Source organism: Shewanella sp. ISTPL2, from assembly GCF_013283205.1.
In the GTDB taxonomy this organism is placed as follows: Bacteria; Pseudomonadota; Gammaproteobacteria; order Enterobacterales; family Shewanellaceae; genus Shewanella; species Shewanella oncorhynchi.
The window spans coordinates 57,672-519,044 of record NZ_JAAPAV010000001.1; the positions used below are offsets into that span (position 1 = coordinate 57,672).

Annotated in this window: 398 protein-coding genes, 9 tRNA genes, 3 rRNA genes, 1 other RNA gene and 3 pseudogenes (2 of these 414 running past the window's edge); 251 read left to right on the top strand and 163 right to left on the bottom strand. The window is 45.6% G+C overall.

Features of this window, described 5'->3' with window-relative positions; all coding sequences use genetic code 11:
- Both HUB64_RS00265 and hemG (HUB64_RS00270) read left to right on the top strand, forming a co-directional pair.
- Positions 1 to 977: the 3' portion of a TrkH family potassium uptake protein gene (locus HUB64_RS00265; protein WP_105250821.1), read on the top strand. Its footprint begins 481 nt before the window's first position; the window shows 977 of its 1,458 coding nt (coding positions 482-1,458); its start codon lies beyond the left edge, outside the window; the stop codon is at positions 975 to 977.
- Positions 978 to 979: 2 nt separating this feature from the next.
- A complete protein-coding gene (gene hemG, locus HUB64_RS00270) occupies positions 980 to 1,504 on the top strand; it encodes a menaquinone-dependent protoporphyrinogen IX dehydrogenase (RefSeq protein ID WP_173496115.1) in 525 nt (174 codons plus the stop codon).
- A gap of 63 nt (positions 1,505 to 1,567) precedes the next feature.
- Here hemG (HUB64_RS00270) and HUB64_RS00275 read toward each other — a convergent pair whose 3' ends face one another.
- The gene (locus tag HUB64_RS00275) at positions 1,568 to 1,876 is read right to left on the bottom strand and encodes a metalloregulator ArsR/SmtB family transcription factor (RefSeq protein WP_105250823.1); all 309 of its coding nucleotides are present in this window, start codon (positions 1,874 to 1,876) and stop codon (positions 1,568 to 1,570) included.
- Positions 1,877 to 2,075: 199 nt separating this feature from the next.
- On the opposite strand from HUB64_RS00275, the gene hemG (HUB64_RS00280) reads away from it, so the two are divergent.
- Positions 2,076 to 2,630, top strand: a complete 555-nt coding sequence (gene hemG, locus HUB64_RS00280) for a menaquinone-dependent protoporphyrinogen IX dehydrogenase (RefSeq protein ID WP_105250824.1) — start codon at positions 2,076 to 2,078, stop codon at positions 2,628 to 2,630.
- A 54-nt stretch (positions 2,631 to 2,684) separates the two neighbouring features.
- Here the strand turns inward: hemG (HUB64_RS00280) and HUB64_RS00285 are convergent, their stop codons facing one another.
- The 5 genes from HUB64_RS00285 to def are packed head-to-tail and all read right to left on the bottom strand — an operon-like array spanning position 2,685 to position 8,339.
- Positions 2,685 to 4,127 carry a TrkH family potassium uptake protein gene (locus tag HUB64_RS00285; RefSeq protein ID WP_113941395.1) on the bottom strand — a complete coding sequence of 481 codons (1,443 nt, stop codon included), beginning with the start codon at positions 4,125 to 4,127 and terminating at the stop codon, positions 2,685 to 2,687.
- 20 nt (positions 4,128 to 4,147) lie between these two features.
- Positions 4,148 to 5,557 carry a Trk system potassium transporter TrkA gene (gene trkA / locus HUB64_RS00290; RefSeq protein ID WP_105250826.1) on the bottom strand — a complete coding sequence of 470 codons (1,410 nt, stop codon included), beginning with the start codon at positions 5,555 to 5,557 and terminating at the stop codon, positions 4,148 to 4,150.
- Between the two features lie 15 nt (positions 5,558 to 5,572).
- Complete coding sequence (gene rsmB, locus HUB64_RS00295) at positions 5,573 to 6,859, bottom strand: 16S rRNA (cytosine(967)-C(5))-methyltransferase RsmB (protein ID WP_173496116.1); 1,287 nt, start codon at positions 6,857 to 6,859, stop codon at positions 5,573 to 5,575.
- A gap of 2 nt (positions 6,860 to 6,861) precedes the next feature.
- Entirely contained in the window at positions 6,862 to 7,818 is a 957-nt protein-coding gene (gene fmt / locus HUB64_RS00300; protein ID WP_173496117.1) for a methionyl-tRNA formyltransferase, read from the bottom strand.
- A gap of 8 nt (positions 7,819 to 7,826) precedes the next feature.
- Positions 7,827 to 8,339 (bottom strand): peptide deformylase, encoded by a 513-nt coding sequence (gene def / locus HUB64_RS00305; protein ID WP_217363072.1) that lies wholly within the window; start codon positions 8,337 to 8,339, stop codon positions 7,827 to 7,829.
- 125 nt (positions 8,340 to 8,464) lie between these two features.
- Here def and HUB64_RS00310 point away from each other — a divergent pair, with 125 nt between their 5' ends.
- The 6 genes from HUB64_RS00310 (at position 8,465) to hemF (ending at position 13,502) form a co-directional block, all read left to right on the top strand.
- Positions 8,465 to 9,595 carry a LysM peptidoglycan-binding domain-containing protein gene (locus tag HUB64_RS00310; protein ID WP_131524499.1) on the top strand — a complete coding sequence of 377 codons (1,131 nt, stop codon included), beginning with the start codon at positions 8,465 to 8,467 and terminating at the stop codon, positions 9,593 to 9,595.
- A gap of 83 nt (positions 9,596 to 9,678) precedes the next feature.
- Positions 9,679 to 10,695, top strand: coding sequence for a DNA-processing protein DprA (dprA, locus tag HUB64_RS00315; protein ID WP_173496118.1), 1,017 nt, complete (start codon positions 9,679 to 9,681; stop codon positions 10,693 to 10,695).
- A gap of 2 nt (positions 10,696 to 10,697) precedes the next feature.
- Positions 10,698 to 11,171 (top strand): DUF494 family protein, encoded by a 474-nt coding sequence (locus tag HUB64_RS00320; RefSeq protein ID WP_006083793.1) that lies wholly within the window; start codon positions 10,698 to 10,700, stop codon positions 11,169 to 11,171.
- A gap of 119 nt (positions 11,172 to 11,290) precedes the next feature.
- Positions 11,291 to 11,854: a type I DNA topoisomerase gene (locus tag HUB64_RS00325; protein WP_105253028.1), complete on the top strand. Its 564-nt coding sequence runs from the start codon at positions 11,291 to 11,293 to the stop codon at positions 11,852 to 11,854.
- A 147-nt stretch (positions 11,855 to 12,001) separates the two neighbouring features.
- Positions 12,002 to 12,568 (top strand): L-threonylcarbamoyladenylate synthase, encoded by a 567-nt coding sequence (locus tag HUB64_RS00330; protein WP_173496119.1) that lies wholly within the window; start codon positions 12,002 to 12,004, stop codon positions 12,566 to 12,568.
- Positions 12,569 to 12,593: 25 nt separating this feature from the next.
- On the top strand, positions 12,594 to 13,502 hold the full coding sequence (gene hemF, locus HUB64_RS00335) for an oxygen-dependent coproporphyrinogen oxidase (RefSeq protein WP_173496120.1): 909 nt from the start codon (positions 12,594 to 12,596) through the stop codon (positions 13,500 to 13,502).
- Between the two features lie 34 nt (positions 13,503 to 13,536).
- Here hemF and HUB64_RS00340 read toward each other — a convergent pair whose 3' ends face one another.
- Positions 13,537 to 13,974: a group II truncated hemoglobin gene (locus tag HUB64_RS00340; protein ID WP_173496121.1), complete on the bottom strand. Its 438-nt coding sequence runs from the start codon at positions 13,972 to 13,974 to the stop codon at positions 13,537 to 13,539.
- A 153-nt stretch (positions 13,975 to 14,127) separates the two neighbouring features.
- Between HUB64_RS00340 and aroE the strand changes: the two genes are divergently transcribed.
- Together aroE and HUB64_RS00350 are read left to right on the top strand one after the other, a co-directional pair.
- Complete coding sequence (aroE, locus tag HUB64_RS00345) at positions 14,128 to 14,976, top strand: shikimate dehydrogenase (RefSeq protein ID WP_113941388.1); 849 nt, start codon at positions 14,128 to 14,130, stop codon at positions 14,974 to 14,976.
- 5 nt (positions 14,977 to 14,981) lie between these two features.
- A complete protein-coding gene (locus tag HUB64_RS00350; RefSeq protein ID WP_113941387.1) occupies positions 14,982 to 15,257 on the top strand; it encodes a DUF1488 domain-containing protein in 276 nt (91 codons plus the stop codon).
- A 134-nt stretch (positions 15,258 to 15,391) separates the two neighbouring features.
- Here HUB64_RS00350 and HUB64_RS00355 read toward each other — a convergent pair whose 3' ends face one another.
- Positions 15,392 to 15,940, bottom strand: coding sequence for a gamma carbonic anhydrase family protein (locus tag HUB64_RS00355; protein ID WP_173248524.1), 549 nt, complete (start codon positions 15,938 to 15,940; stop codon positions 15,392 to 15,394).
- Positions 15,941 to 16,487: 547 nt separating this feature from the next.
- On the opposite strand from HUB64_RS00355, the gene HUB64_RS00360 reads away from it, so the two are divergent.
- From HUB64_RS00360 to HUB64_RS00385, 6 genes are all read left to right on the top strand, one after another.
- Positions 16,488 to 18,030 (top strand): 16S ribosomal RNA (locus HUB64_RS00360).
- Between the two features lie 99 nt (positions 18,031 to 18,129).
- A tRNA-Ile gene (locus tag HUB64_RS00365) sits at positions 18,130 to 18,206 on the top strand.
- A 138-nt stretch (positions 18,207 to 18,344) separates the two neighbouring features.
- Positions 18,345 to 18,420: transfer RNA gene (locus HUB64_RS00370), tRNA-Ala, on the top strand.
- Positions 18,421 to 18,782: 362 nt separating this feature from the next.
- Positions 18,783 to 21,685: ribosomal RNA gene (locus HUB64_RS00375) — 23S ribosomal RNA — on the top strand.
- 187 nt (positions 21,686 to 21,872) lie between these two features.
- Positions 21,873 to 21,988: ribosomal RNA gene (rrf, locus tag HUB64_RS00380) — 5S ribosomal RNA — on the top strand.
- The 16S, 23S and 5S rRNA genes sit together here with 2 tRNA genes alongside, the layout of an rRNA operon.
- A gap of 566 nt (positions 21,989 to 22,554) precedes the next feature.
- Positions 22,555 to 23,829, top strand: a complete 1,275-nt coding sequence (locus HUB64_RS00385; RefSeq protein ID WP_173496122.1) for a CinA family nicotinamide mononucleotide deamidase-related protein — start codon at positions 22,555 to 22,557, stop codon at positions 23,827 to 23,829.
- A gap of 91 nt (positions 23,830 to 23,920) precedes the next feature.
- Here HUB64_RS00385 and HUB64_RS00390 read toward each other — a convergent pair whose 3' ends face one another.
- Positions 23,921 to 24,466 carry a DUF1439 domain-containing protein gene (locus HUB64_RS00390; protein ID WP_173496123.1) on the bottom strand — a complete coding sequence of 182 codons (546 nt, stop codon included), beginning with the start codon at positions 24,464 to 24,466 and terminating at the stop codon, positions 23,921 to 23,923.
- Complete coding sequence (gene ppc, locus HUB64_RS00395; RefSeq protein WP_173496124.1) at positions 24,466 to 27,135, bottom strand: phosphoenolpyruvate carboxylase; 2,670 nt, start codon at positions 27,133 to 27,135, stop codon at positions 24,466 to 24,468. The genes HUB64_RS00390 and ppc overlap by 1 nt, the downstream gene beginning before the upstream one ends.
- An 885-nt stretch (positions 27,136 to 28,020) precedes the next feature.
- On the opposite strand from ppc, the gene argC reads away from it, so the two are divergent.
- From argC to argH, 5 genes are all read left to right on the top strand, one after another.
- Positions 28,021 to 29,001 carry an N-acetyl-gamma-glutamyl-phosphate reductase gene (gene argC, locus HUB64_RS00400; protein WP_173496125.1) on the top strand — a complete coding sequence of 327 codons (981 nt, stop codon included), beginning with the start codon at positions 28,021 to 28,023 and terminating at the stop codon, positions 28,999 to 29,001.
- 31 nt (positions 29,002 to 29,032) lie between these two features.
- A complete protein-coding gene (gene argB, locus HUB64_RS00405) occupies positions 29,033 to 29,815 on the top strand; it encodes an acetylglutamate kinase (protein WP_007644494.1) in 783 nt (260 codons plus the stop codon).
- Between the two features lie 12 nt (positions 29,816 to 29,827).
- The gene (locus HUB64_RS00410; protein WP_105250543.1) at positions 29,828 to 30,733 is read left to right on the top strand and encodes an ornithine carbamoyltransferase; all 906 of its coding nucleotides are present in this window, start codon (positions 29,828 to 29,830) and stop codon (positions 30,731 to 30,733) included.
- Positions 30,734 to 30,792: 59 nt separating this feature from the next.
- On the top strand, positions 30,793 to 32,031 hold the full coding sequence (locus HUB64_RS00415; protein WP_173496126.1) for an argininosuccinate synthase: 1,239 nt from the start codon (positions 30,793 to 30,795) through the stop codon (positions 32,029 to 32,031).
- Positions 32,032 to 32,139: 108 nt separating this feature from the next.
- Positions 32,140 to 33,507: an argininosuccinate lyase gene (gene argH, locus HUB64_RS00420; RefSeq protein ID WP_173496127.1), complete on the top strand. Its 1,368-nt coding sequence runs from the start codon at positions 32,140 to 32,142 to the stop codon at positions 33,505 to 33,507.
- A gap of 101 nt (positions 33,508 to 33,608) precedes the next feature.
- Here argH and HUB64_RS00425 read toward each other — a convergent pair whose 3' ends face one another.
- On the bottom strand, positions 33,609 to 36,143 hold the full coding sequence (locus tag HUB64_RS00425; RefSeq protein ID WP_173496128.1) for a PBP1A family penicillin-binding protein: 2,535 nt from the start codon (positions 36,141 to 36,143) through the stop codon (positions 33,609 to 33,611).
- A gap of 188 nt (positions 36,144 to 36,331) precedes the next feature.
- On the opposite strand from HUB64_RS00425, the gene HUB64_RS00430 reads away from it, so the two are divergent.
- The 9 genes from HUB64_RS00430 (at position 36,332) to HUB64_RS00470 (ending at position 45,352) form a co-directional block, all read left to right on the top strand.
- Positions 36,332 to 37,411 (top strand): pilus assembly protein PilM, encoded by a 1,080-nt coding sequence (locus tag HUB64_RS00430; RefSeq protein ID WP_173497866.1) that lies wholly within the window; start codon positions 36,332 to 36,334, stop codon positions 37,409 to 37,411.
- Positions 37,399 to 37,983: a PilN domain-containing protein gene (locus tag HUB64_RS00435; RefSeq protein WP_105250539.1), complete on the top strand. Its 585-nt coding sequence runs from the start codon at positions 37,399 to 37,401 to the stop codon at positions 37,981 to 37,983. Before HUB64_RS00430 ends, HUB64_RS00435 begins: the two co-directional genes overlap by 13 nt.
- On the top strand, positions 37,980 to 38,603 hold the full coding sequence (locus tag HUB64_RS00440) for a type 4a pilus biogenesis protein PilO (protein ID WP_173496129.1): 624 nt from the start codon (positions 37,980 to 37,982) through the stop codon (positions 38,601 to 38,603). Before HUB64_RS00435 ends, HUB64_RS00440 begins: the two co-directional genes overlap by 4 nt.
- Positions 38,603 to 39,118: a pilus assembly protein PilP gene (locus tag HUB64_RS00445; RefSeq protein ID WP_105250537.1), complete on the top strand. Its 516-nt coding sequence runs from the start codon at positions 38,603 to 38,605 to the stop codon at positions 39,116 to 39,118. Before HUB64_RS00440 ends, HUB64_RS00445 begins: the two co-directional genes overlap by 1 nt.
- Before the next feature lie 21 nt (positions 39,119 to 39,139).
- The gene (locus HUB64_RS00450) at positions 39,140 to 41,191 is read left to right on the top strand and encodes a type IV pilus secretin PilQ (RefSeq protein WP_113941458.1); all 2,052 of its coding nucleotides are present in this window, start codon (positions 39,140 to 39,142) and stop codon (positions 41,189 to 41,191) included.
- Between the two features lie 216 nt (positions 41,192 to 41,407).
- Positions 41,408 to 41,923: a shikimate kinase AroK gene (gene aroK, locus HUB64_RS00455; protein ID WP_006083542.1), complete on the top strand. Its 516-nt coding sequence runs from the start codon at positions 41,408 to 41,410 to the stop codon at positions 41,921 to 41,923.
- 9 nt (positions 41,924 to 41,932) lie between these two features.
- Entirely contained in the window at positions 41,933 to 43,009 is a 1,077-nt protein-coding gene (gene aroB / locus HUB64_RS00460) for a 3-dehydroquinate synthase (protein WP_113941457.1), read from the top strand.
- 18 nt (positions 43,010 to 43,027) lie between these two features.
- Positions 43,028 to 44,464: an AAA family ATPase gene (locus HUB64_RS00465; protein ID WP_173496130.1), complete on the top strand. Its 1,437-nt coding sequence runs from the start codon at positions 43,028 to 43,030 to the stop codon at positions 44,462 to 44,464.
- 48 nt (positions 44,465 to 44,512) lie between these two features.
- The gene (locus HUB64_RS00470) at positions 44,513 to 45,352 is read left to right on the top strand and encodes a Dam family site-specific DNA-(adenine-N6)-methyltransferase (RefSeq protein ID WP_131525404.1); all 840 of its coding nucleotides are present in this window, start codon (positions 44,513 to 44,515) and stop codon (positions 45,350 to 45,352) included.
- A gap of 18 nt (positions 45,353 to 45,370) precedes the next feature.
- Here HUB64_RS00470 and HUB64_RS00475 read toward each other — a convergent pair whose 3' ends face one another.
- Together HUB64_RS00475 and HUB64_RS00480 are read right to left on the bottom strand one after the other, a co-directional pair.
- Positions 45,371 to 45,556, bottom strand: a complete 186-nt coding sequence (locus HUB64_RS00475) for a DUF2970 domain-containing protein (RefSeq protein ID WP_105250532.1) — start codon at positions 45,554 to 45,556, stop codon at positions 45,371 to 45,373.
- Positions 45,556 to 45,921: a hypothetical protein gene (locus HUB64_RS00480; RefSeq protein ID WP_105250531.1), complete on the bottom strand. Its 366-nt coding sequence runs from the start codon at positions 45,919 to 45,921 to the stop codon at positions 45,556 to 45,558. Before HUB64_RS00480 ends, HUB64_RS00475 begins: the two co-directional genes overlap by 1 nt.
- Before the next feature lie 276 nt (positions 45,922 to 46,197).
- On the opposite strand from HUB64_RS00480, the gene rpe reads away from it, so the two are divergent.
- The 3 genes from rpe to trpS all read left to right on the top strand — a co-directional run bounded on the left by rpe (position 46,198) and on the right by trpS (position 48,617).
- Positions 46,198 to 46,872 carry a ribulose-phosphate 3-epimerase gene (gene rpe / locus HUB64_RS00485; RefSeq protein WP_012090481.1) on the top strand — a complete coding sequence of 225 codons (675 nt, stop codon included), beginning with the start codon at positions 46,198 to 46,200 and terminating at the stop codon, positions 46,870 to 46,872.
- Between the two features lie 2 nt (positions 46,873 to 46,874).
- A complete protein-coding gene (locus HUB64_RS00490; RefSeq protein WP_173496131.1) occupies positions 46,875 to 47,552 on the top strand; it encodes a phosphoglycolate phosphatase in 678 nt (225 codons plus the stop codon).
- A gap of 66 nt (positions 47,553 to 47,618) precedes the next feature.
- Positions 47,619 to 48,617: a tryptophan--tRNA ligase gene (trpS, locus tag HUB64_RS00495; protein ID WP_173496132.1), complete on the top strand. Its 999-nt coding sequence runs from the start codon at positions 47,619 to 47,621 to the stop codon at positions 48,615 to 48,617.
- 61 nt (positions 48,618 to 48,678) lie between these two features.
- On the opposite strand, the gene HUB64_RS00500 is transcribed toward trpS, so the two are convergent.
- Positions 48,679 to 49,551 (bottom strand): LysR substrate-binding domain-containing protein, encoded by an 873-nt coding sequence (locus tag HUB64_RS00500; protein ID WP_173248100.1) that lies wholly within the window; start codon positions 49,549 to 49,551, stop codon positions 48,679 to 48,681.
- 120 nt (positions 49,552 to 49,671) lie between these two features.
- Here HUB64_RS00500 and HUB64_RS00505 point away from each other — a divergent pair, with 120 nt between their 5' ends.
- Entirely contained in the window at positions 49,672 to 50,556 is an 885-nt protein-coding gene (locus HUB64_RS00505) for a DMT family transporter (protein ID WP_131525400.1), read from the top strand.
- A gap of 75 nt (positions 50,557 to 50,631) precedes the next feature.
- On the opposite strand, the gene dolP is transcribed toward HUB64_RS00505, so the two are convergent.
- From dolP to HUB64_RS00525, 4 genes are all read right to left on the bottom strand, one after another.
- Entirely contained in the window at positions 50,632 to 51,198 is a 567-nt protein-coding gene (gene dolP, locus HUB64_RS00510) for a division/outer membrane stress-associated lipid-binding lipoprotein (RefSeq protein WP_105250526.1), read from the bottom strand.
- A complete protein-coding gene (locus HUB64_RS00515; protein ID WP_105250525.1) occupies positions 51,195 to 51,788 on the bottom strand; it encodes a phosphoheptose isomerase in 594 nt (197 codons plus the stop codon). Before HUB64_RS00515 ends, dolP begins: the two co-directional genes overlap by 4 nt.
- A 108-nt stretch (positions 51,789 to 51,896) precedes the next feature.
- Positions 51,897 to 52,223 (bottom strand): YraN family protein, encoded by a 327-nt coding sequence (locus tag HUB64_RS00520; protein ID WP_105250524.1) that lies wholly within the window; start codon positions 52,221 to 52,223, stop codon positions 51,897 to 51,899.
- Complete coding sequence (locus HUB64_RS00525) at positions 52,220 to 54,115, bottom strand: penicillin-binding protein activator (RefSeq protein WP_173496133.1); 1,896 nt, start codon at positions 54,113 to 54,115, stop codon at positions 52,220 to 52,222. The genes HUB64_RS00520 and HUB64_RS00525 overlap by 4 nt, the downstream gene beginning before the upstream one ends.
- Before the next feature lie 88 nt (positions 54,116 to 54,203).
- Here HUB64_RS00525 and rsmI point away from each other — a divergent pair, with 88 nt between their 5' ends.
- The 5 genes from rsmI (at position 54,204) to HUB64_RS00550 (ending at position 56,938) form a co-directional block, all read left to right on the top strand.
- The gene (rsmI, locus tag HUB64_RS00530) at positions 54,204 to 55,046 is read left to right on the top strand and encodes a 16S rRNA (cytidine(1402)-2'-O)-methyltransferase (protein WP_113941448.1); all 843 of its coding nucleotides are present in this window, start codon (positions 54,204 to 54,206) and stop codon (positions 55,044 to 55,046) included.
- A gap of 65 nt (positions 55,047 to 55,111) precedes the next feature.
- An RNA gene (gene rnpB, locus HUB64_RS00535) (RNase P RNA component class A) lies at positions 55,112 to 55,463 on the top strand.
- A 372-nt stretch (positions 55,464 to 55,835) separates the two neighbouring features.
- Positions 55,836 to 56,159, top strand: coding sequence for a DUF883 C-terminal domain-containing protein (locus tag HUB64_RS00540; RefSeq protein ID WP_011920188.1), 324 nt, complete (start codon positions 55,836 to 55,838; stop codon positions 56,157 to 56,159).
- A 9-nt stretch (positions 56,160 to 56,168) separates the two neighbouring features.
- Positions 56,169 to 56,672, top strand: a complete 504-nt coding sequence (locus HUB64_RS00545; protein WP_173496134.1) for a hypothetical protein — start codon at positions 56,169 to 56,171, stop codon at positions 56,670 to 56,672.
- Positions 56,673 to 56,683: 11 nt separating this feature from the next.
- Positions 56,684 to 56,938, top strand: coding sequence for a hypothetical protein (locus HUB64_RS00550; protein WP_011791060.1), 255 nt, complete (start codon positions 56,684 to 56,686; stop codon positions 56,936 to 56,938).
- Between the two features lie 38 nt (positions 56,939 to 56,976).
- Here the strand turns inward: HUB64_RS00550 and HUB64_RS00555 are convergent, their stop codons facing one another.
- A complete protein-coding gene (locus HUB64_RS00555) occupies positions 56,977 to 57,588 on the bottom strand; it encodes a TetR/AcrR family transcriptional regulator (RefSeq protein WP_173496135.1) in 612 nt (203 codons plus the stop codon).
- A gap of 243 nt (positions 57,589 to 57,831) precedes the next feature.
- On the opposite strand from HUB64_RS00555, the gene HUB64_RS00560 reads away from it, so the two are divergent.
- Entirely contained in the window at positions 57,832 to 58,536 is a 705-nt protein-coding gene (locus HUB64_RS00560; protein ID WP_173496136.1) for a DJ-1/PfpI family protein, read from the top strand.
- A gap of 64 nt (positions 58,537 to 58,600) precedes the next feature.
- On the opposite strand, the gene HUB64_RS00565 is transcribed toward HUB64_RS00560, so the two are convergent.
- Together HUB64_RS00565 and HUB64_RS00570 are read right to left on the bottom strand one after the other, a co-directional pair.
- The gene (locus HUB64_RS00565) at positions 58,601 to 60,247 is read right to left on the bottom strand and encodes a hypothetical protein (RefSeq protein WP_173496137.1); all 1,647 of its coding nucleotides are present in this window, start codon (positions 60,245 to 60,247) and stop codon (positions 58,601 to 58,603) included.
- Between the two features lie 191 nt (positions 60,248 to 60,438).
- Entirely contained in the window at positions 60,439 to 61,659 is a 1,221-nt protein-coding gene (locus tag HUB64_RS00570; RefSeq protein WP_105250515.1) for a threonine/serine exporter ThrE family protein, read from the bottom strand.
- A gap of 157 nt (positions 61,660 to 61,816) precedes the next feature.
- Between HUB64_RS00570 and HUB64_RS00575 the strand changes: the two genes are divergently transcribed.
- The 3 genes from HUB64_RS00575 to gntR all read left to right on the top strand — a co-directional run bounded on the left by HUB64_RS00575 (position 61,817) and on the right by gntR (position 66,083).
- Positions 61,817 to 62,227: an MAPEG family protein gene (locus HUB64_RS00575; RefSeq protein WP_173496138.1), complete on the top strand. Its 411-nt coding sequence runs from the start codon at positions 61,817 to 61,819 to the stop codon at positions 62,225 to 62,227.
- Between the two features lie 215 nt (positions 62,228 to 62,442).
- The gene (locus HUB64_RS00580) at positions 62,443 to 64,863 is read left to right on the top strand and encodes a YgiQ family radical SAM protein (protein ID WP_173496139.1); all 2,421 of its coding nucleotides are present in this window, start codon (positions 62,443 to 62,445) and stop codon (positions 64,861 to 64,863) included.
- A 221-nt stretch (positions 64,864 to 65,084) separates the two neighbouring features.
- The gene (gene gntR, locus HUB64_RS00585; RefSeq protein ID WP_173496140.1) at positions 65,085 to 66,083 is read left to right on the top strand and encodes a gluconate operon transcriptional repressor GntR; all 999 of its coding nucleotides are present in this window, start codon (positions 65,085 to 65,087) and stop codon (positions 66,081 to 66,083) included.
- A 53-nt stretch (positions 66,084 to 66,136) separates the two neighbouring features.
- Here the strand turns inward: gntR and gntU are convergent, their stop codons facing one another.
- The gene (gene gntU, locus HUB64_RS00590; protein ID WP_105250511.1) at positions 66,137 to 67,480 is read right to left on the bottom strand and encodes a gluconate transporter; all 1,344 of its coding nucleotides are present in this window, start codon (positions 67,478 to 67,480) and stop codon (positions 66,137 to 66,139) included.
- Positions 67,481 to 67,565: 85 nt separating this feature from the next.
- On the opposite strand from gntU, the gene HUB64_RS00595 reads away from it, so the two are divergent.
- Positions 67,566 to 68,126, top strand: coding sequence for a gluconokinase (locus HUB64_RS00595; RefSeq protein WP_173496141.1), 561 nt, complete (start codon positions 67,566 to 67,568; stop codon positions 68,124 to 68,126).
- A 374-nt stretch (positions 68,127 to 68,500) separates the two neighbouring features.
- Here the strand turns inward: HUB64_RS00595 and HUB64_RS00600 are convergent, their stop codons facing one another.
- The 4 genes from HUB64_RS00600 to speFL form a co-directional block, all read right to left on the bottom strand.
- A complete protein-coding gene (locus HUB64_RS00600; protein WP_173496142.1) occupies positions 68,501 to 69,655 on the bottom strand; it encodes a porin in 1,155 nt (384 codons plus the stop codon).
- Between the two features lie 124 nt (positions 69,656 to 69,779).
- A complete protein-coding gene (gene potE / locus HUB64_RS00605) occupies positions 69,780 to 71,099 on the bottom strand; it encodes a putrescine-ornithine antiporter (RefSeq protein ID WP_105250509.1) in 1,320 nt (439 codons plus the stop codon).
- Positions 71,100 to 71,185: 86 nt separating this feature from the next.
- The gene (speF, locus tag HUB64_RS00610) at positions 71,186 to 73,348 is read right to left on the bottom strand and encodes an ornithine decarboxylase SpeF (protein ID WP_105250508.1); all 2,163 of its coding nucleotides are present in this window, start codon (positions 73,346 to 73,348) and stop codon (positions 71,186 to 71,188) included.
- A 321-nt stretch (positions 73,349 to 73,669) separates the two neighbouring features.
- Positions 73,670 to 73,786 (bottom strand): leader peptide SpeFL, encoded by a 117-nt coding sequence (speFL, locus tag HUB64_RS23340; protein WP_100199882.1) that lies wholly within the window; start codon positions 73,784 to 73,786, stop codon positions 73,670 to 73,672.
- A gap of 470 nt (positions 73,787 to 74,256) precedes the next feature.
- On the opposite strand from speFL, the gene HUB64_RS00620 reads away from it, so the two are divergent.
- The 10 genes from HUB64_RS00620 (at position 74,257) to HUB64_RS00665 (ending at position 88,451) form a co-directional block, all read left to right on the top strand.
- Positions 74,257 to 74,799, top strand: a complete 543-nt coding sequence (locus tag HUB64_RS00620) for a YbhB/YbcL family Raf kinase inhibitor-like protein (RefSeq protein ID WP_173496143.1) — start codon at positions 74,257 to 74,259, stop codon at positions 74,797 to 74,799.
- Between the two features lie 24 nt (positions 74,800 to 74,823).
- Positions 74,824 to 75,582 carry an AraC family transcriptional regulator gene (locus tag HUB64_RS00625; RefSeq protein WP_173248072.1) on the top strand — a complete coding sequence of 253 codons (759 nt, stop codon included), beginning with the start codon at positions 74,824 to 74,826 and terminating at the stop codon, positions 75,580 to 75,582.
- A 49-nt stretch (positions 75,583 to 75,631) separates the two neighbouring features.
- Complete coding sequence (locus HUB64_RS00630; protein ID WP_168826089.1) at positions 75,632 to 75,982, top strand: YkvA family protein; 351 nt, start codon at positions 75,632 to 75,634, stop codon at positions 75,980 to 75,982.
- A gap of 193 nt (positions 75,983 to 76,175) precedes the next feature.
- Entirely contained in the window at positions 76,176 to 77,573 is a 1,398-nt protein-coding gene (locus HUB64_RS00635) for a hypothetical protein (RefSeq protein ID WP_105250504.1), read from the top strand.
- Between the two features lie 2 nt (positions 77,574 to 77,575).
- Positions 77,576 to 78,613: an acyltransferase gene (locus tag HUB64_RS00640; protein ID WP_105250503.1), complete on the top strand. Its 1,038-nt coding sequence runs from the start codon at positions 77,576 to 77,578 to the stop codon at positions 78,611 to 78,613.
- A 95-nt stretch (positions 78,614 to 78,708) separates the two neighbouring features.
- The gene (locus HUB64_RS00645; protein WP_105250502.1) at positions 78,709 to 79,314 is read left to right on the top strand and encodes a hypothetical protein; all 606 of its coding nucleotides are present in this window, start codon (positions 78,709 to 78,711) and stop codon (positions 79,312 to 79,314) included.
- A 575-nt stretch (positions 79,315 to 79,889) separates the two neighbouring features.
- Positions 79,890 to 81,110, top strand: coding sequence for an EAL and HDOD domain-containing protein (locus tag HUB64_RS00650; RefSeq protein WP_105250501.1), 1,221 nt, complete (start codon positions 79,890 to 79,892; stop codon positions 81,108 to 81,110).
- A 32-nt stretch (positions 81,111 to 81,142) separates the two neighbouring features.
- On the top strand, positions 81,143 to 83,812 hold the full coding sequence (locus HUB64_RS00655; RefSeq protein ID WP_173496144.1) for a hybrid sensor histidine kinase/response regulator: 2,670 nt from the start codon (positions 81,143 to 81,145) through the stop codon (positions 83,810 to 83,812).
- Positions 83,805 to 85,055: a response regulator gene (locus HUB64_RS23345; RefSeq protein WP_158682992.1), complete on the top strand. Its 1,251-nt coding sequence runs from the start codon at positions 83,805 to 83,807 to the stop codon at positions 85,053 to 85,055. The genes HUB64_RS00655 and HUB64_RS23345 overlap by 8 nt, the downstream gene beginning before the upstream one ends.
- Before the next feature lie 288 nt (positions 85,056 to 85,343).
- Positions 85,344 to 88,451: an EAL domain-containing protein gene (locus HUB64_RS00665; RefSeq protein WP_173496145.1), complete on the top strand. Its 3,108-nt coding sequence runs from the start codon at positions 85,344 to 85,346 to the stop codon at positions 88,449 to 88,451.
- A 158-nt stretch (positions 88,452 to 88,609) separates the two neighbouring features.
- Here HUB64_RS00665 and arsH read toward each other — a convergent pair whose 3' ends face one another.
- The 3 genes from arsH to HUB64_RS00680 all read right to left on the bottom strand — a co-directional run bounded on the left by arsH (position 88,610) and on the right by HUB64_RS00680 (position 91,134).
- Positions 88,610 to 89,332 (bottom strand): arsenical resistance protein ArsH, encoded by a 723-nt coding sequence (gene arsH / locus HUB64_RS00670; RefSeq protein WP_317629649.1) that lies wholly within the window; start codon positions 89,330 to 89,332, stop codon positions 88,610 to 88,612.
- On the bottom strand, positions 89,329 to 89,763 hold the full coding sequence (arsC, locus tag HUB64_RS00675) for a glutaredoxin-dependent arsenate reductase (RefSeq protein ID WP_217363115.1): 435 nt from the start codon (positions 89,761 to 89,763) through the stop codon (positions 89,329 to 89,331). Before arsC ends, arsH begins: the two co-directional genes overlap by 4 nt.
- Positions 89,764 to 89,850: 87 nt before the next feature.
- Positions 89,851 to 91,134 (bottom strand): arsenic transporter, encoded by a 1,284-nt coding sequence (locus HUB64_RS00680; protein WP_173496147.1) that lies wholly within the window; start codon positions 91,132 to 91,134, stop codon positions 89,851 to 89,853.
- A 357-nt stretch (positions 91,135 to 91,491) separates the two neighbouring features.
- Here HUB64_RS00680 and HUB64_RS00685 point away from each other — a divergent pair, with 357 nt between their 5' ends.
- From HUB64_RS00685 to HUB64_RS00715, 7 genes and pseudogenes are all read left to right on the top strand, one after another.
- Positions 91,492 to 91,839 (top strand): metalloregulator ArsR/SmtB family transcription factor, encoded by a 348-nt coding sequence (locus tag HUB64_RS00685; protein ID WP_105250495.1) that lies wholly within the window; start codon positions 91,492 to 91,494, stop codon positions 91,837 to 91,839.
- Positions 91,840 to 91,929: 90 nt separating this feature from the next.
- A complete protein-coding gene (locus HUB64_RS00690; RefSeq protein WP_173496148.1) occupies positions 91,930 to 92,928 on the top strand; it encodes a permease in 999 nt (332 codons plus the stop codon).
- Positions 92,929 to 92,939: 11 nt separating this feature from the next.
- Positions 92,940 to 93,032, top strand: a pseudogene (locus tag HUB64_RS00695) (thioredoxin family protein); the annotation flags it as partial.
- An 84-nt stretch (positions 93,033 to 93,116) separates the two neighbouring features.
- Positions 93,117 to 94,127, top strand: a complete 1,011-nt coding sequence (locus HUB64_RS00700) for an ArsJ-associated glyceraldehyde-3-phosphate dehydrogenase (protein WP_173248052.1) — start codon at positions 93,117 to 93,119, stop codon at positions 94,125 to 94,127.
- Positions 94,128 to 94,132: 5 nt separating this feature from the next.
- Entirely contained in the window at positions 94,133 to 95,383 is a 1,251-nt protein-coding gene (gene arsJ, locus HUB64_RS00705; RefSeq protein WP_173496149.1) for an organoarsenical effux MFS transporter ArsJ, read from the top strand.
- A gap of 456 nt (positions 95,384 to 95,839) precedes the next feature.
- Positions 95,840 to 97,330: a SulP family inorganic anion transporter gene (locus HUB64_RS00710; protein WP_105250491.1), complete on the top strand. Its 1,491-nt coding sequence runs from the start codon at positions 95,840 to 95,842 to the stop codon at positions 97,328 to 97,330.
- Positions 97,331 to 97,362: 32 nt separating this feature from the next.
- Entirely contained in the window at positions 97,363 to 98,217 is an 855-nt protein-coding gene (locus HUB64_RS00715) for a universal stress protein (RefSeq protein WP_173496150.1), read from the top strand.
- Between the two features lie 147 nt (positions 98,218 to 98,364).
- Here HUB64_RS00715 and HUB64_RS00720 read toward each other — a convergent pair whose 3' ends face one another.
- The 4 genes from HUB64_RS00720 to HUB64_RS00735 all read right to left on the bottom strand — a co-directional run bounded on the left by HUB64_RS00720 (position 98,365) and on the right by HUB64_RS00735 (position 100,978).
- A complete protein-coding gene (locus HUB64_RS00720) occupies positions 98,365 to 98,949 on the bottom strand; it encodes a YSC84-related protein (protein WP_105250489.1) in 585 nt (194 codons plus the stop codon).
- A gap of 152 nt (positions 98,950 to 99,101) precedes the next feature.
- Positions 99,102 to 100,016: a hypothetical protein gene (locus tag HUB64_RS00725; protein ID WP_173248045.1), complete on the bottom strand. Its 915-nt coding sequence runs from the start codon at positions 100,014 to 100,016 to the stop codon at positions 99,102 to 99,104.
- A 57-nt stretch (positions 100,017 to 100,073) separates the two neighbouring features.
- Positions 100,074 to 100,472 carry a nitrous oxide-stimulated promoter family protein gene (locus tag HUB64_RS00730; RefSeq protein WP_173496151.1) on the bottom strand — a complete coding sequence of 133 codons (399 nt, stop codon included), beginning with the start codon at positions 100,470 to 100,472 and terminating at the stop codon, positions 100,074 to 100,076.
- Between the two features lie 146 nt (positions 100,473 to 100,618).
- A complete protein-coding gene (locus HUB64_RS00735) occupies positions 100,619 to 100,978 on the bottom strand; it encodes a DsrE/DsrF/TusD sulfur relay family protein (RefSeq protein ID WP_006083495.1) in 360 nt (119 codons plus the stop codon).
- 273 nt (positions 100,979 to 101,251) lie between these two features.
- On the opposite strand from HUB64_RS00735, the gene HUB64_RS00740 reads away from it, so the two are divergent.
- The 7 genes from HUB64_RS00740 (at position 101,252) to HUB64_RS00770 (ending at position 106,835) form a co-directional block, all read left to right on the top strand.
- Positions 101,252 to 102,088 (top strand): hypothetical protein, encoded by an 837-nt coding sequence (locus HUB64_RS00740; RefSeq protein WP_173496152.1) that lies wholly within the window; start codon positions 101,252 to 101,254, stop codon positions 102,086 to 102,088.
- A 143-nt stretch (positions 102,089 to 102,231) separates the two neighbouring features.
- Positions 102,232 to 102,543 (top strand): hypothetical protein, encoded by a 312-nt coding sequence (locus HUB64_RS00745; RefSeq protein WP_105250486.1) that lies wholly within the window; start codon positions 102,232 to 102,234, stop codon positions 102,541 to 102,543.
- A gap of 9 nt (positions 102,544 to 102,552) precedes the next feature.
- Positions 102,553 to 104,007, top strand: coding sequence for a YdiU family protein (locus tag HUB64_RS00750; RefSeq protein WP_173496153.1), 1,455 nt, complete (start codon positions 102,553 to 102,555; stop codon positions 104,005 to 104,007).
- A gap of 13 nt (positions 104,008 to 104,020) precedes the next feature.
- Positions 104,021 to 104,353, top strand: a complete 333-nt coding sequence (locus tag HUB64_RS00755; protein ID WP_173496154.1) for a DUF3630 family protein — start codon at positions 104,021 to 104,023, stop codon at positions 104,351 to 104,353.
- Between the two features lie 2 nt (positions 104,354 to 104,355).
- Entirely contained in the window at positions 104,356 to 105,378 is a 1,023-nt protein-coding gene (locus tag HUB64_RS00760; RefSeq protein WP_173496155.1) for a serine/threonine protein kinase, read from the top strand.
- 129 nt (positions 105,379 to 105,507) lie between these two features.
- Positions 105,508 to 106,116 (top strand): thiol:disulfide interchange protein DsbA/DsbL, encoded by a 609-nt coding sequence (locus HUB64_RS00765; RefSeq protein WP_173496156.1) that lies wholly within the window; start codon positions 105,508 to 105,510, stop codon positions 106,114 to 106,116.
- A gap of 506 nt (positions 106,117 to 106,622) precedes the next feature.
- The gene (locus HUB64_RS00770) at positions 106,623 to 106,835 is read left to right on the top strand and encodes a DUF1107 domain-containing protein (protein ID WP_006083486.1); all 213 of its coding nucleotides are present in this window, start codon (positions 106,623 to 106,625) and stop codon (positions 106,833 to 106,835) included.
- Here the strand turns inward: HUB64_RS00770 and HUB64_RS00775 are convergent.
- The gene (locus HUB64_RS00775) at positions 106,832 to 107,053 is read right to left on the bottom strand and encodes a cell division protein ZapB (RefSeq protein WP_006083484.1); all 222 of its coding nucleotides are present in this window, start codon (positions 107,051 to 107,053) and stop codon (positions 106,832 to 106,834) included. The genes HUB64_RS00770 and HUB64_RS00775 overlap by 4 nt on opposite strands.
- Before the next feature lie 179 nt (positions 107,054 to 107,232).
- On the opposite strand from HUB64_RS00775, the gene HUB64_RS00780 reads away from it, so the two are divergent.
- Positions 107,233 to 108,726 carry a Na+/H+ antiporter NhaC family protein gene (locus HUB64_RS00780; protein ID WP_173496157.1) on the top strand — a complete coding sequence of 498 codons (1,494 nt, stop codon included), beginning with the start codon at positions 107,233 to 107,235 and terminating at the stop codon, positions 108,724 to 108,726.
- Positions 108,727 to 108,807: 81 nt separating this feature from the next.
- Positions 108,808 to 109,161: a RidA family protein gene (locus HUB64_RS00785; RefSeq protein ID WP_173496158.1), complete on the top strand. Its 354-nt coding sequence runs from the start codon at positions 108,808 to 108,810 to the stop codon at positions 109,159 to 109,161.
- A 156-nt stretch (positions 109,162 to 109,317) separates the two neighbouring features.
- Here the strand turns inward: HUB64_RS00785 and HUB64_RS00790 are convergent, their stop codons facing one another.
- Both HUB64_RS00790 and HUB64_RS00795 read right to left on the bottom strand, forming a co-directional pair.
- Complete coding sequence (locus tag HUB64_RS00790; RefSeq protein WP_173248027.1) at positions 109,318 to 109,665, bottom strand: hypothetical protein; 348 nt, start codon at positions 109,663 to 109,665, stop codon at positions 109,318 to 109,320.
- Positions 109,666 to 109,678: 13 nt separating this feature from the next.
- The gene (locus HUB64_RS00795; protein WP_105251101.1) at positions 109,679 to 109,951 is read right to left on the bottom strand and encodes a Rho-binding antiterminator; all 273 of its coding nucleotides are present in this window, start codon (positions 109,949 to 109,951) and stop codon (positions 109,679 to 109,681) included.
- A gap of 229 nt (positions 109,952 to 110,180) precedes the next feature.
- On the opposite strand from HUB64_RS00795, the gene HUB64_RS00800 reads away from it, so the two are divergent.
- Entirely contained in the window at positions 110,181 to 111,272 is a 1,092-nt protein-coding gene (locus HUB64_RS00800; protein WP_173496159.1) for a branched-chain amino acid aminotransferase, read from the top strand.
- A 72-nt stretch (positions 111,273 to 111,344) separates the two neighbouring features.
- On the opposite strand, the gene HUB64_RS00805 is transcribed toward HUB64_RS00800, so the two are convergent.
- The 6 genes from HUB64_RS00805 to HUB64_RS00830 form a co-directional block, all read right to left on the bottom strand.
- Positions 111,345 to 115,871, bottom strand: a complete 4,527-nt coding sequence (locus HUB64_RS00805; protein WP_173248743.1) for an EAL domain-containing protein — start codon at positions 115,869 to 115,871, stop codon at positions 111,345 to 111,347.
- A 370-nt stretch (positions 115,872 to 116,241) separates the two neighbouring features.
- On the bottom strand, positions 116,242 to 117,447 hold the full coding sequence (gene prpF / locus HUB64_RS00810; RefSeq protein ID WP_173496160.1) for a 2-methylaconitate cis-trans isomerase PrpF: 1,206 nt from the start codon (positions 117,445 to 117,447) through the stop codon (positions 116,242 to 116,244).
- Positions 117,448 to 117,614: 167 nt separating this feature from the next.
- Complete coding sequence (gene acnD, locus HUB64_RS00815) at positions 117,615 to 120,218, bottom strand: Fe/S-dependent 2-methylisocitrate dehydratase AcnD (protein ID WP_173496161.1); 2,604 nt, start codon at positions 120,216 to 120,218, stop codon at positions 117,615 to 117,617.
- 80 nt (positions 120,219 to 120,298) lie between these two features.
- Positions 120,299 to 121,426 (bottom strand): 2-methylcitrate synthase, encoded by a 1,128-nt coding sequence (gene prpC / locus HUB64_RS00820; protein WP_173496162.1) that lies wholly within the window; start codon positions 121,424 to 121,426, stop codon positions 120,299 to 120,301.
- A 167-nt stretch (positions 121,427 to 121,593) separates the two neighbouring features.
- On the bottom strand, positions 121,594 to 122,472 hold the full coding sequence (gene prpB, locus HUB64_RS00825) for a methylisocitrate lyase (protein WP_006084450.1): 879 nt from the start codon (positions 122,470 to 122,472) through the stop codon (positions 121,594 to 121,596).
- A 52-nt stretch (positions 122,473 to 122,524) separates the two neighbouring features.
- Positions 122,525 to 123,292 carry a GntR family transcriptional regulator gene (locus tag HUB64_RS00830; RefSeq protein ID WP_173496163.1) on the bottom strand — a complete coding sequence of 256 codons (768 nt, stop codon included), beginning with the start codon at positions 123,290 to 123,292 and terminating at the stop codon, positions 122,525 to 122,527.
- Between the two features lie 300 nt (positions 123,293 to 123,592).
- On the opposite strand from HUB64_RS00830, the gene HUB64_RS00835 reads away from it, so the two are divergent.
- A complete protein-coding gene (locus HUB64_RS00835) occupies positions 123,593 to 124,087 on the top strand; it encodes a DUF523 domain-containing protein (RefSeq protein WP_173496164.1) in 495 nt (164 codons plus the stop codon).
- A gap of 7 nt (positions 124,088 to 124,094) precedes the next feature.
- On the opposite strand, the gene HUB64_RS00840 is transcribed toward HUB64_RS00835, so the two are convergent.
- From HUB64_RS00840 to HUB64_RS00850, 3 genes are all read right to left on the bottom strand, one after another.
- Complete coding sequence (locus HUB64_RS00840) at positions 124,095 to 125,039, bottom strand: acyltransferase (protein WP_173496165.1); 945 nt, start codon at positions 125,037 to 125,039, stop codon at positions 124,095 to 124,097.
- 13 nt (positions 125,040 to 125,052) lie between these two features.
- Positions 125,053 to 125,949, bottom strand: coding sequence for an acyltransferase (locus HUB64_RS00845; RefSeq protein ID WP_105250476.1), 897 nt, complete (start codon positions 125,947 to 125,949; stop codon positions 125,053 to 125,055).
- A gap of 112 nt (positions 125,950 to 126,061) precedes the next feature.
- On the bottom strand, positions 126,062 to 127,588 hold the full coding sequence (locus HUB64_RS00850; protein ID WP_173496166.1) for a YifB family Mg chelatase-like AAA ATPase: 1,527 nt from the start codon (positions 127,586 to 127,588) through the stop codon (positions 126,062 to 126,064).
- A 217-nt stretch (positions 127,589 to 127,805) separates the two neighbouring features.
- Between HUB64_RS00850 and HUB64_RS00855 the strand changes: the two genes are divergently transcribed.
- From HUB64_RS00855 to HUB64_RS00870, 4 genes are all read left to right on the top strand, one after another.
- Positions 127,806 to 128,954 (top strand): DUF1963 domain-containing protein, encoded by a 1,149-nt coding sequence (locus HUB64_RS00855; RefSeq protein WP_173496167.1) that lies wholly within the window; start codon positions 127,806 to 127,808, stop codon positions 128,952 to 128,954.
- A gap of 692 nt (positions 128,955 to 129,646) precedes the next feature.
- Positions 129,647 to 130,678 carry an ABC transporter substrate-binding protein gene (locus tag HUB64_RS00860; protein WP_173496168.1) on the top strand — a complete coding sequence of 344 codons (1,032 nt, stop codon included), beginning with the start codon at positions 129,647 to 129,649 and terminating at the stop codon, positions 130,676 to 130,678.
- 42 nt (positions 130,679 to 130,720) lie between these two features.
- The gene (locus HUB64_RS00865; RefSeq protein WP_105253010.1) at positions 130,721 to 132,505 is read left to right on the top strand and encodes a GGDEF domain-containing protein; all 1,785 of its coding nucleotides are present in this window, start codon (positions 130,721 to 130,723) and stop codon (positions 132,503 to 132,505) included.
- Positions 132,506 to 133,260: 755 nt separating this feature from the next.
- Positions 133,261 to 134,577, top strand: a complete 1,317-nt coding sequence (locus HUB64_RS00870) for a hemolysin family protein (protein ID WP_105250472.1) — start codon at positions 133,261 to 133,263, stop codon at positions 134,575 to 134,577.
- A gap of 193 nt (positions 134,578 to 134,770) precedes the next feature.
- Here the strand turns inward: HUB64_RS00870 and ilvY are convergent, their stop codons facing one another.
- Positions 134,771 to 135,643, bottom strand: coding sequence for an HTH-type transcriptional activator IlvY (gene ilvY, locus HUB64_RS00875; RefSeq protein ID WP_105250471.1), 873 nt, complete (start codon positions 135,641 to 135,643; stop codon positions 134,771 to 134,773).
- 231 nt (positions 135,644 to 135,874) lie between these two features.
- On the opposite strand from ilvY, the gene ilvC reads away from it, so the two are divergent.
- From ilvC to HUB64_RS00930, 11 genes are all read left to right on the top strand, one after another.
- The gene (gene ilvC / locus HUB64_RS00880; protein WP_173496169.1) at positions 135,875 to 137,353 is read left to right on the top strand and encodes a ketol-acid reductoisomerase; all 1,479 of its coding nucleotides are present in this window, start codon (positions 135,875 to 135,877) and stop codon (positions 137,351 to 137,353) included.
- 674 nt (positions 137,354 to 138,027) lie between these two features.
- On the top strand, positions 138,028 to 139,701 hold the full coding sequence (ilvG, locus tag HUB64_RS00885) for an acetolactate synthase 2 catalytic subunit (RefSeq protein WP_173496170.1): 1,674 nt from the start codon (positions 138,028 to 138,030) through the stop codon (positions 139,699 to 139,701).
- The gene (gene ilvM / locus HUB64_RS00890) at positions 139,698 to 139,955 is read left to right on the top strand and encodes an acetolactate synthase 2 small subunit (RefSeq protein ID WP_173248005.1); all 258 of its coding nucleotides are present in this window, start codon (positions 139,698 to 139,700) and stop codon (positions 139,953 to 139,955) included. Before ilvG ends, ilvM begins: the two co-directional genes overlap by 4 nt.
- A 57-nt stretch (positions 139,956 to 140,012) precedes the next feature.
- Positions 140,013 to 141,884 (top strand): dihydroxy-acid dehydratase, encoded by a 1,872-nt coding sequence (gene ilvD / locus HUB64_RS00895; RefSeq protein ID WP_173496171.1) that lies wholly within the window; start codon positions 140,013 to 140,015, stop codon positions 141,882 to 141,884.
- A 17-nt stretch (positions 141,885 to 141,901) separates the two neighbouring features.
- The gene (gene ilvA, locus HUB64_RS00900) at positions 141,902 to 143,503 is read left to right on the top strand and encodes a threonine ammonia-lyase, biosynthetic (RefSeq protein WP_173248740.1); all 1,602 of its coding nucleotides are present in this window, start codon (positions 141,902 to 141,904) and stop codon (positions 143,501 to 143,503) included.
- A 207-nt stretch (positions 143,504 to 143,710) separates the two neighbouring features.
- Positions 143,711 to 144,844, top strand: a complete 1,134-nt coding sequence (locus tag HUB64_RS00905; protein WP_173496172.1) for an alanine--glyoxylate aminotransferase family protein — start codon at positions 143,711 to 143,713, stop codon at positions 144,842 to 144,844.
- 1 nt (position 144,845) lies between these two features.
- A complete protein-coding gene (locus HUB64_RS00910; protein WP_105250466.1) occupies positions 144,846 to 145,106 on the top strand; it encodes a hypothetical protein in 261 nt (86 codons plus the stop codon).
- A gap of 496 nt (positions 145,107 to 145,602) precedes the next feature.
- On the top strand, positions 145,603 to 146,229 hold the full coding sequence (locus HUB64_RS00915) for a hypothetical protein (protein WP_346729626.1): 627 nt from the start codon (positions 145,603 to 145,605) through the stop codon (positions 146,227 to 146,229).
- Between the two features lie 47 nt (positions 146,230 to 146,276).
- On the top strand, positions 146,277 to 146,795 hold the full coding sequence (locus HUB64_RS00920; RefSeq protein ID WP_173247998.1) for a DUF4303 domain-containing protein: 519 nt from the start codon (positions 146,277 to 146,279) through the stop codon (positions 146,793 to 146,795).
- Positions 146,796 to 146,857: 62 nt separating this feature from the next.
- Positions 146,858 to 147,007 (top strand): hypothetical protein, encoded by a 150-nt coding sequence (locus tag HUB64_RS00925; protein WP_173247996.1) that lies wholly within the window; start codon positions 146,858 to 146,860, stop codon positions 147,005 to 147,007.
- 273 nt (positions 147,008 to 147,280) lie between these two features.
- The gene (locus HUB64_RS00930) at positions 147,281 to 148,144 is read left to right on the top strand and encodes a Tim44 domain-containing protein (protein WP_173247993.1); all 864 of its coding nucleotides are present in this window, start codon (positions 147,281 to 147,283) and stop codon (positions 148,142 to 148,144) included.
- A 227-nt stretch (positions 148,145 to 148,371) separates the two neighbouring features.
- On the opposite strand, the gene HUB64_RS00935 is transcribed toward HUB64_RS00930, so the two are convergent.
- From HUB64_RS00935 to HUB64_RS00945, 3 genes are all read right to left on the bottom strand, one after another.
- Positions 148,372 to 148,710, bottom strand: coding sequence for a hypothetical protein (locus tag HUB64_RS00935; RefSeq protein WP_173247990.1), 339 nt, complete (start codon positions 148,708 to 148,710; stop codon positions 148,372 to 148,374).
- 244 nt (positions 148,711 to 148,954) lie between these two features.
- Positions 148,955 to 150,319 carry a sodium-dependent transporter gene (locus tag HUB64_RS00940; RefSeq protein WP_173496173.1) on the bottom strand — a complete coding sequence of 455 codons (1,365 nt, stop codon included), beginning with the start codon at positions 150,317 to 150,319 and terminating at the stop codon, positions 148,955 to 148,957.
- Between the two features lie 341 nt (positions 150,320 to 150,660).
- Complete coding sequence (locus tag HUB64_RS00945; RefSeq protein WP_105253008.1) at positions 150,661 to 151,161, bottom strand: Lrp/AsnC family transcriptional regulator; 501 nt, start codon at positions 151,159 to 151,161, stop codon at positions 150,661 to 150,663.
- 189 nt (positions 151,162 to 151,350) lie between these two features.
- Between HUB64_RS00945 and HUB64_RS00950 the strand changes: the two genes are divergently transcribed.
- Complete coding sequence (locus HUB64_RS00950; RefSeq protein WP_173496174.1) at positions 151,351 to 152,076, top strand: ABC transporter substrate-binding protein; 726 nt, start codon at positions 151,351 to 151,353, stop codon at positions 152,074 to 152,076.
- Between the two features lie 83 nt (positions 152,077 to 152,159).
- Here the strand turns inward: HUB64_RS00950 and HUB64_RS00955 are convergent, their stop codons facing one another.
- The 3 genes from HUB64_RS00955 to HUB64_RS00965 all read right to left on the bottom strand — a co-directional run bounded on the left by HUB64_RS00955 (position 152,160) and on the right by HUB64_RS00965 (position 155,248).
- Entirely contained in the window at positions 152,160 to 152,942 is a 783-nt protein-coding gene (locus HUB64_RS00955) for a phosphatase PAP2 family protein (protein ID WP_131523424.1), read from the bottom strand.
- Between the two features lie 120 nt (positions 152,943 to 153,062).
- On the bottom strand, positions 153,063 to 154,541 hold the full coding sequence (gene creD, locus HUB64_RS00960) for a cell envelope integrity protein CreD (RefSeq protein WP_173496176.1): 1,479 nt from the start codon (positions 154,539 to 154,541) through the stop codon (positions 153,063 to 153,065).
- 176 nt (positions 154,542 to 154,717) lie between these two features.
- Positions 154,718 to 155,248: a hypothetical protein gene (locus HUB64_RS00965; protein ID WP_173248739.1), complete on the bottom strand. Its 531-nt coding sequence runs from the start codon at positions 155,246 to 155,248 to the stop codon at positions 154,718 to 154,720.
- Between the two features lie 249 nt (positions 155,249 to 155,497).
- Here HUB64_RS00965 and HUB64_RS00970 point away from each other — a divergent pair, with 249 nt between their 5' ends.
- Positions 155,498 to 156,670, top strand: a complete 1,173-nt coding sequence (locus tag HUB64_RS00970) for a winged helix-turn-helix domain-containing protein (RefSeq protein ID WP_173247983.1) — start codon at positions 155,498 to 155,500, stop codon at positions 156,668 to 156,670.
- Here the strand turns inward: HUB64_RS00970 and HUB64_RS00975 are convergent.
- The 3 genes from HUB64_RS00975 to HUB64_RS00985 all read right to left on the bottom strand — a co-directional run bounded on the left by HUB64_RS00975 (position 156,667) and on the right by HUB64_RS00985 (position 157,765).
- Positions 156,667 to 157,014: a hypothetical protein gene (locus HUB64_RS00975; RefSeq protein WP_173496177.1), complete on the bottom strand. Its 348-nt coding sequence runs from the start codon at positions 157,012 to 157,014 to the stop codon at positions 156,667 to 156,669. The genes HUB64_RS00970 and HUB64_RS00975 overlap by 4 nt on opposite strands.
- A 36-nt stretch (positions 157,015 to 157,050) precedes the next feature.
- The gene (locus HUB64_RS00980; protein WP_173496178.1) at positions 157,051 to 157,416 is read right to left on the bottom strand and encodes a hypothetical protein; all 366 of its coding nucleotides are present in this window, start codon (positions 157,414 to 157,416) and stop codon (positions 157,051 to 157,053) included.
- A 94-nt stretch (positions 157,417 to 157,510) separates the two neighbouring features.
- Positions 157,511 to 157,765 carry an accessory factor UbiK family protein gene (locus HUB64_RS00985; protein ID WP_006083441.1) on the bottom strand — a complete coding sequence of 85 codons (255 nt, stop codon included), beginning with the start codon at positions 157,763 to 157,765 and terminating at the stop codon, positions 157,511 to 157,513.
- A gap of 234 nt (positions 157,766 to 157,999) precedes the next feature.
- Here HUB64_RS00985 and rep point away from each other — a divergent pair, with 234 nt between their 5' ends.
- Positions 158,000 to 160,012, top strand: coding sequence for a DNA helicase Rep (rep, locus tag HUB64_RS00990; protein ID WP_173496179.1), 2,013 nt, complete (start codon positions 158,000 to 158,002; stop codon positions 160,010 to 160,012).
- A gap of 47 nt (positions 160,013 to 160,059) precedes the next feature.
- Here the strand turns inward: rep and HUB64_RS00995 are convergent, their stop codons facing one another.
- Entirely contained in the window at positions 160,060 to 162,708 is a 2,649-nt protein-coding gene (locus tag HUB64_RS00995; protein WP_173496180.1) for a diguanylate cyclase, read from the bottom strand.
- A 206-nt stretch (positions 162,709 to 162,914) separates the two neighbouring features.
- Here HUB64_RS00995 and HUB64_RS01000 point away from each other — a divergent pair.
- The 4 genes from HUB64_RS01000 to HUB64_RS01015 all read left to right on the top strand — a co-directional run bounded on the left by HUB64_RS01000 (position 162,915) and on the right by HUB64_RS01015 (position 163,463).
- Positions 162,915 to 162,991: transfer RNA gene (locus tag HUB64_RS01000), tRNA-Arg, on the top strand.
- A gap of 53 nt (positions 162,992 to 163,044) precedes the next feature.
- A tRNA-His gene (locus tag HUB64_RS01005) sits at positions 163,045 to 163,120 on the top strand.
- Between the two features lie 32 nt (positions 163,121 to 163,152).
- Positions 163,153 to 163,229 (top strand) — tRNA-Pro (locus HUB64_RS01010).
- 157 nt (positions 163,230 to 163,386) lie between these two features.
- A tRNA-Pro gene (locus HUB64_RS01015) sits at positions 163,387 to 163,463 on the top strand.
- A gap of 258 nt (positions 163,464 to 163,721) precedes the next feature.
- On the opposite strand, the gene HUB64_RS01020 is transcribed toward HUB64_RS01015, so the two are convergent.
- The 11 genes from HUB64_RS01020 to hemC form a co-directional block, all read right to left on the bottom strand.
- Positions 163,722 to 165,641 (bottom strand): EAL domain-containing protein, encoded by a 1,920-nt coding sequence (locus HUB64_RS01020; RefSeq protein ID WP_173496181.1) that lies wholly within the window; start codon positions 165,639 to 165,641, stop codon positions 163,722 to 163,724.
- Positions 165,642 to 165,649: 8 nt separating this feature from the next.
- Positions 165,650 to 166,357 (bottom strand): transglutaminase-like cysteine peptidase, encoded by a 708-nt coding sequence (locus tag HUB64_RS01025; protein WP_173496182.1) that lies wholly within the window; start codon positions 166,355 to 166,357, stop codon positions 165,650 to 165,652.
- A gap of 19 nt (positions 166,358 to 166,376) precedes the next feature.
- A complete protein-coding gene (locus HUB64_RS01030; RefSeq protein WP_105250449.1) occupies positions 166,377 to 166,985 on the bottom strand; it encodes an OmpA family protein in 609 nt (202 codons plus the stop codon).
- Positions 166,982 to 168,403 (bottom strand): TolC family outer membrane protein, encoded by a 1,422-nt coding sequence (locus tag HUB64_RS01035; RefSeq protein WP_173496183.1) that lies wholly within the window; start codon positions 168,401 to 168,403, stop codon positions 166,982 to 166,984. The genes HUB64_RS01030 and HUB64_RS01035 overlap by 4 nt, the downstream gene beginning before the upstream one ends.
- A 29-nt stretch (positions 168,404 to 168,432) precedes the next feature.
- A complete protein-coding gene (locus HUB64_RS01040) occupies positions 168,433 to 169,815 on the bottom strand; it encodes an HlyD family type I secretion periplasmic adaptor subunit (RefSeq protein ID WP_131523362.1) in 1,383 nt (460 codons plus the stop codon).
- Positions 169,812 to 171,989 (bottom strand): type I secretion system permease/ATPase, encoded by a 2,178-nt coding sequence (locus tag HUB64_RS01045; protein WP_173496184.1) that lies wholly within the window; start codon positions 171,987 to 171,989, stop codon positions 169,812 to 169,814. The genes HUB64_RS01040 and HUB64_RS01045 overlap by 4 nt, the downstream gene beginning before the upstream one ends.
- An 89-nt stretch (positions 171,990 to 172,078) precedes the next feature.
- Entirely contained in the window at positions 172,079 to 178,855 is a 6,777-nt protein-coding gene (locus HUB64_RS01050) for a retention module-containing protein (RefSeq protein ID WP_173496185.1), read from the bottom strand.
- A gap of 432 nt (positions 178,856 to 179,287) precedes the next feature.
- A complete protein-coding gene (locus HUB64_RS01055) occupies positions 179,288 to 180,454 on the bottom strand; it encodes a heme biosynthesis HemY N-terminal domain-containing protein (RefSeq protein WP_173496186.1) in 1,167 nt (388 codons plus the stop codon).
- Positions 180,451 to 181,632: a uroporphyrinogen-III C-methyltransferase gene (locus HUB64_RS01060; RefSeq protein ID WP_173496187.1), complete on the bottom strand. Its 1,182-nt coding sequence runs from the start codon at positions 181,630 to 181,632 to the stop codon at positions 180,451 to 180,453. The genes HUB64_RS01055 and HUB64_RS01060 overlap by 4 nt, the downstream gene beginning before the upstream one ends.
- 60 nt (positions 181,633 to 181,692) lie before the next feature.
- The gene (locus tag HUB64_RS01065; protein WP_173496188.1) at positions 181,693 to 182,433 is read right to left on the bottom strand and encodes a uroporphyrinogen-III synthase; all 741 of its coding nucleotides are present in this window, start codon (positions 182,431 to 182,433) and stop codon (positions 181,693 to 181,695) included.
- Positions 182,434 to 182,437: 4 nt separating this feature from the next.
- Positions 182,438 to 183,370 (bottom strand): hydroxymethylbilane synthase, encoded by a 933-nt coding sequence (gene hemC, locus HUB64_RS01070; RefSeq protein ID WP_131523367.1) that lies wholly within the window; start codon positions 183,368 to 183,370, stop codon positions 182,438 to 182,440.
- Positions 183,371 to 183,572: 202 nt separating this feature from the next.
- Here hemC and HUB64_RS01075 point away from each other — a divergent pair, with 202 nt between their 5' ends.
- Positions 183,573 to 185,984 (top strand): class I adenylate cyclase, encoded by a 2,412-nt coding sequence (locus HUB64_RS01075; protein WP_173496189.1) that lies wholly within the window; start codon positions 183,573 to 183,575, stop codon positions 185,982 to 185,984.
- Between the two features lie 83 nt (positions 185,985 to 186,067).
- Here HUB64_RS01075 and cyaY read toward each other — a convergent pair whose 3' ends face one another.
- Positions 186,068 to 186,397, bottom strand: coding sequence for an iron donor protein CyaY (gene cyaY / locus HUB64_RS01080; protein ID WP_105250439.1), 330 nt, complete (start codon positions 186,395 to 186,397; stop codon positions 186,068 to 186,070).
- A gap of 79 nt (positions 186,398 to 186,476) precedes the next feature.
- Between cyaY and HUB64_RS01085 the strand changes: the two genes are divergently transcribed.
- From HUB64_RS01085 to HUB64_RS01115, 7 genes are all read left to right on the top strand, one after another.
- Complete coding sequence (locus HUB64_RS01085; RefSeq protein WP_173496190.1) at positions 186,477 to 186,668, top strand: lipoprotein; 192 nt, start codon at positions 186,477 to 186,479, stop codon at positions 186,666 to 186,668.
- A 57-nt stretch (positions 186,669 to 186,725) separates the two neighbouring features.
- Positions 186,726 to 187,970 carry a diaminopimelate decarboxylase gene (lysA, locus tag HUB64_RS01090; protein ID WP_173496191.1) on the top strand — a complete coding sequence of 415 codons (1,245 nt, stop codon included), beginning with the start codon at positions 186,726 to 186,728 and terminating at the stop codon, positions 187,968 to 187,970.
- Positions 187,971 to 188,046: 76 nt separating this feature from the next.
- Positions 188,047 to 188,874, top strand: coding sequence for a diaminopimelate epimerase (gene dapF / locus HUB64_RS01095; protein ID WP_105250436.1), 828 nt, complete (start codon positions 188,047 to 188,049; stop codon positions 188,872 to 188,874).
- Positions 188,871 to 189,500, top strand: a complete 630-nt coding sequence (locus tag HUB64_RS01100) for a DUF484 family protein (protein WP_173496192.1) — start codon at positions 188,871 to 188,873, stop codon at positions 189,498 to 189,500. The genes dapF and HUB64_RS01100 overlap by 4 nt, the downstream gene beginning before the upstream one ends.
- A 57-nt stretch (positions 189,501 to 189,557) precedes the next feature.
- A complete protein-coding gene (gene xerC / locus HUB64_RS01105) occupies positions 189,558 to 190,478 on the top strand; it encodes a tyrosine recombinase XerC (RefSeq protein WP_131523372.1) in 921 nt (306 codons plus the stop codon).
- On the top strand, positions 190,478 to 191,209 hold the full coding sequence (locus HUB64_RS01110; RefSeq protein WP_173247944.1) for an HAD-IA family hydrolase: 732 nt from the start codon (positions 190,478 to 190,480) through the stop codon (positions 191,207 to 191,209). Before xerC ends, HUB64_RS01110 begins: the two co-directional genes overlap by 1 nt.
- Positions 191,210 to 191,322: 113 nt before the next feature.
- Positions 191,323 to 191,901 (top strand): HupE/UreJ family protein, encoded by a 579-nt coding sequence (locus tag HUB64_RS01115; RefSeq protein WP_105250432.1) that lies wholly within the window; start codon positions 191,323 to 191,325, stop codon positions 191,899 to 191,901.
- Between the two features lie 29 nt (positions 191,902 to 191,930).
- Here HUB64_RS01115 and HUB64_RS01120 read toward each other — a convergent pair whose 3' ends face one another.
- The 9 genes from HUB64_RS01120 to HUB64_RS01160 all read right to left on the bottom strand — a co-directional run bounded on the left by HUB64_RS01120 (position 191,931) and on the right by HUB64_RS01160 (position 199,882).
- Positions 191,931 to 192,434 carry a helix-turn-helix domain-containing protein gene (locus HUB64_RS01120; RefSeq protein ID WP_105250431.1) on the bottom strand — a complete coding sequence of 168 codons (504 nt, stop codon included), beginning with the start codon at positions 192,432 to 192,434 and terminating at the stop codon, positions 191,931 to 191,933.
- A gap of 132 nt (positions 192,435 to 192,566) precedes the next feature.
- Complete coding sequence (gene ric, locus HUB64_RS01125; RefSeq protein ID WP_173247940.1) at positions 192,567 to 193,322, bottom strand: iron-sulfur cluster repair di-iron protein; 756 nt, start codon at positions 193,320 to 193,322, stop codon at positions 192,567 to 192,569.
- A gap of 316 nt (positions 193,323 to 193,638) precedes the next feature.
- Positions 193,639 to 195,720: a flagellar biosynthesis protein FlhA gene (flhA, locus tag HUB64_RS01130; protein WP_173496193.1), complete on the bottom strand. Its 2,082-nt coding sequence runs from the start codon at positions 195,718 to 195,720 to the stop codon at positions 193,639 to 193,641.
- Between the two features lie 15 nt (positions 195,721 to 195,735).
- Positions 195,736 to 196,866, bottom strand: coding sequence for a flagellar biosynthesis protein FlhB (gene flhB, locus HUB64_RS01135; protein ID WP_173496194.1), 1,131 nt, complete (start codon positions 196,864 to 196,866; stop codon positions 195,736 to 195,738).
- Positions 196,863 to 197,642, bottom strand: a complete 780-nt coding sequence (gene fliR, locus HUB64_RS01140) for a flagellar biosynthetic protein FliR (protein ID WP_168825895.1) — start codon at positions 197,640 to 197,642, stop codon at positions 196,863 to 196,865. The genes flhB and fliR overlap by 4 nt, the downstream gene beginning before the upstream one ends.
- A 1-nt stretch (position 197,643) precedes the next feature.
- Positions 197,644 to 197,913 (bottom strand): flagellar biosynthetic protein FliQ, encoded by a 270-nt coding sequence (locus HUB64_RS01145; RefSeq protein WP_006083412.1) that lies wholly within the window; start codon positions 197,911 to 197,913, stop codon positions 197,644 to 197,646.
- A 4-nt stretch (positions 197,914 to 197,917) separates the two neighbouring features.
- Entirely contained in the window at positions 197,918 to 198,652 is a 735-nt protein-coding gene (gene fliP / locus HUB64_RS01150; protein WP_131523383.1) for a flagellar type III secretion system pore protein FliP, read from the bottom strand.
- Positions 198,649 to 199,008, bottom strand: coding sequence for a FliM/FliN family flagellar motor switch protein (locus HUB64_RS01155; protein ID WP_173496195.1), 360 nt, complete (start codon positions 199,006 to 199,008; stop codon positions 198,649 to 198,651). The genes fliP and HUB64_RS01155 overlap by 4 nt, the downstream gene beginning before the upstream one ends.
- On the bottom strand, positions 199,001 to 199,882 hold the full coding sequence (locus tag HUB64_RS01160) for a FliM/FliN family flagellar motor switch protein (RefSeq protein ID WP_113940836.1): 882 nt from the start codon (positions 199,880 to 199,882) through the stop codon (positions 199,001 to 199,003). The genes HUB64_RS01155 and HUB64_RS01160 overlap by 8 nt, the downstream gene beginning before the upstream one ends.
- A gap of 1,038 nt (positions 199,883 to 200,920) precedes the next feature.
- Here HUB64_RS01160 and HUB64_RS01165 point away from each other — a divergent pair.
- Genes HUB64_RS01165 through HUB64_RS01195 form a run of 7 tightly spaced genes read left to right on the top strand, consistent with a single transcriptional unit; the run spans position 200,921 to position 207,730 of the window.
- Positions 200,921 to 202,231, top strand: coding sequence for a sigma-54 dependent transcriptional regulator (locus tag HUB64_RS01165; protein ID WP_113940835.1), 1,311 nt, complete (start codon positions 200,921 to 200,923; stop codon positions 202,229 to 202,231).
- Between the two features lie 28 nt (positions 202,232 to 202,259).
- Positions 202,260 to 202,598, top strand: coding sequence for a flagellar hook-basal body complex protein FliE (gene fliE / locus HUB64_RS01170; RefSeq protein ID WP_113940834.1), 339 nt, complete (start codon positions 202,260 to 202,262; stop codon positions 202,596 to 202,598).
- 12 nt (positions 202,599 to 202,610) lie between these two features.
- Positions 202,611 to 204,287, top strand: coding sequence for a flagellar basal-body MS-ring/collar protein FliF (fliF, locus tag HUB64_RS01175; RefSeq protein ID WP_113940833.1), 1,677 nt, complete (start codon positions 202,611 to 202,613; stop codon positions 204,285 to 204,287).
- A gap of 16 nt (positions 204,288 to 204,303) precedes the next feature.
- Positions 204,304 to 205,290, top strand: coding sequence for a flagellar motor switch protein FliG (locus tag HUB64_RS01180; protein WP_049821660.1), 987 nt, complete (start codon positions 204,304 to 204,306; stop codon positions 205,288 to 205,290).
- On the top strand, positions 205,290 to 206,000 hold the full coding sequence (fliH, locus tag HUB64_RS01185) for a flagellar assembly protein FliH (protein WP_173496196.1): 711 nt from the start codon (positions 205,290 to 205,292) through the stop codon (positions 205,998 to 206,000). The genes HUB64_RS01180 and fliH overlap by 1 nt, the downstream gene beginning before the upstream one ends.
- Positions 205,978 to 207,327 carry a FliI/YscN family ATPase gene (locus HUB64_RS01190; RefSeq protein ID WP_113940831.1) on the top strand — a complete coding sequence of 450 codons (1,350 nt, stop codon included), beginning with the start codon at positions 205,978 to 205,980 and terminating at the stop codon, positions 207,325 to 207,327. The genes fliH and HUB64_RS01190 overlap by 23 nt, the downstream gene beginning before the upstream one ends.
- Positions 207,305 to 207,730 carry a hypothetical protein gene (locus tag HUB64_RS01195; RefSeq protein ID WP_168825887.1) on the top strand — a complete coding sequence of 142 codons (426 nt, stop codon included), beginning with the start codon at positions 207,305 to 207,307 and terminating at the stop codon, positions 207,728 to 207,730. The genes HUB64_RS01190 and HUB64_RS01195 overlap by 23 nt, the downstream gene beginning before the upstream one ends.
- A gap of 85 nt (positions 207,731 to 207,815) precedes the next feature.
- On the opposite strand, the gene HUB64_RS01200 is transcribed toward HUB64_RS01195, so the two are convergent.
- The 3 genes from HUB64_RS01200 to flgA form a co-directional block, all read right to left on the bottom strand.
- On the bottom strand, positions 207,816 to 208,271 hold the full coding sequence (locus HUB64_RS01200) for a flagellar protein FlgN (protein ID WP_028761850.1): 456 nt from the start codon (positions 208,269 to 208,271) through the stop codon (positions 207,816 to 207,818).
- Entirely contained in the window at positions 208,264 to 208,545 is a 282-nt protein-coding gene (gene flgM / locus HUB64_RS01205; protein ID WP_113940828.1) for a flagellar biosynthesis anti-sigma factor FlgM, read from the bottom strand. Before flgM ends, HUB64_RS01200 begins: the two co-directional genes overlap by 8 nt.
- 100 nt (positions 208,546 to 208,645) lie before the next feature.
- Complete coding sequence (gene flgA, locus HUB64_RS01210; protein WP_173496197.1) at positions 208,646 to 209,383, bottom strand: flagellar basal body P-ring formation chaperone FlgA; 738 nt, start codon at positions 209,381 to 209,383, stop codon at positions 208,646 to 208,648.
- Between the two features lie 96 nt (positions 209,384 to 209,479).
- Between flgA and flgB the strand changes: the two genes are divergently transcribed.
- From flgB to HUB64_RS01335, 25 genes are all read left to right on the top strand, one after another.
- A complete protein-coding gene (gene flgB, locus HUB64_RS01215) occupies positions 209,480 to 209,830 on the top strand; it encodes a flagellar basal body rod protein FlgB (protein WP_113940826.1) in 351 nt (116 codons plus the stop codon).
- Between the two features lie 8 nt (positions 209,831 to 209,838).
- Positions 209,839 to 210,255 (top strand): flagellar basal body rod protein FlgC, encoded by a 417-nt coding sequence (gene flgC, locus HUB64_RS01220; RefSeq protein WP_113940825.1) that lies wholly within the window; start codon positions 209,839 to 209,841, stop codon positions 210,253 to 210,255.
- A 2-nt stretch (positions 210,256 to 210,257) separates the two neighbouring features.
- Positions 210,258 to 210,920, top strand: coding sequence for a flagellar hook assembly protein FlgD (locus tag HUB64_RS01225; RefSeq protein ID WP_113940824.1), 663 nt, complete (start codon positions 210,258 to 210,260; stop codon positions 210,918 to 210,920).
- 22 nt (positions 210,921 to 210,942) lie between these two features.
- A complete protein-coding gene (gene flgE, locus HUB64_RS01230; RefSeq protein WP_113940823.1) occupies positions 210,943 to 212,145 on the top strand; it encodes a flagellar hook protein FlgE in 1,203 nt (400 codons plus the stop codon).
- 14 nt (positions 212,146 to 212,159) lie between these two features.
- Entirely contained in the window at positions 212,160 to 212,894 is a 735-nt protein-coding gene (locus HUB64_RS01235; protein ID WP_131523393.1) for a flagellar basal body rod protein FlgF, read from the top strand.
- An 11-nt stretch (positions 212,895 to 212,905) separates the two neighbouring features.
- Positions 212,906 to 213,691 carry a flagellar basal-body rod protein FlgG gene (gene flgG, locus HUB64_RS01240; protein WP_006083393.1) on the top strand — a complete coding sequence of 262 codons (786 nt, stop codon included), beginning with the start codon at positions 212,906 to 212,908 and terminating at the stop codon, positions 213,689 to 213,691.
- Positions 213,692 to 213,701: 10 nt separating this feature from the next.
- Complete coding sequence (gene flgH / locus HUB64_RS01245; protein WP_113940821.1) at positions 213,702 to 214,364, top strand: flagellar basal body L-ring protein FlgH; 663 nt, start codon at positions 213,702 to 213,704, stop codon at positions 214,362 to 214,364.
- A gap of 14 nt (positions 214,365 to 214,378) precedes the next feature.
- Positions 214,379 to 215,491: a flagellar basal body P-ring protein FlgI gene (locus tag HUB64_RS01250; RefSeq protein ID WP_113940820.1), complete on the top strand. Its 1,113-nt coding sequence runs from the start codon at positions 214,379 to 214,381 to the stop codon at positions 215,489 to 215,491.
- Complete coding sequence (locus HUB64_RS01255) at positions 215,491 to 215,898, top strand: rod-binding protein (RefSeq protein WP_113940819.1); 408 nt, start codon at positions 215,491 to 215,493, stop codon at positions 215,896 to 215,898. The genes HUB64_RS01250 and HUB64_RS01255 overlap by 1 nt, the downstream gene beginning before the upstream one ends.
- A complete protein-coding gene (gene flgK, locus HUB64_RS01260) occupies positions 215,895 to 217,268 on the top strand; it encodes a flagellar hook-associated protein FlgK (RefSeq protein ID WP_113940818.1) in 1,374 nt (457 codons plus the stop codon). Before HUB64_RS01255 ends, flgK begins: the two co-directional genes overlap by 4 nt.
- A gap of 11 nt (positions 217,269 to 217,279) precedes the next feature.
- A complete protein-coding gene (gene flgL, locus HUB64_RS01265) occupies positions 217,280 to 218,197 on the top strand; it encodes a flagellar hook-associated protein FlgL (protein WP_173496198.1) in 918 nt (305 codons plus the stop codon).
- Positions 218,198 to 218,209: 12 nt separating this feature from the next.
- Complete coding sequence (locus tag HUB64_RS01270) at positions 218,210 to 219,223, top strand: hypothetical protein (protein ID WP_168825875.1); 1,014 nt, start codon at positions 218,210 to 218,212, stop codon at positions 219,221 to 219,223.
- A gap of 144 nt (positions 219,224 to 219,367) precedes the next feature.
- The gene (locus HUB64_RS01275; protein ID WP_006083386.1) at positions 219,368 to 220,180 is read left to right on the top strand and encodes a flagellin; all 813 of its coding nucleotides are present in this window, start codon (positions 219,368 to 219,370) and stop codon (positions 220,178 to 220,180) included.
- A gap of 216 nt (positions 220,181 to 220,396) precedes the next feature.
- Positions 220,397 to 221,200, top strand: a complete 804-nt coding sequence (locus HUB64_RS01280) for a flagellin (protein ID WP_113940815.1) — start codon at positions 220,397 to 220,399, stop codon at positions 221,198 to 221,200.
- A gap of 220 nt (positions 221,201 to 221,420) precedes the next feature.
- Positions 221,421 to 222,239 (top strand): flagellin, encoded by an 819-nt coding sequence (locus tag HUB64_RS01285; RefSeq protein ID WP_113940814.1) that lies wholly within the window; start codon positions 221,421 to 221,423, stop codon positions 222,237 to 222,239.
- 302 nt (positions 222,240 to 222,541) lie between these two features.
- Entirely contained in the window at positions 222,542 to 223,888 is a 1,347-nt protein-coding gene (fliD, locus tag HUB64_RS01290) for a flagellar filament capping protein FliD (protein WP_173496199.1), read from the top strand.
- A 13-nt stretch (positions 223,889 to 223,901) separates the two neighbouring features.
- Positions 223,902 to 224,282: a flagellar export chaperone FliS gene (fliS, locus tag HUB64_RS01295; RefSeq protein ID WP_113940812.1), complete on the top strand. Its 381-nt coding sequence runs from the start codon at positions 223,902 to 223,904 to the stop codon at positions 224,280 to 224,282.
- On the top strand, positions 224,251 to 224,577 hold the full coding sequence (locus HUB64_RS01300; protein WP_168825871.1) for a hypothetical protein: 327 nt from the start codon (positions 224,251 to 224,253) through the stop codon (positions 224,575 to 224,577). The genes fliS and HUB64_RS01300 overlap by 32 nt, the downstream gene beginning before the upstream one ends.
- Positions 224,567 to 225,742 carry a flagellar hook-length control protein FliK gene (locus HUB64_RS01305; protein WP_173496200.1) on the top strand — a complete coding sequence of 392 codons (1,176 nt, stop codon included), beginning with the start codon at positions 224,567 to 224,569 and terminating at the stop codon, positions 225,740 to 225,742. The genes HUB64_RS01300 and HUB64_RS01305 overlap by 11 nt, the downstream gene beginning before the upstream one ends.
- Positions 225,743 to 225,758: 16 nt before the next feature.
- Positions 225,759 to 226,226: a flagellar basal body-associated protein FliL gene (fliL, locus tag HUB64_RS01310; RefSeq protein ID WP_168825867.1), complete on the top strand. Its 468-nt coding sequence runs from the start codon at positions 225,759 to 225,761 to the stop codon at positions 226,224 to 226,226.
- Positions 226,227 to 226,237: 11 nt separating this feature from the next.
- On the top strand, positions 226,238 to 226,954 hold the full coding sequence (locus tag HUB64_RS01315; RefSeq protein WP_173496201.1) for an RNA polymerase sigma factor FliA: 717 nt from the start codon (positions 226,238 to 226,240) through the stop codon (positions 226,952 to 226,954).
- A 23-nt stretch (positions 226,955 to 226,977) separates the two neighbouring features.
- The gene (motA, locus tag HUB64_RS01320) at positions 226,978 to 227,835 is read left to right on the top strand and encodes a flagellar motor stator protein MotA (protein ID WP_113940807.1); all 858 of its coding nucleotides are present in this window, start codon (positions 226,978 to 226,980) and stop codon (positions 227,833 to 227,835) included.
- Positions 227,835 to 228,755 (top strand): flagellar motor protein MotB, encoded by a 921-nt coding sequence (locus HUB64_RS01325; RefSeq protein WP_131523401.1) that lies wholly within the window; start codon positions 227,835 to 227,837, stop codon positions 228,753 to 228,755. The genes motA and HUB64_RS01325 overlap by 1 nt, the downstream gene beginning before the upstream one ends.
- Positions 228,756 to 228,789: 34 nt before the next feature.
- Positions 228,790 to 229,224, top strand: coding sequence for a pilus assembly protein PilZ (locus HUB64_RS01330; protein WP_113940805.1), 435 nt, complete (start codon positions 228,790 to 228,792; stop codon positions 229,222 to 229,224).
- Positions 229,225 to 229,232: 8 nt separating this feature from the next.
- Positions 229,233 to 229,520 (top strand): hypothetical protein, encoded by a 288-nt coding sequence (locus tag HUB64_RS01335; RefSeq protein WP_113940804.1) that lies wholly within the window; start codon positions 229,233 to 229,235, stop codon positions 229,518 to 229,520.
- A gap of 64 nt (positions 229,521 to 229,584) precedes the next feature.
- Here the strand turns inward: HUB64_RS01335 and HUB64_RS01340 are convergent, their stop codons facing one another.
- From HUB64_RS01340 to prmA, 4 genes are all read right to left on the bottom strand, one after another.
- A complete protein-coding gene (locus HUB64_RS01340; RefSeq protein ID WP_173496202.1) occupies positions 229,585 to 232,599 on the bottom strand; it encodes a UvrD-helicase domain-containing protein in 3,015 nt (1,004 codons plus the stop codon).
- Positions 232,600 to 232,939: 340 nt separating this feature from the next.
- Positions 232,940 to 233,245, bottom strand: coding sequence for a DNA-binding transcriptional regulator Fis (gene fis / locus HUB64_RS01345; protein ID WP_006083371.1), 306 nt, complete (start codon positions 233,243 to 233,245; stop codon positions 232,940 to 232,942).
- A gap of 16 nt (positions 233,246 to 233,261) precedes the next feature.
- Complete coding sequence (gene dusB, locus HUB64_RS01350; RefSeq protein WP_173497867.1) at positions 233,262 to 234,230, bottom strand: tRNA dihydrouridine synthase DusB; 969 nt, start codon at positions 234,228 to 234,230, stop codon at positions 233,262 to 233,264.
- A 174-nt stretch (positions 234,231 to 234,404) separates the two neighbouring features.
- On the bottom strand, positions 234,405 to 235,286 hold the full coding sequence (gene prmA / locus HUB64_RS01355) for a 50S ribosomal protein L11 methyltransferase (RefSeq protein ID WP_105250427.1): 882 nt from the start codon (positions 235,284 to 235,286) through the stop codon (positions 234,405 to 234,407).
- Positions 235,287 to 235,740: 454 nt separating this feature from the next.
- Between prmA and HUB64_RS01360 the strand changes: the two genes are divergently transcribed.
- From HUB64_RS01360 to HUB64_RS01375, 4 genes are all read left to right on the top strand, one after another.
- On the top strand, positions 235,741 to 236,463 hold the full coding sequence (locus HUB64_RS01360; protein WP_105250426.1) for a fumarate reductase cytochrome b subunit: 723 nt from the start codon (positions 235,741 to 235,743) through the stop codon (positions 236,461 to 236,463).
- A 171-nt stretch (positions 236,464 to 236,634) separates the two neighbouring features.
- Positions 236,635 to 237,306, top strand: a complete 672-nt coding sequence (locus HUB64_RS01365; RefSeq protein ID WP_113940802.1) for a fumarate reductase cytochrome b subunit — start codon at positions 236,635 to 236,637, stop codon at positions 237,304 to 237,306.
- Positions 237,307 to 237,399: 93 nt separating this feature from the next.
- Complete coding sequence (locus HUB64_RS01370; protein WP_173496203.1) at positions 237,400 to 239,406, top strand: fumarate reductase flavoprotein subunit; 2,007 nt, start codon at positions 237,400 to 237,402, stop codon at positions 239,404 to 239,406.
- The gene (locus tag HUB64_RS01375) at positions 239,406 to 240,137 is read left to right on the top strand and encodes a fumarate reductase iron-sulfur subunit (protein ID WP_173496204.1); all 732 of its coding nucleotides are present in this window, start codon (positions 239,406 to 239,408) and stop codon (positions 240,135 to 240,137) included. Before HUB64_RS01370 ends, HUB64_RS01375 begins: the two co-directional genes overlap by 1 nt.
- A gap of 50 nt (positions 240,138 to 240,187) precedes the next feature.
- Here HUB64_RS01375 and HUB64_RS01380 read toward each other — a convergent pair whose 3' ends face one another.
- Positions 240,188 to 240,472 carry a putative quinol monooxygenase gene (locus tag HUB64_RS01380; protein WP_173496205.1) on the bottom strand — a complete coding sequence of 95 codons (285 nt, stop codon included), beginning with the start codon at positions 240,470 to 240,472 and terminating at the stop codon, positions 240,188 to 240,190.
- Positions 240,469 to 241,491 carry a zinc-binding alcohol dehydrogenase family protein gene (locus tag HUB64_RS01385; RefSeq protein WP_173247891.1) on the bottom strand — a complete coding sequence of 341 codons (1,023 nt, stop codon included), beginning with the start codon at positions 241,489 to 241,491 and terminating at the stop codon, positions 240,469 to 240,471. Before HUB64_RS01385 ends, HUB64_RS01380 begins: the two co-directional genes overlap by 4 nt.
- A gap of 134 nt (positions 241,492 to 241,625) precedes the next feature.
- On the opposite strand from HUB64_RS01385, the gene HUB64_RS01390 reads away from it, so the two are divergent.
- On the top strand, positions 241,626 to 242,552 hold the full coding sequence (locus tag HUB64_RS01390; RefSeq protein ID WP_173496206.1) for a LysR family transcriptional regulator: 927 nt from the start codon (positions 241,626 to 241,628) through the stop codon (positions 242,550 to 242,552).
- A gap of 55 nt (positions 242,553 to 242,607) precedes the next feature.
- Here the strand turns inward: HUB64_RS01390 and rho are convergent, their stop codons facing one another.
- Both rho and trxA read right to left on the bottom strand, forming a co-directional pair.
- Positions 242,608 to 243,873, bottom strand: a complete 1,266-nt coding sequence (rho, locus tag HUB64_RS01395; protein WP_011787892.1) for a transcription termination factor Rho — start codon at positions 243,871 to 243,873, stop codon at positions 242,608 to 242,610.
- Between the two features lie 209 nt (positions 243,874 to 244,082).
- On the bottom strand, positions 244,083 to 244,409 hold the full coding sequence (trxA, locus tag HUB64_RS01400; protein ID WP_105250415.1) for a thioredoxin TrxA: 327 nt from the start codon (positions 244,407 to 244,409) through the stop codon (positions 244,083 to 244,085).
- Positions 244,410 to 244,561: 152 nt separating this feature from the next.
- Between trxA and rhlB the strand changes: the two genes are divergently transcribed.
- Both rhlB and HUB64_RS01410 read left to right on the top strand, forming a co-directional pair.
- Complete coding sequence (gene rhlB, locus HUB64_RS01405; protein ID WP_063884693.1) at positions 244,562 to 245,878, top strand: ATP-dependent RNA helicase RhlB; 1,317 nt, start codon at positions 244,562 to 244,564, stop codon at positions 245,876 to 245,878.
- Positions 245,879 to 246,805: an exopolyphosphatase gene (locus HUB64_RS01410; RefSeq protein WP_113940795.1), complete on the top strand. Its 927-nt coding sequence runs from the start codon at positions 245,879 to 245,881 to the stop codon at positions 246,803 to 246,805.
- A gap of 66 nt (positions 246,806 to 246,871) precedes the next feature.
- Here HUB64_RS01410 and HUB64_RS01415 read toward each other — a convergent pair whose 3' ends face one another.
- The 10 genes from HUB64_RS01415 to nadC form a co-directional block, all read right to left on the bottom strand.
- The gene (locus HUB64_RS01415) at positions 246,872 to 247,411 is read right to left on the bottom strand and encodes a thioredoxin family protein (RefSeq protein WP_131523408.1); all 540 of its coding nucleotides are present in this window, start codon (positions 247,409 to 247,411) and stop codon (positions 246,872 to 246,874) included.
- 230 nt (positions 247,412 to 247,641) lie between these two features.
- Positions 247,642 to 248,034, bottom strand: coding sequence for an 8-oxo-dGTP diphosphatase MutT (gene mutT / locus HUB64_RS01420; RefSeq protein WP_131523409.1), 393 nt, complete (start codon positions 248,032 to 248,034; stop codon positions 247,642 to 247,644).
- Between the two features lie 78 nt (positions 248,035 to 248,112).
- Positions 248,113 to 248,322, bottom strand: coding sequence for a DNA gyrase inhibitor YacG (gene yacG / locus HUB64_RS01425; RefSeq protein WP_006083355.1), 210 nt, complete (start codon positions 248,320 to 248,322; stop codon positions 248,113 to 248,115).
- A gap of 73 nt (positions 248,323 to 248,395) precedes the next feature.
- Positions 248,396 to 249,130 carry a cell division protein ZapD gene (gene zapD / locus HUB64_RS01430; protein WP_173247868.1) on the bottom strand — a complete coding sequence of 245 codons (735 nt, stop codon included), beginning with the start codon at positions 249,128 to 249,130 and terminating at the stop codon, positions 248,396 to 248,398.
- Positions 249,123 to 249,740, bottom strand: a complete 618-nt coding sequence (gene coaE / locus HUB64_RS01435; protein ID WP_173496207.1) for a dephospho-CoA kinase — start codon at positions 249,738 to 249,740, stop codon at positions 249,123 to 249,125. The genes zapD and coaE overlap by 8 nt, the downstream gene beginning before the upstream one ends.
- Before the next feature lie 39 nt (positions 249,741 to 249,779).
- A complete protein-coding gene (locus tag HUB64_RS01440) occupies positions 249,780 to 250,706 on the bottom strand; it encodes an A24 family peptidase (protein WP_173496208.1) in 927 nt (308 codons plus the stop codon).
- A 32-nt stretch (positions 250,707 to 250,738) separates the two neighbouring features.
- Complete coding sequence (locus tag HUB64_RS01445; RefSeq protein WP_173496209.1) at positions 250,739 to 252,007, bottom strand: type II secretion system F family protein; 1,269 nt, start codon at positions 252,005 to 252,007, stop codon at positions 250,739 to 250,741.
- Positions 252,008 to 252,060: 53 nt separating this feature from the next.
- Positions 252,061 to 253,770 carry a type IV-A pilus assembly ATPase PilB gene (gene pilB / locus HUB64_RS01450; protein WP_173496210.1) on the bottom strand — a complete coding sequence of 570 codons (1,710 nt, stop codon included), beginning with the start codon at positions 253,768 to 253,770 and terminating at the stop codon, positions 252,061 to 252,063.
- 81 nt (positions 253,771 to 253,851) lie between these two features.
- Positions 253,852 to 254,280: a prepilin-type N-terminal cleavage/methylation domain-containing protein gene (locus HUB64_RS01455; RefSeq protein WP_173247855.1), complete on the bottom strand. Its 429-nt coding sequence runs from the start codon at positions 254,278 to 254,280 to the stop codon at positions 253,852 to 253,854.
- Positions 254,281 to 255,028: 748 nt separating this feature from the next.
- Positions 255,029 to 255,910, bottom strand: a complete 882-nt coding sequence (gene nadC / locus HUB64_RS01460) for a carboxylating nicotinate-nucleotide diphosphorylase (protein ID WP_105250404.1) — start codon at positions 255,908 to 255,910, stop codon at positions 255,029 to 255,031.
- A gap of 258 nt (positions 255,911 to 256,168) precedes the next feature.
- Between nadC and ampD the strand changes: the two genes are divergently transcribed.
- The 9 genes from ampD to HUB64_RS01505 all read left to right on the top strand — a co-directional run bounded on the left by ampD (position 256,169) and on the right by HUB64_RS01505 (position 274,716).
- Positions 256,169 to 256,732 carry a 1,6-anhydro-N-acetylmuramyl-L-alanine amidase AmpD gene (gene ampD, locus HUB64_RS01465; protein ID WP_173496211.1) on the top strand — a complete coding sequence of 188 codons (564 nt, stop codon included), beginning with the start codon at positions 256,169 to 256,171 and terminating at the stop codon, positions 256,730 to 256,732.
- Positions 256,733 to 256,813: 81 nt separating this feature from the next.
- Entirely contained in the window at positions 256,814 to 257,665 is an 852-nt protein-coding gene (gene ampE / locus HUB64_RS01470) for a beta-lactamase regulator AmpE (RefSeq protein ID WP_173496212.1), read from the top strand.
- Positions 257,666 to 257,982: 317 nt separating this feature from the next.
- On the top strand, positions 257,983 to 258,735 hold the full coding sequence (gene pdhR, locus HUB64_RS01475) for a pyruvate dehydrogenase complex transcriptional repressor PdhR (protein WP_105250401.1): 753 nt from the start codon (positions 257,983 to 257,985) through the stop codon (positions 258,733 to 258,735).
- A gap of 81 nt (positions 258,736 to 258,816) precedes the next feature.
- A complete protein-coding gene (gene aceE, locus HUB64_RS01480; protein WP_173496213.1) occupies positions 258,817 to 261,483 on the top strand; it encodes a pyruvate dehydrogenase (acetyl-transferring), homodimeric type in 2,667 nt (888 codons plus the stop codon).
- Between the two features lie 12 nt (positions 261,484 to 261,495).
- Positions 261,496 to 263,499, top strand: coding sequence for a dihydrolipoyllysine-residue acetyltransferase (aceF, locus tag HUB64_RS01485; RefSeq protein ID WP_173496214.1), 2,004 nt, complete (start codon positions 261,496 to 261,498; stop codon positions 263,497 to 263,499).
- A 147-nt stretch (positions 263,500 to 263,646) separates the two neighbouring features.
- Positions 263,647 to 265,074, top strand: a complete 1,428-nt coding sequence (lpdA, locus tag HUB64_RS01490) for a dihydrolipoyl dehydrogenase (protein ID WP_105250398.1) — start codon at positions 263,647 to 263,649, stop codon at positions 265,072 to 265,074.
- Positions 265,075 to 265,453: 379 nt separating this feature from the next.
- A complete protein-coding gene (locus HUB64_RS01495) occupies positions 265,454 to 269,947 on the top strand; it encodes an EAL domain-containing protein (RefSeq protein ID WP_173496215.1) in 4,494 nt (1,497 codons plus the stop codon).
- Positions 269,948 to 270,228: 281 nt separating this feature from the next.
- Positions 270,229 to 272,445 (top strand): patatin-like phospholipase family protein, encoded by a 2,217-nt coding sequence (locus tag HUB64_RS01500; protein WP_173496216.1) that lies wholly within the window; start codon positions 270,229 to 270,231, stop codon positions 272,443 to 272,445.
- A 228-nt stretch (positions 272,446 to 272,673) separates the two neighbouring features.
- Positions 272,674 to 274,716, top strand: a complete 2,043-nt coding sequence (locus tag HUB64_RS01505; RefSeq protein ID WP_173496217.1) for a M13 family metallopeptidase — start codon at positions 272,674 to 272,676, stop codon at positions 274,714 to 274,716.
- 80 nt (positions 274,717 to 274,796) lie between these two features.
- Here the strand turns inward: HUB64_RS01505 and HUB64_RS01510 are convergent, their stop codons facing one another.
- Both HUB64_RS01510 and hxpB read right to left on the bottom strand, forming a co-directional pair.
- Positions 274,797 to 275,138 (bottom strand): DUF2845 domain-containing protein, encoded by a 342-nt coding sequence (locus HUB64_RS01510; RefSeq protein ID WP_173496218.1) that lies wholly within the window; start codon positions 275,136 to 275,138, stop codon positions 274,797 to 274,799.
- A gap of 95 nt (positions 275,139 to 275,233) precedes the next feature.
- A complete protein-coding gene (gene hxpB / locus HUB64_RS01515; protein ID WP_173496219.1) occupies positions 275,234 to 275,893 on the bottom strand; it encodes a hexitol phosphatase HxpB in 660 nt (219 codons plus the stop codon).
- A gap of 436 nt (positions 275,894 to 276,329) precedes the next feature.
- Between hxpB and acnB the strand changes: the two genes are divergently transcribed.
- On the top strand, positions 276,330 to 278,927 hold the full coding sequence (acnB, locus tag HUB64_RS01520) for a bifunctional aconitate hydratase 2/2-methylisocitrate dehydratase (protein ID WP_173496220.1): 2,598 nt from the start codon (positions 276,330 to 276,332) through the stop codon (positions 278,925 to 278,927).
- 1,162 nt (positions 278,928 to 280,089) lie between these two features.
- Here acnB and rsd read toward each other — a convergent pair.
- Positions 280,090 to 280,569: a sigma D regulator gene (rsd, locus tag HUB64_RS01525; protein WP_105250394.1), complete on the bottom strand. Its 480-nt coding sequence runs from the start codon at positions 280,567 to 280,569 to the stop codon at positions 280,090 to 280,092.
- 457 nt (positions 280,570 to 281,026) lie between these two features.
- Between rsd and hemE the strand changes: the two genes are divergently transcribed.
- The 3 genes from hemE to HUB64_RS01540 all read left to right on the top strand — a co-directional run bounded on the left by hemE (position 281,027) and on the right by HUB64_RS01540 (position 285,966).
- Positions 281,027 to 282,091, top strand: a complete 1,065-nt coding sequence (gene hemE, locus HUB64_RS01530) for a uroporphyrinogen decarboxylase (protein WP_006079904.1) — start codon at positions 281,027 to 281,029, stop codon at positions 282,089 to 282,091.
- 416 nt (positions 282,092 to 282,507) lie between these two features.
- Entirely contained in the window at positions 282,508 to 285,087 is a 2,580-nt protein-coding gene (locus HUB64_RS01535) for a bifunctional diguanylate cyclase/phosphodiesterase (protein WP_105250392.1), read from the top strand.
- A gap of 75 nt (positions 285,088 to 285,162) precedes the next feature.
- The gene (locus tag HUB64_RS01540; RefSeq protein WP_173496221.1) at positions 285,163 to 285,966 is read left to right on the top strand and encodes an SDR family oxidoreductase; all 804 of its coding nucleotides are present in this window, start codon (positions 285,163 to 285,165) and stop codon (positions 285,964 to 285,966) included.
- Positions 285,967 to 285,984: 18 nt separating this feature from the next.
- On the opposite strand, the gene HUB64_RS01545 is transcribed toward HUB64_RS01540, so the two are convergent.
- From HUB64_RS01545 to purH, 4 genes are all read right to left on the bottom strand, one after another.
- The gene (locus tag HUB64_RS01545) at positions 285,985 to 286,212 is read right to left on the bottom strand and encodes a hypothetical protein (protein ID WP_105250390.1); all 228 of its coding nucleotides are present in this window, start codon (positions 286,210 to 286,212) and stop codon (positions 285,985 to 285,987) included.
- Between the two features lie 170 nt (positions 286,213 to 286,382).
- The gene (locus HUB64_RS01550) at positions 286,383 to 289,619 is read right to left on the bottom strand and encodes an ImpA family metalloprotease (RefSeq protein ID WP_173496222.1); all 3,237 of its coding nucleotides are present in this window, start codon (positions 289,617 to 289,619) and stop codon (positions 286,383 to 286,385) included.
- Positions 289,620 to 289,796: 177 nt separating this feature from the next.
- Positions 289,797 to 291,095 (bottom strand): phosphoribosylamine--glycine ligase, encoded by a 1,299-nt coding sequence (gene purD, locus HUB64_RS01555; protein ID WP_173496223.1) that lies wholly within the window; start codon positions 291,093 to 291,095, stop codon positions 289,797 to 289,799.
- A 70-nt stretch (positions 291,096 to 291,165) separates the two neighbouring features.
- Positions 291,166 to 292,764 carry a bifunctional phosphoribosylaminoimidazolecarboxamide formyltransferase/IMP cyclohydrolase gene (gene purH / locus HUB64_RS01560; RefSeq protein ID WP_173496224.1) on the bottom strand — a complete coding sequence of 533 codons (1,599 nt, stop codon included), beginning with the start codon at positions 292,762 to 292,764 and terminating at the stop codon, positions 291,166 to 291,168.
- 352 nt (positions 292,765 to 293,116) lie between these two features.
- On the opposite strand from purH, the gene zntR reads away from it, so the two are divergent.
- Together zntR and HUB64_RS01570 are read left to right on the top strand one after the other, a co-directional pair.
- Entirely contained in the window at positions 293,117 to 293,617 is a 501-nt protein-coding gene (gene zntR, locus HUB64_RS01565; RefSeq protein ID WP_173496225.1) for a Zn(2+)-responsive transcriptional regulator, read from the top strand.
- Between the two features lie 2 nt (positions 293,618 to 293,619).
- Positions 293,620 to 295,116 (top strand): permease, encoded by a 1,497-nt coding sequence (locus tag HUB64_RS01570; RefSeq protein WP_173496226.1) that lies wholly within the window; start codon positions 293,620 to 293,622, stop codon positions 295,114 to 295,116.
- 163 nt (positions 295,117 to 295,279) lie between these two features.
- Here the strand turns inward: HUB64_RS01570 and HUB64_RS01575 are convergent, their stop codons facing one another.
- A complete protein-coding gene (locus tag HUB64_RS01575; RefSeq protein WP_173247830.1) occupies positions 295,280 to 295,981 on the bottom strand; it encodes a pseudouridine synthase in 702 nt (233 codons plus the stop codon).
- A gap of 261 nt (positions 295,982 to 296,242) precedes the next feature.
- Positions 296,243 to 297,409 carry an MFS transporter gene (locus tag HUB64_RS01580; protein WP_173496227.1) on the bottom strand — a complete coding sequence of 389 codons (1,167 nt, stop codon included), beginning with the start codon at positions 297,407 to 297,409 and terminating at the stop codon, positions 296,243 to 296,245.
- 609 nt (positions 297,410 to 298,018) lie between these two features.
- On the opposite strand from HUB64_RS01580, the gene HUB64_RS01585 reads away from it, so the two are divergent.
- Entirely contained in the window at positions 298,019 to 299,419 is a 1,401-nt protein-coding gene (locus HUB64_RS01585) for a DASS family sodium-coupled anion symporter (protein ID WP_105250382.1), read from the top strand.
- 164 nt (positions 299,420 to 299,583) lie between these two features.
- Here the strand turns inward: HUB64_RS01585 and HUB64_RS01590 are convergent, their stop codons facing one another.
- Together HUB64_RS01590 and trxC are read right to left on the bottom strand one after the other, a co-directional pair.
- On the bottom strand, positions 299,584 to 300,018 hold the full coding sequence (locus HUB64_RS01590; RefSeq protein ID WP_168827784.1) for a hypothetical protein: 435 nt from the start codon (positions 300,016 to 300,018) through the stop codon (positions 299,584 to 299,586).
- 58 nt (positions 300,019 to 300,076) lie between these two features.
- Positions 300,077 to 300,499 (bottom strand): thioredoxin TrxC, encoded by a 423-nt coding sequence (trxC, locus tag HUB64_RS01595; RefSeq protein WP_211085999.1) that lies wholly within the window; start codon positions 300,497 to 300,499, stop codon positions 300,077 to 300,079.
- 234 nt (positions 300,500 to 300,733) lie between these two features.
- Between trxC and HUB64_RS01600 the strand changes: the two genes are divergently transcribed.
- Together HUB64_RS01600 and HUB64_RS01605 are read left to right on the top strand one after the other, a co-directional pair.
- Positions 300,734 to 301,069, top strand: a complete 336-nt coding sequence (locus tag HUB64_RS01600) for an FKBP-type peptidyl-prolyl cis-trans isomerase (RefSeq protein WP_168827783.1) — start codon at positions 300,734 to 300,736, stop codon at positions 301,067 to 301,069.
- A 142-nt stretch (positions 301,070 to 301,211) separates the two neighbouring features.
- A complete protein-coding gene (locus HUB64_RS01605; RefSeq protein ID WP_113939238.1) occupies positions 301,212 to 302,189 on the top strand; it encodes a sensor domain-containing diguanylate cyclase in 978 nt (325 codons plus the stop codon).
- Between the two features lie 124 nt (positions 302,190 to 302,313).
- Here HUB64_RS01605 and HUB64_RS01610 read toward each other — a convergent pair whose 3' ends face one another.
- The 4 genes from HUB64_RS01610 to HUB64_RS01625 form a co-directional block, all read right to left on the bottom strand.
- The gene (locus HUB64_RS01610; RefSeq protein ID WP_105250378.1) at positions 302,314 to 302,658 is read right to left on the bottom strand and encodes a cytochrome c3 family protein; all 345 of its coding nucleotides are present in this window, start codon (positions 302,656 to 302,658) and stop codon (positions 302,314 to 302,316) included.
- 69 nt (positions 302,659 to 302,727) lie between these two features.
- On the bottom strand, positions 302,728 to 304,407 hold the full coding sequence (locus tag HUB64_RS01615; RefSeq protein ID WP_168827782.1) for an FAD-binding protein: 1,680 nt from the start codon (positions 304,405 to 304,407) through the stop codon (positions 302,728 to 302,730).
- 441 nt (positions 304,408 to 304,848) lie between these two features.
- The gene (locus HUB64_RS01620) at positions 304,849 to 306,585 is read right to left on the bottom strand and encodes a tannase/feruloyl esterase family alpha/beta hydrolase (RefSeq protein WP_173496228.1); all 1,737 of its coding nucleotides are present in this window, start codon (positions 306,583 to 306,585) and stop codon (positions 304,849 to 304,851) included.
- Positions 306,586 to 306,725: 140 nt separating this feature from the next.
- Positions 306,726 to 307,964, bottom strand: a complete 1,239-nt coding sequence (locus HUB64_RS01625; RefSeq protein ID WP_173496229.1) for an OprD family outer membrane porin — start codon at positions 307,962 to 307,964, stop codon at positions 306,726 to 306,728.
- Positions 307,965 to 308,243: 279 nt separating this feature from the next.
- On the opposite strand from HUB64_RS01625, the gene HUB64_RS01630 reads away from it, so the two are divergent.
- Positions 308,244 to 308,963: a FadR/GntR family transcriptional regulator gene (locus tag HUB64_RS01630; RefSeq protein ID WP_105250375.1), complete on the top strand. Its 720-nt coding sequence runs from the start codon at positions 308,244 to 308,246 to the stop codon at positions 308,961 to 308,963.
- On the opposite strand, the gene HUB64_RS01635 is transcribed toward HUB64_RS01630, so the two are convergent.
- From HUB64_RS01635 to HUB64_RS01650, 5 genes are all read right to left on the bottom strand, one after another.
- Positions 308,960 to 309,364, bottom strand: coding sequence for a DUF1850 domain-containing protein (locus HUB64_RS01635; protein WP_105250374.1), 405 nt, complete (start codon positions 309,362 to 309,364; stop codon positions 308,960 to 308,962). The two genes, HUB64_RS01630 and HUB64_RS01635, sit on opposite strands and share 4 nt — an antisense overlap.
- 45 nt (positions 309,365 to 309,409) lie before the next feature.
- Complete coding sequence (locus HUB64_RS01640; protein ID WP_131524216.1) at positions 309,410 to 311,443, bottom strand: TRAP transporter permease; 2,034 nt, start codon at positions 311,441 to 311,443, stop codon at positions 309,410 to 309,412.
- A 108-nt stretch (positions 311,444 to 311,551) separates the two neighbouring features.
- Entirely contained in the window at positions 311,552 to 312,508 is a 957-nt protein-coding gene (locus tag HUB64_RS01645; RefSeq protein ID WP_105250372.1) for a TAXI family TRAP transporter solute-binding subunit, read from the bottom strand.
- Between the two features lie 279 nt (positions 312,509 to 312,787).
- On the bottom strand, positions 312,788 to 312,910 hold the full coding sequence (locus HUB64_RS23285) for a hypothetical protein (RefSeq protein WP_105250371.1): 123 nt from the start codon (positions 312,908 to 312,910) through the stop codon (positions 312,788 to 312,790).
- Positions 312,911 to 313,275: 365 nt separating this feature from the next.
- Complete coding sequence (locus HUB64_RS01650) at positions 313,276 to 314,772, bottom strand: helicase HerA-like domain-containing protein (RefSeq protein ID WP_173496230.1); 1,497 nt, start codon at positions 314,770 to 314,772, stop codon at positions 313,276 to 313,278.
- Positions 314,773 to 315,283: 511 nt separating this feature from the next.
- On the opposite strand from HUB64_RS01650, the gene HUB64_RS01660 reads away from it, so the two are divergent.
- The 3 genes from HUB64_RS01660 (at position 315,284) to HUB64_RS01670 (ending at position 317,216) form a co-directional block, all read left to right on the top strand.
- The gene (locus HUB64_RS01660) at positions 315,284 to 315,709 is read left to right on the top strand and encodes a hypothetical protein (RefSeq protein ID WP_107949438.1); all 426 of its coding nucleotides are present in this window, start codon (positions 315,284 to 315,286) and stop codon (positions 315,707 to 315,709) included.
- Positions 315,710 to 315,839: 130 nt separating this feature from the next.
- Positions 315,840 to 316,718, top strand: a complete 879-nt coding sequence (locus HUB64_RS01665; RefSeq protein ID WP_113939233.1) for a neutral zinc metallopeptidase — start codon at positions 315,840 to 315,842, stop codon at positions 316,716 to 316,718.
- A gap of 51 nt (positions 316,719 to 316,769) precedes the next feature.
- Entirely contained in the window at positions 316,770 to 317,216 is a 447-nt protein-coding gene (locus tag HUB64_RS01670) for an NUDIX hydrolase (protein WP_113939232.1), read from the top strand.
- A gap of 25 nt (positions 317,217 to 317,241) precedes the next feature.
- On the opposite strand, the gene HUB64_RS01675 is transcribed toward HUB64_RS01670, so the two are convergent.
- On the bottom strand, positions 317,242 to 318,441 hold the full coding sequence (locus tag HUB64_RS01675; protein WP_113939231.1) for an SAM-dependent methyltransferase: 1,200 nt from the start codon (positions 318,439 to 318,441) through the stop codon (positions 317,242 to 317,244).
- A 315-nt stretch (positions 318,442 to 318,756) separates the two neighbouring features.
- Positions 318,757 to 319,119: a hypothetical protein gene (locus HUB64_RS01680; protein WP_173496231.1), complete on the bottom strand. Its 363-nt coding sequence runs from the start codon at positions 319,117 to 319,119 to the stop codon at positions 318,757 to 318,759.
- A gap of 182 nt (positions 319,120 to 319,301) precedes the next feature.
- Between HUB64_RS01680 and HUB64_RS01685 the strand changes: the two genes are divergently transcribed.
- The 3 genes from HUB64_RS01685 to ubiA all read left to right on the top strand — a co-directional run bounded on the left by HUB64_RS01685 (position 319,302) and on the right by ubiA (position 323,397).
- Positions 319,302 to 319,622 carry a hypothetical protein gene (locus tag HUB64_RS01685; RefSeq protein ID WP_254451389.1) on the top strand — a complete coding sequence of 107 codons (321 nt, stop codon included), beginning with the start codon at positions 319,302 to 319,304 and terminating at the stop codon, positions 319,620 to 319,622.
- 607 nt (positions 319,623 to 320,229) lie between these two features.
- The gene (gene uvrD / locus HUB64_RS01690) at positions 320,230 to 322,398 is read left to right on the top strand and encodes a DNA helicase II (protein ID WP_173496232.1); all 2,169 of its coding nucleotides are present in this window, start codon (positions 320,230 to 320,232) and stop codon (positions 322,396 to 322,398) included.
- A 138-nt stretch (positions 322,399 to 322,536) separates the two neighbouring features.
- On the top strand, positions 322,537 to 323,397 hold the full coding sequence (ubiA, locus tag HUB64_RS01695; RefSeq protein WP_105250362.1) for a 4-hydroxybenzoate octaprenyltransferase: 861 nt from the start codon (positions 322,537 to 322,539) through the stop codon (positions 323,395 to 323,397).
- Positions 323,398 to 323,403: 6 nt separating this feature from the next.
- Here the strand turns inward: ubiA and torT are convergent, their stop codons facing one another.
- Positions 323,404 to 324,477: a TMAO reductase system periplasmic protein TorT gene (gene torT, locus HUB64_RS01700; protein ID WP_131524223.1), complete on the bottom strand. Its 1,074-nt coding sequence runs from the start codon at positions 324,475 to 324,477 to the stop codon at positions 323,404 to 323,406.
- A 332-nt stretch (positions 324,478 to 324,809) separates the two neighbouring features.
- Here torT and HUB64_RS01705 point away from each other — a divergent pair, with 332 nt between their 5' ends.
- The 4 genes from HUB64_RS01705 (at position 324,810) to HUB64_RS01720 (ending at position 328,735) form a co-directional block, all read left to right on the top strand.
- A complete protein-coding gene (locus HUB64_RS01705) occupies positions 324,810 to 325,205 on the top strand; it encodes a VOC family protein (protein WP_131524224.1) in 396 nt (131 codons plus the stop codon).
- 34 nt (positions 325,206 to 325,239) lie between these two features.
- Positions 325,240 to 326,289 carry a nitronate monooxygenase family protein gene (locus HUB64_RS01710; protein ID WP_131524225.1) on the top strand — a complete coding sequence of 350 codons (1,050 nt, stop codon included), beginning with the start codon at positions 325,240 to 325,242 and terminating at the stop codon, positions 326,287 to 326,289.
- A gap of 220 nt (positions 326,290 to 326,509) precedes the next feature.
- Positions 326,510 to 327,427 carry a redoxin family protein gene (locus HUB64_RS01715; RefSeq protein ID WP_173496233.1) on the top strand — a complete coding sequence of 306 codons (918 nt, stop codon included), beginning with the start codon at positions 326,510 to 326,512 and terminating at the stop codon, positions 327,425 to 327,427.
- A 225-nt stretch (positions 327,428 to 327,652) separates the two neighbouring features.
- Positions 327,653 to 328,735: an AI-2E family transporter gene (locus HUB64_RS01720; protein WP_113939224.1), complete on the top strand. Its 1,083-nt coding sequence runs from the start codon at positions 327,653 to 327,655 to the stop codon at positions 328,733 to 328,735.
- Between the two features lie 11 nt (positions 328,736 to 328,746).
- Here the strand turns inward: HUB64_RS01720 and HUB64_RS01725 are convergent, their stop codons facing one another.
- Complete coding sequence (locus HUB64_RS01725) at positions 328,747 to 329,034, bottom strand: helix-hairpin-helix domain-containing protein (protein ID WP_168827746.1); 288 nt, start codon at positions 329,032 to 329,034, stop codon at positions 328,747 to 328,749.
- A gap of 128 nt (positions 329,035 to 329,162) precedes the next feature.
- Entirely contained in the window at positions 329,163 to 331,223 is a 2,061-nt protein-coding gene (locus tag HUB64_RS01730) for a prolyl oligopeptidase family serine peptidase (RefSeq protein WP_173496234.1), read from the bottom strand.
- Between the two features lie 158 nt (positions 331,224 to 331,381).
- Between HUB64_RS01730 and HUB64_RS01735 the strand changes: the two genes are divergently transcribed.
- Both HUB64_RS01735 and HUB64_RS01740 read left to right on the top strand, forming a co-directional pair.
- A complete protein-coding gene (locus HUB64_RS01735; protein ID WP_063883683.1) occupies positions 331,382 to 331,900 on the top strand; it encodes a DUF2975 domain-containing protein in 519 nt (172 codons plus the stop codon).
- 2 nt (positions 331,901 to 331,902) lie between these two features.
- A complete protein-coding gene (locus tag HUB64_RS01740; RefSeq protein WP_063883682.1) occupies positions 331,903 to 332,121 on the top strand; it encodes a helix-turn-helix transcriptional regulator in 219 nt (72 codons plus the stop codon).
- Between the two features lie 73 nt (positions 332,122 to 332,194).
- Here HUB64_RS01740 and HUB64_RS01745 read toward each other — a convergent pair whose 3' ends face one another.
- From HUB64_RS01745 to HUB64_RS01760, 4 genes are all read right to left on the bottom strand, one after another.
- The gene (locus tag HUB64_RS01745) at positions 332,195 to 332,773 is read right to left on the bottom strand and encodes a nucleoside triphosphate pyrophosphohydrolase family protein (protein ID WP_173496235.1); all 579 of its coding nucleotides are present in this window, start codon (positions 332,771 to 332,773) and stop codon (positions 332,195 to 332,197) included.
- 174 nt (positions 332,774 to 332,947) lie between these two features.
- Positions 332,948 to 333,532 carry a TlpA disulfide reductase family protein gene (locus HUB64_RS01750; protein WP_105250354.1) on the bottom strand — a complete coding sequence of 195 codons (585 nt, stop codon included), beginning with the start codon at positions 333,530 to 333,532 and terminating at the stop codon, positions 332,948 to 332,950.
- A 17-nt stretch (positions 333,533 to 333,549) separates the two neighbouring features.
- The gene (locus HUB64_RS01755; protein ID WP_173496236.1) at positions 333,550 to 333,969 is read right to left on the bottom strand and encodes a cytochrome c-type biogenesis protein; all 420 of its coding nucleotides are present in this window, start codon (positions 333,967 to 333,969) and stop codon (positions 333,550 to 333,552) included.
- Positions 333,969 to 336,053 (bottom strand): heme lyase CcmF/NrfE family subunit, encoded by a 2,085-nt coding sequence (locus HUB64_RS01760; protein WP_173496237.1) that lies wholly within the window; start codon positions 336,051 to 336,053, stop codon positions 333,969 to 333,971. The genes HUB64_RS01755 and HUB64_RS01760 overlap by 1 nt, the downstream gene beginning before the upstream one ends.
- 549 nt (positions 336,054 to 336,602) lie before the next feature.
- Here HUB64_RS01760 and sirA point away from each other — a divergent pair.
- The 10 genes from sirA to HUB64_RS01810 all read left to right on the top strand — a co-directional run bounded on the left by sirA (position 336,603) and on the right by HUB64_RS01810 (position 348,393).
- Entirely contained in the window at positions 336,603 to 338,666 is a 2,064-nt protein-coding gene (gene sirA, locus HUB64_RS01765; RefSeq protein ID WP_113939219.1) for a dissimilatory sulfite reductase SirA, read from the top strand.
- Positions 338,667 to 338,728: 62 nt separating this feature from the next.
- A complete protein-coding gene (locus HUB64_RS01770) occupies positions 338,729 to 339,169 on the top strand; it encodes a rhodanese-like domain-containing protein (RefSeq protein ID WP_173496238.1) in 441 nt (146 codons plus the stop codon).
- 85 nt (positions 339,170 to 339,254) lie between these two features.
- Positions 339,255 to 340,037, top strand: coding sequence for an FKBP-type peptidyl-prolyl cis-trans isomerase (locus tag HUB64_RS01775; protein ID WP_105250349.1), 783 nt, complete (start codon positions 339,255 to 339,257; stop codon positions 340,035 to 340,037).
- Between the two features lie 34 nt (positions 340,038 to 340,071).
- On the top strand, positions 340,072 to 340,752 hold the full coding sequence (locus HUB64_RS01780; protein ID WP_254451390.1) for a tetratricopeptide repeat protein: 681 nt from the start codon (positions 340,072 to 340,074) through the stop codon (positions 340,750 to 340,752).
- An 88-nt stretch (positions 340,753 to 340,840) separates the two neighbouring features.
- Entirely contained in the window at positions 340,841 to 341,332 is a 492-nt protein-coding gene (locus HUB64_RS01785) for a nitrous oxide reductase accessory protein NosL (RefSeq protein ID WP_173496239.1), read from the top strand.
- 10 nt (positions 341,333 to 341,342) lie between these two features.
- A complete protein-coding gene (gene nosD / locus HUB64_RS01790; RefSeq protein ID WP_173496240.1) occupies positions 341,343 to 342,632 on the top strand; it encodes a nitrous oxide reductase family maturation protein NosD in 1,290 nt (429 codons plus the stop codon).
- Complete coding sequence (locus HUB64_RS01795; protein ID WP_131524237.1) at positions 342,629 to 343,669, top strand: ABC transporter ATP-binding protein; 1,041 nt, start codon at positions 342,629 to 342,631, stop codon at positions 343,667 to 343,669. The genes nosD and HUB64_RS01795 overlap by 4 nt, the downstream gene beginning before the upstream one ends.
- Complete coding sequence (locus HUB64_RS01800) at positions 343,666 to 344,538, top strand: ABC transporter permease (RefSeq protein ID WP_131524238.1); 873 nt, start codon at positions 343,666 to 343,668, stop codon at positions 344,536 to 344,538. Before HUB64_RS01795 ends, HUB64_RS01800 begins: the two co-directional genes overlap by 4 nt.
- Positions 344,539 to 344,759: 221 nt before the next feature.
- On the top strand, positions 344,760 to 346,043 hold the full coding sequence (locus HUB64_RS01805; protein WP_173496241.1) for a winged helix-turn-helix domain-containing protein: 1,284 nt from the start codon (positions 344,760 to 344,762) through the stop codon (positions 346,041 to 346,043).
- A gap of 235 nt (positions 346,044 to 346,278) precedes the next feature.
- A complete protein-coding gene (locus HUB64_RS01810) occupies positions 346,279 to 348,393 on the top strand; it encodes a M13 family metallopeptidase (RefSeq protein WP_173496242.1) in 2,115 nt (704 codons plus the stop codon).
- A gap of 51 nt (positions 348,394 to 348,444) precedes the next feature.
- On the opposite strand, the gene HUB64_RS01815 is transcribed toward HUB64_RS01810, so the two are convergent.
- On the bottom strand, positions 348,445 to 350,808 hold the full coding sequence (locus tag HUB64_RS01815; protein WP_217363075.1) for a fatty acid cis/trans isomerase: 2,364 nt from the start codon (positions 350,806 to 350,808) through the stop codon (positions 348,445 to 348,447).
- A 286-nt stretch (positions 350,809 to 351,094) separates the two neighbouring features.
- Between HUB64_RS01815 and HUB64_RS01820 the strand changes: the two genes are divergently transcribed.
- The 3 genes from HUB64_RS01820 (at position 351,095) to HUB64_RS01830 (ending at position 354,412) form a co-directional block, all read left to right on the top strand.
- Positions 351,095 to 351,724, top strand: coding sequence for a flavin reductase family protein (locus tag HUB64_RS01820; protein ID WP_012588671.1), 630 nt, complete (start codon positions 351,095 to 351,097; stop codon positions 351,722 to 351,724).
- 761 nt (positions 351,725 to 352,485) lie between these two features.
- Positions 352,486 to 353,226: an FRG domain-containing protein gene (locus HUB64_RS01825; RefSeq protein WP_173496243.1), complete on the top strand. Its 741-nt coding sequence runs from the start codon at positions 352,486 to 352,488 to the stop codon at positions 353,224 to 353,226.
- Position 353,227: 1 nt separating this feature from the next.
- A complete protein-coding gene (locus tag HUB64_RS01830) occupies positions 353,228 to 354,412 on the top strand; it encodes a DUF262 domain-containing protein (RefSeq protein WP_113939207.1) in 1,185 nt (394 codons plus the stop codon).
- A 545-nt stretch (positions 354,413 to 354,957) separates the two neighbouring features.
- Here HUB64_RS01830 and fre read toward each other — a convergent pair.
- Positions 354,958 to 355,668, bottom strand: a complete 711-nt coding sequence (gene fre, locus HUB64_RS01835; protein WP_173247760.1) for an NAD(P)H-flavin reductase — start codon at positions 355,666 to 355,668, stop codon at positions 354,958 to 354,960.
- Positions 355,669 to 355,782: 114 nt separating this feature from the next.
- Positions 355,783 to 357,264 (bottom strand): 4-hydroxy-3-polyprenylbenzoate decarboxylase, encoded by a 1,482-nt coding sequence (gene ubiD, locus HUB64_RS01840; RefSeq protein ID WP_105250338.1) that lies wholly within the window; start codon positions 357,262 to 357,264, stop codon positions 355,783 to 355,785.
- Between the two features lie 159 nt (positions 357,265 to 357,423).
- Here ubiD and HUB64_RS01845 point away from each other — a divergent pair, with 159 nt between their 5' ends.
- Positions 357,424 to 358,233 (top strand): hypothetical protein, encoded by an 810-nt coding sequence (locus tag HUB64_RS01845; RefSeq protein ID WP_173496244.1) that lies wholly within the window; start codon positions 357,424 to 357,426, stop codon positions 358,231 to 358,233.
- A 392-nt stretch (positions 358,234 to 358,625) separates the two neighbouring features.
- Complete coding sequence (locus tag HUB64_RS01850) at positions 358,626 to 359,849, top strand: MFS transporter (RefSeq protein WP_105250336.1); 1,224 nt, start codon at positions 358,626 to 358,628, stop codon at positions 359,847 to 359,849.
- Between the two features lie 54 nt (positions 359,850 to 359,903).
- On the opposite strand, the gene HUB64_RS01855 is transcribed toward HUB64_RS01850, so the two are convergent.
- From HUB64_RS01855 to arfB, 4 genes are all read right to left on the bottom strand, one after another.
- On the bottom strand, positions 359,904 to 360,581 hold the full coding sequence (locus HUB64_RS01855; protein ID WP_173496245.1) for an SDR family NAD(P)-dependent oxidoreductase: 678 nt from the start codon (positions 360,579 to 360,581) through the stop codon (positions 359,904 to 359,906).
- 81 nt (positions 360,582 to 360,662) lie between these two features.
- Complete coding sequence (gene accB / locus HUB64_RS01860) at positions 360,663 to 361,112, bottom strand: acetyl-CoA carboxylase biotin carboxyl carrier protein (RefSeq protein ID WP_173496246.1); 450 nt, start codon at positions 361,110 to 361,112, stop codon at positions 360,663 to 360,665.
- Between the two features lie 36 nt (positions 361,113 to 361,148).
- The gene (gene aroQ / locus HUB64_RS01865; protein WP_028759381.1) at positions 361,149 to 361,589 is read right to left on the bottom strand and encodes a type II 3-dehydroquinate dehydratase; all 441 of its coding nucleotides are present in this window, start codon (positions 361,587 to 361,589) and stop codon (positions 361,149 to 361,151) included.
- Between the two features lie 287 nt (positions 361,590 to 361,876).
- A complete protein-coding gene (gene arfB / locus HUB64_RS01870) occupies positions 361,877 to 362,308 on the bottom strand; it encodes an alternative ribosome rescue aminoacyl-tRNA hydrolase ArfB (protein ID WP_011787977.1) in 432 nt (143 codons plus the stop codon).
- A gap of 135 nt (positions 362,309 to 362,443) precedes the next feature.
- On the opposite strand from arfB, the gene HUB64_RS01875 reads away from it, so the two are divergent.
- From HUB64_RS01875 to HUB64_RS01905, 7 genes are all read left to right on the top strand, one after another.
- The gene (locus HUB64_RS01875; protein ID WP_105250333.1) at positions 362,444 to 362,809 is read left to right on the top strand and encodes an STAS/SEC14 domain-containing protein; all 366 of its coding nucleotides are present in this window, start codon (positions 362,444 to 362,446) and stop codon (positions 362,807 to 362,809) included.
- Positions 362,810 to 362,845: 36 nt separating this feature from the next.
- Positions 362,846 to 363,055 carry a DUF3012 domain-containing protein gene (locus HUB64_RS01880; RefSeq protein WP_113939200.1) on the top strand — a complete coding sequence of 70 codons (210 nt, stop codon included), beginning with the start codon at positions 362,846 to 362,848 and terminating at the stop codon, positions 363,053 to 363,055.
- A 204-nt stretch (positions 363,056 to 363,259) separates the two neighbouring features.
- The gene (locus tag HUB64_RS01885; RefSeq protein ID WP_173497870.1) at positions 363,260 to 363,703 is read left to right on the top strand and encodes a hypothetical protein; all 444 of its coding nucleotides are present in this window, start codon (positions 363,260 to 363,262) and stop codon (positions 363,701 to 363,703) included.
- Between the two features lie 328 nt (positions 363,704 to 364,031).
- A complete protein-coding gene (locus HUB64_RS01890; protein WP_173247749.1) occupies positions 364,032 to 365,510 on the top strand; it encodes a TolC family protein in 1,479 nt (492 codons plus the stop codon).
- 10 nt (positions 365,511 to 365,520) lie between these two features.
- A complete protein-coding gene (locus HUB64_RS01895; RefSeq protein WP_173496247.1) occupies positions 365,521 to 366,786 on the top strand; it encodes an efflux RND transporter periplasmic adaptor subunit in 1,266 nt (421 codons plus the stop codon).
- A 29-nt stretch (positions 366,787 to 366,815) separates the two neighbouring features.
- Positions 366,816 to 370,040 (top strand): efflux RND transporter permease subunit, encoded by a 3,225-nt coding sequence (locus HUB64_RS01900; protein WP_173496248.1) that lies wholly within the window; start codon positions 366,816 to 366,818, stop codon positions 370,038 to 370,040.
- A gap of 170 nt (positions 370,041 to 370,210) precedes the next feature.
- Complete coding sequence (locus tag HUB64_RS01905) at positions 370,211 to 370,534, top strand: antibiotic biosynthesis monooxygenase (RefSeq protein ID WP_025008611.1); 324 nt, start codon at positions 370,211 to 370,213, stop codon at positions 370,532 to 370,534.
- A gap of 77 nt (positions 370,535 to 370,611) precedes the next feature.
- Here HUB64_RS01905 and mscL read toward each other — a convergent pair whose 3' ends face one another.
- Positions 370,612 to 371,022, bottom strand: a complete 411-nt coding sequence (mscL, locus tag HUB64_RS01910; protein ID WP_105250328.1) for a large-conductance mechanosensitive channel protein MscL — start codon at positions 371,020 to 371,022, stop codon at positions 370,612 to 370,614.
- A 203-nt stretch (positions 371,023 to 371,225) separates the two neighbouring features.
- Positions 371,226 to 372,170: a LysR family transcriptional regulator gene (locus HUB64_RS01915; RefSeq protein ID WP_173496249.1), complete on the bottom strand. Its 945-nt coding sequence runs from the start codon at positions 372,168 to 372,170 to the stop codon at positions 371,226 to 371,228.
- Positions 372,171 to 372,264: 94 nt separating this feature from the next.
- On the opposite strand from HUB64_RS01915, the gene HUB64_RS01920 reads away from it, so the two are divergent.
- The 5 genes and pseudogenes from HUB64_RS01920 to HUB64_RS23105 form a co-directional block, all read left to right on the top strand.
- Entirely contained in the window at positions 372,265 to 373,323 is a 1,059-nt protein-coding gene (locus HUB64_RS01920) for an HlyD family secretion protein (RefSeq protein ID WP_173496250.1), read from the top strand.
- A 1-nt stretch (position 373,324) separates the two neighbouring features.
- Positions 373,325 to 374,953, top strand: a complete 1,629-nt coding sequence (locus HUB64_RS01925; protein WP_131524254.1) for a DHA2 family efflux MFS transporter permease subunit — start codon at positions 373,325 to 373,327, stop codon at positions 374,951 to 374,953.
- Between the two features lie 162 nt (positions 374,954 to 375,115).
- On the top strand, positions 375,116 to 375,571 hold the full coding sequence (locus HUB64_RS01930; RefSeq protein ID WP_131524255.1) for a GNAT family N-acetyltransferase: 456 nt from the start codon (positions 375,116 to 375,118) through the stop codon (positions 375,569 to 375,571).
- Positions 375,572 to 375,670: 99 nt separating this feature from the next.
- Complete coding sequence (locus HUB64_RS01935) at positions 375,671 to 375,997, top strand: putative quinol monooxygenase (RefSeq protein WP_113939190.1); 327 nt, start codon at positions 375,671 to 375,673, stop codon at positions 375,995 to 375,997.
- Positions 375,998 to 376,025: 28 nt separating this feature from the next.
- A pseudogene (locus tag HUB64_RS23105) lies at positions 376,026 to 376,124 on the top strand (radical SAM protein); the annotation flags it as partial.
- A gap of 274 nt (positions 376,125 to 376,398) precedes the next feature.
- On the opposite strand, the gene HUB64_RS01940 reads toward HUB64_RS23105, so the two are convergent.
- On the bottom strand, positions 376,399 to 378,036 hold the full coding sequence (locus tag HUB64_RS01940) for a lactate permease LctP family transporter (RefSeq protein WP_113939189.1): 1,638 nt from the start codon (positions 378,034 to 378,036) through the stop codon (positions 376,399 to 376,401).
- Positions 378,037 to 378,602: 566 nt separating this feature from the next.
- Between HUB64_RS01940 and HUB64_RS01945 the strand changes: the two genes are divergently transcribed.
- The 4 genes from HUB64_RS01945 (at position 378,603) to HUB64_RS01960 (ending at position 381,753) form a co-directional block, all read left to right on the top strand.
- On the top strand, positions 378,603 to 378,839 hold the full coding sequence (locus tag HUB64_RS01945; RefSeq protein ID WP_028761824.1) for a thioredoxin family protein: 237 nt from the start codon (positions 378,603 to 378,605) through the stop codon (positions 378,837 to 378,839).
- A gap of 333 nt (positions 378,840 to 379,172) precedes the next feature.
- Positions 379,173 to 380,042 (top strand): DUF2927 domain-containing protein, encoded by an 870-nt coding sequence (locus HUB64_RS01950; protein ID WP_173496251.1) that lies wholly within the window; start codon positions 379,173 to 379,175, stop codon positions 380,040 to 380,042.
- Between the two features lie 117 nt (positions 380,043 to 380,159).
- A complete protein-coding gene (locus tag HUB64_RS01955) occupies positions 380,160 to 381,599 on the top strand; it encodes an MBL fold metallo-hydrolase RNA specificity domain-containing protein (protein ID WP_173247626.1) in 1,440 nt (479 codons plus the stop codon).
- Between the two features lie 10 nt (positions 381,600 to 381,609).
- Complete coding sequence (locus HUB64_RS01960; protein ID WP_173496252.1) at positions 381,610 to 381,753, top strand: hypothetical protein; 144 nt, start codon at positions 381,610 to 381,612, stop codon at positions 381,751 to 381,753.
- A gap of 68 nt (positions 381,754 to 381,821) precedes the next feature.
- On the opposite strand, the gene HUB64_RS01965 is transcribed toward HUB64_RS01960, so the two are convergent.
- Together HUB64_RS01965 and HUB64_RS01970 are read right to left on the bottom strand one after the other, a co-directional pair.
- Complete coding sequence (locus tag HUB64_RS01965; RefSeq protein ID WP_131523937.1) at positions 381,822 to 383,177, bottom strand: flavohemoglobin expression-modulating QEGLA motif protein; 1,356 nt, start codon at positions 383,175 to 383,177, stop codon at positions 381,822 to 381,824.
- Between the two features lie 541 nt (positions 383,178 to 383,718).
- Positions 383,719 to 383,895 carry a PA3496 family putative envelope integrity protein gene (locus tag HUB64_RS01970; RefSeq protein WP_006079984.1) on the bottom strand — a complete coding sequence of 59 codons (177 nt, stop codon included), beginning with the start codon at positions 383,893 to 383,895 and terminating at the stop codon, positions 383,719 to 383,721.
- Between the two features lie 324 nt (positions 383,896 to 384,219).
- Here HUB64_RS01970 and HUB64_RS01975 point away from each other — a divergent pair, with 324 nt between their 5' ends.
- The 4 genes from HUB64_RS01975 (at position 384,220) to rimK (ending at position 389,612) form a co-directional block, all read left to right on the top strand.
- A complete protein-coding gene (locus tag HUB64_RS01975; protein WP_173496253.1) occupies positions 384,220 to 386,373 on the top strand; it encodes a CHASE domain-containing protein in 2,154 nt (717 codons plus the stop codon).
- A complete protein-coding gene (locus HUB64_RS01980; protein ID WP_105250317.1) occupies positions 386,370 to 386,804 on the top strand; it encodes a response regulator in 435 nt (144 codons plus the stop codon). Before HUB64_RS01975 ends, HUB64_RS01980 begins: the two co-directional genes overlap by 4 nt.
- Positions 386,805 to 386,813: 9 nt before the next feature.
- The gene (locus HUB64_RS01985) at positions 386,814 to 388,529 is read left to right on the top strand and encodes a bifunctional diguanylate cyclase/phosphodiesterase (RefSeq protein ID WP_105250316.1); all 1,716 of its coding nucleotides are present in this window, start codon (positions 386,814 to 386,816) and stop codon (positions 388,527 to 388,529) included.
- A 177-nt stretch (positions 388,530 to 388,706) separates the two neighbouring features.
- Positions 388,707 to 389,612, top strand: a complete 906-nt coding sequence (gene rimK / locus HUB64_RS01990) for a 30S ribosomal protein S6--L-glutamate ligase (protein WP_113939182.1) — start codon at positions 388,707 to 388,709, stop codon at positions 389,610 to 389,612.
- A gap of 57 nt (positions 389,613 to 389,669) precedes the next feature.
- Here rimK and HUB64_RS01995 read toward each other — a convergent pair whose 3' ends face one another.
- The 4 genes from HUB64_RS01995 to HUB64_RS02010 all read right to left on the bottom strand — a co-directional run bounded on the left by HUB64_RS01995 (position 389,670) and on the right by HUB64_RS02010 (position 392,346).
- Complete coding sequence (locus HUB64_RS01995; protein WP_105250314.1) at positions 389,670 to 390,362, bottom strand: TorF family putative porin; 693 nt, start codon at positions 390,360 to 390,362, stop codon at positions 389,670 to 389,672.
- A gap of 291 nt (positions 390,363 to 390,653) precedes the next feature.
- Positions 390,654 to 390,926, bottom strand: a complete 273-nt coding sequence (locus HUB64_RS02000; RefSeq protein WP_006079990.1) for an HU family DNA-binding protein — start codon at positions 390,924 to 390,926, stop codon at positions 390,654 to 390,656.
- 159 nt (positions 390,927 to 391,085) lie between these two features.
- Positions 391,086 to 391,883, bottom strand: coding sequence for a response regulator (locus HUB64_RS02005; protein ID WP_105250312.1), 798 nt, complete (start codon positions 391,881 to 391,883; stop codon positions 391,086 to 391,088).
- An 82-nt stretch (positions 391,884 to 391,965) separates the two neighbouring features.
- Positions 391,966 to 392,346 (bottom strand): hypothetical protein, encoded by a 381-nt coding sequence (locus HUB64_RS02010; protein ID WP_105250311.1) that lies wholly within the window; start codon positions 392,344 to 392,346, stop codon positions 391,966 to 391,968.
- Positions 392,347 to 392,473: 127 nt separating this feature from the next.
- Between HUB64_RS02010 and HUB64_RS02015 the strand changes: the two genes are divergently transcribed.
- Positions 392,474 to 392,983 (top strand): DUF4240 domain-containing protein, encoded by a 510-nt coding sequence (locus HUB64_RS02015; protein ID WP_173496254.1) that lies wholly within the window; start codon positions 392,474 to 392,476, stop codon positions 392,981 to 392,983.
- Between the two features lie 13 nt (positions 392,984 to 392,996).
- Here HUB64_RS02015 and HUB64_RS02020 read toward each other — a convergent pair whose 3' ends face one another.
- Together HUB64_RS02020 and HUB64_RS02025 are read right to left on the bottom strand one after the other, a co-directional pair.
- Positions 392,997 to 393,311 carry a hypothetical protein gene (locus HUB64_RS02020; RefSeq protein WP_173247615.1) on the bottom strand — a complete coding sequence of 105 codons (315 nt, stop codon included), beginning with the start codon at positions 393,309 to 393,311 and terminating at the stop codon, positions 392,997 to 392,999.
- A 135-nt stretch (positions 393,312 to 393,446) separates the two neighbouring features.
- Complete coding sequence (locus HUB64_RS02025; RefSeq protein ID WP_105250308.1) at positions 393,447 to 393,755, bottom strand: hypothetical protein; 309 nt, start codon at positions 393,753 to 393,755, stop codon at positions 393,447 to 393,449.
- Positions 393,756 to 394,033: 278 nt separating this feature from the next.
- Here HUB64_RS02025 and HUB64_RS02030 point away from each other — a divergent pair, with 278 nt between their 5' ends.
- Positions 394,034 to 394,558 carry a DUF3016 domain-containing protein gene (locus HUB64_RS02030; RefSeq protein ID WP_173247611.1) on the top strand — a complete coding sequence of 175 codons (525 nt, stop codon included), beginning with the start codon at positions 394,034 to 394,036 and terminating at the stop codon, positions 394,556 to 394,558.
- A 44-nt stretch (positions 394,559 to 394,602) separates the two neighbouring features.
- Here HUB64_RS02030 and HUB64_RS02035 read toward each other — a convergent pair whose 3' ends face one another.
- The gene (locus tag HUB64_RS02035; RefSeq protein ID WP_131523945.1) at positions 394,603 to 396,360 is read right to left on the bottom strand and encodes a GGDEF domain-containing protein; all 1,758 of its coding nucleotides are present in this window, start codon (positions 396,358 to 396,360) and stop codon (positions 394,603 to 394,605) included.
- A 165-nt stretch (positions 396,361 to 396,525) separates the two neighbouring features.
- Positions 396,526 to 396,834, bottom strand: coding sequence for a prephenate dehydrogenase (locus HUB64_RS02040; protein ID WP_105250305.1), 309 nt, complete (start codon positions 396,832 to 396,834; stop codon positions 396,526 to 396,528).
- Between the two features lie 48 nt (positions 396,835 to 396,882).
- Between HUB64_RS02040 and HUB64_RS02045 the strand changes: the two genes are divergently transcribed.
- A complete protein-coding gene (locus tag HUB64_RS02045; protein ID WP_173247609.1) occupies positions 396,883 to 397,785 on the top strand; it encodes a TraB/GumN family protein in 903 nt (300 codons plus the stop codon).
- Between the two features lie 33 nt (positions 397,786 to 397,818).
- Here HUB64_RS02045 and HUB64_RS02050 read toward each other — a convergent pair whose 3' ends face one another.
- On the bottom strand, positions 397,819 to 398,592 hold the full coding sequence (locus HUB64_RS02050; protein ID WP_173247606.1) for a methyltransferase domain-containing protein: 774 nt from the start codon (positions 398,590 to 398,592) through the stop codon (positions 397,819 to 397,821).
- A 661-nt stretch (positions 398,593 to 399,253) separates the two neighbouring features.
- On the opposite strand from HUB64_RS02050, the gene HUB64_RS02055 reads away from it, so the two are divergent.
- Positions 399,254 to 400,084, top strand: coding sequence for a MaoC/PaaZ C-terminal domain-containing protein (locus HUB64_RS02055; protein ID WP_173497871.1), 831 nt, complete (start codon positions 399,254 to 399,256; stop codon positions 400,082 to 400,084).
- Positions 400,085 to 400,164: 80 nt separating this feature from the next.
- On the opposite strand, the pseudogene HUB64_RS23350 reads toward HUB64_RS02055, so the two are convergent.
- Positions 400,165 to 400,263, bottom strand: a pseudogene (locus tag HUB64_RS23350) (oxidoreductase); the annotation flags it as partial.
- 165 nt (positions 400,264 to 400,428) lie between these two features.
- On the opposite strand from HUB64_RS23350, the gene HUB64_RS02065 reads away from it, so the two are divergent.
- The gene (locus HUB64_RS02065) at positions 400,429 to 402,141 is read left to right on the top strand and encodes a formate--tetrahydrofolate ligase (protein ID WP_173496256.1); all 1,713 of its coding nucleotides are present in this window, start codon (positions 400,429 to 400,431) and stop codon (positions 402,139 to 402,141) included.
- Positions 402,142 to 402,225: 84 nt separating this feature from the next.
- Here the strand turns inward: HUB64_RS02065 and HUB64_RS02070 are convergent, their stop codons facing one another.
- The gene (locus HUB64_RS02070) at positions 402,226 to 403,884 is read right to left on the bottom strand and encodes a mechanosensitive ion channel family protein (RefSeq protein ID WP_173496257.1); all 1,659 of its coding nucleotides are present in this window, start codon (positions 403,882 to 403,884) and stop codon (positions 402,226 to 402,228) included.
- 234 nt (positions 403,885 to 404,118) lie between these two features.
- On the opposite strand from HUB64_RS02070, the gene HUB64_RS02075 reads away from it, so the two are divergent.
- Positions 404,119 to 404,448, top strand: coding sequence for a hypothetical protein (locus HUB64_RS02075; RefSeq protein WP_113939169.1), 330 nt, complete (start codon positions 404,119 to 404,121; stop codon positions 404,446 to 404,448).
- A 145-nt stretch (positions 404,449 to 404,593) separates the two neighbouring features.
- Here the strand turns inward: HUB64_RS02075 and HUB64_RS23290 are convergent, their stop codons facing one another.
- Positions 404,594 to 404,719, bottom strand: a complete 126-nt coding sequence (locus tag HUB64_RS23290) for a hypothetical protein (RefSeq protein WP_105250299.1) — start codon at positions 404,717 to 404,719, stop codon at positions 404,594 to 404,596.
- Between the two features lie 288 nt (positions 404,720 to 405,007).
- Between HUB64_RS23290 and HUB64_RS02080 the strand changes: the two genes are divergently transcribed.
- The 6 genes from HUB64_RS02080 (at position 405,008) to rraB (ending at position 409,880) form a co-directional block, all read left to right on the top strand.
- Complete coding sequence (locus HUB64_RS02080; RefSeq protein WP_168827349.1) at positions 405,008 to 405,298, top strand: ABC-type zinc uptake system zinc chaperone; 291 nt, start codon at positions 405,008 to 405,010, stop codon at positions 405,296 to 405,298.
- Between the two features lie 81 nt (positions 405,299 to 405,379).
- The gene (locus HUB64_RS02085) at positions 405,380 to 406,564 is read left to right on the top strand and encodes a hypothetical protein (RefSeq protein ID WP_105250297.1); all 1,185 of its coding nucleotides are present in this window, start codon (positions 405,380 to 405,382) and stop codon (positions 406,562 to 406,564) included.
- Positions 406,548 to 407,456, top strand: a complete 909-nt coding sequence (locus tag HUB64_RS02090; protein WP_173247598.1) for a metal ABC transporter solute-binding protein, Zn/Mn family — start codon at positions 406,548 to 406,550, stop codon at positions 407,454 to 407,456. Before HUB64_RS02085 ends, HUB64_RS02090 begins: the two co-directional genes overlap by 17 nt.
- A 4-nt stretch (positions 407,457 to 407,460) precedes the next feature.
- On the top strand, positions 407,461 to 408,261 hold the full coding sequence (locus HUB64_RS02095) for a metal ABC transporter permease (protein WP_173496258.1): 801 nt from the start codon (positions 407,461 to 407,463) through the stop codon (positions 408,259 to 408,261).
- Positions 408,262 to 408,422: 161 nt separating this feature from the next.
- Positions 408,423 to 409,166 carry a 1-acylglycerol-3-phosphate O-acyltransferase gene (locus HUB64_RS02100; RefSeq protein WP_105250295.1) on the top strand — a complete coding sequence of 248 codons (744 nt, stop codon included), beginning with the start codon at positions 408,423 to 408,425 and terminating at the stop codon, positions 409,164 to 409,166.
- 306 nt (positions 409,167 to 409,472) lie between these two features.
- Positions 409,473 to 409,880, top strand: coding sequence for a ribonuclease E inhibitor RraB (gene rraB / locus HUB64_RS02105; RefSeq protein ID WP_113939164.1), 408 nt, complete (start codon positions 409,473 to 409,475; stop codon positions 409,878 to 409,880).
- Between the two features lie 82 nt (positions 409,881 to 409,962).
- Here rraB and HUB64_RS02110 read toward each other — a convergent pair whose 3' ends face one another.
- Both HUB64_RS02110 and HUB64_RS02115 read right to left on the bottom strand, forming a co-directional pair.
- Positions 409,963 to 410,937 carry a sensor domain-containing diguanylate cyclase gene (locus HUB64_RS02110; RefSeq protein ID WP_131523954.1) on the bottom strand — a complete coding sequence of 325 codons (975 nt, stop codon included), beginning with the start codon at positions 410,935 to 410,937 and terminating at the stop codon, positions 409,963 to 409,965.
- A gap of 18 nt (positions 410,938 to 410,955) precedes the next feature.
- Positions 410,956 to 411,951: a response regulator gene (locus HUB64_RS02115; RefSeq protein ID WP_028759518.1), complete on the bottom strand. Its 996-nt coding sequence runs from the start codon at positions 411,949 to 411,951 to the stop codon at positions 410,956 to 410,958.
- A 573-nt stretch (positions 411,952 to 412,524) separates the two neighbouring features.
- Here HUB64_RS02115 and HUB64_RS02120 point away from each other — a divergent pair.
- Positions 412,525 to 413,331: a crotonase/enoyl-CoA hydratase family protein gene (locus HUB64_RS02120; RefSeq protein ID WP_173496259.1), complete on the top strand. Its 807-nt coding sequence runs from the start codon at positions 412,525 to 412,527 to the stop codon at positions 413,329 to 413,331.
- Between the two features lie 34 nt (positions 413,332 to 413,365).
- Here HUB64_RS02120 and HUB64_RS02125 read toward each other — a convergent pair whose 3' ends face one another.
- Both HUB64_RS02125 and rapA read right to left on the bottom strand, forming a co-directional pair.
- Positions 413,366 to 414,268: a DUF3530 family protein gene (locus HUB64_RS02125; protein WP_173496260.1), complete on the bottom strand. Its 903-nt coding sequence runs from the start codon at positions 414,266 to 414,268 to the stop codon at positions 413,366 to 413,368.
- 206 nt (positions 414,269 to 414,474) lie between these two features.
- Complete coding sequence (gene rapA / locus HUB64_RS02130; protein WP_173496261.1) at positions 414,475 to 417,381, bottom strand: RNA polymerase-associated protein RapA; 2,907 nt, start codon at positions 417,379 to 417,381, stop codon at positions 414,475 to 414,477.
- A 406-nt stretch (positions 417,382 to 417,787) separates the two neighbouring features.
- Between rapA and HUB64_RS02135 the strand changes: the two genes are divergently transcribed.
- The 3 genes from HUB64_RS02135 to HUB64_RS02145 all read left to right on the top strand — a co-directional run bounded on the left by HUB64_RS02135 (position 417,788) and on the right by HUB64_RS02145 (position 425,661).
- Positions 417,788 to 419,182, top strand: a complete 1,395-nt coding sequence (locus HUB64_RS02135; protein WP_105250289.1) for a PhoH family protein — start codon at positions 417,788 to 417,790, stop codon at positions 419,180 to 419,182.
- Positions 419,183 to 419,397: 215 nt separating this feature from the next.
- On the top strand, positions 419,398 to 423,114 hold the full coding sequence (locus tag HUB64_RS02140; protein ID WP_173496262.1) for a response regulator: 3,717 nt from the start codon (positions 419,398 to 419,400) through the stop codon (positions 423,112 to 423,114).
- Positions 423,115 to 423,252: 138 nt separating this feature from the next.
- Positions 423,253 to 425,661, top strand: a complete 2,409-nt coding sequence (locus tag HUB64_RS02145; RefSeq protein WP_173496263.1) for a zinc-dependent metalloprotease — start codon at positions 423,253 to 423,255, stop codon at positions 425,659 to 425,661.
- Positions 425,662 to 425,681: 20 nt separating this feature from the next.
- Here the strand turns inward: HUB64_RS02145 and HUB64_RS02150 are convergent, their stop codons facing one another.
- Complete coding sequence (locus HUB64_RS02150) at positions 425,682 to 427,490, bottom strand: protein kinase (RefSeq protein ID WP_173496264.1); 1,809 nt, start codon at positions 427,488 to 427,490, stop codon at positions 425,682 to 425,684.
- 249 nt (positions 427,491 to 427,739) lie between these two features.
- On the opposite strand from HUB64_RS02150, the gene HUB64_RS02155 reads away from it, so the two are divergent.
- Both HUB64_RS02155 and HUB64_RS02160 read left to right on the top strand, forming a co-directional pair.
- A complete protein-coding gene (locus HUB64_RS02155; RefSeq protein ID WP_105250285.1) occupies positions 427,740 to 428,081 on the top strand; it encodes a hypothetical protein in 342 nt (113 codons plus the stop codon).
- Positions 428,082 to 428,183: 102 nt separating this feature from the next.
- Positions 428,184 to 428,840: a thiopurine S-methyltransferase gene (locus tag HUB64_RS02160; RefSeq protein WP_173496265.1), complete on the top strand. Its 657-nt coding sequence runs from the start codon at positions 428,184 to 428,186 to the stop codon at positions 428,838 to 428,840.
- 255 nt (positions 428,841 to 429,095) lie between these two features.
- On the opposite strand, the gene HUB64_RS02165 is transcribed toward HUB64_RS02160, so the two are convergent.
- On the bottom strand, positions 429,096 to 429,287 hold the full coding sequence (locus tag HUB64_RS02165; RefSeq protein WP_076498521.1) for a bacterioferritin-associated ferredoxin: 192 nt from the start codon (positions 429,285 to 429,287) through the stop codon (positions 429,096 to 429,098).
- A 261-nt stretch (positions 429,288 to 429,548) separates the two neighbouring features.
- Between HUB64_RS02165 and HUB64_RS02170 the strand changes: the two genes are divergently transcribed.
- On the top strand, positions 429,549 to 431,123 hold the full coding sequence (locus HUB64_RS02170) for a PAS domain-containing methyl-accepting chemotaxis protein (RefSeq protein ID WP_173496266.1): 1,575 nt from the start codon (positions 429,549 to 429,551) through the stop codon (positions 431,121 to 431,123).
- A gap of 85 nt (positions 431,124 to 431,208) precedes the next feature.
- On the opposite strand, the gene HUB64_RS02175 is transcribed toward HUB64_RS02170, so the two are convergent.
- On the bottom strand, positions 431,209 to 432,144 hold the full coding sequence (locus tag HUB64_RS02175; RefSeq protein ID WP_173247570.1) for a D-2-hydroxyacid dehydrogenase: 936 nt from the start codon (positions 432,142 to 432,144) through the stop codon (positions 431,209 to 431,211).
- Between the two features lie 92 nt (positions 432,145 to 432,236).
- On the opposite strand from HUB64_RS02175, the gene HUB64_RS02180 reads away from it, so the two are divergent.
- Positions 432,237 to 432,572 (top strand): DUF3392 domain-containing protein, encoded by a 336-nt coding sequence (locus HUB64_RS02180; protein ID WP_113939153.1) that lies wholly within the window; start codon positions 432,237 to 432,239, stop codon positions 432,570 to 432,572.
- 20 nt (positions 432,573 to 432,592) lie between these two features.
- Here HUB64_RS02180 and HUB64_RS02185 read toward each other — a convergent pair whose 3' ends face one another.
- The 5 genes from HUB64_RS02185 to rsgA form a co-directional block, all read right to left on the bottom strand.
- Positions 432,593 to 433,315, bottom strand: a complete 723-nt coding sequence (locus HUB64_RS02185) for a glycerophosphodiester phosphodiesterase family protein (protein WP_173247567.1) — start codon at positions 433,313 to 433,315, stop codon at positions 432,593 to 432,595.
- Positions 433,316 to 433,329: 14 nt separating this feature from the next.
- Positions 433,330 to 436,533, bottom strand: a complete 3,204-nt coding sequence (locus tag HUB64_RS02190; RefSeq protein ID WP_173497872.1) for a mechanosensitive ion channel domain-containing protein — start codon at positions 436,531 to 436,533, stop codon at positions 433,330 to 433,332.
- 68 nt (positions 436,534 to 436,601) lie between these two features.
- On the bottom strand, positions 436,602 to 437,483 hold the full coding sequence (locus tag HUB64_RS02195) for a DMT family transporter (protein ID WP_173496267.1): 882 nt from the start codon (positions 437,481 to 437,483) through the stop codon (positions 436,602 to 436,604).
- Positions 437,484 to 437,489: 6 nt separating this feature from the next.
- Entirely contained in the window at positions 437,490 to 438,368 is an 879-nt protein-coding gene (gene asd, locus HUB64_RS02200; RefSeq protein WP_173496268.1) for an archaetidylserine decarboxylase, read from the bottom strand.
- Between the two features lie 62 nt (positions 438,369 to 438,430).
- Entirely contained in the window at positions 438,431 to 439,495 is a 1,065-nt protein-coding gene (gene rsgA, locus HUB64_RS02205; protein ID WP_105250279.1) for a small ribosomal subunit biogenesis GTPase RsgA, read from the bottom strand.
- A gap of 112 nt (positions 439,496 to 439,607) precedes the next feature.
- Between rsgA and orn the strand changes: the two genes are divergently transcribed.
- The 23 genes from orn to HUB64_RS02320 all read left to right on the top strand — a co-directional run.
- Positions 439,608 to 440,153: an oligoribonuclease gene (gene orn, locus HUB64_RS02210; protein WP_131523968.1), complete on the top strand. Its 546-nt coding sequence runs from the start codon at positions 439,608 to 439,610 to the stop codon at positions 440,151 to 440,153.
- 189 nt (positions 440,154 to 440,342) lie between these two features.
- Positions 440,343 to 440,418, top strand: a tRNA-Gly gene (locus tag HUB64_RS02215).
- A gap of 42 nt (positions 440,419 to 440,460) precedes the next feature.
- A tRNA-Gly gene (locus HUB64_RS02220) sits at positions 440,461 to 440,536 on the top strand.
- Between the two features lie 42 nt (positions 440,537 to 440,578).
- Positions 440,579 to 440,654, top strand: a tRNA-Gly gene (locus tag HUB64_RS02225).
- Positions 440,655 to 441,307: 653 nt separating this feature from the next.
- The gene (locus HUB64_RS02230) at positions 441,308 to 441,763 is read left to right on the top strand and encodes a hypothetical protein (protein WP_028761762.1); all 456 of its coding nucleotides are present in this window, start codon (positions 441,308 to 441,310) and stop codon (positions 441,761 to 441,763) included.
- Between the two features lie 268 nt (positions 441,764 to 442,031).
- Positions 442,032 to 443,516 (top strand): NAD(P)H-hydrate dehydratase, encoded by a 1,485-nt coding sequence (locus HUB64_RS02235; RefSeq protein WP_173247561.1) that lies wholly within the window; start codon positions 442,032 to 442,034, stop codon positions 443,514 to 443,516.
- A 102-nt stretch (positions 443,517 to 443,618) separates the two neighbouring features.
- Entirely contained in the window at positions 443,619 to 444,077 is a 459-nt protein-coding gene (tsaE, locus tag HUB64_RS02240) for a tRNA (adenosine(37)-N6)-threonylcarbamoyltransferase complex ATPase subunit type 1 TsaE (protein WP_028761764.1), read from the top strand.
- Positions 444,078 to 444,085: 8 nt separating this feature from the next.
- Positions 444,086 to 445,543, top strand: a complete 1,458-nt coding sequence (locus tag HUB64_RS02245) for an N-acetylmuramoyl-L-alanine amidase (RefSeq protein WP_173496269.1) — start codon at positions 444,086 to 444,088, stop codon at positions 445,541 to 445,543.
- Between the two features lie 10 nt (positions 445,544 to 445,553).
- Complete coding sequence (gene mutL / locus HUB64_RS02250; RefSeq protein ID WP_173496270.1) at positions 445,554 to 447,470, top strand: DNA mismatch repair endonuclease MutL; 1,917 nt, start codon at positions 445,554 to 445,556, stop codon at positions 447,468 to 447,470.
- On the top strand, positions 447,463 to 448,389 hold the full coding sequence (miaA, locus tag HUB64_RS02255) for a tRNA (adenosine(37)-N6)-dimethylallyltransferase MiaA (RefSeq protein ID WP_173496271.1): 927 nt from the start codon (positions 447,463 to 447,465) through the stop codon (positions 448,387 to 448,389). The genes mutL and miaA overlap by 8 nt, the downstream gene beginning before the upstream one ends.
- Before the next feature lie 93 nt (positions 448,390 to 448,482).
- Positions 448,483 to 448,755, top strand: a complete 273-nt coding sequence (hfq, locus tag HUB64_RS02260; RefSeq protein ID WP_006084207.1) for an RNA chaperone Hfq — start codon at positions 448,483 to 448,485, stop codon at positions 448,753 to 448,755.
- A gap of 23 nt (positions 448,756 to 448,778) precedes the next feature.
- Entirely contained in the window at positions 448,779 to 450,086 is a 1,308-nt protein-coding gene (gene hflX, locus HUB64_RS02265) for a ribosome rescue GTPase HflX (RefSeq protein ID WP_028761769.1), read from the top strand.
- 36 nt (positions 450,087 to 450,122) lie between these two features.
- Positions 450,123 to 451,262 carry an FtsH protease activity modulator HflK gene (hflK, locus tag HUB64_RS02270; RefSeq protein WP_028761770.1) on the top strand — a complete coding sequence of 380 codons (1,140 nt, stop codon included), beginning with the start codon at positions 450,123 to 450,125 and terminating at the stop codon, positions 451,260 to 451,262.
- Positions 451,263 to 451,265: 3 nt separating this feature from the next.
- Positions 451,266 to 452,159 (top strand): protease modulator HflC, encoded by an 894-nt coding sequence (hflC, locus tag HUB64_RS02275; protein WP_113939145.1) that lies wholly within the window; start codon positions 451,266 to 451,268, stop codon positions 452,157 to 452,159.
- A 370-nt stretch (positions 452,160 to 452,529) separates the two neighbouring features.
- Positions 452,530 to 453,120 (top strand): ubiquinol-cytochrome c reductase iron-sulfur subunit, encoded by a 591-nt coding sequence (gene petA, locus HUB64_RS02280; protein WP_006080059.1) that lies wholly within the window; start codon positions 452,530 to 452,532, stop codon positions 453,118 to 453,120.
- On the top strand, positions 453,120 to 454,334 hold the full coding sequence (locus HUB64_RS02285) for a cytochrome bc complex cytochrome b subunit (RefSeq protein WP_105250274.1): 1,215 nt from the start codon (positions 453,120 to 453,122) through the stop codon (positions 454,332 to 454,334). The genes petA and HUB64_RS02285 overlap by 1 nt, the downstream gene beginning before the upstream one ends.
- Entirely contained in the window at positions 454,334 to 455,029 is a 696-nt protein-coding gene (locus HUB64_RS02290) for a cytochrome c1 (protein WP_131523976.1), read from the top strand. The genes HUB64_RS02285 and HUB64_RS02290 overlap by 1 nt, the downstream gene beginning before the upstream one ends.
- Before the next feature lie 96 nt (positions 455,030 to 455,125).
- Positions 455,126 to 455,755, top strand: coding sequence for a stringent starvation protein SspA (gene sspA / locus HUB64_RS02295; protein ID WP_006080065.1), 630 nt, complete (start codon positions 455,126 to 455,128; stop codon positions 455,753 to 455,755).
- On the top strand, positions 455,755 to 456,192 hold the full coding sequence (locus tag HUB64_RS02300) for a ClpXP protease specificity-enhancing factor (RefSeq protein WP_105250272.1): 438 nt from the start codon (positions 455,755 to 455,757) through the stop codon (positions 456,190 to 456,192). Before sspA ends, HUB64_RS02300 begins: the two co-directional genes overlap by 1 nt.
- 178 nt (positions 456,193 to 456,370) lie before the next feature.
- Entirely contained in the window at positions 456,371 to 456,955 is a 585-nt protein-coding gene (locus HUB64_RS02305; protein WP_173496272.1) for an aminodeoxychorismate/anthranilate synthase component II, read from the top strand.
- Between the two features lie 179 nt (positions 456,956 to 457,134).
- Positions 457,135 to 459,615, top strand: a complete 2,481-nt coding sequence (locus tag HUB64_RS02310) for a prolyl oligopeptidase family serine peptidase (RefSeq protein WP_173496273.1) — start codon at positions 457,135 to 457,137, stop codon at positions 459,613 to 459,615.
- 205 nt (positions 459,616 to 459,820) lie between these two features.
- Positions 459,821 to 460,966 (top strand): HDOD domain-containing protein, encoded by a 1,146-nt coding sequence (locus tag HUB64_RS02315; RefSeq protein ID WP_173496274.1) that lies wholly within the window; start codon positions 459,821 to 459,823, stop codon positions 460,964 to 460,966.
- A gap of 54 nt (positions 460,967 to 461,020) precedes the next feature.
- Positions 461,021 to 461,373 carry the 5' portion of an alpha/beta hydrolase gene (locus HUB64_RS02320; protein WP_173496275.1) on the top strand. It continues 559 nt past the right edge of the window, so 353 of the gene's 912 nt are visible here — the first part of the coding sequence; its start codon is at positions 461,021 to 461,023; the stop codon falls past the right edge of the window.

Below are 461,373 nucleotides of genomic sequence, written 5' to 3' on the forward strand. Positions count from 1 at the left end.
ATCGCGCAGAAATTCCGGGGCCAGTGAAAGACAGTAAGATGACCCCACGGATAGCCGAAACCGCTAAAGCACTGTGGTATATCTATTTACTGCTAACGATTTCCTGCGCGACGGCTTATTGGTGGGCGGGCATGAGTATTTTTGACGCCATTTGTCATTCATTTTCGACCATAGCCATCGGAGGTTTTTCGACCCACGATGCCAGTATGGGCTATTTCGATAGTCCTACTATTAATCTTATTTGTGTGTTCTTTTTAATTGTTTCTGCGGTTAACTTTAGCGTGCATTTTGCGGCATTCTCACGACGTGGGATTAACGTTAGAGTCTATTTTAAAGATGCTGAATTTAAGATGCTGGTGGCGATTCAACTTATTCTCACAGCGATTTGTTTCTTCACGCTTTATCGTTCTGGTATTTATGATTCGCCAGAAGAAACCTTAGATCATGCTTTATTTCAGGCAGTTTCAGTTGCCACTACGGCTGGATTTGGCACTGATAGCTTCCATCTGTGGCCATTATTTTTACCCATACTATTAATGTTTTCGAGTTTTATCGGTGGTTGTGGTGGCTCAACTGCGGGTGGGATTAAGGTCATTCGAGTAATTTTACTGCTGCTACAGGGTTCACGTGAATTGAAACGACTCGTTCACCCTAAGGCAATGTTTTCGATTAGGATTGGCTCTAAAGCCTTACCCGACCGCGTGGTTGATGCTGTTTGGGGATTCTTTTCTGCCTATGCGCTGGTGTTTGTGATTTGTATGCTTGCACTCATGGCGATGGGATTAGATGATATTACGGCTTTTAGTGCCACGGCGGCATGCTTAAACAACCTAGGCCCAGGTTTAGGTGAGGTAGCGAGCAATTATGCCAGTATTGGTGATGGAGCCAAGTGGGTATTGGTCGTGGCTATGCTGTTTGGTCGCCTCGAAGTATTTACCTTACTGATTTTGTTTACGCCAACTTTTTGGAAGAATTAATCATGCAGACGTTAATAATCTATTCGACGATAGATGGCCAAACATTGGCAATTTGCCAAAAAATGAAGACGATTGCTGAACAGGCGGGAGAGCAGGTTTCGCTCGCCACATTAGAGCAGGCGGAAGCGTTGAGCTTAGTGGATTTTGATAAAGTGCTGATTGGTGCCAGTATTCGTTATGGTAAGCATAGACCAGAGCTTTATCAGTATGTGAATCGCCACCATGCAGTGCTAGATACTAAGATTAATGGTTTTTTTACCGTTAACGTCGTGGCGCGCAAACCCTTAAAAAATACGCCTGAAACCAATCCTTATATGCAAAAGTTTCTCAAGCTTTCACTGTGGCAACCCCAGCTGTTAGAAGTGTTTGCGGGCAAGATTGATTACCCTAAATACGCTTTCTTCGACCGGACCATGATACGTTTTATCATGTGGTTGACTAAAGGGCCAACGGATATCACTGGCACTTTTGAGTTTACCGATTGGGCAAAAGTCGATGCCTTCGGTCACCGTTTTAGCCAACATTAAAAACCATTAAGCCCTAATCACTTGCAAGAGGTTAGGGCTTAAATTTAGGCTAATTTTGCAGTGTTAGGCTGCGCAGTAGCGGCTATGCAGAATCGAAATCACTTGGGTGACTTGCTCGTTCTTGAGTTTATAGTAAACAATCTGCGAGCTCTTACGGGTATCCACGAGATCTTCTGCGCGTAATACGGCTAAATGCTGGGATAGGGCCGACTGGCTTAATGGCACTGTGGCGTTGAGCTCGGTTACGCTCAACTCTTTGTCTAGTAATAGACATAAAATCATTAGGCGATAAGGGTTCGCTATGGCCTTGAGCCATTTAGCCGCACTTTCCGCATTAGTTACCATTGCATCTACATCTATATCATTTTGCATAAGGTCACTCACTTTATCGCTTTTGATTAGATAATTCTAATTGAACACATGTGTTTACGCAATCATACTGCTCGGCAATGCAGATCTCAATTTTTGCATCTCAGAATATGAGATACGACTGATTTGTGATCCTATCAGAGGTTTATTTAACGTAACCTTGCCACAATGGTGGTATTACTCAGTGGATCGGGAATTGCCTATGACACGCGTCCTCGTACTTTATTTTACCCGTGGTGGCCATACGGCCAAGATTGCCAGTGCAATTGCCGAGCAATTAAGATTTCGTGACGCTAAGGTTGACCTCATCGATATCAACAGTGCTGCCGCGACTTGTATTAATTGGCCTGATTATGATGTCGTTGCCTTAGGTGCCTGCGTGCTCTATGGCACCTATGATAAGAGCGTTTTTCAATTTATTGAGCAGCATGCACAGGCTCTGGGCGCATTGCCAAACAGTTTTTTCTGCGTCAATGTTGTGGCGAGAAATCCTGAAAAACGTATCCCTGCAAATAATAAATATCTGCAAAAGTTCATTGCGTTATCGCCATGGACGCCTGCTGATCTTAAAATTATTGCGGGCAAAGTGGATTATCCTTCATGGCCTTGGTATGACAGATTGGCGATTCAGTTGATTATGAAGATGACCAAGGGTCCAACTGATCCTAAGTCAGTTATCGATTATACCGACTGGGCTGATGTGAAAGTCTATGCTGATCATCTGTTGGAATTAGCTGACGTTACTGCAACTGCTTAATAAAAAAGGCGCTTAACAAGTTAAGCGCCTTTTTAGTATTCAAGCTCTACTGAATTAGTACTTCCAGAAACTCGGGTGGAACAACACCGCCACGGTTAAGATTTCTAAACGACCGAGGAGCATGCCGAGTGACAACGCCCATTTAGCGACATCGGGTAGCGTTGAGAAGTTACCTACAGGTCCAATAATCGGGCCTAAACCAGGGCCCACGTTAGTGACTGCCGTAATCGCGCCCGTGAAACTGGTCATAGGATCGAGACCCGTGAGCACTAAAATCACTGACAAGCCTACAATCACCATCACAAACAGCAGTACGAAAGTGATCAGAGATCGGACGATATCATCACTGATGATGCGGTTGTTGTAACGTTCCCTAAAGATACCGTTTGGATGACATTGCTGTTTCAATTGCTCGCGCATAATGGCCCCAGCAATTTGAAAACGGAAGATCTTAATCCCGCCCGAAGTGGAACCAGAGCAACTACCGACAAACATTAAAAACAGGAAGGCGATATTGGCAAAGGCGCCCCAAGCACCGTAGTCCGTTAAGCCATAACCTGTAGTGGTGACTACCGATACCACGTTAAAGCTGGATAAACGCAGTGCATCTAGAAGCTCAATGTCGCGGGTTTGCCACAGCCAGAAGCCAATAGAACAAGATACAAATGTGAGGAAAAATAAGAAGCCTTTGACCTGAGCATCGTTCCAAATCCGTAGATCCCTTTGCTGTATGGTTTGTACAAACATGAGTAGTGGCAAGCCACCTGCTGCCATAAAGAAAATCCCAACCCAGTGTGCAGAGTTGGAGAACGCCGCCATTGAGCTATCTGAGGTCGAGTAGCCACCAGTCGAGAGGGTGGTCATTGCATGATTGATGGCCTGAAACCAAGTCATTCCCGCCAGATGATAGGCAACACAGCAGATACTCGTTAGTAAAATATATATAAAGAATAAATACTTAGCCATGCTTTGGGTGCGAGGCACTGCTTTATCGCTCCAATCGGATGATTCAGTGCGGAATAGCCGCATCCCGCCGACGTTTAAGAAGGGCAGAATCGCCACCGCCATTACGATAAAACCAATCCCACCTAGCCATTGCAATAAAGAGCGCCAGATTAAGATACTGTGATCCATAGTATCCAACCCTGAGAGTACAGTAGAACCTGTGGTCGTGATGCCGGACATGGTTTCAAAGAAGGCGTCGGTATAACCAATACCGTGATAAAGGGTAAATGGCATGGCCGCGAATAGGCTTACGATCAACCATGTTAGGCTGGTTAGCAGGAACATATCGCGGATATTGAGGTTAATGCTTTTGCTCTGGCCATTGTGTAAACACAGGCTTGAGCTAATGCCTGTGACTAATGCCGATACCATAAAAGAGCCCACAGTTTCCTCACCTTTGTATGCGGCGAGGAGCAGTGGGATCAGCATGAAAGCTGTCAGCATGGACAAAAACAGCCCTAAAATAAACAATAGCGGTCTAAAGTTCAGCATAAGTTGGCTTACTAAGGTTCTTAGAAGAAGAAAGCACTTGGTTGGAAAAGCTTCTCGACTTCGCCGACAAACTTTTTATTCACTAAGAACAAGATCACGTGATCTCCTTGCTCTATTACGGTTTTGTCGTGGGCCATCAGCACTTCATCATTACGGACAATAGCGCCAATCGTTGTCCCCGGTGGCAACTTAATATCACCAATGGCTTTGCCAACGACTTTAGAAGTGCTGGCATCTCCGTGGGCGATGGCTTCAATTGCCTCGGCCGCCCCACGACGTAGAGAGTAAACGTTACAGATATCACCCTGACGAATATGAGTTAATAGTGCTGAAATCGTCGCTTGTTGTGGTGAGATTGCAATATCGATGTTGGCTTCTTGCACTATATCCACATAGGCTTCGCGTTGAATAAGCACCATGACCTTTTTCGCGCCCATACGTTTTGCTAGCAGGGCGGACATAATATTGGCTTCGTCGTCATTGGTGACCGCAATAAATACGTCGGTTTGGTCTATGTGTTCTTCGAGCAGTAATTCTTGATCTGAGGCATCACCGCAGAACACTGTGGTATTTTCCAGCTGCTCCGATAAGGCTTCTGCACGTTCTAATTTATGCTCAATCAGTTTGACCGAGTGGGTGCGCTCAAGGCGTTTTGCTAAACCTAGGCCTATGTTACCGCCACCGGCGATCATAATGTTGCGGTAGGAGTTATCGAGCTTTTGCATTTCGCTCATGACAGCGCGAATATGGCGACTGTCTGCAACGAAGAAGACTTCATCATCGGCTTCGATAATGGTCGTTCCGCGAGGCATAATAGCGCGGCCTTGGCGGAAGATCGCCGCGACTCGGGTATCAATATTGGGCATGTGTTCGCGAAGTGCCGCTAATGCATTCCCCACCAGTGGGCCGCCGTAATAGGCTCGAACAGCCACTAGGCTCAACCGGCCTTCCGCAAATTCAAGCACTTGCAATGCGCCTGGATATTCTACGAGTCGCTGGATGTAAGCGGTCACTAACTGTTCAGGGGCGATTAATTCATCGATCACGAAGCCGCCACGGGGACGACCATCGCTATTTTTGGTTTCACTGTCGATAAAGAGTTTATCGCGCATCGCCAAATACGGTTCTGAGCGGATACGGGCAATTTTAGTCGGCGTACCAAAAAGGGTATAGGCAATCTGGCAGGCAGCCATATTGCATTCATCACTATTAGTTACAGCGATAAGCATGTCGGCATCTTCTGCGCCTGCTTCTCTGAGAACATCAGGGTGAGCGGCATGGCCCGCTACGACGCGAAGGTCATATTTATCTTGCAGGGCGCGTAATCTGGATTTGTCATAATCGACAATGGTGATGTCATTGTTCTCACCCACCAAATTTTCGGCCAAGGTTCCCCCAACTTGACCCGCACCTAATATGATAATTTTCATGGCCTTGCTTACTTCCTAATCAGTCGCTTTCAATAAACGGGCATAATAAAACCCATCCATATTGTCTTGTCCTGGCGTGATTTGCCAACCTATATCCTGTGGCGAATTTTGCTGGGCAAGTGTGTCTAGCTTAGCATCTACCGTTCTATCTAAAAACGCACTGATCTGGTCGCGGTTTTCCTGCGGTAAAATCGAACAAGTGGCATAAAGAAGCGTGCCACCGGGTTTTAGCCACTTCCAGCAATGATCGAGAATTTGCTGTTGTAGTTCAGCCAACTCTTCGATGTCATGGTTTTTTCGCAACCATTTAATATCGGGATGGCGGCGGATCACTCCTGTGGCTGAGCAAGGCGCGTCCAGTAAGATACGATCAAATTGTCCGCCTTGCCACCATGAGTCTATGTTGGCCGCATCACCATGGATAAGCTCCGCTTTTAATGATAAGCGGTCAAGGTTCTGTTGCACACGCTCGAGGCGTTTAGCATCAAAATCAACAGCCACTAATTTGATACTCGGCTCAAGTTCGAGTAAGTGACAACTTTTGCCACCGGGTGCCGCGCAGGCATCGAGTATTAATTCATTCGATTGCGGGGCAAGTAAGGTCGCCGCCCATTGTGCCGCGCCATCTTGTACTGATGCCGCACCTTCATGAAAGTGTGGCAGTGTGGCGACATCCTTTGGTTGCGCTAGGAGAATGGCATCGGCACTGCTGCCTTCGCTCGCTTCAATGTCGATTTCGGCTAGGGCAGCGAGGTATTCGGCACGGCTCTGGGATAAGCGATTGTTACGCAGCCACATGGGCGGGCGTTCATGGCTTTGTTGAATGATGTCTTGCCACTGCTCGGGATAGGCTTCTTTTAAGCGCTTAATTAACCAAGCGGGTGTGTTATAGCTTAAGGTATCTGATTCTGTGCTTAGCGGCGATAGCTGGCGCTGAATGTTGCGCAGTACACCATTAACGACCTTGACCATGCCTTCAAATTTTAACTGGCGACAGGCTTCGGCGGTTTCTGAAATCGCGGCGTGGCTTGGAATGCGAGTGAAGTAAAGTTGATAGCAACCTACGATCAGGAGCTGGTGGATAATCCTTTGTTTGCCTTTAAGTGGTTTCGCTAGGCATTCACTGATGCGTTTTTCTATTTGCGGCAGAGTGCGCATCACGCCGTAGCAGATCTCTGCAAGTAGGGCTTTATCTTTGCCGCTGGCAAGATGCTTTTGTTGATCAGGCAATGCCACTGACAGCGACACGCCTTTTTCTAATACTTCGAAGATGGCTTTCGCAGCTAGCGCGCGCAAGTTCATGATTATTGTGCCTCGTTTGCGAGGCGAGTATTCGGGCTAAACCATTCACCTCGAGCATTGAGAATATCGGCAACATTGAGTGGCTTTTTCCCCGGAAGCTGCATACTCAGCAGGGTTAACACACCATCAGCGGTGGCGACGTCTATGCCTTTTTTGCTGGCGCTGATAATAGTACCTGGAGCGGCTGTGCTGGTGGTTTCGCTGACTTGGGTTTGCCACACTTTAATAGTGTTACCTTGGTGCTCAAAGTAACTCACAGGCCAAGGATTAAAGGCGCGGACTTCTTGCCATAACTGTTTAGCGGATTTATTCCAGTCGAGTCTAGCTTCTTCTTTGCTGAGTTTTTCTGCGTAGTTCGCTAAGGCTTTATCTTGTTTTTCAGCGGCTAAAGTGCCATTTGCCAAACCTTCGAGTGCTTGCAATAGGGCAACGGGACCTTGTTCTGCCAGTTTCTCGTAAAGGCTGGCTGACGTGTCATTATCTTCGATTGGCAGATAGGTTTTAAGCAGCATGTCACCAGTATCTAAACCCACATCCATCTGCATAACGGTTACGCCAGTTTCTTTGTCGCCGGCCCAAAGTGCGCGTTGGATCGGTGCGGCACCACGCCAGCGTGGCAAAATAGAACCATGAACGTTAATACAACCTAAACGCGGTGTATCTAATACGACTTTTGGCAAGATCAGACCGTAGGCTACGACCACCATGATATCAGCGTTGAGTGCGGCAAGTTCTTGTTGCGCGGGTTCTTTACGTAATGAGCCGGGTTGAAACACTGGAATACTATTAGCGATAGCGAGTTCTTTTACTGGGCTGGCGGTCAGTTTCTTGCCGCGGCCAGCGGGTCTATCGGGCTGAGTGTAAACGCCAATCACATTGTGGTGTGAGTTCAACAGTGCTTGTAAGTGGCGAGCGGCAAAATCCGGTGTTCCGGCAAAGATGATGTTGAGTGGTTTCAAATCTGATCCTATGCTTCTTTGGCGTCCAATCGGGCCGCTTTTTCAAGTTTTTGTTTGATCCGCTGACGTTTTAGCGGCGACAAATAATCGACAAACAATTTGCCTTTGAGGTGATCCATTTCGTGTTGAATACAAATGGCAAATAGCTCATCGGCCTCAACTATAAATTCGTTACCGTGCCTGTCTAAGGCTTTTACCGTGACAAATTCGGCGCGATCGACTTTGGCGTAAATCCCCGGAACCGACAGGCAACCTTCTTCATTACAGAAGTCACCGCTGCTGGTGATAATTTCGGGATTGATAAACACTTTAGGTCGTTCGACTTCATCCTGTAAGTCCATGACAATAAGTTGTTTATGGTAATCAACTTGGGTCGCGGCCAGACCGATACCTTTTTCTTGGTACATGGTTTCGAACATATCATCAATTTGAGTCTGCAGCTCGGCATTAAACTCTGTGATGGGTGTGGCTTGTGTTCGTAATCTTTCGTCAGGGAATTGTAATACTTTTAATAGTGTCATACATAAACTCTTAACAAGTCTGTCAAATCTCTGCCAGTTAGTTATACTGACTGATGCTAATGAGTTAATTTTAATCTTTAGTGCCTACCAATAACAGTAAAAGCTCAAACTAAGAGTTAAACAACATGGAAATACCCATGAAACGGTTAATTTTACTCGCGTTAATGACATTCAATTGCACGTTTGTTGCCGCAGATACCCTGACGCTTAAGGCGGGGCATCCTGAGTCATATGTAGTGAAAAAGGGCGATACTCTTTGGGATATCTCCGCCGCGTTTCTGAATGACCCATGGAAATGGCCGAGTCTTTGGGATGTAAACCCACAAATTGCTAATCCCCACCTTATTTACCCTGGCGATCAACTCACTCTGGTATTTATTGATGGTCAGCCCCGCCTTGTGCGTAATGGTGCTACTGTTGATAGTGCTAAACCCCATGTAAGAAAGAGTCCCGAGGGACGTGTCATTGCTAAGAGTAATGCTATTCCAGCCGTTGATTTAGCCTTGATTGAACAATATTTAGTGCAGAATCGGGTCGTCGAGACTCACTGGCTTACTGAGCAACCTATGGTGTTGGCAGGTGAAAGTCCATCGCGTCACCATATTGTGGGTGATGTGATTTATATTGATGCTGAACTGCCAATAAACCAAAAGTATGGTATTTACGAACGTGGTCGCGAGTTTTTCAATAAAGAGTCAGGCGAAGCGTTAGGACAAGAAGCCATTTTGTCGTCTACTGGGCAAGTGATTGAGTCTGGTAAGGTTTCAAAAATTAAGTTGCTAACGAGCTTTCGTGAAACCAAAGCGGGCTTCAGAGTATTGCCGATGGAAAGTGATTCCTTGATGTCAGCTTACTTTACTCCTAAACCTGCGGAATTAAAGATACCGGCTTTAGTGTTAGCGACAGAATCAAATTTGCGTGAAGCGGGTAAGTTGAATGTCGTGTACTTAGATAAAGGCACTCAGGATGGCGTCGAGCCTGGGGTGGTGTTTTCTATTTATCGTGATGGTGAGGTTATTGTTATCAACAATGACGGTATGCCTGTCCCTGCAATTGAACGTACTGCCTATGATAACCTAATGGCGTCAGTCTCTTCGGATCGTGCAGTTAAGATGCCGGATGTTTATCATGGTAAGTTGTTAGTGTTTAAAGTGTTTGATAAGGCGAGCTTAGGTTTGATTGTCTCCACCGAGCGGCCTGTTCGTGTTGACGATAAGTTAATCGCCCCTGAATCTTTAGCCTTAAGAGGTCTATAATCTCTGAAAATTTGGTCGATTGGTTAGTTGTTTGTGCTGTATCTGGGCTAGGACCCGCTCGGATCCAACAATTATTAACGCACATGGAAGTGGACGACCTCAGACAAAGGTTAGAGCATGAGAGACAAGCGCTACCTTTATCTGATCATCTGCTCCATAGCCTTGTTATTGATTATCAAAAAGTGGATGTCGCCCTCGAATGGCAACAGCAAGCCGCCGATCATCATCTGCTTTGTTTCTCTGATCCGCTTTATCCACCATTATTAAAACAACTCTCAGATCCACCCGCCGTCCTGTTCGTTAAAGGTTGCTTAGAGGCGTTAGCCCTTCCTTATCTTGCGATTGTTGGCAGTCGTAATGCTTCTCCAGGCGGATTACAGGTCGCTTACCAACTGGCTGCTGAGATGTCCTCAATGGGATTTGGTATCTGTAGTGGCATGGCGATGGGGATTGATGGGGCGGCCCATAAAGCCTGTGTTGACCATCAAGGGTGCACTATTGCCATACTAGGTACGGGCATAGAGATCATTTATCCACGAAAACATCGACAGCTTTATCATGATATTCAGCGGCAAGGCTGTATACTTAGCGAGTTTTGGCCTGATACTGGTCCCTTTGCGGGTAATTTCCCGAAACGAAATCGCATTATTAGCGGTCTATCTTTAGGTACTCTTGTGGTTGAAGCCTGTCGCAAAAGCGGCTCTTTAATCACTGCTAGGTTGGCGATGGAACAAGGGCGTGAGGTGTTTGCCGTTCCGGGCTCAATCTTAGGTGGTTACCATCAAGGCTGTCATGATTTATTACGTGATGGAGCACAGCTTGTGGAAACCGCTGCCGATATAGTGGAAGAGTTGGCAAGTTTAACCGCTTTCCACCTTGAAGAATTGAAGTTATGCCACCATATACAGCAAGACGAGATTTGTAATTTGCCATTTTCGTCTCTGTTAGCTAGTGTAGGTTATGAAACTACATCAATTGATGCAGTCGTTGAACATAGTGGAAAAACGATAGATCTGGTGTTAGAACAAATGCTTGAACTTGAGTTGCAAGGTTGGGTAATAGCAGTACCCGGTGGTTACGTCAGAGTAAAGAGGAGCTAGCCATGTTTGATATCCTCATGTATCTATTTGAAAACTATGTTCACAGTGAAGTTGAACTACTAGTTGATGAAGACGAGTTAACCAAGGAACTCACTCGTGCCGGATTTCATCAATCCGAGATTTTAAAAGCGTTAACTTGGTTAGAGCGCTTAGCTGAATTACAAGAAGGGGATAAACCTTATCTTTGTAATCACGATCAGCATTCGTTTCGTATCTATACAAAGGACGAAATGGACAAGCTGGATGTAGAATCCCGCGGTTTCTTGTTGTTTTTAGAGCAAGTTAAAGTGCTGAATGTCGAAACCCGTGAAATGGTGATCGATAGAGTTATGGAGTTGGATGAACCAACCCTGATTTTAGAAGATCTCAAATGGGTTATCTTAATGGTGCTGTTTAATGCTCCTGGCCATGAGTCCGCATATGAGCAAATGGAAGATTTAATCTTCGAACAGCCCGAAGGCCGACTGCATTCTTAATTGTTGTGAAAGATGAATTATGAGAGAAAGGAGGCTAAGACCTCCTTTTTTGATGCCATAAATTCCTTGATGGCACTGCGCTTGATATCCTAATGCGCTACGACAGGTGGTGAATGATTATGTCTAAGATTGATGAACAATTATTTAGTGCCCACGAACACGCACTGGAAAAAGAATACGAACTTTGCCCTGAATGTGGCAGCGAGTTATCGGTTAAACACAGTAAGCACGGCGGTTTTATTGGCTGTAATAATTACCCTAGCTGTAATTACACTCGACCCTTAGTGCAACACGAATCTATTGAAACTCAAGTGATTGAAGGTTCTGTATGCCCTGAATGCGGTCACGAACTGGCAGTAAAGTCAGGGCGCTTTGGGATCTTTATTGGGTGTACTCAATATCCTAGCTGCACGCATATTGAAAAACAGGATCAAGCGAGTGACAAGCCTGACATTCCTTGCCCTGAATGCAAAGCGGGTAAGCTTGAGCACAGAACGAGTCGCTTCGGAAAGAGTTTTTATGCCTGCAGTGCTTACCCTAAGTGTAAGTTTATTGTGAATTATCCTCCGGTTGCTGAAGCTTGCCCGAGTTGTGGTTTTGGGATCTTAGTTGAGCGTAAAGGTGCGGCTGGGATGCGTTTAGAATGCCCGCAAAAAAGCTGTAAATACAAAAGACCACTTTAGTTTATTGTGTGACCTGCATCTTAATATTTGGCCGATGAAAGTGGCTTGCGTATAATCCTCGGTTGACCGCTGATGGGGCGGTCAGTATTCGAATTTATCCAATAATTTGATTGTTGAAATCGACAATACTCAAAAGGTGATCCTAAGATGTTGCAGCTGCACCCATCTGACATAAAAGATATTGTGCTTAACGGTGGTGTTATCGCTTATCCAACCGAGGCCGTTTATGGCCTAGGTTGCGACCCAGATAATGACACCGCTATCCAAAAGTTATTGGCTGTAAAACAGCGCCCATGGCAAAAGGGACTGATCTTAGTCGCCAGTGATTTTCAGCAGCTTTTGGCTTATGTTGATGAACCGCAATTAACGGTTGAGCAGCTCGAGTTTGCATTTTCCAAGTGGCCGGGGCCTTTTACCTTTGTCATGCCAATCAAAGCGCAGGTTTCAAAATACCTCTGTGGTGAATTTGACTCTATCGCAGTGCGAGTGTCGGCCCATGCTGGAGTACAAGCCCTGTGCCGCGCACTTAATAAACCTTTAGTGTCGACCAGCGCTAACCTTGCAGGTGAAGATCCCGCATTAACTGCCGCTGAAATCCTCGCCGATTTTACCGGTAAAATCGATGCACTGGTATTAGGCGAACTCGGCGAACAACGTCAGCCCTCGACCATTATCGATGCGCGAAGCGGTAAGATTTTACGAAATGGACAATGAGCAAACCAATAATAAGGATAACAAGATGAGTGTGCCTGATGTTGCAGTGGTAAAAGCGTTTTTAATCGATCTACAAAACCGAATTTGTGCTGGTTTACAGGCGCTGGATGGCCAAGCCACGTTCGCCGCCGATTCATGGACTCGCGCCGAAGGCGGTGGTGGTACGAGCCGAGTATTAACCCAAGGTGCAGTGTTCGAGCAAGCTGGGGTTAACTTTTCCCATGTGACTGGCGCTGCTATGCCTGCGTCGGCTACGGCGCATCGCCCTGAGTTAGCGGGCCGTAGTTTTGAAGCTATGGGCGTTTCTTTAGTTATTCATCCTAATAATCCTTATATCCCAACGACTCATGCCAATGTGCGTTTCTTTATTGCTCAAAAAGAGGGCGCCGATCCCGTGTGGTGGTTTGGCGGTGGCTTTGATTTAACGCCTTATTATCCTTTCGAGGAAGATGTGCGCGAGTGGCACCAGACTTCTAAGGATATTTGCGCGCCTTTCGGGGATGAGGTTTATCCCAAGTATAAGAAATGGTGCGATGAGTATTTCTTCCTACCGCATCGTAATGAAACCCGCGGCGTGGGTGGATTGTTTTTCGATGACTTGAATCAAGCAGGATTCGAGCAAAGCTTTAGCTTTATGCAAGCTGTAGGTAATGGTTTCTTAACGGCCTATGCGCCGATTGTCGAGCGTCGTAAAGAGGCTGAATTCGGTGAGCGTGAGCGTCAGTTCCAACTCTATCGTCGTGGTCGTTATGTTGAGTTCAACTTAGTTTACGACAGAGGCACTTTATTTGGCCTACAGACGGGCGGCCGTACCGAGTCTATTTTAATGTCGATGCCGCCATTAGTACGTTGGCAATATGCTTATACACCAGAGGCGGGAAGCCCTGAGGCAGATTTGTACGATAACTACCTCAAACCCCGTGACTGGGTTTAGCCATTAATCTTAAAAAGTGGATGCGATGTCCACTTTATTGATTACGCATATGATCAGCCAGAGTTGAAATCGCCTCAAAGATGGCGGCTCTATGCTCTGGCTTATTAATGTTTTCTTCAATCGCAAATTTCATACAAAACAGCCATTGATCCCGCATCGCCTCATCGACGGCGAAATGCATGTGCCGTGCTCGCAATGCGGGATGACCATATTTCTGCTGATAGAGCTGCGGCCCGCCGAGCCAACCACTTAAAAATTCGAACAACTTCTGCTCTGATTCCGCAATTGGCGCTCTATGCATAGCAAGCAGTGTTGTCGTTTCTTCAGAGCTTGCCATCTTCTGATAAAAACATTTGGTGATAGCGCGGATCACTTTTTCGCCACCGATTAAGTCGTAAGCGTTAGATTGGCTCGGATCGCGATCATCCTGCGGTGGAGTGTGTTTGCTAAAAATCTTTTTAAGCCAGTTCATTGGAATAGTCGTTCACTAAAATAGAGAGTATTGAGCCGATGGCGCATTATAGCGTGAAACCCAGCGTGAAATTTAGTTGAGCATAATTCGTCTTGCCTAGGCTCAAAAGCGCGGTAGACTGCAAAGCCATTGAACCTAAAATTTAATATCGCTATGACAGACAGATACGCAGTGTTTGGCAATCCAATTAGCCACAGTAAATCGCCGTTCATTCATGGACAATTTGCCGCGCCCACCCAAGAGTTATTAACCTATGAAGCCATTCTTGCTCCGGTCGATGGTTTTGAAGCCTCACTGACGGCGTTTTTCAATGCGGGCGGCAAGGGCGCGAATGTGACAGTGCCTTTTAAGGAGCAAGCTTTTGCGCTGTGTGACAGTCTCAGCCCAGAGGCCAAGCTTGCTGGCGCGGTAAACACCTTAAGTTTATTGGCCGATGGCACTATTCGCGGTGATAACACCGATGGTTTAGGGCTGGTGGCCGATCTCATCGCTAACTTAGGCAGCCTGCAAGATAAGCGCGTGTTACTTATTGGTGCTGGTGGTGCGGCGCGCGGTTGTATTCTGCCGTTATTAAATGCGGGAATTGCGCAGATGATCATCAGTAATCGCACTCACACTAAGGCACAGCTTCTGGTCGATATCTTTACTTCGGTGGATAACGGTGCTTTCGCAAATAGAGTCACCGCCGTAGAAATGAATGAGCTTGTGGGCGAGTTCGATGTCATCATCAATTCAACCTCGGCCAGTCTTGCGGGCGAGTTGCCAACTTTGCCAGCGCATATCATCACCACCCAAACTGTTTGTTATGACATGATGTATGGCGCCTCGGTCACCGCGTTTAACCAATGGGCGCTATCTCAAGGTGCAGCTAAGGTTATTGATGGGCTCGGCATGTTAGTCGGACAAGCGGCTAAGAGTTTTACCCTATGGCGAGGTATCGAGCCCGACACTCAAGTGGTATTAAATCTTTTGCGGGATAAACTCATGGCCGAGCCTAAGTAGGAAGCATGAATCAAAGTATTCTTTTCCCCGAACTGCAATATTGGGACGACGCCCACAAGCGAGTCTGCTTTATCGCGCAGTCACAGGGGATGAACATCAAGTGCTATATCAGTGTGAATAAGTTAGCCGAGCTGAATGATTTCTCTGAACAGCCGAGTGCCAATGAAGCCGCCGCTATGCTGGCATTGTTTGATGCGGTGAGATTTGATGCCGAAGAAATGGCGGAAGACTTAATTGAAGCCGAAGAGTTTGATGAGTTTGGGGCAGTACACTTAGGCTAAACTTATCGAACTTAGATAGTTTTCTGAATCAGCGAATAGCAAAAGGCGGTAGAGACTCAATGAGTCTCTACCGCCTTTATTATATAGCTATAGTGACACTAAGCGACTAACTATAAGAGATTGGCTATAAGTGATTAGATGTTTTGTAACTCAACTAAGTATTCGTTTTTCAGTCTGACATAGTTGTCGGCAGATTCTGGCAAAAAGGCAATTTCGGCAGTCGTTAATGGGCGAGCCTGCTTAACTGGGCTGCCTACATATAAATAGCCACTCTGTAATACCTTGCCCGGTGGCACTAAAGAACCAGCACCTAAGATCACATCATCTTCTAAAATCGCACCGTCGAGAATAATCGCACCCATGCCCACTAATACTCGGTTACCGACTTTGCAACCGTGAAGCATAGCCTTGTGACCAATAGTCACATCATCACCAATAATCAGTGGATGACCATCGGGACGAGCAGCTGACTTACGCGTTACATGCAATATGCTACCGTCTTGTACGTTCGAGCGTTTACCAATACGAATATGGTTAACATCACCACGCGCCGCCACCATAGGCCAAATACTGGCATCAGTATCTAACGCAATATCGCCAACAAGCACCGAAGCTTCATCTACATATACGTTATTGCCTAATTGAGGATGAATACCTTGGTAAGTTCTGAGTGGCCCTGACATAGAAAAGTCCCTAATTGAGTGGTTTTTAGCATTATAAAGGTTAAAAACTAGCGGGTCAGGTCAAATATCCAACGAACAGTGAGAAAATGACAATTATCTTAAAAATAGGGGTTGCGGACTTTCTTAATCTCCCTATAATGCGCATCCACTGACACGGCAGACAGCGTTAAGCAGCCTGACAAGTTAGGTTGAATTGAGTCGCTTTTAAGCACTTAATTCAAGCGCAGCAAGAAGTTGTAAAAAACTCCTTGACGCGAAACGGGAAATGCGTAAAATGCACGACCCTGAGCTGATGAAGCATCAGCACGACCCGCCGGCAACGGTATGTGGTCAACGCTCTTTAACAAGATAAAACAAGAAATCTGTGTGGACACTCACAGGTGTTGAGTTAATCGAAACTGCTTAACCTTCGGGTTGGCAGTCAAAAATTTAAATCAATGTAACAATGAGTGTTCATAGTAATATGTACAGTTTGTTTCTTTAGTTAGAAACAAAAAATCAGAATTCATTGAGCCGCTGAAGTCGCAAGACGGAAGCAACAAAACTTTAATTGAAGAGTTTGATCATGGCTCAGATTGAACGCTGGCGGCAGGCCTAACACATGCAAGTCGAGCGGCAGCGCAAGGGAGTTTACTCCTGAGGCGGCGAGCGGCGGACGGGTGAGTAATGCCTAGGGATCTGCCCAGTCGAGGGGGATAACAGTTGGAAACGACTGCTAATACCGCATACGCCCTACGGGGGAAAGGAGGGGACCTTCGGGCCTTCCGCGATTGGATGAACCTAGGTGGGATTAGCTAGTTGGTGAGGTAATGGCTCACCAAGGCGACGATCCCTAGCTGTTCTGAGAGGATGATCAGCCACACTGGGACTGAGACACGGCCCAGACTCCTACGGGAGGCAGCAGTGGGGAATATTGCACAATGGGGGAAACCCTGATGCAGCCATGCCGCGTGTGTGAAGAAGGCCTTCGGGTTGTAAAGCACTTTCAGTAGGGAGGAAAGGTAGCAGTTTAATACGCTGTTACTGTGACGTTACCTACAGAAGAAGGACCGGCTAACTCCGTGCCAGCAGCCGCGGTAATACGGAGGGTCCGAGCGTTAATCGGAATTACTGGGCGTAAAGCGTGCGCAGGCGGTTTGTTAAGCGAGATGTGAAAGCCCTGGGCTCAACCTAGGAATAGCATTTCGAACTGGCGAACTAGAGTCTTGTAGAGGGGGGTAGAATTCCAGGTGTAGCGGTGAAATGCGTAGAGATCTGGAGGAATACCGGTGGCGAAGGCGGCCCCCTGGACAAAGACTGACGCTCATGCACGAAAGCGTGGGGAGCAAACAGGATTAGATACCCTGGTAGTCCACGCCGTAAACGATGTCTACTCGGAGTTTGGTGTCTTGAACACTGGGCTCTCAAGCTAACGCATTAAGTAGACCGCCTGGGGAGTACGGCCGCAAGGTTAAAACTCAAATGAATTGACGGGGGCCCGCACAAGCGGTGGAGCATGTGGTTTAATTCGATGCAACGCGAAGAACCTTACCTACTCTTGACATCCACGGAATTCGCTAGAGATAGCTTAGTGCCTTCGGGAACCGTGAGACAGGTGCTGCATGGCTGTCGTCAGCTCGTGTTGTGAAATGTTGGGTTAAGTCCCGCAACGAGCGCAACCCCTATCCTTATTTGCCAGCACGTAATGGTGGGAACTCTAGGGAGACTGCCGGTGATAAACCGGAGGAAGGTGGGGACGACGTCAAGTCATCATGGCCCTTACGAGTAGGGCTACACACGTGCTACAATGGCGAGTACAGAGGGTTGCAAAGCCGCGAGGTGGAGCTAATCTCACAAAGCTCGTCGTAGTCCGGATTGGAGTCTGCAACTCGACTCCATGAAGTCGGAATCGCTAGTAATCGTGGATCAGAATGCCACGGTGAATACGTTCCCGGGCCTTGTACACACCGCCCGTCACACCATGGGAGTGGGCTGCAAAAGAAGTGGGTAGCTTAACCTTCGGGGGGGCGCTCACCACTTTGTGGTTCATGACTGGGGTGAAGTCGTAACAAGGTAGCCCTAGGGGAACCTGGGGCTGGATCACCTCCTTACCTATACGACTAACTTAATGTTTGTTGAGTGTTCACACAGATTTGCTTGATAGAAGAAAGAGTAAAAGATAGACCTAGTTAAATAGGTTTATCAAAGATGGGTCTGTAGCTCAGCTGGTTAGAGCGCACCCCTGATAAGGGTGAGGTCGGTGGTTCAAGTCCACTCTGACCCACCAAATCTTCGTTATCCTTTGTTAAATTAACACTCGTTTAGTGAACTAAACGTCGCGTTAATTTGCCGCGGATAACTCGATTTGGCAAACCAATCCTTTTAGAGGTTTGGAACATCTTACTTACTCGCACTGCATGTAAATGGGGCTATAGCTCAGCTGGGAGAGCGCCTGCCTTGCACGCAGGAGGTCTGCGGTTCGATCCCGCATAGCTCCACCATTTACACCTTATTCTGACTTTATTGCAAAGTAATAAGGCATATGCACTATGGATAGAGATGCCAAAGATAAACTTAAAAATTATCTTTGGCTTTTTTAAGCCCGCTCTTTAACAATTTGGAAAGCTGATAGTATTTAATTGCATGAGTCTGTCATGTGATTAATTACAAAACGTTTAATGCGCAAGCATTGAACATGAGTTCTCAAACACTTTATTAAGTGTCTTGAATATTCAAAAGTAAATTATTCTTTATTGAATAGTTTACGTCTAAGGCGCGTCCACTTCTTTGGTCAGAAGTGAGACAAGTAAAACCAAGCTGGTCGCAATGCGGCGCAGATGAGTGAAACTCATTTGGGTTGTATGGTTAAGCGACTAAGCGTATACGGTGGATGCCTTGGCAGTCAGAGGCGATGAAGGACGTAGTAACTTGCGAAAAGCGTTGGCGAGCTAGTAACAAGCATTTGAGCTAACGATGTCCGAATGGGGGAACCCAGCAGCATAAGCTGTTATCGCAACATGAATACATAGTGTTGCGAGGCGAACGAGGGGAACTGAAACATCTAAGTACCCTTAGGAAAAGAAATCAACCGAGATTCCCCTAGTAGCGGCGAGCGAACGGGGATTAGCCCTTAAGTCAGTGGGGTGTTAGTGGAATGCGTTGGAAAGCGCAGCGGCACAGGGTGATAGCCCCGTACATGAAAACTAACCATTGATGAAAACGAGTAAGGCGGGACACGTGACATCCTGTTTGAATATGGGGGGACCATCCTCCAAGGCTAAATACTCCTGACTGACCGATAGTGAACCAGTACCGTGAGGGAAAGGCGAAAAGAACCCCTGTGAGGGGAGTGAAATAGAACCTGAAACCGTATACGTACAAGCAGTGGGAGCGGTTCTTGAGACCGTGACTGCGTACCTTTTGTATAATGGGTCAGCGACTTACATTTTGTAGCGAGGTTAAGCGAATAGCGGAGCCGTAGGGAAACCGAGTGTTAACTGCGCGTTTAGTTGCAAGGTGTAGACCCGAAACCCGGTGATCTAGCCATGGGCAGGTTGAAGGTTGAGTAACATCAACTGGAGGACCGAACCGACTAATGTTGAAAAATTAGCGGATGACTTGTGGCTGGGGGTGAAAGGCCAATCAAACCGGGAGATATCTGGTTCTCCTCGAAAGCTATTTAGGTAGCGCCTCGAGCGAATACCATTGGGGGTAGAGCACTGTTAAGGCTAGGGGGTCATCCCGACTTACCAACCCTTTGCAAACTCCGAATACCAATGAGTACTACTCGGGAGACAGACGGCGGGTGCTAACGTCCGTCGTCAAAAGGGAAACAACCCAGACCGTCAGCTAAGGTCCCAAAGTACTAGCTAAGTGGGAAACGATGTGGGAAGGCTTAGACAGCTAGGATGTTGGCTTAGAAGCAGCCATCATTTAAAGAAAGCGTAATAGCTCACTAGTCGAGTCGGCCTGCGCGGAAGATGTAACGGGGCTAAGCTAGTCACCGAAGCTACGGGTGCACAGTTTACTGTGCGCGGTAGAGGAGCGTTCTGTAAGCCGTTGAAGGTGAAGGGGTAACCCACGCTGGAGGTATCAGAAGTGCGAATGCTGACATGAGTAACGATAAAGGGGGTGAAAAACCCCCTCGCCGAAAGACCAAGGGTTCCTGTCCAACGTTAATCGGGGCAGGGTGAGTCGACCCCTAAGGTGAGGCCGAAAGGCGTAATCGATGGGAAACAGATTAATATTTCTGTACTTCCGCTAACTGCGATGGAGAGACGGAGAAGGCTAGGCTAGCGCGGCGTTGGTAGTCCGCGTTTAAGGTGGTAGGTGGTGTTCTTAGGCAAATCCGGGGACACGTACTTTAATGTACACACTGAGAGCTGATGACGAGGTCCTACGGGACTGAAGTAGTTGATGCCATGCTTCCAGGAAAATCTTCTAAGCTTCAGGTTAGTGGGAATCGTACCCCAAACCGACACAGGTGGTCGGGTAGAGAATACCAAGGCGCTTGAGAGAACTCGGCTGAAGGAACTAGGCAAAATGGTACCGTAACTTCGGGAGAAGGTACGCTCCTGTTGGTGATGAGACTTGCTCTCTAAGCTGACGGGAGTCGCAGATACCAGGTGGCTGCAACTGTTTATCAAAAACACAGCACTGTGCAAACTCGCAAGAGGAAGTATACGGTGTGACGCCTGCCCGGTGCCGGAAGGTTAATTGATTGGGTTATCGCAAGAGAAGCTCATGATCGAAGCCCCGGTAAACGGCGGCCGTAACTATAACGGTCCTAAGGTAGCGAAATTCCTTGTCGGGTAAGTTCCGACCTGCACGAATGGCGTAATGATGGCCACGCTGTCTCCAGCCGAGACTCAGTGAAGTTGAAATTGCGGTGAAGATGCCGTATACCCGCGGCTAGACGGAAAGACCCCGTGAACCTTTACTATAGCTTGGCACTGAACATTGAACCTACATGTGTAGGATAGGTGGGAGACTTTGAAGTTGTGACGCTAGTCATGATGGAGTCGTCCTTGAAATACCACCCTTGTAGTTTTGATGTTCTAACCTAGGTCCCTTATCGGGATTAGGGACAGTGCCTGGTGGGTAGTTTGACTGGGGCGGTCTCCTCCCAAAGAGTAACGGAGGAGCACGAAGGTTGGCTAAGTACGGTCGGACATCGTACGGTTAGTGCAATGGCATAAGCCAGCTTAACTGCGAGACATACACGTCGAGCAGGTACGAAAGTAGGTCATAGTGATCCGGTGGTTCTGAATGGAAGGGCCATCGCTCAACGGATAAAAGGTACTCCGGGGATAACAGGCTGATACCGCCCAAGAGTTCATATCGACGGCGGTGTTTGGCACCTCGATGTCGGCTCATCACATCCTGGGGCTGAAGTCGGTCCCAAGGGTATGGCTGTTCGCCATTTAAAGTGGTACGCGAGCTGGGTTCAGAACGTCGTGAGACAGTTCGGTCCCTATCTGCCGTGGGCGTTGGATGATTGAAGGGAGCTGCTCCTAGTACGAGAGGACCGGAGTGGACGAACCGCTGGTGTTCGGGTTGTCATGCCAATGGCATTGCCCGGTAGCTACGTTCGGAATCGATAACCGCTGAAAGCATCTAAGCGGGAAGCGAGCCCTAAGATGAGTCATCCCTAGGAATTTAATTCCTCTAAAGAGCCGTTCGAGACTAGGACGTTGATAGGCATGGTGTGTAAGCGTTGTGAGGCGTTGAGCTAACATGTACTAATGACTCGAGAGGCTTAACCATACAACCCAGATGGGTTTTACTGAAAATGTTCCAGACATTTTCTAGCACTTCCTCCTTCCATGGAGGTCGTACGAAAGCCTTAGACAGAATACAGATACTTGATAAAGTTAAAGACTCAACAGAAAATCAGCTTTCCGAATTATTATTAGCGTGAGCCAGAGATGGACACGGTAATAAACAGAATTTGCTTGGTGACAATAGCCTTGTGGAACCACCTGATCCCATCCCGAACTCAGAAGTGAAACGCAAACGCGCCGATGGTAGTGTGGGGTCTCCCCATGTGAGAGTAGGTCATCGCCAAGCATCCAAATAAACACAAAAGCCCTAGCCTAAACCGCTAGGGCTTTTGTGTTTATACGCTTCGCGAAAACTTATCTCGATGTCGGTCAATAAATGTTCCTCCAATATTGACACTTCCACCATCCATGGCGGTCGCCCGCCGCTAAGCGGACTCCCCGGCTACGAAGACAAGCTTCTTCGCGTTCAATCATGGCTAAATACTCCGTATTGATAGCGCTATGATTTCACCCCCATGCGAGAGTAGGTCATCACCAAGCGCCTAATGATCTCATTGAGATGCAACGAAGCCAGCTGAATAAGCTGGCTTTTTTGCGTCTGCAATTTGTAAAATCCAGCCTATTTTCTATTTAATTAGTCAGTTTTCCTCCTATTTTTCTCTCCTTAACACTCTCTTTCATTCTTCATGACATCAATAATAAGTAATGGTTGTTGGTTATTTGTACGGTTATTTTGTCAATGCTCCGATTTTGCTACAGCGATCTTAGTTCTCGATCGAGCCTAGCTATTGCTATTAGTTAAGCGGTTACTTACCTTATGTTTTAATTTATTGGGGTAGATAAGGATCTGAGATGAAGTTAGAGATGATTTGCACTGGGGAAGAAGTGTTGGCGGGACAGATTGTTGATACCAACGCCGCTTGGTTTGCCAGTACTATGATGGAGCATGGTGTCGAGATTCAGCGTCGAGTAACCGTCGGCGATCGCCTCGAGGATCTGATTGCGGTTTTCCAAGAACGTAGCTTACATGCAGATGTGATTCTCGTTAATGGTGGTCTCGGGCCGACGAGTGATGATATGTCTGCTTTAGCGATGGCGAAGGCGAAGGGCGAACCATTGGTTGAGAATGCGCAGTGGCGTGAGCGTTTAGAGGAGTGGTTTACCCGTAATAACCGTGAAATGCCTTTAAGTAATCTCAAGCAAGCTATGCTGCCAGCCTCAGCTGTGATGGTTGATAACCCAGTGGGAACCGCTTGTGGTTTTAGAGTTAAGCTTAACCGCGCTTGGTTATTCTTTACGCCTGGTGTGCCTTTTGAGCTGAAGCACATGGTTACAGAGCAGTTTGTGCCCTTTATTCGCGAAGAGTTTAACCTTGATGCTAAGGTCGCCTTAAAGAAACTATTGACCATAGGCCAAGGTGAGTCCGCTTTGGCAGATAAGTTAGAACCGCTAGAGCTGCCAGAAGGCATTACTATTGGTTACCGCTCTTCTATGCCGCATATTGAGATTAAGATTTTCGCCCGTGGCGAGAAGGCGATTGCAGTATTACCTCGCGTCGCTGGGCACATCAAAATGGTGCTGGGTACTGCGGTTGTCGCGGACGATAAAGCCACTCTTGCCGAAGAAATTCATTATAAGCTACTTAACTCAGGCTTGACCTTAAGCGTTGCCGAGTCTTGCACTGGCGGCATGATCACTAGCCAGTTAGTTGATTTCCCCGGCAGTTCATCTTACTTACAGCACGGATTAGTGACTTACAGTAATGAATCTAAAGTGCGCGTGTTAGGTGTTAATCCTTCAACCTTAGATGATCATGGTGCAGTCTCTATTGCGACTGTGGAAGAAATGGCTAAGGGGGCAAGGCAAATTTTAGACAGTGATTATGCGCTGGCAACCAGTGGAATCGCGGGGCCCGATGGTGGCACAGATGAGAAACCTGTGGGCACTGTGGCGATCGCTTTAGCAACTCGCGGCGGTGTTTATAGTCAGATGATTAAACTACCGAGACGTTCACGGGATCTGGTACGCAGTTTAAGTGCTGCTGTGGCTTACGATATGCTAAGACGTGAGCTTTTAGCTGAAGCTGTGATCGTCGATTATCAGTCTATTGGGCGATTCAGTAAGTAACTCTTATACGGGTATATATCCGTTTATGCCCGCCAACAAAAATGCTCCCGAGGGAGCATTTTAACTTCTACAGAGATACAAAAATGGCAGATTATTGAGTGAACTTAAGCACTAATTTGCCTGGGGCAACTTGAATGCTTTCGGTCATTTTTGCCATCAGTGCTTGGTTACTGTCCTTGGTATCTAGTACATACACAGGCTGGTTTTCTAAGAATTGCCTTAGATAACCCATCACCTGCGGCGTGGCACTGCTAATCGCTTTTTCAATATCCTTGGGCGTTGATTCCACTTTGACTAATTCGAGTTGGCGCAGATAGACACTGTGCGTTGCACTGTCATACCAAGGCTTGGCTTCGAAAGTCGTCGTGAGTTTGGCGCTCAATGGAAAGATCGGATTCTTAATTGAAACTTGAGTTGCGGCACTTACGCTCATAGTGTCAGGTTTTGCACCTAGCTTGACACTGATGTCGTTAATGCGTACTTCTGCGCCAACTAATTGATTGCCTTGTTTAATCTCAAAATGGATCTCTTTACTGAGGTACTGCTCCATTTCGTGCTCGCTGATACTGTACTGCGAGACGCAGCCGCCAAGCAGTACAGTTACTCCCAAGCAAATCGTGCGGGAAAGTTTTTTCATTAACCAGTGTTTCTCATACCCGCGGCCACACCTGCAATAGTCAGCATTAGCGCTAATTGCACATGTTCAGACGCAGGAGTTTCGGTTGTTTCCTTACGTGTCCGCGCTAATAGCTCGGTTTGTAAGAAGTTTAATGGATCGATATACGGATTTCGCAGTTTAACGGACTCGCGATTCCACGGCGTATGTGCCATTAAGCTATCTGATTTTGTCAGTTCAAGCACGACTTTAATGCCCAGATCTAAGCGTTGGCGCAAGGTTTCGCCTAAATGATGCAAGTCTTTCGGTACTAAACAGGTTTCGTAGTAGCGGGCCAGATTAGGTTCCGCCTTGGCGTAGACCATTTCCAGCATTGAAATGCGAGTGCTGAAGAAGGGCCATTCCCGCTCCATGTCTTGCAGTAAACCCATTTCACCGCGTTCACTGGCGGCTTGTAGTGCTTCACCTGCGCCGAGCCATGCAGGTAACATCAAGCGGTTTTGCGACCAAGCAAAAATCCACGGAATGGCCCGCAGGCTTTCAATTCCACCATCGACACGACGTTTGGCTGGACGGCTGCCGAGTGGTAGTTTTCCTAATTCCACTTCTGGCGTTGCCGCGCGGAAATAAGCCACAAAATCAGGTTCATCACGCACTATGCCACGGTAAGCACCCACTGATTCTTCAGCGATACGTTGCATGCAATTGCGCCATTCTTGCTTCGGCTCTGGCGGTGGTAATAGGGTTGCTTCCAATACGGCAGAGGTATACAGGGCCAAGCTTTGAACCGCGAGTTTTGGCAAGCCAAACTTGAAGCGGATCATTTCGCCCTGCTCAGTCACACGAATGCGGCCATCTACTGAACCTGGTGGTTGCGATAGGATCGCCTTGTGTGCAGGACCACCCCCGCGACCAATGCTGCCACCACGGCCATGGAATAATGTGAGCTTGACGCCCGCTTGTTTACAGACCGCCACTAACTGCTCTTGGGCGTAATACTGAGCCCAAGCCGCCGCCATGACACCGGCATCTTTAGCTGAGTCAGAGTAGCCAATCATCACTTCTTGCATGCCTTTGGTATAGCCACGATACCAGTCGATATCGAGCAAATCGGTAATACAGGCCGCGGCGTTGTTTAAGTCACTTAAGGTTTCAAAGAGCGGTACCACACGCATTGGGTGCGAACAGCCCGTTTCTTTGAGTAACAGTAAAACCGTTAAGACATCTGATGGTTTACCCGCCATCGAAATCACATAGGATCCGAGTGCTTTTGCCGGATGTTTAGCAATCAAACGACAGGTATTAAGCACTTCGGCCACATCGGCCGAGGGTTGCCAGTTACTTGGGATCAGTGGACGACGGTTGCTGAGTTCACGTAATAGGAAGGCTTGCTTCTCGGTTTCATCCCAATGATTGAAATCACCCATGCCGAGATAGCGAGTTAACTCGGCGAGCACATCGCTGTGACGGCTGGCGTCTTGGCGAATGTCGAGTCTGAGCATATGAATGCCAAAACAGGCGAGACGGCGGAGAATGTCGAGCAATAAACCGTTGGCAATTAAGCGCATACCGCAGTCGGTCAAACTCTTATAAAGCATTTCTAACGGTGCTTTGAGATCGCTTTCTTGCCAAATCAGGCTCGACTTATCGACTTCAGGATTGTGGCCTTCGATGCGCGCATTTAAATAATCTATGGTGTCACGCAGTCTTTGACGAATAGATCGCAGCACGTGGCGGTAAGGTTCGCAGCTGTTATTGGTATAAGCCTTTAACTCATCATTGGCTTCTTCCATCGACAGTTCACCGACCAGCAGCACGATATCTTTTAAGAATAATCTGGCGGCAGCATGGCGGTTACGATCGAGCACCTCTTGGGTGACTTTGGCAGTTACAAACGGGTTGCCGTCGCGATCGCCGCCCATCCAGCTTGAAAAGCGCACTGGCGCGATATCAATCGGTAATTGCTGCCCTGTGCGTTGCTGCACTCGATCGTTAAGTTGTCTTAAGAAGTCAGGCACCGCATGCCAGAGTGACTCTTCAATGGTGGATAATCCCCAGCGAGCCTCATCTACTGGAGTTGGGCGCTCGCGGCGGATCTCATTGGTGTGCCATATTTGCGCGATTAATTGGCGCAGGCGCAGGTTGATCTGTTGACGTTCTCTATCCGACAGTTGGTCGTTTTCTTGCTCTGTTAAGCAGTCGACAATGGCGGCGTATTTTTGGATCAGAGTGCGACGGGAAATTTCAGTGGGGTGCGCTGTTAGCACTAGATCAATATCCAGTGTTTTTAGACAGTCGAGCATTTTAGCTTGGTCGACACGACCATTGAGCATGCGTCCTAGGAGTTGTTCCACCGGGTCTGGCACGCAGACAAGTTCGTCGCAATTACGACTGATAGTATGAAATTGCTCGGATAAGTTAGCTAAGTTAAGAAATTGGTTAAAAGCTTTTGCAAAAGGGACTAATTCTTCGTCTGGCAAAGCTGTCAGTAACTCGAGCATTTGCTCTCTGGCGGCTTGGTCGCCTCGGCGTGAGTCTTTGGCAAGCTTACGGATCTGTTCAACCTTCTCAAGAAAAGAGTCCCCAAGATGGGTACGCATAGTATCGCCAAGGATTTGGCCTAACATACTCACGTTCGATCTTAATGACGCATACATATCTGTCATATTGTCTGCCATGGTTACTGACATAGTTACTCCGAATAGAAAAACATGAAAATTCCGCTGTGTATATACCCAAACAACCTGAAGATGCAGGATTCAGCGGGAGTTTAACGCACTTTAGGCAAGGCAGTTATTTGCAGGCCTAGCGGGCTAAGTTAAAAATAACCAACGCAGCATAAAGTGCATTAAAACCCGCCGGGACGGAGCACCTAGGGCACTCCACTTCCGTGTTGCATCAATTTAAAAGGTGGCCGACATTCTTTCATTGATGCGCCTTGAATTGAAGCACCCTAGGCGCTCTGAAACTCGTATCTTCAGGTAGCTTGGGTATATAGCCCGTTAGCACAATACCTATCACTTGGGGCTATGGTCAACAGCAGAACTTATAACTTATACGACTGGCTTATCCGATATGCAACCAATCACGGTATTTGATGAAGAATATTCAATAGAAATGCGAAGTCACGCAATATTTTTTGATGATTAGTGCAAGTGAATATGAAGTGCATCATTTTATGCTTTGCAGACATGTATCTTAGCTGTTAATGAAAAGGACTGATTTAACTCATATTGACCCTGGATAACTGAGTTATTAACGAGTTAGCTGAATGGGAGGCGTGTCTTCGATATCCCAGTTTGAGCTTGAAATACGAAAATAAATTAAAAATATATATTCACATATATTGCATAAGTAGATCTTTGTGGTAGTCTAGCCATCAGTTGAGATGAGTCACCCCCTGTGACCTGTAGAGTGAATATCATGATGCGCAGTATTAGCCTGACAGTGAATAAAATAACAACCTATTACGATTTCCTGCGACGATAGTCTTGTCATCATAGATATGCGCGGTTGCGTGTAAGCTATTCATCTACTCTTTAAGTTTCTTTGATTCGGTTAATAAGACAAAAAACATGAAAAATATCGCCATTATTGGTGCCAGTGGTTACACAGGCGCGCAACTGACCGCTTTAATCCATGCAGAAGCAGAACTGACGATTCAGGGGTTGTATGTTTCTGAAAACAGTTTAGATAAAGGTAAGCCTTTAGCGGATTTGTATCCTAGCTATAGCCATATCGCATTAACGCTGTCGCCATTGTCCGATGAAGCTAAGGCAAAAATCGTTGTCGAAGCGGATGCCGTGGTGTTAGCGACTGAGCACTCGGTGAGCCTGCATTTAGCGGCTTGGTTTTATAGCCAAGGGTTAGCGGTATTCGATTTAAGCGGTGCTTATCGTTTTAGCGATGTGGCGCAATATCCGAAGTGGTATGGCTTTGAGCATGAATATCCTGAAGTTTTAGCCAAAGCCGTGTATGGCCTTGCCGAATGGAATACTAAAGAAATCGCTGCGACTAAGATGATTGCCGTGCCAGGTTGTTACCCGACCGCATCATTGACAGCGTTAAAACCGCTAGCGAGTTTACTGACATCGGCTTATCCGGTGATCAATGCCGTGAGCGGCGTAACAGGTGCGGGCCGTAAAGCGCAGTTACACACCAGTTTTTGTGAAGTTAGCCTGACACCCTACGGCGTATTAGGCCACAGACATCAACCCGAGATCGCCACTCAGCTTGGTCAAGAAGTGATATTTACCCCGCACCTTGGCAACTTTAAGCGTGGCATTTTAGCGACCATTACCGTGCAGCTAAAACCAGGCACTACGACTGCCGATGTGGCAGCGGCCTATAGCGTGTATGACAAGGCGCCATTGGTAACCGTAAAGCACAATCAGTTCCCGAAAGTAGACGATGTGGTGCTGACACCCAACTGCCATTTAGGTTGGAAGTTTGATGAGAATAGCGGTTACTTAGTGGTAGCCAGTGCCATCGATAACTTGATGAAAGGTGCTGCCAGCCAAGCGCTGCAATGCATAAAGATTCATTTTAACCTTTAATTGTTCATCCTTATTTAAGAGAGTCGTCAAGATGTCTACAAACAACTCAGTATTAGTGCTTAAAGTGGGCGGCGCGCTGCTGCAATGTGAAATGGGGATGGCGCGATTGATGGATACGGCTGCGGCTATGTTAGCCAATGGTCAGCAAGTGTTGATGGTACATGGCGGCGGCTGTCTGGTGGATGAGCAGTTAGCGGCTAATGGTATGGAGACCGTCAAGTTAGAAGGTTTACGTGTGACTCCGCCAGAGCAAATGCCGATTATTGCCGGCGCACTTGCTGGCACTTCGAACAAAATCCTTCAAGGCGCAGCGACTAAGGCTGGCATTGTGAGTGTGGGTATGAGTCTTGCCGATGGCAATACTGTTTCGGCTAAGATTAAAGATGAGCGTTTAGGCCTTGTTGGCGAAGTCACGCCAAAGGATGGCACTTATCTTAAGTTTATCCTCGAGCAAGGTTGGATGCCGATTTGTAGCTCTATCGCCATGATGGACGATGGTCAAATGCTTAACGTCAATGCTGACCAAGCGGCGACGGCCTTAGCTAAATTAGTGGGCGGCAAGTTAGTGCTGCTGTCGGATGTTTCTGGGGTGCTCGATGGTAAAGGCCAGCTCATCCATAGTTTAAATGGCAAGCAGATAGCAGACCTTGTTAAGCAAGGTGTGATCGAAAAGGGAATGAAGGTCAAAGTTGAAGCTGCGCTCGAAGTAGCACAGTGGATGGGGCAGGCGGTACAAGTTGCCTCGTGGCGTGATGCAAGCCAATTAATCGCATTAGCAAAAGGTGAAGCCGTAGGAACACAAATCCAACCATAAGTGGAGTAGGTTATGAAGCATTTACTATCGATAAAAGACTTAACCCAGCAGCAGTTACAGGATCTAATTGCCTTGGCAAAAACGATCAAAGCCAATCCGGCTGAGTATCGTCATGCGCTGGATGGCAAGAGTGTGGTGATGTTATTTGAAAAGCCCTCACTCAGAACACGCGTTAGCTTTGATATCGGTATTAATAAGCTCGGTGGCCACTGTTTATACCTAGACCAGCAAAATGGTGAACTGGGAAAACGGGAATCGGTTGCTGACTTTGCTTCTAACCTGTCATGTTGGGCCGACGCAATTGTGGCGAGAACCTATTCACACACCACCATTGAACAATTAGCCGAGTTCGGCTCAGTGCCCGTGATCAATGCGCTGTCGGATCTTTATCATCCTTGCCAAGCCTTAGCTGACTTTTTAACTCTGGCAGAGCAGTTTGAGGATGTCAGTAAAGCTAAATTAGCTTATGTTGGTGATGGTAATAATGTCACTAACTCGCTGATGTACTGTGCGGCTATTCTCGGTGCCACCATGACAGTGATCTGCCCAGCGGGTCACTTTCCTGATGGCTACGTAGTGGCAGAAGTGCAAGAGCTCGCCAAACGATATGGCGGCAAGATAGTGCTGACCTCAGATATCGATGCGATTGAAGGTCACGACGCTATTTATACTGATACTTGGATTTCAATGGGCGATCCAACGCCTTTGTCGGATATCAAAGCGAAGTTTGCACCATACCAAGTAAACAAAGCTTTGATGGCGAAAGCGGGCGCTAACTTCTTTATGCATTGTTTGCCCGCCCACCGTGGTGTAGAAGTAACAGATGAAGTGATGGACGGTGCAGGATCCTTAATTCTGCAACAAGCCGAAAATCGGATGCATGCCCAAAATGCGGTACTGGTAACCTTATTTAGTTAAATTAACCCTGTTTAGCAGCCTGTTTTCTCCCTGAGAGAAACGAGTCATAGGAATTTAAGATGTCTATCGAGATAAAAAATACTGGCGTGAAAAAAGTGGTTTTAGCCTATTCAGGTGGTCTAGATACCTCGGCCATTATTCCTTGGTTAAAAGAAAACTACGATAACTGTGAAATCATCGCATTCTGCGCCGACGTTGGCCAAGGCGAAGAAGAGCTGGTTGGCTTGACTGAAAAAGCTTTAGCTTCAGGTGCTTCTGAATGTCATATCGTCGATCTAAAAGAAGAATTCGTTAAAGACTATATCTACCCAACGATTGCGAGCGGTGCGATTTACGAAGGCACTTATTTACTCGGTACGTCAATGGCGCGTCCTATTATTGCCAAAGCGCAGGTTGAAGTGGCTCGTAAAGTGGGCGCCGATGCTCTGTGTCACGGTTGTACTGGCAAAGGTAACGACCAAGTGCGTTTCGAAGGTTGCTTCGCCGCATTAGCACCTGATTTAAAAGTGATTGCCCCATGGCGTGAATGGACTATGCAGAGCCGTGAAGATCTACTGGCCTATTTAGCTGAACGTGACATCAAGACGTCAGCATCAGCGACTAAAATCTATAGCCGTGATGCCAACGCTTTCCATATATCCCATGAAGGTGGTGAGTTAGAAGATCCATGGAACGAGCCAAGCAAAGGCGTATGGACACTGACTGCCGATCCTGAAGATGCACCGAACAAGCCTGAATATGTGTCGCTAGAAGTAGAACATGGCCGTATCACTAAAGTGAATGGTGAAGCCCTAACGCCTTATGCTGCGCTGATGACATTAAACGCTATTGCTGCACCACACGGTGTGGGTCGTATCGACATTACCGAAAACCGTTTAGTCGGCATGAAGTCCCGTGGCTGTTACGAAACACCCGGCGGCACTGTGATGTTCGCAGCACTACGTGCGATTGAAGAACTTGTACTCGACAAAACCAGCCGTAACTGGCGTGAGCAAGTTGCCGCACAAATGGCGCATTTAGTGTATGACGGCCGTTGGTTCACGCCACTGTGCAAGTCACTGTTGGCAGCATCTGAGTCATTGGCTGAGTCAGTGAACGGTGAAGTCGTGGTTAAACTCTACAAAGGCCAAGCGACGGCGGTGAAGAAGCGTTCACCTAACAGCTTGTACTCTGAAGCGTTTGCCACCTTCGGTGAAGATCAAGTGTACGATCAAAAACATGCCGAAGGCTTTATCCGCCTGTACTCATTGGCGAGCCGCATCCGCGCACTCAACGCTAACGATGTAAAGTCTAAGTAATAGGTCGTTTCAAAGGGCGCCTAGCGCCCTTTTTTGTTTTTAGGTTTTGATTTAGTTTTTGATTCAGATGAGTCGATTTCAAATAAGCAGTGAGTAAGGGGAGTTAGCATGGCTTTATGGGGTGGAAGATTTCAGGGCGAAACGAGCGCGCTATTCAAATTATTCAACGATTCGTTGCCTGTGGATTATCGCTTGTTCGAACAGGATGTAGTCGGCTCCATTGCTTGGGCGGATGCGATTGCCAGCGTGGGAATTATCTCGGCAACTGAATGCCGCGACTTGAAAAAAGCGCTTAATGACTTGCTGGTGGAAGTGCAGGGCGATCCGGTGATTATTCTCGCCTCGGGCGCCGAAGATATTCACAGTTTCGTCGAGTCGGCTTTGATTGCCAAAGTGGGCGATCTCGGTAAGAAATTGCACACTGGTCGTAGCCGTAACGATCAAGTTGCCACCGATTTAAAGCTTTGGTGTCAATCCGAAGGCAAAGCATTACTCGCGCGTCTTCAATGCTTACATGCTGAATTACTGGCGTTGGCTGAGCGTGAATTTGATGCGGTAATGCCAGGCTATACTCACTTGCAGCGCGCGCAACCTGTGACATTTGGCCACTGGTGTTTAGCGTATGTGGAAATGACTGAGCGGGATATCAGCCGTTTAGCCGATGCGTTAACCCGCGCTAATACCTGTCCTTTAGGTTCTGGAGCATTAGCAGGCACAGCTTATAAGATGGATCGACATGCTCTGGCCGCGGCGCTGAATTTTGCCTCGCCAACGCTGAATAGCTTAGATAGCGTATCAGACAGAGATCACGTGGTAGAGCTTTGTTCAACCGCATCGATCAGCATGATGCACTTAAGCCGTATGGCTGAAGATTTGATTTTCTTTAACTCAGGTGAAGCGAACTTTATTTCCCTGAGTGATGAAGTAACTTCGGGTTCATCCCTGATGCCACAGAAGAAAAATCCAGACGCATTAGAGCTTATCCGTGGCAAAACTGGCCGGGTTTATGGCAGCTTAGTGGGCATTCTCACTACGATGAAAGCACTGCCTTTGGCGTACAACAAAGATATGCAGGAAGATAAAGAAGGCCTGTTTGACGTGGTCGATAGCTGGGCCATTTGCCTCGATATGGCGGCGTTAGTGTTGTCAGGTTTGAAGGTCAATCGCCCTAATGCGCTGTTAGCGGCACAGCAAGGTTATGCAAATTCTACTGAGCTTGCGGATTATCTCGTGTCTAAAGGCATGCCGTTCCGTGAGGCGCACCATGTTGTGGGTGAAGTCGTGGTTGCTGCGATAGCGAAGCAAATTCCGCTGGAGGAATTCTCTTTGGCCGAATTAAAAACTTTTGCCGCTATCATTGAAGATGATGTCTATCCAAATCTGACTATTGAAGCTTGTTTAGCGAAACGTGACGTGCTCGGTGGTACTGCATTGCCACAAATTCAGCAGGCGATTGCTGCTAAGAAAGCACGTTAAGCGAGTTATTCAAATCCACAATACAAGCTAATAAAAAACGCGACGTTAGGTCGCGTTTTTTATTGGGCCACAATTAGTGGTAATGACTTTTTAGCATTTGTTTATTGGAATAAATCATCGGTTGGTGCATCGATGAATAAATTGTTTTCATCCTGAGTTTCGCTGATGTATTCCTTCGGCTCTGTACCTGAAATAAAGTACTCGAACGCACTGGTATAGTCGGTTTTACGGGTAAGTTTACCCGTCGCTAAATCGATGCGTACCGAAACTATGCCTTCTGGCGGAATCGAGGTTGTCTCAGGTGTGCCTTGTAAGACACTGTTCATAAACTCGTTCCAGCCCGGACCAGCTGTTTTCGCACCCGCTTCGGCGCCAGTTATCTGATCTTTTTCGCCGTTTGCATTCCATGCGGTTCTGCCCAGTTGGCGACCGTGATCGTCGAAACCGACCCAGAACGTACTGGTGATGACTGGGCTAAAACCACTGAACCAAGTGTCGCGCGATTCGTTGGTAGTACCCGTTTTACCTGCAATATCATGGCGCTTAATCAATTTTGCTGCGCGCCAAGCCGTACCTTGCCAACCCGTGCCTTTACTCCAATCGCCGCCACCCCAGATCACGCTCTTCAGTGCTTCGGTAATGAGGAATGCCGTTTGCTCTGAAATAATTTGCGGAGCGTAGCGACCGGTTTGATTGAAACACTGCGCAACAGGTGCACTAGGCTCAGCACCAGAGTCTCCACTTACGCTGAACGCTATAGAGTCGCTCGGTGTAACTGGTTGGCTAAGACTTTGGCTAGGCTTACAGGCCAATGTAGGGTTCGCTTTTTCGATAACATTGCCGTAAGCATCTTCTACGCGATCAATATAGAAAGGTTCGAGTAAGAAACCGCCATTAGCAAATACGTTAAATGCAGTAACTACTTGCAATGGCGTGACTGAAGACGAACCTAATGCAATCGATTCGTTGCGAGGTAAGTCGTTAGGATCAAAACCAAATTCAACGAGTTGAGCAATGGTTTCGTCGAGTCCGACATGGCGCATTGCACGCACAGACATAACGTTAATAGATTGCGCTAAACCCACACGTAAACGAGTTGGGCCACCATAGATATCGGGTGAGTTTTTAGGGCGCCATGCAGTGCCTTGGCTGATATCGGGTTTATTAATTGGCGCATTATCTATGAGGGTCGCTAAGGTAAAGCCTTTCTCTAATGCTGCGGCATAGATGAAAGGTTTAATATTCGAACCTAATTGACGCTTCGCTTGAGTCACTCGGTTGTATTGGCTTTGGCTAAAGCTATAACCACCAACTAAAGTGCGAATAGCACCATTTTTGGGGTCGAGTGATACTGTTGCGCTGGCGACTTCTGGTACTTGCGATAGTTGCAAATATTGGCCGTTATCACGGATCCAAATACGCTCGCCGACCTTGAGTATGTCAGAAGCTGATTTCGGTACACTACCTTGACGCTTATCAGTAATAAACTTACGTGCCCACTTTAATCCATCCCAAGTAATGACTTTGGTCTCGCCCTTGGCGGTCATTATGCTGGCTTGCTGATCTGCAATGCTGATGACTGCGGCGGGTTGCAATTCTTGTACTGAAGCAATCTTGGCTAGTTCAGTTTTGATTTGAGCAGGTTCAGGTTTTTCGTCCGTCCACAACACGGCAGCAGGACCACGGTAGCCATGGCGTTCATCATAGGCATAGACGTTATTACGCAGTGCCTGTTGAGCTTTAAGTTGTAGATCCGATGAGATAGTCGTATAGACGTTGTAGCCATTGGTATAGGCCTCTTCTTCACCGTACTTCTGTACCATGTAATCCCGAGCCATTTCAGAAATATAAGGGGCATAGAGATCAATTTCAGCGCCATGATATCTGGCCACCAATGGCTCTTGTAGTGCCGCTTGGTATTCGGTTTGGCTGATGTAGCCGACTTCATTCATCCGCATGAGGACGACATTACGGCGAGCCAATGCACGCGAAGGTGACGTGATTGGATTGAGTGTAGAGGGCGCCTTGGGTAGGCCTGCAATAACGGCCAGTTCAGATAAGCTGAGTTCCTGCACGTTTTTACCGAAATACACTTGCGCAGCAGCCCCAACACCGTAGGCCCGTTGGCCTAAGTAAATGCGGTTTACGTAGAGCTCTAAAATTTCATCTTTGGTGAGTAACTCTTCAATATGATAGGAGATAAAAATCTCCTTCACTTTACGAATAATAGTCTTATCGCGGGTTAAGAAGAAGTTACGTGCGACCTGCATGGTAATCGTACTCGCACCTTGCTTTTTCTCACCAGTGGTCAACATCACTAATGCGGCGCGAAGCACGCCAACAGGGTCTATACCACCATGTTCATAAAAGCGGGCATCTTCGGTTGCGATAAACGCCTGTAGCAGAGGTTTTGGCACTTCGTCTAACGTTAGTGGAATGCGACGTTTCTCACCGAATTGAGAAATAAGTTTGCCGTCACTACTGTAAATACGTAAAGGTGTTTGAAGTTGCACATTTTTTAGTGTTGAAACATCCGGTAAATCCGGCAAAACATAAAAGTATGCTGCCACAATGGCGCCTACGCCCAAAAGGGCTAGACTGAATAGTGCTATAACAATACGTTTTAACCACTTCACCAAAATTTATCCTAATGTTCTGTTAAGTGCGACAGTATATAAGGCGCACACGTCTTGGTGAAGTAAAAACGTGAGACTCACAAAATAGCATTTGTAAAATGATGAAACATTCGATACAAGTAAGTATAACAAGTTGATTTTGTGCTAATCTCTTTTACTGAAATATAAATAAAAAAGTGACAATGGATATGCTTTCAAATTTATGGAAGCGTCAGGCTCCGCAGATGGTGGGAATCGATATCGGTTCCCATGAAGTTAAGGCCATTTTGTTGAGTAAGACTGCTGACGGATACAATATATTGAGTCATGCCGCGGTACCCATTAAGAAGGGGGCCGTTAACGATCATGATATTCGTGATGCTGATGCCGTTGTTGAATGCCTTAAGCAAATAAAACGTAGCCTGCCTAAATCCGTTAAATATGCCGCTGTTTCTGTTTCGGGTTCTGCTGTGATGACGAAAGTGATCTACATGGATGCCTCCCTTAGTGAGGAAGAAATGGAGGCACAGATAGAAATTGAAGCCGATAACCTTATTCCGTATTCACTCGATGAAGTTAGCATAGATTTTGAAACGCTAAACGTAAACAGTACCGATCCTACTAAAGTTGATGTGCTGTTGAGCGCATGCCGCACTGATAATATTGATGTCAGAGTCGATGCGCTGGATAGCGTGGAACTTGAGGCTAAAGTGGTGGATGTTGAAGGTTACGCTTTAGGTCGAGCTGCCGAGTTAATTCTGGCTCAGCTTCCAGAAGGAGCGAAACATAAAGCCGTCGCTATGGTTGATATCGGCGCGAATATGACGACTTTCTCTGTGGTTGAATCGGGTGAGACGACTTTTATTCGTGAGCAAGCTTTCGGTGGTGAGCAATTTACTCAGTCAATATTATCCTTCTATGGCATGTCTTATGATCAAGCTGAGAAAGCAAAGATTGAAGGCGACTTACCACGAAATTATATGTTTGAAGTTTTGTCACCTTTTCAAACTCAGCTATTACAACAAATAAAACGTACGTTGCAGATTTATTGCACTTCCAGCGGTAAAGATAAAGTCGACTACCTCGTATTATGCGGTGGAACATCTAAATTAGAAGGTATGGCTAATTTACTGACGAATGAATTGGGTGTTCACACTATTATCGCCGATCCTTTTCAAGGGTGTTTGCATGCCGATGAGTCGGTTAAAAGTGCGCTGCAACCTACAATCAGCAAATATATGGTTGCTTGTGGCTTAGCATTGAGGAGTTACGGTCAATGGCGAACATAAACCTACTCCCTTGGCGAGAAGAGGCGAGAGAAAAACAAAAGCGCGACTATATTGGTATTTTAGCGGCAGTATTTTTAGCGTCGGCGATTTTAGTCTATGTCGCAGTATCTTTATTAGATGTTATGACCGATGAGCAAAAAGCACGTAACGCTTATTTGCAATCGGAAATCAGTCTGCTTGAAACACAAATTTCTGAGATCAAGAAAATTACAGAACGTAAGAAAGACATTGAGCGGCGTACAGAAATTATTCTTAATCTACAGCAATCCCGTAATTTGCCTACTCACGTGTTAGATGAGCTTGTTCGAATTGTACCTCCAGGAATATATCTGTCTAGTCTAGAGAAAAAAGGCAGTTTGTTGCTGATTGAAGGGCGTAGTGAATCGAACAATAACGTCGCCAACATGATGCGAAAAGTGAAAACATCCGAATGGTTAACCGATCCTAATATGCAATCGATCGTGACCCAAAATGAAGAGTTACGGCAACTACAGCGTTTTAGTTTGAGAGTCACTATTAAAGGCGCGAGTGTAGATGAGCCTGAGAAAATGACAAAAGGAGCGAGTAAATGAAACTCGATCTAAGTCAATTTAATGATATCGACTTTGAAAATATTGGTGGTTGGCCAAATCAAGTTAAAACTTTTTTCGCGATCCTTTTAGCACTCTGTGTTTTTGCTGCGGGATATTTTTTGGTCGTCTCCGATTCAGTAGATATTTATACCGCAGAGCAAGATAAAGAAGTGCAGCTCAGAGATGATTTCAAGAATAAGTATCAACTTGCGGCAAATTTAAAACTCTACCGAGAGCAGCTAGCGACGATGGAAGTACAGTTTGCAGAGTTACTGAAGATGCTGCCATCTGAAAATGAAATGCCAGGTTTGCTAGACGATTTAACTTTTGTGGCAACGGATGCAGGACTCAAAATTAATAGTTTGAATTGGGAGGCCGAAATCCAGCGGGATTTCTATATTGAGTTTCCAATTAAAATGTCTGTGACGGGAGATTACCATCAGCTAGGTAGTATGGTGAGTGGTGTCGCTAAGCTGCCGCGTATCGTTAGCCTCCATGATTTTACCATTAAGCGAGATGAAGCCGGCAACTTAGCAATGGATATCTTAGCCAAGACATATCGCTTTAAAGAAGGGGCTGAATTACCGCCTGAAAAACCTGCTAATAAGGGGAAGAAATAATGAAATTCTTACCTTTGTTAGCCTTGAGTCTTTTTTTAATGGGTTGTGTTGGCGATCGTAGTGATTTAGAGCTATTTGTTACTACAACCAAAGCGCAACACGTTGCTCATATCCCGCCCTTGAAAGAGCCGCCAAGATTTGAGCACTTTGCCTATCAAGCCGAGTTAATGCGTAGCCCTTTTGTACCACCTTCACGTGAGTTAACGGAAGAAGTTGTTGATACCAGCAAAGATTGTTTACAACCGGACTTAAAGCGTCGAAAAGGACGATTAGAAACTTATCCTTTAGATAATTTAAAAATGCGTGGCACCTTAAGTGAAGCCGATACAACTTGGGCGTTAGTTGAAACAAATGACGGCAGTGTTTATCGGATGGGCGTTGGTGAGTATTTAGGTCTGTTTAATGGACGCATTTCTAAAGTTACTTCACAAAATGTCGAAGTAGTAGAATTAATTCCAGATGGTTCAGGTTGTTGGTCCGAAAGGACGAGCAATTTAGAACTTTCTGGAGAATAACGAGCGAAGGATGAGGGAATAATGAAATCTTCTGCCGCGATAAAAGTCCCGTTAATTTCTTCAGGCTTAATCAAGTCTGTTATTGGGATCGCATTGGTATTTGGAATTTTGCCATCGAGTTATGCTGCAAACCGATTAATGGATGTTAAGTACCATGCCTTGGTTGACCATCAGTTAGAGCTAGAGTTGGTATTTGAAGAAGCGGTCACTCCGCCAGTTATTGACTCTAATGCCTCGCCTGCAGAGCTCGTATTAACCTTTGATAATAGTATTTCTGGTTTATCTAAGGATCGCTTACCCATTAATCAAGTCGGTGTAACTGACATGATGACTGAGCAGCAAGATACTCGTCTTAAAGTCACCTTAGGTATGTCCAAAGTGAAACCTTACCAAGGTTCAGTCATGGGCAACTCATATCGACTCACTATTAATGATGAGGTTGCAGGCGCTCAGACTCAGGCAGAAAATCCCTTCGTTAACAGCATTAAAAATATCGATTTTCGTCGTAATGAAAATGGTGGCGGTGAGTTATTAGTCTATTTGAATAACCGCTCGGTTGCCGTTAACGTTGAGCAAGTGGGCGCTAAACTCGAAGTTAAGTTATATAACACTGATATTAATAGTGATCTGCTTTATGTTATGGATGTGAAAGATTTTTCAACACCAGTAAAAAGCTTCGAGACATTTAAAGAAGATCTAACAACGCGCATTTTAGTTGATATTGCTGGGGAATATGAGTTCAGTTATAAGCAAGAGGATAATCTCTTTAGACTCTCGATGAATAAAGTTGAGAGAGTTGCCGCCAAGAAAGATGTTAAAAAATACAATGGCCGTACTTTGTCGCTTAACTTTCAAAATATCCCTGTACGTACTGTTTTGCAGATCATTGCTGACTATAACAATTTTAACTTAGTCACGAGTGATACTGTTGAAGGCAACATCACCTTGAGATTGGATGATGTGCCCTGGGACCAAGCATTAGATTTGATTCTACAAACCAAAGGCCTAGATAAACGTATCGAAGGCAACATCTTAATGGTGGCACCGAGCGAAGAGTTGGCTATTCGTGAAAGCCAAAATCTCAAAAATAGGCAAGAAGTTAAAGAGCTAGCACCTTTGTATTCTGAGTACTTGCAAATTAACTATGCCAAAGCGATCGATATTGCTGAGCTCCTTAAAAGTGCAGATTCTAGTTTACTCTCGCCACGCGGCTCAGTCGCGGTCGATGAACGTACCAACACAGTACTCGTGAAAGATACGGCAGAAACGATTGAGAACATCCATCGTTTAGTCGAAGTACTCGATATCCCTATTCGTCAAGTACTGATCGAGTCACGTATGGTAACGGTCAAAGATGATGTCTCTGAAGACTTAGGCATACGTTGGGGCGTAACGGATCAGCAGGGCAGTAAGGGAACCTCAGGTACATTAGAAGGTGCTCAGAGTATTGCCAACGGCATCATTCCAACTCCTGACCAACGTTTGAACGTTAATTTGCCTGCGGCAGTGACCAATCCAACAAGTATCGCATTCCACGTTGCTAAGTTGGCAGATGGTACTATTCTTGATTTGGAATTGAGTGCGTTAGAGCAAGAAAATAAAGGTGAAATTATCGCCAGCCCTCGTATTACCACCTCTAACCAAAAGGCGGCTTATATTGAGCAGGGTGTGGAGATCCCTTATGTGCAGTCGACTTCAAGCGGTGCAACCTCGGTCACTTTTAAGAAAGCCGTGTTGTCCTTGCGAGTTACACCACAAATTACACCTGATAACCGCGTTATTTTAGATTTGGAAATCACCCAAGACTCTCAGGGCAAGACGGTTGACACACCAACGGGCCCCGCTGTCGCCATCGATACCCAGCGTATTGGCACTCAAGTGCTAGTTGATAACGGTGAAACCATAGTCCTTGGTGGTATTTATCAGCAAAACTTGATCAGCCGTGTGAGTAAAGTCCCTATTCTCGGTGACATTCCCTTAGTCGGTTTCCTGTTTAGGAACACAACAGACAAAAATGAGCGCCAAGAGCTACTTATTTTCGTAACCCCCAAAATAGTCGGTGAGAAGATCTAAGCACTTGCTATGTATCGACTAAAGCCAGCAGTGATTGCTGGCTTTATTATTACTGGAATACAATTCTTTGCATAAATAGCGCACATGGCTTGCCATAGTAGACCCTAAGCTGAGATAATCCTCGGTCAAGTCTCATAAGAGCAAGGTAACATATAGGTCGGCTTGATGTTGAGTCGATATAGGCATACTTTTCAATAAGATTCAGACGTACAAGAAATGGCTGAAAAACGTAATATTTTTCTGGTAGGCCCTATGGGCGCAGGTAAAAGCACAATTGGTCGCCATCTGGCGCAAATGCTGCATTTAGAATTCCACGATTCGGATCAAGAGATTGAACAACGCACAGGCGCTGATATTGCTTGGGTGTTTGACGTCGAAGGTGAAGAAGGCTTCCGTCGTCGTGAAGCTCAGGTTATTGCTGATTTGTCTGAGAAACAAGGTATCGTCCTTGCCACCGGTGGTGGTTCAGTACAAAGCAAAGATATCCGTAATCATCTGTCTGCTCGTGGCATTGTGGTTTACCTGGAAACCACTATCGACAAACAGGTCGCTCGTACTCAAAGAGACAAGCGACGCCCATTATTGCAAGTGGATGATCCTCGAGAAGTGTTGGAGAATCTTGCAGAGATCCGTAATCCATTGTACGAAGAAATTGCCGATGTGATTGTCAAAACCGATGATCAAAGCGCAAAGATCGTCGCAAATCAGATCATTGAGCAATTAGGTTTTTAGGCAGAATTTATGAAGCAAATTCAGGTTGATTTAGGTGTACGTAGTTATCCCATTTACATTGGCCAGAATTTGATGAGTGATGGCGAGACTTTGTCTCGCTACCTGCTTAAAAAACGTATTCTTATCGTCACCAATGAAACTGTCGCGCCTTTGTATCTTAAACAGATACAAGAGACGATGGCTTCGTTTGGTGAGGTAGAGAGTGTTATCCTTCCCGATGGCGAACAATTCAAAGACTTAGCACATCTAGATACTATTTTTACTGCACTGCTGCAGCAAAACTATGGTCGAGATTCTGTGCTGGTGGCTTTGGGTGGCGGCGTGATTGGTGATATGACGGGCTTTGCCGCGGCATGTTATCAACGTGGGATCGATTTTATTCAAATTCCGACAACTTTATTGTCGCAGGTGGATTCTTCCGTCGGCGGTAAAACGGCTGTTAACCATCCTCTTGGTAAAAACATGATTGGGGCCTTTTATCAGCCACAAATCGTGCTTATCGATACTTTATGTTTACATACGCTTCCAGCGCGCGAGTTTGCGGCGGGAATGGCGGAAGTCATCAAGTATGGCATCATGTGGGATGCTGATTTTTTTCAATGGCTTGAAGATAATGTAACGGCGCTAAAAACTTTAGATGCCGAAGCATTAGTTTATGCTATCTCTCGTTGCTGTGAGATTAAAGCTGATGTGGTTAGCCAAGATGAAACTGAGCAGGGCGTGCGTGCTTTGTTGAATCTGGGTCATACCTTTGGTCACGCGATTGAAGCCGAAATGGGCTACGGTAATTGGCTGCATGGTGAAGCCGTGTCAGCTGGCACAGTCCTTGCTGCTAAAACAGCTAAGGCACTGGGGCTTATCGATGAGTCAATCGTTTGTCGTATCATACAGTTACTACAAGCTTTTGATCTTCCAGTGAGTGCGCCGGAATCTATGGATTTCGACAGTTTCATTCAACATATGCGACGCGATAAAAAAGTTTTAGGCGGTCAGATTCGACTGGTGCTCCCAACGGCAATAGGCCGCGCGGATGTGTTTAGTCAAGTCACAGAATCTACCCTTGAACAGGTTATTCGCTGCGCATAAAAACTGTGTGGTGGGCGAGTGACGTTTCAGGGTTCTGTCTTGCTTCCTTCTCAGGAAGCCCTCATACAAAGAATGCATCATGTTGCCAGTTATAGCGATCAGCTGCTGGTGCTTTCTGGTGTCAGCGGTTCAGGAAAAACGACCTTAGTTACCGGATTAGCGACCGATTTTGACGAGTCAAATGCGGCATTTGTGATTTGTCCTATGCATGCCGATAACGCTGAGATACGCCGCAAAATTCTAGTCCAGCTAATTTCATCCCCTATTTTTGACGACGACATTCCCCTCGCCGATACTCTGTTGCGGCTTGCGAGCACGCAAACTAAACCCTTACATATCATTATCGATGATGCGCATTTATTGCCTAAGGCATTATGGGCTGAGTGCATTATTCTCAATCAGATCCAGTGTGCGGGTAAGAATATTGCCGTCACGCTCACGGTTCCACCGGCATTCTTAGCGGACCTATTGCCACAATTACCCGAGCAATTGCGGCGGCAAATATTACCTATCAGTATTGAGCCGTTAACCATGCCAGAGCGTGAAGCTTTGTATCAAACATTGCTGAGATACAGCGATCAAAACCCTTTTACGCCAAGGGAAATCGTACGCAGTCAGCTTGAGAAGCAAACGGGTACGCCGCAAGAAGTGGTCAATCTGTTAGATAAAGCCTTGCATAGCCCGCAAGAGAAAACATCTTCTTGGGTGAAATATAAAGCTGTGGTGGTGACAGCTGTGAGCATGTTGTTAGCGCTAGGTATTTGGCTTGGTGTTACTCAACCATTTTCTGAAGAGCAAGCCATAGAGACTGCGACTTTTCCTGCGATAGATTCCCCCGCTTTCTTGTCCTATGGGCAAAAAATCTTAGCACCCTATTTTGCTCTGCGCGCTGAACAATTAAAGTTTGCCACTGTAACTGTGAAAGTTAACGAACTAGATACATCCAAAGCCAAAACAGAACCGGCTGTCGATCCATTAAGTGAATTTCATGGTGAGGCACCACATCCAGAGCCTGATGATGGAGCCTTAGTGAGTGTTGGTGAAGTGAGTAGCAAGTCTTTTGGTGATGATGAGCCAACTGTGGATGCAGAGCCTCAAGCTAAAACGGTAGATGTTCAGTCTCCAGCGCCAGAGGCTGCAAAGGTTGATAAAACAGTTTTGGAACCGCAAAAGCCACTCAAAGGTTATACCGTACAAATAGCGAGTGTTGCTCAGTTAGATACCCTGCGTTCGACATTAAAGAGTCTTGAGAATGTCGAGGGTGTTCGAGTCGCAAAGTATAAACAGCGGTGGGTTGTTCTCGTTGGGCACTACAGCAGTAGCAAATTGGCTTCGAATGCGGCGGCTCAATTGGTTAAGGAGTATCGTTTTGAGCAACCTTGGGTCAGAAAATGGGCCGATTTGAAAGATTATCAAGTAGAAGAAAGTCTCTCAAATCGTGAAATTTCAGAATAAACAGAGTACAATCATGGCCTTTATTTTTGTCGGCATTCATCAAGTTAAATGATAAAAAAACACAGAGCCTTCCTTAAGTGGGCTGGCGGTAAATTTAAATTGGTGGATGATTTAGCCAGTTATTTACCCGCAGGAGACCGTTTGGTCGAGCCGTTTGTGGGTGCAGGATCCGTTTTCTTGAATACGGATTATCCTAGCTACCTGCTCTGTGACATTAATCAGGACTTGATCGAGTTATATCAGATAGTGAAGCATCAACCAGAAGCATACATTGCCGCCGCTAAAGCATTGTTTGTCGATGAGATGAATCAAAAGGAAGCTTACTATCAGGTGCGGACCGACTTTAATAAATGTCGCGACCCTTTCCAGCGTTCTGTGTATTTTCTTTATTTAAATCGCCATGGTTTTAATGGCTTATGCCGTTATAACCGTAAGGGTGGCTTCAATGTGCCCTTTGGTTCCTATAAAAAACCTTATTTCCCCGAAAAGGAAATCTGGGCCTTTTCTGAAAAAGCGCAACGTGCTGAGTTTAAATGCATTGGTTACGAAAAAGCTTTTGAGCAGACACGCAGTGGCGATGTTATCTATTGCGATCCACCTTACGCACCGTTATCTACTACATCCAGTTTCACGACATATGTTGGTGCCGGTTTTAGTTTAGACGATCAAGCACTGCTGGCTCGTCATTCGCGCCATACCGCGTTAGAGCGTGGTATTCCGGTATTGATTAGTAATCACGATATTCCATTAACTCGCGAGTTATATCGCGGCGCGCATTTAGCGAAAATTCAAGTGCAACGCAACATTAGCCAAAATGGCAGTGGTCGTAATAAAGTGGATGAGTTGATGGCACTATATGATGAAAACTACGATCCAAAAGACGACTAGTTTCAACATAAATAACGTTTAGCTAAGCACTTGTCCTACGAGAAACATCAGACTTGCCACTAGGATGACAGCTAACACAATGCCCATCACTATGTAGGGCAATGGGGAACTGGTTTGAAAATCTTTTTTACGATTTTCGCTAGTTTGTACCCCGAAAAAGGCGGCAACGGTACTGTGAAATACTTGCCAAATGCGGCTAAGCATTAATAGGCGAGATGCGACGTAGTGGGCTTGAGATCATCCATAGGTTTATCTTGATGACCATGTAATAGTTCAAGTAGATCGACAAAGTGGAACTGACTTGAACGGTTTTTACCTGTAAGCCACGTTTTCCAGCTTAAGGTTTGTGCTTGATCGGCGCAGCGATTATTAGGGTGGCTACTGGGCAGTGCATTGTTGTAACGAGTGTCATTGCTACAAGCGCAAGATGCAGTTTCGGTATTTTCCGTAAGTTTTTCAACGCCAAAAGCTAGCGTGGCCACTACAACTGCAGTAAATGCCAACATCATAGATGACTTGAATGTCACCGACCTAACATAGTGTGAAAACTGACTAAACCGCTCCATCATAACGCTTCCTTTGGAATGAACCAGCACTGCGCCTCGAGTATAACAAACTCGCTTAGTTTATGAACAAAAAATTATCAATTCCAGCCAAAATGCTCGGAAATATTAGCTTATTTTACCGAATCTAAGCTCCAATTTACTGCGATAGCTGCAGAGTGTGCTGCTTTGCTGACATAGGCATAGCGGATCAATTGCCAGAAATGTGGCTTTAGCTATAGAGGCTTAGCTTGGCTCAGGGTAAAATAAGGCACTTTTTATCCAAATAGCAGCGAGTGTTTTATGCGTCCATTCTTGATTGCTCCATCAATTTTATCTGCCGATTTTGCCCGTTTGGGTGACGATGTAAAAGCTGTGTTAGATGCGGGAACCGACGTAGTACATTTTGATGTGATGGATAATCACTATGTTCCTAACTTAACGATTGGCCCTATGGTGTGCCAAGCACTGCGTAACTATGGGATTACCGCTGATATTGATGTGCATTTGATGGTCAAGCCGGTTGACCGTATTGTGCCTGATTTTGCTAAAGCGGGCGCGTCTATTATTACTTTCCACCCAGAAGCCTCTGAGCACGTCGATCGCACTCTTCAGCTCATCAAAGAGTGCGGTTGTAAGGCGGGTCTCGTGTTTAATCCTGCGACACCACTGCATTATCTTGACCATGTGATGGATAAACTCGATGTGATCCTATTGATGTCAGTGAACCCTGGTTTTGGCGGGCAATCTTTTATCCCATCGACCTTAGATAAGCTGCGCCAAGTGCGTGCGCGTATTGATGCCAGTGGTTTTGATATTCGTTTAGAAGTCGATGGCGGCGTTAAGGTCGACAATATCGCAGAAATCGCGGCCGCCGGTGCGGACATGTTTGTTGCGGGCTCGGCTATTTTCGGCAAGCCCGATTATAAGGCCGTTGTTGATGAGATGCGTGCCGAACTTGCTAAAGTTGGGGCATAGCCATGTGGGATAAGATTAAAGCGATTGCGTTTGATCTAGATGGCACGCTGATTGACAGTGTGCCGGACCTAACCGTTGCTACGCAGGAAGCCTTGACTGAGTTAGGTTTGAAGAGCTGCTCTGAGGCGCAAGTTCGTACTTGGGTCGGTAACGGTGCAGAGATGTTGATGCGCCGTGCTATGAGTCATGCTTTGGGTACGGATGTTGAGCAAACAACCCTTGATGCGGCTATGCCGATTTTTATGCATCATTATCAAGAAAATCTTGAAAAGCACAGTGCGCTGTATAGTGACGTACATCAAGTGCTGCAAACTTTGTTTGATGCAGGCTTTAAGTTAGCGGTTGTCACTAATAAACCCTATCGTTTTACCATGCCATTACTCAATGCCTTTGGGATTAACGACTTTTTCAGCTTAGTGTTAGGTGGTGATACTTTAGCGAAGATGAAGCCCGACCCTTTGCCGCTGCAGCACTTATTGCATGAGTGGCAATTGGAGAAAACTGAGTTATTGATGGTCGGCGATTCTAAAAACGACATTTTAGCGGCGAAAGCGGCTGGGATAGCGTCAATCGGCTTGACCTACGGCTACAACTACGGTGAAGATATTGGGCTCAGTGGCCCAGATGCCGTATGTGGGCAATTTAGTGAGATTCTGAACTGGGTAAAACCTACCAAGTAATGGGGGGGTACCTGTTCTTTAGTCGATTTTTTAGTCTTTTTATATAGATAGTGGAGCAATGACGTAATGACCAAACCCATAGTACTCAGCGGTGCACAGCCGTCCGGCGAATTAACCATAGGTAACTACATGGGTGCATTGCGTCAATGGGTTGCGATGCAAGATAGCCACGACTGCCTGTATTGTGTTGTTGATTTGCATGCCATTACCGTGCGCCAAAATCCTAAAGCGTTGCGCGAAGCGTGTTTAGATACCTTAGCCTTGTATTTGGCCTGTGGCGTCGATCCTAAAAAGAGTACAGTGTTTATCCAGTCACAGGTGCCACAACATACGCAATTGGGTTGGGCATTAAACTGCTATACCCAAATGGGTGAGTTGAGCCGCATGACTCAGTTTAAAGATAAATCACAAAAGCACGCCAACAACATCAACGTGGGTTTATTTGGCTACCCAGTGTTGATGGCGGCGGATATTCTGATTTATCAAGCGAACGAAATCCCCGTTGGCCAAGATCAGAAGCAACACCTTGAGTTAACGCGTGATATCGCTACTCGCTTTAACAATGCCTATGGTGATACTTTCACCATTCCTGAGCCGTTTATTCCTGAACTTGGCGCTAAAGTCATGTCGCTGCAGGAGCCGCTAAAGAAGATGTCTAAGTCAGACGATAACCGTAATAACGTTATCGGCCTGCTAGAAGATCCGAAATCAGTGCTGAAGAAGCTGAAAAAAGCCATGACAGACAGTGATGAGCCGCCAGTCGTGCGTTTTGATGTGGATAATAAACCGGGTGTTTCTAACCTGCTGAGTCTCATGTCGGGTGTGACAGGGCAAAGCATTGCGAGCCTAGAAGCCGAGTTTGAAGGCAAGATGTATGGTCATTTGAAAGGTGCAGCAGGTGAAGCGGTTGTGAGCATGTTAGAGCCACTGCAAGAGCGTTACCGCGCGATTCGTAGCGATCGCGCTTACTTAGACCAAGTGATGAAAGCTGGTGCACAGAGTGCGCAGGCGCGCGCCGAAGTGACCCTGAAGAAAGTGTATGAGAAGATTGGTTTGTTAGTGTAATCAATCGATCGATAAATTAAGCCGACGTTCGCGTCGGCTTTTTTGTGCCTGTAAATTCATCCTAAGCCTGTGATTTTAGCCAAGATGAGAAAGCGGCAATCGCAGGTTCTGATAAACGGCGTTGCTTACAAAAGAAGGTAAATTCAAATCCGGTATGTACATCGGGCAGATTCAAGGTGACTAAACGCCCCGTTGTGATATCGCCAGCCACCATAAAGTCCGGCGCTAGGGCTAAGCCTTGGCCAGCAATCGCCGCTTCAATCGCCATCACAATATGACTAAACACATGCTGTTGTTCGTTATCGAGTGGTATTTGGTGCGCCGATGACCACTTGTGCCAGTCGAGCCCTAATGGTCCTTCATCAACCACCAGCAGAGCTTGTTGCTGGAAATTACTCAGGCTTATATCGCGCCATTTAAGGTAAAAACTGGGGCTGCATACAGGAATTAAACGCTCTTTGTGCAGTAACTGTTGCCAATAACCACGTTGATTTAGCTTACCGGCGATGAAGATATCCGCAGTGCTGGTGCTTAGATCAGGATCTTGGGTGATCATCTCGAGGCGGATTTTCACGCTCGGATATTGGCGGCGAAAATCGGCGAGTCTTGGGATCAACCATTTTACTGAAAATGAGCTGTAAACGGCTAGGCAGAGCTGTTGATTTGGCGTATCGCGTACTTTCAAGTTGAGGTCGCTTAACTCGTTGAATATCCGCTCTAACTCTAAAAATAGTCCGTGCCCCTTAGGCGTTAACTGCAGTTTACGCCCCTGACGGTCGAACAGTAGCTCGCCAAAATACTCTTCTAATACTCGCACTTGGTGCGACACTGCACTTTGGGTGATGCACAGTTCATCGGCGGCCTTAGAAAAATGCTGCTGTCTGGCGGCAGCTTCAAACACTTGTAGAGCGCGTAATGGCGGGAGCTTTCTCATGATTTTCAATATCTAAAGGCTTTAGTATGAATTTAATTCATCTAGCATGAGAAAGCATCATTTCAGCTTAAGTTTTGCGAGGATTATCATGCCGCCATTGAGATTTATGGATGTTAAAAAATGCAACGCCCAGTAGTTATTGGTTTGATTTTATTGATAGTAGGTAACCTATTCAGTGCCTTCTATGATGTATCGATCAAGTGGTTACCGGACGATGCGAGTGCCTCGACTTTCCTCCTTGTCAGGCAAATCTCTTCAGTATTTATGTTGTTGCCAGTGTGGCTGTATTCGCAGCGTCCGATGACGACACATATCTCAGTTCACCTTTGGCGTGCCAACATAGGCTCAGTTGGCGCGCTTTTTTTAATTATTGGCTTAATGGCATTGCCGCTCGCGACAGTTAGCTCATTGTTTTACTCCGCACCGCTAATGATTATTTTGATGGGGTATTTCTTCTTGAGCGAGAGGATCACCGCTGCTCAGACAATCTGTACTGGCTTAGGTTTTGTCGGCATCTTGATTATCCTGCGGCCGAGCGAAATGAACTGGTACGGCATTGCTGTACTGTTTTCTGCTTTTACTTTTGCAGTGAATCAGTTAGCACTTAAAAAAGTACCCCATGCTGAGCATCCCGTGCTAACGCTAATGCTATATAACTTGCTGGGTATTCCGGCAACGTTAGTGATTGCAGCGTTTCAGGGGATTGAGGGTTTGAGTTGGGAGCTGGTGGGCGTGGCCTTGCTGAGCAACGCATTTTTATTGGTTTATCACTGGTTTTGTGTGCTGGCTTACCGCAAGGCACAGGCGAGTGATATCGCGATTGCGGAATACACAGGCTTGTTGTTTATTGTCTTTTTAGGCTGGTTGTTGTTCGATGAATGGTTGGATAACTTAAGTTGGCTCGGTGCCGCCTTAATCGTATTGCCTTCGTTGTTTTTACCTTGGCTAGGATCGCTCCTATCAAAATCGGCACCTAAGATAGCGGATACACTCACGGGAAAATAACAGCAAGGGTTAAAGCCTAAGTGGGCGAGTTAGCTCACCACTTAGGCTCAAGTTTTAAATAGGTAAACTGCAAAATTACTTAGCATACTCAAATACTTTCACCACTTTACGCACGCCAGCAGTATTACGGGCGATATCAACAGCTAAGTCTGCTTGTGAGCGATGAATAACTCCCAGCAGGAAGACTTCACCATTTTCAGTGATGACTTTAATGCGAGTCACATCCAAATCTTTTTCGTTCAGCATGCGGCCCTTCACTTTGGTTGTAACCCAAGTGTCATTGCTGCGGGTGGTGAAAGAGGTTGGATTGCCAATGCGGATTTGATTATGTATTTTGCCGCCGAGCTTAAGATCTTGTACGACCTTGATGGCTTTATCCCTTAACGTAGAGTTAGGGGCTTGGCCTATCATAAGTACATTGCCATTGACGGATACACCTGTGATATTCGTTTGTTTTTTAAGATCTTCTTGCTCTAGCAGTGCGCTGGTGATCTTAAAATCAGTATTGGTATCATCAAGCTGAGTCTTAACAGTACGTTCGTCGTTGGCCATCATAGCGCCACTGACTGCGCCCACCATAACGGCACCGGCGCAGCCTTGAAGCAGCAAGCAAACCATTAACAGCGGGGCAGCGTGTCTCATTGCTGCTCGTCCTGTGGGAAGAGGGTGCGGTCAATATTGTCACACAGGCAATGGATCACCAGTAAGTGCACTTCTTGGATACGTGCAGTGACATTTGAAGGTACGCGGATTTCCACATCGTTCACGCTCAGTAGGCCAGCCATAGCGCCGCCATCTTTACCTGTTAGCGCTACGATAGTCATGTCGCGGCTTAATGCGGCTTCAATGGCTTTAATCACGTTACCTGAGTTACCACTGGTCGAGATAGCTAGCAGAATGTCGCCCGGTTGACCTAAGGCAAAAATCTGTTTTGAGAAAATCTCATCATAGCTATAGTCGTTGGCGATCGCTGTGATGGTTGAAGTATCGGTAGACAGAGCTATGGCCGGTAAGGGTGGACGTTCAATCTCGTAGCGGTTTAGCAATTCTGCTGAGAAATGTTGCGCATCGCCAGCACTGCCGCCGTTACCGCAAGCAAGGATTTTATTGCCACCCAAAAGACAGTGCACCATCATCTCGGCCGCTTTGGCGATTGATTCTGGCAGTGCTTCGGCTGCATCGATTTTTGTCTGGATAGATTCAGTAAAGCTGTCTTTAATGCGTTCTAACATGGATAAATCCTTTCAGGATAAAGTGTTGCTATCATGCCATATTTCCACAAGCGTGTTGAGGCACAGACGTTAAAATAATTTGTGTAGTCACTCTTTCACTATTGGCGCTTAAAAGGCATCGACCAGCCAATGAATTTGATCGGCTTCCATGGCGATGACATCGAAACGACAGGGCACATCGAGTCTATTGAGTTGTAAATAGTGGCTAGCCGCTTTGCGAATTCGCGAAATCTGCGCGCTGCTTAGGGCCTGTAATGCGCCGCCATATTGATTTGCCGAACGATACTTCACTTCGACAAATACCCAATGGTTTTTATGGCGCATGATTAAATCAATTTCCCCAAACGGATAGCGGACATTACGTTCGACAAAAGTTAAGCCTTGTTGTTCAAGGTAACGTTGGGCGTGCGATTCTGCCTGCTGTCCGAGTGTCATAACTGGCGGAAGCTACCTCTTTCATAACGTCCCCAGCTTAATTGGCGGTTGACTATGCCATCTGGACTGACAGATAAAGCACCACTGCGACCATTGAATTGATAGCCTGTGAATGAGCGCATTTGCGCTAAACGGCCGATCAAATCCATTGCATCATAACCCATAACAAACAAACGTTTCTGACTGTTATTCCAGCCCGAAAATAGTGTGTTGACCATCAGATTTTCTTCGCCGTTTTGCATTAGCCAAGGTGCGTCGCTTAGGGTCAGGTTATTTAAATCCTGCGCCGTTTGTGTGCTTTCATTTTCAACTCGGCTGCGGCTTGAGGTATATAAAGGCACAGGTTGTGTGAAAACGCTAAAGTTGACGTCGATAAAGGCCTTGAGCAGGGTTAGATCCTGTGGGGTTGAAATCATATAAATGGCATCAATATCTTGGCGCGAGCGGAAGTCGGCTTGTACTGAATTGCCTAACAGCTCTTTAATACGGGCGATCCGCTCTTGGCTATCGCGCACGCCAAGGGCATCTTGTACTGTGGTGCGCATTTTATCACCGCCATCGAAGTAGTGAACTTCGACAGGGTTATCGCTCTTCTTTTTCCATGCTTGAATAAAGCTTTCGGCCATGCGTTTGCCAAGGGCATCGTTACTGGCGAGCAGTAACGGCATAGTTACGCCATCTTGATATAAATGCTCCGCCGCATCGGCCGCCTCTTGTGCGGGAGATAATGCAAAGTAGAACTTATTCGGATCGGGGGTGAACTTATCTACTTGATTTAAATATAGTTGTGGCACAGGCGTAGCAGGTGCTGTATTGGCCGTTTTGTCTGGGTTGGTAGTATTAGTCACCGTATTAGTGGTGGCTGTGTTTGCCGCATTGATCACTTGCAGTTGTTCAATTTCAGTAGGCAATAATGGGCCAATAATAAATTCGGCTCCCGCAGTTAGCGCCTGTTGGTAAGCGCTGGCAGCATCGTTTGCCGTGTCATAAAAGTTGACTGCGACTTGGTCATTTTGCTTGGCCATGTAACTGGCTAATATGCCTTGGCGAATTGCATTGGCAGCGTTAGCTCTTGGGCCCGTCAGCGGCAACAGCACAGCAATGTTTTTTGGCGTAAATGGCTTAGCGTTTAAGGCTCTGTCAAGATCGGCGGGTAGCTTAGCCGCTGCAGGATGATAAGGATTTTGTTTCTGCCATTCGCCTAAGTAGCGTACTAACTGTGTCGGATCGACAGCATAATGCTTCGCGATATAAGCCAATTGCAACCAACCCGTAAACACAGGAGTCTTAGCATCTTGGGTAAAGGCTTTTAAGGTTTGTTCGTGCATTGGCTGCAGCACTTGCCAAATCGCGTTATTCACCTCGTTGGCTTGGGCGGGGGGCAAGTAAGTCGTCAGTAAACTCAGTTCACGCACTTGCTCAATAGGCTGTTTATTCAATTGATATAAATGCGCCTTGAATTGGTGATAAGCCGTCATCTGCCAGCTTGGCAAACTCCAATTGCTTGGATAATTGAGAACTTTAAGTGCATCACTATAGGTGGACGTATGTTCAAGCACGCGCGCGGTCAAGTATTTATGTTCGGCCAGAAATGTTGGGCTCTGATTCAAGCTTGGCTGTATCGATTTTAGTAGCTTCTGCGCTGCTGCGTAGTCGTTGGCATTGATGTAGGCATGGGCTGCGAGCAGCAGATTAGTATCGCGCTGCTGCGGATCTTTGCTATTGGCGGCTTGTGCCAAATACACATTGGCCGACAAAGGTGCGGATGCTAAAGAGGTGGCCACTGTGGGTGCAGTTCCGGTCGAGGTGGGCGTTGAAGTGCCACAACCCGCCAAGATTACCGATAAAATGGCCACGGAAACGAACTTAGTTGTATTCAGGCTTTTTAACACTGGGCTTCACTCTGGTAAGATGCAGCCTCTAGTTTAACCTTCTCTCGCGCTTGACGAAAGTCTTGGCACTGTCATTACAGAGGTATATATGGACCAAAGCGTCGCACTCTACATAGTTCCTACTCCCATAGGTAATTTGGGCGATATGAGCTCACGGGCAATAGAGGTGCTGAATCAGGTTTCATTGATCGCCTGTGAAGATACTCGCCACAGCGGTAAGTTATTGAGCCACTTTGGTATTACTACAAAAACTACGGCGCTGCATGATCATAACGAGCGTGCTCGTGCCCAGTGGATTGTCGATCAGCTTGCAGCTGGGTTGTCAATTGCATTAATTTCAGATGCGGGTACCCCGCTGATTTCCGATCCGGGTTATCACTTGGTCTCTCATGTGCGCCAATCTGGGTTTAATGTGATCCCTTTGCCCGGCCCTTGCGCGGCAATTACTGCCCTGAGCGCCTCGGGTTTGCCATCGGACCGTTTTTCTTTCGAAGGTTTTCTGCCCTCTAAAGAAAAAGCCCGCGCTGATAAGTTATTGGCATTGAAAGAAGATCCGCGCACGCTGATATTTTATGAATCACCCCACCGCATCGAGCACAGTCTAACGACTATGGTTGAAGTGCTTGGTGGCGAACGCCATGTCGTCATGGCGCGTGAAGTAACCAAAACCTTCGAAACTTTTTTATCTGGTCCTGTCTCAGAGGTGCTTGCCACCGTAAGTACTGACCTGAATCAGCAGAAGGGGGAAATCGTGCTTATGGTGCATGGCTACCATTTGAGTGATGACGAAGCAATTCCCACCGTCGCCATTAATACGCTCAAACTCTTATGTGAGGAATTGCCATTGAAGAAAGCCGCAGCAATTGCCGCGCAAATTCATGGACTTAAAAAGAACGCTCTGTACAAATACGGCCTAGAGTCTGATTTATAAGCGCTAAAACGGTTACGAGCGGATTATCTGTGGTGCATCAGGGTGGCTTAGGCTATAATCCGCGCCGAGTTGGCCAGACAGTCGCCGCGTTCGCAAGAACGGGGAGGAAAGTCCGGGCTCCAAAGAGCGGGGTGCCAGGTAACGCCTGGGCGGTGCGAACCGACGACAAGTGCAACAGAGAGTAGACCGCCTGCCTGATTTATCAGGTCGGTAAGGGTGAAAGGGTGCGGTAAGAGCGCACCGTGCGGCTAGCAATAGTTCGTAGCAAGGTAAACTCCACCCGGAGCAAGACCAAATAGGGTTCCGTATGGCGTGGCTCGCGTTGGAACCGGGTAGGTCGCTTGAGCCTGTGAGCGATTGCAGGCCTAGATGAATGACTGTCCAAGACAGGACCCGGCTTATCGGCCAACTCACCTCATTCAACAAAAAGCCCGTTTGTCGTAATGACAAACGGGCTTTTTGTTTTTTAATTTATACGGTAATGATCAATTTTATTTGATTAACTCATTAAAAAATCAGAGTTAGCTCGTTCTCCTGTACATCCCGTCTATCGCTTATTTAGCTTTCAGTTTAGCCGCCATTACAGCCATTTCCAGTCTTTCTTCGTCGCAGGTAAAAATTACTCAATGCAGGTAACATCTACCGTTAACTGGGAGGGTTAATAGAAATGGTAGAGTTATAACCTTTTGTTTTTATGAAATTATATTGTTTGGTATAGCCATTGCATTGGTTTGTACGCAAAGTGCAGCATCTTGTTGCATTGCACAGTGTTCACCAAGGAGGCTTTCTATGGCCAGTTCAAAAAGCGTAGCAGAACAAACTAACAGTAAAGATAGCAGTGCTTTAAATTCACCCACAACAGCGAAAGCAACTGAAGTGACGCACCATGCCGTTGACGCAGTGGCAGAGAAAGCCGCTGTTGCAGAAGACACTTTGCGTAAAACGGCAGCTAGCTCACAGGAAACTCTGGCGCTCAAGCAGGAGGAAATCAAATTACAACTGCAAAGTTCTTATAGCAAAACCCGTGAGTTGGCAGCGCAAAATCCATTGGCTACTGCTGGGATTGCGTTTGCCGCCGGGGTGGTATTAACGGCCTTGCTGCGCCGTCGCTAAGGTGGATTTATGCAAAACCGTGCAAGGTCAGAGGCGCCAGAACAAAGGCCCGTCCAGCATAGTGCGCAAACCGCTAAAACTGGGCAGACAGCATCCGCTGCTGCCCAGCATAACGTTATTGATCAGGCAATTGAGCAACTGGCTGAAATAGCTATTCTTAGCAGTTCAGTGAAGCAAGCCTATCTCGAGCAGTTGCAGTTGGCCGGGAAAATAGCAACGGCAGAATGGCGGTTAACAGGGCGTAGCCTGATTATCGCTGCGGCTTTAGTCGTCTGTTTTGGTACTGGCATTACGTTATTCTGGGGCAGTATTTTATTGCTGTTGGGCTATATGCTGTTTCAATTGAGTGGTTCGTTATTAGCCACTGTGAGCGCTTTGGTGGTACTACAGTTTGTTTTATTGCTTTGGTGTTGGCGTAGTCTTGGCTATGTGTTGTCACAAACGGGCTTTTCGAAGACTTGGCAGCAATTACAGCTTTTGTTCTCGACTCGAGAGTCGGGACATCAAAAATAGGGGGCGCGAGTATGCTAATTCAACAGTTACTTAAAAAACAGCAGTTGCAGCTGACAGTGCTGACGGAACAAGGCCAGTTGCAGCATGATTTGTTACTGATGAGGAAACGACAATTAGCGCAAAGCAGTCGTGATTTTATAGGGTCGACACCAGGTTTAATCGTCAGTTTTAGCCTTGGCTGTCTGTTTCAGCTGCGCCACAACAGTACTGTAAAACTACTGCGTAGCACCTTTGGCCTGCGTTGGATTACCAAGCTAATTGTTTGATCATTATTTAAACGCCGTAACTTTTACCATGATTACTTTCATTGGTTTAGATATGCGTTTCTTTTCGTTAACGCCGCTAAAATGATACCCCGCGTAAGCAGATGTAAGTACTTGGCTTGTTGTGTAGGACAGGGATGAGGGCTGGCAATAAGTTGTTGAATTTGGCTTAAATAAAGAGCGGCTATGCTGTGGGCCAACGTGTGGCTTGGGATAATAAATTCGTCAGTGTTGAAGGTGTTGATCAATTTATTTTCGATATGTTGCACAAGTTTAGTTTGTAATTGTTTAGTTGCTGCATCGAGGTCGCTACCTAGTCTAAATGACATGGAACGGCGAAACATGCTGTTTCGGCTAAAAGTAATAAGCAGTTTTTCCAATGAGGGGGGTGTATTAGTTGAAAGCCAGTCTTCGGTTGACTGTAGATCTTCAAAGATATTTTCAAAAATATTTTGATGGAGTGCAATAAGAATATCCAGCTTACGCTTGAAGTAGCGATAAAACGTCGTACGTCCGACATCGGCTTTGTAGGCAATATCTGCCACTGCAATATCACGATAATCTTGCTGTTTCAGCATTTCCTTAAAAGCGTGGAGAACCTTGAGCACAGCCCGCGGGCTTTTCGCTATGTGCATGCAGTGCTTTGTGTGCATATTGGATCCCACTTTAAATTCAACTCAGTTTAGGCGTGTGATTATACCTTAGCCTCAATGGCTCTTGTGTTGTGATTTTTGCTTAAGTGGAACAGATAGGCTCAGGTGTACCATTTGAAACATGCGGGCGGGTTTGTGCCTGATGGTTAGGAATAATGGGCTTTATAGTGACGGTCATAGGGTTAACTGCAATGACAGTGTTACCTGAAATATGAAATTGTCACTACCGATGGAGAATCTGTGATGAGTGAAAATATTGAAGCTGCTCAAAGTGATAAAACAAATTATCCAATCAAACACAAATTAAGAGTAGGTATTTTTCTTTATCCCGGCATGACGATGCTCGATGCCTATGGGCCACTACAGTTTTTAGCCTTTGTGCCATCTTTTGAAACTTTCACTTTTGCGAAAACCAGCATGCTATTACCCTGTGATGCGGGCGTTAACTTACAACCTAATTACGATTTCGATAATTGTCCGCCGATAGATATCCTTTTAGTGCCTGGGAGCGCAAATCCTTTGGCGCAAATACAGGATGAGAAAGTCATTTCTTTCTTAAAACGCAAGGGGGAGCAAGCGCAATACATTACATCTGTATGCACTGGTGCCTTGATTCTTGCAGCAACAGGTTTACTTAATGGTTATCGCACGACCACTCACTGGGCTTATGCTTCAGTATTGGCACAATATCCTCAAATTACTTTTGAAAATAAACGTATTGTGATTGACCGTAATCGGATCAGTGGCGGCGGTATTACTGCAGGGCTCGATTTTGCTTTGGCACTCATTGCCAATATAGAGGGTGAACAACAGGCTAAAACACTGCAGTTATTGTTTGAATATGATCCTAAACCTCCCTTTAATTGCGGTTCTCCCATATTGGCAGACGCTTCTCTGGTACAGAGGGTTGAACAGGAGGTCAGGCAGATAGCGTCAGGATTATTTTAGGCCACAAGGCGCCAAAGATTGTCTTAAAAAGTACATAGTTCATACGATTATTATGTACCTTAGTTTAAAAACTGCTTTTCACTAGGAATCGCCATTCCCAGCTGTTTACTGACTCGCCGCCCGTATAAGGGAGTGAAAAATCAATATGGGCTACGTTGCCATAGCTGGATCGAGAGGAATAAATCCGCGCGCCTATGCCTATGCTACCCAGTGGACCGCTGACTTCGTTATTCTCGGCGAGTTGGCCGCCGGAAGCTTGACCCAGATCGGCAAAGACTGCCCAGCCTAATTCAGCCAGTTGGTATAAGTTGATATTGGGGTAGTTGCGTATCTCGGCGGTCAGTAACCACTGATTATCCCCTTGTTGGTATTCGTTTGGATAACCGCGCACGCCAGTTTCATCCCCTAATCCTTTTGTTAGATCCAGATAAGTGTTCTGTGAAAGGCTAGCCCAAGCTTTGCCATAAGCCGTCCACTTAGGATGAATTTGATAGAAGTATTCGGCTTGAACATCGACCTTATAAGTATCTTTTTGAGTGGTGCCGATAGTGCTTGTTCCCCCCATTTCTAACAGCCACAGTTGATCGTTAAACTTATACCCGCCAGTGCTTTGCCAGTTAACGTGGTAGCCTAAGGGATTATTATCACCTATATCATTGGTTTCTATGCCGAATTGCACATAGTGATGCCAACCTAAGTTAAAGTCTTCATTATTGGTGATCAGGTGAACATTATTCAGTACGTGGAAATCATCTTCGATAAACTCGTACGCGACCCAAGGGTACATAAAGTCCCTGTCTTGAGGGAGCATGGACGTAGGATAGCGCTCAGAATGGGCAAACTCGTGCTTGTCTTGGGTGACACCAGTAATAAAGCGAGAAAGGTGCTGACTGTTTTTATTAATTAACCAGCCATATTGCAGATTGAGATAGTCGACTGTGTGTGTGAACTCATTCACCTCTTGCCCATTTTGTCTGAGGGTATCTGTACGGTTATCGTCTAAAAACTCCGCCGAATACATGGTACTCGTATTGAGGGAATAGAAGGGCTTACTCACATAAACGTGTTTAGCTTGGCCGTCGCTATTGTTGTAGAACTCAGCGGCAACTGTGCCGTGTTCAATAATGCTGAGCGGAGCTTCGAAAGCAAATTTATAGCCATTCCGGGATTCATTGGATTGATATTTAAGTCGAGTGCGGATCCCCGTTCCAAGCAAGTTGTCTTCTTTGAGCCCGAAGGAGTAACGGGTGTCGCCACCTGAACTACTCAAACTCGCTGTCGGTAATAATGACCAATTATCCCAGGTCTCCACCACCACGGACTCAACGGATGGATCGACATCGGCTTGGGGATCTTTTTCTGCGATATAAATTTTCGCATCGCGAATGTAAGGCATTGCCCGCAAAAGTCGTTGGGATTCGTCGAGATCTTTTTGTGTGACAGTATCATTTTCGCTGAAGGTTAGATTATCGAGAACCACATATTCTTTGGTATTGATATGCAGGGCGTTAGCCCAGCGGTGAATGAAAAAAGCATCGGGATCTGACTCATCAAAAATGGGGTTATTGGCCACCACAATCTTGCTGACTTTTTGTTTGGTTTGATCTTGGTTTGCGGGATCGGCGAGCTTAGCCTCTTCTGCTTGGGCAATCCTGATTAGGTTGCCAACACAACAAGATAGGATGCATGCATACTGAAAAAATTTCTGCATAAAAGGCCACTCCCATGAAATCGACGACTGCAGCGAAAACAATTTCACGTTGCAATTCACAATTTAATAACACATGGAAAACGAGTGTTAGTCAAGGAAACATTTTAATAAGTTTCTTATTTTACTTAAGGTTAGCTTAAGATTATCTTGAGGTAGCGGCTGGGCGCGGGCTCCAGCCGGATTAGCGATTGTTACAGTGTACGCCTAGGTGGGACAGCGACGTTAGCAAAGATGAGCCCCGCAATCAGCGACATAAAAATCAAAAAGATTTGCGAGCCTATGTGCGACTGATTGAGCATGGTCTCTCCTGAGATCAGTGCATTGAGTCCGATATAGGTTTTACTGCCGGGGACTAAGATCACTATTCCCTGCAACAGGGCGATGGAGGCTGGCGCCTTCATCCAGCGGGCGAAGAGGTTAGAATAAATTCCTACTGCTAAGGCACCAAAGAAGATCCCCACCGAATCACCAAAATAATGTCCGCCGAGCATGGCTGAGAAAAACGCCACTATCCCAGCCAATACGCCCCAAGGCGAATCTTGCATCCTTGCTTTGAAAATAAAAACCAGCGCCATAGATAGAATCGGAACCGCCGACCAAATTGCCCAGCGAGGTAAACCCTCAGGTTCTATGTGAATCGCTTCGCCGAACATAGCTTTACCGATTGCCATGCCGAGCACTGCGCCAAAGTACAGCTTAAATAATTGCATGCTCGCATCCATGATGCGCGCCGTGCCAGAAATTAAATCCCGTGCGGCGAGTTCGGCTAAACCTAAGGTTAAGGCTAAGCCGGGAATAAAAATAATAATGGAGGAGAGGATCACTACTGGGATATTAATATTTGGATCGATACGCGCTATGCCACAGGCTGCGATGGCGCAAAGGATAGTGGCGAAGGGTTCGAGCACTTCGGCCATGCGGGCCGAGCGTTCGGCACGGTATACCAAGCCATAGACGAATAAGCCTAATAATCCTGACCAAAATACATCGTTCCAACCCGTGCCCATCAGCATAGCGAAAGCGGCGGCAGAAGTTCCAAAAGAAAAGCAAGTTAATACAGGGCCATAGGGATTGGGTTTATTGGCAATTTCTTCTAAGCGATCTAAGGCCTCGGCCAAAGTGCGTTTACCTGAGGTTAACTCATCGACCAATTCATCGGTGCGGGCGAGTGAACCTAAATCGAGTTCACCGGGCTTAACGCGAGCGGCATGGTTATATTCTTGATCGGTATCATGTTGCAAAACGAAGGTCATCGACGTCGGAGAAATAAGGAAATAGCCTTCGATACCTAAGGTGCGAGCAACGGTTTGTAAGTGGGTTTCTAGACGATAAGCGGGTGTGCCAAACTTATGCAAGGCTTTGCCTAGCTTTATGATAAATCTGCGTTTTTCGATAAACTCGTCGTTATCCAATCGGGGTATTCACTGTATAAAAAGTTGTAGGGAATGACGCGCGCATATTAACCTATCTTGTCTATAAAAGGTTAATGGCTTTTAACCTTAATACAAATAAATTGCTGATTTTTTGCAGCTCGGGCTATAGTCAGCTTTTTGATAAGGGGAAATAGGCATGTCTTTGATGGTAACGGGTCTTTACGCTAGCCTCACAGGGCTATTAATTGTCGCTTTGGCTTATCGAGTAGTGAAATTAAGGCGAGGTCAGAAAATCGGCCTAGGCGATGGTGGTAACAGCACCTTAGCTTTGGCTAATCGAGTGCATGTTAACCTGATCGAAAATGCGCCTATCGTATTGATTTTAATGCTGGTGGCCGAAGCGGGTGGCTTGCCTGCATTTTATTTACACTGTTTGGGGACCGTGTGGATAGTGGCGCGCTTACTCCATGCTATTGGCTTAACTCAAGGCCAAGGTGGTTACCATTTTGGTCGTTTTTGGGGCGTATTGCTCACTTGGCTAGTGATTATCAGTTTGGCGTTGGTGAATTTGTTGCATTTTGCTCAAGGTTTAGGAAAGGGTCTCTAGGCTCGCAGGTTTGGGCGGTCAATTCCGCCCTAAGCCATATCCATAGCGGATTTAGGGGTATTACGCTTCTGGCTCAAATACCCCTGAAAATGCCTCGATTGGTGTTTTTTTAATCGCATTTATCCTCCATTCCCTGCTATACTCCGCGTCCCTAAATTGGCGTAACTTATTTTCGTGGCGCCTTTATTCGACATTACGTTTTCGGGTCACAATCCATGCAAGTTGAATCCACACTCTTTAGTCATCCCAAGTATTGGGCCACGGGCGACAGCACTGCGCCTTTCTTACCTATGTCTCGCAAGGAGATGGATAAGCTTGGTTGGGATAGCTGTGACATCATCATAGTCACAGGCGACGCTTATGTGGATCACCCAAGCTTTGGCATGGCGGTGATCGGCCGTATGTTAGAGGCTCAGGGTTACCGAGTTGGGATTATTTCCCAGCCAGATTGGTCGAGCAAAGACGCCTTTATGCAATTGGGCCGCCCGAATCTGTTTTTTGGCGTCACCGCCGGTAACATGGATTCGATGATCAACCGTTACACTGCCGACCGTCGTTTACGCTCCGACGATGCTTATACTGCGGGGGATATTGGTGGTAAGCGCCCAGATCGCGCCGTGACTGTGTACACCCAGCGTTGTAAAGAAGCCTTTAAAGATGTGCCTGTGATTATTGGTGGTATCGAAGCCAGTTTACGCCGCATCGCCCATTACGATTATTGGTCGGACAAAGTGCGTCGCAGTGTGATTTTCGATGCCAAGGCCGACATTTTGATGTACGGCAACGCCGAGCGTCCTTTAGTTGAAGTGGCACGCCGCTTAGCCGCCGGTGAACCGATAAGCTCGTTGCACGATGTGCGTGGCACAGCTGTTATCCGTAAAGAGCCACTGCCCGAATGGCGCGGTATGGACTCGCGCAAGATTGACCAACTGCACAAGATAGAGCCGCTGCCGAATCCTTACGGCGCCGATGATGTGGGTTGTGCTAACTTGTCTGGCCCGTCGGATGTGAAAATTTTCGATAACGAAGCCCCTAAGCCTATTAGCGTTCAACCGCCTAAACCTAAGCCATGGGATAAAACCTATGTGCTGCTGCCAGCGTTTGAAAAAGTCTCTGAAGACAAATATTTATATGCCCATGCTTCACGGATTTTGCACCAAGAGCAAAACCCAGGTTGTGCCCGTGCGTTATTTCAACCCCATGGCGACCGCGCCGTTTGGGTGAATCCGCCCGCATGGCCGCTCAATACCGATGAGATGGATGCCGTATTCGATTTACCCTATCAGCGCATTCCTCATCCTATCTATGGCAAGGAAAAAATCCCTGCCTACGACATGATCAAGACGTCTATCAACATCATGCGTGGTTGCTTTGGTGGCTGTTCTTTCTGCTCGATTACCGAGCATGAAGGTCGAATCATTCAGAGTCGCTCACAAGAGTCGATTGTTAAAGAAATCAAAGATATTCAGGAAAAAGTGCCAGGCTTTACTGGGGTGATTTCCGATTTAGGCGGCCCAACCGCCAACATGTATCGTTTAGGTTGTACCAGCGAAAAGGCTGAAAAAACCTGTCGTCGTCTTTCTTGTGTGTTTCCATCGATTTGCGGCCACTTAGGCACAGATCATAAACACACTATCGACCTATATCGTGCGGCACGTGCCGTACCTGGCATCAAGAAAGTATTGATTGCCTCTGGCGTGCGTTACGACTTGGCGATCGAAGATCCGGCCTACGTTAAAGAGTTAGTGCAGCACCATGTGGGCGGCTACTTAAAAATCGCCCCTGAGCATACCGAAGAAGGTCCGCTCAGCAAGATGATGAAGCCCGGCATGGGCGCCTACGATAAGTTTAAAGAATTGTTCGACAAGTTTTCTAAGGAAGCGGGTAAAGAGCAGTTCCTGATCCCTTACTTTATTTCGGCGCATCCAGGCACGACCGACGAAGACATGGTGAACTTAGCGTTGTGGTTGAAGGAGCGTAAGTTCAAGCTCGACCAAGTACAGAACTTTTATCCGTCACCGATGGCGAATGCGACCACGATTTATCATACCGAGTTAAACTCGCTGAAAAACGTTAAGCACACCAGCGAAGTGGTATCGGTGCCGAAGAAAGGGCGCCAACGTCGCTTGCACAAAGCATTGCTCCGTTATCACGATCCTGCGGGTTGGCCATTAATCCGTGAAGGCTTAACCGCCATGGGGCGTGAAGACTTGATCGGTAATAGTCCGCATCAGTTAGTGCCGCCAGAAGGTCGAAATGAGCGCGGACCTAAGTGGATGAAAGATGCCAACCAAGGCCAAAAAGCCTTTACTCGCTTCTCGGGCAATCAGTTTGATGACCGCAAGGGCGACGGTAAATCTAAAAGTGCAGCTAAAGGCGGCGCGCAAGCTCAGGCTGGTGCTGAGTCAAAACCCGCTGCTAAAGGCGGAAAACCAGCAGCGAATGGCGCTAAGCCAACGGGATCTAAACCCAGTGGAGTCCATTCGAGCCGTCCGGGAGCGAAGGCGCCCTTCGGCCAGTCTGGTTTTAAGGCCGGCGGCGCTCAAGCGAACAGCAGTGCTAAAGGCGGAAGCCCATCAAAAACGGGTGGCAAATCTGCAGGAAAGCCCTCTCAGGGTCGCCAACAGGCTAAGTAACACTTTTCGCCATCACAAATAATGTTTAAAGGCTGCTCCAGATATGGTTTGGAGTGGCCTAGCTAGCATGGTCATTCCGCTAAAATAGTCCTCAACTGGTATCGCTGGGCGAACTATTATAAGATCCCTGTCTGATGTTTATGTCTACTATTTGTTTATATTCGATATTTTAGCTATACATCTCACCCATATCCGCGGTTCGTTAACTAACATTAGATATTATGAATAAAAAGCGTAGACCCAGTCTTCAAGACGTTGCCGATCAAGTTGGGGTCACCAAAATGACGGTGAGTCGCTATTTAAAAAATCCAACAAGGGTGGCGCAAAGCACTCAAGAGAAGATTGCTGTCGCACTAGAAACCTTAGGTTATATTCCTAATCGCGCGCCGGAAATTTTAGCGCAAGCAACCAGCCGCGCTATTGGCGTGTTAGTGCCTTCGTTAACCAACCAAGTATTTGCTGAAGTGCTGCGCGGTATCGAGAATGTGACCGGCAAACGCGGTTATCAAACCATGCTGGCTCACTATGGGTATCAGGCCGAATTAGAAGAAGAGCGGGTGGCATCACTGCTCTCTTACAATATCGATGGCTTACTCTTGTCCGAAAGTTACCACACGCCGCGTACCGTGCGAATGATTGAAACGGCAGGCATTCCGGTCATCGAAATGATGGATAGCGTGTCGCCTTCGATTCAACAGTGTGTGGGTTTCGATAACACAGCGGCCGCATGCGAAATGGTTAAGGCCATGATTGCACAAGGCTATCGCCACATAGCCTACCTAGGCGCGCGCATGGATATTCGCACTCAGCTTAAGATGCGAGGCTACGAGTTAGCGATGCAGCAAGCTCGGCTTACATCTTTGGCGATGACCACAAATGAGGCCTCGTCGTTTTCCTTGGGGGCGTCGTTATTGCAACAAACATTAGCGAAATATCCTTATGTGGATAGTTTTTTCTGCACCAACGATGATTTAGCGGCGGGGGTGATATTTGAGTGTCAAAGACAAGGCATCAAGATCCCTGAACAAATTGGCGTTGCAGGGTTTCATGGCCATGATATTGGCCAATCTATGACGCCAAAATTGGCGAGCATTATTACGCCGAGAAAAGAGATTGGTCGAATTGCTGCTACTGAGCTATTAGACAGGTTAAATGGCAAAGAGATAGCAGAATCGGTTATCGACCTGGGCTATCGTATTGATTTAGGGGAAACACTGTAGACTTCCCCTCGTTCTTTCGCTTAACGACTTATGTTTGTCATCACAGGTTATCGTTAGAGAAACGCAGAGATGATGACTGCAACTATGCCGCCCGTCGTGCCGATAATGGTCTCCATTACAGTCCAAGTTTGCAGTGTTTGTTTTTCTGATAATCCAAGAAAACGGTTAGCGAGCCAGAAGCCTGAATCATTGACGTGCGAGAGCACAATCGAACCACCGCCAATGGCAATCGTAATTGCCGCCAATTGAGCCCCATCTAAGTTTAGTGGTTCAAGTATTGGGATGATAAGGCCGCAAGCCGTTAACATGGCCACAGTGGCCGACCCTTGGATCACGCGCACCGACGCCGACAAAATAAATGCCAGTATTACAATCGGTAATCCCGAACCTGCCAACATATTCCCCAATGCATCGCCGACACCCGAATCGATCAACACTTGCTTAAACACGCCGCCAGCACCGGTGACGAGAATAATGATCCCAGCAGGTTGTAACGCACTGCTACAGATTTCCATGATGCGCTCATTGGGAATATTGCGTCTCACGCCCAGTACATAGAATGCGATTAAACAGGCTAGCAAAATGGCGGTGAAGGGATGACCTATCAAGGCGAGCCAATTATGCAGATCGGATTTTTCATCAATAAAGCGTGACACCACTGTCTTTAAACCGATAAGCAGCAGTGGGAACACCACAATACTGATTGATAGCGCGAATGAGGGGATCGGTCCGCCTTCTCGTTCACCTTTTTCCTGCTGCTCGTGGGCAGGCAGCTCAACATGGACTTTTTGGGAGATGAGGCTGGCAAAGAGCGGGCCGCCTAGAATCATCGCCGGAATCGATGCCAATAAACCGAAGACTATCATGTAGCCAAAGTCGGCATTGAGCTGGGAAGCAACCAAAATAGGCCCTGGTGCAGGGATGAGAAATGCCTGACAAGTGGCAATACCCGCGAGCAGTGAAATACCAATTTTAACGACACTGCCGCCCCCTTTACGAACCACGGCAAAGGCGATGCCAATCAGCAGTACCACAGCAACATCGAAGAAGAGGGGGAGTGCACAGATAAAGCCTGTAAAGGTCATGGCCCAGTGAGCTTTGTCGTTACCAAATTTATTCAGCAGTGTATGGGCTATCTGATCTAGCGCGCCAGTCTCTTCCATTACCCGGCCAAACATGGCTCCCAAAGCGACCACTACCGCCACAAAGCCCAGTGTTCCCCCCATACCTTGTTGAATCGTATTGGTAATATCAGCTGGGTTCATACCAGAGAAAAGGCCGGCAATGATCGACACCAGTATCAGTGATACTACTGCATGTAATCTCACTTTCATCACTAAGAACAGTAGCAGGGCAATTGAACCCAGTGCTGTCAGAATCAATGACATATCAGACATAAGAGGACTTTTCCTTGTTAGTTAAGTTGTCCACATTTTTGTAGGTTACCGGTAACATGTTACCCGTAATATGATAGAGTGGGAAGTGACTAAATTCGAGAATTGGCATGAGGTTAACAAAGTGACTGAGAGAAAAAAAGGTAATAGCTATGTGTTCATGGGCGTCTCTAGTTGTGGCAAATCTTCGATTGGTGCCGCGGTAGCAAAGGCGTTAGAGACGAAATTTATTGATGGTGATGATCTGCATCCTAGAGCCAATATTATCAAGATGAAATCTGGCTCACCGCTCAACGATAGCGATCGTGCTCCTTGGCTTGAGCGCATCAACGATGCTGTGTATAGCATTGAGCAAAAGGGTGAAGAGGGGGTTATTGTCTGCTCTGCACTGCGTCGCCAGTATCGTGACTTAATCCGTCAGAACAATAGCAAGCTGGTGTTCATTCATCTATACGGAGATTTTGAATTAGTCAAAACACGCATGTTTGCCAGAACAGCCCACTTCATGCCGATTGAGCTACTCAAGAGTCAGTTCGACACGCTGGAAATGCCCGCGAATGATGAAGCTGACGTTATCCAAGTGAGCATAGACGGCACTTTCGAAGAAGTCGTACAACGCTGTATTAATGCGATAAATGGCGAAGGGTAAGGTCAACGTTGGCCATTGAAGTCAAGCGCAAAGTCGTAATGCACATCAGCTTAAACCGCTCAATTTTTTAGAAAAAAAGCCACTCCAGAAACTAACTTGGAGTGGCGTAGAGATAATGGTAAGCCAGCGGTACCATCCAATGAGCGTTACGGCGAGCGTTTGTAGACGGAACGTGCGCCGCACCTCAGCCTCAAATAAGCTCACGCATATGAGCGATGACGCGAGCTGCCTATCCTGCTAAACATGATTTAACTCAACATGTGATTAGAACTGTCACTAAAGACTGTTACTCAAAATCGTCCTGCTTCATGCGACTAAGCAATGCCAAAGTAGAATGAGCGCTTTAGAAACCTTAGCTAACATCTCCTTTAGTCCTAAAAAAAGTAGTTGATCCCCACTGCGAAGCTGTTGTCTTCCTGTGCTTCGAGTGCAGGATCATCCATATCACTGAAATCTAGCTTCATCTCGGCAAACATCACAGTGTCGTTACTGTAGCGATAATGCAGCCCCAGCATGGCAAATTGGCGAGTCCATTGACCTTGAATAGGCGTAGCTACATCTGTGTCTAAATCTAAATAACTGAGTACAACCATAGGCACAAAACCGTTGTCGAATTGATAGGCCGTCATCAACTCGGCACCAGTGGCGTCGTAGAGCTCGCCGTTGACCAGTTCATTATTTTTACTTTTGTGAGCGTTAAAGCCCACATAGAGACCGTTGGCCTCACGTCCTTCGGCATAGTGATAGTAGTCACCATACATGGCACCAATGCCGACAATTTCATTGGTTTCATCGACTTGGGTATTGCCTAAGTGGCCTTCAAAATCGCCGCGGTTAAAACCTGCGAGTAGCTTAAATTTATCGGTTACCGCATAAGTGATACTGGCGCCGTAGCTGCTGTCAAAACTCAGTTCTGAGTTGGTCATCTCGCTACCGTCATCGTTCTTTAGGCTGACATTACCATTGGTTTTGGCGGCATATTGCAGGGCGATTTGTACTGGGCCTAAATTATTACGGTAAATGAAGGCGGAATCGGCACGGCCTGTACCTGTGAGGCTGCCATCACCGAAGGTGTAAGCGCCAACGCTGTAACCTGCAAATACGTTCGGTAAATCTGTAGTGCCTGCGACATCGTAATAGGCGCCCCATTGTTTACCGAAACTCAGGTTGCCCCATGTATCATGGGACATGCCAACATAACCTAAGCGGTTATAGAGAAAATCATCGGTTTTTTCGGCGGCGAGTTTGCCCCCTTGCATCACTAGCCCATCGTCGCTGGAGACCATGTTGATCCCCCATTCTGTGGTAGCAAAAGCGGTCCAGCCATTTTTCTCGCTCCGTTCGAAGCTGAATCTTAGGCGTGACGAGTCGTCGATAACTGAAGTATCGTGGCTGTCATTTAATGCTGCAAACCCTAACCAACCTGTTAAATTTAATGTGTTTTTTTGATCTTTATAGAGTTCAACCGCCTGACTGCTGGTGGCCGTTAATAGCATAGGTAACACTAAAGCGAGACAAGTCTTATTCATAAATCCCCCGATAATGAGCAAGTATTCTCCAGGGGATCATAGGCTTGGCCTATGATCCCAGAGTTATCGTTAGTCTTGATGTGGATGTTGGTATTAATTGTTTCCGATCATGCGTTAGCCGTATTTAGGCTGGACGTGTGTCGGCAACAGGCGCTTGGTTTGAGATCACGCCGAAAATAGTCCAACCGAAGAAGGTGGCTATGGCGCCAAGCATCACTGCGGTTTCGCCTGAGCTGTACAGAGCATAGAAGCTATATAACGCACCGATTACGGCGATCACGTTGGCAACGCGGGCTTTATTGATAGGCACTTTTTGCTGTCTTTGCATTATGCCAAGCGCGGCCATAGATAAGATATAAGGCACAATGTTGGTGACGACGGCGAGGTTAACGAGTGCTTCGAACTGTTTGCTCAGTGATGGGCTAATGGTCATCAGCGATAATGCTGTTTGGATCGAGACGATAATAGTCATGCCCCAAATTGGCGCATCGGCTTTACTAACTTTAGAGAATATTTTAGGAAAAAATCCTTCATCAGCAGAGGCTTTAAACACTTGGGCAATAGTGAACTGCCAACCTAAGAGTGATCCAGTACAGGAGATAATGGCGCAGGCCATCACGATTTTACCGACTACTGGATTAAACATTTGTGCAAAGGCTAAACCGAATGGCGCATTCGACATGGCAAGCTCGGCATTTGGCACAATACCGGCAATGACGTTAGTGGAAACGATATAAATCACTGCTGCACCTAAGGTACCGCCCATAACGGCGATAGGTACGTTTTTTTCTGGGTTATCGACGGCTTCTGAGTTTGCACAGGCCGATTCTAAACCGAGGAACGCCCACAAAGTCATAGCGATAGAACCGCCTAACGCTTTGAAGAATGGCATATCATGCGGGTTCCATGCGCCTTTATAGAGGTCGATGTCAAACCAGAACCAACCAATTAAAGATACGCCAATCACAGGCAGAATAATCCCCCACACAGTCACGCTACTGACGCGACCCGTGATGCGGGCACCACCGAAGTTAGCAATGGTTGCCAACCAAAGTACGCCAATGGTCGCAAGACAAATTGCCATCGGGCTTAAGTTAACTTCGAGCAACACGGCTGCGTAACCCACGGCAGAGATGGCAATCGCGACGTTGGCGATTAACAGCGAGACGGCATAGGTGTAGTTGGCCATAAAGTTGCCTGAACGGCCGAAGGCATACTCGGCATAACCGCCCATACCACCGGATTTTTTACTGAACATACCGCACTTAGCAAAGGCGAAGGCGAGGGCCGTTGACCCTGCTGCTGTTACTAACCAAGATAAAATGGAGATAGTACCGACTTGAGCTAATTGGGTTGGCAGCATAATAATGCCCGAACCCATCATGTTGACTATGGTGATAATAGTTAATTGGACGACGCCAATTTTATTTTCTGATTTACTCATACTAATAACCTAATTTAGGTGACTTATTATAGGAGGCATGAATTTGACTGCAGAGTGGGGTTAATAAACTCTGCAGTCAGTCTTCATTATTTATTTAGTACATAGCCCATTGCTTGAATTTTGCCGTCTGCGGTATTTTCGAGATAAACACCTTGCAGTTCTGGTGAGAATCCAGGTAATAGGTTGATGCCTTCTTCAAGGGCAAGGAAATAACGCTGAACAGAACCGCCCCATATTTCACCTGGCACCATACATAACACGCCTGGTGGGTAAGGGAGCGCGCCTTCTGCTGCAATTCTTCCTTCAATTTGCGAGAGTGGAACTAATTCTACTTTGCCACGAATAAACTCTAGGTTTGCTTCCTGCGGGTCCATCACTTTTGTAGGGAAATGTGCTTTACGGAACATTTCTTTCTGCAGTTGTTTTACGTCATGGCTGACATAAAGATTGTGCATTTCTTGGCAGAGTTGACGGATAGAATAGTCTTTATAACGGGCTTTATTGGCATTATAAACGTTAGGTAATACTTCAGATAATGGCGCATCTTCATCGACTAATTTCTCGAAACGAGATATTTGTGATACCAGATGTTGCATCTTGGCCATATCTTCCGCAGGTGTCATCAGGAATAAAATCGAATTCAAGTCGCACTTCTCTGGAATAATATTATTTTCCCGTAAGAAGTTAGCCAGAATAGTCGCTGGAATACCAAATTCGGTATATTTGCCTGTTTCAGCATCTATGCCCGGTGTTGTTAATAAGAACTTACAAGGGTCAACAAAGTATTGGCCTTTTTCATAACCTTCGAAGGAGTGCCATTTCTGACCAGGTTCGAATTCGAAGAAGCGTAAGTCATCGGCCATTTGTTCGGTTTCATAGTCTTGCCATAGGCGGCCGTCGATCATTGTTGGCACGAATGGTTTGATATATTTACACTTTTTGAGCAATAGCTTACGTGCTTCGATACCCGCTTTTACCGCTTCGCGCCACAGATAACGACCACTCGCGCCTTCATGCATTTTCGCGTTTACATCTAGCGCCGCAAATAAAGGATAGAAGGGACTGGTAGAGGCATGCATCATAAAGGCGTTATTGAAGCGTTTATGGTTGCAATATCTATCTTGGCCTTTGATATGTTTATCTTTTTTATGGATTTGCGAGGTTTGTGAGAAACCGGCCTGCTGTTTATGCACCGACTGAGTCACGATAATGCCTGGATCTTCAGCAGTTAGTTCGAGCAAGAGTGGTGAGCAGTCATTCATCATAGGGATGAACTGTTCATAACCCACCCAAGCCGAGTCGAATAAGACGTAGTCACAAAGATGACCAATTTTATCAATCACTTGGCGAGCATTGTAGATAGTGCCGTCATAGGTGCCGAGTTGGATTATCGCCAAGCGGAATGGGCGTTTTTCATCGGCTCTTTCTGGCGCGACTTCACGAATTTGCTCTCTTAAATAGGACTCTTGGAAACAGTGGGCATCAATGCCACCAATAAATCCGAAGGGATTACGTGCCGTTTCTAAATAAACAGGTGTAGCACCTGCTTGAATTAATGCGCCATGGTGGTTTGATTTGTGGTTATTGCGGTCGAATAACACGAGGTCGCCTTTCGCTAACAGCGCATTAGTCGCGACTTTATTTGATGACGAAGTGCCGTTAAGTACGAAATAGGTTTTATCGGCATTAAAAACTTTGGCAGCGTATTTCTGTGCTTCCAGTGGAGCGCCTTCATGGATCAGTAAATCACCCAGTTTCACGTCGGCATTACACATATCCGCGCGGAAAATTGTTTCGCCAAAAAAGTCGAAGAATTGGCGGCCCACAGGGTGTTTACGGAAGAATTGTCCGCCTTGGTGACCAGGACAGGCAAAGGTAGAGTTACCCATTTCGACGTATTTTTTTAACGTACCGAAGAAAGGTGGCAATAGCGCTTGTTCATATTTACTTATTGCAGTCTCAACCTGTTTTCCGTAGAAGTCAGTGTTATCACCGCAGAGTTCAAATACCCCTGTAATCGATGAGCAAACATCATCAGGGAAGGTTTCTTCACAGCAAACTGAAACGAAAATGGGCAGTTTCAATCCTGTGTTTTTGATCTTTTCAACAATACCATTTCTAACATCATCAACAGAGACGACAGCCGCGCCCACATCGCAAAAATCTGTGGTTAATACATTGACAACTTCTCTGTCGATATCGAAACAAGATCTAACAGATAAGCTAGCGGCTACTTTTAATGATTTCATAGTTAATTTCCCTTTTACTTTATAAAAAATAGATACAAGTGTGCCTATACCTAATTAAAAACATTAATGGTATGAAAATTAGATATAGCTATTCCGTGCGCAGATTAAATGTGGTTATGCCAAAGTTACGAAATAAATATAAGTAGAAATATATTTATTGAGCGTATGAATAGCTTAGCCGCAGTAAAACTGCACTGATAAAAGAATGCTTTGATTAAGGTGTTAGATAATAAACCAAATAAAAACAGTACGATAAGTGTTTGCACCTATTAGGGCAATAGCACTTTAGACCTGTTAATTGGCCTACTACCTACGCTAAGGTTAGCGGAGGAAGATAAAGGAGTGATCGAAATAGTCACGTTGACTAGGCATCATGATATGCCGTGTGCGCCTGATATGCGCCATAATTTTAGATTTCCTCTTCATATACGACTCCATTATGACTTAGAGAAAATGGTTAGGTTTTTATTACGTAATGAAGTTTATATGCGAGTTATAAATAAAATCATGACCTATGTCTTATTTTTAAATAATTAGCACGTCAATTTAACTTAAATTATCAATATTAAATGGAGTCAATCATGCTTAAGTATCTTTATCTAAATTATGAAAGTAAATATTGTCAGCATTATTTAAATAATATTATTTGCATAAAATATCTTATTTCAAATATCTAATCTTAATTTAAAGGCTGCTGTAATCATCATTCCGATTTATACCGTATTTCATATTTGCATTTTTATGCAGATATTTTCGTTACAAAATCATCTTCCTGCTTGAAAAATGCAAAAATGATAACTTTTTTCTCACATTTGAGCATTTGGGGCAGAAAGTTGTCGTTTTAGGGCAGATGTTATTTTTTTGATTGACGTAAAGTGAGTCAGTTCGAACATGAATAGGAGATAGACATGAATAAAGGGTGGTTAGGGGCGAGTTTAGTGCTTGGGTTATTCGTTGGACAAGCAAGTGCTATGACATTAACGAGCAAAGATATGAGCGAGGGCAATAAACTGACATCGCAATTAGTGTTTAATGGCTTTGGTTGCCAAGGGGAAAATATTTCGCCGCAACTGACTTGGACTGAGGTGCCCACAGGAACTAAAGCATTTGCAGTGACAGCTTATGATCCTGATGCGCCAACGGGCAGCGGTTGGTGGCACTGGGCCGTATATAACTTATCCGTAGCGCAAACTTCGCTCGCACAAGGTGCGGGCTCGCATGTTGATGCTCTGCCCAAAGGCGCCATTGCCTTGAAGAACGATTTTGGTACTACAAATTTTGGTGGCGCATGCCCGCCCCAAGGTCATGGCGTTCACAGGTATGAATTTACTGTGTGGGCATTACCCAGTGCTTTAGAATTGCCAAAGGATGCTAGCCCTGCCTTATTGGGCTTTATGCTCAGGGCACAAGCGCTCGGCAGCGCCAAGTTGACTGCGGTATATAATCGATAATCCATTGATAATTAGGCTGGTGTCATGATCCGTATGTTTGAATATGATTCGAAGCAGGCACAATCTTTATCTCAAGTCCCTGTACATCAGCCGTCGATTATTCGGGTTATCTATGGTGAAAAGTCTCTGCTCTGGCAAGATGAATCTGTTTTAGTAGGCCAAGGGCAGTTACTGTTAATTCCTGCTGGTTCGCATATTAGCTTTGTTAATCGACCTTTTCTTGGGCGTTATCGGGCGGTGCAGTTATTACTCCCCCACGATTTACCCCAAGGCATTTTATCAAGCGCTACCGATTGGCGTGACCCTATGCCAGTCCAAAACATATCACGCGCTGTGGACTTAGCTTGGAATGCGCTATTACAGAGTTTGACCTTGTCTCTGGCCGATCCTGTTCAACTACATTATTTGGCCGCGTTACTGTTAAGTTTGCCGGATAAACGCAGTGTGAACTGGTTGTATGGACACACCCAACGCAGCGTGACTCAAGCGGCCTTGGCCTTGATGAGTATGAGTCCTTCGGCGTCATGGCAGCAGGAGGATATTGCCGACAAGTTACACATGAGCACGGCAAGCCTTAGGCGTAAATTGGCCTTAGAAGACACCAGTTTTAGGCAGTTACTGGCAGAAGTGCGGCTTTGTCATGGTTTAGCCATGTTGCAGAATTCGAGCGAGCCAGTATTGCAAGTGGCTTTGGCCTGTGGTTATCAATCTGCGGAAAAGTTTTCCTTACGTTTTAAGCAACAATTTGGCCTGACCCCTGCGGCTTATCGTCGTACACTGTGAAGTGGCATGGGTGTATACCCAAACAACTTTAGGGTACTGGAGAGATATGATGGCGGATGAGCAATTTACTGACAGCGGATTTTGGAACAAGATCAAACTCTTTAGCCGTCAAGCAGGTAGAGAGGTCATCGAGCGGGCACTATGGCTTTATTATGCAGCGCAACAACCCAATACGCCTAAGTGGGCTAAGTCAGTCATCTACGGCGCTTTAGCGTATTTTGTTTTGCCTTTAGATGCGATTCCCGATCTGACTCCTTTAGTTGGCTTTACCGATGATTTAGGTGCCCTTGCCGCTGCCCTGACTATGGTGACCTTATATATCGATGATGAAGTGAAATCCCTTGCGGCGGATAAACTCGCACTGTGGTTTGGAGATAAGCCGAGCGAACCTAAGACTTAAACCTATTGCGAACGCAATTGCCTAAGTGATGCAAAATTGTGCTAAAAATATGATTTCATTAAGAGTCGTTGATTTGGTTTTGACTGAGATTTTCTGGGGTAAAAATATTTTTTTGCAAATGTTTCACTATTGCTTGATTGCGCTATATGCTAGCGCTGTTTTGTAAACCCCTTGTGTTTGTTTAGGCAGATAAATGAAAAATATTATGGTAGTGATCCTATGGCTTTTAGGTGTCTCTGCCGCTACCCCCGCGTTTGCCGATGAGGCCTCTCCGGAACAACTCGCCCGTCTTTACCTCGATTTTATGGCACAGAATAGTCGCCAGAGCGAAGCTTTGTGGCCCGGTTTTCGCCTTGAAGATAAAGTACACCTCTTTAGTTATGGTGGTAATGTCTGGCTTCGACAGCCTGGTGGCGAAATAATCCAAGATAACAGTGTGTTAGAGTCGGTCAATCTGCACTCGGGTCTATCGGTGAGTTTCGGCTTTCCGCAATATAATGGCCAGCCAGGCGTATTGATCCAGCTCGAAGTGCCGAACATCCAATTTACTCGCGACACTAAGCCAACGGATTTAGCTTTTTTAATCTGGGCGAGCAATGGCTTGCATGAAGCCTTCCATTTTTATGCCCAATCCGAATGGCGAGTATTAGAAGACGGTAAGCGTTATGAGGGTGAGGTCTTTCCGCTCAACTTCGATGCTCGCTATTATCGTTTACAGTTATTTGATGCCTTAATGGCGGCGCTGGCACAACCTGAACAACAGTCATTACATCTTAGCTATGCAGCCTATTGGTTGCAGCAATGGCGCCAAATTGCGCCGAATGAAGATCGAGTCGGTTACATCAATGATCTTGTTGAAGGCAGCGCTAAGTACGTGGAATTGGCCGCTGGTGCGCGTGTGTTGAGTCAAAATCAAACTTTACTTGGTTATCAGCAAATACTGACAAAATATGTGTATGACTATTATCAACAGCAGAAGATGTGGGTTGGTTGGACGGCTGAGGCGGCAAATATTGGCGCTCTGGCGGGCATATTGTTGGATAGCACTCAAGACCCTTATGTATGGAAAGAGTCGGTCATGTCGGGTATGTTGCCTGTGGATTTACTACTGAACCGCGTAAAGCCAGTATCCCCGTTAGACAAGAAAGACACTAAACAAAAGAAACAGCTGCAGGAGATGCTAGCGTATTACCCTGCCACTCAAGCAAAACTGTCTCAATTGTTGTTGAATGTGCAGGATCCAAAAGTGCCGTTATTGGTTATGCCGAGCGTGAGCGATAGTAGCAGTTTTATTGATGTGGGTGACGTACGTTCTGGCTTTTATGTAGTGCCCTATCAAGAGGAAATGACTCAAGCTTATTTAGGGATGAGCGCGCAATTTAGTAACTTGTCAGTGAGTGGCAGTCCATTACTCGATGTTCCAGTACAAAATTTTTGTGAGGGCATTGAGGCGGCAACTCTGTTACCTTTAGCATTCCCCTTTCAGCGTGAGGGTCAGTATCTGGTATTCAACGAAGCGGAAGTCCATGGAACTATTAGGGTTTCTGCGAGTGTTGTTGATGGAAGAACCCTCTACTGTGCGATGAATTAATAATGAGAAAAAATCAGCTCGAATTTACCTACATGCGTGGCATTGCGATTATCTTTATCGTGCTTGGCCACAGTATTTACAACTCTGGTGAAGGTTTCCCGCTGTTGCTGGAAAATCTATTGCGTGGTGGCACGGCGTTATTTGTGTTTATCTCGGGATACTTTTTCCATCGCATTTTTTATAAGGATTTCGACTACAGCAAGTTTATGAAGAACAAAGTACAAAACGTACTTTATCCTTTTTTAGTTGTGTCATTGATTGGTCTATTTTGTTTGTGTTTGCGCTGGATATTTATGGAGCATCAGCCGCTCGATAATGTCTTGCTGAGTATTTTTTATACTGTGCGTAACGGTTATATTCTGTATCCGCACTGGTACATTCCCTTCATCATGGCGGTGTTTTTATTCTCGCCGATTTTTTTATGGTTTATCCGTTGCTCGCAGCAGATGCGTTGGACACTATTTGTACTGAGCTGTGTGGTAGCGATTCTATTGCATAGACCTATAGGTAACGTCAATTTCATCCACTCAGTCGTGTATTTTGTACCTTTCTACTTGATTGGTATTTTATATTCGCAAGATGAACATATTGTGACGCGCTTTGGCTCTATTTTCACCGCACTAGCGATGATTTTTTTAGTGGTGAGCTTAGTCGAACAAACTTACATAGTGCAGCATATTGGTAACTATCATAAGGCACCGTTTGATTACAACGGTATCGATTGGCAGTTTATTCAGAAACTTTGTTTATGTGTATTAGTACTGAATTTCTGTGAATGGTTGTCGGGACGAAGTCGTTTGCCTTGGTTAGTCGAAGTCGCTGAGATGAGTTTTGCAATTTTCTTTATTCATCCACTCTTCGATATGCTATTTAACACAGCTGCAACCGTAATGCGTTTCCGCTTTCCACCAGGTTCTGCTGTGACTAGCGTGCTCTTTTCCGCTGGGATTTTCATTTTCATGATGGTAGGCAGTATTATGACGGCTCGCTTTATCAAAAAGCGTCTGGGTAATCGATCGCGTACTTATATCGGCTGGTAATCACTTGGCTTATCATCACTAACACTAGGTGAAATTCAGTTTGAATTTATTTCCTAGTGTTAGGGTGTTTTTCATCTAAAAAAGTGGAGAACATAATGAATCCCAACATTACCATACCGAGCCTCGGGCTCATCAGTTTGTCTTTTATCGCGTTGCCATCCATCGCCGCTCAAGTTGAGTCGCTATCCACCAAGACGCAGAATACTTTTTTCGCACAAATTGCGGCCCATTGTGGCCAAGCCTTTGCGGGAAAAGTGGTATCGGGTGACAGTGCCGATTCGGCCTTTAGCGGCAAGTCGTTAATTATGCACGTGCGTGAATGTAGCGACACTGAGCTTAAGATCCCGTTCCATGTGGGTGATGACCACTCGCGTACTTGGGTGCTGACTAAAACGCAGCAAGGGCTTAAGTTGAAGCACGACCATCGCCATCAGGATGGAAGTGAAGATGCTGTGACCATGTATGGCGGCGACACTATGAATGATGGGACAGTACAGAAACAGTCATTTCCCATTGATAGGGAATCTATCGATAACTTCGTCAAGAATGGACTCACTCAGTCGATTACCAATGTGTGGCACATGGAAATTACGCCAACGATTTTTAGTTACCAACTCACGCGAGAACAACGCAATTTTAAAGTCGATTTTGATCTTACCCAGCCAGTAGCATTACCACCCAAACCTTGGGGACACGACTAGTGTTGTTATTAAGCTAGCTCAAAATGGTGTTCATCACCTGCTTATGTTGCCCGTTTATGTGGATAACGACACTACACGGGCTCAGCCTCGCATCAAATCCAGTCAAATCGTTGTGACATCCTCGCCAGCAAACCCTAGTGCGGTAAGTTCTTCATCTAGTATCACGGCTATGTAATGACGCCATTAACTGGCAATAAGCCAATAAGCCAATAAGTCCATTATGTCTAAAAGGATTAATAATAGTTTTTTTCAGTTTTAAGTGTTCTTTTTATTCATTTTATTGTGTTGCGGAATACTAGAATTGCGGTTCATTTAATACTTAATTTTTATGGATAAACAAGATGGTTATACCTAAAAATAGGTATTTATGTCTTGAGGATAATTTTTTAAATATTCACCTAAATTAAACATAAATCTGAGATTTAAACCGGATTTAATCACTACTTCTGCTAATTTATAGTCTAGGCTAGAAAAGTGCAGTTGAAAGATGGTGCACCTAGGTCTAGACTGAAAAATTAAAGGACTGATTCACTAATGATTATAAAGTTAAGTGACCCAAAGGGAAGAGGTGAACTATGCGCTTTTATATGGCAAGACAGCCTATACTGAATAGAAATAAAAACGTTGTTGCTTATGAGTTGCTCTTTAGAAATAGCCGGGATAACTATTTCCCACAGGGTGTTACAGACAATGTTGCTACAGCTAAAGTGTTTGTAAATAGTTATTTAAGTATGGATCTAGAGGATTTAACCGAAGGGAAGCCAGCATTAATTAATTTTCCATCTCATTTCTTGCGAGACCATTTATTATACATGTTCCCATACAAAAATATTATTGTTGAGGTATTGGAAACTGTTAGCCCAAGCGAGGATAACTTTATTTTAATTAAAGAGTTATTTAACTTGGGTTATTATCTTGCTTTAGATGACTTTGTTTATTCTCCTGAGTGGGAACGTTTTTTTCCTTTTTTTAAACTTATAAAAATTGATATAATTTCAACGCCTTTGGATAGTGTTTCTCATCTGATCCCTAAATTTAGACAGTATAATTTAAAACTACTTGCAGAGAAAGTTGAAACATTGGAAGAGTATAGGCTAGCTAAGTCACTCGGTTTTGATTATTTTCAAGGTTATTATTTTTATAAGCCAGAACTCATAGAGGGGAGTGAAATAGGTGCTACACAACATTTTGTTATGTCTATTTATAATGAGGTTTTTAAGTCTGATTTTAGTTATAAAAAACTTGAAAATTATTTTTCTCAAGATTTAGATCTTACTTATAAATTACTAAGATATGTCAATTCAAGTCAGTTTGAGCATGTGAATGAATTTACCTCTATTAAGCAGACTATGGTTTTTTTAGGTGAAAATAAACTTCGTAAGTTTGTAAGTCTCATTATTTTGGCTGAACTTAACCCCAATAAACCAGTTGTGTTAATTAATAATACTATAATCAGGGCTCGGTTATGTGAAGAGTTAATATCATTAATGGGATTTCCTTTGTTGAAAGAGTCAGCATTTTTGACTGGATTATTATCTACTTTAGATGCCATTTTAGATAAACCGATGAACAGAGCGATAGAGCCGCTTCCTCTTGAACAGCAAATAAAGCGTGCTTTACTTAATAATCATGGATACCTAGCTCATTGTTTACAACTTACTCTGGCGTATATGGAAGGTGATTGGGTTACTGTCGATTATTTCATTGATAATTATAATATTGATCCTGAGAGGCTCATCTCAGCGTGTGATAAAGTGTATAGCTGGTTTAATCAGTATAAAAATTCAGTTCAGTAGTAATGAATGCTAGTTTGCAATAAGGATATGCGATGATGAATGGTATTGATTTAGACTTGTTTGATTCTTGTGCATTTATGTTATCACCTGAGGTGGAGTGGTTAGGCGAGAATCAAATTTTCTCAAATAATAATTTTTTAAAAAATGCCAAGAAAAAAATAATTCAGCATTTTGAAAAGATTAAACAGAATATCACGCCTAATGAATGCTTAATGATAGGAAGTAACTGTTTAAAGTTTAGCCTATTAAAGATGGCAAATAAAAATTTTATTGTGCTCTGTGTTGTAGAGCATGATGCGTCAATAACAAAAAATTTCGAGTATAGCCAATTTAGGTGTGATAATCCTGCGGGTGATGACTCTAGATATCAGGAAATTACTTCAGATGGTGTTCTTGTCGTAAATAGTCTTGGTAATATTGATTTTATTGGTGGCGGGGTTAAATACCTTTTCCCATATTTACATTTTTATAATTATATTGGCAAGTCATTTTTTAGTTTAATTCAAGATATTGTTAGCTATGAGGTTGTTGGTAGAGATAATTATAGAATTATGAAGTGGTTTAGATATAAATGTGCAACTAATAAAAAAATATGTCTATCTTTTAAAACTAAATCAGGGTTGTATTTTGAGTATAGAGATTTCTTCCTTGATGATAGAACTCGGTTTGGATTAATTATAGATGAATCTAAACGATATGAGAAAGAAAAAGTATTAATAGAGAAATGTTCAGAGCTGGAACAATTGAATAGCTTTCAAAGTGATTTTATTGCCACTCTAGGTCACGAGATTAGAACACCATTAAATGCAGTGCTAGGCTTAATTGAGCTCAGTTTAGGTAATGTAAGGGCACAGGATAAGAAGTTATTATCTGTCGCATTCAGTACTTCAAAACAAGTTTTATTACTCATTAATAGTATGTTGGATTTTAAAAAGACAAATGAGAGTAGTGCAGATGTTAAAAATGACTCGGTAGATGTTAGGTTGTTAGGCGAATCTGTTGTTGATGCGTTTAGCCTTCAAGCAGATAAAAAAGACATTAATTTAGACTTTTTTATGCCATTAAATTTTAATCGCAGGGTTATTTGTGATGAAGTTAAACTAAATCAAGTTATCTATAATTTAATCTCCAATTCAATTAAGTTTTCCAATAAAATTGACTCGTCGATTCTATTAGAAGTAGAAGTTCTGGAACAGTCATTCGAAAATGTAAAACTAAAGTTTTCTGTTATTGATAATGGTATCGGTTTAACTGAAGAGGAACAATCAAAAGTGTTCGGTAAGTATGAGCAGGCATCATCAAATTCTTACCGTCAGTATGGTGGTGTTGGCTTAGGACTATACATAAGTAAAAGTATATGTTGTTCAATGGGAAGTGATCTTCAGGTTATTAGTCGTATCGGTGATGGTAGCGTTTTCTATTTTGTTATTGATTTTGCTTTAGATAATCACTTTACGGCGCATGATGTAAGCGGCTCCTATCGTTCTGATATTGATGCTTCAGTAACAGCATATACTAACAGTTCGATTTTTCACGAATCAGTTTCAAGATATTCCAAAGAGCTTGATTTCGAGTTGCTATATTTACCAAGTAATGAATTACTGGAATTTGAAACTGAAAGCTCAATACTTTTTATTGACTTGAATCAAAATGATATTATCTCAAAGAATGAATTTGTAACTAGTCTTTTTACAAGAAAAGAAAGAGTTGCAGAGTTAAGGCGAGTGTCACTTTCTAAGTCTAACTCTGACTACGAAGTGATTTCATATCCACCACTCAGAATTCAATCAGTAACTGATTTCGTTAATGTTAAAAATTATTTGAATATTATTGACGAGCAGGCTTCGGATAGTGCTGATTATAGTAATATTAGTGTGTTAGTTATTGATGATTGTCAAGAAAACTTATTTGTTATCGAAAAACAGTTATTATCTGTTGGAGTCATAGTTTCCTGTGTTCAAGATCCGATGCAAGCAATTGAGCTTTTTAAGACAAATAAATTTAATGTCGTTATTTCTGATGTGATAATGCCAACTATATCGGGCTCAGACCTCATTGGCGTCATTAGAGAAGTTGAAGGGTATCGGGAATTAGCGCCATCGATTATTGTGATGTTGACCGCTGATCATGGCGACATATGTAAAGATGAATGTTTGCAGGCTGGAGCAAATCGCGTACTTGTAAAGCCTCTGACATTGAATGATTTGATTGGCCTTTTAGATGAAGTAAAAGTCACTTTGTCAAATAATACAAGTTTAAAAAAGTCTACAGTTAAAGCAGATAATACTTCTTTTGATAATAGTTTTTTCTGTTGTGATGAAACACCGCAGGAATTAGTAGACATCTTACAGATAGTCAACTTGTCAGATATATATAATTTTGTAGGTGAAGATATAAGCGATGAAGAGTTATCTATTTTTTTAGAGCAATATTACAGTAATTTACTTGTTAAGCGTGAAGCATTAAGGTCTGCAATTGTGGATAATGATCTTCGTATTATTACTGCAATTAGCCACACCCTTAAAAGTAATTCTCTTTACATAGGTGCAAAAAAATTAAATTTATCTTGCCAAGAACTAGAGCGTGTTTCGCGTAACAATGCTATTGATTACAAAGTTATCTTAAAATGTTGGCAAGAGGTTGATGATGATTTATTTGCGTTAATTGAGTTTTTTATGCAAAGGAGTAATGCTAGTGGATAGAGTCAATTTTGAGCATATCGTTCTCTATACGAACGACCAAGATAATGATAGATTATTGATAAGTGTTCTAATTCGTCACTTTTCTCGTATTCATGTGATTAAAACGAATGCTGAGCTTGTTGAGCAAATCAAACAATCAACCCCAAAAGTGATTCTTGTTGCTGCTGAAACTTTACAAGAAACTTTACTTATTTATTACGAAGCTATAGAGGAATTGCAGGCTGTAGAAATATGTGAGCATGCCGTTGTTTCTCTTATTCCAAAACATCAAGAAAGAGAAGCGTACGAGGCTTACCGTAGTGGTGTGATTAATGATTATTTAATCGCTAGGCCAATGTATGAAGTACATAGAGCAATTATAATATGTACACATTTATTGCGGGAAATTGGGTTGAGAGGAAAATATAAAAAAGTAGAAGAGTTTGTAAATGTACAAGATAACTACTCTTCGCATATCAAGGAGATTGTCCTTAAAGGTGTTCAGCGCAAGAAGGATTTAGAACATAGCTTTGAATTAAGTTTGATTGAAATCGAGCAATCATTAGATAAGGCAGAAGCGCACCTTGCAAGTAATAGAACCGCTGAGTTAGATCTGGCTTCATTGAAGAAGATATTATCATTTATTCGTTCTAATGAAATTAGACCAGCTTTGTTGAAACTGCAAAGTAAGGCGTTGCACTTACTTGAACTTGTTGTTACTGATGTATCAAATGTGGCGACGGTCGCAGAAGCCCCTTTGCCAGAACAGGAGCATATTGAGGTTAGCAACAAGGCAGCTCCAACCGTGCCTGATACTAAATACACGTTTAATCGATTGTATTCGGAGTCAAAAAATTCTCTTGTATCAGTTGAAGTTCCTGTAGTGCCAAAGATGTTAATTGTTGAGGATGATCACATTAGTTTGAATTTAACTATTATGCTTCTTAGAACGTATGCCATTGAACTTGATACATCATTGTCTGGACGTATGGCGTTAGATTTACTTTCTAAGAAAAAATATGACGTTATTTTAATGGACATAAATCTTCCTGATACTAATGGGTTTTATATTATTAACCACATTAATAAGTCTAATGGAATAAATGCAATTACGCCCATTGTTATGTTGACAGGGAATAAAAATAAGTCATCAGTTCAGCAGGCAATAGCTGCAGGAGCTAAAGGTTACATTATCAAACCACTATATAAGGATTCGATAATCAAGCTTTTTAGGAAGTATGATATTCCATTGCATTTGCGATAGTTCTATAGACAGGGGGTTCAATAGTGCTTGTATATTTTTAGTCTCACAGGTATGGGCCTATATCCTTACCCGTAATATCTACCTTTTTAGGTATTTAAATTGTTGGGTTTTTATGTTGTACATTGTTCTTTGGGGTTTTTATTAGATTATACTGATGTTTTTTAAGTTATAGTCTTTAGCTTAAATATGATGTTCATCTGTGGAATGACCACCTATTGTTGGCTGGCGTTAGTGCCAATCATAGATCAAGGGAGTCGTTTTGATGGCGCTAGTTGTGATGGAGTTAGGATGGTTGACAATACTGTACATAATCATAAATCTCGGACTCAATATATTATTTTAGCTGTGGCTATTTATGCGCTTGCGGCGCTTGGATGGATCTTTTTATCCGATCAATTGTTGCTTGTATTTACGGACACAGAAACTGTGTTTCGTTTATCCCTCGCTAAAGGTTTTTTCTTTGTATTTACCAGTGCCTTTATCCTACTTTTTGTTCTGAATGCCGTTCCTGACCGTCATAATGCTCCATCGGGTAATTTGCTTGAAATAACCTTTGCTCGCTCTGTAGCGATAAGCAATATCTCATGGCTTAAATACATTGCAATATTGAGTTTTACGCTGATAACGCTATGGTTTGCCAATTCGCTTTCAGCTGAGCAGCACCAGCGCTTACTATTGCTGATTTTTATGTTGCCTATTTCATTAAGCGCTATTGGTGGCGGATTTGCCCCTGGATTAGTCGCGACATGTCTCTCTGTTCTGTGTGTCTATTATCTTCATCCAACCGCCAATAGTCTCGATAATATTCATTCTGTCGATTGGTTACAGCTTATTAGTCTAAGTGTTTACGGCATAGTGATCAGTGCACTAAGCGGCTATTTACGTGCCTCATTACAGAAATTGGATGTGAATCATCAACTGCTCGATTCTGTGGTTTCTCAAACAACCGATGGTATTTTTGTGAAGGATTTGGCGGGGCGTTATATCTTGGTCAACCAAGGTGCCGCTACCTTTGTCGGCAAGAGTATGAGTGATATCTTGGGCAAAGATGACACTGATATTTTTGATGCTGACTCTATTGATATTATCCAAGAAAAAGATCGCACTGTATTAGTGTCCGCAATGGTCACCACACATAAAGAGTATTTACATATTCAGGGTGAAGCAGCCATTTTTCAAGTGACCAAAGGTCCTGTGTTTGACGCTCAAGGTGCAATTTGTGGCTTATTTGGAATAGCAAGGGATGTCACGACTCAAGAAAAAAATGCTGAACATTTACTCATTAGTGAGTTGGGATTAAAACAAGCACAACAATTATCAGGGATTGGCAGTTGGGAGTGGGATTTAGTTACTGATTCGCATACTTGGTCTGAACAGGTTTTTGTGATTTATGGCTTGCCATATAAAGAAGCCGCCCCTTCGATAGAACAAGTGCAGAAATTATTTACTCCTGAGAGTTGGCAAGCGTTAAGTACGCTGGTGATGCGATGTGTGCATACGGGAGAAGAGTATGAATGCGAAGCTGAGTTGCTAGATCCTAATCGTGCCCATCGTTGGATTATGGCTAGGGGTCAAGCACAGCGTGATCCGCACAGTAAGATATTTAAATTGCACGGTACAGTGCAAGATATTACCCAGGCGCGACAGCTTCAACAACAACTAGCGGCTCAAACAGCACAATTGCAAAGGGTTATTCAAGGTTCTGAACAAGGATTCTGGGACTGGAATGCTGTTACTGGAGAAGTGCAAATCAGCCCAAGATTTGAAGCCATTTTGGGATATCAAGCTGGCGAGATGAAGCTGACGGTTAATAATTGGCGTCAATATGTGTATGTCGAAGATGTGCAAAATATAGAGCAACAGGTTCTACAGCATCTCATCCATAAAACAAGCAGTATAGAGTTGGAAGTGCGCTGCATTAAAAAGACTGGCGAGCTGTGCTGGATATTGTGTAAGGGGCGGGTCGTTGAAGAGGATAGTCAAGGTCGAGCGTTGATGATTTCGGGAACCCAAGCCGATATCACGTTATTAAAGACCCATGAGACTGAGTTAGATCGCGTGGCAAATTATGATGCACTTACAGGATTACCAAATCGTCGCTTACTTTTAGACCGTTTTCAGCAAATGATTGCCCATGTTCAACGTAATGGCAGTCTCTGTGCCGTGTGTTTTATGGACCTTGACGGGTTTAAGGTGATCAATGATCGTTATGGCCATGAGGTTGGTGACCAACTGTTGATCGCGATTGCAAATAATGTGTCTGTGGTGATTCGGCAGCAAGATACGTTGGCCCGGGTAGGAGGCGATGAGTTCGTTATCTTATTTGAGATGATGTCTGAGGAAGAATGTACTCAAGTACTATTACGAATACTGGCGGCGGTCGATCAGCCGATATTAATCGGTGATTTAAATCTTTGTTTAACGGCTTGTATTGGCGTGAGTTTGTATCCAGAGGATAACGTTGACCCCGACATTTTATTGCGCCATGCCGACCAAGCCATGTATATGGCAAAATCGGCAGGTAAGAATCGTTTCCAAATGTTTGATCCTGACATTGATCGTAACATTATTGCTCGGAGAACTTGGTTAGAAGAACTTAAGTCAGCTTTTGAACGTCATGAATTTGTGATGTTTTACCAACCTAAAGTGAATCTCGCTACCGGTAAAATTATTGGCGCGGAAGCCTTAATTCGTTGGCGTCATCCACTGCGAGGTATAGTCGGTCCGAGTGAGTTTTTACCGGATATTGCAGGCAGTGATCTTGAAATTGCTTTAGGTGAATGGGTTATCAATACTGCAGTAGCGCAATGGCAGAATTGGCAACAGAGTGGTCGTCCGATAGCAGTAAGTATTAACGTAAGCGCTCGGCAGCTATTGGCTGAACACTTTAGTGCATTCTTAAAATCGACGTTAATGCAATATCCCGATTTGACGGCCTCGGATCTAGAATTGGAAATTTTAGAGAGTGCCGCCATTGAAGATATGACATTGGCAATTGATATCCTTCAGGAATGTAAGCGTTTGGGTGTCCATTTTTCCCTAGATGATTTTGGTACAGGTTATTCGTCGTTAACGTATTTACGCCAATTACCCATATCGACGATAAAAATTGATCAGAGTTTTGTGCGAGGCATGCTCGATAGCGAAGATGATTGGCGTATTGTGGAGGGTGTTATCCGCTTAGCGTCAGTATTTAATCTTAATGTGATTGCTGAAGGTGTTGAAACCATTGCCCATGGTAAAAGTTTAGCTGAATTGGGCTGCCAATTGTGCCAAGGCTATGGCATTGCTCGGCCTATGCCTGTAGAGGAGTTTGCTCTTTGGTACGATGAATGGCCATCGCAATATCAACAGATTAAACATGAATTCAAGCAAATGGACGAATTGCATCTTTAATAGCAAGTTACAGAGAGTTTTTAGCTGGCTTTAAGGATTTAGGTGCTCACTCGTGTATTTGGAATGTACTTATTTGGCGTGATGGTTCTTATCTGGAGCAAAAGTTGGCGCTGGGCTAATCTTTTGCTCCATAGTTCAGAATACTTTTAGTGTTTAATCTATATTTCTTTTTGATTTACTCGGGTTGATAGCTCTGAAGCGCTTTCTTTGCGTTCGCTATATCGGTTCGTGAGGAAATTAACATTGCCCCTCAGGAGTAAAGTGAATTTCATCAATTCCTCCATAACATCAACTACGCGATCGTAGTAAGGCGAAGGTTTCATTCGGCCTGCCTCGTCAAATTCTAACCAAGCTTTTGCAATTGAAGACTGGTTGGGTATGGTGAACATGCGCATCCATCGTCCCAATATACGCATTTGGTTTAGTGTGTTGAAGGACTGTGAACCACCACTCACCTGCATTATTGCTAATGTCTTACCTTGTGAAGGCCGGACAGCACCTTCAGCCAAAGGGATCCAATCGATTTGAGCTTTCATAATACTGGTCATTGCACCGTGGCGTTCTGGTGAACACCACACCATACCTTCGCACCAACGTACCATTTCTCTTAGTTCCATGACTTTGGGATGACTGTCAGGCGCATCATCAGGAAGTGGAAGTCCAGAAGGGTTAAAAATACGCACCTCTGCACCCATGTGCGTTAACAGTCGAGCCGCTTCTTCCGTCGTCAGTCGGCTATAGGAGCGCTCTCGTACTGAGCCATAAAGCATCAGTATTCTAGGCGGGTGGGTTAAAGGAGTTAGATTAAAACAGTCCATATCCATGTTATTAACCATTAATTCTTGCTTGAGCGCTGGCATATCGTGGTTTAGTGGTTTCATGTGCGAACTCTTTGTCCCTGTTCATTAATGATGATTTCGCCATCTTCTTTGGTGAAAGGGCCTTGTTGTGCTTTGGTCAAAATATCAAGCACTGTCTCAGATGGGCGACAGAGTTTTGTGCCTCGCGGCGTAACGACGATAGGACGGTTAATTAAAATGGGATAAGTCAGCATAAAGTTAACCAGTTCTTCATCAGTAAATGTGTCTTCAGGAAGTCCTAGTCGTTCAAATGGTTCAACATTATTGCGTAACAATGAACGCACAGAGATTTTCATCTCATTAATTAACTTAAGTAATTCATTGCGGGAGGGTGGCGTTTCTAAGTAGTGGATGATTTGGGGTTCAACTCCACTATTACGGATCAATGCTAAAGTGTTGCGCGATGTACCACAGGCTGGATTGTGGTAAATCTTAATGTTGTCATCAATCATATTAGTCATAACATGCCTCTGATAAATAATTGCTTATAAATTTATTCATAGGCACTAAACAGATGCTCTAGTGCCCATGCACGAAGATTAGAAGGAGAGGCGCAGCGCCAGTGCCGCTAGGGTGACAAATAGCACAGGTAGCGTCATCACAATGCCGACGCGGAAATAATAACCCCAGGTAATATTAATATTTTTCTGCGCCAGTACATGCAGCCATAGCAGGGTTGCTAAACTGCCGATGGGGGTGATTTTAGGGCCTAAATCGCTACCAATCACGTTAGCGTAAATCATGGCTTCTTTAATCACGCCGGTGGCATTGCTACCGTCTATCGACAGGGCGCCAATTAACACCGTTGGCATGTTGTTCATGATGGACGATAAAAAGGCGACCAAGAAGCCTGTGCCCATAGTGGCAGCCCAAAGCCCTTGTTCTGCCAAGCTATTTAATACGCTTGATAGGTAATCGGTTAAGCCTGCGTTGCGAAGACCATAAACAACCAAATACATGCCGAGTGAAAAGATCACTATCTGCCATGGCGCGCCGCGAAGTACCTTAGTGGTATCTATGGCATGGCCTTTTTTCGCGACAACAAACAGGATCAAGGCACCCACGGCAGCGACTAAACTCACGGGCACACCGAGCGGTTCTAAGCCAAAAAAGCCCACCAAGAGTAAGACTAATACGCCCCAACCGGTTTTAAAGGTGTTGAGGTCGCGAATGGCGGCCTTAGGTTCGCGTAGTTTTTCTAGGTCGTAGGTCGCGGGGATATCTTTGCGAAAAAACAGATGCAGCATGACTAAGGTGGCACTAATAGCTGCAATATCGACGGGCACCATCACAGAGGCGTATTCGTTAAAACCTATGTTGAAGAAGTCCGCCGAAACAATATTGACTAGGTTAGAGACAATTAACGGCAAACTTGCGGTATCGGCAATAAAACCCGCCGCCATCACAAAGGCTAAGGTTGCTCCGGCGCTAAAGCCCAGAGCCAGTAACATCGCAATTACGATCGGGGTGAGGATCAACGCCGCGCCATCATTGGCAAACAATGCGGCAACAGTCGCGCCGAGTAATACTATGTAAGTAAAGAGTAAACGGCCACGACCTTTGCCCCAACGGGCCACATGTAGCGCGGCCCATTCGAAAAATCCCGACTCATCTAATAATAAACTGATGATGATCACGGCAATAAAGGTGGCGGTCGCATTCCAGACAATATTCCATACCACAGGAATATCCCCTAAGTGGACCACACCCAGTAGTAGGGCCAATACGGCGCCCAAGGTAGCACTCCAACCTATGCCTAACCCCTTAGGTTGCCAAATTACTAACACTATGGTGAGAACAAAAATTGCCCCTGCTAACCACATACAAGCTCCTCAAAGAGTAGAGATTGTCTACCCTCAACCATAAAATAATGCCCTCACCTAACGATATTGTCGGTGGGTTTGAATGATTTTTTATATGTGAATTTTCGTATGTATCTTAGTGTTGAACACTATACTCAAACACCATTTTGACTAATGCGTGAAACTTAAGGTGATCTTATATACGGATATTTACATATATGAAAATTCGTATATATTGTACAAGGTCTTTCCAAAAGATCCATAGCCATGAAAAACGAGTGTTGTTTCTTACCGCTCACAGCTTGCTGTTTGAATGAACCTTTAGGAAAGTTAACAAAAGGAACAAAATGTTTGTACTAGTTCAGTCTAAGGGCATCAATGATTAATCCAACCCAGTTTTTTAAATGTTTAGCCGATGAAACCCGCTTGCGTTGCATGATGTTGATCCAGCAAGAGGGGGAGCTCTGTGTCTGTGAATTGACCGAGGCATTGCAAGAGACCCAGCCTAAGATTTCGCGACATTTGGCCCAATTACGTAAATGCGGTTTATTAGTTGATCGCCGTCAGGGGCAATGGATTTTCTATCGTATCAATAATGACTTACCCGAATGGAGTCAGTTAGTGTTGAGTGAAGTTACCAACCAAAACACTGTATTCCTTGAAGAAAATATGCGTAATTTGTGCAAGATGGGCGGGCGTCCTGACCGTGCTAAAGCTTGCTGCTAGAAGACTAGCAGCAAAAATTTAACCTCAAATATACGTTTTTTCATATGTTTACGTGTCTAAAGTTTTGCTTAATATTAAGGTGGCGTAACAATGCTGCAAATATTTTCAGATTTAGCGGGCTGGTTAACTTTTGATTTGATGGGTTTAGAGCCCAATACTAAGCTCGCCGACGCCATCCATTTTTTTATTGAAGATACCACTAAGATTTTTGCGCTCCTGTTGCTGATGATTTATGGCATCGCTTTGGTGCGGGCCTCGCTCAATGTCGAGCGGGTTCGGGATTACTTGGCGGGTAAAAATCGTTTTGTCGGTTACTTTATGGGATCGGGTTTTGGCGCTGTTACCCCATTCTGCTCATGTTCTAGCATTCCGGTTTTTTTAGGTTTCACTTCTGCGGGGATCCCCGTTGGGATCACTATGGCATTTCTGATCACTTCGCCGTTAATTAATGAAGTCGCCGTACTGTTGCTTGTGAGTCTGCTAGGCTGGCAGTTCACTGTGATATACGTGCTGGTCGGCATGTCAGTGGGTATGTTGGCGGGGGCATTTTTGGACACGATTCGCGCTGAGCGTTGGCTGCAGTCCTTTGCCGCCAAAGCACTCGAACAAGGTAAGGCGCAAGCAAGTCACGATAATAGCGAGGGTATAACATCAACATCCATGACGTTAACGGAACGGCATGAATTTGCGAAAGGCGAGACCCTAGAGATTTTTGGCCGAGTGTGGAAATGGGTCATTATTGGGGTTGGGCTTGGCGCCGCACTCCATGGATTTGTGCCTGACGGTTGGATCGAAGCCCACTTAGGCGATGGTCAATGGTGGTCGGTTCCTGTGGCGGTATTGATTGGTATTCCTCTGTATTCCAATGCCACAGGGGTTATTCCTATCATGGAGAGCCTTATCACTAATGGCTTGCCCGTAGGGACGACATTAGCATTTTGTATGTCTACGGTTGCCGCCAGTTTTCCCGAGTTCATTTTGCTCAAGCAGGTGATGCAATGGCGTTTGCTGGCCATCGTTTTTGCCATTTTATTGATTTCATTCACCTTAATCGGTTGGATCTTTAACGCTATAGGTCCCATTCTGTGAGAATTATAAAAATGTTAAACATCAAAGTATTAGGTAGCGGATGCGCTAAATGCACTAAAACCGCTGAGATCATTACGGCCATTGCCAACGAGAAGGGCATCAACGCGGCTATATCGAACAGATAACGCTTTAATCTTAAAAAATAATATAAAACACTTAATATAAAACTGAGTGTGAAGGATGCAGGTATGACAATCAAAATCGGGATAAATGGCTTTGGCCGTATGGGACGTTTAGCATTGCGCGCTGCTTGGGGCTGGGATGAGGTTGAATTTGTGCAGATTAATGATCCCGCAGGGGATGCGGCGACCTTAGCCCATTTGCTGACATTCGACTCTGTGCATGGTCGCTGGCAGTACGAAGCCAATGCCGAGGGCGATGACATTATTATCGATGACAAGCGTATTCGCTGTACACGCAATAAAACCATCGCGGAAACCGATTGGTCCGCCTGTGATGTTGTGATTGAAGCTTCGGGTAAGATGAAAACCAAAGCAGTGCTACAAGCTTATTTAGATCAAGGTGTTAAACGCGTTGTAGTCACTGCGCCTGTTAAAGAAGAGGGCGTGTTAAACGTTGTCATGGGAGTGAATCATCAACTCTATGACAAAGCTATTCATCCGATTGTGACTGCAGCCTCCTGTACTACTAACTGTTTGGCGCCAATCGTTAAAGTGATCCACGAAAACCTCGGCATAGTGCATGGTTCCATGACGACCATTCATGATATTACCAACACTCAAACTATTTTAGATGCACCGCATAAAGATCTCCGCCGTGCGCGGGCCTGTGGTTTAAGCCTTATCCCCACAACGACGGGCTCGGCGACGGCCATTACCCATATTTTCCCTGAACTCAAAGGTAAGCTCAACGGCCATGCGGTGCGGGTGCCATTAGCGAATGCCTCATTAACCGATTGCGTGTTCGAGGTGAGTCGCAAAACGACCGAAGCTGAAGTCAATCGCCTGTTAAAAGAAGCGGCAGACGGACCGCTAAAAGGCATTTTAGGTTATGAGGAACGCCCATTAGTCTCGGTCGATTATAAAACCGATCCGCGTTCGAGCATTATCGATGCGCTATCGACCATGATTATCAATGGCACTCAGGTCAAACTCTACGCTTGGTATGACAACGAGTGGGGTTATGCCAATCGCACCGTCGAACTGGCCCGCATGGTCGGTCTGATGGATAAGGCATAAGCTTTATGGGTAAGCTGACAGGGTTCTTGTCTAACATATCACCCGAGATCCGCCAGTATTTGGTGGTCACAGGCAACTATTGGGCATTCACGCTCACCGATGGCGCATTACGTATGTTAGTGGTGCTCCATTTCCATGGATTAGGTTATAGCCCGCTGCAAATTGCCATACTATTCCTCTTCTATGAAATCTTTGGGGTGGTAACGAACTTAGTTGGCGGCTGGCTCGGGGCACGTTTAGGCTTAAATAAGACCATGAATGTGGGCCTATTTATGCAGATTGTCGCCCTTAGCATGTTGCTTGTGCCTAGCGGTATGCTGACGGTTGCTTGGGTGATGGCGGCGCAGGCCTTGTCGGGTATCGCTAAAGATCTCAATAAAATGAGCGCTAAAAGCAGTATCAAGTTGTTGGTGCCCAATGATGCTCAGGGTGAGCTGTATAAGTGGGTTGCCATGCTCACTGGCTCCAAAAATGCGCTAAAGGGTGCGGGGTTCTTCTTGGGCGGCGCCTTACTGACCCTGTTTGGATTCCAACAGGCCGTGTTAGGCATGGCGATTGGCCTATTGCTGGTGTGGATTTTTAGTTTGTTAAGTTTGCAGCGCGATTTAGGTAAAGCCAAAAACAAACCTAAGTTCACGGAAATTTTCTCTAAGAGTCCGGCGGTAAACACGCTTTCTGCCGCACGCATGTTTTTGTTTGGTGCGCGGGATGTGTGGTTTGTGGTGGCTTTACCCGTTTATTTGGCCTCAACCTTTGGTTGGGATCATTGGTATGTCGGCGGTTTTCTCGCACTCTGGGTAATAGGTTATGGCATAGTGCAAGGCTTTGCACCTCGCTTGACAGGGACAAAGTCGGCGAGCCAAAACAAGGTTCCCGATGGACGTAGCGCCTTAGGTTGGGCGGCGATATTGAGCATAGTGCCGGCAGGCATTGCGCTGGCGATAAGTTATGACTTCCATGCCGCGAATATACTGATTTGGGGATTGATGCTGTTTGGCGTCTTATTCGCGATCAACTCTTCATTACACAGCTATCTTATCGTCAGTTATGCGGATGAAGATGGCGTATCGTTAGATGTGGGTTTTTACTACATGGCTAATGCTATGGGACGCTTGATCGGGACTGTGTTGTCTGGCTGGGTGTATCAAGTGTATGGCATGGCGGCTTGTCTGTGGATATCGGCAGCATTTATTGCGCTTGCAGCGCTTATCTCAATCAAACTGCCTCGGCATAAAGCGATATCAGATGGTGCTTAATACTTACCTAAGTTATCCCTGAGTTGTTGCGGTTGTTTTTATTCAATGCCCACCAAAGTATGGTGGGTATTTTAATCACTCTGATGTTAACTGAAGTTTTTTGATTTTGAGCAAACAACTCTCTATACTCCGGCCTGTTTTATACACGTCATTATGTCGCTATTCCCAATAGCACAACTATTTTTAATGCAGTCAAATTTGAGTTGGCTCATATAAGTGAGGTTATTTTTCGGTGATGAGCATTAAGCCGCATTAGTTTAATCCTTCCTTCTTGGATTGTTAAGATCCGTCCTTAGTCGCTACCGACTCGGTAGTTGTTTTGCTGTACCCCATAATCCCAATTGCATTTCGTCACCTTGACGCATAAGTACCTTATTGGCTATGCGCTGACATTTGAGTCAAGTGTTGATATTAGCTATTGGAAGATATGATTAAATTTCAATCAGAGTGAGTGGCATGATACAAACCATGAAAAAAGAGTGGTTCTCCAACATACGCGGAGATCTGTTAGCCGGTATTGTGGTTGCACTGGCGTTAGTCCCTGAGGCGATTGCCTTTTCTATTATTGCAGGCGTCGATCCTAAAGTCGGCCTGTATGCTTCATTCTGTATCGCAGTGGTCATCGCGTTTACAGGTGGTCGTCCTGGAATGATCTCTGCCGCAACGGGTGCTATGGCGTTGTTGATGGTGACCTTAGTGAAGGAACACGGCCTCGAGTATTTACTCGCAGCGACCCTATTAACTGGTGTGCTGCAAATTGCCGCGGGTTACTTAAAGCTAGGAAGCTTGATGCGTTTCGTCTCCCGTTCTGTGGTGACGGGCTTTGTGAATGCACTGGCGATTCTGATCTTTATGGCCCAGTTGCCCGAGCTGACCAATGTGACTTGGCATGTCTATGCGATGACGATTGCAGGCCTTGGTATTATCTACTTATTCCCACTCATCCCTGTGATTGGTAAATCCTTACCTTCGCCTCTCGTGTGTATTGTCGGATTAACGCTTTTTGCGGTTTATATGGGGTTAGATATTCGTACTGTCGGCGACATGGGACAACTGCCTGATACTTTGCCTATTTTCCTCTGGCCTGAAGTGCCATTGACCCTTGAAACTCTGATGATCATCTTCCCTTATTCGGCCGGCCTTGCCGTGGTGGGGTTGCTGGAATCTATGATGACTGCCACCATAGTCGATGACTTAACCGATACCCAAAGCGATAAAAACCGCGAGTGTAAGGGCCAAGGTATTGCCAATATTGGCGCGGGCTTAATGGGCGGTATGGCTGGTTGCGCTATGATCGGTCAGTCGATCATCAACGTTAAATCGGGTGGTCGCGGACGGTTATCGACCTTTTCAGCGGGGGTATTTCTACTCATATTGATTGTATTCCTCGGTGAATGGTTAAAGCTCATCCCTATGGCGGCACTGGTTGCCGTGATGATCATGGTGTCTATCGGTACTTTCTCTTGGGATTCAATTCGTAATCTTAAGCATCATCCAATATCAACCAACCTTGTGATGGTGGCGACCGTTGCTGTGGTGGTCGCTACCCATAACTTAGCTATGGGAGTATTTGTGGGGGTATTACTCGCGTCTCTGTTCTTTGCTAATAAAGTGGGCCGTTTTATGGTGGTTAAGAGTGTAACGGCTGCTGCCGACGCAGGTCGCCATTATCAAGTTATTGGGCAAGTCTTTTTTGCCTCGGCAGATAAGTTCAGTAATTCATTTGATTTTAGGGAAGTGGTTGATAAGGTGACTATCGACTTATCTCAAGCGCATTTCTGGGATATTACTGCGGTATCGGCTCTAGACAAGGTAGTGATTAAATTCCGTCGCGAGGGAACTGAAGTGGAGTTGATTGGCCTTAACCAAGCCAGTGCAACCATAGTCGATAAATTTGGGGTGCACGATAAGCCTGAAGACGTTGAAAACATGATGTCTGGTCACTAAGCCCTTAGCAACACAGTAAAAGGAAAATAACGATGACAAATGTGATTGCCTGTATCGACGGTTCAAAAGTGACACTCGCCGTATGTGACGCCAGTAGCTGGGCCGCTCAGCAACTGGATGCCCCAGTAACTCTATTGCATGTATTGGATAAGTCTGCTTATCCGATAGAGTCAGATCTGTCAGGAAATATTGGCCTAGGTACACGGGAGCACTTGCTCAATGAAATGGTTGAGCTCGAAGCGCGCCGAGGCAAGCTGGCACTCGAGCAGGGTAAGTATATGTTGCAAGATGCGCAAACGCGCATCGTGGAGGCACAACCCGCAGTCGTGGTTGAAACCTTGCAGCGTCACGGCGATTTAGTCGAAACTCTGTTAGAGCAAGAATCCCATGCCAGACTGGTGGTGATGGGCCGTCAAGGGGAGCAGCATCAAGATCAAGCGCAGGCCATTGGCAGCCATTTAGAAAATGTCATTCGCACGCTTAAGCAGCCTATTTTAGTGGTGATGGACGAGTTTACTGCACCGAAGCGATTTATGATCGCCTATGATGGCAGTGTGACCGCAAGAAAAGCCCTCGATCGAGTTGTAAGCAGTCCGCTACTTAAAGGGCTCGAATGTCATTTAGTGATGGTGTCTGATGATCAATCGCTGGCGACCGCTGAACTGGCGTTGGTGGCCGAGTCTCTGATTGCGGCGGATTTCAATGTGGTTACCGCCGTTTGTCAGGGAGAAGTGCAAACGGTCCTTGAGATCTATCAACTTAAGCATCAAATCGATCTTATGGTGATGGGCGCCTATGGTCATTCGCGGATTAGGGAGTTTTTTGTGGGTAGTAACACCACAAGGATGATCAGTAAAAGCCATATCCCCTTGTTATTACTTCGCTAGGTTAAATATGCATTTCAACTTATTTTGCTCAATTCTAATGACTTGGTTTTAGTTAGAACATCTGAGTCAGAAGCTTGAGGTAATCATTTAAGAAAAAACGGCGAGCATTTAGGCTCGCCGTTTGATATCACAGTCGAATGGTTCGTGTTAGTTAGCTTTAGGCTCGAAGCTAAAGGCTTGACCCGCAAGAGCGGCTTCAAACATTAAGCCGCCTTTTGCTGCGGTAAATACCGCCATACCGTTGATATAAGAGCCGCTTGCGGAGCGATTACCACCCGATTGACCTGCGCCTGCTGAGTTGCCTGTGGTTCCTGCTTGAGCGCTTGCTCCCATGTTGATGGCAACTGCCGACGCTTGGGCATCAAACTCGAAACTGCCGCTCGTGAAGGCTTCATAGGCTTTGGCATCTTTAAAGAAGATGATCTCGCTGTAGGCTTGTCCACCTAATTGAAAACCGATGGATAATTGAGTCAGACTCGAATCACCCATATAGGCACCGCCTTGGTAGACTCGGCCTTTGCCATAGGCTGCACCGATCCCAATTCCGCCTTTACCCACAGTTGGGAATAAAGCATAGCCATAGGCTGTGTCGAAAAATTTACTGGTTTCTTTCGCTTTTTGGAAATTGACTACAGCCTGATCGTAGCTTTCATCTGCATGTACAGTTGGGGCAGCAAATAGGCTCACAATAAGGCATGTTGATGCCGCAATGGCTGTTAAAAATGATTTCATGGTAACGCCTCTTCAAGTCTTTAGTTGTTCCAGACTAGCCTTTATCGACACAAATGACAGCCAAAAGTGACATATGTGTCAGCTTAGGTTCAGTGTTCGACTTAATGGTTGGAGTGATATTGGTGGTGATGATTGGAGTGCAGTTTCGCCAATTAGTTCTTAGGTGGCGAAGAACCTTGGTTTTTTTCTGCATCGTCCTGCTGAACTTGATGCAAAAATTCATACTCCTCTGGGGTGAGAATATTTTCAATGACGAGTGGGCGTTGCTCTAGCTGTGGTTCGGCCATGCGGCCTTTTAAGTAGGCAGAGCGGGTGATTTGCTTTAGCCCATACACCGCCAGCATATACATGCTCAGTAGTAAGGTCAGCCTTGGCAATGCGTGGGAAAGTAGCGATAGATTATCACCAAGATAGAAAGGCAAGATCACCACAAATACGCGGATTAACCAATTCAACAACATGGCCAAGGTCAAGCTTATCAGCCAACGAAACCGAATGGTGCCGAGCGCCTCTTGGGTTTGAGTGACATCTCTTTGATTGCGCTTATGTCGACGAAACAACATCCACAGCGCGATAAAGTAAAAACAGGTTTGTACAGATAACAGCGCTGGGAGTAGAGCGCCCCATTGGCTGATACTCATTTCTTTAAGCATCAGAGCTATGGGTTGCCACTCGTTGATGGGATGCGCAGTTAATCTTAGGGCAATATCTAAAATGGCGAAAACTAATGTTAATGCAGATGGCCAGTAATGCTTTGAAAAACCTAGCGGTTTATTGGTTGGCGCTAAACTGCGTTTGCAATAGAGATAGAGCAAAGGCATGAGCAAAAAATAGATAGGGTTAATCAGATTGAATAGGATATGAATGGGAATTGGACTGTTATCGCGGTTCAACATACCCGTGAGGAAGTATAGAGCAATAAGACTTAAGAAAGCGGCGAGGAGTTTTTGGTTAGCGTCTGGGTGATAGAAATAGCGAATATAAATAGCTAACGCGAGGCAATGTACGCCTCCAAATAATGACAACCACCAGTAAGCTTGAGTGAAAAAACTATGAAACTCGTTCATATGCGATACCTCGAGCCCTGTTATATCAGGGAAATCGGCTCGGTAAAAGTATCGCCGTTAGTTTTTCTGTTGGCTTGCTATGCGCTGATGACGATTTGAAGCCGCCTCGGGCACAACGCTGGGAACGGGAATGCGTTCCGCGAGTAAGTGTTTGATTGCACGAACGGGATGCGGTAATAACATCCGTGGACCAGAAAAGATCATGATCTCTTTGACGATTTGTTTCTGCGCGGGTTTGTAGCAATGTACTGGGCATTTATTACAGGTGGGTTTGTTTTGTCCGTAGGGGCAGCGATCTAGGCGTGTCGCGGCATAATCCAATAGCTCGATGCAATCTACACATAGACCTGTTGAGTCTTGGCCTTGGTGTTTCGCTTTGCAATAAATCGCCACCATAGCGGCAATGGTTTGGTGTTCGTACAGGAGTTTGCCCGTAAGCAGTGTGGCTGTGCCCATTGGAATACCTTAGCTTGTCACTCGGATATCCCATCATAGGCAGTGAAATTGGCGCTGACAAAACGAAAGCGCCAATTTATGAAGGTGCGCACAAAATAGGGCTTTAAACAATCCTTCATCCTCAATGTCGCACTTACAAGTCAACCTTAGATATGCATCACTTTGTCGGCAGCTAATGTCCAGCGGGTTAAATCTTGCAGCGTACCTATGTGCGCGCCTTCGATGATCATTTCCGCGGTAACGCCTCGCGCTTGAGCACAGGTCTTGCAAAGTAGAATCGGAACTTGCTGTGCCGAGAGAATTTCAAACATCTGCTGCAGGTTGTAGCTTAAGTCAGGTGTGGTTTGATTTTTGAGTGCGCCAAACACGGCATCTGACATGAGAAAAAGTTTAAGATCGACCGCTTGCTCGTCCTGATCCTTCAGGGCTAATGCGATGCGTAAGCTATTAAATAGCTTTTCTGTTCCGTAGGGACTGGCATGGGCCACGATAAGAATACTTTGCATCAGGTTTTCCTTATGTTTGTTATAAGCAGGTGGATGGGGGGATTAGGGAACTCGATTGTGCCAGTCTAGCGCAATTGGCTATAACTATTTGAGCGCAAGATCGTATAAAAAGGCATAAATACTTGATTTGCACCGACACAATGGACTTTAATAGCGGTTAATCTCTGCTCAATTTTTAGCTAGACTCGGTTGCCATGGACGCAGTCCTGATGGACGTTGGCAAACCCATTGACACGGCTTCTGATGAGAAGCGGCCATCAAAGGTGAACAAGAATGAAGATCTTAGTCGTATTTATACTGATTGCTGTCGGGGTGTTTTTATTCCTTCGCGCGCAGCGATTGGCGAAAGAAGAACAAGAGGCGATGAAACCCAAGTCGACCTCGGTAAAACCTGTAGTTCCCACCGAAGAGGCACCTATTTTCTCCGCTGCTGAGCCCGAGCGTGTAGAACCTGAGCCAGTTAAAAGGGTTGATGATACTGGCGTGGCTGAAGTAGAGCCCGTTATCGAAGTTGAAGCCGAATTAATGCCCCGTGAGACCGAAAGCCCTGCGAGCATTTCGGTGGCGCTAGACACAGATATCATCGAAGTTGATATACCTGCGGCCCATAATGAAGAGGCGGTGATCATTTTAGGCGCCACGCCTGCAGATGAACAAGATGATGTTAAGACTGAAGCAGAGCCAGTCTCGAACACACGTTCTGAGGTAGCTGCGCCAGGGGCTTGGGCGAATGTAACCTTAGTCCGGGCCTTTGAGGAGTATCAAGGAGCAACGTCAGCCAGTGCTCGCTATACCGCGCTGCAAAATATGATTGCTGAATGCTACAAACAGCGTAAATCGGCGGATTACCTCAACTATGGTGCTCAATTAGCGGAAGAGTATATTGCACTGTTCCAAGCGGCTAGCGCCGAGCAAGGCAAAGATACTGAGCTTAAATCTTCCGGTTTCCTGCATTTAGCCACCTTGCTAAATGATACCCAAGCCTTCGATGCCGCCATTGTCATCTGTCGTAAAGCACTCGAGCTTGGGCTGAGCGATGGCACTGTCACTGGCTTTGAGGGCCGAATCAACCGGATTGAGAAAGCACAGACTAAAGCAACCACGGCTTGATATGTTGTAGGGAGCGCTTAGCGGGTAAACCCTTAGTCGAAAAGCGGTTATTTCCCTCGTCTAAGCAGTGTAGAATCCCTGCTAACTGAATGCGCAAAAGGCGAACTAAGGTTCGCTTTTTTTATGGGCTTAATAGGGGAAAAATGAAACTAAGCTATGCCTTACCGAATGTCTTATTCGGGCTTGGATTATTGCTACTCAGTGGCTGTACTAAAACCCCAGAATGGACCCTATTTTATTATCCCGATGTGAGTGCCATTCCGGTGACACCTTTGCAGGCCGAAGATATTAATGGTTACTACGATTCTCTAGAGCAATGCCAGAGCAAGGCTCATGGTATGCAACGTCTAAGTCGTTCTGGCGTGAGTGGTTTTGGCCTTGGATCTTATCAATGTGGGCACCTATGCGAGTTCGATGATAAATCGGTGCTGGTTTGCAAGACCATGAGCCAATAGGTGGACAAGATGAAGTTTAAACAGGATTTTTTTACGCAGTTACCTGAGTTTTACTCGCAAGTATACCCGCAAGGGATAACTAAGCCTGAATGGCTGGCATGGAGTGATGACGCCGCCCAATTGATTGGCTTAAGCCAGCCCACCGATGAGCTGTTATTGGGCTTATCCGGCAATGCCGCCGTTGATGGTGCGACCTACTATGCCCAAGTGTATAGCGGCCACCAATTTGGCGGTTACACGCCGCGCTTAGGGGATGGACGTTCGATCATTTTAGGTGAAGCGATTGGTCCAAATGGCGCATGGGATGTCGCCCTTAAAGGCGGCGGTCCGACGCCTTATTCGCGCCGTGGTGATGGCCGCGCCGTGATGCGCTCTGCCGTGCGTGAGTTTTTAGTCTCTGAGGCGCTGCATCATTTACATGTGCCGACGACTCGCGCTTTGGCCGTGATTGGCTCTGACTTGCCCGTATGGCGTGAGAGCCAAGAAACCGCAGCCATTACCGTGCGTTTGGCCCGTAGCCATATTCGTTTCGGTCATTTCGAGTTTTTCTGCCACAGTGAGCGCGGCCGTGCCGATAAGCTGATTCAATTACTCAACTTCACTATTACTCAGCATTATCCCCATTTGAGTTGTGATGCCGCAGGTTATAAAGCGTGGTTTTTACAGGTAGTGCAAGATACCGCTAAGATGATTGCCCACTGGCAGGCGGTCGGTTTTGCCCATGGCGTGATGAACACAGACAATATGTCGATTCTAGGTGACAGTTTTGACTTCGGTCCCTTTGCGTTCCTCGATACATTCCAAGAAGACTTTATCTGTAATCATTCTGATCCCGAAGGTCGCTATGCCTTTGGTCAGCAGCCGGGAGTCGGTTTGTGGAACTTGCAACGTTTAGCGCAGGCGCTCACACCAGTGATCCCATCCGATGACTTAATTGCCATTCTTAATCAATACCAAGAGGCGCTAGTGCAGCCTTATTTGCGCTTGATGCGGGCAAAACTAGGTCTATCAGCAGTTGATGTTTCGTCGGTGGAGCAGGACAAACAGGATCTTGAACTTATAGGTCGATTTACTGTGCTGATGGAGAAAAATCAACTCGATTACACTCAGACTTGGCGTCAATTAGGCAAGTTAGATCCAACCAGCAAACACAGTGCGCTGCGGGATGACTTTATCGATGTCAGTCAGTTTGATGCTTGGTATCAAGCTTATCAACAGCGATTGGGCGCGGTGGCTGATATCCCTGCGTGGCAAACTGAGCGCAATAGTGTGAATCCCAAATATATTTTGCGTAACTATTTAGCCCAAGAGGCGATAATCGCAGTAGAAGAGGGTAATCTTGCGCCGCTGCATTTGCTGCAAAAAATCTTAACTCAGCCCTTTGCCGAACACGCAGAGCATGAAGACTTAGCCAAGCGTCCACCGGACTGGGGCCAAGGTTTGATCATGTCATGTAGTAGTTGATGGGATAACAAGCATGAAATTACCAAGCACACATTTAAAAGCCATGAGCTTAGATACCATTAGTTTAGATAAAAGCGCCTTAAGTTTAGCGGTCAGTGCGGATATCGATTTTGATTGTTTCGCCGACTTTGCCGAACCTTTAGCTGCGGCGCTCGATTGCACTGTGCGCGAGCGTCAGTGGGGCGCCGACAGGCATCAATGGTTATTAGAATTTGAAGGCAGCCAGTTATGGCTCAATTATGAGTTTTACGGCAACATTTGCTGGCTCTCGACCGAACGAGAAGCCGATTTTGAGGTGCTGGAATACTTAGCCACTTTGCTGCAACCTCACCTAAGAGTGAACTGAATATGAGTCAGAATATGACGCCACCGGCCACGAGTTCTAGCGGCGCTGAGTTCCATTTTCAAGCCCTAACACCGGATTTGATCTTAGATGCGATCGAAAGTCTGGGCGTGTACCCGGAAACGGGCTTACTCGCGCTGAACAGTTACGAGAACCGCGTGTATCAGTTCCGTAGCGATGAAGGGCTGCGTTATGTGGTGAAGTTCTATCGCCCAGACCGTTGGAGCGATGCGCAGATCCAAGAGGAACATGATTATGCGCTCGAACTCGCGGCAGAAGATATCCCGATTGCCGTACCTGTAATTATCGAAGGCCATACGTTACACAAGTACCAAGGTTATCGATTTACCCTGTTTCCTTCCTTGGGGGGGCGCGCCTTCGAAGTCGATAATTTAGAGCAGCTGGAATTAGTGGGTCGGTTCATCGGTCGGATACACCAGTACGCGGCGCAAACGGTATTTGCTGAACGTGAACCGCTGAATCCGCAGATTTTAGGCGCCGAGCCGCTCGCGTGGTTAAAGCAATCTAATCTGGTGCCTAATAGCCTACGCTTGCCCTTCTTTACCGTAGTAGAGCAGGTGCTGGCTAAGGCGAATGCGATTTGGGATCGCCAAGATTTTGCGGCCATTCGTTTGCACGGCGATTTACACCCAGGCAATATTTTGTGGACGCCAGACGGTCCCGGATTCGTCGATTTAGACGATGCTCGCATGGGACCGGCGATTCAAGATTTATGGATGATGCTGACCGGGGATAGAGCGCAGCAACTGATGCAGCTTGAGATCTTACTCGAAGCCTATGAAGAATTTTGTGAGTTTGATACAAGACAGTTAGCCTTGATTGAACCGCTGCGGGCGCTGCGTATGGTGCATTACAACGCGTGGATTGGCCGTCGCTGGGACGATCCTGCCTTCCCGATGAACTTCCCTTGGTTTGGGGATGAAAAGTATTGGGAACAGCAGATTTTGGCGTTCAAAGAGCAATTATTTGCCCTTAGCGAACCACCACTGAGTCTAGTGCCGTATTAGCATTGAGCAAAATATGATTTCACAGACGTATCTTGTGACATTAGATTGAACTCTTAAGCTTGAGTTACACTCAAAAAATGGAATATGTTAGTCTCCAGCCAATTTATCAAAATGATTTAAGGAATTTTCATGAAAAAAGTATTACTCATGGCCGCGGCTCTGTTACTGGCGCCACTGGCAGTATCGGCTGTGGAATACCAAGAAGGTGTGCATTACACAGTGATTAACGATGGCCCAGCAACTGCGAAGCCTGAGATTACTGAGTTTTTCTCTTTCTATTGTCCGCATTGTTTTACTTTCTCTAAAACCGTAGTGCCAAAAATTCTCACCGAGAAGCCAGAAGGCGTTGCGTTTAACCAAGCACACGTTGATTTTATCGGCAAAGAGATGGGGGTTGAAATGTCACGCGCATTTGCAGTCGCACATCAGTTAAACGTCGATGAGAAAATGGATGCGGCGTTATTCTCTGCTATTCATGAGAAGAAACAGCATTTTACTAATCGCGATGATGTTCGTGCTGTGTTTATTGCTAACGGTGTCGATGGTAAAACCTTCGATGCGGCTGCAGAGTCTTTCATGGTAAAGGCGCAAATGGCAAAGATGAAGCGTGATACTGAAAACGCTAAGCTGACGGGTGTACCTGCTCTGGTTGTTAACGGTAAGTACCGTGTTGAAACAGGGGCAATCAAATCCTACGACGAGCTGTTAGAAATTGCTTTCTACCTAGCAAAAAAATAGTTCGATAGGCGTTACCCGCACTGCTGTCATATGAGCGGATGATAATGCGGTATCGATTGCATGTTAAAGAGAGCCTAAGGGCTCTTTTTTATTGGGGCGGTTCGCAACAACAAGGCAAATAGCGCTTTGATAGGGAGCTTAACGTACTGAGTTAGGCCTCTGTAGGCTAGTCGTTTGAACTTATGGAATAAAGACGAGGCAACAAATGGGCAAAAAAAAACCGTACTTCTTGTAAAAGAAAGTACGGACTTGAGCCAGAGGACTCATTTTTACCCTGAGTAACGCTAATAATTTAGCAGGGTGTCAAAAAATTGGCAAGTGACATTATTATGGCGATCTTCTTTTTTACTCACAGGGTGACATATTCATAGTTTAACTAAATCAAACGATTAAGTATTTTTGGTGATAAAAGATGAAAAATACCACTCTAACAATGAAACTCAAGTGGCAAAGCTTCTGTCAAACAACTGTAATCAATAACAACAAGAATGCTTGTAGGTGGTCATATGAGAGTTTTTCCTGTCTACGCACCTAAGCTTATCGTTAAGCACGCGCGTATTTTTCTCACTGGTGTTATTTGGGTTAAAGATTTAGGACGATTGGAATTTGAGAAGGGACGGTTTTTACTGCCAAGAAAAAGCCTGCCAAAAGTGAAGCAGGCTATTTTAGAATTGAACGAACTGATCGAAGCGCAGCATCATCAAACTAATGCAGTTTAGATTTCGCTGTTTAACAAACCAACAAGGCCAGTCACTTTTTCGTTCCAAGAAGTGAGTTCTTCTTGTAGTTGCTGGTTTTGCGCATTCAATTGTTGATTGTGCTCACTCAGCGTAGACGCTTTTTGCTTCTCTTCTTCAAGCTCCATTTTTAGAAGCTCGATAGTTTCGAGTGCAGCCTGGATTTTGGTTTCCAGTTTGGACAGTAATTCAAGGCTCATCTGGAGAGTCCTATGGTTTCTGGATGGGACTGTGATTCTAGCAGTGCCTAGAACTTAAGGAATAGCGATTCTTGCCGTTTGGTCAAAAAACACCCTATTACTGGGTTCTAAATTAAGTTTTTTTGCATTTGTTATTAACTCGTTAGTATTCTTGGTTTTATTTTTTATCGGAATGGTCCATGTCGCCTAGTTTGCTCGCCATACTCCCGTTACTGTTGACCTTAACCTTAGCCCTGTTTTTACGCCGCACGCTGGTGGCGTTAGGCGTTGGTATCGTCTCTGGCGCCCTATTGATCGCCCAATTTGACCCGCTGCAAACTGGGTTGTATTTGCTTGATATCGGTGTAAAACAATTTTATGCCCAAGGTGCTTGGCAAGCGTGGCATCTCAATGTGCTGTTCGCCATGTTACTGCTCGGTAGCATGACGCAATTGTTAGCACGTGGCGGTGCCGTGGGTCAGTTTGGCGATTGGCTGTATAGCCGTATTCGTACTGAGCGTCAGGCGCGTCTTGGGGTCGTATTTCTTGGTTGGTTAGTGTTTATCGATGGGATTTTCAGTTGTCTTGCTGTCGGCCATGTGTGTCAGCCGCTCAGCCAGCGTTATGGTATTCGCCATGAGCAGCTTGCCTATTTGGTTGATTCCAATGCTTCGCCTTTATGCGCGCTATTGCCTTTCTCCAGTTGGGGCCCCTATGTGATGGCGCTTATCGCGGGGATCAGCTTTTTACCTGTGTCGCCACTGGAAGCCTTTATTGAGGTAGCCTTGTTTAACTTTTACGCCATAGTGACCTTAGGCTTGTCCGTGCTCGTCGCTTGGTATGGCGTGGGTTTTCACTCTTTTGTTGCTGCTACTGCTGTGGAATCCTCCAATACGGTCGAGGTTAAGGGAAATCCTTGGCTGCTCGCAATCCCTATGCTGACTCTGCTGTCTGCTTCAGTTGGATTAACTTTGTGGTCGGGGGCTCAGCAGGTCTCTTCTTGGGATGTGTCACTTTGGCTTGCTAAGGCTGATATTGGCGCTTCTATGCGCGATGCTTGTTTGTTGGCAACCTTGGTCACTCTTGCCATGTTAGGCTTGTCTGGGCGACGTTTAACGGCGTTAGTGGGGGATTTGAGCCACGGAGTTCGCATGATCGCCTTCGCCATTGCGATTTTACTCTGCACTTGGATGATTGGCGCTGTGATCCAAGATCTTGGCGTCGCTAAATTATTGGCTGCTTGGGCTAAGGCTTATCTTTCCCCGCATCTGCTGGTAGCGGGAATGTTTTTACTCTGCGCGATAATGGCTTTTGCGACGGGTTCAAGCTGGGGAACATTTGCAATTATGATCCCTATTGGCGCAGAGATTGCCCATAACTTAGATCCTCATTTGTTGTTACCTGTACTGAGCGCTGTGATGGCGGGGTCGGTTTTTGGCGACCACTGCTCGCCCATTTCAGATACCAGCGTGCTCAGTGCGACCAGCTCAGGTTGCGCTCCCCATGACCATGTGGTGACTCAGTTGCCCTTTGCTTTGATCGCGGCATGCGCAGCCTTAGTCGGATTTCAATTAGTCAATTTAGCCGTGGCGACACCGTTAGTGTGGCTGGCCGTGGTGAGCTGTAGCCTAGGATTATTTGCCTTGATGGCACGTTTTTATTCACCTTTGCCTAGATTCGTGGCGCAGACATAAAGCCAGTTTATCGCTAAAATGGCCGATTCGGTTCTTGCTGAGCCATTTATTTAAGTGCATCTGATTTAAGAGATTATCAATATGAGTATTACCCGTTTAGATGTAGGTACCCGTATGAGCAGTATAGTGATCCACCAAGGTACTGTGTATCTGTGTGGCCAAGTGGCGAAGGACAAGTATCAAGGCATCACCGAGCAAACTGTCACTATGCTTGAGGAGGTCGATACCTTGTTAGCGCAGGCGGGAAGTTCGCGTGAGCATTTACTGTCAGCGACTATTTATCTGAAAGATATGGGGGATTATGATGCGATGAATGCGGTATGGGATGCTTGGGTGCCTAAAGGCCATTCGCCAGCCCGCGCTTGTGTGCAAGCCGCTATTGCCGAGCCAGAATATTTGGTTGAAGTTTCTGTGATTGCGGCGGTTGCGGTTTAAGCGCTAAGCTATTTTTCGTACCGTTTAGAAGCCTGTTTCGATCCCTATTTCGAATCCTGTCACCGAGTGTCATGACTCGGTGAAGCTTTTCCGCAATACACCTCGTTAACTAAACCTGTATTGTTCAGCAGGTCCACTCTCTTCTAACAAAACCCTTTAGCTTAAACCTAATAAGTATTCCATTAAATGTGCAGGGACAAGCGGCGGATGATCCCCATATTGTTCTGAGAGTGCGCTGGCGATAGTCTCAATATCTTGTTGGGCTAAGCCTTGTTCGATAATGGCAAACGCCCAAGGAGCCTCGGTTTTGAGTTTGAGGAAATAAGGCGTTTCGACAAATTGTGCGAGTGAGTAAGCGGAGCCTCCTAAACCATGCCCCCAACCTTCGCTGACCTGAAAGGGTCTATCCAGGTGTGCCATATCAAATTCAATGAGATGAGGGTATTGGCCGTTATGCCCACCGATCCAGTGACCGATTTCAACCGATAAAATCATAGTTGCCATGTTATATCCTTTGCTAGGGTTGCTTGGCCGCAATGAGTACTCGGCTAAATTCAGCATTAGGCTCGAGGGGTGTGATGGCGGCGATATGGTCGAGTCTAAGGGATTGTTTAGTTTGTTGCAGTTGGATGATAAGCCACTCAGTTTTGTCGGCTCTTGTCTGCGTGGTGATAGCTTTACCTTGGCATTGGGTGCCATCAATAAGCTCAATGTTGAGTTGATAACCACGCAGACAGGCGAGTTCGAGATAGTCGTAGTGGGCGCAGGGGATCATTTTATAATCTGACATTGGATCATCTCATTGGGAGTTCGACCCTATTGTGGCAAAAATACTTGCCATTGGCATTATGTGTGACCCAATGCGGATTGTTTTATCCTGTCTCTGAGGCCGTGTGAAATGTTGAACCAAGCGTGTTAGCGAGTTTTTTATTTGCTTAGACCTTTAGATATGCGCGCCCCTCTTGACTTTATTCCTGTCGCTCCCTAGTCTGCTTGTTCAGTAATCAAGGTGGTATGCGATGGAAATAACTTACAATTTAAAACCTGCGTCCGAGCGCCGTACTGAGCAATTCAAGCCCGAGGGGAATGTGGGCTTTGGTAGCCTCAGAACCGATCATATGTTTTTGATGGATTATCATGATGGACAATGGTGCGATCCGCGCATCGTCCCTTATGGACCATTTGAAATGGCACCGGGTGCAATGGCGTTGCATTATGGCCAGTCGATCTTCGAAGGCGCTAAAGCCTTTATGCATGAAGACGGCGAGATTTATACTTTCCGTATTAATAAGAATGCCGAGCGGATGAATCGCTCCGCCGATATCGTCTGTATTCCCAATATCGATGAACAAATGCAGATGGATGCGATCAATGCGTTGATCGATGTCGATCGCCTGTGGTTCCCGATGCAAGAAGGCGCGTGTCTGTATATTCGTCCTTTTATTTTTGCGACCGAAGACCGCCTCTCTGTGAGCCCAAGTTCGCGTTATACCTTCTGTGTCGTTTTAAGCCCAAGTGGCGCTTATTACGCGGCAGGCGTGAACAAAGGTATACGCTTGCTGATCAGCAAAACTTTCCATCGTGCAGTATCGGGTGGCACTGGCGCCTCAAAAGCCGCGGGTAACTATGCGGCTTCGTTGCGTGCGGGTAAAGCGGCGGCAGCCTTTGGTGCATCGCAAGTGCTATATCTCGATTCGACCAATCAACAGATTGAAGAAGCGGGCGCGATGAACCATTTCCACATCTTAAAAGATGGCACTGTGATTATTCCAACCTTCACAGATACTATTTTGAAGTCGATCACCTCGCAATCCATTATGGAATTGGGTGAGCTACTCGGTTGTGAAGTGCGCCAAGAGACTGTCATGCTTGATAAATTTATCGCTGATATTGAATCTGGTGAAATTATCGAGGCGGGTGGTTTTGGGACGGCGGCTGTGGTTTCTGCTGTGGGCTCATACATTTTTGAAGATGGCCATGTTGTCACTGTCGGTAATGGTGAAGTGGGCGAGCATGTTCAGCGCATCTATAAACTGTATACCGAAATCCAAAAGGGCCATATTAAAGGTCCTGAAGGCTGGGTTAAGCGTGTTGAACGTTTAGCAAAGTAAGGAATTTGTGGTGATGTTTAAAGGCTCCTAGGAGCCTTTTTTATTGGCTGTTTTTGTCGATAATGCATTAAATCAAAGTGGCTGTGGCTTAGATTGATTTTTGAGTAAGGTTAAACAATCTTCGGCATTTAAGGGTTTACTCAGTAAAAAACCTTGTACTTGATCGCAGCCTTGCATCGCCAAGAAGTTGAGCTGTTCTTGGGTCTCTACGCCTTCGGCGACGACATTCAGTTCTAAGCTGTGAGCGAGGGCAATAATGGCGCTGGTGATGGCGGCATCGTCGGGATCGTTGGTGATGTCTCTGACAAATTCTCGATCGATTTTGAGTGTGTCTATCGGGAAGCGTTTGAGATAGCTTAGGCTCGAATAACCCGTACCAAAATCATCCACGGCTATGGTCAATCCTAGGGCCTTGAGTTTAGATAAGATGCTGACCGATTCCTGCGGATTGCCCATGATCATTGATTCAGTAAGCTCAAGCTCAAGGGATTGAGCCGGGAGACCTGATACGGCTAAAGCAACTTCGATGGTGGAGATAATGTCCGCTTTCAGTTGGCGAGCCGATAGGTTGACGGCGATAGTGATCCCGTTAAATCCTAGGCTATTCCATTCGGCTAATTGCTGGCAGGCGTGGTTGATCACCCAATGGCCAATTTGAGTGATGATACCCGTTTCTTCCGCCAGTGGAATAAATTCCACAGGTGAAATAGGACCAAGTTCAGTGTGATACCAACGCAAAAGTGCTTCCAGTCCTGTGAGTGAACCATCTCGTAAACAGAATTTAGGTTGATAAACCAAGCTTAGTTCTTTGCGTTGGATAGCTTCCTTTAAACCACTTTCGAGTTGTACATGACGGGTGGCGATTTCATTCAACTTAGAGGTATAAAACTGAAAGTTATTTCGACCTGATGATTTTGCGTGGTACATGGCGGTATCGGCAAATTTAATCAGTGAGTCGGCATTGTCCGCATCGTTAGGGTATAAGCTGATACCTATTGAGGTCGAAATGGTCAGCGTTTTATCGTCCAATAGGAAGGGCGTTTGGAATGCTCTGAGTACTTTTTCTGAGATCAGGGTTGCGGCTTTTGTTTTCGCAACACCTTCTAAAATAATAGTAAATTCATCGCCACCTAAGCGTGCGACAGTATCGCCATCACGCACTGCATTTTGCAGTCGTCTTGCCACGGCTTTCAGTAACAAATCCCCGACATGATGCCCCATAGAGTCGTTGATATGTTTAAAGCGGTCGAGGTCTAAGAACAGCAAGGCAACGATATTATTCGCTCTGTGCGCTTGAGTAATCGCGTGATTGAGCCTGTCTTGAAATAAAGTTCGGTTCGGTAAGCCTGTTAATGTGTCAAAGCTGGCGAGGAAACGCAGATCTTCTTCGGCTTTTTTCCGCTCAGTGATGTCGGTAAATACTGCAACGAAGTGACTGGTTTCGCCTTTGATATCGATCACTTGGTTGATTTCAAGCCAGACTAAAATGGCCTGACGTTGTTTATTGCGGATCCAGAGTTCTCCGACCCAATGTTTGTGACGCAGTAGCTGTTGTTCAATTGTATTGAACAACTCTCGCTGTTGGCGACTAAAGGCTAAGTGAATGAAATGCCTGTCGGTTATTTGGCGTTCTGTGTACCCTGTAATGGCACAAAATGCTGGGTTGACCGAACGAATTCGATAGTTTAATCCTCCCACTACAACGGCTTCGTTCATACTGTTGAGCACTTGTGATGACAGTACCAACTCGTTTTCAATCAGTTTGCGCGAGGTAATGTTACGATTGGTCCCTGTCATGCGGATCGGATTATCTAGGCTATCTTTTTCCACCACTTTACCGCGGTCTAAAATCCATACCCAATTACCGGGGGAGCGTTCGACTCGGTACTCTGCTTCGAAGAAAGGCGAACGACCTTGAAGGTGTTCGTTAAGCTCAAATTTGAATCTTTCCCTATCCTCTGAGTGCATGCTCTCATGGGCTATATTGCTGCTATTCCAATGGGGGACTGAAGAATCCATATTGGTACGATAGACTCGATTTTCTGGTATGTTCCAGTCCCACATGCCATCGCCAGAGGCCCAAAGTGCAAGTTTGAGTCGCTCCTCTGAGGCGCGGATACTGGTTTCAAATTCGCGCTGTTGCTGGCGTTTTCTTTTACGCCAGATAATGATCCAAGCCAACAGCCATAGAGAGAGCAAGCTATAGAGGGCGTAGGCGAACTGAGTTCGATAGAAGGGCGCTTGTACATGAAGATCGACAGAAAGGGCGTAGTCACCTTGAGAGTTGTATTGCAGCCCATGGCGAACATGCAGTTGGTAGTGACCAGGATTAATATTGGTAAAGGTAATTTCATTACCTGTGGGGAGCTCATGCCACTCGTTATCAAATCCCTCAAGAAAATAGCTGAAGCGGTTTTTACCCGTATAGCTGAAATCCAATGAGGTCACCTCAAAACTGATCAGCTGATCGCTATAGTCCATTACTATGCTAGGTGGATGGCTCAAATCGAGAATAGTGTGCCCTTTACCCGCAATACTATAGCCAGTGAGTGCGACTTTAACATCGGGTCGTTGATCTGGAATTGACTTTGGATTGAAACGATTTATGCCATTAATACCACCAAACCAGAGATCGCCATCGCTGTCTTCAAGTTTTACGCCACCGTTAAACTCCAGTGCTTGTAGCCCTTCTTGCTCGTTAAATATGATGACACGATTGGTTTTAGGATTGAGCTTTCCTATCCCCGCATTACTACTAAACCAAATGTTGTGTTCTTGATCCTCGAGTAAGGCATAGATGGTATCACTTGGTAATCCCTGATTGCGGGTATAGTGGCTAAAACCTGCATCGGCCTCTTGGGACGGTAGCTTGCTGATCCCACCATGGGTGGCAAACCATACCTCGCCCGACTTTGTGACTAAAATATCGCGGACACGGTTGTTGATCAGGCTGTTTTTGTCTGAGGATTGATGGAAGTAGGATTTGCCTAAGCCTGTTTTCATATCCAGCTTAAGCAGGCCATCGAGAGTACCTATCCATAGCGTATCTTTGTGTGTTCTGAGGATTAAAAACTGGTTTTGTGCCGGATAGAAATTATCAATATGTGCCAATGAGATAAAAGTAAATTCATCGGTATCTATCGCCTTACGGTAGAGGGCATTGGTTGTTGCCACCCAGAGGCGACCTTGCTCATCAATATCTAAACTACGGATATAATTGGTTTCTGAGCCTTGATCAGTGCGTTCTGTCACCTTGAGTAACTGGAAGTGGCCATCTAGCGCCAGTCGACCTAGCCCATAGTTAGTGGCAAACCAAAGCACGCCATTTTTGTCTTGGTCTATATCTCGTAGGATAAGATTCAAGTTGCGTTGATGCATCCCTAAGGCGTTAGCAAAGAGCTCCGTGTAGTGTTCATATTTTCCATTGGCCAACATGCGTTTAAGCCCAGCACCTTCGGTGCCTATCCATAGCGCATTATCTTGGCTGCGGAACAAGGTGCGAATGTTGTTACTTTGTTGCGACAGGTTAGGGGTGGATTCGTAAATATGCTGAAAATACTGACGACGGGTATTAATTTTATCTAGACCAGAATAACTGGCACCTAACCATAAATTGCCAAAGGGATCTTGCAGTAAGCTCAGTATGTTATTTTCACTAATACTGTTGGTACGCTTAGGATCATACCTGTGGTAGGTCGCAGTAAATGCCTTATCGTTTCTCTCGAGTTGAATAAGACCGGCTTCTGGCCCAACAACCCAAAAGTCACCCTGCTCAGTTTGGATAAAATCTTTAATGTAAGGCACATTATCGTCTGTCTGCCAGAGTATTTCGCCCTGTTGTGAGGCCAAGTTGTAATGCCATAATTGCTCTCCCAGAGCTAAAGTGATCGCATTAGCGGAATGTGCCCTAATTTGATGTGCAGTGAGATTCTGCGGGACATTTAAGCGAGTGATAGTATTGGCACTGACAGCAAAGGTGCCGCTATCTTGTGTTCCTGCCAGCAGATAAGTGTCTTCAACATTGGCTAAGCTGGTGATGTGGGGTTGAACACTATTACCTAAGTTCACTTGGGTAATGCGTTTGGTTTTGGTCGATAGGGAAAATAGTCCTGCTTTAGTACCAATCCAGAGTGTATTGCCTACAACGCTGAGTTTGGTTGTGCGTGGATCGGTAAGCCCTTGTTCTTGGCCAAAGTGTTCAAAGGTCCCTGTGCTCAAATCGAGTCGATTTACCCCTTGGCTGAAAGTCGAAACCCAGATATTACCTTCTGAGTCTTGAATAATGTCAGAGACATAGCTCTCAGAAATACTCCTCGGATCATTGGGTGAATGGGGGAAAATATTGAAGCTGTGACCGTTATAAGCATGCAAACCATCTTGAGTGCCAATCCATAACATACCTGCATTGTCCATAAACAGGCTAGTAATCGTATTTTGGGTAAGGCCATCTTCACTGCGAATATGTTCAAATTTGAGCTGTGTAGAAGCCGCGCTCAATGGTTGAGCTAATCCATTGCACGAGATCCCCCACAAACTTAGGATAAAAAGCGTACTTAGCATTAGCTTGTGGATTAGTTGACTCAAATTTTCCCCTACCAAAAACGGACCCATCCTGATTAGGTTTCTATTTAGTTTAGTTCTTAGCCTAGACCTTACATGCCATTTTGCTGTAAAAATGCGACTTAAATTGCTGACTTGGTTTAAAAATAACCAAAATCGATGGGCACGATTCTGTAATAGATCATGCAATATATTAACTGTACCGTTTTACTGCCAATATTCTTTTTATGACGAGTTTGTAATCTGGCGTTTTTGCTAAAGGATCTTAGCATTGTTTCAGGTATGTCAACATATCATGCTAAGACAAATACGGGCGAAGCAGATTAAAATGATGGGCGAGAATAGAAAAAAGACCTTGCCGGAAGGGGGAGAAGCAAGGTCTTTGGTTGAACTGTTTACTTAGATAAAATTACGCAGCGGGCACCCGCACAAAACCTTCCATTAGTACCCGGGCGCTGCGGCTCATAATGGCTTTAACAACTGTCCATTCACCGTTGACCATTGACGCCTCAGCGCCAACGCGCAAGGTGCCTGATGGATGACCGAAACGTACCGCATCTATTTTATCCTTAGTGTCTCCGCCTGCGGCTAAGTTGACTAAAGTGCCGGGAATTGCCGCCGCCGTACCAATCGCAACGGCAGCCGTACCCATCATAGCGTGGTGCAGTTTGCCCATAGACAAGGCGCGTACCAGTAGGTCAATTTCATCTGCATTGACGGTTTTACCGCTCGATGACACATAGGCTTTAGGCTTAGCGACAAAGGCGATCTTAGGCGTATGTTGGCGTGCAACAGCTTCATCAATATGTGAAATCAAGCCCATACGCACGGCGCCATAGGCGCGAATGGTTTCAAATTTGGCCAGGGCGGCATTGTCACTATTAATATCATCTTGTAGCTCTGTGCCCGTGTAGCCTAAGTCTTCTGCGTTGATAAAAATGGTGGGAATGCCCGCGTTGATCATAGTAGCGTTAAAGCTGCCAATGCCAGGCACTTCTAGCACATCGACAACATTACCCGTAGGGAACATGCTACCACCGCCGCCATCTTCGTCCGCAGCTGGGTTCATAAATTCGATTTGCACTTCGGCGGCAGGAAAGGTCACACCATCGAGCTCAAAATCACCAGTTTCTTGCACTTCACCCTGGGTGATTGGCACATGGGCGATAATAGTTTTGCCTATATTGGCTTGCCAAATTCGGACTGTGCAGATGCCATTGTGTGGAATGCGGGCCGTATCAATTAAGCCATTGCTGATGGCAAAGGCACCGACAGCGGCGGTCAAGTTGCCACAGTTACCGCTCCAATCGACAAAAGGTTTATCGATCGCCACTTGGCCGAAGAGGTAATCGACATCGTGATCGGTTTGGGTGCTAGGGGAGAGGATTACAGTTTTGCTGGTGCTCGAGGTGGCTCCGCCCATGCCATCGATTTGTTTACCGTAAGCGTCTGGGCTGCCTATCACTCGCAGTAACAAGGCATCACGTGCGGGACCTGCAACTTGTGCGGCTTTAGGTAAATCCTGCAGACGGAAAAACACGCCCTTGCTGGTGCCGCCGCGCATATAAGTCGCGGCGACTTTGATTTGTGGCGCGTGGATTGTTGAAGCATTCATTCATTAACTCCAAAAGGACTCCCAATGGAGTCCAAATGAGCGCCAGTAACTTAATGGTGAAGTCGCTGACGCTCGGTTTCGCTAGCTGATATTTAAGCGTCGTCTCTAACCAGACACGGGCGTCGATTCAAATCTCGACTCAAGCCTGATTTGATTCGAGATTCGATTTAAGCCTGATTTGATTCAAGAAAGTCCTGCGCGAAGCGTTGCAATACGCCGCCCGCCTCGTAGATAGACACTTCTTCGGCGGTATCGAGGCGACACGTCACCGGCACTTCGATGCGCTCACCGTTTTTACGGGTGATAACGACAGTTAAGTCCGCTCTTGGCGCTGGCGTGCCGAGGACATCGAACACTTCTGTGCCGTCTATACCATAGGTGGCGCGGTTGTCACCGGCTTTAAATTCCAGCGGCAATACGCCCATACCGACTAAGTTAGTGCGATGAATACGCTCGAAACCTTCGGCAACAATGGCCTCTACACCCGCTAAACGCACGCCTTTGGCAGCCCAGTCACGGGACGAACCTTGGCCGTAATCTGCGCCCGCTATGATGATCAGCGGCTGCTTACGTTCCATATAGGTTTCAATCGCTTCCCACATACGGGTCACTTGACCTTCTGGCTCGATACGCGTCAGTGAACCTTGTTGCACTTTACCGTCAACGATTGCCATCTCGTTTTTAAGTTTAGGGTTGGCAAAGGTCGCACGTTGGGCGGTTAAGTGATCGCCCCTGTGGGTGGCGTAGGAGTTAAAGTCTTCCTCCGGCAAGCCCATTTTGTGCAGATATTCGCCCGCGGCGCTGTCCATCATAATGGCGTTAGAGGGCGATAAATGGTCGGTGGTGATGTTGTCACCCAGTACCGCCAGTGGTCGCATACCCTTGAGTGCGCGTTCACCCGCCAATGCGCCTTCCCAGTAAGGTGGGCGACGAATATAAGTAGATTGCGGACGCCAATCGTACAGCGGGCTGATTTTTTCGCCGTAATCGACGGCTAAATCGAACATGGGCTCGTACACTTTGCGGAACTGCTCAGGTTTAACACTAGTCGCAATCACGGCATCGATTTCTTCATCCGATGGCCAAATGTCGATAAGTTTTACTGGCTTACCGTCTTTATCTAATCCCAGCACATCCTTTTCGATATCGAAACGTATGGTGCCTGCAATCGCGTAGGCGACGACCAATGGCGGCGATGCTAAGAAGGCTTGTTTTGCATAAGGGTGAATACGGCCATCGAAGTTACGGTTACCCGATAACACAGCGGTAGCGTACAAGTCGCGGTCGATCACTTCTTTTTGAATCACAGGATCCAGCGCGCCGCTCATGCCGTTACACGTCGTGCAGGCAAAACCAACAATGCCAAAACCGAGTTGTTCAAGCTCAGGTAATAGCTTGGCTTCTTCTAAATATAATTGCACCGCTTTAGAGCCGGGTGCCAGTGAGGTTTTGACCCAAGGTTTGCGGCTTAAGCCTTTAGCGTTGGCGTTGCGGGCAATGAGACCTGCAGCAATCACGTTGCGCGGGTTACTGGTGTTAGTGCAGCTGGTAATCGCCGCAATAATCACAGCCCCATCGGGCATTAAGCCAGGCTCGTTTTCGACTACGCCGCTAATTCCGCGCTTAGCCAATTCTGATGTTGGCACCCGTGCATGTGGGTTTGATGGCCCTGCAATGGTGCGCACCACCGAAGATAAATCAAAACGCAGTACGCGTGGATAGTGCACTTCGGTCAAGCTGTCGGCCCACAAACCTGCGGTTTTGGCATAGGTTTCAACCAGTTTAACTTGCTCGGCTTCGCGGCCAGTTAAGGTCAAATAATCTAAGGTTTGCTGGTCGATGTAGAACATGGCCGCAGTGGCACCAAATTCAGGCGTCATGTTCGAAATCGTGGCGCGATCGCCTAATGTCAGCGCCGCTGCGCCTTCACCGAAGAACTCTAAGTAAGATGAGACGACTTTTTGTGCGCGTAGAAACTCGGTCAAGGCTAATACGATATCGGTAGCCGTAATGCCTGGCTGTGGTCTGCCCGTGAGCTCGACACCGATAATGTCCGGTAGACGCATATAGGATGCGCGCCCTAGCATCACGCTTTCGGCTTCTAAGCCGCCGACACCTATGGCGATAACGCCGAGCGCATCAACGTGCGGCGTGTGGCTATCGGTGCCGACTAAGGTATCGGGGAAGGCCACGCCATTGCGTGAATGCACCACCGGCGACATACGCTCTAAGTTAATTTGGTGCATGATGCCGTTACCCTGGGGGATAACATCAATGTTTTTAAAAGCTTTTTGCGTCCAATCAATAAAGTGGAATCTGTCTTCGTTGCGTCTGTCTTCGATGGCGCGGTTTTTGGCAAAGGCGTCTTTATCAAAACCACCAAATTCGACAGCGAGTGAGTGATCCACAATCAGCTGGGTTGGCACAACTGGGTTCACTTTGGCGGGATCGCCACCTTTAGCGGCAATAGCGTCACGCAGACCTGCAAGGTCAACTAAAGCGGTTTGCCCCAAAATATCATGGCACACCACGCGGGCAGGAAACCAAGGAAAATCCAGTTCTTGCTTAGATTCGATAATCTGTTTTAGCGAGTCGGTCAAAACGGCCGGATCGCAGCGACGGACTAAGTTTTCAGCTAAAACGCGCGAGGTGTAAGGTAGCTTGGCATACGAGCCAGCTTGAATGGCTTCTACGGCTTCGCGGGTATCGAAGTAATCGAGTTGAGTGCCGGGTAAGGGCTTGCGATATTGGGTATTCATAGCAGTGCTCATAACATCATCCATTTCGGAAAATGAAGTTGGCGCGAGACTTACATTGAGTGAAATCTCGCGCCAAGTGTGGTCAATTTTGCTTAACGGTTGGCAATTGGTACCACTTTGCGCGGCGCCACGCCCACATAATCGGCACTCGGGCGGATGATGCGGTTGTTAGAGCGTTGCTCCATCACGTGCGCCGCCCAGCCAGTGACGCGTGAACACACGAAGATTGGCGTAAACAACTTAGTCGGAATATCCATGTAGTGGTACGCGCTGGCGTGGAAGAAGTCAGCATTACAGAAGAGTTTTTTCTGTTCCCACATCAGGGCTTCACAGGCAACCGATACCCGGTATAGACGGTCGTCACCGTTGGCGGCAGCCAGTTTTTCTGACCATTCTTTGATGATGGCATTACGTGGATCGCTGTCGCGGTAAATTGCGTGGCCGAAGCCCATGATCTTATCTTTACGCTCGAGTTTGCCCATTAAGATGTCGCGCGCATCGGCTTCATCTTTCATGTCTTGGATCAGTTCCATCGCCGCTTCGTTCGCGCCGCCATGCAGCGGACCGCGCAGTGAACCAATCGCCCCAGTGACGCATGAATGCATATCTGACAGGGTGGAAGCACAGACGCGAGCGGTAAAGGTTGATGCGTTAAATTCATGTTCTGCATAAAGAATTAACGATACGTCCATCACTTTAGCATGCAGTACCGACGGCGCTTTGCCATGTAATAAGTGGAGGAAGTGTGCGCCAATTTGATCGTCATCGGTTTCAGTATCGATACGCACGCCATCGTGGCTAAAGCGATACCAGTAACAGATGATCGATGGGAATGCGGCGAGTAAACGGTCGGTGATTTCACTCTGTTCGGCAAAGCTGTGCTCTGCTTCTAAGTTACCTAGCATAGAGCAGCCAGTACGCATCACATCCATAGGATGAGTTTCAGCAGGAATGCGCTCTAATACTTCTTTTAATGCTTGTGGCAGACCGCGAAGGCCTTTGAGTTTGGTTTTGTAGGCATCAAGTTGGGCTTGAGTGGGCAGCTCGCCGTAAAGAATAAGGTAGGCTACTTCTTCGAAGGTGGCATTTTCACCGAGATCTTTCACATCATAACCGCGGTACGTTAGGCCGCTGCCTGACACGCCCACTGTGCTCAATGCGGTTTCGCCTGCGCTCTGGCCACGTAATCCTGCACCGCTTAGTTTTTTAGCTTCTGACATAATCCTTCCCTTCCGTTAACTCTGTTTGGTTATTGCTGGCGGATTTCAGTGCTCGTTTCAGAGCACTTATTCGCCGACATTTATTGGTTAAGGCTGCACTTTTTATTTAATTTGTTTAACGCTAAATCTGTTTTAACGCCAAACCCTGTAGGGTTGCAGCTTTTCGGTTATTTATCTTGGCTGAACAGTTGATCTAACTTGTCTTCAAAGGCGTGGTAGCCCAAGTATTTATACAAGTCTTTACGGGTCTGCATAGTGTCTAGTACGTTGCGTTGATGACCATCATTCATCAGCGCTTGCATGACGTTCAGTGCGGCTTGGTTGGCTGCACGGAAAGTACCGAGTGGATAAAGCACCATGTCGGCACCCGCCTCGGCGAGTTCTTCTTTATTGAACAATTGGGTTTGACCAAATTCAGTCATGTTCGCCAAAATCGGTGCTTTTACCTGTGCTTTAAAATGGCGATATTGGTCTAGCTCAGTTAAGGCTTCGGCGAAGATCATGTCGGCGCCGGCGGCGATATACGCTTGAGCACGTTCAATACCCGCTTCTAAACCTTCCACGGCGACCGCATCGGTACGCGCCATGATCACAAAGTTAGGATCGGTACGGGCATCGACGGCCGCTTTAATGCGATCGACCATTTCTTCAATGCTCACGACTGCTTTGTTGGGTCTATGGCCGCAACGCTTTTGCGACACTTGGTCTTCCATGTGCACAGCGGCGACGCCGATTTTTTCGAATTCTTTGATGGTACGAGCAATGTTGAATGCGCCGCCCCAGCCAGTATCGATATCGACCAATAAAGGCACCTGCGTGGCGGAGGTGATGCGACCTGCATCAATCAGCACGTCGTTCATTGAGGTCATGCCTAAATCTGGCAAACCGTAGGAAGCATTGGCAACGCCAGCGCCCGAAAGATACAAGGCTTGGAAGCCAGTTTGCTCTGCCATTAAGGCAAAATAGGCATTGGTGGTACCAACGATTTGTAACGGTTTGGCCTTAGCAAGAGCTTGGCGAAAACGTAATCCTGCGCTTTGAGTCATGGTTTTATCCTTTTCCATTTTATGGGAAGTGGGCATATTGAGCCGTAAGAACTTAGCTAATGTTGGCTAAGGTTTCTTTTGCGGCTGCATTGGCTTGCAATTCAATTAAGCGTAATTCGGTATTTTTACGCCCCTGTTCGATATGGCGGCGCATCAGCAAACTGGCCAACTCACCATCGCGCTGGGCAATGGCTTCGACTATGCGTCTGTGTTCGGCAATCGCTTTCACGGGGCGATTTTTATTAGTGCACTGGTAGCGATACATACGTAGCAAGTGATACAGACCACCGACTAAGGTTTCCTGCAGATGCTTGTTACCGCTGGCTTGAATAATTTGGTAGTGGAAGTCGACATCGCCTTCCTCTTGGAAGTAAGTATCGCCCTTGGCGAGCGCCGCTTCTTGCGTTGCGAGCAGATCTTCTAGCTTGGCTAATTGTTCTGGGGTAATACGGCTGGCGGCGAGTTCGCAGGCCATGCCTTCAAGTACGCTACGTAGTTGATATAAATCGTTAAGTTCAATCACCGTCAGTTGGGCGACGCGGGCACCAACATGGGGCGCACGCACCACTAAACGTTGTCTTTCTAAGGTTTGCAGTGCTTCGCGGGTAGGGCCGCGGCTGATGCCGTATTTTTCGGCCAGTGCTTGCTCGTTAATCTTGCTGCCTGCAGGCAGTTCGCCCTTGATGATGCTGGTTTGGATCTGCACCAAAATTTGATCGGCTAATGTGGTCGACGTCTTATCTGCCGAGGTCGATTTGACCTTGTGCAGGTGGGGAACTTGAGTGTCATCAGAAACGAACGTCGTGTCTTGCTTCAACATAGAACGCATCACTATTAATAGGATTGTCGACAATGGGTAAAAAATAGCCCTCCCTTGGCAGATTGTCAACAATGTGTTTACTTAGACGTAAGTCTATATTTCAATGAATTTCTGTTTTTATTGTTGATTTTTATCATTTTATTTTTATTATCTCGTTATTAATATTTTATGTTATGAATATTTAAATATTAAATTGTCAACAATGGAGTGGTTTTAACCTTCCAACCTTGTTGCGGATGTTGATGGTTTTGGGGAAAATCATCCAAATGCATTTGGCATGTTTATCCTTCACGTTATGCTATGGGCGGAATGAGACATTTGGGGATGACAGTGGAAAAAGTGTTAGTGAGTAGTTGTTTACTCGGACAAGCGGTGCGCTACGACGGTGGCCATAACTTGATGGAGAGCGAGCTGGTGCAAACGTGGCTCGAGCAAGGGCGGATTGTGGCGATTTGTCCCGAATGTGCAGGCGGTTTGCCAACACCTAGACCGCCAGCGGAGCGGATTGGACAGCGCATCTTAACTGCCCAAGGTGAGGATGTGACCCACGCTTTTAGTCTGGGAGCTGATCTCGCGCTTAAGCTGGCGCTGCAACACGGGATTAAAGTGGCGATTTTAAAAGCCCGTAGTCCATCCTGTGGTAATAGGCAGATTTACGATGGTCAATTTGTAAAACAGTTAATTGCGGGACAAGGATTAACAGCTGAAAAACTCAGTGCCGCAGGAATAACCGTATTCAATGAATTGGAGTTATCCGCTGCAGCGGCATGCGTTGCTGAACTAGAGCAAAGCTAGAGGCGAGCTAGCTTGCTTGAGTGTGATTTGGGCTGGTGGCCTTATTATTCACACTTTGATGTGTTTGGAGTAAAGCATGAATTTGTTGATCTTTTTCCGCCCACACTTGGTTTAACCAGCGTTGGAATTCGACGCGGTACTCAGACTCAGAGAAATAACGCGCCGCATCTACCTGAGGTACGGGCAGGGCGTTAATTCGCACAATAATCTTACTGACCTTACCATTCATTACCCCAAACAGAATATCTTCAGGCGCATCTGGGTAGACGATTGTCATATCCAGCAGGTTAGTAAATTGTTCGCCCATGGCTGATAAGGTAAAGGCGATACCACCCGCTTTAGGACGTAACAAATGTTGATAAGGCGAGTTTTGGCGCTGATGTTTATCTTGGGTAAAACGGCTGCCTTCAACATAGTTAATGATTGACGTGGGCATATTGCTAAACTTGGCACAGGCGCGGCGTGTGGTCGCTAAATCTTTGCCCTTAAGCTTTGGATTCTTTTTAAGTTTTGCTGGGCTGGTTCTATTCATAAATGGCATATCCAGCGCCCAACATCCTAGGCCCATGATGGGCACATAGATGAGTTCTTTTTTGAGGAAGAACTTCAGCATAGGGATGTGGTTACGTAACACGTAAGTTTGCGCGGCGATATCGAATCCACTGAGGTGGTTGCTGATCAGCAAATACCAGCTGTTTTTATCGAGTCCTTCGAGCCCTTTGACATCCCACTCAATTTTAGCGATCAAATACAAGATGCCACCGTTGCAGCAGGCCCAAGCCCACATAAAACGGTTCATGACCGTAGTCACCGCATTGCGCGCATTTTGTGCTGGCATCACAAGTTTCACTAATCCGCCAATGCTGATAAGCGAGCCCCAAACGGCGGTATTAATGATCAGCAAGCTTAAGCTCAGAATAAACAATACTGAACCAGGCAGGAAATTCAACATAGTGGCGTTACCTTTATTCTTTATTCGCTTGGCTAGCGAGTTGGCTTAACACTTGATCCTTAGTGAGCCAGAGTTGATTCAGTTGTTCTTGGAAGCCAATTTTAAAATCGCGGTCATTCATATAATCGCCGCGCATTGCAGGATCAATATCGGAGACCTTGATGTGTACTTTAACGCTTGGCAACTTACCTGTCAGGTAGTCCCAATAGCTCGGTACTGCGTCTGGGTAGTAAATGGAGACATCGACTAGCTTGTGGATCTGTTCACCCATGGCTGATAGCGCGAAGGCCATTCCGCCCGCTTTAGGTTTTAGCAAATGTTGGAACTGTGAGTTTTGTTTTTGATGCTTAGCCTTGCTGAAGCGCGTGCCTTCGACAAAGTTCATCACACTCACAGGCTTAGCCTTAAACTTAGCACAGGCTTTACGTGTAATTTCAATGTCTTTGCCCTTTAACTTAGGGTTCTTACGCAACTGTGCTGTGCTATAACGACGCATAAAAGGAAAATCGAGTGCCCACCAAGCTAGGCCTAATACGGGCACAAAAATCAGCTCTTGCTTGAGGAAAAACTTTAAGAAAGGGATTTTTCGGTTAAAAATCCGCTGCAGGATCAGGATATCGACCCAAGACTGGTGGTTGGCAATCACCATGTACCACTCTTTAGTGGAAAAGTCGGTGTCACCACTCAGTTCAATCTTAACGGGATGTAAGCAGCGTTCAATTACGCCATTAACACTGATCCAAGCGCTGGCACAAAAATCGAGCACATGACTAGTCGCAGTCCTTAATGGACTGATAGGTATCAGTTTTATAAAACTGATTAACACGATTGGGATAGTCCAAAAGACGGTATTTATAACGTAACCTAAAAATGCAATACAGCCTTTTATCTGTGAAAACAGCATTCCCATCCGAGCCCCCTGACAAAAATTGGAGGCCTATGTTACTCGGTGTAGGCGTTTGGCTCAATCTTAGGCACTGCTGGTCGGTGCATTTGTTCATCTTCACTGTAAAGCGGCTGATTCAATATTGCTGGGATAGTCGTGCTAGCAACCTATCCATAGCACGATAACCCAGTGCTTGGGCAAGATGGCGGCGTTCGGTGTTAGGTGCTTGTTCAAGATCGGCGATAGTGCGGGCGACTCTTTGTATACGATGAAAACTGCGAACCGAAAGGCCAAGCTTGACCACGCTTTGCTCCAAAAACACTAAATCAGCATCACTGAGCCCGCTGAAGCGTTTCAATTGTTTCCCTGTAAGTTCGCTATTGAGCACACCAGCACGGGCAAGTTGTAGCTCACGCGCTAGCTTCACTCGTTTGGCGATATCTTGGCTGGTTTCTGTCTGCGGCGCGGCTTGAGTCAAGGTGCCCGCGGGAAGTTTGGGCACTTCTATGGTCAAGTCGAAACGATCGAGAAACGGACCTGAAAGCCGCGAAAGGTAACGTTGGATTTGTTCAGGGCTGGATCTATGATGGCTATCCAAGTCGCCACTAGGGCTAGGATTCATCGCTGCGATTAATTGAAATCGACTCAAAAATGTCAGCTTAGCGGCGGCGCGGGAAATCACCACTTCGCCGGTTTCCATCGGTTCGCGCAGGCAATCTAAGACTTTACGCGGAAATTCAGCCACTTCATCCAAGAATAATACACCGCGATGGGCGAGGGAGATCTCCCCAGGTTTTGGGATACTGCCACCGCCCACGAGGGAGATCGAAGAACTCGTGTGGTGCGGTGCCCTAAATGGTCGCTGTAAAAAATGCTGCGGTTTAATGTCGAGTCCTGCAACGGAATGAATTGCCGCCACTTCTAACGCTTCCTCATAATTGAGCGCGGGCAATAGCGCCATCATGCGGCTGGCAAGCATGGTCTTGCCAGTACCCGGCGGGCCTAGCATCAAGAGGTTGTGGTTACCCGCAGCGGCAATTTCGAGTGCTTGCTTGGCCTGATATTGGCCAATCACATCGCTCAGGCAAGTATGGGACTCGGGTATCTCTTGGCTTACCCATTCTAACTGTGGCGCCAGTGTTGGCAGTTGGTTTTGCCCTTGTAAATACGCGGCTAGACTTTGCAGATGCGAACCAAATAACACATTGGGATAGCCGACTAGCTCTGCATCGTGGCGGTTATCTAGCGGTAAGACCAAGGTATGGTCTTGGCGCTTCGCCGCGATAATCGCGGGCAATAACCCTTGGCAGTAACGTATGTGCCCTGACAGTGCCAGCTCGCCGACAAACTCGATATTTTTTAAACTGTTAATGGGAATCTGTTCCGAAGCGGCCAATATGCCCACGGCGATGGGTAAGTCGTAGCGGCCACCTTGTTTAGGTAAATCAGCTGGCGCGAGATTGACGGTTATCCGCCGCATCGGAAACTCGAATCCCGCATTGATCAAGGCACTGCGTACTCGCTCACGGGCTTCTTTTACCGAAGCTTCGGGTAAGCCTACAAGATTAAATGCTGGTAAGCCGTTGCTGAGATGTACTTCAACTGTGACTTGTGGAGCTTCGACCCCACAACTGGCTCGGGTATTGACACAGGCTATCGCCATAAACAAATCCTTTTGTTGTTCATTTCGCGCAGAATTTGAGTGTAGCAGTAATTAATGGGAGGGGTTTCCTATCGCCTAGGTCGTTGCCCTTCTCATTAGCAAGCCGTTGACTCCGGCTTTGCTAATCGTGTGATAGGTTTGGCAATTTACCTTATTTGAAGATGGCAACTAGTTGATAGAAATGATAAAAAGCAAACATTGGAGTCGTGAGGTAAATATGGATATGTTGTTAGCAGAAAATTCCCCCATTCGTCAGCAGCTGCTCGAGCAAAAGCTGGTGCAGTTTAAAGACCCGCATCTTGCCCATACGTTATCTACGTTTATTCGCAGTAGTGTCGATCTCTATCCCAGTGCAATCGAAGACTATGCCCAGTTAGGTAACAGCCGACTGGGTGGATTGCCTGATTTGCCTGTTGGCATGGATTATCCGGTGACTTTGGTCGGAAGGGAGGAGATGTTGGATGGCTATGTTGAGAGCTTTGGCCATACCCGCGAGTTTATTAATGAGCATTGGCGGCAGGACTGGCAGGACGATTGGGAGACAGATGAGGCGCATCTTTGGGACTGGGACGAGGCGGCGCAAGCCTTCCGTGTGCCCATGCAATTTATCGCACAGCTCAACTGCAGCGACCTGAAGGCGTTTCAATCTTATTTGCCTCGAGAAGGGCGATTGTTGTTCTTTTTGGAGCGCTGGCGATTCTCGGAAATGCTTCGCGGCCATGTCTATTATGTCGCTGAGGATCAGCAACTGAACTCTGGAAAAGCGATTGCCGAACCTAAGTTCGACGATGCGGTATGTGCAAACTATGAGTATGAAGAGGCTTATCAACTTCAGGGAATTGCCAGCATTAAGATGATAGCCCCTGACATGATTAATAGTGACAACCCGCATTTAGTAAAGTTAGCCAAGGCACGTTTACAAGCGCTACCAGAACCGCAACAAGCTATGGTGCTGGAGGCCCTAGCGGTTGTGGATGATGAATTGGCACCAGAGTGGCAAGATCAGCTCAAGGGCTATGAGCTGATACAATTGAATAAGCAGGGGTTAATCCCCGGTCAGATTCTCACTCAACCGCAATGGGCTGCATTGCCCGGGTGGCGGTCATCCAACTTGCAGGCATTGCTCGTTCCCGAGCAGCCGCTGCCGTATTACAATGGTATCGCCAGCATTAATGGCCATGGTGATAGCCGCTATAAAGCACCCGAACTCCGCGCCGCAGCTGAATTAGGCGGCAATGCCGAAGATTATCTGGTGCTGCTCAAAGTTGTCTATAGTGAGCACTCTATGCGGTTGAATTTTATTATCCATCAAGCGGATTTAGCATTAGGCAAATTCGATCGCATTTACTGCATTTATGATTATTAGTTCATTGAAAGGTTGGCTACAGCCAACCTTTTTGTTTGGCGATGCGGGCTACACAGCACTTGGAGTATATCGAGACGATTGAAGATGTATGTTGCGACCGATTAAAAGGAGAGTCGCAAGCACAATTTAGTGCCTTTGAATGAATATGAGTTATAAAGGATTGATTCTGGGAGAAATGATTACCACTGAACAGATTGAGTGCTTGATAGTTATATTTAATCATTTCAATCAGTTAATAGAGGTTGGTTAACCTATGCCATTATATGAGGGCATCGATGAGTAGTCTCATTTGGTTTACCCTCCACTGAAAATCATGGTTCCCCTCCCACGACCTTGATTCAACTTGACCGCTAGGCTGCATTAACGTCTGAGTTCTAACTTGTATTCCTTTTAAGTCCCCGTCATTTTCTCCGTGGTTAGGTCGCAAGACTGACCATAAGGCCGCCACTTACATCCCCATAAACATTCTGCTACTGAGCCGCTCGATCTCCCTATACCGATGGGGTGTCGGAATAAATAGTCAGCATATAAAGTATACTTTGTATCATTTTGTGGTTTAATCGAAACATCTGCTGCCGATTTTAGCAACATTTTGGGCGGCGATGCGGTAACAAGGTTGTGAATCGATAATAATAAAGTGACCTCTTGTGAAGGATGACATTTGAGGGAACATGGTCGAGGAGAACTCGCCTATGCGTTCGTGGATGTTAGCGTGTATGTTTATCTGTACTGCGGGTTTTGGTGGGGCAGCATGGGCAAAACTCGATGTGGTTTTCTTTAATCCTGGGGCTGTCGATGACAGTTTTTGGGGAGATGTCGACCAATTGATGTTGGCGGCATCGACGACACTCGATATTAAACTCGATATCATTCATTCCGATCGCAATCACTTCAAGATGATCACTCAACTCGATGAGTTGTTAGCTTCTGCAAAAGCGTTACCTAATTACGTTATTCTGGTTAATGAAAAACAATCCGCGATAAAAATGCTGCAGGCGCTTTATCCTCACCCTGTCTATGTGCAATTGATTTTAAATGATATTTCCCCTGGTGAGCGTGATGCCTTGCTGCAAGATCCCCATTGGCAAGAATATCTGTTACCCGCCATTATTCCCGATAATTACGCTATTGGTTCGGCGACCGCTAAGGCCTTAATGGATGACTTAGAGGGAAAGGCGGCTAAAGTTCTGTTGATTTCGGGCGATAAATCGACGCCTGCTTCAGTGCTACGTACCCAAGGCGCCAGTGACTATTTCTTTATGCAGTCCAATGCCACTCTGACTCAAACGGTTTATGGCCAATGGAGTGAGGCTGTGGCTTATGGGCAAGCGTTAACCCTGCTGAATCGTTATCCTGATCTGAATGTGATTTGGACCGCCAGTGATCGTATGGCGATTGGGGTGCTTAAGGCATTGAAGGAAAAAGGTTTGGTGTCTGGTAAAGATGTATTTGTCGGTACGATCAATACTTCACCTGAGATTTTACAGCTTTGTCGCCAGCACTCTGTGAGTGTTATTGGTGGCGGGCATTTTTTGGTTGGTGCTTTAGGTTTAGTTGAATTGCAATATTATCAGCAGCATAAAAAATATCTCCCCTATGACAATGTTGCCTTGTTCGGTGTTTTGCAACCAGATTCGGCATTTTATCAAATGTTAGTTGCTCGAGATTGGCCACAGATTTTCCAGTCTCAGATTTTGAATAAGTTGCCCCTCAAGGCGGAATAACAGGTGTACATGAAGCATCGTAATCATTCTATTAGCCACAAGATGACGCTGATTATTATTGGGGTGAGCTCGTTTTTTGCTGTGTTAACTATGTTGGTACAGTTGATTTGGAACTATCAGGATAGTATCGATAATGCGACTTCGGATATCCGCGAGTATTCAGAATCTATTTTGCCAAGCGTGGCTAAGTCACTGTGGGACGTCGACCGTAGCTTGTTATCGGATTTGCTCTCTGGACTGGGGATGATGCCATTAGTGTCGAGTGTACATTTAGACAGTATCGATGGCGTCACTATGCATCTGGGTAAACCTTTGTTAACCGATGATGAGTCGCAAACTCTATTTCACTATCCTGTGACCTATCAAGAGCAGTCGATAGCGACTTTGACCGTAGGGTTAGATACCAATCGGCTTTACTACGAGCTGTGGCGGCAGTTGATTTTTATCGTGCTCGGTAATGGGTTAAAGACCCTATTGATGATTTATTTGATTTTGACCTTAGTGCGACTCATGGTGACAGATAGATTGTCGGCACTGGAAGATTTCACTAATAAAATCAATCTTAACTCGTTAAAAAAGTTATCTGTGCCCGAGACGGTAACCGCAAGACCCGATGAAATAGCCCATGTGGCATTGTCACTTAAAGGTATGTATCAAAGGATACGTAATGATTTAGCCATCAATAAACGTCAGCAACGTGCACTGCAACAACAGCAGCATTTATTGTCTGACTTAGTCAAAGAACGAACTAAAGAATTAGATTGGCAGTCGCAGTCGAATCAATTGTTGGCTGAGATTTCGTTGCAATTTTTGAGCATAGATACCTGCAATGTGGATAAAACCTTAACTGAGGTATGCCACAAAATAGGTCAGTTATTTGATGTTGAAAGGGTGAGTCTTCTTGAATTCAATCAGCAGCATGCCTATTACCGCAGCTTTTGGACCAGTGACTTACACGCAAATAAGGTCCAAGTGATTTCGGTAGATAATATTGCTCAACTGGCTAAAAAATTCGAGACGGAATCGACCTTAGTGATTGAGGATCTTGAGGCGTTAAAGGCTTTTTCACCACAGGAATATGAGGTAATGAAATCCGTGGGGATATGTTCGATTGCCGCCTTTGCGATTAAAAATGCTGGGGAGTTATTGGGATTGCTCTCGCTGTCGACTGTGTCGCGGCCATTAAATTGGAACGCCCAGAAAAAGAATATGCTGACCCAATTCGCCTCCGCATTGAACGAGTTACTGCTACGCGAACAGAAAGAGCGTCAGATGATAGTGCTACAACAAGCGCTGGTTGCCGCGAATAGCCAATTAAAGGTGATGGCTGAAACCGATGAATTAACTGGCTTAGCTAATAGACGACCCTTTACTGAAAGATTAGCTACTGTGCTACAAGCTAACACTCCAGCGGGATTGTTAATGTTAGATATCGATTATTTCAAATCCTACAACGACACTTATGGTCATCTTGAAGGCGATACTGTGCTTAAACGGGTGGCTGATGCCTTAGCACAGTGCGATATCCTGCCGCATAATGCTCTATTGGCTCGCATTGGTGGTGAAGAGTTTGCTTTGGTCGTCGAGCAGGTCACGCCAGCACAGTTAACGGCTATTGCTACGCAACTGTGTTATCTCGTTGAGCAACTCAATATTCCCCATCAAGTATCTCCCTTGGCTGTGGTGACGATCAGTATTGGCAGCGTGTTTTTGCCATTAGATAAGATCTCGGGGTTTAAGATGGCCGACGTATTACGCCGCGCCGATGTTTGCCTCTATCGCGCTAAGGATAAGGGTCGCAATAGAGTCGAGGTTGAAGTGATTTAATGGGAGCCGGTTGAAGGTGATGTTACTCTTTCGCCAAGATATCCCAACGCGTTGCTGGATTGGCTACTGAGCTTCAAGAGTCTAGGCGCTATGCTGCAAAATTGGAGACATATTCGGTTTGCATCACTACGCCACAGACGCCCTCAATCATGCTAACTAATTGATAACATTTATATGAAACATAGCGGTAGATAAGTCGCTAAGATAAAAATTACTCAAGGTGAGGTAATATTAGGCGGCAGATGAGATATAATCTGTCGCCTATTGTCGATTTAGCAATGCACTCTGAGTGGCATCCATGCTGCCATTCTGGACGTATTTTACGTAACGCAACTAAGCAAAGCCACGACTGCATAGTCAATTCTGTTGGTTTAAATGTACGTTCTAGCAGCTCAATATCAAAGCCACCGCGCTCGGATGTCTAATGCCATCGAGTCGAGTAAAATAATTAAATGCTGTATATTCAGTCGTTTCGACATAAAAAATTACTTAAATGATGCAAGTGCATTAGCGCTATGCGTGGGCTGCGAGAGCGGAGTCACGCATAACTCGTGAATTTGCAGATATACTGAGTGCACCCTAAGGATTGTCATCTAAGAGTTCATTCATCTCAGGGGTGAAAGTGGTCAATACAATCTTGTTGTGCGGCGACCAGACAAAGCAAACTTTGCTCAAATACAATGAATTCAACTGACTCGCGAGCAATAAGGCGCGGGTTGGTCCTAGTTAGTCCAGTGTTAAATGAAAGGTGTTACATGAGTCTCTTTGATAACGTGATGATTATATTGTGTCTAATCGGCGCGAGTTGTTTTTTCTCTATGTCAGAAATTGCACTTGCCGCTTCACGTAAAATTCGTTTACGTCAGTTAGCCGATGAGGGCGATGCACGAGCAGAAAAAGTGCTGCAGTTACAAGCCGTTCCCGGTAGCTTTTTTACGGTAGTACAAATTGGTCTTAATGCCGTTGCCATCATGGGCGGTATTGTGGGTGAGTCGGCATTTCGGCCTTACTTCTATCAGTTGCTTTCCCCTTTAGTTGCCGAGCCTTGGCTGAGCCAATTGAGCTTTGTTTTATCCTTCATAACGGTAACCAGCGCCTTTATTTTAGTCGCCGATTTAATGCCAAAACGCATTGCCATGGCGATGCCTGAGCCTGTCGCTTTAGCTGTTGTCGGGCCTATGTCTTTCTGTATTGTGCTATTACGCCCATTAGTGTGGTTTTTCAACGGCATGGCGAGTGGTATCTTTAAACTGCTGCAGATCCCAACCGTGCGTAATGATGCAATCACCTCCGACGACATTTATGCCGTCATGAATGCGGGTGCCGAAGCTGGGGTGCTGGATCGCGGTGAGCAACAGATGATGGAAAATGTGTTTGAAATGCAAACCGTTTCTGTGACTTCGGCCATGACGGCCCGTGAAAGCTTAGTGTACTTTTTACTGCAAGACAGTGAAGAAGATATCAAGCGTAAAATTTCTGAAGATCCCCATACTAAGTTCCTCGTCTGCGATGGTCAGTTGGATATGATCAAAGGCTTCGTGGATGCGAAAGAATTGCTGATCCGTGTGATCAACGGTGAGAATATCATCTTAAAAGGCAGTAACTTAATCCATACTTCGCTGATCATTCCCGATACGCTGAGCCTGTCAGAAGCGATGGAATACTTTAAAAATAGTCGCGCCGATTTTGCCGTGGTAATGAACGAATACGCCTTAGTGGTGGGGATTGTGACTACTAACGATCTACAGCGCGCCGTAATGGGGGCTTGGTCATTGCACGAGAGCGAAGAGCAGATCATCGCCCGTGATAGCAACTCTTGGTTAGTCGACGGTGTGACGCCTATTACCGACGTAATGCGCGCCTTTGGTATTGAGGAGTTTCCGCATAATCAGAACTACGAAACCATTGCTGGTTTTATGATGTATATGCTGCGTAAAATCCCTAAGCGTACGGATTTCGTGAACTATGCGGGCTATAAATTTGAGGTGGTCGATATCGATTCGTACAAGGTCGATCAGCTATTGGTGACCCGTATCGATCCTATTGATAAGCTCAACTCGCCGGATGTGTAATCCTGTCATCTTGTGTTGATTGCCTTGCGATAGAAATCCTGTGGCAATAGTTCGTTAGCACCAATTTGATAGCAATTGTTCGATAGTGAAGCGGTTCTCTTTAGCTAAGTTTTTAGCTTTTTGAGAGCCGTTTCGGTTTTCTATCTCGTTGAAACTCTTCACTCGCACTTTTATTTTGTATTACTTTCCCCGTTTAAATCACATCCAAAAACGCATTAACGATGGGATCATCAAGTCGTTTCACTTTGCAGCAGCAACCTAACTCGAACGGTGGAATCGCAACCGGCGACGAGAGCAGCTGAATGCGATCCCGCACTGGGCTATTATTGATCACCACTTCGGGGCTCATGCTCACGCCACAACCTAACGCTACCATAGAGGCGATCGCTTCCTGTCCCGAGACTTGGGCGTAAATATTAGGGCTGATGCCCATTTGTTTGAACCAGTTATCGGCGCGGCGCCGTCCTGGGCCGTGATCTGGGATGATAAAGGGTACGCTCGACCAATCGATGGGCGTTTGGCTAACTTGTTGCTGTACTGCACAGCGGATCGTCGGTGCGATAATCGACAGCGGCACATCGTCGATTTTGGCAAAGTGTAAGCTGCTGGGGAAAGGATCGGGCAGGGCGGCGATGGCGATATCGGCGCGATTCTGCTGCACTTCTGCTAGCGCGTTGGCTGCATCTCCTGTGGTTAAGGCGATTTCGACGAAGGGATGCTCTTGGCGGAATAGATCCAATAAACCCGGTAAATGACTGTAGGCTGCAGTGACCGAGCAATACAGATTCAGCCGACCGCGCAGCACGTCTTGCTTGAGATCGATACTGTGCTTAAGTGTGCTCCAATGGTTCAAGGTCTGCTCGGCGAACCGCTTAAACTCGTGTCCCGCGTGGGTTAAGGTCACGCTGCGATTATCCCGCTCTAACAGCTTAGCGTTCACTTCTTCTTCTAATCTTTGCAGGGCTCGGCTTAAGGTCGATGGGCTCACATGCATCTGCTCCGCCGTCTTGGCGAAGTGCAAACTGTCACATAAGTGCAGGTACAATTTGAGGGTACGAATATCCATAACTTATCCTGTTTAGACTGAGCTTGAGTGCTGTATATTGCCGCCGATGTTGTTGCCAGTGTTACTGAGCGTTATTGCGGCTGACGTTGCGTATAATGCAATATGAAGTTCCGAATATATCATTTTAAGCAATGATAAGCATGGGTTATAGTGATTTCAATCACAACCAAGTCGTAACATTATGTTAGTTTGGTTGCGTCCAAAATTTCTGACTTATAGGTGGTATATCAGATGGCTAACTATTTTAACTCTCTGAATTTACGTCAACAATTAGCACAGCTTGGCCAATGTCGTTTCATGGATCGTTCTGAGTTTAGTGACGGCTGTAACTACATCAAAGATTGGAATATTGTTATTTTAGGTTGTGGTGCTCAAGGTCTTAACCAAGGCTTGAACATGCGTGATTCGGGTCTGAATATCTCTTTTGCCCTGCGTCCTGAAGCGATTGAACAGAAACGTGCCTCATGGCAAAAAGCAACCGATAACGGTTTCCGTGTCGGTACCTTTGAAGAATTAATCCCTGCGGCGGATCTGGTGCTTAACCTGACGCCGGACAAACAGCATTCAAACGTGGTTAACGCAGTTATGCCACTGATGAAGCAAGGCTCTACCTTGTCTTACTCACACGGCTTCAACATTGTTGAAGAGGGTATGCAAGTTCGTTCCGACATCACTGTGGTGATGGTTGCTCCTAAGTGCCCAGGTACTGAAGTGCGTGAAGAATACAAACGTGGTTTTGGTGTGCCTACCCTTATCGCAGTTCACCCAGAAAACGATCCAAACGGTGATGGCTTAGAGATTGCTAAAGCCTACGCTAGCGCAACGGGTGGAGACAGGGCCGGTGTTTTACTGTCGTCTTTCATCGCAGAAGTGAAGTCGGATCTGATGGGCGAGCAGACCATTCTGTGCGGTATGTTGCAGACGGGTGCCATCTTAGGTTACGAGAAAATGATCGCCGATGGCGTTGAGCCAGGCTACGCGGCCAAGCTTATCCAGCAAGGTTGGGAAACGGTCACTGAAGCGCTGAAACACGGCGGCATCACTAACATGATGGACCGTTTGTCTAATCCAGCCAAGATTAAAGCATTTGAAATTGCAGAAGATTTAAAAGAAATTCTGCAACCATTATTTGAAAAGCACATGGATGACATCATCAGCGGCGAATTCTCACGCACTATGATGGAAGACTGGGCAAACGATGATGCGAACTTACTGCGTTGGAGAGCCGAAACTGGCGAAACAGGTTTCGAAAATGCGCCCGTATCGAGCGAGCATATCGACGAACAAACCTATTTCGACAAAGGTATTTTCCTTGTCGCTATGATCAAAGCGGGTGTGGAACTGGCGTTCGATACCATGGTATCTGCAGGTATTGTGGAAGAGTCGGCCTATTACGAGTCACTGCACGAAACCCCACTTATCGCTAACACGATTGCCCGTAAGCGTTTGTACGAAATGAACGTAGTGATTTCAGACACAGCCGAATACGGTTGCTACCTGTTCAATCACGCCGCTGTACCTATGCTGCGCGACTATGTTAATGCCATGTCATCTGAGTATTTAGGTGCTGGCCTGAAAGACAGCACAACCGGTGTCGACAACCTAACGCTCATCGCTGTTAACGAAGCTATTCGTGAAACGGCAGTGGAATATGTTGGCGCTGAGCTTCGCGGTTACATGACTGATATGAAGAGCATTGTTGAGGCTTAAGTGATAGTTAGTTAAGCCCTGCATTGGGGGAGAGGGCTGAGACTCAAAGGACTTGGGTCTCAACTCAGTTCCCAAGCAAGCTCAAGATAGTGAAACGCGCATCTTGAGCTTGCTTAGTGATAAATCAGTTAGTGAGAAACAAATTTTTTCCTGTTCAGTGGGTTGTCGAGCGGGCAAAAACGACACAGTTAGTGAGTCTATCGTTCAGTAGGTGAATTGCGCCGACTGAGGCTCAACAGTTAACGTTTTACTTTGTTGTTTTGCATTGTCTCGGCAGGGAAGCTGAATTTTTTTTGACAAAAGATATTTTTTATTGTGTTTGGCCGTTGCTTTATGGTAAAGCTAATAGCTCGCGCTAGGGCAAAGCCCAAAGCGATACTAACTTTCATTCAATACCCAAATTTTAGAAACACCGATTAGGAATCCATATTGATGTTTAACCAAGCTGCCAAGCTCATTCTCGTGATTATTACCGTCGTGATTATTAAATCACAGCGGGGGCGGCGTATGGCGAACTGATAGACCTAAAAGGTTAAAAGTTTCGAAAGAACCCCCCGCTCCTAAAGGACCGGGGGGTTCTTCGTTTCAGGGCCTAGAGCAAGATTCTAAGTTTCGAAAGAGTAAAAAATAGCGTCGATTTTCGGCAATTCAGGACTAATGTAGCGAGAGAGAATATGGAACCAGGGCAGATGATCAGAGGTGCAGACGCGGTAATCAAAGTGTTAGCAGCACATGGAGTCACCACAGTGTTTGGTTACCCAGGTGGTGCCATTATGCCAATATACGATGCCCTCTATGGAAGCCCTGTTGAACATCTCTTAAGCCGTCACGAACAAGGCGCCGCCTTTGCCGCCGTAGGATACGCAAGAGCCAGCGGTAAAACCGGCGTGTGTTTTGCGACCTCAGGCCCAGGCGCGACTAACCTTATCACCTCACTTGCCGATGCGTTGTTAGATTCAGTGCCTATCGTGGCCATTACGGGTCAAGTCTCCACCGCCGTTATCGGCACAGATGCGTTTCAAGAAATCGATGTGCTGGGCATGTCACTGAGCTGCACTAAGCACAGTTTTATGGTGACAAACATCAACGATCTTATCCCAACCTTATATCAAGCCTTCGAAATCGCCGCATCCGGCCGCGCTGGCCCTGTGTTGGTCGATATCCCGAAGGATATCCAACTCGCTCACCTCGAATACCGTACACCTTTGCTGGCCGTCACCAACGAACCCCAAGCCGAGATGAGTGATATCGAGGCCGCCCGTGCGCTGTTGGCTGAGGCTAAACAGCCTATGTTGTATGTCGGCGGTGGTGTGGGCATGGCGGGCGCGGTCGATCAACTGCGTGAGTTTATCAATGTGACGGGCATACCTTCGGTCGCGACCTTGAAAGGGCTTGGCAGTATTGCCCACGGCACGCCCGGTTACTTAGGCATGTTAGGCATGCATGGTGGCAAAGCGGCTAACTTAGCGGTACAGGATTGTGATTTGCTGATCGTGGTGGGTGCCCGTTTCGATGACAGAGTCACCGGCCGTTTAGCGAGCTTTGCTGACAAGGCCAAAGTGATCCATTTAGACATAGACGCCGCTGAGCTGGGCAAGTTACGTATGCCAGAGGTGGCGATCGCCGGTGACTTACGTCAAATCCTCCCCGCCTTAGCCATGTCGATGAACATCACGCCTTGGCAGGCTGAGGCGGAGCATTTATCCCGTAAGCATCAATGGGATTATCAACACCCCGGCAGTTTGATCTATGCGCCTGCGCTGCTGCGCCGTTTAGCCAATAAATTACCCGAAGACAATGTTGTTTGTTGCGATGTGGGCCAGCACCAAATGTGGGTGGCCCAGCATATGTGGTTCCGCCGTCCAGAGGATCACCTGTCCAGCGCGGGCTTAGGCACTATGGGTTTTGGTTTGCCCGCCGCAATTGGTGCGCAAGTGGCCCGTCCCGATGCGACTGTGGTGACTGTCTCTGGCGATGGTTCTTTTATGATGAATGTGCAGGAGCTGACCACCATCAAGCGCCGTAAGCTGCCGGTGAAAATCGTGCTGGTTGATAACCAAAAGCTTGGCATGGTGAAGCAGTGGCAACAGCTATTTTTTGAAGAGCGCTACAGCGAAACGGATTTATCAGATAACCCTGATTTTGTCTTATTGGCCTCTGCTTTTGATATTCCCGGCCGGACGATTTTTTCTTCCGACGAAGTGGAAGAAGCCTTAACCGAAATGTTAGCGGCTAAGGGCCCGTATTTATTACACGTTGCAATCGACGATGCTTTTAACGTTTGGCCACTGGTGCCCCCCGGCGCATCAAACAGCGATATGATGGACGAAATGGAGAAACAAACATGATCCACTCTCTGGAATTAACGGTTCAACAACGCCCCGAAGTGCTTGAGCGTGTTTTGCGCGTGACTCGCCATCGCGGCTTTACGATTACCCAAATGCAGATGCGTATGAATGACGACGCTAGCCTGTCGCTGGATATAGAGGTCGATAGCGAACGTGCCATCGAACTGCTAAGTAATCAGCTGAATAAACTGATTGATGTGACCCAGTGTAAGGTATTGTTACCGCTGAGCTTGCAACAAACGGCGAATGCTTAAGCATTCGCCATGTGAATTAAGAATACGATTTTCGATTTGAGATAAAGGATACAGTCAATGCCAAAGTTACGATCAGCTACCAGTACCGAAGGCCGCAATATGGCGGGTGCCCGTGCGTTATGGCGCGCCACAGGGGTGAAAGACAATGATTTTGGTAAGCCAATTATCGCCATTGCTAACTCCTTTACTCAGTTTGTACCGGGCCATGTGCACTTAAAAGACATGGGCTCACTGGTGGCGAGCGCCATCGAAGAGGCGGGCGGTATCGCCAAAGAATTCAATACGATCGCCGTCGATGACGGTATCGCCATGGGCCACGGCGGCATGCTTTACAGTCTGCCATCGCGCGAGCTTATCGCCGACAGTGTGGAATACATGGTTAATGCCCACTGCGCCGATGCTCTAGTCTGTATCTCCAACTGCGACAAGATCACCCCCGGCATGTTGATGGCGGCGCTGCGCCTCAATATTCCCGTCGTGTTTGTGTCAGGCGGACCGATGGAAGCGGGCAAAACTAAGCTGTCAGATAAACTCATCAAGCTCGACTTAGTCGATGCCATGATAGCGGGCGCCGACTCGAACGTGAGCGATGAAGACAGTGCCAAAATCGAGCGTAGCGCATGCCCAACCTGTGGCTCTTGCTCTGGCATGTTTACCGCCAACTCAATGAACTGTTTAACCGAAGCACTAGGGTTATCGCTGCCGGGTAACGGTTCTATGCTGGCAACCCACGCGGATCGCCGCGAGCTGTTTTTGGAAGCGGGGCGCCGCGTGATGGCGCTGGCAAAACGTTATTATCATCAAGATGATGAATCGGCATTACCACGCAATATCGCCAACTTTAAAGCCTTCGAAAATGCCATGACCTTAGATATCGCCATGGGCGGTTCATCTAATACCGTATTGCATTTATTGGCCGCCGCGCAGGAAGCTGATGTTGACTTTACCATGGCGGATATTGACCGCATGTCGCGCCTGGTGCCGCACCTTTGTAAAGTTGCGCCATCAACGCCTAAATACCATATGGAAGACGTGCACCGTGCGGGCGGCGTGATGGGGATTTTAGGCGAGCTAGACAGAGCCGGATTGCTGCATACCGATGTGTTCCATGTGGCGGCCGATAATGACGGTACGCCAGGCGGGACGTTGAAATCGGTATTGGCTAAATACGATGTGATGCAGACGGAAGATGAAAAAGTAAAACACTTCTTTATGGCGGGGCCTGCGGGCATTCCGACCACTAAAGCCTTTAGCCAAGATTGTCGCTGGCCGTCACTGGATAACGACAGACAAGAAGGCTGTATCCGTAGCCGCGAGTTTGCCTTCAGCCAAGAGGGCGGTCTTGCCGTATTGTCGGGTAATGTGGCCGAAAACGGCTGTATCGTTAAAACCGCGGGCGTAGATGAATCTAATCTGACCTTCATCGGCTCGGCGCGCGTTTATGAAAGCCAAGATGATGCAGTGGCGGGCATTTTAGGCGGTGAAGTGGTGGCGGGCGACGTGGTTGTTATCCGTTACGAAGGCCCGAAAGGTGGCCCGGGTATGCAAGAAATGTTGTATCCAACCAGTTATTTAAAATCCCGCGGGCTAGGTAAGGTTTGTGCGCTGATCACCGATGGGCGTTTCTCCGGTGGCACTTCAGGTTTATCTATCGGCCACGTCTCACCCGAAGCTGCCGCTGGCGGCACAATCGCCTTGATTGAAAATGGCGATCGCATCGAAATTGATATACCCAAGCGCAGCATCAAGCTGGCGGTAAGCGATGCTGAACTCAATGCTCGCCGTGAAAAAATGCATAGTCTTGGCCCAATGGCGTGGAAACCAATTGGTCGCCAGCGTTATGTGTCACTCGCGCTTAAAGCCTACGCCATGCTCGCCACCAGTGCCGACAAGGGCGCGGTGCGCGATCGCAGTAAACTGGAGGACTAATTATGTTTACTGCATCTATGTTGCCACTCTCATCGCAAACTCAGGCGGATTTAGCCCATTTTCAGTTGGCACAAAGCTATCTGCAAAAAATCCTGTTGTCATCCGTGTATGACATAGCGAAAGTGACGCCGCTTTCCAGCATGAACAAGTTATCGGCGCGTTTGGGTTGTCAGGTATTTTTGAAGCGCGAAGATATGCAGCCAGTGCATTCCTTCAAGTTACGCGGTGCCTATAACCGTATCGCCCAGCTGACGAAAGAAGAATGTCAGCGCGGTGTGGTGTGTGCTTCAGCAGGCAATCATGCTCAGGGTGTGGCGATGTCAGCGGCGAGTCGCGGTGTGGATGCTGTGATTGTGATGCCTGAGACGACGCCCGATATTAAAGTCGATGCGGTGCGCCGTTTAGGTGGCAACGTGGTATTGCACGGCCAAGCCTTCGATCAAGCCAATGGTTTTGCGATGGCGATGGCCAAAGAAGAGGGCCGAGTCTATATCGCGCCCTTCGATGATGAAGCGGTGATCGCAGGCCAAGGCACTATCGCCCAAGAGATGTTGCAGCAGCAGCGCGATCTTGAAGTGGTATTTGTGCCCGTGGGCGGTGGCGGTTTAATCGCGGGTATCGCAGCCTATTACAAGGCGGTGATGCCGCAGGTGAAAATTGTCGGCGTCGAGCCAGAAGATGCCGCTTGTTTAAAGGCGGCGATGGAAGCGGGCGAGCCGGTGACGCTGGCGCAAGTCGGTTTATTTGCCGATGGCGTGGCGGTTAAACGTATCGGCACTGAGCCGTTTCGAGTCGCGAAACTTTATGTCGATGAAGTAGTGACTGTCACTTCGGATGAAATCTGCGCTGCGGTGAAAGATATCTTCGAAGACACCCGTGCGATCGCCGAACCCGCAGGGGCCTTGTCCTTAGCTGGGCTTAAAAAATATATCAGCGCTAATGCCCATGGTGATTGCGGCAATGGTGAGAAGGTCGCCGCGATTTTAAGTGGCGCGAATGTGAATTTCCACAGTCTGCGTTATGTGTCGGAACGCTGCGAACTCGGTGAGCAGAAAGAAGCGGTACTGGCGGTGAAAGTCCCTGAGCGTCCTGGAAGTTTCTTAACATTCTGTGAGTTGCTCGATAAGCGGGTGATGACAGAGTTTAACTATCGTTTCAGTAGTCGTGATCTTGCCGTGGTGTTTGCCGGCATTCGCTTAAGCCGAGGCCAAGGTGAGCTAGAACAAATCATTGCCACCTTAGAGACCAATGGTTTTGAAGTGCAGGATTTATCCGGCGATGAAACCGCGAAATTGCATGTGCGTTATATGGTCGGTGGTCATCCACCAGAGCCTTTAGAGGAGCGTTTGTTTAGCTTCGAGTTTCCTGAACATCCCGGTGCGCTGCTGAAGTTTTTAACTACCTTGCAGAGTAAATGGAACATTAGTCTGTTCCATTATCGTAACCACGGCGCGGCCTTTGGCCGAGTGCTGGCGGGATTTGAAGTACCCGCGAGTGATGCCTTGCCGTTCCAACAGTTTTTAACTGAACTGGGTTTTGTCTATCAAGAGGAAACTCAAAGCCCTGCCTATCAGCTGTTTTTAAATGCGGGTAACGGCAACAAGGCGTTACAACCTTAGCTCACCATGCGCGTGATAGTTATGTTAGTCATAACTAAGGCTAAAGGAGGAGCGCACAGGCGCTCCTTTTTGTGGTAGTTTTGTAGACTTAATACTCTAGCCGCCGATTAGCGCGCCACAGTTAAGTCGCTGACTTAATCCGCTGACGATTGGCTAACGAATAATAACTAGACTTCGACCTACACCTACACGCATTAAGGAGACATGATGTTACCAGCACCGCGTTTTACCGCTTTTAATCCTCCTCGCCGTATTTTAATGGGCCCTGGCCCGTCGGATGTTTATCCCGAAGTGCTTGCGGCGCAGTCCAGACCTACGGTTGGCCACTTAGATCCGCTGTTTGTGGGCATGATGGATGAGCTTAAGAGTCTGATCCAATACGCCTTCCAAACTAAAAACGAAATGACCATGGCGGTATCAGCGCCGGGCAGTGCGGGCATGGAAACCTGTTTCGTTAACTTAGTCGAGCCGGGTGAGAAGGTGATTGTCTGCCGTAACGGTGTGTTTGGTGAGCGTATGCGCCAAAACGTCGAGCGTATGGGCGCCATTGCCGTGCTGGTGGACAATGAGTGGGGCACACCTGTTGATCCTGCTGCGGTTGAAGCGGCACTGAAAGCCAATCCCGATGCCAAATTTTTAGCCTTTGTGCACGCCGAAACCTCAACTGGCGCCTTGTCCGATGCCAAAACTCTGTGCGCATTAGCCAAAACCTATGGTTGTTTGAGCATAGTTGATGCGGTGACTTCCCTTGGCGGCGTTGAGTTAAGAGTCGATGAATGGGGCATAGATGCTATTTATTCTGGCAGCCAAAAGTGTCTCTCCTGTGTACCGGGTTTATCGCCTATGTCTTTCTCGCCTGCTGCCGTCGAAAAACTCAAGAATCGCAAGACCCCAGTGCAAAGTTGGTTCCTCGATCAAAGCTTAGTGATGGCCTATTGGACCAGCGCGGGCGGCAAGCGCAGTTACCATCACACTGCGCCAGTGAATGCGCTTTATGCACTGCATGAATCCCTGCGTATTTTAGCGGCCGAAGGCTTAGAGAATGCGTGGCAACGCCATCATGACATGCACTTAGTGCTGCGTGCTGGGCTGGAAAAGTTAGGGCTAAATTTTGTGGTGGCCGAAGATTCGCGTCTGCCACAACTTAACGCAGTTTACATCCCCGCTGGAGTCGATGATGCCGCGGTGCGGACTCGTTTGCTCAAAGATTACAATCTCGAAATCGGCGCCGGCCTTGGCGCCCTTGCGGGCAAAGCATGGCGCATTGGCCTCATGGGTTTTGGTGCCCGTCGCGAAAATGTCGCCTTATGCCTCAAGGCATTAGAAGAGGTGTTGAACTAATATGCCAAGATTACGCCTTGCCTTTTGCGGGCTAATGATCGCTTTGCTCAGTGCCTGCTCGGTGAATAATACGAGCAATGTCTCCTGCGATTTTGTGCGCGGAACCAACAATAATCAAAGCATGCGCGACGCGAGCGGCCACGATACGGGCAGCGCCGATGAGCGGCAAAAAGATGTCGGTATCGGCTTCTTGAATGTCATCTTCGGCGGCATCAGCCGAGCACTTTCTTCCGATGATTCATCGGATGGAAAGTGTTTGTAACTTAGTTAGTTTTAGTGGTTTTGATTAAACGAAAATCCCCGAAATGCGGGGATTTTTTAATTTTGTTAATAAAGTCGCTTTTGGCAGCAGGTAATATTGATTTAGCACTGTCATTCCACTGACTCGCCGACTTTAGTTTAAAAAATAAGTTGACCCTATCGGCCCTACGGCGGTATCTGCTGTATATGGCTAGATTTATAACAAGACTAGAATGTCGCAATCATATGGATGTGAATGAGCGAGCATGTAGCCAATGGTCACTTCCACGACAGTGCTTAATCCCGTTAAACCCTTGGTATGCCTGATAGTCTGTTATTTATAATTATGCATTCCGAGAATTTAATACCGAGAATTTAACAATGGGTGGCTCGTTAAGCTTTTTTGACTTGCGGAGGAATATTATGGCTAGCAACAGAGTAAAACGATGTTTTAAATAAATTTAAGTTTGCGCTAATGCTTTCTTAGAGACATTAAACTTTTAACCTATTACATGGTAGTGATTTTGAGTACAAATCTACAGCCATTTTTTATTGTGCAATCAGATCCTGATGGTAAGGGAATACCGTATTTTATGGATAAACATTGGACTCCTGAGCTACCTGACTATGAGTTTTATGACTCACCACCATGTGAGGTTGATTTTTTAAATGCTTATTCTCTTAAAGCAAAAACATATCAACTGAATGGTGATTATTTGGTTGATGAAAATTTAGTTTCTAATGAAATGTTATACTTGTGTGAAAAATTAAAGGTTAAGTGTATTCGTATTCCTGTCGATATTAACTTGCATCAAGGATTTCGTCTGCAGAAAAAGTACTTTTTATTTTTTCCACTAAGTTATTTGTCTATCTTAGATAAGGATGAGTCCACTTATACTATCTCGATTGACTTAGATTCTGGAAAATTGAACACGCAAGAGGAACGTGGGTTAAAGAAGACATATTATGAGTCTATAGATAAATTTAAAATAAAGAATAATGTTCGTGAACATTTATTCTTTTGTAACGAGATAGCGGCTTCTGTATGTTCTATTCAGTTTAAAAACGAGTACGAGGCTCTTGGTTTGATGGGTGTGGTTTTTAAGGAAATAAATGATAATTATCAGTATTCTGCATGGGACTGAGTGCCTCATAAAATGATAATGTTGAAGCTAAGTACAAGGAGTGAATAATGGACTGGATTGAGTTAGAAGAAAAATGCTTTGAAATTACATACGATACAATCAAGATGTTATTGTTAGAAAATAAAGATGAGGCATTCTATGCGGTATCTCTTTACACTGACAGTAGTGCCATGTCAGCATCATTAAGTGCTAGCTCTGAGGGTAAGCTTAAAAGCATTCTCGCTGCTGAAGAAGATCAGAGCATAGAGTGTGAACATTACTATAGATGGGCAGTATCTGAGTGGTTTTATGACGGATATAATGCGGGAGCCTTCTGCAAAATAAGTAAGATGCTTCGAGAGGACTCATCTCGAGAAATAAACTTTGAAAATTTTAAAAATGAACTAATTAAGACATTATCAAATGTACTAATCAGAATAAAAAGAGAACTGTCTCTTGAGCTAAATTCGACAGTGTGTTTTGTTTCAATTACTGACGATGATGAGTCTGAGGGAATAGAAAACTCTTCTGCAAAATTAATAAACGATACACCACTTTTAATGGCATTTATTTCAAGATTTGACTAATTAACTGTACAGGTTTATCTATTAAAATAGAAGCTAAGTATCTTTTTGAAAAGATGACAAAGATGAAAAATATAGGACAAACGCATCTTTTCTTCATGGCGATTATTCTAAATCTTGATTCAAAAGATATGACTGCTGAGATGGTCACCTTTGTCTGGACTTCGGTTTGGGTAGTTCAGGCTATCAGAATGTACGGCAGTTTATGGGATTAAGCACTGGCATGTAAGTGACTGTTGGCGGCATGGTCGCTCATTCACATCCATGTGATCGCGACATTTGCACTTCCGTATGCAGCAGATGCCGTCGTCGAGCCCGCAGGGATGACTTATTTTTAAACCAAAGTTGGCGCGTCACTGGAATGACAGTGCTAATCGCAACTCACTAAATATGCACAGGACAATCAGCCTTCGCTTTTTGCTAATTGACATATAATGTCATCCCGCTATTATGGCAGCACCTCAGATTACACGAACAAGATCCTATAAATGAAAAAGTTATTTATTATGCTGGCGATGATTTTTGCGGTTAGCTTAGTTACTAGCCCAGTCGTTGAAGCGAAAAAATTCGGCGGTAGTAAATCTATCGGCAAAAGCCATCAAACGGCTCCGGCTCAACCAGTGGCGACCAACACACCGACTACGGCGCCAGCGGGAGCACCGGGCAAAAAAGGTATGATGGGCGGCATGTTAGGCGGTTTATTAGCAGGTGGCTTATTGGCTGCGCTGTTTATGGGCGGTGGTTTTGAAAATATTCAAATCATGGATATTTTGATTATCGGTTTGCTGGCATTCGTGCTATTCAAAATCGTCCGTACTGTGATGGCCTCAAAAGCGGGGGCGCAGCAAAGACCAGCCTATGCGGGTGCTGGCCAACCCAATCCGAATATGCAGCGTCAACAGACTGAACAAACAGGTTTTGCCACCAATGCAAACAGCGGCAGCAATGGTTTTGGCCAAGCGACAAGCGCAGTTCCCTTCGATTTGCCTGCCGGTTTTGATTTACCCGGCTTTTTGGAAGGCGCTCGCAGTCATTACAAAACCCTGCAATTGGCGTGGAATGAAAACGATCTAAGCAAAATCCAAGAGTATGTTTCTATTGATCTTTACAATGAACTCAGCAACCAACGTCGCGAGTTAGTTGGCGATCAGCACACAGAAGTGATGTTTTTGGATGCAGAACTGGTCCGCGCCACGCACAATGCCAATCTTGCGGAAGTGAGTGTTAAATTTAGCGGCCGCTACCGCGATACTGTTGAAGGCGTAGAAGAGGACATTAAGGAAATCTGGCATTTGGAGCGTAACGTAACACAAGCCAACTCACCTTGGTTAATTGTGGGTATCGAACAGTAATCAGCCCAGTGTTTAAAGCAGCCTTAATCTCTTAAGGCTGCTGTTTACATCCCCTTTCGTTTCAATCCAGCCTTCCCTCAGTAGTTCAACGTTATTGATTGAAAAAGCGCTTATCATTACTTTGACTGTTTTACTGGCTAGACAGTCGTTGCGTGACGAGTTGTAATTAAGTTACTTACTATGAGGGCTATTATTTATAGATTGTATTTTATAGCGCTAATTTTTCGTTAAGTTGAGGTGCTAATATATGGAGAAATAAGGTGGAGGCCAAAATCAGTTAAACCTTGTACTATTCCTAATTGAATTACAAATACTACTAATGTAAAAGTTAAACCTTTACCAAAGGATAGTTGAAAAATCTTGCTGTAAACTACTGATATTGCAATATATGTCACAATTAGTCCAAACAATCCTTTGATGGCAATAACTATTGTAAATGCTAGTATTGTTCCAATCGAAACGGCTAAACCACAATGTATAATAGTTTTATTTTCTGCTTCAAATAATTCAGCTCCAATTTTTACTGGAACAATCGTTATTAATATCAAGATGATCCACGCTAGCATAATAAAATCCATTTTATATGAAAATCTATTACAAAATTAATCTGCAACGTTTAAAGGCAATAAATTTCAATTGCTCTCATTGAGGGCTGATTATACTTATACAAAAATAAAGTGCTATACCTTATGTGTTTTTTAAGGTGGTTGGCATTATATATTTAAACAGAATAAAAGGGGGGGCTTAGTTTTTTGATTGTGAGCTAACAATCCCCGAATTCAGCGTGGATTGTTAGCTTTTGGAAAGAGGTTATACAAATTGTCTGATGGCTATGGCGATAATCAGCACTGGGCAAACATACTTCACATATCTTGGCCAAATGCGCCAAAAGAGTCCTGTGTTATCGACACCTTCTTGCCCACGAATTACCTTTAGCAGCTGGGTTTGGCGCCAAATCCAACCTAAGTAAACCGCAATACCGAGGGCGACCAGCGGCTGGGCGATTTGGGTGGTCAGCATTATAGTGAAACTAAATAGCGTCTCAAAAAATACCGCCAGTAATAAGGATAATGAGGTCAACAATAGGCCGATGATCAAGGTGGCGCGTTGACGGCTGAGTCCGAACTTTTGCATCACATAACTCGTCGGCACTTCGGCGATGGATATGGCCGAGGTTAAACCCGCGATAATCAGCAGAATAAAGAACACCACGCTAATGATGAGATTAGCTGTATCACCTAAGGTCGAAAATAACGCGGGTAAGACAGTAAACACCAATGCATCCGAATCGAGTAACTTGCCCTCAGCATTAAAAATCTGCACGCCATTGTGCTGGGCCACATACATGGCTGGGATAATCAAGAAGGCGGCGAGAAAGGCGATGCCGCTGTCGGTAAAGGCAACCCAGACGGTCAGTTTAGCAATATTCTCTTTTTGGCTCAGATAACTGCCGTACACCATCATGGCACCTGTGCCTATGGTAAGGGAGAAGAAGGTTTGTCCGAGTGCGCTGATCAAGGTATCTGGCGCCAGCGCCTTGGTAAAGTTAGGTGTGAGTAGCGCGCTTATCCCTTCGCTCGCACCATTTAGGGTGAAGATATACGCCACGCCCGCGATCAGCATGATCAGTAATAACGGCATTAAGCGTTTCGACCATTTTTCTATGCCTTCTTGCACGCCTTGCAGTAATACCAGAAAAACCAGCGTGCTGAAGATCAGTGTAAACACCAGATTACGTGACAGCGAAAAATCCACTAGCCAAGCGGCGGTATCATTCGAACCAAAGGCTGTGGCGATAGGCGCGATGGCAAAGCTGACAAACCAGCCGGAGAGAATGCTGTAGAAGGTATAAATCAATCCCGCTGTCACTATGGAAAGCAAACCTATGGTCTTGCCTAAACCGCGGGTGAGCGAGTTAAAGCCGAGTTTGCCCATGGCATCGGCGGGGTTGGTTTGCCCGTGGCGACCTATCATAAGTTCGGCCATCAGCATGGGAATGCCTAGGATGAAAATCAGCACTAGGTACACAAGTAGAAAGGCGCAGCCGCCATGGGTGGCCGCTTGGGTGGGGAATCCCCAAATATTGCCGACGCCAACGGCGCTACCTGCGGCCGCCATGATAAAACCTAAGCGTGAGCTGAAGTGGTTAGTTGAACTTGTATTGGCCGATTGCATTGTGCCTCCCGTAAAAAGAAGGCGTATCTTAGGCGGATAAATTAGGATTTCAACGCAATTTTAGTGCGTTAATTTGGTGTTAATTGGCAATAGTTTATCGGTTTTTTGGCTATAAGTTAATGTTATGTGCCGCCTATCTGTTTTGTGCGAGATTTTATTGCTAACAGGTGCGACTGATGGTCGAGATTTGGCGAATCATTGCGATGATAAAAATTCATTGAATTGTGATCTTATGGTCAAAAAATACCGTATGGCAGATGTCTAATGGCTATTTTGTGCTATGACTGTTACTTGTGCCTCTGTCTTGCTTGCGGTCTTTACTGTGACTGTCTGGTGTTGGCTTATGCTTGAATGTTGACATGCCCTAAGGGAATGGCCGTGTGGTCCTTAACCTTTTTGAGGACAAAGCTGGAATGCACCCCTGCGATATGCACGTTGGTCGTGAGTTTATCTAACAGGAAAGTGCGAAAGTGCGCCATATCTTGTACTAGCACTTTAAGTTGGTAGTCGGCCTCTGAGCCCGTGATCAGCGCGCATTCTTGGACTTCTTCGTAGGCGAGTGCATTGGTTTCAAATTGATTGAGAATCGCCGGCGTATGTTTCTCCATTCGAACATGGATATACGCGGTCAAATGCAGGTTGAACTTATCCGCCGACAGACGCGTTGCATAATCGGCAATATAACCCGCTTCTTCTAAGGCTTTAACACGGCGCGAGCAAGGAGATGGCGATAGTCCGACTTTATTGGCCAGTTCGAGATTCGATAATCTGCCGTGGGTTTGCAGTAAGCGCAGAATCGTTAAATCGAGTTGATCGAGTTTGTAGGGGTGAGTGTCTGTCATCGAAAGCTTAGGGTTAACTGAGTCAGCCTCTAGTTTGCCAGTCTTAGCCGACTTTGCCAAAAATCTTGATCAAATGAGACATTTTAAGGTTGTGACAGTGATAACGGATAGAGATTTTGGGAGTCGCGCTGTTTGGAACTCCCGTTATTTACCGCTATTGTTATGATACTAATAAGAGTGAGACACTGTATGCGTTTGAGTTTGTTGCTAATCTGCTTATTCATATTACCGACTTATGCATTTTCTGCATCGTTAACCATTGGTAGCGCTCTAAATCGACCGCCTTATATTATCGAAGATGCTGAATCAGGGCTTGAGATCGATATTATTAAGGCCGCGTTTAAGGAAATGGGGCAGCCAGTCAACTTCAAATTCTACTCTCGTAAACGCCAAGTTTTATATTTCAATAAAGATCGATTAGATGCTGTAATGACGATGAACCCTGCAAATGGCGTTGATGGTTATTGGTCCAATGATTATGTTGAATATACCAATGTGGCGATCAGTTTGGCAGAACAACGCCTTGAAATAACACGTATTGCGGATCTTAAAAAGTACAGTGTCGCCGCTTTTGAAAATGCTCGCTTCTTACTTGGCCCTGAGTTTAATGCTGTAGCGCAACAGACTATTTATCGTGAAGTCGATAGCCAATTAAGCCAGAACCGTATGTTGTACTTAGGTCGCATTAATACTGTGATTGCCGATCGTTATATATTCGCTCAACTGAATAAGTTCGTTGAGGATGATGTTGATACCCAGCAAGCATTAAGCTACCACTTTATTTTCCCCCCAACATCCTATCGAATGGTGTTCCACAACTCAGTGGCGCGGGATACTTTCAATCAAGGGCTCGCTAGAATTAAGGCCAATGGGATTTATCTGGCTCTAGTGGCAAAATACTTAGGCAGTGCTTAGCAATGCCTAAGTATTTAACTTCATAGTGTTTGAAGCTGTCGTATGTGAGTCGACAGCCAAATCGAGACGCTGAATTAACAGCGTTAGCGCTCAGATCCTTTAGCAAACGCATGGGAGAGTGGACGCAACTTACTGACAAAAAACACGCTACATCCGCTGATGATGGCGGCTAAAAAGGTTGAAAACAGTACATCCTGCGGCCAATGCATGCCAAGCAGCATACGGCTTAATCCCATCAAAAATCCCCAGCTCCATAACGCCATGACTAAGCTAGGTAATCCAGCGAGTAGCAAATAGTAGCTGGCGGTAAGCACTAGCGTCACTGCAAAAATAGTATGTCCCGAAGGAAAAGAATAGCCGATTTCATCTTCCCAATGCTGATGGATCCGTGAGTCGAGTTTCAAGGCGGGTTCTGCAGCGATCAAGCCATCGAGTGCATTGGCAATTGTCTTAGAACGTGACTGTTTATCCAATTGATAAAAGGCATCGAGTGAAAGCGGTTCATGCTTAGGCAGTGCTTGTTCTGCTAGAAAAACGAGATTAGGTCTGGGTTCTTTAAAATAGGATTTGAGGGTGTGGCTTAAGCCTAAACTGATAACTTGGCTGAGGCTGATGGCAAAAAATAAACTTATAAAGAGTGGTTTAGGCATATGACGATAGGCGATCGCCAATACAAACAAGACTGTTGCGACGCCATAGGGCGCTGTGCCCGTCATGGTAATCCAATATAAGGTTTTGGCTAAGGTAGAGTGGAGATCGATCAGTGGAAACAGCTGATTCTGTGTCAGTAATAGTAAGCTCGGAATGGTTGCCAACAGTATCCAAGCTAAACCTAAACGGCGTAAAAGATAGACGCTATGGGTCAAAATATAAGCCTCTTCATAAAACGCCATAGGCTACAACGCGGCAATGGTTTTGCCAATAAAAAAATCCCGACAGCAAAAGATGGCGCTGTCGGGGGTCTTCAAGGGTGGATCGGTAGGGCGCTATTGCGCCGTGTTCTTAGGGTGATGCCTAGTCACGAACATCAAAATCAACAGTACGACTAACAGTAAACCTGAACCCATCAATAGGGCGTAATCTTCCAGTTGCAGTATCGAGTACAGCACTGCATATAAACTCACCAGCATAATGCCCACTAATGCACCGCGCTTAATACTTGCTGTGGCACTCCCTACATAAGCCGATACCGACAGCACGGGAATACAGGCGGCAATTAAATAGGCATGCAAGAAGGCTAGATGCTCAGATAGCGAGAGTAGTAGCAAATAGAACAAGGCCATGGCGCTGCCGACTAACACATATTGAATCGTGCTTAGGCTGGTTTTTTGTCCAATTTCGAAGATAAACAACATGATAAAAGTCAGCACGATAAACAATAGGCCGTATTTTACCGAGCGATCAATCTTGCCGTAGTGAGTCACTGGTTCGAATAAAATCGCATTAGCCGACACTTCAGTCAGAGTCGATTGATTACTCTTAATAAACTCTTGTGGATAGTTACGGGTTAAGTGGCTGATATTCCAACTTGCAGTAAAGCCTTGCGCGTTGATGTCCCGTTCTGCGGGTAATAATCCCTTAAAGCTTGGATGCGGCCAGTCGGCGCGAATATTGATTAGCGTTTGCTCGCCTAGTGGCAATGCGCTGATAGACTGAGAGCCGCGTAGTGTCATGGCAAAATCCACACTAAAATCACTCGCTTCGCTGACTTGGATCTTTTGATTAAAGCCTTTTTCTAAACCGCCAGTGGTTAACCCCGTGCCCGACATCAGCGAGCCAGAGAGTAAGGTCGATTCACCGGTGATTTCAATTTTTTCTACTTTATCAATTGCTTGATTCGATGACACCCCAAAGACTAACCGGGCATTTTTGTTATCGAAGGCGATAAGGTTAGGAATATCATAACGGTTAAGGCTGAATTCGGCCTGACCTTGTAGAGCTGCGTTATACACCAGCGATTGATAAATGCCACGGGTGCGAAAATCATGTTTTAGGTCTAAGTCGAGGGTGAGCTTTTTCGGTAGGATCACTAGCTCATCTTGATAGGTACGCTTCACTTCATGGCGAGTTTTACCGTCGTTACTGACTTCTTCTTGCAACACAAAATAGCTGTAAGGGATCACTAGCGCAGGACCTGAGAGGGTTTGCTGCTCACCCCATGAACGGCCGATTTCATCGACAACGCTGTGGTAAAGGGCTTGGCGATCAGAAGTCATATCCATAATGATCCCCAGCGGGATCAAAGCGAGGATTGACAGTATGCCAATGGTTAAGGCTTTTAATAAGGTGGTGTTTTTTAATGCAGTTCCTTTTGCGGTGGCTACTGCCAACGGTTCTTGTGCTGACATATCGATTCCTTGACTTCGATTAAATTTTTTGAGGAGTGCGCGCACCACTAAATAGGCTGCGCTACCAAATAAGGCCAAACTAAGTAGGGTGAGTACCCAGAAAATAATGCTGAACATTGAATTTCATTCCCTATGAAATACGACCGAGACTTATCCGCTAAGATTGTGCAGAGTTAACTTGGTATCACGGCGGGTATTAAAACAGATTTTCTTACAAAAGTTGCGGGCAAGTTGCTGATCAATAGTGGCAACATTATGGCGATTGCCGCTAAACCTATACTCATTATTCAAGTTTATGAATCTGATAGTGGGGTGTCTTTGCTAAATTTGGGGTGTTTTTTCTCGTAGTCATTTTCTTTTTTAATATGCTTGAGCAGTGCTTCGAAGCTTTGCTTAAAGACATCAAGTTCTGCGGAATAGACTACGGCATGGTGGGAAAACCAGTGGTGTTTTTCTCGATCACGATTACTGTAATCGGGCCAAATACGCAGCTCATACTCATCACCCATGACGACAATGACATAGGCAATGGCGCCATTGCTAAAGATGATACATTGGGGCAGGTACACCAGCTCTTCGCCTTTAAATAACTCATACTCTATCGCTTCGGTGCGCCAACTCACTATCGGTAGCGGCGCCTCGATAGAGCAACCAATCGACTGATGCTGATTAAACAGTACCGCGTTAATGTCATCTATTGAAAAGGGCTGGTGATCGCCATTTTTAGCAGCAAGTGAATACAAGATATTCATTAAAAATGGCAGCTTAGTGCCATTACCTGTTTTGCGGCCGCAGAGTTGTGCTTGGCGATAGTAGATATTCATCATCAATCCTTAATGAAGAGCCTATGCCAGATAGGCTCTATTTCGAGTCGTGAAATTAACGGGTAGGTAAACCGATAGCCGTTAAGGTATAAATGGCTTATGTTATCCGAAGATACTGCCTAGTGAGTAGAGTTGTGCGCACATTTCACAAACCTACTCATTGAATCGTGTGCTAAATACTTTTATTTTCAGTTTGTTATATTTTTTGCTCTGGTTTGGTATTTGCTTGTCGTTGAATTTGGAGAATCGATGTCTAATCCCTTTTCACCCCGCGAGTGGCTGCAATTAAATATGCAGCAGCAAGGATTATTGCAACCATATACCTCTGTCACCGAGGCAATTTCACGTCTCAGTTATGTACAAATTGACTCTATCAACGTGGTTGAGCGAGCGCATCATCATGTGCTGCATAGTCGTATGCCAGAATATCAGCCAAAGATGCTCGATATGGCTTTAGCCAAAGGAGAGATCTTCGAATATTGGTCCCATGCGGCAGCTTATTTACCTATTGCCGATTACCGTTTTAGTTTGCAGCGTAAACAGCAGCTGCAAAATGGCGGTAAGCATTGGTTTGAGCCCGACGATAAAATAATGCAGGAAGTGCGGGCGCGAATCCTCGCAGAAGGGCCACTCAAGGCCAGTGATTTTGAACATAGTGAAGCTAAAAACGGTACCTGGTGGGATTGGAAACCCGCGAAAAAAGCCCTAGAGCAGCTCTTTATGCGTGGTGAGTTGATGGTGGTGCGGCGGGAGAAATTTCAAAAGGTTTACGATCTTACCGCGCGTGTGTTGCCACAAGATGTAAATGCCAAAGCACCGACAGATAGTGAATTTACCCGCTATCTAATTGATCGTTATCTTGATGCCCACGCCTTCGGTACTGCGGCGCAAATGGCTTATTTACGCAAAGGTATGAAATCAGCTGTAGCCCAAGAATTGGCAGAGTTGTTAGCTCACGGGCTATTAGCGTGTTTTAAGGCTGCGGGCCAAAGCTACTTTTATCGCCCTTCATTACAGCTAAATGCACCATTACCTAATAAAGTGTGGCTGCTTAATCCCTTCGATAATTTATTGATCCAACGGCAAAGGTTAAAGCAATGGTTTGATTTTGATTATCAAATCGAAGTCTATGTCCCAGCCGAAAAGCGTCAGTATGGTTATTATTCTTTAGCAATTCTGTGGCGCGACACTTTTGTTGGCCGCGTGGATGTTAAAGCCGATCGTCAAGCTAACCTATTGCTATTACAGCAATTGATTTTAGAAGAGGGCGTGATGGTGAATGGCTTAGATGAGGATTTCTGTGCGGCCTTTGATATCGCAGTCAGTGAATATGCTCGTTTCAATGGCTGTGACCGCTGGAAGTTAGTTAAGGCTAACCATAAAGGCCTTAAGCAAAAGTATGCTCGCCAACAAAAGCTTTAACTATTTGTCTCTTTAGTTGGAGCATCCATAAAGCGAAAGCAGCCATACAGTAAGATTAGATACAGCAGTGGCAACGCAGCAATGACTAAAGATGAAGAAGTCGCAGTACTATCGCTCGTAATGCGATAACAGGGAATATACACGGCGGGATAAACTAGGCTTCCCCATAGAAAACACTGATTCATCAATCGATAGATAAAAGCGGGTTTAATGCTTGATTGACTGGCCAGTCCCATCAAACTGGCGAGAAGCACACCAGGATAAGTGAGTAGCGGCAGGCCACCAAGCAACAATAATCCCCAAAGAAGATAGTCCTGATAGTGTGTGCTGATTGTGACATCCATTGTAGCTTCATTCCTTGATTGTTCGACGCTAAAGCATTAAGTCTGTTTATGCTCTGGTTGCAGCGGTGGCTTTACTGCCAGCCCTTGCTGCATCTTAAGCCAAAAGCTTTGCTGACATAGATTGCTAAAGGATTTTTGCTGCGGCGAAATCGCAATATGAGCTATTACAACCCGATAGCTGAGCCAATAATCTTCACAAACCATGTCTGACGCATAAGCTTGTTTATCTTGCTCGCTTAGCTTGCTAATCACAACCCCGTTATCGAAGTGATAAAGCGTTATGGACTCACAAATCTCCACATTATCATCGTGATAGGTTTGCTGCTCGTTTGATTGGCTTACCACGTAGACAGGGCTTGGATAGCCTTCAATAGCAAGGATATAGCTGGCGAGTTGTTGCATTATTTCCCCAAGTGACTCAATGCTTGAAGTGTTAAAAACAAAAAAGCACAGCTGCGCTATTGCTAACTGTGCTCTTTCAAACATGCATGATAAGTTAGCCCGCCGCGTTGAGCTTTTTTTCTAACTCATTGACTTGAGCTTGTAGGGCTTCTAATTTTTCGCGGGTTTTCAGTAGTACATGTTGCTGCACATCAAATTCTTCACGGGAAACCATATCTAACTTGAGCAATTGATTTTGCAGTACTTGCTTACTGCGCTCTTCAAATTCACCGGCAAATTGCTTTAGACCGCTGGGCAAACTTTCGCTCAATTGTTTCGCCATTTCTTCGATTTTCTTTGGATTGATCATAATCTTGTCCGCCTCTTTACTGAATAGCTCGATTGTAACTCAGTACGTTAGCTTTCAAAAGTAAAGCAGACGCGTGAACACTTTAGTTGGCTGTTGTTGGGGTTTATATCACGGAGAGGCTTATCTACAGAGTTGAGTTCTGCTCAACCTAAGCGGGGATTTGTTAGCCTTAAAACTGTCGATTCTGCTATGATCCCATCCCTTTCTGTCGACTTGTTTGGATATTGCGCAAAGATGAAACTCAATCCCGCCCAAAACGATGCTGTTCATTATGTTTCAGGCCCTTGCCTAGTCTTGGCGGGTGCGGGTAGTGGTAAAACGCGCGTCATTATCAATAAAATCGCTTACTTGGTCGAAAAATGTGGCTATAAGGCGCGTAATATCGCGGCGGTGACCTTCACAAACAAGGCTGCCCGCGAGATGAAAGAGCGGGTCGCTCAGTCGATGGGCCGTAAGGAAGCCAGAGGTCTGTGGATTTCAACCTTCCATACTTTAGGGCTTGAGATCATTAAACGCGAGCATAAGGTCTTAGGTTTAAAACCGGGTTTTTCGCTGTTTGATGATCAAGATACCTTGGCCCTGCTCAAAGAGTTAACCCAAGACGAGTTGGATGAAGATAAAGATTTACTCAAAGCGCTCGCCAGTACGATTTCAAACTGGAAGGGGGGCTTAATTATTCCCGATCAGGCGCGCAAAATCGCTAAAGATGAGCAACAGCACTTATTTGCTACGCTGTATCAGCGTTATGCTCAACATATGAAAGCCTATAACGCTTTAGATTTTGACGATTTAATCCTGATGCCAACCCTATTGTTGCGGCACCATGAAGAAGTGCGGACGCGCTGGCAAACCAAGATCCAATATTTGCTGGTGGACGAATATCAAGATACGAATACCAGCCAATATGAAATGGTAAAGCTGTTAGTGGGTGATCGGGCACGCTTTACTGTGGTGGGGGACGACGATCAGTCTATCTATTCATGGCGCGGTGCTAAGCCACAAAACCTCGTGTTATTGGGTAAAGATTTTCCGCAGCTTAAGCTGATTAAACTGGAGCAGAACTACCGTTCTAGCCAGCGGATCCTACGGGCTGCTAACATTCTTATCGCTAATAATCCCCATGTTTACGATAAAGCCCTGTTTAGCGAGCTTGCCTATGGTGAGCCGTTGCGGGTGCTGTTTGCCGCCAATGAGGAGCAAGAGGCTGAACGTGTTGTTGCCGAAATTGTGCGGCACAAGTTTGTTGGCCGTACTCAGTTTGGCGATTATGCGATTTTGTATCGGGGCAACCATCAATCACGGTTACTCGAACGCGCACTGATGACGAACCGTATTCCTTATAAATTGAGTGGTGGTACGTCATTTTTTGCTCGTACTGAAATTAAAGACATCATGGGCTATCTAAAGCTCGTGGTGAATCCCGATGACGATAATGCTTTCCTGCGCATCGTTAATTTGCCTAAACGTGGCATAGGTCCATCAACCTTAGAGCGTTTAGGTAATTTTGCCAACGAGAAACATATTTCTATGTTTGCGGCGATTTTTGAGCCTGAACTGAATCATCATTTACCGCCTGCGGCTATGTCATCTTTGTATCAGTTTGGTCGTTTTATCGTGGAGACTGGGGATCATGCTGAACGTGGTGAACCCGTCGAGGCGGTGAAGCATTTGATCCGTAAGATCAATTATGAAGATTACTTATACGAAACCAGCACCAGTGCCAAGGCCGCTGAAATGCGGATGAAGAATATCTCAGAGCTTTACCGTTGGGTGACTGAGATGCTCGCGGGTGATGAGTTAGATGAAGCTATGACTCTACCAGAGGTGGTGACTCGATTGACGCTCAGGGACATGATGGAGCGCAATAGTGAGGATGAAGGTGGCGATCAGGTGCAGTTGATGACCTTGCATGCTTCTAAGGGCTTAGAGTTTCCCTTCGTGTTTATGGTTGGAGTAGAAGAGCGTATCTTGCCCCATCAAACCAGCATAGACGAAGATAACGTCGATGAGGAGCGTCGGTTGGCATATGTGGGTATCACTCGAGCTCAACGAGAGCTTTGGTTCACCCTCTGCCGCGAAAGGCGCCAATTTGGTGAAACCATGCGTTGTGAACCAAGCCGTTTCTTACTTGAGTTACCTCAAGATGATGTGGTGTGGGAAAATCGTAAGCCACAACAAACGGAACAGGAGCGGATGCAAACGGGGCGGGCAAATATTTCTAGCTTAAGAGATATGTTTAAAAAATAGCGAGCGGTTTCGCTTACTATTCTTTTAAATCAGCTACTTATTTTTTACTAGGCATATTCGAGCTGAGCACATATCTGTGGTTGGGTTTCACATAAGGTAAAAGTGTCGGCTAAAGCAGCCCCCTGGCCCAGCTGATAACCCAGTTCACTGAAGATACGTTTTTGTTCAGGGTTATCAATGCCATCGACAAAGGTTTGAAGCTCTAAGGTTGATGCCGTTTTTTGATAGGCTGACATTAACTTAAGCTGTTGCTCGCCTTGTATTTGTTTGGTGAGGTTGGCATCGAGTTTTAAGCCTTTTATCGGCAGAAACAATAAGCTATTTAATGCACTATAGCCGCTACCGTACTGGCTGATACCGAGTTTTACCCCGAGCTTCTGCAACAATTCAAAGCCATTGATATGATTTTCAGTTTCCTGCACTAGGGCTTTTTCATTGAAGAATAACCACAAATGGCTCAGGTTTAACTGGGTTTGCTTGAGAGTGTTTTTCAAACTGCGCAGTACATGCTTATGCTTGAGATGTTGGCTCGAAAGCATGACATGTAATTCAACAGATTCATCATATTGCTTGAGGAGTTGGGGATAGCTGCTATCTATGATGTTGATCGTATATTTATCGAGCTCAACGGTAAGGTGTGACTGTTCAGCAAGCGTGCTAAGTTGTTCCTGCTGTAAGAGCCCACGCTGCGGATGTTGCCAGAACAGGCGGCTTTCTAATGCATGCACTTGACCTGTTTTAAAATTGACTACTGGTAAGTAACTAAGCTGGATTTCAGCATGGTGTAATGCATGTCTAAATTCAGTTTCTAACTCGACATCCTGCATGGCCTGATGTTGGGCGTTATCATCAAAAATAACATAGCAGCCTTTACCATTGGCTTTCGCCTGATACATGGCAGTATCTGCATTACGTAACATAGATTCACTGGTATCAATTCTGTGCTTGCCACTGATGGTGATACCGATACTGGCTCCAGAACTAAATTCCATTGTGCCAAGTCGATAGGGCTGGGATATTTTTTGGATCACTCTTTCTGATATATCTTTCGCGTCGTTGATGTTGTTAATGCTATCGAGCAGTATCACAAACTCATCGCCACCGAGTCGCGCTAAGGTGTCGTTATCACGTATGCAGGACTTGAGTCGGCTTGCCGTCTCAATTAAGAATTTATCGCCCTCTAGGTGTCCCATAGTGTCGTTAATCTGTTTGAAGCGGTCGAGGTCGATAAACAGCAGGGCAAACTGTTCTAAGCTATGGCGACGAACATGTTTGATCGCTTGAGATAGACGCTCCATAAACATAGCGCGATTAGGCAGGCCTGTAAGTGCATCATGTTTGGCATCGTGAACTAGCTTGGCTTCCATACTACGGCGTTGTTGAATTTCCTTCTCAAGACTTTTATTCAGTTCGGCTAACGCTTTGGTACGATCAATGACCTTTTCTTCTAGCTCTTCATAACTGCGTTGTAAGGACTCTGCGGACAGCTTTTTCTCGATAGCCGAGCCTATATGTTGTGATACAAATGTCAGTAATTCTAAGTCTTTAACTTGGTAATTCTGTGTCATGCTAAAACTGTAAATCGTTAACGCACCACGAACTTGATCATGGATAAAAAGCGGGATTCCGATCCACTGATGCATGGTTTGAGTATGATTTAACGCTGGCGCTTTGGAATATAGCTCACCAGAGGCAATTAATGCATTGATACTGTTTTGATCTAGCAATAGTGGGCGCTTATGTTTGAGTACATATTCGGTTAAGCCGTCTTGTAGCGGCCGAGTGCCTGGGTGCTTATTGGCTAATTGCGAGACATAAAAAGGAAACGTGAGGTGGGTTTCTGTGTCGTCTAATAGGGCGATATAGCAGTTATTGGCCGGAATTAAATGTCGAATAACATTATGCAATTGGGTATAAAAGTCTGGGTTGTCTGCACTGGAACTTGCTAGCTCGGCGATTTCGAACAGTGATTTTTGTAAGCGTTCAGCTCTACGCCGTTCATAGACTTCTAGTTTTAACTTATCGTAGGCTTGGCTGAGTTCTTTTGTTCTTTGCTGGATAGCTTGTTCTAATTGTTCTTGATGTTTTAGTCGTTCCATGACCCCAGCAATATGGTGACAAATGAACGTCATTAACTCGAGTTCGATTTCACCATAACTGATGTTTGTGTCATAGGTTTGCACCACTAACACACCCGTTACTATGTCATCTTGTTTGATGGGCACGCCCAGCCACAGATGACAGGGAGAACCTAAATTAACAATTTCTCCAGCGGCAATCAGTTCATTGACTGTGTCATTGTTACACAACAAAGCTTTCCCAGTTCTGAGTACGTAGCCTGTTAATCCTTGCTGTAATAATGTAGATAGTGATTGTTCAGGATAAAGCTCTGCTGGATGGGCATCTTTCTCATCAGCGAAAAAGGGGATGGCGAGTTCACCTGTGTGAGTATCCAGGGTTGAAATAAAAAAATTATCAGCGGGAATCAGCTGTTTTAGATGGCTATGTACGCCGACATAGAATTCTTCGAGTGAAGAAGCATGAGTCGCAATATTGGATATTTCGAGTAATGCGTTTTGAATGATCTCAGCATGCTTATATTTATGCGCTAATTGTTTTAAGCGAATAATTTTTTTGCGTAAGCGTTCAGTTTCACTCACACGCGGCTGGCCAGTTTCATCTTCATCCTTAAACATGATACTCACTAGTTAAATATATGTTTGCTTTTACCAAAGTCTATAATTAGCATGAAATACTGTAACATCCAAGTCATATTTTGGCTGCATTCCGCTTTAAAAGTCAGCTAATGTGATAAAACTTGAGCAGTCAGTAAAAAAAGTGCAAAACAGCTATAGACTCAAAGGGGATTTGACCCTAGTATATGCGGCGCTAACCAAGGCGAGCGCCCATAGCTCAGCTGGATAGAGCGCACCCCTCCGGAGGGTGAGGCCGAAGGTTCGAATCCTTTTGGGCGCACCACTTCCGAACAGAGTTGTGAGCTTTAAGGTTAGCAAAGTAAGTGAAAATCAGTGGTGATTGTAGCTCAGTTGGTAGAGTCCCGGATTGTGATTCCGGTTGTCGTGGGTTCGAGCCCCATCAGTCACCCCATTCATTTACTTTGATATAAAGATTTTCATTCTCGGTGATTAGCGCAGTCCGGTAGCGCATCTGGTTTGGGACCAGAGGGTCAGAGGTTCGAATCCTCTATCACCGACCAAATTCTTCGCGTGACTAGCGAGCTTAATGTAAGTTAGGTAAATAGTTAATATTTTACGGTGATTAGCGCAGTCCGATAGCGCATCCTGATGTTTTGGATGAAAGTGGACGAGAGGGTTAACCTTCTAAAGCGTATGTAAACAATAGTGCAAAATTTACGGTGATTAGCGCAGTCCGGTAGCGCATCTGGTTTGGGACCAGAGGGTCAGAGGTTCGAATCCTCTATCACCGACCAAATAAGTAGAAAAGCCTCAGCATTCATTAATGAATACACTGAGGCTTTTTTGCATTGGCGAAATGGAACTACTCACTGACATTATCATGTTTGTTGTCGCTTGATAGCGCATCCTTAATGAGTATAGAAGTTGGCTACAGTTCTTATTTACACCTGGCAGATTTGCTGAACTGTATCGGCATAGTCACTCAACCGTAGAAAAACAAAAAGCTCCTTACGGAGCTTTTTATTTGCAAAATCACTTCTTAATAATACGGCTTAGTCAAGATTCACTGGCGGGGCGATAAAGCCTTGATAGGCATCTGTTCTAAGCTCGTTAAAACGTTCTAGCTGAGCTTTTTCTTGAATACCCGTCACTATGACTTGAATGTCCAATCCTTTTGCTACGTTGATTAGGGCGCGGCACAATTCGCTATTGTGGTGTGTCTCATCATAGTAGGCGAAGGATTGATCCAGTTTCACATAGCTAGGTCTTAATTCCTGTAGATAAGACATAGAGCCAAACTGACGACCAAAGTGGTCAATACCAAACTTAGCACCGTTATCGCGAATGATGTTACATAAGTGCTGACATGACTTAAGATCACTATAAACACCAGCCTCAGGGATTTCGAAGCAGATACGCTCAATAAATGCGGCATTTCGCAAAAATTGATTTAGCCATTCATGGAACTGAGGATCGTTAATACTTTGGTGGGTTAAGTTAATTGCGAGCGGTTCATAGCTCCGCTCGAGCAGTTTTTGCTCGTAGACAGTTTCAATTAAGCATTTATCGAGTAAGGCACCAAGTGATAATAACTCGATATACGGCATAAATTGCCCTGCATGGGCGAGTTGATCGCCAAGCTCTAATTGGCAATACAATTCCCGTTGCGCTATGCCATCACCATCGCAAAATTGTATGGGTTGCCATCTAAACTTAAACTTCTTATTGCTGATGGCATGGCTGAGGTTATCGCGCCATTGCTCGCGGGTGAATAATTGCTGCTCTGTGGTTTCAAACCAGTGGAAGGTTTTATTTTCTTGTAATGCTTTTTGAAGGGCATTGTCGGCTTGGGCCAAAATATCCGACACATTCATTTGCCCAATACGTTCAGCAATACCGATAGCAAAGTCTTCGTTGGGCTTACAGCCTGCTTTTGACATTTCTTGATTGATGGTACGGATAAGTGTTTGTAAATATTTGCTGATCTGATCGTGTTCAACATCGGTCACTAAAAATGCAAATTCATAGGCGGCAATACGCCCTATGACCGAAGGCGTTATTTCGTTTAATTGCTGTTGAAACTTTTCTGCGAGGATCCGTATGGTTTCATCTCGAACTTGATAGCCATATTTACTGTGCACTTCTTCGAGCCAGTCGAGCTTGGCGAGGAATAAAGCGCCGCTGCTAGGTTCACTTAACCAACCATTTAAACGACTTACTACATATTGGCGGTTAGGCAGGCCTGACGCCGGATCGACAAGATTCTTCTTACGTAACGCGCCAACCTCTTCGTCAAGAGAATGGAACACTTGTTTCAATTGAGCTGACATGCTGTTAAATGCAGTCACTAAGTCTTTTAATTCGGTGGTTTTGGGTAGTGCCATGTCTGGACCAAATTGGCGTGCTGCGATACTTTTCGCGTGTTCAGACAGGGTGTGGAGAGGTTTCAATATCCATGTTAAGCCTACTCTTGCTGTAAAAATAGCAACGAGAAAAAGTAGTGAGAAGGCTATGATGGTATTGGACATGATTCGCCATAGTTCATGATAACCAAAACCAGGATGAGCAGTGATTTCAAGCTGTGCTAGCTGCAGCCAACCTGAGGTGATAGTGCTTTGTTTTTTGATGGTTTTAAACAGATCTAGATTGATAAACCATTGAGGGACATCTTCAATTTTTAAAGGATTATTCCACTCTTGTTGCTTACCATCGACCATCCAAGTCAATTTTACATTTTGATAGTAACCACCTTCAAAAATAACATTCACTAAGGTTTCTGCCGCTGCGGTATCGCCGGCTTCGAGTGCTGGGGTAAGCATTAGACCGAGTGAAGTGCTGGCATTGTTTAGATCGGACTCCATTTGCTTTGTTAAAAAGCTTTGAGTCTCAGTGAATTGCACATAGCCAAGGCTTGCAACTACAAGCAAGAATAGGCTAAAAAGCAGCGAATAAATCTGTCTAAACAGTGTCATTTTTGGTGCTACTCCAGTTTTAATTTTGGTTGCCTAAGACGGTCAACACCTAATCTATGGTTAAGATCGTTCCATTTTTCTAATCGTTTTGAGGACCCTGCCAGTACGCCTCGACCTTGCTCTTTATTGAGCCATAACTGTTTACCGTTAAAGCTATAAACAGGCAGTAGATCTTTTCTTTTTGTGGCGGGTTTTATTTCATGGTCAAGATTATCGAGCACTAAAGGAATTGATGATGGTGTTTCATAGTAAGCCAATACCATGTGGTATTGATTAACCGTAGTGGCTTTAACCATAGTGATCCGCATCTTGTCCTCTTGAATACCAAGTTGGAGTAGGGTGAAGTATTTTGCGATCGAAAAGTCTTCGCAATCACCGCCATTCACACCAATAAACTCCATCGGCGTTGCCCAATAATTCGAGTCTCCCCATAATTTACTGTCATCTACAAAACGGAATAAATTAAAAAAGTTATTCACCTTCAATAACTTTTCTTTTTCATCTAGCGTACTCGCTTCCGATAACACTTTGAACCAAGCCCTTGCTCGCATTCCAGCACGTTCGCCGTAATGTTTTTCTAGGGTTGAAGTTATCTTCACTTCATCAAGGTTTTGTGTGGGGGCCGCATATAGGCAACATATGCCTAGGGCTGACGCTATTAGGCTAAAGCGGCAGACTCGCAATAATGAATCTTTATAATCAAGTCTGCCGTTCATAACCTAATGTGTTAGTCCTTTATTTTGAGTTGTCATCGACCGAGTAAATTGTCCATTTCATGTCTGCTGCCGTATCATCACCAGTGACTTCTGCAACAACACGACGGTTACGAATTTCTGCTTCCGGCGTCTGTTCTAAAACAATTGGGCGGCTAGAACCATATCCAATAGCAGTTAATCGACTTCTATCAATACTAAAGCGTTCAGCCAGTACTGCGGTGACAGCATTTGCACGTTCTTGAGATAATACTGTATTTCGTTCATCGGTTCCTGTGCGACTCGTGTGACCTTCGATAGTCACTTTGGTCGTTGGATACTGACGTAGAAAAATAGCCACCTCTTCAATTTGAGGATAGTACTCAGGCGCAATATAAGCAGAGTCATTCGGGAATAAAATATTTATTTCCTTTCGCTCGTTAATCGCTTTTATTTTGCCACAGCCATAGTTATCAATACCTGCCCCTTGGGCGGTGTCGTTGCAGCGTTCACGGGCTTCAATGACACCATCGCTATCTTTATCAGATAGATCATAGGTTTGAGTTGTGACCATTTCGTCAATATTAACCGTATCGCGCATCGAACAACCAGCTAAAAGAGTGACACTTAGAAAAAATGTGAGAGTTTTCATTTGTTAGCTCCTCCTTCATAATTGCGCTCTCCGCGCCACGCATCAGGTCTAGTGACTTTAAGTGAGTCTAATAATCGCCCTGTAGAATTGAGCACGCGATACTTAGCAATAACTTCATCATATTCAGCTTGTAAGTAGTCTTTACGCGCCTCGAAGAGTTCATTTTCGGTATCTAATAAGTCGAGTAAACTGCGTTGGCCTAAGTTAAACTGTTGTGCATAGGCTATTTGAGTATCCTTTGCGGCCACGACATGATCGCGAATATATTGTTTTTGCGGCGCTAGCATTTCAAATGCGTTCCAAGCTAGGTTTACCCCTTCAACAACTTCACGTTGGGCACGTTGGCGGATTTCTTTCGCTTCACCTAACTTGTAAGCAGTTTCTTTTTCACGGGCAAGATCTTTACCACCCGCAAATAAGTTGTATCTCACCCTCACCATGGCGACGAGATCGTTACTATGGCCACCCACATCACTGCGGAAAGCACCAGCACCTGATATTCCATCTTCGCCGCTAATATCGTTATTCCAGTTACCATTCAGTTCTAAAGAAACCTGAGGATAGTAATTGGATTGTACTGAAGAGCGTTCATTTTCAGCGGCACTAATATCGTTTGCTGCAGATTTGAGTATGGGGTGATTCTCTTGCGCAACAATAATGCCAGAGCTAAGATCCTTTGGCAGCATGTCTGCATCTGGCACTGGTAATATTAAGTCTGCCGGAGCCGACGCTACAATTTTGACGTACTGTGCTTTTGCATCAAGTAAATTGTTGCGAGCAGAAATAACGTTAGCATTAGCACGCGCCAAACGTCCCGAGATTTGTGATAGGTCTGCGATTGAGCCTAAACCTGAGTCAGTACGTTGTTTAATCTGGTCATAAATTTCTTTATGGCTGTTAAGGTTTTTCTCGGCTAATTTTAACACTTCATCGGTGCGTAAATAGTTGAGATAGACTTTACTTACATCGAGTGCCATATCTTCAGCTGCAGCAAGCAGTGCCCATTGGTCTGCGCTAGCTTCAAAGCTATAACGATCAACTTCACTGCTGGTGTAGAAACCATCGAAAAGCATTTGTTTTATGCTAACACCAAACTCTCCGGGATTTAATTCAGCCACCCCTTTGCTATCGACTTCGCCGATATTGGGTCGTCTACGTGTCGATACGCTGTCGGTTTGTTCGTAACCGTAGCCACCATTGACATCAATAGTTGGCATATAGCCTGCTATCGCTTGATTAACTTGTTCTTCTCGCGCTTTAAAGCGGTTGAAGGCTACTCGTAAATCTGGGTTTGTATCTAGCGTATGTGCAACGGCTTGTTCTAACGTCTGACTTTGAGCCGATAAAGGTAACAGGATTAATGACAGCACTATGGCTATCTTTGAACATTGAAATTGTCGTATTGCTGAAGTCTTCATGACCAACCTCCCGGTTTATAAAAAAAGGCTTAGTGCTCTCTGAGCGCTGTGTCCTTAGCCCTTAAAATTGGATTTAAAATGTACTCAAGTATGGATCTTTGCCCCGTGATAACGTCAACTGAAGTTAACATTCCCGGAATAATTGGCATCTGTGTGCCATCGTTTTTGGTTAAACTAGATTCTGCTGTCCTAACTCTGATGAGATAAAAACTATTGCCTTCTTCATCTTGAGAAGTGTCGGCACTAATATGTTCGACAGTTCCTTTAAGGCCGCCATAGCGGGTAAAATCATAGGCGGTAATTTTTACTACAGCGGGTAATCCTGGATGTAAGAAAGCGATATCTTTAGGCAAGATTTTAGTTTCTATCAGCAGTTGATCTTCCGATGGTACTATCTCGATAATATCGATCCCTGGTTGCACTACACCACCCAGTGTATTGATATGCGTGGTTTTAATTGTGCCATTAACAGGGGAGGTGATAATCGCCTTACTGACTTTATCTTGCGCGCCAACTTGTGCTTCATTCATGCGAGAGAGGCGGGTTTGAGTTTCATTGAGCTGTGCGCGCAACTCTGCAGCGTAAACAAATACGGCTTCACGGCGTTTTAAGATAGCCTCATCTAATGCCGCTTTTACTTTAGGGCGGAGTAAACGCATTGAATTCAATTCACCTTGCAAGTCGTTTACCGTGCGTTCGAGTTTGAGTAACTCAACTTCAGGAACAATACCTTTTTTGGCTAAAGGTCGAGTGAGTTCAAGCTCGCGGGATATTAGCTGCATGCTCGTCGTTAATGTCGTTGTTTTAGAGGCGAGATCATCAATTTCTTGCTGTCTTTGTTGAATTTGACGTACGAGGATCTCAAGTTGGTTACTTAAGTTATCTAAGCGCCCGTTGTATTCCTCTTGTTGTCTTTTCACTAAGGCGGGTTCTGCAGCAATGATAGCCTCAGGGAATATCAATGCTTCTTTAGTGATAAGCACTTGCTCACGCCAATCAGAGGTCATGTCTGATATTAGAATGCTGTCGAGTTCAGCGCGCATGCGGATAGCATTGGTTTTTAAGCCATAAACCTCTTGCTCTTGTTGAGCAAAGTCGGAGCGAAAGCGGGTATCATCAATACGCACTAAAGGCTGCCCTTTTGTGACTATCTCACCTTCTTGAACGTAGAGTTCTTGCATTATGCCGCCATCTAGACTTTGGATAACTTGAACTTGTGATGAAGGAATCACTTTTCCCGTTCCAGTAGTAACCTTATCTAATTGAGCAAACCCCGCCCACAGTAGAAAACACACTACCATAGCAGCAAGTGCCCATATGATTAATCTGTGTCCGCTGGGAGCGTCTGTCATCATGGCGCCATAGACATCATCAACCATGTCTAAGTCGTTTGTTGTTAAATGTTTACTCATCTTTTAGCCTCACCGTTCACTAGGCCAAAATTGAGTTTTTCTAGCACTTCTGCTTTAGGTCCATCGGCAACCACATGGCCGCGTTCAAGTACAATAATGCGGTCGACGAGTTGCAATAAATGCATCTTGTGGGTAATAAGAATTAATGTTCTATCTTTGCTGACATTTTGCATTGAACGAATAAATTGTTGTTCAGCGCGAGCATCTAAACTCGCCGTAGGCTCATCCATCAGTAACACTGGGGGATCATTCAGTGTGGCGCGAGCAAGAGCGACAGTTTGTCTTTGTCCGCGACTGAGTGACATGCCGCCTTCGCCGACCTGTTGGTCTAGGCCTTCTGCTTCTAGGTTGGTGAATTGACTCACACCAGAAAGCTGTACCGCGCGGATGAGTTGATGTTCAGTGACTTGACGTGTACCAAATAAAATATTGTCGCGAATAGAACCATGGAATAGGGTGACATCTTGGGGTAGGTAGCCAAAATTACGACGTAAATCACTCGGATGAATCTGTGCTGAGTCTAAACCGTCGTAGCGCAAGCTTCCTGCCGTGGGTTGAAATAGCCCGACCAGTAGCTTAGCTAGCGTACTTTTACCTGAACCATTTCGACCGATAATGGCAATGCGTTCGCCAGGATTAATCGTCAGCGACATCGGATGCAGCACAGGCTTTTCAGAACCGGGATAACTAAAACCAACATGATCAGCATTGATCTTGCCTATGAGTCTTTGTTTGCTAACTAAATGTCCTTTATTTTCAAACTCATCTTCTTGAGTCATGATTTCATTCAGTTGGCGTAGTGCACTGGCTGTGTGGTTTGCTCTCGTCATCAGGCCTGCAAGTTGTGCCATAGGTGAAATGGCGCGGCTCGATAGCATGACCGCAGCAATAATTCCGCCCATAGATATCGCATTATCAGCCACACGATAAACGCCCAAAATCACCACGCAGACAACGGTAAATTGCACCGTAAAGTTCGCTACGTTCGATACAGAGTTGGAGAGCTTTTTTGACCTTAATTGCCAGTTTGCACTGTGGCCTATCATCTGTTGCCAGCTTTTTTGCACAATTCCTTCAGCACCATTAGCTTTAATTGACTCTAGCGCTGATAAGCTCTCGATTAAATGCCCATGTTTTAAGCTTGAAAATTTATTGCCTTCTTCGATTGCCGCTTTGAGTTTAGGTTGAATATAAAGCGTGAAGCCAATAATGATGATGCCGCCAATGACTGGAACTATAGCGAGATCACCAGCGACAATAAAAATAATGATTAAGAAAAATATCGCGAAGGGGAGATCGACTAAAGTTGTGATCGTTGCCGAAGTTAAAATTTCACGAATATTATCGAATTCACCTAACTGTTTCGCCATGCCGCCGATACTAGGAGAACGTTTTTCTAGGGGAATACCTATCGCTTTAGCAAAAAGTTGCGAAGACACAATAATATCTACTTTTTTTCCTGCAACATCGATGAGGTAACTTCTAAGTTGCCGCATGATAAGATCGAACATATAAGCAATCGCCGCACCAATCGCTAAAACCCAAAGGGATTCAAAGGCGAGGTTTGGGACGACTTTGTCATACACATTCATAATAAATAACGGTGAAACTAAGGCGAATAAATTCACCAATACAGAAGCGATTAATGCATCACGATAAATGGGTGCTGAATCTTTGAGGGTTTGTACTAACCAGTGGGTTTTATTATCGTGTAGATAAACATCGAAGCCCATGTCGCCACGGTATTCTTGTTTGACTAAGAATAAATATCCCACATATAAGGCTTCGAGCGACTCAATTGTCAGTGTTTCTTCACCGCCCGTCTCGGGTAATTGAATAATTGCTTTATCTGATGCAACATCAAGTTCTCGCAATATACAGGCTTTTTTGTCTTTTAATAATAAAATACAGGGGAGCAATATAGGTGATACTTCGTTTAAGCCTTTTCGAGATAGCTTAGCCGCTAGACCCGCTCTTGAAGCTGCCTGAGGCAATAAGTCGGGTGATAACACGGTACCTGACAAGGGTAAACCTGCCGCAAGCGAATCGCTCGAGCACGGATTGCCAAAATGCTCAGTGAGTAACACTAAACAATCCAGCAAAGGATCCACTAACACTCTTTGTGAGGCTGAAATGGTCCATTGATCAATTTTTTCAGAAGCTGCAGCTGACACCTAATTACTTATCCTTTGGATTTTTATATGGTTATGCAAGTATCGGTCATGATGGCCTATATTTCTATAGGCCATCCAAACGATTTTATCTAAGGGATATTATGCTGCTCATTGCTATTCAATGGTGCAAGACCTGGACTTAGTTCTGGTGTGACTGGCTGAGTATCAACAATTAACGGACCGCTGCCATTAGTACCTAGTAGGCCATTAATAATGCCAGTCTCTGTTGTAGTGTTATACGCACTATACAAATCAACACCGTCAAGAACGATATGCTGCTCAAACACACCGTCTTTATTGCCATCGATATCAATCACAGTTGAACCACTAACTAAGCTAAAGTTTAAATAACTATGTAGTGTGTTGTTACTTTCACCTTGGAGTAAATCGCTTAAATCCAATTTATCTTCATGGATATTAAAGTCAGTGATATGGTCTGTTCCCGTTTCTGCATATCGCCAGACGAAGGTATCAGCACCGCTATCACCACGTAGAACGTCATTACCAAGGCCACCAATCAGAGTGTCGTTGCCGTCACCGCCGCGTAAGCCATCGATACCTTCGCCGCCAATCAGTAAGTCATCACCGCTACCACCGTAGACAAGTTGACTACCTTGATCACCATAGACTGTATCATCACCGCTACCAAGGTTAACAGTGTCAGTTTTTGGTTGCAGTGGCTGCAGCACATCAGCCATCAATGTACCTGCATCGGTGGTGATATCATCCTGAGCCATAAATTTGCTACTAAGGATCTCTGCCTGAGTGACTACAGGGTTATTTAGGTTTGGCAAAGAACTGCCTGTGTTCACAATATTGTTAGCAGTAGAAACACCAAGGTCGATGTAATCATTACTATTGCCAGCATTAATCAGCAGCTCAGTATCTTTAGCAATGTACTGAGTCTTGGATGATGAAGCGACAGTACCGTATCCTCCTAAATTAACGGCAAATTGAGCTGTATTATTGATCCAATCGGTCATGATGAATGAATCAACACTCTGACCACCGACAACATTGTTGGGGTGTAGAACGGTGACTTGGAAGTCCGCAGTGCTCTGCGCTGTGTCCTGATTACTGGTTTCAGTCGCCGTAGCCACCACAGTGATGGTGAAGTTGCCATGGCTAGTGACTTTAATCTGTAGGCTGGATTTATCCCAGTTGCTGATATCCACAGTGCCATCAACACCTACGGTAGCTTCGTTGCCCGCAGCATCTTTCAGCACTGCGCCTTCAGGTAAGCCTTGCAGCTTAAGATTCAGTGTTTCTGAAGTATCTGTATCTTTGAGCGACGACGAAATATTGCTGAGTTTAATAAACTCACCGCGATAGCCCATATTGTCTACCACTTTAAACGCTAAGTTATCCAACAAGGCACCGTATGAGTCCCCATTATCTCCTTCAAACTGCAAACGATATTTACCTGAGTGATCAATGGGTAAGGTGATCTTTTGATCTCTTAACCAATTAGCATTCGTTGGATCGAAATCGTATAGCGTTATGGCTTGAGCATTTAATGGGTTGCCTTGAGCATCTAGCGGAATAAGCTTAATCGTCAGTCCAGAGGTATTTACGCTACCTGAGCGGGCCGCAATATCAAATCCGAGTTCGTAGAATCGACCAGCATCCGCTTGAATATCGGTATATAAGGTTTTATCGCCACCATTGAACTCAATTTCCATGACTTTATTGCTATTGGAGCCACCAGAGACGTAGACACTTTCATAACCAATCTCAACTTGGCCACCTTTATTGCTGGTATGCCAAGTTCCGATGGTATTTAGGCCCTTAATGTCATTTGCCTTAACACCATCCCAACTGCCAGAGAACTTGGCATCTTCAAAGTTGATAGCAGCAACAGAGGTGTACCCATTAATTGTCAGGTTAGGTATATCTGCCACTGCTTTAACAGTGATATTCAATGTACTTGTGGCATCTGTATTAGTGGTGTAGGTGATTTCAGGCAATGAACCGCTCCAGTGATCTTTTGGATCAAAGCTGTATTCACCATTTGCCTTCAATTGCAGCTTGCCTTCAGGTAATTGATACCAAGCATTACCGGCATTATAGGTTGTGCCATTCACCTGGAAGCTGGTAATGGATAATGTGCTATCCACATCCGTATCATTTTCCAACACGTTACCATTAGCTAAGGCATCCTCAGAAATGGTTTTGCTATCTGCCTCAGTTATCGTTGGATCATCAACAGGCGTTACCTTGATGGTCAGCGTGTTTGTTGCTCCCGTATTCGTGGTGTAGGTAACCACTGGGACTTGACCATTCCAATCAGCGGCAGGTTTGAAGGTGTAGCTACCATCTGCATTGAGAGTCAGTTCACCCTCTGCCAAGGTGATTTTACTACCAGCGGCATGCTGAGCGGCATTGTTAGCAACAGTGAAATGGGTTACTGACGTATTTTTATTGCCATCATTATCCAGCACATTACCGATTACAGTAGTATCTTCAGGACCACTATCTTGATCTTGAGCCGCTTTAAGCGTATTTGCATTAACGGTATTTACATTTAGAGTCAGTAATGCACTGGATTTATCACCATCAGCATCTTGCATGGTATACGTAAAGGTTTCCGTTGCATTAGCCGGAATCGCAGAGGCGTTGGCTGTTACTGTATAAGTGTAACTACCATTGGCGAAGATGATTAACGTGCCATATTGCCCTGAAATAATGGTTCCTAGGTTGCCAGAGGTACCTGAACCTGTTTGGTTGCCCGCTGCGGCACCAATTACCGTGATATCATCATCAGCACTGATTACGTCATTAGCTAACACATTGCCAGTAGTTGAGGGTAATTCATAACCATTACCAGCTACTACACGAACAACTAGTTCATAGCTACTTGCATCATTTTCAGACGTTCTAATTTCAGTCACAACTTGATTAGTAATTGGATCCCTAAAACCAATTACCTGCAGAGTATAAATTGCCCCCTGATATTCAAAGGTTACATTCGTATTGCTGACTTTAATAATATCCTTTGATGCTTCAGGATCGTTGGTGTTAGGCGTTTCATTGTGTTCAAAGTTGACTTTAAGGGTCACTGGTGTGACTACCCCATAGGCATCAGTAACCGAGAAAGTGACATCCATGCTTGCTTTGGTAATTGCCCCTCCTGAAGAGACTGGGAAATTATAGTGGGTAAAAGTGCCTAAAATGATATCTTGGTTTAAAGAGAACTGACCATTTAATGCACTGTCATTATCAATAAAACCATAGCCAGATTGATAGGTATTAGTTGGATTCCCCCATCTGATCTGATCTAAACCACTGTCATTATCCGTGCCACCACCATTAGGATTATTTGTACCATCGAACCTGGTTACGCTTGTGCCATTTGTCCATGATGTCCAATTTGCCACAACGCCAGATACGATAAAAGTATCCACGATAACATCGACACTGCCTGTGTCGTTTTTGGCATTAGGGACATCATCAACAATCTTCACATCAAGGCTGCCATTTGCTTGACTACCATCCTGATCCACAACGGTTACAGCAAAGCTATCTAAATAACTAGTGTTAGTTGCTGGGGGAGAGTCATTGTCGACATTATTATTTAAGGTGTAACTGTAGCTGATGGAGCCACCGCTTGCATCGCCTGTGAAACCAGTCAGTGTTAAGACACCATAAGGAGTTGTAATGTTTACTGCAGTATTGGGGCTTAGTGCCAGTAATGCCGCCAAATTAAAGCTTTGTCCTTTGATGGTGATAGAGGCTAATCCATCAACAGAGGTAAAACTAAAGTTACCAGTCTGAGTCAGCGCATTGCTATTAGGCGCTGAACCCGTTGAAAGGTTTGCCTCGCTAACTGTTAACTCACCACCTTGGACGTTGAGACCACCTAAAAAAACATTGTCATCAGATGGCGTGACGTTAATCGTCAGGGTCGAGGTGACCGTTGGGCCAGAGCCATCAGTTAACACATAGGTGATAACTGGCACTGGGCCGTTGTAGTTTGCCGCTGGCGTGAAGCTGTAGTTACCGTTCTCGCTCAAAGTGAAGCTGCCGACACCGGTAATTGTCACTGGCTGGCCAAGGACAAAGGGGCCGGTCATTCCGGCAATGCTGAAGCTTTCAACAGTCACAGGGCCATCAACCGAGCTGGTGCCAGTTATTACGCTACCTGGGGTTGCGAGACTGTCTTCTGCCACTGAAATCACTTCGTTTTCATCCGTGAAGTTATCGTTCTCTGGGGTCACGGTTAAGCTTAAGGTCGAGGTGTCATTGGCACCGGAGCCGTCGGTCAAGGTGTAGGTGATGACTGGCACAGTACCGTTGTAGTTTGCCGCGGGCGTGAAGGTGTACCCGCCAGTGCTATTGAGGCTAAAGATCCCCACCCCGGTGATGACCACGTCATTGCCATCGGCAGTGTACACCGTCGCATCCCCGGCGATAGTGAAGCTCACGACGCTCAGTGGGCCGTCAACGCTGATGCCATCAATCACATTGCCCGTCACTTCTGGGCTGTCTTCGGCGAGGCTGCGCTCTTCGTTTTCATCCGTGAAGTTATCGTTCTCTGGGGTCACGGTTAAGCTTAAGGTCGAGGTGTCATTGGCACCGGAGCCGTCGGTCAAGGTGTAGGTGATGACTGGCACGGTGCCGTTGTAGTTTGCCGCGGGCGTGAAGGTGTACCCGCCAGTGCTATTGAGGCTAAAGATCCCCACCCCGGTGATGACCACGTCATTGCCATCGGCAGTGTACACCGTCGCATCCCCGGCGATAGTGAAGCTCACGACGCTCAGTGGACCGTCAACGCTGATGCCATCAATCACATTGCCCGTCACTTCAGGGCTGTCTTCGGCGAGGCTGCGCTCTTCGTTTTCATCCGTGAAGTTATCGTTCTCTGGGGTCACGGTTAAGCTTAAGGTCGAGGTGTCATTGGCACCGGAGCCGTCGGTCAAGGTGTAGGTGATGACTGGCACAGTACCGTTGTAGTTTGCCGCGGGCGTGAAGGTGTACCCGCCAGTGCTATTGAGGCTAAAGATCCCCACCCCGGTGATGACCACGTCATTGCCATCGGCAGTGTACACCGTCGCATCCCCGGCGATAGTGAAGCTCACGACGCTCAGTGGACCGTCAACGCTGATGCCATCAATCACATTGCCCGTCACTTCTGGGCTGTCTTCGGCGAGGCTGCGCTCTTCGTTTTCATCCGTGAAGTTATCGTTCTCTGGGGTCACGGTAATAGTCAGCGTTGCGCTTGCGCCGGTATTGGTCGTGTAGGTAATGACAGGTACTTGGCCATTCCAGTTTGCATTAGGCGTGAAGGTGTAAGAGCCATCGGTATTGATGACTAAGCTGCCGCCTTCTAGGGAAACAGTGGTGCCCACGGTAACAGTATCGCCGTTCACGGTGAAGCTGACAACGGACAGGGTGCTGTCGATATCGGAATCATTATCAAGCACATTGCCTGTAGCTACAGTATCTTCTGCAACTGTGGCGCTGTCATTTGCAAGGATGGAAGGATCGTCGACAGGGTTAACATTAATAGTTAGCGTTGCTGTTGAGCCAGTGTTAGTGGTGTAGGTGATGACTGGTACTTGGCCATTCCAGTTTTCATTGGGTGTGAAGGTGTAAGAGCCATCGGCATTGATGACTAAGCTGCCGCCTTCTAAGGCAACGGTGGTGCCAGCCGCAACCGTTTGACCACTTACCGTAAAGCTGGTTACAGAGAGCGTGTTATCCACATCGCTGTCATTGGTGAGCACGTTACCGGTGGCAACGGTATCTTCATCAACGGTATTAGTATCGTTGGCTAACGCAGAGGCATCATCAACAGGGGTAACATTAATGGTTAATGTGGCGGTTGAACCGGTGTTGGTGGTGTAGGTAATGACTGGTACTTGGCCATTCCAGTTTGCATTCGGCGTGAAGGTGTAAGAACCATCGGCATTGATGACTAAGCTGCCGCCTTCTAAGGAAACGGTGGTGCCCGCGGTAACAGTATCGCCGTTCACGATGAAGCTGACAACGGACAGGGTGCTGTCGATATCGGAATCATTATCAAGCACATTGCCTGTTGCTGCAGTGTCTTCTGCAACTGTGGCGCTGTCATTTGCAAGGATGGAAGGATCATCGACAGGGCTGATATTAATGGTTAGCGTCGCAGTTGAGCCCGTGTTGGTTGTGTAGGTAATGACAGGTACTTGGCCATTCCAGTTTTCATTCGGTGTGAAGGTGTAAGAGCCGTCGCTATTTAAAACTAAAACACCACCTTCGAGAGTCACTTCTGTGCCTGCTGCGTAGGTGGTACCGCTGATTTCGAAGCTCACAACACTTAGAGTAGAATCCACATCAGTGTCGTTATCGAGCACATTGCCAGTCGCTACAGTATCTTCATTGGAAGTGTTGCTGTCATTAGCAAGTGCTGAAGGTGAGTCTGCTGCAATGGTGAATTGTGGAATATTGACCGTCGTTCCAGTCAGTGCTTGGCCGCTTGTTGAGTAGCCTGAAGCTGCAATGGTTTCTGTGCCGCTACGGGCTAGAGTGACATAGCCCGAGTTACCATCACTGCCTGGTGTGTTGCCTGCTGCGGTTTCTGGTAGGTTCTGAGTTGGGTCTTCACCGGATGCAATAAGATCTTGTAATGCTTGAATTTCATCTAGGGCTGCTTCGTTAGCCGTGCCAGAGGCTGCTGCAGTAGTTTCACTGGGCGCGACTTCATTTGATAGCTTAGTGCCATCATCGAAGGTAATTTCATAGGTTGCGTTTTCGCCAATATGGAGCACAGCACCTTTAGGGAGTTGTTCGCCATCCTTAGCGGGTTGATTTGAACCATCAACTTCGACATTGATTTGCCCTTTTACTAACTTAAGCAAACCTTTCTTTGATGTAATTACCGATCCCATAGTAAGCTCCCAACAGCCAAAGTGTGTTAATCCATAGACGCACAAGTCCAACAAATATGTCGCACTGTGATACAAGTGGTGGAATTTTAGCTAACGAAACGACTTAAGTCAATTTTTTGACGCGCTTGTGTCGCCTGTTCTTATGCGGTTTTACGGATCTTAATACGCAAAAGTGACAATTTTTAGACCTGTAACTAGATGTAGTAGCTATATCTATAAAAAGGGCCGTATTTAGTACTTTTTAACTCTAAGATTAAGCATCGTTATAAGAAATTAATCTGGATTGGGGGAGTGGTTTTTACGGAAAAGAAGCGACACAATCTAGTTTTTAACATTTTGGCAAGTTAAGTGGGTTTTAATATGTCTGCATTGGCAAGTGCCGTGATCTTTCGTTACTCAAATCACGGCGACTAGGTTGCAGGCATTGTAGAACTACAGATTAACCGCCTGACGATAACTTTGATTTGCGTTACCTTGTTCACCTAACTGTTCTTGAATCCGTGCAAGCGCCAACCAAGAGGCTTTTGTGGGTTCGAGTCGGCAAACATTTTGCCAGCAGGTTCTGGCTTCTTTCATATCCCGTGTTTGCTGATAAAGTTTAGCTAAGCACATCTGGTAGTCGGCATTATTCTCATGGGTGATTTCATGCTTGAGTAACTGCTTACGGATTTCTGTATCTTGGGCTGTCGTTATTTCTGGAATGACTTCTAAAAGCGCTGATTCAGGAGCAGTACGTAATTTTTTCGAGAGTAGCTTCAGCGCTTGCTCTTTGCGATTAAAGCGGCATAAACCCACAGCATAAATCGCCAAAAACTCAGACTGATTGCGCTCACTGCGAGATAACCACTGCCAGCATTGTTCTAAGGCTTCTTCGCCTTTAATGGTTGCGGCTTTGAGTAAAGCGCAGTGAGTGATTACATTGAGTTCATTTAGCTGGGTGTCATCTAGGATCTGGCGCTTCTTCAAAATAGGTAACAATAGCTTGAGCGCATCCCAATCCTCTTGTGCTTGATATAACTCGAGGGCGAGTTTGAGTACCGGTGCTTTGCTCTTACTTGTGGGGGCTAATTTATCGAGCTCGGCGCGGGCTAAAGCTAACTCTCCTTGTTTTAACAGATATCGAGTACGCGTGGTTGCGACGGCATTCGCGGCCAGCGGTTGTGTTGCTGCACGGTCAAGATATTGATCACGCTCTGCTATTTTCTGTTGATATTGGGCAGCACGAGCCGCTGCAAGTAAATTAAGTGCAGGGAGTTCGCCATTGTCGGCGCCTTTTATCATAGCGCGTTCTGCTGCTGGCCAATCTTCTTCTGCCAGAGCCAATGCACCCATTAAGGTATGCTTTTTCGCGGAGCGACGGCGCCAGTGGCGAGGAATAAAACGGCTACGCAGCATGAGATTAATGACGCTAATCACCAACCATTCTAGTACTTGGAACATGGCATAAAATACAATTAAGGCAATGATCCCAAAGACTAAACTGGTCTCAATCTGGTAGTCACCTGCCGCAATGTATACATAACCTGTGTTGCCCACCAACCAAGGGCTAATGCAGAGCCCTATCAATATTATCCCTAAGAAAATTAATATCTTGATCATAATGGCACATCCTCTGATGAGGTCAGCTCACCATAGCTTGTCAGCTGTAATAGCAGAGGTTTTGCGGCAAAGGATTTCAGAGTAATAGGATCAAGTTCTAATGTCGCCAATTTATCGATTTTGGCGATGGCTTCAGCAGTGCTGTGATCTTGAGTATCAAAATAGGTTTGAATCCACTTACGCACCATCATTAATGATTGGTGATAAGCGGCTCTGTCGTAGCGGTATAACGCAAGTTGAGATTGCAGCAGTTTATGACGAATATTTTCAATCAGATACCACTGTTGCTCAGGAGCAAGTAAAGCGGGTGCATCGGCTGTTCTATGGCGTATGGTGATAAAGTCTTGGGTTAACGCTTTCCACGTCTTCCCTAAGTTGCTCTGCCAGTCATTTAAATCGCCAGTAATGTTTGTATCTTCAGGGGCATCGGTTTCTGCATCGGTGCGATTAAGTGGCAGCTTATCGAGTTGCTCAATTAAGGCATCGAGGGCTAATACACTACCATCAATATCTGTGGTTTTAATACTTGCAGTCGCGGCGATATCTTTTGCTAGAGCCTTACGAATAGGTAGCAAAGCGGGATTGTTCATGGCGGCGATGGTTTCATCCGCCGATTTTAATAGATCGGTGGCGGTGCGGGGATCTTTTTCTAACCAAAGTTTACGGCCCGCCATGTTTACTAGATATTCGGCTTCTGACGCCATCCAATGCGTTGGACTGCGCTGGGCAAGTTTATTGATCCTGTCCTGCAGTTGATTTTGGTCTTCTGCCAATTTTGTTAATTCTTGATAGGTCTTAGCATCATTCAGTTGTTGCTGTTCAAGCTGGCCAATACGTTGATTGGGTTGTAGCAGGGCTTGCTGTAATTGGTCTTGTAGGGCGATATTTTTCGCATCCTGCGCCAGTAGTTGCTGTTGCATCTGTTGGTATAGCACAAAACCGCCGCCAAGGGTGCAAGCGGTTAAACCCAGCGCTAATAACACTCCAAAGCGAATCGCCCACGAGCTTCTATTGGATGCTGGCGTTTGACTCGGCGTGCTTGAAGGTGTGGCTTTGGCTGTTTGGGATTCAGAAGATGGCGCTGAAGTTACGGGCGTGTCATCAGTCGTTATTGATGGTTCAATAATAGAGGTAGCCTGTAATTCAGGGCTCTTTGCGTCGTGCTTGTTGTTATCCATTTAACAGTCCTTGAAAACATGCTACTGCCGAAATTCGAGTTAAATCGGGCTAAATAGCGCTTAGAGTTTAAGGGCGTTTAGCACGGCTTTGCTGTTGGCGGCATTGGCATTGGTGACTTGGGTTATACCAAAGGCGTGAGCTTGAGCTTCTACTCGGTTACTTGGGACTATGATATGACATGAGCGCAGCCATGCAAATAACTCTTTTGGCACTAGATTAATCAGGTTATCCAGTACTTCACCGCTGGTGACGACAATAGTGTCGATGCCAAACTCTTGCCATTGTTGTGCGATCTGCTGTCCATCGAGTGGTGGACAAGCCCGTTGATATACTTCCCAATAGCGCACTGTTGCCCCGCGCTCAGCCAGTCGTTCAGCTAAGGCTTCACGGCCGCCAACGCCACGTATGATCTTAATCTGCTTACCTTTAATATCTTGCAAAGGCGCGAGCGTGAGTAGACCTTCGGTCTGCTGACAATCATCTGGGGCTTCGAGGGCTTCAATGCCGAGTTGATTTAATGCTTCCCAAGTCGCATGACCTACGGCGAAATATTGAGCTTGAGGCCAGCCTTTTATTCGAGAATGAGCGGTTGTTAAGGCATAGTCGGCAAAGCTGACTGCATTGGCGCTGATACAGATAATCATATCGGCGTGTGCCAGTGGGTGTGTGTTATTCGTTGTGATGGGCGGCGTTGCTTCGACACACAGTAGAGGTGTAACCCAATGGCTAATGCCTTGTTGATTCAAGGCATCGATCATGGACTGATTGCGCCCTTCTGGGCGCGTCAGTAAGACTTTCATCGACTTATGCTTTAGCGTAAACAGCGTCGAGTATGCTTTTTGCGCCTTTGCTCAATAGCTCTTCGGCAAGGGCAACCCCTAATTGCGTGGCGTCGGTTTTTGGACCTGTGATCACGCCTTCGATGATTTCACTACCATCAGGGTTACCGACTAGGCCGCGTAATGTCATCTCATCACCATTGATTTCGGCAAATGCGCCAATCGGCACTTGGCATCCACCTTCTAGGCGCGTGTTCATCGCGCGCTCGGCAATCACACGGTAGCGCGTTTCTAAATGTTCTAATGGTGCCAGTAGTGCCTTAACGCGTGCGTCGTTGGTGCGACATTCGATACCCACAGCGCCTTGGCCGTTGGCGGGCAAGGACTCTTCGGCAGAAATAAAGCTGGCAATACGCTCAGACAATTTCAGGCGAATTAAGCCTGCAGCGGCAAGAATAATGGCATCGTATTCGCCGTTATCAAGTTTAGCTAAACGAGTGCCTACGTTACCGCGTAAATCTTTGATGATAAGGTCAGGGCGTGATGCGCGCAGTTGGCATTGACGACGTAGGCTCGAGGTGCCCACAGTTGCGCCTAATGGTAATTCGCTGATCGATTTATATAAATTCGATACAAAGGCATCGCGTGGATCTTCGCGCTCGCAAATAACTTCAAGGCCCAAGCCTTCAGGGAAGTCGACGGGCACGTCTTTCATTGAGTGCACCGCGATATCGGCAAGATCGTCTAACATGGCGACTTCAAGCTCTTTGACGAACAAACCTTTACCGCCCACTTTGGCTAGCGGCGTATCTAAGATAACGTCACCCTTAGTGCTCATTGGCAGCAATTCCACCACAATACCGGGGTGAATGCGTTCTAATTCGGCTTTAACAAATTCAGCTTGCCACATGGCCAGCGGACTCTTGCGGGTTGCGATACGTATGCGGTTCTCAGACATGCCTAGTTTCCATCAAAGATCTTAGTTGCGCCAATGCTAACATTGGCAAATCGTTTATGTAAGGAAGCCGTATCGATTCTTTGAAGTTGGCGATGTTCTAGATACCGTGAAAGTGTGACGGGCTTCACGTTTAGTTGCTCGAGTTTGTAAAAGTGTTAACATGAGCACATTTCCCATAAGTGCTTAAGTGTTGTGTTTTTGAATGGATCGGCAAATACAGTTTCCTGATATAGCAGAAAGACTTAATAAGGTACGTATTGCACGCGCCCTAGCTTTGCTATCGCCGTTACAAAAACACTTATTCCATTTGATCCCCTTTTTAATTCACCAGAACGGTGTTCAGTATCCTGGCTATCATGCCGCCAATACGCCCTGTGGAATCAACGAGTATCAGGTTGGTGAGACTGAGTCCCAGGCCTGCGATGTGTTCTCGCTGCCTTTTACTACTCAAGAAGCGGATATCAATGCCTTTGAAGGCGTTTATGCGATGGGGAGTACTGGCAGTTTTGGCCAAAATGCCAAGAGCGATGTCGATGTTTGGTTAGTACATAGGGCTGATCTGTGTTCTGAGGATTTGGCGCTAATCAAGATTAAAGCGACTCGATTGACTGCTTGGTTTGCCGAGTATCAGTTTGAGGTGAATTTTTACTTAGTTCATCCGCAGCAGTTTTGTGGCGGTAAAGCCGTTCGTGGATGTCAATCCGCAATGGCCCATGAGCATAGCGGTAGTATGCAGCATTGGCTATTACTTGAAGAGTTTTATCGCAGCCAAATTCGTTTGGCGGGTAAAACAATTGCATGGTGGCCAGACGCTAAACTCAATCCTGCGCTCTTGTCCTTAGGCGATGTACATGAATTACCTGCGAGTGAGTACTTTGGTGCTTCGTTATGGCAGCTCTACAAGGGCTTAGAAAAGCCCCATAAGGCGCTGATTAAAGTATTGCTACTCGAGGCTTATGCCAGTGATTATCCCCATTCAACTCTGCTTTGTGATCACTTATGGCAGAAAACGCTCGCCGGTGATTTTTCGACTTCGAATGATGCCTATTACTCTATCTATGAGATTATCGAAACCTATTTACTTAAGCAGAATGATACTCGCCGACTAGAGATAGTGCGGCGCTGCTTCTATTTAAAATGTGGCGTGCACTTGAGTCGAACCCAAGAGGGCAAAGATTGGCGTTATCCTAAATTGCAAAAGCTGGTGCAGGATTGGCAATGGCCAGATAGTCTGATTAGCACTTTAGACAATTGTGAACATTGGCATAGTGGCCAGCTCAATTGGTTTAACGAGCAACTGAATGAACTGTTATTAGCGAGCTACCAAACTTTACTACGTTTCGCATCGACACATGAGTTAAATGAAGGTTTGCGGATCGAAGATTTGGGAATGCTGACTCGCAAGTTGCATACCTATTTTAGTCAAGATGAAGACCAAATCGCTAAGCTGAATCTGCTGTGGAGTGCTTCAGTCGCTGAGTCCGAAGTGACTATGGTCTCAAGCTCCCGCGAGCGTCAATATTATCTGTATCGACAAGGGCCTCAGCCACAAAATTTGTTAGGCGAGTCGGCAATATGTAAGGGGAAAACCCCTTCAGCCTTAATGATCTGGGCATGTTTAAATGGGATCTCGACGCCGAGTACTCAATGGCATGAATATGGTCAGAGTAAGGCAAAGTCGAAACGGCTTACCGAAGCTTCTAAGCGGTTACTGAATTTTATCGACCACGATTGGCGTGTATCTAAACGTGACTTATGCCAGCCATGGCATTTTCGTAAGCTGATTTTCGTACTCAATCTGGATTGCGATCCCACCATTGAATGGCAAGGACAGGAAATGATGGTCGATGTGATGAATGCGAACGTGTTCTCACTCGGGCGTAAAAAAGCCAATATGCTTGGTGCGTTAGATGCCATTTGCTTGAATAGTTGGGGTGAATGGCAGTGTCATCGCTTCGAAGGCGATACCGCGGTATTGCAAGCCTTAGCCTTTGTGACGCCGGGGCTAAGACGAGCCAGTTTACCTGTGGATATGGATGTGATCAGCTGTTCACAGAAGTTACGCCCACAGCTTAAATTAGCAGTGAAAAATCTACTAAAACAAACTATGCGTTTGTGCCAACAAGTGCAGCAATCCAGCACCTTAGTGCAGCCACTACAGATAAGCCGTACTCGCTATGGGATCTTTTTTAATCCTTTAGGCATGGCCTATCAGGACTTGAGCGATGCCAAGTCATTTTATCAACAGTTATCCCGCAGTCATCTTGTACTATTGCCGCGGCCTGAATTAGGTGACGATCCCTTTTCGAGTATGCCGAAAGTGGTGCAAAACTATGCAGCTAAAGGCGCGATTCAGTATTTTCTACGCCAACGGGTCGATAACTTGGATGTATTTATCCTCGATGAGGAAAATCAACTAAGCCATTACGTGCAGGCGGGATCAAACATGGCCGAGTTGGTAAATAAAGTGAGCCATCACTATGTGTTCGATGAGCATTATGCTTCACGGGCCAGGTTTAATATTCCGCAATTTTTCCATTTAGTGCGGGTAGCCGGAGAGTTAACGGTGGCGCCTTTCGGTATCGATGTTAGCGATCAAGACACTGAGTTTTAGCTGGTTTTTAACATAAAGAATGGGAGCCAAGGCTCCCATTATTGTTTTGTACTATTACGGTTTTGCACTACGACAGGCTTAGATTAGAAGCTAAGCTTAATGCCGCCTTGGCGCTCGATAGACTCTTGCACGAATGGCATAAATTCGCCGCCATTTCGTCCGTCCATCCATTTACCTTCAACAAAACCAAAGTGATATCCACCAAAGCGTGTGGCGACCCAAATCTCATGCAAAGGTTCTTGCTTGTTGATCACTATCTTAGAGCCATCAACAAATTCTAATTGCAATACGTTGCCACTGGCATCGATATCAAGATCGGCATCTTGCTCATCAATCGCAGTTTCAATCGCATTTTCTATGGCTTGGAACATGTCATCGGCGAGCTGGTGAAATTCTGTATCTGTCATGGCCATGCATTTCTGTCCTTTGCTTTCGTCAAGATGGGTGCGATTATAAGGCCATTAGTCACCAGATGCACAGATGTTGAGAAAAATGAGACTGTTTTTATTGTTATTGCTTGGTAGCCTATTCATTACTGCATGCGGCCAGAAGGGCCCCCTCTATCGATCTCCGGCCACAGAGGTGAATCAGCCTAAAAAGGTTGAGGCGTCTAAACCTGATCCTGAAGTAGAAGAGATTAAAACCGAAATTCGAGCCATCGAAGTACAAAAAACACAACAATAATAGCAGCTATAACTATCATCACTATCGCAGCGATAAAGCGCAGTAAGGAATCAGACATTGGATCACTTTCTCTACCAACAAAATGCCCTGCACGCCGAAGGCTGCCAGGTCGCCGACTTAGCTCAAACCTATGGTACGCCGCTGTATATCTATTCCCGCGCCACGCTAGAGCGCCATTGGCATGCCTTTAATAACGCCGTGGCAGATCATCCACATTTGATTTGTTACGCGGTTAAAGCTAATTCGAACTTGGCCGTACTGAATGTGCTGGCACGTTTAGGCAGTGGTTTTGATATCGTTTCGGGTGGTGAGTTAGCAAGAGTGATTGAAGCGGGCGGCGATCCCGCTAAAGTGGTGTTCTCTGGCGTGGGTAAAACTGCGACCGAAATGGAACAGGCACTTAATCTGGGCATTTATTGCTTTAACGTCGAGTCGAGCGCCGAGCTTGAGCAGTTAAATTTGGTCGCAGGTCGTTTAGGTAAAGTGGCGCCAGTTTCCTTGCGAGTCAATCCCGATGTGGATGCGGGGACTCATCCCTATATTTCGACTGGCCTTAAAGAAAATAAATTCGGTATCGCTATGGATGAGGCCGAAACCGTCTTCGCCCGTGCCCATGCTTTACCACATTTAAAAGTGAAAGGTGTCGATTGCCATATCGGTTCGCAATTGACAGAAATTCAACCTTTCCTCGATGCAATGGATCGTATGCTAGCGTTGATCGATCGTCTGGCTGAACAAGGTATCGTCATTGAGCATTTTGATGTGGGTGGCGGTTTAGGTGTGACCTATGATGCTGAAACTCCGCCGCATCCTGATGTGTATGCCGCCGCCATATTGGCGCGTATGGGCGACCGTCAACTTAAGCTGATCTTCGAACCGGGCCGTGCGATTGCCGCTAATGCGGGGATTTTTGTTACTCAGGTGCTGTATCTGAAAGAAAACAGCGACAAGCGTTTTGCGATTGTCGATGGCGCGATGAATGACTTAATTCGCCCAGCACTTTACAGCGCATGGCAAAATATTATCCCAGTCGTGCCAAGGGACTCTGAGGCCTATGAGTTTGATATTGTTGGTCCAGTGTGCGAAACCGGTGACTTTTTAGGTAAAGATCGCAAGCTGGCTTTAGTGGCTGGGGATTTACTTGCTGTGCGTTCGAGTGGTGCCTATGGTTTTGCGATGGCCTCTAACTACAACACGCGTCCTCGTGCGGCCGAAGTCATGGTCGATGGTGAGCACGCTTTCTTAGTGCGTGAGCGAGAAAAATTGTCTCAGCTCTGGCAAGGTGAGCAACTCCTGCCGTAAACTAGAAAAATTATATTGATTCAGGCGCTTGGTTTCATACTTAATGAGCGGCGCCTCGGCTTAAAGGATAAGTATCTTGATCCAATTCACTAAGATGCACGGACTGGGTAACGATTTTATGGTGGTCGATGGGGTCACGCAGAACGTGTTCTTTTCGCCTGAGCAGATCCGCCGTTTAGCCGACCGTAACTTTGGCATAGGTTTCGATCAATTACTGTTGGTTGAGCCGCCCTATGATCCCGATTTAGATTTTCATTATCGCATCTTCAATGCCGATGGTACTGAAGTCGAACAATGCGGTAATGGCGCCCGCTGTTTTGCCCGCTTTGTACGCAATAAAGGATTGACCAATAAGAGTAAAATCCGTGTTAGCACTTCATCAGGTAAGATGACTCTGCGTTTAGAGCGAGATGGCACCGTTACCGTGAATATGGGCGTGCCTATTCTTGAACCAAGTCTAATCCCCTTTAAAGCCAAGAAAGCCGAAAAAACCTATTTACTGCAAACACCACTGCAAACCTTTTTATGTGGCGCGGCTTCTATGGGCAATCCCCATTGTGTGCTCGACGTTGAAGATGTGGCGAGCGCCGCTGTTGCTGAAATTGGTGCCATGCTCACTAAGCATGAGCGCTTTCCCCGTGGTGTGAATGTGGGATTTATGCAAGTAGTGGATTCGGGCCACATTAAGCTGCGGGTGTATGAACGTGGCGCGGCCGAAACTTTGGCCTGTGGCACTGGCGCGTGTGCGGCCGTGGTTGTAGGCCAAGTGCAAGGGAAGCTCGGCCAGCAAGTGCGGGTGGATTTACCCGGCGGTACTTTAACCATCAACTGGGAAGGCGAGGGGAAACCTTTGTGGATGACGGGTCCAGCGCAGCATGTTTACGATGGACAAATTCAGTTATGACAGAGCCCTTGATGCCGCAGACGAATGTGCCCTTTGATGAGTTGATTATTCGCGAGTATCTGCTTGATAATCCTGATTTTTTCAATCGCTATCCCGAGCTATTGCTGGCAATGCGTCTGCCCCACCTGGAGCGCGGCGCCATCTCTTTGGTGGAACGTCGTCAAGAAATGCTACGCCAGCGAGTCAGCCAGTTGGAAGAAGAGATCACCAGTCTGTTAACGATGGCGGCGCGCAACGAGAAAATTTACCAATTCAATACTGAGTTATCCTTCCAACTACTGAATTGTGCCGATCTAGTGTCACTCAAAGAAATCTTAGCCGACAGTTTAAAATTACAGTTTAATTTCAGTCATGTGCGTTTGATCAGCGTTCTCGATGCCGATATGAAGGCAATATGGGATCAAAGGCTGCATAAAGGTCACTATTTTGGTCGGCTAACGCAACAAGAAGCCAAACGGTTATTTGGTAGCGAAGTGGGCTCGGTGGCACTGACTAAATTGTCGGAAGACAACCCAGTGATTTTTGCCATTGCTAGTCAAGATGTCACCCATTTTCATCCTGATATGGATAACATGCTGCTGGAACAGTTGCGGCGTTTACTGGCGCATATGCTTGCAAAGCTGTAACGGTCGTTGAGCTATAGTGCTCACCCAAAGCTTAGCAAAACCCACGAGGAAACCGATATGAGTACGCAAACAGGCGAAGTGTCGGCATTAAATACTCAATGGTTACAAACCTTTGAACGTTATCTGAGTACCGAGCGACAGTTGTCTGCCCATACAGTACGGAATTACCTTTACGAGCTTAATCGCGGTAGCGATCTCTTGCCCGAAGGCGTGCATTTACTCAATGTGAGCCGCGAGCATTGGCAGCAAGTGTTAGCCAAATTGCACCGCAAAGGTTTAAGCCCGCGATCGCTTTCTCTGTGTTTATCGGCGGTAAAACAATGGGGTGAATTTTTGCTGCGCGAAGGCGTGATTGAGCTTAATCCCGCCAAAGGCTTAAGTGCCCCCAAACAAACCAAGCCTCTGCCGAAGAATATCGATGTCGATGCCATCAGTCATTTGCTGGACATTGAAGGTACAGATCCGCTGAGTCTGCGTGATAAAGCCATGATGGAATTGTTTTATTCCAGTGGGTTACGTTTAGCGGAACTTGCCGCGCTCAATTTATCCAGTGTGCAATACGATTTGAAAGAAGTGCGAGTCTTAGGTAAAGGCAATAAGGAGCGTATCGTCCCTGTCGGTCGTTTAGCGATTACTGCGCTGCAGAATTGGCTCAATTGCCGAAAGCAGATCCCCTGTGAAGATAACGCCTTATTTGTGACTGAAAAAGGCAAGCGACTTTCCCATCGCAGTATTCAGGCGCGCATGGCTAAATGGGGTCAAGAGCAGGCATTATCGGTGCGAGTACATCCTCATAAGCTGCGTCATTCCTTTGCCACTCACATGTTAGAAGCGAGCGCCGATCTGCGGGCGGTGCAAGAATTATTGGGTCATGCGAACCTAGCGACCACGCAAATTTATACCAGTTTGGATTTCCAACACTTAGCTAAGGTGTATGATAACGCCCATCCTAGAGCGAAAAAAACACAGGATAAATAATGCGTTGCTATCTTAGACCTCAACATATTCAAGCGATCAGTTTCGATCTCGACGATACCCTGTACGACAATCTGCCGCATATTTTAAATGCCGAAGCTGAGCTGGCGACGTTTCTGTTGCAGACTTATCCATTGTCGCAGGCGTGGCAACCCCATGATTGGCGCAGGCTAAAGCTGCAACTTTTGCAGCAAAATCGCGAACTTGCCCACGATACTAGCGCAGCCCGTTTGGCAACGCTTCGCCAAGGTCTAATACAATTAGGGTATTCGGCGACTGAAGCCGAACGCGGCGCCGAGCAAGGATTAGCATGCTTTTATTTTTACCGCAGTCATTTCCAAGTGTCTGACGAAGTGCTCTTATTACTCAAGCGCTTATCGCAGCATTTTAGATTAGTCGGGATCACCAATGGCAATGTGGACGCCGAGCGAATTGGTTTAGGGGAAATTTTCGAGTTTGTGTTGCATCCAGGTAATGGCGTGCATATGAAACCCGCTAAAGACATGTTCGAATTGGCCTGCTCGCGATTAAACATTGCACCGCAATATTTACTGCATGTTGGCGACAGTATGAATGCCGACGTTCGTGGTGCTCGATTGGCGGGGTGTCAGTCTGTGTGGCTAAATCCCAGTTTTGGTCGAGTCGATTCCTTACCGATAGCCGCCTTGTTGCCCCATTTAGAAATAGCCTCCCTCGACGCTTTGATAAAAGTATTGGCTATCGACGCAAACTAGCTTAGCGTGCATTTTTAATCTGTATCTTTGGGTGATTGAGATCAAGGTTTGCCAGCCAAATTTGCACTAAAGTTAAGTTTTATATCACTAAAGTCACTGACTAAGGCTATTTTATGGCGCGTATCGGGTTGTTATTACTGCTCACTTTATGTTGGATCGCGCCGGTATCGGCCCATGAGATCCATTCAGGTGGCGGTTTCATGTCGGGTTTTAATCATCCCGTATTGGGCTTCGATCACTTGCTGGCTATGTTGAGTGTGGGCATGTTGAGCACCCAGCTCGGTGGCCGCGCGATTTGGACTGTCCCCTTAGCATTTGTCACCTTTATGTTAGTGGGCGGGATTTTAGGCTTATACGCCATTGCCGTTCCCTTCGTTGAAATTGGTATCGCCCTTTCTGTATTGTTGCTCGGCCTTGCCATCGCTTTTGATCGCCAAATCCCATTGCTATTCGCCATGGCCTTTGTGGGCGTATTCGCGATTTTCCACGGGCATGCCCACGGCGCAGAAATGCCGGAATTGGCTAGCCCAGTCCTGTATGCCCTAGGATTTTTATTTGGTACAGCAGTCATCCATTTAGGCGGAGTAATGATAGGCCTTGGAATGCAGCGGATGACAGGGCAACGCAATTTAATGCGCGTTACTGGCGTAGCGATTGCGGCCATGGGCGGCTATCTATTAGCAGGTTTTTAACGTAATAACAGGATGTTAGATTTACTGGATTAACGTGCCTTGAGTTGCTTCATGCAAAGATGGGCGCGGCGTAGCAGTAGATTGACTTGCCGACGGCTCGCGTGCATGTCGGCATCTCCCACCCTAAAATAACTCCCAGTGTAAGGATCGCTGCCTACGTAGATAGGTTTTAGCTGCTCAGGCGCCAGCGGTACGCGGATACGAATCAGCTTTTTATTCATAATTTCAATAATCTGCACATCTGAAATCGCTAAAAGATTGTGACTAGTGCGACTCGGGTCATCGAGTATTTCCCAAAATTCTTGTAGAACAGGAAGCGGGTTGGGAATGCCTTCAATACTGAAATGGCCACGTTCTTCGCGTACCCCTAGGATGATTTCGCCACCCAAAGTATTGGCAAAAGAGCTATAAGTCGCCCAAATGTCTTCGGGTAATTGACCTTGGCCATCGCGGCCACCTGCGAGTTTAAATTCTACTTGGGCCGATTCGTGCAAATTGGCAATATCATCGAGTGCAAATGATTGAAATGTCATGGCAGCTTATCCGTCAGCGACACATGACTTGTTGTAGCACGTCAACAATTGAAAGGCCAGACTTAGGTCTGGCCTCAAGGTTAAGCGGAAAATCTGTAATTTGGAGCCGCTACGGGATAAACATTTAATCAATTATTGAGTCAGACCCAATGCCTTAGGAAAAAGAATATTGTTTTCTAAGTGAATATGCTGATGTAAGTCCGCCTCAAATTCCGCCAGAGTGGCATAACAAACACGCCATGTAGTGCACGCATATTCAGGTGGTGTGAAGTCGTTAGTGAGCTCGTGTAATTTTTGTAAAATCAAACCGACTTCTTCATGCTCATGTTGCATCGCATTGATGGGGTTGCCAATATGACCAAAGCAAGCCTCAACCTGCTCTCCATGACTCATGGCGCGGATCGCCGGAAACAGTATTTTTTCTTCCTTCATTAAATGCGGCATTAAGTCTTCAACTAAGGCTCGTACCCATCCCGCAAAGGGAACGATTTCGGCATAGTGCTCACCGTGAGCGCGAATCATTTTCTCGGAATACTCGACCAATAAAGGGGCTTGTTCGCGCACGTATTGATGGTGCGTTGATTCTATATATTCGATAAGTTGATCTAAGGGTAATTGATTTAATTCATCTTCTTTGCCACCAGTAAGTGTTGCGGCATTTAGCGCAGCAACCACTTTTGCGGGATCTACATCTGCACGCTCACAGGCGACCGCCAGTGATTTACCCCCGCCACAACAAAAATCGATACCAAATTGACTAAACACATGTGTGCGGCGAAAGTCTTCTGCCACTAGCTCACCAATTTTTCGTTCTAGCCAATGATTGTGTTGAGAATTAAGCCCATGGGGTGGGAGTTGTGCATCTTTTGAGACAGAAGTAGCAGACATGAGTAGCTCCAGAGCAGCAATAAAGTTACATTCATATTATTTGCAGCTTTGGTTTGTGGCAACTAATCCTGACTAAAATACTCAGGATTTGCCGATGATGTCACAGTTAGACGAGCGAAATATCTCTTAAGGAGTAGAAGGGTATTGCTTTGATTGGAAATGAGATTGGAGCTGTGAGTTATCAATATTCTATAGGAGGTATGCAGTTGTGGTTTGCTGAGAGGCTTAGTTTGTTGTGATGAGCGATGCAGTTAAGTTAGAGAGAGGTGTGTTGCACCTCTCTCAGCGGGTCTTGCTAAGCTACTGTGAGTAATGATTACCCGAGTTGTCCCGCAATCATAAGTTCTTTTGTTTCAGGGACTTCATTATAGGATAAAACATGAAGTCCACGGGCGAATGCTAATGCATAACGCGCGAGGAAAGGCCTGAGTTGTGGAGAAACAAGTAGGATAGGGTTATAGCCTTTCTCTTTTGTCTCCGCGAGTAATTGGGGCATTCTTTGTTGTAGCTGCGCCAGTAGATTAGGTTCGATAGGGAAACTATCCAATGCAACTCTGCCCTGTTGCTGCGATTGATTTAACGCTGTCATTAAGGTTTGTTCTAATTCTGCGGTCAGAGTGAGTACATTCAACTGCGGACTGCTGCCTGCGATTTGATGCAAAATACTATTGCGTAAAGCGCAGCGCACATCGGCGGCGAGTAGAACGGGATCTTTGGTTTGCTCGCTGCATTCCAGCAAGGTCGTTGCTATGGTGCGTATGTCTTTTAGCGGCACTTGCTCTTTGAGTAACAAGCGGAAAACTTTGAGTAACTGAATGGGGGTTAAACAGGTACTGAGTGATTCCGCCAGTTTGGGGGCTTGCTTACTGAGCCTGTCAGTTAATTGCATAATATCATCATGTTGCAATAATTCAGGCAGTGATTCGCGCAATAACTTACTGACATGAGTGGCAATGATCGTGGCATTATCGACGACCGAATAACCTAAATTGAGTGCTTTGGCTTTTAGTTCAGGCGTAATCCAAATCGCATCCATTTGGTAAGCGGGTTCCTTGGTTAAAATCCCATCAATTTTGCCGTACACAGGACCACTTTTTATTGCGAGCAGCAGATCAGGTTCTAATTCGGCGATAGCCACTTGAGTGCCCATAAAGTTAATTTGGTATGCATGTGGTGCTAAAGCTAGATTGTCGCGCACTCTCACTTCCGATAGCAGAAATCCGATTTGTTCTGAAAGAGTACGTCTGATCCCTGTTAGGCGTTTTTGTAATTCTGCTCCTTTGGTTTTTTCGACTAGATGAACCAATCTATAACCTAATCGTACTTCGATGATGTCGGTAAAAGGCAGGGATTCCCAGCTTGGCGCTGAAGGTTCTGTCAGGCTGGTTTCTATGAGTTCTTCAGTTTTCTCTTCAGTAAAGGAGGCCTTATTCTGGTTTTGTTTCCACGCAGCAAAGCCTAGTAGTATTGCAAAAGATAAAAATACCAGTGCTGGCATGCCTGGGGTGATACCGAGAATCGCCATCACAATGGCTGCAGTGGCTAAGGTTCTAGGGTTAGCCAGTAACTGTCGACTCAATTGGGTCGGCATTTCTTCTGCATCGGATACCCTAGTCACAATAATTGCGGCAGCAGTGGCGAGTAGTAATGATGGAATTTGTGCAACTAGGCCATCACCAATGGTTAATAACGCATAGGTTTTAAAGGCTTCTGCAGCACCCAGATCATGCATAAAGATGCCTATGCTGATCCCGCCAATAATGTTGATGGCTAAGATCAAGAGTCCTGCGATGGCATCCCCTCTCACAAATTTTGAGGCTCCATCCATGGAACCATAAAAGTCTGCTTCTCTGGCGACATCTTGGCGACGTAGGCTGGCTTGTTCATGTGTAAGTGTGCCAGCATTGAGATCGGCATCGATCGCCATCTGTTTACCCGGTAGAGCATCCAATGTAAATCGCGCCGATACCTCAGAGATCCGCTCGCCACCCTTAGTGATTACAACAAAGTTAATAATCATTAGAATTAAGAAGATAACAGCACCGACGACATAGTTTCCGCCAATGACGACTTCACCAAAGGCTTGGATCACTTTACCCGCAGCATCGCCTCCTTCATGACCTTCAATGAGTACTACGCGCGTCGATGCAACGTTTAAGGTCAAACGCATTAAGGTCGCAAGGAGCAATAAGGTTGGGAATACAGAAAACTCTAATGGTCGCCGGATCGAGACGCTCACCAGCAGCACCATGACGGCAAGGACGATGTTAAATGTAAACAAAATGTCCAGTAGCCATGCAGGCAGCGGTAAAATCACCATTGCCAGAATAGCGAGCAGCATGACTGGAATGCCGATATAGCTGTAATTTCCTGAAAAGGTGCGAGAAAGCCAATTCATAGGTTAAGCAATCCTTTAATCGTGACGTAAATTAGGGGGAATAAAAAAATGTGGTAAAGGCTCAGGTTTCTGCTGTAAGCCCTTACGAGATGCTTTTATTTGCATGACATAACTTAATACGTGCGCTATGGCGATAAAAAGGGCACTGGGTATCTGTTGATCGACTTGCGTTGAATGATAAATAGCCCGCGTGAGCGGTGGGATATCAATAATTTCAATATCATGTTTTTTAGCGAGTTCTCGCATATAGAGGGCGAGTTCTTCGGTGCCTTTAGTGATGACGTAAGGCGCATCCGCTAAGTCAGGATTGTATTTTAATGCCACGGCATAGTGAGTGGGATTAACCAAGAGAACATCCGCTTTTGGAATGGTGGTATCTGCCCTAGAGCGAGCCATTCGTTGCTGTATTTGGCGGATTTTAGCTTTAATCTCTGGCTTACCCTCTTGCTGGGTATGCTCGTCTTTGACCTCTTGGCGTGACATACGTAATTCTTTGCTGTTATGCCAATATTGGTAAGGCACATCAATAAAGGCGATCACGAGCAGCCCAGTACCAAGATAAAACATGCCTTGCGACAGTAGATTGATGCCATCACGAACCGCTTCATCAATAGGGCGTTGATTGTAGCTAAGTAGTTCTTGTAAGTGACCATTCAAGAAAACCAACATAATTCCGATCAGTAACACAATTTTTAGGCATGACTTGAGTAACTCAACAAGAGATTGAGCGGAAAATATTCTTCCGACACCGGCAAGAGGATCGATTCGACTGTACTTAAAATTAGCATTTCCAAAATTAAATATCGGCCCCCCAGGTAAGGCTCCTGCAACTGCGGCCAACAGAGCAACCATGATGAATAGTGGGCCTAAGATGCTTAGCATTTCGACTAGGCTGGCGCCAAGATGGCGCATCATGATGTCAGGTTGAGCTAACTCTGCCCGCGTGAGCAGCATATTGTATTTAGCTAATCCACTGACTCTCGTCGCAAACCAATCCGCATTACTGGTCAGCATGGCAGAGCAACCAACGACCAGTGCTGCGGAGGCAAGATCTTTAGAGCGTGGAACTTGGCCTTCTTCTCTCGCTTTACGCTTTTTCTGCGGTGTAGCTTCTTCTGTTTTATCTTGTTGGGGCGTTTTACTCATGAGATCCCTCCGATAAATTGGTACATTGCAGTTAATGCGTCTAAGCACAGATCACTGTAACGAGTTGGAATGCCGCTTAACGAAAGGAAGACGCAAATTAAGCCCATCAACAAGGTCATGGGAAACCCGAGCGAGAAGATGTTTAATGACGGCGCAGCACGGCTTAATACACCAAAAGTGATGTTAACCATTAACATGGCGAGTACTGCGGGTATGGCGAGCATCAGCGATGCAGCAAATAGCCAGCCCATTCGACTAACCAATCCCATTAGCGGTAAGTCAAAAATCCCATTCCCAATTGGCCATAAACGAAAGCTATCAACAATGATGTTGAGACCGACTAAATGACCGTCAAGAGCCAGAAAAATCAATGTACCAAAGATTTGTAACCATTCACTGAGAATGGGGTTGGTGTCGCCATTAGCAGGATCGTTCATCACCGCCATCGCTAGACCCATCTGCATCGACATAATAGTGCCAAGCATGGTCATCACATGGATTAAAATGGTTAAAAATAGCGCGAGCATAAATCCAATCAGTAGTTGTTCTATGGCTAAAAATAATGATCCAAGCGAGAGCGCATCGACAGCGGGAACGGGTGGCAGCATAGGTGCAATAAGCGCTGCAATACTTAAGGCAAGAAAAATTCTTACTGTTGCAGGCACATAAGAATTACCTAACAAGGGCATTATCATAAATGCCCCCATGATCCGGCAGAATGGCCACCAAAGGCTGCCGATTAACATGCTGAGTTCGGTTGAGGTGAGGGAAAGCATATCAACCGATAATATGAGGAATATTCATAAACAGCCTGTCAAATAAATCACTTAGCTGTTGTATGAGCCAATGGCCTGAAAACAGAACCATAAGTAGAGTAATGATAAGCCTTGGCAGAAAACTCAAGGTTTGTTCATTGACCTGTGTCGCAGCCTGAAATACCGCAACGATTAAGCCTAGAATGAGTCCCGGTGTCACCAACACAGAAACCATGATGATGACGAGAAACATTGAGTCAGCAAAGAGCGAGGTCAGTTCATTGATGTCCATCTAGCTACCCAAAACTTGCGGTTAAGGTGCTTACCGTCATAGCCCAACCATCGACTAATACAAAAACCATCAGTTTAAATGGGAGAGAAATAATTAACGGTGACAACATCATCATCCCCATAGACATGAGGACACTTGCGACAACCAAGTCGATAACTAAGAAAGGTAAGAAAAGTAAGAAGCCAATTTGGAAAGCTGTTTTGAGTTCACTCAGTACAAATGCGGGCATAAGGACAAAAAAGGGGACTTCCTCTGCTGCTTTCATGTGTGTGGGTTCGTTAGCTATTTTCAGCATTTGCTCAAGATCAGTTTCTCTTGTCTGCGCCAGCATAAATCGAGTTAAAGGGATTTTGGCTATTGAGACAGCCTCCATCAATTCGATCTTACCTTGGTCATAGGGCAAATAAGCTTCCTTATAAATTTTGTCTCCCACTGGGCGCATAATAAAGATAGTGAGTACTAATGCTATCCCAACAAGCACTCGGTTAGGGGGACTTTGTTGTAGTCCTAGAGCTTGTCGGAGGATTGCTAATACAATGATAATACGAGTAAAACTGGTTAGCATCATCAGCATGATGGGCAAGAAACTAATGGCCGTCATGAGCGCTAAAATTTCGAGTTTAATGTTAACTGCTTGACTGTCTTGAGCGCTATCCAGTGTGAATAAGGTCAGTCCTTCCGATGCGAGGGCTTGGGGAGCAAACAATAGAATCGCCAGTAACAATACCCGAACTATCATTCGTTACTTGTCCCATCGAGAGTAATGCTCTCTATTTCCAGCAAACGTACGCCATATCTGCCAGCCACTTCTACGACTTCGCCTCTTCCTAATAGTGCTCCATTTACTCTGATATCCAGCGGTTCACCCACCATACGGTCGAGTGCGATAACATCACCTTCTCCCATACGATTCAGTTCGCCTAAAGACATTTCAGCACTGGCCAGTTCGAGAGTAACTTGAACAGGAAGTTGTTGAAAAAAATTATTATTTTTCAATTTACGGTTATGGGGGTCCGGCTTTGAAAATGCTCTCTCAGAGAAAATATCGTCCTCTAATAGAAAATCATCATCCGATAAAATAGATTGTTCAGCCAATGTCATGCTCCTCATGCTGATAAATATCTTGGGTCAATTTCGCTACCATCTGTCCTTCATGACTATGCACTGAGGCATGAAATAGCGGTGTGTTTCCGATTGATAACAAGGTTTTTGGATAGAGATTAATAGGTAAAATATCCCCTGTTTTTAATTGGCTGAGTGATTGCACCGGGATGCTATGTTGTCCTAGTGTCAGCTGCATTTTTATGGGGAGACTTTTTAGCCAGACGGCTAGTTTTGCGGGTAAATCCGCAGATACTTCAGATTTCTTCGGCTGTTCGGCCAGATGCCCCAGTAAATGCTCAGTTAAGCAAAAGAGCATTGGAGGGGTTAGTGGGCCATTGGTAAAATTGAACGACCATACTGCCGATACTGCGAGTGGCATATGGCCTTTTATGAGCTCAACTTCAAGATTATTGGTTTCGATCGTGCTATTAGGTAGCTCCTCCACTACGGAAAGTAGCAACTTTTTGGCTAACCTAAATTCAGATTGGCTGGGGTTTCTCAAAGGAGAACTTAATGGTGTTGAGGTATTACCGTAATAATTACTCGCCAATTGATCGAGCGTACAGCGATCAATTCTCCAATAACCGAGGGTATTTTGATGATGTTTTAATACAAACCATGAATAGCAATGTTCTGGAACGACAGGTGTTCTAGGTTCTGTTAACGTTGACCCCGAAACAGCGGGATGACCCTGTCTTAGTAGCGGAGATAGGATATTATTTATGGCATCGATAAGTGGACGATGTAGCTTTTCTAGCTGTTGCAATAATCGCGTTCTCGCTAGCTTTTCTTGAACTAGCATAATAGGTCTAATTATTTCATTGGAATTTGATTTTATAAGCCTAGCTTTCGCCGTCGTCTTCATTGTTCTTCCTATTAAACGTGTTTTTACTACTAGAATGCTGCTTGGCTACCTCCGTGATTCAGTTGGCGCATAAAAAACATACACAAACAGAGTGCCTAAATATTTATTTCTTTATCGTTAAGGATTAATGAATTTCTTAAAACAGTTAAGCGTTGAACTTTAGGTTCGACTCTGTTTTAAACGACGAGGATGATAAGTTAATAAGGCTTAAGTATTCAATAATAATTATAAGAAATGCTGAAATATATGTGAATAGAATTGTAGGGTAAAGTTGGTTGTGAACAAAATGTTTGTTTTGAGATTGTGTAAGAAGATATTAATGCTTTGGATTTTGCATTTTCGCGTCAATAAAAAGGCGGTTAGATATTATTTTGACATTTGTCGATATTTTGGCGGGCAATATTTATGTCAGCATTTACATATTGATTATTAATGATGACATTGTGTTGCAAATCTGTTTGTCTTTGATTTTCATTGTTTTTTGTGCGCTATAGTTTGTGGTTTATTTAATATTAAACATTGGTGGTTAAATTTTGTCACTATTTTAAAAGTATCGATGGTGCATTTTTATCATTGTCATATATTATTTTACAAATATATTTGGTATAAGTCAGTCCTAAGTTATATGCATCACTTTTTTGCGGTTTTTCTTTTAGACCTTTCATGGTTGATAGCAATTGATTCATATAATTCGGTGATACCTTAAACTTTGTTGCTGGTCACATTTCTTATCGATGATTGCACTAGAACACGTTTTAACCTTATTTAGTTGAGGGCATATCCTTAGCCATTGTCAATGTGGATACTCATTGTGTGTAGTTCTCTATCGCTGGCTTTGATATTACATGCGGAAATATATCTTCCGCATTTCGCTTCCGCATTTGTTTTTACTGTTCTTAATGGCTTGAGTTATTTATTGCTCATTCATCTAGATGGATAAATAAGTAGTAATAGATTTTATATACACTCAAACACAAAGACTTATAGGTCTAAATTAAGGTGTTATTTAATGTACTGTAAACGAAAGGGAGTTAGTGAGTGGGTGGCCTAAGTATACGGATTGAAGGGTTAAACATATCTGCGGAACTTGCATGCAAAATAACACATGAGGATTTTTATCTGTGGAGTGATGCAATGGAATTACCTTGGCTCACTATCGTTAACTTATCGGATTGTAGTCCTTGTGATGTGAAGTCCTATCTTGCCCGTTTTCCTGGCCGTAATATCGTCGCGTTATTAGCACCAGAGCAAGGTGAGTTGGCAGCCGCAGCAATGCGAGCTGGCGTACAGGATTATCTATTAATTCCCGTAGAAACTGAGCAGTTACTTGCCTCAATTCAACGATTACACCGTTTAGAGTTACCTGATTCTAGTTTGGTTGTCGCGGCTTCTGTTAGTCGACAATTGTTGATGTTGGCCCATCGCGCCGCAACCACTGAGGCCAGTGTTTTATTATTGGGTGAAAGTGGTACTGGTAAAGAACCGCTTGCTCGTTATATTCATCGCCACTCCTCCCGTTCACATAAGCCTTTCGTTGCGATTAACTGCGCTGCCATCCCTGAAAGTATTCTAGAGTCCGTTCTCTTTGGGCATGTCAAAGGTGCCTTCACTGGTGCCATTTGTGATAAGGCAGGAAAATTTGAGCAGGCCAATGGCGGTACTTTATTACTCGATGAAATTGGTGAAATGCCCTTGCCGTTACAGGCGAAGTTACTTCGGGTGCTACAGGAGCGTGAGGTCGAAAGACTCGGTGGCCAGCATGTTATACCACTGGATATCAGAGTCATTGCCTCTACCAATCGCGACTTAAGACAAGCCGTGGAGTTTGGACATTTTAGGGAGGACTTGTTCTATCGATTAGATGTTTTACCTCTGAAAATTAAGCCTTTAAGAGAACGAAAGGCTGACATCCTGCCTCTAGCTGAACATTTCTTAAATTTATATGGCCAATCTGATTGCTCAAGTCGCTGTTATTTCAGTGAGCACGCAAGACAAGTGCTCGTTAACTATGATTGGCCCGGAAATGTAAGAGAGCTAGAAAATTGTATTCAACGTGCATTAGTGATGCGTAGAGGTCAGGCGATTCAAGTTGCGGAACTCGGGTTAAACATTCAAGAAGAGATGCTTGAGTTGGAGCCTTTAGGCGCCTCAGATGGGCTTAAAGCGTCAAAACAGCAGGCAGAGTTTCAATATATTATTGATGTACTTAAACGTTTTAATGGGCAACGCACATTAAGTGCAGAGGCGCTAGGGATGACGACTAGAGCCTTAAGATATCGCCTCGTCCAAATGCGTGAAGCGGGTATTGATATTGAAATGTTATTAGAGCAAGCGGGTCGAGCAGCTTAGAGCAATCAAAAAGTAATAGGAATGGAATATGTCTAATGGAGCGATTGTTAGCTCAAATATGTTAATGGAAACCTTAAACATTCATCGTGAAGTGGCTAAAGGGGCGATCAACATCACTTCAAACCCTGCCGATAATGGTATGGCTTATGGGTCATTCACTGACTTGATTAAGAGTAAAGTTTCTGCCGTTAACCAAGATCAGAACCAATCCTCTATGGCGATGGCGGCTGTCGATAGTGGAAAAAGCGATGATCTCGTCGGTGCTATGGTGGCTTCGCAAAAGGCCAGTTTGTCCTTTGCGACTATGCTCCAAATTCGTAATCGTCTCGTGCAAGCATTTGACGATGTAATGAAGATGCCTATTTAAGGAATTGTGTGAATGTCTACCACTTTTGTTCAATCAGGTCAGGATATTACCAGGACTGAATCTTCGTCAGGATTCATTGCTGGCATGACCCAAAAATGGCATCGTTTTAACCGTGGTGATCGTCAGGTTATCGCCTTAGCTTTACTTGCGGTGGTTGTCGCCAGTGTCATAGTGTTGATGTTATGGACTGCTACTGCAGGATATCGACCTTTATATGGCAGCCAAGAAAATGTCGATACTTCTCAAGTGTTAAATGTCTTGGATGCAGAAGGCATTGATTATCGCCTCGAGGCAAATACTGGGGCAGTCCTCGTTGCAGAAGAGCAAGTCGGTAATGCGCGTATGCTTTTGGCCGCAAAAGGGGTAAAAGCGAAAGTACCTTCGGGTATGGAGGCACTCGACAATACCGCGCTCGGCACGAGTCAATTTATGGAACAAGCTAAGTATCGCCATAGTTTAGAAGGTGAATTAGCTCGCACTATCATGTCGTTAAAGTCGGTCCGTGCCGCAAGAGTTCATTTGGCGATACCTAAACAAACTTTGTTTATCCGTCAGGAGCCTGAACTGCCGACGGCTTCCGTCATGCTGCAGCTAGACCCGAATACTCAACTCTCTGAAACACAAGTTGAGGCTATTGTTAATTTAGTCGCAGGCAGTGTGACTGGACTAACGGCCAGTAATATCAAAGTTGTCGATCAAGATGGTCGATATTTAAGTGAGAACATTTCAGGCAATCAAGATCTTAGCCAGTCTAGAAACAAGCAGTTACAGTACACGCGTGAACTTGAGAATAGCTTAGTGGCGAATGCCGCCTCTATGCTCGAGCCTGTGCTTGGTCAAGATAATTTCCAAGTGCGGGTGACTGCAAAAGTAAACTTCAATCAGGTTGAAGAAACTAAGGAGTCACTCGATCCGCAAAATGTCGTGACTCAAGAGCGCACGAGTGTCGATGATTCAAGTAATACTATTGCCGCGGGAATTCCTGGAGCTTTAAGTAATAAGCCACCCCAAGCAGGGAAAGAGGCGACGAATGATAAGACCCGTAATTTGAAGCAGGAAGAAAGTCGTCAATATGACGTTGGTCGTTCTGTGCGTCATGTTCGTTATCAACAAATGCAGCTCGAAAACCTCTCCGTTTCAGTGCTTATTAATAGTGCTACGGGTCAAGGAGCATTTAATGAAGAGGCCCAACTGGTTAAGTTTGGCAATATGGTCAAGGATGCCATCGGCTTTTCGGCGGCGAGAGGTGACAGTTTTACCATCAATGCCTTTGAGTTTACCCCAACTGTTACAGCGGAATTTACGCCATCACCTTGGTGGCAATCAGAAAATTATCAAGCCTATTTACGCTACATCATAGGCGGTATCCTTGGCTTTGGACTTATTTTGTTCGTATTAAGGCCGCTGGTTAAGCACTTGACCCGAACCGCTCAAATTACCGCGCCTAGAATTGAGCCCGTTGCATTAAGTGCCGCTTCCGCTGCTGCACTCGATGGGCATTCCGCCGATACTTTACCAAATCAAGCACATCAGTTACCGAGTGCCGACTGGCTAGGCAGTCAAGGTTTACCCGAGCCCGGCTCACCTTTGACCGTTAAAATGGAGCATTTAGCCTTGCTCGCAAACAAAGAACCCGCGCGTGTTGCAGAAGTGATAGCTCATTGGATAGGCGATAAAGACGGTGAATAATTCAATCGAAATTAAGATGGACAATTACGCCCAAGCGGCCATGTTATTACTGAGTATGGGAGAAGAAGGTGCTGCCATGGTCATGGCGCATTTGGATCGTAACGATGTGCAACACTTAAGCCATAAAATGGCGCGGTTATCGAGTATTACCCAGCAAGAAGCCGAGGCAGTACTCAGCCGTTTTTTCCAACGCTATAAAGAACAATCGGGTATCGCCAGAGCCTCACGGTCCTATTTACAAAAGACACTCGATATCGCTTTGGGAGACAGAGTCTCTAAAAGTCTTATCGATAGCATTTATGGTGATGAGATTAAAGTGCTCGTTAAGCGTCTTGAATGGGTTGACCCCCAATTACTTGCCCGTGAAATCACCCATGAGCACTGCCAGTTGCAAGCGGTATTGTTGGGATTATTACCACCAGAAAGTGCCGCTAAAATCTTAAAAATGTTGCCTAGTGATAGCCAAGATGAGGTGCTCGTTCGTATTGCGCAACTTGGCGAATTAGACCGCAACGTTGTTGAGGAACTGCGAGAACTGGTTGAGCGCTGCATGTTGATGGCAATGGAGAAAAGTCACACGCAAGTGGCGGGTGTCAAACAGGTTGCCGATATCCTCAATCGTTTCGAAGGCGACAGAGAACAGCTGATGGAAATGATCAAACTCCATGATAAGCAGATGGCGATCGATGTCACTGATAATATGTTTGACTTCATTATTCTTGGGCGACAAAAGCAAGAAACGTTGCAGACCTTATTAGGACAGGTACCTTCTGAAACCTTATCGTTAGCATTAAAAGGCATTGATTTTGAATTAAAAGATGCCTTGCTCAATGCCTTGCCTAAACGTATGTCGTCAGCGATTGAAACGCAAATAGAAGCGTTAGGTGGTGTACCTGTTAGTCGAGCGAGTGGGGCGCGTAAAGAGATAATGGAACTGGCGAAGCAATTAATGCAAGAAGGTGAAATTGAATTGCAGCTATTTGAAGAACAGGTCGTTGTTTAATGGAAAACAAGCATTCTCGTTGGCGTCTAAATACCAATCTCGCTCGTCGTTATCGTTTTCCTGCATTACACGATGCGGTTGAATCAAATTCCGATGCGGGCAGTGATTTTCAAAGTTATCAACAAGCATTCGATGAGGGTTATGACGAAGGTGTCATTCAAGGTAAGAGTGCGGGTTATGAGGCTGGCATAGAAGAAGGACGTATTGCTGGACATGCAGCTGGTTTTCATCAAGGTCGGTTAGATGGGCAGTCAGCGGGTAGAGCATCCATCAATGAGCAGCTCAACAGTTTACTCGTACCGCTAGGTGCCTTGAGAGAACTACTCGAAGACGGTCATGCAAAGCAGGTTCGTGAACAGCAAAATTTGATCCTTGAATTAGTACGCCGAGTGTCACAACAAGTGATCCGCTGCGAGCTAACCCTGCAGCCACAACAAATTCTTAAGCTCGTTGAAGAAACCTTGAGTGCGTTACCTGATGATCAAGCGGATATCAAAATCCATTTAGAGCCGAGTGCCGTGACTAAATTAAAAGAGCTCTCGGAAGATAAAATCCGTGGCTGGAATCTCATCGCTGATAGCAGTATTTCAGCGGGCAGTTGTCGAATAGTGAGTGATAAATCCGATGCAGATGCTTCAGTCGAGACACGACTCGATGCTTGCATGAAGCAGGTTGAAACCAAGTTGAATGAGGCTGAGATTGGAGTCTGATGTATTTCATGACGATTGGCCTCAGGTTCCAGTTGCAAGGGTTTATGGACGTCTTATTCGAGTCAATGGTCTATTGCTTGAGGCTGTTGGCTGTCAGCTCGGTATGGGGGATCGTTGCCAGATTGAAGGGCGAAATGGTCGTTTAATTGAGGCTGAAGTCGTTGGCTTTCATCGGGACGTATTGTGCCTTATGCCGATTGAGCCCACACAGGGCTTGATGCCAGGTGCTAGAGTGCTGCCTATTACGGATGAGCAAACAATTGCTATTGGTGATGGTTTGCTTGGCAGGGTGCTTGATGGACTTGGACAACCACTCGACTTACTGGGCGATTTAACCGGTGTTTCACAAGTCCCGCAATCTCACACGAGTTACAATCCTTTGCTGCGCCAGCCTATTCGGCAGCCGCTAGATGTCGGTATTCGTGCCATCAATAGTTTGTTGCCCATTGGTAGAGGCCAGCGACTCGGGCTCTTTGCGGGCTCGGGTGTGGGTAAGAGTGTGTTATTAGGCATGATGACTCGTTTTACTGAAGCAGATGTCGTGGTGGTTGGCTTAATTGGTGAGCGTGGCCGTGAGGTCAGGGAGTTTATTGAAGAAACACTCGGTGAAGAAGGGCGTAAACGGGCTGTGATTATTGCAGCCCCTGCAGATACCACACCGCTCATGCGATTACGTGCAATGCGGTTATCCCACTCCATTGCCTGTGCTTTTAGAGATCAAGGTAAGCAAGTGTTGCTATTAGTCGACTCATTGACTCGTTATGCTCAGGCACAGCGTGAAATCGCCTTGAGTTTAGGTGAGCCTCCAGCAACCAAAGGCTATCCGCCATCGGCGTTTGCACAGTTACCTAGACTGGTGGAAATGGCGGGCAATGGTGAACATCCGACGGGAACGCTAACCGCGTTTTATACCGTATTGGCCGAGGGTGATGATCAGCAGGATCCTGTTGCAGATGCAGCGAGAGCTATTTTAGATGGCCATATAGTGCTAAGTCGTAAATTAGCCGAGCAAGGACATTTCCCTGCGATTGATCTTAATGCGTCAGTGAGCCGCTTAGCCATGCACATAGCGACCTCTAGCAGTATTGAACAGAGTCAGATCTTCAGACATCTTTTGAGTCGTTACAATGAGGTCAGAGACTTATTACCTTTAGGTGGGTACCAAGCTGGCCAAGATCCTGAAATGGATCTTGCTGTGCGAGTGTATCCAGAAATGGCACGATTTTTACGCCAGACCACACACAGTAAAGTCAATCTGGCTGAAAGTTTAGTGCAATTGGAACAGTTGATGGGAGTTATGGGATATGAGCCAGCGTCATCTCTCTAAGTTACGTGTTCAAGCTGAAAAGAAATTAGCGCAGCTAGGGCAAAAACGCGATGATTCCAGCCTAAGCGTCCAACTAAATCAACAACAAAATCAAGCCTTAGCCCAAATGATATTGACTTATCGTGGTGCGAAAGAGGGCTCAAATGTTTTGCTCTGGCAAAATTCCGCAAGTATGGCGCAAGTGTTAGAGCCTATGCGGGTGAAGTTAGCTCAAAAGGAGGTCTTTCTACAACAGGAACAGCTGCGTATTGATCGCCTATGGCGTAAGCAATTAGGGCGTCAGCAAGGTTTGAAGTGGCTTGAAAAACAAACACATATACAAGAGCAAGCACAAGTGGCGCGCCGTGAACAGGCTGTTGTTGATGATATGGCGGGTTTCTATTACAAGAATAAAGGCCAATAAGCGCTGTGTCATTACAGCTGAGAGCCACCTTTTAAACTATGTCCCATTAGCGAGGGCTTTGGTAACTCTCAATAATTCAGTTTGATTAGCGTTTGGCACCGTAATCAATTTCATGGTGTTGGCCATCTTGATTCAGGATACGGTTAATCGTTTCTTGCTGTATTACGAGCAATCTGCCGTTGGTTTCATTGGCTGTTTGGCTATCTTTCACTAAGAGCTGTAAGTTGTCCCACGACATTTTTATTTGCGGTCTTAGGTGATCAGGTAGCGCCGTGATTAAGCGTCTCATGCCACTATTGTCACTATTAAAACCTAGTGTTGCGAGATTTTCGCTTCGCTGTTTGGCTCTCAAAGCTAACTTGTTACACAGTGCAGTTTGACGCTCGTTATGGGCTAAGAGCGCATCATTATCCCTGCGTTGCATTAATTCACGTTGGTGCTTAAGCATTGATTTTAATTGACTATATCCCTCAAGATCTTGACGAATATCGCGAATTAAACTTTGAACAAGTTCGCGCTTATTTACTTGACTATTATCCATGCTGTATCAATATCTTATCTGCAATTTTATCTAAGCTCAGCTCAAAGCTGCCATTACTTAAAGCCTGACGTATAGCTGCAACTTTATCTGTGTCAACGTCGGAGATGGTATGTAACTCTTTCTGGGTTTGTTCTAACAATTGCCAGTCGTGACTAATATCTTGTCGTGTTGGCGTTGATAGATTTTCTGATTCAACGGGTTTTCTGGGCGTATTAGCGCTCTTACTCGTGCTGAACTCAGTGCTCAAGGCACTGCTAATTTTATTAATTTCCATAGATGTTCATCGTCATAAATGGCTAGATATTAGATATAGGCGACCTAAATAGGATAAATCTAAAATAAATTTTTAAATTTATCCTCAGGTGACCTGAATGTTAAAAACGGGTTTCAACTCTCCCCTTAGCTATGGGGTAGGCGGTAATGATTTTCCCTGAACTACTATTCCTCACTCTAATGGCATCACCTTGTTTACCCGCATCCATAGCAATCCCAATCATATTGGCATAAAAGGTGGCACTGACTGCTTCAATAATCACTTCATCTCCTATGCTCACGAGTTCTGGTGCACTTAAATTGCTTGCTCTTATGGGTTTGTTTTTGATTATTTTTCTGGCAACCGCTTGCCCTAAAATGTGTTTTTCATCAGTAATAATGTCTTGATCTGACGCAGTTAAGGGCAACATTTGCCATTGTAGATTTTCTGATGTGACAACTTCATCTCTCTTAAGCGTTTTGTTGGCAACAGGAATGTAGGCGCTGAGAGCAACCTTGGCCCGAACATAGAGTGACCAGCCTTCAGAGGCACAGCTTATTTTTCGTTGGATCCGACCGAATGGGAGCCCTTTAGCAGCCTCGACTTGGAGCGCCGTGCTACACGTTTTTAGCTTGGCTGTGCTGGAAGGAATGTGCAGTGTGATTTTTTTGCTGACTTTTTTGATCCCTTGCGATTGTTGCCACTTAGCTATCTCTGCGGCTACGGAGTTTGTCATTTGCTGAGATATTTGTTCTGTCGCCGTGATCTTCCCTTTCGCGTGCACATTGAGCGGAAGTAACCCTATGCTCAGTAAGAAAGTGAGGGAAAAGAACTTTCCGTATATCAATAGCGATTTCATTTAACCAACTGTTTTATATGAATAAGTATATTGGCATGCTAATTGTAAGCTGCTCGACCATCTAAATTAATTACGCATACAGTACTAGGAGTTGAGATGGCTATCAACCTTGATAAAGCATTAGGAATACATCCTCAGACACTCGATTTTAGAGTGGAGAGAAGCAAGGTATTAGCGAGTAATTTAATCAATGCCGAAACTCCGGGGTACAAAGCGAGGGATTTGGATTTCAAAGCGGCCATGAAGCAAGTTGAAGCAGGTATGCAGATGAATCAAGAGTACAGCCTCGCTTATCGCATGCCTTATCAAAATTCTGCCGATGATAATACCGTGGAACTCGGTAAGGAACAGGCAAGATATTCACAGAATGCGATGGATTATCAAACGAGTTTGACATTTTTAAACATGAAAATAGCCGGTCTAAAGTCTGCTATTGAAGGTCGTTAGGAGCCTGTATGTCATTTGGCGATATTTATCAAATAGCGGGTGCTGGCATGAATGCTCAGACCATACGTTTAAATACGGTCGCGAGTAACTTAGCTAACGCTGGAACTGCCGCCGAAAACCCTGAGTCGGCCTATCGAGCATTAAAACCCGTATTTGCGACTATTTACGATGCGACTCAACAAGGTGCGATTGGTGCTTCGATTGAAGTGAGTGACATAGTCCAAGCGGATGCCCCATTGGATATGCGTTATGAGCCGAATCATCCCTTTGCCAATGAACAAGGCTATGTTGCTTACTCTAATGTGAACACGATTGAAGAAATGGCTGACATGATGGCGGCAAGTCGTTCATTTGAAACCAGTGTTGAAATCATGAATCGTGCGCGTTCTATGCAGCAAGGTTTATTGCAACTAGGGAATAAATAGCAATGGAATTGGCTCGCTCTGGTAACAACTCGATTCAGAATCCTGCAGGTGCATTAGCGGCACCAGGGAATGATGCTGCGTCATTAAAGAATGAATTTATGACCTTAATGATCGCGCAAATCAAGAATCAAGATCCCACTAAACCGCTTAACAGTGCTGAGTATATCTCTCAATTAGCGCAGTTTTCGCAGGTCGAAAGCTTAGAGGGAATGCGGAAGAATCAATCAAGCCAAATGGTCATGATGGAAAATTTGGGCATAGTACAGTCGGCATCTTTGATTGGTAAGAATGCCATGGTGCCTGTGTCTGAGTTTCAGCTCGATGGTGAAGCGGTTGAAGGCAAAGTGTATTTAGAGAATGCAGCTGAAGGCTTAGATCTTGAAATTATCGATGCACAAGGTCAGGTCGTTAGCACTATTCAACTCGGTGCTCAGGATGTTGGTGATGTTCGGTTCTCTATTGATCCTGCTGAGCTGGGGTTGTCTGCAGGCCAATATGAAATCAAAGCTAAGGCGACACTAGGTGAAAATAGTTTAGTTGCGCCAACGTATATTAAGGCACCGATCGAGAGAATTCATTTCTCCAGTGCATCCGGCATGATGATGGCTGAAATGGGCCATGGTGTTGGGGTTGTTTCTGTGCTCAATATTTCTGAAGTTTCGTAAATTATTTTTATAGGATATTAAGATGTCATTTAACATAGCTTTAAGTGGTTTACAGGCGACGACTCAAGATCTCAACACTATCAGTAATAACATTGCTAACGCATCGACGAGTGGGTTTCGCGGTGGCCGTAGTGAATTTGCATCCATTTATAATGGTGGTCAGGCGGGTGGCGTTGGCGTGATGTCAACGAGCCAAAACTTCTCTAAAGGTGGCAGCTTAACTTATACCGGTCGTCAGCTTGATATGGGGATCCAAGGCGAAGGCTTTTTTGTTCTCAAGGGGAATGATGGCGGTGCCATGTATGCTAGAGCAGGGATGTTCCATAAGGACAATCAAGGCTTTATAACCGATCCAGTCGGTAATCGTTTACAGGGATATTCTGTGAATGCGACGGGAAGATTGCAAACTGGTAATGCGGGTGATTTACAGGTACAAACGGCTTCTTTAGCGGCCAAAGCCACAACGAATGTCAGCATGGTTTCAAATCTCGATGCGAGAGTCGATGTTATTCCTCCAGCTGTCCCAGCCGTGCCATTTGATCCTAAAAATATTGATAGTTATCACTCTATTGGTACCACCAGTGTCTACGACTCTTTGGGTACTGAGCATGTGGTGACTCAGTATTATGTAAAAACAGCGCCGAATGAGTGGACGGTTAATTACACTCTGGATGGGACTCTTCTGCCAGACCAAACAACATTAAAATTTGATTCAAAAGGCATTTTAGATCCAACTACGACAAAGGATACCTTCGACCTTACATTGGGTAATGGGGCATCACCGCTTAAATTTGATATCAACTTCGATAAAAGCACTCAGTATGCCGCCAAATACAACAACTCGAGTTTATCTCAAGACGGTTACACCTCGGGTGAATTGAAAGGTGTGCGTCTGGATGACAATGGCATGTTGTATGGCACTTATACTAACGGCCAAGATCAATTACAAGGTCAGGTCGTCCTCGCAAACTTTAGTAATCCCAACGGTTTATCGGCCGTGAGTAACAATGCTTGGGTGGCTACAAATACCGCTGGGCAAGCGATTATGGGGGCGCCATCTACAGGCACTATGGGCACTGTAACGGGGGGGTATTTAGAGGGCTCGAATGTGGATACCACTGCTGAAATGGTTAACCTCATGTCGGCTCAGCGTAACTATCAGTCCAACGCCAAAGTTCTCGATGTGAACTCGACTATGCAACAAGCATTACTTAATGCCATTTAAGAAGAGACACTGACATGGAGAAGATGCTTTATACCGCAGCCAGTGGTGCAGTTCGTATTCTTGAGGCGCAAAGTATTCGCGCGAATAACTTGGCTAACGCTGAAACTGCAGGATTTAAAGCCGACCTTGAGCGCGTTAATGCCGTGCCTTTAGCTGTTCAAGGTAATAGTTTGAACACAAGGGTTATGGCACAGACTGAGAGTAGTGGTTTTAGCCAGCAAAGTGGGGTGATCAATCCTACGGGCCGTTCATTGGATTTAGCGATCCGCGATCGTGGCTTGTTCAGTGTGGCTGTTGACGGTGTTGAAGCATACACCCGTTCGGGCGCAATCGAGACAAATGCCGAGGGGCAACTGACTATCGATGGCCGACCTGTATTAGGCGTTGATGGCCCGATAGCGCTGCCTGAGCATAAAGATGTCTTTGTGGGTGAAGACGGCACCGTCAGTGTTTTACCCTCCGAAGGCGGGATCATTGAGGAAGTGGGCCGATTAAAGCTAGTGAATCCTGACTTTGCCTTAATGCAAAAAGGGCAAGATGGGTTGCTCTATCGTCGTGATGGCCAAGCAGTGCCACAAGATGAAGGTGTGTTAGTGGATAGTGGCTTCCTTGAGTCGAGTAACGTGCAGGCCGTGTCAGAGCTTATTGCATCTATGGATTTGAGTCGTCAATTTGAGATTCAAGTTAAGTTAATGAAAAGTGCAGAAAAGCTGGCTGAGGCTGGTAATCGTCTGCTGGGCAATGTTTAAGGATTATTGGTATGCAATCAGCGTTATGGGTAAGTAAAACCGGCCTAACAGCACAAGATACGAAAATGACTGCGATTGCCAACAACTTGGCAAACGTGAATACCACAGGTTTTAAGCGTGACCGTGTCGCGTTTAATGATCTGTTTTATCAGGTTCAACGTCAGCCAGGTGGACAGGTTGATGCACTGAATAATCTGCCATCGGGTCTGCAATTAGGTGCAGGAACGAGAGTCGTTGGTACTCAAAAAATATTCACTACTGGGGATATGCAAAATACCAGTCAGCAGTTGGATTTAGCGATCGAAGGTCATGGTTTTTTCCAAGTAGAAGAGCCAAATGGCGATCTTGCTTATACCCGTGACGGTCAGTTTTATCGCAGCAGCGAAGGCATGATGGTCACATCACAAGGTTTACCTTTAGTGCCTAATATCGTGATCCCTGAAGATGCGCTAACCGTTACTATTGCCAACGATGGTGTAGTCACAGCGAAAATGGCGGGTGAAGCTGAACCTCAAGATTTAGGTCAAATCACGCTTGTTAACTTTACTAATCCAGCAGGGTTAGAAGCTCGAGGTGACAACCTTTACCGTGAAACGGCGGCATCGGGTGTGGCGGTTGAAGGTGTGGCGGGTGATCAAGCTTTAGGTGCTTTAAGACAGGGTGCGCTAGAGGGCGCAAACGTCAACGTGGTGGAGGAAATGGTCGAAATGATTTCCACGCAGAGAGCATATGAGATGAATGCCAAAGTTGTGTCAGCCTCAGACGATATGCTCAAGTTCCTCAATCAATCGGTTTAGAGAGGCGATCATGCGTTGGTTATGGTTTTTATGGTTTGCACTGTTATCGGGTTGTATGTCGCATATTCCAGATAAGGAGACTAAACCTGGCACTAAAGAGTGGGCACCGCCTGAGATTGACTACAGCCTGCCAGATGCAAAGGATGGCAGTCTTTATCGTCCCGGTTTCATGTTGACACTTTTTAAGGATAAACGTGCTTTCCGTGAGGGCGATATTTTAACCGTCGCGTTAGATGAAAAAACCTATTCGAGTAAGAAAGCGGATACCAAGACCAACAAAGAACAAGATATGGGTATGGGACTTGCGGGCAATATTGGTGATAAAACGGCCAATGCTGACGGTAAAACCTCTTTTTCGAGAGGGTTTAATGGTGCAGGCTCAAGTACACAGCAAAACCAGTTATCAGGTTCAATCACTGTAACTGTTTCTAAGGTTTTACCTAATGGTACCTTGTTGATACGTGGTGAAAAATGGCTGCGATTGAATCAGGGCGATGAGTATTTACGCTTACTTGGCATTATACGTGCTGATGATATAGGTAATGACAATACGATATCGTCGCAACGCATTGCCGATGCTCGAATTATTTATGGTGGTCAAGGTGCCATTGCCGACAGTAATGCTATGGGATGGGCTTCTCGCTATTTCAATAGTCCATGGTTCCCGCTCTAGCAAAGGATATTTTGATGCTACGTTGTTTATTATTGTTACTTTTGGCTACTGGTACACTGCAAGCGGAAGAGCAAAGCCGCTACTTGATGGATATTGTCGATGTGCAAGGTCTGCGTGATAACCAACTCGTGGGTTATGGCTTAGTCGTCGGGTTAAATGGGACGGGTGACCGCTCTCAAGTTAAATTTACCAGTCAATCTGTCGTCAATATGCTTAAGCAGTTTGGTGTACAGATTGATGATAAAACCGATCCTAAGTTAAAGAACGTCGCCGCCGTTGCTGTGCATGCGACTATTACTTCTCTGGCGAGCCCAGGACAATCCTTAGATGTGACGGTTTCATCCCTTGGTGATGCAAAAAGTCTTCAGGGCGGAACCTTATTAATGACGCCTCTTAGGGCTGTCGATGGTGAGGTTTACGCGGTAGCGCAGGGCAACTTAGTGGTTGGCGGTATTTCTGCCGCCGGTCGTAATGGATCATCTGTGACTGTGAATGTGCCAACTGTTGGCACTATCCCCAATGGTGCCTTACTTGAGGCACCAATCAAAAGTAACTTTAGTGATAATGAAGACATCATATTAAACCTTAAGGATCCCAACTTTAAAACCGCCCGAAATATCGAACGGGCTGTTAACGAACTATTTGGACCCGATGTTGCACGTGCGCAAGATCATGCCAAGGTTCTGATACACGCGCCTAAGTCGAATCGAGAGCGTGTGACTTTTATGTCAATGCTTGAAGAACTCAAGATTGACCAAGGCCGACGTTCACCTCGAATCGTGTTTAATAGTCGTACAGGCACAGTGGTATTAGGGGGAGATGTTGTGGTTCGTAAAGCCGCTGTGAGCCATGGCAATCTTACAGTGACTATTGTTGAACGGGAAAACGTGAGTCAGCCTAATGGCGCTTATCTTGGTAATGCCGCAGGGGAAACCGTGGTGACTAATGATAGCCAAGTATTGGTCGAGCAAGGTAACAAACGTATGTTTGTTTGGCCCGAGGGCACAGCAATTGAAGAAATCGTGCGTGCCGTAAATAGCTTAGGTGCGACACCAATGGACTTGATGGCAATTCTAGAAGCTTTGGCGGAAGCGGGCTCTTTAGAAGCTGATTTGGTGGTGATTTAATGAAAGTTGAAAATACGGGCGGTTACTTAAATAAGCTGAATGCTGATGATTTGATTAAGGCGAATGGCGAGCAAGGTGCACTTAAATTAGTCAGTCAACAATTTGAGGCGCAGTTCCTGCAAACGGTACTTAAGCAAATGCGCTCAGCCACCGACGCTATGGCCGATGAAGATAATCCTTTAACCTCCAAAAGCAATAATGGCCTTTATCAAGATTTACATGATGCGGAATTGGCAAGTCGTTTAAGCCAAGTCAATGGTATGGGCTTGGCTGACGTGATGACTAAGCAGCTATCACGTTCATTTCAGTCTGAGAAAGATCCGGTCGCCTTTGATCCTCAACAGATGACAACAACAGCGATGCAGCCTGCACTTATTATGCGGCCCGTTGTGAAGGATTTTAAATGAGCATGTTGAACATTGGTAAGTCTGGCTTATTGGCAAGCATGGCCGCATTGAATGCAACCTCAAATAACGTTGCTAATGCTATGGTTGCAGGCTATTCACGTCAGCAGGTGATGTTAAGTTCGGTTGGTGGCGGTGCTTATGGCTCCGGCGCGGGCGTGTTTGTTGATGGTGTTAGACGGATCTCTGATCAATACGAAGTCGCGCAGTTATGGCAAACCACGAGTGCTGTTGGTTTTTCTAAAGTGCAAAGTAGTTATTTGCGTCAGGCTGAACAAGTATTTGGTGCCGAAGGGAATAATATCTCAAAAGGCCTAGATCAATTATTCGCCGCCCTTAATTCATCTATGGAACAACCTAATCTCATTGCCTACCGACAAGGTGTACTTAATGAGGCTAAAGCCGTTGCCCAAAGAGTGAATGCAATCAACGACAATATTGATTCGCAACGTAATCAGATCAATGGACAGCTTGGTTCATCCGTAAAAGAGATCAACTCACAACTAAATATTATTGCCAGTTTCAACCGCGACATTCAGGCGGCGAGTGTGACAGGAACGATTCCCCCTGCACTGCAAGATAGTCGAGATGCTGCAATTGATGACTTAGCGGCGATTTTAGATATTCGGGTTGTTGAAGATAGCCAAGGCATGGTCAATATCTCGCTGGCACGAGGTGAGCCGCTATTGACGGGAAATACTGCCGCTAAGTTAACGAGTAATCCCGATCCCACCAATCCTAAGAACGATTTGGTGACTATCCAATTTGGTGCTAGCCAGTTTAATGTTGATGAAACCGCTGGTGGCAGTTTAGGTGCCTTGCTTACGTACCGTGATGTGCAGCTCGCAGATTCGCAACAGTACATAGATGAATTAGCGGTCATGTTAGCGACAGAGTTTAATTCTATTCTTGCTTCTGGCACTGACTTAAATGGTGCGACACCGTCACAGGATTTATTTACTTATCAAGCTAATAACCCAGGAGGAAGCTTATCTCTAACGGCCGGTTTTACGCCTGATAAACTTGCCTTTGGTAAAGATGGCACCCAAGGCGATAACGCAAATTTAAAAGCTTTAGTACAGCTAGCGAATAAAGAGCTGAGTTTTACTAGCCTTGGCAGTAATACAAGCTTAGCGGAATCCTTTTCCAGTAAGGTTGGCCAGTTAGGTTCTGCTTCTCGCCAAGCGATTTCATTTGCTAAAACCAGTGTAGATTTGCAAAAAGATGCGCAGTCCCAATGGGCGAGTACCAGTGGTGTAAATCCCGATGAAGAAGGGATTAATTTGATCATCTATCAGCAGTCATATATGGCGAATGCGAAGGTGATTTCCACCGCAGATCAACTGTTTCAAACTATGCTTAGTAGCTTTTAAGGACTTTATTCATGCGTGTAACAATGCAAAATTTATACACTAACAATTTAAACAGTTTGCAGAACACGACCTATGATGTGGCACGTTTGAATCAAATGCTCTCTAAAGGTGTTTCAATACTATCGCCTTCGGATGATCCTATTGGTGTTGTTCGGGTAATGGATAACCAACGCGATTTAGCACTAGTACAGCAATACGTTAAAAATATCGATTCCTTAAGTACCAATATGAGCCGTGCTGAAACCTATTTATCCAGCATGGTTGAGACGCAGCAGCGGATGAAAGAAATCAGTATTGCGACTAATAGCTCGAATCTCTCTAAAGAGGATAGAGCATCCTATGCTTCTGAAATGGAAGAACTCTTAAAGGGGTTAGTGGATAATATTAACGCCACCGATGAGTCGGGTAATTATCTCTTTTCGGGTAATGCGATTGAGAAAGCTGCGGTAGTTAAGGATGCGGCTGGGCGATACGTCTACCAAGGTGATGCTAGCGAGAGAACGGTACAAACGTCTAGCTCCTCATGGACTACGGCTAATGTCACCGCCGAAAAAGTCTTGTTCTCCAATGCTGGTCAAGATATTTTGAATCAAGCAATGGACTATATTAACGTATTAAATGATCCAAGCTTATCACCAAGCGATCCTGCTTTTAGTGCGGCCGCGAGTGGAATACAAACAGCGTTAAGTGAAACCTTAGATAGCATAGGTGTAGCTATTACCGATTTCGGTGGCAAGCAAAATAATCTCGCGTTAGTTAAAAGCTCCCATGAAGAAATGGTGTTGTTTAGTAAACAAGTGATAGGTGAAACGCAGGAGCTCGATTATGCCGCTGCCACTGCCGAGTTCAATGTCAAATTAACCGCATTAAAAATTACCCAGCAAACTTTTGTACAGATAAGCCAGCTGTCCCTTTTCAATCATATGTAGGTAATGAGTTAAATGATCAAAGGGATAGGTGAGTCACTTAGTCAGTTACGCCAAAGTCAGACGGTAACGTCTCATTATGTTGCTCCGATATCAGGTGTGCCCCGCAGTGCACCGAAAGCGAGGCCCATACCTAAGCATAGATTGGAAGCCTATGGACGTTGGGCTAAGGTGACTCAAGAGCAACATAATATTAGTGCATCGCAAGTGGTGTTACAGAGCTTGATTTCTGCCAAGAGTATCCTAGGTCAACTGAACAAACAGCTACAAACCTGCTTGTTCAGTAAAAACACAGTTGTTGAAGATGCATTACATAAAGCGGAGGAGTGTCGAAGACAATTAATCGAGATTAGGCCTTATTACCAAGGAAAGCGTTTACTCGATCATCACTTGAATTTGATTTCAGCATCCCAGCCTGCGGCATTACATTTTTTTAGGTTCCGACGAGTCGATCTCACATCACCTAAGAACCGCGATGAGCGGATTACGCTTTTTACTGAGAAGCAAACATTGCATTTGCTTTTGCCTGCCAATAAAAATCGCTTAGAGCTACAAGATATCATAGAGCCTGTTTTAGCTTCGATAGGGATAAGTATTGACCGCTTATCGACCAATGACACAGTGTTTACTGCACAGCATGAGACTTGGATGAAGCTCAATGGGGGGATTTTAATGGTGGGCGAAGGGCAAAGATTGCCAGCGGGTGAGCCGAGGAATATACCATTAGAAGAGAAATTTAGTTGGCAGGATCCCCGTGAATGGAATTTTACGGATACTGAAAAGTTAAAAATGACATTGGCTAAAGTGTCAAAGGTAGATAAAAAAGTCACAGTGCAAATTGATGATATTAAAGCATCCCACCGTTTACTACTGGTGAAGGTTAAGCAATTGACCGCATCTAGTCAGCCCAAATTTGAACTCCAGCATTTGCATAAATTTATGCAACCCTATCCTTTTGCCTATCAAGTAACATCTTTGATGGCGCAGGGAAATACGAACCGCGAACAGGTTAGCGCTCTGCTGCTCTAATTTTTGAAGCGAACCCTAAGTGTGATTATTTAATTTTTGAAAATAAGCTATTTGGCTTCAGTGATGAGCTTTTCATGTCGCCTTAATGAGTTATGCCTGGATTCAGGCCTAACCAAAACAATCGTTATTTTCTGGAGAACTACTATGTTAGGTGTTCATACTAATTACGCTTCAATCGTTGCGCAGGGTGCTGTAAATAAAAGCAATAACCTTTTAACTAATGCTATGGAGCGTTTATCGACTGGTTTACGTATTAATAGTGCATCTGATGATGCTGCTGGTCTGCAAATTGCTAACCGCATGAGCGCTAACGTAAAAGGTATGGAAACGGCTTCACGCAATATTTCTGATGCGACCTCTATGCTGCAAACCGCTGATGGTGCGTTAGAAGAATTAACGACCATTGCTAATCGCCAGAAAGAATTGGCTACTCAAGCCTCTAACGGCGTTAACTCTGCGGCTGATTTAACGGCATTAAATGATGAGTTCACGCAATTGAACGCCGAAATAACGCGTATTGTAGAAAATACCACTTATGCTGGTAATAAATTATTCGATACTGGTGTATTGACCTCTGGTACGGGCGTGAAATTTCAAATTGGCGCCGGAACAACGGAAACAATGGATGTTAAATTAGGCGCAATTCCTAAAACTGTCGCAGGTACTTTAACAGGTGGTACCGCCAATGCTGCGATTGCCCTTGTGGATACCTTCTTAGCCGCTGTGGGTACTGAGCGTTCTACCTTAGGTGCCAACATTAACCGTCTTGGCCATACTGCCGCTAACTTAGCGAGCGTTACCGAAAACACTAAAGCCGCTGCAGGCCGTATTATGGATGCCGACTTTGCGGTTGAATCTGCCAATATGACCCGCAATCAATTATTAGTTCAAGCAGGTACAACGGTACTGTCTTCAGCTAACCAAAATACGGGTTTAGTGATGGGGTTACTGCGCTAATGTTATTCAATTAGTCAGTGTTAGTTTTAATGCCAGTAAGCTTAGCTTGCTGGCATTTTTTTATGGTGTGCATGCCATTTCAGTCTAGTTTTTACAGTGCTATACACTCTATTTTTTAAATATCGATTTTAGTTGTGGGCTTGTGTAGTCGCTTTAGTTAGTTATGCCTGAACTCAGGTCTAACCCAAATGCTCGTTATTTAATGGAGAACTACATATGTTAGGTGTTCACACTAATTACGCTTCAATTGTTGCTCAAGGTGCTGTTAACAAAAGCAATAACCTATTGACTAATGCAATGGAGCGTTTATCGACAGGTTTACGTATCAATAGCGCATCTGATGATGCTGCTGGTTTGCAAATTGCTAACCGCATGAGCGCTAACGTTAAAGGTATGGAAACCGCTTCACGTAATATTTCTGATGCGACCTCTATGCTACAAACCGCTGATGGTGCGTTAGAAGAATTAACGACCATTGCTAATCGCCAGAAAGAACTCGCCACTCAAGCGGCAAACGGTGTGAACTCTGCTGATGATTTAACGGCTCTGAATGATGAGTTTACTCAATTAAACACCGAAATTACCCGTATTCTCGATAATACAACTTATGCCGGTAATAACTTATTCACCAAGTTGGAGGCTGGTGTTACCTTCCAAATTGGTGCCGGAACGGGTGAAAAATTGGTTGTTACAACAACAGCCATAGATGATGCTGCGCTGGCTGCTGGTGATTTAACTACTGGCGCGAATGCGGCAATTGCCCTTGTTGATACTTTTATCGCAGCAGTCGGTACAGAACGTTCTACACTAGGCGCCAACATTAACCGTCTTGGACATACTGCAGCTAACCTTGCCAGTGTGACTGAAAATACCAAAGCTGCCGCTGGACGTATTATGGATGCCGATTTCGCGGTTGAATCTGCCAATATGACCCGCAATCAATTATTAGTTCAAGCGGGTACAACGGTACTGTCTTCTGCTAACCAAAATACAGGTTTAGTGATGGGGCTACTGCGTTAATTACGCCGAGTTGAGTTAGTTTTAAGTGCCAGTAAGCTTAGCTTGCTGGCATTTTTTATGGCGTTTTGTGGATGCCATTTAAGTCTGTTTTTATAGAGGTGCTCCCATCTATTTTTAAATAAGTTTTAGTTTTGCGCTGTTGCTGTCGCCTTACTTAGTTATGGAGCTATACCGGGATTCAGGCATAGCCAAGATAACTGTTTTTTCTAGGAGAGCTGATATGTTAGGTGTTCACACTAATTACGCGTCAATTGTTGCACAAGGTGCTGTTAATAAAAGTAATAATCTATTAACTAATGCTATGGAGCGTCTGTCGACGGGTTTACGTATCAATAGCGCATCTGATGATGCAGCGGGTTTGCAAATTGCTAACCGCATGAGCGCTAACGTAAAGGGCATGGAAACGGCTTCACGCAATATTTCTGATGCGACCTCTATGCTGCAAACCGCAGATGGTGCGTTAGAAGAATTAACGACTATTGCTAACCGCCAGAAAGAATTGGCGACTCAAGCATCAAACGGCGTTAACTCTACAGCAGATTTAAAAGCGTTGGATGATGAATTTAAGCAATTAAATGCAGAAATTACCCGGATTGTAGAAAATACAACCTATGCGGGTAATAACTTATTTAAAGATGCTACTGATGGTGTACTCGTCAAAGGTGTGACCTTTCAGATTGGCTCGGATGGAGCAGAGCAAATGTCAGTTACCTTAGGTGCTATTGATAAGACAGTTACTGGTGATTTGTTGACTTCTGCAGCCGCCAATACGGCTATCGGGGCTGTTGATACCTTCTTGGCTAAAGTGGGGACAGAACGTTCAACCTTAGGTGCCAACATTAACCGTCTTGGCCATACTGCGGCTAACCTTGCCAGCGTAACTGAAAATACTAAAGCCGCTGCCGGCCGTATTATGGATGCCGATTTCGCGGTTGAATCTGCCAATATGACACGTAATCAATTATTAGTTCAGGCGGGTACAACGGTACTGTCTTCAGCTAACCAGAACACGGGTTTAGTCATGGGTCTATTGCGTTAATGCTATTGGGCAAGTGATGTCATTGGTCACGGCTAAAATGCCAGTTAGTTGCGCTGACTGGCATTTTTATTTTAGCCACGGTTTATGTATTGGTCGGTAGTCGCTAAACCCGAGATTGAAACCTATAAGGTTCATGTTTTAGTGGGTAATTTTCGATAACACAAAGTGGAAGATGGTTTTCCTGTTTAAGTGTTCATGCGGAAGTATTTAGCTGTGTTTGGGCCAGTTAATTATTTAATTTTCTTTAAAAACAGTAACTTGTTTTTGGCATGCGTTTTGCTCTAGAACGAGTGGAGGTAGTCATGATTTCAGGTATGAATGCAGCACAATTTGCTCAGCAACTGATTGGCGCAGACCGCGCAGGTAAAGATACGCTTTACAAAGGTAAGCTAACTGCCAGCAAAACACAGTTAGATGCTTATACATTGCTCGAAAATAATATGAAGAAGATGGCCACTAAGCTGAGTGAAATGGGTGGCGATGCAGCTAAAGGCAAAATTGCTACGGTTACGGGCGAGAATGCGACCGCGACAGTTAAATCTGATGCTCCAAAGGGCAACTATGATTTGAGCGTGCATAAACTTGCGCAAGCGCATCAACTGACTAAAGCCTATTCCTCTGAAAGTGAATTGTTGCCAACGTCGGGCATTATCAGTATTCAAGTCGGTAGTGATCCGACTAAGCGCATGGACATTGATTTGGCAACGGTTAATGGCGGTGCGGCTATTTCTGTGTCTCAGTTACGCGATGTGATCAATAAACAAGTGGGTAATCCTGGTGTACAAGCGTCATTAGTGCGCACAGGTAACCAAATCGAATTTATGCTGTCTTCAAAGGAATCGGGTGTCGCGAATCAAGTGAAGGTAGAGTTTAACGGTGCCGATTGGGGCATGACAGAACGTCGTGCAGCACAAGATGCGGAACTCACATTAAACGGTATCAGTATTACCAGCAGTAGTAACTATCTAGAAAATGTTGTTGATGGTGTCAGCCTCGAATTAGTCAAGGTGCATGCGGCTGGTGAAAGCAGCATGATTAAAGTCACTGACGATTTTGAAGCGAATAAGAAAGCGGTTAAGGATTTTGTCGATTCATTTAATTCTTTAATGACGCAAATTAATCAATTAACTCGTTCTATGGGCGTTAAAACCTCTGACTCTGGCTCTTCCGATAAAGATAAGGAAGACAAAAGCACTGCAGTGAGTGAAGCGCAAATTGGTGTGTTGAAGGGGGATACCTCTATTCGCCTTCTCCAGTCTAAATTACGTGATTCTGTATTTGCAACGGCTGCTAATGGCATGCGTTTGTCTGATATCGGGATTGAGATTGGACGAGACGGAAAACTAAAAATTGATGATGCTAAGCTGACCGATAGCTTTAAAAGTGATCCAGAAAAAGTACAAGCCATGTTTACTGGTCCTGACAGTTATATCAAAAGCATAGAAAAGACCCTAAAACCTTTTACACAGTTCAATGGCTATATCGATCAAAAGCAGGAAGCGCTAAATAAGCAGATTAAAAGTGTGAATGACAGTATGGCGCGCCATGATTATCAAATGAATCAAAAGTATCAGATTTATTTAACCCAGTTTACGGCAATGGAATCCACCATTAATCAGTTTAATTCCGCAAGTCAGTTGTTTTCATAGGAAGCAGTAAAAAATGTTAAATGAGTACGATCCATTTAATGCCTACAAGCAAACCGCTTTAGATGCACAAGTAGCGGCAGCAACAACCCATGACATGGTGCGTATGTTACTTGATGGTTTATTGGAAGAACTAGAGCGGACCGCTGGCCATATGGAATACCAAAGGTTTGAGGCGAAAGGAATGAGTATCCATAAGTGCCTTAATATCGTGCATGGCTTGGACTCTATGCTTGACCTTGAAAATGGTGGTGAGGTTGCCGTGAGCTTACATCGTCTCTATGACTTTTGTAGCCGTCAGCTTGTCAGCGCCAGTGTCGAAAACAGTGCTGAAGCGCTAGTTCCAGTGACTCAGGTGATTACCAATGTCAGAGAAGGATGGACAAATCTCAATTAAGCAGTGGGCGCGTTTTGCGAATGCTTTACGCCAATATGCAGATGCTCAGGATTGGGAAAGCGTCCGAAAAGTGAACATCGCTTTGATCAAAGCCCTGCAACAGGCAGGTGAGACTCATGATATTGAGCAGAAATTGGCACGTGCAGAATTAAAGCGGGTTCATTCCCAAGTGCTGCAAGAGTTGATCTTGGCTCGTGATGAATTAGCCGCTGAAATGGGCCGCTTTAAGGCGCAACAACCAGGTTTAGCAGCCTATCAATTAACACAAGTAAGTGGAGCTTTGGATGATCTCTGATCTTCTTTCAACTCGTCCTGTTGGCACAAATACCAGCTTGACGACTAAAGTGGCAAGTGCAGTTGATCAAGATAAATCAGAGTCATTTACCTTGTTGGGGTTGCCAGTCGGATTGTCTGCAGCGCCTCTCCCGTTAGAGGGGACTCAGTGGACTCAGAATGCCGAACATGCTTTAGAAAGAGATGCTGATACTTTTTTAAATCAATATGTTAATAGCAATTTATCTGACTCAGTATCTTTTGTTCCTGTTGTACCAGTATTGTCTCAGCCACTGTTAAATACTGAGATTAACTCAGCGCCTATTATTCAAGATGGCTTAGCCGCCACGCTTCAGGCTAGTCTCGTTTCACCGACTGCTGTAGCGCCGTTTGTTCCTGTGATTTTTCCCGCGGAAGCTATTAAAACTGATCCGATAGGTCGAACTCCTGCGTCTTTAATTGGGCTCTCAGCCACAGATCAAAGAGGAACGCTATTTAGTTCAGGTATGACCTCATCTATGGCTCTTGCAGGAAGCAGTACTCAGCCAGTGGGCATGAGTGGCGAATCCTTGAAAATGAGCGGCGTATTTACGCAGGATTCAACGCTGGCAACTTTCTCTGGGGATTTTGAGCATTTGAAATCTGACTCGTCAGTGTTTCAGCGTGTGTTGGCAGAACTTAGGGGGCATGAAGTTAAAGATATTAATGCGATAGGATCTCAGCAGGTTGCGGGTACGCAGGCTGCAAGTGCTACTCAATGGGGCCCGGTATCTATCACTCCCATGGCTTCTTTAGCGCAGCACTCTCAGGAGATCCTTACTCCCTTAAGAGAGCATCTTCGTTTCCAAGTCGATCAACATATTAAGAAAGCCGAATTAAGGTTAGATCCGCCAGAGCTGGGCAAGATTGAGCTCAATATCCGTTTAGAGGGCGATCGTTTACAGGTGCAAATGCATGCAGTAAATCCGGCAATTCGAGATGCATTACTCAATGGTTTGGATCGTTTGAGAGTGGATTTAGCAATGGATCATGGCGGTCAAATTGATGTCGATATTGGTCAAGGTGAATCGCAACAGCATCAACAGGAAACTGCATTATTCTCCTCTTCGATAGCGGCTGAGACTACAACGGATAATGTAGTCGATGTGATGGCGAGAGAGAAATCCCAATTAGATTTATTGGCTTAAGTGCCGGAGTCGTTTAATGGCAATTTTAAAATCTCGTTTAGTAAAGATTATCGTAGCGTTACTTGTGCTCATTAGTTCGACCGCAGGTGCATTCTGGATTGGAACAAGTAGTGGAGATTGGAAGCTAGCAGAGCTTTTTGCATCGGAACCGGAAGTCGAACCTATACCAGTTGCAAAGTTTTACCCGTTAGAAAAGTTTGTGATATCGATTCCCGGGGATAAGTATCCCCATTACATGCTGCTTGAAATGTCATTAAAAAGCCGTAATCCCAATATGAAAGCGGTGTTGCTGGAGTCAGATCCACTTATACGAAACGCTATGATGAAGATGTTCTCACGTAAAACATTTGAGCAGTTGAACCACTTAGATCAGCTTGACAGTTTACAATCAGAAGCGTTGATATTGATGGTTAAAGTGCTGTCAGATAACCAATTACCATCAGATATTGATGAAGTACTCTTTACTCGCATGGTGATCCAGTAAGAGGCCTTATCATGACAGCAGCGGGCCAACTCGCATATCAACAAACCTGTGATTATCCAGTCGAAGAGCGTCAATCTGAACAACAGATTATTCGACAATACTTGCCATTAATCAAACGTATAGTCTCGCAGATGCGCAGTCACTGCGGCGTGATGTTATCACTCGAGGATATGGAGCAAATTGGCATGATGGCCTTGCTTGAGTCATCACGTCGGTATCCTGGCGAGCTGGATAATGGATTTATTTCCTTCGCTGGGCAACGGATTCGCGGTGCCATACTCGACGAGTTGAGGCGGCAGGATTGGCGTCCTAGACCTGTTAGACAGCAGGCCCATGAGCTTAATGATGTTGTTAGACGTTTGAGTCGAGAGATGGGACGTGAACCAAGCGATCTTGAAGTGGCCAGTGCGCTTGGGCTGAGCGCGGAGGATTATCGGGAACGTTTATACTCGACGCAAGCTGAGTCGATGAAAAGCTTAGATGAGTTGCTATTGGGCGGTGATCATCCAGTAGACAGAAGTAATGATGTTGAGCGGTTAATACTGAAGCAAACTTTGATCAAAGTTATTTCAAAATTAAATGAAAGAGAACAGCTAATTCTGTCGCTTTACTATCATCATGAGCTGAATTTAAAAGAGATAGCTATGGCATTGGGATTGACTGAAACGCGTATTTGCCAACTGCATAAATCAGCTATTTCACAGTTAAAAACAATATTGCAGCGCTAAAGTTTAAAAGTGAGAAGATCGTAATGAGTAAACTAGTTGGGCTGTTAATCATTTTAGCTTCTGTGTTTGGTGGATATGTTTGGGCGGGTGGAGCTTTGTCTGCATTGTGGCAGCCTGCTGAAATTTTAATCATTATGGGGGCCGGAGTTGGAGCGCTCATTATTGCTAACCCACAATCAGTATTAAAAGAAATGCTTGAGCAGTTAAAAGAATTATTTAATAAGGGCAAGGAAGATCCTGAATTATATCCTCAGTTATTTCCTTTGATGGGCACTTTAATGGCTCAGATCCAATCTCAAGGCTTAAAAGTGCTCGATGAACATTTAGAAAATCCTCATCAGAGCTCTATTTTTCTAATGTACCCAGCCGTGCTTAATCACCCAAATGTTTTACAGTTTTTAATTGATAACTTACGAGTGCAGTCTATTGGGAAAATATCTCCCCATGACTTAGAGCATATCCTAGAAGAAGAGATTCATCGAATAGAAGAGGACAGATTACGACCATCGGAAGCTTTTAGTAAGGTGGGAGAGGCTATGCCTGGCTTTGGTATTTTAGCTGCTGTTCTCGGTATTATCATTACTATGTCTAATATTGATGGCCCAATTACTATGATTGGTGTCAAAGTTGCCGCGGCATTAGTCGGTACATTTATCGGTATTTTCGCGTGTTATTGTTTCTTTGACCCAATGTCAAAGGCATTAGAACATCTAGTTGATCGTAAATCGGCACAGCTTCGGTGCATAGCCGCTATTTTAGTGACCTTTTCAAAAGGTAAACCACCAATGATGGCTATTGATGCGGGACGGAAACAAATACAAAGTGAAAATCGTCCTTCATTTATCGAGTTAGAACGTTGGATGGAAGGGCAGAGAAGCTAATGCTCCATAAAAATGAGCCGATTATTATCAAGCGGCGAAAGCGAGGAAAGCGTAATCATGGGCATGGTGGTGCGTGGAAAGTCGCTTTTGCCGATTTCACGCTTGCTATGATGGCGCTCTTTATGGTGCTGTGGATCATGCAAATCGCAGATCAAAAAGAGCGAACCATGATAGTGCAGTATTTACGTGGAGATATGAATCCCACTGGTCCAATGAATCCATTTGAGCTAAGTCAGTCATCTTCGATTATTGATTTAGAAGGAAATATGTCTATTGCTCCTCCAATCATACCTTCCAATTCTATGCCTAGAGGTTCGGAGTCAGAAGGATTAGAGGAGGGTGCGCTCATCCCCGGGCAATTTGATACTCAGGCGCAATTAACTGTGCTCGCCAGAGAATTGAATCGAGTCGTGCAAAGCTCGAGCATGGCTGAAAATATTGCCGTGACGATTGTGCCTCAAGGCATACGCATCTTAATTCACGATAATGTGAATCAATTTATGTTCACGCGAGGCAGTGCGCAGATGCAACCCTATTTTGAAGAATTACTTTTATCTTTAGGGCCGATTTTAAAAAATGTCACCAACAGCATGGTTATTTCGGGTCATACGGATTCAACGCCTTATGCGGGCAATTTATTTACCAATTGGGAATTATCGAGTGAAAGAGCACTATTAGCACGAAGAGTGCTTGAGCGTGGCGGTGTTAAACGCGATCAGGTTATTCAGGTGACGGGTATGGCTGATCAGGTTCCTTACATCACTTCGGATACTGCTGCGGCGGCTAATCGTCGGATTGAGGCGCTTATTTTAACCTCCTCTGCTGAACAGTTATTAAGAGGCATGATTGGCGCTCCGAACGATACAGTCCCAAGTGGCGTTACAATCAACGAAATTAAGCGCCAAGCAAACACTCGCTAGTGTTAATACCTGCTCTCATTTGTTAGGGATGACTATGAATCTGTATGAAGAGTTTGTACATTCTGAGGATGAAGTTGAAGCGACCCCTGAGTATCAGATTATTGAATTTGATAATCGTCGAACTCATCAAAGATTTAGCCTGAGACGAAATAAAAGAGCGCCACTCGCATTTGCATGCGATGGCCTGACAGTAAATTTATCAACAACTCGCTGGTTTGTTATTACGCCGATTGGAACTGCAAATATAAAAGATATTAGCATTGGCGGTGTTGGGATTTTGTGCAATGAACCACTGCCAGTAGGGAGGAGATTCTATATTGAACTTGAGCAAACACGAGTCTTATGTGAGGTAACTCGAGAACACACGATTAAAGGTCGATTGAAGTTCTTAGGCGCTCGCTGGATTTATCGTGATAAAGCTGAAGTCCAGAACTTGATTGATGCAATTAGACTACGGGCGAAAATATAGGATATGCAATGGCTGCATCTTTTCATCGAAACGGCTCGGATAAATTACAGAAGGTCTTTCTGTATCTTATTCTGCTGAATTGGCTATTGCTTATTATTGTTGCACTCAATATGAATACATTACGCTTTAGCCATGGTGTTATGATTTCAATTATGATTTTTATCTATAATTATTTTCTGGCTCATTTATGTTTTATTCGTGCTGCCAGAGCGCAAGATGCTTATCTCATTTACCCAGTGGTTATTGGCGCACTCAGCTCCTTTTTCCTCGTTGTTTATTTCTTCTTTTTACTCTAAATCCCCTGCCTATAAAAATGAGTTGCGACTCATTGTTATAGGCTTTTGTTGAGCATTCTTGCATCTAGCTCACATGCTTTTTGGGTCGCTCGCATGGGAGCGACAACTTGGCCTTGTTTAGAATATTCATGCAGCTGGGTAGGTTTTGCCCGCGGTAATTGCGACAAGCCCAAAAGGGGCCGAATCGACCATCCTTTAACAGCATATCGCCACCACAGAGGCTACAAAGTGGTGCTATATGACCACAGTTCTCATTCAAACATACCTTAAAGCCAGCAAAGCGTGTGCGGGTCATTGGGCTAGCACAGAGCTCACAACCTTCTTCCTTGTGATCGCAAAGGGGAAAATGTGAGCAGGAATAAAACGATTTAAATTTTCCCGTTCTAGGCTTAAGCGTTCCCGTGCTACAACGCACGCATTTTATGTCTTCAAATAACCTTTGAACTAAAGAGATGCTGAACTCATCTTGTTCAATTGCGTAGCCTTTTGTAAGCAGTTCGGTGACGAATGGGCTCACGTCTGTCATATCGGCAATCACATAGGCGCGGTGTTTTGCCCGCGTTAACGCGACATAAAACAGTCGACGTTCTTCTGCAAATTCAAACGCTTCTGTTTTTGGTAAAAATGCATCTAGTATCGGAGGAGTGACTTTCATTGAAGGGAAGCCATGCATTCCCGTCTTCATCCCCATGATCACCACATAATCGGCTTCTTTCCCTTTCGAAGCATGAAAAGATTGGCACTCAATTTTCAAGTTAGGGTACTTAGCCTCGAGTTGGTTTACTTGGGTTTTATCGGGTAGCTGAAACCAAAAACGTGCCAGTAAATAGACGCTTGCTACGCTGTTAAGTTTGTCACTTCTAGCGCTTATCCTTGCACTAATGGCCATTAATGCTTGTTCCAGTGCATTTGGGCTTGGTTCATTTAGGTTTGACTGCTCATTTTCTCCGCGGCGTAATATTGAGACTGCAGAGTAGGCGACCTGCATGAGGGAGTGAATGTCCTTCCTCAATTGCGTGGGATTCTGGGTAACAAACTGAGTGGCGACTTGCCCAATACTACTGTTAAACCTAAAAGTCAGATCCAAGTAGCTTTGGGTTGTTGGGCCAAAATATTGGCTAAATTGCGTTGTTAAACTCACATCTGCACCGCTAAAACGATAAATTGCCTGCCAGTCATCCCCGACACAAAATAAAGACGCCAACGCTTTAGAATGGGGTGCACAGGAATCTCTCAAGGCGCGGACTAAGCGGGCACGTGGTTCTGAAATATCTTGGAACTCATCCACCATAATAAAACGCCACGGGCTAATGAATTGTCCGCGTTGTAGATACGTCAACGCTTTGCCAATCATGTCCTCAAAATCAATGTCGCCATTTATCGCTAAATGCTGCTCATAGCGCGTGAGTATGGGCTCAAGCAGTTCGAATGCCTTGCGGGTCTGCTGAGCATCGGCGGCGCGAGCAAATACACCCTCAAGCCCATGTTCATCAAGGCAAACCGCTTTATACAGCCCTATCAGCTGACTAAACATTTTTGCCAATTCGGTCACGCGGCCAAGTTCATGTAGGGTTGCTAGTATGGCTTCATCGGGTAAGGGCGCATATTGTACTTTAAAGACCTGTAAAGCTTGCTCAAGCTTACTGATTAACAACCCTTTTTTATGTTGGTAATAAAATAGCTCAACACATTTAGTGCCATGCTGTTGATGTAGCTGGCGTTTCCATGCCATCGATTCCAAATACTTCTGGTTATCGATATAAGGAGCGGTATGCTGGTGTTCATCAATACCATAGTATTCAAGATAAATTTGGTATTCAGGCAGATAGAAATCGGGTTGATACTGACGAAAATCAATACTGCGCACATCATGCTTATACTTAGCTTCATAGACATATTCGATGCCATTGCTAAATAGCCAGTTGGCAATGTAGAGCTCACCAAAGCTTTTGACTCGCTCACCTTTAAGACTGCGAATATCGTTATCATTCAAGTATTGAAAATACTCGCCTTCCATATCGAACTCGAATGGGCTTTTTTCAACATAATAGAAACGACTGAAGTACTCGAAAAGCTGTTTACGGTAAGCCTCATTTTCAATCAAAGTCTCAAGGGTATTGTGCACCCACAGCTCTTTGGCTTTGTCATCCTCCGCTAAAGGGGACAAACTCGGTTTTGCTCGCTCAACGTCGGCGATAATTTTTGAGCCTAAACTGTGGAAGGTGCTCGCCTTGATATCATCCGTACCGAGCCTGTTTTTAATCCGCTCATCCATCTCGTCAGCCGCTTTACGGCCATAGGCTAATAGCAATATTTCATCGGCTTTTGCTTGACCACTCTTAAGCAAATATCCTGCTCGACCAACCATCACACTGGTCTTTCCCGTGCCTGCGCCTGCCAATAACAAGTTATTGTTATCATCGATAATACAAGCTCGGCGCTGTTTTTCGGTTAAGGGATTAGATTCTACATGCTCAAAATAGTCAGCAAATTTAACGAGCTGAGACTGAATGTAATCTTCACGCAACTGCTTTATATCGGCGCGAGTCCAGCGGTGGATTTGCTTAAGCCTCGCTAACACAGTGTGTAAATGTGCAGACAATGGTAGGTTTTCACACCAAGGGAACCAGCGCTGGTATTCGCGCGCGACTCTGGCTTGTATCATTTCTAAACGTGATTCACGTAAATAAGTGTGTGTCAGTGTCTTATCCACTTTCGCCATTAACTCAGCAACGCGCGGCCCATTGGCATTTGCCCAATACTGTGCGATTTGATAGCTAAATTGATGTTGTGCAAAATAGCTGAGAAACGGCAGTTGATAGGCTTTGCCTAATACCGTGAAACCGAGTAGATAACCTAGTGGACTTAAGGTAAAAAATGGTGGGGAATCGAGCTGTTGCCAGGTAAAACATTCGTCAGCTGCTACTTTGTTAGCGCTGCGAGAGTGAGCAAAAAAGCCGCCTTTAGTGCGATTAATGCTAATACCACTCGTGGTGAGTTTTACCGCATCAGCTTTGCCAATAAAGAAACGGCCAAACCAACTGTGTTTGATATCTTGTTCAGAGTGATTCAATGACAATGTAAAACCTACGGCTAAAAAGTTTTAGAATTAACAGACTGATTTTTAAATGCATTATAACTTAAAACCCGATGGCTCGTGTCAAGGTTGTGCTATGGGCTGTATGGATTATTTATTAATTTTGGTCGCTAGAGCAGCTAAGTGCATTGTATTGGTGAATGATGTCTTAGTTGGCGTGAGAGGCGTGGCAAACCAAGCATGATGGTAACTGTGTAACTATGTGCATAAGAAGGGCGCGCATTAGAAAGGTTTACATTAGAAAATGGTGTATCAGAAAGCAAAAAAGCCTGAATCTCTTCAGGCCTTTTCTTTTTCAATACAACAGCTTAATCCTTGCGGATTAATTCATGCCGTATTTTTTCAATTTTTTACGCAGAGTACCACGGTTGATACCTAGCATGTTTGCTGCGCGGGTTTGGTTGCCACGAGTGTGTTGCATGATGATGTCAAGCAGGGGCGCTTCAACTTCGCTTAGCACCATTTCATAAACTTCTTGTGCTTCCTGACCGTCCAACTGTGCGAAGAAGTTAGTTACGGCACGCTTGACGGCGTCACGTAATAACTGGGGCTTGATAGTGCCGTTTGCGGTTTCGATTTTGCCAACGGTAAGCTGGTGAACTTCTGTGTTAGTTGTCTGATCAAACATTCTATTCTGCTCTTTATTAATTCTGTACTAATTCATCAAAATAACATTCCACGAGGGAATACTGTTCTGCAGCGGTTTCCAGCCGATTAAAGTCAGCCCTAAATTGGCGCTGAGCTTCTTGGTCTAGGTACCATCCCATATGTTTTCTGGCGAAGCGGATACCCTTGTATTCACCATATAAGTCATACAGTTTGGTGAGGTGTTCCAGCATCACTTGACGCTGTTCGGCAACCTCAATGGGCGCTAGCTTATTACCCGTTTCCAAGTAGTGCTGGATTTCTCTGAAAATCCAAGGCCGTCCTTGAGCACCCCGTCCTATCATCAAGGCATCGGCACCGGTGTATTCCAGCACAAAGCGGGCTTTCTCCGGACTGTCGATGTCCCCATTGGCGACAACAGGAATCGAGACATTCTGTTTGATTGCTTTGATCGTGTCGTACTCGGCGTTGCCTCTGTACATACATTGTCTCGTGCGGCCGTGAACGGCGAGCGAGGCGATGCCACAATCCTCTGCAATCTGGGCGATTTGAACACCATTCTTGTGCTCTGGCTCCCAGCCGGTGCGAATCTTTAACGTGACAGGCACGTTCACTGCGGCGACCACGGCTTGTAAAATCTCTTTTACCAGCGTTGGATTTTGCATTAGCGCCGAGCCTGCCAGCTTTTTATTCACTTTTTTCGCCGGGCAACCCATGTTGATATCAATGATGTGAGCACCTTGTTCGACATTGAACAAGGCGGCTTGCGCCATTAAATCAGGATCAGCCCCTGCAATTTGCACTGAGCGGATGCCTTCCTCGCCAGAATGCGTCATGCGCTGGCGGCTTTTATCTGTATCCCAAACCTCGGGATTGGATGAAAGCATCTCGGAAACCGCTAAGGCTGCGCCATAACGAAGACAAAGATTGCGGAAGGCTTGATCGGTGACACCTGCCATTGGTGCCACGATCAGCTGATTGTTCAGTTGATAGGGTCCAATCTGCATTTTATGTTTCACCTTAGCTCTTCAAAGGGGCGCTATAGTAGCCCTTTTTGTTGGCCGTGAAAAGGTCAATAAATGACCTAGAGGTAATTTTTTTTCTTGACTTTTAATCGACGAGAAGTCAGAGGCCAAATTGTTGGAAGCCAGCGGTGGCGCATGTTGCGCCACCCTTTAGCGCTATTTACGCTTACCTGTCAAGCGGCTCCAATCTTCTTTGTGAGCCGCTGCGTCCATATCGAACCATTGGCTATAAAAGTCAGAGATTTCTTGGGCTTGTTCTTTGAGGAGACCGGAAAGGGCAAGTTTGCCACCGGTTTTTACGCGTTCTGCGATCAAAGGCGCTAATTCTCGCAGAGGGCCTGCAAGAATGTTAGCGACCAGTACGTCGGCTTTGAGATCGGCGGGTTGGTCTTCTGGCAAGTACAAGGCTAGCTTGTCAGCGACATCATTGCGCTCGGCGTTGGCACGCGAGGCGTCGATGGCTTGATAGTCGATATCGATACCTGTGACTTTTTTCGCGCCCAGTTTCAGTGCGGCTACGGCTAAGATGCCTGAACCACAGCCAAAATCGATCACTTCTTCATCGCTTAAATCTAAGCTGTCTAGCCACTCTAAACACAGTGCTGTCGTGGGATGAGTGCCAGTACCGAAGGCAAGACCCGGATCTAAGATCACATTAACCGCGGTTGGATCAGGGATTTCGCGCCAGCTTGGGCAGATCCATAAGCGTGTACCAAATTGGATGGGGTGGAAGTTATCCATCCATTCGCGTACCCAGTCTTTATCTTCAATTTGTTCGACTTTATGGCTGAAGTTCTCACCGAGGAAAGGCAAGGTTTTCAGCATGGCGATGGTCGGTGTCAGATCGGTTTCTGCATCGAATAAGGCCACTACCACGGTATCGCGCCACAGTGGGGTTTCGCCCAATTTAGGTTCAAAAATAGGGGTATCTTTACCGTCTTCGAAGGTGATTGAGACTGAACCTTCTTCCATGAGCAAGTCGCTGATGGTTTCAGCGTCATCGCTATTGGTGTTTATACGGAGTTGGATCCAAGGCATGGGGGCATCCTGTGACTGAGTGTTCATAAACTAAGGGTTCAAAATATCGCGGTATTGTATACCCAAACTATCCCAAAATGCAGGATGTAGCGGGAATTTAAAGCGCTTTAGGTAAGGTCGTTTGGTTATCACTAGGGTTTAGGTTCGACGACTGGCTATCCTGGTATTGCGCTTTTGTCTATACAGACAAGGTGTTAGCTGGCGGGTATGGATTGGTGTTAAAAAACGAATTGTTAGTTTTATTATTTGGTATAACACTATGAAAAGTATTGGTTAATTGGTTTTACCTTTGTTTGGTTTTGATACGTTTTTTGTGATCGTCTTCTAAGAGTTTAACTCCGTCAGGTGAGTTGGCTCACGCTTTAAATCTGTGACACTGAAGCCTGATTTGAGTTGCTGCTATGGTGTAGTTTGCCAAGAGGTGCCAACGATAAACGACATAGGTTAATTCAAGATGACAAGCATAACTCGAGTTCACAATAGGGTGAGTACACCGCTAGGTCATCCTTGGTCGGCTAAGGCTGATAGGCTGCAGAGTGCGACAGGGATTATGCTTGGCAGCTTTTTACTATTACACATGCATTTTGAATCGAGTATTTTGCTGGGTAAAGAGGCTTTTTATCGGGTCGTTCAGTTGCTTGAAGGTGGAATGTTTAGCAGCACAGGACATGGTTTTCCTATAGTCACTAAAGTGTTTTCAGTGTTTATGCTATTGGTGGTGATAGTACATGCCGCGGTGGCGCTGCGGCGTTTTCCGGCGCAGCTAGGGCAATGGCGAGCCCTGCGTTCGCACATGGGGAATATCAAGCATAAGGATACCCATGCGTGGTTTTGGCAACTGATCACTGGCTTTATCTTATTTTTCCTCGTTCCAGTTCATCTCTTCACTATGATTTTGAATCCCGAAATTGGCCCGCATTTATCGGCTGAGCGGGTTTATCACGATAATGCTTGGTTGCTGTATGCGCTGTTACTTCCCGCTGTAGTGGTACACGCCATGATTGGTCTCTATCGCGTAGCGGTAAAGTGGGGCTTAACCACTCAGCGCTCAGGTCTGCGAAAACTCGCTAAGGTGCTGATTATTTATTTGCTATGCCTTGGTACTGCAAGCCTTGTTTCATATCTATTTATCGGTAGCGAGCTCGGTATTCCTGTGCAGCCCTTCGTACCTGAGTAGGCTTTAAGCCTGCAGCAGGATTTTGTTTCACTGCTATTATTAAGCATTAGGTTAATTATTCAGCAATCAATTGATCTGGCTCACGTTTTCGTGTGGATGTGTGAGCGATATTAGTTTGCGATAAGACTTAATGAGATTGGCTCGATAAGGTCAACTGCGTGAGGCGATAGGATGGCGATCAAATTAAATATTAAAAAATGGAGTGCTTGGCTGGATTTAAGCCAGAGTTTGTCTGGGGTAATACTCGCAGTCTTTTTGTGGACCCACTTAGTGTTAGTGTCATCGATTTTATTGGGTGCGGATGCCATGAGTTGGGTGGCTCGCACTATGGAACTGAGTTTTCTGTCAGCTGACGGACACGGTTATCCTTGGGTAGTGACTTGTATTGCCATTGGTATTGCCATTTTGACGTTAGTGCACGTGTTAGTGGCATTGCAAAAATTACCCATGAGTCTGCGTCAGCAAAGGGCTCTGCACCAACAAATGCAAGTGATCGACCACAGCGATACTCGCTTGTGGCGCTGGCAAGCCATTACTGGTGTAGTGATTTTACTGCTGTTGCCTGTGCATTTGTGGCTTATTGGCTCGGCTCCCGAAACCATTGGCCCTCAGGGAAGCGCCGATCGTATTTGGAATCAAGGTGTCTGGATGGTTTATCTGCCTTTGCTGCTCACTGTGGAGTTACATGCAGCAATTGGCATTTACCGTGTGGCTTTGAAATGGGGTGCGGCGCGGGATCTCAACAACCGCAGTCGATTACGTAAGATCAAGACCATAGTGAGCGTGCTATTTGTCACTGTTGGTGTCGCCTCACTTCTGGCATTTTTACCCTACGCGAGTTAATTCCGCTTTTAATCAATGATTAAGTTAATCAGTGAATAGAATGTCGAACATAAAAAAACAGCACAAAACAATAGACCCCATTAAGGAGCAGGCGTGAAACTGATTTATACCGATTCATTGGTGGTAGGAGCTGGGCTCGCGGGCTTAAGGGTCGCTATCGCTTCGAAAGAGCGTGGGCTTGACACTTTAGTTCTGTCACTCATTCCTGCAAAACGTTCCCACTCTGCTGCCGCTCAAGGAGGGATGCAGGCGAGTTTAGGCAATGCCGTTAAGGGAATGGGCGATGATGAGGATGTGCATTTTCAAGATACGGTAAAAGGTTCCGACTGGGGCTGCGATCAAGATGTCGCACGGATGTTTGCCCATTGTGCACCTAAGGCAGTACGTGAACTGGCCAATTGGGGCGTGCCTTGGTCTCGGGTGACTGCTGGCCCGAGGGAAGTGATAGTCAATGCGCAAAAAGTCACGCTACATGAGGCGCAGGAAGCCCATGGATTAATTAATGCGCGGGACTTTGGCGGGACTAAAAAATGGCGCACTTGTTATACCGCCGACGGTACAGGTCATTCGCTGTTATACGCTATGGATAACAAAGCGATTTCCATGGATATTCCCGTCCATGAACGTATCGAAGCCTTGGCACTTATTCACGATGGTAAGCGTTGCCATGGCGTAATTGCTCGTTGTTTGATTACGGGTGAACTTAGAGCCTATGTGGCTAAGTCCACTACGATAGCCACTGGTGGTTATGGCCGAATTTATGAAGTGTCGACCAATGCGATCATCTGCGAAGGTATTGGCCAAGCGTTGGCATTGGAAACGGGCGTGGCAAGGCTTGGCAATATGGAGGCGGTACAATTCCATCCCACTGCCATTGTTCCCGTGGGCATTTTAACAACGGAAGGGTGCCGTGGTGATGGCGGCTTATTGCGCGATAAAGACGGTTATCGCTTTATGCCTGACTATGAGCCCGATAAAAAGGAGTTGGCATCGCGGGATGTCGTATCGCGTCGCATGACTGAACATATACGTAAAGGTAAGGGCGTCGATAGCCCTTATGGCCCCCACCTGTGGCTAGATATTACCCTTTTAGGTCGCAAGCATATTGAAACGAATCTTAGGGAAGTGCAGGAAATTTGCGAGAATTTCCTTGGCATCGATCCCGCTAAGGATTGGATCCCTGTTCGCCCAACTCAGCATTATTCTATGGGCGGTATTCGGACTAATGCCACAGGTGAAAGTCCGCAGCTTAAAGGCTTATTTAGCGTAGGTGAGGCGGCCTGTTGGGACATGCACGGCTTTAACCGTTTAGGCGGTAATTCGTTGGCCGAAACCGTGGTTGGCGGCATGATTATTGGTAAATATGTCGCCGATTTTTGTGAGAACAATAGCCTTGAGATCGACACTCAGCTTGCTGAACGGTTTATGCAGCAGGTGCAGAGTGAAATCGATGTGCTGGTCGAGGGTGATGGTCACGAGAGCGCCTTTGAGCTCAAGCGCGAAATGCAGCGCATCATGATGGATTATGTGGGGATTTTCCGTAATGGCCCCGAGCTTGAAAAAGCGGTTGCCGAACTAAAAGTGTTGCTCGAGCGTTCGCGTAAACTCGGGCTTAAGTGTAAAAAGCGTCACGCCAATCCTGAGTTAGTTGAAGCCCTGCGGGTCAAGCGTATGCTAAAAGTGGCGCTAACCGTAGCCTGCGGCGCTGCAGCGCGAACAGAGAGTCGTGGTGCCCATGCTCGTGAGGATTATCCGCAGCGAAATGATCGAGACTGGCTGAATCGCACCTTGGCCAGCTGGCCGGTTCCCGATGCACTCGAACCTGTGCTTAACTACGAAGCACTCGATGTGATGAAGATGGAACTCCCGCCGGGTTATCGTGGTTATGGCATCAACAACGCCATAGTGCATCCCGATACCGAAAAGCGTGAACAGCAAATTGCCGAGATTTTAGCTGAGCTAGGTGATGATGCTGACCGTTATCAAAGGCAGCGGGCTCTTATGCCCTTTGAATTACCCGAGAGCTTACAACCTAATAACGAACGTTTAAGTGATACTTTAAAAAGTCCATCTGCCAATGCGTTAGGAGAAAAATCATAATGAGCCAAGGTCGTCAGTTAACCTTTAATATCTTTCGTTATGATCCGCAGGAGCCAAACGATAAGCCGAAAATGGTGCGTTATCAGCTTACCGAAACGCCGGGGATGACGGTATTTATCGCCCTTAATAAACTCAGGGAAGAACAAGACACTTCATTGCAGTTCGACTTTGTCTGTCGTGCTGGCATCTGTGGTAGCTGCGCTATGGTGATCAACGGTTTCCCGACGCTAGCTTGCCGCACCTTAACGGCCAAATACCCTAAGGGCGAAATCACCTTAATGCCGCTGCCAGGTTTTGAGTTGATTGGTGATCTCTCGGTTAACACTGGTAAGTTTATGCGGGAACTGGCCGAACGCTTAAAGCTGTGGTTACATCCTAAACCTAATGATATAAGCGTGCATCGGCTTGAAGATCCTATGGACCCAGATGAAGCTGCGCGTTTATATGAGCTAGAGCGCTGCGTTGAATGTGGCGTGTGTGTTTCTGCCTGTGCGACTAAACAAATGCGTGAAACTTTTGTCGGCGCTGTGGGCATGATGAAAATAGCTCGTTTTGAGATGGATAGCCGTGACGCTCGTACTGCCGAGGATTTTTACCATGTGATTGGCAATCAGGATGGCGTATTTGGTTGTATGACGTTACTCGGCTGCCAAGACAACTGTCCTAAGGATTTGCCACACATGCAGCAAATCGCGTATTTACGCCGTAAGATGGCCATGACTTTGATTTGATTAGTGATAAATGATGAAAAGCGCCAATGTGTTTGGCGCTTTTTTGTTGATTAGCAGGCGTAGCTTTTGTGAATGTCAGCTCGACTGATTAAGTCTGCGGTTTGAGCGACGAATGCTTGAAAGTGCGTACTCGCCATATGTTCATCCAGTGCGGCTTGGGATTGCCAAATTTCGTACATCCAGAAGATATTTTCATCATCTAATGAGTGATGCAGTTTGTATTCGATGCAGCCAGCCTCGGTATGAGTGTCTGTCACGAGTTGCTTGAGTATCTTAAATAGCGTATCGCTTTGGCCTTGATTCGCTATGATTTGGGCAAATACTGTTATTTTCATTGGTTAAAACCTTCTAAAACAATTTTACCGATCGCTTTGCCAGACTCTATCTGAGCGTGAGCTTTGATTAAGTTTTGGGCATTAATGGTGCCGTAGTGCTCACCGAACGTACTCTGTAACTCGCCTGTATCGATAAGGGCGCTTAAGCGGTTGAGTAAGTGGTGTTGCGCAATCATATCCTCGGTCTGATAAAGGCTGCGGGTAAACATCAGTTCCCAGTGTAAGGATAAGCTTTTACGCTTAAGTTTCATCACATCTAATGGCCCCTTAGGATCATCGATTAATGCTAGTTTTCCTTGTGGCTTAAGCACTTGTACTATTTCATCAAAATGTTGATCGGTTTGGGTTAAGCTAATCACATGGGTCACATCAGTAATGCCAATATTCGCAAGTTCCTGTGAAAGTGGCTTGGTGTGGTCGATGACAGCATCGGCACCAAGTTTGTGCACCCAAGCGGCGGATTCTGGACGAGATGCAGTGCCTATCACTTCTGCACCTGTGAGTTTTACTGCAAGCTGAGTGATGATTGAACCCACACCGCCGGCCGCACCGATAATTAAAATACGGGCGTCAGTTGCCGAACCATCTTGGGGTAAAGCTAAACGGTCGAATAAAATCTCCCATGCCGTAATCCCCGTTAAAGGTAATGCCGCGGCTTGGGTATAGGTTAAACTTTTAGGTTTATGGCCGACAATTCGCTCATCAACCAATTGATATTCTGCATAACTTCCGCTGCGACTGATATCGCCCGCATACCACACTTCATCGCCAACGTTGAAAAGACTGACTTTCTCACCAACGGCTTTGACGACACCGACCGCATCCCAGCCGATAATTTTGTATTCGCCTGCAGGTGCAGAGCTAGATGCACGGATTTTTGTATCAACCGGATTGACAGAAATGGCTTTGATTTCCACTAAAAGGTCAAAACCTGTCGCAGTTGGCTCGGCTAGCGTGATGTTTTCTAATGCATTGGGCGCTGTGATTGCACTTGCTGTCTGGTAACCAATGGCTTTCATGTTTATTCCTCTGGGTGTACTTGCTGGAGTCGACTTATTTGAGTGTACTTGTATCGTGTAGCCATTGTGTGGAATATTAGCCAAGAGATAAACAGGATAAAGTTTGTAATTTTTTCAAAGGATTTTTGATAATCATGCTAATTAATGATTTAGCTTTGTTCGTGCGAGTCGCTGATTGCGGCAATATATCTGCCGCAGCAGCCGAGATGGATATCTCGGCTGCTTCTGCCAGTGCAGCAATAAAACGGCTTGAGAAACAGCTCGATACTAGTTTATTTATCCGTACGACACGCAGTTTACGTTTGACTGTGCAAGGTGAACGTTATCTTATTCATTGCCGACGTGCGCTAAGCGATTTAGCGCTTGGCGAACAGGCTATTGCCAGTGATAAAGGTAAAATATCTGGCACCTTAAGCCTGTCGGTTTCTTCAGACTTTGGCCGTAATCTGTTTGTGCCTTGGCTCGACGATTTTTTGCTCGATTTTCCTCAACTGCAAGTGCGCTTGCACCTTGGCGACAATATCAGCAGTTTTTACCACGATAAAATTGATGTCGCCGTGCGCTATGGAAAACCGCAGGATTCTAACCAAGTGGCTTTTCCTATCTGCAGTGTTGATCGTGTTTTGTGCGCCTCACCTGAATATCTCGCCAAGTTTGGTGTGCTTGATTCATTAGAACAATTAGTTGAGCATAATTGCTTGTTTTATAAGTTAGATGATCGCACCCACGATCAATGGCTATTTAGGCGTGATGGTCAAGAATTCAAAGTGCGTGTCACGGGCAATCGTAGTGCTAATGATGCCGAGATTGCCCGCCGTTGGGCTGTGGCTGGCAAAGGGTTGGTATTTAAGTCGAGTCTAGATCTGGCCGATGACTTAATCTCAGGGCGATTAGTACGTTTGTTGCCTGAGTATCAGGGGGAGCCCGTCGATTTGTACTTAGTGTGCCCAGGACGTGAACATGTCACGCCTGTCGTGCTCTTACTGCGGGAAATGCTCCGGCAGCGAACACAGGCTTTGAGTAAAAACTTGAGTAAAATATTAGCAGTGAAAAAATCTTAGATAACAAAAAAGCCGCATAATGCGGCTTTTAGTTTAGAGACTCACTGAGTGAGATTTAAGACTTAGTGCGTTTCATGGCGGTAAAGAACTCTTCGTTAGTCTTGGTCATCGCCAATTTATCGATTAAGAATTCCATTGCGCTGACTTCATCCATAGGATTGAGGATCTTACGCAGGATCCACATTTTTTGCAGTTCTTCTTGAGTCGTGAGTTTTTCTTCACGACGCGTACCGCTGCGGTTGAAGTCAATGGCTGGGAACACGCGCTTTTCTGCCGCTTTACGTGACAAATGTAGCTCTTGGTTACCTGTACCTTTAAATTCTTCGTAGATCACTTCGTCCATCTTAGAACCGGTATCTACCAAGGCTGTGGCGATAATGGTCAAGCTGCCGCCGTGTTCGATGTTACGTGCCGCACCGAAGAAGCGTTTTGGACGGTGCAGGGCGTTGGCATCTACACCACCAGTTAACACTTTGCCCGATGATGGGATAACAGTGTTATAAGCACGGGCTAAACGGGTAATCGAATCGAGTAAGATAACGACGTCTTTCTTGTGCTCAACCAAACGTTTTGCTTTTTCAATCACCATTTCGGCAACTTGAACGTGGCGGCTGGCTGGCTCATCGAAGGTTGATGCGATAACTTCGCCTTTAACGAGGCGCTGCATCTCAGTTACTTCTTCTGGGCGTTCGTCGATCAGTAATACCATCAACACCACTTCTGGGTTGTTGTAGCTGATGCTTTGAGCAATACCTTGAAGTAATAGCGTTTTACCGGCTTTTGGTGGTGCAACGATCAAACCACGTTGACCTTTACCAATCGGTGAGCATAAATCCAGAATACGTGCGGTAATATCTTCAGTTGAGCCGTTGCCGCGCTCCATACGCATACGTTCTTCTGCGTGGAGTGGGGTTAAGTTTTCAAAGAGGATTTTATTACGGGAGTTTTCTGGTTTATCGAAGTTAACTTCGTTGACTTTCAATAGAGCAAAATAACGCTCGCCTTCTTTTGGTGGGCGAATTTTACCAAAAATGGTATCACCCGTTCGCATGTTGAAGCGGCGAATTTGGCTTGGTGAGACATAGATGTCATCTGGACCAGCTAAATAAGAACCGTCTGAGCTGCGTAAGAAGCCGAAACCGTCTTGGAGTATTTCTAATACCCCACCACCGAAAATGTCTTCTCCACTTTTTGCGTGGGCTTTAAGGATTGAGAAAATAATGTCCTGCTTGCGAGCGCGGGCCATATTTTCGAGCTTCATATTTTCAGCTAGCGAGACTAGGTCAGAAATCGGCGTGTCTTTTAATTCAGTTAAGTTCATTTTGGGGGTCTTGTGTTACGCGACAAAGCTTACCGCGATCAATCAGTAAGGATGTAATTCAGGATAGTGATTGACGAGCGAGAAGAGGTTATTAGAAAGAATCTGGTTATTAAAGTAGCACTAACAAAGCGGGGCGTCCAGAAATTTAGGGAAATTCCGGCACAATTAATTTATAGCTTGTGCCGGAGGTCACTCATTACGACGTCAAATTAGATTTGAGCGTCGATAAACTCTTTCAATTGCGTTTTTGAGAGTGCGCCAACTTTAGTCGCGGCTAATTCGCCGTTCTTGAATAGCAGTAAAGTTGGGATGCCACGAACGCCATATTTCGCTGGAGAAACATTGTTTTGGTCAACGTTTAATTTAGCGATAGTCAAGCGACCTGCATATTCTTCAGATACATCGTCTAAAATTGGAGCGATCATTTTACAAGGACCACACCACTCGGCCCAGAAGTCTACCAATACTGGCAAATCAGACTTTAATACGTCGTTTTCGAAGCTGTCGTCACTCAGGTATATAATTTTATCGCTCATGATGTTCTCCAGTTTGGGTGCCATTGCTGGTTTGTTAATGGCTTACCATGTATATTGGGGCTGAAAAATAGCTTTTCAAGTTACCTTTTTACAATGTGGCTATTTCAAACGATCGAGTATCTTATTGCAACCTCAACAGGTAAGCTTGCGCTATGAGCGAAACACATCTATCTACCCAAAGGTTTGCCGACCTACCTCTACATCCTGAGGTTAAACAGGCCCTTGCCGAGAACGGCTTCGAATTTTGTACGCCGATCCAGGCGTTATCACTGCCTGTATTACTCCAATCAAAAGATATCGCAGGCCAAGCACAAACGGGCACTGGTAAGACAATGGCCTTCTTGGTCGCCACGTTTAATCATTTATTATCGACTCCCATACCTGAAGGTCGACTGATTAATCAGCCCCGCGCCATCATTATGGCTCCGACTCGCGAACTGGCGATTCAGATTGCCAAAGATGCGATTTTACTCGCTAAGCACACACACTTAAAAGTGGGTATTGTTTATGGCGGAGAAAGTTACGATGTGCAGCGTAAAGTATTAGATCAAGGTGTTGATATCTTGATTGGTACAACGGGTCGAATTATCGACTACGTTCGCCAAGGTATTATTGGCTTGAATTCAATTCAGGCTGTGGTACTTGATGAAGCCGATCGTATGTTTGATCTTGGTTTTATTAAAGATATCCGCTTCTTATTTAGACGTATGCCTGAGGCAAATCAACGTCTTAATATGTTATTTTCGGCAACCTTGTCCATGAAAGTACAAGAGCTGGCTTATGATCATATGAATGAGCCCGTTAAAGTTGAAATCGCCCCCGAAGAAAAAACCTCCAAAAACATCAAAGAAGAAATCTTCTATCCTTCCCAAGAAGAGAAGATGCGTTTGCTGTTGACCTTGATTGAAGAAGATTGGCCAGAAAAAGCCATCGTTTTCTCCAACACTAAGCACAGTTGTGAAACGCTTTGGTCTTGGCTTGAAGGTGACGGACATCGTGTGGGTTTATTAACGGGTGATGTGCCACAGAAAAAGCGTATTCGTATCCTTGAGCAATTTACCAGTGGTCAATTAGATATATTGGTTGCTACCGATGTAGCGGCTCGTGGTTTACATATTTCTGACGTTTCACACGTGTATAACTATGATTTACCTGATGACTGCGAAGACTATGTTCACCGAATCGGTCGTACGGGTCGTGCGGGTAACAAAGGCATGTCGATAAGCTTTGCCTGTGAAGAGTACGCATTGAACTTGCCTGCAATCGAAAGCTACATCAATCATTCGATTCCAGTAAGTAACTACGATAGTGAAGCTTTACTGGCCGATATTCCTACGCCAGCGAAGATCCACCGTAAACACCCTAGCGGCACTCGAAACTTGCGTGATCGTTCAGGGGCAAGCCGCCCAGGTGCTCAACGCAGTGGTGCTCGCCCTCCTCGTCATGATAGGACACGTAGACATTCGTAAATGCCAACACCCGCTTATGCCGCTATAACATTAGGCTCAAATAGTTTTAATATGCTGATCGCCAAAACGCGTGGTGGTCAGCCGCATATTATTGCGAAATATAAACGCAAGGTGAGGCTCGCCGAAGGCATAGGCAACGATGGCAAATTAAGCCCCGATGTCATGCAGCGCGGTCTCGACTGTTTGAGTATGTTTGCCCAGATGTTGGTGCAACATAAGATTGAAGCAAACCATGTTGCTGTGATTGCAACTGCAACTCTTCGCAGTATTAGCAATGCTGATGAGTTTAATCAGCGTGCATTGCCACTCTTAGGTCATCCCATCGAAATTATCTCTGGTATGCGTGAAGCAGAGCTTATCTATCAAGGTATGGTGGCGACCACTTGTGGTCAAGGCCGTCGCTTGGTTATTGATATCGGTGGGGCGAGTACAGAGTTTATCATTGGCGATGGGCATCAAGTGCTGTTCAAAACCAGTTTACCCTTTGGTAGCGTGACTTATAATCGCCAATTTTTCAGCAGTTTGCCGCTGCAGCAGTTAGATTTTGATGATGCTAAGCAGCAAGTGCTAATCGCATTAGCAGAGCATAGACAAACCCTACGTGATCTTGGTTGGCATTGTGTCGTTGGTGCCTCTGGCGCTGTACAGTCCGTGGTAGAAGTGTTACTACACCGAGGGTTATCTGAAACTATCACACTCGATGTGCTTACTCAGTTGAAGGCTGAGATCCTGGCTCAAGAAGATATTAGCTTAATGGGGATTGTTGGGCTTTGCAGTGAGCGAGCACCGACTTTTGCTGCGGGTGTCGCTATTTTATTGGCTTTGTTTGAGTTGCTGGGGATCGAGCATTTAGCCTTATCTGGCGGCGCATTACGTGAAGGTGTTTTAGTGATGTTAGCTCAGCGAATTATTGACGAAGTCAGCTAATGTTTTATTAAAACATGATAAAAACTAAAGGCCGCGATGCGGCCTTTAATGTTTGTACTGTGCCGATTATTTCAATAAGTCGGCGAGATCTTTTTCTAAGGAAACCGTTGGGCGCTCTACGATGCGGCCAACTTCTTTACCTTGTTGCAGTACAATAAAGGTTGGTATACGGGTAAAGTCGTATTTTGCAGCTAAGCCTTCGGGATCTTTTTTCGTTCTGTCGACACCAATATAGGTCACTTTAATATTGGGATTAGCGACTTCTTCCATAATACGGATAAAGCGCGGGGTTTCCCGGTGACAATCTGGGCACCAAGTACCAATGATCACTACAATTTCTGTAGGTTCAGTGATGCTTTTAAGCGGGGTGATTGCAGTGGTATCGACTTGATAGGTTTTATACCCTTCGGCAAACTCATTGAGATCTGTGACTAAATGTTGTGCTTCTACTATGCCAGTTAAAATCACTTCTTGTTTCTCCTCACTGCAGGTCGCAATTAACCCCTGTTGTTGTTGTTCTTCAAATCCACAGCCACCATTGGCTAGTACCTGACAACTAAAAAATAAGGCGGTAGTGGCTAGGAATACCTTAACGTTATTGTGCATGATGCGCCCTCGAAATCGAAGAGAAAGAATGAAATTCGATTCAAACATTATTCTGGATACGATTAAAGCGATTAATTGATTTGCTGCAAGCAAGATCACGCATTGCTAATATCTATCAGCTTAACGATCACATAATTACATGTTTTTCGGAGTTAAGGCATTGAAAAAGTTCATCCCCGAATCGTGATTCGGGGACAGAACACATTGAGAGGATAAGGTAAATTGCTGGATTACTGAGCCAGAATTTTTTCAAGAATAGGCTTATTAGCCTCGGGGAAGTCGTAATTGGTTAAGTCGGTTTTAGTGACCCAAGCGATAAGCTGACCTTCAAGGCCTTGAGCTGTGCCGTTAAATTCGGTGACTGAATGGATATCGAGTAGCACTTGTTTATCGGGATAGTCGAAACTCAACGCCATAAATGGCTGACTATCAGTGACATTGAGCGCGACTTCCTCTTTGAGTTCACGGATCAATGCCTGAGTGACAGTTTCGCCTGTCTCAACTTTACCACCAGGAAATTCCCATTTCCCACCTTGATGTAAATGATCTGGGCGTTTTGCCAACAGAATTTCACCGGCCGAGTTAGTAATAATGCCGACGGCAACATGGATGCGTTTAGTCATAATATTTATCGATTAATGAGTGGGTAAAAGTAAGTGCATTAAAGGCTTGAGCTGGGTGATTCGTGTGCAACCCCAAAATTACTCTTTAAAAAAATCGCCTTCATCGAGATCAAATTCATCAAATGCTTCTGGATCAAACTCGGCTTTGACTGGGATGACGTGTTTTTCTGACGCCCAATCACCGAGGTCGATCAACTTACAGCGCTCGCTGCAAAAAGGTTTAAATGCAGATTGTGGCACCCACTCGACAGGGGCTTTGCAGATAGGGCAGTTAACGGTCAATGGCATAATTGTTCTCTTGGTTAACGGCGATAAAGCGGCCGCCAATACTAATGTATTTCAGGCCATTAGTGTAAAGGCTTCATGCACAGGTAGCCAGTAAGAAATCAATTGAACGGTCGGAGTGGCGTTGTTGTTCAAACTGTACAAAATGGATAGCGAAACGGTTTTTATGGCCGCTAATCGTAGGATAACACCCGTGGGAAGCATCGACTTTAACCCTTACCAAAGCAAGTGCTTGGGCACTGTCACCTTGATAAAAGCCAGCATGGGCAACGGCATTATCGTAATGGGCTGTACTGCGGGTGAGTTGGAGTAATAGTGTGATGGGGGTGAGCAAAGGTTCGAAATGCGCTATCCAAGAGCGATAATCGTGCTGTTTTTCTTCCCAAGGTTTAGACAGCCAATAATGCAGTTGTGGTAGGTCGAAGTTACAGCAAGCGCCTGGCATGCCGAAGCGTTGTCGTAGTGCGGAAATAAACTTGTCTTGTTTTAATTGGCTGCCGAAGCGTTCAGGCTTTTGTAACGGTTCGCGGGCTTGGGTGAGGGCATTGATATAGATATTGATTTGCTGGTGGTCGACGTGATCTAATTCTTGCCATTTGTTCAGTTGCAGCAAGTGCCGCTCAATATCTTTTAATACTTCATTGCGATAATCGCAGCGTTCAGATAATTCACAGAGGGAAAACAGCGGATAAAAACATCTATGTTGGTGGTCATTGCTTAGGTTACTTTGCAGCTGTTTATCGAGGTATTCGAGCCGCAAGTAGCTGCGAATTTTCTCGTTTAGGGGCTGTTCGTAAACTAATTCAGTCATGGGCGTTATGAGTACCAGATAGTTGTAAATAGCGTTGGTGCAATGCTAGCACCTCTCGTTTTAAGGTTGATATCTCTCCCTGATTATCAATAATGTCGTCGGCTCGGGCGAGTTTTTCGCTGCGGCTCAATTGGCTGTTAATGATGTTATTTACTTGAGATGCATCAACATTGTCCCTTTTTATGGTGCGGCTGATTTGCAACTCAGGCGAAATATCCACCACTAAAGTCCGATTGACTAACCTATCTAACCCGTTCTCAAATAGCAAGGGTACGACCATAATTACATAGGCTGAGGTTGCTTTTTCTATCTGCGCTAGCATTTCTTGGCGGATCATGGGGTGCAATAGCTGGTTTAACCATTCACGTTCTTCAGGGTGGCTAAATATCCGTTGCCGCAGTTTGGCGCGATCGAGTTCACCTTCTGGCGTTAACATCTCAATGCCAAAATGGCTAACGATGACCTCAAGCCCTTTTGAACCCTGAGCGACAACGTCGCGGGCAACGATATCGGCGTCGACTAAGGTAATGCCTTCTGCGGCGAATAAATTGGCGACAGTCGTTTTACCGCTACCTATGCCGCCAGTAAGGCCAACGATAAACTTTGACATAACATACTCCGGATAACTCAGTGCTTAATTTGCCTGCTTTTACAGTGTTGATAGGTACCAATCAACAATCTGTTGTCCAAATAGTAAGGCTATCCAGCCTGCGGCAGCAATATAAGGCCCAAATGGGATGGGATTACCTTGCTTGAGGCGTTTACTTACAATCATAGTGATGCCGACAACTGCTCCGACTAAGGACGAAAGTAAAATCACCAGCGGCAGCATTTGCCAGCCGAGCCAAGCACCGAAAACGGCGAGCAGTTTAAAGTCCCCATAGCCCATGCCTTCCTTGCCAGTGAGAATCTTAAATAGCCAAAAAATGGACCATAAGCTTAAATAGCCTGCTGCCGCACCGATAATGGCATCAGTTGGGCTCGCAAAGGTATGATTTAGATTGATGATCAAGCCGAGCCAAAGTAACGGTAACGTCATTTGGTCGGGGAGCAGCATCTCATCAAGATCGATACCAGTAAGGGCAATAAGTACAAATGTCAGTATGCTCGCAAAGACAAATTGCCAGCTTGGACCAAAGTGCCACGCTAAAGTCGCAACAAGTAGCCCTGTGATGAATTCAATTATGGGGTAGCGGGCGGAAATGGGGGCGTGACAGGCGGCGCATTTTCCCTTGAGCATTAACCAGCCGAATACAGGTAAATTATGCCAAGGTTTAATCGACGTTTTGCACTTAGGGCAGGCTGAGCCCGGCACCACAAGATTATATTTTTCGGGGAAGCTATCTATAGGTGTATTGAGTTTATCAATACCGATTTTTGTGACTATCTCAGCGTGGTATTCCTGCAAATACTGATTACATTCTTGCTGCCATTCCCGTTTCATCATCACAGGAAATCTGTGGATCACTACGTTTAAAAAACTGCCTATGGTGGCGGCAAAAATAAAGCTTAGCGTAATAAAGAGCCAAGGACTCTGATCAAAAGAGTGGCCCAAAAGAGAGATAAATTCTGACATTTAGTTTTCTTATTTTATTTGAATCGAATGAATTAACTGACGATTTTACCCATTTGGAAGATAGGAAGATACATAGCGACAATTAACCCGCCGACCACAGTACCTATGACTACCATCATAATAGGTTCAATTAGGCTTGATAAACCATCAACAGCATCGTCGACCTGCATTTCATAGATGGTTGAGACTTTATTGAGCATGTTATCCAGCGAGCCGGATTCTTCGCCTATCATTACCATCTGCACTAGCATATCGGGGAAAAGCCCTGTGGTTTGCATCGCGACATTCATTTGCATCCCCGCCATTACCTCTTGGCGAATATTCAATATGGCTTTGCGATAAACGGCATTACCCGATGCGCCAGCGGCGGATTCTAAGCCATCAATTAACGGCACACCTGCAGCAAAGGTGGTTGCTAAAGTACGGGCGAAACGTGCCATAGCCCCTTTGTGTAAAATCGGTCCAATGGCTGGGATTTTAAGCACGGCTTCGTCGACTCTATCTCTCACCATTTGCGAGTTTCGGTGCGCCCGTACAAACAAAAATACTCCGCTGACAATGGCGGCTAAAAAGATGTACCAAGAGGATTGTAAGCCGCGGGAAATATGCAGTACTAATTGAGTAAAGGCCGGCAGTTCAGCACCAAAGCCCTTAAAAATATCTTCAAACTGTGGCACCACAAAAAGAAGTAACAAAACCGTAACTAAAATAGCAACGATTACAACTGCAGCAGGGTAAAACATGGCCTTCTTAATTTTTGATTTGAGTGCTTCCGTTTTTTCTCTGTAGGTGGCGACGCGATCGAAAACCAAATCGAGTGAACCTGAATGCTCACCCGCGGCGACTAAGTCAACATAAAGTTCGTCGAAGTAACGTCTATGGGGGCGCATGGCATCGGATAAGGGAATACCCGATTGAATGTCGGTTAAAATAGTACCCAGTAATTCCCGCATTTTAGCTTTTTCATGGCCACGGCCGAGTAGTTCAAATGTCGTTACCAAAGGAACGCCTGCTGCCAACATAGTCGCGACTTGACGGGTCATCATGGCAACATCCATTGGGGTGATGTTGGCTTCACCTAACTTAAATAGTGGGGATGACTGCTTACGAACGCTCTTAGGGTTTACTCCTTGGGATTTAAGCTGGCTACGAATTTCGGCTGCGGTTGCACCTCTAAGCTCTCCTGCCGTTTTTTTGCCGTCGCGATTTACGCCTTTCCATTCGAAGGTATAGATTTTGGGCTGGCTTTTTTGCTCGTTTTTTTTGCCGCGAGACTTTCTTACTGTTGTTGCCGTAGCCATAAATAATCTCTGTTTGGTTGTAAAAGCAGGGCGCTATTTGTAGTGCTCTACTCTTAAAAACTCGTTACGCGATTGACTTCTGCAATGCTGGTAACACCATGAATTACTTTTAATAATCCTGACTGACGTAAATCCCGCATCCCTTGCGCTTTAGCTTGGGAGGCGATTTGTAAGGAGTTACCGCCTTCCATGATAGTACGCGCTATTTCATCGGACATCTTCATCACTTCGTAAATACCAACCCGACCTTTGTAGCCGCCGGAGCAATGCTCGCAGCCCACAGGTTTAAAGGTGGTAAAACCCTGTGTAATTTGTACTTGGGCAAAACCTAAACGTAATAGTTCATGCTCAGGGATGATTTCAGCTTGCTTACAGTCGGGGCAAAGTCGACGCGCCAAACGCTGGGCAATAATCAGGTTAACTGAGCTGGCGATGTTATAACCTGGCACGCCCATATTGATTAAACGGGTCAAGGTTTCGGCGGCCGAGTTTGTGTGTAAGGTCGATAGTACTAAGTGGCCTGTTTGTGCCGCTTTAATGGCTATCTCGGCGGTTTCAAGATCGCGAATTTCACCCACCATCACCACATCGGGATCTTGGCGCAGGAATGAACGTAAAGCGGAGGCGAAAGTGAGACCGGCTTTTAAATTAATGTGGACTTGGTTTACGCCCTCAAGGTTTATTTCTACCGGATCTTCGGCGGTAGAAATATTACGCTCTTCAGTATTGAGAATATTTAACCCTGTATAGAGGGAGACGGTTTTACCTGAGCCAGTAGGACCGGTCACTAAAATCATCCCTTGGGGTTTTGCCAACATCTCAAGGTAAAGTTTTTCTTGATCAGGCTCGTAGCCAAGCTTTTCAATGCCCAATTGTGCGGAGGATGAATCCAAAATCCGCATTACAATTTTTTCGCCCCACAGGGTCGGCAAAGTGCTTACCCGAAAGTCGATGGACTTAGTGCGGGAAAGTTTCATCTTGATTCGGCCGTCTTGTGGCACGCGGCGTTCGGCGATATCAAGCTTCGACATTACCTTTAATCGCGCCGATAAACGATTTGCAAGGCTAATAGGGGGTTCGGAAACTTCGTGGAGAATACCGTCGATGCGAAAACGAATGCGGTAGCGCTTCTCATAGGGTTCAAAGTGTAAATCCGAGGCTCCTTTACGAATCGCATCGGTTAGAATTTTATTGATATAGATAACAATAGGTGCATCATCGCTACTCTCACCCGTTGACTCTTCATTGCGTCTGTCGGTATCTGTTATTTCAATATTGGCTAAAGCCGCTTCATCCATACCGCCTAAATCTAGGCCGCTAATATCTACTTCGAGAATTTTCTCCAGTGCTTTGGCGAGTTTATCTTCTTCAACTAGAATCGCTTCGGCGTGCAAGCCTGCACTAAATTGGAAATCTTCGAGGGCAGCAATATTGGTCGGGTCGGATGTGCCTATATAGAGGCGATTTCCCCGTTTAAATAGCGGTAAGCAGCGGTGCTTTTCAATCAGTTTTTTATTGAGGAAGTCCTCAGGAATCGAAGCAAGATCAAATTCATTGAGATCGAGTAGTGGGGTGCCATATTCCTCGTAGCACAGTTCAGCAATAGCACGTGCTGAAATGAGTTTACTTTGAACTAAAGTGCTGACTAAAGATTGTTTATTTTGGCGGGATTTTGTGATGGCGTTAGCCATCTGCTCTTCATTTAGCAGACCTTTTCGGATAAATAGGGTGGATAAACCTAAATGAAGACCTGAAGTTGGCATTATTAAAACTCTAATGAGTTAACTACTAAATATAAAATGGCAGTAATATTACTGCCATTTTAATGAGTCGGGTGAACTCTGTTATAAGCCTGCGCCCTCTTGGCATTGTGTTGCTGTTGCCTTACCTGCACTGTTAGCCGATGCTGCATAAGATAAGCCACCATCAGCTGTTATGCTTGCCGTTACTATACAAGTACCATCGTCATATGCTAATGCTGTTAGTGCTGCTTCTGCTACATCAGGAGTTGCAGTAATTTTTGGATCAGCTGTAATTTCTGTACCAAGACTCGCACAACCTACTCCGGTTTGTATGCAGGCTTGTGCTTTGGATACGTATCCAGCAAGACCTTTCATTGCTGCGCCACCATGAGATGTTGCAACATATTCACGATAAGCTGGTAGTGCAACAGCTGCCAAAATGCCGATAATGGCAACTACAATCATTAGTTCGATCAGAGTAAAACCCTGAGCTTTTTTATTTAATGCTTTGTTTAAATTCATGGCCTTCATTTTTCTCTCCAGCTAACTATTTAGTGACTTACTGTGGTTGAATAGAGTGTTTAACCTAACCGCTGTTTTACTCTATAAATTGTGTTATCTCATCAAACTTTATTACTCATTTATGTCAATAAAATCATTTATATGATCTATGTAACATTAACAGTACACCGATGATCTTGAATGACCCATGTGTAATGACTCATGCTGATTTATCCAAGCCAGCTTTACTAAATTAGCACTAAGTTAATGCTGGGTTAGCGCTTGTTTGAATAAATTGTTTCGGCAACCGCACCTTAGGCTAACGTTTTCAAAAATATGCCTCTCAAAAAACGTGAACTAGGCAATTTTAAAAAGAATCCCAGTGCTGACCTTAGGTGAGGTTGACCAAACGGCCATCTCGCCTTGGTAAAAGTTAGTACAAAGTTAGGTAAAAGGAAACAAAAATTAAGTATAAAGTACTAATAAAGTGTTGTTTTTGTATAAGAGGCTAACTTATCGACATGTTAGGTTATAACAACTTTTTGACAATATCTGTTTAGCTGGCGTGTGTCTCGATGTTGTCAAATTGGTGACATGAAATGGTGACGGGGTGGGGGAATCGTGAGGGTGAATGCTGAGTATGATAGTGCTGGCACGATTTCACATTTGGTTTGGAGGAGTCCTACAAAAAAATGCATTTCGCCTTAATATTTTATGAGTGGAATGTGCTTACGGTACTTTGCGAGAACATTCCACTACCAGCTAACATCCAGCGGTTTTAAGCTTTTAATCTGAGTGATAAATCTAAGGCGCGAACATGCTTAGTGAGTGCGCCAACTGAGATATAGTCCACCCCTGTTTTGGCGAATTCGGCTAAGGTATCTAAGGTGACATTACCAGAGACTTCGAGCTTAGCGCCGGCGCCTTTAGCTTTATATTGATTGTTCATTTCAACCGCTTCGACCATCTTAGTGATGTCGAAGTTATCTAACATTATGATATCTGTGCCAGAGTCGAGTGCTAAGGCGAGCTCTTCGAGTGACTCCACTTCGACTTCAACGGGTTTATTCGGGTACAAGCTGCGGGCGGTATCTACGGCTTGGCGAATACCGCCACAGGCCATAATGTGGTTTTCTTTAATCAAAAAAGCATCATATAAACCAATACGATGGTTTTTTCCGCCACCGCAGGTGACGGCATATTTTTGTGCCGTGCGTAGGCCTGGAATTGTCTTGCGAGTATCTAACAAACGAGTGTGAGTCCCCGCCAGTTTATCGACATAATGTTTGGTTAAGGTGGCAACACCAGAAAGTGTTTGGATAAAGTTCATTGCCGTGCGTTCGCCAGTGAGAATAGCGCGCGCAGGACCTGATAATTCACATAATAGCTGGTTGGGTAATACTAGATCGCCATCATCTACATGCCAATGCAGTGCGACTTCACCACCGAGTTGGTTAAAAACCTGCTCTGCCCATGCCTTACCACAAAAAACGCCTTCTTCACGGGTGATTAAAGTGGCTTCAGCGTACTTATCGGCGGGGATCAACATTGCTGTGATGTCGCCATAAGCGATGGCTTTGGTTTGATCGTTGATTTCGGTGCCACCTAAGTCTTCACTGAGGGCAGATTTTACTGATTGGCGGATATCGTTTTCTAACATAAGCGGAGTCCTTGCATTACGGCCTACTTGCATTTTAGGTTAAGATTACCACGGCCTTAGGTCTCACGGAACAGGTTGGAAGATTGAGTAAAAGGAGTAAGCTGCAGCCTTATTTAAATTGAGAGTGGATGGTTTACTCCATGATCTCAATGTTAAAAGATAGCTCAGTCAGTCAGTTCCGTGCGTAGGGTTTCTTCTTTGCTTGGAGAAATACTGTTAGAGTAAGCCAGTATATGTGGCATAGAGGATAAGCTCATCATGCGGTTTGATTCGGGTTGGTGTGATAGTGCGAGGCGTTGTGAGTCGCCACATTTTAATCAACGTCCCTTGAATGAAGTGAGTTTGTTAGTGATCCACAATATTAGTCTGCCCGCAGGCTGCTTTGGATTACCTTACATTGATCAATTATTTCAAGGGTGTTTAGATACTAATGCCGATTCCAGCTTTGCACCGCTCAAGGGCTTGCAAGTGTCGGCGCACTTTTTGATCCGCCGCAATGGCGAGCGTGTCCAATATGTAAGCTGTAATGACAGGGCTTGGCATGCTGGGGTGTCTCGTTATGGTGAGAGAGAGAATTGTAATGATTTTTCCATTGGTATTGAACTGGAAGGCACAGATACTGAGCCTTACACTCCTGAGCAATATCAGTCACTCATCGAGTTAACACAAGCCCTACTGGTAGAATATCCATTGCTGAGTATTGAACGGATTGTGGGTCATTGTGATATTGCGCCAATGCGGAAAACGGACCCAGGGCAAAGTTTTGATTGGGAAGGATATTTAGGCAAGTTAAAGGAATATACTCAGGCGTTGCGCTCTTAGTTAATCACTTAACTTTTTGGATTTTAGACGTATTCCATATAAACCTAGACTATTTATGGACAAATTATAGAGGTACAGCCCATGGCATTATTTTCACTCTTGGTCGCCATTTTAGTGGAGCGACTTAAATTTCTTCCTTCATCATGGCAATTTGATCGTTTACTGCAATCCTATCAGACAACATTTTTCGGTGATAAAGCGTCACTGACAAGCGTGATGATGGCGTTGGCGTTAGTGCTACCAGCCTTGTTGGTATATGTTTTATCTTGGTTAGTGGCGGGAATGTTTTGGGGCTTATTAAGTTTAGCACTATGGATTGTTGTGGCAGTGGTTTGTTTTAACCATCAGAAACAGCGTGATATTTTCAAAAAATATATGCAAGCCGCTTGTCGCTCAGACGTCCAAGCTTGTTACCATTATGCCGCCGAACTCGATTGTAGCGAGTGTTTGGATGCTGTATCCGAGAAAGACCTTGGTGCCAAAGTGGGTCAAAGTGTTGCTTGGATTAACTATCGTTATTATGGTGCCGTGGCGCTGTTTTTCATTTTTTTAGGTCCAGTCGGTGCTGTACTGTATTGCACGGTACGTTTTTATGCCGAAGAGAATGCCCGTAAATCTCTAGAGCTACCCTTAGTCAACGAAGTGATTACGATACTGGATTGGTTACCGAGCCGGATTTTCGCCTTTGGTTATGCCTTAAGTGGTCAATTTAGTGAAGGTTTAGCGGCGTGGCGCCGTAATGGATTGACCTTAAATGTGAGTGCTCGTACTGTGGTGGCTGAAACGGCATTAGCGGCACAACCTTTACCAGAGGTCGCAAGTGCGCCTATATGTGTACAATCAACCTTAGCATTATTAGTGCTCAGTAAACGTAACTTTACACTTATTGTTGCAATACTTTCATTACTGACCATTTTTGGATTGGTGAGTTAAAAGAAGGATGCTTCGCAGCGAGAATCGAGAACGCTTCGCTGCTAGGGTGTCGCTGTGCTCCTTCTAGTCTAGAATCTAGAGCCTAGAATCTATCCGCTGCGCTTTTGGCTGCGCCTAGTGGGGCGAAGTCCGTGCTTTTGTCAAATGGTCTGACCCCATAAACATTTTTTTCCGCTATGCTCTCTCTTCGTGAGTGCTTTTGATCGAGATCGCTTTTAAGGAGTGATCTTCAATCTGGACATCAAAACGCTGATTTGATAAAGTGCGCTCACTCAAAAAAATTGGTAAGACCAATTTACAACGGAGCTGAGCGCCTGATGGCCTATAGTAAAATTAATCAGCCAAAAATTTCTGACGTGATCATGGCGCAATTAGAGCAAATGATCTTAGAGGGGAGTTTACAGCCCGGTCAGAAGTTACCGCCTGAACGCGAACTAGCGATCCAGTTTGAAGTGTCTCGACCTTCTTTGCGTGAAGCTATTCAAAAGCTTGAGGCAAAAGGACTGTTAATGCGCCGCCAAGGCGGTGGTACTTATGTCAAAGAACAACTCTGGCAGACCCTTGCCGATCCTATTGTTGAACTGATGAATTCAGATCCAGAAAGTCAGTACGACTTACTGGAGTTCCGCCATGCCACCGAAGGCATGATGGCCTATTTTGCGGCCCTGCGTGGTACCGACGCCGATATGCAAAATATCAAGCGTATGATCCTCGAGGTGGAAGCCGCCACCGATATCGAACAAAAAGCTGCTGCGATTGTGCGTTTTTATCGTGCTGTGGCGGAAGCGTCACATAACGTGGCTATGTTACACCTCGTTCTTAGTTTAACCCCTGTGCTGCATCAAAATGTGGCGCAAAACCTGGAGCTTTTAAGCCGCCGCGAAGAAGCTTCTACTATGGCTAACGATCACAGACGGGCCTTGCTCGCTGCCATCGTTCGTCGTGATCCCGACGCCGCCAGAGAAGCCTCGAATGAACACTTAAGTTACATCGAAGAGGTGATGTTATCTGTGCGGGAAGAAGATAGCCGGTTGCAGCGAAGCTTGCGCCGTTTAAAGAGTGGCGCTTAAGTTCTGTGATTTAGCTGCCAGCTAAATCGGAATATGCCGCAAACACCATTCATTATCATGTATATAGAGAAGGACAGTGTCATGTCTGAAGATATGCTACAAGACGTAGATCCGTTAGAGACTCAGGAATGGGTTGATGCCCTGCAAGCCGTGTTGGAACAGGAAGGCCCAGAGCGCGCGCATTTTTTACTAGAAAAGCTGATCGATAAAGCGCGTCGTAATGGCACTCACTTGCCTTATAACGCCACAACGGCTTACCTGAACACTATCCCTGCGGGTCAAGAGCCGCACATGCCTGGCAACCAAGAGATGGAACGTCGCATTCGCGCCATCATCCGTTGGAACGCTTTAGCTATGGTGCTTCGTGGTTCTAAGAAAGATTTAGAATTAGGCGGCCATATTTCAAGCTTCGCCTCAAGCGCGACTATTTATGACGTATGTTTTAACCACTTCTTCCGCGCACCCAATGAAAAAGACGGTGGCGATTTAGTGTATTTCCAAGGCCATATTGCCCCTGGTATTTATGCGCGTTCATTCTTAGAAGGTCGTTTAAGCGAAGACCAACTGGCTAACTTCCGTCAAGAAGTGGATGGCAAGGGTCTGTCTTCATACCCACATCCAAAACTGATGCCGGATTACTGGCAATTTCCAACCGTTTCTATGGGCTTAGGTCCTATCCAAGCGATTTATCAGGCGCGTTTCCTGAAATATCTGACTGACCGTGGTCTGAAAGATTGTTCAGCACAAACCGTTTACTGTTTCTTAGGTGACGGTGAGTGTGACGAGCCAGAAGCCTTAGGTGCGATTGGTTTAGCGGCCCGTGAAGAATTAGATAACTTAGTCTTCATCGTTAACTGTAACTTACAGCGTCTTGATGGCCCTGTACGTGGTAACGGTAAGATCATCCAAGAACTTGAAGGCGAATTCCGCGGCGCAGGCTGGGAAGTGGTCAAAGTGATTTGGGGTCGTTACTGGGATCCATTATTGGCCCGTGACACTAGCGGTAAGTTACTGCAGTTAATGGAAGAAACCGTTGACGGTGAATACCAAAACTGTAAAGCCAAAGGTGGCGCTTATACTCGCGAACACTTCTTTGGTAAGTATCCTGAAACGGCCGAAATGGTTGCTAATATGTCAGATGATGACATTTGGCGTTTAAACCGTGGCGGTCATGATCCCGTGAAAGTGTACGCTGCCTTAGATCACGCACAAAAAACCAAAGGTCGCCCAACGGTGATTTTAGCTAAAACTGTAAAAGGTTATGGCTTAGGTGATGCGGGTGAAGGTAAAAACATCGCTCACAACGTGAAGAAAATGGGTATCGAGTCTATCCGTTACTTCCGCGATCGTTTCAATATTCCGATCCCAGATGACCAGTTAGAAGATCTGCCTTTCTATCACCCAGGTCCAGATTCTGAAGAAGTGAAGTACATGATGAGCCGTCGTGAAGCGCTGTATGGTAGCGTGCCACAACGTCGTCAAAAGTTCACCGAAGAGATGGAAGTGCCATCACTGAAGATTTTCGATTCGATTTTACAGGGCTCTAACGGCCGTGAAATTTCATCGACTATGGCATTCGTTCGTGTTCTGACAGCCCTGCTGAAAGACAAGAAAATTGGCAAAAATATTGTGCCAATTATTCCTGACGAAGCCCGTACTTTCGGCATGGAAGGTTTGTTCCGTCAAGTGGGTATTTATGCTCACGAAGGCCAAAAATATATTCCGCAGGATTCTGACCAAGTTGCTTACTACCGTGAAGATAAAACCGGCCAAGTATTGCAAGAAGGGATTAACGAACTCGGCGCTATGTCTTCATGGGTATCAGCAGCGACGAGCTACTCAGTCAACGATACACCTATGATCCCGTTCTACATCTACTACTCAATGTTCGGTTTCCAACGTATTGGCGACATGGCTTGGGCAGCGGGTGACATGCGTGCTCGTGGTTTCTTAGTCGGTGGTACTTCCGGTCGTACAACGCTTAACGGCGAAGGTTTACAGCATCAAGATGGTCACAGCCACGTATTGGCGAACACTATCCCTAACTGTATTACTTACGATCCAACATACGGCTACGAAATCGCCGTTGTGGTACAAGATGGTATCCGTCGTATGTACGGCGAGAATCAAGAAGATATCTTCTACTACTTGACCACAATGAACGAAAACTATGAGCAACCAGCCATGCCAGAAGGCGCGGAAGTGGGCATAGTGAAAGGTATCTACAAGTTAGAAACGGTTGCGGGTTCAGGTAAAGGCAAAGTTCAGTTAATGAGCTGTGGCACTATCCTTGAACAAACTCGTAAAGCGGCGCAAGCACTGGCGAAAGACTTTGGTATTACTGCCGACGTATTCAGTGTGACCAGCTTTAACGAATTGACTCGCGATGGTCAAGCCGCTGAACGTTGGAACATGCTGCACCCAACCGAAACGCCAAAACAAGCCTATATCAGCCAAGTGATTTCAAGTGATGCACCTGCAATCGTCGCGACTGACTATATGAAGATTTACGGCGAACAGTTACGTGCTTATATTCCTACCGATTACAAAGTGTTAGGTACTGACGGTTTCGGTCGTTCAGACAGCCGCGAGAATCTGCGTCACCACTTCGAAGTGGACGCTAAGTTTATCGTTATTGCGGCACTGAAATCACTGGTTGATCGCAAAGAGCTGCCTGTCGATGTGTTAGCAAAAGCCATTAAAGAATATGGTATCGACGCTGACAAGATCAATCCACAGTACGCGTAAGAGGCAATGAAAATGGCTGAATTAAAAGAAGTTTTTGTTCCTGATATCGGCGGCGATGAAGTGCAAGTGATCGAAATTTGTGTGGCTGTGGGTGATACCCTAGCGGCAGAAGAATCGATTCTTACCGTCGAAAGCGACAAGGCGACTATGGATATTCCAGCGCCTTTCGCCGGTGTTTTAGCCGAATTGAAAGTGGCTGTGGGCGATAAAGTATCTGAAGGTACTTTGATTGCTATGATGCAAGCGGCGGGCGCGGCAGCAGCCGCTCCGGCTCCAGTTGCAGCACCCGCTCAGGCGGCACCAGCATCTGCACCAGTTCAAGCGGCTCCTGCCCCTGTGGCTGCGGCTCCTGCGACGGGCGCAACCAAAGTGGTTGAAGTGACAGTACCAGATATCGGTGGCGACACAGATGTATCGGTTATCGAAGTCCTGGTTGCTGTCGGTGACAAGATTGAAGTTGATAGCGGTTTAATTACCCTAGAAACAGACAAAGCGACGATGGACGTGCCATCACCTTTCGCGGGTGTGGTTAAAGACGTTAAAGTTGCGGTTGGCGATAAAGTGTCGCAAGGCTCTTTAGTCATCATGCTTGAAGTGGGCGGCGCTGCACCTGCAGCCGCGCCAACTGTTGCTGCCCAAGCTGCTCCTGCCACTACGGTAGCGCCAGTGGCCGCAGCACCTGCTGCACCAGCGGCAAGTGTGGTTGCGGTAAAAGAAATTCAAGTGCCGGATATTGGCGATGCCAGCAATGTCGATGTGATCGAAGTGCTCGTCTCTGTCGGTGATGAAATCACTGCCGACCAAGGTTTGATTACGCTTGAAACTGACAAAGCCACCATGGAAGTGCCTGCGCCATTCGCCGGTAAACTGCTGTCTTTGACTGTTAAAGTGGGTGACAAGGTTTCTCAAGGTAGCGTCATTGCGACGATTGAGACGACTTCTGTTGCAACAGCAAGTGCGCCAGCACCTGCTGCACAAGCGGCGGCTCCTGCTCCAGTGAGCGCTGCACCCGTTGCAGCCCCAACACCTGCAAGCCGTCCACCAGTACCCCATCACCCAAGCGCAGGTACACCTGTGTCTACTGGTGCGGTACATGCGTCTCCTGCAGTACGCCGTTTAGCCCGTGAGTTTGGTGTCGACTTGACCCAAGTGACTGGTTCTGGCCGTAAAGGTCGCATCATGAAAGAAGATGTGCAGGCGTATGTGAAATACGAACTGTCGCGTCCGAAAGCGACTGCTGCAACTTCTGTTGGTTCAGGTAACGGCGGTGGTCTGCAAGTGATTGCAGCACCTAAAGTTGATTTCAGTAAGTTTGGTGAAGTGGAAGAGATTCCATTAAGCCGTATCCAGAAGATTTCTGGCCCTAACTTACACCGCAACTGGGTGACTATCCCTCACGTGACTCAGTTCGATGAAGCTGATATCACTGAAATGGAAGAGTTCCGCAAGCAGCAAAACGATGTAGCGGCGAAGAAAAAAGCCGATTACAAGATCACGCCTTTAGTGTTTATGCTGAAAGCTGTGGCTAAAACGTTGCAACAGTTCCCTGTGTTCAACTCGAGCTTAAGCTCTGATGGCGAATCACTGATCCAGAAAAAGTATTTCCACATCGGTGTGGCGGTTGATACGCCAAACGGTTTGGTTGTGCCAGTCGTGCGTGACGTGGATAAGAAAGGCATTATCGAGTTATCTCGTGAACTGGCTGATATCTCTATCCGTGCCCGTGATGGCAAGCTGAAATCTGCTGATATGCAAGGTAGCTGTTTCACCATTTCAAGTTTAGGTGGTATTGGCGGTACGGCGTTTACGCCTATCGTGAACTACCCAGACGTGGCGATTTTAGGTGTGTCTAAATCTGAAATTAAGCCTAAGTGGAATGGTAAAGAGTTCGAACCTAAATTGATGTTGCCGCTGTCACTGTCATACGATCACCGCGTGATCGATGGTGCCATGGCTGCACGTTTTAGTGTAACGCTGTCAGGAATTCTGTCCGATATTCGTACTTTGGTTCTGTAAGCATATAAGGCTGCTCATCTTGAGCAGCCTTTTGTTTATTGTGATCAGTATCAAACACAGGTTAAAATGCGCCCACCTTACGCGCTGGCGCATTTTCGGTTGGCAGGATAGCTCCTCCAACGGATTGAATGAGAATTAGAGGAAAACATGAGTAACGAAATCAAAACTCAGGTAGTGGTATTAGGTGCAGGTCCTGCAGGTTATTCTGCGGCTTTCCGTGCTGCTGACTTAGGTCTGGAAACCATCATAGTTGAACGTTTTAGCACTTTAGGTGGCGTGTGTCTTAACGTGGGTTGTATCCCATCTAAAGCCTTACTGCACGTTGCTAAAGTTATCGAAGAAGCCAAAGCGGTTGCCGCTCACGGTGTGGTCTTCGGCGAGCCAACTATCGATTTAGATAAGTTACGTGGCTTTAAAGAAAAAGTCATTGGCCAATTAACTGGCGGATTGGGCGGCATGTCCAAAATGCGTAAAGTTAACGTGGTTAACGGTTTTGGTAAATTCACTGGCCCTAACACGCTAGAAGTGACTGCTGAAGATGGCACTGTGACTAAAGTGACTTTCGAGCAAGCGATCATTGCAGCGGGTTCTCGCCCAATCAAACTGCCATTTATTCCGCATGAAGATCCACGTATTTGGGATTCGACTGACGCATTAGAACTGAAAGAAGTTCCAGGCAAGTTGTTAGTGATGGGCGGCGGTATTATCGGTCTAGAAATGGGTACTGTGTACGCATCTTTAGGCAGCCAAATCGACGTGGTTGAGATGTTCGACCAAGTGATCCCTGCGGCTGATAAAGATGTGGTTCGCGTATTTACTAAGCAAATCAAGAAGAAATTCAACCTGATCCTTGAAACTAAAGTCACAGCGGTCGAAGCCCGTGAAGACGGTATCTATGTTTCTATGGAAGGTAAGAGCGCGCCAACTGAAGCCGTTCGTTACGATGCCGTATTAGTGGCTATTGGCCGTGCACCTAATGGTAAGTCGTTAGATGCTGAAAAAGCAGGTGTTAACGTTGATGAGCGTGGCTTTATCAAGGTTGATAAGCAACTGCGTACTAACGTACCGCACATCTATGCAATTGGTGACATCGTTGGTCAACCTATGTTGGCTCACAAAGGCGTGCACGAAGGCCACGTAGCGGCTGAAGTTATCGCTGGCATGAAGCACTACTTCGATCCAAAAGTCATCCCATCAATTGCTTATACTGACCCAGAAGTCGCTTGGGTTGGTTTGACTGAGAAAGAAGCGAAAGAGCAAGGTATTGCTTACGAAACCGCAACTTTCCCATGGGCTGCAAGTGGTCGTGCGATTGCGTCAGATTGTTCTGAAGGTATGACTAAGCTGATTTTCGACAAAGACACTCACCGCGTGATCGGTGGTGCTATTGTGGGTGTTAACGGCGGCGAGCTGTTAGGCGAAATCGGTCTAGCGATTGAAATGGGTTGTGATGCTGAAGATTTAGCATTAACCATTCACGCTCACCCAACACTGCACGAATCAGTCGGCTTAGCGGCTGAAATGTACGAAGGTTCTATTACTGATTTGCCAAACCCAAAGGCAAAGAAAAAGTAATTTAGCTGTCGATTAAAAAAGCGCTCACTTGAGCGCTTTTTTATTGCCTGTATTTTTTTGTAACTTTTATGTAAACAAGCGGATGAATTGAAGGGATTGAGCTGCTACAGTACAGTTATACCCAAGCGACCTCAAAATACGAGTTTCAGAGCGCCCAGGGTGCTTCAATTCAAGGCGCATCAATGAAAAAATGTGGCCACCTTTTGAATTGATGCAACACGGAAGTGGAGTGCCCTGGGTGCTCCGTCCCGGCGGGTTTTAACGCACTTTATGCGGTGTTGGCTATTTTTGACTTAGCCCACTAGGCCTGCAAATAGCCGTCTTGCCTAAAGTGCGTTAAATTCCCGCTGAATGCTGCATTTTGAGGTGGTTTGGGTATATGTATGAAGTAAGTTGTCACATGCAAACAAAAATAATTAGAACAATTCTGACATGTTTCATCCTTTCACTGATTAGCGTCCATTCGGCTTGGGCGGGCGGCTTTGTGCAGCGTGTTTTTACCGATAGAGACGGTTTAGCTGTCACCAGCATCCGAGGTTTAGCCTTAGATGACTATGGTTTTGTATGGGCAGCGACTGAGCAGGGCTTGTATCGGGTCAGTAATTCTAAGGTGCGGCGCATTGATAAAATTGGCACGGAATCACGGCTTGCGGATGACTTTTTAACGACAGTGGTAAACATCGACCGAGACAAGTTATTGGTCAGCACCAATGCCGCGATTTACCTTTACGATATAGTACAAAATCAATTTACCGCGTTTGGTTCTCCCTATCTATTCCCGCAGTTTCCAGGTGGTGCGCTGATATCGGCAGCCCGCAAGAATAGCAAAACATGGCGATTATTAATTGATAATGGTCAGATCTATGAGTTTTCCCCTTCAAAGTCTGAACTGCGCCTTATCACCCAATTAGCTGTTAATCGCGACCTTCCTTGGCGCAAGTTATTGCTTATGCCCAATGGACACATGTTGGTTGCGGGGCAGTTGCAACTAGAGCTCCTCGATAACAAGGGCGAACGGCTGTTCCAATACCCTTGGACCGAATCTATGGGCAGTATTCTCGATATGTTGGAGGATACTCAACATAGGATCTGGATTGCGACAGGGCGTGGTGTTTATCAATTAGATCAAATCGCTCATCAAATTACACCTGTGCCAGAATTACCCGATTGGAGCACAGCGATCATTGAAGATGCTAAAGGGTATTTGTGGTTTGCCAGTCGTATTGGCTTGTTAAAATGGTCGCCTGAGACGCGGTTGATTGAGAATTATCAGCAAGAGTTGAAGGCTGAGGCCAACATGGAAACGCTGAAAGCCATGTTGTTTGATGATGCAGGCTTGATGTGGGTTGGAGGCTCTGGTGATGGATTGGCATTGTTAGCGTCACCGCCTGATTTCATTCTTGATACTTATGCGGCAGATGAACCCTATCAGCTGAGCGATGCCATGACTTGGTCTGTACATGCCAGTGATGAAGGGGTTTGGCTCGGTTCTTCCAGTGTAGATTTTGTTGCTAAGGGCAGTAAAAAAGCGGTTAACATTCCGATTGAGGGGTTTAATCCCCACGAAAGTATTTATGATATTAGTGAGTTTGAGGACCATTATTTACTGATCTCAACAACCAGTGGTCTTTTTGTTATTGATAAAGAGACCTTGCAAGGAAGTAGTTTTTCTAAATGGACTCACGGTCAGGATGACTTTAAAAATAAGCTCATATATAAAACTTATCGGGATCCCAAACTGAAAGGACGCGTCTGGATTGCGACTACCACGGGACTCTATTTTTGGGAAATGGGACTCTATGAGCCCCAGCCATTTGATATTGATAAGTCATCGAACGAATTTGATGGCCCCAAGCGGCCAGTGATCCGCACGATTTATCGTACCTCTGACGGTCGTCTTTGGGTTGGCGGTAAAAAAGTCTTTGGTTACATAGACAGTCAAAACGAGTTTCATGATCAACGGCACTTATTTAATGCTTTTGCGGCACAACCAACGATTAGCCATATTGAAGAAATGTCCCCGGGAATTATCTGGTTTGGTTCTTATGAAAAAGGTTTGTTTGAATATCAGCAGCAGGCGGAATCGTTAGTTTCACTGACTTCCGAATGGCAATTAAATTGTAGTTCAGTGTTTTTTATTCAAAAGACCCCTAAGTCAAATCTTGTGGGTTGTGCTGATTCTTTGATTCGTCAGGATATTCAAACTGGCAATATCGCCATGTTTAATCAACTCGATGGTTTGATTTCCGATGAAATGAACGAGGGCGCTTATTTTTATTCGCCAAAAACAGGCTTTTACTTAGGAACACCTGAAGGTGTGATGCGACTCGATGTCAATAGGCTGGTCAATCGTATAACCGATGACCATGTGATGCTTGAATCTGTCTCTGTGTACTATAACAACACGACAGAAGTATCCTTGTTGCCGCGTAACCTGATGACCATCAAACCCGATGCGAATATGGTGAGTTTTCAAATCACTAACTTAGATTACCTCGATGATTCGCCAATTCAATTTAAATACCGATTACGTTATCAGGATGAAGATAGCCATTACGTCTTGTTGCAGGGGGAATCTCAGATCAACCTCGCAGGATTAGCGGCGGGTGGCTATGTGTTAGATATTTTGAGTCAAGTTAATGGGATATGGTCAGATAAGCCGTTCTCTTATCCTTTTTATGTTGAGCAGCATTGGTGGTTATCCCAAGGTTTTAAAGGCATTTTGCTGCTGTTATTTTCAATTATTGCTTTAAGTCTTGCTTGGTATCGACAACGACAGATCAATACCTTTAAGCAGATGAATCTGGCATTAACGGAGAGTGAGGACAGGTTAAGGCAGTCTTTGCGCGGCAGTGACTCAGATCTCTGGGAGTGGCATAAAAATACTCAGGCATTTCACCTTGATAATCGCGGTTCGGTGCTTGGTACGCATGCCAATGAGATTGTGGTGAGCTTAGAGGATTTGCCTGTGCATCCGCAGGATAGGGAGAAAGCTCTCGCTCAGTGGGATAACATGATGGCGGGTGAGATTGACCGATTCGAGGCCGAATATCGCTATCAGCGTAAGGACGGTAATTGGGGGTGGCTGAGGGTTAGAGGGCGGCCAGTTGCTCGCAATAAGCACTCAAATGAAATTGAACGGGTCGCGGGTATTTATAGCGATATTACTGTGCAACGCCAGCTAGAAGATGAAATTAATTTATTGGCGAAAGCGTTTGGCAATACCTCTGAAGGTGTGTTGATTTTAGATGTCGAAGGCGGTATTCGCGTTGCTAATTACGCTGCGCAACAAATTATTGGTATAGATTCTGACGACTTAGTTGGGCAACCATTTGCACAATTCGTACAGATGAATGACGGATTAGCATCGGAGATTAAGCAACTTCTCCGTGATAGTCAGTCTTGGACCGGAGAGCGGGAGTTAATCCGCGCCAATCAGCAACTCTGTCCAGTGTGGCTAAACGTGTCGGTGATGCAAAGCATTAACGGGAAAGTAACCCACTATGTGGTGGTATTTTCTGATATTACGGAGCGTAAACGTACTGAAGCCGATTTACGCCGTTTGGCTAATTACGATGTACTTACTGGGTTGCCAAATCGCTCCTTATTTTCTAGCCGTTTATTACAGTCGATTCAAGCTGCGCAACAAACAGGTGAGAAACTGGCGCTATTGTTTTTAGATCTCGATAGATTTAAGCATGTTAATGATTCCTATGGTCATAGCATGGGCGATGCTCTGCTGGTCGAAGCATCAAGCCGACTGCAATCTTGTATTTCCAGCGAGCATTTACTCTGTCGTTTTGGTGGCGATGAATTTGTGATTTTACTCCGCAATGCAAACAGCATTGACGATATTAACCATGTCGCCGAGCGCCTGTTGGAGCAAATTGTCGCGCCTTTTAAGTTATATGGTCGGGAATTTTATATTTCGACCAGTATAGGCATCAGTATTTGGCCCGACGATGCGGTGCAGCCAGAGGCTTTTATCAAGAATGCCGATCTTGCTATGTACCATGCCAAAGAAGAAGGGCGAGGCAATTTCCAATATTATTCCTCGGAGCGTAATGCTCAAGCCCTCTATCATTTACGGCTTGAGGCCGATTTACGCAAAGCCATAGAACGGCAAGAGTTCGAGCTTTATTACCAGCCGCAAATTGATATTTTGCGTAATGATAAGCTCATAGGAATGGAAGTATTAATTCGCTGGAAACATCCGCTGGACGGCTTTATTCGTCCCGATATTTTCATCAAAGTCGCCGAGGCCTGCGGTTTAATTGTTGATATTGACCGCTGGGTATTAAGACAAGCCTGTGTGCAGGGAGCCAATTGGACTAAGCGCTATGGCTCGGGCTTTAAGTTGTCGGTTAATATTTCGGCGGTGCATTTTAGGCAGCCAGATTTTATTGAAGATATCCAAAGAATTTTACAAGAAACCCAAATGCCAACAGCATCTTTAGGATTAGAAATCACCGAAGGCGTATTGATGAAGGAGTTGCATGTCGCTAAAGACCATCTTACTCGATTGAAATCTTTGGGGATCGAGGTTGCCATCGATGACTTTGGTACTGGGTATTCTTCACTGGCTTATTTGCGTAATTTTGAAGTCAATACCCTAAAAATTGATCGCTCCTTTTTGATTGATATCGCCACTAATACCGCAGATCAGGCGATTGTGAGCAGTATTATTGAATTAGCCCGTAACCTTAAATTAAATGTAGTTGCTGAAGGGATTGAGACGGTTGAGCAGTTAGAGCAAGTCTTTAGCCGTGGCTGTTATATTATTCAAGGGTATTATTTTGCTAAACCTATGTGCGTTGATGATTTTGAGCGCTATTTAGAGACAGATAACAAAATCGTCTCTATTGATCATTAAGCTAGAAACATAGTCTATTATTGGCTCGCGAATACTTAATATTTGTACAGCTGATGGGCAATCGTCTGCACGATATAAGCCAGTGAGCTTGAGATGTAAACGTTATCGTCTTCAGTGATGATGGATATTTTGTTTAGCAGTTTATTCAATTAAACTTCATCTGTTTGTATAAAGAGTACACAAACTTATCACTAGTCGGTCCAGATAAAATATGACTGACGGTTAAATCGATAAGTTTGTTAATATAACTCGGATTTTTATCCCATAAAAAGTAGCCTCACATGATGCGTCAACTACTCGCTTCTATTATTTTGTGTTTATGTGTTACCCCGTCTTTGGCTGCAGAGCGCCTTAAAATTGGTGTCGTACTCAGTGGTGGTGGTGCTAAAGGCGCCGCTCATGTGGGCGTGCTCAAAATATTAGAAGAACATAACATCCCCGTTGATTACATCGCGGGCACCAGCATAGGCGCCTATGTCGCTGGCATGTATTCACTGGGTTACAGTGCGAGTGAAGTGGAAGCTATCATGATGGGGGTCAACTGGGACAGTGGCTACTCGGACACCATACCGCGCAATATTTTGAGTTACAGGGATAAACAGTTACGCGACCGTTACAATATTCCGTTAAACATTGGCTATAACGAAGGCCAAGTGAGGGCTCCAAGTGGTCTGCTACGTGGACAGACTATGTCACAACTTTTACGTCAGTCGACAGATCTGGTACAGCAATTTGGTCATTTTGATGATTTAGCCATTCCCTACCGAGCGGTTGCAACCGACTTAGAAACTAGCTTACCTGTGGTGATTAGTCATGGCAGTATGGTTAAAGCCATGCAAGCGTCTGCAACTGTACCTGGTGCACTTCAGCCAGCACAAATTGAAGGCAAGTTATTGGTCGATGGTGGTATTGCTAATAACATGCCCGTCGATGTGGTTAAGGCCATGGGAGCCGATATTATTATCGCCGTCGATATTGGCTCGCCTCTGGTCAAAAAAGATAAATTAGACAGTACTATCGCAGTGCTCGATCAGCTCTCTAATTTTTTGACCAATGCCAGCACTGAAAAACAAAAACAATTACTGACAGATAAAGATGTATTGATCCGACCCGCGATTGACGCCCTCAGCACCACTGATTTCACTATTATGCCGCTGGCATTAACCCTTGGAAAAGAAGCCGCTAATGGTCAGCTTTATAAGTTGAGCAGCATGAGCGTGAGCCCTGAGGAATATGCCGCTTACGTCGAGGCTAAAAAAGCCAAAGGTAAATTATTAATGGCGGATGTACGTCATCCCATTAATGAAATCGTATTTGAAAACCAATCTAAGGTGAGTTTGAATCTCTTGACGGAAACCTTGGATATTAAACCTGGGCAAGCTGTATCTAAAGACGAGCTTAATGAGGCGTTAAAGCGTATTTACTCCCTCAATAAATTTGAACGTGTCGATGCTGAATTTGTAGAAGGTGAGGATGGCCGTATACTCACAGTCACCACTAAGGCTAAGTCTTGGGGGCCGAATTATTTCCAACTGGGCTTTAATTGGGAGGATGATTTTAATTCAGAATCTGCCATCAGTTTTGACATGGCTTATACCATGACTGATTTGACCTTTAATGGTGGCGAGTGGCGCAATGAGGTCAAACTCGGCATTGAAAAGTTGTTTGCAACTGAGTTCTATCAGCCTTTAGACAGGGACCAACAGTTCTTTAGCCGTGCCCGCTATCAATACGATACCCGTGATTGGGACTTATACGATAATAACAGTCGTATCTTAACCTTCGACAAGAAAACCCACACTATTGAATTAGGCATAGGTTATAACTACACCTTACAAGGGATGATTGAGTTAGGCTTAGTCGCAGAGAAGGGGTCGATAGTCAATGATGTTTGGCTAACGCAGGACTTAGATTTTAGTTCCTATGGTGCTTACTTTAGGTTCGGTTACGATAGCTTAGATAGCATTAGCTTTCCAACATCAGGTAATCGCGTAACCTTAAACGTTTACGTGCGCAATGAAGATTTCAATGACAGTATCGACGATAATCAAAACCAATTTAGTGTGCAAATAGAGGCCGACTGGAAAGGTGCCTTGAGTGTCGGTAACCACGCTTTTGTTGGTAAGGCATCAATTGCTACCAACAATAATGATGGGGTCAATACGCTGCATTTATCTGAGCTGGGAGGATTCTTAAACCTGTCTGGTTACCATAAAGACTCCATTATGGGCGCACATAAAGTGTTTGGGGCCTTTATTTATCAATATGATCTCGGGCGTGATGCACTAGGTATGACAGATTATCCTCTATACCTAGGTTGGAGCTTAGAGGCGGGGAATGTCTGGGACGAGCGCACTGACGTTACCCTGACCGATCTGATTTATGCATCGAGTCTTTATATCGGTACAGATACTTCCATGGGACCCGCAGCACTTGGTTTTGGGATCACAGATCTTGGCGATAAGTCTTTCTATTTATTTGTGGGTAAAAACTTCTAGTTTGATATTTGTGTAAAGGACTTAAGGGCATGACTGAGGTTGTGCCCTTACTTTTTGGTCGATGGAAAAACTATAAGCGTCATCCCTATGGAAGTTCTCTTGCCGAAATAGCTAAGAGTGTCGCTAAAGTGTCATATCCTTTTACAAAATCTTACTACTGTGAGGCGTGCCAAGATGCTAAGGTTTTGCGGGAAAAATAATAACTCTCAACGGAAGCTGGGGAAAACAATGAAGAAGATAAGCACACTGGCACTGAGTATCGCCTTGAGTTTAGGTTTAGCGGCTTGTAGTACTGAGCCTAAAACTGAAGCCGTCGCGGTGTCTGGCATTGAATTGCAAAACTTTGATGCCTCAGTTCGCCATCAAGATGATTTCTATTACAGCGTTAACGGAAAATGGTTGGCAAATACGCCTATTCCTGCTGACAAATCTAACTATGGCGCGTTTTCTGTGTTGTACGACCAAAGCCAAGATGCATTGAAGAAAATTATCGACGAAGCGGCCGCTAAAAAGAATCCTGCTGCAGGTTCGAATGAGCAGAAAATCGGTGATTTCAATGCCAGCTTCATGAATACCGATTTACTTGAAACCTTAGGTGTTACACCGCTTAAGCCATTGCTGGCCGATATCGCTGCCGCAAAAACGCACGCTGACTTACCCGCTGTTATGGGCAAATTACTGACGACGGGTTCTGGTATTCCTTTTGGTTTTTACGTCAATAATGACGCTAAAAACTCAACCCAGTATGCGGTGTATTTAAGCCAGTCGGGCCTTACGTTGCCTGACCGCGATTATTACCTAAAAGATGATCCTAAGTTTGCCGCTAATCGCCAAGCCATGGCCAAGTATGTGACAGACATACTGACCGAAGCGGGTTACAAGGACGCTAAACGCGCGGCTAAAAACGTCGCCGACATCGAAATGATGATCGCCAAAAGTCAGTGGAGCCGAGTCGAATCCCGTGATGCCAACAAGGCATACAACAAGTTAGATCGTGCTGAACTGCAAAAGTTAACCGGTCAATTCGATTTTAATGCCTTTGCTGCGAGTGCTGGCTTAGGCGATAAAGTGACTGAAGTGATCGTGCGTCAGCCCTCTTATTTTGAAAAACTCGGCGCCAGTTTCGAGACATTCCCAGTATCGGCTTGGCAGGATTATCTGGCGTTCCACTTAGTGGATAGCTACGCCGAGTTACTGAGTAAAAACTTTGTTGATTTGAACTTCGCCTTTAAGAGCAAAACCTTAATGGGTATCGAAGAGCAGCAGCCACGCTGGAAAAAAGCGGTTGATGGCGCCGACCAAGTGATTGGTGAGTTAGTGGGTGAAGAGTACGTTAAGCAATACTTCAAGCCAGAAGCTAAAGCGCGCATGGAAACCATGATCAAAAACTTGATCAAAGGTTTTGAAGTCAGCATTAATGAACTTGAGTGGATGACGCCAGAAACCAAAGTCGCCGCCCAAGAAAAACTGGCTAAATTTACTTACAAAATTGGCTATCCAGATAAATGGAAAGATTACTCAGGTTTAGATATTAAGGCTGACGAGTTAGTCGGTAACTACATGCGTTACGCTCAGTTTGAATATCAAGACATGATCAACAAGCTAGGCAAGCCAATTGATCGTACCGAATGGGGCATGACACCACAAACGGTGAATGCTTACTACAGCCCAGTGAAAAACGAAATTGTGTTCCCTGCTGCGATTCTGCAACCGCCATTCTTTAATATGGATGCCGATGATGCCGTTAACTACGGTGGTATAGGTGCAGTGATCGGCCATGAAATTAGCCATGGTTTTGATGACCAAGGCGCTAAATACGATGGTGATGGCAACCTGCGTGATTGGTGGTCAGATAAAGACAGAGAAGAGTTCCAAAAACGCGGTAAGCAGTTGTCTGCCCAATACTCAGGTTATGAGGCAATGCCCGGCAAGTTTGTTAATGGTGATTTGACCTTAGGGGAAAACATTGGCGACTTAGGTGGTTTAACCGTAGCGGCACGCTCGTATTTGATGAGCCTTAACGGCAAACCTGCACCTGTGCTCGATGGTTTAACGGGCGAGCAACGCTTCTTTGTGGGTTGGTCGCAAGTATGGCGCCGTAATTACCGTGATGAAGAACTGAGTCGTCGTTTGCTGACAGATCCGCATTCACCGAGCCATTATCGTGCCATGGGTACGCCACGTAACGTGGAAGCCTTCTATAAGGCCTTCGAGATGAAAGAAGGCGATAAAATGTATTTAACACCAGATGAGCGTGTGAAAATTTGGTAATACATTCAGTAGATTGAAATAAGAAAAGCCAGACAATGTCTGGCTTTTTTATTGATGACCATAATCTAGGATGCTGCCGATTAATGTCCGTAACCTAAGGATTCAATTTTTGTGACTTTATTATCAGTGGCATACAGGCGGCGCATTAAGCGTGTTGGTCCAAAGTCATAGGTCCATTCTTGATACTCAGTCGGCAACTTGCTGGGATCGATCACCCTGTCTCCTTTAGCGTTGAGATAAGTCGCGGGCAAACTGTATTCTCGAATATCACTGGGCGAGCCGCATTTATCCTGCACAGTCGTTAAAGTATCGCCCGTATTGATCACTTGTTGTTTACAGTGCATGGTCTCACCTGCACTAGCGGGTAAACAGGTGGACATGAGTATTAAACCCATGGGCAGTATTAAGGATAGGTACTTCACATTGCATTCCTTCTGGTGCATACACCATTCTGGCATTTATCCGTAGGGCAAAGACTAAGCTTATCCGCCCTGCAGAAACTCGGTGTGTTGTGACGTTATTTCGCCAAAATTGTTGCTAATGCCAACAAACTCTCGGCCTGATGATGGGCGATAATCCATTTAGCATCGCCTCTTTGTTCTGGCGCAGGGATCGCGACCGTTTGCATGTTGGCTGCTCTGGCGGCAATTAAGCCGTTAAAGGAATCTTCGATGGCAAGACAACAACGGGGATCAACATCTAACGCCTTAGCGCAATTCAAATAAACTTCTGGGTGGGGTTTGCCATAGGTGAGTCCCTCGGCCGATTGTACTGCCATAAATTTATCACTGAGTTCTAGCTTAGAAAGAACTGCCTCAATAATAGTGTAGAACGACGAGGTCGCTAAGCCGATTTTAAGGCCAAGCGCTTGGCAGTGATCAATCGCTTCGTGGACGCCCAGCATAGCTTCGCCGCTAACCAGAATTTCATTTGCAACTTTATCAACAATCGTTTGGCTGACCTTGGCATTATCATAGTGTGGCCAAGGTGCCTTGTGGTACCAATAATCGACGCATTGATCGATGCGTAAGCCTGTGGTTTGTTGAATCGTCTCTATCGTCACTGGCACGCCGAGTGCGGATAACACTTCATACTCGACTCGCTGCCATAGGGGTTCTGAATCGATTAAAACGCCATCCATATCAAAAATAACGGCTTGAATGCTAAGGGATGTCATTGGTACTCCGATGGACTAAGGAAATAACTGAGATATGCAGTAAATTAAGCCTGAGTGTAAGTTCTCGCACTGCATCTTAAAAGCCAAAATGCAGCAAGATGAGAAAAATTTATACCTATTTTTGCTCTGGGGCGCGGAAAATTGCTTGTTCGATTTAAAATTAATGAAACATTGTTAACTATTTGTAGTGTATGGTTTTTTGTCTGTTTTCAAACTATTGTCTAATTTCACTTGTTTTAATCTTCCCGTAAGTTGGCATTCGCCGCCGGATTTAGTCCTTATTTCGCTTTTTGCCGAGTGTGACCTGATTCATACTTTTGCAAAGCTGTAGTATACTGCAGGCCGGAAATACGGGTCGATCATGTCGGACTGTCAGCTTCAATTAAGAAGACGTGCAGTTTCGTTGTTAGAGCGCCAAACAAAGAGGAATGTTGCCGTGCTAGAAGCATATCGTAAACACGTCGCAGAACGTGCTGCAGAGGGCGTAGTCCCTAAGCCATTAGATGCACATCAAGTGGCTGAACTGGTTAAGTTAATTCAAAACCCACCCGCAGGTGAAGAGGCTTTCGTTCTCGACCTGCTTGAAAATCGAATTCCCCCAGGTGTTGATGAAGCCGCTTATGTTAAGGCTGCTTTTTTAGATGCGGTTGCCAAAGGCACTGAAAAATCACCGATTCTGTCTGCTGAGCGTGCTACTGAGTTATTAGGCACAATGCAAGGCGGCTACAACATCGAACCTCTGATCGCGCAGCTGGATAATCCAGCGTTAGCACCTTTAGCCGTTAAAGCGCTATCTCACACTCTGCTGATGTTTGATTCTTTCCACGATGTGGTTGAGAAGATGGAAGCGGGCAATGAGTTTGCTAAGCAAGTGGTTGAAGCGTGGGCGAATGCAGATTGGTATTTAAGCCGTCCAAAACTGGCCGACAAAGTCACTCTGACAGTATTTAAAGTTTCTGGTGAAACCAACACCGATGACTTGTCACCTGCACCCGATGCATGGTCACGTCCTGATATCCCATTGCACGCGTTAGCTATGCTGAAAAACGCCCGTGATGGTATCGAGCCTGATGTTGCTGGCGCCGTTGGCCCAGTGAAAAAAATCGAAGCATTAAAAGCACAAGGTCATCCATTAGTATATGTGGGTGACGTTGTGGGTACGGGTTCATCACGTAAATCTGCGACTAACTCAGTACTGTGGTTTATGGGCGATGATATTCCATTCGTACCCAACAAGCGCGCTGGTGGTTTCTGCCTTGGCGGTAAAATTGCACCGATTTTCTTCAACACTATGGAAGATGCGGGCGCACTGCCAATCGAGCTTGACGTAAACAAGATGGAAATGGGCGATGTGATTGACATCTACCCATACGCCGGTGTGGTTAAGCGTCACGATAGCGACGAAGTAATTTCAGAATTCAGCTTAAAAACGGAAGTCTTGTTAGACGAAGTTCGTGCTGGTGGTCGTATTCCATTGATCATCGGTCGTGGTTTAACTGACAAAGCCCGTGACGTATTAGGCTTAGGGTTATCTGACGTCTTTGTACGTTCTCAAGATGTCGCTGATACCGGTAAAGGTTATACACTTGCGCAGAAGATGGTCGGTAAAGCTTGTGGCGTAGCGGGTGTGCGTCCTGGTCAATACTGCGAACCTAAGATGACGTCTGTCGGTTCACAAGACACGACAGGTCCTATGACCCGTGATGAGCTGAAAGATTTAGCTTGTTTAGGTTTCAGTGCTGATTTGACTATGCAGTCATTCTGCCACACTGCGGCTTATCCAAAGCCAGTTGATGTGAACACACATCATACTCTGCCAGATTTCATCATGAATCGCGGCGGTGTATCACTGCGTCCAGGTGACGGTGTTATCCACTCATGGTTAAACCGTATGCTGCTACCAGATACCGTTGGTACGGGTGGTGACTCACATACGCGTTTCCCAATTGGTATTTCATTCCCAGCGGGTTCTGGCTTAGTAGCATTTGCTGCTGCGACTGGCGTTATGCCACTCGACATGCCTGAATCCGTATTAGTGCGCTTCAAGGGCAAAATGCAACCGGGTATCACACTGCGTGATCTGGTTCATGCTATCCCATTAAAAGCCATTGAACTGGGCATGCTGACCGTTGAGAAGAAAGGTAAAGTAAACATCTTCTCTGGTCGCGTACTGGAAATCGAAGGCTTAGAATCACTGAAAGTTGAACAAGCTTTCGAACTGTCTGATGCTTCAGCTGAGCGCTCTGCTGCCGGTTGTACCATCAAGTTAGACAAAGAACCTATCATTGAATACCTGAACTCAAACATTATCATGCTCAAGTGGATGATCGCTGAAGGTTATGGCGATCGTCGTACGATTGAACGTCGTATCAAAGGCATGCAAGAGTGGTTAGCCAATCCTGAGCTGATGAGCGCCGATAAAGATGCTGAGTACGCTGCAGTAATCGAAATCGACCTAAATGACATCAAAGAGCCAATCCTGTGTGCGCCAAACGATCCTGATGATGCCGTTTTACTGTCATCTGTTGCGCAAACTAAGATTGATGAAGTGTTCGTAGGTTCTTGTATGACCAACATCGGTCACTTCCGCGCAACCGGTAAGATGCTAGACAAGTTTGCTAAAACCCTGCCAACACGTCTGTGGATCGCACCACCGACTAAAATGGATAGAGATCAGCTGACTGAAGAAGGCTACTACGCGATTTTTGGTCGTGTAGGTGCGCGCATCGAGATCCCAGGTTGTTCACTGTGTATGGGTAACCAAGCACGTGTAGCAGAAGGTTCAACTGTGGTATCGACTTCTACCCGTAACTTCCCTAACCGTTTAGGTACAGGTGCTAACGTTTACTTAGCCTCTGCTGAACTGGCTGCGGTTGCTGCACTGTTAGGTCGTCTGCCGTCACCTGAAGAATATCAAGAATACGCTAAAGAGTTAGACGCAACTGCAGCTGACACATACCGTTATTTGAACTTCGATCAAATCGAGTCTTACACAAAAAAAGCATCGGAAGTGATCTTCCAGACTGCCGTGTAATCGATTGCCGTTAAGGTAATTTAATGTAAAAAGCCAGCGTAAGCTGGCTTTTTTGTGGGTTTGTTTTATTTCTACATCTATATGCACCAATGAACCCTATCATAGTCATGCCTTTAGTTCTTACATCACAAACTCGCTACTTACTAATGGTCATGCGTTGTCGTCATTAAAAAATCCAATTAAGCCGATCCGTCGGTCAATCTCGCACTTAGCCCCGTTTAACCTTCTTTTTAAAAGACGAAAGTCTTCTATTTTCATAACTACCAACAAATCATCTGATGGCTTTTGGCTATACATAATGCGAAACAGAGGCGAAGCCTTGACTGAGTTGTGGATAACTTTGGGGGTAAGTGGTGGGTATGATGTGGCTAGATTAGGTAATTGGAATTAACTGCATATTCCCTTAAAAAAGGGGTTGCACAAAATCTCCTGCTGCCTATAATGCGCATCCACTGATACGGCAGACAGCGTTAAGCAGCCTGGTGTGACAGTTCATTGATGAGTTTACTGATTGATGAGTGTTGAGAAAGTTTGTAAAAACTCCTTGACGCGAAACGGGAAATGCGTAGAATACGCAGCCCTAGCCAACTGGAAGCGTTCGACGCTCAGTGTGGTACTCACCTTCTCTTATGAGGCTGAGTTGCTCTTTANGTCCCGTCCGCTCCGCCAACATTAAGAGATAAGCCTCATCGAAAGATGAGGCTTTTTTCGTTATGGCGTCGCGGATAATTCGTGTCAGTGACGCTAATGCTTCGGGCTCGAAGCACATGGTTATCCTCATACTCGGCTATCATGTAGATGACATCCTTACCAGAATATGAATTTTTTGTTTTAAAGCTAAACCTATTCTATTAATTAGCAAAGTTTATCCATTCCCGAAAGCACAACTGAGTCATCTTCTGTGGCTCCTCAAGACATTAATGCTATCGAGCATTACATAACAATATCGCCATACCTATTGAAACAACGATTTGCCAATGTGTGCTGCCTCGGCCATGACTACATCTGCTCTATCGGATTCAATTTGATTCAAACGGTTGCTGTCTGATGGCACTAGGACGTGTTCCTGTAGTTGCCCAAAGCCATGCTACTTCATTTTCAAAACGATTGAGGGAAGGATAGATAAGCGCACAGATGCAGCAAGGTGCGCTTAGGAAGGGGGCTACTGGTTGTGCTCAGAATGTTTGCGATGGAGAACTTCAAGTAGTTCATCTTCGAGTTCGAAGCGTGTTTCCATGTTATGGGCGAGCTCAGATAGGTCTTTATCGAGTTGATATAATACGAAATCGTCTTGTGTTTCCGCATATTTATCGTTGAAATCTAATGCTGCATTCGTGGTTGGCGTTATCTTGGGCAATACTTGTTGCGCGAGCGTTTTGCTTGATTCGCCATATTCACTGCAGGCATTAACGACTTTATCATAGACCTCGAAATGTCCTTCGGACACATAGTCAACTAATAAGTCACAGAAAGATTTAACATGTTCGAACGAGGGAAGCGATTTTTCTGATTTACCGTAAGGAGGAAGCCCAGCAATTTGGCAGTAATGCACTAACAGTTTTCGACGGTTTTTTAGCCATTGATCAATAAGCTTATTTGAACCGCCCCACTTCTGTTCTGCTTTTTCGAGTTCTCTCAGCATGATGCATTCCATTTAAGTGCCAGCACATAACTCTAATGTAGGGACAAGTTGCTAATCGATCAACTCTTTTCATGCGAATTTGCGAGAATGACGAAATGGACAAACCAGCTGTTTCGTATCGAAAAATGCAAATAAAAAGCCCAACGATAGAAACCTATCGTTGGGCGAGTAAAGTTTATAGCAGGCTCGATGCGACGAGCTTCTTGATTGTTCTTGCTAGCGCAGACTTTTTATACCAAAGGCGGGGAACCGGCGCAACTTTTTTCTGTCTGAGTGTGACTTCGTTACGAATAAATGAGCAGTATGTTAGCTGGCTAACATTTTCCGGTTTATGCGGTCAAATCGACGCCAATGATGGGGAATAGCTCACATAAATTTGCACATAAAGGTTACATTATTCGCGTAAATGCTAAACTACCGACCCAGCGGATCTCAATAAGACTAGGAACCAAGCCCAATGGCAGAATTAAAGAATGATCGTTATTTACGCGCCCTACTAAAAGAGCCTGTCGATGTGACCCCTGTGTGGATGATGCGTCAAGCTGGCCGTTATCTTCCTGAATATAAAGCCACTCGCGCTCAAGCGGGTGACTTCATGTCTTTGTGTAAAAATCATGAGCTTGCCTGTGAAGTCACGCTGCAACCTTTACGTCGTTATGATCTTGATGCGGCGATTTTGTTTTCCGATATTCTAACAGTGCCCGATGCTATGGGTTTAGGTTTGTATTTTGAGGCGGGTGAAGGCCCACGTTTCGAACGCCCAACAGACACTATCGATGCGATCAAAAAGCTCTCAATTCCAGATCCAGAAGATGAGCTGGGTTATGTGATGAAAGCCGTTAGCACTATTCGCCGTGAACTGAATGGTGCAGTGCCGTTAATTGGCTTTTCTGGTTCACCTTGGACCTTAGCGACTTACATGGTTGAAGGTGGTTCGAGCAAAACCTTCGAAAAAATTAAGAAGATGGCTTACGCTGAGCCAATGGCATTACACATGCTGTTAGATAAATTAGCCGATTCAGTGATCTTATACCTGAATGCTCAAGTTGCTAACGGTGCGCAATCTTTGATGATATTTGACTCATGGGGCGGCGCGTTATCGCACTCTGCTTACCGTGAGTTCTCTTTGCGTTATATGCAGAAGATTATTGATGGTCTGACACGCTTTGCCGATGGCCGTAAAGTGCCAGTGACGCTGTTTACTAAAGGCGGTGGTTTGTGGCTAGAAGCGATGGCAGAAACTGGCTGTGATGCACTAGGTTTGGATTGGACGGTAGACATTGCCGATGCCCGTCGTCGTGTAGGCCATAAAGTGGCATTGCAAGGCAACATGGACCCATCTATGTTGTATGCGCCAATTCCACGTATCGAAGAGGAAGTTGGTCATATTTTAGCGGGTTATGGTGAAGGTACTGGCCATGTATTTAACCTAGGCCATGGTATTCATCAGCATGTCGATCCAGAACATGCTGGCGCCTTTATCAAGGCGGTTCATGCGCAATCAAAGCAATACCATAAATAATTTTTGGTTTGCGAAACAGGCCCGCTTGCGGGCCTGTTTTATATCCGACATTTGAATTTGATAGCGTTGGAGCTTCTGGCGAAGGTATCTTTATGGATTAGCGTATGCGGTGGTTTCTATCGTCTGCGAGCTTAATGAGTCTTACTTTTAAACAACGACTTGAATTCCCTATATTCACATACTGATTATGTGTGAATTATCTTGATAAAAAAGTAAAACTTATAATCGTTTAATTTATAAATTTTAATTTAAATCAAAGGTATAAAATTGATTTAATTGCATGAAAATGTCTACTTTAGCAACGACTAAAGCGAAGTGATGTTTAATACTATTCGCAAATAAGATATGTTGCATGGCGCAGTGAAGGATTATGCAAGGCCGTCAATCAATTTAGTCATAACAAGCCGTGGTAAGAGATGCACATTGGCAAGAAAATAATGGTATTTATTGCGGGCTTTTGTCTCCCTGCGGTGGTAATTGTCTCCTATTGTCTTGGTTATTGGTACGACCATCGCGTCGAGCTATTACGTCAAGATAGTGCTAACCGTGAGCTTGCCAATATCCAGCAGCAGTTTCAAATTGATGTAGATCGCTTAACCTTTCTCACTAATATCTATGCCTTACCTTTGTCTCAATTAGATGAAGACCAACTTAAAAAGCTTGAATCCTCGTGGCGCGATAGCTCAATGTCAGCCAATCTGAGTTGGTATATTCTACGGCAGGGTGAATTGCACCCTTTTTTTCCCAATGAACGTCCCTTTGAGAATGATAAGTTACGAGAAATCGCCAATGCTATTGTCAGTGCCGATAAGCCCAGTGTTGCTGGCGCTTATTTGATGGGCAAGTATGCTTATGTCGTTACTTCCGTGGCTTCTGCGCCCAATGAATCTGTGCTGCTGGTACGCCAACTGACTGATAAAGACTTACTGGAATATGCTCAGGCCTTATTGGTGACTAAGGTGAGCATGAGCCATTCTCGCGAAGTTACGCCAACAGTTGATGGTGTGCACAGTGACGCGATTAACATTCCAAGTCTGTTAAAAGATAAGCCTGTCTACCTGCAAGTACTGTTTTCCGATGGTCCCTTTAGAGAGGTTAAATTTCAACTTGATTGGGTATCGCTCGGATTTATTCTCTTTGGTGTGTTTATTGTTGGTCTTGGTTATATTTGGCTGCGTTCGGGCTTACTCAAACCCTTTAAAAATCTGATGCATCAATTGGCGCTGGTCGATCCTATGTCCAGTGTCTATCAACCCGTTACAAGCGAGGGTAATGAAGAATTAGAAGTGCTCGCCAGCCGTGTTAATAGCTTGCTGGCAAGAATTTATCAGCAAAAAGAACGCGCGAAAATCACCTTAGAATCCATTGCTGAAGCGGTGATTTTGACCGATGTCGATGCCAACGTGATTTATATGAATCCGCGGGCCGAGTTGCTTCTCGATGTTGCTAGTTGCTATGCCATAGGTCAGAGCCTTGCGAGTCTGTTAAAGGCTGGGGAGCAGTTGAATCAGGCGGTTTTTACCTGCATTCGTCTCGAAGAATCAGCGCCGCAGGTCGAGAAAATCAAGCTATTAACTGCTTCGCCTCGGATTATGGAGCGCAGTATCAGCAATCTGCGCAATCACGATAAAGAAATTGTTGGAACTGTCGTGGTATTGCGGGATATCACTCAAGAAGAGTTGCTTAAACACCAGCTACAAAAAAGGGCAAATTTCGATAGCATTACAGGGCTGCTAAACCGTCAGGCATTTGATGAGCAGTTACCCCAATTTGCCGCTTCAGCCAAAACTATCGCCGTTTGTTACCTCGATTTGGAGCAATTCAAGTTGATTAACGACAGCTGTGGCCATACTGCAGGAGATCGTATGCTTGCTATGGTGGCTAAGGCAATGCAGGCTTGTCTTGGGCCACAGGAGCTATTGGCGCGCCTTGGTGGCGATGAGTTTGGTTTAGTGATTTGTAATCGTAGTGCCTTATCTGTGGCGCAATTACTGAAGCAAATGATCGCGCAAGTCTCCATGCAAGTGTTGAACGATAAAAACTGTAATTATAAAGTTGGCCTCAGCATAGGTGTTGCCTTTGGCCGAGCCCCCTATATTGATGCACAAGAGTTATTAAAAGACGCTGATATCGCCTGCATTGCCGCTAAAGCTAAGGGGGCTAATCAAATTCATTTTTACGATGATAAAGATAAAGAGCTCACCTACCAAAGAAATGCGCCTAAATGGGCGGTACGTATTGCGCAAGCGATTGAAGAAAACGAGTTGATCCTGTATTACCAACCGATCCGCGGACTAGGCAGTGGTCCGCAGCGACAACGAATGGAAATTCTGTTACGAATTCAAGAGCCCTGTGGCCGCATTTTGGCGCCAGCGCAGTTTATAGCCGCCGCTGAACGTTTTAAGTTGATGCCAGATATCGATAAAGAAGTCATCCGCAAAGCTTTTTTATGGTTGTCTTTGAACCCCGTGCTTTGGCCTGATCATTGTATTTCGATTAACCTTTCGGGCAATAGTTTAGGCGCCGAAGGTATGGTGGAATATATCGCCCAGCAGCAACACATTTTTGATATTCCAAGCCAATGTATTTGTTTTGAAATTACTGAAACCACCGCGATCCAAAATCGCAATCGTGGTATGGAAATGTTAAAGCAGTTACGTAAACTCGGTTTTTCATTTGCACTGGATGATTTTGGCAGTGGTTTTGCCTCTTATGGCTATCTGCGTGAGCTGCCGGTGGATTATGTCAAAATCGACGGCTGTTTTATTAAGAATCTCGCCGTGAATGCTAAAGACTACGCCATCGTTAAATCGATTCAGGATGTTTGTCGGGTTATGGGAATCGAGACTGTTGCTGAATTTGTTGAGAATCAGGATATTATTGACAGATTGTTGAGCATAGGCATTAACTATGCGCAAGGTTATGCGATAGGGCGCCCGCAACCCTTAGCTAATTATCGTGAGCAATATGAGATGAGGCTTGCACAACGCGCGTGAAGGATTGCGCTTTTAGCGTGATTATGCCAATTTAGCAAAAGGCGTAATTAACATAGCGATAACAAAGGAATGACTATGGATGGACTCACTGGCAAGGTCGTGATCATCACGGGTGCCTCAGAAGGTATTGGTCGGGCGCTCGCAGTGGCAATGGCGCGAATGGGCTGCCAACTGGTGCTCAGTGCGCGTAATGAAACACGTCTCGCCTCACTCGCTTTAGAAATCGCTAATTATGGTCCGCCTCCTTTTGTATTTGCCGCCGATGTCTCCAGCCCAGAACAGTGTGAAGCCTTAGTTGAAGCTGCAGTTGCGCATTATGGCCATCTCGATATTTTGATTAACAATGCAGGCATGACTATGTGGTCACGTTTTGATGAACTGACTCAGCTCTCAGTGCTTGAAGACATAATGCGGGTGAATTATCTTGGTCCTGCGTATTTAACCCATACCGCGTTACCGCACTTGAAAGCCAGTAAAGGCCAAGTGGTGGTTGTGGCGTCAGTAGCTGGATTAACGGGCGTTCCTACTCGCAGCGGTTATGCCGCTTCTAAACATGCTGTGATTGGTTTTTTCGATTCTTTGCGGATTGAATTAGTGGATGATAATGTGGCCGTAACTGTTATTTGCCCCGATTTTGTGGTGTCACAAATTCACAAACGTGCCCTCGATGGTGCTGGTAATTCTTTAGGCAAATCTCCGATGCAGGAAGCTAAGATACTGACGGCTGAGCAATGCGCTAATATGATGTTGCCAGTGATTGCAACTCGAGGCCGTCAACTGATTACTTCACTTCGCGGTCGTTTGGGGCGTTGGCTTAAGCTGATCGCACCAGGCTTAATCGACAAAATTGCCCGCAGGGCGATCGCCTCCGGGCACTAAAGTCTTTGCCACTACAAGCTATTTGCCACTCTTATTGAGGTGCTTAATGATTGATTGTTCTGCCTCACTTTGGGTCGCTTTGTCCCCATCGATATCGATAGTCACAGTCGCGTTATGGCCCGTCATATCCTCTGCAATATGAAACCAATCTGGATGCCAGTAAAAGCTGGCTCCTTCTAGGGTTTGCCAGTTATGTACGCCTGATTTTTCACCTTGATAAATAAGATCTTTTATCGAATAACCCATATATTTACCCCATTAATTTCATGATTGTTAAAAATATAAGAAGCTAAATGGTGCACGTCATCTTAACCTAGGTGTGTGCTTTACATCACATTTTCAGGTAAACATAAACCCCGCCAGAGCGAGGTTTATGAATAGCGTTAGTATCTTAGCGAGATTAAGGTTTAGCACACTTATGGTTTGGTGCACTGGGTTGGCGAACCCACACCTTTCCACTGTGTAGTGCCATCAGTGAGTGACAGGGGCACAAAGGTTAAACCTTGGCTCATATTGGCGGGTGGCAAGTCGGTTTCTAACTCATACATGCCCATGGGGATAGCCCCTGATGTGGCATTGGCGGCTGTTTGTGCGGCCGCAAGGCTTGAGTAGTGCAGGCCTAACATATCGAAATGGCTGCGCCAATCTTTGCCTGTGAGCTGACTCAAAGACACCAGCATAAAGTCGTTGCCCGGAATATCTTTCACCGTTTTGCCACCGTAGACACTATTGCCTTCAAACGAAAATTGGCTAAAGCCCAGTTTGCTACGATTCGCTTCCCAATCACTGGCGTTATTCGCATATTTACCGAAAATACGACTGTGTTGATACAGCAAGGTAAAGAGATTAAAGCCATTGTTCAGAGTGGTGCCGTCACTGAGTGTCATGCCGTGAGCCTTAAGCGCCATTTGGATGTAAAACGCCATGCGATAACCGTTATGGACAGCATAAGCATTGCTGGCCCAAGGCGCAGTGTATCTGTCTTCACCAGCATCGAGCACCTTACAATTGGCGCCAAACACTACGCGTTTACCACTGGTGTTTGTTGTACCTGCGGCATCGGACATAAACACATAAAAGAGATCCTTGTGGTTCATGTGACCATCGGTCACTGTGCCTGTATTGCCGTCGCGCAGATAATGGGTTTTCCACTTCACCACATAGGGGAAGATATTGTTGGAGTTTTCCCCTGCGCGGCTGCCATAACCTGCCCAGTTATCATGATCACTTGCCGCAGCATATTGCACATTGAGACGGTTAGTTTGCAGATTGTGGCCTAACTCATGGTTATCACCCCAACCCGGTGGGTCGATATTCCATGCTGCGTCCCAAGGGTTACCGCTACAACCTCCACCGCACTGGGCATTTTGGTCATAATTCGCGTGTTGAATGATAGTGCGGGTATGCAGACTATTATCGATACAGTCGTCGCCAAACAGTCCTTTGCAGGCCGCTAGTACATCGGCAGGTAAGGATTCACTTAAGCTCTTGCCTTGGATCTTAAGCCCCGCAAGGGTGTAAACGCTGTTGATATGGTCATCGACAATACTTTTGAGTAGCGCGTTTACATCGGGTACATCCCCGCCGATGGCGTTTAAAAAGCGGTCGCGACGCAGATGCTGCTCGGCACCATCGGTACGTAAGTCCACATGGGGTAATTCGGTATTTTGGATGCGATCGTTAAAGGCTGCTATTTCTGCAGGGTTTGAAAAATCCATAATGGTCGGATGTTTAGCCACATGCTCAGCGTTGACTTCGACACTTAACGCGCCGCCATCAGTACTCGAAGTATCACCACTGATATACAGATAAATCGGCCCGCCGTAGGGGGAAGAAAATTCAAGACTTTGTCCTTGAGCTAAGCGCAGGCGTTGCTGCGCCAACTCCAATGGACCGCGGTAGATTTTCTGCTCATAGGCACGGTTGGTATTGCGTCTGTGGTAGTTGAGTTTTATCTCCACATTTGCAGCGCTGCTATCGAGACGAGTCAGTTTAATGGTTTGTCCTGGCAGCGCATACCAGCCTGTGGTCGTCCATTGGCCTGCATAGGGTACGCTAATGGTTTTATGTTCTGTGACAGTCGCAGGATAAGTGTAGTGCGCATTGCTGCCCTTGCTGAGGTTAGCTCTGTCGGTAACATATTCACCTAAATCTGGCTGGGCTAAGTTATGGACGCGGGTATAGCTGACAGTCCAATCGGCAAACAGGGCCTGCTGCCACTGGGCGTATTCGCTGTAGGCTATGGGGTAGTCAATCTCGCTGCGATACTTATCGGCGAGCAGCAGTCCGGCCTTCATCAAGGGGAAGTCTGCTTTGGTAAACACATCGATAGCATGGTTATCTAAGGTTTCAGCATTGGCTCGATACCAATCGGCACCCGCCTTGAATGAGTCAACAAAGGCGGCAGCATTACAGCTCAAGTAATTACCGCCACAGTCGTTGAGTACTGAGGTGTCGAAGCGGCCTTCGTTAAGCTTACCGAGCAAATTATTCACTTTGGCCAGGGCGGTGTCTTCGACCAAAATATCGGTCACACTGAGGTTATTGGCATTGAGTTTTGACCAGTAATTGCCAGAGGTAGAAAGCCCCATCTCAAGGTAAAGTGGCGACAGTATTGGGCTTTCATTACGCCAGTAGTTAGAGAGCAACAAGGGAATTCCTGCCGCTTTGGCCTTAGCGATCGCGGCTTTTATGCCTGCAAAACCGAGTGACTGACGGTCTATGTCACTAATGATAATCAGATCCGGTTTCAGTGTGTTGATACAGTTGCTTAACTCGCTGTAGTCACAGGTATTTGCTGTATTAATGCTATGGGCTGCGGGGTAGTTGTTTGTGAGCCAAGTGCGGATCCCTTCATTATGGGGAAAGTACCAACTGTCAGCCTTGCTCGGCATTTGGGCGGTCACTATGCTGAGGCCGTCGGTTTTATCGGCACCTTTGGTCAGCCAGCCTAAAAGATTTTTCAATAAAGTATCAGTTTGCGCCGAAGTGTTGACGGAAAACAGATTCCCCGCCATGGCCGCATATCTTTGCCCCTGTTGCTCGCCCGCCATCACTAACCCACGAACGGCGCTTGCCCCACTGCCATCGACATTTGATGGCAAGATAGTAAAAGTGTTCTCCGGCATAAAGCTCGAAAAGGTAATTGAGTCATGGGTTGGATGCCAAGAGATGCTGCTACCGACACCTTGATATAGCTGATTTATCTGGGCTTTACGTTTGATGTCGATATTAGCGAGTTCGGCGATGCTGAAATCAATTAACTCACTCGCACTGGCAAGCCTGTGGTCTTGGTGCTTAATGGCATTTTCGGCATTACTGATAAATGTCGGCGTGATAGAGCAATCGGCCGTCATGGCCGCGGTGGTGTAAGTCAGCACATTGAGCGTGCCACCACAGCCAGTAATGCCCTCAAGCGTAAAGCTGGTATCGGCAGTAATGCTAAAAATAGCGCTTTTGCCAGACTCCACTTTTTGGCTGCTTGGACTCAGTGCGCCACCTATTACCGATAGGCTGTTGGCGGTGTATTGTACCAGCGCGGGAGGTTGGACTGGCGGCTGAGTGGGTGGTGTTGTCGTGCCAGCATCTTCTGAGCCGCCACCGCATCCGCTAAGCAGTATGGCAATGGAGGCATAAAGTAGTCTAATCCTCATGGGGAGTCCTTGATCTTTGTGTATTTAACATTTGGTTGACATTGTATCTTGTTGCTCCTGTTTTCAATAGAATTAATTATATAATTTTATTGAAAATCATGATGTTATATTTGACGCTTGTCAAAAAACAGGCACAAAAAAACCGGCTTCTTGCCGGTTTTTTAATAGAGATATTAATTAATCTTGCTGTTCACGTGCGATTGCGCGATAACCAATATCGGTACGGAAATACACATCATCCCAGTGAATTTCATCAACCAATTTATAGGCGGCTTTTTGCGCTTCGGTGACTGTGTTACCCAGTGCCGTCGCACACAATACGCGACCGCCGTTGGTAACGACGTGGCCGTTTTTCATCTCAGTGCCCGCATGGAAAACTTTGCCGTCGTTATCGCCAAGGCTGAGACCGTCGATGACATCAAATTTGCGATACTCATCTGGGTAACCGCCAGCAGCCAATACCACGCCCACGGCTGCGCGCTCGTCGTATTCGGCGGTCACTTTATCGAGTTCGCCACGGGTGGCGGCTAAACAAAGTTCCACTAAGTCAGACTTTAACCGCATCATAATCGGCTGGGTTTCTGGATCGCCAAAGCGGCAGTTGTACTCGAGCACTTTGGCACTGCCATCGGGGGCAATCATTAGACCTGCATAGAGGAAGCCTGTATAGATATTGCCTTCTGCCGCCATACCATCCACGGTTGGGCGAATGACGTTTGCCACAGTCCAATCGTGTACCGCTTGAGTCACCACAGGTGCTGGCGAGTAAGCGCCCATGCCGCCAGTATTTGGACCATAGTCGCCGTTATCACGGGCTTTATGGTCTTGGCTGGTTGCCATTGGCAGAATGTTTTTACCATCTACCATCACGATAAAGCTGGCTTCTTCGCCCTTGAGAAACTCTTCAATCACTACGCGCGAACCCGCTTCGCCAAACTTGTTACCGGCGAGCATGTCATCAATTGCGGCATCGGCTTCAGCTTGGTCTTGCGCGATAATCACGCCTTTACCTGCGGCTAAACCGTCAGCTTTGATGACCACTGGATAACCCGTTGTGGCCGTTAATTCACGCACGAAGGCTTTAGCGTCGCTGATTTCAGTGCAGTTTTTGTAACCCGCAGTTGGAATATTGTGGCGGGCTAAAAAGTCTTTAGTGAAGGCTTTTGAACCTTCGAGTTGGGCTGCGGCTTTAGTAGGGCCAAAAATCGCTAAACCTGCGGCGTTGAAGGCATCGACGACACCGATAACGAGTGGTGCTTCTGGGCCGACTATGGTCAGTTCAATCTTATTGGTTTTCGCAAAATCGAGCAGAGCAGGGATGTCGGTGGCGCTGATCGCCAGATTTTCAACATTAGGTTCTAGGGCTGTGCCCGCATTGCCGGGTGCTACATAAACGGTATCAACTTGAGCCGATTGAGCGGCTTTCCAAGCTAGGGCATGTTCGCGGCCGCCGCCACCAATGATTAACACTTTCATGGTTAAAACTCCCACACATCGCAAAGGAAAAGGCCCTAATCGCTAGGGCCAAGTTTGATTTAAGTTGTTATCAATGACGGAAGTGGCGCATGCCTGTCATCACCATGGCCATGCCGTGCTCGTCTGCTGCTGCGATGATTTCAGCATCGCGCATTGAGCCGCCCGGTTGGATGATGCAGCTAATGCCCGCAGCCGCTGCGGCATCAATACCGTCACGGAAGGGGAAGAAAGCATCGGATGCCATCACAGAGTTCACCACTTCTAAACCTTCATCGGCGGCCTTGATGCCAGCGATTTTAGCGCTGTAGACGCGGCTCATTTGGCCTGCGCCGACACCGATAGTCATGCCGTCTTTGGCATAAACGATGGCGTTAGATTTAACGAATTTCGCCACTTTCCAGCAGAACATTAAGTCTTTCAGTTCGCTTGCCGTAGGTTGACGTTTAGAAACCACTTTGATGTCTTCTAAACCGACCATACCTTGATCGCGATCTTGCACCAGTAAGCCGCCGTTAACACGTTTGTAGTCTAAGGTTTGGGTCTTAGTATTCCACTGACCACATTCTAATAAACGCACGTTGGTCTTTTTCGCAACCACATCGCGCGCCGCTTGGCTGACACTTGGGGCGATAATCACTTCAACGAATTGACGCTCAACGATCGCACTCGCCGTCGCAGCATCTAATTCGCCGTTGAAGGCGATAATGCCACCGAAGGCTGAGGTTGGGTCAGTTTGATAAGCGCGGTTATAGGCATCGAGTAAGTCTTTACCTAAGGCCACACCACAGGGGTTAGCGTGTTTAACGATAACGCAGGCGGGTTCCAAGAATTCTTTTACGCACTCAAGGGCGGCGTCGGTATCGGCAATGTTGTTGTAAGACAAGGCTTTGCCTTGCAACTGAATCGCGGTAGCCACAGAAGCTTCATCAATTTTAGTGTCAACATAGAAAGCCGCGGCTTGATGGCTGTTTTCGCCATAGCGTAAGTCTTGTTTCTTCACTAATTGGGTGTTGAACGTGCGTGGGAACTTAGAATCAGCAAAGCATTCGTCCGTGCTGTGTGCAGGAACCATAGTACCGAAGTAGTTGGCGATCATGCCATCGTAACCCGCAGTGTGCTCAAAGGCCGCAATCGCTAAATCGAAACGCGTCGCATGGGTCGTGCAGCCATTGTTAGCCGTCATTTCTGCAAGTACGCGTGAGTAATCGGCCGCATTCACCACGATAGTCACATCTTTATGGTTTTTCGCCGCAGCGCGCACCATAGTTGGACCGCCAATATCGATATTTTCGATAGCGTCTTCTAAGGTACAACCAGCTTTAGCCACAGTTTCAGCGAAGGGATAAAGGTTAACCGCAACCAGATCGATGGCATTGATATTGTTGTCGGCCATCACGCTTTCATCAAGACCGCGGCGCGCCAAAATGCCGCCGTGCACTTTAGGGTGCAGCGTCTTAACGCGACCGTCCATGATCTCAGGGTGTCCTGTGTAATCAGATACTTCGATAACAGGCACGCCGTTATCCGCTAACAGGCGAGCGGTGCCGCCAGTTGATAACAGTTCCACACCTTGGGCGTGAAGTGCTTTGGCGAACTCGAGAATTCCGGTTTTATCTGAAACGCTTAACAGCGCGCGACGAATGGGTCTGGCATTATTTGCAGCAGTCATTTGGGTACAGGGTCCAGTTATTTTAGTTTCAAGGATCTTTCGGAAAACAGAACAGCCTTAACGTTGTACTGCTTTCCAAAAGTCCCTTGGTCCTATTTTTACTTTATTAGCTAACTTTTTATCCCTTCGTCACAGCGCGCGTATTCTAGCGTAAAACTCGATTTACGGGTGTTTTTTCTGCGTGATTTCACAATATTCATATCAGAACAAAGCGGCATTGCCGTGTTGGCTTTCAGTAAAGTTAAAATTACCTCTTGACCTTGGAGTAGGCTCCAAGGTTTATACTTGCACTATTGAGTTGTATGCTGGAAATGATCCCTGAGTTGTAGGCTATTTCGCAAAGGATGAAGACATGTATCGTATTGGTGAATTGGCGGATTTATGTGAGGTGAAAGCCGACACGTTAAGATTCTACGAGAAGCACGGCCTACTCGCGCCGTCGAGCCGTACTGAGTCTGGCTATCGAGTATATACCGAGGCCGATGCTGCGCGATTACGCTTTATTTTACGGGCGAAAGCTGTGGGTTTTACCCTCAATGAAATCAGTGAATTGCTGTCAATTGAACTCGATAAATCTAACCGAGTCTGTGCCGATGTAAAAGGCATGGTTGATTGTAAATTGTCTCAAGTACAGGCCAAAATTGCTGAGCTGAATCATTTTCAAGCGAGTTTACAAAGCTTGTCTGATGCTTGCTGTGGTGGGCCACGTAGCGCCGAACATTGTTCTATTTTAGAGGCGTTGGAGTCCAGCACTGAGCGGGTACGCGTTGAGCATCACTCTCATAATGTAAATCAGCACCAAGCGCACCAGAATCATCACGGCAAAGCCATTTATGAAGAGTCAGGGAATTAATTATGTTACTGAAGAATTTTATTGATCTGTTTTTAGACTCGGCGCCTTGGTTGTTACTGGGCCTGATTTTAGCTGGGCTATTAAAAGTATTCGTGCCAATGGCGTGGATGCAAAAGCAGCTCGGTGGTCACGGTTTTAAAACCGTAGTGAAAGCGGCGCTGCTTGGCGCACCTTTACCTTTGTGTTCTTGTGGCGTTATTCCTGCAGCAGTTGGGCTGCGCCGTTCTGGTGCATCTAAAGCGGCCACCACCTCCTTTTTAGTCTCAACCCCTGAAACGGGCGTCGATTCCATCGCGGTTTCTTATGTGTTACTTGGTCCCTTTATGGCAATCATTAGACCGATTGCAGCGATTACCAGTGCGATAGTGGCGGGCTTACTCGTTGGTCGCGATGATGACGATGGCAAGTCAGTGGTTAAGGTAGATACTCAATCAGATAAGCCATTAGAGGGTGAGGCGTCTTGCTGCGCTTCAAAATCAGTGGCTCAGCCAGAGATGGTAAAAGCCGAAGCGGTTAAAAGCTGCTGCTCATCGACTACGCCTACGATAACGCCCGTAAAGTCTTCCTGCTGTGGTAATGACAATGTTGATGCACCTGCAGCCGAGCCAAAGCCGAAGATCAAAATGACGCCTATGGCGGCGCAGAGCTTGATGGCAGGTCCTTCAAGTGTTATGGCTGTTGGCAGTCAAACCATGGGATCTGCTCAAACTATGGGTTCTGTGGTTAAGGTTAACGCTGCTAAAGCAGAAAGCGTGGGGTCATGTTGTGGCAGCCAAACCACAGAGCCTGAAAAAATAGTGGTGGTGAAAAAAGGCGCTTGCTGTGGTGGCAGTGCTAAGGATGCAGAGCAGGTGAGTACTAACACTGCAGGCGATAGCTGCTGTGCCTCTACTCAAGATATGGCGACTGAATTTAAGTCGCAATCGGTACTCAGTCGTATCGGAATTGGCCTTAAATATGCGGCAACGGATTTAGTGCGTGATACTACGCTGTGGCTGCTGGTGGGCTTATTTTTCGCAGCTCTGGTACAAACCTATGTGCCGGCTGACTTTTTGGCTAAATGGGGCGATGGCATTCTGGCTATGCTAGTGATGGTGCTCGTTTCTGTGCCTATGTATATTTGCGCGACCGCATCGACACCGATTGCCGCTGGATTATTATTGGCGGGTGTGTCACCGGGTGCTGTACTCGTGTTTATGATGGCAGGTCCGGCAACCAATATCGCGACTTTAGGCATAGTGGCTAAAGAGCTAGGTAAACGTGCGCTGTGGGGCTACCTTGGCGGTGTGATTGGCGTGGCTTTAGTGGCCGGTATGTTGGTCAATTATCTGGTTAATACCTTTGGTTTTGTGGTGATGCCACAAATTGGTGAAGAGCACCAAATGTTACCTCAATGGTTAGTGGCAACCTCTGGCATATTGTTGGCGTTACTCATGGCAAAAGTGGTTTTTGAGAAGATCCCAAGAAGCTGGGTTCGCCGCAACGATTGCTGTTCTTAGTCGATTCATATTCCGCTAAGCAGTATCAAACAAATAAACATCCCAGTGTTGTTGCTAACACTGGGATTTTTTATGGGATTGATTTGCAAACCTATCAGTATTTGTTTGCTTTTTTAACGTCGATAAACGTAGGCGGCCTGTCGGCTTCAGCCTTGTTAATCAATTAGGATGTGAAGGAGCTTATCTCCGCCAAGGTTAAGTTGCGCCATTTCCCTACATCGATATCTAAGGCCACTGCGCCAATTTGCGCCCTGTGTAGGGCAACCACTTTATTGCCCACGGCGGCAAACATCCTTTTGACTTGATGAAACTTGCCTTCGGTGAGCGTGAGTAGCACGGTTTTTTCATCCACTTGCTGCAGTGTTGCTGGCAGAGTGAGGGCAGTTTCGCCCTGTAGATTTAGCCCAGCGGCAAACTTTGCGGCTATGGCTGCAGTCGCTTCGCTGTCGAGTGGATCTCGCAGTTGAACACGATAGATTTTTTCGCACTGATATTGAGGCGAGATAATATTAAACGACCAGCGGCCATCATCAGTCAGTAGCACTAAGCCTGTGGTATCAGCATCTAGGCGGCCAACGATGTGCAGGTCAAATGCGCGATCGATATTGAGCAGATGAAATAGCGAAGGGTAGGCTCCATCCACATTTGAGCACAAGGTATTAGCAGGTTTGTGCAACATGATATAGCGAGATGGGCGTGGCGCTAGCGGCTTTCCATTAAGGCTGACAGTATTATTTTCATGCACTTGCATCGCACAGTTTGTCGCGATAGCGCCATTGACTGTGATTGAGCCGCTAAGAATGGTGACTTTTGCGGCTTTGCGATCAAGATCTGTGCTTTTACAGAGGAATTTATCGAGGCGCATAGTTAAATCTCAGGAAAAACAATCAGCACAGGTGTTTAAGTAAGCTGCATTATCGCGACTTAGGGAGGATAAGCAACTGCCCTGTCTGAATGTTAAAACTAAGCGTACTGATTTTTAACGTTATGACCTTTGTGGAGCATTTTGCTGTTCGTTTTGTGTTGATTTGACCGCAGATGTTTTCTATTTGAGCCACTCTATGAGCATGTCGTTCATTAAGTGGCTGCTTATTGAGTCGCAGTGCAATGTATTTTATGGGACTTGTTAAGGCGAGGAAAAACTTGGCTTAGTATTAATAAGTAATTGAGCAAAAATGTAAATACTGCTCAGAATACAGCATATTCCTAAATAAATGAGTAAGCCGAACTCCGTTTGGCCAAAACTGCTGGCAACTAATGGGCCTATTACTGACCCCACCGAATAGCTCAGTAGCATCACTTGAGTCGCTGAAACAATTTGGCTAGCAGGCAAGTCGTCACAAGCTAAGCTGATTGCAATCGGGTAAAGGGCAAAAGCGCTGGCGCCAAGCAAGAGAAATCCAATAATCAGCGTCATATTTGAATGCTGAGTGAGCAGTAATAATGCTGCGACACCCAGTAGGCAAAAGCTTACTATCAAGCCACTTTTGTTAACTCGAGGAGATAAATAACTGACTAAAGGTTGTACCAGCATGCCACCCACTATGATGAGGGCCATAAATTGTCCTGTTTGCTGATCAAGCCCCATATCCAGTGCCACATAGATGGGAAGTAAACCATAGATAGGGCCAAGCAATAATCCAGAGACTAAACATCCCATAATGGCAGGCTGACTTAGGTTTTTTAGCGCAGACAATGACATTGATTGTTGTTCGCTTACCTGAGGTTGACCGCGTTTTACCAGTAGCGCGGGTAAACTTGCCGCGGCTAATAATCCCATGATCACTAGGTAAGGTAGATTGCCCTTTGTACCTAAATAATCAATGGCTAATTGTCCTAAGGCAGTGCCTCCATAAAGCGCTGTCATATAAAGTCCAAGCCGCTTAGCGCGTTGCTTTTGGGTATCGGCCATTAATAGCCATGATTCAACAACCACAAAAATCCCTGCAACCGCAAATCCCGCTATAAGTCGAGAGGCTAACCAGACTCCACTTTTGGGGATTAATATCATAGCGACAACGCTGCAAAGAAGGATATTCAAAAAAAGGATAAAGGCTTTACTGTGGCCGATACGGGCAACAACAGGAGCAATACAAGGCGCCCCCAGTAATAAACCTAAATAAAAAATACTGGCCAGTAATGGAGCAAGTGAGGTGCTGAGTTCGAAAAAAGTGAGCGACAGGGGGATTAAGCTCATCAAGTAGCCTGATGCCAAAGCAAACAAACTTAACCCTGCTACGGGGACGAAAAGGCTGGGCTTTTGAGCCGACTGAGTTAAGGCAATTTTTTCCACGGGCGGTTCCGAAAACAGACAAATAATATACAGCGGGCGGGGTTGCGGTCGCGACTTTAGGCTGGATCGCTGACAGGGTAAAGTGAGTTAGATTGACTGTGGTGGTGAATAATATTTGTGTTTACGATTCATGTAGATATTGGGTTTTCTATGTTGCCTTGTTGCAATACGTTTGTGTTGGTCGCTTGCTGTTCACTGCGTCGCAGTTTTAGTGCACATTCAACGATATCTAGATTCGATTTAGCGCTACACATTCAATTTTGTGCCAAATTGGGGGAATAATATCTAATCCTACCAATGATCAGAAGGTATGATTAATTAGTTGATTATCACCTTGGTAAAAAGTGTGGCGTGATCTATATCTCAGTTTTAAACATTAATTAAATTACAACGTGGGCAAGGTTTTGTTCGATCTTTGTCCGTTTGAAATTTTAAAACAAAGGTGTCGATCAGAATTTGGTGATTATTGTCGCTAATCGGCCGTTTGTGCGTGCTAGCTCAGCAATAAATGTTGTTGCCAAGTGATAAAATTACAAAATAAACCGCTTTGCCAAGTGTGATCTATGCCCTAAATTTGCGTCAAAATAAAATGGTATTAAGGTTGTAACCATGTCTTTAACAGATTCAAGTACTGCTCCACCTAATCAAGCTCCCGTCAGCGAGGGGCTCGATAAGAAAAAAATGCTGATCCTAGTGGCTGATATTGTGCTGTTATTTGCACTTTATTACGGTTTACCTTTCGAACAAGGGGTGAATACTGGGCTGGCCATTTTGTTCTTCGCCGCGATTCTTTGGCTGACCGAAGCGATTCATATCAGTATCACTGCGATTCTCGTTCCTATACTCGCCGTATTCTTTGGGGTGTTTGAAACCAAGGAGGCGATGAGTAACTTTGCCAATCCCATCATTTACTTATTCTTTGGGGGTTTCGTCTTGGCTGCGGCCTTGCACCATCAAAAGATTGATACCCTCATAGCGCAAAAGCTGCTGCTAGCCTCTAAAGGCAAACTCAGTATCGCCTGTTTGATGCTGTTTGGAGTAACTGCGCTGCTATCGATGTGGATCAGCAATACCGCGACCACGGCGATGATGTTGCCATTGGCTCTCGGGATTTTGCAGCAGCTCGACCGCGAAAAATACCACAGCACCTATGTATTTCTACTGCTCGGGATTGCCTATTCGGCCAACATAGGCGGTATTGGTACTTTAGTGGGTAGCCCACCGAATGCGATTGCTGCGGCCCAAGTGGGCTTAAGTTTTAGTGATTGGCTGAAGTTTGGTATTCCAACCGTTATCCTCATGCTACCTATGATGTTGATTGCCTTGTATTGGTATTTTAAGCCTGATCTTTCTGCCAAATTCGATGTAGATGTTGAAGCTCAGAAGCTGACATTTCAGGGGAAATTTACTCTGCTTATCTTCCTGACTACCGTATGTTGCTGGATTTTCAGTGTGCCGTTAGCCAAGGCATTAGGTGGCATCACTCAGTTTGATACCATAGTCGCCTTAGGGGCCGTCGTTTTACTCTCGGGCTTAGGTTTGGTCGGCTGGAAGAAAATTGAATCGACCACAGATTGGGGTGTACTCATATTGTTTGGTGGTGGTTTAACACTGAGCGCAGTACTAAAAACGACTGGCACTAGCGTATTTTTAGCTCACTGGATGACAGATATTTTCGGTAGCACTCACATGTCGTTGTTCGTCTTTGCTGTGATTGCTTTTGTGGTGATGTTGACTGAATTTGCCAGTAACACCGCCAGCGCTGCACTGTTAGTGCCTGTATTTGCTGCGATTGCTGAGGCATTAGGCATATCGCCTGTGATGTTATCTGTGCTGATTGGTATTGCAGCTTCTTGCGCCTTTATGCTGCCGGTGGCGACACCGCCCAATGCTATCGTTTATGGTTCTGGCCATATCAAGCAATCGGAAATGGTGCGAGTGGGTATGATCATCAACTTTATCAGTATGATAGTCTTGGGTATTATCGCCCATACCTTCTGGGATATTTAACACTGATATAGTTCATGGCAACTTTGTGTTTTAACGTTGTCGCTAGAATAGTATTCGCCTTATGAAGAGCATAGGGCGGATACTGATTTTGTTTTTAGCAGAGTCGTTGTACCGAGTTTTTGGGCTTAGTGTTTCGAAGCTTACTCTATGCTTATGTTTTGCACTTAATTTGAGGTTAAGTTGCGACTAAAAGTATTTGCGCTATAAATTGCTTGATGTTGATAACGTAGATAAAAGATTTCTTTTACGTTGATGATATCAATCTGTTCAATATCATTTTTATATAATACGGGAGTGGTATCGCCTTCAGTGACAGTAACGGCTTGTAAAATAATAGGCTTATCTGTCATGGCAAAAAACACTTCTGCTTGCTGTAAATTCTCTGAAAGATAAACATAAGCTGTCTGCGGCTCGGCAGAATTATGATCACTGCGAGTAAAGGCGATCCCTTGCTCGAATGGGCGAATGCATTGCTGAGTGTTATCGTTCCAAGTCCCTCCCTTGTCGAGACAAGTATCAATTGTGAGATGTTGTTGTAAACCCCATCCCGTCACCACTAGCAAGAGTACTGCGCCCAGTAAGAACATTGCTTTTTTCAATTTTCGTTACCTTTACAAAATTAGCTCGGCTGAGCGGTTGTATCTTAGCTCAATCCTCTTATTTATAGGCATTTAACCATTGGTTTAACGCTGAGGAGGGCAAAGCTCCGGCTTGCTGGGCGAGTATGTGGCCTTGTTTAAAAATCATTAAGGTTGGAATAGATCGAATATTAAATTGAGCCGCGAGGGCTTGCTGTTCTTCAGTATTGATTTTACCGAAGCGAAATTGAGGCTCCCAAGTCTTAGCTGCTGCAGAAAAGATGGGCGCAAAACTTTTACAGGGCCCACACCAGCTGGCCCAAAAGTCAACGACTAGGGGAAGCTCTGATTTATTAGCATGGTTGGCAAAGTTTGCGCTAGTGAGTTCAATCGGCGCAGCCGTAAAGACACTGAGCTTACATTTACCGCAAGTAGGTTGCTGGTTTACGCGCTCATCGGGAACGCGGTTTAACGTATCGCAATGGGGGCAGGCAATAATCATGGCAAAGCTCCAAAATAAAACGTTTATACGACTTATATATTGGGCTAACGGACGGTTATTTAAAGGGCGAGTGATGATGTTATCGCCCATGATGACCTTATTCTCAAGGATAAAGCAGTGAACCGAGCCGCAGAAATGTTTAGATTGCGCCGACAAGCCCGCTCTTCGGTGATAAAATCCTGCGCAAAGTTGAATATCACGCCCTAAGTGCGAACAAGAAAAGAGAATGAAGATATGACTGAATTAGAAGTAATCGATCTGCAAGTGGGCGAAGGAAAAGAAGCGATAAAAGGTGCGCTGATCACCACCCAATATCGTGGATTTTTGCAGGATGGTACCCAATTCGATTCATCCTATGATCGTGGTCAGGCGTTTCAATGTGTGATTGGCACTGGCCGTGTGATTAAAGGCTGGGATCAAGGTATTATGGGGATGAAAGTCGGTGGCAAACGTAAGTTGTTAGTCCCTGCTCATTTAGCCTATGGCGAGCGTCAAGTGGGGGCACATATCAAACCAAATTCTGATCTCACCTTTGAGATCGAATTGCTCGAAGTGCTGACTCGCGACTAAGCGTGACAGGACTGCGAGAGTCTGTGTAAGCTCGATTGAGCCAATATGATTCTGGCTCATCTTGCACTCTTCACTATGTTGCTTCGGCATAGGGTGATTTACACTAGACTCAATTTTCCCACTTAAAGGAAAGAGATTTGTCGTGGCTTCGGATACTGCAGCAGAGTTAATTGCGCAACTTCAGGCTGAGATCGCTCAGCTAAAAAGTGAAAACGCTCATTTAGCAGCGTTGAATTATCGTGCCGAAGAAAAACTCTTTGCGGCCCTCGATGGTAATGGTTTATGTCTATGGGAACAGCATATTCCAAGCGGAAATTTAACCATATTTAACATGCGCTGGGGCGAAATGCTCGGGTTTAGTCCTGAAGAGTTTGCTGCCCATGTTGATATCTGGAAAAGTAAATTACACCCCGAAGATAAAGAATGGGTGATAAAAGCCTTTGAAGATCATGTGAATGGTCAAGCCGATTACTATCAAGCAGTTCACAGAATGCTACACAAAGATGGCAGCATAACCTGGGTGTCCGATCGTGGGCGTATTGTCGAGCGCTTAGCTGATGGAACACCACTGCGAATGATGGGCAGCCATATCGATATTACGCAAGAAAAGCGCTACGAAATAGATTTAGCCCGCTTAGCCCACAGTGATCCACTCACCAACTTAATGAATCGCCAAGCTATTGCCAAAGTATTCGATGAATCTTCGCAACCAGGTATTCGCGGAGCGTTATTTTTTATCGACCTTGATGGTTTTAAAGCGTTAAATGACCGTCACGGACACAAGTTTGGTGACAGCCTGTTGATGCACGTTGCGCATACTTTGGTATCTCACGCCGGTGAATTCGCGCAGATCGCACGGTTAGGTGGCGACGAGTTTGTGATATTACTGCCGTCATTTGATCGTGAATCTTTAGGGGCGCTCGCACAATCATTGCTCGATGTTTATCGAGATAAATTCCTGCTAGAAGGTTGTGAAGTGGAGGTAGGCCTGAGTATCGGTATTGATATATTTGGCTATGGTGATAGTTTTGCCGAGAGTTGTGATCGCGCGGATGCCGCCATGTATCGCGTGAAACACCAAGGAAAGCATGGATATTGTTTTTATCAGTCGTCGGAATAATGATCCAAGCCTGCAGATCTTAGTAATACTTAATTTATATTTGATTACAGTGCCTTATTCGAACAAAAAACCACCTTTAATGGTGGTTTTTTGTTTTTAGCTTTTTAAGCTTAGTGTCATCAGCTTATGGAGTTACAAAATTAAATGGTTGATGGCAACTGACACAATAGTTTTCAGATTTTTTGTGTACATGGTGGCACTTACTGCAATCAGTTTCGGTGTCGAAGTGGCGATTTTTATGGGGATTGGTTGGTTTTACATCCGCCGTTTTTTCCGCTAATTTCTTAGTGTTGTGGCATTGTACACACTTGAGCATAGGGACGGCTTGTCGTTCTTCTGCACCATGGCAGCTTGCACATTTAAGCCCTTTCGCCATATGAGTTTGATCGAGTAAAGTACTCTCTTTAGCGAACGCGCTGCCAGCGAAAATACCCAAAATAATAGCCAATATAATTGTTAAGTTTTTCATTGTTTGATCCCATTATTCATTTCACAGGATGCCAAAATGTGAGGCATCCATTATTGATGACTATGTGTTCTATAGTTTTGCTACATATTTGCCAGCTAAATAGCCGAAGGTGTAGCAGCGACCTAAAGACAAGCCAAATACCGTTAATGGGTAGTCAACGCCACCATAGAAACCTGCGCCTAGGTTACCAACAATGAATAAACCTGGAATTTCCTTACCATCGGCATCAAGTACTTGGTGGTTGTCGTTAACGAGAATTCCTGAACATAAAGTAGAAATACGCATACGACGGTGAATACCGTAAAACGGTGGTTTGAGTACTGGTACCATTTTGCTTTTAGGTTTACCGAAGTCCTCATCTTTACCTTTTTTGCACAGCTCGTTATAACGGCTAACGCTGGCAACAAAGGTTTTTGGATCGCACTCTAACTTCACAGCCAATTCTTCTAATGTGTTAGCTGAATGGGTGTTGATCAAAGAGGGAAATACTCCTGTTTTCTCACCAGGAACTTCAGGCATGTAAACTTTAAGCTCTTCAGGAGAATAGAGGTGGCCAGGCCAATCCTTCGCTTGCGTCATATAGTCAGAATCAAATACTTGTGAGTAATGCCCCGCATTCTGCTCATCTTTCAAGTAGTTATTCATTAGAGACATCTCAACCTTCTCATTCACAAAGCGCTCACCTTTACGGTTTACCGCTAAGAATGGCATGTCACACATGGAAGCCGGGCCGGCATCGAAGTCGTGCAACATTTTGGTATGTCCAACAGGTTCAATAACGCCGCCAGCCCAATAGGCCATAGCAAAACCGTCACCGGTACGATCCATTTGTTTACGTTCGAAGTTTTTCAGTTCGGGGATGAAGAAGTCACACATGGCTTTGTTATTTTGATAGTCACCAGAGGACAGAATGACACCTTTCTTCGCCATGTATTTGTGGTACTTACCATCACGAGTTTGAGCAATAACGCCGATGACTTTTCCTGACTCATCCTGGATTAATTGTTGTGCAGGAGTATTAAAGAAAAACTTAACGCCTGCTTTTTCCGCTGTTTTAGCTAATGCGCGCATAGCATCACCCGTGGTGTAGGGTTTAGGGCCGCAGAAAGAAGTGATAAAATTTAAACGGTCATCAGTATCAGCAATTCCGCGAATACCGTGCTGCACTTTAGTTCCTTGGTCAACAATCTGGCCGCCACCTTGTTTAACTCTATCGATAACCCAAGTGACAGCTTCACCTGAATTGTAAGCCCATTGCTTAAGAAGACCGGGATGTGAACGGTGCGCGTTATCCGCCATTAAACGGCTAACTAAAGCTTCAATTGCTGATTTATCACTGTTTTTCAGGTCAATTCCTGAACCTGTGTTTCCTTGAGAGACAGGGATGGCTTGCTTTTGTAAACACGCAACGGTTGCACCACTTTCTCTGGCGGATAGAGCCGCAGGCACACCAGAGGCTCCAGCACCGACGACGACGACATCAAAGGTTTGGGTTGTTGCAATATCTTTATCAGCAATAGGTTTTGGCTTAGGTAGAAAATTGAGCGTTGCGCCGCCAATTTCGCCATATTCAGTGCCAACTTGAAGTGGTGCAGCACTCGCTGAAGCAATACCAAGACTTGCAAAGGCTAAGCCACCACTTCCCACTGCAGCTCGAGTTAGGAAACTTCTTCGAGATATACCATTCTGAAGCACGCTAGCAGTGTATTGATCGATTTCTTTCGGTTTCTGTGAATGCTCTTTACTCATTTTGATACTCCTTGGGTCCTCATTGCTAAGGTCGATATGACATCGTTAGCAACGACAATGGATCTGGCCATAACCGCATGTGATTTGTTTGCTTTAAAAACTAGAAGTGCAGTTGCGTGAAAGTGATTAAATTCTCATTCATTAACAACATACGTTTAAATGTATGACATATGACAATAAACCAAAAGAGGTATTAATTACATCTTTGCAGTGCTTCACAAAATGCTGGCATTTTGAGCGATGAATGTGATTATTCTTTTTAAAACAATCTAATATAGGACTTTATTGAATGAATAAGTTTGGCGACGCGGGAAATATGAGCGTCTGATTTTATGCATGTTTAAGTAGTTAACAAATAGGGACTATTTATAAATAAACATGATTTGAGGTAGGCCACCTCAACAATATTGAGGTGGCCTTTGGGCTTTAATGCCCTAGGGATTATTTAGGTGTTACACAGGTAAAATTGGCGGCATCTTCAATATTGCCTATGCCATTATATTTTGCGAATTGGGGGTATGGGCAGAGGACCCGAGTTCTGCTTTTTGACCAATCACTGGGTAATTCGGCATTTTCAGGGCGGACTGAAGCCGTGATGTTTTGGGGTTCGACTCCTTTTTCAACCCAGTCAACCAATGCGCGGATCATGTTAAATTTATCTGTGGTAGGACCGCTGCCGCAATGATTCATCCCAGGGATAAGGAATAAACGGGCGAAGGTTTCTGCGTGCCCAGCATTGGCCTCGGCTAATTCGTTATACCAGTTCACTGTATCATTGGCTGAAAATACGGGGTCAGATGTTCCATGGAACAACATCATCTTAGCGCCGCGATTTTTTATGACCGAAAGATCCGTTGGCTGGGGCGGTGTCATAAAGTCTATACCCGATTCGGAGTAAATCGAATCCGTGGCATAGATCCGTTGGGTATCCTCATCCATGCTAAATGATTGCACAAATTCCAAACTGGATTGTTCAGTTGCACCATTAAAGGGGGTTGGTGGCGAACTAAAAATAAAACCAACGGCACCAGGGTCTCGATTGAGCGCCATGTTATATTCCCAGGAAGCCCAACCAGATGCGCCGATACCCGCATCGTATGGGAAGTCAGTATAAATGGCTTCACCTGTCTTGCTGTTATGGGGCCCTGCCATGATATTGCCGAGTACCTGCTTTTGCTCTGCTGTTAAGCAGGTATTATCTCTGTCACTTGAACAGGTTGGAACATCACGTTCAAGGTCAAAGGTCTTTTGACAGGAATAGGTGTCGGTAATAATGCCATCGCTCACACCGTCAAGGGCATCACACTGCTCGAGGACTTTTTGGGAAACGAGGGAGAATTCTTCAGGGGTAATGGCGGTTTGTAGTGTGGCTAAAATATCAGGACCATCAAATTCAACCAGCTTTGAATACTCTTGAACACCATACATTTGCGCTACTGCAGCTTTAGGTAAGTTAAATCCAGGGTTGCCTACTAGAAAGCCATCGTACATATCGGCAAAACGACTGGCCGCGACCATAGTGTGTCTACCACCGTTAGAACAACCGGCAAAATATGATCTATCAGGTTGCTTACCATATGCTTTTTCTATTAAAGCTTTCGCCATTGGCGTTAATTCGGCCACAGCATTGTAACCATAGTCAAGCCTTGCTTGAGGATCTAAACCAAAGAAAGGGATTGGTGCTGGATGCCCCATATCAGAACTTATCACAGCGAACCCTTCATTGAGGGCGGCAGAATCTGGGCCTGCGGAAAACACTAAGCGGCCAACCGCCTTAGCGATCGAACCGTCGAGGCCGCCATTGGCTTGATAATAGAATCGACCATTCCAGTTAGTGGGTAAACGCATTTCAAAGCCGATCGCATAGCGGGTTTCTCCCGCAATGCCAGTTCCCATCCTTTCATTCATATAACCCGTCACTAAACAATGTTCTGGTGCTCGGTAACGTTCAGTAGCGCTATATTCAACATTGCCAGCCGCAATAATTTGTGAGTTCGTTATCACAGTATTTTTGAAATTATATTGTGAAGCAATTTCACTACATAGATTCAGTGTGGCGGGTGTGGCCGAGGCTAACTGTGGTAATGGGGTTTCGGCGTTATCGTTATTTCCACATCCGCTAAATAAAAAACATGACATAGCAACGGCTGGAATAAGTAAGAAATTCTTTGTTTCCATTTAATCTCAATCCTTAAGTCAAAGTGTTTACCGCAACTTTTAGTTGGGTATGGGTAATTTTGCGGTACAAAAATTGGGTGTATCGAACAAGGCTGATACACCCATATAAGTTTTGGTGCAGGGGAGTTAAAACTGATGAACTATTTACCTAAGGCAAATTTATAAGTGACATATAAACGCAGATCGTCAAGATCTTCAGCTTGATCAAAATCGACCATGGCATAACGCGCCTTAAGACCTAGGCCCGATAACATGCCTGAAAATTTATAGGCGATTGAAAAGTTTGTTTCATTAAAATCTGACGCAGTCCCCTCTGGCACATCGTACTGCCCATAGAAGGCATAGGCTTCTAATCCACTCGCCCCTAATTTTTCAAAGTCATAGGCCAGCTTTAACGCGTTGACCTCTTCATTCGCCCGTGCAGATTGATATACCTGTTGAATGACCACTTTTTCATCGCCCCATGGGGTCAGCACTGTGTCATCCCCGGTTTTGGCGTACATATAAGTGAGATCTGCCCCCGCCAATTTGGCGCCTAGATGGAAGCCATATTGATAGGTATCGAGTGGGCCGCCGGTTTCTTCACCTATTGCCTGTTGAGTTAAATAGGAAGGTGTTAAGTACAAATTCGTTGGACCAACATCAGCGGCTAATTTCACTTTGGCATAGGTTTGATTGAAAACATCTTCCATGCTGTAGTGCCAAAGATGGGCTTCAGTTTGGACTGTCTTAAAGGGCAATTGATATTTAGCACCTAGGGCATAAACTGGGTTATCGGCAACATCTGCCACAATACCCGCTCTTGCTAATTCGCTTTGTACCGCCTCTTTTACGGATACGAAGCTATTATCAGACCAGCCCATGGAATCTGTAATATAGAGTGCTGATAACGTTAGATTGTCAACACTCTTATTTTCTGCTGAAAAGCCGCGAAAAGTTCGTGGGATCGCACGAATGTCATGGGGATTCATCATTGGTGTGCGCAGTTCTTGTGCACCTAATTTGAATTGAGTATCCCACCAATTACCTTGGACAAAATACTCCTGTAAACGGTTGACGTTGTCATGGTCGCCAGCGGCATCGCGAGCAACTAGGCCGTAGACATCATCTGAATCATTGGTCCAAATGGGATTTGCAGATACGAAGCTGGTCCCAAAACTGAGGCCATTCACTTTTGCGGTATTGTAATAAAACAGTCCGCCAAATGACGTATCGTGTTTAGTGTTCGTCGTATTATCAAAGTCACGGGTAAAATCGAATAAGCGTAATTCCCCTTTTAACGTACCTTGGCTAAACATTTGATCAATGCTGGTATCAGCTGTAGCAGGAATCGCTAGCGTAGATAGCACAAGCAAAGATAAATAAGATTTTTTCATCATCATCTTCCCTATTATTAGTAAGCCCTGATCAGAATTGTCTGAGCTAGTTAAAGAAATTATGTTTAACATTCTTAGGTTAAATGTATGACGTATGACTAATGTCGACAACGAAGTTAAGATGAATATGAGAAACTAGTTACGAAATTCGCACAGATGTTACTTGGATCAACAAAGATGAACGTTTTTTAATCACTAATGTAGGAAAGATGAGAGTACTTTTTCTGCGTTAATGCGGTTTTATGCTAGTATGGCGACACTAAGCATATTTGGGATAATCAAGTGCATATCTTCAAGCCAATTAAGCAGATAAGAGCATCGAGTGAAGTCGGGCAGCAACTGAAAAATGCTATTTTAGATGGCGAATACAAGGCTGGCGATAAATTACCCTCTGAGCGCGAATTAATAGAATTATTTCAAGTTAGCCGTACTGTGGTGAGAGAGGCGATCAAAAGCCTCGAAGCGGGTGGATTAGTGGAGATTCGCCAAGGTGCAACAGGTGGCGCATTTGTTAAGCACTTAACCTTTGAACGTTTAAGTGATGCTTGCCAAGATTTATTTCTAATGGGGAAACTTTCCCTTCCTGAACTGTGTCAAGCACGCATGCTGATTGAACCGCAAGTGGCTAGAATGGCTGCTAAAAATTGCACTCCAGAGCAAGCTAAAGCTTTGCAAGAGGCGAATAGTCATGAAAGTGACTCATTGGCTTATCCCGAAACTGTCATATTGCGATCTCAAGTACATTATTTGCTCGCTGAAATGTCTGGAAATCGCTTTTTAGAAGCGATCGTAAAATCCTTGTTGGTTTTATTAAGTAATCAAACGACTAAGTTTCAGCCACCGACTGATGAAATTCATCCTTTAGGTTTGCATGATGTCATTGTCGAAGCGGTTATCGCAAAAGATGGGGCGAAAGCTGAGGCCGAAATGTTTGCACACCTTGAGGATTTTAATCAGCGCCTAATAGAAATTGAGCGTAAATATATGGATAAACGCACTTAAGGCAAAGAGTTGCAACCCCATAGTTCAACCGCGGCTGTTTGTTTGTTGGGTACGCCAATCCAATGACTCATGGCTTGGCATTGCACTTTTCCTGAGATTTGAGTGAAGCAAAGTTCAAAATCCCCTGCTTCGGGTGTGCGACCTAAGCGCAACACAGGCAAAATGGGCAGTTTGGGCTGATAATGCCAGCTGCCATTTTTAAGATAGGCATCATCTGGGATTTCCATTCCAGCACCCGTACCTTTCACTCTTGCTTCGACCAACACTAATCCTTGTGGGGTGACGTTATAGTCTTCCTCCCAGCGAATTTTTTCTATGCTATGGTTCCATGCCAAGGTGAAGTTGTCTGTGGGCACTTGGGCCCACAGTGTGCCCGCTAGGCCTAAGCACAGGCCTAGCATCTGTTTACCTTCAATGGCTGATTAACAACCAATAATCTCAAGAGCTTATCCTTGCTCTGCAAGACGTTTGAGTTTGCGTGCTCGCCAGCTGTGTTGCACGATAAATAGCAGCGCGAGCCCAAAGCCAATTTCATCACTCAACGGCGTAGCAAGAATTAAGCTCGCACCTGCAAGGAAGCCGATAACGCGTTCCCACCAGTAGAGTTTTTGTAATAGATATCCGGTAAAGATGACGCCCCAAATACCAATACCCACAGTCGCTTTTAGCAAGACAAACCCTGTAGCTAACCAGCTATCACCTTGAAGCATCAAAGCGGGATCGTAAACCGCCATAAAGGGGATCACAAAACCTGCAATGGCGATACGGATTGCCCAAAGGCTGATCTTAAGACCAGATTCCTTCGCGATTGGCGCTGCGGCAAAACAGGCTAAGGCAACGGGAGGCGTGAGATCGGCCATGATGCCGAAATAAAATACAAACATATGCGACACAATCAGTGGCACACCGAGATCGAGTAATGCGGGAGCGGCAATCGAGCTAGTAATTATGTAGTTAGGGATCGTGGGGATCCCCATTCCGAGCACTAGGCAAGTGACCATAGTTAACACGAGTGATAAGAACAAGTTATCTTGGCCAACGGCAAGAATATAGCTCGCGAAGGTCGAGGCAATTCCTGTCAGTGACACTATGCCGATAATCACACCGACTAAAGCACAGGCGATACCCACAGGCACGGCATGACGGGCGCCTTCTACCAGTGCATGCAAGCAGATGGTGAGAGTATCTCTGCCGCCTTTAATAAACCAACAAATGGCGACTAATAAGGCGATAACCCCAAATACGACTCCGATCCCGAGTTGGAAGAAGCCAGCGCATAGGATGCCAAGGGCAATCCAAAAGGCAATCCGCATCGCCATTGAGGAAAGCCGCAGTACTATGGCTGAGCCTAAAATTACTATCGATGTGAGGGCGAGTCCTACCATGCCTGAGAACAGCGGCGTTCTACCCGAAAACAGCAAGTAGACTAAAATAAACAAGGGGATAAGGAGATACCAACGCTCTTTAATTGCCGCCCATGGATTAGGGCACTGATCTTTAGGCAGGCCACAGAGATTGGCGCGTTTGGCTTCTAAATGCACCATCCAAAATACGGAGCAGAAATAAAGTAGCGCAGGGATCAATGCCGCTTTGGCTATCTCGATAAAGGGGACGTTAATGGTTTCGGCCATAATAAAGGCCACTGCACCCATGATCGGCGGCATGATTTGGCTGCCCATACTCGATGTTGCCTCTACCCCGCCGGCGAAGGCTGGGCGATAACCGAATCGTTTCATGAGTGGAATGGTAAATTGGCCCGTTGTGACCACGTTGGCAACACCTGATCCTGTAATCGTCCCCATCAATGCCGATGACACTACTGCAACTTTTGCAGGACCGCCGAGCTTGTGGCCAAATAATCCCATGGCAAAGTCGGTAAATAAACGGATCATTCCGGCTTGTTCTAAAAAGGAGCCGAAGAGAATAAACAGGAATATATACGTCGCCGACACATAGGTTGGTGTGCCGTATAACCCTTCGGTACCGAAGGCTAATTGATTGATGATCTGATCGAATCCATAGCCGCGGTGCATTAAGTCACCGGGTAAATATTGGCCAAATAAGCCATACATCAAAAAGATGCTACAGATGATAGGTAGCGCCCAGCCCATGACTCGGCGCGCTGCTTCAAACACTAATACGATCAAAGTGATACCTATCACTATATCCGCATCGGTCAGATCGCCTGAACGTTGAATTAAGTCGGCTTCGAAATACCACTGATAAGCCGCTGTGGCCATGCCAGCTAGACCGAGTAGCCAAGCGAGTGGCTGCCAAGGCTGAGATTTTCCTCTAGCGGGATAACTTAAAAAAACCACTAACAGTAAAAAGCCTACATGGGTGGCACGCAGTACTTGAGTCGAGACGGGATGAAAAGCGGCAGTGATGATTTGAAAAATAGAAAAAATTAAGGCTGTATAAAATAGAGCCTTGGGCCAATCGCCAGTATTTGCGCTGAGACCTTGTTGGGGATCACTCATATTATGCCTCACAGCATTAGACTACAGAGATGATATAAACGAGATGCCGTTATTTAACGGCATCTCAATTGCTTAGTTTGGAATAGGATGCACAGATATCAGTAAAACTTAGAGTGCACCAACTTCTTTGTAATAACGTTCTGCACCTGGGTGCAGTGGTATTGGCAGATTTTTCGTCGCTTTATCTACGCTGATGGTCTTCGCGGCGGAGTGCGCGTTACCTAGTCGGTCTAAGTGCTCGAACATGAGTTTTGTCATCTGATAGGCTAAATCATCCGATACACCGCTTTGAGTCACCAGTAAATTTTGAATGGCGACGGTAGAAACGTCGGTGGTTTGGCCTTCATAGGTCGATGCTGGGATCACGCCATGTTGATAGGCGGGATTGTTAATCTTAGCGATCACATCTTCTGGAATTTCAACAAAGTTGATTGCCATAGTCGCAGCTAAGTCACGGATAGCAGCCATGCCGAGACCGGAAGATTGTAACGTGGCGTCCAATTGACGATTTTTGATTAGCTCAACGGATTCGGCATAGGGTAAAAACTCGACTTTCCCCATGTCTTCGTAACTTAATCCCGCAGCCTTGAAAATCGATCTGGCATTGAGTTCTGTCCCTGATTTAGGGGCACCCACTGAGATGCGTTTTCCCTTTAAATCGGCCAAGGTTTTAATGCCAGACTCTTTATTGGCGACGATTTGAATGTAGTTAGGATAAGCCGAGGCAAGTACTCGGATTTTATCCAGCGGCGTTTTAAAGCCTGCATCAATATCACCTTGATATGCTGCTGCGACTGAATCACCTAAAGCGAACGCTAATTCACCACGACCCGCTTGCAATAAATTGAGGTTTTCTACTGAGGCTTTAGTTGCTTGAACTGAGGTTTTAGAACCTTCGATTCCTGTGCCGTAGAGTTGCGACAGCGCAACGCCAATAGGATAATACACACCACTGGTGCCGCCTGTGAGAATGTTGATAAAGGCGGGGGCAGCAGCCATAGCGGCAGCACTGAGTGTGAGAGTCACTGCTGCGCCGACGGCGACAAAACGTTTTTTGATTTTCATTATGAAATATCCTTATTTTTTATAGTGTTATGTAGGGTCTTTCGAGCGGTAAATACCGTAATCAGCTCAATATAACTACATAAAACCTGGAAAAGGTCAATTAGGCTATAGTCGATAGCTGCTACTTTTGTATCACAAAACTGAGATCTGAGACTGTTTTGAGCAAGGTTGTATTGTGAGGTAAAACTTGGTTGGTTCAATGCAGCGGGCAATAAAAAGGGCTAACCTAAGTTAACCCTATTTGTGTTATTAGAGGACAAACCTCCTAATAACAAGACACTATTTAGTGTTATCTAAGAAACCTTTAGTTGCGTTTTTCGCATGTTTTGCTGCTCTTTTCTCTTTAGGAGACATCAGCGGTTGTTTCTTCGATTCTTTACGGTTTTTTTGCTCTTTACTCATATAAAACTCCATGTACTCTTTGGTTATTCATCAGGCTAATCATGTAAGCCGTACTTAATTGAACCTATTCCATGACGTCCTGATTGAAGCGAAATTTTTATCTCGAATTACAACATTTTAAATTACAAATATCTAAAATCATTGATAATTATCTGTGAATTTATTTGCCTCAATGAGCGATTACAGCAAAATAATCTTATCACCGAATTCCGTACCATGATCCATCTATCACTTAGAATAATTAATGCTAATGCTAGCGTTAACCTGTATAAGAAATATGCGAACAAGGACACAGTACCTATATTTTCGTCATTGTTTGTGGTTTTAGTGGGCCCTAATTGGAGGCATAACTAAGTACCATATGCCTAACGTCGGCTCGATTTACCTAACATGCCACCTAATATACCGCGCAAAATTTGTTTACCTAATTGGCTGCCAACCGTGCGTGCAGCTTGTTTTGACAAGGTTTCAGCTAACCCTTGGCGACGCTTATTACCAAAAATGAGTTCACTGAACCAACCTTGTTCCTCAGCTTTTTGGCCCGTTTGAGCATCACTTGCTGTGGATGTGGCGTCGCTGGTGGCGTTACCAACTCGTCTTTGGTTAAGGCGTTCGTAGGCCGATTCGCGGTTGATTAACTGATCGTATTTACCTCCAATCGGGCTTTGGGCGCGGACTTGTTGTAACTCCTCACTTGTGGCGGGTCCCATGCGGCAACGTGGCGGTGCGATGAGCGCGCGCTCGACCATAGTTGGCACGCCTTTGTCGGCTAACATAGACACTAAGGCTTCACCTACAGCGAGCTGGGATATTACGTCGCTGACAACCAGTTTGGGGTTAGGCACAAAGGTTTCGGCGGCGGTTTTAACAGCCTTTTGATCCCTTGGCGTGTAAGCTCGCAGGGCATGTTGAATACGATTACCTAATTGTCCGAGAATTTCGTTTGGGACATCATCAGGAAATTGCGAGCAAAAATAAACGCCTACGCCTTTTGAGCGAATTAGGCGCATGATCTGTTCGACGCGTTTTAATAGACTCGGTGGGCAACCCTCAAAGAGTAAATGCGCCTCATCGATAAAAAACACTAGCTTAGGTTTTTCGGGATCGCCGACTTCGGGCAGATTCTCAAATAATTCTGAGAGTAGCCAGAGTAAAAAACTTGAATATAAACGGGGTGTTAAAATCAGTTTGTTCGCTGCTAATAAATTGATAATGCCGCGCCCTTGCAAATTAGTGCGCATTAAATCTTCAAGCTGTAACGCGGGTTCACCAAAAAAGTCTTTGCCACCATCGCGCTCTAATCCTAGTACCGATCGTTGAATCGCTGCGAGGGATTGGGCACTGATTAAACCATATTTGGCGGAGATTTCTTTGCGTTCCTCGGCAACTAAGGCCAGCATGGCCCGCAGATCATCTAAGTCGAGCAGTAATAATCCTTGGTCGTCCGCCAGTTGAAAGACTATGTCTAAAATACCGCTTTGGGTGTCATTCAATTCTAAAATTCGGCCGAGTAAGGTTGGGCCCATTTCGCTGATGGTGGTACGCAGCGGGTGGCCTTGAACGCCCGCTAAATCCCATAACACCACAGGGTTAGCTTCGTTGTGATAATCCTCAATGCCAATTTGAGTTGCCCTTTGTAATAGCTTTTCACTTGGAGTGCCGGCCATAGCTAGACCCGAGATATCGCCTTTAACGTCTGTGATAAAAACCGGCACGCCTTGGCGTGAAAAACCTTCGGCAATACTCATCAGCGACACGGTTTTACCTGTCCCTGTGGCACCGGCAATTAACCCATGGCGATTGGCATACTTAAGATTTAAGTGAACCTGTTGTTCACCTTTTCCTATTAATAGCGTATTCAAAGGCATTCCTTATGTTAACGGTAGGGCTTATATTGGAATCGTTGCAGCACCTTTATTTAAGCCACTGTGTATTTAATCCACTTTAGTGTCGTCGTTCATGCGTATAAAAATTCATCATTGAGTGTTGGCCTTAGCGTAATTTATGTCAACATGGGGCCTGAATAAGCTTGATATCATTTAGCAAAAATGTGTGATTGGCAATATGGGCGTTACCTATGAATGAGGTGTGTTATTTGGGTCATTCACTGAGGCGTGCTTGATGGTGAAATTCCCTTTGATTATGCTGCTCTTGTTCTTTACTGTGCTGACATCTGCCTGCACCGAATGAGTCTGTGGTGCAAGAACCTGTGTTGAATCTTATGAGCCTATGCGAGATAAACAGCGCTGTGTTGCTGAGGTGGATAAAAACCTTTATTTGTATGAAAAACTAAAAGCAGTAGAAGAAAATCAACGGCTGAAAATGGCCAAAGAACAAGCCATTCAAAAATTGTTAATTGTAGAAAGGATATCTATGAAAGGTGCGGGCGGAACACAGGGCGGGACGGGACAATTTTTTATGGGTCTTGCCATGATGTGTGGTGGATTTTATTTATTGTTCAATGCAATACAGGTGAGCTCTAGTTTTGGACTGGGCTATGGCTTATATCGAGTGAATGCCTTTGGGCAAGGCATGTCGATTACCACTGGCATGGTGATGCTACCGTTTATTATCGGCATTGTTATGGTGTTTTTTGACGCTAAGAGTAAGTTAGCTTGGCTGTTGAGTCTAGGTTCGCTTACGGCCTTGGTTGTGGGCGTGATCAGCTCGATTCAATTCCACTTTAAATCTATGTCGGCCTTTGAACTGATTGTGATCCTCGTTTTGGCCTTTGGTGGTTTAGGGTTGTTTTTACGCTCACTGAAAGACGCGCCCACAAGCGATACACAAGCGAAATAACCACTAGACTCTTAATCACTAGGCTTTTAACCACTAGGCGCTAGAGTGCAAATACTAAATCAGAGTTGTGCATCTAAGCGACTTTAATAGCGGTTTAATGAAAGTTTTAACTACAGAGTGAAGGAATGCGATGCGCTGGCGTGACACTGACAGAAGCTCCAATATCGAAGACAGACGCGGCCAGCAAATGGCATCTGCGGGTGTGCCGAGTGCCTTGTTACTCAGGTTCTTGCCCTTTTTACTGAGAACTAAACTTGGTCGTGTGGTGTTGCTCATCGGCGGCATTTATATTGCTTTTCAGTATTTTACCGGTGGTCTTTCACTCGACCCGAATACTCAAGCTAATCTTAGCCAATCCCAATCTAACTCAACAACAGCGGTACAGGATGAGAATGCCCAGTTTGTGGCGGCCATTTTAGGCACCACAGAAACCGTTTGGGGCCAGTTGCTCAAAGGGCAATATCGAGAGCCTAAGTTAGTGCTTTATCGCAATATGACCTCCACTGGCTGCGGTATGGGACAGGCGCAGTCTGGGCCTTTCTATTGCCCTGCTGATAGCAAGGTGTATATCGATCTTAGCTTTCTTGATGAGCTTAAAACCTTAGGCGCGGCCGGTGATTTTGCCTTTGCCTATGTGATTGCCCACGAGGTGGGTCACCATGTGCAAAACCTGCTGGGCACTAGCACTAAGGTGCGCCAAGCCCAGCAATCTGGCAGTAAAGTGCAAGCGAATCAATTTAGTGTCGCACTTGAATTGCAGGCTGATTGCTACGCAGGGATTTGGGGGCATTATGTCAATCAACAACTTAACTTACTTGAAGCGGGCGATTTAGCGGAAGGCATTGCCGCCGCCAGTGCTGTGGGTGACGATCGTCTGCAACAGATGGCGGGTCGCGCCGTACAGCCCGATGCTTTTACCCACGGCAGTTCGGCGCAGCGGGTGAAATGGTTTAAGACAGGGTTTGATTCGGGTAATCTCGCCAGTTGTAATACTTTTGCGGCGAAGTGATTTAGTCTGATATCTCAAATTCGTACCGAACAGAAATGCAAGGATAACTGAGTGGCCTTTAACGATACCTTTAGATTGAGCAGCCACGCGGTTATCACGAATGCGCAGGGACAAGTACTGTTGCTTAAGGCCAATTATGGTAATTTTGCTTGGGGTTTGCCCGGTGGCGCACTCGAGCCAGGTGAAACGATTCACGAGGCCTTGGTGCGCGAATGCCAAGAGGAATTAGGCCTAAGTGTGCAGGTTAACTATTTGAGCGGCGTGTATTATCACAGCGCCTATCAATCCCAAGCCTTTATCTTTCGTTGTGAACTGCTATTGCCTGATGGATCTGAGGTGGCCAAAGATGGGGTAGAAGCCGAGCCATTGCCGATCCACTTAAGCCACGAACATTCAGAGTTTGCCTTCCACGATATCGACACCCTCAGCGCGGTTCAGCAGCAAAGAATTAAAGATTGCCTCAATTTCAACGGGGTTGTCATGAGCGCAAAGTTTTAATGCTTTGCCAGCAAACCGCCGGCCGTTAATCGGCTTGGGTTTGCGCGAGCAAGGTTTCTAAGCAGTGTTCCTTGATACCATAATAGGCTTTGATGTCAGCAATTTGCGCGAGGATTGCGGCGCTGTCTTTCTGATTATTTTGTGGCTTTTTAACGGCCAAAATCATCTTATTTTTATTGGTATGTTCTAGGCTGATAAATTCAAACACCTTAGTCGCATAACCGTTGGCTTCCAAAAATAGCGCACGTAATGAATCCGTCACCATTTCAGCCTGTTGGCCCATGTGCACCCCATATTGCAGCATAGGTTTAAACAACTCTGGACTGTGCATCTGCGGCCGAATTTGTTTATGGCAGCAAGGCGAACACATAATGATGTCGGCATTGGCGCGAATACCATAATGAATCGCATAGTCAGTGGCGATATCGCAGGCGTGCAGCGCGATCATCACATCGGTTTGCTTAGGCGCGTGGGTTCTCACATCGCCGCAGACAAACGACAAGCCTTGATGATCGAGCGTTGCCGCCGTTTCATTACATAAATCGGCCAAGGCTTGGCGTAATTCCACCCCAGTCACCTGCGCATCATTGTGAAGGCTATGGCGAAGGTAATCATGGATTGCAAAGGTGAGATAGCCTTTGCCAGACCCAAAATCGACCACATTGATCGGTTGGTCATTCTTGTGGGGTGAGGCTTCGAGCGCTTGGCTAAAAACCTCAATAAACTTATTGATTTGCTTCCATTTGCGCGACATCGCAGGGATAAGATTATGTTGGCTGTCCGTCACCCCTAGCTTGGTCAGGAAGGGACGTTCAATATCCACAAAACGCTTTTTCTCACGGTCATGTTCTAACGGCGCCGCGACGGCTTGTTTAACGTTATGTGTGCTGATTTGGACTTTGCCTTTTTTGCTGATCTCAAGCTGAACTTCTGCCTGCGCCGTAGCTAAGTGGGCACTCTTAAAATCGCTACCGAGTAACAGTTTTATGCTGGCTAAGCCTTCGTCATAACTCAGGTTTTTTGTGATGTGATTCGTCTGATGCTGATACACAAACGACAGCACAGGTTCATTTTGCAAACTAATCGGCCGAATCGTAATGCGCAGCAGGCTTTTATCTGCCCCTCGGTACTTACTCAACAATAGTTTGATCAGACTATTCTTCGCCAAGCTGTCAGCCAAAAGCTGGTAAAAATCATCAAAAGAATTAAGCGCTGAATGGGACATTATTGTTTCCGAAAAAGTAACCAAGAAAAACAGGGTGAGTATTCTAACCGCGATCCGCCGCTACCTAAAGTTATTCTCATCGAGAAGGGGTTTGGGGCAGAGCTCCGCTGCTGATTTATCTATTCAGGTGGTAGTGATTAAGCATAGTCATTCCAGTGACACGCTCAATTGAAGATGCAGCTTGGTAATGGGTGAATCTGATTCACTTAGACTGATCCATAAGTTGAAATTCGCCATTCTGCGTTGGATGTTTGCTAATGGAGTTTTACCTAGACTTTGTTTGATTTTTTTAATAAAAGTCAAAGTCGTGGGGTTTCACCCCACACCCGACCAAGGAGGACTGCTCGTCCTATCCTCCTTGGATGCTCCATGACGCCCCCAACGGAGTTGAAAGCCCCTTGTGCTCATTGACAAATTTGCTATCGCTTCCGAAGGATGCGTCCCTGCACCTGCGAAAGCTAGCTCGCCATCCATGGCGAGACTTACGCAATTTGTCATTTCGCCCTGCGGCAACTCCGAGGGTATGGCGTATTCCTTTGATTGTTGAGTTATCTGATTACCATTAACAGCAATAAAGAGTTGTGGATCTCCTGTTTCACCATGCTTCATAGTCGGTAAATAATGATTTGATTTTATACCGCCAAAATTTAGTGAGCCAAAGATAGAAACGGTAAACATCTTCTCGCTTTCTTGGTGTAACAATGTATTGAACGTGATGCAATAGCAGTGATAACTTACTGTCATATATTAATTTTGCCCTAAAAGTTTAAACCTACTCGTATCTTTGTTTGGGTTTAACTATAAGTACGGGGAAAACTCCCCTTAGGCATTAAAGTCAAAGTCGCAGTACAAGGAATATTATGAAACCGCGTATGTTCATTCTGTTAACAGCCATCCCTCTGACAATTGCTATTACTGGTTGCAGTGAAGAACTTGCAAACAAGAAAGCCGAGCAAGCAAAATTACTGCAGCAACATATAAGCTCAATTGTTTCTGCTTGTACAGGAACACTATCTTTATCAACTCAGATAACTGGCGACTTTGAAAATCCGGCCACAACAACAATAAGCTGTTCTGAAATGGATAAAAAAAGTGATTTTTTTCATGAAATGACCGAAAAGGACTTAGAGGTAATAAAAACAATGTCAAAAAACTCAATTAGCCTTAATCAAGACGCTTAATGTTTACAAATTAAAGATTGGATAGGCATGTTTTCCATAATAGCAACTATATTGGTTACTTTTGGAATCCAAGCTTCAATAGATATGTCTGTTGAGATTGCCGCCCCAGTCTTGTTATTGCAATCCGCTATGATTTAGTTATACAAGCGGGAACAAAGATAAGGGGTAGTTGCTTTTTCGCCTTTTATCTTTGGCTGACAGAGATACTCAAAGGTTAATAGGATTAAGCACTGTCATGGAAGTGACCGTTGACGGCATGGATGTCGTCGTCGAGCCCTCAGGGATGAGTTAATGGCGTGTCACTGGAATGACAGTGCGTAATCGTTGAAACAGAATGATGAACACCCTCTCTATGAGTAATTAATACAGCCTTGCTCTTGTTTAATACCTACCCTAAACAAAGATCTAACGGATAGTTGTTACTTAAAAGCTGGATTCCCGCCCACAAGCATTGCGTGAATGACAGTGCTTAATCAATGTAGTTCGACATCAGTGCAAATCAAGGTGCGGCATCATGTCATTCGTCTTGTGGCCCTTGTCTAGTGGATCAAACGCGCAGGCGGGTTTTCTTCTGTTATAATGCCTCCTCGATTTTTTGGAGGCGAGAATGGACGTATCTTCTTTACTAGACGGCCTGAATGATAAGCAGCGCGAGGCTGTCGCGGCACCGCAATCTAGCATGTTAGTGTTGGCGGGCGCGGGCAGTGGTAAAACTCGGGTGTTGACCCACCGCATTGCGTGGCTGATGCAGGTTGAACAGCAGAGTCCTTACTCGATTCTTGCGGTGACGTTTACCAATAAAGCTGCGGCTGAGATGCGCGAGCGAGTTGAAAAAGTCGCTGGCACCAATATGGGCCGCATGTGGATTGGGACTTTCCACGGCTTGGCGCATCGCTTGTTACGCACTCACTTCCAAGATGCGGGTTTACCGCAAAGCTTCCAAATCCTCGATTCAGACGATCAAGTACGTTTGATCAAACGTATTCTTAAAAGCCTGAATTTGGATGAGAAACAATATCCTCCACGCCAAGCTCAGGGTTATATCAATGGTAAAAAAGACCAAGGATTACGTCCTAAACATATCGATGCGGGCGGTTTTCCGCTTGAGCAAAATCTGTTAAAAATCTATCAGGTTTACCAAGCGTCCTGTGACCGCGCGGGTTTAGTCGATTTTGCCGAAATCCTATTACGTGCCCATGAGTTATGGCTCAATAAACCGCACTTGTTGGCCCATTATCAAGACAGATTTAAGCATATTTTGGTGGACGAGTTCCAAGATACCAACGCGATCCAATATGCGTGGATCCGTGTGCTTGCTGGTCAAACTGCCAATGTGATGATAGTCGGTGATGACGACCAATCGATTTACGGTTGGCGTGGTGCTCAGGTTGAAAACCTACATAGATTCTTAAAAGATTTTCCGACGGCGACCACGATTCGCCTCGAACAAAACTATCGCTCTAAGGGCAATATTCTTAAAGCGTCCAACGCCTTAATCGCCAATAACCCAGAACGTATGGGCAAAGAGTTGTGGACGGATGAAGCCGATGGCGATCCGATTTCGCTCTATTGCGCCTTTAATGAAATGGACGAGGCGCGCTTTATCGTCGGTCGAATTAATGATTGGCACGAAAAGGGCGGCAACCTCAGTGATTGTGCGATTTTATATCGTTCTAACGCTCAATCGCGGGTATTGGAAGAAGCCTTATTACACAAAGGTTTAGCCTATCGTATCTACGGCGGTTTACGCTTCTTCGAACGCCAAGAAATTAAAGATGCCATGGGTTACCTGCGGCTGATCAATAACAAAGACGACGATGCGGCGTTTGAGCGCGTGGTGAATACGCCGCCCCGTGGCATTGGCGATCGCACTTTAGATATTTTGCGCTCCACGGCGCGCCAGCATGAGTTAACCCTGTGGCAGGCGAGTGTGCGTTTACTCGATGAGAAAGTGCTTGCGGGTCGCGCAGCAAATTCTGTGCGTGGTTTCATGGACTTAATCATGACGATGCGTGAAGACACCCAAGATATGGTGCTGTATCGCATGGCCGATACTGTGATCCAAGCGTCGGGTCTTAAGGCCATGTATGAAGCCGAAAAGGGCGAAAAAGCCCACGCTAGAATCGAAAACTTAGAAGAACTCGTCACGGCGGCGCGTACTTTTGAGCTGCCAGAAGAGCTGGAGGACATGGGCGAACTTAACGGTTTCCTATCCCACGCGGCGCTCGAAGCGGGCGAAGGCCAAGCCGATGCCTTTACCGATGCGGTGCAGCTAATGACGCTGCATTCTGCCAAAGGGCTAGAGTTCACTATGGTGTTCATGGCGGGTGTCGAAGAAGGGATCTTCCCGAGTAAAATGGCGCTCGAAGAGGGCGATAGACTCGATGAAGAACGCCGTCTCTGCTATGTGGGCATGACCCGTGCCATGGAAAAACTCTACATAACCTATGCGGAATCGCGGCGCATTTATGGCCGCGAAGATTACGCTCGGCCGTCGCGTTTTATCAAAGAGATCCCGCCGCAATATGTGGATGAAATCCGTCTTAAGGCGCAGGTTTCAACGCCGATGGCGAATAATCGTTTTAGCGCCCCAAAATCGGCTGCGACAAACGATACAGGCTTTAACGTCGGCCAACGAGTCAATCACCCTAAATTTGGTGAAGGTAAAGTGACCAACTTTGAGGGCAGCGGTGCCCAAGGGCGAGTACAAGTGAGCTTTACTGACTTTGGCAGCAAGTGGTTAGTGGTGGCTTACGCTCGGTTAGAGGCGCTTTAATACCAGCCCTGAACGCGATGAATGTCAGCTTTTTATGACACGCTTTCAGGGCGTAAATTCGCATCGGGAGAAGCATGGGTATATGATGCTAATCCTGAAACCGAGTGGAAACTTGAGGGTATTGGGAGTACCTAGTTAATGAATTTAAAGCAGAAGTGGGATGTGTATTCCCGTCTTACTCGAATCGACCGTCCCATAGGTACGCTATTGCTGATGTGGCCATGCTTGATGGCGCTGATGTTAGCGGCGGGTGGTATGCCCGATCTTAAGGTATTGATCATCTTTATTATTGGCGTGGTAATCATGCGTGCCTGTGGCTGCATTATTAACGACTATGCCGATCGCGATCTCGACTCTTTTGTGGAACGCACTAAATCTCGGCCGCTGGCCAGTGGCGAAATCAGCACTAAAGAAGCCTTGATACTGTTCGTCATTTTAGGTTTATCTGCTTTTGGTTTGGTCTTATTACTCAATGGATTAGTGGTTAAATTATCCGTTGTTGGTATTATCCTCACTATCATTTATCCCTTCACTAAACGCATCACCAATATGCCGCAGATGTTTCTAGGCGTGGTGTGGAGTTGGTCTATCCCTATGGCTTACGCCGCGCAGACGGGTGAAGTACCCATCGAGGCTTGGTGGTTATTTGCGGCCAATTGGTTTTGGACTGTCGCCTACGATACCATGTATGCCATGGTCGATAGGGATGATGATTTAAAGGTGGGCATTAAATCTACTGCAATTTTGTTCGGTAAATATGACCGCCAAATCATAGGTTTATTTCAGCTTGCTGCGCTGGCTTGTTTTATCGCCGCCGGTTGGAGCGCCGATCGTGGTTTACTCTATGGCCTAGGTTTACTGACTTTTGTCGGTTTTAGTACTTACCAGCAAATGCTGATCTTTGATCGCGAACGAGCCCCTTGTTTTAAAGCGTTTCTCAATAACAATTGGGCAGGACTCGCATTATTTGTTGGGCTGGGCGCCGATTATTTAGTTTAGTGAACATCATTTTGGCTGAGGAAGATCCTGATGGATCATCCACTGATTCTGTGGCGCTAATATTTGTTCTAAATCAATCTGGTGGATGTTGTCTTGGGAGATGACCTTGATAACTGGGCTCACTCTGTGGGGATAAGGCGCACCTTCGAGTGCGCGTATTGCGAGATCGATGGCAATTCGAGCCTGCAATACTGGCGAGTCGCTGACCGTCGCGAGTAACTGTTTTTTCTGCACTAATTCTATGGTCTGTGCATTCGAGTAGAATGCGATGATTTTTCCCGTTTTATTCCTACGTCCGTCTAAATAGCGCGCCGCGAAAGTGGCGGCAACTGCATTGGCGATCACATAATCTACACTTTGTTTAGTAAGCACTTTTCGCACTAAATCAGCTTGAATAAATAACTCCGTAGTGCCAAACCCTCCTTCAATTGTGTCGAACTCTTGTTTGGTTGCCGCCCGCCTAAATCCTTGTTCCGCCGCCATAACCCAAGAAGCGTCCTTAGGCCCTGGAAACCAAGCAACTTTAAGTTTCGCAGGCGCTTTATCGACAGGGTCTCGTTGCTGCGATGCAATATACTCAATCGCTGCCGCAGACATATCTTCAAAGCTGACTAAGGAGCGACTCGTGAGTTTGTCGGTCGCGATACCATTCACTAAATCAATAACAGGAATGCCCGCAGCAGAGAGTTGTTCGATATCCGCAATCAGTCCATCAGCCGTATTCGCAGCAATAATATAGGCTTGAGCTTTGAGGGCTTGGCAATCATAGAGTTGTTGTTTTTGTTGCTCAATATTGTCATATCCTCCAGCATCATAAATGCCGAGAGTTACACCTTGGCGTTCGGATTCCTGCGATAACCCAAAGGCGACGCCCCACCAATATTGGTCTTTACCATGGGGAAGTAAGGCACAGATCCGCCATGGTTTATTGGCTTGAGTAAGTGGTGTGTATGCCGTTTTTTTGCCATCAGCAATCACATCGGCGGGATACCAAGTTGCCTGCACTGCAAAGGCGAAAATATAGAGGATTAAGGTGAGGCAAATCCTGAGGGAGTAAGCGAAGAATGCAGTAAAGTGCATAGGATCATCATGTTAAGTTAACAATAGATTAAGCATAGATGAATGATCCATAGTTGCTAAGTCGATGCTAAATAAAGCTGATTTATTCTTAATAACCAGTGCCATGAAGTGTTATGGCACTTTTATGATGGGCTGCAGAGTGGTTGAAATTGTAGGGGCGTATTACATTAGCAGGCTTTACGCTTTGACTTGTTCACTGAATGCTTAAGTTTACATTTCACGCTTAAGGCTTAATTGCCACAGCTGGTTTTTGCCATAGTGCTTAGTCTATAGTCATTGGCTTATAGTGGTTTTTTAGGATCAATTTCATGCTTAGGTAACAAGGAATCGTTATGTTTATTCCGTCAGGATTTGCACGGGTTAGTCCGTATATGATGATCGCTGATGCCGATAGTTTAGTGGTTTTTTTACAGCAAGCCTTTGATGCTAAAGCGCTACATATTTCCCGTCGGGCTGATGGCAAAATAGCTAATGCACAGATGCAAATCGGCGACTGTTTATTTATGTTGAGTGAGGCGAGTGAAGCTTTTACGCCTATGCCCGCATCCTATTATTTATATGTGGAAAATGCCGATAAAACGGTGGCTCAGGCACTCGCCGCTGCGGGTGAGTTAGTGATGGAAGTGGCGAATATGCCCTATGGCGATCGCCAAGGTGGAGTGCGGGATCCCGTGGGCAATCTGTGGTGGATCTCCCAGCGTTTAGCCGCAGGGCCATATCAGGATTGAGCATCAAGTGATAACAAGTCAAAGGAGGTGATGTATGCCGTGCCAGTTAACCCGATTATTTGGAATCGAATTACCAATTATTCAAGCGCCGATGGCGGGTGTTCAGGGCAGTGCCTTAGCGATAGCTGTGTCGCAAGTGGGGGCGTTGGGATCTTTGCCCTGCGCCATGTTATCCCTCGAAGCCTTAGATACCGCCTTGACACATATTCGCACCCAGACGACTAAGCCCATCAATGTAAACTTCTTTTGTTATCACGAACCTGAACCGCAAGCAGCGAAACAAGCCGCATGGCTTAATCAACTCGCGCCTTATTTTTCTGAGTTGGGTGTCAATCCTGATAGCCAAACCGTGGGGGCACAACGCGCGCCATATACCAGCACCCAGGCTGCAGTGTTAGCTAAATTTAAACCTGAGGTGGTGAGTTTTCATTTTGGCTTACCGAATGAAGATTTGTTGCTGGAGATAAAGTCTTGGGGTTCAAAAATCATTTCGACAGCGACAACTGTAGAAGAAGCCCTATGGCTTGAAGCGCGTGGTGCGGATGCCATTATTGCGCAGGGTTTAGAGGCCGGAGGTCACAGGGGGCATTTTTTATCCGATGATTTAACCAAGCAGTTAGGCACTTTTAGTCTATTGCCGCAAATCATTGCCGCCGTTGATATTCCTGTTATTGCAGCGGGTGGCATAGTCGATGCAAAGACAGTGCGCTCTGCTATGGCGATGGGCGCTTCGGCGGTGCAAGTGGGGACTGCATACTTACTCTGTCCCGAATGTACCACCAGTGATATTCACCGTGCCGCCCTGCAAAGTGAGGCCGCGCAGCATACGGCTCTGACTAACTTATTCACTGGTCGACCCGCCCGTGGAATTATGAATCGTTTTATGGCAGAGCTTGGCCCCATCAATAATACCGCACCGGATTTTCCGCTCGCCTCAAGCGCCGTCGCAGTATTGCGAAGCGCCGCTGAACAACAAGGATTTGGTGATTTTAGCCCACTTTGGTGCGGCCAAAATGCAACAGGTTGTCAGGCTATTCCCGCCGCAGAGCTGACGAGGCAATTGGCGTTAGGTTTGATGGTCTAAGATATTGTTGGATAGGTTATTAATACTCATTGTTATGCTCACCAAGGCTTACATTTAATATGGCTAAATTAGCGGCTTGTTAGTTTATACTCGTCGTTTAAAGGTTGGTTTGTCGTTAGACTGCCGCTTCTTTTAAATTATGTTTTTCTGTACAAATGGCTGCAAATCACTGGCCCTATAGCTGTGGGTGCGAGTGATCTATAAATTTAAGGAAAACAATATGTTGTTACGTAAAATCATTGTTATGTGCTTTGCCGTTATGAGTTTTGCTACGTTTGCGGGCAATAAAGCCTATCAAGATATCGCACTTAAAACCTATCCAGATCAGCAGCAAGTGACTTTAGCCAGTGTTGCGGGTGACAAGCCGATATACCTAAAGTTTTGGGCGACCTGGTGCCAACCTTGTATGGAACAAATGCCGCATTTTGAAGTCCTGCAGAAGAAATATCAGGACAAGATTAATATCATCGCGGTGAACATCAATATTAATGAAGAGCAGCCTAAGATTGCTGATGTTATCGCACGTTTCGGGCTCACTATGCCCGTGTGGTTGGATAATGAAGGCGAGCTGGGTGTGGCTTTAGGTTTGGTCGGCACACCCTATAGTGTATTAATCAATCGTGCTGGTGATGTGGTTTACACTAGCCATGAGTCTGATGCCAATTTAGATAAATTTATCGATATGTTGGCGAATGGCCAAGAGTTGACTGCGCAGACAACGGAGGCACCCAGTGCCGAACAAACAGCTAAGTTACTGAAACCTTGGGAACAAGGTGAGCATTTACTTTTTTTTACCGCAACATGGTGTGATTGGTATTTGGCTGATAGCCGCCCTGAAATGTCGAAAGAGTGTATTGCCGTTCAAAAAGGTTTAAATAATCTCGCGCAAAAAGTGCCTAATAAAGCGTGGCACGGTGTGGTCAATCATTTGTGGACAGACAATAAAGCGCTCGAAGATTTTAAGCAGCTTTATCAAACTCAAGTCGATTTTAGTATCGATGAATTAGGTGTGTTATTTAATCATTTTAAAATCCGCAATATTCCTACTTTACTGTGGGTTAAGGATGGTAAAGTTATTCAGCGTATTACCGATTTTAGCCAGCCAGAGAAAGTAGTTGAGCAGCTTTTGGCTCAATAAGCTCATTCCAAATGTTAGGCCTTTGATAGATATCCAAAGGCCTTTTGTCTTCAAAGATTGAATAGATACACAGCTCAATATTCGGTGTTAAAGTCATTGCCCATGGGAAGCACTGCGCAATAAACTGATTCGTAGAACGAGTTGGTTAAGCATTAACCTTGTTTGGTGTGATGCAGAGTGTTTTCCATTTTATCGTTGAATTTTATTGTGGGGGGTTTTAGCACTATGACGCCGATTTTCAGTAATGCCGCTATTGGTCGTAGTTTGTTGGTTTTGCTCTTGTGTGCTGGCGTATTCTTTTTTATCGATTTTTTAGTGCCCGCCTTAGCTGCATTGATTGTGTGTTTTTCAAGTTGGCCTCTCTATCAAAAACTATTGGCAAAATGCGGTGGTCGCTCGGCGTTGGCGGCAACCATTGCCCTATGTTGTATTGTGCTCGGGCTGATTATTCCGCTTGTGTTTGTATTTTCCTATGCGTTACAAGAGATTAGAACTTGGGTTGATTGGTTGGTGTTTACGAACCAACACGGTTCGCCCGTGCCCTTGTGGATCAAAGATTTACCTTGGATGGGTGAATGGTTAACCCTGCAATGGCAGCAGTTTATTGGTGAACCCCATGAATTAGGCCAAATTATCAGTGCCATTAGTGGCCAGAATTTGAGTGGCATTTCCCGTTGGGTGCTGCAATTGGGTTGGAATACTTTAGGGTTGTTATTGACCTTACTTTTTATGCTGATCACTTTGTTTTTCCTCTATAAAGATGGTCCGCAAGTGGCTAAACAGTTGGATATCGTGGGTGAGCGAGTGCTGCCTGCTCGCTGGCATAGTTTTTCCCGTGTGGTGCCTGCAACAGTCAGTTCTACCGTGATAGGTATGACGCTTATCGCAATTGGTGAGGGCATAGTGCTGGGGATTGCCTATTGGATTGCGGGAGTACCTTCGGCCGTGGCTTTTGGGGTGTTAACCGCCTTTATGGCCTTGGTTCCCGGCGGCGCGCCAACCATGTTTACCTTGATTTCACTCTACCTTGTCGGCACTGGCGATATGACGGCGGGGGTCGGCTTGTTTCTTTGGGGCAGCATAGAGTTGTTTATTGTCGATAAAACCTTAAGGCCTAATCTTGTCGGTGGGCCGATTAAATTGCCTTTCTTACCGACTTTTTTCGGTTTGATCGGCGGCGTAAAAACCATGGGTTTTGTCGGTTTGTTTGTTGGTCCAGTATTGATGGCCCTGCTGGTGGCCATTTGGCGTGAGTGGTTAAGGGAAGAGCCCGAAACGATACCATTGGATAAACAGGCAGATAGATAGTCGCTAAAGCTTCATTTCTCTAAGGTATTTTTGCGCTCATCGGTGTAAAACCACCAGGGTTTAGGATCTTCACCTGCCATAAAACGGGTGATGGAGATAAACACATCGAGCATACAGGGGTCGTGTCTCTGGCCCGTTTTGTCGCACAGCGTTTGATACAGCTCGTAGGGGTTTCTATCTAACAGCTGCTCAGGCTTATCTATGCCGAGCAAACGTAAATCCGCCGCACAGGCTTTGCCAATATTGGGTAAATCAGTCAATTGCTTAACCTCGGCACGCACAACTTTTGCTGGATTCATTTTTATCTCTTGGGGTGTAGTCATACTTGATAGATTAGTCTATTGCCCACAGTTAACCGCGTTAGCCTGTTAAGATATTTCGCCTTCCTTGGCAAAATCTGTGTTGCACTTCTAACGCTTTATTATGGTTACAGTTTTTCTATATCAACATTTAAGCTATTAAGATGTTCAAGCAAAGCTGGATTGACATTATTATCCACTTTTCCGCCTAAGTACTTACCAAAGAAACGTTCAGTCGCAATTATCGCGGCGAGCTTGTTGGCACGTTTGATAAATCCATGACCTTCATCTTTGGCGAGTAAGTATTCAACGGGTAACGATTTTTGGTACATCTTTTTCGCAATATTATCTGATTCAACTTGAGTCACTCGCGGATCATTCGCTCCTTGGATAAGCATCAGCGGTGCTTTTATGTTATCGACAAAATTAATTGGGGAGCGGTTCTCCATATCTTGTTTTTGTTCAGGAATTAACGGGTCTCCCACTGATTCAAACCATTGACCTAAATAGGGGCGCCAGTAATCGGGGAAAGACGCCATTAGCGTGACTAAGCTTGACGGCCCCACATAGGCGATCACAGCTTGGTAAAGATCTGGGGTAAAAGTCGCGCCGGATAAAGCCGCATAACCACCGTAAGATGCGCCAAAGATCCCCAAGCGATTTTTATCCGCAATCCCTTGTTCGACCAAGTAATTTGCACCATCAGTCAGGTCATCTTGCATACTGCCAGTGCCCCAATTGTTATTGCCTAAGTTGAGGAAGTGTTTGCCAAATCCTGTCGATGCGCGAAAGTTTGGCTGTAACACGGCATAACCACGGTTGGCATAGAACTGAGCAATCGCATGGAAGTAACCCGAGTCTAGCGCCCAGTAGTCCCGAGCCCAAGGGCCGCCATGGGGCAGAATGATGGTGGGTAAATTGCGCTGGTTTCCCTTTGGTAATGTCAAATAAGCCTGAATTTTTACACCATCCCTTGCGGTATAGACTAGGGATTGTCTGGGTGATAACAGTTCTGGTTGTATGCTTGGAGGAATATCCGCGAGTAAGTGGATATCACCATTAATGGCATTGTATTGGTAATCTAAGCTCGATGCCCTATCGCTCGCGACGTTGATCTGCCAGAGATTATTTTTCTCGTTACGTTCGGTAATGGTTATTTCAACATCTTGATTAAAATGCTTATTGATCACATCCCAGTGCTTAGCAAACTCAGTATCAAGTGCATAGGTTCTTAAGCGACCGCCGTAATAGGAAATGGCTAAAGGTTCACCAGCATCGTTAAACAATACCTGATAAACATCCGCTTCATCCTTAGGATCTTTATGTAAGGTTTCATATTTTCCCGTCATAAGATCAACTTTGAGCAATTGTTGTTTATCCCGCTCACCAATGTTGGCACTGATATAGGCGAGTTTTTTCGCATCGTTTACTTTTAAGATATCAATGCTTTCACCCTTAGCTGTGTGGATTATTTTACGCCAAGTGCCATCAATGAGTGCGTAGAGGCTATAGCTGTTATCTAGATTAGTGCTACTGCCAATAACGGGATGCCCTTGTTTATTAAACTTCATTTGCACCAAGTTTAAGTTGTTTTCAAAAATAGGCGTTAGCTTGCCATCATGGGTGTTGAGCCAATAGATATCCATCCGACTCGATTCATCGTGGTTCGCCATCACAACCAGCTGCTCAGGGTTATCCTTGGGCTGTTCCATGACGCTGTATTTCACCTTGTCATTGTGCGTCAGTTGCTGCTCTTTTGGCTCTATTTTGCCTTGGGAAGTTTCAAAGCTGAGTTTAAAAATTTGGGTGTTTTCATTTCCCCCTTTATCTTTCATAAAAAAGAGTTCGTTACTGTTGGATGACCATTCAAATTCTTTAATAGGTTCAATGGACTGCGTTAAGAGTGTCGCACTTGCAAGATCGCTTTTATCCGCCATTACATAAATATTGCTCGCACCTTGGTATTCCTTTGTGAAGGCTAACCATTTACCGTCGGCGGACATTTTTAAATGGTGAATATTTTGCTCATTGAAAAAATCTTCGATGGGAATGAGTGGCACTTGGGCTTGCTGGCTGTTAAGCCTATTCGTGTTGGCTTTTTGCTCAGTGGTTGAGGCTGAACAGCTTGCGAGTAGCATAGCGGCAATAGCAGCACTGCATAACTGGCTTGTGAAGGAGGATAATCGCATTGTTGTAACCTTGAGTTGTTAGAAGTGACATCATGTTAATACGAATATTAATTATCGTAAAACAATAAAATTATATTTCTTTGCAATATATTTTACCGAACGAGTATACTAGCCAAGGTTAAAGAGCACTGGGATTGGATTAAATTTAGGATTGAGTGATGAATAAAAACATAGAAAAGTTAATAAAAATCAGTGCATTTTTCCGGTGGGTGATTTTGTTGGCCGCTACGATTGTGGTGGTGTATCTGGGTTATAGCTACTTAGTCCATGATGAGATACGTTTTGGTTCGAATAATGGATTGTTCCAAGCGCTATGGGTATCGCCTGATGCGAGTCAAACCCTGTTGCTGTTAATGTTAAGTCCATTATTTATCACGTTTTTACTCGGTGTTTATTGGTTGCAAAAATTATTAGCCTACTACCAAGACGGCTTATTTTTTAGCGACGAAAGTATGCATTGTTATCTGTGGTTGGTTTGGCTTAAGGTTGCCGCCTTAGTGATAGAAATACTGCAAACCTTAGGCGTAGGTTACTATCACAAGTCGCTTTTTGAGGATACCCGTATCGACTTGGCGCTCGATTTTGGCAATATCACTACGATTTTATTGATGTTGCTGATTGTTTATTTGCTTAAAGCTGCCCGAGATTTTGAGGCAGAAAACAAAGAGTTTGTGTAATTTTGGACATTATCGTTAATTTAGACGTCATGATGGCGATACGGAAGGTGAGTTCTAAGGAGCTTGCCAAAGCGGTTGGCATTACCGAAGCGAATTTATCCCTGCTAAAACGTGGCAAGGTGAAAGGCGTGCGTTTTGAAACACTGGCGAGTATTTGTGAGTACCTGTCGTGCCAGCCTGGGGATATTTTAGAATATCGTAAGAGTGATACATCGGACTGAGTTCTGCCGTTTTAGCCTTGTTCAACGCATCCTAGGACGCACTTAGTTAAGTGCTATCCTAGGCTTGCCGTGGTTAGGCTTTAACCAGTGTTGTCAGATCCGCTGGGCGATAGTAAACCGATTTTAGTACCTTGCCTTGGCGAACCACTTTACCTGCCATTTCAACATCTTTAGCGCATTTGGCTATGATTAAATCACCTTGCTGACTACCGACAATTTCAACACCTTGCTTGGCATAGAAGGCAATGGTCTCGGCAAGTTCTTGCTCGTTACGGCACACTTTACTCATATTGCTCGAGTGGACTTCATCCCAGCAGCGAATAAAGTCAATTTCACGGTTTTGAGCCACGCAAAGCAACAAGTCAATCAGGTAACTGATTTCGAGTCTGTCCGTCATGGCCTGTGCGCCTAAGTGCACTAGACGGCCCATTAACACGTATACAGAATCGACGATGGCATCGGCCTGTTCGATACGGCTATCGGCTTCGGCAAGTTCAGTTAACTCCTCAATAATCAGTGAAGTATGTAAGGTATCGGCCTTGTCATCTAAAGAATCAACATCATTAACGGGCAAGTTGAAGGTGCTACGAAACTCACTGATATCACGATATAAGTGGTCATAAATAGGTTGAGTTAAGCGGGTGAGTTTCATCTGATTTGCCTTGAAATAAAGAGTTTGGCGGCAATTTTAAAGAAATGCGTCGCAGAATACAAAGATGGGGCAGAGATAAAAATACCCGCAGCCAAATAGGCGGCAGCGGGTTTCGGTAAATTTTGGCGGATGACCGAATGGAGAAATATATTGTGAGTCTGTGTTACTTGGTGATTATTGGCCGTATTTTGCAATCAGTTGATCAAGATAAGGGCCAACGTCTTTATCAGCCCAATCGAGATATCCCCGCACAAAACCGACAAGATTACCTTTAGCATCAAAAATATAACTGGCGGGTACGACATTCGCGGGAATGATTTGTTCTATGTTTTGCTCCGGGTCAAGCCAAGTGGCATAGCCGCTAAAGCCATGTTGGTTAAGAAAAGGGCGTACATCTTTAGATTCTTCATCGATAGAGATTGGAATGATGGCGATATTCTTCCCTTGATACTGCTGCTTAAGTTTTTGGAGTTCTGGAATTTCCCTTAAACAGGGGGCGCACCAGGTTGCCCAAAGATTGACTAAAACCAATTTTCCTTGGTGCTGTTTTAGGGTTTGGGTTTGTCCTGATTCATCAATAAAGGGAACTTCTGGTACGCCGCGTGCGTGCTGCATTTCTATAAAACCAGTCATCACAAGGGGCTTAGGGAGGGGCTCTCCCGTACTGTAGAGTTTATTGTCTAGTGAATGGGCTGAGCTGCTATTAGAAAACAGACCCAAACACACGAGTAGAACAAAGGGAAAATAGTGTAATTTCATCTGGTTATCCTTTACTTTTAAATAGTCGTTTGTGTTTTTCTACGGGTTACCAATGCGAGACACAACCCAACACCAAGCACTAATAACAGCAGTGGCCCAAACCAAAGTGCGAAGGTGGAGGCTTTAAATTCAGGTTGATAACGGATTTTTTGACCATAGCGTTGCACCATAAAATCGATAATCTCATCTTGGCTTTGCCCCTGTTCCAGCATCGAGAATATTTGTGCTTTTAGCTCGTGGGCGATTGGCGCCTGTGATTCAAATAGGCTTTGATTCGTCGCCATAGGGCAACGCAGCACTTTACTGATATCCATTGCCTGTTGCTGGTGGGAAAGGCCAGATATGGACTGTTCCTGCGCCATGGATAAGCATGGGATCCCTATCCCACATAAGGTGATAGGGAGCAGTAAGACTAAAAAGCGCAATATTGGATTCATTAGGCAAGCGTCTCCTTTGGTTTGTGATGGGATAGGCTAAATAAGGTTGTTAAATCAGCTTGAGAGCTGAAACGACGAGTAGGCCAAGCGGCAATCGCCCCACCTAGCATCATAAATAGGGCACCAAGCCAGATCCAACTCGCAAGGGGTTTATAGCTGATACGGATAAGGTATTCGTTATCACTTAATTGCAGCCCCATGGACACATAAATATCCCGCCATAAACCGTGGTCGATACCCGCGTGGGACATTTCCATCCCGTTGCTTTTAAAGGTTTGTCGTTGCGGCCTAACGTAACCGAGGATCACTTCATCATTCGCACCATCGCGGATACTGATATTGGCCTGAATGGCGGTAAAGCTACTCGTTTCAACATTCTCAGTGCTTTCATAAACTAAGACATAACTCGCCAAAGGCTTACCTTGACCAGGCCCCATTCGCAGTAGGGCTTCCTGTTCAAAAAAGGAGACGGATGTTGCACCAATAATAGTGATAGCCACCCCAAAGTGGGCGAATAGCATGGCTATAAACCCTTGTTTTGATGATTTAACGGGAGGATTTAAGCCGTGCTCATTGCGGTTTTGGGTTAATTGACGGGCATATATTCGTCTACCCAATCCTGAGGCTGCCAATATCGTGAGCAATAAACACACTAGCAACCAAAGTGCTGCGGCTGTGCCAAGGAGTAAAAATAAGCTACTGCCCGAGGCGGCCTGTAAGCTTACCCAGCCAGCGACGGCTAATATCACTAGGCTAGTAATGAGCAGGGAAGTAATACGAGTTTTTGAGGCATTTTGCCATTGCACTAAGGGCGCAATGCCCATTAACAGGACAAGCAAGAAAGTAAGGGGGACAAATATAGCGTTGAAATAAGGGGCCCCCACTGAAAGTGTACCTAAATCGAGCAGCTCATAGATCAAAGGGTAAAATGTACCGAGTAATACGGAAAACGCTGCTACGACTAAGATAACGATCCCGAGCAGTAACAGCGTTTCCTTACTGAAAAGCGCGAAAGTCACATCCTGTTTTAAATGGTGGGCTTTGAGTGCAAAAATGAGTAACGCAGCCCCAACAAAAATCACTAATAAGCAGAGGATTGACATACCACGGGTCGGATCGGCGGCAAAGGCATGTACCGATTGCACTATGCCGGAACGCACCAAAAAGCTGCCGAGTAAACTGAGTGAGAATGCCAATAAGCACAGCAGTAAAGTCGTGAGTTTAAAGCCATGAGTACGTTGAGTGAGAATGAGGGAATGTACTAATGCTGTTGCCACAAGCCAAGGAATAAAGGAGGCGTTTTCTACCGGATCCCAAAACCACCAACCACCCCAACCCAGTTCGTTATAGGCCCACCAAGATCCAAAGGCATTGCCGCCCGTTAGAAACACCCACGCTAATAATACCCAAGGTCGTAAATAGTTAATTTGACGAGTATTAAAACCACCACCGAGCAGTGATGCTAACGCTGCGGCAAAGCAAACTGTGAGGCCAACATAACCAAGAAAGAGCATGGGCGGATGCAGTATGAGTCCTATGTCTTGCAAAATGGGGTTAAGATCTCGCCCTTCAATCGGAATGTTAGGTAATAAGCGGGCAAAGGGATTAGAGGTAAAGAGTAAAAATAAGTTAAAACCAAGGATTACTAATGCCAAAATGGCCAACAGCCTCGCAAAATACAGGGCGTCTTGGTATTTATCGCTGGCCTTATCTTGAGTGCAATCCGCCATTTTTATGCGATAACTGATGATCGCCCCCCAAAGGGTAATCGCAAATATCCAAAACAGCATTGACCCTTCGTGGCTGCCCCAAACGGCGGCCACTTTATAACCCAAGGCTAATTGGCTATTCGAGTGGTTTGCGACATAAGCAACAGAAAAATCATCAGTCATAAAGCAATAAATTAAGCAAAGAAGTGAAGTAAATACCGAGGTAAATATGGCTCTAAAGAGTGTCGGGCTTAATCCCACCAGATAGGCATTATTCTGCTTAACACCGATTAAGGTCAGTGCTGCAGAAAATAATGCCAATACGCTACTGATGATCAGTAATATATGTCCAATTTCTGGAAGCATAGTTGTCATTTATTATGCCTTAGAATAATGTGGTCTCGGTAATATAGTGTTTACAGTTGGCTATTTTACCCGTGTTATTTTCACATGCTGATTTTTATTAAGTTCGCTCATAAACTTGAGTTATTTTCTTGTGATTTTAAATTTACATATAATACCTTGTTGGAAAAAGTCAGTTTAATCACGAGGTTTAATCACTGTTGATTTTAAGATTAGTCGAGTTTTGCATTTGATAATGTGATCTTATCCGTTATTAAATCATTCCTTTTTACGCTTGATGTTTTTTGAAAAGTAAAACGCATTTTTAGTTTTTTTTATAACTGAAATGTGCTTTTTAACTTCTAAAAAACAAATGACATTAATTTTATAAGTTATTGTATTTTATTTGTTTTAATTGATTTTATTCATCTTGATTTATCAGCGGGAATTTAGTGTGCTCTAGCTCTGATTTTTAATGGTTTTTTGCCTCCACCATGCTGTAACTGGTCAATTGTTTATGTCGTTCAGTGAGCAATTAGGTTCAGTGGAAAATATAAAACTAATGATAATTAGGAGTGAATGATGAAACGATGGAAATCCAAAATAGCACTCAGCGTGCTGTTTTGTTTAGGTACTATCGTCAGTGTGGCCGGAATAGCATCCGATGCTAAACCGGGCGAGGTAAAGCCTGGCTATGGTAATAAACAAATGAGTGCGGAAGCTCAGGGAATTATGGCTAATCCCGATCTAACACTAGAATCCCGTGGTGTAAGAACACTGCAGGATTATATTGTTCAGGAAAAAGAGTTGTTTGATTTTCTTTTTGAAAATCATCCGGTATTTAAATATGCTGAGCAAGGTCGTTTAAAAGGAACCTATAAGGTCAGTGACCGTGGTGAAGAATACTTACACGGTGGTGATAGCCAAAAATATAGCCAACATCAAGAGGGCAATCGCCCTATGGCATTGCAATATCGCCTCGGTGCCAAGTCGATTTTGGATTTCCCAAATAAGTTTGTTGGTCCTGAAAAATGTGGTGAGTGCCACGGTCCACAATATGAAAAGTGGAAACGTTCACGCCATTCAAAAACCTTACGTTTCCCGGGGAGTCATCCCGAAGTCGATAACGATTTAAACAAAACCATGTATGGCACTAAGGATACTTCTATCCTGCCAGACGGCATTACCCCTGATGCAATTTATGCGACGGTGGGAACACCAAGAACCAAATACGGCTTTATCGATAGCTACTTAGTACGCGGTACTTTCCATGTGAAAGACGGTTTACTCAAAGATGGTACTGGCACTATGGTCGCCGGTGGTAACCAATTCTCCCGTGGTTGGGCTGAATGGTTAACCCCTGAAATGGCGAAGAAAATTCAGAAAGTTATTCCTGAATTTCCAACTAAAATGGAAGATTTTGGCGCGAGTGGTTCACACCAATGGGGTATGAGCTCCTATGGTGCGAAATACGAGAAGGAATTCTTATTCCAACCTGCGAGTTCCTATTGCGAAATGTGCCACACCTTTAAGTTTGATTTTAAAACTAAAGATGAGTTTTTTGCAGCCCTTGGTAATCCTAAAGAGCTCCAAAAACATACAGTGTCACTCGGTATTACCTGTGAAGAGTGTCATGGCGCAGGTGGTCATTTAGACGGCGGTATCGGTGGTGGTATGCCTTCTAACTGTGAGCGTTGTCACCAGCGTTTTAACTTCGTAGAAGAACTTGCGCAAACCCCACAGGGTAAAGAAAAACTGGAATATGCCTTTAACGTGAAGATGAAATCTTCGTGCCCATCTTGTGGTACAGAAGGTTCGCAAATGTTTGCCTCATCTCACTACGATAAGGGTATGCGTTGTTCTACCTGTCATGATCCACACGAAGTGACTGATGGTGATTGGAAATCCGGTATTACTAAACCAAAACTCATCAAAGAATGTACCGATTGCCATACAGCACAGGCTGAAATTGCGAGTAATACCAAGACCCACAGTAAACAAACTTGTCAAAGCTGTCATATGCCAAACATGGGTAGTTGTGAAAACTTCACCGCGATCCAGTTCCCTGATATGGCCGGTTTCGACAACGTTCGTAAGTCGCACATGTGGAAAATCGATGTCGATCCATTGCGTAAGACGCTTAACCCACCTGAAGGTAAGTCTCGCGACTCATCCACTAAGGGCTGGACTGTGGCGAAGGACGAAAATGGCCATAACTACCTCGATCTGATGTGGACCTGTGCTCGTACTTCCGCTTCTGATCACGATGTAGTGGATAACAAAGGTTGCCATAGCCAATTCCAATCTAAGTTGGGTGAGGGTCTGCACTTTAAAGATCAACAGCAAATCTACGGCAAAGTTCAGAAGTGGCAAAAACCAGTGAAAGAAACCTATGCCAAAGTAGAAAAAGCCCTTATTAGCATCGATAAGTCGCCCAATATGGCGAAGTTATCGGTAGAAGATAAGACGCAAGTGCTGTTGTTGACCGATAAAGCTCAAGATGTCCTCAAGCTGATTAAAGCCGATGGTTCATGGGGTGTTCATGGTGCGCGTTACTCACAAAAACGCTTAGATGCCGCCTTGACCTATGTGACCCAAGCCCAAGCCATTATTGATGGTAATGCGCTGAGTGCGAAGAAAATATAGTTTAACTTGAGTCCTAGTTATCCCCGACACCTTTGGGTGTCGGGGAATATGAGAGCCTAATTATGCATAACATACTTCGTCAAAGTGTAAGCCGAATATTGATGGTGTTGGCCTTAGGCGTGACTGCGATGCCAGTCATCGCCGGTGGTGGCTCAGAAATGTCTGAAGTGCCCTATAACGAAATCCAATTAAATCCCATTTCGATGATGGAAGCGGAAACCTTAGTCGGCAAACAAGGCGTTTATTTTTTCGACGTAAATACACTGGAGATATGGGCAGAAGGTTTTATCCCCGGAGCAGTTTTTTTCAATGTTCAGAATTGGAGAGAGTTACTTCCAAAGAATAAAGATGCAGTCATGGTGTTTTACTGCGCTAACCGCCTTTGCACCAGCAGCAATATGGCGGCGAGAGAAACCATGAAGCTAGGTTACACAGGTGTGCGTCATATGGCCGATGGTATTTATGGCTGGCGTATGTCAGGTCGAGTAACAGAAAAACCTTAGTAACACACAGGACCGATGTTTTATCGGTTTGGTTTGCAGGGCCAAAAGGCGAAACCCACAGGGTTAACATTGTAGAGAACATAAAATGAAAACACGTATGCCAACTTCTTTTATCCCCAAAAGCATCACAGTGGCGACCTGCGCCGCATTATTTGTTTCGGTAGCCAGTTTTGCCGGCACAAGTCTGAAAACCGATGCAGATAAAACCTCTTACAGCATTGGCGCTTCTATTGGTAATTACATTTCTGGTCAAGTCTACAACCAAGTTGAATTGGGCTCAGAGGTGAATGTCGACTTAGTCGTGCAAGGTTTTGTGGATGCGCTTAAAGATAAACAGCAATTAACCGACGAAGAAGTGCTGACCTATCTGAACCAAAGAGCAGAACAACTCAATGCCGCAAGAACAGTCGTTGCTGAAAAACAAATGGCAGAAACTAAAAAGGCAAGTGCGGCATATCTTGCTGAAAATCAAAAAAAGTCTGGCGTTAAAGTTACCGCCTCTGGTCTTCAATACGAAGTCTTAACCCAAGGTAAAGGTCATAAACCCAATCCAGAAGATGTGGTCACAGTGGAATATGTTGGCACTCTTATCGATGGGACTGAGTTTGAAAATACGGTTGGGCGTAAAGAGCCCACTCGGTTTGCATTAATGTCGGTAATCCCAGCTTGGGAAGAGGGATTAAAGTTGATGCCTGTGGGGTCTAAATACCGTTTTGTGGTACCTGCAAGCCTTGCCTATGGCACTGAAGCCGTAGGTATTATCCCTCCAGAGTCAGCACTTATCTTTGAAATTGAACTGAAAAATATTGAGAAACCCAGCGAAATGAAAGAGATGAAAAATAAAAAGATGATGCCTGCACACGGTTAATCAGGCTACTAAAACGAGTTGTTTGGAGAGTGAAATGGAGACTGGAATGGTGAGCTTAGGACTAGGCATTGGCATCAGTTTACTGTTGTTTGTTGCTTACATTTACTGGCAGCACATGCGTCTAAACCTAGTAATGGGAATCGCACAGTTGCCAAACATGTCGAGCAAAGTGCCCTTTGCGATGGGAATCGTCCTAGTGCTGCTTACCCTTGCTATCTACAGTCAAACAGGCCGTTTTAGGGATTGGGATCAAGGTCGGATTGATGAAAATATTGATTATTTAGTGGCGGCCGAGATCACCAAAGCCAGTCGTTGGGCTCAGAGTGAGCCGCAAAACACCTTGGCACTTATGTCATTAGCTCAGGCTTACAATGCGGGAGGTTTGTACTCAGATGCGGTGCTGACCTTAGATAAATTACTCGAAATAGGGGGAGATGATGCCGAAGTGTTAGGGGCAAAAGCTAACGCGCTTTATTACCGTGAGCTTCGGCAAATGACACCTGAAACCCAAGGGGTGATTGCCAAAGCATTAGCACTTTCTCCCTTTGAGCCTCAAACCCATATGTTACTCGCGGCAGATGCTTACTTGCATGCTCGTAACCAAGAGGCCATTGACCATTGGCAGCTCCTGCTCAAACACAATGGGGACAGTATCAACCGTGAAGCAATCGATAATGCGATTGCAAAAGCACAAAGCAAAATGAATGAAAGATGAAACCCGTTCTATCAACCCTCGCCGTAAAGATCTGTCTCTGCAAGGAGTCTGGCGAGGCGTTGATATTTTTAATAAAAGGATAAATAGGATGAAGAAATACTATGCATTGTTGCTGTTAGTGCCCTTGCTATTTGGCTGTAATAAAAGCGAGGCCACAGACTATGTTCATAAAGCCGAGATGATCCACGAGCATGACCGTTGTCATTTATGCGGCATGGTGATCACTAAATATCCCGGACCTAAAGGGCAAGTGCACCTCAAGGCTGAGAAAACGGTACCTAAGTTTTGTTCTAGCCGCGATATGTTTAACTTTGCATTACAGCCTGAAAATAAAAGACAAATTGATTACATGATGGTGCATGACGCGGGCACGACCGATTGGGATCAACCTGACGATGGCGCCTTTATTGATGCCGCTAGCGCATTTTATGTTTACGGCACCAGTAAAAAAGCCGTGATGGGGCCAGCTGTGGCACCTTTTAGCACTAAAGCCGCCGCCGAAGCCTTTGCTAAGGAATACGGTGGCCGAGTGCTGAGATTTGATGACATCACCCTAGAACTGCTCGCGGGTGATAAATAAGGTTGTGATGATGAAGCTGCGTCTCGTCCTTATTTGGCTGCTGTGCTTTGCCTCTTTCGGTACTTGGGCTGCACTCATTCGGGTAACAGATACAGATTCACTCACCCTTGCCCTTAACAAAGCCCAAGCAGGTGACACCTTAGTGCTAGCCACTGGGGTGTATGAAGGCTCCTTTAAGGTGACGCAATCCATTTCGCTAAAGGGGGAAATAGGCGCGACATTAGATGCACTGCGCCAAGGGAGTGCGTTGGTCATTGAGGCGCCTCAGGTGAGTATTGAGGGGCTCAATATCCGCCACTGGGGACGGGATCTGTATTACCGTGATGCCGCCATTTTACTCAAAAAAGGGGCGGATCATGTGCAGATTAAGGGAAACCGCTTGGTGGGCGATGGTTTTGGTATTTATGGCGAACAGCTAAACTCACCCATCATTACGGACAATAGCATTAGTGGTAACGGTGCCATTCATGTGCTTGATCGGGGTGATGGCATTTATCTCAAGCATGTTAATTCGCCACAAATTGACCGAAATCAGCTGATTTTTGTCCGTGATGGTGTGTATTTAGAGTCCGTTACCCACAGCCGCATTTATGAAAATCAATTCACTAAGCTGCAATATGGCATTCACTATATGTATACCCAAGCCGACGAAGCGTGGCAAAACCAAGCGATTGCTGTCGATGGCGGTTATGCCCTAATGAATTCAACCCATATTTACCTGCACCACAACCGTGTGACTCAGGCGCGGGACTTTGGCATTTTGCTCAATATTACTGAGGCATCCCATATGCAAGCCAATGTTGCGAGTCAAATCCATAACCCTAAGGGCACAGTGGAGCTTGGCAATGAGGGGAAAGGTATTTTTATTTACGCTGCTCAACATAACCGTATTCAAGATAACGAGTTTAGCCACAGCGATACCGGGATCAGTATGGCCATGGGCGGAGAGGAAAATCGCCTTTGGCATAATCGTATTATGGCCAATCAAACCCAAGTTAAGTACGTCGGCGAGGCACTGCTGGAGTGGAGTTATCAGGGGCAGGGCAATTACTGGTCGGAATATCAAGGTTGGGATCTGAATGGCGATGGATTAGGGGATATTGCCCATAGGCCGAATGACAGTTTAGATAAACTGTTTTGGCTTTATCCTGAAGCCAAACTGTTGATGGAAAGCCCCGTTGTGTTGTTACTGCGTTGGGTGGAACGCCAATTTAAGCCCCAAGTGACGAGCGGTATAAGTGATAGTTTTCCCCTAATGCAAAGTGGCGCGCATGTACTGATTGATGGAGGTTCGCGATGAATCATCAAACTTTGACCTGCTCAGCGAATAAGCCTGTAGTGAATGCTGATGTGGTTGTTAAAGCGACAAATATCAGTAAATGCTATGGCAAGTTTAAGGCACTGGATGATGTGAGTTTTGAGGTGTTAGCGGGTCAAGTGATCGCACTCCTTGGGCATAATGGTGCGGGTAAATCTACGTTACTCAAGCTTATTTTGGGATTACTTACCCCCACAAGTGGTCTGCTCCAAGTTCAAGGTCATAGTGTGAGCTCCCAACAGGTGCGGCAGAGTTTGTCTTTAGGCTATTTACCTGAAAATGTGAGTTTTTATGACAATATGACCGCCAATGAGCTGCTGCGATATTTCGCTAAGCTTAAGGGCGTTGCCTTGCCTAAAGTGCATGAATTACTTGCTGAATTTGGTTTAGAGGCCGCTAAAGATAAGCGTTTGAGTACTTTTTCTAAGGGGATGCGGCAACGTCTTGGGCTCGCGCAGGCGATATTGGCTGAGCCTAAGGTACTGTTACTCGATGAACCGACAGTTGGCTTAGATCCCTTGGCATCGGCTTTCCTGTATCAAAAAATCGCTCAGCTCAGGGCGCAGGGCTGCGCCATTATTATCAGTACCCATGAGTTGGGATTAGTACAAGATCAGATGGATCGCGCTTTGATCTTAGGTCGAGGGCGAATGTTGGCTTCGGGAAGCTTAACCTCCCTGAGGGCGGCGACTCAGTTGCCAAATCATATCTTGTTGCATTTTCTATCTAATACTCAAAGGCAAGCATTGCTAGCGGATCCCATTTTAGCGGCATGTGTTAAGGCAAACGCGGGGCAGGGACTCACGCTCGCTGTGTCACAGGAGCAAAAGTCAGCCGTGTTAAATCACTTATTACAAAAAGTGCCCGTGGGGGATTTTTCTATTGAACCTCCTAGTTTGCAGAGTGTGTTTCATCATTACATGGAAAGTCTTTGCCCCCTTCAGTCGTCAAAAATGCCCACAAAGACTATTAACATAACAGATATAAATCAGGCGATTAATTTGGAATCAGTCCTATGAACCGTTCCGAGGTTTTGCACCATCGTTTAAGTGCCCTGAGCATAGTGAGCACCATAGCCGCCAAAGAGTTTAAGGATAATTTACGTAATCGTTGGTTATGGATGATGGCGGGAATCTTGTTGCTGCTATCTCTGTGTGTGAGTTTTATGGGCAGCGCTGTGTCCGGCAACTTAGTGGTATTTGAGCCTGCCCAGATCCTTTCTGGGTTAGTCACTTTATCGGTATTTATGCTCCCTTTAGGTGCGATTTTGTTGAGTTATGACAGCTTTGTTGGTGAAAAAGAATCCGGCACTCTGTTGTTACTGCTGACCTATCCATTAGCACGTTGGCATCTGGTGTGCGGCAAGTTTTTAGGCCATGCCTGCGTGATGACCATTGCCTGCATTTTGGGCTTTGGTTTAACAGGATTAATACTGATATCACTGGGCGATACTCAGGCCCAGTTATCCATAGCTATCGGGTTTATCCATTTGATTATGAGCAGTATTTTACTGTCATTAGTGTTCGTGCTCTTGGGTTATTGGGTTAGCTTGTGTGTGCGAGAAAAAGCCAAGGCACTGGGGATATTACTCATTTTATGGTTTGTGCTTGTGCTGGTTTATGATCTGATTTTACTCAGTGCTGTGGTTGGAATGAGTGAGATGTTTAATCGTACTGTATTCAATCTACTGATTTTGTTGAACCCTACTGATCTGTTCCGTGCTTTAAATTTACTCGCGACTCCCTCGGATACACTCGCGGCTAAAAGTAGTCTCACTCTGCTTGCTCAAACTGGGCTGGGCTTACCCTTAATGTATGGTTTGCTGGGTGGCTGGATTGGTGCATTACTTTTGTGTTGTTCTTGGATCTTTAAATACCAAGAAATCTAGTTTAGCGACCTCTGTATTAGTCTAACTTTGTACTTATTAAACAATGACTAAACTGAGTATAGAGTCACACTCTTATATGTTGTTAAAAGGTAAAATAAACCATCTTGACTTGGTGATTGCATATCATCGTTTTCTTGGAAAGAAACAATGTCACATGATGATTGCATGTTGTTAGTGTAATCAAACTTTATCAGTATTGGCTGATCTTTCAGGCGTTTAACATGCATAAAATCACATCTTATTTAATGTTAGATGAACAGGCTAAGGAATTAGTCGATCATGTGAATGGGACAACCATCAGCCTGACTTTTTCCGAAACGGCCTTATTAGTGCTGCTGTTATCATCCACGAATGCCATTTTTACTAAGGAAGAATTGCTGCAGGTCGGCTGGCCTGAAAGGGTGGTTGCTCCTACCTCTTTAACGCAATGCATCAGTACCTTACGTAAAAAGCTCGAACCCTATACCGAAGTGCAGCTTAAAACCGTGGCACGCCGCGGGTATCAATTGCATATCTCTGAACAATCCCATGTAAAGATGCTGGCGATCAATGATGCGAATGCAATTCGTGATGCCTTAGTGGGGGTGTCGGTTTGGACTAAAGTTGCTGGTATTGCCCTCTTGTGCGCTATCTTGGCAATCGTTTGGTATGTGAGCGACCATCATGCGGTGGTTAAACAGGTGGCTAAATGGCATGCCGATAAATATATCAGCCTCAATATTGGTGGCACGCTGGGGACGGCGCGAACCTTCTATATTGGTGATGAGGATCGTTTACATCCTTCATGGTGGCAAAAACATTTAGCGCCAGAGGGAAATCACATCAATAACCTTAATTACTTCAGTGCATTTACCTCAACAGATGGCAAAAATTATTCGATGGCGATTTGCCCTGAGCTGGACGCCGATGCCTGCAGTGGTCACGGCATCATCAATATCACGGCGATAGATGCAAAACCCGCAGGATTAAATATGGCGGAGTTTATTCCGCTGAGCCAAATAATGGAGCAGCGCATTCGCTATAACCGTATTGTCCTCCCTGCGGATGATAAAGGAATGGGTGAGCTACTTGAGCATAATTACCATGCGGATATTTATTTTCCCGTGGCGGGCGAACTCTTAGTTCGTAACGATCTCAGTATGTCTCTGGTCTATGAAGGGCAAAATAAGGGTAAGTTTTATTCGACCTCCTGTATTACAGATCAAGATTGTTTAACGACACCGATTAAATACACTATCCGCGGTGAGTTTGAGCAGTACCAGACCACAATTGATGACCTTAAAGTCGATGTTTTTCACGTTAAAGTGTTACAAAAAGAACTGACAAAACCGGATGAAGTCAGCCATTCTGCTATGCAGTTCTACCGTGAAATTCGTAAGCATGATATCCGTGATGAAGATTTATTTTATTATCGTGTTTATCAAAATGAGCACACGGCAGTATGGATCATTCCTCAGATGGGACAAGTACTTGCGTGGACTCAGTACACTCAGATCAAATTATAAAGTAGTCGTTAGCCAAACTTGATTAAGCCGACATAGCGTCGGCTTTTTTGTGCCTGCAGTTGAGCGCGGTCGTGATGATGCTAAGCTGCGTGTTTAAGCGTCTGGCTCAAATTGTTTGCATTAACTTTCTATCATAAAAATTGGCTTTGTTTTACTTCTTCATTCAGTGCCAGTTACACTGCCAAACTTAGCAATCACACTATAAATACAATAATAAAAAAGAGAGGAGTCATTCATGTCGGACCGTCTTATTCCCGTGCTGTTACTGTCAACTTCAGTACTGGCTGGGCTCACTGCTTGCAGTGATAACACCACAGAAAACACCGTAAAAACCAGCGAAAACGCGCTAAAAAGTCAAGACATTGCGGCTCAAATGCCGATTGGCATTAATGTCGCGGCTATGACGCCAACGGTAAAACCAGGGGATGATTTTTATACCTACGCCAATGGCGAATGGATGAAAACGACGATGATCCCCGCCGATCGCTCCAGCACTGGCGCTTTCCTCGTTGCCTTTGAAGCAACCGAAAAGCATAAAACCAGTTTGATTGCCGATCTGGTGAAAGCGCAACATGCGGCGGGAAGCGACGAAGCGCGTATCGCCGATTTCTACAAGGCTTACACAGATACCGCCGCTATTGATGCCGCAGGAATGAAGCCTGCCGAGGCGGATATTGCCCGTTATGAGGCCATTGCGAGCAAGCAGGATTTATCTGCGGCGTTAGGCGGAAATTTGCGCGCCGATGTCGACCCTCTCAACGCGACTGACTTTTATACCGAAAACCTATTTGGGATCTTCGTAACCCAAGGTTTAGCAACGCCGGGCGAAGTCTTACCTTACTTTTTACAGGGCGGTTTAGGCTTACCTGAGCGCGAATATTACCTGTCTGCCGATCCTAAAATGGCCGACATTCGCACCGCTTACCGCGCTTACATTGAAACCTTGCTTAAAGATGCGGGTGTGAGCGATGCCGCTGTTCGTGCCGATCGTATTTTCGCCCTTGAAAACAAGATTGCCGCGGCCCACGCCAGCCGTGAAGCAAGCGAGGATTTTACTCAGTCTTCGGGGGTATGGAGCCGTGCTGACTTTGATGCCAAAGCTCCGGGCATCGATTGGACTGCCTTTCTAGCGGCGGCGCAACTGGGTAATCAACCTAAATTTGCGGCCTACCATGCAACGGCGATTACGGGACTTTCTGCGCTTGTGGCCTCTGAGCCTTTAGAAGCATGGAAAGATTGGCTCGTGTTCCACCATATCAACAGTCATGCCGATGTGTTGCCATCGGCTATCGACAACGCTTCGTTTGCCTTTAATGGCACTAAGCTTTCTGGCACGCCAGAGCAGCGCAGTCGCGATAAACGTGCCTTAGCGGCACTCGACCAATATTTAGGTGATGCTGTAGGCCATGCCTATGCCGAGCAATATTTCCCCGTTTCGGCCAAAGCAGAAGTCAGCACTATGGTGGATAACATAGTGGCCGCCTTCGGTCTGCGAGTGGAAAAACTCGATTGGATGGACCCTTCAACCAAGAAAGAAGCCCTAGCAAAAGTGGCCACTATGGCGGTGGGCGTGGGTTATCCCGATAAATGGCGCAATTACGACAGCTATGCAGTGACTGCGACCAATGCCTACGCCAATGCCATCAATGGCGAAAAAGTGGAGTACAGCCACCAGTTAGCCAAGATTGGCAAACCAATGGATAAAGGCGAGTGGTGGATGACGCCGCAAGTGGTGAATGCGGTGAACTTGCCGGTGCAGAATGCGCTTAACTTCCCAGCGGGTATTTTGCAACCGCCATTCTTCGATGCTAAGGCCGATGCCGCTTACAACTATGGCGCGATTGGCGCTGTGATTGGTCATGAAATCAGCCATAGTTTTGATAACAATGGCGCGGCCTTTGACTCGACTGGTGCTATGCGTAACTGGTGGACGCCCGCTGACTTTGCTCAATTTGATAAGCAAGGCGATGCGTTAGCGCAGCAGTTTGATGCTTATGCGCCTTTCCCTGATTTACACGTCAATGGCAAGTTGACCTTAGGTGAAAACATTGCCGACGTAGCAGGTTTAGCCGCCGCTTATGATGCTTACCATGCCTCGCTTAAAGGCAAAGATGCGCCTGTGATTGGAGGCTTTACGGGTGATCAACGCTTCTTTATCGGCTTTGCGCAAACTTGGGCTACTAAGATGCGTGACGAAGCCCTGCGTGCTCGGGTGGCAACCGATGGACATGCCCCCGGCATGTACCGCGCGCTGACCGTGCGTAACTTAGATGCTTGGTATACTGCATTCGATGTTAAGCCTGGCGATAAGCTGTATTTGGCTCCAGAAGATCGCGTTAAGATCTGGTAAGTTTACTGCGTTGATTTGAAAGGAAGGGGAACACTAGCGTTCCCCTTTTTATTAACGATTTTGCAGTCGGTTGTAATCCAGCCACCCACTTTCTATCGGGTGATTGTCGAAAAAGATCTGATTGAGTTCGTCACTAAAGGCCCAAAACTTCGGATCGGTACGGCGTACACCCACCATATCTAACAGTGCCTCATAGTCTTTTTCAGTTTGCATTTTCTCTACTGTCGCCACGACGTTAGGCAAGTCCTGTTCTTTCACTTGCCAAAATGCCTCAGGATAACTGCCCAATAAGCCATGCACTAAAGTGACGTCATCTTTAGCGGGTTCGCGGTTACTCGCCTCATTAAACAGGCTCGAAATATTCCGATGGGCGCTATTGCGAACTAAGGTAAATATCTCAGCTTTACCCGCTTTTTCAGGTTCGACCATGATCATGGTTAGTTCAGGTAACAGGGTCGCTTGTGTGCCTTTTAATCGATCTAATGTGTGTAAAAGCGCTTTGCTATGTGCTTGCAAGCTACTGTTTTCTATGTGATATCGATTGGGTTGAACCATAGCAACCTTCTGTCCGAGTTTTTGATACAGCTCGCCCTTTAGATCGTCGCTAAAGTAGAGTACGCCCGTGGGCTGATGAAAGGTGTTGATATCCCCTGCGATAAAGGCCGTGAGCTGAGTACCAGCCCCTTGATACCAATCACTCAACTGTTTGCGCCTTTCCTCCTGTGGCAACAGGGTCAGGAAGTTCGATTCCCCCTCCATACGTAAAAAATCCATGTATAAGCGAGTTAATAGCTGGTGGCCGTAGTTACCATAAACATCGAAACCCGCGACCAATAAATAGTGGATACGCTCCAGTAAGGCATAATCGATAATCCAAGCCGTTTTGGGGGGCTCGCCGACTAAACCTTTGACCACAGTGGCATTGTCGAAGTGGCGCAGCACTGTCAGGCTGGCATTATCATTGGTGTCGTCGCCATCCCAGAGTCCGTCGATAGTGAGGTGTTGGCCGTTTTTAAACTTCTCGTTTAAGAACTGATTACGCGCCCGCATATATTTGCCTTGCTTGGCGGCATATTTCACCCAAGTTACTGCAAGTGCAGTGCTTTCTTCCTCCGCTGGCATACGTAGGTTTTCAAGTTGGGAATGGTAAAAGGCGCTAAAGTCAGTGTCGTCCATATAATCTGGGGTAACAAAGTACACCCAGAATCTATCGTTAATGACATTGAGCGCCACCTGACCACGGCACACTGGGCCTTTGATAAAGCCCATAATGGTATCTTGGGCGCGGGTCAGCATAAATCGATAGCGCGCACTGGCAGGAATTTGAATAAAGGCTTCAAAGGGATTGGCCGCAACGCTCGGCTTGTAGCTCGGCAGTTGAGTGACTGAGTAATCCGCATCGATAAACCATTGTTGCCAGTTATTGAGCAAGCCGGTATTTAAAACGTAGGGGATGTGGGTTTTATCGACTATGGTTGCCCGATAAGGCCGAAAGCGGTAATAGACTCGCTCCACCTTAGGATCGTCGAAGGGACGACGGGAGGCGATAATATCCAGCGCTTGCCCCGGCGGCGTCCGAGAACGCACTAACTCGAAGAATAAAGGCTGGGCGTTTGGTTGATTCAAAGACTCAAAATATAAATGGAAGGCAAACAAATGCTCGTAGATGTAGCGTGCACTTAATTGGCTTTTTAAACTGTCGCCGTTTAAAAACTTCTCCCAGTGGGTTATTTCTGCAATAAATTCAGGTGTAAGCGCCTGTGCAAATGGCAGTGGTGCACCTTGCTCAAGCCAGTGCATCAACACTTGATGCTCATTCGCATTCAGTGCTGGCAAGCCATAAGGCATACCTGCAAGGGGCTGGCTTTGCTCGTATTTGTCCATTTCCTCTAGGCTGGCGCACTGCTGAACTCTGTCTAGGCTGAAATCAAAACGCTTATCTAAAATCTTGTCTTCGGGCAGGGGATGCATTTGCTTAAGCGTGAGCATTCTGGCTAATACCGAGGCTTGGGTATTGGCTTCTGGGGTTTGATCGCGCTCGTTTAGCATGGGGTAAAACCCGCGTTGACGCCAAGCTGCTGGGGTAAAGGCATCGACAAATAAGCGATTAGGTGTGGCAGCGACTAAGCGTGTGCCTTGGTAAACCTTTTCCTTGCTCGCCCCACGCTCTATACCTTCGCTCGAGGTCATTTTTAACTGACAGGGGGCATCGTAACAGGCATGACATACCACGCAGCGGCTATTGAGAATAGGCTCAACTTGTGTGTGCACAAACTCGGCTTGTTGAATAAATTGGTCGTTAAGCTGTGCATTTTCGACACGTTTTTGCGGTGAGCTAGTGCCAAACAGAGCATTGAAATCGATTTGCGCTACGCTGGCACAACCCGTCGCTAACAGCACTGTGACCAACAACAACCTCTTCCATCCCCCCTTTTATCGCGCCCATTCACCGCTCCTTCATTTGCCGCATGCTATTTAGCAGAGTTAGGCTTTTTAGCCCACTGATAAGTATCACTTTAGCAGAAGAGTGTGTTGGATTTGAAATTTGCAGCCAGATGTTGTTCAAGGAGCTGACTTAAGTTGCCCTACAGACTTTTGGTCGCTGCTCGAAACTTGGGTAAGATAGCGGCTATAAAAGCGTACCTGTGATGGCTGTATTAATTGCTCCAGTATTGTTGTGGCAATAACAAAAGGATGAAGTATGACTGCTGATAACCGCTATTTTTACGAACCGAGCAAAGGCCATGGCCTTGCACACGATCCTTTAAATGCGATTGTGGGGCCTCGACCAATTGGCTGGATTTCATCACGGAATGCCGAGGGGCAACGCAATCTCGCCCCTTACAGCTTTTTCAATTGTTTCAACTACAAACCGCCCATCATCGGCTTTGCCAGCACAGGCTGGAAAGACAGTGTTGCTAATATCGTCGAAACAGGGGAGTTTGTGTGGAACCTCACCACCCGTGGCTTAGCTGAGCAGATGAATCAAACCTCCGCCATGCTGCCACGCGGTCAAGATGAGTTTAGCTTTGCCGGACTCACGGCTAAAGCAGGCACCATTGTTAAGGCAGACTTAGTGGCTGAAAGCCCAGTAAACTTCGAATGCAAATTGTCCCAATGTATTCAACTCACCGCCGCCAATGGCGACAAGATTGATACTTGGTTGGTGTTAGGTGAAGTGGTGGCCGTGCATATTGCTAAGCATTTACTCAATGCCGAGGGGATTTATCAAACCGCACTCGCCGAGCCCGTATTACGTGCCGGCGGCCCATCGGCCTATTATGGGATCTGTGAAGATCTGCGTTTCGATCTACATAGACCACAAGTGTAAGGGGCTGCTCAGGTGCCGCAGGGCTTTGGGTTTTTAAACTTCGTTTGAGTTTGGCTTATGAGTTTAACTTTTAACTTTTTAAATCAAAATCAAAATCAAAATCTAAGTCTAAGTCTAAGTCTAAGTCTAAGTCGTGGGGCTTCACCCCACACCCGACCAAGGAGGACTGCTTGTCCTATCCTCCTTGGATTCTCCATGACGCCCCTAGCGAAGTTACATGCATTAGTTACTAGCTTCGTGCTTATTCGAAAATAGCTAACGCTTCCGATGGGGCGTCCCTTCCCCCCGAAAGCTACGCAGACGTCCTGTCTGCGTCACGCTATTTTCTTTAACGCCCTTCAGCAACTTCGCAGGGGATGGAGTATCTCTCTCATTTAGGTGTTAATGGCGTCGTCATAATAATCATTCTAAATATGATGAGTTTAGAGATTGCTTAATTGTGTAATATTTTAATAAACAAGATAAAATACGTGGACACAAACCATACAGAGCGATATATTTGATTTATTAACAGAGATATAACTAGGATGAAATAAAAGGCACTCAGGTTTTCTGCTAAGTTTAGTCATTTTCAATGATAAAGTTACATATAGATTTTTGTGCTGGAATTCGTTTTTTATTTTTTATTTCTTGTTTCTAGTGATTTCAAATCTAAATTTGAAGTGATAGTTGCAATCTATGCGTTTGATTTTTTGTGTTTTATGTATTTCGTGTAATTTTAACTGTTTAAATTTGGCCGTTCTAAATGAAATGGGTAAATAATGAATATAAGTAAGCTGAGTGAATATATGTCTTATGTTGAGGACTTACCGAGCGAATTCACTCTATCTCGTGGTCAGTCAAAGGATTATCCATTATTGCCAAGTGCATTAAGGGTGGATGATTCCGGAAATCGCAAATACTCAAAGCGAGTAATTCGCAGCTTTTTAGAGCAATTTAAAATAAATTCATATCAATATATGGATACGCCGTGGGCGCTCAAAAATGAGATTGAATGGATGCTTTATGCTCAGCACTATGGTATTCCAACAAAGCTTATGGATTTTACCACTTCTCATGTGATTTCGTTGCTTTTTGCTGTTGAAAAGTCATTCCAAGATGACAGTGAGGATGATGCAGTTGTTTACTTCTTGAATCCTTCAGCTTTAAATCATAAAACAAAAGAACAATCACAAATAATCAATATATCTGGTGATGATACTTTTAGTAGTGAGGGGCATGATGGGCCTTTTGTTGTGCAAGGTAGAAAAATCAACTCAAGAGTTAATGCACAAAAAGGGTTGTTTGTAATTTTTCAAGATGATGATCAAGCCCTTGAAAGAAATCTTGATGAAACAATATTAAGAAAGTTAGTAATAAACGGTGAAGATAAAAAGTATATATTATCATCTTTGTATTCAATGGGGATCAGTTTTACCAGTATATACCCAGAATTAAATTCAGTGGCAAAAGATATATTGACACAACAAGATATAGCTGACTTGGCTAGAGAGGATAAATAGAATGAGTAGTGACTTCAAAATAAATCCTACCACAATAGGCTTAACTTGGCAGACTGTTTTCGAACGAGTTAAGCTTGGTTATGAAATACAGGAGTTAAATGAAGATATACTTTCTAAGGCTCAGGTAGTTAAATATAATGATGCGATAATTATATCTCCTGACTATCAGAGAGAGTATCGTTCAAGTGTTTCAGATGAAAGTTCGTTAATTGAGTCTGCTCTTATAGGAATACCAATACCTCCTATCTTTCTTGCTAGTTACAAATATAAAGGGGTACAGGTTCTCAATGTTGTGGATGGTCAACATCGATTGAGGGCTTTTTATCGATTCTTTTCTAATATGTTTAAACTTACAGATTTAAACATAGAGAGTGAGAAAAATGGCCTTCAGTTCAATGATTTAGATGTTGATGATATTACAGCGCTACAAAGTCGGGATATATCAACAATTACATTTAGAGATTTTCCAGGTAAAAGTTTTGAGCTGGAAATTTTTAATCGTTATAATAAAGGCACTAAGCCATTGACTCCACAGGATATTAGGCATGCGGTATATGATTCTAAAGTTAATGAATTAGTTAACAGATTTTGTAAAGATTTAATGGATAATCCTAAAAACACCCTGTCTAAAGCATATGCTGTTTCAAAGGACCGGTATCAAAAAAAAACGTGTCAAGAGAATGTTTTTGTTATACTCAGCATTATCGAAGATGGAGTCAGTCAAGAAACTTTGAATAAAGAAGGTAAGTATAAAACAATTTATAAGTCTCCACAGTACGCAGAGTCGTATATGGAGAAAAAGTCTAAACTGGAAGCTGCTGATGACTCAATTTCTGAAGTTGCATTTAAAGTTACGCATGAATTATTTAATAAATTTAATTCATTAGTTGATGCAATGGCTCGGCATGTTGAGTACCCATTTTCAAAAGAAGTTTATGGTGTTTCTAAAAGAGGTAATAAATTTCAAGTTTCTATATCAATGATATTAGCGGGGTTGTTTAAAAAGTTTAATGAGGAAAGTGTTGATTTTAATATTTTATGCGAAGATGAAAATATTAAAAGATTTTTAGAAATGTTTTCTGAAAAGCTAAATGATTCATACTTAGAAGATCCTGAATATAACGCATCGACAACAAACCCGATTGAAATACAAAAGTTTATAGATAATTTTGAGTTTCAACTATAGACGTTAACTTTTTATATCGAAACTCTAGTGAGTTATAAATTTTATCAGTCAATTACATTTTCTCTCAGCTGAAAGTGACCGATCATTTATCGAGACACCCATTGCTATTGGTTATTAACAGCCAAAGCCGAAGTGACAGAATACACCTCCCCTCGGAGTTGCCGCAGGGCGAATAGACAAATTGCGTGAGTCTCGGCATGGATGCCGAGCTAGCTTTCGCAGGTGCAGGGACGCATCCTTCGGAAGCGATAGCAAATTTGCAGATGAGCACAAGGGGCTTTCAACTCCGTTGGGGGCGTCTTGGAGAATCCAAGGAGGATAGGACGAGTAGTCCTCCTTGGTCGGGTGTGGGGTGAAGCCCCACGGCTTTGACTTTGATTTAAAATAACAAACGAAGTTTGGATATGTAGATTTTCTTGGCCGTCAGGCCGTATTCAAAGTGAAATACGGCGTGACGTATAAAACAAAACCCCAGTAAAAACTGGGGTTTATTATTTAAGCCTTAGCTGGCAAAGGTTAGCCAGCTAAGCTAACCAATTATCGCGTTATTTGATAAACGCGAACGCATCACCGTAGAGATGTGCTTCCTCTACACCAATCTCACGGAAAATTTCCCGTGCTGCACCCACCATGTCGAAACGGCCGGCGATGTAGATGTCGTAGCCATTTAAGCTGACAAAATCTTGTTTGATTTGCGCTAACAGATTAGCGGTTTTGCCTTGCCAATTTGCGGGAGCTTCTTCGATGACTGGGACGAAGTGCAACCAAGGGTGAGCGTCGTGCCACTCTCGGGCGATGGTTTCAAAATACATGGCATCTTGGGTGCGACAACCCCAATACAGCATAGTTTCAACCTGTTGGCCGAGGGCTATTTGGTGCTCGATGATACTTTTAATGTAAGAGAAACCTGTGCCGCCGGCGATTAACAGGCGAGGGCGTTGGCTTTCGTGACGCAGGTGGGCTTCGCCGCCTGGGGCTTCGATGTCGATAGTGCTGCCGTCAATGGCGCAGGCTTTCAGGCGCTCGACCACTTGCATTGGGTAGCTTTCGCTGACGGCTGCGCCAATGTGTAATTCGATCAGCTCGGCGTTTGGCGCTGATGCGATAGAGAAGGGGCGTTTATCTTTTTCACCCATGACAACACATAAGTATTGCCCCGCTTGGAAATCGAAGGCGGTTTCAGGCCTTAACAATACTTGATATACGGCATCGTTAAATGGGTTAACTTTCTCTATCTTACAACGTATGGTTTTCATCAAACTTCCTTTGCACCTTTCTTCAACAGTATGTGTCTAGGTGTCGCTTTAGAGGCCTGTTATTGGCCTATTCTCTTGGCTAAAGCCGATACTTGAGTAATGGCTTAAGCTGAATTATAGGGTTGGGCTGTCGTCTATGCCTAACTCATCCCAGATTGAGTCGATCTTTTGTTTTACTTTTGGATCCATCACGATTGGCGTACCCCATTCGCGGTTAGTTTCACCTTCCCACTTATTGGTGGCATCGAGTCCCATTTTTGAGCCTAAGCCCGCAACGGGTGAAGCAAAATCGAGGTAGTCGATCGGGGTGTTTTCGATCATCACGGTATCGCGTTTAGGGTCCATGCGGGTGGTGATCGCCCAGATCACATCCTGCCAGTCACGGCAGTTCACATCTTCATCCACTATGACAATAAACTTAGTGTACATAAATTGGCGCAGGAAAGACCACGCGCCCATCATCACTCGTTTGGCATGTCCCGGATATTGTTTGCGAATGGAGATCACTGCCATGCGGTACGAACAACCCTCAGGCGGCAGATAAAAATCAACGATCTCAGGATATTGCTTACGCAAAATCGGCACAAACACTTCGTTTAATGCAACCCCCAGCATGGCGGGCTCATCCGGTGGACGGCCAGTGTAAGTGCTGTGGTAGATGGCATCTTTACGCTGAGTGATGTGGGTAACGGTAAATACTGGAAACTTATCGGTTTCGTTGTAGTAACCCGTGTGATCGCCGTAGGGGCCTTCTTCCGCCAGTTCCTCAGGATCGATATAACCTTCGAGGATGATTTCACTGGTGGCGGGCACTTCTAAATCGCAGCTTAATGCCTTACAGACTTCGGTACGTTCACCGCGCAGTAAACCGGCAAAAGCGTATTCGCTCATGGAATCGGGGACTGGGGTGACGGCACCTAAAATGGTCACAGGATCGGCGCCGAGTGCGACCACAACCGGATAACGCTCACCGGGGAACTGTTGTTTAAAATCAGCAAAATCTAACGCGCCGCCACGGTGCGACAACCAGCGCATGATCAGCTTGTTTTTACCCAGTAATTGTTGGCGATAAATGCCTAAATTCTGACGACTCTTGCGCGGGCCTTTGGTGATGGTTAAGCCCCAGGTCACCAGTGGCGCGACATCGCCCGGCCAGCAATGCTGAATAGGCAATTGAGTTAAATCGACCTCATCGCCGGTTTTGATCACTTGTTGGCAAGGCGGATTACGCACTGTCTTTGGCGGCATATTCAAGGCTTGCTTGAACATAGGGATCTTAGCGATCGCGTCTTTAAAACCGCGTGGTGGCTCAGGTTCCTTTAAAAAGGCTAACAGTTCGCCCACTTCGCGCAGGGCTAATGGGTCGTCTTTGCCGAGTGCCATGGCCACACGTTTTGGCGTACCGAACAGGTTTACCAACACGGGCATGTGATGATTTTTGGGATTTTCAAATAATAGCGCAGGGCCTTGAGCGCGTAATACGCGATCGGCGATCTCTGTCATTTCTAAATGAGGATCAACTGGGTAGCTAATGCGTTTGAGTTCGCCATTGGCTTCTAAGTGATCAATAAAGCTGCGTAAATCCTTAAAACTCATGTGGAAATAGCCTCTGCGGTGAAAATCCGTGTGGCGCGCACTATAGCATTTTTCTGTTTTAGGGTTAACCAATTCAGTGATCTTCAAGCTTAGGAAGCGTAAAATGGTTACCAGTAAGTCGCGATAGATCTCGCTTACGCCCTTTATTTCGAGGTTTATATGAATATTCCTGTATGGTTTGCTCAAGAAAAGTGTGTTCAAAGTCAATCACATGGCGCGCATAAGCGGTCGCTAAAGTGCTTGGTTTTATCGCTTGCCGTGGGGATCTCACTTTTGGGGGCGCTCAGTGTGCCGACTGTGGCGGTGGCCGGAAATAGAGGCTATTCGGATCAAGACGAACGCCACGGTCATCGTGATAGCCACAGTCGTGGCGACAGTCATTACAACAATCGTTATGACAATTATTACGACAACCGCCATGTGCGCAAAGATAATCGCCATTATCGTCCCTATTATCGACCTTATTACCCTTGGGGTTTAGGACTGGGCTTAGGGCTCGCTACGGGGTGGGGATCGGGTTGGAATGTCGGTTACGGTGTGAACACCCATTGGAACAATGATTGGGGTTGGAATACGTCGCGTGACGCCTACGCTCGAAATTACTGGAACTCGCCCTATTCGGGCATAGGTTTGTCGATTCCTATGCGCTACGACGATGAACCTGTGGCCATTTCTGCACCTGTACGGGTAACAACCAGTATGCAGTATTCTGCGAGTGAAGGCCGTATGGTGTCGAGTATGCCTGTAAATATGGCCGGACAATCGACTGGGCAACTGGTGTCGCAAACTAGTAACGTCACTGGCAAAACAGTTGCAACTCCGCGTCCACGCGCACCGCACAGTGTGTCTAGCTTGCCGAGCAATGCTAGGGTTGTGCAGCAGGATGGTCGTACACTTTACGAGTGGCAAGGCACGCTTTACGCCTACGACTGGAACAGTCAAACCTATCAAGAACAGTTAGTCAGATAGATTTACATTACGTAAATGACTGAGAAATTGGAGCCCCTTAGTGGGCTCCAATTTATTTATCATCTTTTATTATCTTTTTATTAGTGAGTTATACCAATCACATTAAATATCTAATCAGTTCAGAGCCTCACAGGCATCTCAATCCAAGGCGCATTGACGCAGAAATGGTATTCCCTTTTAAGTCAATGCAACACGGGAGTGTGATGCCTGTGTGGCTCCCGAAGGGCGGGTTTCAACGCGCTTTAAACTGCGTTTAAGGCTTTCGACAGAGCACCACTATGCCTTCAAGCCTTCGCCTTGTCTAAAGCGCGTTGAACTCCCGCTGAATGAACAGATATTTGATTCGATTGGTATTAGCTAGTTGTCGTTTTATAGCATAGCGGAGAAGAGGTTTGAATACTGTTAGAAATCAGGCTGCCCAAAACCAGCACAAGGGCGCCAGTACATTATGGGTGTTACTTGCCTTAGCACTCGGGACATTCGCTTTAGGCACCACAGAATTTGCTTCCATGACCTTAGTGCCTTATATCGCGAGCGATTTAGGGGTAGAGGTTGCACATGTGAGTTATGCCATTAGTGCCTATGCGCTGGGGGTTGTGGTCGGTTCGCCAATTATCATGGTACTGGCCGTTAGGGTCAGACGGCGAACACTCTTGATTGCTTTAGCCGGGTTAATGGCGGTGGCCAATGGCTTAAGTGCGTTAGCGCCATCATTGAATTGGTTAATCTTTTTTCGTTTTCTCAGCGGCTTGCCCCACGGTGCCTATTTTGGTGTGGCTATGTTGCTCGCGGCCTCTCTAGTGCCGCCAGAAATGAAGGCCCGCGCCGTATCGCGGGTGATTATTGGCCTTACGCTGGCGACGATTATCGGTGTGCCGTTTGCGACTTGGATGGGGCAAACTGTGGGCTGGCGCTCGGGCATTGGCATAGTGGCGATTTTGGCGACCATTACCGCGATAATGGTGTATTTTTTAGCACCTAATCAAGCCGTGCCCGCTGATGCGAGTCCCAAAAAAGAGCTACAAACCCTTAAAAATCGTGAAGTCTGGCTGACGCTCGGTATCGCGGCCATTGGCTTTGGCGGTATCTTCTGCGTGTATACCTATCTGGCTGAAACCTTAATCCAAGTGACACAAGTCGAGCCGTTTAAGATCCCAATCATGATGGCAGTATTTGGTATTGGCGCAACATTGGGCACCTTAGTTTGCGGCTGGGCGGCGGATAAGTCGGCCTTAGCGGCGGCGTTTTGGTCGTTAGTGTTAAGCACTGTGGTGTTGGCTATTTACCCGAGTTTGACCGGACATTACTGGGCGCTGATGCCCGTGGTATTTTTTGTCGGTTGTGGGTTAGGGCTTGCCACTATTGTGCAAGCCAGATTGATGGATGTGGCACCCGATGGGCAAGCCATGACAGGCGCTTTAGTGCAATGCGCCTTTAATCTTGCCAATGCAATTGGGCCTTGGGTGGGCAGTTTAGTGATACTGTCTGGACAAGGCATTGCCGCGACAGGTTATGCGGCATCTTTGTTGTCATTGGGTGGACTGCTGATGTGGTGGCTGACCCACAGAGAAAGCCGTCGCGTCGTTACCCTAAACACAGCGAACTGCGCCGACTAGTGAGTGCTAAGGAAGAGACGCAGTGGTCATATTCTGCGTCTCGAATCCGCACATTTAGCCCCTTTGTATGGTGATATCGGCGATATAACCATGCTCTGTGGCAACCAAGGCTTGTTTGAGCATGCTAGCCGCTTCATCGGCGGACATAAAGCTTGAGGTATCTAAAGCCTTACCGCTACTGGGCCAAAAGCCTGTGTCCATGCCGCCGGGATACACGGCAATCAACTTCATTGGGCTTTGTTTAAGCTCTAATCGCACCGACTCGATAAATCCCCGCACCGCCCATTTTGCCGCGCAGTAAGTGGATTCTCCCGCCTTGGCGGCCAGTGCTGCGGTGGACATGACCACAACCACAGTGACAGCTTGATCCTTATAGCGTTTCACTAATTCCCGCACTAACAAAATCGTCGAGGTGACATTGTTATTGAGCAGGCTTTGGATATCGCTCGCCCCTTGGGTTTCAATCGCTCCAAAGTAGCCGCTGCCCGCGCAGTGGATCACGGTTTTAGGGGCTTGCGTTAGGCCATCGAACAGGGCTTCGAGACTCGATTCACTGGCGAGATCGGCGGTGATCGCGGCGATCGTTTTGTTGGAGAAGGGCGTTAATGCATTGGCGACGGTTTGCAGACGCTCGGCATGGCGACCTGTGAGTGTCAGTGCTTCATTCTCTTTGGCGTAGAGCGATGCGAGCGCCGCGCCTAAACCACTGCTGGCGCCGGTAATTAATATCATAGTGACCTCGGTTAATGCTGTCTTGGCTTGAAAACCGCATCTTAAATTTAAGTGCGCTTCAATTCATGGGAAGGCGAGCGGTTAGATTAAGGTAAATAGCGGCTGATCGAATGCCACTTCATCGCCGTCTTTGGCCCAAATAGCGCTGACCACGCCATCGCGCTCGGCTTGGATGGGATTCATCATTCTCATCGCTTCGATAATGCAGATCACTTCACCTTGGCTCACTCGTTGACCGACTTTAACCAGCGGCACATCATCGAGTTCTGCCGCCGCGTAAAAAGTGCCGACCATAGGCGAGACTTGCACAAAACCTTCTGTACTTGGCGAAATGCTTGTTTGCTTTGCCTGTTCATTCAAAGGCGCCACAGGTGCTCTGGGGATCGCTTGCTGCGATTGCACATTGGCTGGCATAGGGCTGTAGCGGGTGATGCGAATTGATTCTTCACCTTCAGTGATCGCCAGTTCTGCTATGTCAGATTCTTGTACTAACTCAATGAGTTTTTTAATTTTACGAAGATCCATTGCCATTTATCTGCCCTTGCAAAGCACGCTATTGAATAGAATTTACTGTGGCTGGTTGAGCCGCTTAATGGCCGCCGCCAGTGCAAACTCATAACCCTGTGAACCAAAACCGCAAATCACGCCTATCGCCTTATCGGAAAAATAGGAATGGTGGCGAAAGGCTTCACGGGCGTGCACATTGGATAAATGCACTTCAAAAAAAGGAATTGCCACGCCAAGCAAGGCATCACGCAGGGCGACGCTGGTGTGAGTAAAGGCGGCGGGATTGATAATAATCATCTGGGCATCAGTCGCATGAATAGCATTGATTAGCTCAAATTCGGCGTTGGACTGAATATGTTCGAGCTCAACTCCCGCCAACTTTGCCTGCTGGTTTAACTCCGCCACTATGTCGGCTAAGGTTTGATGACCGTAAACGCTGGGCTCGCGGCGGCCTAAGAGGTTGAGATTGGGGCCATTGACGAGCAAAATTTTGTGACTCATTGCGCTTTCCTTTACGACATGCCTTGGGATTAATGCTGGGATTAAAGTTGGAAAAAATTATTTCAGTTTTCTACATAGGCCACTAACTTAACCTGTTCAAATCGATTTTGCATTATCCGTTAGTCGATTGTGTGCGAGCTGATCATGTGCGAGCCGATTATACCTTTGGCATCTTGTGCCATTGTTGGCTGGGTTCAATTGCGGTTATTTCTCTGGTACCGAGTTAGCAATTGCCTAAGTTGGCTGTCAGTTGAGTTAATTGTCACCTAAGTTAACTATCACCTAAGTTAATAGTCACTCTTCTGTTGGCGCATGGCCTTAGTGGCACCTTTTTGTTTCTTGGTCTCTAATCGCCGCGTTTGGCTGCCTTTAGTGGCGCGGGTGGGGATGCGTTTTTTCTGCACTTCACCGACACTGGCAACTAAGGCGATAAATTGCTCCAAGGCTGTTTGGCGATTGGCATCCTGGCTGCGACTCGCTTGGCATTTGATAATGATTTTGCCGCTTTTAGTGATGCGGTGATCCGCCTTGTTGAGCAAGCGTTCTTGGTAAAACTCGGGTAATGATGAGCTTTTAATATCGAAAATCAGTTGCGCAGCGGTGGACACTTTATTTAAGTGCTGGCCGCCTGCACCACTCGAACGGATAAATTGCCACTCGATTTCATTTTCCTGAAGTTCCACACGGTTTGAGATTTTTATCATGGCAAACTTAGGCATTTTCAGCATGGATTGAGAAGCCATCAATAATGACTTATGGCTTTCCAATAGATTTGTTATCATCGGGCGCATTCTTTGCCACTGCATTGGCTAAAGCCATTGCCTGCAAAAGTGTTCTCGATTCGGAGTGCCTCTATGTTATGCCAAATCCCCGATATTGCTAAGGGTGTTATCAGTCTTTTTGCCAGTGGCCGACTATCCTCCACCGATTATCGGACCCGTTTACAGCCTGCGATTAAGAGTTATCGTAAGGATTGGGGCCAAGTTTGCCTGTATATTGAGGCGGATGTGTTACTCGAAGGCTGGGAGTTTGAGTCGCTGACCGGTAGTGGTGAAGTCCAGTTACCGAATTTTGAAGCCTTAGTGTTTGTGGGCGGCCCTGATTGGGTAGGAAATGCGGTACGCTTACTCGGGCCTTTTATGCAGGGCGAAGTGGCTTGGTTTCCACTCGAACAGAAAGCCAAAGCGATTGCTTGGATCACTAAGCGTTCAAATATTTAATGGTCTAATTTAGGCCATATTTACAAGGAATTAAGTATGTCATTATTGAAATCGCGCTCTTTTTCTTCACTGACAGTTTCTAAGGTCAGTGCGATTGCGTTAGTGTTGGCATTTACCGCTGGACTGAGTGCCTGCGCGCCAGAAGTGGGCAGTGATGCTTGGTGTAAACAGATGAAAAATAAGCCGTCTGGCGATTGGACTGCTAACGAAGCCGCTGATTATGCTAAGCACTGTGTATTTAAATAAGCACTGAGTGTTTAAGTCAGCGTTAGCCTTTAGAGATCACAGCTTGAAATACTTTGCTTGCGAGCTGTGAACTTATGTTTATCATACGGGTCAGATGTTCCGTTATCCGTTATCCGTTATCCGTTATCCGTTATCCGTTATCCGTTATCCGTTATTTGCTATAGGTGATATTTGAATTCTACCGCTAAGCCATTTTTTACTCGAATGGTGACCCTACTGATAGCCATTATCGTGCTGCAATTTGCTGGCGCGAATTTGGGGGCGCATCAGTTACATGCGGGCAATGGCGCGGAAGAAGCTGATAATCATCCCCATCTGCAATTTAGTGCCCAAGTAACCACTTTGGCCCAATGTGTCGATTGCGTTTGTCCAAGCGAGCAAGCCTTAGGCTTTGCGGACTCCACGGGTGTCACCAGTCATCACGCGGGTGAGAACCAAAGCAACGGATTTCATTCCCACTTAGTGAAAACCACTGAAATACAAGATTTTGACCTATGCCTCGACTGCCAATGCCATGGCGGTCATGTGGCGTTGTTATCTCAGGCAGTGAGTCAGCCTGTACAGGCGTTAGAAAGCGTCTATCTGCCTACCGATGTATCCTATTTCCCGCCTGAAAATTTACCTAAATACCGCCCTCCTATCGCTTAATTCTCCAATATTCGGCTTATTTCTCGGCCTAGGACGATTGATTCATCTGATTGGATCTCATTCTATTTTGCCACGTGATAAGCCCGTTATGTTCATCTCCCAAAAGATACGCTTGAACTGATGCTCGCAGCGTTAACTGTTGGAGCCGTCATTGGCTTTTGAGCCGTTACTGTATTGCTTGGCGGGATGATTCGATCGGCGCTTATTTGCCATGCCCAGAACGATATGATTGCTTTGCATTGAGCTATTTAAATGAAGCTCACATCTAGCGGTCTCGCTTTGGGCGCAAAAGCCAGCCGATCCACATTCGATATTGTTAGGATTTGCGATGAAAAAAACGATTCTCGCCCGTACTTTAGTTTGTCTATTTAGATCGGGCTTGTTTAGCTGTGGGTTAGTATTGGCCGCCGGATTGGTAGCCTTTGCCCTCGCGGCAGAAAATGACTCTCTTGAAGTCAACGTCCTTGAAACCAAAGCCTCTGAAGCTAATGCCCCTGAAATCAATGCCTCTGAAGTTGAGTCATTTAAGGCGCAATCACTGGGTTTACCCGCCAAAGAAACCGACACGGCACATGTCAACTTTGGCCAATGGTTGCCTGAGTTACTAACACAGTTCAATCAGTTACCTGAAGTTCAGGCGCAGCTTGTAAGGCAGCAACAGGCCAAACTGGCCATTCAGGCGGCAGATCGCGCTGTGTATAACCCAGAACTTGGGCTTAATTATCAAAATGCTGATACAGATGCCTACAGCTTAGGGCTCAGTCAAACCCTCGATTGGGGCGACAAGCGCGGCGTGGCGACACAGCGTGCCGAGCTTGAAGCGCAAATCCTGTTAGCGGACATAGGGTTAGAGCGTAGCCAAATGTTGGCCGAACGCTTACTGGCGTTGGCAGAACAGGCGCAAAGCCGTAAGGCGCTGACCTTTGCCGAGCAGCAATTAAGGTTCACTAAGGCGCAGCTCAATATTGCTGAGCAGCGATTGGCAGCGGGGGATTTGTCTAACGTCGAGCTGCAATTGATACAACTCGAAGTCGCCTCTAATACTGCCGACTACGCCTTAGCCGAGCAGGTGGCCTTAGTGGCCGATGGCAAAGTAATTGAATTACTTGGGGATAATAATTTCGCTTTTAGTGAGTTTATCAAGGAGATCCATTTCTTTGTGACTCAGGCTAAGCAAGCGCCAGCGGCCGAGTTGGGTACCTCTAAATCAGCCTTGCCAGCCTTGGCGAGTGCTTATCAGCAAGTGCTGCTCGCCAGAGTTAATGTCATGCAAGTCAAAGCGGAAGCTTCAGCTGACCCGACTATTAGCCTAGGCGCTGAAAAGGAGGGCACGGACAATAAGCTCGGTGTCGGCGTGTCGATTCCTCTACAAGTTCGCAATAACTACAGTGAGTTACAAGCCGTAGCCGATAAGGGCATCGCTATCGCGGAGCAAGGCTATCTTGCCCGTGAGCGAGTGCTTACCGCTAAGCAGAAACAATTCCTCTATGCGTTACCGCGTTTACTCGAACGTTACCAAGACTGGCGTGAGTTAGTGCAAGTGTCAGGTGCTAAAGCCGCTAAATCCTTAAGCCAACAATGGCAGGCGGGGGATGTGAGTACTAGCGAGTACTTGCAGAGCCGTCGTCAGTTAGCCGCCAGTTATTTGGTGGGCTTAAACCTAGAAACGGCTATCTATCAGAGTTGGTTAACTTGGATGGGCGAAAGTGGCCAGCTTATGCCTTTTATCGAAAAGCTCATTATAGAAAAGCTAAATGCAGTCCCTTCGATAACATCTAATACCGCCGTACGCACAGTAAACCCATGAGGTCACAATAATGAATTCAAATACTCACCATGAAAATGTCCTTCAACTGGATGCTGTAACGACGTCTGAAAAGCGTCGGTTTAACCTATCAAAAATCGCTCTCGCATTATTCGTGCTGAGCACGCTGGCATTTCTCGCTCAGCCTGTATTGGCTGGCGGTGATCACGCCCCCGTCGCTAAGGAAAGTGGCGATTCGGTAACGCAAATGGCGTCGACGGATGAACACGGCGAACAGGCGCTGAAATTGACCGAAGCGCAGCAAGCCTTGGCGGGGATTAGCTTATTACCTTTGTCGAGCGATAGCTTGAACCTAGCCAATTTGAATCTCGATATTAGGGCGACGGCGACCTTAGTGGTGGATCGCGATCGAACCGCGACCCTTGCGCCGCAGCTCGATGTGCGTGTGTTGGCGCGCCATGTAGTGCCGGGACAAGAAGTGAAAAAAGGTGAGCCTTTACTTACCTTGGGTGGCGCAGCCGTTGCGCAGGCACAGGCGGACTACATTAATGCCGCTGCCGAATGGAGTCGAGTCAAACGCATGAGTGAAGGTGCGGTTAGCGTCAGTCGGCGGATGCAGGCGCAGGTGGATGCCGAACTTAAACGGGCGATTTTAGAGGCAATTAAGATGACGCCCGCGCAAATTCGTGCACTGGAATCGACGCCCGAAGCCATAGGCAGTTATCAACTCTTAGCGCCAATTGACGGCCGAGTGCAGCAGGATATCGCCATGCTAGGTCAAGTTTTTAGCGCGGGCACGCCCTTAATGCAACTGACCGATGAATCCTATTTATGGGTTGAGGCGCAGTTAACCCCAACTCAAACTACGCATATCCAGGTTGGCAGTTCAGCTTTAGTGCAAGTAGGGGATAAGACGTTGGTAGGTAAGATTATCGGTCGCTCCCATGAACTCGACAGCGTAACGCGCACCGAGCAAGTGCTGGTGAGTATGCACAATCCTGATCATGTGTTGCATGCGGGGCAATTTGCTGAACTCTATTTTGCTGGCTCTACTACCGATCCAAACGGCAGTGGCATAGTGCTGCCCGATACGGCGTTGACCCGTGGCGGCGATGGCGATTGGCAGATTTTTATTCAAGATGAGGATGGCTTCGAGTCCATTGAGGTAGAAGTGGTGCAGCGTCAACGTGGTCTGAGTCTAGTGCGTGGACCTGAGCTTGAAAAAGCCCAACAGGCACAGCTCAAGGTTGTGGTGGCTGGCGCGTTCTTCTTGGCATCCGAGCAGGCGAAAGCGGGCTTTGATATTCACGCCCACTAATATGAGCGCCCTTATTTTGGAGATTTTCTATGTTGCAAAAGTTAATCGAAGCCGCGATTAAAAATCGGCTGTTAGTGGTATTGGCTCTGCTCGCCGTGATTGTGGGCTGTGTGGCCATGTTACCTAAGTTGAATCTCGATGCCTTTCCTGATGTGACTAACGTGCAAGTGACCATCAATACAGCGGCCGAAGGCTTAGCTGCAGAAGAGGTGGAAAAACTTATCAGTTATCCGGTGGAATCGGCCATGTACGCCTTGCCAGCTGTGACTGAGGTGCGCTCGTTATCGCGTACCGGCTTGTCGATTGTGACTGTGGTATTTGCCGAGGGGACGGATATTTACTTCGCTCGTCAGCAAGTGTTTGAACAGTTGCAGGCGGCGCGGGAGATGATCCCAAGCGGCGTCGGAGTGCCGGAAATCGGCCCCAATACCTCGGGATTAGGGCAGATTTATCAGTATATTCTGCGTGCAGAACCTAACTCTGGCATTAATGCCGCCGAGCTGCGTAGCTTAAATGATTATCTGGTGAAGTTGATATTGATGCCCGTGGGCGGCGTGACTGAAGTCTTGTCTTTTGGTGGCGATGTGCGCCAATACCAAGTGCAGGTCGACCCGAATAAACTGCGTGCCTATGGCTTGTCTATGGCGCAGGTGACAGAAGCGCTAGAGAGCAATAACCGCAACGCTGGCGGTTGGTTTATGGACCAAGGCCAAGAGCAACTTGTGGTGCGCGGCTATGGCATGTTGCCCGCAGGAGACGCTGGATTAACGGCGATCGCGCAGATCCCTCTGACCGAAGCCAGCGGCACGCCAGTGCGTATTGGCGATATCGCTCAGGTGGATTTCGGCAGCGAGATCCGTGTCGGGGCTGTGACTATGACGCGCCGCGATGAATCAGGCCAAGTGCAAAATCTCGGTGAAGTGGTGGCTGGTGTCGTGCTCAAACGCATGGGGGCAAACACTAAGGCGACGATTGACGATATTGGTGCACGGGTGAGCCTTATTGAGCAGGCCTTGCCCGATGGCGTGTCCTTTGAGGTGTTTTACGACCAAGCGGATCTGGTCGATAAGGCTGTGACCACAGTGCGCGATGCGCTGCTAATGGCCTTTGTGTTTATCGTGGTGATCTTGGCGTTGTTCCTCGTCAATATCCGTGCGACCTTGTTGGTGTTGCTGTCGATTCCAGTGTCTATCGGGCTCGCGCTTATGGTGATGTCCTATTATGGTCTGTCGGCAAACCTGATGTCGCTCGGCGGCTTAGCAGTGGCGATTGGTATGTTAGTCGATGGCTCTGTGGTGATGGTAGAGAATATTTTCAAACACTTAACCCAACCGGATCGCCGCCATTTACCTGAGGCGAGGGCGCGTGCCGATGGTGAGGACGATCCCTATCACAGTGAGGAGGATGGCGCTAAAGCCAGTGGTGATGTCAGCGAATCGAATATGGTTATTCGGATAATGCTCGCGGCAAAAGAGGTGTGTAGTCCAATCTTCTTCGCCACCGCCATTATTATCGTCGTATTTGCGCCGCTGTTTGCACTCGAAGGCGTTGAAGGCAAGCTGTTCCAGCCGATGGCGGTCAGTATTATTTTGGCTATGATGTCGGCGCTGCTGGTGGCGCTGATCGCCGTGCCAGCCCTTGCCGTGTATCTGTTTAAGCGCGGTGTGATGCTTAAACAAAGTGTTATTTTAGCGCCACTGGATGCCGCTTATCGCAAGTTACTGACGGCAACGCTTGCTAGGCCAAAGGTGGTGATGCTCAGCGCCTTGGTGATGTTCGGCTTGAGTCTATTATTGCTACCAAGGCTGGGTACCGAATTTGTGCCTGAACTGGAGGAAGGCACGATTAACTTGAGGGTGACGCTGGCACCGACGGCGAGTTTAGGTACTTCGCTTCAAGTAGCACCTAAGCTTGAGGCTATTTTGCTAGCATTTCCCGAGGTGGAATATGCCCTGAGCCGCATTGGTGCACCTGAATTGGGCGGCGATCCCGAGCCTGTGAGTAATATTGAAGTCTATATTGGCTTGAAACCGATAGCAGAGTGGCAGTCGGCAAGCTCGCGTTTGGAACTGCAACGCTTGATGGAGGAAAAGCTCAGCGTGTTCCCTGGACTCTTGTTGACCTTTTCGCAGCCGATTGCGACTCGGGTAGATGAATTACTTTCGGGGGTAAAAGCCCAGTTAGCGATCAAAATCTTCGGCCCAGATTTAGCAGTATTGTCACAGAAAGGCCAAGCGCTTACCGATCTTGTCGCGAAAATCCCCGGTGCCGTGGATGTGTCGCTTGAGCAAGTGAGCGGTGAGGCGCAATTAGTCGTGCGCCCCAAACGCGAGCTATTGGCGCGTTACGGCATCAGTGTCGATCAAGTGATGAGCCTCGTCAGCCAAGGTATTGGCGGCGCGAGTGCAGGGCAAGTGATCGATGGCAATGCCAGATACGACATCAATGTGCGACTCGCGGCCGAGTTTCGCCAAAGCCCTGATGCGATTAAAGACTTATTACTCAGTGGTACAAATGGCGCCACAGTGCGCTTAGGGGAAGTCGCCAGCGTCGAAGTGGAAATGGCGCCGCCGAATATTCGCCGTGACGATGTGCAGCGCCGTGTTGTGGTGCAGGCCAACGTGGCGGGGCGCGATATGGGCTCGGTTGTAAAAGATATTTATGCCCTAGTGCCAAAGGCGGATTTGCCAGCGGGATATACAGTGATCATTGGCGGCCAGTATGAGAATCAGCAGCGAGCGCAGCAAAAGTTGATGCTAGTGGTGCCGATTTCTATCGCCTTGATTGCCTTGTTGTTGTACTTCTCCTTTGGTTCATTCAAGCAAGTGTTGCTCATCATGGCGAACGTGCCCTTAGCTTTGATTGGCGGCATAGTGGCCCTGTATGTCAGTGGCACTTATTTATCTGTGCCTAGCTCTATTGGCTTTATCACTCTATTTGGGGTAGCGGTGCTCAACGGTGTGGTGCTGGTGGATTCGATTAATCAGCGCAGGCAAAGCGGCGAAGCACTCTATGATTGTGTTTATGAGGGCACGGTTGGGCGTTTACGGCCGGTATTGATGACGGCACTGACCTCGGCCTTAGGTTTGATCCCGATTTTATTGTCATCGGGTGTCGGCAGTGAGATCCAAAAGCCCTTGGCAGTGGTGATTATCGGTGGCTTGTTTAGCTCGACGGCGCTGACCTTACTCGTCTTGCCGACCTTGTATCGCTGGTTATATCGCGGCGATAAGCGCATTGATGAGCTCGGTTAATCACAAGTAAGCCGTCATCGTGGGCAATAACTTGTTATGTTTCGGGTTATTGCCTTCGTTGTAGACAGGGTTATCACATTGACTAAAACTCTAAAAATCAGTGAGCTAAAGAGTGATAGATGGGCTAGTCTTAGAGTCGACATTAAGGACATTCATTTCTGGAGAACATTATGATTGCGGTAATTTTTGAAGTCATCCCGACAAAGGAAGGGAAGGAAGAGTATCTGCACGTGGCGGCTGAAATGCGCCAATATTTAGAAGGCCGCAAGGGATTGATTTCGATCGAACGTTTTCAGAGCCTAACCGACGATGGCAAAGTACTGAGCCTGTCGTTCTGGGAGGACCAAGCTTCCATCACCCAATGGCGTAATCAGATGGCCCACAGCATTGCTGAGCAAACGGGTATAGTGCCCTGTTTGTTTAACTCTTATCGCATTCGGGTGGCAGAAGTAGTGCAAGATTACAGTGAAACTGTGCATGTTGAAGCTGAGTAATCACTTATCTCGCTGATGTAAAAAACAAAACCCATCTCTAGAGATGGGTTTTTTATGCGTGACACTCAAGTTTGAGATTATTTTTCTTGTTGAGCTTTCAATAGATCGCGGATTTCAGACAGCAACTCTTCTTCTTTGGTCGGTGCTGGTGGCGCTTTAGGCGCATCTTCTTCCTTGCGTTTTAGGGTGTTAATGGCTTTTAAACCCATAAAAATGGCGAAGGCGATAATCGTAAAGTCGATAATAGTCTGAATGAATTTGCCATAGGCAATGACCACAGAAGGCGCATCGCCTTGAGCTGCCTGTAGCACTATGCTCAAATCACTAAAATTCACGCCGCCTAGGATGATGCCAATTGGTGGCATGATGACATCGGCCACGAAGGACGAGACGATTTTGCCGAATGCGGCACCTATGATAATACCAACGGCCATGTCGATCACATTGCCACGGGACGCAAAAGCCTTGAACTCTTTAATTAAGCTCATTAGGTTTCCTCCAAAATTGAGATTAAATGTTAAATTTTATTGTGCAAACTGTATCAGGAAAACCTAAGGTCTTTTGCAGCCTGTTACCTTGCCAAGCTTATAGGGGCTTATGGATTAAGGCAATTCTGACATAGAGGATTTATCCTCAAGGCAATGATTTACACTTTACAAAGTAACAATTGTTACTGTTTGGGGTATTCGATTTATTCATCTAGATCGGCATGGCCGATAAAATCAGGGACTTCTAAGACTTGCGATCCCCAACGTTTAAATAGGGAGCTATAGATGAATTCGATAAAGACGCGGTATTTTCGCGGTAGATACGCCCGCTGTGGATAGCTAAGCACTACCTTAGTTTGCACCATTGGATAGTCATCTAGTAGCGGGATTAAATCGCCCTTTTCTAATGCGACTTGGGCTATGATGGACGGCACCGCTGTGATCCCAAGCCCCGCAATGGCGGCCTCGCGAGCGAGGGTGACATTGTTTACCGTCAGTTGAGTCTTGGGCTCGGCGACAATCCAAGTTTTACCATCGAATAATTTCCACGCACCTTCGATATGCGCCGACTGCAAGCGAATCGCTTTATGTTTGGCTAAGTCCTGTGGCACCTTGGGCGTTCCATGGGCAGCTAAATAAGCTGGGCTTGCCATGAGCGATTTATGGGCGTTGACTAAGGCATAGCTTTGCAGGCGAGTGTCACCCGAATCGGCAATTTGAAATAACAGATCGATGCCTTCTTCTATTACATCGACCTTACGGTTGGTGAGTTCAGCCTCTATGGTGATTTCGGGATAAAGCGTTAAAAACTGCGCGAAAATAGGCCCTAAAAACAATTGGCCTAATTCAATTGGGCAGACAATTTTTAGATTGCCTTTAATCAATTGCTGTTGGGCGCTGAGCTGATTTTCAGCGCTCTGCAGATCGGTGAGGATCTTATTGATCCTGTTGTAATAACTCGATCCTGCTTCGGTGAGTTTTAGGGCTCTGGTGGTGCGAAACAGCAGTTGTGTGCCGGTATCGGCTTCGAGCTCGGCTATCTTGCGACTGACGGTTGCCTTAGTGAGCCCAAGGGCTTTGGCGGCACCCGTAAAGCTGCCTTGCTCGACCACTTGAGCGAAAATTTGCACGCGATTGAGATCCATCATTGTTACACCTGTGAAACAGTGGGTTAATTTTTTACTGACTAATAAACTTAGTGAGACAGTAGTACACTAGATATCACTAATCAAGGAGTCATTCATGTCCAAAAGTAAACTCATTATCGCCGTTCCACTGTTACTCGCTGCAGTTGCGGGAGGCGGTTATTACTGGTGGACACAGGTACGTTTTATCGAAACCACTGATAACGCTTATGTTGAGGCCGATATTTCCCATATCAGCGTGAAAGTGCCTGGCTACGTTGTGTTAAGCGATGTAACCGATAACCAGCATGTGCAAAAGGGTGAGTTATTAGCTCAGCTAGAAGATAACCAGTTTAGTGCCAAAGTGAGTCAAGCCGAAGCCTCACAGGCGAGTGCGAAGGCGGACTTGCAAACCTTAGCCGCAAAGGTGGAGTTGCAACGGGCGTTAATCACTCAAGCCAACGCAGGCGTGGTGGCGGCAAAGGCCGATAAAATACGGGCACAACAACAATTGAGCCGTTCGAAAAAGCTTAAAGTCAGTAATTACAGCTCCCAAGATGATGTCGACCAACTACAGGCCGGATTTGATTCTGCCGCCGCCCGTCTCGATGAAGCTCAAGCCGTGTTAGTGGCAAAGCAACGTGAGTTAGCGGTTTTTAATGCCCAATTAGATCAGGCGGGTTCAGTAGTAGAGCAGGCCGATGCGACTTTAGAACTGGCGAAAATTCAATTAAATGATACCCGCGTGACCGCACCTTTTTCTGGGGTGATTGGTAAACGTGGCGCTATGGTGGGGCAGTACGTGCAGCCCGGCCAAGCACTCTACAGTTTGGTTCCGGATGGGGCAGTGTGGATCACGGCGAACTTTAAAGAGACCCAGATCCAACATATGCAACCAGGACAGTCGGTGCAGGTCAGTCTCGATGCGTTTCCCGACAAAACCTTTATAGGTGTTATCGATAGTCTGTCACCGGCGTCCGGAGCCAAATTCAGTCTACTGCCGGCGGAAAACGCCACAGGTAACTTCACTAAAATCGTGCAGCGTATTCCCGTGCGTATTCGCTTAGATTTAACTGAGGAAGAAGCACACATGCTACCGGGCTTAAGTGCAGTCGTAAAAGTGGATACGGCATCTGAGTCATCAACATCGGCAATCGCTGCAAATACAGGTCGTTAGTATGAGCGCAACTGGCTCTATCACTGCGTCTGCCGATATGGAGGCGCAGGGCATCAGTGTACCTAGAAAGCCTACCGATTATGAGCGTGGCAGTCGCCGTTCATGGATTGCGGTATTTGGTGGTTTGATCGGCGCCTTTATGGCGATCCTCGATATTCAAATCACCAACGCATCGATGAAGGAGATTCAAGGCAGCCTTGGGGCAACGCTCGAAGAAGGCAGCTGGATTTCAACCGCGTATCTGGTTGCTGAGATGATCGCGATCCCGCTCTCTGGCTGGCTCAGCACAGGATTGTCGGTCAGGCGTTATCTGTTATGGACCACGGCTGCTTTTATCTTTGCTTCTGTGCTTTGCTCAATCGCGTGGAACTTAGAGGCCATGATCGCCTTTCGGGCGCTACAGGGCTTTTTTGGTGGTGCACTAATTCCGCTGGCCTTTAGGCTTATTCTTGAGTTTTTACCCGATAACAAACGTGCCGTCGGCATGGCGTTATTTGGCGTGACGGCGACTTTTGCGCCTTCAATCGGCCCGACCTTAGGCGGTTGGCTGACCGAGCAATTTAGCTGGCATTATCTGTTTTATATCAATGTGCCACCGGGTTTGTTGGTGATGGCCATGTTGGCCTACGGTTTAGAGAAGCAGTCGGTCGTTTGGGATAAGCTGAAGAATGTTGATCTGGCGGGCATAGTCACTATGGCGCTGGGTATGGGTTGCCTTGAAGTGGTGCTCGAAGAAGGTAACCGCAAGGACTGGTTTGGCTCGGAGCTCATTCGTAATCTGGCCATTATTGCCGTCGTGAATCTGGTGTTGTTTGTTTGGATCCAGCTAAGGCGTAAAGAACCGTTAGTGAATTTACGCCTGCTTGGTAAGCGTGATTTTGTGCTCTCTACCGTGGCGTATTTTTTACTGGGCATGGCACTATTCGGCGCTATTTATTTGATCCCGCTTTATCTATCACAAGTCCATGATTACACACCGTTAGAAATTGGTGGTGTGATTATGTGGATGGGATTTCCGCAGCTATTGGTCTTGCCCTTAGTGCCGAAATTGATGGAGCGATTCGATAGTCGTTATCTCGCTGCCTTTGGCTTTTTAATGTTCGCCATTAGCTATTACATGAATAGCCAGATGACCGCAGATTATGCCGGACCGCAGATGATCGCTTCGCAAGTCGTGCGGGCCTTAGGTCAGCCTTTTATTCTGGTGCCTATTGGTATGCTTGCGACTATGCATTTAAAACCCCATGAAAATGCCTCGGCATCGACGGTATTAAACGTGATGCGTAACTTAGGTGGTGCTTTTGGTATCGCGCTGGTGGCGACCCTGACTGACACTTTGTCGCGCGGGCATTTGGCTCATATTAAGGAATCTTTACCCGCAGTGAGCACGCAAGCACAGGATTATTTAACCCAAAGCGCAAGTATGTTGCAGGCGGGAGGTTCAGATCCCTATACCGCCGCCGCGCAGGCGAAAGCCTTGCTGGGCAAAACCATGAGTCAGCAAGCTTATATTCAGGCCTATAACGATGTGTTTTACATCATGGGCGCTCTGCTACTCATCGCCGTATTCGCTGTGCTGCTGATCCGTAAACCGACAGGGCCTGTGGCCCACGATGCCATGGTTGAGTAATAACGTTTTTCGTTATCCTGTTGTCGCCATAGATTTCCCCAGATCTATTGGTTTGCGCAACAGCTTTGCGCCTTAGTCCTCGCGGATTAAGGCGCTTTTTTATGGTCTTTATGCTGTGGTAGACTCAAAGTTCTTTTTCGATGATTTGCAGAGGGATATCGTTTGCAGTGGCAAAATCTTACATTTAATCAATTAAATGCCAATAGGCTATATGACATATTGAAGCTAAGAGTCGATGTGTTTGTGGTAGAGCAGGCCTGCGCTTATCCTGAGCTTGACGATAAGGATAGGCATCCAGAAACCCAGCATTTGATCGGTTTATCGCCAGACGGGGAACTGCTTGCCTACGCGCGTATTTTGCCGCCGGGGTTGAGTTATCCTGAGGCGAGTATCGGCCGTGTGGTGGTATCGCCAGCGGGTCGAGGCAAAGGGCTAGCCATGCCTTTAATGCAGCACGCCATTGAATCAGCACTGACGACTTGGCCCGATGCGGGGATCCAAATTGGCGCCCAAGATTACCTCAAAGCTTTCTATCAAAAACTCGGCTTTGTCGCCTGCTCTGAGATGTACTTAGAAGATGGTATTCCCCATTTGGATATGCGCTACCAATCAGCATAAGCGGCTATCAATATGAGTTATCTACATCAATTATCAACATAAGCGATCAACAAAAGCTTGGCATATAAACATTCAACATTAAGCCAATAAGGAACTGAGATGTCGACTTCAACGGACTATAGAATCAATCAACAGCAAATTGCCTGCGTGGCGAGTTTTCTGGCTAAAGAGGGCAAAACCGAAGCACTAATAGCTGCGCTCGCGAGCCTTATTCCTGATACGCGCCGCGAAGCGGGTTGTATTCGTTACGAACTCAATGTGAGCCGTGATGAACCACGCCGCGTGACGTTTGTAGAAAAGTTTGTCGATATTGCCGCCTTTGATGAGCACTGCGCTAAAGATGCGATTCAACACTATTTCCACCAGGTTATGCCCGAATTAGTCGAGTCATACCATGTGGAAACCTATCATCAAGTGATTGTTTAGCCATGAGATAAACGATTAGGAGCTTGCAGTGTTGATTAATGCTATCGAGCCAGTATTTAGATCTCTATCCGAATGGATCTCATTGATACTGCAAGTGACTAATGGCCGCAGCTGGAACCATTGCACTTTAACTCTTTAGTGCTAAAAGGCGTATTAGGTAAGGATAAGGCGAAATTGCTGGCTTAAGTTGCATTTGTCATCAATGTACCTGGTATTTATCTACGACAAGAATGACAAGCTGGACTTTGATTGTTTGACTTCACTGGGATTAATAAAGCTGCCTTGCTACTTTGCTTAATTGAACCCATTTTAACTTCATCGCAGAGTGAGTTTTATATCCATTCCAATCTAAAAAGCCGAGTGGTTTATCACTCGGCTTTTAATATATCTTAGATATCGTTTTATTTAGTGAAAAACACTAATGTCCAAGGGACTACGTATGCTTGGAGTACTGTGATCACGCCAATGAAAGTACAGAAAAATAGACTGTGCTTTAGCGTAAAGCGGAAAAGATCTGATTCTTTACCCGCCAATCCCGTTGCAGCGCAAGCAACGGCAATAGATTGTGGCGAAATCATTTTGCCCGTTACTCCTCCCGTAGTGTTTGCGGCGACTAATAACTCCGGTGTTACACCTATTTGGTTTGCTGTATTGGCTTGCAGCGCACCAAATAGGGCATTTGATGAGGTGTCTGAACCTGTTAAAAACACACCTAACCAACCTAAGAATGGCGAAAAGAAGGGGAATGCTACGCCAGTGCCTGCGAGCACGAGTGCTAAGGTTGAAGATAGACCTGAATAGTTTGCGACAAAGGCAAATGCTAATACTAATCCAATTGACAATATCGGGAATTTTAATTCAATTAAAGTGTCTTTAAAGGATGTCAGTGCATTACTTACTGACATTTTAAGGACCACAATTGAGATCATTGCTGCGATTAAAATTGCTGTTCCAACAGCGCCTAATAAATTAAGTTTATATATTGCTGCATAAGGGGTTTCCTTAGCGACAATAGGTGCACTTTTGATAACGAGATTATGTAAGTAAGGTACTTCAATACTGATAGTGGCAAAACTTAATGCCAGTTGTACATCTTTAAGACTCCACAGGGTTACAATCGCTGTGAGAATAATAAAGGGAGACCATGCTTTAAATATCTGGCTATTAGAAAAAGTAGATTTAGGGGTAGTAACTCTTTGTTTCATGCCTGAGAAAGTGAATATTTCTTTTGGTTGCCAGACTTTTAAAAATAACGTTAAACAAATTAGACTGACTAACGCCGAAGTAATATCGGGTAATTCGGGGCCGATAAAGTTTGAGGTTAAAAATTGGGTGATCGCAAATGAAACGCCTGCTACTAATGTTGCGGGCCAAGTTTGACGTATTCCCCTGATGCCATCCATCATTGCGATGAGCCAGAAGGGGACAATAATCGATAATATTGGCAACTGACGGCCAGCGAGTTGTCCAATATGGAATGGGTCTAGTGATGAAACCTGACCCGCTACGATAATTGGGATACCCATAGCTCCAAAGGCGACGGGTGCCGTGTTTGCGATTAAGCAAAGTCCTGCTGCATACAATGGATTGAATCCAAGCCCTACAAGTAACGCAGCTGTAATAGCAACAGGTGCACCAAAACCCGCAGCACCTTCGAGGAAGGCTCCAAATGAAAAGCCAACCAATAGCATTTGTAATCGTTGATCTTCCGTGACTGAGATGACTGACGAGCGAATAACCTCAAATTGACCTGTTTTAACGGTGATTTTATATAAAAATACTGCGGTAATAATAATCCAAGCAATTGGCCATAGCCCATAACTAAAACCATATATAGCAGAAGCAAGCGCGATACTAATAGGCATTTTGTAGGCGAGTATCGCGACTGCTAAGGCTATTAATAAGGTTAATGCCCCAGCGATATAGCCTTTAAGTTTTAACACAGTTAAGGCTAGGAAGAAAAACACAATAGGCAGTAAAGCAACCATTGCGGTTAGCCACAAGCTACCGAGTGGCGTGTATGTTTGGGTCCAGGTCATAGGGAGGTTTCCGTATTGTTATAATATGTTGATAAATCGTGTTGCAGTCGCAACATAGCAGATACTAGTGTTTAGTGATGTAGGATCAATCTTAAATGTTGTAATAAGTGATATGAGTCACGAGATGTGTGGATAAATGATGACGGGGAAATACCTAAATAATAATAAAGTAAAATATTGACTGTTTTAGCTATATTCACCAAACATCTAATTTAGGTTGTATTAATATTTATTGTGTTATCAAGATTATTTTTTTGAGTCGTGAAATTAACTAGAGTATTGAGATTTTATGAAAAAATAGGCTGTACTTTTTTAGTTTTTTGGTAGTGTTTATAACAGATGGTATATAAATATTTGTTTATATTTATATATAGAAATTAATAGCAATCAATGTAATGCAACTAATAATGCAGTTATCTTATTGTGGCCTGAATTGAGCTATAGATGTTGCCATACTCTTGTCTATGAGTTTGCTTGGCTGGAAATTTACCTTGCTATATGTGGCTGCGAGTATGACAGTAGGTTGAAATTTTTAATTTTGCAGCACAGTTCGTTAAGGAAGTAACATGAAACAAGTCAAAGTATTAGGCAGTGGTTGCGCTAAATGTAGCAAAACCGCTGAGATGATTGCGGACATATCAGAAGAAATGGGTGTGGATGTGATTGTAAAAAAGGACACAGATCCTCAAAGCCTATTGAAATTTAAAGTGATGAAAACCCCTGCGGTAGTGATCGATGGTGAGCTCATACATAGCGGCTCAGTACCGACGCGCGATGAAGTTGAGGGGTGGTTAAGGGACTAGCTGTTGTAAATACAGGCTTATATTAGGTTAGAAAGCGCTTAAGCTAAAAATGCACACCATTGTCATCCTGAATCCTTGGCAATGGTGGTGTAATATCATCAGTATACGATTAATGATATTAAATATAATGTTTTTAAAAACAATGCATTGATGCTTTGTGTAGTCATTTTATTATGGGGTTTTATTGGCAACGGTTTAGTCGGCATTGCATTATCTGGGCGAGTTTATTAAGTCTATGTCGTAGGAGATTGTTTGCAGATTTCGACTTCTTTTATCAGTATCACTGCTATGATTTTGATTCAGTGACCTCGTCAAGTTGCGGGATGAGTGCCAATGCAAAAGTGGCTTAGGGTATTAACACGTTTCTACAGTTGGTTATTTTTTACTGCACGTCTGTTTCGTTTAGGGCTTTTTCTAGCGCTAAGTTTATTCGCTTTGCCTTTGTTTGCTGCTCAAACATCTCCCGGATTAACCCAAGTATTAACGCCCGCTACGGATTGGAAAAACTCCGCTTATATCACCCAAGCATTTAGTGAAGTCGCCCTACAAAATGAGTATGACCTTGCTAAACATAGCGTGCGTAAGTGGCGCATACCGGTACGAGTGTTTATTGAGCATCAAGTGCGTGATAAGGCGCTGCACACTCAATTAGTGTTGATGCACTTAACACACTTAGGCCAGATTACCGGCCTCGATATTCAACGGGTAGATACGCTCTCTGAGGCGAATCTGCACTTAGTTTTTACCCGTCAATCCCTATGGGCAAGTGAGGTGATGCGCTTAATGGGACCGAGCTCGGCGAAAAATGTCCATGGCTCTGTGTGTATGGCAAAATTTGCTCTCAATTCACGGCAAGAGATTGAACGTGCTTGGATTATTATTCCTGTAGATCAAGCCAAAATGCACGGTAAGTTAGTGGCTTGCGTAGTGGAAGAGATAACCCAAGTGCTTGGTTTACCCAATGATTCAGAGAAAGTATTTCCCTCCATCTTTAACGACAAAACCCCGCAGGACTTACTCACTGGGCTCGATTTCATTTTGCTTAAATTACTCTATAGCCCAAGTATTAGCGCTGGAATGACGGCCGCAGAGGTCAAACAGCCTTTGCAGATTTTGCTCGAACAATGGCTGCGCGATGGCACTATTGCTAACGCTGGCAAAACGGTACGTCAAGGTCAGTTGTACCCATTGTTAGGTTATTGATGACTAAGCATTACAGCTAAAGTTGACATTGCTCGCACGTGACTAATTAATCCTTTTTGTTTTAGGAATAAGGGCATAGTCTATCTTTATATGAGATAAACACCTTGGAGGGACACCATGCGAATGACATTGCAGTTTTTAGGGGCGACAGAGGAAGTGACGGGTTCGTGTCATTTACTCTCGGTTGATCATGAACACTTATTGCTCGACTGTGGTTTGATCCAAGGCGGTAAGTCTGATGAGTTGCGTAATCATGATCCCTTCGCATTTGATCCTGAGTCTATTTCTGCTGTCGTGCTTAGCCATGCCCATATCGATCATTCTGGGCGTTTACCACTTTTAGTCAAAGCGGGTTTTGATGGGCCTATCTACACCCATAAAGCCACGGCAGAGCTGTGCGCCATCATGCTCAAAGATGCGGCTATGCTGCAGACCCGCGATACCGAAAGAGTCAATAAAAAGCGTGCTAAACATGATCTTGAACCCCTAGAACCGCTATTCACCGTTGAAGATGCTGAACTCGCGATAACTCAATTTGTACCATTGGAATATGGTCAAGTGACTCGGGTTATTCCCCATGTGGATATTTGCCTCTCAGATGCAGGGCATATTTTAGGTTCCGCCTTAGTCGAGTTGTGGTTAGGTGAGGGAAAATCACAGAAGAAAATCGTCTTCAGTGGCGATCTTGGCCGTGCAGGTATGCCGATTTTACGTAATCCTACCTTAGTGGATTCGGCAGATTTAGTCTTAATGGAAAGCACCTATGGCAATCGTTTTCACCGCAGTTGGACGGATACCTTAGCCGAGTTGAAAGCCATTTTTGCTAAGACAGTCAACGAGAGCCAAGGCAATATATTGCTCCCCGCTTTTTCGGTTGGACGAGCACAGGAGTTATTATATCTATTTCATTTATATGCTAAAGAATGGGATCTCGGCCGTTGGAAAATCTGCCTAGACAGCCCGATGGCAATTGAGGCGACACGCGTCTACGTTAATAATTATCCGCTGATGGATGAGGACTTTAAACGCTTTACCCGCCAACATCCTGGGCAGCATCCACTGTTGTCGAATGTCGAATTTATCCAAACGACCGAAGAGTCGATAGCGCTGAACGATGTGCATAAGGGATTGATCATTATCGCAGGGAGCGGCATGTGTAACGGTGGACGTATTCGTAGCCACTTAGAGCATAATCTATGGCGCCCAGAATGTGATGTGATTATTTGTGGTTATCAAGCGCTTGGAACACCGGGGCGCGCCCTCGTCGATGGCGCTGAGGAACTGTCTATTCATGGTAACAGCATTAAAGTAGCGGCTAAGTTACACACAGTGGGTGGACTTTCAGCCCATGCGGATCAAGCAGAGTTATTACGTTGGTATCACCATTTTGAAGGCCAGCCGCCGTTAATTTTAGTCCATGGAGAACCCGAGGCGCAGCATGGATTAGTCGATGTGATTAACCAAGATCCTCAGACTAAACCAAAGGCTATAGCAATCGCGACCCAGGGTGACCGATTGGATTTAAATGCGCTGCCGCAGTTAGTGTGGAAGCCTTAAAGCAGTTAGTGTGGAAGCCTTAAAAGAGTTGAAAGTACAAGTTCAAAAGTTGGGTGGAAATGCCATTATCTTCTACACGTGTGGCAAAGTGAGTTATCCTGCCTGTGAGTTGTATTTTGAATGTAATGGTGAAGGTTTTTCTATCGAAGATTAGCGTTTAGTTTTATAAAAAGCTCACATAGTTGTGAGCTTTTTTTATTTTAAATCAATCTAGTTACTGTATTAGTCCGAGTTGTTGTCAAATTCAGTATCATCGAGTAACTCAAAGGCGGGAACGACATTCGGTACGTCTTTAAATAAGCGAGTGAAATGGCGCTGTACACCTTTCAAATCGATTCCTGCTAAACCTGATGCAAAACCAAACCAAGCATAAAGGCCACTAAAGTTATCAAACATGGGCGGTAGATATTTAGGCGTAGTCAGAATGCCCTCTTGGCAAGCTTGGTATAACACGGGGATATCTTCGATCGCCAATTTACCAAGGAATAGCATAGGAATTAGTTCAGGAAGGCCTGAGGTGATGGCGCTGCGGATAAAGTTAATGTTTTCCACATAGCCACGCACATAGGAAATATCCTTAGTGAAGAAACTGCCGCCTTCCACCATACCACCACGGAAAACCCTTTGGGTGACACGGTAACTGTCTGTCGCACTTAGATTCAATCCTCTGAAATAATTGAATACCTCTATAAAGTCAGCACCATTTTCAGCCATATCGACCGCGGCAACACGGTCACTAATTCGCCGAGCCCGTCCTGGATTTGAACTTAGCGTCAGCATTTCCAGTAAAACGGCTAGACCTTCTTGGGTTGCTGCTACGCGGGGAGAACCGACACTGAGCCAAGTGGCGTGGGGTTGAGCTCGGCCGTTTAGCGTCGTGCCGACATGCACCCAACCTTCGTGAACTTCATATACATTAAGATCCGATTCGCTGAACATTGCTTTGCTATTGAGCTTAACGGTATCGCCACCGACTGCAGCGTCAGAGACGATACCGTCACTAAGGCGTACACGCATATCATCGCTATGGAAGTATTTTTCTAAACGTTGGCTGAGCACGTTAACCGCTTCTGGCGCGCTAATAATTTTAGGGTGATGTTTATTCATGTGCCTCGCCGCGGGCAACGAGAAAATGTAGCTGAGTTTATCACCTAACTGGCGCAAGGTATGGCGATCGCCATGCAGTTTATGGCTAGCACTGCCGTACAATTCTTGGCTGAGCTTACCAAAGGTTGGCGTGCCTCTGTTCCCCAACATATCGATGACAAGGCGATACTGATCGACGTTTGCCACTAATATTTTGCCGAGTTTGTCTCGTTTACCCAAACGTCTATGGATGTCCTGCTTTAGGGAGGCTAGCTCAGCTTGGGTTTTAACAGGATCAAAAGGTAAAGCAATGTTTTGATAGAACTCTTGCTTGATAGCCGGAAGTACCGTGCCCTTATTGGAGAGAAAACGTTCCTCCATTTCCCGCGGCCATTTAATGGCATCTAAGATTTTTATTGGCGTTTGAATGCGAATTAATTCATCGGAAAAACGGCGTAGATCTTGTTGATATTGGGCTAACGACTCAGACATTCCCGTATATCCTGCAGGTAATTTCAGCGAGAGAGATGTGGCTAATCATAGCCTTAAACCTCATTTATTCATATTGATTCGCAGGCTAGCGGAGGAAATATACCGATTAAATAAATTAGCTGTTATCGATTTTGTGAATCATTTTGGTGTACTTGTTACAATTCTAGCGCTATGTCTATGGGACATAAATAAGTAACTATCTGTTTAATAATATTTTATTGATATGGCATTCAAGCTGCTTTGTTCTTGATATAGAAATAGATTGATTGGAGCAAAACATGACAGCGATGAGTTATTTGAGTGTGCTAAGGCTGAATGCTTGTTAATCAAAACTCAAGCTGACAAGAGTGGTAAAAATGACCGTGATGACGCGATATTAAATCTGGAGGTTAGTGAGCTAAAGCAGAGTAACACCCAGCATTATTGACTGGGTGAGATATTCGATTTTAGTGGGCCAAAACTCAGTGAGTTCGAAACAAATGATCACCGACTGAGATCATCATCCCATCATTTTGACCACTAGATAGCGAGATAGAATTGGCTAGAAAAAATCGTCATCTCCTAATGCACGTTTTAACTCCGCCCGCTCGAGGTAGTCTTCTAAACGCTTTTTGACTTCGCGTCTATGCTGCATTGCCTCGGCGGCTTTGCTGTTTCTTGGTGTGGTCATTGCCTCAAGTTCAGTATCGTTGGGCACGACTTCAGTAATATGAGCCATAACGAATTCCTCTTGTTGTTCCTAACGACTTTCTAACTAAAAAGAGTATGGTAGAAAAGCAAATAATTTTGTGAGTTAGGGTGAAAAATTCTTCCCGTGAGTCGGATGATTCAGCTTACTGCTGTTTGGCGTAGGCACTAGACTGCAATTGAATATTTGATTAATTTAGTTTTTGCTTATTTTGTGATTAAGAGCACGGTATAGTCATAGATATATTCGCGTTAATTCCGAGTTAAATAGTAGGATAAACTTGAATTTAGTCATAATTACAACAACACTTGTACCTGTGTTTGTTGTTAATCGTTTGCTAGGGAATTGGCTTACATGGACAAGGATCAGTTTTCTAAATCACTCCCCCCATCTAATAATATCTACTTTAGCGTGCTGAGCTCTAGCTGGCTGATGATAGTGGCTGCCTTACTTTTCATGGGGATCTCTTGGTATGTGCTTGAGCAATATCTTAGGGATAGAGGTGAAGAGCGTTTCGAAAATAGCGTTCAAGAATTAACAGAAGCTGTGAATCGCAGAATGCTTGCCTATGAGCAAGTCTTACGTGGTGGCGTTGGCTTATTGTTATCGTCGAGTAATGTGACACGTCAGGAATGGCAAACTTATGTCATCAATGCTCATTTATCTGAGTATTACCCAGGTTTTCAAGGTTTTGGCTATGCTCAGTTACTTCAACCTGAAGCATTAAGTGCGCACATCCAACAAGTTCAAGCTGAAGGTTTTAAAGACTATAAAGTTTACCCAGAAGGAACGCGTGATCAGTATTGCGTGATTGTGTACTTAGAACCCTTTGATTGGCGTAATCAAAGAGCCTTGGGTTATGACATGTGCTCCGAGTCTAATCGATATAAAGCCATCACTCGCGCTATTACCACTGGACTGCCGACAGTTTCTGGCAAAGTCGTATTAGTTCAAGATACATCTGATGATGCTAAAGCGGGATTTTTAATGTATTTACCGCTTTATCAAGGCACTACAACAACAGAAGCTGAGCGTAAACAGCACGTGTTTGGACTTGTGTATGCAGCGTTTAGGATGGATGACCTCATGCAAGGGATTATGGGGGAGCGATTCTCAGGCTTGAAACTTGCCATTTATGAAAGTCCGCAGGCAAGCGCTGACAGTTTAATGTTTACCAGCAGCAAAGTGGCCCCGAATGAGCAGGATGTGTTTTATCACTCGCAGACTGACTTAGTTGGAGGGCAGTTGTGGCGTTTAGACATTTCATCACAATCGCGTTTTATCTCGAGAGCGGAACAGACCCAAGGTATGTGGCTCCAATTTATCGGTTGTGGTTTTATTTTGGCATTGTTTTACTCAGTGTTAATTATGGCGCGTAATCGATATAAGGAGTCTTTACTGACTTCAGAGTTAATTGCTAACGAAAAACGCTTTAGATTAGTAATTGAAGCCTCTCCAAGTGCGCTATTTATGGTGGATAAATCTGGATTTATTACTTTAGTGAATACCCATGCTGAACGTTTGTTCGGCTATACCAGAGACGAGTTACTCGGTCGTTCCATCAATATGTTATTGCCCGAAACCCTAAGGGATGCTCATCAGCAGCACATGAGTAACTATTTAGTGCAGCCTATTGCGAAAAATATGTCGATGCGGGATGACCTGTTTGGCTGTTGTAAAGATGGCAGTCGACTCGCAATTGAAGTGGGGTTGACGCCTATTCATTTTAGTAATGGCATTTCTATTCTCGCGACAATTAATAATGTCTCTGAACGTAAACGCATTGAAGTTCAGCGTGCAGAACATATGCTTGAGCTTGAGCGTATCAATCAAGAATTAGACAGGTTCGCCTATATTGCTTCCCATGATTTGAAATCCCCCTTACGTGGTATCGAGCAGCTAACCTCTTGGTTATCAGAGGATTTAGTCGATAACACCAATGAAAATGTACAGAAATACCTAGGGCTTATCCAAAGTCGTATTCATCGAATGGTGTTATTACTCGATGGACTATTGATGTTTTCTCGGATTGGTCGTGTTGATACCGAAACTACTGAAGTGAAAAGTCGGCAACTGGTTGAAGACATGTTTGCGCTCGTCGCGCCGCCACAGGGATTTGAATTAGTCCTAAAAGGTGAATTTCCAAATTTTTATACCGTAAGACCATTGTTGGAATTAGTTATACGAAATTTAATCAGTAACGCCATAAAACATCATGACTTAGGTACAGGTGTGATTACGGTTTCATGTGAGGCGGTTGATCAGCAGTATCGATTCAGTGTGATAGATGATGGTCCGGGGATATCAAGCTCATATCATGAAAAAGTCTTCGAGATGTTTCAAACACTTAAACCAAGGGATGAAGTTGAAGGCAGTGGTTTAGGCTTATCACTTGTGAGGAAAACGGTTGAAAGTTTAGGTGGAGAGATTCAGCTTAAATCGCAGGGCCGAGGTTGTTGTTTTTGCTTTAGTTGGCCTAAGCAAATAGTGAAAAAGGAGCTTCTATGAGCGCAGCAAATCACTATCAACAGGTCACCATTTTATTGGTTGATGACGATGACGTGGATTACATGGCCGTGCAGCGGGCGATGAGACAATTGAGGTTACTCAATCCCTTAGTGCGTGCTCGGGATGGGATCGAAGCATTAACTATTCTAACGAGTTTAGACACGATCAAAGGTCCGTATCTTATTTTGCTCGATCTTAATATGCCAAGAATGAATGGGTTTGAGTTCCTTGAGCGAATACGTTCAGATCCTTCTCTTTCTTCGTCTGTCGTTTTTATGCTCACCACGTCGAGTACCGATGAAGATAGGATGAAAGCCTATAGCCATCATGTGGCTGGTTACATGGTTAAAACTGATATGAAAGACGGTTTTAACAATATTTTTAATATGCTTGAAGGTTATTGGCGAATAGTGGAGCTCCCATCCGCATAAGGTGAGTATATGGATTTACTACTGATCGATGATGATGAAGTTGATAGAACTGCGATCATCCGAGCACTCAGACAGTCAAAGTTGACTTTTAATGTGGTCGAAGCAAATTGTGCATTTGATGGTTTAAATCTCGCATTAGAACGTCATTTTGACGGTATTCTATTGGATTATTTATTACCCGATGCTAATGGCTTAGAAGTGTTGATCAAGCTCAATGCCATGACGCAAGACCAGACCGTAGTCGTGATGCTGAGTCGCTATGAAGATGAGAAACTGGCTCAGCGCTGTATTGAACTAGGGGCACAGGACTTCTTGCTTAAAGATGAGGTCAACTCGCGGATACTAACCCGTGCAATTCGTTATGCGAAACAAAGATCTTCAATGGCGTTGGCGTTACGTAATAGTCACCAAAAACTAAAAGAGCTAGCTGAACACGATTCGTTGACTAAGCTGGTTAATCGCTATGGTTTTGAACTTTGTCTTAATCGAGCGATAGCAAGGGCCAAACGTTGTCACGACTATTTAGCCGTTATCTTACTCGATTTAGATGATTTTAAAGCGATCAATGACACTCTAGGCCATCAGACGGGGGATATTCTTTTAGTTAAAGTAGCCGCTCGATTAAGTGAAGTACTACGAGATGGCGACATTATTGCCCGTTTAGGTGGGGACGAATTTGTCGTGCTAGTCACTGATAATGATTATAAATATTTCCCTATGATTGTGGCTAATCGATTGTTAAAAGTGTTTGAGGACGTGTTTTGTCTCGGTGATAACGATGTGCTTATTGGTGCCAGCATCGGCGTGGCTTTTTATAATGAAGCGGCTTCGAACAGTTCTGAGCTGATGAAATGTGCCGATATCGCTATGTATCGCGCTAAAAAAATGGGCCGAAACCAGATTCAGTTTTACTCAGAAGCTTTAGATAAAGAGGTGCGTTACCGTAATCATATCGAGTCGAGTTTGCGTACTGCCTTAAAAAGAAATGAATTTAAGGTTCATTATCAAGCGCAAGTGAATGCGAAAACCCATCAGCTGGTGGGGATGGAAGCCCTTATCCGATGGCAGCATCCTGTAGACGGCATTATCACCCCAGATCAATTTTTACCCATAGCCGAAGAAATTGGATTAATGGAAGACATTGATGATTGGGTGCTTGAACAAGCCTGTATTCAGGCACAGGTTTGGTTAACCCAATTACAGCCAACAGGGAGAGAATTTACCATTGCCGTTAACCTGTCTGCATCGCAAATTGGAAATGAGAACCTGTTTGATAAAATAGCGAATACGCTGACTAAGACAGGACTTCCTGCTGTAGCATTAGAGCTTGAAATTACTGAGAATTGCCTTATTGAAGATCCCCATGAACATGCCAAAATGCTCGATAGAATCGCCGAGTTAGGGGTGCGTTTTGCCCTTGATGATTTTGGGACGGGTTTTTCGTCCTTAGAACATATCAAATTGTTTCCCATTAGCGTGCTGAAAATCGATAAAAGCTTTGTCGCTTCCTATGATAAGGATGATAAAGACACTCGTTTGCTCGCTGCATTACTTAACTTCGCCCATGGGTTTAATGTCATATCAGTAGCTGAGGGCGTTGAAACAATTGAGCAGGCTGAGTTTTGTACTTCTCGCCATTGTACTGTATTACAAGGTTATTTGTTTTCTCGCCCCTTAGATGCAACGGAGTTTGAGGCTAAGTATATTTTGCCGCTGTTAATTTAAACGAGTTCCGAATGTGATAGGTCTTGAAGTATTTCATTAGCATAATGATTTCGTCTGGTGAGGAATATTTTCTTGCTTTACACTGAGCAATAGACAAATATCAGCCCCTTTTCTGTCGCTGTGCTTTTGGTGCCGCAGAACGGTTTATTCACTCATGCTTAAGTTGGTCACTCAGCAATGAAAATAGGTATTTTATCCCAATTCCCCCAGTTGTATTCAACACAACGCTTAGTCGCGGCTTGCCAAAGTCGTGGACATGAAGCGGTCGTGATCAATACGCTGAATTGCTACATGAATATTAATTCTATTAAACCTAGCATTCATTATGAAGGTACTGAATTAGTTGGGTTTGATGCCATCATTCCGCGTATTCATGCTAGCGTGACTTTTTATGGTTGTGCCGTTGTACGTCAGTTTGAAATGATGGGCGTATATGCCGCGAATGATTCAATCTCCATTGCGCGTTCGCGGGACAAATTGCGGGCACTGCAACTACTTTCCCGCAAAGGGATTGGCATGCCTGTGACGGGTTTTGCCAATAAGCCAAATGATATCCCAGATCTCATCAATATGGTGGGCGGCGCTCCGTTAGTCATTAAATTACTCGAAGGCACTCAAGGGATTGGTGTCGTACTCGCTGAAACTAAAACGGCTGCTGAGAGCGTGATTGAAGCATTCTTGGGGCTCAAAGCGAATATCTTAGTACAGGAATACATTAAAGAATCCAATGGTAGTGATATTCGTTGTTTTGTTGTCGGTGACAAGGTTGTTGCTTCGATGAAACGTCAAGGTCCCGAGGGCGATTTCCGCTCTAATCTGCATTTAGGTGGTTGTGGTGAGGTGGTAAAAATCACCTCTGTTGAGCGTAAAATGGCTATTGCCGCTGTGAAGGCGATGGGATTGGTTGTCGCGGGAGTAGATATTTTACGTTCTAACCGTGGTCCACTGATCCTTGAGGTTAATTCGGCGCCTGGCATTGAAGGGATTGAGCAAACAACAGGGATTTCAGTGACTGAGCCCATTGTTGAGTATATCGAGAAAATGGTTGCGGCCCGTAAAACAAACCGGTCAATTATTGCCTAATTGGTGATAGTGATAAAATGACGCCACTTTTTAAGGTGGCGTTTTTATGTTTAGAGCTTATAGATCAAAACTGTAGGAATATCCGAGTACTAGTTTGGCATCATCATCGGTGAGATCGGTATCTGAGACCATAAATGACACTGTGCCTATGCTGGTATCTGCGCTGAGAGTCACGTTATAGTCGGCATAATTATCTTCGCCAAACCAAGATTGGACGACATCACCGTTTGAGTAACCATAGTGCACTGATAAACTCAGCTTTTCAGTGAGAGGAACGGATACCGTCGCGGCAAGATAACTGAGATCTTTATTATCTAAAGGATCGGCGGCCAGATCGTCACCGGCATTGATGACTTGGGAGTAAGCCAGTTCGAGCCATTTCCACGTGACAGCAGCATGGAGCTCACCAAAATCAATACTGCCTGGTGCGTCTGGATAGGCGTAGTAGAGATAGCCAAAGTCGTAGCTGATGTCTTCGGTAATACTGCCGCCATAACCCGCATATAGATCAAGCTCGTAGCTAGTATCATCACCAAAATCCACATTCGATGCCCAAGTTCCCGCATAAAATCCAGAATCGTGGCTGTAGTCAAGGCCACCTTGGATTGCGACTGCATCTTTAGTTTGGGTCGCACCGCGCCATAGGTAATTAGAGGTACCGCCAATGTTACCTGATACGGCTGCAAAGGCGTTGCCTGCCAGTAACATTCCCGTCGATAAGGCCAAAACGCTGTACAGTGATTTCTTCATGCTCATCCCCTCGATTGACTTATTTATCGATTCACCATTGGCACACTCAAAGTCAGCTGTGTTCATTAGTGCATCTTGGTTTTTTCTAAGGAAGGATTTGCTAATCACATGCCACTATTACAATGCCATGTAAAACAAGGTATTAGAACTCGCAATGTTAATGAAATGTTTTTATTTGCCAGTTTGTGGGGCAGAGGCGCACTTTTGTTGTGCAAAAAATATTCAGTGCTTCACTGGGATTGGGCAAAAAAAAACGCCTCACAATGGAGGCGTTGTATTGAATTTTATAACTTAGTTTACGCTGTCACGTAGGGTTTTACCCGCTTTAAACTTAGGCACTGTCGCTTCAGCAATTTGAATTTCTTTACCCGTTTGTGGGTTACGGCCAGTGCGAGCGGCACGAGTCGCTGTTTCAAAAGAACCGAAACCTACGATGGAGATTTTGTCACCATTTTTCATTGATTCGGTAATAGCTGCTTCAAAAGACTTCAATGCGCGTGCTGCTTCTACTTTCGTTAGATCGGCATTTTCTGCAATTTTGGCGATTAGTTCAGTTTTGTTCATTTTTATTGTCTCTTCTTTCCGTAGATTTATTTGAAATAAGCGTGCCTAACATGCCATAAGGTTTAGCACTTGGAAAGCCTTTTGCGTCTAGCGTGCAGCAGGATGTTCAGTAAAGCGCAGAATATTTACTCAGTTCGTGACTTAAGTTTTATTCTGGTTTTATTCTTCTAACAGTTGATAGAGTAATTTTTTAACAAGTTTGGGTTCAAAGGGTTTGTCACATAAGGCATTTACACCCGCTTGGGACACATTGCTGAGGTGGGTATCGTTGGCTTCGGAAGACACCATCAAGATGGGAATGTGCGATTGTTGGCTTTCATTGCGGATAAATTGTGTCAAAGCTAGCCCATCTACACTCGGCATATTGTAATCCGTGATCACTAAGTCGAACATATTGTGTTTCATTAACGCTATGGCTTGCGCGCCATCCTCGGCCTCGGTAATTAGCTTCATCCCTAAGTTACCAATCGTACGTTTAATGACGTTTCTTGCCATACGGCTATCATCGACCACTAATACGCGCACATCTTGTACATCGAAATTACTCAGGTCGAGTTCATCGTGGCTGAGTAAATCAATCGTGGCATTCAATGCTGTACCTAAATGGTCGGCACTGAAGGGTTTAGGTAGAATCGCTACTACACCCGATTGGCGGAATATTTCAAGTTGCTCACGGCGGCACTCACTCGAGACCAGCATAAATTGGATATCTTTGCAGTCAGCGTTGGCCCTTAAGTAGCCCAAGAGATCGATGGCAGTGCCATCATCGAAATGCATGGCGCTCGCAATAAGGTCAGGTTTATGGCGAGCAATAATATCTTTAGCCGCTTCTATGTTTTCTGCGGTTTGAATGCTGAGAATGCCTTCTTGTTGTAAGCGTTGAATAATAATTCGACGCTGTGTCTCTGAAGGTTCTACCAAAAGAATGGAAAGTTCGCTGGGCGATAAATGGCTCATAGTCTACTTCAAGTTAAGAATCGTAAGTATTTTACTGGGTCGCTAAGCTACGCTATTGATAACAGCTTAGCAACAAAGTCCATTACTGAGTTTGGCGGGTCAAATAGTGTCTCGTGACCTTAGAAAATGCGATCCAATACTGCACGAGTAAAATAACAATAATGCTCACTGTGAGTGGCAACATAGGAATGTTGTGGCCAGAAACAACTACTTTTACATCCTCAGGGGTAATGCGATAGGCAATAATTGCTGTAATCCCCAGTGCCGAGAATCCTAAGGTTTGCATGCCAATATAAATCTTCAACACTAAGCTAGACCACGGCGCCCGTATGAGTATGCCAACGAGCACGGGGAGGACACCTAGGGTGAATACATCAAGGGATTGAGTCATCACAGTACGCCAAAGTGCAGCAATGCTGAAGAGGCAATATAACGTGATCAGTAGTATAAGACGTTTAGGCATAGATTGAAGTGCACACCAGTAGCAAAGAAGATGAGCAAGTGTAGGAAATGCCCTAATCCGAGTCCAGTATAACCGTGATATCGTGTAGAATATGCCTTTTTGCTAGAGGCTCTAATAGGTGACGTTTATGACAGAAGTTGAGTTTTGGGGGTTAGTCACGCGAACGGAAACGGCGCAATCACAGGAGTCTTTGACTCAAGCACTGAAGCAGAAACTTGCCGAATTGAGTAATGAAGAGTTAAAAGCTTTCGATAAAATCTTTGGTCAGCAGATGCGCCGTAGTTATTTGTGGTCTGTTTGGGGGGCGGCTTACATTATTACGGGCTGTGATTCTGAATATGCTTTTGCCGAGTTTAGGTGTTTTTTGATTTCACTTGGTAAAGAAATTTTCGAAGGTGTGGTTAATCAACCTGACACCCTAGCACGTTTAGTCGCTTGGCCAGAGCGAGATGCCTATGCTTACCCTTTTGTAGATGAATACGACCTTATCGCAGGGCAATTATACGAAGATAGAACTGGTGAGGAGCTGCCCTTTATGCCATCGGGCAAGGCGACGCCCGCGGGGAAAAAATTTAGCACTAAGCCCAAGGATTTAAAGCGGCAATACCCTGAGCTGAGTGCCCGTTTTCCATTTTAGTCTTGGCAATACCTTATGAGCGTAAGCAAGCGTTGGTAGTGACATCGAAGGTCATGCCGTATTTAGGGCAGATGTCGCTCATAAACTCATGTTCTTGCGCGGTTAATTGTTGACTAAAATCTTGCTTAAGCTGCTCTGTCATTTGATGTTCAGCCGCATTTTGCATCTGAGCCAATTTGCTCAAATGAGTGTTAACTGCCTGTTGCTGGCTGATGGTCAATGGCGCAGCTTGGCTTGAAATACTTACGCTAGTTCCGATTGTCAGCAGTGCCAATAAAGCGAGTTTTCGTGAATATGGGTTGAATAGATAAGCCGTTTTTAGGTTCATAGGTAAGCTCCAAGTTAAAAATTACGTTTAACACGTTAGTTCTAAATCGTGCATCCTTAGACGGTAAAGAAAACGAGTTGTACTGTGAGGAGCGGAGTTTATTGTATAAATATTGAACCTATGCTGAATGGTTAGTTAGTGCTCATTCTTCATTTCTTCGCATTGAAATCCTTGCTTACGAGTATCGAACTGGCACATAGATCCACATTCCCAAGGCACATTGTCGTAGAAGGCAGATTGTTCGCGTGCAAAATCGCGGCAAGTATTATAGCTGTCAAAGTTATCGGTTTTTTTATATTTTCCTGAATCATAGCCATGGTTGTAGATAAAGGCTGACCAAGTTTTAGGGCCAGTATTTTTGTCACTCGGGGAGATAAACCAAATCGCACTTACGACGCAGGTAAACAGGATAAGAATGAACACAGGTACAACAGGGAATTTCATTTTTTATTAAGTGGGCAATGTAAACAATAGCGGAAGGATAACGCTTTTTTTGTCGTTATGCGCGTGAAATGTTCACAAATTGATAACTATGCACTTACTTGGTGCAATTTCGATACAAAAAGATACGTATCGGTTGTGATGGTTAAATAATATTTACTTAATTATACAAAAGCTTACGACACATTTGCTGTACTTATATCAGTTTTGCGTTAAGCTCTAGTTCAGGTTAGATTTTGTACTGTGGTTCTCAGAAAGTTATCTAGGCCTTGGAGGCAAACATGAAAATTCAGTCCCTTTTACTCGCAGGTGTATTAAGTTGCAGTGCGGCTTGGGCGGCCGATGAAGCGCCTGTGGATCCCGTCACCGAAGATGGTGTGGTTAAAATTGTTTGGCAAAGTCCTAAAGATTATCGCGATATAAAATCATCAGGGGAGCTCCAATCCCGTTATGAGAAGCGCTTATTTGAAACCTTAACTGAAAACATCAATAAAGAAGCTGCAAAGATTTTAAAGCCAAATCAAAAGCTTGAAATGACCATTACCGATGTTGATCTGGCGGGTGATATGCGTCCAACATTTGGTGCGACCGCCAATGATTTACGCATTATCAAAGACATTTATCCGCCGCGTATGACTTTTTCTTATCAAGTCATGGAAAACGATAAAGTGATTATCGCGGGCGATGAAAAACTGTCGGATATGGGGTTTATGGGTGGGATCCAATCTTTAAATGATAAACCTTTTATTTACGAAACCAAAATGTTAACCGAGTGGTTAAAGAAGACGATTGCACCACAACTTTAATGACCCATATCGGTCGCTAATTGCTGAGTATTAAAGCTGTTTAGCTATGCCGTTAGTGCCTGAGTGTCGATAATCAGATGATTTTCTAACAGGTAAAATCCGTTATTTGCGGATTTTGCCTGTTTTTTTGCCCTAGCGCTTAAGGTCGATAGACTATGTTCATGGGCGTTAAAGGTGAGTGCGGGTGGTAAAATGCCTACACACAGACTGATCAATTGATGGTAACAGGCTTCACCTTTTCTATCGTCGGCGAGCATTTCTTGGGCCAGCCAGTGCTCGGCGCTATAAAACAAATGCTTATGGGTTTCAAAATCCGCTAGAATTCGCTGGCAACGGCTGATCATATGCTCACAGGTGCTGATAATTACAAAGTCATCGCCGCCGACATGGCCAACAAAGCAATTGTCGCTTTTATACTTCAGTAACAGATTCGCCACTTCACAAATCACTTCATCGCCACGGCAAAATCCATAAATATCGTTATAGGGCTTAAAGTTACACAGATCAAAATAGGCTAGATAAAAATGTTTCTTTTGGATCTTAAGGCGTTTTAATTCCTCTTGAATGGGCACATTACCCGGCAAATCTGTAAGAGGATTCGCATGGCGCGCCATCTTAATTCTGTGCTCTGTGATCCTTTGTAGCAAATCCTTGGTATGGCCTATGCCGAGTAGTTTACCACGGCGAAGGATAATGAACTGTTGCGCTACCGTATTAGCACTCTCTGAGGTCAGTAATTGACTTACGGTGGATAACGGTTCGTTGGCCTCAATCTGGATGACTTGCGGGTCCATTACTTCACTCACAGCATGATTTTCATGTAAGGCGCGACCATAGGGTGTGCTGAAGAGTTCAAGTAAGGTCGCGCGGCTGATAATACCGAGTGGCAACTGGTTATCGACCACTACAACCGCCTGTAATGCAGGTTGCGAGATAAAGGTGTCACTTAAGAATTTGAGTTTAAGCGTGGGCACTACGGTTATGGCACTCGTGCACAGGCTCTCGGCCGATTCGCTGTATCTAGGTTGAATTTGAGTATTGCTCGGCACTAAGGTCGCTTTCATCGCGCGGCAGGGTAGTACTTCTGGACGGCCGAGTAAGTAGCCTTGGCAATAGACGATACCCAGTTGTTTGAGTACGGCTAATTCCTCTTGCGTTTCAATTCCTTCGGCTATCACTTTGCAGGTTAAACTTTGGCATAACTCCACAATCGAGCGGACAAATTCCTGTTTGACGGGAGTCGAATCAATCTGATGGATAAAGTGACGGTCGATTTTGACATAGTCGGGTGACAATTCTGACCAGAGTCTCAGACCCGAATAACCTGCACCTAAGTCATCGATCGCTGTTAAAAAACCTTGGCTACGATAGTGATTCAAGCAGGATTTGAGTAAATCGATATCATCGGCGGGATATTGCTCTGAAAGTTCAATCACAACCTGTGATGGCGCTATGCCAAGTTGTTGCAGCAGTTGTAAGGTCATGCCCTTGGGGTGGGCAGGATCTAATAATGCCTTGGGCGAGATATTGATAAACAGCTTGCCTTGAAACTGACGCAACTTAAATTGCTCGAGTGAAATACGGCGACAAAGGGTTTCTAGCTCGCTTAATTTACCTTGATGTTCGGCGGTCTGAAATAGCGGGACTGGGGAGTATAACGGGCTGTGTTCAGGGCCACGGCTTAACGCCTCAAAACCATGAATTTTATGTTCTAATATATTGAAAATTGGCTGAAATAAGGGACTGATTGCAGCTTTAGAGATTATTTTATCGAGCTCTTTAGCCAGATCTAAACTTGTCATTACGTCAGCCCCTTCGTCTATGTGAGCGGAGTCTATGACTTAGAAATGACAAAATGATGACAGTTTTGGGGAAGCTTAGTGCTATCTATCTGTGTTGGTGGGCTTGATTAGATATGCTATGGAAAGAGCTGAAATCTAAGGTGAGTTTCAGCTCCTAATCTCGGTTTAGCTTTGCTTCTTAAAGGCCTGCAATGTTTGCAGTAATGCGCCTAACTGACGCACATAGGTTTCGAGTTCTTTAGGATCGAGCGTTTGATGTTCTTCCATGCGAGTTAAGTCATCGACCAACTCTTGCACATAGGGCAGAAAGCGATTACTCGAAGCGATAAAACCTTGTTCTGCCGTGAATATGCTGGTGAAGTTTCCATGGCCAGCTTTCTTTAGCTCATCTAACTTAGCGTCGGCGTCTATGGCTTGGCGATAGGCGATTTGAAGATTTTCTTTCAGTTGCTCTATAACCTTGGTATGTGGCATAACAGCGTCTCATTGCAAAATTTGCAGGAATTATAAGGGGCAAAGGATATGGCAACAAGCCAATGGCGACTAATTGCATCAATCAGTTTTCTGGCGTTAGCGGGTTTGAGCACAAAAGTGGTGGGTGCAGAAACCGATAAACCACCATTTTATGAAGTGCAATGGCAAGGCAAGAGCGCGTATTTGCTGGGTTCGATTCATATTGGACGTGCCGACTTTTATCCTTTACCCACCCAAATTGAAACCGCGTTGGGTAAAGCTAAGGGCTTAGTTGTAGAAGTCGATATCAATAAAGTCGATAGCACAGCCTTACTGCAACAATACGGCCGCGCCGATAAAACTAAGGGTTTAGATTGGCAGAGCCGAGATAAGCAAACGGTCGAGAGCATGACGCCCTATTGCGCGGCCACGGCAAATGTTTGTCAGTCGATACAATCTTTCGCACCTTGGTTGCAGGCTACTCAAGTTAACTTATTGCGTTATAACGACTTAGGTTACAGCACGGATTATGGCGTTGATATGCAGTTGATGGCTCTATATGCGACTTTGCCTGTGTATCCGTTGGAAACCGCCGAGTCACAATTTCAATTGTTAGCGTCTTTTAATAGTCAAGAGCAGTGGTCTATGGTGCGTGAGGCGATTAGCGCATCGGATGCGGAGCTTTTATCGTTAATAACGGCTTGGCGTTCAGGTAATGAAACTGAGCTTGATTCCATAATGCAGGAGCAAATGGGCGGCGAGGGCGACACTAAAATGCTAGAGAAAATCCTCTGGCAGCGAAACCATGCGATGGCCGATGGCATTATAAAATTAATGGGCTCGACTGATGTGGCTTCACCTTTGTTTGTGGTGGTTGGTGCTGGCCATGTGGTGGGGGATAAAAGCGTGGTGCAATTGCTAGAGCAAGCAGGCGCCAAAGTGAGCGCCTGCTGGAAACAGACTTGTCAGTAATCGTTTAGGCTGCGCGTTTGTAACGACGCGCGTTCACACTGCAGAGCTTTGCCCTAAAAAGTGCACATATCGGCCGAGGGAAATATAGGGTTCGCGTTGCGAGTACTCCAGCTCCATTTGTAGCAGCTTGTGATAGTCGAAATCCGCAGGCTGACTCTTTTTCAAATAGTCGTGGATTACACGTACGCCAGACTGGCTGATGAGTGACATTTGCCATTCGCTAAACCAATCTTTAACTTCTTGAATATAAAGCGGATGAGTGGGAGTTAGTCGCACTTTCTTCTTCACTTTTAAATCAGCGGCGACGTAATCGAAATTGCCCGACACTAAAGCATGAAAGCGCATGGCTTCTTTGTTGTAAAACATCAAAGAGAATAATCCGCCGGGTTTTAGCATAGTAAGTAAACCTGCTACAGTTGGCTTAGCATCCGTTAACCATTCAACGACCGCATGACACAGTATGATATCGAAATAACCATGGTTATCGACCGATAATGCTTGGATAGGCGCATGGATAAGCTGGATAGCTAATGGTTCAGGGGAGGCATCAATTTGTTCTTTGGCTTGAGCCAGCATCTCAGCAGAGATATCGCAGAGTACAACTTCGTGGCCGAGGCGCGCTAATCTTTGGCTAAAGTAACCAAAACCACCGCCCGCATCTAATACTCTGAGTTTTTTATCCCCCAGTTTTGCCAGCGCGGGGACGAGGTCGCGCCATAGCACTGCGGCACGAATTTCGCCCTTGGGCGTACCATAGATGTTTTTCGCAAATTTTTGCGCGAGCTTATCAAAATTCTTATCTTGCACGTGATAACTAGGTTAAGGAGAGTGGAACGATAGTGTGGCACAGTCGTAAATTTTTCGCACTCTGGAGATGTTATTGCCGAGTTGAGATGGATAAATTTGCATCGTTAATTTTTAATCTATTGATTTTATTTGTAGTAATTATTCCTACTAAACTTAGGGATACACAGAACTCAGTGCTCTGGGTTATAATCACGCCGTTTTCGCCAAACCTGACTCTATATACCCAAGCGACCTGAAGATACGAGTTTCAGAGCGCCTAGGGTGCTTCAATTCAAGGCGCATCAATGACAGAAATTGATGCAACACGGAAGTGAAGTGCCCTAGGCGCTCCGTCCCGGCGGGTTTTAACGCACTTTATGCTGTGTTGGTTATTTTGAACTTAGTCCACTAGGTCCGCAAATAACCGCCTTGCCTAAAGTGCGTTAAATTCCCGCTGAATCCTGCATTTTCAGGTTGTTTGGGTATAGTTGTCCATTCGGAGAGTCAGCATCAGCCCTTATTAAGACGCAGTACTGCCTGTTTTACACTCGTTATCAGCTTGATTGATCAGACGTTACTCGTCTGTGCGGGGTAATTTATGACAATGTATTTTTGTGCCAAGGGATAGTTAATTAAAAGGTACTCAGACTTGAATAATGCATATTGTGTTGAATTGAACGCGATGCCGTCGCTGTTTTCTCTTTATCGCAAGATCTTCTTTGGCCGTAAGCCTGGTTGGGATCAACAGCCGTTGCCCCAAATCAAGGTGACCGCGCCGCATGTGACTGTGTCTGAAGCTAAAGTAAGCCAATATGCGCAGGTGTGTGGTTTTCAATTTGACGGTAAAGTTCTACCGCCAACCTATCTCTACGTGATGGCATTTCGCCTGCATGCGGTGATCTTTACCCACGATGGGATCACTTTCCCACTGCTTGGGATGATCCACCTAAAGAATCGGATTCAAGTGTATCGGCCTGTGACGGTGGACGAGACTTTCTCCCTCGAGTGCGCCTTGACCACGAGCCGCGAGACGGATTCTGGCTTAGAGTTTGAATTTGTGTCTAAGGCGTTTGTGGGTGAAGCACTCGTCTGGGAATCGCTATCCACCTATTTATATCGTATCGATGTCGCTGGGCGTCGCGTTCGCCCACCTAAAGCCATTGATATGGCATGGGAAACACCACAAAGCTGGAGTTTGAGTGAAGATTTAGGTCGTCGTTATGCTAAGGCATCTGGCGACTATAACTTGATCCATCTGCATCCTGTGCTTTCAAAGCGTTTTGGCTTTGATCGCGTTCTCGCGCATGGCATGTGGTCTAAGGCCCGTTGTTTAGCAGAGTTGATGCCAAGTATTGGCGATCGTCCATTCACTGTGGATGTGACCTTTAAACTGCCACTTTTGATGCCTGCCGATGTTGGATTTGGCTATGAGCAGAATGCTAATAATATGGTATTTGAATTACGTGACAGCAAAGGCCGTCGACCTCATTTAAGTGGCGATGTGCAGTTTTAAGCCGCACTCAATAATACATACAACCACGGCGCCTTCTGGCGCCGTTGTTGTTTATGGTTGTTGCTTTTGAGAAACAAAAATCAAGGTACGATGTGACCCATAGATGCCTGCCAGATACTGAACCATTGCTGGCGATCGAGCTGGATCTCATTGGCGGCGACGGCGCTCTTGAGCCGTTCGAACGCAGGGCAGATTATTTGATGCAGATTAAGGAATCGCTCATTAACCCTTTCGACGGCTATATATCTTAAAGCCAATCACCTAATATCCGCCCTATTCAATGAGTGTTGTTAGTTGAACTCTCATACTAAACCAGAGTGTATCTGAAAGGGAGAAACCGACGCATGCTGACAGATATGGATATTTCGAATCGCGCTAGCCTAAAAGACATTAATGAACTGGGCGTCGACTTAGGTCTATTACCCGAAGAGATGATGCAATTTGGTCACACTAAAGCCAAGGTCGAGCTCAGTGTGTTGCAGCGTTTAGCTGGGCAGCGCAAAGGCAAATTGATTATCGTCACCGCAGTCACGCCTACGCCCCACGGTGAAGGTAAAACGGTGACTAGTATTGGCTTAACGCAATCGTTAAATGCCATAGGCAAAAAAGCCTGTGCCTGTATTCGCCAGCCCAGCATGGGGCCTGTATTTGGGGTGAAAGGTGGCGCTGCGGGTGGCGGTTATGCGCAAGTGGTACCCATGCAGGAGATGAATTTGCATCTCACGGGTGATATTCATGCCGTCAGCAGTGCCCACAATTTAGGGGCTGCGGCGATTGCGGCGCGGCTATTTCATGAAGCGCGCTTAGGTAAGGCGGAATTTGAGGCGCAATCTGGGCAAGCGTTTTTGGATATCGATCCCAGTGAGATCCGTTGGCACCGAGTGGTCGATCATAATGATCGCTGCCTTAGGCAAATTCATGTTGGCTTAGGTGATAATAACGGCCCAGAGTACGAATCCAGTTTTGATATTACCGCCGCCTCTGAGTTGATGGCGATTTTAGCCTTAAGTCATAATTTGGCAGATATGCGGGCGCGGATCGGTCGTCTAGTGCTGGCGTTAAATACCCAAGGGCAAGTGATCACAGCCGAAGACTTAGGTGTCGCTGGTGCGATGACGGCCATCATGGCGGATGCGATAAAGCCGACGTTAATGCAGACCTTAAATGGTTCACCTTGCCTGATCCATGCGGGACCCTTTGCCAATATTGCCCACGGTAATTCATCCATTATTGCTGATGATATTGCCCTCAGACTGGCGGATTTTGTGGTGACTGAAGCTGGTTTTGGCTCAGATATGGGCTTTGAAAAGTTCTGTAATATCAAAGTGCGTCAATCGGGTCAGGTGCCCGCTGCCGCTGTGCTGGTCACTACTTTAAAAGCGCTGAAGGCCAATAGTGGTTTGGTGTCTGAGTCAGATATCAATCTACCAGATCATGCTCGACTCGAAGCAGGCTTTGCAAATTTAAACTGGCATATCAACAATGTGGCTCGCTATGGTATTCCTGTGGTGGTTGCCATTAACCGTTTCGCCACTGACACTGATGCCGAGTTGCAATGGCTAACTGAAGCCGTCAACGCGAGCAGCGCCTTTGGCTGTGAGGTCAGCGATGCTTTTAGCCAAGGGGAGGCGGGCGCTGTCGCCTTAGCGCAGACTGTGGTTCGCGCCGCTGAAACCGAGAGTCAGTTCAAGCTGTTATATTCAGATGAAGCCTCATTGGAGGCTAAGTTATCCACCTTAGCCGAGGTGGGGTATGGCGCAGCGGGCGTTAGCCTTTCTATCGAGGCCAAACAACAGGCGCAGCAGCTGACCGTATTAGGTTATGGACATTTGCCCCTGTGTATGGCCAAAACGCCGTTATCTATTAGTCACGATCCTAGCTTAAAGGGCGTTCCTCAGGACTTTGAGATCCCAGTGCGGGGTTTAGTCTTGCATGCTGGTGCGGGGTTTATCACCGCCTTGGTGGGGAATGTGATGACTATGCCAGGACTTGGGCTGAAACCGGGTTACTTAAAAATTGATATTGATGCGCAAGGTGAGATAGTCGGCTTAGGCTAACACTTGATGCAGAGATTTATAGGCCAGAGATAAAAATAAGGGCGAGCTCATTGCAACGCCCTTCTTCTCTCATTTAACGCTGGTTTAAAGCGGTGATTTCGTAGTTTGATAGATATGCACATCACGCTGTGGGAAGGGAATACTGATCCCTTCGGCGTCAAAGCGCATTTTCACTTCGCGGGTAATGTCCCAATACACTTCCCAGTAATCTTCCGGTTTTGCCCAAGGGCGAACGATAAAGTCGACCGAAGATTCGCTCAATAGATGTAGCTTAATCGTCGGTTCTGGCAATGGTTGTACCTTAGGATGCGCTTCGACGATGGACTTGAGAATCGCTTCTGCCTGTTCGATGCTGTCGCTATAACTGATCCCAAAGGTCATATCGACTCGACGTTGATGCTCAGCTGTGATGTTGTTAATTGTGTCACCCCAAATCTTATTATTAGGAATAATAAGACGTTGGTTATCCATGGTTTTAATCGTGGTGGAGACAAGGCTCATGTGACTGACGCGTCCGGTGACGCCAGCGGCGTTGATCAAATCGCCCACATCATAGGGACGGTAAATTAAGATCATCATGCCTGAGGCGAAATTCGACAGGGTATCTTGCAGGGCAAAACCAATAATAACACCCGCGATACCAAAGCCTGCGAGCAAGGGACCAAGTTCGATCCCAAGCTGTGAAAGGGCGATTAACAGCCCGATAGTAAAGACGGCTTTACCTGATAGCGAGGTGAAGAAGTCTTGTAATAACTTACTTAAATTCAACTTAGAATTGCTAACGGTATTTTTCACTATCTGTTTGGCTAACTTGCCGGCGAGACCCGCAATAAACAAGATCAAACAGAAAACAAATAACTTAAACACGACGGTTGGGCCGTGATTAATCGCTTGTTCTTGTGCCGTATTTAGCCACTGCTCAACGAGACTTGATGCCACATCAAAGTTCAACACATCTTGAGTGATATCACCTGAAACACTAAAGAGTGTCTTTTTCAGCGCGGCGGTATCATGGCCTAAGGCGTCGAGTAGGCTGATGTCGATATTTAAGCTCTGACTATTTTGTGCTAAGCGTTCCTTTAGCATCATTACGTGGCTGGTTTGCGCCGAAGTGACATCTTTACCTGCATTGGTTGCGGTATCGATTGCTGCTTGTAGTTGCTGCTGGGTATAAGTCACTAAACTTTCTAGCGTATCGGCACGTGCTACTAAAATTTGCATCAGTGATTTTTGTGCTTCGCTAATATCTTGGCCAACTTGTTCGAGCCAAGTGAGCGTCTCGAGTTGTTGCTTGTAATAGGTGTCTTTTTCTAATTCGCGCTTTGATATTTCCAGCAGAGTCGCATCATCTGTGCTCGAACCTAATTGCTGTTCTAATTTACTAATGTTGTCATCGATATAAGCATCAATTTGTTGGATGTAGTTAAGTTGTCCTTGGATTAATGGTTGCAGAAAAGCTTTGTCGATTGGCGTTGCTTCGAGCAGATCTTTAATCTTATTACGTAACTGTAAGGTTTTGTTTTGAATTCGATATTCAACAATTGTCTTCAATTCGCCTTTGGCATTTTTTAGTTTACGTATATCCGTATCGATAGCCTGTTGCAGCATTGCCAGTTCTGTCTTGAGCGTTACAGGAGTGCTGGATGGGCTTTCGGTTGCAGTGACTGGTTCAGTTTGCGCTTGGGATGAAAGGCTGAGTAGTGGTATTAGCAGGGCAAACACGAGAGCGAGGTAGCGGTGCATAGGAGTGATCTTAAGTAGAAATATGTCTGAGTATGATAGATGTTGCCGGATTTACTGTAAAATATCTGCGAGTGAAATAGCCCTTGGAATTAAACTTTTTTGGGAAGGGTTGATTTGAGCTTAACCTTGAGTGCGGTGCTTTATCTGCTTTTTCCGACATTTTGGCTATTTACAGGCCGAACTCTAGTCGGTATCTGGTAAACTTGCGCATCGTTATTTAGGAATCGTGTTTTCATGTTGTGTTCCCATTGTAATCAGTACATCAAGGTCAGTGACATTAGCCAGCAAAGAGGCAAAGGTTTCGACGCTCAAGTGCGTTGTCCCCATTGTGCGGCTTGGTTAGGCCGCAGTCCAACATTGGCTAAACTCAAGTTATTAGGATTTTATTTGAGTGTGTTTACGGCGGGATACAGTTACTTTGATGCCTCTGTGCGGTATTTTGCGATCCCTGTAATGATTTTTTCGTTGATGTTGTTGTTTGTGAGCCATTTTATGGATCAAGTCATCACCATTGAAGCGCCCGAGCAAGTCGATGATAGCGATCAAAGACAGAAGTATCGTTAGGCTAATAAGTGGATTCGTTATGGATAGGAAAATCGGCGGTAAATTTTCCAGAGACGAACATCATTTGAGCGCCTTTAGCAGGCGCTCAAAATGCAACTAAGAGGGTTTAAGGGGTGAACTTCAGCCGCGCTTAATGAGTCTTTGTTTACTGCACGACTTGTTCTTGACTCGTTAAGGAGTGCTCAACGTAATAAATACCACCAAATATCACCGCGCTGAAGATGACTATCCCTAAGATAAGCCCTAAGTTTTCACGAAAAAATGCTAGCATAATAGTTGCCTTTAGGTGGATAAAACGGAGCCATAACGAGCTTGATTTCGTCATTGTGCTCGCAGACATAAAAACTAAATACACTATAGTTACACTCACTTAAGCTAATCTTAAATGCGTTTTTTTACCTGAGTTCTCACAAGATCCTACCGCTATTGAAACAAGAAGTTATTGGTAAGACTGGGTACCTCAAATATCTTGTAACCTTTTGCAAAGCGATTACCTTATTGCAACTTGCTATGGCACTGACATAGACTTATGCAACTTTTTAACTATGGGGACGACTGAGTGAGACTTAAAAGTCACATTAGACGCACAATTTCGATATGGCTTGCTGCCGTACTGATATTGCTGTCTCTTGCTGCCTCAGCCCATAGTGTGACCCATCTTGATGATGGCGCTAAGACTCACTGTACCCTGTGCTTCCATCAACACCAACTCAACAAGATTTTATTGACCCATCCGCTGACGCTGAATTTAGCTATACAGCATTTCGATGTGGTCGAATTTATTTTACCTTCCTCTATTTTTGAACACGTCAGTGTTTATCGCAGTCGTGCGCCTCCCTTCGCTCTCTAAATCAACTTAAAATTTTAACTTATTGTATTTCTTGATGACTTTATATCAGTCGTCGAGTGCTAGTTGTATTTTGGAGATATCATGACTGTTTTAAATACCCGAATTTCTTTGGTGGCTTTGGCGTGTGCGCTCGTTTCGCCTAGCTTATTTGCAGAAGACTCGAGCTTGACCAACCCTAATATCAGTGGTGTGCTAAATGGATATTATCAGACGGGAGAACGCCCATTAGCCGAGAGTCCAGATGGCTTTGGTTTAGGTGAAACTGAACTGGCGATGAGTGCCAATATCGATGATATGTTTTACGGTAAAATCACCGCAGTAGTTGAAATGCATGACGGTGAGACGGAACTGAATCTGGAAGAAGCCTTTATTCAAACCATGGCGATGCCAGCGGGGTTTTCTATCCGTGGTGGCCGTTTCTTATCGGACATTGGTTACCTCAATAACCAACATTTACATACTGATTCCTTTACCGACCGTCCTGTGGTTTACCGTGCATTCTTAGGGGGACATTATTTTGATGACGGTATACGTTTTAACTACGTAGCGCCGACGGACTTGTATTGGACCATGGGCGTTGAAGCCTTTAAAGGCGATAGTTTACGTGCTGCCGATGAGCATGGTGAGCGTGAGTTTAAGAAGGTCGGTGTTTATACCTTGTACTCAAAAATTGGTGGCGACATAGGCGATAACAGCTCATGGCAAGCGGGGTTGAGTTACTTGCGCAACGAAAATGGCCAAGTGACTGCCCATGAAGAAGGGGAACATGAAGATGAGCATGCCCATGGTGATGAGCACGAAGGTCATAGCCATGCCGCATCTTACACAGGTAAAAATACCTATGGTGCTGATTTTGTTTATAAGTGGGCGCCTAACGGTAACTACAAATATCAAAATCTCACTGTGAGCGGTGAGTACTATCGCGTGAGCGATTTTACTCCTATCGATTTACATCCTGAGGATGCACCGAGCCAAGATTATCACCAAGGTTGGTATTTGAGCAGTGTGTACCAATTCACGCCTAGCTGGTCAGCGGGTGTGCGTTACGGTGAAGCGGATACCCAAGAGCTCCATGGCGATCATTTTCATGGGCAAAAGTTGAAGGAATCGGAGGTGAGTTTGGCTTGGCATTCTAGCCATTTTTCAACGGTTCGTTTCCAGTATACCAATCAAAAGGGTACTAACTTCGATGGAATAGAAGACGATAACATCTTCACTATTCAATACATTATGTCTCTGGGGGCTCACGGTGCGCATCAATTCTAATTTAGCTAAATTGGCCGCAGTGGCCTTATCTGTCACTTACACTGGTTTGGCCCATGCCGAGCTGAATGTGTTTGCCTGTGAACCTGAATACGCGGCATTGACCAAGGAGCTTGCTCCAACGGCTAGCATCTATTCGGCAACGACGGCATTACAAGACCCTCACCAAGTGCAGGCGCGTCCGAGTTTGATCGCTAAAATGCGTCAGGCGGATCTTGTGGTGTGCGCAGGTGCCGATCTTGAAGTGGGTTGGTTGCCTATGCTGCAGATGAAGTCGGCAAACGCAAAAGTGCGCTCGACCGAGCAAGGCTTATTTTTCGCTGCCGATCAAATCGAGACCTTAGATAAACTGGCCACTGTCGATCGCAGCATGGGTGATGTGCATGCTCAAGGCAATCCACATATTCATTTTGACCCGACGCGACTGTTAAAAGTCGCCACGGCATTGAGTGCTAAGCTGGTTCAGTTAGATCCTGCTGGCGGGGCCGATTATCAACAGTCACTGGCAGATTTTACCACTCGCTGGCAAGCTGCTGTCCCACGTTGGGAAGCGCAAGCTAAGGGATTACAAGGTAAAAAAGTGATCGCTTACCACTCTAGCTTTAGATACTTATTCAACTGGATTGGTATCGAGCAAGTGGCAGATTTAGAGCCAAAACCGGGTTTAGCCCCCACTAGTGGCCACTTAGCGAGTCTGCTGACGCGCGCCGAGCAGGGGGATATTCTGGCCGTAGTTGTGGCATCTTATCAGGATGAGCGCGGTGCAAAATGGCTGGGTGAAAAAGCGAACTTGCCCGTGGTAATGCTGCCTATGTCTGTGGGGGGGAATGATAAGAGCCAAGATTTATTTAGCCTGTATGACAGCGTGATTTCCCTCTTAAATGGAGTGAAATAAACCTATGTTTGATCTTGAGCTGATGTCGATTCTGTTACCTGCATTGGCAGCGGGGATCTTAGTGTTGTCGACGCATATTGTACTTGGGAGACAAGTGCTTAAGCGTGGCATCATTTTTATTGATTTAGCGATAGCGCAAGTTGCCGCTTTAGGCGCGATTGTCGCTCACATGGACCACAGATTAGAAGATATGCCGTTTGCTAATGTGTGGATGCCAGCGCTGTTTGCCCTTGCGGGTGCAGGGTTTATCGCTTGGTTAGCTAAGCGTATGGCGGGTGAGTTGGAGGCTATGATTGGCTGCTTTTACGTCTTGTCTGCGGTGGCCGCAATGCTGTTGCTGGCAAACGACCCACATGGCGCCGAGTTGTTAAAGCAATTGATGTCAGGTCAGATCCTGTGGGTAAGTTGGTCACAACTGATTTTGCCGGCCGTAGTGTATTCACTGGTGTTATTAGCGATATTCCTACGCCCCCAGATGTTAGACGGGGCAGGATTTTATCTGCTATTTGCGCTAGTGATTACCTTATCGGTGGAATTAGTAGGCGTTTATCTGGTGTTCAGTACCCTGATATTGCCAGCTTTAGCGTTGAACAAGTACCGTGGTAAAGGTCGGCTATTTTACGCTTACCTCGTCGGTTTACTGGGCTATGTTTTGGGCTTAGTTCTATCGGCGACCTTAGACCTCCCTAGTGGTGCGGCAATTGTCGCGACTTTGGCCGTGAGTGCCTTAGTTATCCGCTTTGTGTTAAGTAAAGTCTCGCCTCAGGCAACTGAGTCTGAAATCCTACCCAAGCACCACGCTTAGTTCGATATTAATCTTAAAGCCCATCGATACACTGGAGGTTCAGTATATCGATGGGCTTTTTTGCTTGCTTGTTAGCAAGTCAGCTTACAGATGTAAACAATATATTGAGTCCCAAAGCCATGGTGGCTATACTGTCGCCACTTTTACAGTCGGAGTAAATCGTGCTTTTAATCGTCAGATCAATGTTGTTGGCGGTATCTTTGTTGCTTGCCTTTATTTTTGGTGGCTTAGTGTGTTTATTAAGGCCTCGCCATCGCGACAATGTACATATGTTCGCCAAGATCTTCTCATCGGTTGCGCCAATCCTTGGGATTAAAGTGATTGTTCGCCGGCACGAAGATGTGCAGGACGGCCCGTATATTTTCTTAGCAAATCATCAGAATAACTTTGATCTCTTTACTCACACGACAGCAGTTCCTAAAGGTACAGTGAGTTTAGGCAAGAAGAGTTTGGCGTGGATGCCGCTATTCGGTCAAATCTATTGGTTGTCAGGTAATATTCTTATCGACCGTAAAAACCGTCACAGTGCCTTTGATACTATGGCTAAAACGGTTGAAAAAATTAAGCAGAAGAATCTATCCGTATGGATTTTTCCTGAAGGTACACGTTCGCGTGGTCGTGGTCTGTTACCTTTTAAAGCGGGAGCTTTCCATACTGCAATCGCGGCGGGAGTGCCAGTGGTGCCAGTGGTTGCTTCGTGTCAGAGCCATATTAAGTTAAATCGCTGGAATAATGGTGTCGTCATCATCGATATGATGGCACCTGTGCCGACCGCAGGTTTAGATAAAGCCGATGTGAAAAACTTCTCTGCGCAAATTCATGCCAGCATGTCGGCGAGATTTGCTGAGATAAATCAAGAAGCGGCAGCACTTATGGGTAAAACTCTCGCGAGTGATGACGTATAATATACCCAAGCTACCTGAAGATACGAGTTTCAGAGCGCCTAGGGTGCTTCAATTCAAGGCGCATCAATGAAAGAATGTCGGTCACCTTTTGAATTGATGCAACACGGAAATGGAGTGCCCTAGGCGCTCCGTCCCGGCGGGTTTTAAAGCACTTTATGCTGAGTTGGTTATTTTTAACTTAGCCCGCTAGGTCTGCAAATAACCGCCTTGCCTAAAGTGCGTTAAATTCCCGCTGAATCCTGCATCTTCAGGTTGTTTGGGTATAATGCCAATTTGAGCCAGATTTACCTTAACGGAGACAAATCCATGTCTATTGAAAGTCAGTTAAAAGCCCAACTTGCAGAGAATCGTGACATAGTGCAAGCCCTGCTTGACGATGGCTCAGAGCCTGATGCGGAATATGTTATTGAGCATCACTTTTCATCGACCAATTTTGACCGTCTTGAAAAAGCGGCTGTGGATGCCTTCAAATTAGGTTTTGAGGTGAATGATGCCGAAGAAATGGAACTGGAGGATGGTTCAATTATCTTCTGTTTCGATGCTGTCGCACACCACAAACTGGATGTTGAATTACTGGACAAAGCGGCCGAGCAATTGCTGCAATTAGCGGTAAAGCAGAAAGTGGAATATGACGGTTGGGGCACCTATTTCGTCGGCGATGAAATGGATGACGAAGAAGATGAAGACGAAGAAGATGATGGTTTCCCTCATTAATTCGTTTGCGGATCTCGAGTTTAATCTCCACTCGTTTTAAATAAAAATGCCCATCATTGATGGGCATTTTTAATGGGTATATTTAGGATTTACTTGTTTTACTCGTATGTAAAACACTGCAGTTACGGCCTTTTTGTTTCGCTTCGTACAGGGCTTTATCGGAGCAAGAGATCCAGCTAGAACTGCTGGTAATATGGGAGCCAATTTCACATACGCCTAAACTTACCGTCACAGTAATCTTAAGGCTTTCATACACTATGACGGATGCGGCGATTTTCTCCCTGAGTCGCTCGGTAAAGTTCATCGCATCTGCGCCGCTGGTTTTAGGCAATACAACCGCAAATTCTTCGCCGCCATAACGCCCTGCACAGTCAGTATCACGTAAGGATTGGCTGAGTAAGTGGGCGATATGCTGAATGACTTTATCACCCGCCACATGACCATAGCTGTCGTTGATATGTTTAAAGTTATCGATATCTATCATGACTAAACTTGCTATACCTGAGTAGCGGGCATACAAGTCGTACTCGTGGTCTAAACACTCTTGCCAATGACGACGGTTGTGCAACTGAGTTAGACCATCGGTTTGGCTAAGGCGTTCGAGTTGTTCGTTGGCAGCTTTAAGTTGCAATTTGTTGATGGCGATATCTGTCACGTCATAAATAATCACACTGATATGGGTCACTTGTCCCGTGAGCGATGCCAGCGGCAGCAGGGTCACGTTCTGGTACATATAGTCTGCACGGCCTGTAATCGGGCGATAGTTTTTAAATTGGAAAACGTACGGACGTTGTTCCCAGCTGATAAAAGCACGGTTTTTAAGCATGAAAACCGATTCCATTTTCTGCTTTAACCAAGTGGCAGGCAGATCGGGGAAGCGGGTAAATAGGTTTTGACCTTTGATTGAATTAGGGGAAACACCGCTGTGATTCTCCATAAAACCGTTCCACAGCTGGATATTGTAATGGCGATCTAATACCACTAATCCCACCTCTATGGTTTGTACCATATCGATGAGCCAGTGTAGTTCGTTCATTGCGCTTTGGTCATTTGACATAGGATAAAATCCAACTGGTTAATCGAGTAAATAGCCGAGTTTATAGCTAAGTGTGGGGATAGAATCCTCGGTGAAGAGCAGTAGCAAATCGCATTGAATATTATGATCTTCAATCCGATAGTTGATCTCCATTGCCAAAGTTCGGTGCCATTTCTCTGAATTATCATGGATCAGATCGTTAACCGTGCAGTGCCGTCCCAGCACGACAGGGTGAGCCTGACTAAATTTCATATCGAGCTGTTCAGAAATGCCGTTAAGGAAAGCGCCTATCAGTACGTTTCCAGTATCAATTAGGACTTCTATCTCAGTATTTTTGTCTTCTGGATTAGCTAATCCCATCAACTTGGCCATGTCTTTAAAGCTGGAATCATGGAACAAAAGCAGGGCTTCTCCCGCAATACCCGCACCGATAAAACCTTGGCAGAGCGCGGATACAGTTGAGCTTTCTTCCGTGGCTTTGAGCGCCATGGTTAACTCACTGACTTCAAGCACGTTCACATTAGGGATAGGTAGTAACACGAATACATCGAGTAACTTAGCTAACAGATCGGCGGCGCGTCCCATGGCAACGTTGGCTATTTCTTGGCAAGCGTCGCGCATGTCGACTTTGATCATCGGGACTTCGTCGGTGAGATCTTTCTGCGTCAGCGTTAAGATGCCGTAATCTTGTAAAATGTTGCTGATGGCATCGGCGCTCACCGGTTTTTGAATAAAATCTAACGCACCCAAGGCTTTAACCCGCTCGTGAGCTTTGATTTGAATATCGCCGGATACCACAATAATCAGCGCGGGTAAGTCCTGTTGCTGCACTGTTTGCAGTACTTCATAACCGTCCATTACAGGCATGTTGAGATCGAGAAACACCACTTCGCCTTTTCCAGCGCGGATGGCATCAAGGCCTTCGGCACCATTGGTCGCATAAGTTATTTCCACATCCCACTCTTTGGGGAGTGTGCGGGCCATTTGCTTACGTGCCATGGCGGAATCGTCACAGATGAGTACAGATATTGACATGCTGACTAGTGATCCTTATTTGCCCATTTATTGAAGATAACACTTATTTTTTAGGTCTGACTGACGAATTGCGTTCTTCGGGCAAGTCTGATTAATATCTTTTATATGTAACTTATAGATATCATTGATAAATTTATATTTTCTGATGGCATTAAAATTTGAATCATTGTTGAATCATTGTTGAATCAAATCATGCTGAATCTTAAATCGAACTGGCTAATGTTTAGTAAATAACAAGGATATAGTGACTAAAAAAGGACTATAGAATCCATATATGGCTGCCCAATCATCCTTCGCTGCAGGTAGCATTGCGATACTGGTGTCGATTTTTAGCAGTTAAATAGCTAGCGGTTAAATACGCTTAATTATTGAGCTTGCTAAGGCTATCTAATCGAAAAATACATTAGGATTACTGCACGTAGTGATGACAGCCTAACATAAGTTGCCTTCAATCCATGATGGAATTGGCAATATTTTGACTTAAGTCAAAAAACAGGCTCATGTTATATCTTTTAGTGAATTATGCCAAACGTGTTAACATTTATTCTGGACTGACCAGTAACGGAATATTTCATGAGTGGCCAAAGTGTACAAGTTAAAATCGATGATGGCATCGCCTACGTGTTGCTTAATCGTCCTGAAAAAATGAATGCTATTAACTATTTAATGTTTAGTGAGCTTGACTGCGCGATTAAAAGTATTAAATCCAATCGTGCGGTGCGAGCCGTGATCCTCTCGGGAGCGGGTGGGCATTTTAGTTCAGGGCTTGATGTCAAAAGCGTGATGTCGGCACCGATGCATGCAGTTAAGTTACTGTTTAAGGGTTTACCGGGGAATGCGAATTTGGCACAGCGGGTGTCACTAGGTTGGCAAACCTTGCCTGTGCCAGTGATTGCTGTGCTTGAGGGCTGTTGCTATGGCGGCGGTATGCAGATCGCTTTAGGCGCAGATCTGCGTATTGCTAGCCACGACAGTAAGTTATCTATCATGGAAGCCAAATGGGGACTCGTGCCTGATATGGCGGGTTTAGTCGCATTAAGGCAAATTATGCCTAAGGATCAAGCCATGTTACTTAGCCTGACGGCAAAAGTGCTGGAGAGTCATGAAGCGCTGGCCTTAGGACTCGTGACACAAGTGAGTGAGACGCCCATGGAAGCTGCTGAGCAATTGGCGCGGCAACTGATGCAAACCTCACCGGATGCGGCAGCGGCCATCAAACTTAGCATTAATCGCAGTTGGACTGCTTCTATCCGTAGTCTGCTGTGCCGCGAGTCTATTAGTCAGATTCGGTTATTGTTAGGCAAAAATAGCAAGATAGCGGCGACGCGTCAGCTGACAGATCCGCAGAAACCCTATCGGGATCGCCAATCGGGTTGGTAATGCTATTTTGTCTGAATTAGCTTGAATCGCCGTTTTACTGCGCGCCGCTCATTCGGGCAGAAAAGCCTTTAATCGCATTTAAGCAATTCTGCCATGCGCTCTCGTTATCTAAATTGAGCGCTAGGGTAGTTTGGCGATAGTTAGGGCTTTCTAAGGTCACCGCGAGTTTTTTGCGATTGTCGGCCGTCTCCAATGAGGCTGGGTGACCGTCTGGCGATTGAATATCTAAAATGGGCAGCGTAAGTTTTGCTAGTTGTTCTGCGAGTGCTTGATTACGCTGTTCGTCCTCACGATAGGGATTGATGACAATCAGCACATCAGGATCTGCAATCTTCTTCTGGCTTAATAGGCTAATCAATAATCCTGCACTTTGGTCGGCGGTGATCAAAATACGTTTTCCCGCATAATCTGCACCGACGGCATCTAACTGTGACATGCTTTTGACGAGAAAATCTTCCTGCTCTTGCTGGTGCTTGCTGTTATCTTCGGGCTTGATTTTAGGGCTTGGTTTGTTGGACGGTGAGCTTAATTGCGCGGCGCCAGGCGAGGTCACTTCAGTGGCGGCGGTGGCAAAGTTAGCTGCGGGCATTTCAGTTGGCGGAGTTAAACTTAAGCTGGCCCAACCAGCAGGATTGATATTGCGGCGTACAAACGCCATCAATCCAGGCGCGTCTGCGGTACCATTGGTGGCGGGCAGGATTATCGCCGCACCAAGTTTCTTTTTACCTTCCCATGGTCGCACTAACAAATCGTAGGGCTGATTATCAATCGTGATTTGTTTAATTTCATTTGTGGGTAGATAGCTGTGATTCGACTTTTTGGCACTGATTTCGGCTGGCGCAGATGTTGGCGGAGTTGTTGTCGTGTCTGCCGCGTAGGTAGCGATGGTTGTGATGCCGAGAATGAGGCAAAAGAGGAGTGAAAGAATGCGCGGCATAGAATTGATAACCACCTGTGTAGTCTCATAAATTCATCAGTGTTTGAGTATAACCTGAACAATTACCAAAAAGTGAATTTTCCTCGCCAAAGAATTGCACCTGTCATTTAGTATAAAAAGTCACTTGGAATCGAAAGCCACAGGGCATAAAAAAGCCCAACGCTGAGGCTGGGCTAATTGATTGAAACCTGCTGTTCCGCTTGGGTCTATACGTGGCTGACGAGCACCATACGGATCGCATCGAGTTGTAACTGGCTGGCATCTAGATAAGTGTTTAACTCTTGCATCTGATTGCGCAGGTATTCCAATTCTTCCTCACGGATATTGGGGTTCACCGCCTTGAGTGACTCTAAACGATCAAGCTCTGCGCTCAGTTGCTGAGTCATTTTCTCTCTGGCTTGGGCGACCATTTCATCGACAACCACTTGAGCATATTCTTCACCCTTAGCAAATAGTGGATGCAAAATAGGCTGAGATGCCGTGACTAACTTGCCGCCAATGTGACGATTCACCGCGCTTAATTGCTTATCGAAACTGGCGTAATCCACTTTAGCCGATAGATCGTTACCGTTTTTATCCAGCAGCACGCGAATGGGGGTAGGCGGTAAATAACGGTACAGCTGGCTCGACTTAGGTGCTGAAGCATCGGCCATGTAGATGAGTTCTAAGAATAAGGTGCCTGCTGGCAGGGCTTTATTCTTTAGAATTGCGACGCTGGTGGTGCCAGTTTCAGAACCTGTGATCAGATCGAGCCCTGTTTGCACCAGTGGATGCTCTTGGGTGATCAGCGCAATATCATCGCGAGATAACGCTGTGTCACGATCAAAGGTCACTGTTACGCCATCTTCTGGCAAGCCAGGGTAAGTTGGGAACATCATGTGCTCACTCGGGCGCAGAATAATCGAGTTTTCACCCTTATCTTCTTGATCAACACCGATAATATCCCACAGACGGATCACTGAGCCGATTAAATGAGTATCACCGTCACTTTGGGCAAGGCGGTTGACGATTGCCAGTGCCTTCTCGCCGCCGTGTGAGTTGATTTCCAGCAGCTTGTCGCGGCCTTGCTCCATGGCGTGCTTGAGTTCTTTATAACGGCTCTGGGTGTGATTGAGCAGGTTTGTCAGCTCGTCGCTGTCGTCACCCACAAGCACGTTTAGCAGATCTTCGGCAAATTCACTGTAAAGCACATGGCCACTAGGGCAAGTGAGTTCAAAGGCGTTCAGCCCTTGGTGATACCACTGCATCAAACGTTCTTGGGCGGTATCTTCAAGGTATGGCAAGTGAATTTGGATATCATTTTTCTGGCCGATACGGTCTAAACGACCGATTCGCTGTTCCAATAGATCGGGGTTTAGTGGCAGATCGAACAGCACTAAGTGGCTGGCAAACTGGAAGTTACGACCTTCAGAACCAATTTCAGAACAGATCAGCGCCTGTGCGCCGCCTTCCTCTTGGGCAAAGTAAGCGCCGGCTTTATCGCGCTCGATAATCGACATGCCTTCGTGGAATACTGTTGCTTGAATCCCTTCGCGGGTGCGCAGGGCTTCTTCTAAGCTCAGGGCCGTTTCTGCTTGGCTGGCGATGATCAGCACTTTTTTGCTACGGTGGGATTTTAAGAACTCGATTAACCAATCCACACGGGGATCGAACTTCCACCAACTGGCGCTGTTATCTTCAAATTCTTGATACAGTTTTTCAGGGCTTAGGGCTTGCGCCGTTTTCGCCTCTAATGACTTGTGTCCGCCCATCATGCCGCTGACACGTGCGGCAGTTTGATATTGATCTGGCATGGCATGGGGATAAGCGTTAAAGAAACGCTTTGGAAAGCCTTTTACCGAGGCGCGGCTGTTACGGTATAACACGCGGCCAGTACCGTGACGGTCGAGTAATTCTTGCAGTAATTCGCTGCGGGCGGCCTGTTGTACTTCGGCATCAATACCGTCGGCTTGGATTAAACGAATACTTGGGCTGATGTCTTTCTCGCCCAGTAATTCGGTCAAGCTGTTGATGGCGGCATCGGGTAATTTAGCGTTACCAGCCAAGGCTTCGGCGGCAATGGCGACGTCTTTATAACTGTCTTCTTCAGCTAAGAAAGCATCGTAATCGTAGAAACGATCCGGATCGAGTAGACGCAAACGGGCGAAGTGACTCTCATGGCCGAGTTGATCGGGTGTTGCGGTTAACAGCAAAACGCCTGGGATGACTTCGCTTAATGCTTCAACCACTTGATAGGCGCGGCTTGGCGCTTCTTCGGTCCATTCTAAGTGGTGCGCTTCGTCAACGACTAACAGATCCCAATCGGCATCAAGAGCTTGATCTAGACGTTTTTTCTTACGCAGTAATTCGAGTGAACAAATCACTAACTGTTCTGTGTAGAAAGGATTGTCGTGATCGGCATAGGCTTCCACACAACGGTCTTCATCGAATACCGAAAAGCGCAGATTAAAGCGGCGCAGCATTTCCACTAACCACTGATGGCGCAGAGTATCGGGCACGATAATCAGAATGCGTTCGGCGCGGCCGGTCAGCAGTTGTTGGTGAATAATCAGACCTGCTTCAATGGTTTTACCTAAACCCACTTCATCGGCTAACAGTACACGCGGTGCATAGCGACGGCCGACTTCATGGGCAATCCACATTTGATGCGGAATAAGTCCAACACGTGGACCTTGCAGACCCAGCAAATCCGATGAGGCCAGTTTGTGGCGCAACATTTGGCATTGATAACGCACACCAAAACGGTCGAGGCGATCGATTTGGCCAGCAAATAAACGGTCTTGGGGTTTGTTGAAACGAATATTGTGGTTCAGCAGGGTTTCACGCAGGGTAGCTTGCTCGCCTGTCTCACTGTGAATGCCGTGATAGATCACTATCCCGTCTTTCTCGGTCAATTCACTGACCGCAAGGCTCCAGCCTTCATGGCTTTCAACCGAATCGCCGGGATTGTATATAACGCGTGTCAGAGGGGCTTCTGCTCGGGAGAACATGCGGTTCTCACCCGTGGCAGGGAATAATACAGTGACCATACGGCCTTCTACTTGAACCACAGTTCCTAAACCAAGCTCTGACTCGGTATCACTTATCCAACGTTGACCTAAGGCGAACGGCATCTTAAATTCTCATTTCTAGGCGGACTCTAACAAAGGGCGCGTATGTTATACCAATACTCGTGATATTTAAATCGCCCTCTCACCCGTTAGAGCCTAATTCCCAGAGTGCTAGATTACAAATTGTACAAGCGACAAAATTGTCATGCCAGTACATGAAACTGTCACGCTAATGTCACATCCGCGGTTATACACTGCTTCGAGTCTGTAAGGTAAACAATGGTTGCTGTATTGTTATCTTGTGAGTTTGGTGCCAATATCAACTTAAGGTTTAAGTGCGAGTAAAGTGCTATCAACTTGAACCTTATGATCATTCTTTGCCATATGCTTAGCCAGTAATAGGAGCCGTGTAACTTTTATTGAGACTCAAAAGTGTGTTTAAACTTTAATGAAGCACTCTGGAGGCGCCATGGAACAAGACGACAGAAAGTTGTTTGTACTGGATACCAATGTGTTACTACATGAACCTTTGGCGATCTATTCGTTTAAAGAGCACGATGTGGTCATTCCGATGACAGTGCTAGAAGAGTTGGACCAGATTAAAGATCGAAAGAGTGATGTGAGTCGTGATGCTAGGGTTGCTATCAGGGCATTGGAAGATACCCTAGGCGGTGAAACTACCCCTGAGCAGATTATCAATGGCGTCCCTTTACCCAGCCGAGAGGGTCATGCCGATGCCGTCGGTTCGCTCTCAATTTTCCCTGATCACCTTGTCGATTTTACCTTAGGCGCACTGCCTGGAGATGGAAACGACAATCGCATTATCAATACCGCGCTACATCTACAAAACCTACATCATCCCCGTACCGTTGTCTTAGTCACCAAAGATATCAATATGCGCCTTAAAGCCAAAGGTGCGGGTATTCAATTGGTTGAGGATTATCGAACTGACCAGTTGATCGATGATATCCGCTTCCTCAGTAAAGGCTTTTACCAGTTTGAAGGTAATTTTTGGGAGCACTTGAACAAGGTCTCCACCGAGCGCCACGGTAGACATACAGTGCATGAAGTACCGCTCAAAGACCTCGAAAATGATAATTTCTATATTAACCAATATCTTATCGACACAGAGTCTGATTTTTGCGGTCGTGTTATCGAACGCACAGACACCCATTTACATATTTTAGATTTAGGCCGTGAGCGGGTGAAAAACCTCGAGGCATGGGGTGTTAAACCTAAAAACGTCTATCAAGGCATGGCACTGCAGGCGCTGCTCGATCCCGATATCGATCTGGTGATCTTAACCGGCCCTGCGGGTTGTGGTAAAACCTTGCTGGCCATGGCTGCGGCGTTGGAACTGGTGGTCGAGCGTAATCGCTACGACAAAGTGATTGTCACCCGTAACACCCCTGAAATCGCCGAATCTATCGGCTTCTTGCCCGGCACGGAAGAGGAGAAGATGATGCCGTGGCTGGCCGCCATTACTGATACGCTCGAAGTACTGCATAAGAATGATGTGAATCCCACGGGCAGCATGAATTACATCATGGAGAAGGCTAACATTCAGTTTAAGTCGATAAACTTTATGCGCGGGCGGTCGATCCAAAACTCCATAGTGCTATTAGATGAATGCCAAAACCTCACTGCCTCGCAGATCAAAACTATGATCACCCGTATGGGCGAAGGCACAAAACTGATTTGTTGCGGTAACTTAGCGCAAATCGACTCTAACTACTTAACCGCTGTTACCTCAGGTTTAACCTATATTGTCGAACGTTTTAAAGACTTTGAAGGCAGTGCCAACGTGTATCTGAATGGCGTGGTGCGTTCACGCTTAGCGGAATACGCCGAAGAGCATCTGTAAAGCAGGTCGGTTTAATTTTGGGTAATGACTAAGGCCTCTGATATGGAGGCCTTAATTTTATGGAGTAGTAGATTTTTAATCGACTTATCAGTGGTATGAGTAGGCTTTATCTGACAATTATTTTATGTGATTGGCAGTTCCTTCCTGCTACTATATGGAGCTCATAGTTTTTGCCGCCGTAGGCTGAAATTAAGCGCTGCAATCAAGGGTAGTGGATGAAATCGAGTGAGCCGGATCTCCAACTAAAATCGCCGATCCAGAAGAACTACAACCGTGCCGTTTTTTATACGTACATCGGCGTTATCGTCATGTCTTTGTTGACCGCATGGATGTTTTTTGACCGCCAAAAAGCACAGCAGATGGAGCAGCGTGAAGAGCAGGTTCAGCGCCATGTATTGCAAATCGATTTGCTACTTGAGTCGAGCATTAGAGCGGTAAAAAGCTTACGCAACGTTGCTGTGGATCATTTACGTTTGGGCGAACTCGTGCGTAAAGAACGCTTACCCCAATACGGTAAATTCAACGAAAGCGGCCAGTATTTTACCTTAGAACCTAGCTACGCCCAGAGCGGTGAGCCTTTTACCAACATGGGTAGGATTACTGGTGCGGGTTCCCTCGACGGCCGCGACGACAAGTTCTATCAAGAGCTTGAGATGTTGTTTGAGCTGTCACTGTCATTCCCCGTCGCCAAAGAAGCCGCCCCGAAAGCCTCGGCGATTTATTACCTGTCGAAACGTAGGATCATGTCCTACTTCCCTTGGTCGAATGACGATCAACGTTTTAGGGACGAATTACTCAACAAGAAACAGTTCCAATACGCCACCCCAGCAATGAATCCGCAGCGCAGTGTATTTTGGAGTGAAGCCTATGTTGACTCCACGGGCAAAGGCTTATTGACCACTTTAGGTGTGCCCATTTATTTGGATGATGAGTTCATTGGCTCAATCAACTTAGACATGACGCTTGCCTCGTTAGCGCGGCAAATTCGGGTTTACTTTAAGATGCCGGGCACAGTGATTTTGCTCGACCAACAGAACAATATTTTATCCCACAGCGATTTTGATAGCTCAGATATCAATCGGGTCTATCACATCAGCCAACGTATTCCCTCTGAGCTGCATTCTTTACCTGAGTCGGAATTGTTCGATGCCCACGATGGCATCATTCGTAACGGCTATTACATTCACTCGGTTGCACTGCATAACGCGCCTTGGCGTTTACTGTATTTGCAGGATGAAGACGACCTATTCCAAGACTCGTGGGAAAAACTGCAGCTGACGTTTATTTTAGTGGTTATCGCCCTGTCAGTGTTGGTGACCATAGTGCATTGGCAGACGCGTCGATCTTTTGTGAGTCCAGCCTCGCGACTACTGTCGCACCTTGAGGGCTGCTCCCAAGAGCCGCGTAAGCCACCGGAGAAAATCACCCGCGGCTGGGAACCTTGGTTCTTGTTGGTCAGTCGGATCTTTGAGGAAAACAAACAATATACCCACCATCTGGCTGAGCAGAATAAGCGGCTCGATAAGCTAGTGGCGCGGCGTACTGAACGCTTAAAAGACACCACAGAGCGGCGTGAGCGCGAATATGCGCTACTGCGATCCCTGCTTGACTCGATTCCTGAAGCGATTGTCTTTAAAGATAAAGAAGGCAACTATTTAGGTTGTAACAAGGCGGCTGAACGCATGCTGGGTTACACAGAGAGCGAGATGATAGGTTTATCATCTGAGGATCTGACCTCGCCTGAAATGGGCATACGTATCCGCGCCGAAGACGAACAAGTCTTAAAAGATCGCACGCCGCTGCGCTACCAAGAAAAGGTCGAGCTTGCGGGCAAACCTGTGCTGCTCGATACCCTCAAACTGCCTTTCTACAATCGCCGCGGCGAACTGCAGGGATTGATTGCCGTGTGGCGTGATGTGACGCGGGAATACGAATCCGCCGAACAATTACGCCTGTCCGAAGAGCGTTATCACTTAGCCATGGATGCGGTGGAAGATGGCCTGTGGGACTGGTATTTAGACTCTGAACAGATCATTTGTAACCCAGCCTATTATTCTATGTTGGGTTATAAAACCAATGAATTCCCAGCTTTAGTATCGACAATTGATGAATTATCCCACCCCGACGATCGTATTCGCGTCGAGGAATACCGTGCTCAGTATCTTGCTGATCCCGTCGGTGCTTTCGAAATTGAATTCCGTATGTTAGGTAAAAATGGCGGCTATCACTGGGTGTTATCCCGTGGCCGTGTGGTGGAGTTCACCGCCGAAGGTCAGCCTAAGCGTATGCTCGGTACCCATAAGGATATTACCCGCCATAAGAGTAACGAAGTGGCGCTTTTGGAAGCCAAGCAAGACGCCGAACTCGCTAACCTCTACAAGAGTGAATTCTTGGCCAACATGAGTCATGAGATCCGCACGCCGATGAACGCCATTATCGGTATGTTGCAGTTGGCACAGCGCACCTCGTTAACTGCGCAGCAGAAAGATTACCTCGAAAAAGCTGGTTTCTCGGCACAATCGCTGCTGAGGATCATCAACGATATTCTCGACTTCTCTAAAATTGAGGCGGGTAAGTTGGAGCTTGAGCGGGTGCCATTCCCGCTGGATAAAGTGCTCGATCACGCTCTGGATCTCAATGCGCTCAAGGCACAAGAACAAGGCGTCGAATTACTCTTATATGCCCCAGTGACGGCGGGACTCATTCTTAAGGGCGATCCGCTACGTTTAGGCCAAGTGCTGATTAATCTGTTATCTAATGCGGTGAAATTTACCCAATCTGGCGAGATTGAGCTCGGCTGTGAAGATGTCGGCGAGCGGGATCATCGGATTACCTTGAAGTTCTGGGTGCGCGATACGGGGATCGGCATAGGTAAAGATCAACAGGATAAGTTGTTTGATGCCTTCGCCCAAGCCGACGGTTCGACCACCCGTAAATACGGCGGCACCGGCTTAGGTTTATCGATCAGTAAGCACCTGGTGTCTATGATGGGCGGCAAGATGCAAGTGCAGAGTGAGTTAGGGGTCGGTAGTACCTTTAGCTTCACCATCAGTTTTGAGATTGCCGAAGCCGCTAAGATTGAGCCTTTGGTCGTGCCGGAAAAACTCAATAGTCTACGCACCTTAGTCGTTGACGATAACCCGACGGCACTGCAAATTTATTCGACCTTGATGCGAGATTTCCACTTCGACGTCGATACTGCCGCCAGCGGCGCAGAAGCGCTTTACAAACTGTCGCGGGCACCAATCGATCTGTTATTGCTCGACTGGATGATGCCAGAAATGGACGGCAGCGATGTGGTCAGCGCCATAGATACTATGGTCGCCGAAGGCCGTTTAGCGAAACGACCAGTGATTATCATGATGACGGCCTATGCAGCAGAGCCCTTACAGCATGAAGTCGATAGTGCCAATGTGTTTGCTGTACTGCAAAAACCCTTCAAGGCATCGAGTCTGTTCGATGAGATCATTGCCGCCTTTGCCGATGAACCGAGATTGAATGTGGTTCAGCCTATGGTTGAAGTTCAAGTTGAGGAAGGGGAGCACACAGGTTTAGTGCTGCTGGTGGAGGATAACTTTATCAACCAGCAAGTGGCCACCGAACTCCTTAAGAGCGCTGGCTACGAAGTGGTGCTGGCCGACAACGGTCAAGTAGCGCTGGATACTATCGACTCGCGGCCGTTTGATGCTGTGTTGATGGATATTCAAATGCCAGTGATGGACGGGTTAACGGCCGCAAGGGCATTGCGTGAGCGTTTTAGTGCCGATGAACTGCCTATCATTGCCATGACAGCCCATGCAATGTCGGGCGACAGGGAAAAGAGTTTAGCGGCGGGGATGAATGCCCACATCACTAAACCCATAGTGCTCAACGAATTATTTGAAACATTAAATCACTGGATCAAACACAAGAACCAGCATCAGAATCGTTAATTTATTTGCTCGGGGCCAGTGATGGCCTCGCATTATTTACTTTAAATCAATCGCTTGAGATAAGCAGTCATCAAAGATGCTTATGACATAAATGACTTAATAAGGTAAATAACGCAGCCAGCCGAATCAGGAGGAAAGATGAAACCCCAAAGTGTAGCCTTAGCCTTATTTATAGCGCTGTTAGGATTTCCCACCGTTACGGTCGCGGCAGCCGCGCCTAGCGCCAAGATCATTAAGCAGGGCCAAGAGGCGAAAGGGTTTCTTAATCTCTATTACGAGGAGTCTGAGGGAGAGTTATATCTTGAGGTCAATCGTTTAAATCAACCTTTTATCTTAGTTACTAGCCTGCCACAGGGCGTAGGCTCAAACGACATTGGCCTCGATCGCGGCCAACTGGGTCAGACCCGTATGGTGCAGTTTGAGCGCCAAGGTCCCTATGTTTTACTTAAGCAACTTAATACTCAATATCGTGCGAATACCTCTGATGCCGCCGAGCAAAGAGCGGTTGAAGAAGCCTTTGCCGATTCTGTGTTATGGCAAGGCAAAGTGATTGAGGGCAAGCCAGATTTGGTAGCGATCAACGATCTGGTGCTCAATGATTTACACGGGGTGTCTTCCGTATTGCAACAAACAGAGCAGGGCAATTATCAGCTCGATTTGAGCCGTTCTGTCATCTTACCCAAAGGGATTAAATCCTTTGAGAAAAACGCCGATGTGGATGTGCAACTGACGTTCAAAGGCGATGTTGCTGGCGCGCAGGTCGCACAGGTAACACCCGATGGCACCTTAATGTCGGTGCGGATGCGTTATTCCTTTGTTGAGCTTCCCGATGCGGATTACCAGCCGCGGGCTTATCATCCTATGAGCGGTTATTTGTCCGATGAGTATCGCGATTATGCCACGCCCTTTAACCAACCTTTAGTGCAGCGTTTTATCCTGCGCCACCGTTTACAGAAAGTGCATCCAGGCCCAGCGCCAAGCGAAGTCGTTAAACCTATTACTTATTATCTCGATCCTGGTGTGCCAGAACCTATACGGTCGGCGTTGCTCGATGGCGCGCGCTGGTGGGAGACGGCTTTTACTCGGGCGGGATTTATCAACGGCTTTAAAGTTGAGTTATTACCTGTAGATGCCGATCCGCAGGATATTCGCTACAACATGATCCAATGGGTGCACAGGGCGACGCGGGGTTGGTCCTATGGCGCCGCGCTGACCGATCCTCGTACTGGTGAAATCATTAAGGGTCAAGTCACGCTCGGCAGCTTGCGTGTGCGTCAGGATTACTTGATTGCTAAAGGTTTAACCGCAGGCTGGCAGGATAGAGTGGCGGCCGAGAAAGCGGCGACAGCCTTGTCGCTGGCGCGTATTCGCCAACTGGCTGCCCATGAAGTCGGCCATACCTTAGGGCTAGATCATAACTTTGCCGCTTCGACCAATCAGGATGCCTCTGTGATGGATTATCCCCATCCGAAAATCCAGTTGAAGGGCAATGATATTGATATTTCAGCACCTTACACTACAGGTGTTGGCCCTTGGGATGATTTTACTATCGCCTATGGTTATAGCGATCAAGGTGATGCCCGTACCCAACAAGCACTGCAAGTCGACTTGCTGGCCGATGTGGCGAAACGTGGCTTACGCTATATTGGTGAGGCCGATTCCCGCCAAAAGGATGCGAGTCAGGCCTATGCCAGTTTGTGGGATAGTGGTGACGATCCGATCGATCAGCTGGGTAAGTTAAATAAAATTCGCACTAAGGCGATTGCGGATTTCTCCAGTGCGACCTTGTTACCCAATGAGCCACTGGGCGAGCTAGCCGATGCCTTTGCGCCAATTTATTTGCTTACGCGTTATCAAATCGATGCGGTCGCTAAGTTTATTGGCGGCACTGACTATAACTATCAATCTATTGGTGAAGGCAGCCGCTGGAGCTATATTGCGCCGCAGTTGCAGTTAACGGGCTTAGACGCGCTACTTAACACACTCGATGCGGCGAGTTTAACTGTGCCGCAAACCTTGCTCGACAGTTTAGTGCCAAAGGCGGGGAATTATCATGTCACGCGGGAATCCTTCGATTCAGGTCTAGGTGCTATTAACGATCCTCTTGGTATGGCTGAAGTGTTTAGCCGTCATACCGTGAGCTTGCTATTGATGCCTAAACGCTTGAATCGTGTCAGCCAAGCATCCATGGCCGATAGCGAGCAGTTATCGGTGACGACATTATTGGATAAGTTATTTGCGGCGACCTTGTATCAAGAGGATAAGCTCGCGCTGGTCGAAGGCGTATGGATGCGAGTGAACGCTGTGGTGATTGATGAAGTGCTGGCAACGCTGCACGATCCTCAAACCTCACCAGAGGTGAGGGCTGCGATCAACGATCGCGCTCAGTTTGTGATTAAGCAATTGAAAGCGAAGTCGAATCGAGCGAATGTGAGTCTTGCGGCGCACTATATTTGGTTGCAACAGGGTCTGGCTGCGGGTTTGACCGATGCTAAGGTTAAGCTTATTCCTAAGCCGTTAACCCTACCGCCGGGATCACCGATTTAATCCGATGAACATAGGCGCCATTAGGCGCCTATTTCTTTTGGATTTTTCGGATAAAAGTGATCGGCTTTACGCTCTAGATGAGTAAAGCGGCGGGTGTTTTTGTAGGGCAGTTTCATAAAGCCCGATACGCCGTGACCTTGGATTTTTCCGACATGATGCAAGATGCGATCGAGGCTCGCGCGAAACGCCGCTTGCTTACGCGGATTGAGCAGCTTCAAGTAACTGTGAATTTTTAAGTGATTCGGCAGCGCCTCAAAAATGATGCAGCCTGTGTGGTGAATTTGGTTGATGCGGGCTAATTCTTCCATGATTTCATGGGGTAATTCGAGGTTCTCATCGGGATCTTTACCGTCTTCAAAATAAGAATGTAAGCGCGACTTATCTTCTAAGGTGGGTACGTCACCGACTTCGAATGGCAACTGCAGTGCGGCACTGGCGACAAAAGGCTCGCTGGTGTCAGCTCGTTCGATATGCAGTGTGTCTTTGGCGTTAAAGAAGCAGGCCTTAAACACCCCTATACGTTTAATTCCCCGTGCAAGATCCACCATATTGTTGACTGCAATGATTAACGCACTTTTTTGCTTTGCATCGTAAATCGCAAGATTGGAGTCGATAAACACGCCGGTTTCCTGCCAATGAATAGCCAGACCACCCACGATCGGATATTGCGCTAAACGACCCACTGCGGCGATAAAGCCTTTTTCGGTATCGCCCATGCCCGCGAGGAAGTTGCGGTAATATTTTTCGAGCTGAATATCATCCATCTTAGCGATGGGATCTTGGGCGTTGTGTTCTTTTAAAAAGGATTTGCGCGAACTGTAGCTGACGGTTTCAACATCTTTGTCGCGGGATTGTACCCAAACAGGAATTTCACCCTGTAAATCAGCTTTGGGCAGTTCAGGTAAATGTAATCTGTGGCTGTGGCGCATACTTTTTAAAAAGTAATCGCCGGCAATGTTGCGCTGCTGCGGATCAGTGCTTAGCATGCCTTCTAAGGTACGGGCTAATTCTATCGGTAAGCCAATGCTGGTGGGCGAGATCACCTGTGCACCGAAGCGGCTTGCTTGCCCAGAGGCGAGGGCATACAGAGTCGCGGCAACTCCTTGCTCGTCAAAGCGCGGGCTGGAGAGTGCTCCATTGAGTTGCTCTTCGCCGATAAAGTACACATCACCCATGCGGGCGTTGGTATGTTGTTGATCGCTCGACATTAACGCCATCACATTGTCTTCGACAGGCTTGTTATATTCATCCCGCTGCGCAAATACCGCTGAGCCCCAATCGATTAACGATAAGTGTTGTTGTTCAATATCGTAAACCAGATTAGAAGGTTTGATATCGCCGTGCACTAAAGGCTTGCCCGTGCGCAGGTAATACAAGATATCGGCGAGTTGGCGGGCGATGCTCATGACCATAGCGGTAGGTAAGGCGCCCATGCGGCGGCAAAGTTGGTCGAGATCTTCCCCTTTTGCCCGTTCCATCACGAGTATTCCCTGCTTACCTACTCGCTCAAATTTGATCGCCCCCGGCACATTGGGATGCTTGAGTAAGGAGAGCATAAAGGCTTCTTCTTCGAGCCGATCTTGAATGTGTTGTGGCAGATTAATCCGTGAAAACTTAAACACATGGGCATCGCCAGCTTGATTGATACCCGCAAACACGAAACCGTAGGCGCCTTTGCCGACCAATTCGATATCGGTATAACCTAATTTGCTCAGCTGTTGTTTACAGAGGCGGATCCACGCCTTGTGTTTACGGGCATCATTGGCTTTGAGCAAGTAAATGGATTGCTCTTCAGAAATATAAAAATGCTGCAGCTGCGGTGTTTGCAAATTGTGCTCCTTGTTTTGTTCATTTAACCAGTAAGCGGGGGAGATAATCAAATAGCGGGTGGCTTTATTTTAGTATTTTGAATGGCATTGATGATCAGCGTCAGGCGCGGCTTACCTATACGATCATTTCGTCACTGACTTTGACTTACATCAAATTAAATCCTCGCGACTATAGGTAATCTTTGGAGCATTAGATGGAATCAATTTTTGTTAATTAACCCACAGACAAAGTGCAGCTAAGGAGGGCGTATGCCCACCCAATATAAAGCCTTGTTGATCGAACTTTTGGAATATCCGCGTAAGCGTATTTTACAGTCAATGGAAGTGACCCATTGCCCGCATGCGGTATTTTTTAATGATAGAGACGAGCAATGTTTAACTTGTCATCAGGGCATGGAATGTATCTGGATGAACCAGAATGACGAGCTGGTGGCCGTGAACGAAAAATCGATAGCCGAGTTAAAACAGCAGTTGTTGATCGCCGTGGACTTTATCGACTCATCTTTAAGCCCACATCATTTATCACGCCGTCAATGCCAATGCGATAACTGTGTTTGGCTGCGTAAAGTGCAAGCCACGTTAGATCAGTAAGTGAGTCTTTACATTGCTGAGTTTGCCGAATGGCAGGAGGCTTTGCATCCACTTTAAAATGTCATTAGAGTAAGGACAACATTAGCGAATAGAGATAAACCCATGGAACCCGGTTTTTGGCATGAAAAGTGGCAGCAGCAACAGATAGGTTTTCATCAGCAAGACATCAATCCTTTCCTCGTTAAGTATTGGCAGCAGCTTGCATTACCCGCAGATACCAAGGTTTTTGTGCCCTTATGTGGTAAGTCGCTAGACATGTGTTTCCTCGCAGAACAGGGGCATCAGGTCATAGGGTGTGAGTTGAATGAATCGGCTGTACAGCAATTTTTTAGCGATAACCAACTCGAGATGACGCAAACGGCCGTGGGTGAACACCAGCATTATCAAACCGAACAGATCAGCTTGTATCAGGGTGATATTTTCACCCTACCTAAGGCTATCACTCAAGAAGTGACAGCATTTTATGATCGCGCGGCTTTGATCGCATGGCCAGAAAGTATGCGTGCACAATATGCCAAGCAGTTAGCGAGCTTATTACCTAGCGGCAGTGTCGGTTTATTAGTGACTTTAGATTATCCGCAAGAATCCCTTATCGGCCCACCTTTTGCTGTATCCCCTACTTGGGTAGAGCAGCATCTGAGTGAGGATTTTGATATTGAAGTATTAGCGTCGCAAGATGTGTTGGCCGACAATCCACGTTTTATTAAGAAAGCCGTGCCTTGGCTTAATGAAGCGGCCTATTTGTTGAAACGTAAGTAGGCTTGACTCGGAAGTTGGATCTGTAACCCCATTGAATTATTCGCGGCTTTCGAGCTTGGCGTTCAGTGGGGCTTGTCATTAAAACATCATATCTAAAGATTAGGCTGGCAAGATTATTTAAGACGAAATGACAGATAGAAGACTTTGTTGCCGCTGGATTTTTGGGATTAAGTTTGCTTGAGTCAGCGTGGTTTTAGCTTGTCGGAAGTTTGTTCGTGAGTGAATTACCCTTTACCATGCTATTCGCGATGAACTCTATGCGACTTCGTAATAATTAGGCTCAAGCTCTAGTTGATTTTGAATGATCTGCACCGCCATTCTGGCGCATTTACCACATTGATCGGCAACACCTAAGCGCTTTTTTACGTCAGCAAGCGAGCTATCGCCCTGGCTTACTGCGTTTTTAATTTGCGTATCAGTGATCGCATGGCAAAGACAAACGTACATATATTAGTCTCCAATCGAATTGCGCTAATTCTAAATGAAAACGCTTATCAAATGCAATCATGTTTTTTGGGTGATTTTCATACTTTAACGCTTTCGTTACATGGCGCACGTTTTATCGTCTATGCTAGGTGTGTTTTAGCACTAAAAAGCTAGGCAGTTTTAGAAGTAGGTTTAGGAATACAGAGTCAGGGTGATGATGCCTCACGGATGGATAACTCATGGATGAATAACGAAGAATTAATCAAAGATCCATAAGGTTTCATGAGAACTAATCTACCAGTTACACAGCGAGAATATGATTATCCAGCGGATTGGATTTTATTGTCGACTACGGATACTCAAAGTCATATCACTTACGCCAATCAATCTTTCTGTACCGTTGCCGGTTACGACCTCGATGCCATGCTAGGCAAGCCCCACAACATGGTGCGTCATCCAGATATGCCTCCGCAAGCGTTTGAAGATCTGTGGCGATGTATCAAAAAAGGCGAGCCTTGGAAAGGGATAGTGAAAAACCGCTGCGCCAATGGCGATCACTATTGGGTCGATGCCTATGTCTCACCGATTTCAGTTAATGGCAAAGTCGTCGAGTTTCAATCAGTACGCACTAAACCCACACGCGATCAGGTTAAGCGTGCAGAAATAGCCTATGCGGAGTTGAACAAAAAGGGCAGCGTTAGTGCGTTAAAACGTACCTTGGATATGCCAGTTAAATTGCTGTTACTCGCATTGGTTGCCATGCTACCTATGCTTTACCTTGCTCTGCAAATTGGCTTAATGGGCTTTATTGCCCTAGCGATAAGTGTCCTAGTATTGCTGGTGGGCGGCAATCTGGTGCTGAGTCGCTATTACGCGATAGTGGCTAAGGCAAAGCATATCTACGATAACCCCTTGATGGCGCATATTTATAGTGGAAGCAGTGATGATCTTGGCGCGATTGATTTAGCACTGCAAATGCAAAATTCAGAGCTTAAGTCGATTCTTGGGCGTGCATCGGATTCCTGTTATAACGTGTCAGAACAGGCCAAAATATCTGCCGCTAAGGGAAAACAAATCCAGAGTACCAGTCAGGCTCAACTGTCTGAAATAGAGCAAGTTGCTACAGCGATGCAGGAAATGACCGCCACATTAGGCGATATGTCCTCCAATTGTGCCGATGCGGCGAGTGCCACGCAAATGGCATCCGCTGAAACCATCAATGGTGATAAAACGGTGTCGAGCACTATTCGCTCGATTCAAGCCATGGCGGAGCAACTGCAACAAACGTCAAAAGTGATTACTGAGTTAGAAGCCCACAGTAAAGATATTGGCACAGTGCTCGATGTGATTCAGAGTATTGCGGGGCAGACGAATTTGCTGGCATTGAATGCAGCAATTGAAGCGGCTAGAGCGGGTGAGCAAGGTCGTGGCTTCGCTGTCGTTGCTGACGAAGTACGGGCGCTGGCACAACGTACTCACGATGCCACCAAAGAAATCCACAGTATGATTAATCTGTTGCAGCAGGGGACGAATAAAGCTGTTATCAGTATGCAGCAAGGAGTGGTTGCCGCTTCCGAATGTATTTCAACGGCGGATTTAGCGGGTACGGCATTACGTACGATTCGTGAGGCCATTTCGACCATTACCGATATGACGCACCATATTGCCAGCGCGGTAGAAGAGCAATCGAGTGTGGCAAATGAGATGAATCGCAGCGTGGTGAATGTGTCGCAATTTACCCATTCTAGTCATCAACTCGGCAGTGAAATGGTCGGCTTGAATGACGAAGTGACCCGCGAGATGGATTCTCACTCGGTATTGGTCGAGCAATTCTTAAAGCGCAGCTTTAGGATTTAACCACCTAAAATTTAAGATAAAAAGGCAATAGTCTGACTATTGCCTTTTCTTTTACTGATTTCTAACTCAATTTCTTATCTCTGATCTAATAACCTTTACTAAAGTCGACTCTATTCTGCAGCGGTTCACCCATGATGTAGCGGCGATAGTTTTGGCTAAAGATATCGACGATTTGTGCAGGATGGCTTGGCGCCGAAATATGCGGCGTGATCACGGCATTTTCCCGTTCCCAAATAGGATGGCTATTGGGCAAAGGTTCCTGAGCAAATACATCGAGGATCGCTTGCTGACTAGGATTAGCGATAAGCTGGATATTGAGTGCATCGAGATCGAGTGCATCACCGCGGCCAACATTAAACAGCACTGCATCCGTTTTTAACATAGCTAACATGTCAGCATTGAGAAGATTGTACGTTGCAGTAGTGCTTGGCAGTAGATTTGCAACCACATCTGCCTGTGTTAACACTTGGCCTAAATTGGACATAGCTTCTATGATATCAAAACCTTCTACGGCATTACCGCTGCTATTGATACCAGTAACATGCATGCCAAAGTGTTTTGCAGTTTTCGCTAAATGCTGGGCTATTGACCCTGTGCCAAGCAAGAGCAATCGCATGCCCTGTAAACTTGAGTGGCGTTGCTGGGGTTGAATCAGCCACTGTTTTTGTCCTTGTTGCTGGCGATAAAAACGATGGCTGCGGACATGCGCGAGTAAATAGCCGAATAGATACTCGCTCATCAGCGGGCCGAAAATGCCTTTAATATTGGTGAGTTGATAGTCTTTTCTGCCCCTTGGACTCATCAGGGCATCTATGCCAGCAAAGCTTGATTGTAACCATTGCAGATTTTTAGCATGGGGTAATAGGGGCGCGGCGAGTTTAGGTTCGGCTAACCAAATATCTGCTTCAATTATGCCCGCAGGATTATCATCGAGTAACGTTAAATCTGGGAGACTCTGCGCCTCAATCAAGTCGCGGTACTGTTGATTTGCCTTTGTTAGCAAGAGTAACTTGTGCCCCATGGCGTCTCCCTTTATGCTTGGTTATTGTTATTTTTCAATACGCTGTCGCGGCCACTCAGATGGATTGCGCTGCATCTTTTTAGGTTAAGTCTATGTTTGATCAATTAGTCGCCATTATTGCCCAGTTAGGCAATATGCTTCGCCCTTGGGCCTTCGATATTGCTACCGCTATGGTGGTGTGTCTTATTTTGGTTTTTTCAGCGGATGTAAATCGTATCTTAAGGCGTCATTTGTTGGGGCATTCTTTTGTGCTGCGAACATTTGTTTTTATTATTGTGAATGCCTTTGGCTATGGACTATTGATCGTGAAAGCCACGCCTTGGGTGGCAAGACATATAGTGGCTATGCCATCCCATTGGATGTTTCTGTTAATTGTGGCCATGTTTATTTTTATCGGTTATTGGGCTCAGCGAAATAGCCAAGCTTAATATCATTATTATTTTGGCCGTTACTCAAAGTAGCCAGAGTAATTGGCCATTGCCTTTTGAGTTAAGGCTTGCATGGCGCGATCGGGGTAATTGCTGAACACGCCATCGACGCCTATCTGCTTAAGTGCATGAATATCATCAATATGATCGACAGTATAAACATAAACCTTGGCACCTCGGTTATGGGCGTCGTCTACTAGCGCTTGGCTGATAAAACTCACATCTAAATGCAATGAATAGGCATTCAGTTCGCTTACCACGGCAGCCCCATCGAGTGGAATACTGGCAAGCAACGGTGCGACTAACGCATCCGGCAACGCCTGTTTAAGTTCATGTAGATAGGGGTGATTAAAGGAAGAGATCAGTAACTGCTCCTTCGTAAATCCAAGCTGACTCATAGCCTTTGGGTATAAGTCGATTAACGGCGTGACGGTATTAATGCCTTTTAACTCTATATTGACTATGCAGCGCCCCGCAATCAGCTCAAGTACTTGCCATAGCGTCGGAATGGATTCACCTTTCACATTGATGCTTGCTAGATAGTCCTTGCTCACTAAGTGAATGACGCCCGTGCCCGAGCTTTTATTATCGAGTCGTCTGTCGTGAAATACGACTAACTCACCTTCGACATTATGTACATCGAGTTCGACGGCTTGCGCACCCAATTCTAACGCTTTAGCCATGGCGGCTAAGGTATTTTCGGCCTGATAACCGCTGGCGCCGCGGTGAGCAAAAATAAGCATGGTCTACGATCCTATTAGCTTCTAATAATGCCTTGTTGCTCGCGATTTTGACCATTCTTAATATGGATTTCCATCTGCGGGTAGGCGAGTTCGAGATTGTTTTCTTTGAGTTTTTTAGTCACTCGTTTATGTAAATCATGGCGCAGTGGCCAGCGTGCCGACATATCTTTCGCATAGGCGCGCACTTCATAATCTTGGGTATGTTTACCAAAGCCGGCAAACCAGACTTCAGGTTCTGGGCTGGCAAGTGCATCTTCACACTCTTGCACCGCTTGATACAGGGTCGCTTCAACTTTGGCCGGGTCTGAATCCCGCGCCACCGACACATAAACAATGACCCGAGTAATAGGATCTGACAAGGACCAGTTGATCAGCTGCTCTGTGATAAAGGCCTTGTTCGGAATGATAATTTCCTTTCTATCCCAGTCAATAATGGTGGTCGCCCGAATTTGGATTTTACTGACTGTCCCTGTTAAATCACGAATTGTCACTGTGTCGCCAATCCGCACGGGTTTCTCAAACAAAATGATCAAACCTGAGATAAAGTTGGCGAAAATTTCTTGCAGACCAAAACCTAAACCGAGAGACAGTGCGGCAATCAGCCATTGCAACTTAGACCATTCCATCCCGAGATTAGAGAAGCCGATTAATAGTCCGAGGAAAACCACCAGATAACGACTGACGGTTGTGATCGCAAAACCTGTCCCGGGCGAGAGATCAAGCCTTTGCAGGATCATTAGCTCAAGTAGGCCGGGTAAATTGGTGGCAATCATTAACGAGAAACCCACCACTATCAGTCCAAACATCAGTGACTTCATGGTAATGGGTAATTGTTGCTCTAAGCCATTCACACTGGTATTGGTCGTCCACAGCGTAATGCCATCGAGGAAAGAAAACAGCGCTGTATGGGTTTGAGTCCACAGACCAATCAAACTGGCTAAAAAGGCCAATAACAAGAGTGAACGCACTAGGCCAAGGGATTGGCTCGAAATGGTTTCGAGATCGACTACGGGTTCTTCGTAGGTATCGAGTCCATCGACGGAAGGGTGATGTGTTTCGCCTTTTTCCCTTTGTGCTAAGCGCTCTGCACGTTTTGCCTTCGCGCGATCGAAGGCAATACGGCGGCGTTCGATTAACATCCACCGTTTGATCAATTGGTATAAGAGCAAGAAACCCAGACCCAGCACGATAGATAATTGCAGTTGTAACAGCATTTGGAAAGCGGTGAAGTAGTAACCCCTAAAGGCTAACACTGCGCTTAAAAGCGGCACAGAAATCAGCAAGGTCCAGAGCATTTTCTGAATGAGTTTTTTGTTTTTACCGTCTTTTTTTGCATCTGAGTTTTTACGGCTCAGGATTAAAATATCTTTGTATAACAAGAATAAAACGATACAGAAAATAATGAATGCGCCGCGGCCTATGCTATTACGCACCAGTGATGTGTCGAGTACTTCGGTAAAGCCCATCAGACCCAATAATGGGCTAGCAATCAGCACAAAGTGTCTGAGCCGTGATTGTCCCGCTTGGATGAGTTTTGAGGGGCGTTTGAAATGGCCCACGAGTACGCCTTTGTCGAGTGTCAGAATAAAGATAAAGCGATATAAGAGATACACTAAACCAATCGCCAGTATGCCCATACCCACTGCTTGCACAAAATTGCGATCGGAATGATAGAAAATCAATCCCGCCATGATCACTGGGAAAGGTTTTATCAACGCATAGCTGATACTGCAGGCGAGCGCTTTGAGAGTGTAAATGAATTTATCTTGGGTCACATTGCCCACATAAGTAGTGTAATGATTTAGCAAGCGATTGAATTTAGGAGTGATCAAGTCTTGTACGACTAAACACAGTACCAGCAATATGATCCACCAAGACCAATAATCGTTTTGTTCATCCCAGGCTTTTCCCAGTTCATCCCACTGTGCTTGTTGCACAAGCCAAACCGTGCTGCGCTCAAGATCCGTAAGCCATAACTTACTGATACTTGCAGCGTTAGGCACCCAGAATAAATGTTCGTTAAGGGTATTTTTGAGGGTGAGATTCTGTTGGCTCAGTTGTTGGTAATTGACCTTCAGCTTGCCTAATTCACTTAAGTATTGGTCATAGCTTTGCATCAACTGCGAGATCAAACTCTGTTGCGAGTGTAAGAGCTTAATCTGCTGCTCATTGTATAAGCCGGGTTGTTCTAATTCTTGCTCATTGAGGGCTTGTTGCTGCTCTAAATGGTATCTGTCTAAGCGCGCATCGGCGATCAGCGTTTGCAGTTTTTCGTGATTCGGTGGTTTAGGCAGTGATTGCAACATCTGCAAAAAGCGCTCACCAAAGGCGGAGTTCATTTTGACCCAAGTGATCTGCTCTTGGATGTTTGCCAGTTGTTTGGCTTGGGATTGATATTGGGTTTCAGCCTGTTCCTGCTGTTCGACCACATTATTGATCTGCAGAGTTAACGTTTGCAGCTTTTGGCCGTAAATCTGGTTAGTGTCGGCAATATTACGGGTGATAGGATCGATGACTTTTTCGGTATTAACTAAATTTTTGGCTAGGGTGGCATCCGTTTGTTGCTGACGTTGTTTATTGATTGCCTTGTTGATGGTTTCGATCAAGGCTTCTTGCTGCACCAGTTGTTGGCGGACTAGCTGTAATTGTAATTGCGTCAGTTCAATGCGTTTTTGGCTGCTGGCAAGTTCTGCTTCATCGGTGGCAAGGCTTTGTTCAAAGAAGAGTCGTTGAGTTTGCTGTAACTCTCCCGTTGGGGTATCTAGCGGGGCGAATTCTGCTTTTTTGTTTTGGGCGACAGTTTGCCTCGCACTGGCGATAACGGTAGGTAAGTCATTGTGACGTAGCAATAAATCGTTAACTTGTCGACCAAGGGTGGATTCGCTTTCTTTAAGTTCAGACAAGCGAATATAGGCCATGGAAGCCTGCTGGCTGAGGTCAGTACCTTTTTCCAGTGATAAAGGCTTATAGGCGTCTTTCAGCGCTTGGTTAGTGCGCTTCTTATGTTGCTCAAAATCAATCTGCGCTTGTTGGAAACTGGCTGCGTTGGCGGCGAGTTTTTCTATGTTAATTTTTAGTTCGTTAATTTGTTCGTCAATGCTGAGATTTTGTTGCTGATCTTGCTTGTTCATGCCAAGACGTTTGTCCAATTGCAAAGGCGAATTGGCAAGTGCGGAAAATGTGAAAAAAGCAATAATGAACAATAAAATACGTGGCATATAGGCTAAAGACATTTAGGGGCGAAAGACGCTCCATATTAGCCAAATTGCGTTGAGATTGGTATGTTTCAGGCGTTCTTTTTTCGCCGCTGTGACTGGTGCGATTGATGGGTTTCGAAGATGGCGGTCGCGACTATGATAGTGCCACCAATTAAGGTGTTGAGATTGAGCTCTTCACCTAAAATGATCAGTGCTAACATGGCGCCATAAAAAGGCTGTAAGCAAGAGACTAACCCAACCGTTTTGGCGCTCAGTTGCCTCAGCGCAGAAGTAAATAGCGCATGTGGCGCTGCGGTAAAGACTACGCCGAGCAAAATAATTAATCCCCACACTTCTAATGAGATACTGCCCAGTTCCGTTTGGTGCCACGGCATCAGGAACATCACAGCGACCAAAGTTTGATAGAACATGGCATGGGGGCCGCTGTACTGGGAAAAGTAGCGTTTGTGCAATAAGTTACGGGTGGTGAACAAGATGGCGGACACTATGCCGATGGCAATGCCCAGCGTAGTGTCGTTACCTAAATTGGCCTCAGGGATCAGTAATATCACCCCAATCAGCACTAATACACCGCTGATCATATCGTGTAATTTTATCTTATTACCTGTCAGCAACGGCTCGGCAATGATAGTCATCACCGGATAGGTGAAAAACGCAATCATGCCAATGGCGACCGACGATAATTGCATGGCCGCAAAATAGGTCACCCAATGCAGGCTGACGATAACCCCAAGCCCGATGGCGACCAGATAATCTTGTTTGCTTGCCAGCGTTAAACGTTTGCGGCTGAATTTGACTAGCAAACCTAACACAGTGGCGGCGACGATACAGCGTAGGAAGGTGATGTCGAGGGCGCTGAGCGGGATTAATTTAGAAAACAAAGCTGTGCCGCCAAATAGCAGCACAGCCAGGTGCAATTCAATTAATCCCGAAGGTTTAGCAGAACTCAAGAAAGCTTAATCCGCTTGCTTAATGTCTTTCAGGTTAGCGAAGGCTTGTCCCATACGAGTCACTGCTTCGGCTTCGACACCTTCAGCAAAGGTCGCGATAGCATCTTTAGCAAACAACATCACTACAGTACTGCCTAACTTGAAGCGACCCATTTCTTCACCTTTGTCTAAGGTGATGGCATCTGGGCCTTGGGTTGGATATTCCCAAGTGAAGACTTGCTTACCTGTCGGCGGCGTGACTGTGCCAGCCCATACGGTTTCAATACTGGCAACAATCGTTGCGCCAACCAATACCATGGCCAATGGACCTAATTCGGTTTCAAAAATCGCCACAACGCGTTCGTTTCGGGCAAACAGACCGGGTACGTGTCTCGCCGTTAACGGATTCACCGAAAACAGTTCGCCAGGTACATAGGTCATTTTTGATAACGTGCCTTTAATCGGCATGTGGATACGGTGATAGTCTTTAGGCGCCAGATAGATAGTCGCAAAATCACCGCCTTCGAAGCGTTTAGCATCTTCGGCTTGATCGCCAAGCAAAGTTAACGATGAATAGTGATGACCCTTAGCTTGGAAGATGCGACCGTTTTTGATGGGGCCTAACTGACTTACCGCACCATCGACGGGATGCACCATGATATCGGCGTCCATATCTAACGGACGAATACCGGGTTTGAGGGCGCGGGTAAAAAAAGCATTAAAGCTTTTATAGGCTTCAGGCTCACTCTGCGCCGCTTCGCTCATATCAATTTTATATTGCTTGATAAACCACTTGATGGCGGCCGTGGTTAACGAGCCCGCTTCGGCGGCGGCGAGTTTACCCACTAAACGAGATAATAAGTGTTTCGGCAGCATGTACTGCAGCGCAATTTTGACTTTATCCAATTTCAATTCCTTTTCTTACTGCTCAATCTTTGCTGAGACTGTTGTTATTTATCAATAAGTCGTTATTCATCAGTGGCCGCACGGAAATGGCGGGCATGACGTTGTTCATCTAAGCTGGCGATAATTTTATGGTAATTATTAAAGCGATCTGCGCTGATCTTACCTTGGCTCAGGGCTTCTTGCAGTGCACAGCCGGGATCGTCACCGTGTTTACAATCGCGGAATTTACACGCGCCCAGATATTCGCGAAACTCGATAAAGCACCAGCCGACACGTTGTGCAGGAAGATGCCATAGGGCAAACTCGCGCACGCCTGGGGAGTCAATCAAATCGCCGCCACTAGGCAAGTGCAACAGTTTGGCTGTGGTGGTGGTGTGTTGACCTAAACCTGAGTTATCGGAAACATCACCGATAATAAGCTCTGCATCGGGTAGTAATGCATTGATTATTGATGATTTACCCACACCAGATTGGCCAGCAAACACGCTGACTTTATCTTTGAGTATGCCTTTGATGGTATCGATACCATCACCGAGCTTGCTGCTGACCTTATAAACCGGATAGCCAATGTCTTTGTAGCGCTGTAGCGCTTCGTCGATTGCCTGCGCTTCATCGGGATTGAGCAAGTCAATTTTATTCAAAATGATGATAGGCGGAATATCGGTATCTTCAGCGGCCACTAAATAACGGTCGATGATCTGGGTGGTAAAGCTGGGTAATACCGAGGAGACAATCAAAATTTGGTCGATATTCGAGGCGATGATTTTCACGCCATCGTATAAATCTGGGCGTGTAAGTGATGAGCGACGTGGATGAACGGCTTCAACAATACCTGCGATGCCGCTATTGGCTTGGCTCTCAATGGCTAAGCGTACGATCACTTTATCGCCAGTCACTAAACTGGTGACGGCACGGCGAATATTACAGCGCACAATTTGGCCGCTTTCAGTTTCTATGTCGGCATGTTGGCCAAAACGTGAAATCACAGTACCGGGCTGTTCTTGCCCCAATGAACTATCCTGTAACTCTGGCGTATTTTTATCGCCACTATCACGATTGAGTCGCTTCTCGTGATTAGCGCGCATACGGCGTAATTGACCTTGGCTTAGGGGTTTCTTTTTACTCACTGATTCGTCTTCGTCAATTAGGTGATTTTTTGTGTTGGAAAAAAGCAGTATGATACACGCTCTTGAATAAAAAAGCCTGAATTTAGGCTAACTGACACGATAAGGCTGATTTATGACGGCAGATGTAAATAATCTCATTTGGATCGATTTGGAAATGACAGGGTTAGAGCCCGACGTCGACAGGATCATTGAAATTGCCACTTTAGTGACAGATCAAGAACTCAATATTATCGGTCAAGGTCCGGTTATCGCGATTCATCAGTCAGATGATGTGCTGGCCGCCATGGACGATTGGAATCAAAAGCACCATGGTGAGTCAGGGTTGATTGATCGCGTTCGTGCTAGCCAAGAAACCGAAGCGCAAGCCGTGGCTAAGACGATTGCCTTCTTAGAACAGTATGTTCCTAAGGGCGCCTCTCCAATGTGTGGTAACAGCATTGGGCAAGATAGACGCTTCTTAAATCGTTATATGCGCGAGTTGGAAGATTATTTCCACTACCGCAACGTGGATGTCAGTACGATTAAGGAGCTAGTGAAGCGTTGGAGTCCAGAAACGATGGATGGTTTTAAGAAGCAAAATACCCACCAAGCCCTGCAGGATATCCAAGAGTCGATCGCTGAATTACAGTATTATCGCAGCAAAGTATTTAAAATTTGACCGATCAGTAGATAAATATGCAAGAAGGGGTTGCAGCCGCATGAATTTTTCATATAATGCGGCCTCAACTTTTTGATGCGAACAGAGATGTACGGTCATTTAGATTGAATGCGACATTAGCTCAGTTGATAAAGGTTAAAGGCGATACCTTTGTTAATGTTGAAGGCAAATGTAGCAGCGATGCAAAAAGCGACATTAGCTCAGTTGGTAGAGCGATACCTTGCCAAGGTATAGGTCATCGGTTCGAACCCGATATGTCGCTCCAAATTAAAATTTAGTGATTTGCCAAATCATTAATACAGATTATGCGACATTAGCTCAGTTGGTAGAGCGATACCTTGCCAAGGTATAGGTCATCGGTTCGAACCCGATATGTCGCTCCAAATTAAAACTTAGTGATTTACCAAATCATTAGTACAGATTATGCGACATTAGCTCAGTTGGTAGAGCGATACCTTGCCAAGGTATAGGTCATCGGTTCGAACCCGATATGTCGCTCCAATTTCCTAAATATTCCACTATCAGATTACTCAATTGACATTAGATCAGTTGCGGACTTGATATGGCGATACCTTCTTTTTTTGCCAAGGTATAGGTCATCGGTTCGAACCGCTCTTGATCAAAATCATGTCGCTCCAATTTCGATAAATCCCTCCAAAATTATTTTATCCAACATCATTTCAATCGTGTTGCTCATATTGCTATCACTTATAATGCTTAGCCGTTGACTAAAGCATAGATCATTGCTCGAACCTCTCCCTATCAAAATCATTTCGCTGTACTTCCGTTAAACTCCCCAACAGCTACTTTTTCACATCATTCCCTCAATTAGTTCGTCTATATTTTGTCTTGATTCACTGCCATCTACCTCAAGCACTCTATCTCAGATTCACCATGCACAACCAAAGACTTACGAATACCCTTTGGGAAAAGTGCGTTGAGATCTCTTTTGGCTTTTCTCTTTTATATAAAACAGTGTGATAGGATTTAGATGCGTGATCTATAGCGTGTTTCTTCAAGTTTTCCTAAATTAGATAGCTGCGTGAAAGTTAAATTATGACCTTGTTCAAATATTCTTAACGCTTTTACTCACATAATGGAATTAGACAAAATTAATAGCGCCAAGTAGTTGGCCTGACAATGGAGTGCATTATATGCGTATTCAACAATTACGTGATCTACTCGAGTATGTGGCAAATTGCCGCTTAGATATGGCGCAACTCTATGGCCGACTCAACAATCAAGCTGACTCGGCTCGTGTGAAAATGATGTTGGAGTATTTTGAATCACACCAAAAAACCATGGCAGAAAAACTGCGTGATTATATGGATGAAGCACCACATCGTATTCTTGATACTTGGTATAAAGACTTCACTTTTGAAGACTTTACTAAGCGTTGCCAAGATACTATGTTGCCCGCAAACATGAATGAAGATGATGTGCTCAACTTACATTTAGACCTAGAGAATCGTCTGATTGGTTTGTTAGAAAAAACAGTTAACTCAACCACGGCGGAAGATGCGCGCAATGCGTTAGCCAATTTGATCCGAGTAGAGAAAACTCAGCAGCAACGTCTAGTCCATAGTACGATTCGGATGGACGATATCTAAACCGTCATTTCTTCTTGATTCTCAAAGCCAGCCCAGTGCTGGCTTTGGTTTTTATGTCGACTTTGTATCGGCCACTTTTACTCTACTTTGCTCCATTTGGGCGGGTTTCTGCGCCTGAACTGATTTACGTCATAATTTCTCGCTGCTTTTTTTGCTACTTTCTTGATCTATTGGCTGATTTTTATTGGCCTTGCTCAATTCTGCCAAGACTTCTATGGTGAGATTACTCATTATGAAATGGAGTCATTGGTGTCTAAGGAGATCCTTCATGGCACAAGATCTATCGCAATTTCCCAAAGCTCTATACACCCAAACACAAGTTCGCGAAGCTGAACTGAGTGCAGTGTCTCAGGGAGTATCTAGTCTCTATGAATTGGTCGAGCGTGCTGGCGCGGCGGCTTTTGAGTGTTTAGCGAAACATAGCTCCAAAGTCTTACCTGTGTTAATCCTTGCTGGCAGCGGTAACAATGGTGCCGATGCTTTAGTGTGCGCCCGTCTAGCCCGTGCCAGTGGTATGGACGTTTCTGTGATGATGACGTCAGCGGCAGGCACGCCTGAGTGTCAGCAAGCATTGACTCATTATCTTGCTGAAGGTGGAAAATTACTGCCGTTAGAGGTTGAACCTATTCTCGCAGCGAAAATCATAGTCGATGGTCTGTTAGGTACGGGGGTACATGATGCTGTACGCGACGATATGTCTAAATATATCCGTGCCATCAATGACAATTCGGCTTGGGTATTGAGTCTTGATTTACCCTCTGGAGTTATTGCTGATACAGGCGCCGTAGTAGGTGTTGCTGTGATGGCGGATATCACCTTATGTTTTGGTGGTTTAAAGCAAGGTGTGTTAACGGGTAAGGCACGGCATTACAGTGGTGAGCTTGAATTTGCAGATTTAGGATTAACGCCTTTCTTTGCTGAAGTGAGCGCACAAAGAGTAGGAAGAGAGACTCTTAAGGACTATTTTGCCGCCCGAGCAAGGGATAGCCATAAAGGCCAATCGGGTAAAGTCACTGTCATCGGCGGTGATATAGGCATGGCAGGGGCTGTGAGACTGGCAAGTGAGGCTTGCCTACGTGCAGGCGCGGGATTAGTCACTGTGATCAGTCGACCTGAGCATCAACTGACGGTGAATGTTTCCCGTCCTGAACTGATGTTTTGGGGTTGTGATTTAGTCGATATGGAAGTGTATCTGCGCCTTGGTTGGGCGCAGGTTATCGTGCTTGGCCCTGGTTTAGGTAAGCATGACTGGGGGTATAATTTGTTTAAAGCCGTGGGCTTGAGCGATAAGCCTTGTGTTTTAGATGCCGATGCGTTGAATCTGCTCAGTAATGAACCAAGGCGCCAAACGAATTGGGTATTAACACCACATCCGGGTGAGGCCGCGCGTTTACTTGGTTGTACCGTGGTCGATATTGAACAGGACAGATTTGCCGCTGTTCGCGCGATACAGCAAAAGTACGGCGGTGTTGTATTGCTAAAGGGCGCAGGAACGGTCATTTTTGATGGTCAGCAAATGGTAGTGGCACCAGTCGGCAACCCTGGGCTTGCCAGTGGTGGGTGTGGCGATGTGTTATCTGGTATTATAGGCGCGCTCATGGCTCAGGGAATGGATAATATGCAGGCAACTGTGCTTGGCGTAGTCGTACATGGTTGCGCTGCCGATCTTGCGGCAATACAGGGAGAACGTGGCATGTTAGCGAGCGATTTAATGCCTTTTATTCGCCAATTAGTGAATAGTGATTTACTCTAGGCGGAATGTGAGACTTAAGTGGGGCTGGACTTTGTTATGTGCCCTGTGCCTTTTTAGGATTGAGTCGCTTCTCCATCAATAACAGCAGTGATATAAGCGGATATGACAGAGTTAACTTTTTTCTTAGACAACGAAGACGACACTATTGCGGTTGGGCAAAAATTAGCCCGCCATGTCCAAGCGCCTTTGACTCTGTATCTTACGGGTGATTTAGGAGCCGGTAAAACGACGCTGAGTCGTGGCTTAATTCAGGGATTGGGCCATAAAGGAGCCGTTAAAAGCCCGACTTACACTTTAGTTGAACCTTATGAATTAGAAGGTGTCGAAGTTTATCATTTTGATTTGTATCGTTTAAACGATCCAGAAGAACTCGAGTTTATGGGGATCCGTGATTACTTTACGGATAAGAGTCTGTGCATTGTTGAATGGCCAGATAAGGGAGAGGGTTTACTGCCCGCTGCCGATGTCCATATGCATTTAAGTTATCAAAATAGTGGGCGAGAAATACGCATAGAGGCCTTGTCTGAGCCAGGTGAAAAGTTATTAAAAGCGATAAAATAAAAACTAAAATGATAAAAAATAACCCGTATTTTCAAATTATTATTCTTTCTTTGTGTTCTTTTTTCTCTGTGGTGGCCCATGCTGCTAATCAGTTAGAAAGCGTACGTATTTGGGCTGCGCCTGAGTCAACTCGAATCGTGTTTGACTTGAGTGGAGTGCCTGATTACACCTATTTCTCTTTAGATGGCCCTAATCGTTTAGTGGTGGATTTAAAAAAGACCACTGCTAAAGTTGTGCTTAAAAATCTTGAAAACAACAGTAAGTTGGTTAAGGGCGTGCGGGTCAGTAAGTCACCGACTAAAGGTGATTTGCGTTTAGTGATCGATCTCGTAAAACCATTGAATGCAAGCTTGTTTTCTTTGCCTGTTACTGCGCCCTATGGCAATCGTCTAGTGGTTGATTTAGAAGATAAAACGTTAACTACTGCAACGGCTATCGTGTCATCTACACCCGTTAAAACTGTCACCCAAGCGGCGCAATCATCCCGCGATATTGTCATTGCTATTGATGCGGGTCATGGTGGCGACGATCCTGGCTCCATTGGTCCTTCTGGTGTTTATGAAAAAAAGGTCGCCCTAGAAATCGCCAGACGTGTTTCCAGCAAAATCAATGACACGCCAGGCATGCGTGCTGTGATGATCCGTACTGGTGATTATTTTGTGAATTTAAATAAACGCTCTGAACTGGCGCGCAACAGTAAGGCCGATCTGCTGATTTCTATCCATGCGGATGCCTTTACCTCGCCCAATCCACGTGGCGCCTCCGTATGGGTGCTATCAATGCGTCGTGCTAATAGTGAAATTGGTCGTTGGTTAGAGCAAAAAGAGAAGCATTCTGAGTTGCTGGGCGGTGCGGGGGAAATTATCCAAAACACGGATAATGAACAGTATTTGGCTATGACGCTGCTCGATATGTCAATGAACAGTTCGATGGCAATTGGCCATTCTGTTGCGGGGGATATTTTAAAAGATTTAGGTGGCGTGACTCAATTGCATAAAAGTCGCCCTGAGTCCGCGAGTTTAGCTGTGCTGAAGTCACCGGATATTCCTTCAATTTTGGTTGAAACGGGCTTTATTTCAAACCCTAAAGAAGAGCGTTTACTGTCGAGTAGTCGCCATCAAGAGAGCATTGCCAATGCTATTTATAAGGGTGTGAGCCGTTACTATCACAACAATCCGCCAGCGGATACTTTGCTTGCCCAAAGAAGGGGAGGAAGCTCTAGCAGTGCTAAGCCGGCCAAAACCACAGCAAAAGCATCAGCGGAAAGAACGTCAACTGAAAGAACGCCTACTGCCTATGTTGGTGATGCAGTATCGACAAAGGTTAAACATAAGGTCCGTCGTGGGGAATCTTTATCTGCAATCGCGCAACGTTACAGTGTGCCTATGTCCAGCATCAAACAAGCGAATGGAATGAAGTCCGATGTGGTGCAGTTAGGGCAAACGCTAGTCATACCCCAGAGTTAAATAGGAAAGCATGATGGGCATTCAGATCCTGCCTCCGCAATTAGCCAACCAAATTGCGGCGGGGGAAGTGGTTGAGAGACCCGCTTCCGTAGTCAAAGAATTGGTCGAGAATAGCCTCGACGCAGGAGCGAGCCGAGTCGATATTGAAATCGACAAAGGTGGTAGCAAGCTGATTAAAATTCGCGATAACGGATCTGGCATACCTAAAGATGAACTTGCGCTAGCCTTATCGCGCCATGCGACCTCAAAGTTACACACCTTAGACGATCTTGAAGCAATCCTTAGTTTTGGTTTCCGTGGTGAAGCGCTAGCCAGTATCAGCTCAATCTCACGTTTAACTTTAACTTCACGCACGGCTGAGCAAACCGAAGCGTGGCAAGCCCATGCTGAAGGTGCCGACATGGCAGTTAAAGTGATGCCCGCCGCGCATCCAGTAGGTTCGACGATTGAAGTGGTGGATTTATTCTTTAATACACCGGCTCGCAGACGCTTTTTAAAGAGTGACAAAACCGAATTTACCCATATAGATGAATGGTTAAAGCGCATTGCATTAGTGCGCGGCGATATTCATTTCACGTTGACGCATAACGGCAAGACAGTACGTAATTATCGTCCTGCCATGAATGAAGCCCAGTATTTACAGCGTTTGACGCAAGTGTGTGGCCGTTCATTTGCCGAGCAAGCGCTTAAGATTGAATGCCAACACGATGATTTACGCCTCAGTGGCTATTTGCAGTCACCTTGGTCACCGGTTATCAGCGATACCCATTACTTTTATGTCAATGGACGCCTTATCCGTGATCGCTTAGTCAATCATGCAGTGCGTCAAGCCTTTGCCCAAAAAGCAGAACTTGAGCAACCCGGCTACGTGCTGATGTTGGATATCGATCCCCATCAAGTGGATGTTAACGTGCATCCCGCTAAGCATGAGGTGCGATTCCATCAGAGTCGCTATGTGCATGATTATATTCTGCAAGCATTGCAATCGGCGCTGGAAGAAGCAGGAGAGCTCAACTTCGTTCACTCTAGTTCTTTGGATGAGGTTGAAGATGTGTTTGTGGATGCTCCAACAAGCGCAGCTGAAATATCTGTTCCTTTTGCACTTGGCGCTGATTCAGCTCTAGTTAATGCGCAAACTGATACACTTGAGTCTGCTCAAGATTCAGTAGCCCCTGCAGTTCAAGTAAAGTCTCTAGGCGCAGGACGAGAAGGCGCCAGTTTTGGCACTCAAACCAATGCTTTTGGCAGCATGACAATGCCAAGAGACAGCAGCCGTGGCAGTTATTCTGTAGGTGAATCTCGACAACGTACTGAATTACCGTCAAAGGCGGCAATAGCAAGTTATGGTGCTTTACTGCAAACCCCTTCTTACAGTGTAAAAGATCAAGATTATCAGTCTGTGTTACCTATGCCATCGATATTAGATGGGCAATATTGGGTGATGACGTCGGAAGATAAACTCAGTCTATTATCAATAAAATCAGTAGCATTGGCGACGCGATGCCAAGAGATTGAAGCTAAACTAGCGACGGGGTTAATTGGTCAGCCTTTATTGATGCCAGTGTCTGTCGCGGCTGATGCGGATTGGCAGGCTGTGCTCACTGAACACGACACGCTGATCCGCCAATTAGGTTTAGAACTAACAATTCGTTACCAGCAGTTGATTATTAAAAAAGTGCCCCCATATATCAGAGAGAGCCAGTTAGCCAAAGTGATCCCTGAGTGGCTACAATCGCTGCGTTTTGAAACACCTGCGCCGAGCGCATTGGCATTTTGGTTGGCAAAACACAGTTTAACGGGATTCGTTTCGGCACCAGAAGTCTGGGCAGCATTTTCGCAGTTAGCTGAAGAGAAAAAACAGCTTATTGCCTACAAAGCGATATTCTTACCTTGGCAATCGTGGCTAGAAGAGCAAGCAAGTGAATAAAGAATTACAGCCTAAAGTGTTATTTTTGATGGGGCCAACGGCCTCAGGTAAGACAGCTTTAGCATTAGAATTGGCCGAAAAGCATAACTGTGAAATTATTTCGGTCGATTCGGCATTAATTTATCGTGGTATGGACATTGGTAGTGCCAAGCCTTCAGCAGACGAACTGGCTCGCGGGCCGCACAGATTAATTGATATTCGAGATCCCAGTGAAAGCTATTCGGCAGCCGACTTTAGAGCCGATGCAATAGCCCAGATAGAAGAGATTGTCAGCATGGGGAAAACGCCAGTATTAGTTGGCGGAACCATGATGTATTTCAAAGCGTTACTCGAAGGTTTGTCACCTTTGCCGAGTGCGGATGAGGCCATTAGGGCCGAGATCCAAGCGGAGGCGGATGAAAAGGGATGGGAAGCACTGCATGACCAATTAAAGGAGATAGATCCCGTGTCGGCAGAAAGAATTCATCCTAATGATCCACAAAGACTTTCAAGAGCGCTGGAAGTCTATAGAATAAGCGGCAAGAGCATGACTGAGTTGACTCAGACCAAGTCAGCTCCCTTGCCTTATGACGTAGTGCAGTTTGCTATTGCACCGCGCGAGCGCAAAGTGTTACATGACTTAATAGCGCAACGTTTTGCGATTATGCTCAAACAGGGCTTTATTGAGGAAGTCACAGAGCTAAAAGCCCGCGGAGACTTGCATTTAGACTTGCCTTCAATGCGTTGTGTCGGTTATCGACAGTGCTGGCAATACCTAGATGGTGAGTTTGACTATGATACTATGGTCGAAAAAGCGGTTGCTGCTACTAGGCAATTGGCTAAGCGTCAATTAACATGGTTGCGGAGTTGGCCAGAGTTGAATTGGCTTGAAAGTGGTGCTGAGGGGAATTTAGTTATACTTATGCGTCAATGCCGCTAGCTTATTAGCCCTTGCTGTATAATACTAAAACTAAACAAAAAACTATCACTGATATCGATTTATTTTATATAAATTAAAAAAGGAAATAATAAAATGGCTAAGGGGCAATCTTTACAAGACCCATTTTTGAACGCATTGCGTCGCGAGCGCGTTCCTGTATCAATTTACTTGGTTAACGGCATTAAACTCCAAGGACAGGTAGAGTCGTTTGATCAATTTGTCATTCTGTTGAAAAATACAGTGAGCCAAATGGTTTATAAACACGCTATTTCTACTGTAGTGCCAGCACGCCCATTCAACGTTACTGGTCACCAAAATGCCCAAGGCGGATATGGTGCTCAAGATGATGCGCCTAGTGGCGAATAAGTATTATCTGAGGAGTTTGCTTCTTGTTTGATCGTTATGAGGCGGGAGAAACTGCGGTTCTTGTCCATATCGACTTTTCCGATGAGGAACGCCGAGAAGATTTAGTCGAGCTGCAGCTATTAGTAGAATCAGCTGGGGCAAGATCAGTCGGGGTGATTACTGGAAGTCGACGTTCACCGGATCGCAAATTTTTTGTGGGTTCTGGTAAAGCCGAAGAGTTAGCTGCATTAGTGGCGGCGACTGAAGCCAATGTGGTGATTTTTAATCATGCATTGAGTCCAGCCCAAGAGCGTAATCTTGAGCAAGTGTGTCAGTGTCGAGTGCTTGACCGTACGACACTTATTCTCGATATTTTTGCCCAAAGAGCGCGAACTCACGAAGGTAAGTTACAGGTGGAGCTAGCGCAATTGCGCCATATGTCGACTCGCCTGATCCGTGGTTGGACGCATCTTGAAAGGCAAAAGGGCGGTATTGGTTTACGTGGTCCAGGGGAAACCCAGCTCGAAACCGATAGACGTTTGCTCAGAGGACGGATTAAAAATATCAACAAACGTTTAGAGCGAGTTGATAAGCAACGTGAACAGAGTCGACGTGCACGTAAGCGTAGTGATTTGTCGACAGTTTCATTAGTCGGCTACACAAACGCGGGTAAATCAACGCTGTTTAATGCCCTAACATCATCTGATGTTTATGCTGCAGATCAGCTATTTGCCACACTCGATCCTACGCTAAGAAAGTTAGATTTACCTGATGGTGCCGTGATATTAGCGGATACTGTCGGGTTTATTCGTCATTTGCCCCATGATCTCGTTGCTGCATTTAAGGCAACCTTACAAGAGACAAGGCAAGCTGAGTTATTACTACACATAGTTGATTGTGCAGATGAAAACATGGCGGATAATTTTGATCAGGTTCAATCTGTACTGAAAGACATCCAAGCCGATGAAGTCATGCAACTTGTGGTCTGTAACAAAATCGATTTACTCGAGGATGTGACGCCAAGAATTGAATATAACGACATAGGCAAACCCGTTCGAGTTTGGGTTTCAGCACAGAAGCGTTTAGGATTTGATTTGCTATTGAAAGCCATCACTGAGCTTATTGGTGAGGTGATTAAAGAGCTAACACTTAGAATTCCGGCAACTGCTGGACATTATCTTGGCCAGTTTTATCGACTGGATGCGATACAGCAGAAAGAGTACGACGATCTGGGGAACTGTATTTTGTCTGTTCGTTTATCGGACGCCGATTGGCGCCGATTAACAAAACAGAGTCAGGGTGAGTTAGAAACCTTCATCTTCGAAGATTCGATAGATGAAGCTGTTTGTTAATAATCTAATTTATTTCATCCACTTATGGAGTGCTAAATGGCTTGGAACGAGCCCGGTAACAAGGGTAATGATCCTTGGGGAAATAAAGGTGGTAACGACAAAGGACCACCGGACCTTGACGAGGTTTTTCGTAATCTTTCAAAGCGCTTTGGCGGCAAAGGAAATGGCTCAGGCCAGTCTTTTAGTTCGTTTAGCCTAATCATCATTCTTGCTGTTGCTGTAGTTGTTTGGGGACTTTCGGGTTTTTATACAATTAAAGAAGCTGAGCGTGGTGTGGCACTGCGATTTGGTAAACACGCTGGCGAAATTGGCCCTGGACTTCATTGGAAAGCCACATTTATCGACCAAATTTATCCCGTCGACATTCAATCGGTTCGCTCTATTCCTGCGTCTGGTAGCATGCTGACATCCGATGAAAACGTCGTGAAAGTTGAGCTTGATGTTCAGTATCGTATTTTAGATGCTTACTCATATCTATTTAGTGCCGTCGATGCGAACGCCAGTTTGCGTGAAGCGACTGACAGTGCACTGCGTTATGTCATTGGACATAACAAGATGGATGATATTCTGACTACGGGCCGTGATGCTATTCGTCGCGATACGTGGAAAGAGTTAGAGCGCATTCTTGAACCGTACAAATTGGGTCTTGCTGTTGTTGACGTTAACTTCTTACCGGCACGTCCGCCAGAAGAAGTGAAAGACGCCTTCGATGATGCGATTTCTGCCCAAGAAGATGAACAACGTTTTATTCGTGAAGCTGAAGCTTATGCCCGTGAAATTGAACCAAAAGCTCGTGGTGAAGTTGAACGTATGGCGCAACAAGCGAATGCTTACAAAGAGCGTGAAGTCTTAGAAGCTCGCGGTAAAGTGGCTCGTTTTGAGTTGTTATTACCAGAGTATCAAGCTGCGCCTGAAGTGACTCGTAAGCGTTTGTATCTTGATACAATGCAGCAAGTGATGACAGATACGAATAAAGTGCTGATTGATGCTAAGAACAACGGCAACTTAATGTACCTACCGCTAGATAAGTTAATTCAGCAGAAGCCTGCGACAAATGAGCTGGAAGCTAAGCCACAGCAAAATGTTAATTCTTCATCTGTATCAACGACTCGCGCGAATGAGCCTTTGAGTGGACGTCCATCCCGCGATGATCGTACTCGCCAAGGGAGGGAGTAATCCATGGGTAGATTAAGCGTTATTCTTATCGCCGTGCTCTTAGGTATTGGTTTGTCATCTTTAATGGTGGTGAATGAAGGCGAGCGCGCTATTGTGGCGCGTTTCGGTGAAATTTTAAAAGACGACGTTGACGGTAAGCAAGTCACCCGCGTCTACGGCCCAGGTCTGCACATGAAAGTGCCTGTGATCGATAAAGTAAAATTACTCGATGCCCGTATTCAGACACTCGATGGTGCAGCTGATCGTTTTGTGACTTCAGAGAAGAAAGACCTTATGGTCGATTCCTATGTGAAGTGGCGCATTATGGATTTCGAAAAATATTACCTGTCTACAAACGGTGGTATTAAGTCGAATGCAGAATCGCTATTACAACGTAAGATCAACAACGATTTACGCACAGAGTTTGGTCGTCGCACTATTAGAGAGATTGTTTCTGGTAAGCGTGATGAACTGCAAAATGATGCGTTATCCAATGCCTCAGAAAGTGCAAAAGACTTAGGTATTGAAGTTGTTGATGTGCGTGTAAAGCAAATCAATCTACCGGCTAACGTCAGTAACAGTATTTACCAGCGTATGCGAGCAGAGCGTCAAGCTGTGGCAAAAGAGCATAGAGCGCAAGGTAAAGAACAGTCTGAAATTATTCGTGCAACGATAGATGCCAATGTGACGGTGAAGATTGCCGAAGCTGAACGTAAAGCCTTAACCATCCGAGGTGAAGGAGATGCGTTAGCAGCGAAGATATATTCTGATGCTTACAACAAAGATGCTGAGTTCTTCGGTTTTGTTCGTAGCTTAGAGGCTTATCGAGCCAGCTTCTCAGGTAAGTCCGATATTATGGTGTTAGAGCCTGATAGCGAGTTCTTCAAGTATATGAAGAGCACTGCACCTAAGAAGTAATGCATTAAAAGTATTGATTTAATAGGTCCTGTTACTCAGGGCCTATTTTTTTATCTGGTGATTGTTAACTTAGTTTGAAAAGTCTGGGCTAATTTATATTAGCGATGCATGCTTTATGCCGATATCACAGACAAGAAGCTTAAAATATGATCCAAATGAATTAAAATGGGTTAATAGTTGGGTCTTTTTTAGGCTTTTTTTAAAAAACACGCAATCTCCCTAACTTACTTGCGTGTTTTCACTATGATCTGCTTCTAATTTTTAGCTATAATGAGCCCCGCTTCAAACTTCGATTTTTGACCCTAGTGATGACTAAGGGCTGAAAGTCTTTGAAATATAAAAATTCCAACACCCTCTGGGAGATAAGTGGATGAGCAATGCGCCAGTCGATACCGGACGTCGCAGATTCCTGACAGCCGCAACCGCCGTAGTAGGTGGTGCTGGTGCCGTCGCTGTAGCGGTTCCTTTCATCAAGTCATGGAATCCGAGTGCCAAAGCGAAAGCTGCAGGTGCACCGGTCGAAGTAAATATCAGTAAAGTAGAGCCAGGTCAGCTGATCCGTGTTGAGTGGCGTGGAAAACCTGTATGGGTTGTCCGTCGCACAGATGCTGTGATCAATGAACTGCCAACACATGATGATAAGTTAAGAGATCCTGCTTCTGCTGAGATGCAGCAGCCTGATTATGCAACAAATCCTTTGCGCTCAATTAAGCCAGAGTATTTTATTGCTGTCGGTATTTGTACCCACCTCGGATGTTCACCTACTTATTTGCCAGATTCATTTGGTGAGCAAGTTGAAGGTGTCACTTCTGGTTTCTTCTGTCCATGTCATGGCTCTAAGTTCGATATGGCTGGTCGCGTTTTCCAAGGCGTACCTGCTCCATTGAACCTAGTTATCCCTCCACATCAATACGTTGATGATGGCACCGTGATTATCGGTGTAGATAAAGGAGTGGCGTAATGGTTAAGAATTTAATTAATTGGATTGATGCGCGTATCCCAATGACGGCGACTTATAACCGTCACGTGGGCCAGTACGCTACGCCAACTAACTTTAACTTTTGGTATTTTTTCGGTTCGCTAGCGATGTTGGTATTGGTTAACCAATTACTGACAGGTATCTGGTTGACGATGAACTATGTACCAACAGCAGAAGGTGCATTTGCCTCTGTTGAATACATAATGCGTGATGTTGAATACGGTTGGTTGCTGCGTTATATGCACTCAACGGGTGCATCAGCCTTCTTCGTTGTGATCTATCTGCACATGTTCCGTGGTTTAATTTACGGTTCATATCAGAAGCCTAGAGAACTACTGTGGCTGTTCGGTATGTTAATTTTCCTCGTGTTGATGGCCGAAGCCTTTATGGGTTATTTGCTGCCATGGGGTCAAATGTCATATTGGGGCGCGCAGGTAATTATCTCTCTGTTCGGTGCAATTCCAGTTATTGGTGACGACTTAACCCTGTGGATCCGTGGTGACTACGTGATCTCTGGCGCAACGCTGAACCGTTTCTTTGCGTTGCACGTTATTGCTCTGCCGCTAGTATTAGTCGTACTCGTGTTTTTACACTTAATTGCGTTGCATGAAGTGGGTTCTAACAACCCTGACGGTATCGAAATCAAGAAGAACAAAGACGAAAATGGCTGGCCAGTTGACGGTATTCCATTCCACCCATATTACACTGTAAAAGACATTATGGGCGTCGCGGGCTTCCTGATAGTGTTCTGCTATGTGTTGTTCTTTATTCCTGAAGGCGGTGGTTACTTCCTTGAAAAGCCAAACTTTGAAGCGGCTAACTCGATGAAGACACCTGAACACATTGCACCCGTTTGGTACTTCACTCCTTTTTACGCCATTTTACGTGCTGTGCCTGATAAATTGGGTGGCGTGATAATGATGGGTCTGTCGATTGCAGTACTGTTCGTATTGCCTTGGTTAGATCGCTGTAAAGTGAAGTCAGTTCGCTACCGTAGTACGCTACATAAGCTGAATATTGCTCAATTTGCTATATCTTTCATAGTATTGGGTTATTTAGGGGTAGTGCCTGCCACGCCGACGCTGACGATAGTTGCACAGGTGTTTACTTTCACTTACTTTGGTTTCTTTGTGGCGCTGTGGGTATACAGCAAGAATGAAAAAACTAAACCTGTTCCAGCGAGGTTGACACACTAATGAAAAAATTATTGATTGCATTAGTTGCCTTGTTGCCGACCTTGGCAATTGCCGCGAGCGGACACGTACATTTAGAAGATGCCAATGTTGATCTGCATGATAAAGCTTCTTTAGAACGTGGTGTGGACCTGTTCCAACATTACTGTTCTGGTTGCCATAGCACTCAGTATCAACGTTATGAACGTGTAGCAACCGATATCGGTATCTCTGCGGATGATATGCGTAATAAGTATATGTTCACCGATGCTAAAATTGGTGAGTTGATGCAAAACGCTATTCCACCTAAAGATGCTGCTAAATGGTTTGGTGCTACACCGCCAGACTTAACTTTAGTTGCTCGCGTGCGTGGTGAAGATTGGGTTTATTCCTATCTGAAAGGCTTCTATAAAGATCCAAGTCGCCCATTTGGTGTGAATAACACAGTATTCCCATCTGTTGGCATGCCACATGTACTCGAAGAGTTACAAGGCACACCAGTTAAACAAGAAGATGGCACTATTGTGGTGACTGGCGGTAAATTGAATGCGGAAGAATACGACCAAGCAGTACGTGATATCACTGGCTTCTTAGTTTATTCGGCTGAACCTGTTAAGCTAGAGCGTCAAGCTATGGGCTGGTGGGTACTCGGATTCCTATTTATATTCTTTATTGTGGCCTACCTCTTGAAGAAAGAGTATTGGAAAGATGTACACTAGGCACCAATAACGGGTAAAATGTAATATCCGCATAGTGTAAACGGGGGGCTTTGCCCCTCGTTTACTTTTGTTTTATTTCGATTCTGGAGGGTATCAATGGCTGTTGCTGCCAACAAACGCTCTATCATGACACTGTTTTCAGGTGCTGATGATCTGTATAGCCATCAAGTACGTATCGTGTTAGCTGAGAAAGGGGTTACTGTTGATGTTTTACAGGTCGACCCTAACGAAATGCCTGAGGATTTGCTCGAAGTAAATCCATATAACTCAGTGCCAACTTTGGTAGACCGTGAACTCGTTTTATACGAATCACGCATTATCATGGAATATTTGGATGAGCGTTTTCCTCATCCGCCTTTGATGCCAGTTTATCCAGTGTCTCGCGGCCAAAGCCGTTTGATGATGCATCGCATAGATACAGACTGGTATTCGCTCGTTGACCGTATCCGTAAAGGTGATCGTGTTGAAGCGGCTCGTAAAGAGTTGACTGAAAGCCTGATCGCAATTGCGCCTATCTTCGGTGAAGTGCCTTACTTCATGAGCGAAGAATTTGGTCTAGCGGATTGCTACCTTGGCCCATTGTTGTGGCGCTTACCTGTATTAGGTATTGAGCTAGATAGCCGTGTAGCTAAAGATATCAAAGCGTATATGACACGTATTTTTGAGCGTGAATCGTTTAAAGCTTCTTTAACTGAAGCCGAACGCGAAATGCGCATGGGTATGTAATGAAACCTTTGACTCCAAATCGTCCTTATTTACTAAGGGCTTACTATGATTGGTTGATGGACAACCAATTGACTCCTCACGTTGTGGTTGATGCCTTTGTTGAAGGCACTCAAGTACCGCAGCAATACGTGAAGGATGGCCAGATAGTGTTGAATATTGCTGCTGGCGCAGTGGGCAATTTGCAAATTAGCAATGAGTGTGTGGAGTTCAATGCGCGTTTTGGTGGTGTTCCTCAGCAGGTGATGTTGCCAATGGCGTCGATTGTCGCTATTTATGCCCGTGAAAACGGTGCTGGCACTGTCTTCGATATCGAAGATGCTTACCTGATGGACGATGAAGTCGATTCATCTTTATCTGTCGTTGAAACAACAGATAAAGCGTTTGAACCGACAGATGAGCCCCCTAAGCGTCGCAGTCATTTAACTGTGGTTAAATAACTGTGGTGAAATGCCCAAGTCGTTTAAAAACTAAGCCAGTCTAATGACTGGCTTTTTTGTCGCTGTATTTTATCGCCGTAATTGGTTAAACCTTAAGTACAAGGTGTGATAGCATTTGCGCCCGCATTCATCCGTTGGATATGCGTTACCTTTACCCATTTAGACCAATGGATCTTGTATGTTGCTAATGATCGATAATTACGACTCTTTCACCTTTAACTTAGTGCAGTATTTTCAGCAGCTAGGGCAAGAGATAGTAGTTAAACGTAATGATGAAATTAGCCTAGCCGACATTGAGGCGCTTGCGCCTAGTCATCTGGTGATTTCGCCCGGACCTTGCACACCTAATGAGGCGGGGATCTCCCTCGCGGCGATTGAACATTTTACTGCGCGCATGCCAATCTTAGGTGTCTGTTTGGGACATCAGGCGATGGCACAGGTTTTTGGTGCCAATGTCGTGCGTGCCGAGCGGGTAATGCACGGCAAGGTCAGTGCCATTACGCACACTGGACAGCGGTTATTTAAGGGATTAAATCAGCCTTTAACCGTGACACGTTATCATTCGTTACTGGTTGATGCTGTGCCTGACGGTTTTGTACTCGATGCTTGGTTTGATGATGCAATTCACGGCCGAGAAATCATGGGCATGAGCCATCAGGACTTACCACTTTATGGGGTGCAATTTCATCCCGAATCAATTCTTACCGAGCAAGGTCTCGAACTGTTAGCCAATTTTTTAGCGCAACCGGCTGTGCCCGTATAATTTTCTCGCCTTAAAAACTCTCCACACTATCAATTTCTGTTACAAGATTTATCCTTCTTTTAAGCAAGTTTAGCGATTAACTATGCTATAACTGCCGCAAAACTACGCGAATAGGCGAAACCAGCAAATAAGTAGACTGGGTCATTTAGCCATTGCGATAACAATAAAAGGAAGGATAAATGAGAAGCGTAATGCGAAATTTGGGTTTTAGTGCGTTAGCGGTTGCCGTATTGGCAGGGTGCGCAGCGACATCGACTGAAACTGCAACTCCCGTAATAGCTCCGCCAGCATTCCAAGTTCCCTTAGCCCAACCGCCACAAGTTTCACAGGCGCTTACGCTTAATCAAATTATGGCAAATCCTGATTGGATGGGGATCTTTGCCAAAGAGGCTTACTGGAGCGACGATAGCCAAAGCGTGCTGTTTGCCCGCCAAGCGAGTGCTTCACCTTTGCGTAGCTATTATCAGCAAGGCATCAATGACAGTCGCGCCGTAGAGCTAGCTCTCGATAAGTTACATGCCGCAGATCAGCAGTTTGGCGTGTTTGATCGCACTAAGTCCCACAAGGCCTATCTGTATCAGGGCAACATTTTTGTTAAGCAATTAAGCACAGGTAAAATTAGCCAATTGACTCGCCAGCGCACCGCCATCGATGGTGTGCGTTATCTCAATAATGGCGATATTGCCTATTGGCAGGGCGATAATGTTTTCCAGATCCATCAAGATTCTGGCTTAGTCGAGCAACTTGCTGAAATTAAAATGGCGAAAGCACCAGAAGCGGTAAAAGAGCCGACATCTTATATTGCGAAACAACAGCACAGATTGATTCAGTATGTAGCGCTGCAGCAAGAAAATGCTAAAGCTAAAGCGCAGTACCAAGATGAATTACAAAAAAATGATCCAACGCTCGCCGCCAGCACTTGGTATTTAGGCGATAGTGAAGTGGTGTCAGAGCTGAGTTTATCACCCGATGGCCGCTATATTTTAGTCGCGCTTACAGATAAAAATTACACAGGTAGCAGCGAACACGACATCATGCCTAATTACTTAGGTAGCGAAGGTTATATCGACCCTGTGCCAGTGCGCGCGCGCGTGGCTGAAGATACGCCACCAGGGCAACGTTTTGTTGTGCTTGATTTAAACCAACATAAAAAAGTCGATATCACAATCGAGGGCCTTACTGGTTTTGATGAAGATGTGCTAGCTAAAGTGAAAGCTGAAAATGCTAAAGCGAAAGGCGAAACTTATCAAAGCATTAAATCGCCACGTAAAATTCAGTTGATGCAGGATTGGGGCTGGACTCAGAGTGCGATTCAATGGCATGAGTCGGAAAATAAATTAGCCCTGATGCTAGAAGCAACTGATAACAAAGATCGCTGGATCGCCAGTGTCGATCTTGCTAAGGGTAAATTCATTACCGAACATCGTTTGCATGATGATGCATGGGTGAATTACGACTACAACCAATTCGGTTGGTTACCGGATACGGATACCTTGTATTACTTGTCAGAAGAGTCCGGTTATTCGCAGCTTTATATTAAAGCTCAAGGCGAAAAGCCGCGTGCGTTAACCCAAGGCAAGTTTGTGGTGAGTGATATTACGCTGTCACCGGATGCCAATTACATCTATTACAAAGCGAACCAGAGTCACCCCGGCATTTATAACGTTCACCGCGTGAATCTTGCCACAGGTAAAAATGAGCAACTAACCCAGTGGGATGGCAACTTAGATTACAGCTTAAGCCCCGATGGCACTCAGCTATTACTCAATGCTTCACGCCGTACTCAGCCAAATGAGCTTTATGTTCAACCCATTGGCGGCGAGTTAAAGCAGCTGACGTCTTATACCAGTGATGCCTTCAAAAATTACCCATGGCAAGCGCCAGAAGTGGTAGCAGTACCTTCAAATCATGGTGCTGGCAATGTGTACGCTCGAGTTTATCTGCCGCAAGGCTATGATAAGTCCCGCGCTGAGAAATATCCTGCGGTGATTTTCAATCACGGCGCAGGTTATCTGCAGAATGCCGATTATGGTTTTAGCGGTTATTTTCGCGAGTTTATGTTCCACAACCTGCTGACTCAACAAGGTTATGTTGTAATGGACATGGATTACCGTGGCTCTAAAGGTTACGGCCGAGATTGGCGCACCGCTATTTATCGCAATATGGGTCATCCAGAAGTGGAAGACTTAAAGGATGGCGTAACGTGGATGGCGACTCATACCCATATCGATACTAAGCGTGTCGGTACTTATGGTGGCTCTTACGGTGGATTCTTAACCTTTATGTCTTTGTTTACCGCGCCGGACTTGTTCCAAGCTGGAGCTGCATTGCGTCCTGTGGCGGACTGGGCACATTATAATGCGCCTTATACCTCTAATATCTTAAATACGCCTGATGTCGATCCTATCGCCTATGAGCGCAGCTCTCCTATTGAGCATGCCCAAGGATTAACTAAACCACTACTCATTATGAGTGGCGTAATGGACGACAACGTTTTCTTCCAAGACAGTGTGCGTATGGTACAGCGCCTCATTGAACTGGAAAAACCAACCTTTGAAATGGCGATTTATCCTGTTGAGCCCCATGGTTTCCGTCAACCTTCTAGCTGGTTAGATGAATACCGCCGCATCTATAAGTTATTTGAACAAGAACTCAAATAATTCAGTTCGATTTCTGTTAAAGGTCTCCTAGTCGAGGCCTTTTTATTGGGTAACTGACTAGGAAATATCCGATATAACTCTTTGTTTGCGTTCTGCGACTTTGCATTATTGCTAAGATTAAGTGTATGTGCTGAAATTGTAATGATTTTGAGAGTTTGATTGTGTTGACGTCACTCGGGCATTAGCGATATAGGAAAGATTTATAGTGGCGATTTCGGTTGCGGGCGGTGTAAGACCCGGCAAAATTATAGAGATAGAACATAGACTCTATCAACAATTGATCCTCGGAAAGCAAAAAGCGAGCCCGACTCTTTTGGATGAACTCGACCTTGAATTAGAGGCCGATGCAAATAAGTTAGATGTTGAACGCGAAGCCATTTTGGTGCGTTTGATGAAACAAATTAAAGCTAAAGAAGTGTTTGAAGCCGTATCGAGCCAGTTGCATGAAACTGTCATTAACGCCATCGAGCATCAACTCGCGTCCCCTGAATCTGTTTTGGCTAAGTCAGATATCAATGAGTCGCAAATCCTCTTGTTGGAATTATTGCTGGCAAAAAATCTCGATGCAACGCGATTAAGGCCATTGATCAGTAACTTAAGTTGGTTGTGCCGTGACTTAACCAACATGGTCAACAGCCCATCTTTTCGCGCTCGCCGGTCTCAGAGCTCAGATGTGCGGGTCACTGATATCAAATTAGTGATGAATTACATCGGTATCGAAAACCTTCGCACTATTATTCCTTACTTTTGTTTGCGAAATTGGCTTCCTAGTGGCAATGCTAAGTTGTTATGGACTACCCGTAAATTATGGCGCTACAGCATAGTCAGTGGCATAGCGGCAAATGCTTTAGCTCAGCTTCATAATACTGACTCAGCCTTGGTTTATAGTAGTGCCTTACTTAATCAGTTAGGCACATCCGTTGTATTGAGTTTAAGTGCCCGTTTATTCGACCAAACATGGGGATCTTGGATAAGAGAAGCCAGTAGCAGCCGTGATAAGGAAGTGTATGATGCGGTGATTGCCACTGAGTTTCCTGCTAAGGCCGTGTTTGAACAAGTGTTAAACCATGGTCTTAAACTTAATTGGCAATTATTAGAGTTACTTAAGTTTGAAGCGAGTCCCTTAACTCGGTTGTTAAAGGAGTTAGACCAAACCTTAAGCTATCGAGAATTGTCGCCTCAGTCGGCATTAGTCGCGCGGGCAAACTGTTATGCTAAGGTGGTATTGCTCGAAGAAATGCGTCAAATCGATCCCCAAGAAAAGCGCTTAATGTTTGATTATTATGAGTTAAATGAGCAAGAAGTACTGCGCTTAAAAGCACAAAACTATAGGAAGTTAGATCTGCTGTAATCCTCGGTCTGCTACGTAGCGCCATGATTGCGGCGTTTAAGTAGAGGAATGGATATGCCAAGCTGGCAAGCATCTGTACTAAATACCATTTTATCCTATGTCGCTAGGCCATCCATCAGTCGTGGACAGGCAAAAATGCCCTTAGCGCAAGTGCGTGAAAAGTTGCTTGAGCTTGATAGACGTTGGCTCCCTTGGCCGGATAAGTTAGTCAGCGCTACCATCCCCTTACAACACTCAAACTTGTTACATTATGTGCTTCTGAACGAACCTCCTCGCCTTGGAAATCTGTTTTATATCCGTGGCGGAGGCTTCTGTTTTAAAACGCCCCATGCCCATGCAAGACTGGTCGCAGATATCTGCCAGCGTTGTCAATTAGATGCTTATATTCCGGATTATCGTCTCGCACC

Excerpts from the sequence above, each read along its gene's own strand:
- HUB64_RS00970 (WP_173247983.1), top strand. The coding sequence starts at position 155,498 with ATGTCTAATCCCTTTTCACCCCGCGAGTGGCTGCAATTAAATATGCAG.
- HUB64_RS01855 (WP_173496245.1), bottom strand. The coding sequence starts at position 360,581 with ATGATATTAATTACCGGCGCCAGCAGTGGTTTAGGCGCGGCGCTCGCA.
- HUB64_RS00770 (WP_006083486.1), top strand. The coding sequence starts at position 106,623 with ATGAGAGTTTTTCCTGTCTACGCACCTAAGCTTATCGTTAAGCACGCG.
- HUB64_RS01950 (WP_173496251.1), top strand. The coding sequence starts at position 379,173 with ATGCAAAAGTGGCTTAGGGTATTAACACGTTTCTACAGTTGGTTATTT.
- flgM (WP_113940828.1), bottom strand. The coding sequence starts at position 208,545 with ATGGAAATTAATAAAATTAGCAGTGCCTTGAGCACTGAGTTCAGCACG.
- HUB64_RS01120 (WP_105250431.1), bottom strand. The coding sequence starts at position 192,434 with ATGACATTTCAATCATTTGCACTCGATGATATTGCCAATTTGCACGAA.
- nadC (WP_105250404.1), bottom strand. The coding sequence starts at position 255,910 with ATGTTAGAAAACGATATCCGCCAATCAGTAAAATCTGCCCTCAGTGAA.
- hxpB (WP_173496219.1), bottom strand. The coding sequence starts at position 275,893 with ATGACATCCCTTAGCATTCAAGCCGTTATTTTTGATATGGATGGCGTT.
- HUB64_RS00730 (WP_173496151.1), bottom strand. The coding sequence starts at position 100,472 with ATGGGCACAGCCACACTGCTTACGGGCAAACTCCTGTACGAACACCAA.
- hemG (WP_105250824.1), top strand. The coding sequence starts at position 2,076 with ATGACACGCGTCCTCGTACTTTATTTTACCCGTGGTGGCCATACGGCC.
- HUB64_RS00480 (WP_105250531.1), bottom strand. The coding sequence starts at position 45,921 with ATGATGGAGCGGTTTAGTCAGTTTTCACACTATGTTAGGTCGGTGACA.
- HUB64_RS01905 (WP_025008611.1), top strand. The coding sequence starts at position 370,211 with ATGATTGCGGTAATTTTTGAAGTCATCCCGACAAAGGAAGGGAAGGAA.
- nosD (WP_173496240.1), top strand. The coding sequence starts at position 341,343 with ATGAAGCTGCGTCTCGTCCTTATTTGGCTGCTGTGCTTTGCCTCTTTC.
- HUB64_RS02175 (WP_173247570.1), bottom strand. The coding sequence starts at position 432,144 with ATGGGGCACAAGTTACTCTTGCTAACAAAGGCAAATCAACAGTACCGC.
- HUB64_RS02310 (WP_173496273.1), top strand. The coding sequence starts at position 457,135 with ATGAGAAGCGTAATGCGAAATTTGGGTTTTAGTGCGTTAGCGGTTGCC.
- HUB64_RS02190 (WP_173497872.1), bottom strand. The coding sequence starts at position 436,533 with ATGCCACGTATTTTATTGTTCATTATTGCTTTTTTCACATTTTCCGCA.
- hflK (WP_028761770.1), top strand. The coding sequence starts at position 450,123 with ATGGCTTGGAACGAGCCCGGTAACAAGGGTAATGATCCTTGGGGAAAT.
- HUB64_RS00735 (WP_006083495.1), bottom strand. The coding sequence starts at position 100,978 with ATGCAAAGTATTCTTATCGTGGCCCATGCCAGTCCCTACGGAACAGAA.
- HUB64_RS01770 (WP_173496238.1), top strand. The coding sequence starts at position 338,729 with ATGCATAACATACTTCGTCAAAGTGTAAGCCGAATATTGATGGTGTTG.
- HUB64_RS00350 (WP_113941387.1), top strand. The coding sequence starts at position 14,982 with ATGAATCAAAGTATTCTTTTCCCCGAACTGCAATATTGGGACGACGCC.
- HUB64_RS00650 (WP_105250501.1), top strand. The coding sequence starts at position 79,890 with ATGCGCTTTTATATGGCAAGACAGCCTATACTGAATAGAAATAAAAAC.
- HUB64_RS23290 (WP_105250299.1), bottom strand. The coding sequence starts at position 404,719 with ATGCTAGCATTTTTTCGTGAAAACTTAGGGCTTATCTTAGGGATAGTC.
- HUB64_RS00860 (WP_173496168.1), top strand. The coding sequence starts at position 129,647 with ATGCGTTCGTGGATGTTAGCGTGTATGTTTATCTGTACTGCGGGTTTT.
- HUB64_RS01110 (WP_173247944.1), top strand. The coding sequence starts at position 190,478 with ATGCGTTGCTATCTTAGACCTCAACATATTCAAGCGATCAGTTTCGAT.
- fliP (WP_131523383.1), bottom strand. The coding sequence starts at position 198,652 with ATGATAGTTCGGGTATTGTTACTGGCGATTCTATTGTTTGCTCCCCAA.
- HUB64_RS02125 (WP_173496260.1), bottom strand. The coding sequence starts at position 414,268 with ATGCCGCGCATTCTTTCACTCCTCTTTTGCCTCATTCTCGGCATCACA.
- argB (WP_007644494.1), top strand. The coding sequence starts at position 29,033 with ATGTCTACAAACAACTCAGTATTAGTGCTTAAAGTGGGCGGCGCGCTG.
- hemF (WP_173496120.1), top strand. The coding sequence starts at position 12,594 with ATGAGTGTGCCTGATGTTGCAGTGGTAAAAGCGTTTTTAATCGATCTA.
- HUB64_RS01455 (WP_173247855.1), bottom strand. The coding sequence starts at position 254,280 with ATGAAGGCCATGAATTTAAACAAAGCATTAAATAAAAAAGCTCAGGGT.
- HUB64_RS01585 (WP_105250382.1), top strand. The coding sequence starts at position 298,019 with ATGTCTTTAACAGATTCAAGTACTGCTCCACCTAATCAAGCTCCCGTC.
- HUB64_RS01500 (WP_173496216.1), top strand. The coding sequence starts at position 270,229 with ATGATGCGTCAACTACTCGCTTCTATTATTTTGTGTTTATGTGTTACC.
- flgC (WP_113940825.1), top strand. The coding sequence starts at position 209,839 with ATGTCATTTGGCGATATTTATCAAATAGCGGGTGCTGGCATGAATGCT.
- purH (WP_173496224.1), bottom strand. The coding sequence starts at position 292,764 with ATGACTGCTGCAAATAATGCCAGACCCATTCGTCGCGCGCTGTTAAGC.
- orn (WP_131523968.1), top strand. The coding sequence starts at position 439,608 with ATGACGGCAGATGTAAATAATCTCATTTGGATCGATTTGGAAATGACA.
- HUB64_RS02155 (WP_105250285.1), top strand. The coding sequence starts at position 427,740 with ATGCCCACCCAATATAAAGCCTTGTTGATCGAACTTTTGGAATATCCG.
- arfB (WP_011787977.1), bottom strand. The coding sequence starts at position 362,308 with ATGCCTAAGTTTGCCATGATAAAAATCTCAAACCGTGTGGAACTTCAG.
- HUB64_RS00850 (WP_173496166.1), bottom strand. The coding sequence starts at position 127,588 with ATGGCGATAGCCTGTGTCAATACCCGAGCCAGTTGTGGGGTCGAAGCT.
- HUB64_RS02135 (WP_105250289.1), top strand. The coding sequence starts at position 417,788 with ATGGAACAAGACGACAGAAAGTTGTTTGTACTGGATACCAATGTGTTA.
- HUB64_RS01270 (WP_168825875.1), top strand. The coding sequence starts at position 218,210 with ATGATCAAAGGGATAGGTGAGTCACTTAGTCAGTTACGCCAAAGTCAG.
- HUB64_RS00775 (WP_006083484.1), bottom strand. The coding sequence starts at position 107,053 with ATGAGCCTTGAATTACTGTCCAAACTGGAAACCAAAATCCAGGCTGCA.
- rimK (WP_113939182.1), top strand. The coding sequence starts at position 388,707 with ATGAAAATAGGTATTTTATCCCAATTCCCCCAGTTGTATTCAACACAA.
- HUB64_RS01255 (WP_113940819.1), top strand. The coding sequence starts at position 215,491 with ATGAAAGTTGAAAATACGGGCGGTTACTTAAATAAGCTGAATGCTGAT.
- HUB64_RS01665 (WP_113939233.1), top strand. The coding sequence starts at position 315,840 with ATGCGCTGGCGTGACACTGACAGAAGCTCCAATATCGAAGACAGACGC.
- rsmI (WP_113941448.1), top strand. The coding sequence starts at position 54,204 with ATGGACCAAAGCGTCGCACTCTACATAGTTCCTACTCCCATAGGTAAT.
- HUB64_RS00745 (WP_105250486.1), top strand. The coding sequence starts at position 102,232 with ATGAAACTAAGCTATGCCTTACCGAATGTCTTATTCGGGCTTGGATTA.
- HUB64_RS00715 (WP_173496150.1), top strand. The coding sequence starts at position 97,363 with ATGACAAATGTGATTGCCTGTATCGACGGTTCAAAAGTGACACTCGCC.
- petA (WP_006080059.1), top strand. The coding sequence starts at position 452,530 with ATGAGCAATGCGCCAGTCGATACCGGACGTCGCAGATTCCTGACAGCC.
- HUB64_RS01385 (WP_173247891.1), bottom strand. The coding sequence starts at position 241,491 with ATGAAAGCCATTGGTTACCAGACAGCAAGTGCAATCACAGCGCCCAAT.
- HUB64_RS00910 (WP_105250466.1), top strand. The coding sequence starts at position 144,846 with ATGCCAAGATTACGCCTTGCCTTTTGCGGGCTAATGATCGCTTTGCTC.
- dusB (WP_173497867.1), bottom strand. The coding sequence starts at position 234,230 with ATGCAGATTGGACCCTATCAACTGAACAATCAGCTGATCGTGGCACCA.
- HUB64_RS00950 (WP_173496174.1), top strand. The coding sequence starts at position 151,351 with ATGCGTTTGAGTTTGTTGCTAATCTGCTTATTCATATTACCGACTTAT.
- HUB64_RS00710 (WP_105250491.1), top strand. The coding sequence starts at position 95,840 with ATGATACAAACCATGAAAAAAGAGTGGTTCTCCAACATACGCGGAGAT.
- HUB64_RS01845 (WP_173496244.1), top strand. The coding sequence starts at position 357,424 with ATGAATATTCCTGTATGGTTTGCTCAAGAAAAGTGTGTTCAAAGTCAA.
- HUB64_RS00755 (WP_173496154.1), top strand. The coding sequence starts at position 104,021 with ATGAAATTACCAAGCACACATTTAAAAGCCATGAGCTTAGATACCATT.
- HUB64_RS02235 (WP_173247561.1), top strand. The coding sequence starts at position 442,032 with ATGGCACAAGATCTATCGCAATTTCCCAAAGCTCTATACACCCAAACA.
- prmA (WP_105250427.1), bottom strand. The coding sequence starts at position 235,286 with ATGCCTTGGATCCAACTCCGTATAAACACCAATAGCGATGACGCTGAA.
- prpC (WP_173496162.1), bottom strand. The coding sequence starts at position 121,426 with ATGTCAGAAGCTAAAAAACTAAGCGGTGCAGGATTACGTGGCCAGAGC.
- HUB64_RS02000 (WP_006079990.1), bottom strand. The coding sequence starts at position 390,926 with ATGAACAAAACTGAACTAATCGCCAAAATTGCAGAAAATGCCGATCTA.
- HUB64_RS01415 (WP_131523408.1), bottom strand. The coding sequence starts at position 247,411 with ATGCACAATAACGTTAAGGTATTCCTAGCCACTACCGCCTTATTTTTT.
- HUB64_RS00340 (WP_173496121.1), bottom strand. The coding sequence starts at position 13,974 with ATGAACTGGCTTAAAAAGATTTTTAGCAAACACACTCCACCGCAGGAT.
- xerC (WP_131523372.1), top strand. The coding sequence starts at position 189,558 with ATGAGTACGCAAACAGGCGAAGTGTCGGCATTAAATACTCAATGGTTA.
- trkA (WP_105250826.1), bottom strand. The coding sequence starts at position 5,557 with ATGAAAATTATCATATTAGGTGCGGGTCAAGTTGGGGGAACCTTGGCC.
- aroE (WP_113941388.1), top strand. The coding sequence starts at position 14,128 with ATGACAGACAGATACGCAGTGTTTGGCAATCCAATTAGCCACAGTAAA.
- HUB64_RS00800 (WP_173496159.1), top strand. The coding sequence starts at position 110,181 with ATGGAAATAACTTACAATTTAAAACCTGCGTCCGAGCGCCGTACTGAG.
- HUB64_RS02300 (WP_105250272.1), top strand. The coding sequence starts at position 455,755 with ATGAAACCTTTGACTCCAAATCGTCCTTATTTACTAAGGGCTTACTAT.
- zntR (WP_173496225.1), top strand. The coding sequence starts at position 293,117 with ATGTATCGTATTGGTGAATTGGCGGATTTATGTGAGGTGAAAGCCGAC.
- HUB64_RS01030 (WP_105250449.1), bottom strand. The coding sequence starts at position 166,985 with ATGAAAACTCTCACATTTTTTCTAAGTGTCACTCTTTTAGCTGGTTGT.
- flgL (WP_173496198.1), top strand. The coding sequence starts at position 217,280 with ATGCGTGTAACAATGCAAAATTTATACACTAACAATTTAAACAGTTTG.
- cyaY (WP_105250439.1), bottom strand. The coding sequence starts at position 186,397 with ATGGCCATGACAGATACAGAATTTCACCAGCTCGCCGATGACATGTTC.
- fliD (WP_173496199.1), top strand. The coding sequence starts at position 222,542 with ATGATTTCAGGTATGAATGCAGCACAATTTGCTCAGCAACTGATTGGC.
- HUB64_RS00935 (WP_173247990.1), bottom strand. The coding sequence starts at position 148,710 with ATGCTAGCGTGGATCATCTTGATATTAATAACGATTGTTCCAGTAAAA.
- HUB64_RS02230 (WP_028761762.1), top strand. The coding sequence starts at position 441,308 with ATGCGTATTCAACAATTACGTGATCTACTCGAGTATGTGGCAAATTGC.
- HUB64_RS00995 (WP_173496180.1), bottom strand. The coding sequence starts at position 162,708 with ATGTTTAAGGATGAAGATGAAACTGGCCAGCCGCGTGTGAGTGAAACT.
- HUB64_RS02160 (WP_173496265.1), top strand. The coding sequence starts at position 428,184 with ATGGAACCCGGTTTTTGGCATGAAAAGTGGCAGCAGCAACAGATAGGT.
- HUB64_RS00975 (WP_173496177.1), bottom strand. The coding sequence starts at position 157,014 with ATGGATGTCACAATCAGCACACACTATCAGGACTATCTTCTTTGGGGA.
- HUB64_RS01545 (WP_105250390.1), bottom strand. The coding sequence starts at position 286,212 with ATGGGTTATTCGATAAAAGATCTTATTTATCAAGGTGAAAAATCAGGC.
- HUB64_RS00275 (WP_105250823.1), bottom strand. The coding sequence starts at position 1,876 with ATGCAAAATGATATAGATGTAGATGCAATGGTAACTAATGCGGAAAGT.
- HUB64_RS01895 (WP_173496247.1), top strand. The coding sequence starts at position 365,521 with ATGAATTCAAATACTCACCATGAAAATGTCCTTCAACTGGATGCTGTA.
- ilvA (WP_173248740.1), top strand. The coding sequence starts at position 141,902 with ATGTTGCCACTCTCATCGCAAACTCAGGCGGATTTAGCCCATTTTCAG.
- HUB64_RS01795 (WP_131524237.1), top strand. The coding sequence starts at position 342,629 with ATGAATCATCAAACTTTGACCTGCTCAGCGAATAAGCCTGTAGTGAAT.
- HUB64_RS01050 (WP_173496185.1), bottom strand. The coding sequence starts at position 178,855 with ATGGGATCGGTAATTACATCAAAGAAAGGTTTGCTTAAGTTAGTAAAA.
- HUB64_RS01275 (WP_006083386.1), top strand. The coding sequence starts at position 219,368 with ATGTTAGGTGTTCATACTAATTACGCTTCAATCGTTGCGCAGGGTGCT.
- flhA (WP_173496193.1), bottom strand. The coding sequence starts at position 195,720 with ATGAATTGGCTTTCTCGCACCTTTTCAGGAAATTACAGCTATATCGGC.
- mutL (WP_173496270.1), top strand. The coding sequence starts at position 445,554 with ATGATGGGCATTCAGATCCTGCCTCCGCAATTAGCCAACCAAATTGCG.
- hemE (WP_006079904.1), top strand. The coding sequence starts at position 281,027 with ATGGCAGAATTAAAGAATGATCGTTATTTACGCGCCCTACTAAAAGAG.
- rhlB (WP_063884693.1), top strand. The coding sequence starts at position 244,562 with ATGAGCGAAACACATCTATCTACCCAAAGGTTTGCCGACCTACCTCTA.
- trxA (WP_105250415.1), bottom strand. The coding sequence starts at position 244,409 with ATGAGCGATAAAATTATATACCTGAGTGACGACAGCTTCGAAAACGAC.
- HUB64_RS01570 (WP_173496226.1), top strand. The coding sequence starts at position 293,620 with ATGTTACTGAAGAATTTTATTGATCTGTTTTTAGACTCGGCGCCTTGG.
- HUB64_RS01940 (WP_113939189.1), bottom strand. The coding sequence starts at position 378,036 with ATGACCTGGACCCAAACATACACGCCACTCGGTAGCTTGTGGCTAACC.
- HUB64_RS01360 (WP_105250426.1), top strand. The coding sequence starts at position 235,741 with ATGACAAGCATAACTCGAGTTCACAATAGGGTGAGTACACCGCTAGGT.
- mscL (WP_105250328.1), bottom strand. The coding sequence starts at position 371,022 with ATGAGCTTAATTAAAGAGTTCAAGGCTTTTGCGTCCCGTGGCAATGTG.
- flgK (WP_113940818.1), top strand. The coding sequence starts at position 215,895 with ATGAGCATGTTGAACATTGGTAAGTCTGGCTTATTGGCAAGCATGGCC.
- HUB64_RS01065 (WP_173496188.1), bottom strand. The coding sequence starts at position 182,433 with ATGAAAGTCTTACTGACGCGCCCAGAAGGGCGCAATCAGTCCATGATC.
- tsaE (WP_028761764.1), top strand. The coding sequence starts at position 443,619 with ATGACAGAGTTAACTTTTTTCTTAGACAACGAAGACGACACTATTGCG.
- HUB64_RS00845 (WP_105250476.1), bottom strand. The coding sequence starts at position 125,949 with ATGGGAATGCTGTTTTCACAGATAAAAGGCTGTATTGCATTTTTAGGT.
- HUB64_RS01330 (WP_113940805.1), top strand. The coding sequence starts at position 228,790 with ATGAATCTGTATGAAGAGTTTGTACATTCTGAGGATGAAGTTGAAGCG.
- HUB64_RS01145 (WP_006083412.1), bottom strand. The coding sequence starts at position 197,913 with ATGGACATCAATGAACTGACCTCGCTCTTTGCTGACTCAATGTTTCTC.
- HUB64_RS00980 (WP_173496178.1), bottom strand. The coding sequence starts at position 157,416 with ATGCAACAACTCGCCAGCTATATCCTTGCTATTGAAGGCTATCCAAGC.
- potE (WP_105250509.1), bottom strand. The coding sequence starts at position 71,099 with ATGAGTAAATCAGAAAATAAAATTGGCGTCGTCCAATTAACTATTATC.
- HUB64_RS01610 (WP_105250378.1), bottom strand. The coding sequence starts at position 302,658 with ATGAAAAACTTAACAATTATATTGGCTATTATTTTGGGTATTTTCGCT.
- HUB64_RS01755 (WP_173496236.1), bottom strand. The coding sequence starts at position 333,969 with ATGAATCCAATATTGCGCTTTTTAGTCTTACTGCTCCCTATCACCTTA.
- HUB64_RS01280 (WP_113940815.1), top strand. The coding sequence starts at position 220,397 with ATGTTAGGTGTTCACACTAATTACGCTTCAATTGTTGCTCAAGGTGCT.
- HUB64_RS00565 (WP_173496137.1), bottom strand. The coding sequence starts at position 60,247 with ATGCAGAAATTTTTTCAGTATGCATGCATCCTATCTTGTTGTGTTGGC.
- ric (WP_173247940.1), bottom strand. The coding sequence starts at position 193,322 with ATGTCTGCTACTTCTGTCTCAAAAGATGCACAACTCCCACCCCATGGG.
- hflC (WP_113939145.1), top strand. The coding sequence starts at position 451,266 with ATGGGTAGATTAAGCGTTATTCTTATCGCCGTGCTCTTAGGTATTGGT.
- HUB64_RS01955 (WP_173247626.1), top strand. The coding sequence starts at position 380,160 with ATGCGAATGACATTGCAGTTTTTAGGGGCGACAGAGGAAGTGACGGGT.
- fis (WP_006083371.1), bottom strand. The coding sequence starts at position 233,245 with ATGTTTGATCAGACAACTAACACAGAAGTTCACCAGCTTACCGTTGGC.
- argH (WP_173496127.1), top strand. The coding sequence starts at position 32,140 with ATGGCTTTATGGGGTGGAAGATTTCAGGGCGAAACGAGCGCGCTATTC.
- HUB64_RS00285 (WP_113941395.1), bottom strand. The coding sequence starts at position 4,127 with ATGCTGAACTTTAGACCGCTATTGTTTATTTTAGGGCTGTTTTTGTCC.
- HUB64_RS00985 (WP_006083441.1), bottom strand. The coding sequence starts at position 157,765 with ATGATCAATCCAAAGAAAATCGAAGAAATGGCGAAACAATTGAGCGAA.
- HUB64_RS00580 (WP_173496139.1), top strand. The coding sequence starts at position 62,443 with ATGCAAGTTGAATCCACACTCTTTAGTCATCCCAAGTATTGGGCCACG.
- HUB64_RS23285 (WP_105250371.1), bottom strand. The coding sequence starts at position 312,910 with ATGAGTAAAGAGCAAAAAAACCGTAAAGAATCGAAGAAACAACCGCTG.
- coaE (WP_173496207.1), bottom strand. The coding sequence starts at position 249,740 with ATGTCAAAGTTTATCGTTGGCCTTACTGGCGGCATAGGTAGCGGTAAA.
- HUB64_RS02245 (WP_173496269.1), top strand. The coding sequence starts at position 444,086 with ATGATAAAAAATAACCCGTATTTTCAAATTATTATTCTTTCTTTGTGT.
- HUB64_RS01100 (WP_173496192.1), top strand. The coding sequence starts at position 188,871 with ATGACAGAGCCCTTGATGCCGCAGACGAATGTGCCCTTTGATGAGTTG.
- ilvG (WP_173496170.1), top strand. The coding sequence starts at position 138,028 with ATGGAACCAGGGCAGATGATCAGAGGTGCAGACGCGGTAATCAAAGTG.
- argC (WP_173496125.1), top strand. The coding sequence starts at position 28,021 with ATGAAAAATATCGCCATTATTGGTGCCAGTGGTTACACAGGCGCGCAA.
- aroQ (WP_028759381.1), bottom strand. The coding sequence starts at position 361,589 with ATGAGTCACAAAATTTTGCTCGTCAATGGCCCCAATCTCAACCTCTTA.
- HUB64_RS01390 (WP_173496206.1), top strand. The coding sequence starts at position 241,626 with ATGCTAATTAATGATTTAGCTTTGTTCGTGCGAGTCGCTGATTGCGGC.
- HUB64_RS01735 (WP_063883683.1), top strand. The coding sequence starts at position 331,382 with ATGAATAAAAACATAGAAAAGTTAATAAAAATCAGTGCATTTTTCCGG.
- HUB64_RS00555 (WP_173496135.1), bottom strand. The coding sequence starts at position 57,588 with ATGCACACAAAGCACTGCATGCACATAGCGAAAAGCCCGCGGGCTGTG.
- HUB64_RS01965 (WP_131523937.1), bottom strand. The coding sequence starts at position 383,177 with ATGTCTGAGTCGTTAGCCCAATATCAACAAGATCTACGCCGTTTTTCC.
- HUB64_RS01935 (WP_113939190.1), top strand. The coding sequence starts at position 375,671 with ATGTCGACTTCAACGGACTATAGAATCAATCAACAGCAAATTGCCTGC.
- HUB64_RS00945 (WP_105253008.1), bottom strand. The coding sequence starts at position 151,161 with ATGACAGACACTCACCCCTACAAACTCGATCAACTCGATTTAACGATT.
- HUB64_RS00620 (WP_173496143.1), top strand. The coding sequence starts at position 74,257 with ATGAATAAAGGGTGGTTAGGGGCGAGTTTAGTGCTTGGGTTATTCGTT.
- HUB64_RS02110 (WP_131523954.1), bottom strand. The coding sequence starts at position 410,937 with ATGTCAAATGACCAAAGCGCAATGAACGAACTACACTGGCTCATCGAT.
- hemG (WP_173496115.1), top strand. The coding sequence starts at position 980 with ATGCAGACGTTAATAATCTATTCGACGATAGATGGCCAAACATTGGCA.
- HUB64_RS00785 (WP_173496158.1), top strand. The coding sequence starts at position 108,808 with ATGAGTATTACCCGTTTAGATGTAGGTACCCGTATGAGCAGTATAGTG.
- fliR (WP_168825895.1), bottom strand. The coding sequence starts at position 197,642 with ATGCTTTCCCTCACCTCAACCGAACTCAGCATGTTAATCGGCAGCCTT.
- HUB64_RS00920 (WP_173247998.1), top strand. The coding sequence starts at position 146,277 with ATGGACTGGATTGAGTTAGAAGAAAAATGCTTTGAAATTACATACGAT.
- HUB64_RS02285 (WP_105250274.1), top strand. The coding sequence starts at position 453,120 with ATGGTTAAGAATTTAATTAATTGGATTGATGCGCGTATCCCAATGACG.
- aroB (WP_113941457.1), top strand. The coding sequence starts at position 41,933 with ATGAAGCAAATTCAGGTTGATTTAGGTGTACGTAGTTATCCCATTTAC.
- HUB64_RS00435 (WP_105250539.1), top strand. The coding sequence starts at position 37,399 with ATGGCGAACATAAACCTACTCCCTTGGCGAGAAGAGGCGAGAGAAAAA.
- HUB64_RS01900 (WP_173496248.1), top strand. The coding sequence starts at position 366,816 with ATGTTGCAAAAGTTAATCGAAGCCGCGATTAAAAATCGGCTGTTAGTG.
- ampE (WP_173496212.1), top strand. The coding sequence starts at position 256,814 with ATGGCATTATTTTCACTCTTGGTCGCCATTTTAGTGGAGCGACTTAAA.
- HUB64_RS01600 (WP_168827783.1), top strand. The coding sequence starts at position 300,734 with ATGACTGAATTAGAAGTAATCGATCTGCAAGTGGGCGAAGGAAAAGAA.
- pdhR (WP_105250401.1), top strand. The coding sequence starts at position 257,983 with ATGGCCTATAGTAAAATTAATCAGCCAAAAATTTCTGACGTGATCATG.
- HUB64_RS00855 (WP_173496167.1), top strand. The coding sequence starts at position 127,806 with ATGGATATGTTGTTAGCAGAAAATTCCCCCATTCGTCAGCAGCTGCTC.
- HUB64_RS01445 (WP_173496209.1), bottom strand. The coding sequence starts at position 252,007 with ATGGCTACGGCAACAACAGTAAGAAAGTCTCGCGGCAAAAAAAACGAG.
- HUB64_RS02290 (WP_131523976.1), top strand. The coding sequence starts at position 454,334 with ATGAAAAAATTATTGATTGCATTAGTTGCCTTGTTGCCGACCTTGGCA.
- fliL (WP_168825867.1), top strand. The coding sequence starts at position 225,759 with ATGGCAATTTTAAAATCTCGTTTAGTAAAGATTATCGTAGCGTTACTT.
- HUB64_RS00490 (WP_173496131.1), top strand. The coding sequence starts at position 46,875 with ATGTGGGATAAGATTAAAGCGATTGCGTTTGATCTAGATGGCACGCTG.
- motA (WP_113940807.1), top strand. The coding sequence starts at position 226,978 with ATGAGTAAACTAGTTGGGCTGTTAATCATTTTAGCTTCTGTGTTTGGT.
- HUB64_RS01825 (WP_173496243.1), top strand. The coding sequence starts at position 352,486 with ATGAATATAAGTAAGCTGAGTGAATATATGTCTTATGTTGAGGACTTA.
- HUB64_RS00540 (WP_011920188.1), top strand. The coding sequence starts at position 55,836 with ATGGCCAGTTCAAAAAGCGTAGCAGAACAAACTAACAGTAAAGATAGC.
- HUB64_RS00925 (WP_173247996.1), top strand. The coding sequence starts at position 146,858 with ATGAAAAATATAGGACAAACGCATCTTTTCTTCATGGCGATTATTCTA.
- HUB64_RS01075 (WP_173496189.1), top strand. The coding sequence starts at position 183,573 with ATGGATCGGCAAATACAGTTTCCTGATATAGCAGAAAGACTTAATAAG.
- rep (WP_173496179.1), top strand. The coding sequence starts at position 158,000 with ATGAAACTCAATCCCGCCCAAAACGATGCTGTTCATTATGTTTCAGGC.
- HUB64_RS01540 (WP_173496221.1), top strand. The coding sequence starts at position 285,163 with ATGGATGGACTCACTGGCAAGGTCGTGATCATCACGGGTGCCTCAGAA.
- ubiD (WP_105250338.1), bottom strand. The coding sequence starts at position 357,264 with ATGAGTTTTAAGGATTTACGCAGCTTTATTGATCACTTAGAAGCCAAT.
- HUB64_RS00790 (WP_173248027.1), bottom strand. The coding sequence starts at position 109,665 with ATGGCAACTATGATTTTATCGGTTGAAATCGGTCACTGGATCGGTGGG.
- HUB64_RS00545 (WP_173496134.1), top strand. The coding sequence starts at position 56,169 with ATGCAAAACCGTGCAAGGTCAGAGGCGCCAGAACAAAGGCCCGTCCAG.
- HUB64_RS00475 (WP_105250532.1), bottom strand. The coding sequence starts at position 45,556 with ATGCTTAGCCGCATTTGGCAAGTATTTCACAGTACCGTTGCCGCCTTT.
- HUB64_RS01785 (WP_173496239.1), top strand. The coding sequence starts at position 340,841 with ATGAAGAAATACTATGCATTGTTGCTGTTAGTGCCCTTGCTATTTGGC.
- HUB64_RS01315 (WP_173496201.1), top strand. The coding sequence starts at position 226,238 with ATGACAGCAGCGGGCCAACTCGCATATCAACAAACCTGTGATTATCCA.
- HUB64_RS00725 (WP_173248045.1), bottom strand. The coding sequence starts at position 100,016 with ATGAACGAGTTTCATAGTTTTTTCACTCAAGCTTACTGGTGGTTGTCA.
- HUB64_RS01495 (WP_173496215.1), top strand. The coding sequence starts at position 265,454 with ATGTATGAAGTAAGTTGTCACATGCAAACAAAAATAATTAGAACAATT.
- ilvY (WP_105250471.1), bottom strand. The coding sequence starts at position 135,643 with ATGGATATTCGTACCCTCAAATTGTACCTGCACTTATGTGACAGTTTG.
- dolP (WP_105250526.1), bottom strand. The coding sequence starts at position 51,198 with ATGAGACACGCTGCCCCGCTGTTAATGGTTTGCTTGCTGCTTCAAGGC.
- rsmB (WP_173496116.1), bottom strand. The coding sequence starts at position 6,859 with ATGAACTTGCGCGCGCTAGCTGCGAAAGCCATCTTCGAAGTATTAGAA.
- HUB64_RS01190 (WP_113940831.1), top strand. The coding sequence starts at position 205,978 with ATGAGGCTGAGATTGGAGTCTGATGTATTTCATGACGATTGGCCTCAG.
- acnD (WP_173496161.1), bottom strand. The coding sequence starts at position 120,218 with ATGAGCACTGCTATGAATACCCAATATCGCAAGCCCTTACCCGGCACT.
- speFL (WP_100199882.1), bottom strand. The coding sequence starts at position 73,786 with ATGGAGTCGTATATGAAGAGGAAATCTAAAATTATGGCGCATATCAGG.
- HUB64_RS00905 (WP_173496172.1), top strand. The coding sequence starts at position 143,711 with ATGTTACCAGCACCGCGTTTTACCGCTTTTAATCCTCCTCGCCGTATT.
- arsH (WP_317629649.1), bottom strand. The coding sequence starts at position 89,332 with ATGAAACCACTAAACCACGATATGCCAGCGCTCAAGCAAGAATTAATG.
- ilvC (WP_173496169.1), top strand. The coding sequence starts at position 135,875 with ATGGCTAACTATTTTAACTCTCTGAATTTACGTCAACAATTAGCACAG.
- HUB64_RS01745 (WP_173496235.1), bottom strand. The coding sequence starts at position 332,773 with ATGAAACTCACCCGCTTAACTCAACCTATTTATGACCACTTATATCGT.
- HUB64_RS00560 (WP_173496136.1), top strand. The coding sequence starts at position 57,832 with ATGAGTGAAAATATTGAAGCTGCTCAAAGTGATAAAACAAATTATCCA.
- fliS (WP_113940812.1), top strand. The coding sequence starts at position 223,902 with ATGTTAAATGAGTACGATCCATTTAATGCCTACAAGCAAACCGCTTTA.
- dprA (WP_173496118.1), top strand. The coding sequence starts at position 9,679 with ATGGAAGTGGACGACCTCAGACAAAGGTTAGAGCATGAGAGACAAGCG.
- hemC (WP_131523367.1), bottom strand. The coding sequence starts at position 183,370 with ATGTCTGAGAACCGCATACGTATCGCAACCCGCAAGAGTCCGCTGGCC.
- HUB64_RS01885 (WP_173497870.1), top strand. The coding sequence starts at position 363,260 with ATGGTGACCCTACTGATAGCCATTATCGTGCTGCAATTTGCTGGCGCG.
- HUB64_RS00685 (WP_105250495.1), top strand. The coding sequence starts at position 91,492 with ATGATTAATCCAACCCAGTTTTTTAAATGTTTAGCCGATGAAACCCGC.
- creD (WP_173496176.1), bottom strand. The coding sequence starts at position 154,541 with ATGTTCAGCATTATTTTCTGGGTACTCACCCTACTTAGTTTGGCCTTA.
- aroK (WP_006083542.1), top strand. The coding sequence starts at position 41,408 with ATGGCTGAAAAACGTAATATTTTTCTGGTAGGCCCTATGGGCGCAGGT.
- HUB64_RS00600 (WP_173496142.1), bottom strand. The coding sequence starts at position 69,655 with ATGAATAAGACTTGTCTCGCTTTAGTGTTACCTATGCTATTAACGGCC.
- pilB (WP_173496210.1), bottom strand. The coding sequence starts at position 253,770 with ATGCCAACTTCAGGTCTTCATTTAGGTTTATCCACCCTATTTATCCGA.
- flgG (WP_006083393.1), top strand. The coding sequence starts at position 212,906 with ATGCAATCAGCGTTATGGGTAAGTAAAACCGGCCTAACAGCACAAGAT.
- flgE (WP_113940823.1), top strand. The coding sequence starts at position 210,943 with ATGTCATTTAACATAGCTTTAAGTGGTTTACAGGCGACGACTCAAGAT.
- HUB64_RS01160 (WP_113940836.1), bottom strand. The coding sequence starts at position 199,882 with ATGAAGACGACGGCGAAAGCTAGGCTTATAAAATCAAATTCCAATGAA.
- HUB64_RS01380 (WP_173496205.1), bottom strand. The coding sequence starts at position 240,472 with ATGAAAATAACAGTATTTGCCCAAATCATAGCGAATCAAGGCCAAAGC.
- HUB64_RS00445 (WP_105250537.1), top strand. The coding sequence starts at position 38,603 with ATGAAATTCTTACCTTTGTTAGCCTTGAGTCTTTTTTTAATGGGTTGT.
- HUB64_RS01925 (WP_131524254.1), top strand. The coding sequence starts at position 373,325 with ATGAGCGCAACTGGCTCTATCACTGCGTCTGCCGATATGGAGGCGCAG.
- HUB64_RS01305 (WP_173496200.1), top strand. The coding sequence starts at position 224,567 with ATGATCTCTGATCTTCTTTCAACTCGTCCTGTTGGCACAAATACCAGC.
- HUB64_RS01300 (WP_168825871.1), top strand. The coding sequence starts at position 224,251 with ATGTCAGAGAAGGATGGACAAATCTCAATTAAGCAGTGGGCGCGTTTT.
- uvrD (WP_173496232.1), top strand. The coding sequence starts at position 320,230 with ATGGACGTATCTTCTTTACTAGACGGCCTGAATGATAAGCAGCGCGAG.
- HUB64_RS00500 (WP_173248100.1), bottom strand. The coding sequence starts at position 49,551 with ATGAGAAAGCTCCCGCCATTACGCGCTCTACAAGTGTTTGAAGCTGCC.
- HUB64_RS02095 (WP_173496258.1), top strand. The coding sequence starts at position 407,461 with ATGTTTGATCTTGAGCTGATGTCGATTCTGTTACCTGCATTGGCAGCG.
- HUB64_RS01180 (WP_049821660.1), top strand. The coding sequence starts at position 204,304 with ATGGACAATTACGCCCAAGCGGCCATGTTATTACTGAGTATGGGAGAA.
- HUB64_RS01820 (WP_012588671.1), top strand. The coding sequence starts at position 351,095 with ATGACTGCTGATAACCGCTATTTTTACGAACCGAGCAAAGGCCATGGC.
- HUB64_RS01890 (WP_173247749.1), top strand. The coding sequence starts at position 364,032 with ATGAAAAAAACGATTCTCGCCCGTACTTTAGTTTGTCTATTTAGATCG.
- HUB64_RS00930 (WP_173247993.1), top strand. The coding sequence starts at position 147,281 with ATGAAAAAGTTATTTATTATGCTGGCGATGATTTTTGCGGTTAGCTTA.
- HUB64_RS01035 (WP_173496183.1), bottom strand. The coding sequence starts at position 168,403 with ATGAAGACTTCAGCAATACGACAATTTCAATGTTCAAAGATAGCCATA.
- flhB (WP_173496194.1), bottom strand. The coding sequence starts at position 196,866 with ATGAGTAAAACGCCCCAACAAGATAAAACAGAAGAAGCTACACCGCAG.
- HUB64_RS02040 (WP_105250305.1), bottom strand. The coding sequence starts at position 396,834 with ATGCCACATACCAAGGTTATAGAGCAACTGAAAGAAAATCTTCAAATC.
- rapA (WP_173496261.1), bottom strand. The coding sequence starts at position 417,381 with ATGCCGTTCGCCTTAGGTCAACGTTGGATAAGTGATACCGAGTCAGAG.
- HUB64_RS00680 (WP_173496147.1), bottom strand. The coding sequence starts at position 91,134 with ATGTGGTTAGCAGGGGCAATTTTTGTTCTCACCATAGTGTTAGTAATT.
- HUB64_RS01675 (WP_113939231.1), bottom strand. The coding sequence starts at position 318,441 with ATGTCCCATTCAGCGCTTAATTCTTTTGATGATTTTTACCAGCTTTTG.
- fliF (WP_113940833.1), top strand. The coding sequence starts at position 202,611 with ATGTCTACCACTTTTGTTCAATCAGGTCAGGATATTACCAGGACTGAA.
- HUB64_RS01440 (WP_173496208.1), bottom strand. The coding sequence starts at position 250,706 with ATGTCAGAATTTATCTCTCTTTTGGGCCACTCTTTTGATCAGAGTCCT.
- HUB64_RS02045 (WP_173247609.1), top strand. The coding sequence starts at position 396,883 with ATGGCAACAAGCCAATGGCGACTAATTGCATCAATCAGTTTTCTGGCG.
- HUB64_RS01730 (WP_173496234.1), bottom strand. The coding sequence starts at position 331,223 with ATGCGATTATCCTCCTTCACAAGCCAGTTATGCAGTGCTGCTATTGCC.
- HUB64_RS00310 (WP_131524499.1), top strand. The coding sequence starts at position 8,465 with ATGGAAATACCCATGAAACGGTTAATTTTACTCGCGTTAATGACATTC.
- trpS (WP_173496132.1), top strand. The coding sequence starts at position 47,619 with ATGACCAAACCCATAGTACTCAGCGGTGCACAGCCGTCCGGCGAATTA.
- HUB64_RS02015 (WP_173496254.1), top strand. The coding sequence starts at position 392,474 with ATGACAGAAGTTGAGTTTTGGGGGTTAGTCACGCGAACGGAAACGGCG.
- speF (WP_105250508.1), bottom strand. The coding sequence starts at position 73,348 with ATGAAATCATTAAAAGTAGCCGCTAGCTTATCTGTTAGATCTTGTTTC.
- HUB64_RS01645 (WP_105250372.1), bottom strand. The coding sequence starts at position 312,508 with ATGAAAATCAAAAAACGTTTTGTCGCCGTCGGCGCAGCAGTGACTCTC.
- HUB64_RS00575 (WP_173496138.1), top strand. The coding sequence starts at position 61,817 with ATGTCTTTGATGGTAACGGGTCTTTACGCTAGCCTCACAGGGCTATTA.
- HUB64_RS02005 (WP_105250312.1), bottom strand. The coding sequence starts at position 391,883 with ATGAGCCATTTATCGCCCAGCGAACTTTCCATTCTTTTGGTAGAACCT.
- HUB64_RS00720 (WP_105250489.1), bottom strand. The coding sequence starts at position 98,949 with ATGAAATCATTTTTAACAGCCATTGCGGCATCAACATGCCTTATTGTG.
- HUB64_RS01915 (WP_173496249.1), bottom strand. The coding sequence starts at position 372,170 with ATGATGGATCTCAATCGCGTGCAAATTTTCGCTCAAGTGGTCGAGCAA.
- lpdA (WP_105250398.1), top strand. The coding sequence starts at position 263,647 with ATGAGTAACGAAATCAAAACTCAGGTAGTGGTATTAGGTGCAGGTCCT.
- HUB64_RS01880 (WP_113939200.1), top strand. The coding sequence starts at position 362,846 with ATGTCATTATTGAAATCGCGCTCTTTTTCTTCACTGACAGTTTCTAAG.
- rsd (WP_105250394.1), bottom strand. The coding sequence starts at position 280,569 with ATGCTGAGAGAACTCGAAAAAGCAGAACAGAAGTGGGGCGGTTCAAAT.
- HUB64_RS00505 (WP_131525400.1), top strand. The coding sequence starts at position 49,672 with ATGCAACGCCCAGTAGTTATTGGTTTGATTTTATTGATAGTAGGTAAC.
- HUB64_RS01800 (WP_131524238.1), top strand. The coding sequence starts at position 343,666 with ATGAACCGTTCCGAGGTTTTGCACCATCGTTTAAGTGCCCTGAGCATA.
- HUB64_RS01365 (WP_113940802.1), top strand. The coding sequence starts at position 236,635 with ATGGCGATCAAATTAAATATTAAAAAATGGAGTGCTTGGCTGGATTTA.
- HUB64_RS02180 (WP_113939153.1), top strand. The coding sequence starts at position 432,237 with ATGTTTGATCAATTAGTCGCCATTATTGCCCAGTTAGGCAATATGCTT.
- HUB64_RS01725 (WP_168827746.1), bottom strand. The coding sequence starts at position 329,034 with ATGAATCCAGCAAAAGTTGTGCGTGCCGAGGTTAAGCAATTGACTGAT.
- HUB64_RS01775 (WP_105250349.1), top strand. The coding sequence starts at position 339,255 with ATGAAAACACGTATGCCAACTTCTTTTATCCCCAAAAGCATCACAGTG.
- HUB64_RS01535 (WP_105250392.1), top strand. The coding sequence starts at position 282,508 with ATGCACATTGGCAAGAAAATAATGGTATTTATTGCGGGCTTTTGTCTC.
- aceE (WP_173496213.1), top strand. The coding sequence starts at position 258,817 with ATGTCTGAAGATATGCTACAAGACGTAGATCCGTTAGAGACTCAGGAA.
- HUB64_RS00740 (WP_173496152.1), top strand. The coding sequence starts at position 101,252 with ATGAAGATCTTAGTCGTATTTATACTGATTGCTGTCGGGGTGTTTTTA.
- purD (WP_173496223.1), bottom strand. The coding sequence starts at position 291,095 with ATGAAAGTGTTAATCATTGGTGGCGGCGGCCGCGAACATGCCCTAGCT.
- HUB64_RS01200 (WP_028761850.1), bottom strand. The coding sequence starts at position 208,271 with ATGGATAATAGTCAAGTAAATAAGCGCGAACTTGTTCAAAGTTTAATT.
- HUB64_RS01060 (WP_173496187.1), bottom strand. The coding sequence starts at position 181,632 with ATGGATAACAACAAGCACGACGCAAAGAGCCCTGAATTACAGGCTACC.
- HUB64_RS00645 (WP_105250502.1), top strand. The coding sequence starts at position 78,709 with ATGAATCCCAACATTACCATACCGAGCCTCGGGCTCATCAGTTTGTCT.
- HUB64_RS00870 (WP_105250472.1), top strand. The coding sequence starts at position 133,261 with ATGAGTCTCTTTGATAACGTGATGATTATATTGTGTCTAATCGGCGCG.
- HUB64_RS01710 (WP_131524225.1), top strand. The coding sequence starts at position 325,240 with ATGCCGTGCCAGTTAACCCGATTATTTGGAATCGAATTACCAATTATT.
- HUB64_RS01975 (WP_173496253.1), top strand. The coding sequence starts at position 384,220 with ATGGACAAGGATCAGTTTTCTAAATCACTCCCCCCATCTAATAATATC.
- HUB64_RS00765 (WP_173496156.1), top strand. The coding sequence starts at position 105,508 with ATGAAAAAAGTATTACTCATGGCCGCGGCTCTGTTACTGGCGCCACTG.
- arsJ (WP_173496149.1), top strand. The coding sequence starts at position 94,133 with ATGGGTAAGCTGACAGGGTTCTTGTCTAACATATCACCCGAGATCCGC.
- HUB64_RS01025 (WP_173496182.1), bottom strand. The coding sequence starts at position 166,357 with ATGAACGGCAGACTTGATTATAAAGATTCATTATTGCGAGTCTGCCGC.
- HUB64_RS01680 (WP_173496231.1), bottom strand. The coding sequence starts at position 319,119 with ATGTTTACCGTTTCTATCTTTGGCTCACTAAATTTTGGCGGTATAAAA.
- HUB64_RS02085 (WP_105250297.1), top strand. The coding sequence starts at position 405,380 with ATGACTGTTTTAAATACCCGAATTTCTTTGGTGGCTTTGGCGTGTGCG.
- HUB64_RS00625 (WP_173248072.1), top strand. The coding sequence starts at position 74,824 with ATGATCCGTATGTTTGAATATGATTCGAAGCAGGCACAATCTTTATCT.
- HUB64_RS02065 (WP_173496256.1), top strand. The coding sequence starts at position 400,429 with ATGCTGACAGATATGGATATTTCGAATCGCGCTAGCCTAAAAGACATT.
- rho (WP_011787892.1), bottom strand. The coding sequence starts at position 243,873 with ATGAACTTAACTGAATTAAAAGACACGCCGATTTCTGACCTAGTCTCG.
- HUB64_RS00865 (WP_105253010.1), top strand. The coding sequence starts at position 130,721 with ATGACGCTGATTATTATTGGGGTGAGCTCGTTTTTTGCTGTGTTAACT.
- HUB64_RS01640 (WP_131524216.1), bottom strand. The coding sequence starts at position 311,443 with ATGAGTGATCCCCAACAAGGTCTCAGCGCAAATACTGGCGATTGGCCC.
- HUB64_RS02165 (WP_076498521.1), bottom strand. The coding sequence starts at position 429,287 with ATGTACGTTTGTCTTTGCCATGCGATCACTGATACGCAAATTAAAAAC.
- HUB64_RS01970 (WP_006079984.1), bottom strand. The coding sequence starts at position 383,895 with ATGGCTCATATTACTGAAGTCGTGCCCAACGATACTGAACTTGAGGCA.
- HUB64_RS01020 (WP_173496181.1), bottom strand. The coding sequence starts at position 165,641 with ATGACACTGTTTAGACAGATTTATTCGCTGCTTTTTAGCCTATTCTTG.
- rraB (WP_113939164.1), top strand. The coding sequence starts at position 409,473 with ATGTCTATTGAAAGTCAGTTAAAAGCCCAACTTGCAGAGAATCGTGAC.
- HUB64_RS00830 (WP_173496163.1), bottom strand. The coding sequence starts at position 123,292 with ATGTTGAAGCAAGACACGACGTTCGTTTCTGATGACACTCAAGTTCCC.
- mutT (WP_131523409.1), bottom strand. The coding sequence starts at position 248,034 with ATGACTAAACGCATCCATGTTGCCGTCGGCATTATTACTAACTCGGCC.
- HUB64_RS01830 (WP_113939207.1), top strand. The coding sequence starts at position 353,228 with ATGAGTAGTGACTTCAAAATAAATCCTACCACAATAGGCTTAACTTGG.
- HUB64_RS01945 (WP_028761824.1), top strand. The coding sequence starts at position 378,603 with ATGAAACAAGTCAAAGTATTAGGCAGTGGTTGCGCTAAATGTAGCAAA.
- flgB (WP_113940826.1), top strand. The coding sequence starts at position 209,480 with ATGGCTATCAACCTTGATAAAGCATTAGGAATACATCCTCAGACACTC.
- HUB64_RS00635 (WP_105250504.1), top strand. The coding sequence starts at position 76,176 with ATGAAAAATATTATGGTAGTGATCCTATGGCTTTTAGGTGTCTCTGCC.
- HUB64_RS00470 (WP_131525404.1), top strand. The coding sequence starts at position 44,513 with ATGATAAAAAAACACAGAGCCTTCCTTAAGTGGGCTGGCGGTAAATTT.
- zapD (WP_173247868.1), bottom strand. The coding sequence starts at position 249,130 with ATGACTGAATTAGTTTACGAACAGCCCCTAAACGAGAAAATTCGCAGC.
- HUB64_RS00385 (WP_173496122.1), top strand. The coding sequence starts at position 22,555 with ATGAAGTTAGAGATGATTTGCACTGGGGAAGAAGTGTTGGCGGGACAG.
- HUB64_RS01780 (WP_254451390.1), top strand. The coding sequence starts at position 340,072 with ATGGAGACTGGAATGGTGAGCTTAGGACTAGGCATTGGCATCAGTTTA.
- flgA (WP_173496197.1), bottom strand. The coding sequence starts at position 209,383 with ATGAAATCGCTATTGATATACGGAAAGTTCTTTTCCCTCACTTTCTTA.
- HUB64_RS01325 (WP_131523401.1), top strand. The coding sequence starts at position 227,835 with ATGCTCCATAAAAATGAGCCGATTATTATCAAGCGGCGAAAGCGAGGA.
- HUB64_RS00520 (WP_105250524.1), bottom strand. The coding sequence starts at position 52,223 with ATGACACTCGGACAGCAGGCAGAATCGCACGCCCAACGTTACCTTGAA.
- HUB64_RS02035 (WP_131523945.1), bottom strand. The coding sequence starts at position 396,360 with ATGACAAGTTTAGATCTGGCTAAAGAGCTCGATAAAATAATCTCTAAA.
- HUB64_RS00940 (WP_173496173.1), bottom strand. The coding sequence starts at position 150,319 with ATGCAATCGGCCAATACAAGTTCAACTAACCACTTCAGCTCACGCTTA.
- HUB64_RS01685 (WP_254451389.1), top strand. The coding sequence starts at position 319,302 with ATGAAACCGCGTATGTTCATTCTGTTAACAGCCATCCCTCTGACAATT.
- HUB64_RS01115 (WP_105250432.1), top strand. The coding sequence starts at position 191,323 with ATGGCGCGTATCGGGTTGTTATTACTGCTCACTTTATGTTGGATCGCG.
- HUB64_RS02305 (WP_173496272.1), top strand. The coding sequence starts at position 456,371 with ATGTTGCTAATGATCGATAATTACGACTCTTTCACCTTTAACTTAGTG.
- prpB (WP_006084450.1), bottom strand. The coding sequence starts at position 122,472 with ATGACTCAAAGCGCAGGATTACGTTTTCGCCAAGCTCTTGCTAAGGCC.
- ampD (WP_173496211.1), top strand. The coding sequence starts at position 256,169 with ATGCGGTTTGATTCGGGTTGGTGTGATAGTGCGAGGCGTTGTGAGTCG.
- aceF (WP_173496214.1), top strand. The coding sequence starts at position 261,496 with ATGGCTGAATTAAAAGAAGTTTTTGTTCCTGATATCGGCGGCGATGAA.
- HUB64_RS02010 (WP_105250311.1), bottom strand. The coding sequence starts at position 392,346 with ATGCCTAAACGTCTTATACTACTGATCACGTTATATTGCCTCTTCAGC.
- ilvM (WP_173248005.1), top strand. The coding sequence starts at position 139,698 with ATGATCCACTCTCTGGAATTAACGGTTCAACAACGCCCCGAAGTGCTT.
- HUB64_RS00355 (WP_173248524.1), bottom strand. The coding sequence starts at position 15,940 with ATGTCAGGGCCACTCAGAACTTACCAAGGTATTCATCCTCAATTAGGC.
- HUB64_RS01040 (WP_131523362.1), bottom strand. The coding sequence starts at position 169,815 with ATGAGTAAACATTTAACAACAAACGACTTAGACATGGTTGATGATGTC.
- yacG (WP_006083355.1), bottom strand. The coding sequence starts at position 248,322 with ATGCCATTGACCGTTAACTGCCCTATCTGCAAAGCCCCTGTCGAGTGG.
- HUB64_RS01085 (WP_173496190.1), top strand. The coding sequence starts at position 186,477 with ATGAGACTGTTTTTATTGTTATTGCTTGGTAGCCTATTCATTACTGCA.
- HUB64_RS00515 (WP_105250525.1), bottom strand. The coding sequence starts at position 51,788 with ATGTTAGAACGCATTAAAGACAGCTTTACTGAATCTATCCAGACAAAA.
- gntR (WP_173496140.1), top strand. The coding sequence starts at position 65,085 with ATGAATAAAAAGCGTAGACCCAGTCTTCAAGACGTTGCCGATCAAGTT.
- HUB64_RS01505 (WP_173496217.1), top strand. The coding sequence starts at position 272,674 with ATGAAGAAGATAAGCACACTGGCACTGAGTATCGCCTTGAGTTTAGGT.
- HUB64_RS00410 (WP_105250543.1), top strand. The coding sequence starts at position 29,828 with ATGAAGCATTTACTATCGATAAAAGACTTAACCCAGCAGCAGTTACAG.
- HUB64_RS01875 (WP_105250333.1), top strand. The coding sequence starts at position 362,444 with ATGTTATGCCAAATCCCCGATATTGCTAAGGGTGTTATCAGTCTTTTT.
- HUB64_RS00690 (WP_173496148.1), top strand. The coding sequence starts at position 91,930 with ATGCTGCAAATATTTTCAGATTTAGCGGGCTGGTTAACTTTTGATTTG.
- HUB64_RS02170 (WP_173496266.1), top strand. The coding sequence starts at position 429,549 with ATGAGAACTAATCTACCAGTTACACAGCGAGAATATGATTATCCAGCG.
- HUB64_RS00965 (WP_173248739.1), bottom strand. The coding sequence starts at position 155,248 with ATGAATATCTACTATCGCCAAGCACAACTCTGCGGCCGCAAAACAGGT.
- HUB64_RS01410 (WP_113940795.1), top strand. The coding sequence starts at position 245,879 with ATGCCAACACCCGCTTATGCCGCTATAACATTAGGCTCAAATAGTTTT.
- HUB64_RS01920 (WP_173496250.1), top strand. The coding sequence starts at position 372,265 with ATGTCCAAAAGTAAACTCATTATCGCCGTTCCACTGTTACTCGCTGCA.
- HUB64_RS01575 (WP_173247830.1), bottom strand. The coding sequence starts at position 295,981 with ATGCGCCTCGATAAATTCCTCTGTAAAAGCACAGATCTTGATCGCAAA.
- HUB64_RS02070 (WP_173496257.1), bottom strand. The coding sequence starts at position 403,884 with ATGCACCGCTACCTCGCTCTCGTGTTTGCCCTGCTAATACCACTACTC.
- HUB64_RS00655 (WP_173496144.1), top strand. The coding sequence starts at position 81,143 with ATGATGAATGGTATTGATTTAGACTTGTTTGATTCTTGTGCATTTATG.
- def (WP_217363072.1), bottom strand. The coding sequence starts at position 8,339 with ATGACACTATTAAAAGTATTACAATTCCCTGACGAAAGATTACGAACA.
- HUB64_RS01995 (WP_105250314.1), bottom strand. The coding sequence starts at position 390,362 with ATGAAGAAATCACTGTACAGCGTTTTGGCCTTATCGACGGGAATGTTA.
- HUB64_RS01225 (WP_113940824.1), top strand. The coding sequence starts at position 210,258 with ATGGAATTGGCTCGCTCTGGTAACAACTCGATTCAGAATCCTGCAGGT.
- HUB64_RS01250 (WP_113940820.1), top strand. The coding sequence starts at position 214,379 with ATGCTACGTTGTTTATTATTGTTACTTTTGGCTACTGGTACACTGCAA.
- prpF (WP_173496160.1), bottom strand. The coding sequence starts at position 117,447 with ATGAATGCTTCAACAATCCACGCGCCACAAATCAAAGTCGCCGCGACT.
- HUB64_RS02020 (WP_173247615.1), bottom strand. The coding sequence starts at position 393,311 with ATGAACCTAAAAACGGCTTATCTATTCAACCCATATTCACGAAAACTC.
- HUB64_RS00795 (WP_105251101.1), bottom strand. The coding sequence starts at position 109,951 with ATGTCAGATTATAAAATGATCCCCTGCGCCCACTACGACTATCTCGAA.
- HUB64_RS01625 (WP_173496229.1), bottom strand. The coding sequence starts at position 307,964 with ATGATGAAAAAATCTTATTTATCTTTGCTTGTGCTATCTACGCTAGCG.
- HUB64_RS00760 (WP_173496155.1), top strand. The coding sequence starts at position 104,356 with ATGAGTCAGAATATGACGCCACCGGCCACGAGTTCTAGCGGCGCTGAG.
- HUB64_RS01615 (WP_168827782.1), bottom strand. The coding sequence starts at position 304,407 with ATGAGTAAAGAGCATTCACAGAAACCGAAAGAAATCGATCAATACACT.
- ilvD (WP_173496171.1), top strand. The coding sequence starts at position 140,013 with ATGCCAAAGTTACGATCAGCTACCAGTACCGAAGGCCGCAATATGGCG.
- HUB64_RS01195 (WP_168825887.1), top strand. The coding sequence starts at position 207,305 with ATGAGCCAGCGTCATCTCTCTAAGTTACGTGTTCAAGCTGAAAAGAAA.
- fre (WP_173247760.1), bottom strand. The coding sequence starts at position 355,668 with ATGAAAACCATACGTTGTAAGATAGAGAAAGTTAACCCATTTAACGAT.
- HUB64_RS00440 (WP_173496129.1), top strand. The coding sequence starts at position 37,980 with ATGAAACTCGATCTAAGTCAATTTAATGATATCGACTTTGAAAATATT.
- sirA (WP_113939219.1), top strand. The coding sequence starts at position 336,603 with ATGAAACGATGGAAATCCAAAATAGCACTCAGCGTGCTGTTTTGTTTA.
- HUB64_RS00835 (WP_173496164.1), top strand. The coding sequence starts at position 123,593 with ATGGGCGGAATGAGACATTTGGGGATGACAGTGGAAAAAGTGTTAGTG.
- HUB64_RS02055 (WP_173497871.1), top strand. The coding sequence starts at position 399,254 with ATGCCGTCGCTGTTTTCTCTTTATCGCAAGATCTTCTTTGGCCGTAAG.
- HUB64_RS00320 (WP_006083793.1), top strand. The coding sequence starts at position 10,698 with ATGTTTGATATCCTCATGTATCTATTTGAAAACTATGTTCACAGTGAA.
- sspA (WP_006080065.1), top strand. The coding sequence starts at position 455,126 with ATGGCTGTTGCTGCCAACAAACGCTCTATCATGACACTGTTTTCAGGT.
- HUB64_RS01550 (WP_173496222.1), bottom strand. The coding sequence starts at position 289,619 with ATGAGGATTAGACTACTTTATGCCTCCATTGCCATACTGCTTAGCGGA.
- HUB64_RS00390 (WP_173496123.1), bottom strand. The coding sequence starts at position 24,466 with ATGAAAAAACTTTCCCGCACGATTTGCTTGGGAGTAACTGTACTGCTT.
- HUB64_RS00430 (WP_173497866.1), top strand. The coding sequence starts at position 36,332 with ATGCTTTCAAATTTATGGAAGCGTCAGGCTCCGCAGATGGTGGGAATC.
- HUB64_RS00665 (WP_173496145.1), top strand. The coding sequence starts at position 85,344 with ATGGTTGACAATACTGTACATAATCATAAATCTCGGACTCAATATATT.
- HUB64_RS02075 (WP_113939169.1), top strand. The coding sequence starts at position 404,119 with ATGTTGTGTTCCCATTGTAATCAGTACATCAAGGTCAGTGACATTAGC.
- HUB64_RS00840 (WP_173496165.1), bottom strand. The coding sequence starts at position 125,039 with ATGTTGAATTTCCTGCCTGGTTCAGTATTGTTTATTCTGAGCTTAAGC.
- HUB64_RS01715 (WP_173496233.1), top strand. The coding sequence starts at position 326,510 with ATGTTGTTACGTAAAATCATTGTTATGTGCTTTGCCGTTATGAGTTTT.
- HUB64_RS02145 (WP_173496263.1), top strand. The coding sequence starts at position 423,253 with ATGAAACCCCAAAGTGTAGCCTTAGCCTTATTTATAGCGCTGTTAGGA.
- ubiA (WP_105250362.1), top strand. The coding sequence starts at position 322,537 with ATGAATTTAAAGCAGAAGTGGGATGTGTATTCCCGTCTTACTCGAATC.
- HUB64_RS01720 (WP_113939224.1), top strand. The coding sequence starts at position 327,653 with ATGACGCCGATTTTCAGTAATGCCGCTATTGGTCGTAGTTTGTTGGTT.
- HUB64_RS00450 (WP_113941458.1), top strand. The coding sequence starts at position 39,140 with ATGAAATCTTCTGCCGCGATAAAAGTCCCGTTAATTTCTTCAGGCTTA.
- HUB64_RS00780 (WP_173496157.1), top strand. The coding sequence starts at position 107,233 with ATGTCGCCTAGTTTGCTCGCCATACTCCCGTTACTGTTGACCTTAACC.
- HUB64_RS02120 (WP_173496259.1), top strand. The coding sequence starts at position 412,525 with ATGAGTGGCCAAAGTGTACAAGTTAAAATCGATGATGGCATCGCCTAC.
- rpe (WP_012090481.1), top strand. The coding sequence starts at position 46,198 with ATGCGTCCATTCTTGATTGCTCCATCAATTTTATCTGCCGATTTTGCC.
- HUB64_RS01760 (WP_173496237.1), bottom strand. The coding sequence starts at position 336,053 with ATGACAACTATGCTTCCAGAAATTGGACATATATTACTGATCATCAGT.
- flgH (WP_113940821.1), top strand. The coding sequence starts at position 213,702 with ATGCGTTGGTTATGGTTTTTATGGTTTGCACTGTTATCGGGTTGTATG.
- HUB64_RS00700 (WP_173248052.1), top strand. The coding sequence starts at position 93,117 with ATGACAATCAAAATCGGGATAAATGGCTTTGGCCGTATGGGACGTTTA.
- HUB64_RS02025 (WP_105250308.1), bottom strand. The coding sequence starts at position 393,755 with ATGAAATTCCCTGTTGTACCTGTGTTCATTCTTATCCTGTTTACCTGC.
- HUB64_RS00415 (WP_173496126.1), top strand. The coding sequence starts at position 30,793 with ATGTCTATCGAGATAAAAAATACTGGCGTGAAAAAAGTGGTTTTAGCC.
- HUB64_RS01805 (WP_173496241.1), top strand. The coding sequence starts at position 344,760 with ATGCATAAAATCACATCTTATTTAATGTTAGATGAACAGGCTAAGGAA.
- HUB64_RS01235 (WP_131523393.1), top strand. The coding sequence starts at position 212,160 with ATGGAGAAGATGCTTTATACCGCAGCCAGTGGTGCAGTTCGTATTCTT.
- ppc (WP_173496124.1), bottom strand. The coding sequence starts at position 27,135 with ATGTCAGTAACCATGGCAGACAATATGACAGATATGTATGCGTCATTA.
- HUB64_RS01810 (WP_173496242.1), top strand. The coding sequence starts at position 346,279 with ATGTCGGACCGTCTTATTCCCGTGCTGTTACTGTCAACTTCAGTACTG.
- HUB64_RS02115 (WP_028759518.1), bottom strand. The coding sequence starts at position 411,951 with ATGTCAATATCTGTACTCATCTGTGACGATTCCGCCATGGCACGTAAG.
- HUB64_RS00630 (WP_168826089.1), top strand. The coding sequence starts at position 75,632 with ATGGCGGATGAGCAATTTACTGACAGCGGATTTTGGAACAAGATCAAA.
- HUB64_RS01985 (WP_105250316.1), top strand. The coding sequence starts at position 386,814 with ATGGATTTACTACTGATCGATGATGATGAAGTTGATAGAACTGCGATC.
- accB (WP_173496246.1), bottom strand. The coding sequence starts at position 361,112 with ATGGCAATGGATCTTCGTAAAATTAAAAAACTCATTGAGTTAGTACAA.
- fliH (WP_173496196.1), top strand. The coding sequence starts at position 205,290 with ATGGAAAACAAGCATTCTCGTTGGCGTCTAAATACCAATCTCGCTCGT.
- HUB64_RS01660 (WP_107949438.1), top strand. The coding sequence starts at position 315,284 with ATGAAAGGTGCGGGCGGAACACAGGGCGGGACGGGACAATTTTTTATG.
- HUB64_RS01055 (WP_173496186.1), bottom strand. The coding sequence starts at position 180,454 with ATGATCAAGATATTAATTTTCTTAGGGATAATATTGATAGGGCTCTGC.
- HUB64_RS02030 (WP_173247611.1), top strand. The coding sequence starts at position 394,034 with ATGAAAATTCAGTCCCTTTTACTCGCAGGTGTATTAAGTTGCAGTGCG.
- HUB64_RS00750 (WP_173496153.1), top strand. The coding sequence starts at position 102,553 with ATGAAGTTTAAACAGGATTTTTTTACGCAGTTACCTGAGTTTTACTCG.
- HUB64_RS01705 (WP_131524224.1), top strand. The coding sequence starts at position 324,810 with ATGTTTATTCCGTCAGGATTTGCACGGGTTAGTCCGTATATGATGATC.
- HUB64_RS01635 (WP_105250374.1), bottom strand. The coding sequence starts at position 309,364 with ATGCTAGGCCTGTGCTTAGGCCTAGCGGGCACACTGTGGGCCCAAGTG.
- torT (WP_131524223.1), bottom strand. The coding sequence starts at position 324,477 with ATGCACTTTACTGCATTCTTCGCTTACTCCCTCAGGATTTGCCTCACC.
- HUB64_RS01285 (WP_113940814.1), top strand. The coding sequence starts at position 221,421 with ATGTTAGGTGTTCACACTAATTACGCGTCAATTGTTGCACAAGGTGCT.
- HUB64_RS00330 (WP_173496119.1), top strand. The coding sequence starts at position 12,002 with ATGTTGCAGCTGCACCCATCTGACATAAAAGATATTGTGCTTAACGGT.
- HUB64_RS02140 (WP_173496262.1), top strand. The coding sequence starts at position 419,398 with ATGAAATCGAGTGAGCCGGATCTCCAACTAAAATCGCCGATCCAGAAG.
- gntU (WP_105250511.1), bottom strand. The coding sequence starts at position 67,480 with ATGTCTGATATGTCATTGATTCTGACAGCACTGGGTTCAATTGCCCTG.
- fliE (WP_113940834.1), top strand. The coding sequence starts at position 202,260 with ATGTCTAATGGAGCGATTGTTAGCTCAAATATGTTAATGGAAACCTTA.
- arsC (WP_217363115.1), bottom strand. The coding sequence starts at position 89,763 with ATGATTGATGACAACATTAAGATTTACCACAATCCAGCCTGTGGTACA.
- HUB64_RS01620 (WP_173496228.1), bottom strand. The coding sequence starts at position 306,585 with ATGGAAACAAAGAATTTCTTACTTATTCCAGCCGTTGCTATGTCATGT.
- HUB64_RS01375 (WP_173496204.1), top strand. The coding sequence starts at position 239,406 with ATGAGCCAAGGTCGTCAGTTAACCTTTAATATCTTTCGTTATGATCCG.
- HUB64_RS00325 (WP_105253028.1), top strand. The coding sequence starts at position 11,291 with ATGTCTAAGATTGATGAACAATTATTTAGTGCCCACGAACACGCACTG.
- HUB64_RS01750 (WP_105250354.1), bottom strand. The coding sequence starts at position 333,532 with ATGAAATTACACTATTTTCCCTTTGTTCTACTCGTGTGTTTGGGTCTG.
- HUB64_RS01980 (WP_105250317.1), top strand. The coding sequence starts at position 386,370 with ATGAGCGCAGCAAATCACTATCAACAGGTCACCATTTTATTGGTTGAT.
- HUB64_RS00550 (WP_011791060.1), top strand. The coding sequence starts at position 56,684 with ATGCTAATTCAACAGTTACTTAAAAAACAGCAGTTGCAGCTGACAGTG.
- trxC (WP_211085999.1), bottom strand. The coding sequence starts at position 300,499 with ATGATTATTGCCTGCCCCCATTGCGATACGTTAAACCGCGTTCCCGAT.
- hfq (WP_006084207.1), top strand. The coding sequence starts at position 448,483 with ATGGCTAAGGGGCAATCTTTACAAGACCCATTTTTGAACGCATTGCGT.
- HUB64_RS01335 (WP_113940804.1), top strand. The coding sequence starts at position 229,233 with ATGGCTGCATCTTTTCATCGAAACGGCTCGGATAAATTACAGAAGGTC.
- HUB64_RS02185 (WP_173247567.1), bottom strand. The coding sequence starts at position 433,315 with ATGCTTATTTTTGCTCACCGCGGCGCCAGCGGTTATCAGGCCGAAAAT.
- HUB64_RS00640 (WP_105250503.1), top strand. The coding sequence starts at position 77,576 with ATGAGAAAAAATCAGCTCGAATTTACCTACATGCGTGGCATTGCGATT.